Origin of the sequence: Shewanella sp. W3-18-1 (assembly GCF_000015185.1) — a bacterium.
In the GTDB taxonomy this organism is placed as follows: Bacteria; Pseudomonadota; Gammaproteobacteria; order Enterobacterales; family Shewanellaceae; genus Shewanella; species Shewanella putrefaciens.
The window spans coordinates 1441791-1903163 of the sequence record NC_008750.1 but is presented as its reverse complement, the minus strand read 5'-3'; the positions used below and the strand labels follow the sequence as shown (position 1 = coordinate 1903163).

The window sequence follows — 461373 nt, the reverse complement described above, 5'->3', positions numbered from 1 at the left end:
CGACTCGACTAGTGAGCTATTACGCTTTCTTTAAATGATGGCTGCTTCTAAGCCAACATCCTAGCTGTCTAAGCCTTCCCACATCGTTTCCCACTTAACATACACTTTGGGACCTTAGCTGACGGTCTGGGTTGTTTCCCTTTTGACGACGGACGTTAGCACCCGCCGTCTGTCTCCCGAGTAGTACTCATTGGTATTCGGAGTTTGCAAAGGGTTGGTAAGTCGGGATGACCCCCTAGCCTTAACAGTGCTCTACCCCCAATGGTATTCGCTCGAGGCGCTACCTAAATAGCTTTCGAGGAGAACCAGATATCTCCCGGTTTGATTGGCCTTTCACCCCCAGCCACAAGTCATCCGCTAATTTTTCAACATTAGTCGGTTCGGTCCTCCAGTTGATGTTACTCAACCTTCAACCTGCCCATGGCTAGATCACCGGGTTTCGGGTCTACACCTTGCAACTAAACGCGCAGTTAACACTCGGTTTCCCTACGGCTCCGCTATTCGCTTAACCTCGCTACAAAATGTAAGTCGCTGACCCATTATACAAAAGGTACGCAGTCACGGTCTCAAGTACCGCTCCCACTGCTTGTACGTATACGGTTTCAGGTTCTATTTCACTCCCCTCACAGGGGTTCTTTTCGCCTTTCCCTCACGGTACTGGTTCACTATCGGTCAGTCAGGAGTATTTAGCCTTGGAGGATGGTCCCCCCATATTCAAACAGGATGTCACGTGTCCCGCCTTACTCGTTTTCATCTACGGTTAGTTTTCGTGTACGGGGCTATCACCCTGTGCCGCTGGACTTTCCAGACCATTCCACTAACACCCCATAGACTTAAGGGCTAATCCCCGTTCGCTCGCCGCTACTAGGGGAATCTCGGTTGATTTCTTTTCCTAAGGGTACTTAGATGTTTCAGTTCCCCTCGTTCGCCTCATGTAGCTATGTATTCACTACATGATGACCGCTTATGCGGCCGGGTTCCCCCATTCGGACATCGTTAGCTCAAATGCTTGTTACTAGCTCGCCAACGCTTTTCGCAAGTTACTACGTCCTTCATCGCCTCTGACTGCCAAGGCATCCACCGTATACGCTTAGTCGCTTAACCATACAACCCAGATAGGTTTCTTTTTCGCTTGCCACTCCTCTTGTTATGCGGCGTTGCAAGTCTCATTCCTCAATCATGTAGTGCTGCTACACTCATTCGTCATTCAACTTACGGCCTTGCCTAACAAGCGATTGGCTGCGCTTATCTTATCGAAATAAGAAAAAACACATCTCGAATTGTATTGCGACCAGCTTGGTTTTACTTGTCTCACTTCTGACCAAAGAAGTGGACGCGCCTTAGACTTGAATATTCAAGACACTTAATAAAGTGTTTGAGAACTCAATGTTTAATGCTCTCGCATTAAACTTTTTTCGTATCAACACAACGACAGACATCATTGTGTTTAATACTATCAGCTTTCCAAATTGTTAAAGAGCGGGCTTAAAAAAGCCAAAGATAATTTTTAAGTTTATCTTTGGCATCTCTAACCATAATGCAGTAAATGGTGGAGCTATGCGGGATCGAACCGCAGACCTCCTGCGTGCAAGGCAGGCGCTCTCCCAGCTGAGCTATAGCCCCATTTACATGCAGTGCGAGTAAATAAGATGTTCCAAACCTCTTAAAGGATTGGTTTGCCAATCATTTCTTATCAAGGCGGACAGTGGCGACGTTTAGTTCACTAAACGAGTCACTTTCCAACGCTGAGAAGGAAGGATTGGTGGGTCAGAGTGGACTTGAACCACCGACCTCACCCTTATCAGGGGTGCGCTCTAACCAGCTGAGCTACAGACCCATCTTATTGATAAATCTACAACCATCCAGAACCACTGACCTCACCCTACTCTTTATGAGGGGATTGGGGTGCTAACCAGCTGAGCTACAGACCCATCTTTGATAAACCTATTTAACTAGGTCCATCTTTTACTCTTTCTTCTATCAAGCAAATCTGTGTGAACACTCAAAAGGTACACGGATGTACCGAATGTCGAAAATGCAGGAGCATTTTTCGACCAAGCATCGAGTTAGTCGTATAGGTAAGGAGGTGATCCAGCCCCAGGTTCCCCTAGGGCTACCTTGTTACGACTTCACCCCAGTCATGAACCACAAAGTGGTGAGCGCCCCCCCGAAGGTTAAGCTACCCACTTCTTTTGCAGCCCACTCCCATGGTGTGACGGGCGGTGTGTACAAGGCCCGGGAACGTATTCACCGTGGCATTCTGATCCACGATTACTAGCGATTCCGACTTCATGGAGTCGAGTTGCAGACTCCAATCCGGACTACGACGAGCTTTGTGAGATTAGCTCCACCTCGCGGCTTTGCAACCCTCTGTACTCGCCATTGTAGCACGTGTGTAGCCCTACTCGTAAGGGCCATGATGACTTGACGTCGTCCCCACCTTCCTCCGGTTTATCACCGGCAGTCTCCCTAGAGTTCCCACCATTACGTGCTGGCAAATAAGGATAGGGGTTGCGCTCGTTGCGGGACTTAACCCAACATTTCACAACACGAGCTGACGACAGCCATGCAGCACCTGTCTCACAGTTCCCGAAGGCACCAATCCATCTCTGGAAAGTTCTGTGGATGTCAAGAGTAGGTAAGGTTCTTCGCGTTGCATCGAATTAAACCACATGCTCCACCGCTTGTGCGGGCCCCCGTCAATTCATTTGAGTTTTAACCTTGCGGCCGTACTCCCCAGGCGGTCTACTTAATGCGTTAGCTTGAGAGCCCAGTGTTCAAGACACCAAACTCCGAGTAGACATCGTTTACGGCGTGGACTACCAGGGTATCTAATCCTGTTTGCTCCCCACGCTTTCGTGCATGAGCGTCAGTCTTTGTCCAGGGGGCCGCCTTCGCCACCGGTATTCCTCCAGATCTCTACGCATTTCACCGCTACACCTGGAATTCTACCCCCCTCTACAAGACTCTAGTTCGCCAGTTCGAAATGCTATTCCTAGGTTGAGCCCAGGGCTTTCACATCTCGCTTAACAAACCGCCTGCGCACGCTTTACGCCCAGTAATTCCGATTAACGCTCGGACCCTCCGTATTACCGCGGCTGCTGGCACGGAGTTAGCCGGTCCTTCTTCTGTAGGTAACGTCACAGATATAGCGTATTAAACTACACCCTTTCCTCCCTACTGAAAGTGCTTTACAACCCGAAGGCCTTCTTCACACACGCGGCATGGCTGCATCAGGGTTTCCCCCATTGTGCAATATTCCCCACTGCTGCCTCCCGTAGGAGTCTGGGCCGTGTCTCAGTCCCAGTGTGGCTGATCATCCTCTCAGAACAGCTAGGGATCGTCGCCTTGGTGAGCCATTACCTCACCAACTAGCTAATCCCACCTAGGTTCATCCAATCGCGGAAGGCCCGAAGGTCCCCTCCTTTCCCCCGTAGGGCGTATGCGGTATTAGCAGTCGTTTCCAACTGTTATCCCCCTCGACTGGGCAGATCCCTAGGCATTACTCACCCGTCCGCCGCTCGCCACCTCAGAAGTAAACTCCCTTGTGCTGCCGCTCGACTTGCATGTGTTAGGCCTGCCGCCAGCGTTCAATCTGAGCCATGATCAAACTCTTCAATTAAAGTTTTGTTGCTTCCGTCTTGCGACTTCAGCGGCTCAATGAATTCTGATTTTTTGTTTCTAACTAAAGAAACAAACTGTACATATTGCTATGAACACTCATTGTTACATTGATTTAATTCTTTGACTGCCAACCCTAAGGCTAAGCAGTTTCGATTAACTTAACACCTGTGAGTGTCCACACAGATTTGCTTGATATATTGTTAAAGAGCATGATTAGCGGCTTATTCAGCGTTTAACCTTGACCCCGCTGGGTCAGTGGATGCGCATTATAGGGATGGCAGATTTTATCGCAACCCCTTTTTAGCGAATAATGACGAAAAACACTTCAAGCGCACATTTTTTAAACTAAATGTATATTTAATCAACCCTATTGCTGAGTTTAGGGTGAAATCTAAGCTAGGCTTTCAAGTAATCAGGTACATCAGCAATACTATCGAGCACTATTGTTGCATCACTACTGTCTGCAATCACTTTACCGCTACGCACTAATATACGTGTTGGCACACCTGCCGCTTTTGCCGCCTGCATATCATCAGCTTTATCACCCACCATCACTGACTGTGATAAGTCGACTTTTAAGAATTTAGCGGCATCGTTAAGCATACCAGGCTTGGGTTTACGGCAATCACAATCAACTTTATATTCACCCATCCCCTTTTCTGCATGGTGCGGGCAGTAGTAGATGCCATCGAGATCAACCCCTTTATCGGCAAAGTTCCAATCCATCCACTCTGTTAAACTGTGAAACTGATCTTCACTGTACATACCGCGGGCTATACCGGATTGGTTAGTGACGACGACTAACTTGTAGCCCATTTTTTTTAATGCGAGACATGCTTCGAACACACCTTCGATATATTCAAAATCATCAACTTGATGTACATAACCATGATCTTTATTGATAACACCATCACGGTCTAAAAAAACGGCTCGATTGACTGCAACCACAGTACTTACTCCACTCAAAACATCGCCCAAGGCGTTCTGTTGGGTATTATTTCATTCATTGCAATAAATTGCACCGCGAAGTTCACCTTTACTTCGATGGGCCCCATACAGAGGAACTCATGCTTAGAAGCAATAGGTGCTTAGAAGCAATAGGGTTTAGTGATGCTACGCAAAAGGATATCTAACACGGAAAATCTCAACTCAGCGGTAAAGAAGATTAAAACATACACTTTATATCGTTAAATCCATCTCATTATCCATGTACTCAATCGAGCATGCCCCTTTATTTGTGGTGTTTTTAGCGGTAACCTTGGGCGGATAATGAAAGAACAGCCGAAAATAGACGGAAAAATGAGTCGAACTACGCCTATAGTCCACAAAACCCGCACTCAGTTAGTTGTAGAAGCGCTCAGAGAGAAAATTCTTTCAGGGGACATAGCCGCAGGAGAACCGCTCAGACAAAGTGCTTTAGCTGAAGCCTTGCATGTGAGTAGGATCCCAGTAAGAGAAGCATTAGTGCAACTCGAAGCGGAAGGGTTAGTCAAATTCGAACCGCATAAGGGTGCAACTGCAACCGTATTATCCGTCGAACAAGTTACTGAACTATTTGAATTACGAGCAATGATTGAAACGGATCTGCTTGCAAAGGCAATTCCGCAACTCCAAGAACAAGATTTAATTAAAGCAGAACAGGTACTTGAGCAATTGGAATCGGCCTTTAAACATGAAGATGCCGTCGCCAGTTGGAGCGAGCTAAATACACAATTTCACACTTGTTTATATCAAGCCGCTAATCGCCCACATACCCTTGAGGTCGTCCACGGCCTTAATACAAACTGCGATAGATATATTCGTTTGCAATTGTTGTTGGCAGGGGGGATTCCTGCTGCAGAGCATGAGCACCGTGCCCTGCTCAACCATTGCAAATTAAGAGAAACAGAGAAAGCAACGGCGTTACTGCGACATCATATTTTGCATGCCGCAATGACTATCCGCGAGCTTGTCGCCAAACAGGTGGACTAGATCACGGACAGTTATTGGTTATACCGATAAGCTTTGTTGTCGATTCAAGGCAGCACTTCAAGTTCTGCCTTTTTTATTTGAGAGAAACTACCATGCAGTACGCCACTATCACAGGTTGGGGCAAGTGTGTCCCCCCCGCAACCTTGACTAACGATGATCTTGCAACTTTTATCGAAACGTCCGATGAATGGATTAAATCGCGCACAGGGATCAGTCAACGTCATATCAGCCATGTGAATACCTCTGAACTGGCATCCGTTGCCGCAAAGCGAGCCCTTGCAGCAGCGGGCATCGATGGCAGTGAGATAGATATGATCATTCTGGCAAGTGCCAGTCCAGATACATTAATCCCCAATATTGCATCGACGGTACAAGCCAATATTGGTTCAAACTGCGCTGCATTTGATATCAACGCAGCCTGTAGCGGTTTTCTATACGGCTTAGGTTTAGCGAGCTCTCAAATTAAAAGCGGCCAGAGCAAAAAAGTTTTAGTGATCGGGGCTGAACGCCTATCTTTCTATTTAGATTGGTCGCGCCGTGAAACCGCAGTACTATTTGGTGATGGTGCGGGTGCAGTTGTAGTAGAAGCCTCAACTATTCCAGGTGGTGTGCTCGGTTATGAGCTTAATAATGACCCTGATGGCCGTGATATTCTAAAAGCGGGTTTCGGTACCGCTATGGATAGATTCTCCGCCGAATCTTTAGATTTTTATATTCAATTTGATGGGCAAGAAATCTTTAAACGCGCCATTAATGGTATGAACAAGTTAAGCACTCAAGTGCTTGAAAAATGTGGTGTAGATAAAGACGAGGTCGATTTAGTCATTCCGCATCAAGCGAATGAACGTATTATCGATACACTTGTCAGTCGAATGAAAATCCCGAAAGAAAAAGCTTTTGTGAATATTGCTAACTATGGCAATACCTCAGCGGCGACGATTCCGATTGCCATTTGTGACGCCTTGGAAAAAGAACTTATCAAGCCACATCAAACCATACTGTCATGCGCTTTTGGGGCCGGATTAACTTCAGCAGCACTTCTTCTTCAATGGGGTGAGCGAGTGAAGCCGCTTAATATAAGTGATGCAGAGTTACCTCCTTGCGATCAAAGTGGCATTGAACTGGTCAAACGTGCGGTTGATTATTTTTGTAACTAAGTTTTGGCCAATAAGATTAATCACCACTTCCCAAAAAGCCATCCGATGATGGCTTTTTTAATCACTAAAATCACGTACAAAAAAGGGATGCGACACTCTTCCTGATAAAGCAATGAAAGACCGTCTACAAATGCGAACGTACAACAAACATAATCATCTAGTTAACCTTATGAAAAGCGAGATAATAACAAACAACATCAGGAAGATTGCTGCATTAGCTCAGCCACTTTGAGCTGCCTTGCCCCATCCATTGCAGCCACCTGCGCGAGTAACAGTTCAGCGCAAGCTAAGGCATCAGTTAATGCACTATGGGCTGAATAGACTGGTAAACCATAACGTTCACGGCAAGCACCAAGGCGTAAACTACCTTCTTTAATAGCATGATGTCCTCGTAACAATCGACGCTTTTCAAGCATTAAGGTATCTATCGAGGGTAAAAATACCGCTTGATGATAAATAGCCAAAATATCCTGCTGTAAAAATCGGCAATCTAATGGGGAATGATGCGCAACCAACACTCTGCCACGTGTTTTAGCAATAAACCATGCCATGGCGTCTTCAATGGTGACTGCTTGTACTAAATGATTATCGAGAATGCCGTGAATAGTGGCACTTTGGCCAACGCTGCCCCGAATTTGCACTAACTTTTGCAGTGCCCCCTCAAGTGGGATCACGCCGTGTTCAATAGGCACGAGACCTATACTGAGTATTTGATCTTGCAAAGGATCGAGCCCCGTCATCTCTAAATCCATCGCCATTAAAGGGGCTTCGGATACAGGCATCGAGAGTAAAGGCACAAGTGATTGATAATAATCTTTGAACAGTTGATGCTGACAGCGCAGAGCCCGCCAATTTAATCGCATCTTCATCAACAGAATACTCACCTAAAAGCTCCGCATAAATTTCATTTTCATGCCAGATTGAGCATCATGTACCACCTTAAAGGCGTCCCGTAATTGATGGCGAACTAATGATGATAAATGACCAGGTAACAAGTAGTTACTCACTTTTTGCCCCTGAGTATATTGGTAACCTTGATTAGCTAAGCGCATATGGGCGATAAACTCGTGGGCATCGGCCAAATTGAGTGCATCCTTACGATTGAGGATATTGGCATCCATCAAAGCGCGAATACGTTTGGCTGTATTGACTTCTTTTATGCCTGCTGACAGCGCATAGACACGGGCGATATCATTAATTAATGCATTACCTTTATGTTTTAAATCAATACCTTTTACTTCACTACCATCACGCTCGAGCACAAATGTGCGGAAAAAACCTAAGGGGGGAGATTCAATCAACGAATTCCCCGTCATTCCCGCAAGAAAGATATCGTTATCACGGGTTTGCGCTAATACTTTATCCTGCAATGCATCAAATAAGGTCTGTGGCCCATAAACCGAGCGCATATCAAAAAAAATACTGGCATGCATTAGCGCTTTAGGTTCTGGGGTTATCACCCACTTTTCAAATAGGTGCTGCCATTGTTTTAGTGACATTCGCCATTGTGGATTTTGTGCCATGATATTACCTGGACAAAAAACATAGCCACACTGATCTAACCCAGAACATACCGCATGGGTAAGCGCATCAAAATATCCCTTCGCATAGTCATCCATTTCTTCTGCAACCAGTAGACCATTATCTTGATCCGAACATGCAGCTTGATCCTGTCGACCTTGAGAGCCGAACGCTAACCAACAAAAGGCCATCGGTGGATCACCAAGAAGCTGCTGATTAAGCACGATTAACCGCCGCGTCAGTGCATCGGTAACCGAAGTCAATACACGTCCAATTTCTTCAGCCCTAGCATCGGCACTGATTAAATTCTGCAGCAATAGTGGAATTTGCTTACTGACAGAGATTAAGCTCGCCAGATCCTGCTGACGCTCAATTTCCCCAATAAGCAACAGCGGCTGAGAACCTTGTCCACGCAAGATATCGGTACTGGTTACCATGCCAATAGCCTTACCTTCATCAATAATAGGTAAATGATGAATATTATGCTCACTCATCAATAGCATAGCTTCAAAAATTAATGCATTCGACGAAATAGAAATCGGTGAAACCGTCATTGCTTGATGTACAGCTAGGCGACCATCGAGGCCTACTGCCAATACTCGATTACGTAAATCCTTATCCGTTAAAATACCCACTAATTTATGATTATCCGTCACCAACAAAGAAGATACGCGCGCATTTCGCATCAGGAGTGCAGCTTGGGTAACACTGGCATGGGCATCAATCATAATAGGATCGGAAGACATTAACGTACTGATACGACTTGTTGTCGTGAGATCTTTTGCTTTAAAACGCGCCTCATGCCGAAGACGCTTTGCAAAAGCTCGGGTGAAAAACTTATCGAAATGTCGGCTCTCACTCCTTAATTGATCAAACAAAGGTTGCGGTAGATGATAAACCAGACCATCCTCCAGTATTGCCACTTTGTTAACAACCTTCTCCCCCGATAGCAGTGTAGAAAAACCAAAAAATTCACCTTCACCCACTCTATCAACTAACACGCCTTCAGGATCTCTCACCTCAAAAGCACCACTGCGTACTATATATAGTTTCGGTGCATTGGCATCGAAGCTAACATAGCCCGAAGCCTTACTGTAATAACCTATGGTGATTGCCTTAGCACAACGTAAAACCACCTCATCAGGTAAGGTATCAAAGGGAACTAACCCCTTGAGAAATTGCACTACGGGTTGTAATTCACTCGCATTCATAGGCAACACCTTATTTTTAATCTGATATTCTCACCACTATAGCCCGCATTGCAGGTGAGCTACATTCGACTAAAGTCAGGCCAAGGCTAAAAAGCAAAAGAGCGCCGAAGCGCTCTTTATTTTCAACTATGTACTCGTCTTACTAGTGGCCACTCGCCTCGCTCGAACCTTTAGGGAAACGAATAGACTCAACCATTTCCTGTACATGTAATGGTGTTGCAGCTGTCACTTTACTAACGATTGCCGCGACTGCAAAGTTGACTATCATTCCAACCATACCGATACCCTCAGGTGAAATACCTAAGAACCAGTTCGCTGGTACGTTTGCCGTAGGATTAACAAACTTAAAGTAGATGATATAAGCCGCGGTAAACAGTAAACCTATTACCATACCCGCAATGGCACCTTCTTTATTCATTTTCTTAGAGAAGATCCCCATGACAATGGCAGGGAACAAGGACGATGCCGCCAAACCGAAGGCAAAAGCCACCACTGCAGCCACAAAGCCTGGAGGATTCACACCAAAGTAACCCGCAATCACAATCCCAATACCTGCGGCTAAACGTGCATATAACAACTCTTTCTTGTCCGATAAATTCGGCATGAAATTCTTTTTAAGCAGATCGTGTGATACTGAGGTTGAAATCACCAACAATAAACCTGCCGAAGTCGATAACGCTGCTGCTAAACCACCAGCAGCGACTAATGCAATAACCCACGCAGGTAAGTTTGCAATTTCAGGTGTAGCTAATACAATGATATCGTTATCGATTTTCATCTCATTACGACTTGCTGGGTCTTCAAACTTACCAGCAGCATAATATAACTTACCATCAGCATTCTTATCGTCCCACTTAATAAGACCCGTTTTCTCCCAGTTTTTAATCCAACCTGGGGCAGTCTCATAGGCAACACCATTAGCATCAGAGCCATTGATGGTTTCAATCATATTCACGCGAGAGAACGCCGCTAATGCAGGAACAGTTGTATACATGATAGAAATGAACACCAGTGCCCAACCTGCTGAAATACGCGCATCTTTTACACTAGGGACAGTGAAAAAACGAACGATAACATGGGGTAAACCTGCAGTTCCAACCATCAGAGCACCCGTAATGCAGAACACATCAATCATGCTTTTCGAGCCATCGGTATAAGGTGCAAACCCCAAATCAGCAGAGAGGTTATTTAACTTATCGAGTAAATAGACACCCGTATTATTACCCGCGGCATCAATCAGTTCAGCGCCAAAACCAATTTGCGGAATAATATGGCCCGTCATCATCACCGAGAGGAAGATTGCTGGCACCATAAAAGCGAAAATCAATACACAATATTGAGCAACCTGAGTATAGGTAATCCCTTTCATTCCGCCGAGTACGGCATAAAAGAACACCACTGCCATACCAATGTATACACCAGTGTCAACTTCCACTTCGAGGAAGCGTGAAAATACCACGCCCACACCCCGCATTTGCCCTGCAATATAAGTAAAACAAATGAAGATGGCGCAGATAACCGCAACAGTTCGTGCCGCCTGAGAGTAATAACGCTCCCCAATAAAATCTGGCACAGTAAATTTACCAAACTTACGTAAATACGGCGCCATACACAGGGCTAATAATACATAACCGCCAGTCCAACCCATTAGGTAAACGCTGCCGTCGTAACCGACGAAAGACACAATACCTGCTAATGAAATAAATGACGCTGCTGACATCCAATCTGCCGCCGTCGCCATACCATTAACCACAGGATGCACACCACCACCGGCAACATAAAACTCTTTTGTTGAACCCGCACGTGACCAAATTGCAATCCCGATGTAGAGCGCAAATGAAAGCCCTACGATAAGATACGTTAATCCTTGAACACCCATTCCAATTCCCCTTAGTCTTCTTGTACGTTATATTTTTTATCTAAGGCGTTGGCTTTTGCCGCATAGACAAAAATAAGCACAACGAATACATACATAGCTCCCTGTTGTGCAAACCAGAAACCTAATCTGAATCCCATGAAATGGATTTCATTCAGAACATCAACCAATAAAATACCGCACCCAAATGATACTGCGGCCCAAATAGCTAATAAGCTAAGGACGAGACGTAAATTCTCGCGCCAGTAGCCTTTTGCTTTTTCGTTATTTTCAAAACCCATAGCGACTCCCCTGTGCTGTTTTAATTTTAAGTCATGTTTAATCTAGCAATCGCTGGTGTGAGCACAATCACGACTTTCGTCTAAGTCGTGATTCAAAACATTGTCTGCAAATAGCGAATAGAAACAAATTCAAAGAGTTAACAATGACATTACATTTTGATACGGTTTTAACTTTTTTAACAGGTTAGACCAATGTCGAACAAGAATGAGTGATATGTGAATGGAGAAAGAGGATTTGCAACCAACAAATAGAAATAACTTATTGTCTGAACTAGGGAAATTAGAAATTTAAACGAGCTTTAATACGACTCTAGACTGGCTGAAAATCAGATGATTTGAGATTTTTAGCCTAAATTATTGAGAATTTTAATAATGAGTTTCGCAATCAATTAGAGACGTTACATCTCTCATCAAACCTAGATCAGGCCAATTACTTACCTTCTCATCATGTTATTTCGTCAAAATATCACGGTTTAATTCACCGTCACCTTGCAGGTTTACAACAAAAAATAACCCAGTCTATGCTGGGTTATTCAATCTACCTTGAGGAAACGTGACTATACGATACTCGCAAAAAGCCGCTTTCATCGCATACCATCCATCTATGAAATGTCGTTATTTCGCCGCTAAAAACTTAACTAACGCCGCCAATTCTTCAGGTGTATGCGCGGTTGACGTCAACATGTAACGGCCATTAACCAATAATGAAGGGACGCCTTTAATACCTGCAAGCTCAGCTTGAGAGTCGTAGTTCATTAGCGTGAATTGGGCATCAACTGAATTGATTGTAGCCTCTACATCCTCAGCTTTAGCACCTTGGGAGACAAAAAAAGCCTTCACTTGTTCTGGGCGAGTAAATTGCTCTGCATTCACTTGGATTTGTTTAAAAATGGCACCATGGGTTTGCTTTGTCATGTTCAGTTTTTGTGCCACATAATAGGCTAACTGGCTCAATTGCCAACTTGGACGACCGGCACCAACGGGAGTACGCTCAAAATGGATCTCTTTACCGAGTAAAGTAACGGTCGATTCAATTAAGGGCTCTTGGTTATAGCAATGCGGACAGTTATAAGAAAAAAACTCTCTTAACACTGGCTGTTGTGCCTCAGAAATCCCCGTCACTGTTACATAATCTTTACCTTCCTCAAAATTAGCCGCCTGTAAGGTAAAACTGGCACTGAGTATGAACCCGAAGGCAAGGGACATCAGTGGTCTAACAATAATATTTAACGTGCTCATTATACTATCTCTTTTATTTTGTCATTTGATTAAAAAAAACCATTTACCGAGCCAATCCTAGGCCATAAAAACCACCTAAGTGCCCGCTTATCTCTTAAAACGCATCCATTTTTTCAACATACTCTGAGCATATCAAAGGGGGATTCGTACTGATAACGAAAACCTAAGTCGGAGACAATTGCATCACTGAGGATCACCTTACTTGGCATAACTTGTTGATTAAATATGGGGGGAACTAAACCCAGAGACTGAGCTGCAACTGGGTAAAACTCAACCTTAGTCGGATGTTGTGGAGCACAGAGATTATAAATGGGAGCTATGGATAAGCCATGTTGGCTTGCTGTAAAAATAGCACTGACGGCCCTAACGCAGTCATTTAAGTGGACTAGATTGACCGCCACATTAGCGCCGCTGACATCGGTTTTGCCCGCAAGAAAACGTCCAGGATGACGTTTAGGCCCAACGAGCCCAGCAAAACGCAGGATACAACTGTTAGTTTGACTGAGAAATAAAGCTTCTGCATCCAAAAGCACTTGGCTATCACTCGATTCCGCCATAGCATCCGCTTCAGTCATCAATTTATCTTGGGTTGGATACACGCCCGTAGTACTGATAAACACGATACACTGATATTGCCAACCTTGGGTTAGGGATAAGAGTTGTTGCAACTCCTCAAGATAAGCACTATTACAACGCTTTAATCTTGGGGGAATATTGACTACGAGAAAATCAGTTTGGAATAACGCTGCCAATACCTTCGCATCGGGTTTAACGTCGCACTCATCACCTAATTGCAATGGAAAAGCTTCTATCCCAGCCGCTATCAATGGCGCAAGTTCATCAATATGACGCTTACATCCTGTCACTCGATACCCGTCTTGGACTAAATGCGTCGCTAACGCCAATCCAAACCAACCACATCCTACTACGGCAACACTTTTTGGTGAGATACCCTTATCTACTACATCAGCCATATTCGCCCCGAAGATTCAACATCAGCCGATAGAATACGGAACTTAATAGATAAGATTCAAGCCTGCAGCGCACTAAAATAAAAACTGACACCTTTATCGACCTGTAGTGTACGAATCGCGCCCTCCGTCAACTCTTCAGCCTTGAGTGCTTTTTGCACTGTTACGCCCTCCTCACTTAAAAAACGCAATGAAGCCTCACTGCCGTCCGGCTTACAAGCCCATACTTGGGGTTGTGCAACCTCTTTTGTCGTCATGATCACTTTCGCGACGGAGTCATCCGAGAGCTTAACTATCGTACCTGGGGGATAAATACCCAAAATTTTGACCAGTACAGAGATTAAGGACTCAGCGTGCTTGGCGGCTCGATTTTTAAATAAGTAGCCCAAAGCAACTTGGGGTGACGAAGCCTGCTGCCCACTGAGATGCTGATCAAAATCATTTGCAAGGGCCACAATCTGAGTCACGATGGGAATTTTATTGCCCGTTAATCCATCAGGAAAACCTGAACCATCAATAAATTCATGGTGGTGTAACACAATATTAAGCACTTCTTTGGGAAATAAGCCGCTGCGGTTGAGCATGTCATAACCAAAATTGGGGTGCATCTGCAAATAATTCGCTTCATTTGTGGTTAGAGCGCTGAGCTTTCGGCGAATATTCTCTGGCACTTTCAACTTACCAATATCGTGGAGCAAACTACCAAGGGCAATATCTCTTAACTCTCGAGGAGTTAAATCAAGGGCATGACCTATCATCATTGCAATCACCGCAACAGATACGCCATGTTGGGTGACACTCACCTCGTTTTCATCCATTCCTACCAACGTCAAGAAAGGCTGCTCCACTTCCTGTAAATGGCTCAACATCTCTTCAACTAACGTTGCCGACTGCCGATACGCCCCTTCAGGATCACTCACAATCTTACCAAACATATTGCGGCATTGATTAACCCCTTCCAAAAACCGCTTTTGGCTTAAACGCATCGCTTTGCGTGTAGCACTCTTAATATCCCGTTCCGTTTTGGGTTGTTCTTGAACTTCAATGATTTTGTTATCTGTACTAAGTTGTTCACTCTTAGTATTAACTTCGGAGAGTAAAAAAACATATGGCACACCCAAGCCGCGGATCATTTCAATTTGAGCAGGGCTGTTTATATCTACACGATTGAATAAAAAGGGATGATTTGTCCATGACAAAGGCAACTTCACTCTCATCCCTAGCTGAAGTTCAGACAATAATAGTTTTCGTTGAGCTGCTTTTGCCACGCAATATGACTCCTTTAAAATATGCGGAAGAAAATGGATAGGCACACCATGAATCAACCAACATATTCAAGCTAAGTACATATAACTATAGATGATTAAGGAAATTCAGTAAGTAATCAGTCAAAAAATGCTTATCAAACTGGGGGGTAACACACACTATGCTAAAAACCTTATGCCAATAATGTGAAATCATTTTTAATTACAAACAGATAGATAATTTATATTTTGGGTCCAACATCCACCATTTTAGGCCAATCGGCAAGATAATAATGAAGCCGTTTCGATTTTAGAACATATAAACTGGACCAAAACAATACAAGTGCATCAAGAGCAAGGCTCCAGTGAAACATAAACTGCCCATGCGTCAATCGTTGCCCAAGCAGAACAGCATCCACCAATAACAACGGCCATAAGCCCCATTTTAGGAGTGCAAAAAAAGGGCTTAACCATTGAGGTGAACGACGACGCTCACAAAGCACTAAAATATAAAGCAGTACAGCCCCAAAGCCTGTGGCAAGGGCAAGTAAAAAGTCAGATTTTTCAGGGTAAAAAATCCGTACTAATTCAGTCCTATCATTTGCCTGTGTTAAAGATGCGATAAAAATACACCAGCCGCGGGCTAAAAAAGCTAAAATCGCGTAGAGGAAAATGGGAGGTTTGATATGGCCTTGATCATCAAGCCAAGTGATGTGACTGAAATTCAAATAGGTTTCCAATTAAAGAAGTAACTACAGTGTAAAGGTAAGATGGTGTCTATTCTGCCAATTTCAATGGTTCTTCGTCCGATACCAAATACTTAACACTGAATTAAAAAAGAGCCTTGCACCGCAAGACTCTTTTCGTATTCAACACTTGAGTGCTCTTTACGGGAGAGTGGCTGTTAGCGATTAGCCGCGAAGAGTGCTAATAGCGCCTCTTCATCAATCACCTTTACCCCCAGTTCCTGCGCTTTAGCCAGTTTTGAACCTGCCGCCTCACCTGCCACTAAACAATCGGTATTTTTGGAAACACTGCCAGCCACTTTCGCCCCAAGGGTCTGCAACTGCGCCTTAGCATCGTTACGATTAAGTTGGTTTAAGGTGCCCGTTAATACCCAAGTCTGACCTTTAAGGGGTTGTGCATCCGCGCTCGGCGCTTCAATAGCAGGCCAGTGGACTCCTGCTGCAATCAAGGCATCAATCACTTCAAGATTATGGGGCTGAGCAAAAAAATGTGCTACATGCTGAGCAACAACAACGCCCACATCTTCCACTGCAGTTAACTGCTCAACAGTCGCAACGCGCAGCGCATCTAAACTGGCAAAGTGCGCCGCAAGGTTTGCCGCCGTCGCCTCGCCCACTTCACGAATGCCTAAGGCATATAAGAAACGTGCAAGTGTTGTGGTTTTGGCCGCTTCAATCGCTGCCGCTAAATTGGTTGCCGACTTCATGCCCATGCGATCGAGCATAGTCATCATTGAAGCGGTAAGCTTAAACAAATCTGCAGGACTTTGGACGAGTTCTTTATCAATCAATTGCTCGACGACTTTGTCGCCCATACCATCGATATCTAACGCCTTGCGGGATGCGAAATGCTTAATCGCTTCTTTACGCTGCGCCTCACAAAACAAACCGCCGCTGCAGCGAGCCACCGCCTCTCCTTCAAGACGCTCGACTAAACTGCCGCAAACAGGACAGTTGTGCGGAAAGACGATATCAGTCGCCGTTTCAGGACGTCTTTCGGGCACTATCGCCACAATTTGTGGGATAACATCGCCAGCACGGCGAATAATCACAGTATCACCGATTTTAATGCCTAAACGCTCAATCTCATCGGCATTGTGTAGTGTGGCATTAGAAACAGTTACCCCCCCTACAAATACTGGTTTTAAGCGTGCAACAGGGGTGACGGCACCGGTACGCCCTACTTGAAAATCGACACCTTCAAGTAATGTCATTTCCTCTTGAGCGGGAAACTTATAGGCAATGGCCCAACGGGGGGATTTAGCCACAAAACCTAAGCGTTGCTGTTGGGCAATATCGTTAACTTTCATCACCACACCATCGATTTCAAAGGGTAAATCGCTGCGGCGGGTAAGAATATCTTTGTAATAATCGAATACTTGATCTAACTCTTCGCACACTTTGATTTCGTTGCTAACGGGTAAACCCCAAGATTTTAGCTGCTGTAACTGTTCATAGTGGGTTTTGCCCAACGAATAAGAATCGGGCTCAACCACACCCAATGCATAAGCATAAAAAGCAAGTGAGCGAGAGGCCGTAATTTTACTGTCGAGTTGACGTAAACTCCCCGCCGCCGCATTACGTGGATTGACAAACAACTTTTCATCCTTTGCGCGCGCACGCTCATTGAGAGCCTCAAAAGCAGCCTTGGGCATAAAAGCTTCACCGCGAACTTCAACCACTTCAGGAAAATCATTGCCACGCAATTTAAGTGGAATGGATTTAATGGTCTTCACATTTTCAGTGATGTCTTCACCTACTGTTCCATCGCCACGGGTCGCTGCGCGCTCGAGTACACCATGGCGATACAAAATACTAACAGCTAAACCATCGAGTTTAGGTTCACAACAAAAACTCACCTCACCGACTTTATCGGTAACGCGCTTATGAAAAGCGCTGAAGTCCGCTTCACCGAAAGCGTTATCTAAGCTCAACATAGGCTTAAGGTGAGTGATTTGATCAAACTTGGCCAGCGCCAGCCCACCGACTCGCTGGGTTGGCGAGTCGGCAACGATAAACTGAGGGAACTGCGCTTCGAGCTTTATCAAGCATTGCATCAACCTATCATACTCAGAATCAGTAATAGTTGGCGCATCATCCACATAGTAACGAATATTGTGTTCGTTCAGCGATTGGCTAAGGGCCTGCATCACCTGCTGTGCATTCTCAGGTGACATATCGGCAGAAAGGAGTTTATCGAGTTGAATGTCTTGCATATTTTTTATCCAGATCTCTTTAGAACACAAAAATGAGGCCGCAATTGCGGCCTCATGATGTCAGAGTGATTTAATGTTACGCATTAGCGCGAATACGGTGTAAATAATCTTGTTTAGTGAACTCGCCCCAAGGTTGGCGTTGACCGTCGAGCACGACTGCATCAATATCATCAGCGAGTTGGCGCGCTGAGTTCAGCATAATAGAAAAATTCATTAAGGCATCGCCATAGCAAGGCAAGGTCATAAAAAACACCACTCCTTGAGTGCTAAATTGCTCCATATTATCGGGATCGAAGACTCCAGGCTTTAACATATTAGCGATGGAAAACAATACCTTCCCATTACCTGCATTATCAACATGGCGGTGGAAAATATTCATATCACCATATTTAAAATTTAAGGTTAAAAAGCACGGTAGTAATTCAGCACCATTTAACTGCTGCCCTTCTTTGGCGACCACGTGTAATACCAAAACATCACGGGGCTCATCTAAACCTTCGTCCACGGTTTCTTCAGCATACTCATCTTCTGACTCAGTATTTTCTAGATAAGCGTCTTCATCAAATAGGGCTGTTTGAGTCGGTACCGTTGTGCTTTGGGCGTGTTTTTCCTGTTCAAGCGCTTTTTGAGCGACCATCGCCGCATGGGATTGGCCTAACGGCGGGACATGACCATTTAGCACAGGTTCTTGGCGGGATACTTTAGCGCCACGCTGTTGTTCTGTCGCTAAAGGCGACTGCAAACTGAAATCCGGTTGTGGAACGGGTTCTTGCTTTATCTCAGTTGACGTTGTGTGCTTGAATAATGGTTTAGGTTCAGCTTTAACGTCTTGTTTAAGATAGGGGCTAATTGGTGGCGTCTCATGGGGATTCGACTCCCCCACCTTACGCACTCGTACAGCGCCAATACCGTCCGCATCAAATCCATCGGCATCAACACGTTTAGGCGGGCTTTCCTTATCCGCTTGTTGCTTATAAAAGTTGCCCATAGGGCTATCTTTTAATGACTTAGGTTGTTGCCTTCTGATAGACCAAAATCCATGCACCAGCACAGCAACTATGGCTATGGCGCCCAAAATGAACAAAACTAGTTGCAAATCTTCCATTGGTTACCCTGTCTTTCTTCTAGTTATCCAGCGTCAGCCATCGCCACCGCTTGCTCTATATCTACTGCAACTATACGAGATACACCCGGCTCGTACATAGTTACCCCTATAAGTTGATCAGCCATCTCCATGGTTATTTTGTTATGGCTAATATATATAAACTGTACACTCTGTGACATTTCTTTCAGTAATCGACAGAAACGCTCTACGTTAGCATCGTCTAATGGCGCATCCACTTCATCTAGCATACAGAAGGGGGCAGGATTGAGCCTAAATATTGCGAATACCAATGATAAAGCGGTTAATGCTTTTTCACCACCCGAAAGAAGATGGATTGTGCTGTTTTTCTTACCGGGTGGCTGCGCCATAATGGTCACACCCGTTTCGAGTAAGTCATCTTCGGTGAGCGCCAAATAGGCTCTTCCACCACCAAACACCTTCGGAAATAAACGCCCAAGATCTTCGTTAACAGAGTCAAACGTTGCCTTAAAGCGCGTGCGGGTTTCCTTGTCTATTTTACGGATGGCTTCCTCTAAGGTCGCAAGCCCCTTATTGAGATCCTCATCTTGATGATCAAGATAGGATTTTCGCTCACTTTGCTGTTCAAATTCTTCGATCGCTGCAAGGTTAATAGCACCTAAACGAACGATTTTTTGCCGAATATGATCTAAATCACTCTGCCATTTATCAGGACTGCCTTCAGCGGGCAATGTATTGATAATCTGTGACAGAACAATTTGCTGTTCTTGTAAGGCTGCTAACTGACTCTCTGCTTGGCCTTTTAAACCCTCACGACGTAACTTTAACGTGCTCAGACTTTGAGTCAAGCCCTCAAGCCTACCAAGCTCTTGTTTTTGCTTTATTCCTATACTATTTAAGGTCTCAGTAAGGGAACTTTGTTCCATTCGCACGGCTTTTAAGCCCTGTTGTTGCATCTGTTGCTGTTTAAGCAAGCTGGTTAATTGATCAGTTAACTGATGACTATTATCCACGCCACTTTGTTCAGCAGCCATAGCAAGCTGCGCTGATACGGTTTCCTGAGACTGAATCAATTCATTGACACGTACTTGCTGCAATTCAATTTGTTCAACATTAACAGCAATTCGCATCGACACAGATTGCAAACGTGCACTTAAGGTAGATAAAACACGTTCAACCTCAGTCAAGCGCACTTTTAATGCTTGATGCCGCGCCAAATCTGCTTGAGCGTCTTGACTAAGTTGTAATTGTTTTTCAAGGCTTAACTGTAGCACTTCATCTAATTCGGCCTCCTGCTCCTCAAGCAGATTTAACTGTTCGGTTAAAGCTGATATTTCAGCCACACTTCGCGCTACGGCTTCATTAAGTTGGTTACGCTTTACGGTGAGTTGCTTAGCTTGCTCTGTTGCATTAGTGAGTTGAGTGGTCTTTGTGGCTTTATCAAGCTGCAATTGGTGCAACTTTTGCGTACTTGTGACAAGTTGCAGTTTCTGTTGATTCAACATCTCCGTTAATTCGGTTAGCTTGATTTGCTGCAAGCCAAGCGCGATGTCTAAATCTGCGATACTCTGCGCAAGCTGTGCCTGCTCTTTACTCAGTTGTACTAAGGATTCTGCGCTGTCTTGCTTGGCAATTAAAAAGCCTCGCCCCAGCAAATAACCATCGGCGGTGACGATACGTTCATCATCCTTAAGCTTTGCTAGCATCTGTTTCGCAGATTGAAGATCTTGTGCCCATTTAAGCCCTGTTAACCAAGGCGCTAAATTGACGTTAGACTGGATCTTGGTGCAATGCTCATCCTGAATGTATGTGCAGGCCGATTCTTGCGCTAAGTTCTGAAACCCGACCTCGTTATTTAACACACCAACGGGTAAGGTCAGTAATCCACTTAATGCCAGCTCTGCTGCGGTTTCCCAACCATTTTCTACCCTAATACTTTGCCACAACTGCGGCTTATCACTGAGCTGCTCCTGTTTAGAGAGCCATTGTTCAACTAAATCAAAACGAGCCTGAGTCGCCGTCAGCTTTTGTTGAATAAGACCAACACTCACGCGCGCCTCATCTAAACCTTGAGTACTCAAACTCACCTGCGCTTCTAACTGATAATTAACGTCAATTTGCGCTGCTATCGCTTCATCTAAAAGAGTAAGATCTTGAGTCAGTGGCGTAACCTTATCTTCAAGATCAATACAAGCCAGAGCATTAAGCTCGGTTTGCTGTTCATCATGTTGTTGCTGTTTATGCTGTAATAACTGCTCTTGATGCACCAACTGACTGCGACGCAGTTCAAGCTGCAATTGATGCTGAGATACAATGGCGGCCTGTTGACGTGCCGTTTCGCTCTGCTGCTCATTGCGCTCAACACTCATTTCCCATTGGGATTGCAGTTCATCCATTATCTCTTGCTGCTGTTCGTGCTGTGGCGCCAGTTGAGACAACTCTAACTCCAACGCACTGAGACTGGACTGATAACCTGCGAGTTTATCCGTTTGTTGACGGACTTGATCGTTAACTTGGGTAAGTTGAGCTTGAAGCTGTGAATCCCGTTGTTTTTGATTCTGTAACTGTTGTTCTAACTTGGCGATTTCAGTGCCAGTTAGATAATAAGCTTCAACTGCCCGCTGCTCCTGTTCAGCCAATTGGGCAAGCTGTACTTGCAGTTCTGTTGCCTTTAATTCATCGGTTTGGGCGAGTGATTGCGCGGCCGCTTGTTGCACTTCGATAGCGCTGATTTGCTCAGACAAACTCGCCATCTGATCTTGTAACTCTTGGTAGCGCATCACGAGGAGTTCTGCGTGGGTTTTACGCTCTGCCTGTTTTAGCTCACGATATTGTTTAGCGGCCTTGGCCTGCTGGGCTAATTTATCTAGCTGCTTACCTAACTCGCTACGAATATCGCCTAAACGCTCGAGGTTTTCACGGGTATGGCGAATGCGATTCTCGGTTTCGCGGCGGCGCTCTTTATAGCGGGATATCCCCGCTGCTTCCTCGATAAAAGTACGTAGATCTTGGGGTTTAGATTCGATAAGCCGAGAGATGGTGCCCTGCTCAATAATGGCATAACTGCGCGGGCCAAGCCCCGTGCCCATAAACAAATCGGTGATATCTTTACGGCGACACTTTTGCCCATTGAGAAAATACCACGACTCACCATCGCGACTCACTTGACGCTTTACCGAAATTTCTTCATAGCTGGCATACTGGCCAGCAAGGCGCCCTTCTTTGTTTTCAAAGACCAGTTCAACCCCTGCCACAGAGACAGGTTTACGCGCGCTTGAGCCGTTAAAAATCACGTCGCTCATTGAATCGCCACGTAGGTGTTTCGCCGAGCTTTCCCCTAGCACCCAGCGCACTGCATCGATCACGTTAGATTTACCACAACCATTTGGGCCAATAATGGCGGTTAATGCCTGTAAAAAAGGAATTTTAGTGGAATCGACAAACGACTTAAAGCCGGCAAGTTTTATCTGTTTTAATCTCATAATGCCAGTTAGTGTGTCTCTGAAGTGTGGTCCGCCAATCGACCTAATGGTGCAAATGCATTCTGCTGGCAACTTTAGCAAAGCAAACCGTATTTTGTAACGCTTTTTATTGAATTCATGTGGCTTTTAGCTTGTCATCTGCCGATGAGTTGATCACAATCGCATAAAGCCGTAGCTTAACTTTTTGGAAAGACGATATGACACATAAAACATCTTTACCCTTCCCAACTAAAAGTGGCGTTAACTATTTTCTCGAAGGCTTTGGGTTAATCACACGTAAAGGCCTCCGTACCTTCGTATTTATTCCGTTAATGATTAACTTGATCCTGTTTGCAGGAGTGATTTATGTGGCCATCGGCCAGTTAGAAACGATGTTCACTTGGATAAATGCTCAGTTACCAGAGTATTTAAGTTGGCTAAACTTTTTACTCTGGCCGCTTGCCATTACGACTATGCTAGTCATGCTTGCCTTTGTATTTAGCTCAGTAATGAACTGGCTTGCAGCACCATTTAATGGCCTTTTAGCGGAAAAAGTTGAACAAATTCTGACAGGAAAACCTCTTTATACCGGCACAAGTATTGATGTTGTTAAAGATCTTCCGCGAATTTTTGGACGTGAGTGGATAAAACTTAAGTACTATTTACCCCGTGCATTGGTGTTTTTACTGCTGTTTTTAGTCCCCATGGTGGGGCAAACCTTAGCGCCTATTCTGTGGTTTTTATTCAGTGCCTGGATGATGTCAATTCAATATTGTGATTATCCCTTTGATAACCATAAGGTGAGTTTTAAGGATATGCGCTTTGCTCTGAATCAGACCCGAGGCACCACTTTTACCTTTGGCGCCACGGTCACCCTGTTTTCGATGATCCCTGTGGTTAACTTTATCGTGATGCCAGTGGCGATTTGTGGCGCCACCGCCATGTGGGTCGATAAGTACCGCGAAGCCTACCGTAATCCAGTGATAGCTCCAGAGTAGTTTAAGCAACAAATCCCTACAAAATAAAAACAGCCTCAAATGAGGCTGTTTTTATTAAAAAATTGTAGAACAATCTGCTTATTCCTAGATTAATTTAGCGTTTTTGCAGGATCACGCTGCCGATGGAGTAACCCGCACCAAAGGAGCTTAATAGACCTAAATCGCCAGCCTTAAAATCGCTGGAATATTTATGAAATGCAATCACAGAACCTGCCGATGCCGTATTGGCATATTCATCTAACACCACTGGCGCTTGCTCCGGCGATACCTCATCCCCAAGCATTTTTCTTACCACAAATTGGTTCATATTGATGTTAGCTTGGTGCAACCACAACCGTTTGAAGGACTGTGGCGTTAATGCTTGCTCGGCCAGATGTTCATCCAAATGCTGATAAATCATCGGCAAGAGTTCTTTAAATACTTTGCGCCCTTGTTGGTGGAATAACTTGTCGGCTTGATGTGCCGAACTCGGATCGCAGCGATTTAAAAAGCCAAAATTACTGCGAATATTGTTTGAGTAATCGGTGAAGCAACGGCTTGAGAGAATCGTAAAGCCTTTATTGGGCTCGACTAAACTCTGCTCTTCAAGTACAAGGGCCGTCGCCACATCGCCAAAGATAAAATGGCTATCACGGTCGCGATAATTCACCTGCGCCGAGCAAATTTCGGGGTTGATCACTAGCACTCTTGAGGCAGAACCTGTCGCAATCGCATTAGCAGCCGCAACAATCGCAAAGGTCGCCGATGAACAAGCCACCTGCATATCGTAACCGTAACCCCGCGTACCAAGGGCGCGTTGGATTTCAATCGCCATCGCGGGATAAGCGCGCTGAGTATAAGCACAGGCAACAATCACAAGATCAATTTGCTCCGCCTTAAGATTGGCATTGTTTAGCGCCATCAGCGCCGCCTCAACCCCTATTTCAGCCTGCATTGATAACTCGTCGCTACTGCGTTCAGGAATGAGCGGCATCATAATTTCAGGATCGAGTATGCCCTCTTTCACCATCACATATCTGTGCTTAATCCCAGATGCTTTTTCAATAAACTCACTTGATGAATAGGATAAGGCCGCAACATGGCCTTGTTCAATTAAGCCTGCATTTTCAAGATTGAAAATATCAACATAGGCATTGAAGCTTTCAACCAAAGCTTCATTGGAAATACTGTAGGGCGGCGTAAATAAGCCACTCCCAGAAATAACGACCTGTTTCATAGGTGCTCCGAACGGGTGCTTGTTGTAAGGTGAGCAGACGTAGAAGGATCATTCGTCAGCACAGGCATCACATCTTGACGCTGTGCTTGCTGCTCTAATCGTTGCTTTTTATGCATTTGCACTAAGTCTATCACGACTGTTGAAGATATTTTATCTTGGATCCCCTGCCGATTGGGATCCCAAAATATTTGCATAAAGCCAAGTAAGCCTGTGGTAAAACCGGCGGCATAGCCTCCATAACGACCAAACGCGGCCCATAAACTGATATTGGCACCATCAAGTTGAATCACCTGAATACCCAGTATTTTCTTACCTAAGGTTTGGCCATCGAACCGCGCAGTAAAAACGGTAAAGTAAAATGCGGCCCAACCAAAGCCTAGTCCCATATCACTCATAAAGCCCTTAATCCAAGCGATAATACTATGGCGAGTAGCTTCATCCTCATCGCTACTTGTTGTGCGAGAAGATTGAGAAGCGGCGAGTTCGATATCCGCCGTACGGTGTGGTGATTGAGCGGAAGATAGGGATTGATTTGATATAGGTTCGAGTGGGGAGCCAATCGTAGCCAACTCAGTGTGAAGTGTTATAACAGGCCAAAGAGTGCCGTTAAGGACGTCCTCCCGCAATTTAGCGCGATCTTCTGTCGGTAGACTGCTGTCAGCGATGGTTTGTAAAACCATTTCCCGTAACTCTATGTCCTTCATTCCATTTGATCTCGCAACACGCTCTGTCGTTGTCCGTAAAGCTTGAATTTGGGTCTTACCGCAATCGTAACTGGTACACAGGTTTAACGACATCAATGCGGGTAGCGATCTAATCACTTGTTCTCCTACGGCCAACTGCGACTCGGTTTGTTCATCATGTTTACCGACTGAGGTATTTAGATTAAACAAATTACCCACTGTGGTAAGCAGCATAAAAGCTAACAGCGCAGCATAAAGTCCCCATTTGAGTAGACGACCAAACTTACGACTGCGCTTTTCAATCCAGATAATGCCGATCACCAGCAAGATAAACATCCAATCCATCTGTTCGGCTAACACTGTGATTAACAAACCATCAATCATGATGGCTAATGCCCGCTTTAGCGGCGTTGCCAATGGGGTATATAGCACGGTTTGTGCAATGGTAAATGCCCTTGGTGTTACCATTGTTTTTGGGTCTTCACCCAAATCCATTTGCTGTTGCTTCATCTTTGCGCTTGTCCAATACGAGTGGTAGGCTTGTTTTACGATTGAAACATCAAGGCGTTATCCTTAAGAATGCAACAATCTTTTTTTATGTTAGCAAGAGGTTAACACAGTTAAACTGGCTGCCAATCAGGGTTTGCGAATAACAGAGAACCCTTTAATAACTAAATCGAATAAAGAAGAACAAACAATCACTTCTCAAAGCGCCACAGCCGATTATGATTCAATAGTGCCAACATAGGAGCAAGCAATCCATGAGCAAAATTTTCGAAGACAATTCATATACTATCGGTAATACACCGCTAGTACGTTTAAACCGCGTTAGCCAAGGTAAAGTACTGGCTAAAGTCGAAGCACGTAACCCAAGTTTCAGTGTTAAATGCCGTATCGGCGCCAATATGATTTGGGATGCCGAGAAAAAGGGGTTACTGACGAAAGATCACGAACTGATTGAGCCAACTTCTGGCAATACAGGTATTGCGTTGGCGTATGTTGCTGCAGCCCGTGGCTATAAGCTGACCTTAACCATGCCAAATACCATGAGTTTAGAGCGCCGTAAGCTGCTCAAAGCACTTGGTGCGAACCTTGTGCTGACTGAGGGCGCAAAGGGCATGAAAGGCGCAATTGATAAAGCAGAAGAAATTCGTCAATCAGCACCTGAAAAATATATTTTACTGCAGCAGTTTAATAACCCTGCAAACCCAGAAATCCATGAAAAAACCACAGGTCCAGAAATCTGGAATGATACCGATGGTGAAGTAGATGTGTTTGTTGCTGGTGTAGGCACTGGCGGTACTATCACAGGTGTGAGCCGTTACTTGAAAAAAGTGGCTGGCAAAACCATTACTTCTGTTGCGGTTGAACCAGCTGACTCTCCAGTTATCACTCAAACCTTAGCGGGATTACCAGTCCAACCCGGTCCACATAAAATCCAAGGTATTGGTGCTGGCTTTATCCCTGGCAACTTAGATCTGGAATTGATTGACCGCGTTGAAGCCGTTACCAACGATGAGGCCATCGAAATGGCACGCCGCTTAATGCAAGAAGAAGGCATTTTAGTGGGTATTTCATCGGGGGCTGCTGTGGTTGCGGCAAACCGTATTGCTGCATTACCAGAATTTGCAGATAAAACCATTGTAGTGGTATTGCCATCGGCAGCAGAACGCTATTTATCTTCTGTTTTATTCCAAGGCCAATTTGGCGACGAAGAAAACATTCAATAGTGACTAAACTCATACAAAATACCCGGCCATGGCTGGGTATTTTTATATTTGAAATTCAATTAACTGCATTATGATTTTAATGGAAAGGACAATTTCATACATCAAGTAGGACACAGTTCATAGTTCTTTATCACTAAACAGACTTTCCAGGCAGAGTTCGCTATAAAGGGATCATCGCAAGTTTACTCATTCTTTTTTATGCCGTTCTATCATACACCTCGAAATATCAGCGCCTTCGATGCTAAGTTTGAAGCTCAAAAAATCGCCTTTGGTCCCATTAGTTTTCAAGTGGCTCACTGCCTACTCAAGTTTGATATTTTGGCCACGATTGATAAAGCTGCTGAAGACGGGATCAGTTTGGCAGAGTTATGCCTATCCTCAACACTCAGTGAATACGCCCTCAGTGTCTTACTCGATATGGGGTTAAGCATGGGGTTAATTTGGCGAAATGATTCAGCTTATGTGCTCGATAAAACAGGATATTTTTTGCTACATGATGATATGGCTGCTATCAATCTTCATTTTATCCAAGATGTTTGCTACCAAGGTCTGTTTAAGTTAGATAATGCCTTGCTCGAGGGAAAAGCCGCTGGACTCGACGTATTTGGTGATTGGAAGACGATTTATCCCGCACTAAAGGATTTGCCCCCCAAAGCCAAAGAAAGTTGGTTTGCCTTTGATCATTACTATTCTGATCATGCCTTCCCACAGCTTTTACCCTTAGTATTTGCCCACAACCCCAAACACTTAGTCGATGTTGGTGGAAATACCGGAAAATGGGCACTGAGCTGTTGTCAATACAATCCAGAGGTTGAAGTGACTATCATGGATTTTCCTGGACAGCTTGACGTTGCCTCTGAGCATGCCACAGCCCAAGGCTATACCTCCCGTTTGCATACCTTTGCCACCGATCTACTGGATGAATCTAGCCCCTTTGTTGAAGGCGCAGACGCCTATTGGATGAGCCAGTTTTTAGATTGCTTCTCTAAGGCACAAATACTAAGCATCTTGCAGCGCACCGCCAAAGCGATGACCATGGATAGCCAACTCTTTATCGTCGAAACCTTTTGGGATAGACAACTCTGTGCCGCTTCAGCCTATTGTGTCAATGCTACTAGCCTCTATTTCAGTGCAATAGCGAATGGCAATAGCCGTATGTACCACTCAAAGGATTTATTAACCCTATTGCATCAAGCGGGGCTGTATGTCGATGAAGATATCGACAATCTCGGTCTTGGGCATACTCTACTTCGCTGTAAGCTAAAACCAACTAAGTAAATAAAACTTACTATACGAATAAATATAATCAATTTTATTTAACACAAAGGACGGATGTAAACTGAGGTCATTAAAACAGAACTCTCCATCGAGACAATGTTAAGTAACGTCAGTATTGAGAGGTAGTTAAAATGACTTCAAAACGTAAACGCTGGACTGCACAAGCCGCTAAATTACCAAGCCCAATGGCAGGTTTAGCCCTTGCCATTGCGAGCTTAGGTTGGACCTGGGAGAATATGGTGCCCTCACTGAATGGCATGGGGCAACTGACAGGCGCACTCATCGGTGCGGTTTTGTTATTACTGCTCACGGGGAAATTTCTACTTCATCCCAATATTCTAATCAATGAACTAAGCCACCCCGTCGTTGGCAGTGTGATCCCCACATTTGCAATGGCACTGATGGTGATTTCAAAGATGCTAGGTCACTACGCCCCCAATGCAGGGTTAGCATTATGGCTTGTTGCCATCATTATGCATGTCATTTTTCTAGGGGCGTTTATTTACTATCGCGCCATTGATTTTAAATTGGAACATATGGTGCCAAGTTGGTTTGTGCCCCCCATTGGTATCATAGTTGCGGCGGTGTCTTTTCCCTCACAAGGCTATCAATGGCTCGTTAATGCTATTTTAGTCTTTGGAATGCTAGCCTACCTCGTGATGCTTCCCCTTATGCTATACCGCCTTATTTTTTGTCAGCCAGTACCTGATGCGGCTAAACCCACAATAGCCATTCTGGCAGCGCCTGCCAGTTTATCATTAGCAGGTTACTTAACCGTATCCCAACAGCCTGCCATCGCACTGGTTGCATTATTACTCAGCATTGCGGTTCTGATGACGAGCATTATCTATTTAGCATTTTTTCACCTACTAAAACTCCCTTTTAGCCCAGGGTATGCAGCATTTACTTTTCCTATGGTGATAGGTGCTACTGCACTCTTTAAAACTTCAACTTGGCTGATGCAATTTAGCGATTTTTTAGCATTAGCCATGTGGATAAAATATTTAGCAGATGTGGAATTAGTGATTGCCACTCTGGTTGTTATCTACGTCGCATTGCGATACTTAACGCACTACTTCCCTTATGAATATAAAACTAAAGTAGTTGAGCAAATATCTACCATGGATAGTAAATAAGTGTCGATAACAATATTGAGTTAGATTTGTTGCAAAGCAATGCCACTATATCTGATAACTTCTTATCACTCATGCCTAGTTATGACATTAAAAATAGGCTAAAGATGAATAAATATTCACATTAAACTAAAGTTAAACAGAGTGGTATTGCGTATAATATTTAATTGCAATTAATCCTTAGTTTTATTTAAAGCAGCACTATGTGAAAACATCAACAAACCAAACAAAGACAACAAATCAAACCGTACACCACCACTAATTAACAGCAGCAAGAAAAACAGTATTACATTCGATATATACAAAAATTTAAATATATAAATATTTTTAGCAAAAAATGTAAAAAAGTATGATTTCAAGCCAGCCAATAACAACACTTGCATCAAACAATAAATAAACAATAAAATTGAACATTTGAAACAATTAATCATCAAAGTCGCACAAATATAAACAACAGCAACATACCTTAACATGCAAATGTATCTATTAAACATCCAAAATCACTTTTACCGACCACCCCTCCTTAAAAACACTTCAAACAAACAAACTTGCAACATTATTATCTAAATTTACAATGTTGCACTTGTTATTTTCTTGTGGTTATATCCTGAGCCTAATTAAATGGAATACTGATTTATTACATAAGTAACCATTTAAGAAGAAAAATAAAAATTAAATAAACAAGTGTTAAGGGAGAATAAAATGCGCGCGAATTCTACATTAGCCAAAGCGGTTCGCTTTGCGTTAATAAGCGGTGCTACCACTGCAGTATTATCGACATCGGTTGCTATTGCTGCTGAAGATGGAGCAAAAGTTGAACGTATCGAAGTCACAGGTTCTCGTATAATCAGAGAAGGGGCGATCGCTCCAACTCCTGTAACGGTCATTACTGGCGATGAACTCTTATCAACAGGCGTAACCAATATTGGTGAGGCACTGAACCAATTACCCGCCTTAGGCAACACCTATTCCTTAGCCAACTCAGGTCGCTTTATCGGTACATCAGGCTTAAACCTTTTAGATTTAAGAAGCATGGGTACTGACAGAACTCTTGTACTCGTAAACGGTAAGCGCCATGTTGCCAGTTCTGCAGGAACGTCTTCAGTCGATGTCAATACTATCCCTAGTGTCTGGATTGAAAAGGTCGAAGTTATTACTGGTGGGGCATCAGCAATTTATGGTGCAGATGCTGTTACTGGTGTTGTAAACTTTATTTTGAAAAAAGATGTAGAAGGATTGGATGTTTCCGCCACTAAAGGTTGGGCTGGAGATAATCCACTCTCTAAAGATCGTGTTGCATTATCCTATGGTACTAATTTCGATCAAAATCGTGGTAATGTCGCTTTTGCTGTTGAATATAGCGCACAAAATCAATTAAAAGCATTCGATCGTGATGAAACATCTACCTCATTTACCAACCTAAAAAATACCAATCGCCCAATTGGCCCAGATGGTAAACCTATTGATTCTAATCATCCATCAGATCCTGATAAATATTACACCCCTAATGGTGGCCATTACACAATCAGTAATGCAGGAACCTTCTTCTTAGATGGCTGGAAAACTTTCAATCCAGATGGCTCATTACGCGATGTTTATTCTGGCCCTAAAGTAGATGGAATTTACTGTGTCGATTGTGATTATACAAACTTAAATCAGTTTGTGGAGTTACAGCCAGAATTTGAACGTTATAATATAAACTTCAAAACAAACTACCAGCTTAATGACAATATGAATGCGTATTTCGAAGCAAAATATGTCAATAGCCAAGCATCAAATGAAGGCCAACCTGCATTCTTCTTCGGTAGAGATAGTGTAAATATTTTAAAAAATACCGATGTAAAAATTGATAATGCATTTATTAGCCCTGAACTTGTGGCATTAATGAAAGCGAATAAAGATGCTCAGGGCAATCCTGCGCCATTAGACACCATCAATATTCGTCGTTTTATGACAGACCTGGGTCAACGTATAGAAGATGATACCCGTGAAACACAACGCTATGTTCTCGGTCTTGAGGGCTTGGTTTTTGAAGATTGGGATTACGATGTATATGGTGTATATGGCCAAACAGATTTAGAACGAGTTAATAAAAACAACCTCGTGTTAGCTAATTATCAACATGCATTAGACTCCATCAATGTAGATGGAATTGCTGTATGTCGTGATGAAGATGCAAGAGCTGCTGGATGTGTTCCTCTAGATATTTTTGGATTTGGAAAACCAAGCCAAGCAGCTATCGATTACGTTAATACGACTTCAACAGGTACATCTGTCATCAAACAAACTGTCCTTGGAGGCTCTTTAACCAACTCGGCTTTATTTGATATGCCAGCGGGTGTAGTTGGTTTTTCAACAGGCGTTGAATATCGTAAAGAAGAAAGTGAAATTTTCGAACCAGCAAATGCTGCAGGTACTTTCTTCAATGCGCTAGGTGAAGATAAAGGCGATTTCGATGTTAAAGAAGTATTCGCTGAAGTCAGTGTGCCATTACTGGCTGATCTTCCTATGATTCGCCAACTTGATATGGAGTTAGCAGTCCGTTTTGCAGATTACAGCACTATCGGTAACGCCACCACTTGGAAAGCGGGATTAAGTTGGGAAGTGAATGATGACCTGCGTATTCGCTCAACTTATTCTGAAGCGATTAGAGCTCCTAATATCAGTGAATTATATGGTGCAGAGAGCCAAACCTTCTTCAGTATTGAGGATGCCTGTCGCACTAAATATTTAAATGACTTAAGTAATCCTGATATACGCAAGGCTAACTGCGCAGCACTAGGGGTTCCTAGTGATTTTAACTCCGATTATGACTCAAAAAGAGTTGAGGGAGTTAGTAGCGGCAATAGAGCATTAGATCCTGAGGAATCAAAAAGCTATACTGTAGGGCTTGCATATCAACCCAATTTCATCGATGGACTATCGATTACAACTGACTACTGGAATATCACGATTGACGACGCTATTAGTGCTGTAAGCGCACAAAATATCATCGATCGCTGTGTAGATTCAGCTTCAGGTATTAATAACGAGTATTGTGCATTAATAACGAGGAATCCAACAACAAACGAAATCACATCCATTAGACAGTCATCACTCAATATCGCATCCTTAGAGGCTGCAGGTATTGACTTTGATATTGGCTATAACTTTGATGCATTCGGTGGGGATTTCCGTACAAACTTAATTGCAACTCGTTTGCTTAAACGCAAAGACTATTCATTCCAAGATGATCCTAATGATTTTGAAGAATTAGCAGGAACTTTGGGCTATGCGAAATGGCAAGCTAATTGGTCTTTAAACTACTCGATCGCCCAATGGAGCGCGAACTGGAGAACACGTTTTATTGATGGTGTAAGCCTCTATACTGACAAAGAACTTGCTCGCAATGCAAACCCAAGTAGCAATATGGAATATGGTGTTTATTTTATCAGCGATATTTCTGTGGCCTATGCGTTCGACTCTGGTGTGACCTTGAAATTTGGTATAGATAACGTGCTTGATCGCGACTTGCCATATGGAACAACAGGTACGAGTGCTGGTGCCGCAGCATATGACAACGTTGGACGTTTCTTCCATACAACGGCAAGCTTTAAATTTTAATTAGCAGTTAGTAATAAAAACGGCATCCTTGGATGCCGTTTTTATTCACTTAATTTCTATTCAGTTATATAGCGTTCATTAACAATATAACAATCCTTTGTTATGTCTAAACTAACTCAAATCTAGCTAAATCCTAAATAGTGCGCACCAATTACTAGCACGCTTGAGACGAGCATCAGCAATAACATAAAACGCCACACAAATTTGAGCCAGTTGCCCCAGTCAACACGGCATACTCCAAGGGTTGCCATTAAAGAAGCTGAAGTCGGAACAATGATATTGGTGAGCCCATCTCCCAGTTGGAATGCCAACACTGACACTTGCCGCGTCACACCAACAATATCGGATAATGGAGCCATCAAAGGCATAGTCAATGCGGCTTGGCCTGAACCTGAAGTCACGAAAAAATTAAATACAGACTGGAATAGCAGCATAAACCACGCAGATAACGCATCGGGTAATTGCCCTATTACACCACCAGCACTGCTTAAAATGGTATTGAGTACGCTCGGCTGGGTCGGTTCGCCACCACCTAGCAGCAATAATATGCCTGATGCGCAACCAACAAGCAGAGCAGGCTCTAACATTGTTTTAGCGCCCTCTTTAAAACTCTGTGCCACCTTGTTTAGCGTCATCCCATTGAGGTTAAAAATGGAGCCAATCACGCCCGCGACTATTCCCATAGTAAAAAATTGACTCGCAATTTCGGGGATAAACCAAGCGTTGGCAACCACGCCCCAAATAACCCAGATCATAGTCAACACTAACGTAAGTAGAATTAAACCATCGCCAAGATTAAAACGGCTCTCAAGTTTTGCATTGGCGTGATGCTCACGAAAAAATGCATCAGACTGATAACTATGGGATATGTTAGGATTTTTCTGAATACGATGGGCATAGCGCATCGTAAAAATAATGCCAAATAAGGTAAAGCCAACCCACATTGGAAAGCGGAAATCACTGCCAGATAATACTGGAATACCCGCAATACCTTGAGCAATTGCCACACTAAAAGGATTCATCCATGAGCTAGCAAAACCGATTTGGGTTGCAACATAAGTTACCATTACAGTGGTAATGCCGTCATAGCCTAAACGGATCATCAACGGACAGATAATAATGGCAAAGGCAATCGCCTCTTCTCCCATACCAAATACCGCGCCACCCAAGGAAAACAAGGTAAATATCACGGGAATAAACAATTTCTCATTACCGCGGGTTTTATCGATTAAGCGCAAAATGCCGTTATCAATGGTACCGGTAGCCATAACGACGCCAAAGGAGCCACCAATCACTAACATAAACATAATAACGCCAATCGCACTCCCCCATTTAGAGCCTGAGGTTAAGCCTTCGAAGGCAAAATTAAAAAATCCTACGCCACCTTCCCCTTTGAATAATGCAACTGGCTGTAACTGGGGCTCACCTATATCATCGAATTGATATGCAAAGGAGTTAGGATCAACCACTGTACGCACTTTTTGCACACCATCAGCCACATAATGCACCTCTTGTGTTTGGAATGAACCAATGGGAATGAGGTACGTGAGCAACCCTGCAACGAAAGCGACAAAAAAGATGATCACTAAGGTATCGGGCATAACTAATTTACCCGAGAGAGATGTAGATAAAGAGGCATCGACAGCCTTAGTTGACTCAGTTGGAGGATTCGTCATAAGTACGCCAGTTTTCTAGTGAATTTAAAGGCCGCACTATAAACCAATGCAAATAAAATCAGTACAAAATATCAATATGACTCCGCAAGGTTCCTCACTCTTTACCTTACTTTTAGCCCATTATCATAGGCTTTAAACCATATCGATAGCACTGCGGATACTTTGTATCTATTTGATAACAAAATGGCTTTACTCCACAGTTAAGGATAAAAAGTGAAGCATCTCTAAAAACTACACTGTTAATTTTAACTTTGCTTGTGAGCAACTCGACACGGCTCTAAAATCATTTCGTCGATCTATCAATAAAATTGATACTTTTCACACCCCCATTTTTCAGCTAGGAGCAAATAAACACATGAAGTACTCACTCAAGCAAATTGCCGTTTTCGATGCTGTTGCCAGCCTTGAAAGTGTGAGTGCCGCAGCCAGAAAACTTTCCATGACACAATCTGCAGTCAGTATGTCCCTCGGCCAACTTGAAAATTTACTCGGCCGTCCACTCTTTATACGTCAGGGAAATAGGCTCACATTAAGTCACTGGGGAAATTGGTTACGTCCAAAAGCAAGACGCCTACTACAAGATGCACAACAAATTGAATTAGGCCTACATGAACAACACTTAATCAGTGGTCGCTTTAAACTTTGTTCCAGCCAGACGGCTGCGGAGCATCTATTACCCGAACTCATCAGCAAGATTGATACGGATTTCCCAGAATTACGCATTGAGTTGATGGTAGAAAACACCGACCATGTTGTTGACGGCTTACTCAACTATGAGTTTGATTTAGGGATCATCGAAGGACGTAACGATGATGTGCGTCTCCATCAAGAGCAATGGTTAGATGATCACTTAGTGGTTATCGCTTCTCCCCACCATCCCTATGCTCGTTATGAAAGCACGAGTTTATCGCAACTTGAACAGGCTAAATGGGTACTGAGGGAGCAAGGCGCAGGTACAAGACGTATTTTTGATGGTGCTATTCATGGCGTTATTGAAAAATTAAACGTCTGGAAAGAATATGAACACGTCCCACTGCTCAAGGCGTTAGTAAAGAATGGTCCCTATTTAAGCAGCTTGCCTTTTTTGGATGTTGAAAAAGATGTCGCTAATGGTGAACTCGTTATTCTGTCGACACCGCAACTCAATATGAAACGGCATTTATCATTTATTTGGCGTACAGATTCAGGCGAAAATCCACTCAGGGACTGCGTTATCACTGAAGCAAGGCGCTTAAGTCGTCATCGACAAATTACAATTAAACGCTAATACCTTTATACCGAAGCAAGAAAATGAAAAACCCGAAACAACCCAGCTTGTTTCGGGGTTAAATTAACAGCGATCAAACTTAATCGTAAAAAGCACCACAAACCGCTTTGGCAATCTCTTCTCGAGTCACCATCCCACACAACTTACCCTGCTCTATCACCGGAAAAGCACTTGGCTTAGTGGCATAGGCATGGCGCAACCGTTCTTCATAACTTTGATAAGTACTCGCAATCATCAGTCCGCTATCCGTTACAGGAAACAACTTTTGACGATCAACAACCATTAACTCAATTAATGCATCCAGTGGATCCTTAGGAGAGACAGTTAACACCTCGGTTTGCATTAAGTCAGCCACTTTATCAGGTACACCTCGGGTAAACTCCTGTGCCCAAAGACTTCGTAATAGATCTTGTTGTGAAATAAACCCCACTAATGCTTGTTTATCATCGACCACAGGCGCAGAGCGGACATTTGCATCACTTAATAATTTTAAACCTGCATAGACAGATTGATCGGCACTTAGCGTGATGGGATGTCTGTCCATCACATCACTCACACACATTTTAGGAATAGGTTTTGAAACCGCTTTGGCATTTAACATAGTAGGTTGATCTCCGGCAGAAATAGAATAAATATGAGCATCAGGACTTATTGATAACGCAGGCTCATTAGCAAGCGCGGTATCCGTTGGCATATCGTTGTTTAAGTAAGAAGAAGTCGCAGTCAATGCATTGACTAAGGTTAATGTTGGGGTGTGGCGCTCAATGTTTGATGGGTGTTGAGGTTTGGCTTGCTCAATCCACCAATAACCGAGTCCCACAAAAATGCCACCACCAACAATATTGCCCAGTGTCACCGGAATAAGATTCTTGATGACAAAGTGGCTGAGGGTTAAATCACTGAATTGCGCGGCATCAATAGCTGCTGAGGTAAAAAATGTCTGATCAGCAAAAAGATGAATGGCAATTCCTAGGGGCACCATAAACAGATTAGCTATGCTGTGCTCAAAACCACTGCTCACAAACATGGCGACTGGCAACATCAGTAATATCGCTTTGGTTAACGCATCACGGCTCGCAAAGGTCATCCATACCCCTAAACAAACCAACATGTTACAAAGGATCCCTAAACTAAATGCCTGAAACCAGCCGTGATGTAATTTATGCTGAGCGATCGTTAGGGCATTTATCCCCCAGCGTCCCCCGTCGAGCAGATACATACGGGCAGACATAATCAGTAGCAACATCACCATTGCACCGAGTAGATTACCCAGGTAGACCCGCGTCCAGCACATAACAAGTTGTTTAGTAGTGACTTTCTTTTGTGCCCAAGCAACAGAACTCAACACGGTACTCGTGAACAGCTCGCCGCCACAAATCACCACCAACATCAGTCCCAAACTAAAAGCTAACCCTCCCGCTAAGCGTACAAGCCCCCAAGCACTCCCAGACGCCCCCGTTGTTACTGTGATATAAAATACAAAAGCTAAGGCAATAAAACCGCCTGCAAATGCTGCCAAACCAAATGATTGCCAAGCAGATTTAGCTACCTTACTTTGCCCATAGTGTTCAGCATGTTGATAAAGACTTCGCTTATCAGGCTCAGTCTTTCCGTTATGATGTGGATTGAATGGTGTTGGCGAGCTGAGATGAGGTTGCGCCCTCATATGAGCATCATAATGTGATGCCTTCATCTCAGTTAGCTCCAACACTGAATATTTTCGGGGAAAATAGCGTTAACAACATAAATTTCTCCAGTAATTTCATTGCCCTGTGAATAGTGCAATCAAACAATAACCTGAAGAATCGCTCAATAAAATTGGGTAATAATGATAGGAACCATCAATAACCCTGATAACAAAACCTCATTCAAACTAGAATGTTAAAATGCAAAAAATACTTAACACAACACATTACCTATTGTTTTAAATAACAAAATAATATTAATGCAGAATTCACCACCTATTAATCAAGATCTTTAACTAAAAAGCACTCACTTAGCCAATGATACTTATCGATTACATTATCACCTCACCCCCTCCTATTTTGTCCCGTAGCAGGACATTATCAGCCCACTTGATAATGAAACATCTGCATTTTACATCTCAGAGAAAACGATAAAAAAACACACCTTGCCTCACACTTATTCATACACACCTACTGATCTAACTCACAATCAAGACTTGTATTTCAAGCCGCCTCAAATTCCCACCCTATTTAGCAGCGCTATAACACAGAATCACTGGCAAATGTGATCAATAGGTAACGCAATATGCATGCCTAAGCGGCAATTTTTATTGTTATCCCACCTAAGTTGTTAAGTGCCTCCCAAATCCCTAAAACAGGTGTTTCAGATTTATTGATACCTAGTGATGACATTAATTACCTATGTTAAGATTTAACAGGTAAATTGGTCAGACCAATTCACACATTAGGAACACGACAGAATGAGGACAAATTGGGGTGAATAACTTGTCCGCATCGACGACTAAAAAGTGACTACTCTTTAGCTTGCTAAGCAACAAGCAAAAGCAGTTACCAAAATCATGGAACACGCTCGGTTGTCATCAAATGATGAATCACAATGTTCTTTTCGGAGAATGAGAAACTATGTCTGAAACAGTCAAAAAAGAAGAAAGGGAAGCCTCAGAGCGGACTTACAGAGAACTGCACCGTCCAGCGTCTCAGTTTGTCACTCGCGAAGCGTATTTGGAGCATGAGCTTAAAATCATGAAACCAAGACGCTGGGGATTAAATTTACCGGGTCGCGACTTTCGTTTCGAGTGGGAGGACTTAGTCCCCGCATTAGCTGGAACTATCGGAATTACCGTAATGTATTCAGCGGTGATGGCAGCATGGGCAGCAGGATTAACTGAACGGTGGGAACATATCAATTTAGGGGCAGAGTTTGCCATCCAAGTTGTCCGTGTTGAAATGCTTATCCCCGCGTTACTCTTCTGTATCATTAGTTCTGGTTTTATTAATCCTCGCGCTAACTTAGGTGGTAATCACGGCCCAATGATCCCCTTAATTGGTGCCATCGCTTTAGCGGGCGCACACCCACTTGCATTAGCCATGCTGATTGGGATATTTGGTCTCATTCTCAGTTATTTTAAGGGAGGATCGCGGCTCGTTAACCTGACAAGTGGCGGTGTAGCAGGGGGATTATTGGTGTTCCTCGGTTTTATGGGCGCCAAAAGTCAAATTGGTTCACTCTTCGAGTGGGCTGGCGGTTTACAGGCCAAACATAGCTTAGATTACTCACTCGGTTATGTGGCTTTTGCAATCTTACTCGTCAATGTCATTTTATATGCTTACCTTGCTAAAGTGGGTAAACGCTGGCTGGCGATTCCACTATGCTCTATTACTGCGATTGCCTTAGCTTTTGGTTTAGGAGCGGGCCTTGATCTGAAATTTGTCACAGAACCAGGGATCCCCAACCTTAACCCTGTCTACTGGTGGGGCTCGACTGAGCATGGATGGCAACTAGGTTTACCTAATACTGCACACTTTATCGCTTCACTGCCCTTTGCCATCTTAGCGGTTGCTATGTGGTCACCGGATTTCTTAGGACATCGTATTTTCCAAGAGCTGAATTACCCTAAAGGCGCGGAAAAAGTGTTAATGGATGTTGATGACACAATGACAACCTGCTCACTACGCCAAATGGTAGGCACAGCGGTAGGCGGCGGTAACATTACATCATCTTGGGGGACTTATATGATCCCTGCTGCCATTGCAAAACGCCCTATTCCCGCTGGTGCCATTTTACTCGGTAGCCTTTGTATTATTGTCGCAATTATTGGTTATCCAATGGATGTGACGGTATGGCGTCCAGTGATGTCAATAGCATTGTTGGTCGGCGTGTTCTTACCACTGCTTGAAGCAGGCTTACAAATGGTAAAAGACAATTTAAGTAGCCAAGCGGCTGGGATTTGTATTTTTGCCTCTTTTGTTGCCAACCCAGTGCTTGCTTGGGCCTTAACGATGCTGCTTGATAACAATGGTCTTATTGGTGATAAGGAACGTCCAAAAACCTTGTCATTTGCTGACCGAGTCATCATTCCAGGCTTAGCATTTATCATTTGTCTAGCTGCCATGTTAGCCGTTGGGATGATTGAAGGTATCCCTGCACTGCTCTGATTAACCCCTTTAGCGCAAGCCAATAATATTGTTGGTTTGCGCTAATGATAGGCACTATTTATTTCACTGATATATAGTCAATCTGATTGATTTTAAAAACATTTACATATCAACCAGATTGCCTATATACCATTGATCCTATAATGACTAAATAAGTAAACATGTTTGTTTTTGTGTGTTCTACCAAAATTGAATCCGAATATCAGTGTATTTGTATTGCTGAATTAAATATGTTTGAACGTAGTTTAGATATATGACTAATCGATGAGATGCAAACGTTAATTTGCGGTAAAAATGCTATCTGGGTAGCAATTTTGGAATTAACTCAAGGCAAACTAAACTGATTTGAGTGCCATAGTAGGTTAGCTATGGTAATATGAACATGGTTAATTGGTCTTACCAATTATAATGAGACATTATCGATAACCGAACTAACGAATATTTGTCATCTTATCGGGTATCAATAGACAGGCTTTTAAAGTAACAACTGTTGTAAAACAACAGGCACTTTAAAATCAGTTCCCATCATAGGGCGTCATCATGAAGGGAGCTTTTTATATCAGGAATTAGCTATTGGCTTATACTCAGCATTGCTTAGCGCTGATCGCCAATAACCTTTATCTCAACCAAAAGGTATTAGTACGATGACCGACAAAACTGAACTGTTTGCCAGCGCATGGGAAGGTTTCACTCCTGGCGATTGGAAATCTGAAGTCAATGTACGTGACTTTATCCAACAAAACTATACTCCCTATGAAGGCGACGAATCATTCCTAGCCGGTGCCACCGAAGCAACCACAACACTGTGGGATAAAGTGATGGAAGGCATTAAACAGGAAAACCGTACCCACGCGCCTGTTGATTTCGATACTAAGATGGTGTCAACCATCACCTCCCATGATGCGGGTTATATCAACAAAGATTTAGAAACTATCGTTGGCTTGCAAACAGATGCACCATTAAAACGTGCAATGTTACCTAACGGTGGTATTCGTATGGTGGAAAGCTCATGCGCCGCCTACGGTCGTGAACTAGATGAAGATGTTAAATACGTCTATTCAGAACTGCGTAAAACCCATAACCAAGGCGTGTTTGATGTTTACACACCAGAAATTATGGCTTGCCGTAAATCAGGTGTATTAACCGGTTTACCCGATGCCTATGGCCGTGGCCGTATTATCGGTGACTATCGCCGAGTCGCACTTTACGGTATCGATTACTTGATGAAAGATAAATTTGCCCAATTTAGCTCACTGCAAGCGCAGTTCGAAGCGGGTGAAGATTTATCAAATGTTATTCAACTACGCGAAGAAATTGCCGAACAACACCGCGCACTAGGCCAAATGAAGAAAATGGCTGCTAAGTATGGTTTTGATATTTCAGGCCCTGCTAAAAATGCTCGCGAAGCGATTCAATGGACTTACTTTGGCTACTTAGCCGCAGTGAAGAGCCAAAATGGCGCGGCGATGTCATTAGGACGTACTTCATCATTCCTTGATGTTTATATCGAACGCGATCTGAAAAATGGCACCTTAACTGAGCTACAAGCTCAGGAAATGATTGACCATTTCGTGATGAAACTGCGTATGGTGCGTTTCCTACGTACTCCTGAATACGATGAGTTATTCTCCGGCGACCCGATTTGGGCAACTGAATCTATTGGCGGTATGGGCTTAGATGGCCGTACGTTAGTGACCAAATCAAGCTTCCGTTTCTTGAATACCCTTTACACTATGGGTCCAAGCCCTGAGCCTAATATCACCGTATTATGGTCAGATAAACTGCCGATCGGTTTCAAAAAATATTGCGCTAAAGTGTCTATCGATACTAGCTCAATCCAATACGAAAACGATGACTTAATGCGTCCTGATTTCCAATCTGACGATTATGCTATCGCCTGTTGCGTAAGCCCAATGGTTGTGGGTAAACACATGCAGTTCTTCGGTGCTCGTGCAAACCTCGCAAAAACCATGTTATATGCGATCAACGGCGGTATTGATGAAAAACTGAAAATCCAAATCGCCCCTAAAGCAGACATGATCACTGACGAAGTGCTCAACTTTGATGATGTAATGAATCGTCTTGACGGCTTAATGGATTGGTTAGCAACCCAATATGTTGCGTCATTGAATGCTATCCACTTTATGCACGACAAGTACTCTTACGAAGCTGCGCTCATGGCACTGCATGACAGAGATGTACGCCGTACTATGGCTTGTGGTATTGCCGGTCTATCTATCGCTGCCGACTCACTGTCTGCGATTAAATACGCTACCGTAAAACCTGTTCGTGATGAAAACGGCATTGCTGTTGATTTCGACATCAGTGGCGACTATCCAAAATTTGGTAACAACGACCCACGTGTTGACGATATCGCCTGTGACTTAGTTGAACGTTTTATGGCCAAAATTCGTGACCGTAAAATGTATCGCAATGCAGTACCAACTCAGTCAATTCTGACCATCACCTCAAACGTGGTTTATGGTAAGAAAACAGGTAACACACCCGATGGTCGTCGCTCAGGTGCGCCATTTGCACCGGGTGCAAACCCAATGCATGGCCGTGACGAAAAAGGTGCAATCGCTTCTTTAACTTCTGTGGCTAAACTGCCTTTCGCCCACGCCCAAGACGGTATTTCTTATACCTTCTCAATCGTGCCAAATGCCTTAGGTAAAGATGATGATGCACGCCGCGCCAACTTAGCAGCATTGATGGATGGCTATTTCGACCACAATGACAAAAAAGAAGGTGGCCAGCACTTAAACGTCAACGTGATGAATCGTGAAATGCTCGAAGACGCTGTTAAGCATCCAGACAAGTATCCACAACTAACCATCCGTGTTTCTGGTTACGCAGTGCGCTTTAATTCACTGACGCCAGAGCAACAACAAGATGTGATCACACGTACTTTTACTAAAGGTCTGTAAGCTAAATAAGTAAAGGCTGTAGTACACTGTACTACAGCCTCACTTATTTTATCAGGAGTCACAATGGCAGTTATCGGTCGGATCCACTCAGTGGAATCCTTTGGCACAGTAGATGGTCCTGGCATACGGTTTATCGCCTTTATGCAAGGCTGTTTAATGCGCTGCCAATATTGCCACAACCGTGACACTTGGGATCTTGATGGTGGCAAAGAAGTGCAAGTCGATGAGTTAATGAGTCAAATCATCAGCTACCGACCTTTCCTTGATGCCAGCAATGGTGGTGTAACAGCAAGTGGTGGTGAAGCTATTTTACAGGCCGAATTCGTCGCCGAATTATTTAAAGCCTGTAAAAATGAGGGTGTTCATACCTGTTTAGACACCAATGGCTTTGTACGTAAGTACACACCTGTGATTGATGAGTTACTTGACCACACTGACTTGGTTCTACTCGACATCAAACACATGGATGACGAAAAACACATTGAATTAACCAAAGTCAGTAATCACAGAACACTGCAATTTGCCGAGTATTTGGCAAAACGCAACCAAGCGACATGGATACGTTATGTCGTCGTGGGTGGATTTACCGATGATGAAGCATCGGCATTGCAACTGGCCGAGTTTATCAAGCCCATGAAAAACATTGAAAAGGTAGAGTTACTGCCCTATCACGAATTAGGTAAGCATAAGTGGGAAGCCATGGGCGAAAACTATCAACTCGATGGCGTATCTCCCCCAAGCCGCGAAACCATGGAAAAGATTAAAGCGGTATTTGTCCAGCAAGGCATAAATGCGGTTTATTAGTCGACTAAGCAGCGATTAAAAACACATTAAGACAAAATATAAAACTAGAGTTCTTCCCAATAACTGGCATCTAAGCGCTCAAAGGCTATTTTTAAAATAACCGCCATATCGAGATAACAAGCCTTAGCACCTAAGGTTTGGCACTGAATGCCCATGGAAGACAGCTTCGCGCTTAACTGGTTACTCCAGTCGAAGAGCGACAAAGGTAAAGGATGGCGAGCCCGCCAACCTAGCCACAATAAGCCCTGCACTGGCAGGCTGATAAAAAATAAAGCGATAGTGACAGCTTGTGGCAAAAATGCCCAACCATAGATATATAGCTGGCTCATACTCGCAAAAACCGCCAACACTGGCATCACCAGAATGGCAAGCTGAGTCGCACGCACAACCCGATACTCAGGAAAAAACAAACCCAGTTGTCTAACCATAGGCCACGTCTTCATATAACGGCGACCGTCTCCTAAGGTTTTGAGAATATTGATGCTCAATTTTAGACACCTACAACAATGGAATACTGTTTTTACCATAGCATAATTTGGCACTTTGCCCCAAGACTGTTACGGCAAATACTCGGTGGTTCTATAGTTTTTGAATCGTTATATTAAACACAATGGCAAAAGGTTTACACATGTCTAATAAACTGGTTTTAGTACTCAATTGCGGTAGCTCTTCACTCAAATTTGCCGTCATTGACGCGCAAACAGGTGACGATCAGATCTCTGGCCTAGCCGAGTGTTTTGGCTTAGAAGATTCTCGTATCAAATGGAAAATCAACGGTGAAAAACAGGAAGCTGCCTTAGGTGCATTTACAGCTCACCGTGAAGCCGTTGAATTCATTGTTAATAAAATCCTTGCGGGTCAACCCGAGTTAGCAGCACAAATCCAAGCTGTAGGTCATCGTATTGTTCATGGCGGCGAAAAATTCACTCGTTCAGTGATTATTGATGATAGCGTGATCAAAGGTATTGAAGATTGTGCATCACTTGCCCCATTGCATAACCCTGCACACCTTATTGGCATTAGAGCGGCAATGGCCTCTTTCCCTAAATTGCCTCAAGTCGCAGTGTTTGATACCGCTTTCCACCAAAGCATGCCAGACAGAGCTTACGTCTATGCCTTACCATACAAGTTATACCGCGAACACGGTATTCGTCGTTATGGTATGCATGGTACTAGCCATTTATTTGTTAGCCGTGAAGCGGCGAAAATGCTCAACAAACCGTTAGCCGAAACCAATGTGATCTGTGCACATTTAGGAAATGGCGCTTCTGTTACCGCAGTGAAAGGTGGCAAAAGTGTCGACACCTCGATGGGCTTAACCCCATTAGAAGGTTTAGTGATGGGCACTCGTTGTGGCGATATTGATCCTTCAATCATCTATCACTTAGTCCATCAATTAGGTTACACCTTAGAAGAAGTCAATAACCTGATGAACAAGCAAAGTGGTCTGCTGGGTATTTCCGAGCTGACTAACGATTGCCGTGGCATCGAAGAAGGTTATGCTGATGGCCATAAAGGCGCGACCTTAGCCTTAGAAATCTTCTGCTATCGTTTAGCCAAATACATTGCCTCTTACACAGTGCCACTGGGCCGTTTAGATGCAGTCGTCTTTACGGGTGGCATTGGTGAAAACTCTGACTTAATTCGTGAGAAAGTACTTAACCTCTTGGAAATCTTTAATTTCCATGTCGATAGCGAACGCAATAAAGCCGCGCGCTTCGGTAAAAAAGGCATTATCACCCAAGATAACAGCACTGTTGCTATGGTGATCCCAACTAATGAAGAATGGGTTATTGCCGAAGACTCCATTAAACTTATCAACAAAGAATAAGATGACCTAAGCCGTTTGCTCATCCAAACGGCTTTATTGTTAAAGACTTACAGTAAACACATTCATAAGCAAACTCGCAGAACCTATCTGCCAAAAACCATCGAACTTAGAGGTTTTTATGTCCCGAAATATTATGTTAATCCCCATAGGCACAGGAGTTGGCCTGACCTCCTTAAGCCTTGGGATGGTTCGCGCACTGGAGCGCCATGGGGTTAAAGTACAATTCTTTAAGCCTATTTCTCAACTTCGTCCAAACGATAATGGCCCAGAGCGCTCGACCACGATTTTAAGCAAGTCACCGACAGTAAATCCATTAGAACCCTTCGATATGGCCCATGCTGAAGCGTTAATTCGTGCAGACCAAATCGATGTGTTAATGGAGCAAATCATTGCCCGTACTGCGGAATGCGCCAGCAATACCGAAACACTTATCGTCGAAGGTTTAGTCCCTACTCGTAGCCATCCTTTCGCTGACGATGTTAACTACGCCATTGCTAAAGCCATGGATGCTGATGTTATTTTCATTGCAACCCCTGGTAGTGATACACCAACAGGCCTAATGAATCGCCTCGAAATTGCCTATAACTCATGGGGTGGCAATAAGAACAAACGCTTAATTGGTGCCGTGATCAACAAAATTGGTGCGCCCGTTGATGATGAAGGCCGCGCTCGTCCTGACTTATCCGAAGTATTTGATCACCAAGGTGTTCAACGCTCCGATGCGGCCAGTATGTTCCAACTGCCAGGTAAGAGTCCACTGCGTATCTTAGGCAGTGTGCCGTACAATCTTGACCTAGTCGCACCACGCGCTTCAGATCTTGCTAAGCACTTACGCGCTCGCATTATTAATGCAGGTGAAATGCACACTCGTCGCCTGCGTAAAGTGACCTTCTGTGCGCGCAGCATCCCCAATATGGTTAACCATATAAAAACTGACTCGTTACTCGTTACCTCTGGCGATCGCTCAGATGTTATCGTCTCTGCCTGCCTTGCAGCCATGAATGGCGTTAAAATTGGTGCGCTGCTTCTGACCGGTAGCTATGAGCCAGAGCCAGAAATCCTTAAGCTATGTGAACAAGCCTTTGAAACAGGCTTACCCGTATTCTTAATTGATACTAACACGTGGCAAACCTCGCTTAATATTCAACGATTTGACCATGAAGTGCCCGTCGATGATGCGGTACGTATTGATTTAGTCCAAGATTATGTCGCAAGCCATATCGATCAAACTTGGATTGAAAGCGTCACTAAAAACTCTCCACGAGAACATCGCCTATCGCCACCCGCCTTCCGCTATAAATTAACGGAACTGGCACGTGCAGCCCATAAAACCGTGGTTTTACCGGAAGGTGATGAGCCTCGTACGATTAAAGCGGCAGCCATTTGTGCAGAGCGCGGTATTGCACGCTGCGTACTCTTAGGTAAAAAAGAAGAAATTCTACGTATCGCGGCCCAACAAGATGTCGTGCTTGGTGAAGGCGTTGTTATTATTGATCCAGAAGACGTACGGGATCGTTACGTTGAGCCTATGTTAGAACTACGTCGTAGCAAGGGCTTAACTGAAGTCGTGGCTAAAGAACAGTTAGAGGACAACATGGTGCTTGGCACTATGATGCTGGCGCAAAATGAAGTTGATGGTATTGTTTCTGGCGCCGTTAACACGACAGCCAATACCATTCGTCCTCCGTTACAACTGATTAAAACCGCACCCGGTTCAAGCTTAGTATCATCTATCTTCTTTATGTTGATGCCAGACCAAGTGTTAGTTTACGGCGACTGTGCCATTAACCCAGATCCGAATGCTGAGCAGCTAGCTGATATCGCTATTCAATCAGCGGAATCTGCAAAAGCCTTCGGTATCGAGCCAAGAGTGGCGATGATCAGCTACTCAACAGGCAACTCGGGCACGGGTTCAGATGTGGATAAAGTCCGTGAAGCGACTCGTATCGCGAAAGAAAAACGCCCAGATCTGATCATTGACGGTCCTTTGCAATACGATGCGGCTGTAATGCCAAACGTTGCCCGCTCTAAGGCGCCTAATAGCCCTGTCGCTGGACAAGCTACAGTATTTGTATTCCCAGACCTCAATACAGGCAACACAACTTACAAGGCCGTACAACGAAGCGCCGATCTGATCAGTATCGGCCCAATGCTGCAAGGTATGCGTAAGCCAGTAAATGACTTATCCCGCGGTGCATTAGTTGATGACATTGTCTACACCATCGCCCTGACAGCCATTCAAGCTTCACAAAACGATGCGGCAAAACGCTAACACTGTTAAATACGGTTAAATGATAACCACAAAAAAGCACTGGCCTGTCCCAGTGCTTTTTTTTAACCTATTTTCAGGTAAATGTACCATGATTGACTGATCGTTTAGCGATATAACCGACATTCCGCAGCTAATTTAGGAATAAACTACCTCATAGAATCTACCGAGTAATTTGAGTAGTTGTGTTTGGTGATCTTGAAGTCCAGTGATGAACCTTTGGCCGTTAATCTCTAGCGTATCTATGCCTTCGAATTGCAAGAAGACCCAACGTGCCGTCGGTCTGGAGGTCGTCTTGTTCTTTACCATACTTGGGAAGAACGCTTCGGTTTGTGCGAGTTGTTCTCTGATTTTGTGTTCTAAACTAGCGTAAACAAGCAAGCTCAACGTCATTATCATTAGCAACGCTTCAATGCGCTCAGGCTTTTTCAAGAAGATGGAAGAGGTTAAAAACTCAGGGCTTTTTAGAAAACGGAAGCCGCGCTCGACTTTTTGTTGCGATTTGTAATGTGCTAGAAGAGCCGCCATGGTGAGTGCTTCATTGTCGGTGTCATTCGTCGCGAGGATAAACATGCCTACTTTGAGCTTAGCCAGTTTTACTTTTTCTAGGTCGGTGAAGGGGGCGGCTTCGATAAAGTATTGGTATCCTGTCGGTGCTTCATCTGTCTTTGGGCGGCCCGAATGAGAGTAAGTCGGCTGTTTGATGAGAGTGCCTTGTTCAAACCCAAGTAAGTCACATTGTTTCTTGAAATCGTTAAACGCTAATTCTGCGTCAACTTCACAAGCGAATGGTTTTTTACTTAGCTTTTCCAACGCTTTGATTTCTTTTGCTATGTTTTTCTCTAAGTTCTTGAAGAAAGTGATTTCTTCCCGCTTGGTGGCCTGTTCACTGTGAACGAGCAACCAACGTTGATTGACCTTTCCGTAATCCGAGTCTATCCAACATCCTGAGTAGCCATGACCGATAGTGCTTAATTGCTCTGGCTCTAGCGCAAGTAGTGCTTGTTTTGCGAGCTTGATGGTCATGGGGACACGGGTAATGAATTTTTGATTTTGCTCATCTAGCGAGGAGATGCTTTCTTCGGTGTACAAAGCGGCATCAGCGATAAAGTAACGACTATTTTGCGCGGCTTTTAGGCAATGTATGTGTCTTTTAGTGACTTCAGCGAATGCCTTGGCATCATTGGTGTTACCACTCAGTGCTTGCATGTAAACAGGAATACCTGCTTGGTTTTCACAGATGAGTTCAAGCACGACTTGGTTAAGCTCTGGCCTATGATCCCGACTATAACCTCTTACAAGCTTAATCACGTTGGTGTTTTCATCTTGTGCATACTCACCATCAACGTGGAAGCTAGTGATATCAAGATGAACAGAATCGGTCGTCAAGCCCAGTTTATCAACAACACGCTCAGCAATAACCTGATAGAGCGCTGAGACATCGGCTTCGTATAGAGCATCTAATGTGCGGCCTAGTACATCATCAGTCAGGTGGTGTGCTTCAATGTCTTTGGCGAGTAGCTTAGATACAGGCTTGGTCTTAAAAAAGTCCGAGAACATGTGCAGTGTTCTGCTATGAAAGCCAAGTCCATTTAGGAGCATGGCCAATACCGCGTCACCATGAGAAACATTGTGGTCAGAATATTTTGGGATAACGGCATCTATCATCCGTGGCAGGCCAATTTCGTGACAAAAGGCGGCAATGAGACCAAGGTGATCTAAGCGTTTAATAACAGGATGGGTAGACATATTTTGAGACCGTCAAATAGCAGTAATAGATCAAAACTGTCGATCGCGGTCAAGATGGTGTCGTAGTTTTTATGAAAAGCTGATCGCCAGATCACACTATTTAAATTCTGGAATTAGCTGCGGAATGACGGATATAAAAAACCAAAATGACATTAGAAAACGATGGAAAGAACTCAGGAAATGCTATTCAGCTATGTGTATAGAGTGAGTCATTCTAAGAAAATATCCACAATCAACAATGGATTCTAATAAGTAACAGCCAATCGTCACTTTTTGACCAGCAGATAAATAAAGACGATATCAGTGACTTACAAAACATCACTTAAGTCTTCAACATAGTTTTCCACAGATTCTGTGGATAACCTTTTAAAGTATCTTTTACTATATGCCATAGTCACCGCCGAACAGTCAACCCATTTCCTATTATTCGTCAAATTCTTACAAAACTTGAACATAGGCGTTAAAATCGCGATACTCGAAGCAAATTCCGAGGGCACTAACCTATGCGAACTCTATTCTTTATCTCTCTATTATTTCTGTTTGGTTGTGGCGATTCAGGGAAACCGCCGACACTAACCCCAGAGGAAGTGAGTTTAGGCTTTTTCAAAGCTATCTATGTCGATCGTGATGTTGAAAAAGCCAAACAGTTCGTCAATGATCCACTAAAAGAAGTGCTAAGCCACTACTACATTGCCACTGCAGTACAACGTAATATGCTCAGTCTTTCTATGACCAACGTTGAAATGGAAATTGATGATATTGATATCGATTTTTTTCGCAAATTTACCAAAGATGTTCTCGTGGTAATTAAGATGAAAGGGCTTAAAGCGGGACAACCTTGGATTGATGATAGAACCATCCGCCTACATAAAATCGGTAATAAATGGGTGATCGTTGAGATTATGCCTGAAAAGCGCAGAGTGAATGGCTAGGTGACTTTTATTACGAGTGTCGGCTTCAAGACCTCCTTATTTTAAAGAAAAAATAGCAACCTTAGGGTTGCTATTTTCGTTGCTTGTTTTGTTACTTCCGACTCATCAAGATCCATTAGCGTTTTAGGCTGGGATCACTTCCTCTTCACTTTCAGCAGGTAAAGACGTCAGTACATCGTCCTTTACTTGATAGTAAGCATTTTCGTATTCATGAACTTCCATAACAACTCCTGCTTGATTTTGTAAGGTCACAAAGGCATGTCCTTCTATGTTGACATTTTGCCGATGAGGAAAGGGATTTCCGTGGGCAGGAGTATAACAAACCATATTATCCAGTTACAGAAAACTTTCAGTTTTGTTTGCCATTAATAACGAAAAAATACCAAAATCCACTTTTAACGCGGCAAAAGTGAATCGCGAAGTGAAAACCTTTCAGTTAGTCTTCACTCGATAGCGTAATACTTTTAATGACTTTTCTTCCGATACATCGATAAAGGCTGGCGGATTAGCGAGTCGCTCAACATATTCCAATGCTGGCGCAGCTTCAGCAACCTGTTTGCGCAGAAAAGCGGTATCCAGTTCAGGGGCATTTAAACACAGTAACACTTCACCATTATCGGTAAGTAATTCAGGTAACCGCCTAATTAAACGCACATAATCCTTAGTAGCAACAAAACTCCCCTTCTGATTGCTCGGAGGATCGGCAACAATTAATTCATAGGGACCGAGCTTTTTAAGTTTGCCCCAAGATTTGAAAATATCATGGCCTAAAAAACGTGCTCCAGCGACAAAGCCATTCAGCAAATGGTTTTGTTTACCAATAGCAAGGGCTCCTTTACTCATATCCATATTCACAACTTCATCAGCCCCGCCCTGCAGTGCTGCAACTGAGAATCCACAGGTATAAGCAAATAAATTAAGCACCTTTTTATGGCGTGCATTTGCCCTCACCCAATCTCGACCGTTGGCCATATCGAGAAAAAGTCCATGATTTTGGCCGCGCATTAAATGCACCTGAAATCGCGCTCCCTTTTCAGTAACGATATGAGGTTCTGGAATTTCGCCCTCAAGTAACTGAGTAAACGTCTCCCCCGCACAACGAAATTGATAAACGAGATTTAGAGGACTTTCAGGATGCCATGCTTGCCAACGTGCTGTAATGGCCTGCTGGCACATCGCAAGCTCGGTATCTTCGAGAGGAATAAAACTGGTTAACAATAAAACGGGGGCAAACCAATCTAAACAAATATGCTCAGAGCCAGCATAATGCCCGCCTCGACCATGAAATAAACGTACCGCATCATTACCGAGTTCTAACGTGGTGAGCGCTTGTAAAAAACGTTGCATTATTAATTTACTTCTTTTCTGTTGAACTAGGAGTCGCCTGATGATTAACAGGCTCAGATATCACTGTACTTTTGACGAGTCTATCATCGACATCATCCGACAATAAAATGGCCAACCAACCTCCACTTTTACTGGATTCAAGGGCGATTTTCACCACCATAGTCAAAGGGACTGACAGTAACATTCCTACAGATCCAAGTAACCAACCCCAAAAAATTAATGATAAAAATACCACTAACGTGGAAAGTCCAAGGCCACGTCCCATAAATTTGGGCTCAATCACATTGCCCATCACCATATTGGCGCCAATATACAATAATGCAGTCCCTCCAGCAGCGGTGGGACCAAGCTGAATAAAGGCTAACAACACGGCAGGAATGGCGGCAATAATGGAACCTATATTCGGAATGTAATTGAATAAAAAGGCGATGACAGCCCACAAAAGAGCATAATCCACACCGATAAAGGTTAAGCCAATACCCACAATGAGACCTGTCGCTAAGCTCACTAAGGTCTTTAACACCATATATTGATTAACCGATTGCAAGAAACGATCAATTTGCTGTAAGCGCATATCAGGATCATCCAGCGCTAAATGTAATTTTTTCGGTAAAGACTGTGCCTCAAACAACATGAATACTATGGTTAAGACGATCAAGAACAAGTTGGCCATTACGTTCCCTACACCCGACAACATATTCGTTGTCATCGATAAAGCCATACCTGGGTCAAAATAGGCTAAGACTTGATCTTTTGAAATGTGAATGTTCAGTGCCTGTAATTTATGAATAATCCAAGAAAACTGCTCTATTAGCTGATCACGGTATTGGGGAAGTTGTTTAGAAAATTCGTTAATGGAACTCCCTACAACGGAAGCCAACCAAAGTCCCATTAAGACTATAAAACACATCAAAAGAATGACAGCTAACCACTTAGGCACACGATATTTTGTCATTAATCCAATGGCCGGATTACAGATCATCGCAATAAAACTGGATAACACAAAAGGCACCACTATTGGGCTGGCAGCCTTTATCCCTGCCAAAATAATCACTACAAAGGCCATCACCGCAAAGCCACGATAGGCTGCTGAAGGCGCATTAGGTCGCGTCATTTATTAAAAATCCTTCTTGATCTTAGATAAAATTGTTAGGCTATCGTGACAAAAGTACCAATCTCAATCACCTAAGCCTTAATAGTAAGTTGTCATTATGAAACCAGAAACCGCGATTATACGCATTAAAAACTTAAGACTTCGCACTTTTATTGGCATAAAAGAAGATGAAATTCAGAATCGCCAAGATGTGATAGTCAATGTCGTGATCCATTACTGCGCAGAACGCGCTCGTAATAGTGATAATGTAGACGACGCACTCAATTACCGCACAATCACTAAAAAGATCATTGAACTGATTGAGAATAATCGTTTCTCGCTGCTCGAAAATCTAACAAGCCAAACCTTAGCCCTCGCGAGTGAACATCCTTGGGTAGAATTTGCTAGTGTTGAAATAGATAAACCCCATGCTCTGCGCTTCGCTGATTCAGTGTCGATGGAACTTTGCTATCAAAAAGCCGCGCAGTAGCAATCACCGTAAAGTGATCCCTTCACGCCCGTTTTCGTATATTTGTTGGGTTGGGAAATTCAACCAATGAGTTCCACATACTTAAGGAAATACCATGAAAATACTCATCACTGGCGCTAGTGGTTTTATTGGTCGCCAATTGGTTGCACTTTTAGCACCTATGCATCAGTTGACCCTATTAACCCGCTCTCCAGAACAAACGCGTAAAGTACTCGGTGCAGAGCATCAATATTTAGCTAGTTTGGATCAACTAGATGATTTAAATACCATAGATGCGGTAGTAAATTTAGCGGGCGAGCCCATCGTTGCAAAGCGTTGGAGTAAAAACCAAAAACAACTTATCTGCAGTAGCCGCTGGAATACAACTGCTAGGTTAACCCAACTTATTCAACAAAGTAGTAATCCACCCAGTGTTATGGTGAGCGGTTCTGCTATTGGGTTTTATGGTCGACAAGGTGAACAACTCTTAAATGAAAATAGCACTCCCAATATTGAATTCAGCCATGAAATCTGCAAAACCTGGGAGCAGTTAGCGCTAAATGCAGCATCGGAGCATACTCGGGTCAGTATTATTCGGATCGGTATCGTACTCGGTCACGGCGGCGCGCTAGAAAAGATGCTTCCTCCCTTTAAACTAGGTCTCGGTGGCCCAATAGGGCATGGCCGCCAAGGCATGAGTTGGATACATGTCAACGATCTCATCTCTCTTATCGAATTTTTACTCACCCATGACCAGTGCCAAGGCCTATTTAATGCCACAGCTCCTAACCCTGTGAGTAATGCCGAATTTGCGAAAACATTAGGTAAGGCACTTAATCGACCCGCAATGATCACAACACCGCCGCTTGCCTTACGTCTAGCCATGGGGGAAATGTCTGAACTACTTACTGAAGGCCAATTTGTTTACCCTAAACGGGCGCTTGAGGCAGGGTTTCAATTTCAGTACACAGATCTCGAATCGGCATTAACGGATATTGTTGCCCGCTAAATAGAAGAATAAAAAGAACAATGGAGGCGTTATTTGCGCTATGTGTAAAAAATATGGTTATAACTCAATGAAAAAACGTATTAATCCACCTTAATGAAGCTCATAGATTAGGTTGTTTTTGTGCAAAACATTTTCAACACATTTGTGCAACAACATGATTTATAAGATGATTTAACGACAAAGAAGACTTTTCCTGTTAAACTTGCCGCCATTCGGTCATAAAAGCTTTCATTCAAAGCCGTACATTGACCTCAGCAAAATCTACACTGGCCCCTAGTCGCCAGTGATTGGTACTCAGTAACGCGCCATTTTGGCAATACTGCTCTGTAAAACCAAGACCGTTCATCCGCGCTTATTCATCCCTCTCCAACATCAGGGGATTGTTCAAGATCTGTCCTTAAGATCGAGCGCTTAACATCCAGCATTAGCAGGTGCTTAATAACGAGATGGGTTATCTCTGATGGGTACTGTACCCAATCACACACCCACACTAAAACAGTTTGTAAGGAATTCTCATGCACACGACTTATACGATTGGCGAGCTAGAATCATTTTTAGTTGCTATCTTCGTGCTGTTTATCGGCCACTCCATCAATCGCCATGTACGTGTTTTTAGACAATACAATATCCCTGAGCCCATAGTGGGTGGGCTTGTTGTTGCCGCGGTTATCGCGGGCTTACACGTTCAAAATATTAGTCTTAATTTCAGTTTATCAATGCAAAATACCTTAATGCTGATGTTCTTTAGCACTATAGGCCTTTCGGCAAATTACAAACTGTTACTCAGTGGTGGTAAAAAGGTCTTCATTTTTTTAGGTGTCGCTTCACTCTATATTGTTATTCAAAATGCAGTTGGTGTCAGTTTAGCGAGCCTATTAGGACTTGAACCGATAATGGGACTTATCGCAGGTTCTATTACACTATCGGGTGGTCATGGTACAGGTGTCGCTTGGTCACAAACCTTTGCAGAAAACTATGGGATCAATACGTTAGAGTTTGCCATGGCGGCTGCAACCTTTGGCTTAGTGATGGGAGGCATTATAGGTGGCCCAGTGGCCCAACGATTAATTGGTAAGCATAATCTTGTCTCTCGCTATGGTATTGGTCGTAAGCACCATGTCGATCACCCACACTTAGTCACTTACGATCAATTAGAAGAAGATCACGTTACCGCAAAAACCATTCTCGAAACCCTTTTTGTGCTCTTATTATGCGTTGCTGGCGCAAAATGGATTACTGAGTGGGTTGGCCTATCGGGTATCGCTTGGTTAAAAATGCCTGACTTTGTGTATGCTCTTTTTTTAGGCGTTACCATCGCCAATATGACTGAACTTACCCGAGGCTATAAACCTCACACTGAGAGTATCGATGTTATTGGCACAGTCTCGCTATCACTGTTCCTTTCTATGGCATTGATAAATTTAAAACTCTGGGAAATTTTTGATTTAGCGATCCCACTACTCGTGATTTTGTTAGTGCAAACCGCAGTATTGGCGCTCTTTGCCTATTTTGTGACATTTAAGGTCATGGGCAGTAATTACGATGCAGCGGTGATAACAGGTGGCCACTGTGGATTCGGTATGGGCGCAACACCGACAGCAGTGATGAATATGGGGGCGCTGGTTTCACGCACGGGTCCATCGCCTCAAGCTTTTATGGTCGTACCGATTGTGGGCGCTTTCTTTATCGATATTGTTAACTTAATTGTCTTGCAAGGTTATTTAAGTTTTATTATGTAGCTTATCCAATCAAAAAGCACTGAGATCACCCAGTGCTTTTCTTAAGTAATAAACGGTTTAACTCCCTGCTTTTAGTAACTCAGAGCAGGATTGATTCAGTAATTGACGGCAACGCCACACCCCAAGCAAGGCCACCAGCAATGCACCGGATACAGGAGCAATTGCCCACCAAGGCCAATGCATATACACATTAAGTTCAAACACTTGAGTTTTTAGTAGATAGAGCGCAAATTCGGCTACTATCACTGCTAACACACCTGCAATACCGCCCAGTAAAGCAAACTCTAAACCCGTTGCACTGCGTAATAACCATCCTGAAGCACCAAAAGTACGCAGTACAGCAAGTTCCCGCTGCCGAGTCGCCATGCCAGCTTCCGTCTGTGCAATCAACACTAAGCCACTGGCTAATAACACTAAGACTAGCACTAAGGTCAACGACAGGGAGACTTGCTCAATAATCTGACGCAACTGCCCTACCATAGCGCCCACATCTATGATGGAAACCGTCGGAAATTGCTGAATAAGCGCCAAAATCACCGCATCCTTAGGTGAACTATCCGCATTCGTCGCCTGATCATCAAGACCTTTTTCATCTAGAAAGAAGCTCGCCATCGAGGTATACGCAAAAGGTGCAAGTGCTTCTTGGGTAAAGATCATAAAGAAGTTTGGTTGCAGAGTTTCCCAGTGCACGGTACGAATACTCGCAACTTTTACGGTAAGCTCCTGATTATCGATGATATAAGTCAACTTATCGCCAAGACCAATACCTAAACGCTCCGCCACACCTGACTCGACTGACACTTCATCGGTAGCTTGATTAAACTGCCCTTCTATTAACTCGTTATTGGCGGGTAAGGTATTACGCCATGTGAGATTGAGCTCACGAGAAATCCCGACGCGCCCCTTTTCACCAGCCTCCCGCTGTTCATTAGAAATCAAGGTTTCCCCGTTGATTTGGGTTAGACGTCCACGGATCACCGGATAAATATCCGTCGCAGTAATGCCATTTGCCGACATAAAATCATGTAAAGGCTTAGCATCATCGGGGGCAATATTGACTAAAAAGTAGTTCGGCGCATTTTCGGGTAGCTGTTTTTGCCATTCGTTAAGTAAATCTTGCCTGAGCGCCAAAATGGTCAATAACAACACGAGTGCCGCGCTAAAACCGACCAATTGCACCGCATTTTGCCGCGCACGACGCCTTAGCCCCGCTAGCGCCAATTGTAAGGGATTGGTCGTTTTCATACCTATGCTGTGACCTGCACGTATCATCACAAAACCCAGCACACTCAGTAACACACCAAGCAGTAAGACAGCCGCAACGACCGTTAGTGTCAAAGCCCAACTTTGGGAATACAAATATCCCAGTAACGCCATCGCCCCTAAACTCAGTAGCAAATGCAACCACATGCCAAGTTGCAGACCTTCTAACTGACGCTGCAGCACCCTTAGTGGCGGAATCGCCAGTAACCGCATCAAAGGGTAGGCTGAAAACATAAAGGCGCTGATAAGCCCTGTGCTTATCCCGAGCAATAATGGTCGAGTCAGTGGCGGTGAATAAGCAGCAATTTCGGGTGGCAATAGATAACTGATCCCAAAATCCAGTAACCCACCACCGATAAGACCTAAGCCTATTCCCAATAACGTCACAAGTAATAAATGCATGCCAAACAGCAGACGAATTTGTTTTGCTGAGGCACCGAAGGTTTTCAGCATGGCCACCACATCGTAATGGCGCTGACAATAACGCTGAGCAGCAATACCTATCGCAGCGCAAGCCAGTGCAATACCCATTAAACTGGCTAACAGCAAGAAACGTTCTGCTCGCTTAACAGCGCCTGCTATAGGCGAATCGCCAGATTGCACATCGACCCAGCGTTGGGTGCTATTCAGCAGCGGTTTGGCACTTTGCTCAAAAGCGATGAGGGCAGCTTCATCTCCTGCAAATTGATATAAATACGTGACGCGGCTCCCCGGTTGAATAACCCCCGTTTTTGCCACATCTTCCATTCGCATCAACACAATAGGGGATGAAGCAAAAGGATTAAACCCTGCGTCGGGCAAACGGCTGATCTCATTGCTGAGCACAAACTCACTGTTACCTAACTCTATGGATTTGGGATATCCCAAAAGCCCACCTAAACGCGTCTCAAACCAGATTTCATCCGCTTTAGGTAACGCTTTTGTTTTACCAGTGGTAAGCTCAATTTCACCTTTGAGTGGATAACCCACCTCAACAGCGCGCACTGTCACTAACTGGAATTTATCTCCCGAATAGACCATGGAATTAAATTGCATGTTAGTCACATGCTTAAGCCCAAGCTCTTCGGCTTTAGCTAAAATAGTGGGATCAATTATCACGGGTGAATCGATAATACGATCGGCTGCAATAAACGCAGCAGCCTCTCCATTAATTGCCACTTGCAAGCGCTCGCTCACCCGCGCTAAACCACTCACAGACAATACTGCGAGCGTGATAGCGAGGATAATCAGTAACAATTGCCCTTGCTGTAACTCACGTTTAAATAGGCGCCATGCCAGACTTAACTCCATATTTAAGCCTCCTTAGCATTAGCGAGTATATCGGGAGCAACGGATGGGGTTGAGACAACAGCTCTGGCGTTATCTTCCTGTAAATGGCCATTATCCATCACCAACTGCCGCTGGCAGCGTTTAGCAAGTAACAGATCATGGGTGACAAGAATTAAGGTGGTATGACTTTCTTGATTGAGCTCAAATAACATATCGGCGATCTTATGGCCGTTAACACCATCTAAATTCCCCGTAGGTTCATCGGCAAACAGCACTGTTGGCTCACAGATAAAAGCACGGGCTATCGCGACCCTTTGCTGCTCCCCACCCGAAAGCTGTTTGGGTAAATGGGTCAAGCGGTGGGATAACCCCACCCTTTCTAACATGGCCTGCGCTTTTTCCTTGGCATTTTTCACCCCTGCGAGTTCGGCGGGTAACATCACATTTTCGAGTGCTGTTAAGGTATCAACCAACATAAAAGATTGAAAAATAAAGCTCACTTTCTGTTTACGTAGTGCCGCTTTTTGCTCTTCATTGAGTGGCGATAACGCCACGCCATCGAGCCAAATTTCACCCGATGTCGGCGTATCAAGTGCTGCGAGCAATCCAAGCAAGGTGGATTTACCCGATCCAGAGGGTCCTAAAATCGCCACACTCTCGCCTTGCTTGACATCTAAGTTAATGCCCTTGAGGATAGTGAGCGTTCCTTCCTGAGTGATCACTGATTTTTCGAGGTTAACCACATTGATGGCACTGTTTTTTAAGATGACGTTAGACATAGGATCCTTCTTATATAAATCGTTCTGGTATCAATCGCTAAGATTAAAGTCAATGGCGAAGACCCTGGGGGCATTCATCCTACTGAGTATGTTAATGGCTACGCCAGTTCATGCGGCGAAGGTACTGATCCTTGGCGATAGCTTAGGCGCAAGCTATGGCATGTCGGAACAACTGGGCTGGGTCGCAATGTTGCAAAAAAATCTCCCTGAACATCAGTTTATTAATGGTTCAGTTAGCGGAGAAACTACCGCAGGCGGCCTTCGCCGATTACCCGCTTTACTCGATTCTGTCTCTCCAGATCTTGTGGTCGTTGAACTGGGAGGGAATGATGGTTTACGTGGATTCCCACCAACGCAACTCGAAAATAATCTAATCCAAATCATTACTCTAGCGCAAAAAAGTGGCGCCAAAGTATTACTCACCGAAATCATGGTACCGCCTAACTATGGCCCTCGCTATACCCAAAAGTTCACCCAAGTGTATCAAGACATATCCAAAACACAGAATATTGAATTAATTCCATTCTTTATGCAGGAAATCGCTCCTTATCCAGACTTAATGCAACGGGATGGCATTCATCCCAATGAAAAGGCCCAAGCAAAAATTGCCGCATGGATGCAACCTTGGATAGAAAAAGCCTTAAACCAATAAGTTTGTGGATATTTTAAGCTAATAAACAGCTTGCTGACTTAAACTCATGCTTGAGCGATAAAAACGTGTTCTAACGCAAGAATAACATCATATATAAACAGTAAAATTAGTGTTAGCAAATGGTTAACTCAAACAAGGAGTCAATATGTCCCTTAGCCATCAGCAAAAAGTGTACATACCCAAGGAAGCCCGTACCAACCAATTCATCACAGCCGAAATCAAAGTGACGGATGAATTACTGAGTCAATATCCAGACTATCAAAGCTGTTATCAGACCTTGAGCCGCTTGATATTTAATTTGGCAGAACAACACGATCTCCGTAATGTCCACGTGATCACTAACGATAAACTGCCTGTTGTACGTTTTCATACTGAAGCCTATTGCTTCCAAACCACCGAACAAATTTTATTTTTCTACAATCCTGCCTACCACGAGGCCCAAAATTTATTCACGCAAGATAATTATCGTGCGCGTAAATTACGTATCGTATTTCTCGCAACTGGTGAAGATATTCGTAGTAACTCGGCCAGTTTCCATATCCGTGTACGCGAATTACTCAATGAATTAATGCCGCAATTGCCGATAACCGATCTGAAGGTGAAGATCCGTGACCATCAACACTTATCCTATGACCTGTTTGCCAAAGCCAAAGGCAATAAAGAAACCTATGGCTATAAGCTGCGAGCTATCGGTCCAAGATATAAGGCTAGAAAATGTGAACTACCAGAAAATGTCAGTTCACTGACCTATGTCACCGTGAGCTTGCCACTCAGCCGTAAGCTTAAACAAGGTTTATTGCCTGACTCGGCAACCGACTTTACACCTTTATATCAACATCTTGAAGATAGCTTCCTCAAAGCTGCTGCAAACAGGCAACTGACTCGACTCGCGATGATTGCGAATGGCTTAACCCCATTAGTACGCAATAGTAAGTTTGAAAAACTGGACAGCAAAACTGAAGTACAAATGATAGGGTTCGATCCTAATGCGACAGAGCAGCAAGTGATCCGCCGCTGGGATGCGGATAATTTAGTTGAAGCGGCGCACTTTACGATTGTTGCGGGCACCAAGGATTGCGATGATGCTGGCTATGGACGTTTTATGAATAATGTCGAAACCGCACTCAAAGCCTTTGCTGCCGAAATCGGTATTGACCCCGAGCGTGAAGACTTAGTGATACGCTTCCATCAACATATTAGTTATCAAATCTAACGTCTTCTATGTAACACAATAAGCTCACTAAACCAAAACGCCTGCATTTGCAGGCGTTTTAATGGTTATAAAATCAGAAGGTTATTATCGAGATTACATTGGACGATTTTTTTCGATAAGACGATTAAAAATCGCATTAACAGATAAAGAGGCTCCATGGGCAATCTTATCTGCCAACTTTTTCTTCACTTGATAACGCAACTTATACACTTTGCGATCTTTCGCCAGCGACATGACAACATCATCACTCGTCAGAATTTCATCAACAAGTCCGAGTTCAATGGCCTGCTGACCATACCAATGCTCACCCGTTGCCACCTTCTCCAAATTCAGTTCGGGGCGATATTTACTCACAAAGGCTTTGAACAACACATGGGTTTCTTCGAGTTCCTCTTGGAACTTCTGCCTTCCCTCATCGGTGTTTTCACCAAAAACCGTTAACGTCCGTTTGAAATCGCCAGCCGTATGCTGCTCATAGTCAATTTCATGTTTTTTCAGTAAACGATTAAAGTTCGGCAATTGAGCAACAACACCAATGGAACCGACGATAGCAAAAGGCGCGGCATAAATTTTATTTGCTACGCAAGCCATCATATAACCACCACTGGCAGCGACTTTATCAACACAGACCGTTAGCGGGATATCGGCTTGACGTAAACGATCTAACTGGCTAGAGGCTAAACCATAGCCATGGACCATTCCACCACCACTCTCAACATTAACAACGACTTCATCACCTTTTTCGGCAATGGCTAAAATGGCACTGATTTCTTCACGCAGTGAAGCAACCTCAGCTGCATCGATACTGCCCTTAAAATCAATAACAAAAACCTTACCTTTACTGGTATCCCCCTCTGTTTTGTCCTTGACCTTTTCATCTATTTTTAGCTGTTTTTCATAGGCTTTGAATTCTTTTTTTGAGAGTAATTCTTCTTTTAAGCCATGTTTAAGCTCTTCTAACTCTTCAGATAAGTTGGTAATCCTCAACTCGCCCTTATCTGATTTATGTTTCACAGTCGAAGCCAATACCACAATAATAACGGCCACAATTGCGACCACTATAGTGATAGCTTTCGCCAGAAACATGCCATATTCGTATAAAAATTCCAAAGTGTTCTCCGTTGGGACGCAGGTTTGCGTATCTCTTCACTTAATTTATTGCGGGCTATTCTAACAGCCTAAAGGCCCATAAAAAAACCCAGCGTGAGCTGGGTTTTTCAGATTAAGGCAATATTAGTTAGGACAAGTCGCAATCACGTTGCTGTTTGTCACTAAAATGGTTGCATCACCACTGGCGGCATAGGTTGCTACTTGGGTTTGCATTTCAACCGTTGCAGCGGCTGCCAAACCATCCGTTGATTCCTTTTCTTTAGGATCAACAAGCGAACTATGATGACCTTTAGCAAAACGAACTACACCTTTTCCTTTAGTTGTGCTATCAACACAAGGTAAACCTAATGAAGCAATCAGAGGTTCGGTTCCGGATAATGGGAAATTATCCACACGGTTTGGTAGGACCTGATCACCTAAGTTACCATTACCATCTCCCGCGACTTCAATAAGATGTACAGGTAAACCAGTCGCTTTTAACATAGCAGCATGGTTAACAGGATCCGCCGAGTCAATCGCAGTTTGTACTGCAAAAGCAAAGGTTGGAATAAATTGCGCGTAAACCGCTTGTACTAATGCCGCATATTCAGGGCTACCGACTTCATAACCTGCGGTATTAGCCTTATCCACTAGCGCTTTGAAGGTGGTAGATGCCGTAATATTACTAAACAGTACAGGAGCAAAGGTTGCAGAACCTGCAAATGCGCCCGCTAAGCCACCAGCAGGAGCAACTAAGGATGCAGCCTTGATAGCATAGGCATTTTGTAACGCCTCGCCCGTCGTTGGATGTTTCATGCCTGTACTGGCATAGGTCGCAAAATCGGTACCAACTATCGCACCTAAGCTAAGCCCTTGTACACTGATGTTATAAACATCAAAAAGTTGCGGCTGTCCAGCCTGTGCTAACCCTTGTGCTAATCCAGTCAGTGCCAGCCTTACACCTAAATGGTCCATCGTCGCTTGACGGAAATTATCTCGCACCGATAGCGTGCTAGAAATATTCACAAACACCAACGGGTTACCATTTTTAAAGGCTTCCGAGTTACCCACAACTGCACCGAAGGCAGGATCGGTTGCAGTGACTTCATAAATACCATCACCGTTAGCATCGAATGAACGCGCTCCATGGAGCGGCATATCAATAGCAATGGTTGCGACGCCCATAGCCGCATAGCTGCCAGCATAGGCGAGTGACATCTCTTTACCGCCACCTAAACCATGCAGTGCAAGCGTTGTTGGCCAGCCGGCCGCTGGTTGTGTAAAGGTTTTACCCTGCTGCTGATAAAATGCGGCCAATTTTGTCGGGTTAGGCATTGAAATCAGCACGGGGACCGTTTCATATCCCTTAATCTCGGGGATAGGATTGAACTTAGTCAGATGTTTAGTCTTATCTACCGCAGTGCCATCATCTAACAACCAAGTTTTACCCGCCATTAACGAAGGATTTGCCAAGGCATCAGCGGGATTGGCAATACCGTTAGCCACAGCTTGCATACCAAAGTTAGTTTGGCTCAACGTTCCCGCTTGCAATGCTAATAACACAGAAACTGGACTATCACCTTGGGCTTTCCAACGACCATTAATTAATGGTTGTCCTGAAGAAGATAAACAACTGACAGAAGAACAATCACCGTAAATGGGGAGTTTAATTTTCGCAGTATAAACATCAGCCAAGTTTGCAACGACATATGCTGGACTGGTTTGATCTGTTATCCCCGCCACTTGTGCAACAGTCAATCCTGTTGGTGTTGGCATTTGGGCAAAACTTGGGGCATATGGCGCACCTTGGGCCATCAATAACTTAGTAGTTTCATAGACATTTGCCACTGATTGGGTGGTAAATAGTCCTGCATAATTAATCGTGGTAGTGTCTACATTATGGGCGGCAGCAATCCCTTTTTCATAACTGTTGACTAAGGTTTGCAACATCAGTTGATCAGGCGTTTCCAGTGGTAACGTATTGATATCCATCTTCAACAAACCATAGGTTGTTGAAGGCGCAATACCACGACCTTCAGAATCTTGAATAAGATTGGTCGTCGCATAGATGTAGGATTGGCCTGCTTTAAGTGGCTTAAGCGGTACGATGACCACTTTGTTGCCCGATGCGGTTGATACAAAGTCAACACCAAACTGCAGTTCTGCGCCAACTTTACAGGCTGAAACAGACGGTTTAGCCTTACATTCGGGATCAGACGATAGTGCACCGCCTACAGTGGCCTCAAACATTCTCACCGCGCCCGGCTGTGCAACCGATGCAGCCATTAAGGTCAGTGGTGTCCCGTCATGTTTTTTCGCTAAATCGATATCAATAGAAATTGGTGATGTTGTTGACCAACCATCTAAGGCCCCTAGGGCAATTTGTGGGTCAACATAATTACCCGAACTTTCGCCAGGGATCGCTAATGTGCCGTCAGTCGTGCCACTGAACAGCAAATCATTTGGTAATGGAACTTTAGCGTTGGCAGGGTCAAACACCATACGCGATTCAGGGATGAGCACTTCCGTCTTATCCTTGAGTTCGTTATAGCTGTCCTCGCCACATCCTGTGAGGCCTAGTGCAGATGCAATCGCAACACCCAAAATGAGTCTTTTCATCTTTTTTCCCCAAATCTTGTTGTAATAGTTTTGTTTTCCCCAAGAAATTAGTCACAATAGCAAAAAATCTGTGACTAATAGGGCTTATGTTAGCCCCTAACTCGTTTCAAGTTAACGTAAAAATATTGAGTTAGCCACAAGTTTGTCACAAACATTTTTGCTATTTATAACAAAGTTTCATTCATTTGTTTGAAACATGCGTTTATCACTTCGGCTAGTCGAGAAGTGGCGGGCATTCTCGCCAAGAGGAAAAAGAGACTCATGTTGGAATATCAAGCAGCAAAAGATTTACTTCAGGGTAAAACAATCTTAGTCACAGGCGCAGGTGCTGGTATTGGTAAAGCGGCCGCTATTGCATTTGCAAAACACGGCGCCACCGTGATTTTACTCGGTAAAACAGTGAAAAAACTGGAAGCGGTTTACGATCTAATAGAACAAGCCGGTTATCCCAAACCTGCTATAGTGCCATTGGATCTTAAGGGGGCAACGGAACAAAACTACCAAGATATGGCCGACACCATTGCAGAACAATTTGGTCATTTAGACGGCTTATTACATAATGCTAGCTTGCTCGGTGCCTTAGGTCCGTTTGAACACATCGATATTTCATCACTCGAAGATGTGCTCAAAGTGAACGTCACGGCCCAAGTTATGCTCACAAAAGCCTTATTGCCTGTCATGCGTCAAGCACCCAGTGCATCAATTATCTTTACGTCGAGTAGTGTGGGTCGTCAAGGCCGCGCCTATTGGGGACCTTATGCTTTCTCTAAGTTTGCCACTGAGGGCATGATGCAAGTTCTCGCCCATGAATGCGATGGCACCTCAGTTCGAGTGAACAGCATCAATCCAGGAGCTACCCGCACTGAGATGCGCGCTAAAGCCTACCCCGCAGAGAATCCACTGGATCTCAAAACCGCTGAAGAGATCATGCCGACCTATCTATATTTGATGGGTCAAGATTCTAGTGCCGTCAACGGACAGCAGTTTAACGCTCAATAAGTGAAATAGCGATTAAACATAAGGAGCCCTTATGGCTCCTTTTGCTTTTAGAACTCACCCACAAGCTGAATTTTTGCAAAATAAATCATCGTTTTAGCCTGAGTACTTATACTTGATTCATTCTGCACATTCTGTGTATCAAGTTGATCATTGGCTATCTCATGGCTTGAATAATAACTTACCCACAACTCATTTCCGTCAATCACAACGCCCGCATAACTGGTATCGCCCTTCGATGGCAGCGTCAGTAACTCTTGAACCACGCCAGTATCGGGGTGAATTTCAACTAAAGCCGTGCGAACTCGTTCATCATATAAACGCACTACAGCCAACAAACGGGATTGATACATCAACATCACTGGCCCACCAATGCGCTTATCGAGTTCTTGCCATTGCCAATCGATAAATGGCGCTTGACTGCAACCAAGCAAACCAACATATTCCGGTCCCCATACGGGATCGCGCCTCAATAGACAAAAGCCGTTGTCTTGATCAAAAACAATTGCACTTTCATTGACATAACCCTGATTATTAAACACCATTAACCAAGTCTCAAACTGCACCCCATCATCACTTTTATACAAGCGGGTATCGCCATCAGGCCCAGCGCGATAACCTACGCCATAGAGTGCATTTTGATATTCGGTTAAGCGCCATAACCAATAACCTTTATCACCAATTTTGAGCGCATCCGACCACACTAGCCCATCGAGTGAACGCCAAAGATGTGATTGTAAGCCTGACTTATTGTGCAAAGTCCCACCGCCAAGTAAGAGTAATTCTCCTTGATACTCAATCAGTTTACCATCGCGTAAATCCGCCTCATCCGAACAGATCAGCGCCACGCTCTGCCAAGTTTCACCTAAATCCGCTGAGCGTAGAATACGCAGTGCACCATCGGGTGACACATGGGCAGTACCTTCACGGAAAACGCAAAACAGTGCCCCCTGAAATCTGATTAAATCGGTAAATGCATTATGGGCACCCTGTTCCCAAATTCGTTTTACTGAAATTAGCTTCATCCATTCACTCCTCAATCCAACTGAGACTTGTTATAACATAGCTGCAAATAACAGAAAGCAAAAAGGCCGCGAAGCGGCCTTTTGATTGGGATAGAACAACTTAACTGCGCTGGCGCGTTGGTTTAGCTTTTCCAGCCCCTGTGACTTTATGCTTACGCACCGCGCGGCGAATTTTGGCACTTTTAACCTGAGCACGGGCCACACTGTGTTTATCAGCAGCAAGCATAGTGCGCGTTTCAGGCTCAAGACCCGCTAATTGACGCAAATAATTAACTTGTTCAACGGGCAATTCAACCCAACCACCGCGGGGCAGTGATTTTGGCAATTCGACCATACCATAACGAATACGGATCAAACGGCTCACCTGCACTTCTTGGGATTCCCACAGACGGCGTACTTCACGGTTACGACCTTCGCGTAAACACACATGCCACCACTGGTTCATGCCTTCGCCGCCCGCTGGCTTGATGCTATCAAACTGTGCTGGGCCGTCCTCTAACATCACACCTGTACGCAAACGTTGCACTGTCGCCTCAGGGATTTCACCGAAGGTACGCACTGCGTATTCGCGGTCAACTTCGTTCGATGGATGCATTAAGCGGTTTGCTAACTCACCATCTGAGGTAAACAACAATAAACCTGAGGTATTGATGTCTAAACGACCTACCGCTACCCAGCGTGAATCACGCACTTTAGGTAAGCGATCGAATACCGTTGGACGGCCTTCAGGATCTTTACGACTGCAAATTTCGCCTTCGGGTTTATGATATGCCAGTACACGGCAAATCACGTCTTCGGCAGACTTTAACGAAATGGCTCTGCCATCGATACGCACTTTAGCATCGGCTTCAATACGATCCCCAAGGCTAGCAATTTCACCATCAATACTAACTCGGCCTGCAGCAATCCATGCCTCCATCTCACGACGGGAGCCATGGCCTGCACGGGCCAAGACTTTCTGCAATTTTTCACTCATTAGTATTTTGCTCTTCTGACTGTTCTGGCGCTGATTTCAAACCTGAAAAAACCGCCTGCAATGACTCAGTATCCGACAGCGGCGGTAAATCCGCTAAGGTGTCTAAGCCAAAATATGCTAAAAATTCTAAGGTAGTGGCATATAACGCGGGTCGCCCCGGTACTTCTTTATGACCAACTACTTTAATCCAATGTCTATCTGACAAACTTTTTATGATATGGCTACTTATAGCCACACCGCGCACCTGTTCAATATCGCCACGAGTCACAGGTTGACGATAAGCAATCACCGCCAAAGTTTCTAATGTCGCACGCGAATATTTAGGGGCTTTTTCCTGCCACAGGGGCTGCAAAAAAGGACTCAATACTTCTAAGGTCTGGAAGCGATAACCCCCAGCGACTTTCACAAGTTGTACACCTCTGTCTTGATAATCCTGTTGCAACTCATCCAATGCCGCTTTTATTTTGTCTCTGGAAACCGTGAAATCCACCAAGACAGTGTCTTTCAACATTTTCGCCGACAAGGGTTTCCCCAATACAAACAAACTCGCTTCAATAAGCTGTTTTAATTGAGTCGGATTTATCTGCATCAATTAATAGGCCTTAACGTAAATAGTTGAAAACGGTTCTGTTTGGTACAATTCGACCAATAATTCTTTGACTAATTCCATCAAAGCTAAGAAGGTGACTACCACGCCAGCACGGCCTTCTTCTACGGTAAATAAACGTTCAAAGGCCGTAAAATCTTCCGAGTTCAACATGGCTAAAATCTGGCTCATGCGTTCACGGGTCGATAACTGTTCACGCTTAACATGATGATCTTCATAGGCATCGATACGTTTGAGTACATCACCAAAGGCGCGGGCAATTTCAAACAACGAAACTTCTGGCGGGATCACCAGTGGCTTAATCCCGGGTGCTGCCACGGCTTTGGCTTGAAATACATCCCGCTCGAGCCGCGGTAAATCATCGAGTTTTTGCGACGCTTCTTTAATCACTTCATAGGCTTTAAGCTGCCGAATAAGCTGTGCCCGTGGATCTTCCTCAACCTCATCTTCGGCCACCATACGCGGCAGCAGCAAACGGGATTTAATCTCGGCAAGCGTTGCTGCCATCACTAAATAATCGGCGGCAAGTTCGATTCGAGCCTGAGTCAGCAACGTAATATATTCTAAATACTGCGCGGTGATTTGCTGAATGGGTAAATCGACAACGTCTAATTTTTGCTTACGGATCAAATATAAAAGTAAATCCAATGGTCCTTCAAAGGACTCAAGGAACACTTCCAATGCCTCCGGCGGAATAAACAAATCCAGCGGCATTTCGGTCATGGCCTGACCACGAATAACGGCTAAGGGTAAACTCTGTTGCGTGCCCTGCATCCGCTATCTTGCTCCGTTAACACTGCGCTATCCAACCTAGGCTAACGCCAAACGCGCGATTATACCTGTAAATTTACGGCGATAAAACTGCCAAATGTTGACTACCACTATCCGAATCACTTACCCGCATCCATTAGCGATAAATCTAATGCGGCAGATTTAGAGGAACGGCGTGATATCACCCGCGCCTTCACGTAAAATCTCGGCGCCATCTTCAGACATATCAATTACAGTCGTCGGCTTTTCGCCTAAATAACCACCGTGGATAATCACATCCACTTGATGCTCGAGCAAATCACGAATTTGTTCAGGATCAGACTCGGCAAACTCGGCATTTGGCATCACTAAACTGGTCGACATCAGCGGCGCATCTAAGGCTTCAAGCAACGCCAGTGCGATCACATTGTCGGGCACGCGAATACCTATGGTCTTTTTCTTGTCATTTTGCAGCCGACGGGGCACTTCTTTGGTCGCTTTAAAAATGAAGGTATAAGGTCCAGGCGTGCAACTTTTTAGAATACGATAGGCTTGGTTATCCACCTTGGCGTAGGTTGCAAGCTCGGAGAGATCACGGCACATCAATGAAAAATTATGATCGTTCTCAATTTGACGAATTCTCGCCATCCGCGTCATCGCGTCTTTCTCACCAATCAAGCAGCCTAATGCATAGCCTGAATCGGTGGGGTAAACAATCACACCGCCTGCTTTTAAGGCTGCGACGGCTTGACTGATAAGACGGGCTTGCGGATTTACTTCATGTACATAAAAAAACTGACTCATGGTCGTTCCATCCAAGATCTCGATTGCCAGACCCAATCAATACCTTGGGGCTGATACAGATTTTTACCTAATTCTATCCAATTGCTTGGAAAGTGAAAATCACTCCCTATCGATGCAAGCAACTGGTTTTGAACGCTCAGCGCCACAAGATTGGCCCTGTCGTCTAACGTTTGCTGGCCGAGTACCACTTCCATGGCATCTCCACCTGCTTCTTTAAATTCGCGCACTAAGCGCTTAAGCCACTTAGCGGATAACTTGTAACCGCTAGGGTGGGCTAACACAGCTAACCCGCCCGCGTTATGGATCACTTCAATCGCGCTAGCCATATCGCCCCAATTATTGGGCACATAACCGGTTTTACCCCGAGCTAAATAGCGTTTAAATACACTCGGCATATCCACAGCATGACCCTTATCAGCCATCCAGCGAGCGTAATGTCCACGGCTCAACGCGGCATCACCCGCCAACGCCTTAGCGCCTTCGTAGGCACCTTCGATACCAGCTTTAGCTAATCTATGGCCAATTTCTTGGGCACGTAATTCACGTAATTCACGCTGGTTTTCTAAAAATGCTAATAGCGCGAGGTTATCGGCATCGAAGTTAAGCGCCACGATATGAATATCGTAACTATTCCAGCGAGTAGAGATTTCCACGCCAGAAATCAATTTCAATGGTGCAGCTTGTGCCTGATTAAAGGCACGGGCTTCAGGTAAACCTGCCACAGTGTCGTGATCGGTGATCGCAAATAACTGCACGCCCTTTTCAAGGGCTCTTGCTACCAATTCAGACGGCGTTAACTGACCATCGGACGCGGTCGTGTGGCTGTGTAAATCAGCCAATATGCTTTGAGTATTCATGGCGCTATTGTACGCGCATTTGTTAACAAATGCGCTGCTATCTCGCACTTTGTCGCTAAGTCATATCAATTTTATGCCTCATTGAAGTGGATAAATCGCAGAAAATGAAAAATATTCAATTGACATTATTGCTCGGCTCATGTTTTCTATAGGTCCATTAACGAATTAGCGAGACCCTTTTGAATGACCCACATTAACGCTTCATTAAACATCATTTGGTGGTGGCACTTCCCAACGTAGCGGGTGGTGTGAAGCTCTGTGCTCATTTGAAAGTGACCAGAATCAACAAGAAGCCCGCAGAAATGCGGGCTTTTTTGTTAGGTGCGAAAAATGTCGGCAAACTCGGGTGAAAAATTAAGAAAGCGAGATAACTCATAATGTTAAAGACATTTAATCAGGTAGCTGGAATATGAACATGCCCAAACAGACATTCGCACGCTCAAGCACGCTCAAGGCGGCATTAACCTACCACAGCGATCCACTGCGCTTATATCAGCACATCACCCAAGATGCACCCCATACTATGTTGCTCGAATCGGCCGAAATCGACAGTAAAGATCATTTAAAAAGCATGGTGATGACCCATGCCGCCATGATGATCCGCTGCGATGGTTATCAACTGACCTTCACCGCACTGACCGACAATGGCGCAAGTTTACTTGCCCCCATCGAAAACTTTTTCAGCGCGAGTGCAAATCTAGTCAGAGATAACTCGACCTTAGTGGTCACACTGCAAAAAGACACTCAGCTGCAGGATGAAGATGCGCGCTTAAAATCGACCTCGCCACTCGATGGCCTGCGGATGTTTATCCAGCAGATTGATTGTGGCGCTCATACTGACAGCCAGACTAAACCCGCCTTTGAAGATCTGTTTTTAGGTGGCGTACTGGCCTACGACTTGATTGATACCGTTGAGCCACTGCCCGCCGTACCGAACCGCGATAACGATTGCCCAGACTACTTATTCTACCTCGCCGAAACCTTAATCCTTATCGACCATAAACTAAAACAAGCCGACATCATTACCCATAACTTCAGTCACGATTCAGCTCAATATGCCACCATCACCGCAACGCTAAGTGAGCGGGTACAAAGTTTAACTGCAGAGTGTAAAACCCTCGGTAATTCACCTGCCGATATACCGACACTGGTCGCCATCGACGCAACTGAGCAAGTCAATATTTCCGATGAGGTGTTCAAACAAACCATTATCGATTTGAAAGAACACATTATTGCGGGCGATATTTTCCAAGTAGTGCCATCCCGTAGCTTTAGTTTGCCTTGCCCGAATACTTTAGGGGCTTATCGTGCCCTGCGCCTGACGAACCCAAGCCCCTATATGTTTTATTTCAGGGGGCATGATTTTACGCTTTTTGGTGCCTCACCAGAAAGTGCGCTCAAATTTGATGCCAGCAGTAATCAAGTGGAAGTCTACCCGATTGCTGGCACCCGTAAACGCGGTAAAACCGCCACGGGCGAGATTGATTTTGACTTAGACAGCCGTATTGAACTTGAATTGCGTTTAGATAAAAAAGAACTGTCGGAACACTTAATGCTGGTCGATTTAGCTCGCAACGATATCGCACGCATCAGCCAAAGCGGCAGCCGCAAAGTCGCCGAACTATTAAAAGTTGACCGTTATTCCCACGTGATGCACCTCGTCAGCCGTGTAACGGGTCAACTGCGCCAAGATTTAGATGCCCTGCATGCTTATCAGGCCTGTATGAATATGGGCACATTAGTGGGCGCACCAAAAGTACGTGCATCACAACTGGTACGCCAAGCAGAAAAAGCCCGCCGCGGCAGCTATGGTGGCGCTGTGGGTTACCTTAATGCCCTTGGTGACATGGACACTTGCATCGTTATCCGCTCCGCCTTTGTTAAAAATGGCACCGCCTTTATTCAAGCGGGCGCTGGCGTGGTATTTGATTCGGATCCCCAAAGCGAGGCAGATGAAACCCGTCAAAAAGCCCAAGCCGTGATTTCAGCCATCAAGATGGGCGCTGGACTACAAGTAAACACTTCAGTGCAATTTAAATAGGAGCCAAATATGAAACTCTATCTACTCGATAACTTTGACTCCTTTACCTACAACCTAGTGGATCAATTTCGCAGCCTAGGTTGTGAAGTGGTGATTTACCGCAACGATGTTGCCGCCGACTATATCGCTGAAAAACTGCTTAACGAACAAGAGCCTGCAGCCCTCGTGTTATCACCCGGTCCTGGTGCGCCCCATGAGGCAGGTTCTATGATGGCACTTATCGCCAGAGTTGCGGGTAAGGTGCCTATGCTGGGTATCTGCCTTGGGCATCAAGCCATGGTGGAATATTACGGCGGCACAGTAGCGCGCGCACCTTTTGTAGTGCACGGCAAGGCAAGTCCGACTTTCCATGACGGTACTGGCGTATTTGCCGGTTTGCCTTCTCCCCTGCCCGTAGCCCGTTATCACAGTCTCGTCGCCACTCAAGTACCGGATTGCTTGCAAGTGATCGCAACCACTGACGCTATGCCGATGGCGATTCTTCACCCTGAGCATAAAGCCGTTGGCTTTCAGTTCCACCCAGAATCGATTCTGACGACGTTGGGCAGCACACTGCTCATTCAAACCTTGGCATTTCTGACCCAAGACATGACAGCAGGAGTAAACGCATGAGTACGAACCATATTCAGCCTTTACTCGACCTTTTATACCAAGGTAAAAGTTTAAGTCGCGAGCAAGCCTTTGAGATTTTTAGCGCGTTAATTCGCGGTGAAATGAGTGAAGCCACTATGGCGGGCATGTTAGTCGCGCTCAAGATTCGCGGCGAAACCATTGATGAAATCAGCGGCGCCGCCGATGCCATGCGCGCCGCCGCCAAGACGTTTCCCTACTCGAATGGCGATAACCTTGGCAATGGCATCGTTGACATAGTTGGCACCGGTGGCGATGGCTTTAATACCATTAATATTTCCACCACAGCGGCCTTTGTTGCCGCTGCAGCGGGCGCTAAGGTCGCCAAACACGGCAATCGTAGCGTGTCGAGTAAATCGGGGTCATCGGATCTTTTGGCGCAGTTTGGCATCGACTTAACCATGTCGCCAGACACCGCCAGTCGTTGCCTCGACGCACTGAACCTGTGCTTTTTATTTGCGCCCCACTACCACGGCGGAGTAAAACATGCGGGGCCGGTCAGGCAAGCACTGAAAACGCGCACCTTATTCAATGTGTTAGGACCACTAATCAATCCCGCCCGCCCCGAGTTTATGTTGCTTGGCGTGTATAGCCCTGAGTTAGTCTTACCGATAGCGAAAGTATTAAAGGCGCTTGGCACAAAACGCGCTATGGTAGTGCACGGCAGCGGTTTAGATGAAGTTGCGCTGCACGGCAATACCCTAGTGGCCGAATTAAAAGACGGTGACATCATAGAGTATCAACTCACGCCCGCCGATTTAGGTGTACCTTTAGCACAAATCAGTGACTTAGAAGGCGGCGAACCCGCGCAAAATGCCTTGATCACCGAGGCAATTTTGAGAGGTCGCGGCACAGATGCGCACGCCAATGCGGTCGCCATCAATGCAGGTTGTGCTTTATATGTGTGTGGGATTGCTGATTCAGTCAAAGCGGGAACCTTACTTGCGCTCAGTACCATACAAAGCGGCAAAGCCTTTGAATTGTTAAGCCAATTAGCTAAAGTCAGCAGTGAAACAAAGGAATAAGTGGCAATGACTCAAGAACTGATAACAGATAGCCAAGACGTTAGAATGCAGCCACAGGCAGAAAAAGACGCTATGCCCAAAAGTAATGTATTAACCCGTATTGTCGATACCAAAGCGGCCCATATTGCCGCCCTGAAGCTGCGTTTCCCCGAGGCGAGTCTGTCGCCAAAAATCTCTGACCGCAGTTTATTTGCCGCACTCAAGGCGCCCAAGGCGGGTTACATTTTAGAATGTAAAAAAGCCAGTCCCTCCAAAGGGCTTATCCGCGATGTGTTTGATGTAGAAGCTATCGCCGATATCTATGGTAAATATGCGGCGGGCATTTCGGTATTAACCGACGAGCAATTCTTTCAAGGGGATATGGACTATATCCCTAAGGTGCGCGCTAGGGTGAACCAACCTATTCTGTGCAAAGATTTTTTTGTCGATGAATACCAAATTAAACTCGCCGCCCACCAAGGCGCCGATGCCATTCTGTTGATGCTATCCGTACTCGATGATGCGCAATATCACCGCCTAGCGAAAGAAGCCGCTAAGTATCAACTCGATGTGCTGACCGAAGTCAGTAACGAAGAAGAACTTAAACGCGCCATCGCATTAGATGCGCCGATTATTGGGATCAATAACCGTAACTTAAGGGATTTAAGTACCGATCTCGCCACCACAGAAACGCTAGCGCCACACATTGGCAGCGACCGCGTGGTGATCAGCGAATCAGGCATCTACAACAATGAGCAAGTACGCCGCCTGAGTCCACTGGTTGATGGTTTCCTCGTCGGTAGTTCGATAATGGCCGAGGCTGATATCGACTTAGCCTGCCGTAAATTGATCTTCGGTCACAATAAAGTCTGCGGCCTCACCCGCATGGAAGATATTCGCGCCGCGGCAACATCAGGCGCTGTCTATGCCGGGCTGATTTTTGCTGAAAAATCCCCGCGCGCCTTAACCCTTAATGCCGCTGAACAATTGCTCAGGGAATATCGCGCATCCGAGGCTCCCGCCATTGAATTCGTCGGCGTGTTTGTTAATGCCGCGCCAGAAACCATTTGTGATACCGCAGCCAGTTTGCAGTTATCGGCGGTGCAGCTCCATGGCACTGAAACTGAACTTGAAATCGCAGTGCTCACCGAGCGACTTGAACAAGCGGGACTCACCACTCAAATTTGGAAAGCCGTCAGCGTCGATGCGCAAACGGGTGAGCTTGGTAACTTACCCCAGGGAGCATCGCGATATCTCTTTGATAGTAAAACGCCAGACCAATTTGGCGGCTCGGGCCAAGCCTTTAATTGGCAAAGCATTGATGTGAAATCCCTCGGCCCGCAAAAGGCCCATGCCATGTTGGCGGGCGGACTCAACGCCGACAATGTGGCCAGTGCCAATGCCCAAGGATTTTACGGTTTAGATTTTAATTCAGGCCTAGAAACCGCCGCAGGAATTAAATCGGCGCAACTGATCCAAACAGCTTTTGCCAACTTACGTCTCTAAACGGCGAGATAAAACACATTTATATCTGTGGCTCAATTTAACAGCGTACATTTAACAAATGCTTGAGTTGAGAAACCACAGACAAACTGATTGATAAGATAAGGAAAAAGGTATGTCAACGTTAAAGCTTAACCCTTATTTCGGCGAATACGGCGGCATGTATGTGCCACAGATTTTAGTGCCAGCCCTTAAGCAATTAGAAACTGCCTTTGTGGAAGCGCAGGAAGATGACGACTTTAAAGCCGAATTTACCGATTTACTGAAGAACTACGCGGGTCGCCCAACGGCACTCACCTTAACCCGCAATTTAAGCCCAAATCCTATGGTGAAAATCTACCTTAAACGGGAAGATTTACTCCACGGCGGCGCCCATAAAACCAACCAAGTGTTAGGCCAAGCCCTGCTGGCTAAGCGCATGGGTAAAAAGGAAATTATTGCAGAAACTGGTGCAGGACAACACGGCGTTGCCACCGCCCTTGCCTGCGCGCTGTTAGGCTTAAAATGTAAAGTCTATATGGGCGCCAAAGATGTTGCGCGCCAATCACCTAACGTATTTAGAATGCGTTTGATGGGCGCGGAAGTCATTCCTGTGACCTCAGGTTCTGCCACCCTAAAAGATGCCTGTAACGAGGCGATGCGCGACTGGTCTGGCAGCTACGAAAAGGCCCACTATCTTCTGGGCACCGCTGCGGGGCCACATCCGTTCCCAACAATCGTGCGTGAATTCCAACGCATTATTGGCGAAGAAACCAAGAAGCAAATGCTGGAACGTGAAGGTCGCTTGCCCGATGCTGTTATCGCTTGTGTTGGCGGCGGTTCGAACGCTATCGGTATGTTTGCTGACTTTATCGACGAACCCAGTGTCGAACTGATTGGTGTCGAACCTGCGGGTAAAGGCATAGACACACCAATGCACGGCGCGCCGCTTAAACACGGTAAGACTGGTATTTTCTTCGGCATGAAAGCGCCTTTGATGCAAGACAGCGAAGGGCAAATCGAAGAATCTTACTCGATTTCAGCCGGATTGGACTTCCCTTCCGTTGGCCCGCAGCACGCACATCTTAATGCCACTGGCCGCGCCCGTTATGAATCGGCTACCGATGATGAAGCCTTAGAAGCCTTCCAACAACTGGCGCGCTGTGAAGGGATTATCCCAGCATTGGAATCGGCGCATGCTATCGCCTATGCCGTCAAAATGGCGCGCGAGTGCACCAAGGAAACCATTTTAGTGGTCAATCTTTCCGGTCGTGGCGACAAAGATATTTTCACCGTTTCTGACATTTTGAATGGTAAAGAGGTATAACGAACATGAGTGATACATTGACTAACACAAGCCTTTACCAAGCGGCCCGTTACCAAGCCACCTTTGCCAAACTCAAGGCCGAAGGCCGTGGCGCTTTTGTCCCCTTCGTCACCCTTGGCGATCCTAGCCCTGAGTTATCGCTAAAAATTATCGATACTTTAGTGCAAAACGGCGCCGATGCCTTAGAACTGGGCTTTCCGTTTTCCGATCCCTTGGCCGATGGCCCAGTGATCCAAGGCGCTAACCTGCGTTCTTTAGCCGCAGGCACGACTCCAACGGCGTGTTTTGAATTACTGGCGCAAGTGCGTGCTAAATATCCTGAACTTCCAATCGGTTTGCTGCTGTATGCGAACTTGGTGTTTGCTAACGGCATCGATGCTTTCTACGCTAAAGCGCAGCAAGCGGGTGTGGATTCAGTGCTTATCGCCGATGTGCCAGTGGAAGAATCCGCGCCCTTTAGCGAAGCCGCTAAAGCCCATGGTATTGCGCCGATTTTTATCGCGCCGCCCAATGCCGACAGTGAAACCCTTGAACAAGTGAGTAAAAGTGGTGAAGGTTACACCTATCTCTTATCCCGCGCGGGAGTCACAGGCACAGACACGAAAGCTGGCGTGCCGGTAGAGGAAATTTTATCTAAATTAAAAGCCTTTAACGCCCCGCCACCGCTCCTCGGTTTTGGTATTGCCGAGCCTTCACAGGTAAGCGCCGCCATCAAAGCGGGCGCTGCAGGGGCGATTTCTGGCTCTGCCGTAGTAAAAATCATCGAAACCCACCAGCACGATGAAGTTAAGCTACTTGCAACGCTTGGGGAATTTACTCGCGCAATGAAGGCTGCGACCTAAACTAACAGCGTATTTATTTAGTCACAGTTCCTCGGTAGCATGGAGGCCTCGACAATAAAACGGACTTTTTATGCAGTATCGGATCTATATTCTCGAACTCACACCATGGGGCTGTGGATTTGAAGGGGAAGTAGCCGCAAAATGCGACAATGGCGCGCCAATTTGGTTTTACTACCAAGGCAGCGATCAGCAGGCAAAAGCGCGCTTTCCCCTTAACCAATGGGTGACGGTTGAATTATTGGGGCGGCTGGCGAGTGCGAGCCCTCAAGTGGACATCATTGAGCAGGCGCCATACCAGCATCTGCAGTTTCCGCTGCATAACTGTCACTTTGAAGCTTCAGGACAGATCATCGACATCAGCCAAACACCCGAAGATACGATTTACCTGTTGCAATCAAACTTACCGCTCCCCTTCGATAATGAACTGGGAAAATCCCCTATCTCACTCAGTGACTGGGTCAATGTGACAGGTGAACTTTGGGTAACAAATTGGATGAATTAAGTCGATAAAAGAAGGTATAGTGCTAACCTTTGACCAATCATTCGCCTGATACATTTCCATTAGAGGATCCGATGACCGTTTCTAAATCTTTAGCCAATAACAAACCTCGTACTTTTTTGGGAACACCCAAATTACCCGCCAAATATGCCACTGTGGTGATGCCATTTTTTCTTTCTATTCTCATGAGTTGTATCGTTTCTGGGATCAGCACTTTCAATGGCGTTGGTGCTTCACCGCAATTTATCGAACTCTGGCTCGGCGCTTGGCTGATCTCATGGATTGTCGCCTTTCCGACATTACTGATGGTGTTACCTTTAGTACGTAAACTCACCGCCGCCTTTGTCGAACTCCCTTAGTATTGGTAGATATTTATTCATCGTGTTTATGGAATAAAACCGAAAGCCGTCGTTAAAAATGGTTTTCAACGGGACAATTAACATGACACATTAGCTTTCCACTCTGCACAAAACCCTATTAACGCCCTAATGACCCTTTATTTAGTGCTGTTTTTAAACAACTAAATATCATCGTCCTCTCATCGAAAGTTCAATATCTAAACATTTACAGTCGATTTACACTGACATCATTTTGTCACTAGCAGCTATCATTTTTGGCGTATTCTATATCCATTCAATGAGTCGAGACAAATAGAGCTTTAAACCTCAAAAACAAATTAACCAACTGTTTTATAGCGTTATTTATAACCTCATTTCACAAAAAACGTCTCTCTTGTCAGCGACAGCAATCACCAAACATTATCACAACAAACAATATACAATTCTTTTTTATATCCACTAAAAGTATGAATCACTCCCATCCATCTAAATGATAACGATTTGCATTTGTAATTTTTAAAGTGCTAATTTACCCCTCCATTATCATCAAAGATAACCGCAGCAGGAAGCTGTAGCTAAAAACACTATTAGCGAGATAAATGGATTGTTAAATCAGTTTTGATAGAGATATCCACTAAATTCTTGCTTATCAGTCGACTATTACTGGAAAAGTTCTACTTAGCACAATAGAACCAAAGGAGGCGTAAGTGACTACACTACAAAGGGAAATTGATCGCGAAATCTTTGATCTACTTGGCATAGGCATTGGCCCGTTCAATCTTGGCCTCGCCGCCTTATCAGAACCTATTGACGGCTTTAATTGTTTATTTTTAGATGCTAAAACCAGTTTTGAATGGCATCCAGGCATGCTACTCAAATCCTCAAGACTGCAAACCCCCTTTATGTCGGATCTGGTAACTATGGCCGATCCCACCAGCCGCTACAGTTACCTTAATTTTGCCAAGCAAACGGGCAGACTTTATCCCTTTTATATTCGTGAGAATTTCTTTTTACCTCGCCACGAATACAACTTGTATTGCCAATGGGTGAGCCAACAGCTCAGCAACCTTAAATTTGGTTTTAAGGTCACTCAAGTGGATTACAACGCCGGGGAAGGTATTTATCGAATTACAGGTTTTGATAGACGCAGTGGCAAAACCCATACCTATCAATGCCGAAAGCTAGTGTTAGGCACTGGCACTGAACCTTATCTGCCAAAGGATTGCCCAATCCAAGATGCACGGATCATGCATACCGCCAGTTATATGCAGCAAAAAACCTACCTGCAGAGTCAGAGTGCCATCACAGTGATTGGTAGTGGCCAGAGTGCGGCTGAAGTGTTTTACGATCTACTGCAAGATATTGATACCTATGGTTATCAACTCAATTGGATGACGCGATCACCACGTTTTTATCCCTTGGAATATACCAAGCTTACTTTAGAGATGACCTCGCCAGATTATGTCGATTACTTCCACGAGTTGACCCCTAATCAAAGATGCTCACTGATCGCCAGCCAGAAACAGCTCTACAAAGGGATAAATTCTGAGCTGATCAACGACATTTATGACTTGTTATATCAAAAGCGCCTATTGGCCGATTTTCAATGCCGACTGATGACGAATGCGGCGCTGACTCATATCGAGCCCCAAGCCAATATGCTCAAGTTGCATTTCCACCACAATGAAAAAAATCACACCTTTGAGCAAGAAACGGGCGCCGTCATTTTAGGCACAGGTTACCACTATCGTTTACCCGAGTTTATCAGTGGTATTAAACAACAAGTCGAATTCGATGACGCCGGACAACTTAGCGTGCAGCGTGATTACAGCATAGATATTCGAGGGGATATTTTTGTCCAGAATGTCGGTTTGCATACCCATGGGATAAGCTCACCGGATCTGGGAATGGGCTGTTATCGCAACGGCACCATCTTAAAAGCCGTACTCGGTTATGCGCCCTACCACATTGAGGAACATATCGCGTTTCAAACCTTCGATCCGGCCAAACTTGCCAGTCATCAGCCCTGCGGCGCCAATGCAATTAACACCTTGAATCTTAAGCCTAAACATTTCACTAAGGCATCAGATCACACAAATACTGCTGACGCGCCTCAAAGTCTGTACCCAACCCAAACTGCGACTTCAAGTATAAGTGCAGGCACAAGTTCAGGTGCAGGAACCTACATGTCAGTCTTGATGGCGCCGAATAAGGAGGCGCAATAATGGCGAGTCAATTTAGTGACCATTGTTTAACGCGGCTATGTTTAACACAGCTATCGGCTATTACAAGCATCAATGGTTTCCAGTTCAGAGCGTTAGATCTTACACAAGACATTCCAACACTACAGTCTTGGCTTAACCAAGATTACGCCAAGTTTTGGGGTATGCAGGGCTTGAACCTTGATGCCATAAAAAATCTGTTAGCAACTACAGAGCACAAGTTTGCCTTGATAGGTGAATGGCAGGCCAAAGCGCTATTTATGGTGGAACTTTACGATCCCGCCCACGATGAAGTCGGCCAGCACTATCGTGCTGCGCCGGGTGATTGTGGTATGCATTTGATTATCGCGCCGCCCGATGGCAAACCCGTCAGCGGCTTATCCTTCAAAGTGATGGATGCGATAGCTAAGCTCGTGCTTGAAAAACTGGCCTTTACTCGCCTCGTAGTTGAACCCGATCAACTCAATATGAAAATTCATCACTTAAATAGCCGAGTAGGTATTCGCTATGAAAAGGCAATTAAATTAAGCACTAAAGCGGCTTTCCTCGGATTTTGCACTGCGGCTGATCGTCTGCTCGCATCAAGCTCGGCTTCTTCGACGCGCTTAGCCCAAACAACCTCAGCGCTGCCAAGCACGCTCGCGGCGCCCGTAATCTCTCCCATAACATTATCGACTCTTCAGGTGAATTAGATGAACTTACCCACAAAAGCCTTATTAATTAACCCATTGCCAACGCAAGATCATCATGATCAAGCAGTACATGCTCAACAAAGCTCGGCGCTATCGACAACATCGACTTCTATACCCGAGCATTTAACCCCCGCCTATTGGCAAGCGGCTAATCGTCATTTAGTGAAGAAAATCCTCTGCGAATTCACCCACGAGAAGCTCATTACCCCGACCCTATACGGGCAAAAAACGGGGCTTAACCACTATGAACTGCGGCTCAAAGACAGCACTTATTATTTTAGTGCGCGGCACTATCAGCTCGATCATCTCGCGATTGATGCCGATACCATCCGCGTTTCACTTGCAGGCAAAGAACAAACCCTCGATGCGATGTCGCTCATCATTTCCCTTAAAAATGACTTAGGGATCAGCGAAACCTTACTACCAACCTATTTAGAAGAAATCACTAGCACCCTTTACAGTAAGGCATACAAGTTAGCGCATCAGGCGATTCCCGCAGCCACGCTAGCGCGAGCCGATTATCAAAGCATAGAAGCGGGTATGACAGAAGGCCATCCGGTGTTTATTGCCAATAATGGCCGGATTGGTTTTGATATGCAGGATTACCGTCAATTTGCCCCTGAAAGCGCGATGCCGATGCAGTTAGTCTGGCTTGGAGTCCGCAAAAACAAAACCACGTTTGCCGCCCTCGAAAACTTGAGTCACGACGCGTTACTCAAGGAGGAGCTTGGCCAGCAGTTCGATGATTTTCAGCAGCATCTTAAAACCAAGCAGCATGATCCACAGGACTTCTACTTTATGCCTGTGCATCCTTGGCAGTGGCGCGAAAAAATCGCCCGCGTCTTTGCCGGCGACATAGCCCGTGGCGATCTGGTTTACCTTGGTGAAGGCAGCGAACAATACCAAGTGCAGCAATCAATACGCACTTTCTTCAATCTTGCATCACCGCAAAAGTGCTACGTCAAAACTGCGCTTTCTATCCTAAATATGGGCTTTATGCGTGGTCTATCGCCCCTTTACATGAGCTGCACACCGCAGATCAATGCTTGGGTTGCAAACTTAGTTGAAAACGATCCTTACTTTGCCCAACAAGGCTTTGTGATCCTGAAGGAAATTGCCGCAATAGGTTATCACCACACCTATTACGAGCAGGCACTCACCCAAGATAGCGCCTACAAAAAAATGCTCTCAGCCCTGTGGCGCGAAAGCCCACTACCGCACATTGAGCCTAAGCAAAATCTGATGACCATGGCAGCGCTACTGCATACGGATCATGAAGATAAGGCCCTTATTGCAGCCTTGATAGTCGCCTCAGGCTTACCAGCAAAGGATTGGGTCAGTCGCTACTTAAACCTGTATTTATCGCCGCTGTTACATGCCTTTTTTGCCTACGATCTGGTCTTTATGCCACATGGTGAAAACCTGATCTTAGTGCTCGATGAATATGTGCCAGTCAAGATTTTAATGAAAGACATAGGCGAAGAAGTCGCGGTACTCAATGGCGCGAAGCCGCTACCTGATGATGTAAAACGCCTTGCGGTGAGCCTTGAAGAAGAGATGAAGCTTAACTACATCTTACTGGATATTTTTGACTGTATTTTCCGCTATTTAGCACCGCTACTCGATGAGCAAACCAGTGTCAGTGAAAGCCAATTCTGGGAGTTAGTGGCGGACAATGTACGTGATTACCAAGCCCAGCATCCACATTTGGCCGACAAATTTTCCCAATACGATCTGTTTAAGGACAGCTTTGTACGCACGTGCCTCAATCGTATCCAATTGAATAATAACCAACAAATGATAGACCTCGCCGACAGGGAGAAAAACCTGCGTTTCGCCGGTGGCATCGACAATCCCTTGGCGGCCTTTAGACAAAGCCATGCCTTTAAGCGCCCTATGCTTAGCAGCGCTGAGCAAAGGACACGTTAACACACCACAAAGTGGATAACCCCGAAACTTTAGCATGGGCCAATATTGGCCCAGCTTGTTTAACCCCCAACCTAAACGGAATTAAAGATCAACATTATGAAGACTTTTCCTCTCTCCTGCATCGCACTCGTCTGTCGGCAAGCCCTCGTTAACCCGAAGCTATTGCTGTGCTCAGTCATGTTAGCCACGGTTCCCCATGCCACAGCTGACACTGTCGATGCGGATAGTAAGACTAAAAAGCACCAGAAAGAAATTGAAGTCATCAATGTCATTGGCGCTAAGGATTTACATGACAACCGTTATAAAACCCAAGCGATGAACACGGCAACGGGGCTCGATTTATCCTATTTAGAAACGCCGCAGTCGGTAACGTCCATCACCCGTCAAATGATGAACGATCAACAGCTTAATAGCGTGATTGATGCCATGACCAGCGTTGCGGGGATCAATGCCCGCCCAATGGATAACGACAGATACAGTATTAGTGCCCGCGGCATTGCCGTGACCAGCATTTTGTATGATAGTGTGCCAACCACCTACGATACCCGCTTCAACTATGGCGATAATCTCATCGACACCGCCATCTACGAGCGAGTAGAAGTGGTACGCGGCGCGACAGGTTTAATGACAGGTGCGGGTAACCCCTCGGCGGCCATTAACCTTATCCGTAAACGCCCGACTCAAGAGTTTATGGGCAACACCTCGTTAAGCGTGGGCTCATGGAATAATGTGCGCGGTATGGTCGATGTTTCCAGCGGCTTAAATGACTCGGGTTCTGTGCGCGGTCGCGTGGTCGCCGCCTATCAAGATAAGGATTCATTCCAAGACAGGTACGAGCAGCAGCGCACCACGCTATACGGCATAGTCGAAACCGATATTGGCGATAGCACCTTATTCACCCTTGGTGTCGATTACCAAGATGCCACACCGAGCGGCACTATGTCGGGCGGTTTACCGCTATTTTACAGCGATGGCAGTCGCACTAATTATGATCGTGCCACTTCAACGGCGCCCGATTGGGGCTCGGCGCATACCCAAGGCCTCAACACTTTTGCGAGTCTCGAACACAGATTAGATAACGGTTGGAACCTAAAAGGGACTTACACCTACGGCGATAACTCATTGGAGTTCGATGTACTATGGGCCACGGGATATCCTGATCCTGTAACGAATATCGGCGCCACTGCAGGCTCTATCGCCTATGTCGACGGTAGTCGCACCCAACACAATGTGGATTTGCGCGCCGAAGGACAATACCAACTCTTTGGATTAGAACATCAATTGATGTTTGGCTGGAATGGCCAACGCCAAGAGTTCGCCAATCCCTACTATTATCCCACTGCGGCAGTACCGCCTTTGGGGGATTTTCGCGATCCGAACTTCCAATATCCAAAACCTCAATGGAAGGAAACCTATACCACGGGTTCATTTGGCGAAACCAAACAGAGTGCAGCCTATGTGGCGACTCAGCTTAATCTCAGCGACGCTTTAGCTGTCCTCGTCGGATTACGCCTCAATGAGTGGGAAACCGACCAAGATAATTTTGGCAGCCGCTACGATTTCAGCATCAGCAACGAACTCACGACTTACTTCGGCCTCACCTACGCCCTGACCGAGCAATATTCGCTCTATGCCAGTTATACGGATATTTTTGCACCGCAAACCTTGCAGCGAATCGATGCCAGTTATATTGACCCAGTGAAGGGTAAGAACTACGAGGCAGGGATTAAAGCCAGCCTGATGGATGAAAGTTTAGATATGTCGCTGTCGGTGTTTGAAATTCGTCAGGACAATGTCGGAGAACGTACAGGCGATGTACTCCCTGGCACCACCATCCCAGTGTACAGAGAGGTTAACGGCACCCAAACCCAAGGTTTTGAGTTTGAATCCACAGGCAAAATCACCGATGACTGGAATATTTACTTCGGTTACACCCAGTTCAGCACCGAGGATCCTAAGGGCAAACGCATCAATACCACCTCACCACGCCAGCAGGTAAAAGTCTTTACAACCTATCGATTTAGTGGGGATTGGCACAAGCTACAAGTCGGTGCAGGTATAAATTGGCAGAGTCGCATTTACATGACACTGAAAACACCACCACCCACCCCAATAGAGGTGGAAGTCGGTCAAGAAGCCTATGCCCTAGTCAACTTAATGGCAAGTTATGCCTTTACCGAGCAGCTTAAGCTTAGCGCCAACCTGAACAACGCCTTAGATAAAACCTACTACAGCCAAGTCGGTCAATATAGCCAATTCCAATACGGTACGCCTCGAAGTGCCAGCTTAACCTTGGACTATCGCTTCTAAGTCAGACTTTTATTGCGATCGTTCGAAAAACCTTGTGAGCCCCAATCTTTGGCTCACAAGGTCCTAATTTATATGGAATTTATCAATAATAGTGGGGCTTATCAATAACAGCGGGAATCAATCACAATCATATAAGGAGTGACAATGGCAAGCCAACGGAGAGACACCAGACTGCAAACATTGTGTGATACCTCGCCAAGCCACAACGCGTTGAATCAAACTATTTTGTCACTCAATCAGTTGTTACATCAACGGGCGCCCTTCTATAGCGAGCACCTTAATGCAACGCAGTCCCCCACAGGGCTTAGTTTTGATGAATGGAGTAACGCTGATACATATCAAAAACTCATTGCACGTTTTGCCATCGCACATCCTAGCGCAGAAACTCAGGTTGAAATCGAGGCTGAAACCGAGGTTAGTAAAACAGCGGCAACCAGCCGATCGCCCGCGTTTTCCAGTAAAAGCGCTGTGGTCAATAAAAGCACTGCGGCTAGTAAAAACGCTGTAGCCAGCAAAAAAGACACTCGCAAAGCATTGCATTCTCTCTGGGGCCAATGGTATTTCGGCCTATTAGTCCCACCTATAATGGAATGGATTTTTAACGCCCCAAAAGCCATATTCGAGCCTATTCACTGGCAGCCACAATCCATTTTTATGCAAGTACACCCCAGTGGCAGAGTAGCAAAATTTGAATTTAACCTCGCAAAGCGCCAGCCAAATACCGCTTTGACCTTTAAAAAACACCACGGCATCGAGCCACTTTCCCAAACAAACACTAAGCCAAGTTTCAAGACAGACAGTAAGGTACACTCACCATTAACCCCACATAAGCCGCCAGTTGATAAAGAACTCGCCCTACAAGGCCTGATCTTAAACTTACTGCAACCGAGTGTTGAGCGTCTGCTCACCCTAAGCCCTACGCCCGCTAAATTATATTGGAGCCACCTCGGCTATCTTATTCACTGGTATCTTGGGGAATTAGGATTATCTCAGCAACAAAACCAGCGCCTAAAACAAGCTCTGTTTCGTCAGGCAACCTTTCAAGATGGCAGCATCAATCCGCTGTATAACAGCATTAACTTGTTTATCGACACTGAGCAAAGCAATGCTAACTCAAACACAAAAACGAGCGTAAAAACAAACTCAAAGCCTGGCCCCAAAATCTCCTGCATTCGCCGTACTTGCTGCTTAAGGTATCAACTCGCCAACACGGGCCAATGCCACGATTGCCCGCTAATACAACACGTTAAAGAAAGAATACGGGCATAAGGATAACAGCGAGACTTCTCCTAATCCCAAGTTCGCAGCCATCGGGTCTGTTTAGCTAAAACAGCGGAGCTTACGTGGGCGTTGCTATTTGGAACCGCTATTTAGCATCAAGATTAGACGGGGTTCACGGGCAAGATCGCAACCGAGGTACTATGATGGCTTTTTCCCACTAGCCTCGCGTGCTACACTCAGGCTCACGTCTCTTTATCACGATTATTTATGAAACAACTGCTTGATTTTCTGCCACTCGTTATCTTTTTTGCTGTCTATAAGTTTTTTGATATTTATATCGCCAGCGGCGCATTGATCGCAGCGACTGCGCTTCAATTAATCGTGACCTATGCGCTATACAAAAAGCTTGAAAAGATGCACCTTATTACCTTCGCCATGGTCACAGTGTTTGGCACACTCACCTTAGTTTTCCATGACGATGCCTTTATTAAATGGAAAGTCACCATTATCTATGCCCTATTTGCCTTGGCATTGGGTATTAGTCAGTTACTGAATAAGTCCATTTTAAAGTCGATGTTAGGCAAAGAAATGCAAGTAGCCGACAAGATTTGGGCACATATCACTTGGTATTGGGTGATCTTTTTTGCTACCTGTGGCCTAGTGAATATTTATGTCGCCTTTAGCTTACCGTTAGAAACTTGGGTGAATTTTAAGGTCTTTGGTTTAACGGCCTTAACCTTAGTCAATACTGTAATCACCGTATTTTACCTTTATAAACACCTTCCAGAAGACCAACGCAAGGAACTTAAATAATGTGGTATATGATTTCAGCTCAAGATGTTGAGAACAGCCTAGAAAAACGTTTAGCGGCGCGCCCTGCCCATCTAACCCGTTTGCAAGAATTAGCGGATGAAGGTCGTTTACTGGTTGCTGGCCCCCACCCAGCAATTGACAGCGAAAATCCAGGTGAAGCGGGATTTAGCGGTTCATTGGTTGTCGCTGATTTTGATTCTTTAGCCTCAGCACAAGCTTGGGCAAATGCTGATCCCTATTTTGCTGCGGGTGTTTACCAAAGTGTCGTGGTTAAACCCTTTAAGCGAGTTCTGCCTTAATGAAGATAGTGTCCTTTAATATCAATGGACTGCGTTCCCGCCTGCATCAATTGCAGGCGTTAATCGACAGCCACAAACCCGACATTATCGGCCTACAAGAAACCAAAGTGCACGATGAAGCCTTCCCACTCGCTGAAGTTGAGGCGATGGGCTATCAGGTACATTACCACGGTGGTAAGGCTCACTATGGCGTGGCTATGCTGTCAAAGGTTGCACCACAAAAAATACAAAAAGGGTTTCCTAGCGATGACGAAGATGCCCAGCGCCGAATGATTATCGGCACTTTCTCCCAAGCAAATGGCCGTCCACTGACCGTATTCAATGGCTATTTCCCCCAGGGCGAAAGCATAGACCACCCAACAAAATATCCTGCTAAACGTAAGTTTTATCAGGATTTAATGCACTACTTGCAGACGAACCATAGCAACGATGAAGATATCGCCATCATAGGTGATATCAATATTTCACCGACCGATTTAGATATCGGCATTGGCGAAGTCAATCGTAAGCGTTGGCTAAAAACCGGTAAATGCAGCTTCCAACCCGAAGAACGTGAATGGTTAAAAACCTTACAAGACTGGGGCTTAATCGACACTTTCCGTCAATTACATCCAGAGCGCACTGAGCGTTATTCTTGGTTCGATTACCGCAGCAAAGGTTTCGATGATAACCGCGGCCTACGCATTGATGTGATTTTAGCAACACCCTCGCTTGCTGCGCGCTTAGTCGAATCCGATGTCGATTACGATCTACGCGGTATCGATAAACCCTCTGACCACGCGCCCATTTGGAGCACGTTCAAAGAAGCTTAAGCTGCTTGGGTTCGATCATTTTAATGGATGTAAAAACATCGGCTTAGGCCGATGTTTTTGTTTGTGTACTGGTCACCCCAAATTGGACACTTTAAGTTGAGAAGTTTCAAACTCTACAGGTGATATAGAAATCCACTAGTCCCAATACACGGTATAGACAAGATAGCCATCTTGAGGCATAGGGGAAAGTTTATGTTCGCCATAGGGCCAGCCAGTACCGAGCCCATCTGCCGCGATTCCTGCAATCCAGGCTTCCACTTCGACCTCAGGCGCACAGGAGAGGATATGAATGTTCTCGGCTGCGGGCCATAGCTCATCATCCTCAAGGGCTTCGGACCATTCATCGTGCATACCAACAAAGACCCCCTGCACATCAGGCCTATGTTCGATTTCTTTCAAGCTGCGATAGATTTCTTTGATAGATGGTCGACCATAGCCCCAATTATTGGGCGCGATGGACTCTTCATCTTCGTTTGCTAAAAAGAACTCATCTAATGTCACTACCGGACTGTTCTCTGGATCTGCGACCAATAAGGCGCTTAATTTATTGAGTAATTCCGTTCTCGTTGTCACTGATAATACTCCATTTCTAAGGCTTGTTTCCTGTAAACCTTTAACTCACTTATCACGTACACAGGGCCAAAGACTAGACCTGATGTTGGCCTGACAGTATAGCGATTCTTTCTACATCGAGGCTTGCGAAGTCAGGGTCAACATACACATACATGCGGCTGATAAGATGGTCTGTAAACTCAAACACACTGCAAAAACGGCCTGTTGAAATCTTATTGTCTGGCCAAACGATGCCATCACTCATGACTCCACCTTCTTGCCCTTCGACGATGACAGTATTACCAGAAACTGTGATGTTAAATCCGTCGATATCATGCCAAATACTGCTGAGTGAGCTACCGATGCGATTGCCAAATTCAACTAAGCTGTCTTTGCCCTTAGCGCGTCCAAATTTAGGGAAAAAAAAGTCCACCTCTTCGCTAAACAAATCAGGGTAACTCACATCACCCGCATCGACTTTTTTAAAATATTCAATCACAAGCTTAACTAACACATCCTTTTCCATCATTTCCCCTATCTCTCTATGGTGATTTTTGCCGTTTTAAGGAGAGTTGTTCGCACTAGACTACAGCATGACTTTAACAGGCATAAATTGAGCTTGATAAATCAACCTAATCCAATTGACTCAATGCTTGATAATCAAGACTGCCATTGTGATAAAGCCTGATCTCAATAAAATCTATTTGTTTTTTGAGTAATGACAATTGCTCTATTAACCAGAGATAGCCGATTTTGTAGACATTTTGCAATAATTCGATTAATTCATCTTCTGGCATGTTTGCTTCGTTAATATTTAACATGCAATGCCAATTAAACTCTTTAAAAGGTGGAACAGTGTCTGACTCTAGATCCGCCGTGACTAGCCAGACACCATTCATCATTGAGCCTATATCAACAAAAAAATCACAATAGGCCTCACCTTGGGTATAGGAGAAATTTGCATATGCTTTAACAAGACTGGCAAAATCCTCTCGGTAATGATCGAGTGTTTCTTTCACCACTTTGGTTGATATCTCAACTTTTTCCATATTCATTTCTAACATCTTGAACGAAAATTGTTAGCAACCCATTGATAGTGCTTTACTTTGTGGTTAGTAACTTACTCTAACTTCAGCTATTCTCCAACCGTATTTTGATGATAATGCTAAAGTCACACTTTAGATTGATTTAAAAATTTCTATTACATTACAAAAAGTTAAATTAACCACAAACATTTGATGGGTGATTTCCGAGCAAAATGTGCAATTGCGAGATTAGTAGAACGCAATTAAAACATTAAGGAGAATTCGCTTGGAAGAATGAAGATACGAGAGAAAAGCGGCTTAATAAATGCGTTAACATTTTTAACTATTAAGCCGTGTAAGAAGAACTAAAATCTACCTTAAAGACGTAGCGTAGCAACTTAGCTAGTCCGGTACTGCTTTAAAATCCCACCCAATTCAACTGAAGCTTGGTGTAAGTCATTCGCCAAGGTCACACTGCGTCTTGCCGTTTGTTTGATGGTGTCGGACTGATGGCGAATCTCATTTAATTGCCCTGCAATATCCCGCGCGGCGACGCTTTGCTCCTCGGCGGCTGCGGCAATATGGCTACTCATATCAAATACCGCATTGACCGATCGTGTCATACCCTCGACATCCTCCCCTACGGCAATAATCGCACTTCGCCCTTCATCGGCTTGATCAACTATCTCTGTGGTAATCGCTGATAAACGACTCGTGCCTGACTGTAAGCCTTCAATCATAGACTGAATTTCAACCGTCGCCTGTTGAGTTCGACCCGCTAAGGTACGCACTTCATCGGCGACCACAGCAAAACCACGACCTTGCTCACCAGCACGGGCCGCTTCAATGGCCGCGTTTAAGGCTAATAAGTTGGTTTGCTGGGAAATACTGTTAATGGTTGTGACCACCGCATCAATACTCGCCGCATCCTTAGATAATTGTGCCACCGATGAAAATGCCGTACCAATTTTAGTCGAAAGCAAACCTATTCCCTCAACGGTGTGAACAATACGTTCTTGGCTGGTCGACATATGGGTAGCGTTTTCTTTTGTTTGCATTGAGGTGTTATTGGCATTAATCGAAACCTCCTCAATAGCAGCGGTCATTTGTGCCATTGCGACCGCGACTGAGTCTAAGAATTGATGCTGAAAACCGATTAATTCATCACTGGTCACCGCTTGTTGATTGAACTCGTTAGACGCCAGTGCCAGCGTATCTGCATTTTTGCTGATCGCGTTGACCATTTCACTCATATTATCGGCGCAGCGGTCTATTTCACGGGCGATTAAGCTAAAATCATCGGTGCCAAAAAAGTTTAATCTAAAACTTAAATCACCATCCGCTAAGCGTTTAATGGCCATATACATATCCCATAGCCCGCCACCGAGTGAAGTCGAAATCCAATAACTTAGCTGAAATAGCGGTAATAATCCCAATAACGCCAACCACAACATAAAATTGGCATCACTACGGGCATCGGCTTCCCATTGCTGTACATTTTGCGAAAGCTGCAGAGCTTGCCTACCTGAAACATCGGCCATAGCAGTCACTGTATTGCCTTGACGTTGGGGGCCAGCCTGTCCATTTGTCAATATCAGCCCATTGTCACGGGCAAATTGCGTAAGGGCATCCCCCTCAAGTTGTTGTGAGCTTGCTACCTTTGCTAGTGCATCAACAGTCGCCTGAACTCGCGCAAATGATGCCAATTCGACATGACGCTGAGCATATTGATAATTCATCAACGCCACAGTTGTGGTGATTAAAGCCACCATAGAACAGACAACCCAAAACTTTCCGTTAAGGCTGAACTTGATCAATATGGCATCAATGGTGCGAAACTGGATTTGTTTCATCTTGATATTTCCTAAGAACCGAGAGGCGATTTGGCACTAAGTCAGCATTATAGTTCATATCTTAGCCCCCTATTTTAAACCTGCTGATGCAGCGCAATGGAGATGACTGATACAAACTAATACCAAGCTAGTCGACACGGGTCATTTCAGTACCCGTTGGGGCAGACCATTTTGGGGTCAGTGCGACCAATTGTTCGGTTAGCATACTCATACCCCACCCCAAAAGCCCACCAATGATTAAAGGCGGCAAAATATTGGCGATATCTCCTGCCATGGCAAAAGTGATACAACAGCCAATAAAGGCACCGGGGATAAAGCTGAGTTTCTGATAACTTGCCTGTAAACACATAGCCGAAGTAGCGATGCCGGTAAAAATATACCCAAAGACAGGCGAAACAAAAAAGCTGCTACCCGAGATAATGAGCCAAGCCCAAAATACACCGGACAGATTTGTACACCACGCCATCATCACCCCTTGAAAACCGGCCTTAGGTTGAGCGAAAAACGTGCTACAACCTAAAAAACCGATCCAAGTGACCAGATGAAAGGCATCAGCGACACCACACCAAATAGCGGCCAATAGGCCGGCAGAAATGGCGACTTGCCAACGATTTTCCATGGATGACCCCTTTAGTAATTCTATTCACGGAAGTTAATGATTCAAATGTTCTCAAGGTGCGGCTGAGTTATGGTGTTATAGCGCCCTTCACTTCCATGTCATTCCATTTTTAGTAAGGATCTGCAATCAATGATTGACTCACTGGCCGACGAGAAACTGATCCAAATGAATGGGTGCGCGAGCCTGCATACCTTTAAATCACTTGAGTAAACATATTGGTTAAATTACCTCTATTCTGGTAACAAAAACCTGATCTATTGCTAATTTTCGGCATTAATGCCCGTAAAATCGCTAACAAGCAATTTTTTTGTGGTAAAAAAACGAAAAAAGCGCTCATTAGGCGCTTTTTTATTCAAATCACTTTCCGTTAACCCTTTAGCATTGGCTTAAACTCGCAATCGCTTATTCACGGGAAGATCGCGGATCCTCTGTCCTGTCGCCGCAAAAATTGCATTGGTCAAACTCGGAGCAACGGGCGGCACACCCGGCTCCCCCACGCCTGCAGGCGCAGCATCGGACTCGATAATGATAATCTCCATATCAGGAGTTTGAGGGAGTCGCAGCAAAGGATAATCGTGGAAATTTGATTGAAGCACTTGGCCTTCTTTGTATGTGATTTCACCCATCAAGGCCAAGCTTAGACCAAAGATAATTGCGCCTTCGGTTTGTGATTTCACTCTATCAGGATTCACCACCGTTCCCGCATCAATGGCAGCGATGGCATTAAGTACCTTAAGCTGTTTATCCTCACTCACTTCCACCCGCATGGCCACAGCGACCACACTCACAAAACTGCGGTGCACGGCAAAACCCCAGCCCTGATGTTTGCCCGCCTTAGGCGCCTTGGCTTGAGCCTGTTCGACGGCATTAATGACGTTTAAATAACGATCTATATCCACCGGATGGCGATTTAAGTCTTCACCGTAGTTACCATATTTAAAGCCTTGGTTATCAAAGGTCTCACGCCTTGATTGCCCAAGTAAGCTGCGCCACATATCGGGACAAGACATCTGAGCTCTGTGAGCCATTTCATCGACAAAGCTACCGACACTAAAGCCATGCTGAATATTACACACAGAGCGCATCCAACCTATGCGGCTATGCGCCTGCGCTTTTACCGCTTCGTATCTTAAGTGCGGCAAAGCAAAGGGTACGTCCACAAAACCTAAATCTAACTCACCGTCAGAGGGATATTCGACGCCTTCGGCAAAGGTTGAACTGATCGATGGGAATCCAGTCCGAGCTAAAAGCGCAGTCGGTTTATTGTTAGCATCGAACAGCGCCTGATAGGACTGGGCGCTGATAGCATGGTAATAACCGTTTTGGATTTCATCCTCGCGGCTCCAACTCACCTTAATTGGACGCTTAAACTGCTTTGATAACAACGCGGCTTCGACACTAAAATCAGGCTTTGCTTTTCGTCCAAATCCACCACCTAATAATGTGACGTGAACTTTTACGGTATCCTCTTCAATCCCCAGTGCTGCGGCCACGCTTTGTTGAGTGCTTTGTGGGTTTTGAGTTGAAGCCCAAACTTCACATTCCTTTGCCGTCACATTGGCCGTTGCAACTGGCGGTTCCATTGGTGAATGAATTAAGTAGGGCACGGTATAAACCGCCTTTAATGTATTCGCTTCGGGCCAATTTTTGACCTCATCACCAACTTGACGCACCACTTTACCGCCTTGCTGTACTCGCTCGACTAACGCCTTTAAATAAAGTGTCGAATCGTGCTGACTGTTGTCGACCTGAGTCCAAGTGATATTTAATGCTTTACGGCCTTCAAAGGCACTCCAAGTGTTGGTAGCGATAACCGCCACACCGCCCAAAGCCTGAAACCCGGGGGCGCCCTTAGGGATAGGCAAACGATACACATCCACGACTCCGGCCACGTTGCGCGCTGCGGTATCATCCAAACTTGCAACATCGCTCCCAAGCACGGGCGGACGCATGATGCTGGCGTAGAGCATGCCGTCGAGTTTGATATCGTAACCATAAATTGCGCTACCGCTTAACATGGCATCCATATCAACGATTTGGCGGGATGCGCCAATCTGCTTGAAATCTTTAATCTCTTTAAAGGTTAATGACTCAACGGCAGGTACTGGCAGCGCTGATGCCGCTAACGCTAACTCGCCAAACTTGGCCGAGCGGCCCGTTTTAGCATGCAGCACTTTATGGCTGGCGGTATGCACCTCGCTCACGGGGACTTTCCAGCGCGCGGCTGCGGCTTGCTCTAGCATGGTTCTTGCCATCGCCCCCATCTGGCGCATACGATCAAAATTATCGCGAATACTGCGGCTACCATCGGTATTCTGGCTGCCATAACGCTTATCGCCTAGCCCCTGTACTGGGACGATTTTATCCCAATCCGCTTCTAACTCTTCGGCTAAGACTTGCAGAATACCCGTTCTGATCCCCTGTCCCATCTCGGAGCGATGGCAAGTGAGGTACACTTTGTTATCCTCACCTATGGCAATAAATAGATTCAGCCGCGCTTCTTTATTCTGTGCCAGCGCCATGGGGCTCCAAGTTAGTCCACTCGCCCCTAATGCAAGTCCGCCCCCTACTGCGCCAAACAGTTTTAACACGTCGCGGCGGCTTAAATTTTCTACGGCAGTAAAAGTACTCATATTAGCCCTCCTGTTTGGCATAGTGTTGCAGCGCCGCTTTAATGCGTGGGTAGGTGCCACAGCGGCAGAGATTACCCGACATGGCTGAGTTGATTTGTTCCTCTGTAGGTTTAGGATGCTGCGCCACTAACGCCGCAGCCGACATCAATTGTCCCGCCTGACAATAGCCGCACTGGGGCACGTTATGTTCGGCCCAAGCATTTTTAAGCTTTTGATTATCAAGCCCTTCAATCGTTGTTAGTTGTTTACCTTGAGCTTGCCCTAGGCTGGTTAAGCAAGCTCGAACGGGTTGGCCGTCTAAATGCACAGTGCAAGCACCACATAGCCCTGCTCCGCAGCCATATTTAGTGCCTGTTAACCCTAAAATATCCCGTAGTGCCCACAGAATTGGCATCTTAGGATCGGCATCTAAAGTAAATGATTTACCGTTAATAGAAAGTGTTTGGGTGGAAGCGGCGGTACTGGCTTCCTTGATAATTGCAGTGGTTGATAATACTTCTGCCATAACTCACTCCTTAAGTGCCAACCACGACGCAAGATCGGCTTGGGTATCAATATCAATTGCGGCGCGGGGTAGTGTTATAGCGACTAACGCTCCCCGCTGTGCTTGTTGTTTTAAAATAGATTTAGCCCCGCGATCGCCACTCAAGTGAGTGAACAGCGGTAATGTAGAGGCATTAAAAATAGCAGGTACGCCTACATCATCCAAATAATGGGCGGCAACATCTTTGCCGGTTTTAAGCCATGTCAAAATCAGTTGTCGATAATCATCAACACTCAAGGCCACTTGGTCCGCGAGAGTCAACAGCATGGCATCAAAGCCTTGCTCCTTGGCATAACTTGCCGCCAAACTCACTGAGGATGCTAGGCCCATTTGCCACTGCGGATTAACTAAAATATCAAAGGGTTGGTGAGATTTAAGCTCGGCTAACAATGGCTGCAATATATGCCGATGAGCACCGAGTATGATTAACAAATGCGCTTGGCGATCCAAACCTAAATCTTGGCAATTAAGCTGCTGTAAACGCGCAACATGAGTGTTAATGATGGTTTGTTCGCAAGTTTCAGTCGCACTATGTGATGGTAGAAGCTGCGCTAACTTAACCCCTTCAAAACGCTGACTTTCACCTGCCGCAAGGACCACGATAAGAAGCCGTTTATCCAGTAACCTCACAGGTGTCATTAACCCATAATCTCATCAAGTTGTTTCAGTGTTGCTCCATGTAGCACACCGTGACATTGAGCTAAAATACTTAAAGCAATGGCGCTCGGTAACTCACCGCCAAGCGCCAGACCCGCGGGGGCCGAAAACACCCCAGAAAACGATTGTGCAGATAAACCTGCCATCGCCAGTACTTTATCCCGCCGGTGGGCAGGCCCAAGCAATGCCACATAATCCAGTGAATAAGGTTGAATAGCCTTTAATACTGCAGCATCTAAGCCCAGGTTATGGTTTATCACCACAGCGCAGTCTAGTTGAGCGATAACATTGGCAGCAAGTTCACCCACGGCTTGTTTGATGATATGAGCATGGGGAAAATCTGCCGCTCTAGCGTAAGCAGTACGGCCATCGATAACGGTAACTTGCCAGCCTAATGAATGGGCAATCGCAGCGATAGGTTTAGCATCAATACCGCCACCAAAAATCCCAATATGGAATCGGGGCCTCAGGGGAATAACTAGGGTGTCATTTGACTCTTGTTTCACAATCTTTGATTTAGCAAAATCGCTTATCGGAAATGGCGCAGCATCTGCGGAATAGAAACGTGCTTGATACTGCCGCGCATCAGTTCCAGATGCGACTAAAGGCAATTGATAATATCCCGATTGCCCATGACGAAATGCATGAACAAGGTCAATCAAACCTAGATCATGATTTTCTTTTAAAAGCGGGATCAACATGATATCGACTATGCCGCCACAGCCTAGTCGATAACTGGCATCAGACTCATCACTCGCATCATAGGTGACACACATCACTTGCTTCGTCTGCATCGCATTTTGAGCATATCGGCGCAAATCCGCTTCTAAACATCCACCACTTAAAATGCCCGCCCCTTGGCCAAACTCATGGAACAGCATCATGGCGCCAGGTTTACGGTAAGCGGAACCTTGAACATGAGTGATAACAGCAAGCACCCAAGCGTCATCCGCAAGTGGTAACCAATGTTCAAGTAAATCTTCGATTTGGTGATCCATCCGTAATGACTCCAAGAGGTTAGGATTATCAAGCGCAAAAAACATAAACCAAACGACTGTTAATTATTAGGTAACCCCAATAGATTAAAAAATCGATACGACCAAGTTAACAAAGGCGCCCTCGCTTTGAAAGGGATAATAGATTGCAGAAGGAGTAAAAGGTGAAGATGACGTTAAAAAGACATAAAGACGTATGCGAGTGGTTGCCACTCGCAACTTTTAGATATACCAACGAAAACCACTAAAGTAATAATTGATCCGCAACAAAAGGATTATGCTCACGTTCCTCGCCAAAGGTCGATAAAGGACCATGGCCCGGAATAAATTCTACATCAGCACCAAGAGGCCAAAGTTTTTCGGTGATCGAGTGAATTAAATCCTGATGATTTGATTGGGGGAAATCAGTGCGGCCGATAGAGCTTCTAAATAAAATATCCCCCACCCACGCCAACTTAGATTGGGCCGAATAAAAGGCAATATGGCCAGGCGTATGCCCAGGGCAATGCAGCACAGATAAACTTTGCTCGCCCACTTTAACAATATCGCCATCCTGCAGATATTGTGCCGGTTCAAAAGCATCGCAATGGGGAAATCCGAAATTTTGGCTTTGCTTAGGTAAGTTATCAATCCAAAACTTATCGGCGATATGCGGACCAATAATCGGAATATTAGCTGATTGAGCAAGAGACTTAGCCCCACCGACATGGTCAATATGCCCATGGGTGAGCAGGATTTTCTCAAGAGTCAACCCGCGTTTTGCTACCTCGGCTTGAATACGATCTATGTTTCCACCGGGATCCACGACAGCAGCGAGTTTAGTTTTTTCACACCAGATTAAACTGCAATTTTGCTGGAAAGGTGTCACTGGAATAATTTGATACTTCATAGCTTCAATCTCGTGTTATCCATAAGCGATAGATTACGCTAAGTCCTTTATCTTGGCTCAATTTTTTATAATAAAAATTGATCTTAACCAAAAGCCAACAAAATAATCCTAACTTGCGGGAGAACGACTTTTGTATACAATCGTCAAGAAAACTCAGCGCCCTTAGCCCATAGGTAGATTGATGAAACCCGATATAGTTCTTGCTGGTGTGCTCGCCAAAAAACACACGTTTACCTTACCCCTGAATTATCAGCATCCAATTGCAGAACAAATCAAAGTATTTGCCAGAGAATTGTGTAGCCCTGAAAACAAAGATAAAAAGTTACCTTATATCGTATTTTTCCAAGGCGGCCCAGGATTTGGCGCAATGCGCCCTGCCAGCAACAGCGGCTGGATCCGCCGCGCATTAAAAGAATATCGCGTGTTATTACTCGATCAGCGCGGCACAGGCTTATCAACGCCAATTAACTACCAGAGTCTCAAACACTTAGACCCAATGGCACAAGCAAATTATCTAAGCCACTTTAGGGCGGACAATATTATCCGTGATGCTGAAGCCATTCGCGCGCAGCTTTGTCCGGCAGATAAATGGGCGATTCTAGGCCAAAGTTTTGGTGGTTTCTGCGTCCTACATTATTTAAGCACCGCACCTCAAGGCGTTAGCGAAGCCTATATCACAGGTGGTATTCCATCATTGACTCGTCCTGCCGATGATGTCTATCTGGCGACTTATCAACGCGTACTAACGAAGAATAAACAATTCTTTTATCGTTTCCACGACGCCCAGCATTTAGTCACTCGCTTAGCAAAACACTTAATTGAAAAGGAAGTGTATTTAGCCACAGGGGAACGCTTAACCGTTGAAATGCTACAACTACTTGGCATCCATCTCGGAATGGAGCAAGGTCCAGAATCGGTCTACTATCTGCTTGAGCAAGCACTGATCAACACGCCGTCAGGGACTGAGGTTAATCCCTTGTTTTTAAATCATTTTGGTCAGATGCTCGACTACAATACTAATCCAATTTTTGCCCTCTTACATGAGGCTATCTACTGCCAACACTCAGCCTCACAGTGGTCCGCGCACAGGGTAAGGCAGCAATTCCCCGCCTTTAATTATCAAGTAGGCAAACCTTTCCTATTCACTGGAGAGATGATTTATCCTTGGATGTTCGACCAATTTAGTCATTTAACGCCACTTAAAACGGCGGCAGAAATACTGGCTTATAAATCCGACTGGCCCACACTTTACAACCTCGAACAACTGGCACAAAACCGCGTCCCTGTCGCTGCGGCGATTTATAGCGAGGATATGTTTGTCGACATGCAATACAGCTTAGAAACGGCACAACAAATCGGACAACTAAAATACTGGTTAACCTCCGAATACGAACATAATGGCATCCGTATGGACGGTGAACATATTCTGGATAAATTAATCAATCTAAATCGAGGAGAAATCTTGAGGTAAAAGTCCATTTTAAGGGTTAATTAAGTCAGAACTGGCATTGTATCCACGCTCCTAATCTAAATGGGAGTGGTTTTGGCTACAATGTTTTACGACCAATTTCCGTAAGAGTAAACTCCATTGGTTTACTCTTTTTTTTTGCAAAAAAAATGCACTCACCAAAGAGTGAGTGCATACCATATTGGTAAAAAATACAGGAAAATGAGTGATAAATAGCCTTAAATCTAGCGTTTCATCGCTGGATAAGTAAACTCATGGCATTGATTACAATAAACTTTACTTTCTTTATGTTCCTGATGACAGTAAGTACAAGGCAAATCAGTACCGTAATGTAAACTGTCATGTGGGTTCGGCTCGACCGAATGCCCCGCATCTTCGGGTCGCTGAGTCAGTTTAGCCACATCCTGAGGAGAACCATGGCAGTTAGCGCACACTGCAGCGTCAGGTATGGTCTTACGCTTTACATCACCATGACAGGCAGTACAGTCGACCTGACCATTCTCACTTGTCATCACATCCTTATGATAATCCTTAATATTCATCGCATTTGTTGTTATTGGCAGCATGAATATACAACCAAGTAAAAGTGTATATAAGGGTTTTAACATCAGACTCTTCCTATAGCGGGGCATGCTGCCCCGCATAACATATTAATAGTTTGCGATAAATTCAGTTGAAGTTTGGATATCAGGCGTAAATGGGCGATCTTGAGCTACAAAAGGTACTTTTTCACGGTACGCCTTGTACATGGCTTCGGTCGCTTTACCTAAATGAAGATCTGGAGTAGCCAACTTACGTAAATCAATCGCTTGACTTGAATGCAGCAGCTCTAGACCGTAGATCACACGTGTGTTGTCAACAATCTGGATCAAATTGTCCGCAGCAAGCTTGAGGTTAGTGAAAGTATCTTCAATTCCCCCCGCAATTGAGATCCCATCAAATGACACTGGGGTCGCCAACTGTTTATTACGAACTTGCATATCTACAAACACTTTTTGAATCGCGCCAAAAGCATGACCATTATTACCTGGAGCACTTAAAAAACGGGGTAACTTAGTAAAATGGTCATCAGATAAATGGATGGTGCGCATAACACTGTTATGGGATACATGTGTCAGAGCGACACTCAAGTTTTGTACTGCCAATGCAACAGGCAAAGGTTCAAAGTTCGTGGTTGGAAACACACCACCTTGCCCTTCGACGATATACTTAGCAACCTGTGGAAACTTCGCATACTCATTTGATGCGCCAACAATAACTGCAGGGTTATCATCCGAATGATTGATTTGAATATTTACCACATCATTCAATTCTGCTAACGCTTGTTCAGCACTGGCTAACGTGTATGCCGTTGTTCTGTAACTGAGTGGATCCTGCAAAGGACGTTCATCATTGAGTTGCCATAAATAACTGCCATCTAACTGTTTTAGAATGTCATTTGTGCTGGCTTTAATATAAGGGAAAGGACGAATATCATTGGTTTGTGGTAAAAATGGTGCCACGTTACCATTTAATCCCTCAAGGCTTAAACCAAATAGCGTTGGCGAGATAGAGAGTAATTGCTTGGCCTCACGGTAACCTTGCATCGCATAAGCGACTGAAAACGAATTGTTAGACAGAATTGATAGTGCATCTTTACCCATAGGCACAAGTGGTGTAATTCCGGCATCCGCCATAGCATCTTTACTGCTAACACGTTGTCCTTTGTAGAATACTTCCCACTCACCCACCATCGCCAACCCGACATGGGATGAGAGCAAAATATCCGCTTCACCTACAGTACCGTGAGCGGGGATGACTGGCGTTAACCCTTTGTTAAGGTATGCCTCATAGAGTTCAGCCACAACAGGTTGCACCCCTGTTTGTCCCGCGAGCATAGTATTTAAGCGTACCGCCAAGGCTAATCGAGTTAACCGAATCGGTGCAGCGTCACCAACACCAGCACTATGGGCTCGAAAAGTGCTGTAGTTAAAGTTACGTGATGCCTCAAGCACTTCATCACTTAACTTGCCATTGGCATCAAATAACTTGTGATCTTTGTTCAAACCAACGCCAACAGTAAGACCATAAACAGGCTTACCTAAACGAGCAGCTTCCATCAACAAACTATTAGCTTTAACGAGTTGAGTTTTCGCTTGAGATGCAATCTTGACTTTAGCGCCATCGGCGATTGCCCATGCTTGTTCTTGCGTTAAATGTTTACCATCGAGGACAACGTGCTCCATCGCTAAAGCACTCCCAGAGAGTAGACTTAAAGTAAGCGATGCCATCAACACTGATTTATTCATTACCATTCTCCAATACATTGTAATTTTTAATAAAATCTAATTATGCTTGCTTAAGCACCGCCGCCTTTGCCGCTGCACAATTTCGGCCTGCGTTGCGACCAGTAACAACGCCCTCAGCGACAGCGCAAGCGCCTAAACGGCTAGCGCCGTGAATTCCTCCGGTTGCTTCGCCTGCGGCATACAACCCTGGAATGGCTTGGTTGGTGACTAAATGCAGTACTTCTGATCGGGTATTCACTTTAACGCCGCCCATACAATAGTGAACTTTTGGCCACATACGAACGGCATACCAAGGCCCTTTATCTAGCACAATGGCTTCTTGCAGAGGACGTGCGAATTCTTTATCAACACCACTTTTTACCGCTTCGTTCCAACGGGCGACTTGAGCTTTTAGTGCTTTAGCCGGCATACCATAAATAGCAGCAAGTTCATCTAAGGTTTCTGCTTTACTAATCACCTTATATTTCAGTCCCCAATCTAAGGTTTGCGCCTTACTAGCCCCTTCTGCATTAGTAAAACCAATAGGATAAACAGGCTGACCATGTTCATCACGGCGAGTCATGATGGCGTCAGCTCTCGCTTTACGATCTGCAAGTTCATTGAAAAAACGTTCACCAGTGCGCACATCCACCACAATACCGTGAGGATAGGTCGCAATCGTGTTGAACTGGGATGCGGTACCAAAGCCTTTTTCATCGGGAGATGCCCATGGGCCGAGTTGAATTTGGTCTAAATGAATAGGGTTAGCACCTAAGAGCATCATTTGCTTTAGAGCTTCTGAAGTTGCACCAGCATGATTGGTGGAATCTAAGTCGTTATTTAACTCAGGTAGTTGCATCATGCGATATTCAATATCGCGACCAAAGCCCCCCGTTGCCATAACAACACCACGGCGCGCGCCTATGCGACGTATTTTACCGGTTCGCTCATTAGGGAAATAAAAACCTTCACGAACTTCGACCCCAATCACGCGACCATCGAGATCTTTCACAAAGCTTTCGAGCTTGGTCTGGTTTCTCATCACCACGCCTTTATCTCTCGCGGCGTTAATCAGCGGTCTGATAATGCCAGCCCCTGAACTTTCAACTGTTTGCAAGACTCGTTGTATTGAGTGTCCACCAAAATGCTGCACGAAAGGTTTCCACTTAACCCCATGTTCAATCAACCACTGACAAGATTCAGCCGTGCCATTACACACCAGTTTTAACATCTCAACATCGTTCATGCCCCGACCTGCTCGCATCATATCGGCGACCATTTCATCGACAGAATCCTTAATGCCTGCTTGTTTCTGCAACTCAGAACCCGCTACAGCCATGGCACCGCCATTGATAGTTGAATTACCACCAAAGACTGGCATCTTGTCCACAACCATAACGCTCACACCAGCCTCTCTAGCTTGTAATGCCGCAGACATCCCAGCAAAGCCACTGCCGACAACTAATACATCCACAATCTCATCAAATACTTCAGGAGCAACGCCACAATTGGCTGTTGCAGGTAAGGCTATTGCAGCCCCAAAGCCAGCAGCCATCACGGCCCCACCTTTTAGCAACTGCCGACGGCCTGTATCAATATCTTGAGTTTTACTCATGCTTACTTCCTTCAATAATGGCTGGAACTTGTCAGCATGGAAGTGCATGCTCTGTGCCAAGCACCTAAAAAGAGGTAATTAAGTGGGGAACTTTGATTGGAGGCACGGAATCACGAAATATAAAGATCTACAATCACGATACTTAATGATTAACATGAAATATCAATGGAAAAACACTTTTATCACGAATCGACACTGAGATTATGCAGTAGCCTACAACTCGAAAAGTCCCTGCAAAGTTACTTCGAGTTTATTCGGGATGAACTGCCTATTGATGGGCTATTTATTAATATTTTTCGCAAACAATTTAATGACATACAATTTATTGCTCATGTCAATGCTAACCAATCATGCACCTTAGATAAGCAAATATCTATCCCTGAAGAACTGGCTAAGAGCTTAGATGATCCTCAACGCCCGCGCGTGAGAATTGTTAATGATATTGAGCACGACCCAATCACAGCTTTAGTTGCACCTAAGGTGATCAACGGTATTCGTTCGCTGATCATTTTGAGAATGTCTATCGAAAATACCCACCTTGGGATAGTCGGATTTTATGCCAAAACGACAGGCGTTTTTCGCCCTCGTCATGCCGATTTAATTGCTCCGCATATGCATGCATTAGCCTTAATCACTGCACTCAATTTACGCGGACGTAACTTACTTAAAGAAAATGAAGCACTCTCAAAACAGAATGTGAGCCTTCGCAGAACATTAGACGTGCAAAATGGCGTAGTGGGGGCCAATTCAGGCTTGAAACACGTCATGCAGCAAGTGCAATCCATTGCCAAGATTAATACAACAGTGCTAATGCTCGGTGAAACGGGATGTGGTAAAGAAGTGATAGCCAATGCGATTCACGAACTTTCTGAACGTTCAGATAAGCCCTTTATCAAGGTCAACTGCGGCGCTATTCCAGATACTTTGATTGACTCCGAACTCTTTGGTTATGAAAAAGGAGCATTTACTGGGGCTGAGTCCCGTAAAATTGGCTACTTCGAACAAGCCAATGGCGGCACTATCTTTCTCGATGAAATAGGTGAACTACCATTATCCGCACAGGTTAGATTACTCCGTGTACTTCAAAATAGTTGTATTACCCGAGTAGGTGGACACGATGCGGTACAACTTGATATTCGGATAGTGGCTGCCACCCATAGAAATTTACAAGCTATGATACACAGAGAAGTGTTTCGGGAAGATCTTTGGTATCGCTTAGCCATTTTTCCTATTGAAATTCCTTCATTAAGACAAAGACGTACAGACATTCCTTTACTCGTACAGCATTTTATCGAGCAACTGAGTTCAAAGTTCAACCTGCCTCAATTACCAAGAGTTGCACCGGAACAATTAAATATTCTGAACCAATACGCTTGGCCAGGAAATGTCAGAGAACTCATTAACGTACTCGAACGGGCGATAATACAGCAGCCTTCAGGACCATTAGATTTTAGCTTCCTTGCGCCACATCAGGATAAGGAAATTACGACCCAAGCAAATCAAACCGTTATCATAGATCCAAACTATGCGAGCGATAAACTTGTGCCCCTTGATGTTATGACCAGAAAATACATTAGTCATGCACTGCGAATTACAGGTGGAAAACTCTATGGCCCAGGAGGTGCGGCTGAGTTATTGGACATCAATGCCAATACCCTGCGCAGCAAGATGAAGAAACTGGGGATTGTTTAGTCTTTTAAGGCTAACGAGTGTTCTATGACAAAAATAAAAAACATCGGTTAACAAAGTGCATAAATAAAGTGCATAAATAACAAAGGTCACATAGGTGACCTTTGAAAAATTAATGACTAACCATAGGATCTAGAAGAAATAACGGATTCCCACCGCATAGTTGTTTTCTTGTAGATCTTCATAAGCTTTATCATCCATGTTGCTGAAATCAATTTTGGCCTCAACGTACATAATTGTATCGCGGCTATAACGATAATGCAGACCTAGCACTGCAAATTGGCGTGCCCATTTTCCTTGGACCCCCGTATTTTCATCGGTATCAAGATCTTGATATGTCAGTAATATGGTTGGAACGAAACCACTGTCATACTGATAAGCAACAATAAACTCAGCTCCAGTTGAATCATATAAATCTCCACCCACTAATTCGTTTTGCTCACTCTTATGAGCGTTAAAACCTACGTATAAACCGTCAGCATCGCGACCTGGAGCATATTGATAGAAGCTACCGTATTGGGCGCCAATACCAATAATTTGGTTAGTGTTATCAACCTCTTGGCCTGCAAGATTTCCGGTAAAATCACCACGATTAAATCCCGCTAGCACTTTAAATTTATCAGTAAAGTTGTAAGTTACACTTGCACCATAGCTAGGTTCGAAACTCAATTCCGAACCATCTTTCAAGGGAGCACCATTACCATCGTACAAGGCAACATCGCTATTTTGTTTAGAGGCATACTGCACTGCGACATGCAGGTTACCGAAAGTATTACGGTATTGTAGCGCAGCATCGGCACGTCCAGCTCCTGTTAAACCACCGTCACCGAAGGTATAAGCCCCCACAGACCAACCTGTGAAAGCATTGAGCACATCAGTTGTGTAAGCAACATCATAGTAAGCCCCCCATTGCTTACCAAAACTGATCTTTCCCCATTTCTCATGGGACATCCCAACATAACCCAGTCGATTGAATAGAAAATCTGAATTTTTGGATGCCGATAACTGACCACCACCTTGGCCTTGCGTGTATATAAGGCCGTCATCGCTGGTCACCATATTGATACCCCATTCCGTATGGGCAAAGGAGCTCCAGCCATTTTTCTCTTGACGGTCGAAACGAAAACCAACACGAGAAAAATTATCTATAACAGAAGTTTCATGACCATCATTTAATGCGGTAAATCCTAACCAACCGATCATGTTAACGCTATTAGTTTGGTCATTATACAGTTCAACGGCTTGAGATGTTCCCGTTAACAATAAGCTTGGAATAATCAAAGCGAGCAATGTCTTTTTCATTTTATCTACCTTAAAATTCAGCAAAATCACATATAATCACATGATTTATTTAATATATTATTTTCTCCAATCAATACTAAGCAGGTTATGTGCCATAGGTAGGGAAAGCTGAAAATCAAGGTGTTTTTTAGATACGGATCAGGCAATCTCGAAATATCGTGATTATCGGTTGTTAAATACCGTTAGATAAATTAAATGTCGTTATTACATCAAAAGACAATAACGACATGTATGCAACAAGTGTGTCATTACACTGCTGCTGTAGATTTACGGCTATTAGAAGCTGAACGACTGGTTGATCGAGTTACCGAACTTTTGGAACTGGTCTTTTGGGAACCATATTTGTTGGAAACATCGTTTTTTGTTGTACCTATGCCTTTCGCTGAACTTGATTTTTTAGAATACGACTTACGATAACCGGATTTATGACTTGCCGTTTTACGATAACCTTGCCCTTTTAATCCATTAAGTGCAGTTGGCAACTGTGCTCCCGCATTTTGGATAAGTGTGGATAAGGTGCCGAGCAACGGCTGCATAAATCCTTGATAGGAGGTTTCTTTATGACAAATGCCGTTCAAGCTCGCTTCCCAAAGCGCCGTCATATCCGGCGTAGTGGCGCTCAAAGGCAAGCTGTTAATCAATCCTTTCCCCACGTCTGTCGAGACAATAGATTTACCTAGGCGTTGTAAAAAACCGCGTTTGAATAGCAATTCGATAATACCTGCACGGGTGGCCTCAGTACCTAATCCATCGGTTTCTTTAAGAATTTTACGGATCTCAGGGTCAGTGACATAACGACTAATGCCCGTCATCGCACTGAGTAAGGTCGCATCGGTAAAGGCCTTTGGTGGCTGAGTATTTTTTTCAAGCAATTCGCCTCGAGTACAATGCAAAGCTTGCCCCAATTTCAAAGGCGGTAATTGGCCAATAAACTCGTCATGCTCCTCATCATCCTTACCTGCGCTTTCTTCCGTCGACTTGTTGCCACTCGCCTTACTGCCATTTGGCTCTTGGCGGGCAAAGAGTTGCTTCCAGCCGAGGGATTTATCCTGACGCGCCTTGGTATTAAATAAGCCACCCTCGATTGTCACTTGCACTGTGGTTTCACTGTAACAATAAGCCGGATAAAACTGGGCTAAGTACTGGCGGGCAATATGAAGATATAACTGCCTCTCACGCTGACTCAAGCTAGATAAGTTAGCCGTCTTCTCTGTTGGAACGATTGCGTGGTGGGCGTCCACTTTTTTATCATCCCATGCTTTAGATTTAAGACGGGGATCGGGTGCATCAGCACCTTGCAATAACTCAGCAGCACCGTCACTTATCGCCTTAAGTACCGAAGGCGCAAGATTATGTTGCTCAACGGGTAAATAACGACTGTCGGAGCGTGGGTAAGTAATGAGTTTATGACGTTCATACAAACTTTGGCAGGTATCGAGCACATCCTTAGCACTCATACCAAACCGTTTAGCCGCATCAATCTGCAACGCTGATAAACTGTAAGGTAAAGGCGGATGCTGTTTCTTATCCTTAGCCACTAATTGAGTGACTAAGGCGGGTTTATCGCTGATGCGACTCACCACATTTTGCGCTAACCCTCTCGCTAACACTCGTCCTTCTTCATCCATATAAGGCTGACAAGCTTCACTCGGTTGCCACTTGGCGCTGAAGGTTTCTTGCTTGTCCGTTGCCAAATGTGCCAGTACTTCATAAAAAGGCTTAGACTGAAAATTAGCAATTTCTTTATCACGGCGCACCACTAGCCCAAGCAATGGCGTTTGTACTCGGCCGACTGATAACACGCCTTGATAACCGACCTTTTTACCTTGGATGGTGTACGCACGCGTCATATTCATACCATAGAGCCAATCGGCACGGCTACGGGCTAAAGCAGAGGTAGATAATGGGATAAATTCGCGATTACTGCGTAGCTGCGTTAGAGCCCGTTTTACAGCTTGTGGGTTTAAGTCACTGATCAGTAAACGCTGGGTTTGATGTAGCTTGTCCCCCGTCACACCAAGATAGGCAATCACTTCATCCACGAGTAACTGCCCTTCACGGTCGGGATCGCCCGCATTAACCAGCATACTCGCTTGTTTAACTAATCGTTTAAGCACAGTGAGTTGACTGCGGGTTGCTGCCTTAGGTGTCAGTTGCCACTTGTCTGGCACTATCGGTAAGTGCTCAAATTTCCATGCTTTAAATTCAGGATTATAGGCATCAGGTTCTGCTTGTTCGAGCAAGTGACCGACACACCAAGACACGCAATCGCCATTAGCGGCTTCGATAAATCCATCGCCTTTTTTATGGGGTTTAGGCAATACATCGGCAATGGCCCGCCCTAGGCTAGGTTTTTCTGCGATATAGAGGATCATACAAACACCAAACACTGGATATAATTACAGTACAATCTAGCTCAAAGTCCTTCTAAGTGCAAATCACAGCAAGCCTGACAGGAAAGCAATTATTAAATTGTAAATTCAATTGAGAATTATTCTCAACAAAGTGTAGAGTGAGCACATTGACAAGGAGGATTTATGAACCCATTAGCAAAAAAATTAATCCACAACATACATGCAGAAAAAACAGCATTAGTCCTAAGATTTAATCAGTTACTTATATTTCATACCCTATTACTACTTGCTATTAGTTTACTTACGAGTTCATGGCTAGGACAGCTTAGCTTAATTGATATACCACTGATTGGGTGGGTTATTCTATTAATTCCTATTGCGGTGAGTCTATCACTATTACTACGCCACCAAGTGACTCGCCATAGCTTAAGCAGTCTATTTAGCGTTTGGATGTTGCTTTGGATCTGGGGATAAATCACTGGTTTTTAATACGATTGGTATAATCAATATGCTTAAAGAACCATAAAAAAAGCCAGTGATATCATCACTGGCCCATGATCTGCCTAACACTTGCCGTTAAGGGTGACAGACGTTATGCAACTCTAAGTTAGTACCAATATCTTTATTACGATCCGCTTTTGCATCATCGTTACGCAGTTGCGTTAAGTGATCTAAATACGCTTGATCAACGTCATTGGTAATATAGTGACCATCGAATACTGAGGTCTCGAAGCGTTTAATCTCAGGGTTTTCCATTCTCACCGCTTCAACTAGATCAGACAGATTTTGGAAAATAATACCATCTGCACCAATCAGTTTAGCGATTTCATCGGCATCACGTCCATGGGCGATCAGCTCATTCGAGGTCGGCATGTCGATACCATACACGTTCGGGAAACGAATCTCTGGCGCAGCAGAAGCAAAATACACTTTCTTAGCACCCGCTTCACGAGCCATTTCGATGATCTGCTCAGAGGTCGTCCCGCGAACGATAGAGTCATCCACTAACAGTACATTTTTACCTTTAAACTCAGTGTTGATTGCATTGAGTTTACGGCGCACTGATTTCTTACGTTCCTGTTGACCAGGCATAATGAAGGTACGGCCAATATAACGGTTTTTCACAAAACCTTGGCGGTACGGTAAGTCCATGCAACGGGCAATTTCCAGCGCGATATCGCAGGAGGTTTCAGGAATAGGGATCACCACATCGATATCGTGATCGTACCATTCCTTCTTAATCTTCTCGCCAAGCTTAGCGCCCATGTTGACGCGACTTGCATACACAGACACTTTGTCGATAGTCGAATCTGGACGGGCAAAATAAACGAATTCGAAGATACAAGGCGCATAGCTCGGTTCTGCCGCGCATTGACGGGTATACAGCTGGCCGTCAATTGACACATAAATCGCTTCACCCGGCGCGACATCACGCATCACTTCAAAGCCAACGGCATCGAGTGCCACACTTTCTGAAGCGACCATGTATTCAGTGCCAGTAGCAGTTTCGTGCTTACCTAACACCAAAGGACGAATACCAAATGGATCACGAAACGCGACTAAGCCTTGACCAATAATCATGGCAACCACAGCGTAGGCACCACGGGCTTGCTGGTGCACATTTGCGACCGCATCGAACACTTCTTCCGACGTCAGAGTCAAACTCGTGGTTTTTTGCAGCTCATCAGCCAAGAGATTTAATAACACTTCAGAATCTGAGGTGGTATTCACATGACGACGTTTTTTAATCAGCCCTTCGGCTAATTCGACTGTGTTGGTTAAGTTACCGTTGTGGGCTAATGAAATCCCAAATGGCGAGTTAACATAGAAAGGCTGCGCTTCTGATGCGCTTGAACTGCCCGCAGTTGGATAACGTACATGGCCAATCCCTGCATTGCCCTGTAAGCGCTGCATATGCTTGACTTCAAATACATCTTTTACCAGACCGTTGGCTTTACGTAGTCTGAAAGCACCACGATCAACGGTCACAATACCTGCCGCATCCTGACCTCTGTGCTGAAGCACGGTCAGTGCATCATAAATGGTCTGATTAACCGATGATTGGCCAACTATTCCGACGATACCACACATGGGTAAGCTTCCTCATTGTAAGATGTTCTATGTCCTTTCATGTTGAAATATAAGCAAAAAGAAAAATGACGTTGAATAGACATTTTGACTTAGGTTTATATTCATCAATTAGGATAAATTTATTGTCTTTTTTATATTTTGGGTACAAAGCTGGAGGTGTTTTCCAAATAGTTAAAAAACCATTGAATAACAACGCCAAATTCGGGCACTAGCACAGAATCCTTCCACCATTGGGCGTTGGGAGAACCTGTGAAAGCATCCATAAAAAACAACAAGGCGCTAACAATAAGCGCACCTCTAATGGCACCGAAACACAGACCTAAGAGTCTGTCAGTGCCAGATAATCCTGTTTTAACAACTAGTTGCCCAAGGATGTAATTGACTAAGGCGCCGAGTATCAAGGTGGTAATAAAGAGGATGGCAATGGATACACCATTACGCAGCATTTCATCGTTCATTTGGGTTAAATGAACGGCAAGATCTTGATAAAACTGGCTGGCAACAAAGAAAGCCGCAAACCATACCACTAAGGACATGGCTTCTTTGGCAAATCCACGGATCAGACTGATAAGAGTCGATAATCCGATGACGAATATGATAGCGTAATCAATCCAAACCATTGAGATGGCTTTCCGACATGGGCTTTAAGACGGCGCGATTCTACCAGAGACTGAAATGATTCTCACCCCTAGAGGGTAAATAAATTATTTTCAGTCTCAAGGGGGTTATCGCCATTAAGATTCCAGAGGATTAAAAGGGACAATCCGCCCTTTTAAGCCAGTAAGGCTTTCAATATCTTCTAACATTTTCTTCAATTTGGCTTCAGAGACATCGGGACCAACAAAGACTTTGGTTAATACGCCATCCCTTGGAGTGTCTGGAATAGTGTACGCTTTAAAACCATTTTTACGTAGCTGTGCAACCAATGCTTTGACGTTAGCTGCATTGCTAAAAGCGCCCAATTGTAAGGTTAGCCCTGGTTTAATCGAGTCGCGGCTCACGACTTTAATACCATCATCTTTAGTGGTTTTTGCCGTTTCAGCTTTAGGCTTTTCTGTCTTTGCAACTGTGGTCGATTTGACCTCAGGCTTTTTCACGGGTTCAGACTTAGCCACAGCCGATTTAGCAGGCTCTTTCTTAGGCTCGGATTTCGTTGGCTCAGGCTTATTTTCCGGTTTAGACGTGTCTTGTTTAACGACCTCCTTAGCAGGAACAGATGTTGCTGGTTCTGTTTTAACCGCTTGCGCTAACAAAGCTTCGTCACTGCTTGAATGAGTACCAACAGCGTCTTCCCCTTCAAGTGCCACGACCTCCTTGGTCGATAGCACCTCAAACATATCATCGGCATTTTTCCGCTGCTCAACGAGAGGGGGACGCAAAGGGATTTCTGCAAACTGCTCTTCTTGACGCTCTTTTTTGCCGTCCAAAATATCCGGTAAAAATATCACCCCGAGGGCGACCAGCACCACAGTGCCGACTAAACGATTATGAAACTGGCTAGACAAAACTGACATCCTGCTTAAATAGAGATTTAAATCCTGCCACAGTGTAAAAGGAGCCAAACACAATTACCACATCATCAGGGCTAATTTGCGCTTTTAATGCCGACCAAGCGGCATCTATTCCCTCAAATTCAAACGCATTAGCCTCTGCGGCTAAGGTTTTACGTAATTGGCTTGCACTCGCACCACGTTCACCATGCAAGCTGACTAAATACCAAGTATCCACTAAAGGATCAACCACAGGTAATACACCCGCGATATCTTTATCCTTCAACATACCGCAAAGGGCAAAGACGCGCTTACCCACAACCATTGATGCTAACTGTTGTACCAAAAACCGCGCCGCATGGGGATTATGAGCCACATCGAGTAGCACTAACGGTTGCTCATTCACCCGTTCCAGTCGACCCGTTAAGCGAGCCGAGTTAATCCCCTCTGCAATAACAGCAGGCGCGATATTCGGCCACCCCTGTTCAATCACAGCCAATACAGTCGCCGCATTAGGTAATGGCAAAGCAGGTAACGCTAAATCGTGCAGTTTGAGTACTTGGCCTTTAAAATCCCACAGCTTGCCATGGACTTGATAACTGAACTCGTTGCCAACGCGATATAAGATTGCGCCCACCTCATTGGCGACTTCATTAACTGTGTGTGGCAAGTTAGGCTCCCCCACAATCGCAGGTTTACCACAGCGGAAAATACCTGCCTTTTCACGGCCCACAAGCTCACGGGTATTACCTAAATAACTTTCATGATCTAAGTCGACTGACGTGACCACACTGATATCGGCATCGATAATATTGGTGGCATCTAACCGCCCACCTAAACCGACTTCTAAGATAACCACGTCAAGCTGAGCGGCTTTAAAGAGTATCAAGCCTGCAAGCGTAGCGTACTCAAAAAAGGTCAGAGAAATATCGCCGCGCGCGGCTTCAATTTGCTCAAATGCCGCAACAAAAGCACCATCACTGGCATCGCTACCATTGATTCGCACTCGTTCATTGTACTTCAGCATGTGCGGCGAGCTATATACACCGACGGTTAAGCCAGATAAACGCAGAATATTTTCGAGCATGGCACAAGTGGTGCCTTTACCGTTCGTTCCCGCCACTGTCACTATTTTGGTTTGACCTAAATCCAAAAGATTGAGAATTTGCGCGACCTTAGCGACACGGGTTAACCCCATATCGATTTCACTTGGATGAATGGACAACAAATAATCCAACCACTGTTCCAGTGCTGCATTTGACGCGGGGGCTGTTAGCATCTGTTATTTCCTTCCTTTAATCACGCTCGATAATCATATTCAGATATTGGTCTAATTATCCCAACGACATTAATCCAACATAAATAATGGCCCAAGCGCGAGCTTAGGCAATTGATATTGTTCTGGATAAGTCACATCAACTAGATAGAGTCCATGAGGTTTAGCCGTTGCTGCGGCTTGGTTTCTATCTTTTAACGCGAGCAAATCACCCATCCAAGTCAGTGGCTGATTACCTAGACCGATTTCTAACAATGAACCGACGATATTACGCACCATATGATGCAAGAAAGCATTGGCGGCGATATCGACAATCACATACATGCCTTGGCGCGTAACATTGACACTATGTACATTACGAAACGGTGTTTTCGACTGACACTGCACCGCGCGAAAACTGGTAAAATCCTGCTCACCCAAAAGTACCTGCGCCGCTTGGTGCATTTTGTCGGCATCAATATTACCGTGATAATGGCTTACACCATGGCGTAAAATCCCAGGGCGAAAACTGTGATTATAAATCACATAACGGTAGCGTCTGGCGGTGGCCGAAAAGCGCGCATGAAAACTGTCGTCGACTTCCTTGACCCAACGTACGGCAATATTATCAGGTAAATTAGCATTTACCCCTAAAGTCCAAGCGCCTTCATTTCGAATTGCATTCGTATCAAAATGCACCACTTGGCCTGTGGCATGCACACCCGCATCGGTACGTCCGGCACAAAATAACCCTATAGGTTCATTTGCCACTATCGATAAAGCACGCTCTAATTGCCCTTGTACTGAATCGACTTCGGCCTGACGTTGCCAACCAAAATAACCACTGCCATCATATTCAATACCTAATGCAATTCGCATCCACACACCCTCACAATGAATTTAGCGGCGCATTTTATCACAGCATCCCTTAAAAAAAACGGCGCCCGAAGCGCCGTTAGATTGAAACTCGGTTAATCGAGATTAACTAATCTCTTTTAGTAAACGTCCGGCCTCATCCTGTTGGTGTTCATTACCATCTATTTGCACTTCTTTGAGCAATGCTTTTGCACTATCACTGTCGTCAATTTCAATATAAGCACGGGCTAAATCCAGTTTGGCACTGACCGAGTTTTCTTCATCATCGACATCAATCATAGCGGCATCGCCAAGTAAGGCACCAACGTCACTCATCTCAATGTCAACTTCAGGATAGAGATCTATATCGGAGCGATCTTGCTCCGCATCGTTAAGTAATTTATCGATATCAATAAAACCATTTTCATTCTGGAAGTTGGTCAAATCGTGCTCTGGCACTAATTTTTTTGATTGACGGGATTCCTGCGCATCCAATGCGGCTAAGGCTTCATCGACCGTCAGAGTATGTTCATCATCGAGGGCAAAGCTATCCTCGGTCGTTAATATATCATCGTCATCAAAATCGGTATTTGCGGTAAATGCCGCAAGAACACTGTCATCACTCAGATCAAGATCTGTGCTTAAATCGAGCTCATCATCAAGATTAAAGTCAATTTTAGGCTCAGCCCTAGTGGTTTCTGATGGAAAATCAAGCGCGCTCGACTTAGCAATCACTGGTGCATCTAAACTCGCATCCATCGACTCATCGAGGGTTGGTGTGATATTAACCTTAGGCTCTGGGGATGTAGACGCAAAATCAAGCTCTGTATCCCAATCCAGCACGTGGGGTTCTTTACTCTTATTTGCTTTTAAATCATTGAAGAAAGAGGATTCTTTTTCCTTAGCACTCGCTGCTGCAGCAACCGTAGCGGCCAGCGCCGCTGTAGTCAGAGCATCGGAATTAACATCATCACTATTGAAACCGGTGAATTTTGCGTCTTCGGCAGTCGCATCGATATTATCACTGAGGTCTTCTACTAAGGTAAAAGTATCATCAGTGCCGTCAAACGCGTGGCTAGCTCCAATCCCTTTGAGTAAATTATCTTCATCTGTAGAACTTTCTTGAGTATCAAGCGGCGTCGTTTCTATATCAAAGTTGAAATCATCACTGTCAGCTTCTCCCTGTTCTGGAACATCAAACTCAGCTAAAAGTGCATCAAGATCATCTTCTGAATCTGAAAGATCTTCGGGTAATGATGCTTCGAGTTCTTCGGCAATCTCATCATGCATGCCGCGATTATGGGCAATACTTGGTGTATCGACTGTTCCCGTTTCTGAAAATATATCGCTATGGGGAGCAATATCGTCTTCATCTTGCATATCAAATTCGGCAAGAAGCTGTTCAAGATCATCATCGGTGGCTGACAAATTGGTATCGAGTTCATCTTCGAGCTCAGCAGCGATTTCTTGGGCAACGTCATCATCCACAGATACAGCAGCACTGGCTGGCTCATCAAACCCAGCAAGTAAGGTATCAATATCCTCGGTATCGGCTACTGCAATATCATTCAGTTCTTCATCTAATTCAGCAGCAATTTCATCGCGTAAATCGGGTTCAGGGGCGGTAGGCTTATCAAAATCCGCCAATAAGGCATCAATATCATCAATCTCTTCTACCCCCATAGACTCAAGATCACTGTCGAGTTCTGCGGCAATTTCCTCACCAAGATCAGCAGCCTGTTCTGAAGGTGTAAGTTTATCGAAATCGGCAAGTAACGCATCGATATCATCATTGTTATCGATATCAAGATCATCTAACTCAGCATCCAGTTCTGCGGCAATTTCAGCGCCTAAATCAATGCTTGCATCATTGTTCTCCGGAGTTTCAATATCCGTAAAATCATCAGTATCAACCGACGCTTCAGCAACATTCGCTAAGGTATCAACATCATCAGGGGCTTGATTGGCTGAGTCTTCCGTGCCAAGTCCCGCCAGCAGAGCATCGAGATCTTCCTCCTCAAGAATGTTCCCTGATTTAGGTTTATCCTCAACGGATTCCTCCTCTTGATCGCCCATAGCCTCAGCCCAAAGGTCATCAAGTGATTGACCTTCGTCTTCTTCAAATTGTGGTTCTGCTTGCGTACTGCCTGTATCGATAAACATTTCAGAGGCGATGTTCATCTGTTCATCGCTATCAACCATACCTTGTTCAGGTTGCAGGCTTACACTGCCAACATCTAATAAGCTATCAATAGAATCAGCATGATCCGTATCTAAATGAATGGCCATATCATGGAGGTCATCCTCATCCATCGATAAGATACTGGCTCCTGTCGCCATACCTGCGCCAGCAGCAGCCATAGCGGCTTGTTGCGCCGCTAACTCACGGCGCTCTTTATTACGTTTACGACGAAGCATCATAAATACAAGTAATAAAATCAGTAGCGCTGGTAGTACTGCGGCTGCAATTAACATTGCAGGATTATTGATAATCTTCCGCCATAAGTCATCTGACTCTATTGGCATATCGGGTTCAGAAACGGAAACAACATCAGCGGATTGTGCCGCTTCCACTTCTGCTTTTAACGCTTGGTTCTGCTGCTTACTAGCAAGAAGCGTTTCTTCAAGTACCGCAATTTGTTGATTTAATTCTTCAACCTTAGCTTTTAATGCTTCAACATCCGAGTTACGAACTGAGAGTTGATCTTGGGTTCGAGCTAATTCATCGGTCAAAGAGAGGGTTTTCCGCTCCGCAGCCTCTAGGCGTGCATTGACATCCGAACTCAACATTTTAGGTTCAGACTTAACCACTGTGGCTGTTTTTGCCACAGCATCCTGTTTAGATTCAACAGGTTCAGACTTTGGCTCAACTTTAGGTTCAACCTTAAGCTCAGTTTTAGGTTCAACCTTAACAACAGGAGCAACGACAGGTGATGTCTGCGCAATGGCTTTCGTGGTGTTAGGTTCTTTAGCGCGAGGAGTGGTTGTCTTAGCTGGAGATTTTACGCCTGCACGCGCTAACTTATCATCACGTTCAGCACGAGCAATTGCCACACTATTGGGAATGGCAAGCATGACTTCTTTCGAAGGAATAAGCAAAATCATGCCACGCTCAAGGCTGTTGTAATTATCAGAGTTAAAGGCGTGGGGGTTGGCTTCAAATAAAGCTGCCATAACTTGATAGACACTCACACTCGCATCGGGGCGGACTTTTTGTGCAATACTCCAAAAAGTGTCTTTTGAGGTCGTTGGACCATATTGTTGATTAACTTGACGGATCTGTCCGTCTGGCCCCATGATTTTTAAAGGTTTTACTTTAGGCGTATCTGCAGCAACAGCGGGATCAATAAAATAAGCAGTAGAAGAAACAGCTAAAACAGTGGCCATTAGACCGACAAGATACGAAGTGCGAAATTTCATCAATCCTTCCCTTTGAAGCGCTGTAAAGTTATCTCGCTGATAACAGGCTTTAGGCAATTGTATTTATTGAGATTACTATAAACTAGAAATCCCCGCCCTGCTACTGTTCACAATTGTAAAACAAAAAAAGCCCGCTGACAGCAGGCTTTTTCAATGGCATCAAATGCACGTTAATACTTAGTAATAATCTCTCACTAAGATCTCGGCAATTTGCACACTATTTAAGGCTGCACCTTTACGAATATTGTCAGACACGACCCACAGATTAAGGCCGTGAGAATGAGAAATATCCTTACGAATGCGACCCACATAAACCGGATCGGTTCCTGCGGCATCGGTCACTGCTGTTGGATAATCCTCATCGGATTCAAACAATACCACTCCTTCGGCATTACGCAGTAAAGCTTTAACGTCTTCGGCATCAACAGGCTGACGAGTTTCGATATTAATGGCTTCCGAGTGACCATAAAACACAGGCACACGTACAGCTGTCGCATTCACTAAAATCTCATCGTCACCGAAAATCTTCTGGGTTTCCCAGACCATTTTCATTTCTTCTTTGGTATAGCCGTTATCCATAAATTTATCGATTTGTGGCAATACGTTAAAAGCAATTTGCTTCGGATAGACTTCAGCGTCAGCGGGTAAACCTTGCAGTAATTTAGTGCACTGATGCGCCAATTCTTCAATGGCTTTTTTACCTGTACCCGATACTGACTGATAAGTCGCGACATTAATACGGCTGATCCCATAGGCATCATAAATAGGCTTAAGTGCCACCAGCATTTGAATCGTGGAACAATTTGGGTTAGCAATGATATTGCGATTGCGAAAATCCGCGATAGCATGCGGATTCACTTCAGGTACAACCAAAGGAATATCGATGTCGTATCTAAAGTGAGAGGTGTTATCAATCACAACACAACCTGCTTCAGCGGCAATCGGTGCCCATATGGCAGAAACATCACCACCGGCAGAGAAGAAACCGATTTGGGCTTGGCTCCAATCGAAGGTTTCTACGTCCAGAATGGTAATTTGTTTGCCATGAAAGCTGACCGTTTCACCGGCGCTGCGGCTACTGGCTAAAGGGTACAAATTGGCAACCGGGAAGTTACGCTCTTCGAGGATCTCAATCATAGTTTGACCCACTGCGCCCGATGCACCTAAAACGACAACATTAAATTCCTGTGACATAGCTACTGACCGACTCCTGAAAACCCTAAATTGGATAACCAATCTACCTCAAGTTGACGGTCATAAGCCAGCGCCAATGCACTAAATTCACGTCGATGTCGGTGATTTTTTCTCATAGTGTCAAAGCCATTCTCATTTAAGAATATATTTCGGAACATATTGTCATCATCGCGCAAATCATAAACAAAACGTGCCAACTGTAAGAGTGCCTTTTCGTCAGGTGCTGTCGCCAGTTCAACTGCCTTAATATTAAAGCTTGGCAAGAGATCCAGCAGGCTTTTATCGGCAGCAATATTAAGTAACTGACACAGTTTTTGGTAAAGCATAAAAGTGCCGCGCGCCTTACCTTCTAGGCTGTAACCTGCAATGTGCGGCGTGGCAAATTCAGCCAGTGGCACGAGTTCTGGCATAGGTGTTGGCTCGCCTTCCCACACATCGAGTACAAGTCTGAGATCATCACGCTGGCGTTTAACTCTGACAAGTGCTTTGTTATCTATCACATCGCCACGACAGCAATTCACTAACCATGTATTGGGTTTGAGCGCCGTTAAGCGCGCCTCATCTAATAAATGTTTGGTTTTATGCTCGCCCGTGCGCGTGATTGGCACATGTAAACTGATGATATCGGCCTGCGCCATAATGGTTTCTAAGCTCACAAAACTGCGCGGATCGCCCTGTTTCTCTTTGATGGGATCATTAAGCAACACCTTAATACCATAGGCTTGCAAGCATTTAGCCGTTGCAGTACCAGTATTGCCCGCGCCCACTATGCCGACGACCTTGCCCTTAAGCGGCGAATCAAACCGCTGTGCTAACTCCAGCATAGCGATAAAAGCAAACTCCCCAACCGCAGTCGCATTGCAACCTGGCGCATTAGAGAAGGGAATATTACGCTCGCCAAGGTAGGCTAAATCCACATGATCTGTGCCTATAGTGGCACTGCCGACAAACTTCAGTTGATGATTGTCCGAGAGCAACTCGGCATTCACTTTGGTGACAGAGCGCACTAATAACACATCGGCATCGCGCACTTGCGCTACGGTTAACGTGCGGCCATTAACAGGAATAATTTCCCCGAGATCGCCAAATAACGGTTCAACAAAGGGCATATTTTCATCGACTAAAATCTTCATGGGCACCTGATTTGAAAAAATGGGAATGGAAGGCATCAAGATGCTCGGTATTCTAACAAGACTAATGGGATAAATCCTTGTCGATGCAACAGGTTTACAAAAAATGCTCATAAAAAAGGGAAGCCTAAGCTTCCCTTCTATCGTATCTGATAAACAAACTTATTTGAATTTACGCATCACTAGCGTGGCGTTTGTACCACCAAAACCAAAGCTGTTACTCATGACTGTATTCAGCTCAGCATCGCGATATTCACGCACGATAGGCATATCTTTCGCCGCTTCGTCCAGATTTTCGATATTGATGCTTGGGGCAATAAAGCTGTTTTCCATCATAATTAAGCTGTAAATCGCTTCATGTACGCCTGCGGCGCCTAATGCATGACCTGTCATAGACTTAGTCGATGCAATCGGTGGGCACTTGTCTTTAAAGACTTCACGTAGCGCTTCTAATTCACGCACGTCGCCCACTGGCGTTGAAGTGCCGTGAGTATTGATGTAATCGATTGGGGTGTCGACATCCATCATCGCCATTTGCATACAACGCACAGCGCCTTCACCCGATGGAGCCACCATGTCATAACCGTCTGAAGACGCGCCATAACCAATGACTTCAGCGTAAATTTTTGCGCCGCGAGCCAGAGCATGCTCTAACTCTTCAACCACTAAAATACCGCCGCCGCCAGAAATCACAAAACCATCACGGTCAGCATCATAGGTACGAGAAGCTTTTTCGGGTGTGGCATTGTACTTAGTTGACAGTGCGCCCATAGCATCAAAGCCCATGGTCAGCGTCCAATCCACTTCTTCAGCACCACCGGCAAACACCATGTCTTGCTTACCCATTTGGATAAGTTCAACGGCGTGACCAATACAATGGGCGCTGGTTGCACAGGCTGAACTGATAGAATAGTTCATGCCTTTAATTTTAAATGGCGTGGCTAAACAGGCGCTGGCCGTGCTCGACATGATGCGAGGCACAATATACGGACCAACACGTTTAACGCCTTTTTCACGCAGTGTATCGGCAGATTGAACTTGGTTAGACGATGATGCGCCGCCTGTACCCACAATCAAACCTACGCGCGGATCTGAATACTGCTCTTCGGTTAAATTGGCATCGGCAACCGCTTCTTGCATAGCAATGTAGGCATAAGCTGCCGCATCACCCATAAAACGCAATGCCTTACGATCGATATGCTCAGCAGGGTTTAACTTGATGTCACCCCATACATGGCTACGTAATTGCATCTCTTCAAACTGAGCTGAATGCGTAATACCACTGCGGCCCGCTTTCAGTGACTCGGTCACTTCTTGCTTGTTATTACCGATACTTGAAACAACACCCATTCCGGTGATCACGACTCTTTTCATTTTATTGCTATCCATTGTGTACATGTCAGTACCTACTTTTCGCTGAGCCAATAGTATCTGTTTTGACTCAATTAAGTGGTCAGCTTTCCATAAAGGCGAGTAAAATAATGCCAATTATGAGACCGAGAGTAAATTTCTTTGACTGCAGAGCCCAATAAACCTTGCCAAATTAAGCGCGATTACCCGCAATTAATCAACCTTTATCCCGCAACCGCTCACAATGATGCACACTATCTCAGCAAGTTGAGCATTTATCAGCAGCGGGTATTTGAGGCTCATTCACAGCAAAAACTCTTAGTATTAGGGCAAATGGGTTTAGGTAACGGGCTTGAACTCTTATCTTGGTGGCGGACTCAGACGAACCCTAACCAACGATTACTCCTTAAAGTCTTCGAACCCCATCCGATTAATGCGTACGAACTTAAATTACTTTGGGATCAATCCGCCAGTTTAGCCAAAGTGCCTGAACTTGAGCTACTTGCCCAACGCTTACTTCATACAGAGCCGACGGCTATTATAGGTTGTCAGAGATTAATTTTTGATGACGGTCGTACCACAATCGACCTGCACTTTGGTGATATTCAATCCCAACTCAGTTCACTCATCCATTCTCCGCTGCACCCCGTTCAGCACTGGCTGGTATTGCCCCATCTACAAAATGGGTTACATCAGCAGATCCATTGGCAGATGGCAAAACTCAGTGACGATAGCGCCACTGTTGCAACGATTGGATTAAACGAATCAAGCGGATTAAGCGAAACAACAGTCAATCGTTTCCAAGCCTGTGGCTTTGAGGTGAGGGATTTTACCTGCGCTGAAATACAGACAAACCCTCAGCCTGATGCCATTTTGTTACACGAGCGCCACGTCTTACGCCGGCAAGACGCTAAAGCCTATGCCTTTAATCCTATGGCTGCAATCTTATCCTCGGACGCACCCAGCTCGATTGCCATCATAGGCGGCGGGTTAGCCTCGGCGCATTTGGCGCTGTCTTTGGCGGAGCGTGGCCAAAGCACGCAGATCTTTTGTAAAGATGCCAAGCTTGGCCAAGGCGCTTCGGGCAACCGCCAAGGGGCGATTTATCCGCTGCTGACACCGGAAAATGATGAATTAAGCCGCTTCTTCCAGCAGGCATTCTTATTTAGCCGCCGTCGAGTACAGGCGCTGACATCTGCCCCCGCCCCAAATCAAACGCCGATTTCCCATAATTTTTGCGGGGTATTGCAAACCGCCCACGATGAACGCAGCCAATTACGACTCGATAAAATTATTCAAAGCCAGAACTGGCCAAGTGAAATAGCCTATCGAGTCGATGCCCAGCAAGCCAATTGTCTTGCGAACATTAATATCGACAAATCAGGCTTTTTCTATCCGCTGGCTGGCTGGGTTTGTCCCTACGAATATGCCGAAGCCGCACTACAAAAAGCGCAGCAGCTTACCGAGGTCAAACTCCATTTGGAGACTGAGATCCTTGAAATTGAGCATCAAAGTGAAGGTTGGTATTTAATCACCGCTAAGCATCGCTTTGGCCCCTTTGCGCAAGTTGTGCTCGCCAATGGCGCAGCACTCACGCAATTTGATGCCAGCAACAAATTACAAATTAGCCCTTTTCGCGGCCAAGTCAGCCATGTGCCAGCTCAATTTCAATTGAGTCAGCTCGCGACTGTGCTGTGCGCCAACGGTTATTTAACCCCGAGTCACGAAGGACTCCACTGCCTTGGCGCGAGCTACGTTAAAGAACCTAAGCATTTAGATTTTTGCCCGCAGGAGCAGCAAGAAAATCTCGCCAAAATGCATGAAAGTTATCCTGACCAAGGCTGGCTTGATGATATCGACATGAGTGGCAACAATGCTCGCGTTGGCGTGCGTATGGTGACGCGGGATCATTTCCCTATGATGGGCTGCGCGCCCGATGTGCCAAAAATTATTAAAGATTATGCGCAACATCAACTCACGAAAGAAAGTCGCCACTACTGGCAAACCACGCCAGCGCCGGTGCACGAAGGGTTGTATATTCTCGGCGGGTTAGGCTCACGGGGACTCAGTTCTGGGCCATTGGCCGCCGAATGTCTCGCGGCGCAGCTTTGCAGCGAGCCAATACCACTCGATAAAGCAACCCTGTGTAAACTCAACCCTAATCGTATGTGGCTGCGAAAGTTACTCAAGGGAAAATCCCTCTAGCTTTGCCATCGCCTGTACAAATAAAAAAGGGATTAAGCCTTGGCTTTATCCCTTTTTTATTATTTTCTGTAAACCACTTAAGCGGCAGTAACAACCATAGTGTTATCACTGCTGCTAGGTTCAAGACAGCTAGGCTCTACACAACTAGCCTCAATATGTCGGGGCTTTCTCGATTCTCTCGCCACTTTCACCCGAGTACGATTGTTATTATCGCGGCTCTGACGAATAAGCGCATCGCCACTTAGGTTCGAAGGTAGACCAGATGCTAGGCTCGATGTCAGGCTTGCAGCCACGCGATGGGATTTGGCCAATCTGTCGTATAACAGCACATTGACCGAAGCCGCAAGATTCATACATCCGACCGTAGGCACATACACTACGGCATCGGCTTTATCGATAATCTCTTGGCCAATGGTGCCATCTTCAGGACCAAACACATAAAAGGCTTTTGCGGGATGGACAAAATCCGGCAGCGGCGTTGCGCCCACGACCAAATCGACACAGATAAGCTGAGTGTCCGCCGGAATCGCGGCTAACAATGAAGTGACGCCCGTGAGCGGAATGCGCTCGCCAGCATCTTTAGTATCGACATGGTATTGCACAGCGCCCGAACGCGCGGCTAACTCGTAGCGCCTGCCGGTATAAAATACGCCATTGACGCCATAACAACCTGATGCGCGCATAATGCCACCGACGTTAACGGGCGTTTTAGGATTCACTAAGCCGATAAATACCGCGCTGGTATCGAGCGTTTGCTCACAGGCAAATTCAGCACTCGACATTTCTGCACTCGTTACTTCGGTACTCGTTACTTCGGTATTAGTCACTTGCTCGTTGTCAGTCATCGGCTGGGAGCTAGGCAACATCCAATTCGCCTATAATCTTTGCCTGCAGCTGTGCCCATGCCTGTTCAACCAAGGCATAATCGGCATCGTTTAATTCTTGGCGCGCGAGTGCTAGACAGTCGGTCATTTTTAGCATTAACGCATCAAGATCCGTTTCACCCTGTGCTTCCAATTGGGATAACACTACGGCCACATGGCCCTGTAAGTAGCCACAGGCAAACAAAGCATCGTCATCACCATGGCTGACTACACTGGCGATCCACTGTTCTAATGCGTCTTCGTAATGCTCTAACATGGGTCTAACTCTCCATTAATACTGGATTGGCCGACACATCTGCTGCGACCAATAAATCTGGATTGGCCACCTGATACATAACGTAATCATGGTAGCCCGTCGTCACTTTGTAATAGCCGCCAAGCTCGCTATCTAATTTAGGGTCGCCACTATCCACAATTAGTGGTCGCCCATCAAGTGCTTTTAGCTTAGTTTTTGTGGCGAGGATAATAATATTGTCTTTTCCGATGCGGCGAATGAGCTCGGGCGATAACTGTTGATTACCGCGCCCTAAGATATGGCCTTGGCCACCAATTAAGGTAATCACCAACTTCGTCGGCTTATCTTGGGTCAGTTCGAGTAATTCATTGGCGGTTAAATCACTGCCGACAAGGTTTTTATTTTGAATGAGATCAACACCGAGCAGGGTATTATCCAGAGCTAACTCTTCCATCACAAAGGCAACCGTACTGCCAGAGCCCATGATGTACAATTCATCTTCCATTTGATTGATCACATCGGCGGCGATATCGGCCAGCACAAGTTCATCGACTTCCTTGCCGCCCATCTTCACCGCTTGCACATAACGCGGCTCGGCGGGCACTAAAAGCTCACCAAATCGTTTAGCACGCACTGTGCCTTGGCGAAAGGCCACTTCGTCAATATCCATCACATCGGCGGACATTAAACTGACGAGCTCACCATCGAGTAACATTTTGACCACCATGCCAGACGCATGGGGCGTAATGCCGTAAACACCGGAATGAATTTTCACCCCAGCGGGAACGCCGAGTACGGGGAGTTTGTCGTCGATAGTGGCTTGTTCAAATACGGAGTAAACATCGCGGGCCGTACCATCGCCACCGGCAAAAAGGAGTAAATCCAGCGGTTCATCCAGCAGCGCACGCACAACGGCCTGCGTATCCAGCGCCTGGGTTTTATCCGGAGTTTGATACACCACTCGCGTGGTAAAACCGAGTGTTTTAGCGGCGTCTTCACCCATGATGCCTGAAGCGGTAATGACTTCAATGTCATCACTATAATCACGGATAACCTCGAGGGCCTGCATCATACGCAAGGCGGCTTTGGGTTCAGCGCCTAAGGCGAGCGCTTCTTCGGCAACGCCATCACTGCCCTTAAGGCCAACACTGCCACCTAAGCCAGCTAATGGATTGATAACTAACCCTAAACGAAACCGAATCACCCTTTACCTCACTTAACACGATCTTTTGATTTTTATCTTAATGGATATCACTAGGCCTTATGGGCTGCAACACTCGGTTTATCCTTAGGGATAAAGAATACCGCCAGCATAGCGGCAAAGGCGCATACTGCGGCAAATACCCAAGACCAAACCGCCCCGCTACCATCGCCCCAAATAAAGCCACAAATCCAAGTACCGAGCGCGCCGCCAACCCCAAAACTTAAACTGGCGTATAGGGCTTGACCTTGGCTTCTGTGGCTCGCATCGAAATGTTTATGGACAAATTGAATCGATGCGGCGTGGGTTAAGCCAAAGGTAAAGGCATGTAATAATTGGCTAAAACCTAGCCACAACACATTATCGACCCCAAAGGCAACCAATAACCAACGTAGACAAGTCATGCCAATGCTGACAATCAATAAGGTATTCACGCCATAGCGGCCGAGTAAACGCGGCGCGAACATAAACATCACAATTTCAGCCATAGCGCCAAGGGCGACAAATATGCCCGCCGAGGATTCCGAGTAACCCGCTTGCTTTAAATATAAGACGAAGAAGCCGTAGAAAGGCCCTGCGCTCATTTGCAACAACATAGCGGAAATCATGAACCACACAATTGGCTTAGTCCATTTAAGGCGGTGCCGCTCCTGCCCCGCGGGGCGCACCGCTCGATTGGCGGGTAGCGGCAACGCGCTAAGCAGCATCCCAGTAAATAACATCAAGCCGATATAAGGCAACACTTCGGTGCCCCACTGGCCGATAGCAAAGCCCGCACCCACCACAAGGCAGATAAAACCTATGCTGCCAAAACTGCGTATTTGACCGTAGCGGCTGGCATTCTCGCCTAAGGTTTCTAAGGTGATCACTTCAAGCTGGGCGAGGATCGCATTCCAAAAGAAAGTATAGAGGGCCAAACTGAGCGCCATATACACAAAACCACCATGGTAGAAGAAACTCAAATACGCGAGCGCGGCGGCTCCCGCCCCCATTTTGATCAGCTCGGCGCGCATCCCCGTTCGGTCAGCCACTTTAGCCCACACATTAGGTGCAACGATGCGCGTCGCCATCAGGATGGCGAGTAAAAAGCCAATTTCTTGGGGATTAAAACCGCGATTTTCGAAGAAGACCCCAAGATAAGGGACCATAGTGCCGAGAATAGAAAAGAAGAAAAAATAGCAGGCACAAAGCCAGCGCAATTGCCGGCTTGTGCTAGAAGAAGTTGACATTAACGCATTCCATTTATCTCATGCCACTCATTTTATCGTTATCGCATACCTGCTATTTCATGCCACCTATATCGCATACCCCTATCTCATTCCGAGAACGGGCGTGTGACTACGCACATCCTGATTTTGCGCTCTGTGTCTTAATAAGTGATCCATCAGCACAATGGCAAGCATAGCTTCGGCAATCGGTACCGCGCGGATCCCAACGCAAGGATCGTGACGACCTTTAGTGACCACTTCGGCCATTTCACCCTGCGCCGTCATACTTTGACCAGGCACGCTGATACTTGATGTGGGTTTGAGCGCAATATGGGCAATTATCGGCTGACCCGATGAAATCCCACCGAGCACACCGCCCGCATGATTAGATTCAAAGCCTTGCGGCGACATTAAGTCACGCCCTTCGGAGCCCTTTTGCGTCACCACACCAAAACCATCACCAATCTCAACACCTTTGACGGCATTAATACCCATCAAAGCGTGGGCGATATCGGCATCGAGTCTATCAAATACGGGTTCACCTAAACCCACAGGCACACCTGTCGCGATGACGGAGATTTTCGCGCCAATCGAGTCACCAGATTTTTTCAGCTCACGCATGTATTCATCGAGCGCTTCAAGCTTGCTAGCATCGGGGAAGAAAAAGGCATTTTGCTCAATTTGGTCAAGATCAATAGTCTGCGCACAAATAGGACCCAGCTGTGACATAAACCCATAGATCTCGATACCGTGAACTTGCTTTAAATACTTTTTAGCCACAGCACCCGCCGCAACCCGCATCGCAGTTTCACGGGCTGAAGAGCGGCCACCACCGCGGTAGTCACGCATACCGTACTTTTGCTGGTAGGTATAATCGGCGTGCCCAGGGCGAAATAAATCTTTGATATTAGAGTAATCTTGACTGCGTTGATCGGTATTTTCAATCAAGAGTCCAATCGAGGTGCCCGTGGTTTTACCTTCGAAGACGCCGGATAAAATCCGCACTTCATCGGGCTCACGGCGTGCCGTGGTATATCGGGATGTCCCAGGACGACGGCGGTCAAGATCATGCTGCATATCGGCTTCGGTTAATTCAAGCCCAGGTGGGCAACCATCAATAATGCAACCGAGTGCTACACCGTGACTCTCACCAAACGTCGTCACTACAAAATTTTGACCAATACTGTTTCCAGACATCCGCTTTGTACACCTTAGATTATTTGTTCATCGCTCCGCGCCCAGCGAGTACTGGACAATTTTTTTCCCGCTGCAAGCCTAACTGGCAGCGGGAAAAGTCTCAACCTAATTTGCTATTTTAGGCTATTGCGCATCGCGATAAATGCCAAATACAGATTGATTTTCAACCAGTTGATCGCGAGTTAACACAAATACGCCATCGCCACCATTTTCAAAGTTAATCCAAGTGAATGGCACTTCTGGGAACTGCTCAATCAAATGCACCATAGAATTTCCCACTTCGACCACGAGTAAACCCGTTGGCGTGAGGTATTGCGCGGCATTGGCGAGTATACGCTTGGTTAAATCTAACCCGTCGCGACCTGAGGCTAAACCAATAGCCGGCTCATGGTGATATTCATCCGGCATGTCGCCAATGTCTTCAGCATCCACATAAGGTGGGTTTGAAACAATCAAATCATACTGAGGCCCTTCTGGGATGGCCGAAAACAGATCCGATTGCATCGGGAACACTCTGTCCATCACACCTAAGGTTTCAATATTGATTTGCGCCACATCTAAGGCATCTTCGCTGATATCCAGCGCATCGACTTCGGCGTCTTCAAATTCATAGGCGCAGGCAATCGCGATACAAGCGCTGCCTGTACATAAATCTAAAATACGTGTGACTGGCTTGTTATATAACCAAGGGCTAAAACGGTTAGCGATCATTTCGGCAATCGGCGAACGTGGTACTAACACGCGCTCATCGACGTAAAACTCAAGCCCTGCAAAACGGGCCTTGTTGGTCAGGTAAGGCACAGGCAAGCGTTCTCTCACCCGACGAATAATTAACTCGACAATTTTATGCTTTTCACTGCTGGTCAAGTTACTTAAAATCACTTGCTGGCCGATTTCTTCTGGTAAGTGTAAAGCATGGAAAACTAAGGCGATGGCTTCATCCCACGCGTTATCAGTACCATGACCATAATACACATTGGCATCGTTAAAACGGCTCACGGCCCAACGTAACATATCGCCAATGGTACGTAATTCTGTCACAGCTTCATCTACAAAGATCTTATCCAAAACGTGCTCCTGCTAGTTTGTTCGCCAAACATTGTAACTGAACTCTATTCAGAAACCATAGGATTCAATAGAATACCCGCCATGAATAAAGACGATGACAAAGAAGGCTTGGCGATGTTCTCAGCGCTTATCGATGGTATTAAGCCCATCACTCAGGATAAGCGGCACTTTCGCACGCCCTTAAAAACCAAACAGGAAATAGCACTGAAAGAGCAGCAACTGCATGCAAACAGCTATTTCTCAGATACTTATCAGCCACTACTGCCTATACAAGGACCGATGCGTTGGTTAGATGATGGCGTGGATAGCTTAGAGTTAAAACGACTCAGACGTGGCGATTACCAACCCGATTTACTGTTGGATTTGCATGGCTATCGCCAGTCAGAAGCCAAACTCGAGTTAGCGGCGCTCATTCAGGCCTGCGTTAAACAACAGAGCCAATGTTGCTGCGTAATGCACGGCTACGGCAGTGGCATATTGAAACAACAAGTTCCCATGTGGCTAGTACAGCATCCTATGGTGAAAGCTTTCCATCAGGCGCCTAAAGAATGGGGTGGCGATGCCGCGCTTTTAGTCTTAATCGACCTTGGTGAGCTGCCGCATAGACGTTAGTTAGCTTCAAGCTTTTACAAAACAAACGGCCCACTTAATGTGGGCCGTTTGTTTTGTAAAAGAGATATAAATCTAAATTAGCTAATACTATGGGGAGCGTGCTGCCACACAATCGACGCTTGCTCGGCATGTTTATCGACCAAGGTAATTCCAGAGGTGGCAAACAGTGGCGGTTCAACCCCTGCAACCAATTCACTCACTAAGTATCCCAATAATGGCATGTGAGAAATGACTAACACTCTATCTGCCTTGTATAACTCAGCATAAGCAACAATTAAAGCGGCAACATTAGCAGGATCGCCAGAAGGCACAAGATCATCGGCAACAAGCCACTTACGTGGCTCAGGAAAGTGTTGGCTCAGTTCCTGCCACGTTTGCTGTGCACGTAAGTAAGGGCTAACCAAGACAAGATCAAAATCTGTGATACTTCGAGCTAACCAGTTGCTCATCACAACGGTATGGTGCCTTCCTAAATCGGTTAGGGTTCTATCCCTATCGGATTGAGCATTAAATCCTGCGTCACCATGTCGCATCAAAAATAGCTGCATACTTCTCTCGCTACCCACACTTGTTTTTGTTTTATCCCAATTGTAGCCCTAAAATTCGTTTCGACAAACCTGTATACCCAAGCGACCTCAAAATACGAGTTTCAGAGCACCTAGGGTGCTTCAATTCAAGGCGCATCAATGACAGAATGTCGGCTACCTTTGAATTGATGCAACACGGAATTGGAGTGCCCTAGGCGCTCCGTCCCGGCGGCTTTTAACGCACTTTATGCTGTGTTGGTTATTTTTAACTTAGCCCACTAGGTTCGCAAATAACCGCCTTGCCTAAAGTGCGTTAAATTCCCGCTGAATCCTGCATTTTGAGGTGGTTTGGGTATACGACTTAATCTTTAGTCGATAAACACAAGAGATATTTGCTAAAAACCATTAAGACTATCAATATATAACAAGCTATCGTTATCGGAGTGTCTCTTTGCAAGCCTCTCAGTCTATTTATAAAAGCCCAAACGACCATCGCCAGTATCGTTATCTTGTTTTAGATAACGCGCTCAGGGTGCTATTGGTTGAAGATCTAGATGCCAGCCAAGCGGCTGCATCGATGGCTGTTGGTGTAGGTCATTTTGATGATCCCACAGATAGACCTGGCATGGCACACTTTTTAGAGCATATGCTCTTCCTTGGTACAGAAAAATTCCCCGATTCAGGCGAGTATCACGCCTTTATCAATCAACATGGCGGCAGCAATAACGCTTGGACAGGCACTGAGCACACTAATTTCTTTTTCACCATCAATGAAGACGTATTTGCCGATTCCTTAGACAGATTCAGCCAATTTTTTATCGCACCTAAATTTGACTTAGACTTAGTCGATAGAGAGCGCCAAGCCATTGAATCTGAATTTAGTTTAAAGCTGAAGGATGATATCCGCCGAATATACCAAGTGCTGAAAGAAACCGTTAATCCACAGCATCCTTTCTCGAAGTTTTCCGTGGGTAATTTAGTCACATTAGGAGGGGAGCAAGCGCAGATCCGTGGGGAATTATTGGATTTTTATCAGCGTCATTACAGTGCCAACCTAATGACCTTGTGCTTAGTTGCACCATTTCCCCTTGATGAATTAGCACACTTAGCCCGTTATTATTTCAGTGGGATCCGTAACTTAAATTTAGTGAAAAACTATCCTCAAGTACCGCTTTTTTCACCAAAAGAATTGCTAACTCAAGTTGATATAGTGCCGCTTAAAGATCAAAAACGCCTAAGTATCAGCTTTAATTTCCCCGGCATTGATCACTATTACAAACGTAAACCTCTGACTTATATAAGCCATATTCTAGGTAATGAGAGTAAAGGCAGCTTATTATCTTATCTTAAAGAGCAAGGGCTGGTGAATAACTTGTCTGCTGGTGGCGGTGTTAATGGATATAATTTTAAAGATTACAGTATTGGATTGCAGCTAACAGATAAAGGGCTGGCCAATCTTGATGACATTATTTGCAGTTGTTTTGAGTATATCGAACTCATCAAAACCCAAGGTTTAGATGAGTGGCGTTATTTAGAAAGAGCAAACCTACTCAAAATGGCGTTTCGGTACCAAGAGCAAGTTAAATCCCTCGATTTAGCCAGCCATCTCAGCATCAATATGCATCATTATGAGGTTGAAGACTTAGTCTTTGGTGACTATCGCATGGATGGACTGGATATTGCGGAGACCATCGAGCTACTTGAATTGATGGTGCCACAAAATATGCGCTTACAGCTTGTTGCACAGTCCGTGAAAACAGATCGTCAGGCTAATTGGTATCATACACCTTACAAAGTTAGCTCTATCCCTCCAGAATCTATTGCACGCTGGCAAGTAAAGCATATCCGTCCCGAGTTACAATTACCCACAGCGAACCCTTTTATTGTCGCCGACTCGATTGCTCGTCCAGATAAAAGCCTAGTCGCTGTGCCTGTGATAGTTGCAGAATCATCGGGATACCGAATTTGGCACAAGAAAGACGATGAGTTCAATGTGCCAAAGGGCCATATGTATTTATCGCTTGATTCAGAGCAAGCAAGTAAAACCCCAAAACATGCCGCCCTCACCCGCTTGTATGTTGAGATGCTACTCGATTATCTGACCGAGCCCACCTATCAGGCCGAAGTTGCGGGCTTAAGCTACAATATTTACCCGCATCAAGGGGGGATTACTCTGCACTTATCAGGTTTTACCGGTAATCAAGAAGCCCTATTAGCATTGTTGATCCACAAAGCGAGGGAGCGCAATTTTACCGAAGAGCGTTTTGCACTGATTAAATCCCAACTGCTACGTAGTTGGCAGAATTTGGCACAAGCTAAGCCTATTACACAACTATTTACTAGCCTTACCGTCACTCTGCAAAAACGCAGTTATGAACCGGCGCGCATGGCCCAAATGCTAGAAAATATCACCCTAGAGGATTTACATAACCATGTGCGTGCCTTCTACGAAAAAATCTATCTTGAAGGATTAGTCTACGGGGATTGGTTAGTCTCTGAAGCACAAGTACTTGGCAAGCGTTTAGAACATATTTTATCCTTAGTCTCGACGCCAAGTGCCGAATCAACTAGAGAATTAGTCAATCTAACAGGTCAAGGCACACTACTGCGCGAACTCGCCATAAACCACCAAGACAGCGCTATTATCGTTTATTATCAATCAGCTGTTGCAACGCCAGAAAAAATGGCACTATTCAGCTTGTTGAATCACACTATGTCATCAACCTTCTTCCATGAACTGCGCACCGAAAAGCAATTGGGCTATATGGTAGGCACAGGTTATCTACCACTCAATCGTCATCCTGGACTGATTTTCTATATTCAGTCGCCAACAACTGGACCACTGCATCTATTAGAAGCTATAGACGAATTTATTGCCGACTTTAACTATGCAGTTATGCAAATCACTAACGAAGAATGGGAAAGCACTAAACTCGGCCTGATTAATCAAGTGATGGAACATGATGCGAACCTAAAAACCCGCAGTCAACGTTATTGGGTGAGTGTGGGCAATAGGGATTACCAATTCAATCAAAGAGAATTGGTCGTAGAAGAAATCACTAAGCTCACGCGTACAGATTTACTCAAATTTATGATGCGTAAAATGCGTACAAAACACAGTGATCGTTTAGTGCTATTTAGTACTGGCGAGCAGCACAGGGCTCAGGCAGCACTGAAGTCAGAGAAAATGATAAACGATTTAAAAATATTTAAACAAAATGCCGATAAGTTTAATTTTTGAGCATGAACTGCAAATAATAATGAAACAGCATCATTTTTGACGAACAAACAAAATCCCTGTCATAACGTCATACTACAGTAGTATCTTCCACGCCTATGCGTTATCTCAATGGAAAACATGGTTGGATACCATCTTACCCTACAAATAGCGCTCAAATTTACCTCATCTACATGCTACTAAAAGGATTTTTTACAAAGTCAGTTTTGACAAACCCATCACTTTCTGGAAAAGTGATGTAACATAATTGTTTCATGGCATCATCGGATAATATTAAGAACAATACTATGCCTAACATTCTCTTGAAAATCGTCTTGCTCGCTATTTTATGCTTGTACACATTAAAAGACGTAAATGCATCTCTCTTTTCTGATAAGTCACCAATAGTTCTACAATCGCAATCTTTCGGCGTTCCGCAAGGGCTTTCACAGAGTACAGTTACCTCTATCGTTCAAGACAAAGATGGTTATATTTGGATTGGCACACTTAACGGACTAAATCGTTTTGATGGTAAAGAATTCAAACATTTTTATGCTGATGATAGTGCTTCTGGTTTACCAAGCTCATTCATTCGAAGCCTACTTATCACAAATGAAAATGAACTCCTAATCGGCACTGACAAAGGACTCGTCTTATATAATAAAAATGATGAGTCGTTTAACACTCTCGATATCAAGAGTGAATATCTGGATGGTGAGATATGGAGTTTATCCAACAATGACTTTAATAATGAAATTCTAGTTGGGATAAATAAAGGCATAGTCAGCCTTGACTTAAAAAATAACAATATCAGAAATGATTATATAGGGAAAGATTATCTTGAAGTAAAGAAAAGTTTAAATATTGACAATGAAATATTTATAAAAAGTTATGATGGTAAATTATTCGAAATTAAAAATAACAATAAAAAAATGTTAATGACAGACGTTTTGGATATAGGGAGTTACGAAGGAAATCTTTTTATTTCGACAAATAATGGCTTATATAAATACAGAAAAGGAAATTTAAAAAAATCATCCTCTATAATCTATGACTTCCTAAGTGAAACAGAAGGAGAATTATACGGAATAAATAAAAATAAAATTTACAACATAAAAAGAAACATTCTTATCGGTCAAATATCAAATAGAAAAGAAAAAATAGAGCAAACCTATTTTATTGCATACCAAAACTCTTTAATTATCGGACTAAATAATCAAGGTTTTGAACTAATAAAGAAATCAAATAACCTAGTGTATCATACAGATCTACTGGATGAAAATGTTTGGCATATCAGTCTTAGTTTTGATGGAAACATATTAATATCCTCAGATAGTCCACTGTTACATTATTATGACAAAAATCTTAATCTTAAAAAAAGCTATGACAGCAACGTATATGGCTATAAGAATTCTGTTATGACAAAAGAAGGTGTTTTTATTGGCAGTTCAAATGGAGTTAAATTAATAAATAACTTAGATGTAGAAGAAAATATAACATCTGAAAAAGTCACTACTTTAAATAAAATAAACTCGAATAATATCATTGCTGGCACTTCAGATGGGAAAGTTTTTTTCATACAAAACCGTGAGATCTATCACATATTAAGTCTGGAAAAGGAAGATCCTATTTTTGAGGTATTATACATTTCAAAGGACAATATTTTTATAGCAAGCCAAAATGGTATGTACCATTATAAAAATGGTAAATTGAATAAAATCCATAACGAATTAACGTATAGTATCAAAGAGTTTAATAACAACATTTTATTTGGAACTTCATCATCACTGTTCAAGTATGATACTGAAACAAAAACATTAAGCAAGTTATTCTCGAATAACAAGGGGATATACTCAATATTAATTCTAGAGAATACGATCTTTGCATCTTCACAAGGTCAAATCATTTTAATCCATGACAACTCCACTTATATTTTATCCACTTCAAATGGAAGTCAATATGAATACAACACTCCCAGCGGAGGTGTAATTGATGAGAATCATTTACTATTTGGCGGCATCAACGGATTAAGTATTATATCAAAAAGCAATGTACTAGACTACATTGAAAAACTTCCAGCACCTCGATCTGAACTATCTGAATTGCGCGTATTCAATTCAATAACAAGCAATAACTCAGGATACTTTATTGGTTCATTAAACACTGCGGAGAATATTACACTTAAATACTCAGACTATCCATTTTCAATCTCATTCAATTCTCCCACATCAGAATCATTATCCACTTCTTATTATTATAAAATGGATGGATTATCTGATGAATGGATAGCATCAAATAACATTAATTCTGCAACCTACACTAACCTATCACCTGGAAAGTATATTTTTAAAGTATATGCAATTGATTTATTAACTCAAAAAAAAGGTCCCGTTAAAAGTATTGACATAATCATAACACCCCCATGGTGGTTATCAACTGAAGCTAAGTCACTTTATTTTATACTTTTAGTGGTATCTCTTTTAATTGTCACAAAGACTATTTTACGCAGAAGAGAAACTCAGCGACAAATAGCTCTAAGTGAAGAAAGATTAAAACTATCCCTATGGGGTAGTGGTGATGAAATGTGGGACTGGGATATAGAAACGGGCAATATTTTTCGCTCAAATATTTGGGGTTCCCTTGAATTCCCTCGCGATGGTCATCGTTCAGGTAAAAACAACGAGGAAAGTAATATTCACCCAATGGATCAGGAGCGTGTTAGGGAAGCACTTAATAAACACTTTTATGGAGAAACAGATCATTTTGAGGCAGCTTACAGAGTAAAAGGTAAAGATGAAAACTGGGTCTGGATTTTAGATAGAGCTAAAATTGTAGAACGAGATGATAAAGATAATGCCCTACGTATGACGGGAACCATTAAAAATATTAGTCAATTTAAACAAAAAGAAGAGCAATTACGACTTTTTGAAAAAGCCATTGAAAATATTTCAGAAGGCATGTTTATTCTCGACAGTGAATACCGTTTTGTTGAAGTCAATGAAGCGTGCTGTAAGATTTCATTACGTAACCGAACTGATTTTATTGGCAACTTGCTCACATTTGATTTATATCCTGAAAACTTTTCCTCTCAAATAAGAACCATGCTCAAACAACAAGGTCGTTGGGCAAATGAAGTCGAAGCAGTTAGAGGGGATAATCGTCACTTTCATATGGAACTCACTATCGATGCTATTTATGATGAATTGGGCGAACTATCCCATTATGTTGGGGTTTTTTCAGATATTTCTCGACGTAAACAGCAGGAAGAAGAACTTAGAAAATTAACCAATAATGATCTACTGACTGGACTCCCCAATAGATCGAATCTACAGGTCACGTTAAGTAACTTAGTGAATAAGGAGATTGCCCATTCTTTGATGGTACTTGATCTTGATAACTTTAAGCGTATCAATGACTCATTGGGCCACCAAGTGGGGGATCAATTGCTAAAACTTGTTTCTATTAGAGTAAAATCTATTCTTCCTAAGAATACGAGTATTTATCGCTTAGGTGGCGATGAGTTTGCAATCGTACTGGATAAAGGTTCTGATATTAGTGCCAGTGCTGCAATTGCAGGACGAGTAATTGAAGCATTCAAAATGTCCTTTAACATAAATGAAGAACAACTCGTTTTAGGATTAAGTATTGGAATCGTTTTATACCCTGAAGATGAACAGAACGAGCAGGCCTTGCTCAGAAAAGCTGATATTGCTATGTACCATGCAAAATCGGCAGGAGGAAATTGCTACCAGTTCTACTCTGAATCGCTCAATCAGCATGCCATTAAACAGTTGGAAATAGAAAATCTTATTCGTGAAGGGCTGAAAGAAGATCTATTTGAAGTCTATTACCAACCTAAAATTGATCTAAAACGAGGTCGTGTTGCTGGCATGGAAGCTTTAGTGAGGTTAAATCATCCTGTGCAAGGTTTAATTCCTCCTAAGGAATTTATTCCCCTCGCAGAAGAAAGTGGTTTAATTGTTGAGATTGGTGAAATAGTTTTACGTAAAGCCTGTTTTGCTGCACAGAAATGGCGTGAACAGGGGTTATTTAACGGTAGAGTCGCTGTCAATTTATCGTCGCGTCAATTTGCACTGCCCGATATCCAGCAACGAATAGAGTCAATTTTAAGACTAACCAAACTCCCCGCTTGTCATCTTGAGTTAGAAATTACTGAAGGTACCGTCATTAAACAGCCAGAGGCAGCGATTATCGTCATGCAGCAATTGGCTAAAATGGGCGTTAGTTTAGCACTAGATGATTTCGGCACAGGATACTCATCCCTTTCATACTTAAAACGCTTTCCTATTCATACCTTAAAAATTGACAAAGCCTTTGTTGATGATATTGATAAATCTGATCGCGATCTCAAAATGGTCGATTCTATTATCACCATCGCCCATAATATGGGGCTTTCTGTGGTTGGTGAAGGCGTCGAACAAACTGCACAATTAAATATTTTGCGAGCATTGAATTGTGAAGAAATCCAAGGTTATATTTTTAGCAAAGCGATAAAGGAATCCGAGTTTACTCTACTTCTTCAAGCGGACATGGTTAAGGAAACCACAAAAAACAACATTATCTGATCGTTTTAATATCATAAATGCAAGTTTGACAACATTGGCACGGCAGATGCAACAGCATAAACAGTGTCAATAATAAATCAATATCAACTTGCCCTGAGAGAATATTAGAATGATTAAAGAAATCCTGACTGTCGTTACTTTGCTATCTTCAATTGGTTATGCTGCAAACTTTGCTCTTGAAGGTTCTCCAAACGTTAAATTCAAGCCATTGGAAGTTGCTGGCTCTCCAAACGTTAAATTCAAGCCATTGGAAGTTGCTGGCTCTCCAAACGTTAAATTCAAGCCATTAGAAGTTGCTGGCTCTCCAAACGTTAAATTCAAGCCATTGGAAGTTGCTGGCTCTCCAAACGTTAAATTCAAGTCATTGGAAGTTGCTGGCTCTCCAAACGTTAAATTCAAGCCATTAGAACTTGCTGGCTCTCCAAACGTTAAATTCAAGCCATTAGAAGTTGCTGGCTCTCCAAACGTTAAATTTAAGCCATTAGAAGTTGCTGGCTCTCCAAACGTTAAATTCAAGCCATTAGAAGTTGCTGGCTCTCCAAACGTTAAATTCAAGCCATTAGAACTTGCTGGCTCTCCAAACGTTAAATTCAAACCATTAGAAGTTGCTGGCTCTCCAAACGTTAAATTCAAGCCATTAGAAGTTGCTGGCTCTCCAAACGTTAAATTCAAGCCATTGGAAGTTGCTGGCTCTCCAAACGTTAAATTCAAATCGTTTGAACTGGTATAACATATATTTGTTAAGGAGATAACTATGCTAAATTCAATCAAAAAAGCACTCGGTTTATCCAAGCCTGCGCGTAAAAAAGTCAAGTTGCCTGAAGGCTTGAATCGTCTTGAAGTGATTTCTGCAAAAGGTTGGTGGAACTAATTTAAGTTCTGTACCGATGAATCTCACTCATGCACAGTGATAGTTAATTAAGCTAGCGCAGCTTAGAAACAATAAAGGGAGCAAAAGCTCCCTTTAGTTTTAAGTGAATTTAAAAAAGTGTTAAAAACATAAGTATTGCATAACTAATTGATTTGTTAGCTATTAAATATTCCTTCCTCACTGCAACGGATTTTCCTCAACGCTAAATGGCTGTGTGTCATAAAGAGTGGATAGGCCAGCGGTCCAAGCATTAAACCCAGCAACACCCATAGCTTAACTGAAAGACCCACAGTAAAAGCCGCTAAACCGAAGTATAAAGCCGAGAATAAGGCTATAAAGATAATCAGAAAAACCACAAATCACCTCAAAATGCTAACAGTACAATTTAAATTTCCATCGAAACAATCGTGCTTCTTGAGAGCCTCATTCATTAGCGCGCATTTTTAAGACCGCTTTTTTTAAAGGTTAGATAATATTTTCTGCCTCCCATAAAGCGAGTAATACCCATTGCGGACATCTCAACTATGAGCAACACATTTTCCGTTTAAGGAGGCGGATAATACAAGATCTATCGTAAAAATGTGAACATTTTTTAGGCAAAAACTATCCTCAAGGCAATAAAAAAGCGGCAATCAATTGCCGCTTTTTTGTACAACAAAGTGCACTATAAACATTTATCCATTGTTAGAAAAAGCTAACATTCTCTCTAGCCATGGTTTTTAAGCGCTCACAAGGTTCGAATCTGTTACCGAATTGACTTTGATAACTTTCAAGGATCTTCACTAAGTTCGCGGCGCCTAAAGTGTCAATATAATGGAATGGACCACCGAGGAATGGCGGGAAGCCAATACCAAAAATAGCGCCAATATCACCATCTCTTGGCGATGCAATAATACCATCATCTAAACAACGCACCGCTTCATTGAGCATTTGTACAACACAACGCTCAGCAAGTGCTTTTGCGTCTTTATTGGTGCCAGGCTTAATGCCTAATACGCCATACACAGTTTCATCGACAGCTTTAGTTTTCTTGCTCGATGCGCCGTATTGATAAAAGCCTTTGCCATTTTTACGGCCTTTACGATCGTCACCCAAAAGCTTGTCAAAAGCCGCTGGCGCTTTAAAGCGTTCACCCAGTTCTTTCTCAAGGATCGGTGAAATTTTTGCGCCCACGTCGATACCCACTTCGTCAAGCAAAGTAATCGGTCCCACAGGGAAGCCAAATTTCACTAAAGCTTTATCCAAATGCTCAACACTTTGGCCTTCGAGTAGTAATTGTGCGGCCTCATTCATATACAGAGCCAGAATACGGTTCACGTAGAAACCCGCGCCATCCTGTACCACTATCGGTGTTTTACCTTGCTTACGGGCAAATGCGACGGTTGTCGCAATGGTTTCTGGCGACGTTTTCGCGTGGGCAATCACTTCCACCAGCGGCATTTTTTCTACTGGCGAGAAATAATGCAAACCAATCACATTTTCAGGACGCGTCGCCGCCTCGGCGATTTGGCTAATAGGCAAAGATGAGGTGTTTGACGCAAAAATAGTGTGCTCACCACACTCACGCTCAATGTCTTTCACCATTTGATGCTTAAGCGCTAAGTCTTCAAATACCGCTTCCACAATGATGTCGGCATCTTTAACGCCTTTATACTCAGTGGTTGTAGTCATCAGTGCCATTAAGTTGTCACGGGCAGCAGGCGTCATATGGCGGCGCTTTACCCCTTTATCCAACAACTTATAAGCGTAGGCTAATGCATTGCTTAAACCTTTTTCGCTGATGTCTTTGACCCGAACAGGGATTTTAGCCTTAGTGGTCGTCACAGAGGCGATACCGCCGCCCATTAAACCGCCACCTAAGATCACCGCTTTCTTCACTTTACGCGGTGTTGCGCCTTCAGCGCCGGTTTCTTTCTTCATTTCTGTGGTAGCGAAGAAAATACTGCGCAGCGCTTCAGATTCTTTTGATACCACTAATTCGGCAAAGTGACTCGCTTCGACTTCTAGCCCTTTTTGCATCCCCTTCGCAATCCCTTGACGCACGCAGTCAATAATCTTGGCTGGTGCTGGATAATTACCTTGGGTTTTCTTTTCGACTTGTTTAGTCGCTTGATCGAAAATAATGTTACGGCCAAAGCTCGTGCCTTCAAGCACTTGATTAACGAGTGACTTTTTAACAGGTTTCGGTGCACGTTTACCAGTAAGCGCCATCTCAACTGCGGTTTGCAGCAAAATGGTCTGCGGTACAACATCATTCACTAAGCCCATTTTCAAGGCTTGTTTAGAACGGATTTGTTTACCGGTGAGCATCATATCTAAGGCAGTGGTAATGCCGACTAAACGAGGCAAACGTTGCGTCCCACCGCCGCCAGGCAATAGGCCAAGTTGAACTTCCGGTACGCCGAGCATGGTTTTACCATCGTCGCTACATACCCTTTGATGACAAGCCAAGGCTAACTCTAAGCCACCACCTAAACAGGCACCGTGGATTGCCGCAACCACAGGAATTTTTAACGCTTCTAACTCATTAAAAACCACATGCCCTTGCTGGGATAAGGCTTTGGCATCGCCCGCCGTTTTACAGGCATCGAGCATGGAAATATCTGCGCCCGCGACGAAAGAGTCTTTTTTGCCAGAGATCAGCACAAGTCCACGAATATGAGGATCGCTTTTAATCTCAGCCAGAATCTCACTGATTTCAGGGCCAAACTGTGCTTTTAGGGTGTTCATGGTTTCGCCAGGAACATCCATAGTCAAAATGGCGATGCCGTCGTCGCGGCGGGTTAAATTAAAGGTCTTTTCCATGCCAATTACTCCACTTCCACTATCATAGCCACGCCCAAACCACCGGCCGCACAGGCCGTCGTTAAGCCAGTTCCACCACCACGGCGCTTAAGCTCACGACACACTTGGGTTATTAAACGGGTTCCCGTTGCCGCAAAAGGATGACCATAAGCGAGCGAGCCACCGAGCACGTTAAACTTGCTCATGTCGATTTCGCCAATCGGGCGGTTGCGGCCGAGTTTTTCTTCGGCAAATTTTTTCGAAGCAAACATCTGCATATTCGCTAATGTCTGCGCCGCAAAGGCTTCGTGCATTTCAATCAGAGTAAGATCTTCTAATTCCATTCCAGCACGCTTCAGCGCCAGTGGCGTCGCGTAGGATGGCCCCATCAACATATCTTGCCACACATCGATCGCGCTAAAGGCGTAGCTCTTAATATAACCAATCGGTTGATAACCTAAGGCTTTGGCTCGACCTTCACTCATCAGGATAATCGCAGACGCACCGTCCGTCAGTGGCGTACTATTGGCCGCCGTCACAGTACCATGTTGTTTGTCGAATGCAGGGCGCAACTTAGCATATGACTCCAGTACTGAGTTTTCGCGGATATTGTTATCGCGATCGATAAACTGCTTATACGGCGGTATATGCGCGACCATCACTTCGTCACGCAAATGGCCCGAAGCCCAAGTTTCACTCGCTAAGGTGTGTGAGCGGTGCGCTAAGGCATCTTGATCGGCACGGCTAATATTGTAGGTTTTTGCCATCTGCTCGGCGGTTTGTCCCATAGACAAGCCCGTTGAGTACTCTGCCACTGCAGGCGGCACAGGTAATAAATCCTTTAAACCTAAACGGCGGAAAATTTGTAACTTTTGCCCAAAACTACGGGCTTTATTCAAATCGACTAACGCATGAGCTAATTTTTTCGACACACCGATAGGCAATACAGAGGAAGAGTCGGCGCCGCCCGCAATACCGATGTCGATATTGCCCGTCATAATAGATTCGGCCACGTTGACAGTAGATTGGAAGCTAGTCGCACAGGCGCGAGTGACACTATAGGCATCAGTCGACACATTCATGCCAGTACCGAGCACGATTTCCCGGGCTATATTCGGTGCAGCCGGCATTTGCACGACTTGTCCATAGACTAATTGCTCAATCAGCTTAGGATCGAGTTCAGAGCGCGCCAATAATTCATTGACCACCATTTTGCCCATATCTAATGCCGATACACCGTGGAATGCCGTGGCTTGTTTCGCAAATGGCGTTCTTAAACCCGCTACAATGGCGATACGTTCACCCTTGGCGTTCGTAACCTGTTGTCTATCACTCATTTGTCACCCTCTTTATGTGCGCTATCGCTGAGAGATTTCAGGCGGCGCTATCGATTTCCATGTTTGACCCATTGTTTTACGGCGAAAAACGCCCAATAACAGGTCTGACCATTAAAGTGTGATCTGATTCTAACTTCTTGTCAGCAAGTTTTAAACACCTGTTTGTTTTTTTAACACTAGCCAAACCCTAAGGGAATTCTTTACCATATCCATGGTCTATAGCCCACACACGCATTTTCAACATAATAAAACGAGTAGCATCATGCCTTTGAGTCGCTTCCACGCATTACGCACTTACCTAAATAAGGTTGTTTTAGGGCAGCCAGTATTGACCGAAAATCTGCTCATTGCACTAATTGCCAATGGCCACTTATTAGTTGAAGGCCCACCGGGACTGGCAAAGACCCGTGCAGTGAAAGCCTTATGTGACGGGGTTGAGGGCGATTTCCACCGCATTCAATTTACCCCAGATCTGCTGCCCGCCGACTTAACTGGCACAGATATCTATCGCTCGCAAACTGGCACCTTCGAATTTGAAGCCGGGCCGATTTTCCACAATTTAATCTTGGCGGACGAAATTAACCGTGCACCAGCCAAAGTTCAGTCAGCCTTATTAGAAGCCATGGCCGAAGGTCAAGTTACAGTTGGTAAGCACAGTTATAAACTTCCACCGCTGTTTTTAGTGATGGCTACCCAAAACCCATTAGAGAATGAAGGCACTTATCCCCTGCCCGAAGCACAACTTGACCGTTTTCTGATGCACTTAAACCTTGATTACCCAAGCGGCGAGACTGAGCTCGAAATTCTGCGTCAATCCCGCAAAGAAGCGCTCACCCACGAATTGCCAACCACTGAGCCGATTGCACAAGCAGATGTGTTTGCCGCCCGTGACGAAGCCATGGAAATCTACCTCGCCGAGCCGCTTGAAAAGTACATAGTTGAAATCGTGATGGCGACCCGTGAACCAAGCCGCTACAGCGAAGATTTAGCTAAATGGCTTGAGTACGGCGTCAGCCCGCGCGCAACTATTTCGTTAGAACGCTGCGCCCGCGCCCGTGCGTGGCTGCACGAGCGAGACTTTGTTTCACCGGAAGACATTCAAGCTGTCGCACCGAACGTGTTAAGACACAGATTGCTACTCAGCTACCAAGCACAAGCCGAGGGTGTCAGCCGCGATCAGGTCATCGACCACATCTTGAGTCAAGTTGCAGTACCTTAACGGTGAAGATAAAGGTGAAATAAGATGAGTGACACAGCGCGACTCTCAGCCTCGGTCGATGGCTTGCCGCTTTTTGCCGATGGCTTGCATTTAACCGAGCAAGAGCTGCTGGCGTGCCAAAATATCGCTCGCGCTATGCCAGAGCGTTATAGCCGTGCCCGCGCTAACTTAGCGGGCCATCGCAGCAGCTTAATCAAAGGCCGCGGAATGGAGTTTGCCGAGGTGCGCCACTACCAACAGGGCGACGATGTGCGCACCATTGATTGGCGCGTTACCGCTCGTACAGGCACAACTCACACTAAATTATTTGTCGAAGAACGTGAGCGCCCTATTTTATTGTTAATCGACCTGAGCCAAAGCCTCTATTTTGGCTCGAGTTTATTGCTGCAATCGGTGCAAGCAGGACACCTTGCGACCACCTTAGGTTGGAATGCAATTAACCATGGCGACAGGCTCGGCGCCTTGATCGCCAGCGAATCTGAGCATCTAGAGCTCAAACCCCGTAGCCGTCGCCAAGGCATATTACAATTGATCTCAGGCCTTTGCCGTGTACACGAAAATCAGCTCAATCATATGGGAAATCATCAGCGCGATCCTGATCATATCCTGCGTGCCTGTCAGCGATTACAACGTATCGCCAAACCCGGCTCCTTGGTTTGGATAGTGACAGATGGCAGCCATTTTAGCCCCCAATGTTTAGCCCCCCTAACCGAGCTTAAACGACATTGCGATATGGGTGCCTACCTTATTACCGATCCACTAAGGCAAGGAACCTTGACTTTACCCAAGCAATTTAGTTTACCGGTACGCGAAGCAAATCAAGATCTTGTGTTAACTCCACATAGCTATCAAGCGTGGCTTTTACAACAACAGCGCCAACAGGATAACTTTGTTGCCATGATGCAAAAATTACGAGTACGCACTCAACTTATTGATGCAGCGATTCCCCTCGCGGGTCAATTAACCCTATTGCAATAGGTCAATTTAGCGCCAATCAGTCAAGCAAAGACAATATGACAAGTGTAAATTCAAACCATGTAAAAGTGAGTCAGACAGAGTGAATACACAAACAGTGAATCCAGCGACCTTGGATCAAGTCAACCCCACGATACTCGCGGAGTTGAAAGACATCATAGTCCCCGATCCTATTGGCGCTTGGCCATGGGCAATCGGTTATTGGCTGGTTTTAGTACTTGTGATTGCCCTCATTACACTCTTAGCTATCTGGCTAAGAAAACGCGCCCGTGACTTAGCGCCGAAAAAAGCCGCCAAGCAGTTACTGAATAGGCTTGATAGGCAAGCACCTTCCTATGTCTCTGACGTCAATAGTGTATTAAAACGTACCGCCATGAGTTACCTCAGCAGAGAAGCGATAGCCCCCTTAGATGGTGAGGCTTGGGCGACTTGGCTAGACAGCTATTTACCCGAGCATAAACGCCAACGGATCGGCCCTTTGCTAGCCAAACGCCATCAGCCAACGCCGTTGACCTTAGCTGAAACTAATGAATTGCATCAACTGGCACAGGCTTGGTTGACATCGAAAACAAAACTGAGTGCGCCTGAGCCGACTCATACGCAAATCCACCCAACTAACACTCAACAAACGGAGGCACAATGTTAACAATTACATGGCCTTGGTTATTGGTGTTATTACCCTTACCTTTGATTTTTTGGCGTCAACACACAGTACAAGTGGATGGTGGCCGTCTGCAATTACCCGGAATAAGCCAAACGGGCAAACAAAGCTTAGCGGCCAACACGCGCCAAAGCCGTAAACGCTATTGGTTGATGTGGAGCTTGTTAGTGCTCGCTATTGCTCGCCCGCAGTGGCTTGGCGATCCTATAGAACTACCAAGCAAAGGGCGCGATTTGATGATGGCGGTGGATTTATCTGGCAGTATGCAAATTGAAGATATGGTGGTAAATGGCAAAACTGTCGACCGTTTCACTTTAATCCAACACGTCGTCAGTGACTTTATTGAACGCCGTAAAGGTGATCGTATCGGCTTAATTTTATTTGCCGATCACGCTTATTTACAAGCGCCGCTCACGCAGGATAGACGTTCAGTGGCGCAATTTTTAAAGGAAGCGCAAATCGGCTTAGTGGGTAAACAAACGGCCATTGGCGAAGCCATCGCTTTAGCCGTTAAGCGTTTCGATAAAATTGATGAGAGTAACAGAGTACTGATTTTATTGACCGACGGCTCTAATAACGCGGGTAATATTGAACCTGAACAGGCGGCACAAATTGCCGCAAATCGCAAAGTCACTATTTACACTGTGGGTGTCGGGGCCGATGTAATGGAGCGCCGTACACTCTTTGGCCGCGAGCGGGTTAACCCTTCGATGGATTTAGATGAGAACCAGCTTAAGCATATCGCCGACGTCACCCACGGCCGCTATTTTCGCGCCCGTAACAGCCAAGAGCTAGACCAGATTTACCAAGAAATCGATAAACTCGAGCCTGTAAGTCGCGATCAATTAAGCTATCGTCCACAGGTCGAATTATTCTATTGGCCGCTAGCATTAGCACTTCTCACAAGTCTGTGGATTGCCCTTGCTCAATTGCCAATCTTTGCGGTACGCCGCGTTAAACCCTCTGTCGCCACCACTTCACAGGGGAAAATTAAATAATGAGCCTGCATTTTATTCGTCCCGAATGGCTATTCGCACTATTACCACTAGCCTTAGTGTTATTGATTTTATGGCGACATCACCAAAACCACAGTGCTTGGAACCGTTATATTGCACCGCACTTAGCCAAGATATTGGTCACCCAAGGCAGTAATAAATCCCGCCGTCCGTTGCATTTATTAGCCTTCACTTGGCTGATTGCAACTTTTGCACTCGCCGGGCCTGCTGTGAATAAACAGTCCTTACCTGTGTTTGCCGCAGAGCAAGGTCGCGTGTTAGTCATGGACATGTCTGTGTCGATGTTCGCCACCGATCTTGCGCCGAATCGATTAACCCAAGCCAAATTTAGGGCAACCGATCTGCTGCGTAATCTTAAAGAAGGTGAAACAGGTTTAGTCGCCTTTGCCGGCGATGCCTTTACTATCAGTCCTTTAACCCGTGATACTGGCACACTACTCAATTTACTGCCGACCTTAAGTCCTGAGATCATGCCAGTGCGTGGTTCAAACTTAACGGCAGGGCTAATCCAAGCCAAAATGCTACTGGCCCAAGGTGGTCATATCCGTGGTGATATTATCCTAATGACAGATGGTATTACCCCGCACCAATTTAATGAGGCCAACTCAGCATTAAGCGGCACGCAATATCGCCTCGCGATTATCGCTTTTGGAACGAGCCAAGGTGCGCCAATCCGGCTACCTGATGGACAATTACAGCGCGATAGCAGTAATGAAGTCGTGGTAGCCAGCACTGACTTTGCCTTATTACAAAAACTGGCAACGAACTATAAAGGCACATTAATCCAAAATCGCACCGATGGTAACGATTTACTCCAATTACAGCAGTGGTTGAGTGAAACGGGTGATGCTAAAGCCACGGATTTAGATGGCGAAACTTGGCAGGATCTCGGTCCTTACCTCGCATTATTATTACTGCTACCCGCCCTTTTCAGCTTTAGACAAGGAATCGTAGCCAGTATTGGGTTCGTCACTCTTACAGGCGGCTTACTGCTCGCGGCAGTGCCTCAGCCAGCCCAAGCCAGTCTGTGGAATGATTTATGGCAAACCGCAGATCAACAAGCGATGCAGGCCTATCAATCCCAAGATTATTCCAACGCTGCGAAACAATTTGAGTCGCCCCAATGGCGTGGCAGCGCACAATATAAAGCGGGGGATTATGAGCAAGCGTTAAAAACCTTCGAGCAAGATAGCTCAGCCCAAGGCCTATACAATCAAGGTAATGCATTGATGCAACTCGGTAAACCCGATAAAGCTAAGGAACGCTATCAAGCGGCGCTTGAACAACAACCCAACTTTCCCGATGCAAAGGCTAATCTTGCCCTTGCTGAAAAACTATTAGAAGAGCAGCAACAGCAAAGTAAAAATGATCAACAGAATAAAAACCAAGGTCAACAAGGGGATCAACAAAACTCATCAGACAATGGCGAGCAACAATCGAATGAGCAACAATCAGGCAGTCAAGCATCACAGGAGCAACAGCAGCCTGACCAAGATAAATCTCAGCAAAATAAATCAGAGCAAGCAGAACAAGGATCTAAAGAGCAACAGGATAATGCCAACGCGGATCAAAATCTTGAGCAGCAAAAAGAGGATGAACAACCGCCAGAACAAGAGAAGCTGAATGGTCATAATCAGAGTGATAGCGATGAAACACAAGAAAATGCGCCTGTAGAGAATGAAGCAAAAATGCAAGCACAGGCGAAAGCCGATACAGAGCAATCTGCTGAGCAAGAAAAACAAAACCTTGGTGCCAAGGAAGCTCCTGAGAAAAATACACCAGATAAACAAGACGCTACAATAACTGAATCACTCGAGCCGCCCATGAATAGCGAACCACTGCCACCAGAAATGCAGCGAGCCCTACGGGGCGTGAGTGAAGATCCACAAGTGTTATTGCGTAATAAAATGCAATTGGAATACCAAAAACGCCGTCAAAATGGCCAAATATTAAGGGATAACGAACAGTGGTAATCAGACAATTTTTTATCCTCTTACTCCTTATTATTGGAGTAACTCACCCCGTATATGCCATCACTAAGCTGGAGGCTTCAGTTGATCGAAACCCCGTGATGGAGGGCGAGTACTTTGTGCTAAATATCAGTGCTGATGATGAAATTGATACGGCTAAACTCGACACATCAGCCCTATTAAAAGACTTTATCGTCGGCCGTACTAGCGTGAGTCGCAGCACCCAGATAATGAATTTTGATGCGGTAAAAGAGACGCGTTGGCAAGTGCTCCTAGCACCAAAACAAAAGGGACAATTAACGATCCCAGCGTTCAGTATTGATGGTGTAAATTCTGCTCCTATTCCGCTCAAAGTGGTTGATAGCGGCAGCCAAGTCACACAAACAAACAATCTGTTTATTGATGCCAAAGTCTCAACCAATGAGGCCTATGTCGGCCAATTGATCACTTACAAGGTAAAACTCTATCTGGCGGTAGAGTTACAACGGGGGGTATTGAATGCTCCCGTCATTGAAGGCGCACAAATTAAGCAGATTGGTGAAGATAAAGATGGCTCAGAAATTGTTGATGGTCGTCGTTACCGTGTAATTGAACGCACCTATGGCATTATTCCCGACTTACCCGGTCAAGTGAATATCAAAGGCGCGACCTTCTCGGGTGATGTATTAGTCGAATCTCAACGCCGTGGCGGTATGTTTGGCTTTAATGAAAGCCGTCCTATGCAAGCTGGTGCACCGTCATTGACAGTACAAGTAGAACCCGCACCAGCAAGTTTTCAAGGCCAATGGTTAGTGGCAGATCTTGTCGTACTCAAAGAAAATTTCCCTGAGGAGAGTAAAGAATTTACCCTTGGCAATCCGATTACTCGAACAATCACGCTGTTAGCGTCAAATGCCGATGAAAATAGTCTGCCAGATGTTATGCAAGATTTACCCAATGAATTAAAGCAATACCCAGAAAAACCTCAACGCCAAACCTTTGTACGCGATGCACAAATTGTCTCCCAGTACAGTATTACCTCGGCAATAGTGCCAACCCAAGCGGGCACATTCATCTTGCCGGAAGTTAACGTCCCTTGGTGGAATCCACACCTTAAACGCCAAGAAACCGCTACGCTCCCAGCACGTACCATAGTCGTTAAAGGTGGAGCCGTTCCTGACGCTACAGTGCAACCTACTTGGCAAGTTGACAGCGATACCGAAAATTATTGGCCTTGGGTGAGTGCTCTTTTTGCCATGTTGTGGCTCGTCACATTCGTGGCATGGCGCCGCGCGCTGACACATAAAACGACTATCGTTGCAACTCCACATCCAAAAGCTGCACCAATACAAAGTTTAAAAGGCTTAGAACAAGCCTGCGCTAGCGGCAATACCAGCGATATTTTATCGCAATTGCAGCATCATTTTAGCCACACCACTGGCAATACCATGACATTAGATAAAATTGCGGCGCTTTCTCCCCAACTTGCGGAGGCGATTAATCGGCTGCAAAGCATCGCCTATAGCGCCAAAGGCAACACAACTGAAAGCCAACATCGCTTAAGTGACGCCGCCAATGCATTGCTTAACGCCGTTAAAGCCAGTGAGTTTACTCTGCCCTCGAAAGTCCATGCCCCTTTAAGTCCACTTAATCCAAGGTAGACATAGATAAATAAGGTAGACATAGATAAATGAGCTAGAAATAGTGAATACTAAAATAAAAAACGAAGTATAAAAATGTTTGCTTCTTGGCGAAATAAATCCGCTCAGCCTGCGGTCTCTTCAGACATGATGAGCAAGCAACGACGATACAACAGCCTAGTCAAGGCACTCCATGCCGATATTTTCCGTTATGCCTATTGGCTATGTGGTGATAAACACGTGGCTGAAGATATTACTCAGGAAACCTTCCTGCGGGCGTGGCGTGCTTTAGATTCACTTAAAGATGATAAAGCTGCAAAGGCGTGGTTAATCACTATCCTTAGACGAGAAAATGCGCGGCGTTTTGAACGTAAACAATTTGATTATGCTGATATCGAGCAAGACACATTAGAAGATACGCTTGGCAATAGTAGTGAAGAGTTAGTTGAACAATATTTAATCCGTAGGCACATTGCCAAGTTAGATATGGAATATCGTGAACCGTTGCTATTACAACTCATTGGTGGCTTTAGCGGCGATGAAATAGCTGAACTGATGGAGCTTAATCGTAATACCGTGATGACGCGCTTATTTAGGGCTAGAAATCAGTTGAAAGAGCTACTTGAAAAAAATGATGTAAGAGGTCAATCCAATGGATGAGCTTAAATTTAGACGTCAAGCTTTTGAAGATCCTCATAATCAAGATCCCGAGTTTCTCGCACAAATGCGTCAGAAGAGTGAACATCTGGCACTGGTTAATGAGCTAAAGGGCTTAGATGCCAAATTAATGCATGCACTCAAAATCGATGTTCCAGAAGATTTAGCCGACAAACTTATTTTGCGCCAACAGTTACAACAACACCATAAACAGCGCCGTCAAACAGGCTTTTTAGTCGCAATGGCTGCCTCTATCGCCTTTGTGGTCGGGGTAAGTTTTAGTTTATTACGGTTAGGCCCTGTCGATTTAGCAGCGCATGCTCTGGCTCATGTGTACCATGAAAATATTGCGTTACATATCGATCAAAACGTCAATGTTAACCAATTGAATGCTCAACTTGCTTCGATAAACAACCTTGGTAGAGTCAAATTCACACAGCAGCCGGGTAAGGTTTATTTCACCTCGTACTGTGATTTTCAAGGGGTGAAAAGTCTGCATTTAGTCCTGCAAGGGCAGCAAGGAAAAGTCACACTTTTTATTGTGCCTCTTGAGAAACGTATGGTTTTGGATCACACCTTTTCCGACAGTAAATATCAGGGAATAGGCTTTGAAACTGCAGAGGCATTTATTTTACTTGTAGCTGAAGATCAAGCTGATCTTCGTTTTGTAAAACAAGAAATCCAAAATATATTTATTTAACCCTATATTATCTAAATAGTTTTTAAATCGGCCTTAGATATTTATACACATCGCATGTTAGATTTTGATCACATTTCCATCTACTAATGGGTTCTTGCTCAAACATCTGGTAGCATGCTTGCCACTTTTAATAATAAAAAGATGGTATGGGCAATTATGGTGATCGAAAACCCAATTTTAATCACATTTGTAGGTTATTTAGTATTAATGATGGCCATCGGTTTTTGGGCTTACCGCGCCACGGATACTGTTGATGACTATATTTTAGGTGGACGTAAGATGGGGCCCGCTGTTACGGCACTTAGCGTTGGGGCGTCAGATATGTCAGGCTGGTTATTACTCGGCTTACCCGGCGCTGTATACTTAAGTGGTTTAAGTGCTGCATGGATTGGGATCGGTCTTATTTTTGGCGCGTGGCTTAACTGGTTATTTGTGGCAAAACGTCTGCGAATTTACACTCAATTGGCCGATAATGCCCTCACCCTTCCGGATTTTTTTGAAAAACGCTTCCACGATAATCAAGGCTACCTCAAGCTCGTTTCAGCCGTCACTATCTTAGTCTTTTTTACGTTCTATGCCTCTTCAGGTATGGTGGGGGGTGCCATTTTATTTGAAAAGGTCTTTGGTTTAGATTACACCGCAGCCTTAGTGATTGGCTCAGCTATTATTGTTGGCTACACTTTTATTGGTGGGTTCTTTGCGGTCAGTTGGACTGATTTTTTTCAAGGTTGTCTGATGCTTATCGCATTATTGATTATCCCTTTTGCGATTTTTTCCCACCCAGAAACCCATGCGGGAATTGACGCTATTGACCCTGCCATGCTGGCACTCGTCAATGATAAAACGACCACCATAGGTATGATATCGCTCCTTGCTTGGGGACTGGGTTATTTTGGTCAACCACATATTCTGTCACGCTTTATGGCGATTGGCAGTGCTAATGCACTACCACTATCTCGCCGTATTGCTATGAGCTGGATGATACTTTCACTTATTGGTGCTCTAGCAACAGGCTTGGCGGGTTCGGTATATTTTGCAACAACGCCCTTAGCGAACGCCGAAACGGTTTTTATTCATTTAGCTCAAGCGGCCTTTAATCCATGGATTGGTGGTCTATTAATCGCCGCTATTTTATCGGCCATTATGAGCACAATCGATTCGCAACTTTTAGTTTGCTCAAGCGTTATTACTGAGGATTTTTATCGCAAATGGCTAAGACCTGCTGCTGATGATAGAGAGTTAATGATGGTGGGTCGTTTAGGCGTACTCGCTATCGCTGTGATTGCGGGCATCATTGCACTGAACCCTGAGAGCAGCGTACTCAGTCTAGTGAGTTATGCTTGGGCGGGCTTTGGGGCAGCCTTTGGTCCCGTTGTCTTGTTATCCCTATTTTGGAAAAAATATAGCCGCAATGGTGCCATTGCTACTATTATTGTTGGCGCCTTAACCGTGGTGATCTGGAAACAATTAACGGGGGGAATTTTTGATGTATATGAAATTCTACCCGGCTTTATTTTGGCGATAATGACAGGAGTTGTTGTCAGTAAATTGTCTGCACCTAATGCCAAAATTATGGCAGAGTTTGAGCAATTTAAGTCCACACTGTAAACCTCTGGTTTGATAAAAAGCGTACACTTGTACGCTTTTTACATTTTGTATCTTTTTTATCAGCAAACCCTTACTTACAAACTATTAACCTACATTTAAACCCTATGGTTTTCTCAAACTCCTTCATATCAAGCGTCTGGCCAGACCATTTAATCACACCTAACAAAAAACACAGTCACAACACCATTTAATTAACTGAAAATTAACAAAAACTTAAATCTGGTCGGACTTGTTGAGGTTACATTCGATCCCTAAGATGCCGAAGACTTTAAAAGGATTTGACTATTGTTCTGGGGACGAAAGACGAACAAAAATCCAATAATGATAAAAATTGAGAGAATAATAATGAAAACATTCAACAAGACACTCATTGCCGTTTCGGTCGCATTAGCAAGCACGCAGACCTTGGCAGCGGGTTTCCAGCTCAATAGCCAATCCGCAACCGGCATTGGACGGGCATTTTCTGGTGATGCTGTGATTGCCGATAACGCTTCTGTTCTGTCACGCAACCCTGCTGCTATGGCATTATTTGATAAAGATGCACTCTCTGTTGGTTTAACCTATGTTGATATTACCGTTGATGTAAAAGATGTTAACTTTGCGGGCGGTGCAATCGATCTTGGCAGCATCGATGATGCGGGCAGCACAAAACTTATCCCTAACCTTTTCTATATCCACCCTATTAACGATAAATTCGCAGTAGGTTTTGCCGTATTCTCAAATTTCGGTACAGGCACAGATGCCAGTTCTCTGTCTAAAAATGAGCCTTTAGCGCCCTTTGACCTTTTAGGTAAAACAGAAGTCACCACAGTTAACTTTAATACCAGTGTTTCATACCGCATAAACGATATGTTCAGTATCGGTGCAGGTCTTGATGGTGTTTATGGTGAAGGCCGCCTCACTCGCGATGCCGGAACCACGCCTATCGTTGACGTCGATGCCGATGGCTGGGCATTAGGTGGGATTGTAGGGGCAACCATTGAGCTTAATAAAGAAAACCGTTTTGGTTTAAGTTACCGCTTTAGCCCAACGGTCAATGTTAAAGGTGATGTTAATACCATTTCTACTAAGGATTTATCCGCACTAGGACTTGGGGCACAAACCAAACTTGCCACCAGCTTTGATAGCCTTGATGTGCCATTAGCGGATATCTTCCAATTTGCAGGTTTCCATCAACTAACACCTAAATTTGCGTTGCACTACACAGCCCAATTCACTAAATGGGGTGACTTTCACCAAATTACAGCGAAAGATGGTGTAGCGACCATTCTCCCTGGTCAAGCCGGTGCAGGTATGTCAATCAATGCTGGTGATATCGCTCTCAAAGAGTATCAATGGAAGGACTCATGGTTAATGAGTCTGGGTGGTACATACACTATCAATGACCAATTTACAGTTCGCGCGGGTTACATGCACGATCAAGGCGTAGTGGATGAAATTAGCTCTATCTCTATTCCAGACTCAGATCGCAATTGGTTTACTGCAGGTATGAGCTACCATGTAAACTCGCAAAATACGGTTGATTTTGGTATCGCCTATGTTAAAGGTGAAGAAGTTCACTTAATTGAAAATAGCGCTATTACAGGTCCCGTCAATGCAATTACGGAATCAAGCGGTATGTACTACTCAGTACAGTACAGTTATCAGTTCTAATTGAGCATGAATCTACTTTAAAGCCGCATTTTTTGCGGCTTTTTTGTATCTTGTCCATTTATTGCCTACAGTTAATCCACATACACCTTAATGCAGCTACGGCTATGGCTAAAGTCATTGGACTCGGTGGGATTTTCTTTAAAAGTGTAGACCCTATTGCCTTGGCAACTTGGTATAAAAACCACCTTCAAGTCCCCATTGAAAACTGGGGCGGTGCCGCGTTCTACCATAATAATAAACCCACGCCTGGCTATCATGTTTGGACCCCATTAGCTCAAACTACTCACTATTTCTCGCCCTCGGATAAAAATTTTATGTTCAACTTTATCGTTGACGATCTGGCACAAGCACTCGTGCAGGTGATTGAAGGGGGTGGTCAGCAAGTCGGTATCATCGAAGACTCTGAATTTGGTCGTTTCGGTTGGTTTATCGACCCCGATGGTAACAAAGTTGAACTATGGCAGCCCAGTGCCATACCTTTCAAAAACTAAGCTATTGCTAGACCTCATTAAAGCGGCGAACATTCGGAATAAACCCAGTGCACCGCCCCTGTTTATTGGGTATCGTAGCTTGAGTTATCTAACGAAGAGATTGCCCCATGGAAAAAACAAACACACTCCCCGCCCTATTATTGGGTGGTTTCTTATGTGCAGGACTCATTTATGTGGGTCACAGTGCAAGCTCCGCATTGCTTGAAATGAAAGCCATGGAACGGACTGTCACGGTAAAAGGGCTGGCTGAAAAAGAAGTCAAAGCCAATGTGGCTATTTGGCCTATCAATTTCACTGAGGTCGATAATAACCTGCCAAAACTCTATGAAACTGTACAACAAAAAACCGACCGCGTGGTTAGCTTTTTAAAAGAGCAAGGCTTTAGCGACACAGAAATCACAATCTCACTGCCGTCCATTGAAGATCGTCAAGCTCAAGGTTATGTCGATCCCAACGTCAGATACCGTTACTCGGCAAAAGTGAATTTATCCATTTACACCCCGCAAATCGATTTAATGTTAAATACCCGCAAACAAATGATTAATCTGGCGAAAGAAGGTATTGCTATTGCAAGCCAAGACTATGAGAACCGAACTGAATTCCTCTTTACTGAACTCAATACAGTCAAGCCAACCATGGTACAAGAGGCTACTCAAAATGCCCGCGAAGTGGCTGAAAAATTTGCTAAAGATTCGGATTCTCGCCTCGGGAAAATTAAAAGCGCGAGTCAAGGCCAGTTTACGATTTCAGACCGCGACAGCAGCACGCCTTACATTAAACAAATTAGGATTGTTTCAACATTGACCTATTATTTGAATGACTAAATTTCAGGCTTAATCATAACTCATTGAAACATAGGAATAAGACGTTTGTTCGTCTTATTCCTAAATTAGGGAAACCCATAACATTAAATTTTTCTAATAAATATTGATTGCCTATTGAAAACAACTCCATTAGAATTTTCTCATTAACCGTGTATGAGGTGATACTAGTGATGATGCCTACTTCCCGCGCTTTACTCTTAGTTGTCGCTTTATCAAGCGCACAAATCCAAGCGAATACTATCGAAACCCTTGAAGTATTGAGTAAACCTTATGCCAATTGGGTGACTTTAGATGCCACCATTGAGGCAGTCAAAGCGGCAACCGTCTCAGCACAAACCTCTGGCCGCATCATTAAGCTCAATTATGATGTCAACGATATCGTCCCCGAGGGGGCTGCACTACTCGAAATGACCAGTAAAGAACAAGGGGCAGAATTAGCCAGCTTTGAAGCTGAACTTGCCAAAGCCAACGCCTTAAATAACGAGGCCCAAGCCCAATATACTCGCTACAAAGAGCTCTTTCCAAAAGGCGCTATCTCTAAAGGTGCGATGGATGAAGCCACTGCCAACGCTAAAGCCACTGAGCAAGCAGTTAGGGCAGCACAAGCTAGAGTCGTTAAAGCGACTGAATCATTAAAATATACCGTAGTATCAGCACCTTTTAGCGGCATAGTGACAGAACGTTTAGTGCAACTCGGTGAATCAATCAGCCCAGGACAACCGCTACTTTCAGGTTTTTCACAACATCAAATGCGGGCAATAACCCATGTACCACAGCGTTACATCAATCAGCTAAAAGATGCACCGCAATTTCGAGTGCACTTAAGCGATGGACGCGAATTTACCTCAACGGATCTCACTATCTTTAGCTTTGCCGATCCCGTAAGTCACAGTTATCAAGTGCGAATTAATTTGCCTAAAGATGAAGCTAATCTCCAGCCAGGTGTGTGGGCAAAAGCAACATTTAAAAATGGTGAGCGGGAAAAAATCCAATTGCCCATATCAGCATTACTGACAATGAATGAACTCAGCAGCGTCTATCTCAAACAAGGTAACGAATTTGTACTCACCCAAGTGCGTGTCACCGAACCTGTAGATGGTGAGGTCGAAGTACTGGCGGGATTAAGATCGGGTGACAAGGTCGCTGTAGATGCTTATCAAGTGCTGCTAAACAAGTCATCTCGCCCTGAGTGACTTATTGTTTTATTGAGGTTGTTTTATGAAACAGGAACCGACTTTGCACACCACACTTGGCATTTCCGGCAAAATTGCTGCAGCATTCCAAAATAGTGCGATCACCCCATTATTAGCACTACTTGGGCTGCTATTGGGATTGTTCGCTATTCTGGTGACACCAAAGGAAGAAGAACCGCAAATTGATGTCACTTTTGCCGATGTTTTTATTCCCTTTCCCGGGGCGACGCCAACTGAGGTTGAAAACTTAGTCACTCTCCCTGCCGAGCAAGTGATTTCCGAAATAAAGGGAATAGATACCCTTTATTCTTTTTCCCAACCCGACGGCGCGTTGATCATTGTGATCTTTAAAGTTGGCGTCGCACGTAACGATGCCATTGTTAGCCTGTATAACCAAATTTATTCCAATATGGATAAATTGCCCCAAGGTGCAGGTGTGGGAGAACCGCTGATCAAACCACGAGGCATAGATGATGTCCCAATTGTTAGCCTAACCCTCTGGTCGAAGGATAAAAACACATCCGCTGAAGAACTGACTCATGTGGCATTAGGATTAGAAACTGAGATTAAACGTATTCCTGGCACTCGCGAAATCTATACTGTTGGTCAACATAATATTGTGGCCAATGTGCGGATCGATCCAGCCAAAATGAATAGCTATAACCTCACTTACGACACACTCAGGCAAAGTCTTAACGATAATAACCATATTTCGATGCCAGTCTCGATGGTGCAAGGTAATCAAGAAATTAAAGTTCAAGCGGGTCAATTTTTACAATCGATCGATGATATTAAGCAGTTAGTGGTCAGTGTCTATAAAGATAAAAATGGCAAAAGTATCCCCATTTATTTAGCGGACATTGCCGATATTACGTTAAAGAGTGATATCCCCACACAGAACGTCTGGCATGGAAATAAAACCGATATTTACCCCGCGGTGACAATCGCTATTGGCAAACAACCGGGACAGAATGCCGTTGATATTGCCGATGCGATATTGGATCGTATCGCCAAGGTCAACAATGTGCTGATACCCGCGAATGTGGACGTTACCGTTTCTCGAAACTATGGCGAAACCGCCGCAGATAAATCTAACACACTTATTTTAAAGCTCATTTTTGCAACAAGTGCGGTGGTGATGTTGGTCTTCTTAACGATGGGCGCCCGTGAGTCCTTAGTGGTAGGCGTGGCCATTATTATCACACTCGCGATCACCCTTTTCGCATCTTGGGCATGGGGATTTACCTTAAATCGAGTGTCATTATTCGCCTTAATTTTCTCTATTGGGATTTTGGTCGATGATGCCATCGTCGTGGTAGAAAACATTCACAGGCATATGGCGCTCGGCAAAAAATCCTTTAGTGAGCTTATTCCGATTGCCGTAGATGAGGTCGGCGGCCCAACCATTCTGGCCACTTTTACCGTAATAGCCGCATTATTACCGATGGCATTTGTCTCGGGTCTTATGGGCCCTTATATGAGTCCGATACCGATTAATGCCAGTATGGGGATGCTTATCTCCCTCGTGGTGGCCTTTATTGTCACGCCTTGGCTGAGTCGTAAACTGCTTAAAAGCCATGCGAATCATCCGGCCCAGAATGGTGAAGAAGCTGACAACAAAATGGTGCGTTTTTTTACTCATCTTATCAGCCCGTTTTTACTCGGTAAAAATGCACGTAAAGCAAGGATAGGCTTAGCCGCAGGCGTCTTTGTGCTGATTGGTATTGCCGTCGCGCTGCCCATTGCTCAACTTGTTGTCCTTAAAATGCTGCCCTTTGACAACAAATCTGAATTCCAAGTGATGGTGGATATGCCTGAAGGTACGCCAGTAGAGCAAACCCAAAGGGTGCTGCAAGATTTGAGTCGCTACCTTACCACTGTGCCTGAAGTTGAACATGTACAATTATATGCTGGCACTAACGCACCGATGAATTTCAATGGCTTAGTGCGCCACTACTTCCTGCGTAACAGCCAAGAACTTGGCGATATCCAAGTCAATCTCGTGGATAAAAAACATCGCAAACGTGATAGTCACAGCATTGCGACATCGGTGAGGGATGAGTTGCAACAAATAGGCAAACCCTATCAAGCCAATATTAAAGTGGTAGAAGTGCCGCCAGGGCCACCCGTTTGGTCTCCCATAGTGGCAGAAGTGTATGGTCCGAGTGCCGCTATCCGTGAACAGGCAGCCTATGACTTACAAGCACTCTTTCATGAAACCAAAGATGTTGTAGACATTGATATCTTTTTGCCTGCTGCCCAGCAAAAATGGCAAGTGATGATCGATCGCAGTAAAGCCAGTCTGATGGCGGTTCCCTATAGCAATATCGTCGATCTTATTGCCACCTCAGTTGGTGGTAAAGACGTGAGTTACTTACATCAAGCCCGACAAAAACAACCTGTTCCAATTCGCTTGCAACTCAAAGAAGGTGCAAAAGTCGATTTAGAGCAAGTGCTGAATATGAAATTACAGAGCCAAACGGGGCAATCTGTCCCGGTCTCAGAACTTGTCACCATTAAACGTGGCAAGATTGATGCGCCTATTATCCACAAAAATATGATCCCTATGGTCATGGTGATTGCAGATATGTCAGGGCCACTAGATAGCCCACTTTACGGTATGTTTGATATGGCGGGTAATATTGATAGCGTAGATGGTTTAGGGTTTGCTCAACATTATATCCATCAACCTACGGGGCTAGACTCAATCGCCGTGCTTTGGGACGGCGAATGGAAAATCACATACGAAACCTTTAGAGATATGGGTATTGCCTATGCCGTTGGCATGATAGCCATTTATTTACTCGTTGTGGCCCAGTTTAAATCCTATCTTGTGCCACTCGTTATTATGGCCCCTATCCCACTGACCATCATTGGGGTAATGCCAGGACATGCCTTACTCGGAGCACAATTTACGGCAACATCCATGATAGGCATGATAGCGCTGGCGGGGATCATTGTGCGTAACTCAATACTATTGGTCGATTTTATCAATCAAGAGACAGCGTCTGGCGTGCCCTTTGAGCAAGCGGTTATCCACTCTGGTGCTGTACGAGCAAAACCCATAATGCTGACGGCATTAGCAGCCATGATAGGTGCACTGTTTATTCTTGACGATCCTATATTCAACGGACTAGCGATAAGCCTCATCTTTGGTATTTTTATTTCTACCCTATTGACGCTTATTGTGATCCCAGTGCTGTACTACGCAGCAATGAAAAATCGAATAAACAAAATTGAAACAATAGCTTAATCACAATACTGGCAGTATAACCCTGCCTCAAGGAGTAAAATATGTCTTTAGAACGCAGCATAATGGCTTTTGCCGGATTGATGGTATTACTGTCATTAGTGTTAACCGCCTATGTGCACCACAACTTCCTCTGGTTAACCGCCTTTGTTGGCGCTAATCTATTTCAAAGTGCTTTCACCGGTTTTTGCCCTGCCGCCATAGTGTTACGTAAATTAGGGGTAAAATCAGAGGCTGAAATCGCTAAACAATCTTAATCAAGATATGATCTTTCTAGGAGGAGTCGACGTGATCCACAAACTGATGCATCGCGGTCAGGGTCTGCTGTACATGGCATTATTTAGCCTATTTTTAGTACCATTAATGACAAAGGCCACAGAGCTAGCTCCCACTTTGGCATGGGAGAAAATAGTGGCCGGCGCCATGGTGCTCGATGTGAGAACGCCTGAAGAATTTGCAGAGGGGCATCTCGCCAATGCCGTTAATATTCCTTTTGAGCAAGTAACACAAGAATTTATGAATCGAGGCATACCTAAAGATACGCCTGTTGTACTGTATTGCCGCAGTGGTCGGCGAAGTGGTATCGCCGTAGCCGATTTAGTTGCAGCAGGATACACCCAAGCCTTTGATGCTGGTGCCTATCAGAGTTTAATCGAAGCCCGAAGATAGTGGAGAATACTTTTACTGCTTAAAAGCGCCTTATGATGGCGCTTTTTTATCGCGCTGATTTTCCTTACCGTGCAAAATCAGTGACTCCTTTGTCGTGGGCCAATAAATTGGCATATGCCACACCATTGACTACAAATTGCAGCAAGAAAGCATAATCAATCACTTACTCCCCGCCCTCTTTTTTAATATAACAAAAAAGTATAAAAAATAATTTTAAATGGAAAATTAATATATAACTAAATATCAGTGAATTACGATATAGCAGTTACACATCAAAGGCTGAAATAACGCGTAAATTCGCATTCACTTATTCATGTAATCCACATAAAAAAACATCTAAAGCCACCTAAAAATCGTTACAACATGTTACATATTGAATTTTTATTCACAAATAACGACTGTTAAACACGCCTATTGCCCCCTCACTACTAAATATAACAATCAATTTACAAATCTTTTTATCAAAGATAAATTCACTAACCGAGTAGCATCTGTGTCGTAGTTATTCTTTAAAAACACAAAATAATAATGATTAACACTAAATTAACCATGGACGAAAATATGACTAGAAATAAAGGCACAAAAATAGCTTTAGGCCTATCAAGCTTAACCATTGCTATTTCAGTAGGGATAAATGCTGCGCCACTACCACTTGATTTAGCCGCCGGAATGCAAGCACAAACCTCTCCACTACCTAAACGGTATATTGTCAAATTCAAAAATGCTGACACAGCAGCGGCCATGTCTGCCAATAATTTACAATCAACCGAGGGTGTCCAAGTTGATGCTCTGCCTACCACAATGGACTATCAGCCAATGGTCGCTGAGATCAGTGCTCAACACAGTGCGCTGAATAAAGTCCAAGCGAAAGAAATGAAGCGTATTGGACGCACGAATAGCTATTCGGTCAAACTCGATGCCAAAGGGATTAGCGCATTAAAATCCAGACCCGATGTGGAATATGTTGAGGAGGATTTACCGCGTCATTTTCTGAGCGAAACCACGCCTTGGGGACAAACCTATGTGGGTGCTACCCAGTTGAGTGATAGCCAAGCGGGTAATCGTACCATTTGTATTATCGATTCAGGCTACGATCGCGGGCATAGCGATCTCAATGGTAACAATGTCACAGGTACCAATAACTCAGGCACAGGTAACTGGTTTGAACCGGGTAATAACAACGCCCATGGCACCCACGTTGCAGGTACCATTGCCGCAATCGCCAACAACGATGGCGTTGTCGGTGTAATGCCAAATCAAAATGCCAATATTCATATCGTTAAAGTATTTAACGAATCAGGCTGGGGTTACTCCTCATCCCTAGTTTCAGCAATAGATACCTGTGTTACAAACGGAGCCAATGTTGTGACTATGAGCTTAGGTGGCTCAGGTTCGAGTACAACTGAACGTAATGCGATGGCAGCCCATTATAATAATGGCGTGCTACTTATTGCCGCGGCAGGAAATGCGGGAAATAGCACCCACAGCTACCCCGCTTCCTATGATAGTGTGATGTCAGTGGCTTCAGTCGACAGCAATAAAAACCACTCGGCCTTTTCCCAGTACACAAATCAAGTTGAAATCGCAGGTCCCGGTGAAGCGGTGCTCTCTACCGTTACCCGTGGTGAAGGACGGCTAGCCGATATCACAATTGGCAGCCAATCGTATTTTGATGCAGGTGTTGTACCCCATAATCGATATGTTTCATCAGGTAGCAACTACGTACCCGCACCGTTTAATGGCACGGCGACAGCGGCACTAGCAGAATGTACCGTTAGCGGCACAAGTTTTAACTGCGGCAACATGACCAATAAAATCTGTTTAGTTGAACGCGTCGGCAATCAGGGCACTAGCTATCCAGAAATTAATGCCGTAAAAGCCTGTAAAAATGCAGGTGCCAGTGCGGTCATTGTTTTCAGTAACACTAGCTTACCAGGCCTGCAAAACCCCTTCTTAGTGGATGCCAACAACGAAGCTAATTTAGTGTCCGTTTCGGTGGATCGTGCCACTGGCTTAGCACTACGTAATCAAATTGGTGCAACCGTCACCGTCAGTAACCAAGGCAACAAAGATTATGAGTACTACAACGGCACTTCAATGGCGACACCCCATGTTTCTGGCGTAGCCACATTAGTATGGAGTTATCACCCAGAATGTAGTGCAGCGCAAGTGCGTAACGCATTGAAAATGACCGCAGAAGATCTTGGGACTGCGGGCCGTGATAACTATTACGGCTATGGTCTAGTCAATGCCGTTGCCGCAAAAGCTTATTTGGATGCCTCTTGTAATGGTCCTACCGATCCTGTTGATCCAACCGAACCGGGCGATAGTGTACTTGTGAACGGTGTGGCTAAAACAGGCTTAAGCGGCAGTGCGAGTGAGGAGTTACACTTCTCCTTTAACGTACCACAAGGAGCAACAAACCTAGGCTTTGTGATGAATGGTGGAACAGGCGATGCTGACTTATATGTTCAATACGGCGCAGCACCAACTACCTCCAACTACGATTGCCGCCCCTATAAAAGTGGCAATAGTGAATCTTGCTCAATTACCAATATACAATCAGGTACTTACTACGCTATGGTGAAGGGATATTCTGCCTTCAGCGGTGTGTCGTTAACAGCAAGCTATACAGCATCTAATGATGGCGGCGCGCCAACAAGCTATAGCAATACTGATAACTACAACATCCCTGATAATAAAGCCGCAGGGATCACTAGCCCAATCACAGTGACTCGTACGGGTGACTCAGGCACTGTGACTGTGGTAGTGAACATTGTTCACACTTACATTGGTGACTTGAAAGTGCAGCTTATCAGCCCTTCAGGTAAAACGGTTACACTGCACAACAATACAGGTGCAGGCACAGACAATATCAACAAAAGCTATACAGCGGATATGGCAGGGGCAGACTCAAGCGGCATATGGAAGTTAAAAGCCGTAGACAGTTCCCGAGGTGACGTTGGTTATATCGATAGCTGGGAGCTCAGTTTTAACTAACCACATATCGGTATCAATGATAAGAGCCTGCAATTGCAGGCTCTTTTTTAGCAGCGTTACTGATGATCTTTTAAGATTTCAGGTTCAATGAGGACACTGTTTTCACTATCGGATAACCAAATCTGCCCTTCACTGATAGAAACTTGTAAGGCTATATTACGCCCAACTAAGGCTTCCATCGCAGTCACTGAGTCTTCAGCAATATTCCATACTTTCAAGTTTTGATAGCGTTCTAATGCTTGCTGATTTTGTTTCCACCAAATGGGCACGCTGCGACCACCGTAGGTAAAGAGCTGCACCGCTTTGGCACGACCACTGGCCTTTCTCAGCCACTTTTCATCTGCCTGACCAAATTCAACCCACAAATTGATCTCACCAGACAAGCTTTTATCCCATAGCTCTGGCTCATCATCAACACAAAGCCCTTTGCTAAAACTTAAGGTGTCACTGGCATTTATGATAAAAGCCAGTAAACGTACCATCATACGCCCGTCAGTTTCAGAAGGATGCTGTGCGAGAGTCAGTTGGTGATCTTGATAATAATTCCGATCCATATCGGCAATTTGTAAGTTGACCTTAAATACGGTCGATTTGAGGGCCATAGCCTATCCCGATTAAAGAGTGAAATTCAAAATCATATGAAAGGAGCCGAGTCTACCTGAGACTAAGGCATTGCTCAAACGAATACCTATCCGATTAAATCGCTCCAGGGCGTAAATGCTTCGCCATTGGGAAATGGGCTTTAAGCTGATTGATTTTCTGTATATCGGCCACCAACAACATCCTTGTGCCCTGCTCATAGGCTTTACTCAATTCGCTCAGTGCTGGTAACTCGCCCCGACTTGCATCTCGACGTACTAATTCAGCAAGTGCCTCACTTAACGCCCCTTGGGAGTATATCCAATCCAGTCGCTGCAATAATGGCATCGCTGCAATCGGTAATAAGTCGACTTGTACTACATCTTCTATTAGCAAGATTTCACCGCGACTGAGCAAGTGATTAAAGGCATTATGGTAGCGTTCAAGCGTCCAACTATCGAAACGATCACCATTAGTCTCGAAAAAACGCTCCCAAAATAAACGTCGTTCAGCTGTCGACTTAAGCCTATCCTGCACTTCAATACGTCTATCGGCGACAAAATCAAAGAGGGGTTTAAGGGATTGTGGAAGGCTTGCTTCTAAGCGCGAGCGAACGGTACGAGCAAAAACAGGCGCAGCCCCCGCCGTACTGATGGCCACCACTAAACGACCACGATCAACAATTGATGGTGTGATAAAACGGCAAAACGCAGGATTATCGACTGCATTAACCCAGATCCCCCGCGCTGTGGCTAGGGTCGCAAGTTCAGCATTAAGACTGTCATTGGCGGTCGCTAAATAGACTAAATCATAATTTTGAATATCAGCGTGAACCACTTCACGCACAGAGAGAAGAATACGGCCTGTCTCAGCGTAACGCTGAACCTCAGTGTTCACTTGTGGCGCAATTACATGAATGTTGGCTTCAGTTCGGGTTAAAAGCGCTAATTTACGACTTGCGACCTCACCCGCCCCTACTAACAGCACATTTAAGTTAATAGTATCGATAAATAACGGAAAATATTGCATTACATTCAACCCTAAGCCTAAATTCTAATCGAGGTATCATGCCTCATAGTACGCATCTTGTGTATATGGGCTGCCATTGGGTAATGATACCCAATCAGATGATAACACTGGGTTTTAGCATAGGATATGAAGAAGAAAATATTCGATCACTGACTAATTGTGGCTTTCACTGCGTTCAGAGCTGCATTGCCAACATAATTCAAAATTACCATCGTTTAACTCATGGCATTGCACACACTGCCATTGCGGGCTCACCACATCCAGTGCCGTTAATTGTGCCTTTGCCAGCATATATTGGGACTCACCAACCCACAACTCCACATTATGCATATCCGCTGGCAACTCACCGATACCGCCTAATAACGCTTCACCACGTAACTCAACATGGATACCACAAGCTTCTAAAAGTCCTTTCCACGTGTGGGCCTGTAACAGATTTCCACCAGCAACTAAACACTTACGTTCTTCCATGCGACATCCTACTGCTACCACTATCAAGAATACGGGGTGCCGACATCCTACTGCTAAATAGCCGAGCCTGTCGAGTGCTGTTTTTTACATCAGTTGTTAATAGAATTAACATTTACTTTTTACAACATTACTGACTATAACGCTGTGAGATAGCTAGCAGAATATTTGCACTCACCGAAAATAAGATAAAAAAAACCACCTCAGAAAGGTGGTTTTTACGTCTAACGTCACAGCTAAGGCATCATAGACGGCTGATCGGCGCCTTCTTTCTCGATCTCAACGGGCATCATATGCTCGCGGCTAATCCCCAATTTAATGGCCAAGAAACTCGCCACATAAATAGAAGAATAGGTACCCACAAAAATACCCATTAGCAATGCAGTCGCAAACCCATGGATCATAGTGCCACCTTTAAGAAACAGTGCCACGACAACCACTAAGGTCGTCCCCGTGGTAATAATCGTTCGACTCATGGTTTGAGTGATAGAGATGTTAACGATATCTTCTGGTTCACTCTTACGCAACTTGAGGAAGTTTTCACGGATCCGGTCAAATACCACGATAGTATCGTTAAGCGAGTAACCTACCACTGTCAATAAACCTGCCAATACGGTCAAATCGAATTCCAATTGGAATAACGAAAATACCCCTAAGGTTACGATAACGTCGTGGGCGAGTGCCGCAACAGAACCAAATGCTAAGCGCCATTCGAAGCGGAAAGACACGTAGATCATAATACAGATCAGCGCTACTAATACTGCCAATCCGCCTTGTTCAGCCAGTTCTTTACCCACTTGTGGGCCAACAAACTCAACACGCTTTTGCTGAACTTGAGGATCAACTTTCTGTGCGGCGTCCATAACAGATTTAACCTGCACGTCGCTCTTAACGCCTTCTTTTACAGATAAGCGTACTAATACATCGCGGCTTGAACCGAAATTTTGTACTATCGCGCCTTCGGTATCAGGTGTCGTCAGTTGCACACGCAGCGTATTCAAGTCAACAGGCTGAGTAAACTCCATTTCAACAACAGTACCGCCAGTGAAATCAAGACCCCAGTTAATACCGTTGATCGCAAGCGACACTAATGAGCCAAGCACAAGAACCGCGGATAAGATACTAATCGGCAGCGCATGGCGGAGAAAGTTTACTGTACGTTTTAAGGATAAAATTTCTAGCATTATGACTTTTCCTTAGATAGACAGTGTCTTCACGCGCTTACCACCCCAAATCGCATTAACGATGGAGCGAGTACCCACGATAGAGGTAAACATGGAAGTCGCAATACCTATCATCAAGGTCACCGCGAAGCCTTTAACAGCACCAGTCCCCACAGCAAATAAAATTAATGCGGTAAGGAAAGTCGTGATGTTCGCATCGGCAATGGTTGAAAACGCATTACCATAACCTTCATGGATGGCCTGCTGTACACTACGTCCTGCACGAAGTTCTTCACGAATACGCTCATAAATGAGTACGTTACCATCAACTGCCATCCCCACTGTCAACACCATCCCCGCAATACCGGGAAGGGTCAATACTGCGCCTGGGATCATCGACATGACGCCTACAACCATGACTAAGTTTGCAGTTAACGCGAGGTTAGCGATAAGCCCAAAACCGCGGTAGTACACCAGCATGAAGATTAAGACGACGGCCATACCCCACACCATGGCTTGCACACCATTCTCAATATTTTCAGCGCCTAAACTCGGACCAATGGTACGTTCTTCAACAATGGATACAGGTGCAATCAAAGCTCCAGCGCGTAACAGCAAAGCAAGGTTTTGTGCTTCACCGTGGCTTAAACCTGTGATCACAAAGTTACGACCTAAACGGGCTTGAATGGTTGCCACAGAAATCACTTCTTGGATTTTCTGCATTTTCACGCTGCCATCGGCGTTACGTTCACCACTGTCTTTATATTCAATGAATAAGGTCGCCATAGGTTTACCTATGTTGTCCTTCGTCACATTAGAGAAAATGGTACCGCCTTTAGCGTCAAGATTAATGCTCACCTGTGGGCGACTGTATTGATCAAAGCTAGGTTGGGCGCCGGTGATATGATCTCCCGTTAGCATCACTTCTTTTTTCAATACGACTTGGCCGCCTTCACGACGTTGATACACTTCAGAGCCTGCAGAGATACGTCCTGATTGCGCGGCATTAGGATCGGCTTTGTCATCCACCATATGGAATTCAATCGATGCGGTTGCCCCTAAAATTTCTTTAGCGCGAGCCGTATCTTGTACACCGGGCAGTTCAACGATAATACGCTCTGCACCTTGGCGCTGTACTACAGGTTCAGCAACACCTAACTCATTAACACGGTTACGAATAGTGGTAATGTTTTGTTGCAGTGCTTCTTCTTTAACCTGCTTAAGATAAGCTTCACTCATCACCGCTTGCAGGGCAAAATCTTCACCCTTGCTCACATCGGTGAAGACCATATCGTTACTGCGAGATTTAAGGAAACGTTCTGCACTGGCTAAACTTTCAGCATCACGGAATTTAATCTCAATCCCAGAGGCATTAACACGAATGCCCGCATAACGGATTGTTTCTTCACGTAATTGAGCACGAAAGTCAGCAACCTTGGCCTCTTCCATCTTGCGGATCGCTTCGCCCATGTCCACTTCCATTAAGAAGTGCACACCGCCGCGAAGATCGAGACCGAGTTTCATTGGGCTGCCGCCCATAGACTCGAGCCATTGCGGTGTTGCTGGAGCTAAGTTAAGTGCAACACTAAACTTATCACCTAAATCTTCTGCGATCGTTTCTTTTGCTAATAATTGTTGATCCGCGTTCTGCACACGAACCAACAACTGGCCTTTTTCAAGCTCAGAGCGCTTTACCGCAATGCCCTTACCGGCTAACAGCTCGTTCACTCTGGCTTGGGTAGATGCAGTTACTTCTGCACCACGAGTCGCCACCACTTGCACCGCGTGATCTTCACCAAAAAGGTTCGGTACGGCATAGAAACAACCTATGGCGATGATAAGCATCACCATAATGTTTTTCCACATTGGGTATTTATTTAACACGCCTGAGCCCTCTTGGCTTACAACGACTGGATAGAGCCCTTAGGCAATACAGCTGCAATATAGTCTTTCTTGATCGTGATTTGCGTCGTGTCATTAAGGCTCAGTAGCACGTAATCGCTGTCATCGCTGATTTTTGCAATCTTACCTAAAATCCCACCACTGGTTAACACTTCATCGCCTTTGCCTAATGAAGACATCAGATTTTTGTGCTCTTTAACGCGTTTTGATTGCGGACGGAAAATCATGAAATAGAAAATCAGGCCGAAAATCGCCAGCATGAAAATCAGTTCCATCGTGCCGCCACCTTGTGGTGCGCCGGCAGCGCTTGCATATGCATTTGAAATAAACATAATTTTTCTCTTCTTATTAGCAAAAAATCAATCGACTAACTCTGGTACTTCGCGACCCTGACTGGTATAGAAGTCCGCCACAAAGGCGTCTAATGTACCCGTCTCAATCGCACCGCGCAAACCTTCCATTAACATTTGATAGTATCTCAAGTTGTGAATGGTGTTTAAACGCGCACCCAGAATCTCATTACAACGATCTAAGTGGTAAAGGTACGCCCGTGAATAATTTTTACAGGTATAACAATCACACTTAGTATCAAGTGGTGACGTGTCATCTCGATGCCGCGCATTGCGTATTTTGATCACACCTTCACTCGTAAACAGATGACCGTTGCGGGCATTACGGGTTGGCATCACACAGTCAAACATGTCAACACCACGACGTACACCTTCAACTAAATCTTCTGGTTTACCGACCCCCATCAGATAGCGAGGCTTGTCTGCAGGAATTTGCGGGCAAATATGCTCAAGAATGCGATGCATATCTGCTTTAGGTTCACCTACAGCCAAACCACCGACGGCATAACCGTCAAAACCAATCTCGACTAAGCCTTTTAAGCTTTCGTCGCGTAAATCTTCATACACGCCGCCCTGAATAATACCAAACAGTGAGTTTGGATTTTTCAAGCGATCAAACTCGTCGCGTGAACGTTTTGCCCAACGCAGTGACATCTGCATTGACTTGCGCGCTTCATCTTCGGTGGCGGGATACGGCGTACATTCGTCGAAAATCATCACCACATCACTGCCCAATGCATCTTGAATTTGCATGGATTTTTCAGGATCTAAGAAGATTTTCTCACCGTTGATGGGCGAGCGGAAGTGCACACCTTCTTCGGTAATTTTACGGATATCGCCAAGGCTAAAAACTTGGAAACCGCCCGAGTCCGTTAAAATAGGCCGCTGCCAGTTCATAAAATCATGCAAGTCACCGTGCTTACGCATGATTTCTTCGCCTGGGCGCAGCCATAAATGGAAAGTGTTACCGAGCAGAATATCTGCGCCTGTGGCACGCACTTCTTCAGGTGTCATACCTTTCACTGTGCCGTAGGTTCCTACCGGCATAAAAGCGGGGGTTTCTACTGTGCCACGGTCAAAAATCAACCGACCACGGCGCGCACGCCCGTCGGTAGTGTCTAATTCAAATTTCATAATTCACCTCGCCAGATAAACAGTCTGACTACATTTGTAATGGCTAATGCCATTTTGATTAACAATAGAGATAGGGACGGATCTAAAAGGTTCAACCCTATAGATAAAAAATTGCCGCTCAAACTCATTTGGGCGGCTATTTTAAAACAAAATCGTCGTTTAGTGGGCTTTTTTCGTCACAAACATGGCATCGCCATAGCTAAAGAAGCGATATTTTTGCGTGATAGCATGTTGATACGCCGCCATCACATGATCAAAACCGGCAAAAGCGCTGACTAACATAATCAAAGTTGATTCCGGCAGATGGAAATTTGTCACCATAGCATCAACCACTTGGAATTGATAACCAGGATAAATAAAGATATCGGTATCGCCGCTAAAAGCTTTGAGTTCGCCAAGGCTTGCGCGCGCCGCACTCTCGAGTGAACGCACAGAAGTCGTACCGACTGCAACCACACGTTTACCCGCCGCCTTAGTCTGGGCAATTAGATCCACGACATCCTGCGGCACATTGGCCCACTCGGAATGCATTTTGTGCTCAACAATGGTATCGACACGTACAGGCTGAAATGTTCCCGCGCCCACATGCAAGGTCACAAAGGCAATATTGACGCCCTTGGCTTTTAATGCATCGAGCATGGCATCGTCAAAATGTAAACCCGCCGTTGGCGCTGCTACTGCACCGGGGTTTTGGTTATAGACCGTTTGATAGCGCTCTTTGTCGGCATCTTCATCGGGTCTATCAATATAGGGAGGCAAAGGCATGTGCCCTACTGCTTCAAGCACCTCTAGAATGGTCAGCTCGGATAACAGCTCAAGTTCAAACAAAGTATCGTGACGGGCGACCATCTTCATTTGATAGCCACCATCGAGATGGATTAACGAATCGACTTTCGGGGATTTAGAGCTGCGAACATGGGCAAGGATCCGCTTATCATCGAGCATACGCTCAACTAAAATTTCTAACTTGCCGCCACTGGCCTTTTGGCCAAACATACGCGCGGGGATCACGCGAGTATTGTTGAACACCATTAAATCGCCGGGATTTATCATTTCCAGCAGATCAGTAAACTGTTTGTCGCCTAACGCACCAGAGTTGCCGTCTAACGTTAACAGACGGGATGCATTACGCTGCGCCATAGGATAACGAGCGATCAGCTCATCGGGGAGATCGAAAGAAAAGTCTGCAACGCGCATATTGGCCTCAGGGTAACTTAGAACGGCGGCTAGTCTATGGTTAGCGCCCCATAAGATCAAGATGACTTATTACCCGCGTCCACTTCTTGTTGTGATCCATCTAGATTTACAGCATCTTGTTGGGGCAAATTAGCATCGGTATCAAATTTTAGCCGCGTATAACTGAAATCATCCATGCTAAAACGGTGTTGTTCAAAAGGGATTTCTACCTGCACTTTTTTGCGCTTTGGCTGCTCGTGTCTACCAAGCATTTTGGAGAACCAATTCCACATCATCCATGATCCTAAAAAGTGAAAAAATACGATATTTTGGGCTTTCGTGCTTTCCTAAGCATACTCGTGCATGATACCGTGAACCGACGTGGTTAACCAAGCACAAAAAATGAACTTTCTTACACACTTACATCTCGCTGACATCAGTAAAACTCATCTTGCAGCCAACGTAGCAGGCAACTATATCCAAGCGCCAATTGCGCAAGCCCCCGTTGAATTTCGCCAAGCTTTATGGCTAAACCAAGAAATTAATACGCTATGCGCCAGCCATGAATTGACGATTGAGTTAATGGAAGCCTTCCCTGCGCCCTTAAGAAGCATAGCAGCAGAACTGATGGCGGTGAGCTTTGATTACTATTTAGCTTACTACTGGGAGGAATATCACCACCAACCATTGAATGAATTTAGCCACAAAGCCTATGACGCTTTAGAGAATTTTGCAGCCCAAGGGATAGATCAATATCATCCAGAAGCTTTAATTAAGCTATTACCCACCATGCGCAGCCAAGATTGGCTCGGCAGTTACGCCACCGAAAATGGCTTACAACAAGCCTTAGCACAAGTGGCCAAACCGCATCCACAGGCAGCGCTGTTTAAAGATGCCCATAAAGTTGTGAATAAAATGCAAATTGAAATTGAAACCGCATTCCGCACTTTTTATCCGCAATTAATGGCATATAGCCGGATTTGGAGTCGTAAGACCCCTGCAGAATATTTACCCTAGAGATGAGATTCATCCCGATAGCTTTAAGTGTTCAGTTCAGATCATCAGATCAAGAGTGACAACCGCCCCTAATTGATGTTGAGCGGCATAATTTTAATCTCTGTTTATATAATCCTTGGTATGGTTATCTGCTGTATTTCCCCGCCGAAAGCGGGTTGAAATTATGCTGTGTGCCGGCGTAAATTTTGCTAATATGGCCACGCAAAGATGAGGACAAGATGCAGATATTTGATTACCAGCCCCCAGCAATTCCTTGGCTAGACATCCGCTATAAAGATAGAGACTTGATTATTATCAATAAACCCTCTGGGTTATTGTCTAATCCAGGTATTGCAGCACACACCTATGATTGTGCATTAACCCGCTTACAACGCCTTTATCCAGAAACGATTTTAGTACATCGGCTTGACTGCGCGACCTCAGGTATTATGGTGTTTGCTCGGAATAAAAAAGCCGAATCGCATTTAAAAACTCAGTTTCAAGATAGGCAAAGCAAGAAAGTTTACATTGCCGAGGTCATGGGCTTGATTACCAATGAGCAAGGAATTATCAATCTATCGATAGCACCTAATTGTGAGCATCCTCCCTACCAAAAAGCACTCCAAGCGGGAGAGGCTGGAGGCAAAAGTGCCCTTACTCATTTTCGCGTTTTAGAACGTAGGAAAAACAGCACCTTAGTTGAACTAACACCTGAGACAGGTCGAACCCACCAACTCAGAGTACACATGCTCGCCTTAGGGCATCCTATTTTAGGTGATGAATTTTACGGTGATCCCGCCGTTATTAACGCTAAACCACGTTTATGCTTACATGCCCAAAGCCTTCGTTTTAGTCACCCTTATTCGGGGAAACCGATGAGCTTTCACAGCAAACATCCTTTTAATGAATAATCAATACAAAGGCCGCGATAAGGCGGCCTTTTATAAACAGAATAAAATACACAACATTAAGCGACTCGCTGACTAAAATCGATATCAACCATTAATTTGTCTACTTGGAAGTAACACCCCTGTTCATTACAAAATTGCAGTTGCTGTGTTGGAGTAACAATAAAATACTCACCAAAAAAATTCCCTCCCACATCTTCAACCTTATGGCCAGCTGAGGTATCAGTCATCAGCACTTCGTCTAAACTGTGGCAGCCATCGCTAAACCAAGTTTCTAAAAAATATTTATCGTCTTCTTTATAAAGAGTGATTTTGTCACCTAATAAAGGACGTTCATCTAACCAACGACCAATAATTTCACGATTTTGCATATCTGTCTCCCGCCAGTGAAGGCGACGGCGTTTTTCAATCCCAGACATCCTGATATCCTTATGCAATACCCAATCACTTAAAGTGAAAGTCAGTTGTGGTAATACATTAAGCATAGAACCCATTTAACTCTTTACTCCCCACCGAAGCAAATTACGTCAAATTGACCGTGAAATGTAATTTTTTGGTTAATTTAAATTTGCTAAATATTTAAAATATAAAAGATAAATATCTTTGATTAATTAATCGGCAGTGTAGCTTAATCTAAAAATAAAAACGCGATCTTTATCACTATTTACTTATCGCTAAAGTAAAGGCGGCTAAAAGACTTATCTAATGAGCTGTATGAGCTTGTTACATCTTTTATTGCCAATTCAGATAGGGATTCTGATATAACAAAGAAGATTTCAACATCCCTACAGACAAAATAATAAAGCAGGAAGCATTATGCATAACATTCATCGTCGTCATTTTCTTAAAGCTGCGGGGGCAGTTACAGCAGGACTTATCACCGCCAATATCACGGCCAGTACGCATGCCAACAGTGTTGCTCCTAAACCACAAACTGGAAAATCCGTTATCGGGCTTATTGCGCCCAAGATGGACGTGGTTAGAGTCGGATTTATTGGCGTCGGCGAGCGGGGCTTTAGCCATGTCGAGCAATTCTGTCATTTAGAAGGCGTTGAACTCAAAGCGATTTGCGATACTCACCAAGCTGTTATTGATAGAGCAGTAGCTCATATTGCTAAACAAAATCGACCTCAGCCCACTGTTTATACGGGTGATGACCTGAGCTATCGCGATCTATTAAGTCGCGATGATATTGATATTGTTATTATCTCAACCCCATGGGAATGGCATGCACCAATGGCGATAGAGACCATGGAAAGCGGTAAACATGCCTTTGTTGAAGTGCCGCTGGCGCTCACCGTTGAAGAATGCTGGCAAATTGTCGATACCGCAGAGCGCACTCAGAAAAACTGCATGATGATGGAGAACGTCAATTACGGCCGCGAAGAACTTATGGTGCTCAACATGGTGCGCCAAGGTGTATTTGGTGAGTTGCTCCACGGTGAAGCCGCTTATATCCACGAGCTACGCTGGCAGATGAAGGAAATCGACCATAAGACAGGCTCATGGCGCACTTACTGGCATACCAAACGTAACGGTAATTTATACCCGACCCACGGTTTAGGGCCAGTGTCCCAGTATATGAATATCAACCGTGGTGATAGATTCGATTATTTAACCTCGATGAGTTCCCCTGCCCTTGGCCGTGCGCTCTATGCTAAACGAGAGTTTCCCGCCGATCATGAGCGCAATCAACTCAAATACATCAATGGGGATATCAATACCAGCCTGATTAAAACCGTTAAGGGCCGGACCATCATGGTCCAACATGATACAACGACTCCAAGACCCTACAGTCGTCATAATTTGATCCAAGGAACGAATGGCGTGTTTGCAGGCTTTCCCAATCGAATCGCCGTCGAACATGGTGGCTTTGGTAAAAGCTATCACGAGTGGGATATGGACATGCAAAAGTGGTATGACAAATACGATCATCCCCTATGGCAACGTATAGGTAAAGAAGCAGAGATCAATGGTGGTCATGGTGGAATGGACTTTGTGATGTTATGGCGAATGATTTATTGCCTGCGCAATGGCGAAGCGTTAGATCAAGATGTGTACGATGCGGCATCTTGGTCTGTGGTCAATATTTTAAGTGAGCAATCGGTTAACAATCGCAGTAATTCAGTCACTTTCCCTGACTTTACCCGCGGCGCTTGGGAACATGCCAAACCCTTAGGGATTGTAGGCGCCTAAATCGCGCTGAGCTGAGAGTTTAAACGAAAGGGATAAGCTTTACTTATCCCTTTATCTTTAGCTCAGTAACAGCCTATCGATTTAATTTTTAAAGTAAAATCACCACTTTGCTGCGCTCCAATTACCAGCCCTATACTGGTTAGTCGGCTAAGATCAATCGCTGCACGCACTATCGGTTTACCACGGCACTGAGGATAAAAATCGATAAATGGAATTTCGATACGTTGCCAATGAATCGCACTCGCACCGCTCACCCCAAAGGTTTGATGCGTTGGCGCAGGCATCACAGCTTGATAGACAGTACTTTGCGGTGTTTCAACATCTTTTAGGTTCACTTTGTAATGCTTGCTTCTATCACCATCAAGCTCGAGATAAATTCCCGTAAACTCAGCCACATTAATTTGTTCAAACTCACAACGCACAGAAGCAAATCCGCCACCATTAGCAAGCGATACATGACCACTAAAAATCCCATAACCTAAGGGGGAAATAGTGAGTTTACTGCGCGACAAACCACCCATCACAGTATCATTCACACTGTACCAAGACTTTGCAGCGTCTAAGGTTCTAAAATCAAAAAGGATCATAAATACTCCCATAAAAAAAGCAGCCACCTAAGTGACTGCTTCATATGATGCTTTCTTTTACGCTAATAACAGCACTTTACCCAAGTTTAGCTTTGTTTTCAGCAGCTTCACAAGCTGCTGCGGTAAAAATCACATCGGTCGAACTGTTTAGTGCCGTTTCAGCCGCATCTTGGATCACACCAATAATAAAACCAACAGCCACAACTTGCATGGCGATATCATTGGAAATACCAAATAAGCTACAGGCTAGAGGAATAAGCAATAGAGAACCGCCCGCAACCCCCGAAGCACCACAAGCAGAAACCGCCGCAACAACACTTAATAATAAGGCTGTGGGTAAATCGACCTGAATACCAAGCGTATGAACTGCCGCTAAGGTCAGCACTGTAATAGTGATTGCAGCACCACCCATATTGATGGTCGCACCAAGAGGGATAGAAACAGAATAAGTATCTTTATTGAGATTAAGCTTTTCACACAGCGCCATGTTAACCGGAATATTCGCCGCACTTGAACGGGTGAAAAATGCCGTTACCCCACTTTCACGCAGGCAGCGAAGCACTAAGGGATAAGGGTTACGTTTAATTTTTACGTAAACAATAAGTGGATTTACAATCAGCGCAATAATTGCCATTGCACTCAGCAACACAGCTAATAGCTGCGCATAACCTGCAATTGCTGCAAAGCCTGTTTCGGCAAAGGTTGCTGCCACTAAACCAAAAATACCGATAGGCGCTAAACGAATAATAAAGCGTACCATTTGTGAAATACCATGACTCATATCGGCAAAGACTTGCTTAGTAGAATCATTGGCATGATGAAGTGCTAAACCTAAACCCACACCCCAAGCAAGGATCCCAATATAGTTGCCTGTCATTAGCGCATTAACGGGGTTATCCACTAATTTAAAAAGCAGCGTATTAATCACTTCACCAATGCCTTGAGGTGGGCTTGTACCTTCAATCCCTGCCACTAATACCAAATTGGTGGGGAAAATCGAGCTTAACACGACAGCCGTTAACGCTGCGGCAAATGTCCCAAATAGATAAAGCACCACAATTGGACGCATATTGGTTTGCGTATTTTTCTTTTGATTGGCAATAGACGATGCCACGAGGATAAACACTAAAATAGGAGCGATTGCTTTTAATGCCCCGACAAATAAACTCCCTAAAAATGCAACTTGCTTAGCCGCATCCTGTGAAAAGCTAGCAAGAATAACCCCTGCTGCGATCCCCAATAGAATTTGCAATACCAGACTGCCATTAGCCAACTTAGCTAAAAGTGATGATTCTTGTTTCATGACTTAACCTATCATTATTATATTTCGGCTGAGATAACCCAGCCCACGCCTTCGGATTTGAGGCCAATAAGGTTTTTATAGGATGTGGCGGGACTTGTCTAGCTTTGCAGGGAAATAAGTAAAGTAAATGACCTTCTCCCCACAAAAAACCGCTTAGATTGACTTTTTCGTGGCCAAATCAGCACCGCGTAGCATAGCATCAATCAATTCATGGGCATCAAATTTGGTCAGAGCTTCGTTGGCCCCGACTTGATGAGCCTGACTGACACTTATCTCACTGGAAAGCGAGGTATGCAGAATAATATAAGCACTTGCCAACTGCGGATTATCACGCACCTCAAAGGCTAATTCGTACCCATCAAGCCCTGGCATTTCAATGTCACTAACTAGGATATCGATTGGATGATGCTCGGCGGCGGCTTGCTCCATTATCGCCAGCGCCTCTTTACCGTCAGCCGTCACCCGATATGAAATATTAATCATATCTAAGGCATCCGATAACTGTTTACGGGCCACTTTAGAGTCATCAACAAGCAGAATATTCATCGGCTTTAATTTTTCACGCTGCACATCGGTTAAAATTGCGCGATTCGCTTCAGGATTATCGGGAAAAACTTTAGATAATAAGAGTTCAACATCAAGCAACTGGACAAGTTGATTATCAAAACGAGTTACGCCAGTTAAAAATGCATTTTTACCCAAATTCGCAGATGGCGCTTCAATATCTCGCCAATTGCATTCAATGATTTTATCAATACCACGCACTAAGAAGCCGATAATCATCCGCTGACAATCGGTGATGATAATATAGCAACTTTCCCGTTCCTCATCCGTAATAGGTCGATAACCAATAGCGGCAGCCATATCGATGACAGGAATAGTATGACCACGTATCGTTGCAGCACCCAAAATGGTTGGATGCGATTGGGGAATTTTATTTAGTGGTGTATAAGGCACCAACTCACGCACTTTTAAGGTGCCCAAGGCAAAAACTTGGGATTGAGATAACCGAAAAAGGAGCAACCCTTGTGACTGATTTGCCTTACTTTTCATAATTGAATTTATAACTCTCTCAATATAGCCTGCCAGTATCTTAACCCTATCACAGCAAAAAGTGATGACTAAGGTCAAATGAAACTAAATCTATCTTGTATTAGCAGGCTAAAAATCCACCTGCAACTGAATTATTCCTGCAATGCGTACAATACATCAAAAGCAAACTGATCCCAGCCTTCTGCAGTAAATGCAATGTCACGAATACTGCGCACTTGGCTTACGGCATGAAGAGGCGCGGCACCATTAACCATTAAATAATAGGCCATAATAAGCCCAGTACGATCCTTACCTGAGCGGCAGTGGATAACGACTGGAAGATTATCGGCTTCACATTGCTGAATAAAGGCCAGAGCCTTGGGCAACTGAGCGACACAAATCGCAATGTCGCCATCCTGAGGCGGTACATTCCGTGAAAAAGGAATACATTCATAACGTAAACCTAAGCCTTTAAAGCTGTGAGGATCACAACCTTCGCCACCATTGACCGACAACACGGCACCAATCCCCGCCGCCTTCAATTCAGTCAAATCCCAAGGATCTTTATTGGGGCCACTGCGCCCAGCGATCTGCCCTTCTACCAACCAGAATAAATGCTGCATACAACTCCCACAAGTGAGATAACAACTAACGTTGAGATTAGCTCATCGTAGCTTTTCCAACGACTTAAGATTTTTTTCCCCAAAATTCAACATTGGCTTGCGGTAACTGTTTACGTTTTTTTTTACCTGTGCCTTCAGGTTTGGCGACAGGCTTAGCTTGTTCTAACAGTTCGGCGGGCATGTCATCATCGGCTTCAAAACCGACAATTTGCTCACGCACTAACTTAAGTTTGTTCTTTTTCTCTATCACGCCAAAGTGGTGATAATCCTCATGGGAAATCAAGGTCACGGCTAAGCCTGCCTCACCGGCGCGGCCACTACGGCCAATACGATGCATATAATCTGCAGGGCTTCGTGGTAAATCAAAGTTGATCACCACAGGCAGTTTATCGATATCGATACCGCGGGCGGCAATATCGGTCGCAATTAACACACTGATCTCGCCATTTTTAAAGCCATCGAGCACCCGCGTACGCGCACCTTGGGCTTTATCGCCATGGAACACTTCAGCAGTGATCCCACGTTTAGACAGCTTTTGCGCTAAGTGATTACAGGTATTTTTGGCACTCACGAAAATCAACGCCTGTGACCACTGATGTTCTTTAATCAGATGCGCCAATAATGCGGTTTTCATCGGACGATTAACCGTAATCACCCGTTGATGAATCGTGCTTTCTTGCTCACTTTGCAATTGATATTCAAGTGGATTATTAAGCAGTTTTGCCGTTAACTCACGGACTTCTTCAGGGAATGTCGCTGAGAATAATAAGGTTTGTTTCTTGGCGGGCAAAGCGTCGAGCACTTGGGCTAATTCTTCAGTAAAACCAAGGCTTAACATGCGGTCAGCTTCATCTAGCACTAAGGCGCTGACACGATTGAGTTTGATGGCATTACTCGACAACAGATCTAACAAACGACCCGGCGTTGCTACTAGGACGTCGGCGCCAGAACGTAAGCTCTGCATTTGCGCATTCACCGATACACCGCCAAACGCAGCGACAATTTTTAGCTTGCCATTAAGATGTGAGGCATAGGATAAAAAGCTGTCTGCGACTTGCTGGGCTAATTCGCGGGTTGGGACTAAGACCAAACAACGAACATAAGCGCCTGTCTTATCCTCTGTTTTTGCGTCAACAAGTTGTTGCAACAGCGGCACGGCAAAGGCTGCCGTTTTACCCGAGCCCGTATTAGCACCGGCTAACACATCGCGCCCCGCAAGCACAGCGGGAATCGTTGCCGCCTGTACTGGTGTGGGCGAAACATACGCTAATTCGGTTAATCGATTTAGCAAGGGTGCAATAATGCCGAGTTGGGCAAAGCTTGCCACGGAGGAAGAAGCCTGAGTCATAGAAAGTTTAACTGCTCACCAATATCTTAATAGGCGGCTATTCTAGCTTAAATATCGAGGCAGTGCTTGTCAGTTTCCAGCGTTAACAACTGCTGTTTCATCGCCAGCCCGTAGGCGTAACCCGTTAACTTGCCATTTTTGCCTATTACTCTATGGCAAGGCACAATAATCGCGATGGGATTGGCGCCATTGGCCGCGCCCACGGCGCGCACCGCCTTAGGCCGACCAATTTGCTCGGCAATCTGCCCATAGCTGCAGCTCTGACCATAATCAACATTGAGCAAGGCTTGCCAAACTTCACGCTGAAATTCAGTGCCCTTAGGTGCGAGCTTTAAATTAAATTCAATCCGTTCACCTGCAAAATAACGCGCGAGCTGCACTTGAGTTTCACTAATATGCGCCTTAGCTTGATTGAGGGCCTCCTCACTCACCTTAGCAAGCGCAATCTCAGTGCGATCCGAGCCGACAACCGTTAAATGACTTAGTCCATAGGCATTGGCATTTAATTGCAATATTCCGACAGGACTCATAAAAGTATCCATGGCACAGGGCTGATACGCTGCAATACTCGGCGCTTGGCTCAATTGACGAATCGCATGCTTCATAATTTATCTCTCTATTTATGTCTTCAACTTAAATCGTTTTAGTCGCTATTGATGCCAAAGCTGAAAGGTTAAATAACTGCCCCAAGGCGCGATTTCTTGACTCAATTGCTGGCACAGCTGCGGGTAGTTGACTGCACCCGCAGCGGCTTCATCCAGCCTATGGGTCTTGCCATACAAGGCCAGCAAATGCTTTTTAACAATCAAATCGGTATGCAAAAACACATTGGGATCGCCCAAACCGCGGAGCTTAGCATACGCGATTGTCCAAGGACCTATGCCCTTAACGCTGAGCCAATCATCGACACTCGCCTCAGGATGATCGCAGATAAACGCCGCGAGCGCATTGAGGGCTAATTTACGAGCGCCGGGCATTTTTAGCTCTGTTAGACTCGCCTCACGAATGGCCTCGGGTGTAGGAAATAAACGATACTCGCAACCATTGAGACTAAAGCGCTCGCCATAGGCTTCAACCAATTGATTAAGTAGCTTAGTCGCCTGCACTACCGTCACTTGTTGGCCTAAAATCGCACGGCAGGCCGCCTCAAATAAGGAGCCTGCACCGGGAATGCGTAATCCCGAAAACGGTGTTAATCCTAAACTTGGTAGCGCACTTAAGCCTTGTTCAATCTGCAGCATATCCGCATCGAGATCTAAAATGCGTCGCACTTCAGTGACCAGCAATTGCAGCTCATCGACAAGGGAATCTTCGGTCAACATTATCGCGAGTTTGAAGCGATTTAGCTTAGGCTCATGGATAATGTGCACTGTGCCGCGCATCTTACCTAGGGCAAAACAGCGACCATATTCGAGCCCATTATCGCCAGCTTTGGCCTCATCTACCACGGACGCCTCATCGCCAACGACATCGCTCGCTTGTGGATGACTCATCTGCGGTGTGAACCATTCCATCCCTGTTACTGCACGTAATCGATAAAACGCCAGCTGTGATGTCCAATCCAATGGAGGCCGATAATACTGATACAAGGTTAATCCATAGTGCGGCACAAATTCACCCATTGTATCAATCTCACCTAATCCTGTTAGTGGCTCACTCATGGACTCCTTTGCCGCTTTGGTTAATGCACTCTTTCTTAACTGGGTCGGCGTCAATTGCAAGGTTTGCTTAAACGCCTCATTGAAACGGCGAATACTGTTGAAACCCGCCGCCATCGCGACTTGAGTGATAGGTAATTGGGTTTGGTGCAATAATTGTTTAGCAAACAGTAACTGCCGATATAAGGCATATTGTTTTGGCGAAGTGCCAAAGCCTTCGGTAAAGAGCTTATTGAGATAACGACTGCTGATCCCTAATCGGTCAGCCAATTGTGTTACTGTCGAGGCTGGCTCTCCCGATGACTTTCCCGCTAAGGCGCCCGCTTCGATTAAACTAATGGCCCTCGCTAACGTTGTGCCAGTCCCCTTCCAAGGATTCGATCCCGGCGCACTGTCGGGCCGACAACGTAAACATGGGCGTAATCCCGCCTGCGCGGCTTTAATGGCCGAATCAAAATAACGCACATTTTGCTCTTTTGGTGCCACAGCAGGACACACAGTTCGGCAATAAATGCCCGTCGTTAATACGCCCACAAAAAACTTACCATCAAAACGCGGATCGCGGCTCATCCTCGCTTCACGGCAAATGGACGCAGAAAGTTGCCCTGCACTGAACTCCAGCGAATGCATTGAGTCTATTTCATCACGCTTATTTGCACTCTCAGAGGCTCTATCTGCACTCATTTTTCATCACGCCCGACAATATTCGCTCACAATTAATTTCTTGTTCATTACTTTACGTAAAACTAGCATGTAGCACTAGCGGAAAACGGAACTCAATCATTTCAATGCTTTTAAGGCATGAAATCTTATATACCCAAGCGACCTGAAGATACGAGTTTCAGAGCGTCTAGGGTGCTTCAATTCAAGGCGCATCAATGACAGAATGTCGGCCACCTTTTGAATTGATGCAACACGGAAGTGGAGTGCCCTAGACGCTCCGTCCCGGCGGGTTTTAACGCACTTTATGCCGTGTTGGTTATTTTTAACTTAGTCCACTAGGTCTGCAAATAACCGCAATCGCCATGGATGGCGTGAATGTCATTTATGCAGGAGCAATAAATGGCCTTGCCAAAAGTGCGTTAAATTCCCGCTGAATCCTGCATCTTCAGGTTGTTTAGGTATATGCTATACGCGACTATTTTTTATCTCACCATAGAGTTAATTCATGTTTAAACGATTTGAATCCTGGGTTGAAGCCCTACCCGATGATGAACCCACTAAACCACCCACAGGGGTTTATGCTTTTTGTCGCCACTATACTAAGGGCTACGAACTGCCGCTGATCTTAATGTCAGTGCTGACCGCCATGCTGGCCATGCTTGAAGTGTCTCTGTTCGGATTCATGGGCCAATTAGTGGATTGGCTGGTGAAAAAAAATCCCGAAACTTTATTCCAAGACGAAGGCACGACCTTAATGCTGATGGGAGGAATGGTGATAATTGTGATGCCAATATTGGTATTACTGCATGCGCTTATCATGCATCAAACCTTGCTTGGCAATTATCCCATGTCGATCCGTTGGCTCGCCCACCGTTACTTGCTAAAACAAAGTGTATCGTTTTATCAAGATGATTTTGCAGGCAGAATCGCCACGAAAGTGATGCAAACCTCCTTAGCCGTACGCGAAACTGTGATGAAATTGCTCGATGTATTGGTATACATTTTAGTGTATTTCACCTCTATGCTAGTGATGATCGCCAGCGCTGATCTGCGCTTAGTCATACCTATGCTCGTCTGGCTTGCACTGTATGTTGGGCTGCAATGGTACTTTGTGCCTAGACTAAAAAGTGTCTCTACCGAGCAAGCCGATGCCCGCTCAACCATGACAGGCCGTATCGTCGACAGCTATACCAACATCACCACAGTGAAGCTATTCGCCCACACGCAAAAAGAAGCCGAATACGCCAAATCCAGTATGCGGATATTTTTAGACACGGTTTATCGCCAAATGCGCTTAGTGACGGGGATCAGCGTCAGCGTGCAAATCATCAACTATCTGTTGGCCTTTAGTATTGCAGCAGTATCGATAGCCCTATGGACCGATAGCGCAATTACGGTCGGCGCCATCGCCATTGCGGTCAGTTTAGCACTGCGTTTAAACGGCATGTCACAGTGGATCATGTGGGAAATCAGTTCGTTATTCGAAAATATCGGCACAGTTACCGATGGAATGAACACCTTATCGAAAACAACGATCATCCAAGATGAGCCAAACGCAAAGGCGCTGGTCGTCAATCATGGCAAGATTGATTTCAACCAAGTGTGTTTCCATTACGGTGAGCAGACTGGCGTGATTGAAGATCTGAATCTGAATATTAAAGCAGGTGAAAAAGTTGGCTTAGTGGGGCGTTCTGGCGCGGGTAAATCGACCCTAGTGAATCTACTAATGCGATTCTACGATGTTGAAAAAGGTCAGATTAATATCGATGACCAAGACATTAAAACCGTTAAACAGGATTCGCTACGCTCACAAATTGGCATGGTGACCCAAGATACCTCCCTATTGCACCGCACCATTCGCGAGAATATTCTGTACGGCAATCCCAGTGCCAGTGAAGAGCAACTTGATCGTGCGATCAAACAAGCTCAAGCCTATGACTTTATTCAAGGGCTCAGTGATCCTAACGGTAATCATGGCTTAGATGCCCAAGTGGGTGAACGTGGCGTAAAACTCTCTGGCGGCCAAAGACAGCGTATCGCCATCGCGCGAGTTTTATTAAAAAATGCGCCCATTTTACTGCTTGATGAAGCGACATCTGCGCTAGATTCTGAAGTCGAAGCCGCCATTCAAGAAAGTTTATATGAATTAATGCAAGGCAAGACAGTGATCGCGATTGCCCATCGACTTTCGACTATTGCCGCGATGGACAGGTTAATTGTATTAGATCAAGGCCGAGTCGTTGAGCAAGGCACGCACCATGAACTCATCGCCGCAGGCGGTATTTATGCTCAATTATGGGCCCACCAAACTGGTGGATTCTTAGGGGTTGAATAATGTTAAATTATAACTCAGTACTTTGATTTTAAAGGCGACATTGAGTCGCCTTTTTTATTACCCATAACATAGTCCACCTGTTAGTTTGTCGAGCAAGCTTTCTGAACTAAGCGCCTGCCATTGCAATAACGAGCCATCATTTCAAGACCTCAATACAATTATGCTGCAAGCAAGTCTACAACCAATAAAAGCGCAGAAACCCGATCATAAGACCAAGCTGAATGAGCAATGAGTTGTGGCTTGTGGCTTGTAGCTTGTGGCTTGTGGCTTGTGGCTTGTGGCTTGTGGCTTGTGGAACAATAAAGAATGATAGGTACAAAAAAACCACCTTTAGGTGGTTTATTGTGTTCAACTAACGTTAGCGATTAACTTTAGTTGAAGTGGTATCCCCTAGGGGATTCGAACCCCTGTTACCGCCGTGAAAGGGCGGTGTCCTAGGCCTCTAGACGAAGGGGACCCAGACTTATGATTTAACTCGTAACCGAGCTTTGTAATACATTAACTTCAGTAGGCTAGGAAGCAAATGCCTTGTTCTTACCAAACAACACGTTAGTTATTTGCTAGGAACCACTCTCTATAAAATATAGATGGTATCCCCTAGGGGATTCGAACCCCTGTTACCGCCGTGAAAGGGCGGTGTCCTAGGCCTCTAGACGAAGGGGACCCTGGACATATTAATTTGAACTTTTCTTTCTGAATATAAAAGGAAAGCTTCCCGTTTAACATCTACGGTGTCCTAGGCACTCTCTTCTAAAAGAACGAAGGAGACCCGGACTTATGTTTTAACTCGTAACCGAGCTTTGTAATACATTTACTTCAGTAGGCTAGGAAGCAAATGCCTTGTTCTTACCAAACAACACGTTAGTTATTTGCTAGGAACCACTCTCTATAAAATATAGATGGTATCCCCTAGGGGATTCGAACCCCTGTTACCGCCGTGAAAGGGCGGTGTCCTAGGCCTCTAGACGAAGGGGACCCGGACATATTAATTTGAACTTTTCGTTATGAAAGGTTCCCGTTTAACATCTACGGTGTCCTAGGCACTCTCTTCTAAAGAACGAAGGGGACCCGGACTTATGATTTAACTCGTAACCGAGCTTTGTAACACATTCACTTCAGTAGGCTAGGAAGCAAACGTCTCGTTCTTACCAAACAACTCGTTAGTTATTTGCTAGGAACCACTCTCTATAAAATATAGATGGTATCCCCTAGGGGATTCGAACCCCTGTTACCGCCGTGAAAGGGCGGTGTCCTAGGCCTCTAGACGAAGGGGACCCGGACATATTAATTTGAACTTTTCGTTATGAAAGGTTCCCGTTTAACATCTACGGTGTCCTAGGCACTCTCTTCTAAAGAACGAAGGGGACCCGGACTTATGATTTAACTCGTAACCGAGCTTTGTAACACATTCACTTCAGTAGGCTAGGAAGCAAACGTCTCGTTCTTACCAAACAACTCGTTAGTTATTTGCTAGGAACCACTCTCTATAAAATATAGATGGTATCCCCTAGGGGATTCGAACCCCTGTTACCGCCGTGAAAGGGCGGTGTCCTAGGCCTCTAGACGAAGGGGACACAGGACTTATGTTTTAACTCGTAACCGAGCTTTGTAACACATTCACTTCAGTAGGCTAGGAAGCAAATGTCTCGTTCTTACCAAACAACTCGTTAGTTATTTGCTAGGAACCACTCTCTATAAAATATAGATGGTATCCCCTAGGGGATTCGAACCCCTGTTACCGCCGTGAAAGGGCGGTGTCCTAGGCCTCTAGACGAAGGGGACCCTGGACATATTAATTTGAACTTTTCCTTCTTATATAAAAAGAAAGGTTCCCGTTTAACATCTACGGTGTCCTAGGCACTCTCTTCTAAAGAACGAAGCGTACACAAGGACATATTAATTCGAACTTTCCATTATAAAAAGTTCCAGCTTAATAAGGCAGTAAATTGGTGGAGCTACACGGGATCGAACCGTGGACCTCTTGCATGCCATGCAAGCGCTCTCCCAGCTGAGCTATAACCCCAAATTCTGCTTCAACACCGAACTTTAACAGTGGGCATGAGCATAGAATTAGATTTTGTTCTTACCAAACAACTCGTTAGTTATTTGCTAGGAACCACTCTCTATAAAATATAGATGGTATCCCCTAGGGGATTCGAACCCCTGTTACCGCCGTGAAAGGGCGGTGTCCTAGGCCTCTAGACGAAGGGGACACAAGGACATATTAATTTGAACTTTTCTTTCTTAATATAAGAAGAAAGATTCCCGTCTAACATCTACGGTAAGTTTGGTGGAGCTAGACGGGATCGAACCGTCGACCTCTTGCATGCCATGCAAGCGCTCTCCCAGCTGAGCTATAGCCCCAAAACTTATTTAACTCAATTAAGTGCACTGCAAGCTTTAGCCAGCCTGTGTCTCAACTGCGTGGCGCATTCTATGCAGCACACCTAAAAGTGTCAACTCGTTTTTTAGGAATTTATTCTATCTGCTACAAATTCAATCGCTTTGGATATTCTTTGCTCAGAGCGACTTCTTCCTATTAAAAATAATGTGATATCTAAACCTGGAGACTGCCCTGCTCCCGTTACAGAAACACGCAGAGGCATGCCAACTTTCCCCATACCTACATCTAATTCAGTTGCCGTTTGTTCAATTGCCTGATGTATTGCTTCAACCGTCCATTCAGTTAATGCGGCTAATTTTTGTTGTACCAATTGCAACGGTTCTAACGCAACACCACGTAAATGTTTTTTCGCCTGCTCAGCATCAAAGTCTGCAAAGTCTTCATAGAAGTAACGACTAGAAGCGGCTAATTCCTTTAACGTCTTAGCGCGTTCTGCTAATGCTGTGACCACTTCGGCTAATGCTGGACCATTTGAGGTATCAATCTTTTGGTCGTCCATGTGCCATTGTAAGTGAGTTGCCACATATTCAGGGTCAAGCGTCTTAATATAGTGTTGGTTCAACCAAACCAGCTTATCGGTATTAAAGGCTGAAGGCGCCTTATTAATATCGTCTAGCTTAAAGTATTGCTTCATTTCCTCTAAAGAGAAAACTTCTTGATCACCGTGTGACCAACCTAAACGCACTAAATAGTTGAGCAACGCTTCAGGTAAATAGCCATCATCACGGTACTGCATTACGCTAACAGCGCCATGGCGCTTAGATAACTTAGCGCCGTCATCACCCAAAATCATCGATACATGCGCATATTCAGGAATTGGTGCACCTAACGCTTTGAGGATGTTAATTTGACGAGGCGTATTATTGATATGATCTTCACCACGCACCACACAGGTAATCCCCATATCCCAATCATCAACGACTACGCAGAAGTTATATGTTGGCACGCCGTCGGTACGAGCAATGATCAAATCATCTAATGCGTCATTAGAAAATTCAATACGACCACGAACATGGTCATCAAATACCACTGAACCACCGATTGGATTTTTAAAACGCACCACAAAAGGCTCATCAGTGTCACGGGCAGGCAAATCACGGCAGCAACCATCGTATTTTTGCGCTTCACCGTTAGCGGCCTGTGATTCTCTTAAGGCATCGATTCGCTCACGTGAACAGTAACATTTATACGCTGTGCCCTTTTCTAACATTTGAGCAATGATTTCGTTATAACGGTCAAAACGCTTAGTTTGGTAATATGGGCCTTCGTCCCATGTCAAACCTAGCCAGTTCATGCCTTCTAAAATCGCATCGCAAGCAGCTTGAGTTGAACGCTCAATATCCGTATCTTCAATACGTAATACAAACTCACCGTTATTGGCACGGGCTTGTAACCAAGAATAAAGTGCAGTACGGGCACCACCAACATGCAAGAAACCGGTAGGACTAGGGGCAAAACGCGTCTTAGTTGTCATAATGGGACACTAACCTATATAAAAGTCGTCTAAATAAAGACAAGTACGATAAAAAGTGGGCTTATTCTAACAGTCAAAGCAGGCCCTGCAAATGGGGCAAATATCCCATCTCATTAAATTGGATCTCTGAATTATGACCTTTAATACACAAACCACCTGAAGGCGCAGGATTCAGGTGGTTTGGATACATATGAAAACGAAAATCAATGATGACTTTGCTGACTTTATCTCAGCCCATATGAATGATCTATGCCGATAAGTCTCTGCACGGTACAACCCCCTGAAATAACACTTTAATCGGTGATATGTTTAACATTAAGTCAATGCGAACAAAAATAGCGCGACCAATGCTTTTTTCATTAAAAAGCGTTGACACTAGATCGAACCTCCCTATAATACGGCTCCACACAGCGAGGTCGATTAGCTCAGCTGGGAGAGCACCTCCCTTACAAGGAGGGGGTCACTGGTTCGAGCCCAGTATCGACCACCATTTATTTGAAAGAAATAACCGCTGTAGATAATAGTTGTATCCCAGGTCGCTTAGCTCAGCTGGGAGAGCACCTCCCTTACAAGGAGGGGGTCACTGGTTCGAGCCCAGTAGCGACCACCATATAACTTAATTTACAGGACTGTGTAAGTCATTCCCAGGTCGCTTAGCTCAGCTGGGAGAGCACCTCCCTTACAAGGAGGGGGTCACTGGTTCGAGCCCAGTAGCGACCACCATTCTTCAGTGAATAATGACTCCAATTGTGTAGTGTAAAATACCCAGGTCGCTTAGCTCAGCTGGGAGAGCACCTCCCTTACAAGGAGGGGGTCACTGGTTCGAGCCCAGTAGCGACCACCATATTCTGCAATACCTAATTAAAATCCCAGGTCGCTTAGCTCAGCTGGGAGAGCACCTCCCTTACAAGGAGGGGGTCACTGGTTCGAGCCCAGTAGCGACCACCATATCCCCCTGTTGTTCGAAGCCCCAAGCTAAATCTACGCTCAAGATCTAACTACAACACCCTTGCCTGTAAATATCTTTTCCTCATTTAATTAACCACAAACAATACTTATAAAATACGCCATAAATACAGCCAGCTCAGTACAAATGCCCTCTTAAATGCTTTTTAGCCCTGCTATGTACCGGCAATAATTCCAATTAACACCGATGACAAAATAGCAACCGCGGCAAGTTTTGATTTATAGAGCATTGATCCATAAATCACATTTTGATCTAAAAATAACGCATTCTGCTCACTTAGTCGGCACTCTATATTCAATAGAAATAAAGCCACTATTAACTTTTGGGTGGGTTCCCACCCATTCATGATACTAGTGTGAGCGAGATCTCACCCACCAATTTAGCGGTGTGACACACATCAAATGAACTACACTTTGTTAACCAAACACTTACAGACTTCAATGTAAGTTGGCGTGGTATTTGCGTTAAGTAGAACAGACCTCAGGGAAGTCAAGGCTGTATTCCTACTCACACTTGGTAACAAACTAACCAAGACTGAGGACAAATCCTAACAACAGAAAAAGGAACTCAAAATGACATTGAATCAACAGATTAGTATGAACCGCCCATTGAAAACTGTTGCGAAGATGCTTGCTATAGCATCTGTTATTGCAACCAGTTTTAACGTGCTTGCAGCCCCCGTCGAAATTAAGTTTTCTCATGTGGTTGCAGAAAACACCCCCAAAGGCCAAATGGCGTTGAAATTTAAAGAGTTGGTTGAACAACGCTTACCGGGTGAATACAAAGTCAGTGTATACCCTAGCTCACAGTTATTTGGGGATAACAACGAGTTAGCAGCATTATTATTAAATGATGTGCAATTTGTAGCGCCTTCTCTCTCAAAATTTGAACGCTACACAAAACGTTTACAGATATTCGATCTGCCCTTTTTATTCAACGATATGGATGCAGTAAATCGCTTCCAGCAGGGAGAAGCGGGGCAAACATTATTAAACTCAATGACACGTAAAGGGATTGTCGGCTTAGGCTATTTACATAATGGTATGAAGCAATTCTCAGCCAATACCCCGCTTAAACAACCTTCTGATGCAAAAGGGTTAAAGTTCCGCGTGATGGCATCGGACGTATTAGCGGCTCAATTTGATGCGATTGGTGCGATTCCAGTAAAAAAACCGTTCTCGGAAGTATTTACCCTGCTACAAACCCGCGCTATCGATGGTCAAGAGAATACTTGGTCTAATACTTATTCACAAAAATTCTATGAAGTTCAAAGCCATATCACAGAGAGTAATCATGGTGTACTTGATTATATGGTTGTGACCTCAGATACCTTCTGGAAAGGATTACCAGCAGACAAACGTAAAATCATCAAAGAAGCCTTAGATGAGTCAATCGCATTAGGGAATAAGATTGCTGCCGAGAAAGATAACGAAGATAAACAATTAATCCTCGATTCTAAACGCTCACAGTTAGTGACATTAACGCCAGCAGAACGTCAACAATGGGTAGATGTAATGAAACCTGTGTGGGCGAAATTCGAAGATCAAGTTGGCAAAGATATCATCGAAGCCGCCGTTGCTGCAAATAAACAATAATTAAAATAACCGCTTAACCTTAGTTGAGGTTAAGCGGTATTTGAGCGAGGGGAGTACAAACTGTGATATCGCGAATTTTTGGTTACTTTGAAATAGGTATGCTCAATTTACTTATTACCCTGATGACACTGCTTGTATTTACAGAGGTTGTAGCACGGTTTTTCTTTAATACCGGTTTTCTGTGGATCCAAGAACTGACATTAACCCTGTGTGGGTGGTTTGTGTTGTTTGGTATGTCCTACGGAGTCAAGGTTGGCGCACATATCGGTGTCGATGCCTTTGTAAAAAGCTTGCCGCCAAAGGCAAAAAAAATCACCTCCTTAATCACAACCTCAATCTGTTTAATCTATTGTGGATTGTTTTTAAAAGGCAGTTTTGAATATCTATCGCAGATGTATCACGTTGGTGTACCAATGGAAGACATCCATTTTCCAAGAGCATTACTCAATAATTTAGATCCTGACTTTGCTTGGAATACCCTAAGAATTGACGTGGATGATGGGGCTGTCCCCATTTGGTTATCCCAAAGTATCCTGTTGATTGGTTTTACTATGCTCACATGGCGTTTTCTAGAATTATTTATCGCCATTCTCCGCAACCAAGTCTCAGGCTTAAAATTTGCCGATGAAGCGAAAGAAAGTATGCATTTAATCGATGAAAGTGCGCAGCAAACTCACACAACGACAGATAACAAGGAGGTAAAATAATGGCCATTGCAACCCTATTTACCGCCCTACTCGTCTGTATGTTTTTAGGCATGCCGATCGCCATTGCGCTAGGTTTTTCCAGCATGCTCACCATTTTATTCTTCTCCAATGACTCTTTAGCCTCTATTGCCCTAAAACTCTATGAGTCGTCATCAGAGCATTACACGCTACTGGCCATTCCCTTCTTTATCCTATCATCAGCCTTTTTATCAACTGGTGGTGTAGCAAGGCGTATTATTGACTTTGCCATGGACAGTATTGGACATATCCGTGGTGGTCTCGCGATGGCATCGGTTATGGCCTGTATGCTGTTTGCTGCGGTTTCAGGATCATCCCCTGCAACCGTTGCCGCCATTGGTTCGATAGTGATCGTTGGTATGGTAAAAGCGGGCTATCCTGAAAAATTTGCAGCTGGTGTCATTACTACCTCAGGCACTCTTGGGATTTTGATCCCGCCATCAATTGTAATGTTAGTGTATGCGGCAGCGACTGAAGTATCAGCAGCAAGAATGTTTATGGCGGGTTTGATTCCTGGCTTATTAATGGGTTTACTACTCATGGTAGTCATCTATATCGTTGCCCGTTTTAAAAACCTACCATCACGCCCCTTCCCCGGCATTAAACAATTAGGACTTTCCAGTGCTAAGGCACTCGGTGGCTTAGCACTTATTCTGATAGTTTTAGGTTCCATTTACGGCGGTATTGCCAGTCCAACTGAAGCCTCTGCTGTGGCTTGTATGTATGCTTATTTGATTGCGGTATTTGGTTATCGTGATATTGGGCCGCTGAAAAATGTCGCATGGCGCAACTCAGGCGAAAGCCTGCCCAATGCGATTGCCCGCAACCTATGGCATATGATATTGGGCTTAATAAAAACCCCCGTAGATACTGAAGTACGAAATGTGGTGCGTGATGGTGCTAAAGTCAGCATTATGCTGCTGTTTATTATTGCTAACGCAATGCTGTTTGCGCATGTACTTACAACAGAGCGTATACCCCATATAATCGCCGAATATATTGTCAGTATGGGTCTACCCGCTTGGGGCTTCCTGATTATCGTCAACTTGTTGCTACTCGCGGCAGGGAACTTTATGGAACCGTCTGCGATAGTACTAATTATGGCGCCGATCCTCTTTCCAATTGCAACTCAGTTGGGAATTGACCCTATTCACTTAGGGATTATCATGGTGGTGAACATGGAAATAGGTATGTTAACGCCGCCTGTTGGACTCAACCTTTTTGTGACATCGGGGATTACTGGACGCAGTATTGGCTGGGTTATCCACTCCGTACTCCCATGGCTATTGTTGATGCTAGTCTTCTTAGCCTTTATTACCTATGTGCCACAAATATCCCTGTTTTTACCCGAGATGCTGGATAAGTTAAGGGGGTATTAGTAAAAAGTCTTCTCAAGGAGTCGATATTATTCCTTGATTATAGATAGTTTTTAAGCGAGCCTACTTAGGCTCGCTTTGTTTTAGGTTAAGTGATAATCAGGATCGCCCGCTATGCTCCCCATGACGCCAACAGCCAAAAAACGTCTCTTTTTGACGATAGTGCTACTCGCGGGATTATTCGCAATCCTAAAGTTGACCTATTGGATTCATTTGCATCAAGGTAAAATTGAAATCCAAACCCAATCTGAACAACAATTAAAGGAACTCGTCAGTTTTTTGGATGGTGCGCTTTCACGCTATGAGAGTATCCCCCACGTGCTTTCGACCAACCCAATGCTGGCGCAGGTGCTCAACGATCAGCAGAATCCTCAAAAAGTCCAAGAGTTGAATCTCTATTTAGAAGAAATCCAGCATGTTACTGAAGCATCTGATATTTATCTTATTGATGCGCTGGGTATTGCTATTGCCGCCAGTAACTGGCAGCAGAGTTTCTCATTTATTGGTAAAGATTATTCCTTCAGGCCCTATTATACCGATGCCATTTCAGGAAATTTAGGGCGCTATTATGCCGTCGGTACTAGCTCAGATAAACGTGGTTTTTACTTCTCTTACCCGATTTATCAGCAAGGTGGGAAAGGTATACTCGGCGCGATTGTGGTGAAAGTGAATATTGCCGATATAGAGCAACAGAGCACCAGTATTGCCATTGCGGGCCAGTATCAGTTTGTGATCAGCGATCCCGATGATATCGTTTTTATTTCCAGTATTGATGAATGGCGCCTCACCTCCTTAACGCCACTCACCCAAGCTAAACAATACGCGCTAAATGCTTCAAAACGCTACGCCGAACGGACTATTAGCGAACTATTAATCAAACCACATTATCAATATAGCGGCGAAAACTACGACCATATTTACCAAATTCGCACGGGTATAACCCAAGCTCAATATATGGATACCCACCACGAGATGACAAAAGCAGGTTGGCGAGTTCACATTCTAGCGCCAATGAAACCCTTACACGAATCCATGCCCGCTCTTATGCTACTTTCTGCTTCGATTTATCTGTTGCTTGCATTAGCGCTTTTATTTAGTGCAGAGCGGCGACGTAATTTACAACGCATGCAACTGGCACAAAGTCTTCTTGAACAACGGGTTGAAGAACGTACACAAGATTTACAACAAGCTAATGAACGCCTCAAAGATACTCAAGATGAACTTATTCAAGCGGCAAAGCTAACCGTTATCGGTAGCTTATCTGCCAGTATTAACCATGAACTTAATCAACCTTTGGCGGCATTGCGCAGTTATGCACAAAACACTCAGACGTTTCTTGCGAGGGATATGCAAGATAAGGCACAGGATAATCTTAAAATTATTATCGAACTCACCGACAGACTGGCCGATATTGTCGGCCAATTTAAAAGTTTTACTCGTAAAAGCCAAGGTACTGATAGCGCTACAGATATTAATCGCTGCATCACACAAGCCTTAACCATAGTTCAACCAGCTATCGATAAACAAGGCGTAGAATTGGATGTACAACTCCCCGATGGCAATTATCAGGTTTGGGGGGATAAAGTCAGATTACAGCAAGTGTTGGTCAACATTATGAGTAATGCGATTGTCGCTATGCAACAATCAATCAAACGCCGTCTGATTATCAGGGTAAGCAAACAAGATAAGTTTTGTATCAGCATTCAAGATACGGGCCCAGGTGTTCGCGAAAGCCAAATGGAAAAAATCTTTGAGCCCTATTTCACGACAAACGAGCGCCATGGTTTAGGATTAGGCCTATCAATTTCACAACGTATCATCGAGTCTATGCAAGGCCAGATTAATGTCGCCAATGCCGAAAATGGTGGGGCTATTTTTCAGATTATTTTACCGATTTATTTACTCGAGGAACGCCAGTCACTATGAATGCGCCCAATTCAATCCAAGACTATTCAGTACTTATCATCGATGATGAGCCACATATAGGCACCGTCTTAGTGCAATTGTTCGAACTAGAAGGTATTAAAGCCATCACTCGCACTGAACCTAAAGATATTGCCAAACTGCTTGATAAAGATTGGGCCGGAGTCGTGATCTCCGATGTGAATATGCCACAGCTTGATGGCATTAGTCTTATGCAACAAATTCGCCAGCAAGATCCTGATTTACCAGTAGTCCTACTCACAGGTTTTGGCGATATCGCTATGGCAGTCAATGCCTTAAAGCAAGGCGCTTACGATTTTCTCGAAAAACCCTTTAATAATGAACATATGCTTGATGTGGTTAAACGTGCCTTAGATAAACGCAGTTTGACCCTAGAAAACCGTAAACTAAAAAAAGAGCTAGAGAGCCAAAGCGTTCCCGGGCCACGTATTTTGGGGCACAGTGTTGGCATTAACCGTATGCGCCATATTATTGAACAAGTCATCAATACGCCTGCTGACGTATTGATTGAAGGAGAAACAGGCACAGGTAAAGAACTCGTTGCCCGTTATCTGCACGATCACAGCAACCGTAACCAAGCCAACTTTGTGGCCATTAACTGCGGCGCGATCCCTGAAAATCTTATCGAAAGTGAACTCTTTGGCGCCGAAGCTGGTGCCTTTACGGGGGTCGATAAAATGCGGGTGGGTAAGTTTGAATACGCTAATGGCGGCACATTGTTCTTAGATGAAATTGAAAGCACGCCGTTATCGCTCCAAGTAAAACTACTACGAGTATTAGAAGATCGCAAAGTGGAACGCTTAGGTTCCAATAAAAGCATCAATTTAGATATACGTGTGATTGCCGCCACCAAAGTTGATTTAAAAAGCCTGTGTGATACTGGGGAGTTTCGTCAAGATTTACTCTACCGCTTGAATCTAGTGACGGTTCCCATTCCGCCACTAAGGGATCGACGTGAAGATATTCCCCTACTCTTTTTACATTTTGCGCGAGTCGCATCGGCTCGATATCACAAAGCACTTATCGCGTTAAATGCTGAGCAAAATGCCATACTCACCTCACACGACTGGCCGGGCAATGTACGTGAATTACGTAATCTGGCTGAACGCTATGTACTACTCGGTGGAGAAGCCGCTTTTGCCGGTTCACTTGGCAATACACCAAGTCTGCACTCCAGCATGTCTTTACTGCAACGGGTCGAGTTTTTCGAGCGTGTACTGATTGAGGAAGCCTTAAGCCACAACAAAGGCAGTATCAAACTGACGATGGAACAGCTTGAACTCCCTCGCAAAACCTTATATGACAAGATGCGCAAATATGATTTAGACCGCAAGCAGTATGTAAATTCAGAGGACTAGGGGATATTGCGATTTCAACTGTTAAATCGCACCACAACTCAACCTAATAAAATCCCCACTTAGATTTATCTAAACGGGGATTTTATTAATAATCTCAAAAATACGTTTATTCAGCTACAACACACATGCCCTTTGGCGTTGTCACATAAGGTGAAAGAATAGGCATCATTCCTTTCATCACTTGCAGTGGCAGTGCCGACGTAAAACTAAAATCATCGGATTTACTACCAGGCACAAAAGCGGTTAAAGTGCCAAAATATTTATCCCCTAAATAGAATACAAAGGTCGCGGTTCGATTCATGGCTGTCGTAGCAACCTTTTTGCCCTGCTGCATTTGGGTCACAATACGGTTATCTCCCGTGCCAGTTTTTCCTCCAATCGCCAACATAGCGCCTTGCTCATCAACAAAAAGGCCCTTTAAACGCCGTCCTGTACCATTTTGAACCACATTCGCCAACGCCGCTTTTAAAGCCTGTGCAACTTCATGGCGCATAACACGTTCACCTTGAAGGCTCTGATTTTGTAACATCACCTCGTAAGGAGTATCAACACCAAAATGCAATTGATTAATCCGCACGGTAGGCAACCTGTAGCCATCGTTTTGGATAATGCCCATCAATTCAGCAAGGGCTGCAGGTCTATCCCCAGAGCTACCAAGGGCCGAACCTAAAGATGGCACCATAGTCTCAAAGGGATAACCTAAACGCGCCCAACGCTGATGAATATCTAAGAAGGCCTCAACTTCTAACATCACTTGCACACGAACATCACGGGCATTTTTATGCCGAGTTCTAAATAACCAACGATAGACTTCTTGGCGCTGCTGCTGGCTAGCCTCTTTAACATCGTTCAAATTGGCATCGGGATGATGGTTAAGATATTTCAGCACCCATAGCTCTAACGGGTGCACGCGTGCAATATAGCCTTGATCAGGCAAATTATATTTATCAGGCCCGTATTTGTTATACAGATCTTTAATGCGCTTATCACTGTAGGTGGTTTGTGGCAGACGCTGCTGTAAAAATGCCTTAAACGACGCCATAGACTCATCGGGGAGCAAATAACGATATGCTGCCGTCAGTTGTTGTTCCGATTGGGATTGACCATCGAAGAACATGTCTAAACGCTCATTAGCCGCCACTTTCTTATATTTACGATAAAATTTAGTGACGAAGGTATTACCTTCCCTGTCAGCAAAAACCCGTAAATATTCTTCGCGACGAGGATCTTTGTCATTACGTAGCAACTGGGCCATATTGCCCTCATTTTGCATACTGCTACTGTAATTGACTATGTCGCGCATAAGGCGCACAAAGGGTAAATTGATTGAATCCTGCAAAGCTTGGTACAGTGTGGGTATTTTTAAATCTTCTGTTTTTTTAAAGTTATTAAACACATGCAAACCACCACCCGTAAAGAATTGCTCATTCGGTGAGGCTGAATATTCACGCTGCAGTGCCGCATCTAACATGCGATCAAGACGCCTATCAGGATTAACAATAAGGTAATCAATTGCCCAGCGGGTTAAATGATCCCGAGGCTCGATAATAATCGACTCTAATTCTATGCCATGTTTTTTGGAGTATTTATCGTGGATCTCGGCAATGATCTCCAAATAAGTGGCCATAACCCGCAATTTAGCCGTAGAACCGAGTTCGAGCTTACTCCCCTCGTTAATATCGAAGGGTTGATCGGTACTATCAGTCTGAACCCTTACACGGTTAGCCGTATCAGTTCGCTCATATAAGGTAAAACTATAGAGGACATTCTGCAGTTGGTTAGGCTCAAGCAAACGCTCACCCAATAAGCCAACTTGCTCTGCCGTAGACGCTTGAGCAAGACTGCGTAAGTATTGACTCACTTGCTGCTGTAAATCACTATGCAAGCTGCTATTTACCGTGAGATCGAGTCTATCTAAATCGTAAAGCCCTACATTCAGCATCCCAGCAGTACGTATACGAATCGTATTAATGCCTTTATCGGCACCCGATTGCACATTACGTTGCGGTTTCGCCACTTTAAATTCAAGGCGTTGTGCTAACGCAGCATCACGTAGATTTCGGTCGATTAAATAATATTCTCCGAGCAAGCGAATATGACTATCAACCAGATTCTCTAAATCTTCATGCCCCTGTAATAGGTAATAGGACGGACGACGCTGGGCAATCATTAATGCAACCACTTGGCGGAATACTTGGCCGCGTTTTACCGCATTGGCTTTGATTTGCGGAGCCGACAATAGCTTATTAGCCGTATCAAAATCCGTCCCAAACCACGCCCATAAACCATCACCAATACCATGTACTTCACCGTGATTTGGTGCTGAGGATAGCGGAACTGTGTTCAAGTAATCCTGAACAATGCGCTTGCGAGCGGGTTCAGTATTTTCACCTTGCTGGTAAACTCGCACGCTGGCAGAGCCAATTTGCAATAATTTATCTTTAATACTTAAGGTTAAGCCCTGTGAAGAATGGCGAAACTTTTCAATTTGAGTCGCGAGAGTACTACCACCCGCCGTGGCAACATTAAAACCTAGCATTTCTGCGATTTGACTAAATCCGGCGACCACAAAGCGTGGCCAATCTATCACTGGGTTTAGCTTATTTTCGGTGGTCCAAAGCTCTCGGTTTTCAATAAATAAGAGGGTATTCACAATCTCATTAGGGATCTTATCGTCATCCTGATAAACCCGCTTAGGATAGGTAAACTGATAAAGATCTGTATTGCGGCAATCAAGCAGTGTTAATCCAGATTGCGCCTTCTCATGGTAAGGAGGGAAAAAACCCAACTGGGTATACTCTTGTAACGCTGGCGAGAATGCCACCTGCCGCGTTATCTGAAAGTTTCGCTGCAACAATCTGTCAATATAGTTCGGTAACTTGCTATAGCCATGACGTTCATCAAAAGGACCATAACTTGGATAAATAACTGACTGCGTTGGCTCATTTTTTAATTCATAGGTGAGGGTTTTAGCATATTGATGGATAAATTTTGCTTGGTAGAAAGAAGTCTTCATTTCTTGGCCAATTAAAATGGCCAAGCATAAAATAAGGATAAAAAAGAGAAACCAAGCACGCCCCTTAGATCTAACCTTAGGCTGAGCCTTGGCTTTAGGCTCAGGTTGCGGTGGGCGAGGACGATAATTTTCGAACTGCATCTCTTGCGTAGAATTAGGCAAAACTGCTCCAAAAAATCATAAAGCGAGAACGTATTTTATTCACTATTAACCGCTTTTGGTAAAATCTAGGTACCTAAATATCGATCTTGTCTATTGTCTAATCTAATCCCAGATAAATTCACGAAAATGCTTGCGACACACTGATTCATAACGCTCATTACCACCGATAGCCACTTGCTCACCTTCACGCATCACTTTACCTTCATCATCAAGACGAACCACCATATTTGCTTTACGTCCACAATGACAAATCGTCTTTAACTCGACTAACTTATCGGCCCAAGCCAACAAATAATGACTACCACTAAAAAGTTCACCTTGAAAGTCTGTTCGCAGCCCATAGCACAACACTGGAATATCTAGCTTATCAACAACATAAGTCAACTGTTTTACTTGTTCTTTACTTAAGAACTGGCATTCATCCAATAAAACACAACTTAATGGCGTAACTTGATGCACGGCTTGGATCATTTCAGTCAGATTATCTTGGCTACTAAAAACCTGTGCATCCGTTTCAATACCAATACGGGAGGCCACTTTACCTTTGCCATATCTATCATCAATAGAGGCTGTCATCACTAAGGTATGCATACCACGTTCGCGATAATTATAAGAAGATTGCAATAATGACGTGGATTTGCCCGCATTCATTGACGAATAATAAAAATACAGTTGTGCCAAAACTTATACCCTTTAAAAACATTATCTCTTACGTGTCAATCACCAGAGCAAAATTGCATATTAGTTTAACATTGCCTCCCCCATCAAAACACTATCCTTATATAAGCTTTTATGACGAATTAAGATAATCGCACTAAATTACATCCAAATCTTAAATTTCGCTCCCCAGCATCATCATTTCTACTTACGCTAATTTAAGTCTCACTAAACAAGATGTAATGCAAATGTAAATAGCCAGCAAATTGTTAAAATAACCTTAACCCAAGATTAAATACCGTTTTATCAGGAAAAAGTGATGGACGCTAAATACCAAAATTGAGATCTATCTCTAAAGTAATAGTCATAAATGCGGTACGGCTCAAAAAAACAACAAACAATTAACAGTAATATTCCCTTTGAGACAATAAGTGCTCAATTTTAAAAAAATAAAAGTATTCGATAGCTTGCAAATTAAAATCAGCGGTTAAAAGCACTAATCTCCCCTGCAAACTTAGTGCTGCAATCCGTCCTTTATTCGCATATTGGATCAATTGGAGATTATGATGAGAATTTTCACCTCTAAAAAACTGGCATATGTTGTTGCCTTAGCCTTAACCGGCGCCCTTGTTGGCTGTGGGGATGATGGTAAGGACGGTGCCCCTGGCACGCCAGGCACACCAGGGATCCCAGGAACACCCGGCACTCCAGGAACCCCTGGTGAACCTGGTAAACCATGGACACCAGCGCCAGTAACCAAATCGACCGAAACCAATGTCAAAGTAATTGGCTACAGCTTTGCTGAAGGCAGTATTAGTTACGAGTTCGAAATTACAGATGAAAACAATAGCCCAATCAATGGACTGTTAAATGTTCAAGCCAAAGTGGCGGCATTAACCGACAAAGGTTTTATCACTAACCGCGATGAAACCGATAAAAACGGTGTTGCTGACAATGTTCATGTGGGTGGTGCAGTCACTCAAGCAACTGCAGGTGCTGAATTAACCGCTTTAGCTGATGGTCACTACCAGTTTAAAGTACCAATGAAAGGGGTAAACCCAGCCACTGAAGGTATCGTTTGGTTACGTGTCGGTGGAAACGATGGCATTGCAACGTCTAAACCTTTAGTCGTTAACAAACCTGAAGGCACACATTCAACCACAACCGATAGCTGCTACTCTTGTCATATCGACTACTCCACTAGCCCACGTCGTCATGCAAGCTATGTTGCAAGCGGAATGGACAGCGAAGTCACCTTCGTAGAAGGCTGTTTAGTCTGTCACGGTTCTGTCAGCCGCGCAGTTGTCAATGCTGAAGGTTTCTCTACCGGTAGCTACGCGACTAACACACTATCCAAAATTGGTCATATCAATCACCAGAAATTTACTAAAGATTTCAGCGTGATGAACTGTACTTCTTGCCACGTTGAAGCGCCTAACAATATCAACGTGTCTGGCCCAGGTTGTATTGACTGCCACAACAGTGGTGGTGTTCCAGGCGCTGTAATCCCAAGCAATGGTGCGGATTTACGCATTATGCACGAAAGCAAAGCGGGTATAACAGAACGTCAAGCCATTCGTGCTAAGTACAAATTGGAATTATCAACTCCTGTTAAAGTAGATGATATTTCGACTAAAACTGACCACTATGCACCAACAGGTGATGCGGCCGCAGTAGCCGCACCAGGCTTCTGTACTACATTAACGGTTAAAGATGTTGATGGTAACATTTTCAACATTAAAGATAACTTCAACTACACAACAGTATTTAATGCCGCGAAACCAATCGTCTATGCAGGTGCCTATTTACATTCTTATGAAAATGACAGCTTAGTGGGACGCCCAGGTAACCGTACTAACTACTACTATGGTTACAACACTGATGGTACTAAAAATATCTGTCACTTACTGACTGATATCACCGCAGTGAATGCTAACTATGTCTACTCAGCTCGCGTCACATTCAGTACCGCTGGTTGGATGGAATATGATGGTAAAGCGCGTTATCAAAGCAATGGCAACCTAAGAGCTAACGGATATGATGGCTCTATGGGTATATCGTTTACCGCTTACTCTGATGTAGTTAACCAAACGACTGGCGAAAAAGTCTCAGCCTTTGGCCGCCGCTCAGTGGTTAGCGATAACAGTTGTACCACTTGCCACAACGATGCAACAGCCTTCCACAAAAATGGTGCCTTCGATGAGGGTGGCGATAGCTGTATCGCTTGTCATGACAACGGTATGTCTCGTACTTCAGCAGCGATAGGTGCAGGTTTTGGTCCTATGGTCCACAGCTGGCACTGGGGTGAAGGTGCTAAAGTGGGTGAAGTTGCAGCCGACGGAACTCAAGCAAAAACCGCTAACGGTGCAGGTGCGATTGAAGCCTCTACTAGTTGTGTTGCCTGTCACGAAACGGCTATTGATTTAAGCAAAGTGCCAAATCAATACATCCTTGAACCAGGTAACAAAATGACCAGCCCAGTCACCGCGAACTGTTATGCCTGCCACACTAGCGATTCTGCTAAGGCGCATATGGCAACTAACGGTGGTGAAATCAGCAAACCAAGCGTTGAAGACTGGTTTAAACAACCGACCTCTGAATCTTGTGCAGTATGTCATGACACAGGTAGAAGTTATGGTATAGATAAATACCACAAGTTTACTCGCTAATTAATCATCCATCATCGCGTGATTAAGCAGTAAGTAAAAAGCGGTACCTATTTTCCCTGCAAGGAAATAGCTCAAGGAGTCTCGCTAGCGCGAGGCTCCTTTTTTATGGCAAGATAGCCGGGCACAAACATTTTCAGACCTATTTAAGTTATTAAGGTTAGAGTCCTAAAAAAACAACAAATTCTAAGGAAGTCATTTAAATGCGTAAAAGTTTTATTGCCATAGCCATCGGCGCCACGCTCACAGCCGGATTGATGGCAGGTTGCAGCAACACAGAGAACACTGCACCTAATGCTGTTTCAATACCGGTCCAAAATCCATTGCTACAAGCCAGTACACTGCAATATCAAGCTCCCGACTTTAACCTCATCAAAGATGAACATTTTAAACCCGCACTCGAGCAAGGTATTGCCGAGCAATATCAAGAAATTCTGGCTATCGCCAATAATCCTGCGGCCCCCACCTTTGAGAACACCATTGTTGCGATGGAAAAAAGCGGCGCGCTACTGAATCGTGCCTCAAGCGTGTTTTATAACTTAGCTGGCTCAAACAGCAATCCTGAGCTACGTAAAATCCAAGGGGAAATGGCCCCTAAGATGGCTGCCCACTCGGATAATATCAATTTAAATCCCGCCTTATTTGCCCGTATCGAAGCCATTTATAATGACCGCACCAACCTAGGTTTAACACCTGAGGCTCAACGCTTAGTTGAGGTTTACCACCAACGCTTTATCATGGCGGGTGCAAAACTCACTGACGAACAAAAAGTCAAAATCCGTGCATTAAATGAAGAGCAATCAACCTTAACAAACGAATTCTCTCAGCGTTTACTGCGCTTAACGAAAGAAATCGCTATCGTTGTTGATTCAAAAGATGAACTGGTAGGTTTAACCGACAGTGAAATTACTTCAGCCGCCAACGATGCCAAAGCCGCAGGACACGATGGCAAGTACCTTATCAATATCACCAACACAACACGCCAGCCGATACTCGCCTCATTGGAAAATCGTGAGCTACGCCAACGTATTTGGAAAGCCTCCGCTAACCGCGGTTTAACGGGGGAAAATGAAACAGCATCATTAGTCTCGCGTTTAGCGCAGCTTCGCGCCGAACGAGCGGCTCTTTTAGGATATGAAAACTGGGCAACCTATCGCTTAGCACCACAAATGGCTAAAACGCCTGAAGCGGTTTACAGCATGTTTGGCTCTATGGTGCCCGCGGTAGTTGCCAACACTCAAAAAGAAGCGGCTGATATTCAAGCGATGATCACTAAAACCGGTGGTAAGTTTGAACTTGCTCCTTGGGATTGGGAATTTTACGCTGAAAAAGTGCGCCAAGAAAAATACGCGCTTGATGCCAACAGTGTTCGTCCTTACTTTGAGTTTAACCGTGTACTAGAAGACGGGGTGTTCTATACACTTAAAGAACTTTACGGCGTCACTCTAAAACCTCGCCCAGATTTACCTGTGTACCATCCCGATGTGAAAGCCTATGAAATGTTTGATGCCGATGGCTCAAGCATGGCGATTTTCTATGCTGACTATTTTGCCCGCGAAGGTAAACGTGGTGGCGCATGGATGAGTTCATTTGTGGGTCAATCTTTCTTAGAAGGCACGAAACCTGTTGTCGTCAATGTGATGAACATTAAAAAGGCACCGGAGGGCGAGCCAACCTTCGTTAGCTATAACGAAGTCACAACCATGTTCCATGAAATGGGTCACGGTACCCATGGCATGTTCTCAAAGGTAACTTATCCAAGCCTCGCTGGCACCTCAGTTTCCCGTGATTTTGTGGAATTCCCATCCACATTTGAAGAAGATTGGGCAGCCCATCCTAAAGTGTTAGCTAACTATGCTAAACACTATGAAACCGGTAAGCCCATCCCTGATGAACTACTGCAAAAGTTACTGAAATCAGGCAGCTTTAACCAAGGTTTTGATACCTTAGAATATATGGCTGCCGCATTAGTGGATATGGAGTGGCATTCATTAAGCCCTGACACGCCGCTGCAAGATGTCGCCACCTTTGAAGCTAATGCGCTTAAAAAACACGGCTTAAACATTAGCGCCGTGCCACCACGCTATAAGTCAACCTATTTTGCCCACGCTTTCCCCGGCGGTTACTCGGCAAGTTATTATGCTTATATGTGGAGTGAAATTTTAGCAGCAGATGCCTTCGCCTATGTACAAACTCAAGGCGGACTCAATCGAGAGATTGGCATGAAGTATCGTAAAACGATCCGTGAAGTGGGTAACAGTGTGCCACCAATGGAGGCCTATAAAAACTTCCGAGGTCAAGAGCCCACTACTGAGGGTTTACTTAACCGGCGTGGTTTAAATAGCGCCAATAAATAAAACGAACGTCAGATCCATAAAAAATCAGCCAGCAATTGCTGGCTGATTTTTATATCCAAACACACTTAGTCCTATTTCACTGCACCTGTTGACTTTATTCTCAGCCAAATAACACTCATCACCAACAACACACTACAGGTCACTAAACCTGCACTGACCGACTCTGTAAACCCGAGTACCAAATAACCCACCAAGCTGATAAACGCTACTATCAAGGCATAGGGTAACTGAGTGACTACATGGTCTATATGGTGACAACTCGCGCCAGTTGACGACAAAATTGTGGTATCTGAGATAGGTGAACAATGATCGCCAAATACCGCACCCGCTAAAACAGAGGCCAACATAGGTAACATCATCCCAGTATGGCTGCCCATCGCCATATCGGCTGCAATCGGCAACATAATACCAAAAGTTCCCCAACTCGTGCCCGTAGAAAACGCAGTTAATCCCGCCAGAATAAACATAAGCGCAGGTAAGAAAGCAAAAGGAATATTACCCGTCGCTAAACTCGCCATAAACTTACCGGTTTCGAGTTGGCCAATAATCCCTGCAATTGTCCATGCAAATAACAAAATATAAATCGCGGGTAGCATAGAACGTGCGCCCTGCACTACACCTTTTACAATCATCGACTTTTCGACTCCTTGTACCACGTTAACCACTAAAGCCACGGCTAACCCGAACAGGGAACCCAAAAATAATGATGAGCTCACATCGGTTTTTTCAAAAGCTGAAATAAGACTAAACTCAATGCCTTCAGCGGCGAGCACTTGAGCACCGCTGCTAATCATAAAATATAAGGTTGCAATTACCAGCACAGTGATCGGCAGGAATAAGCCTAAAATTTTACCCGTTTCAGCCTCGGGTAAATCCGCGTTCGCTCCGGGGGGTAATCCTTTTGTTTCATCGTATAAATTCCCCCGTTGGGCATTTAACTCATGTTCACGCATTGGCCCAATATCGAGCCCCATAAACGCAACACAAAGTAATAATAACAAAGAGAAGATAGCGTAGAAGTTCATTGGTATCATTTGGACAAATACGCTCAAATGTCCAGAGTCTGCAAAACCATGAGCCGTTAAAATACCGCCAATTAAGGCAATAATATAAGCTCCCCAGCTAGATACTGGTGAAATAACACAAACGGGCGCCGCCGTTGAATCCAATAAATACGCTAACTTAGCGCGAGAAATATAATAGCGATCTGTGACGGGTTTTGCGACAGAACCCACAACTAAGCTATTGAAATAATCGTCAATAAAAACAACACAACCTAAAAACATGGTGAGTAGTTTTGCATCACGCTTATTACGAATATGCAAACGAGCCCAATCGGCGAATGCGCGGGCACTACCACTAACAGTAATTAATGCGGTGATCATTCCTAAAACGATTAAAAAACCAAGAATATATAAATTCCACGTATTAGCAGCGTCATCAGCCCAAAAAAGACCTTTTACACTACTGAACAAAAAGGCTCCACTGGCAACAGGCGAGTATTGGTTAAGCAATAACGCTCCAATGACAATTCCTAATCCAAGGGAAAGTAGAACTCGGCGAGTAAAAATCGCCAATACAATCGCTACCGCAGGCGGCAGCAAAGAAAGTGCCGAATCGGCATAACTCATAACAGTCATTGATTATTTCTTCGTCAAAAATACGAATGGAGGGCGACTGAACTGGTGGGAAAAGGCAATAGATACCCAAGATCACCTGTCCTATCAGTAGCGCTCCATAGTAACTATTTCCAATATCCGTATTAGAAAATACTATGGCAGTGCTGCACCTATTCGGTACAACCCCAGCAGTTGATTGTGATAAATCAAACCACTTCGGCACCAAATCCTTTCGTAATCGATCATCGGAATCACCCTACTGATCACTACTGATATTTGGCGCGCCTCTACTTCTAAGAACGCCCATTCACGGGCGTGAGGCACATAAAAACATAAGCGGCTAAGCAGATGCTACCGCAAAGCCGCTTACTGTGACCGATGTCACAGATAAAATCAACTTAGACTTGCAATCAACTCCGGAACAGCCTCAAACAAATCCGCTTCGAGGCCATAATCGGCGACTTGGAATATCGGTGCTTCAGGATCTTTATTGATAGCAACGATGACTTTAGCGTCTTTCATCCCCGCTAAATGCTGGATTGCCCCCGAAATACCGACAGCAATATAGAGATTGGGAGCGACAATTTTACCCGTCTGACCCACTTGCAAATCATTAGGCACAAAACCCGCATCAACCGCTGCTCGCGAGGCTCCCACTGCGGCGCCCAGTTTGTCCGCTAATTGCTCTAGCATGCCGAAGTTTTCACCACTGCCCATGCCACGACCACCTGACACAATAATGCCAGCATTACCTAGTTCGGGACGCGCTGACACCGTAAGTGATTGAGAAACAAATTGCGTCTTTGCTTCAAATACTTTATCGAGCGGAGTCACAACAGCGCTATTCCCTTCTGGCACAGCATCAAATGCACTAGCGCGGACTGTCATGACTTTAATCGCATCATGGCTCTGTACTGTAGCTAAAGCACTACCTGCATAAACAGGGCGCACAAACGTATCAGCACTCACCACAGCAATCACTTCAGAAATTTGTGCAACATCTAAAAGCGCTGCAACTCGTGGCAGAGTGTCTTTGCCCATACTCGATGCGGCAGACAGAATATGACCATATTGAGGGGATAAATCCACTAGCAGCTTGGCTACATTTTCCGCTAAATGCGCTTCATAGGCGCTGGCATCGGCCACTAACACTTGGCTTACACCTTGTAGCGCCTGTGCAGCTTGCACTACCGCACCACATTGATGGCCCACGACAAGTACATGGACTTCATCACCTATTGCCCGTGCCGCGTTAACAACCTTAGCCGTATCGAGTTTCAACGCCGCATTATCATGTTCAGCTAATACTAAAATGGCCATTTAGATCACCTTCGCTTCATTTTTTAACTTTTCAACTAGCTCAGCTACCGACGCTACCATAATGCCCGCTTTGCGTTCTGCAGGAGGCGTGACCTTTACTACGGTTTGGTGATTTTTTAACGTCACGCCTAAATCTGCGACCGTCATCACATCCAATGGCTTACGTTTAGCCTTCATGATATTGGGTAAAGAAGCATAACGAGGTTCATTCAATCTTAAATCGGCGGTAACCACTGCGGGTAAGGGTAAATTCAGCGTCTGCATACCACCATCAATCTCGCGGGTGACTTGTACTGTATTCGCTTCTAATTTGATTTCTGAAGCAAAGGTCGCCTGTGGCATATCCATTAACGCGGCAAACATTTGGCCAGTTTGATTATTATCACCATCAATGGACTGTTTGCCAAAAATCACTAATTCCGCTTGCTCTCTTTCCTGTACAGCTTTAAGTAGCTTAGCAATTGAAAGGGGCACTAAATCATCTTCAGTATCGATATGAATGGCTCTGTCTGCACCGAGTGCTAATGCAGTACGTAGCTGTTCTTGTACGGCTTTATTACCAATACTGACAACAACCACTTCGGTAGCACTACCCGATTCTTTTAACCGAACCGCTTCTTCGACTGCGATCTCACAAAAAGGGTTCAACGCCATTTTTAGGTTTGCGGTATCAACGCTTGTGTTGTCAGCTTTTACCCTGACCTTCACATTGGCATCAACTACACGCTTAACAGGCACCAATACTTTCATAGGGTTTCCTTCCTACACTTTCATGTACATGGACAAAACATTGGCAATAACCAATGCAGGATAGAGCAACTTTACGTGCTGTTAACGTTAACGTCAATCTAACTCAAACGACTGTTTGCATTTTTTGATGCTGTGTTACTGGCCACTTTTTTGAACAGCTATTAGCGATATATCGAAAAGTTCAAAATTTAAATAATATTTAATTTCGATTTATTGCATAATTTTATTTGATTCGAGCTATATTAGTTTCTATCATTTAGAGGTTGTTCACCATTATCCTGTATTAAAAATTAAAGTGGGACGAAAATAGATATGAGCGATTTTTTAGAAATATTAACTCACGGACGTCGTTTTAAAGCTGCAGTAAAAGATCTCAGCATTGAAGAACTACGAGATTTAGCCTCAAAGCTAGATAAAATTTTATCTGAGCGTGAATCAATGGCTGAAGAAGAACAGCAAATGATTGCTGCTCGTAATGCTAAGATTGAAGAAATCCGTCAACAAATGGAAGCGGTAGGCTTATCCATTGATGATCTCGGCGGTGTAGCAGTTAAAGCTCCAAGCAAAAAGCGTCCACCTCGCCCAGCGAAATATCAAATTGAAGTTGACGGTGAAATGATCCAGTGGACAGGCCAAGGCCGCATGCCAACCGTATTTAAGAACGAAGTCAACAAAGGCCGTTCTATGGATGATTTCTTAATCTAATCCATACAAACTCGCAGTAAAAAGGACTATCCTCGTTAGTACTGCTGAGTAACATAAAAAGCTCGCTGTTTAGCGAGCTTTTTTATATCTCGAATGTGGTAAGAAACACGTTCTACCTTATCTAAGTAATCACTAAAATTACGTTACAATTCAACCTTAGTATTTACAATCGCTTTAAGTTACTCTTTATCACCACCCTCTAAAAAATTAATAAAAATGCAGATAAACAATAAGTTAATACTAAGCTCCTGCATGATAAGCAGCTTAGTATCCCAAACAATATTCGCTGCGCCCAACCCTGTAACGCCTGTAAATAAGTTAACAGCATTGACCCACGCAGAATTAATTATTTCCCCAGATAAACGACTCAGCAATGCAACGCTATTAATTGAAAACAATAGAATTAAAGCGGTAATTGAGCAGGGAGAGATCCCCGCAGCAGCTTTACAAATTGATCTAACGGGTTACACCATTTATCCCGGATTTATCGATCCCTTTACCGACTATGGTATTGAATTTGAATATCCAAAACTGGGACTGACACGCCCTGTTTATGATATTAAACGTATCGGTGGTAATGCCGAAAATGGCGCCATTCATTCTGAAAAAGAATGGGTTAATTATGTTTATCCAAATAAAGAACGCGCTAAAGACTGGATTAATAATGGTTTTACTAGCGTACAAACAAGCAAACTCGATGGTATTTTTCGCGGTACAGGTGTCAGTCTTTCTTTAGCGGACAAAACGGCTAACGAAGTCATTTACCGCGCCCGCAGCCAACCTTTTATGGCATTTGATAAAGGCAGTTCAGAACAAGATTATCCCAGTTCATTAATGGGCAGTATTGCGCTCATTAGGCAAACGTTTGCCGATGCCAACTGGTATAACCAAAATAAAAACAAATCAGCAAATGGCACAACAAATAGTCAAATCGAATTTAATATTGCCTTTGAACGGCTCGATAAGTTAGCTGAGAAACCCATCGTCTTTGAAACCAAAAATCTTAATGATTTATTACGTGCCGCTAATTTACTTAAAGAGCATAACCTCTCTGGTTACTTACTGGGAAATGGCCAGGAATATGCGCGGATCAATGAATTGAAGGCGTTAAATTATCCTCTAATTCTCCCCTTAAACTATCCTCAAGCCCCAGAAGTGACAACAGATGATGCAGAACGCGAAGTATCCCTTGCAGAATTAAGGCACTGGGAACGGGCATCAACAAACCCCAATGTTGTTGCTAAAGCTGAATTGCCCTTCGCATTCACCCAATATGGGATTAAAAGCGATGCATTCTGGCCTCGCCTACGTCAAGCCATCGCCCAAGGATTAACCGAAGAAAAAGCCCTCGCAGCACTTACAACTCAAGCTGCCGAAATGATAGGCACTGCCGAGTTAACGGGTAAACTCGCTCCCGGTTATATGGCTGACTTTGTTGTGACAAAAGGTAATATTTTTAAGGATGGCCAGATCTACAGTGTTTGGTTGCAAGGTCAGGAGCAAAGTCTGCGCTCACTTCCCCAAGCACGATTACTGGGGGATTACCAATTAAGCCTCAATAACCTCACGCTAGATTTATCGCTACATGATGAAAGTAAAAGTGATAAACCCAACATCCAAGGCAGCTTAAGCAGTGGCGAACAAAGTATCTCACTCACTCAACTTAAGTTAGATGATAACGGGAGATTGAGCTTTACTGCCGATTTGAGCGCCGCAGGCATTAACGGCCTTAGCCGCTTTACGCTGTGGATGGCCGATGACGGCATTCAAGGTCGTATGGTCGATGCAAAAAGTCGCACTACAAATGTTACCGGTATCGCTATGACTCAAACTGCAAAGCTCAAAAGTACAGACCAAGCAAGCAATCGAGCTCCCAAGAATGAAGCCAGCACGAGCCTAGTGAGTCACCTCACCTTCCCTAACGTCGCTTACGGACTGAGTGAAGCACCTAAGGTGGAGAAACTACATATCAAGAATGCCACCCTGTGGACATCGGATAAGCAAGGCATTCTCGAACATGCTGATCTCTTGATGGCCAATGGTCGTATCGAAAAAGTGGGCCAACAGCTAAGCACACCTTCAGGCTATCAAGTGCTCGATGCTACGGGTAAACACCTTACGGCAGGTATTATCGATGAGCATTCCCATATCGCTATTAATGGCGGCACTAACGAAGGCACCGATGCCGTGACTTCAGAAGTGCGCATTGGCGATATCATTAATCCCGAAGATATCTCAATCTACCGCGCTTTAGCGGGCGGCGTCACCAGCGCACAACTCCTCCATGGCAGTGCTAACCCTATTGGCGGCCAATCGCAACTGATCAAAATGAAATGGGGCGAGCCAGCCGAACAACTTAAGTTCGCTAATGCGCCAGCCAGTATCAAGTTTGCTTTAGGTGAAAATGTTAAACAAAGCAACTGGGGAGAAAAGTTTGTGCAGCGTTTTCCGCAAACGCGTATGGGCGTTAAAGCATTATTCGAAGAAACTTTCGATGCCGCCCTTACCTATGAGAAAGCCTTAAAAGCCTATAACGAGCTGCGTTCAAGCGATAAGAAAAACACCATTGCCCCACGTCCAAGTTACCGTCTTCAAGCGGTAGCCGAGGTATTAAAACAGCAACGCGATGTGCATATTCACTCCTATGTACAATCTGAAATTCTGATGTTTCTACGTTTAGCCGAGGCTTATCGCTTTAAGGTACAAACCTTTACCCATGTGCTCGAAGGTTACAAAGTAGCGAGTGAGCTAGCGGCTCACGGTGCTGGCGCATCCACCTTTGCCGATTGGTGGGCGTATAAATTCGAAGTGTATGATGCCATTCCCCAAAATGCTTGTCTGATGTTAAACAAGGGCGTGACCACCAGCATTAACTCCGATGATTATGAAATGCAGCGCAGGCTTAACCAAGAAGCCGCCAAATCAATGATGTATTGTGATATGTCAAAAGAGGATGCTTGGAACATGGTCACCATCAATCCGGCTAAGCAATTGAGAGTCGATGAATTTGTAGGCTCGCTTACCCCTGGGAAAATGGCTGATGTCGTCCTGTGGAACGCTGAACCTCTATCCATTTACGCGAAAGTAACCCATGCATGGGTGGAGGGTAAGCGCTATTTTGACCGCGACCAAGATCAACTTGCCCAGCAAACTGTGGTGAAAGAGCGCGCCGCACTTATCCAAAAAATTCTCAACAGTGATGATACAGCGAAAGCAGGTGAAAAAATCACACCGTTAAACGAGCCACAATGGCACTGCGATACCCACTATCAGGCATGGGGCCACAATCATCAGGGAGCACACTAATGCAATATTTACCAACGACACTCCTGCTTGCAAGCTTAATGGTGGCAATGCCAATCATTGCTAACGATATAGTCCCCGCTCCTAAGCAAGTGCGTAACGTGCTGATAAAAAATGCCACTGTGCACACAGTTAGCCAAGGTGTACTGAGTAATACTGACGTTTTAATTGAAAACGGCAAAATTACCGCCGTAGGAACACAGTTAAACTCAACGCCTACAACAGCAGAAATTAACGACACTCATATTATCGATGCTAGCGGAAAACACTTATATCCCGGCCTGATTGCCCTCGATACAAGCCTGGGTTTAGTAGAAATAGATATGAGTCGCCCAACGGTAGATAAAGCTGAAGTGGGAAATATCAATCCACATATCAGTGCCGCCAGCGCTTATAATCCAGACTCAGAACTGCTCCCAACAATTCGCTACAACGGCATTACACATGCCCAAATCGTCCCGAGTGGTGAGGGTTTAGCGGGGCAATCAGTCGTTGTCAACCTCGACGCTTGGACGATTGAAGATGCGCTCATCCCCAGTACAGCACAATTCCATGTCTATTGGCCGCAAATTAAACGTATGCCAGAAGATGATAAGGAAAAAATTAAGGCCATAGAGAAAAATCAACAGGCGATTGCTCAACTCAATATCGCCTTTGAAGATGGCTACCGTTACTTCTTAAGTGAGCAAGCTATAAGTAAAGATAAGAAAGATAAGACTGCTACAACTTATAACCTACGCTGGCAGGCGATGTTGCCGCTATATCAAGGCAAAGCCACACTCTTTGCCCATGCTGATAGCGCAGAACAAATTGAACAAATCATTGCCCTGACTAAAAAATACCAATTCAAGCTGGTGATTGTCGGTGGATATGATGCATGGCGTTTAGCCTCAAGCCTGAAGGAAATTAAAGCAGGAGTGATTTACCCACACACCTTCAGCTTGCCTAAACGTAAAGATGAACCCGTCGATTTACCCTTTAGCATTCCATCTTTGCTCACTGATGCGGATATCCCCTTCGCTCTCGGGTTCTCATCGGATTGGAATAGCCGAAATCTCCCCTATGCAGCAGGTTACAGTGCGGCCTATGGTTTAACACCTGATCAAGCGCTTAAATCCATCACCTTAGATGCCGCAAAGCTATTAGGTATAGCGGATTTAGGGGCTATCGCTGTGGGATACCGAGGCAGTGTGGTACTTTCAGCGGGAGATATTCTCGACCCTATGACCAACAAGATCGAGGCAATGTGGATTGACGGTCGGCAGATAGATTTGAATAATCGTCATCAGCAGCTTTATCAAAAGTACCTTAAGCGGTAGAATTTGCTCAGATAAATAATATCGTATCGCGCAGTCCATTGGGCTGCGCCATTTTTCCTCAACCTCAGGTCAAACCATGAAAATCATCCTCTCAAGTGCATTAGTGTTACTGCTCAGTGCCTGTGCAAGCGATTACCGTTTTAACAGTAATTTAGATACAGAGGCGATTAATGACTATTTCAAGGCATCCGATGTCACTCTCTACGAAGGTGATACCCTGCCTAAAGGCCATTATGAATTAAAAGGTTTAGTGCAAGGTGAATCTTGCCAAGCCGATATTAATGCCGTGCCAGCATCCCTAGCCGATGCCAGAACCCAAGCTCGCCGAAGTGCGGCGGATAAAGGCGCGAACGGTATTATCATCAAGCAATGTGTCATATTTGAAGAAGCTGCTCAAGGTTGTATTAGCCGCGCACTATGCGTAGGCCAAGCGATTAAGACTGCCACAACCGAGTAGGACTTACGGGTGTTAAACGTACAGCTTGTAACGATCTGAGATTGCCCATATCAACCGCTTGATGATTAATCCTTAACAATAGGCATTTAATCACAAATTTAAGCGGTTGTTATATTTCCCTTTTAGGTAATTTTCTGCATGACATTTACCAACCAAATTGTCGCCATAGCGACATGCCGTACACCTTATAAACAAAAGTTTGGTATTCCAAGACAACCCGGACTCGTTGAAGCTCGCGGCTATGTCGAACTCGAACCTCATGTGAATCATCTCGATGCTGTGCGTGGCATAGAGCAATATTCCCACCTTTGGTTGTTGTTTTGCTTCCATGAAAATCTCGCCCAAGGCTGGAAAACCACAGTTCGGCCACCCCGTTTAGGTGGTAATGAAAAACTCGGCGTGTTTGCCACCCGCTCCACTTTTAGGCCTAATGGCATTGGTCAGTCGGTTGTTAAACTCCACGGGGTTGTGCAGCGTAAGGGCAAAGTGTGCCTTGAAATTTCGGGTATGGATCTTGTCGATGGCACGCCGATAATTGATATTAAGCCCTATATTCCCTTCTCAGATTCGATTATGAATGCTGTGGGCGGTATCGCCCAAGAAGCGCCTAAACTGATTAGCGTAGTGTTTTCCGTTCTCGCAACGACCCAGATTGATACCTATGGCAAACAGGACGCTTATACTGATTTAGCGATACTTATCCGCGGCGTATTGGGGCAAGATCCTCGCCCAGCATATAAAAAAGCCAAGGATGATCCTAAGTTATACCAAGTCGCTTTATATGATTTAGATATCTTCTGGCAGATGGCGGTCGATGACAATGAACGGGAATACATTCAAGTGCTCGAACTCAAACCGGGGAAATGTGGCTAAATGTCTGCGCCAACGCCTACATCAAAACCTGATTATCAAAGCCAACATAAAAAGCGCCTGTCTTGGATGCCTTGGCTGTATTTTTCATTAAAAGAAAAACACTTAGTCTGGGCAAAGCCTTGGCAGGATCAAGTACAAGCGGCTCTTTGTGCCCTCGAAACAGTCACCATAGGTGATAACTGTTTTATTGCCCCCGAGGCACAGTTATTTGCCGAACCAAATCGCGACATCAATATCGGCGATCGCTGCATGATTGCCGCCGAGTGTTTTTTACATGGGCCTATCACTTTAGGGAATGAAGTCGCGATTAATCATGGCTGCTCCTTCGATGGTGGTCGAGTGGGAATTCAGATTGGTGACCAAACTCGCATTGCCAACAATGTCACCATCTATGCCTTTAACCACGGCATGGCACCAGATACACCTATATATCAACAAGCCGCCAACTCCAAAGGCATTGTTATAGGCAAAGATGTGTGGATTGGCGCGCAGGCTGGGATAGTCGATGGTGTGACCATTGGCGATCACGCCGTGGTCGGAATGGGCAGCATCGTGACTAAAAATGTGCCCAACTGGGCTATTGTCGCTGGCAATCCTGCACGCGTGATTGGCGATAGGCGGGATAAGTAAGCAGAAACGAGAATCTTGATACTAGCAGCGCTCTTCCTCCGTTATCCGTTATCCGTTATCCGTTATCCGTTATCCGTTATCCGTTATCCGTTATCCAGCATCAAAAAATGCCATTTATCTGCCAGCTAACTGAATTTAACCTAAATCCCTAGGTGACATCACCAAAGCAGGTGATAAAATGGCGCCCATTCAACTCAAATTTGGACATCGGTAATGCGCGTCAGCAAGTACCTGCTATCAACACAAAAAGAAACTCCTGCCAATGCAGAGGTCATTAGTCATCAATTAATGTTACGTGCGGGCATGATCCGTCGTAATGCGTCTGGCCTTTACAGCTATCTCCCCACGGGCTTACGTGTACTACGAAAAGTCGAAGCGATTGTTCGTGAAGAAATGAACAAAGCCGGAGCGATTGAAATTCTAATGCCGATGGTACAACCGGCTGATTTGTGGGTAGAAACGGGTCGTTGGGACAAATTTGGTCCAGAGCTACTGCGCTTTAAAGATCGTCACAATCGCGACTTCGTACTGGGGCCAACCCATGAAGAAGTGATCACCGATCTCATTCGTAAAGAAGTCAGCTCATACAAGCAATTACCGCTGAACCTTTACCAAATTCAAACCAAATTCCGTGATGAAGTTCGCCCACGTTTTGGCATGATGCGCTCACGGGAATTCTTGATGAAAGATGCTTATTCTTTCCATCTTGACGTCGATACCATGAATGAAACCTATGAGGCCATGTACACAGCCTATAGCAACATTCTATCGCGTATGGGCTTAGCTTTCCGCCCAGTATTAGCCGATACGGGTTCTATCGGTGGCAGTATGTCACACGAGTTCCATGTTCTAGCACAAAGCGGTGAAGATTTAATTGCTTACTCAACGGGCAGCGATTACGCAGCTAACATTGAGAAAGCCGAATCACCTATGCCAACTGAACCACGCGGCGCAGCCACTGAAGCATTGCGTTTAGTCGATACCCCAAATGCAAAGACTATTGCGGAATTAGTTGAGCAGTTTGATTTGGATATCACTAAAACAGTCAAAACCTTAATCGTTAAAGGTGCGACCGAAGCCGCTCCGCTAGTGGCGTTAATCGTTCGTGGTGACCATGAACTCAACGAAGTCAAAGCTGACAAGTTAGACTTAGTCGCATCACCATTGGAAATGGCGCCAGAAGCGCTGATCCGTGACGCCATTGGCGCAGGTCCAGGTTCACTTGGCCCTGTTGGTCTGAATATGCCAATCATTATCGACCATAGCGTCAGCGTGATGAGCGATTTTGCAGCCGGTGCCAACGTGGATGATAAACACTACTTTGGTATCAACTGGGAGCGCGATCTGCCACTAGCCCAAGCGGCCGATATCCGTAACGTGGTTGAAGGTGAACCCACACCTGATGGTTTAGGGACTTATGCGATGGCACGCGGTATTGAAGTCGGCCATATCTTCCAACTCGGCACTAACTACTCTAAATCAATGAATGCCACGGTTCTTGATGAAAACGGTAAATCTCAGGTATTGCTGATGGGTTGCTACGGTGTTGGCGTGAGCCGTATTGTAGCCGCTGCGATTGAGCAAAACTTTGATGACCGCGGCATTGTATGGCCAGAAGCGATTGCGCCGTTCAGTGTGGGCATTTTACCTATGAATATGCACAAGTCACACCGCGTCACCGATATCGCCGAGCAGTTATACAAAGACTTAAGCGCAGCGGGTATCGAAGTGTTATTGGATGATCGTAAAGAGCGTCCAGGCGTGATGTTCGCCGATATGGAACTGATTGGTATCCCACACACTGTGGTGATTGGCGATCGCAATATCGATGCGGGCGTATTTGAATACAAAAACCGCCGCACAGGTGAGAAACAAGATATTCCGTTCGATCAACTTGTTGATTTCCTGAAAAATGCGGTTAAAAGCTAACGCTTAATGTTACTCAGATAAGCATGAAAAAACGCACTTAAGATTAAGTGCGTTTTTTATTGCCATTGAAAAGTCCATTTTAACGATCGTGAATATCAATACATCATCATTGGCTAAAATAGGGCAAACTCGGCTCATAGGTCTAGTTTAAATCAAAAAAGGCTTTAAGCTCATTCATTTGCTCCATTGCATCTTTATACCCTAAATCGATTAACGCACTGGTATAGGATTTTTCAAACAATAAGTAAGACACAATACTCGAATCTGACTGGCGATTAATGCCGGTAAAACCAAGTAAAACCCTTATTGCCCAAGGCATATCATCATAAAACCGCGCGGCAAGCTTACTTAAGTCTTCACTCGGTTTGATAACTAAGGTTTTTATAGGCTGTAACGTCAGTTTTTTACGGCTTTCCTCGGGGATCTGCGCCAAGGTATTATTGATCCGCTCTAATCTTTCAAGATCGCTATTAAGGGTATCTGAAAAGATAGTATCAAGTAGATGACCTGCAATAGTGGCTGTTTTTGGGTGGTATTCCAATTCCATCGGAAAGTGCTTATGCGGGCTATCTAAGTTAATCACTAATAGTTTTTTGGCACCTAAGTGGATAGGACTTGATAATGGTGCAAGTTGGTGAACCGAACCATCACCATAATAAGCCTGATTGAGCTTAATGGATGGAAACACCATAGGAATCGCTGAACTCGCTAATAAATGCTCAGTATTGAGCATCATACGTTGACCACTACGTCTTGCTCTTGTCCAATTATCAATATCCCGAGAGGCTTGAAAGAACGTCACTGAACGGGAATTGTTATAACAGGATGTATCCACACTAAGCGCAGTCAGTGAGCCACTGCGTATATTACGGTCAATCCGTTTGAAATCGATAAGTTCGTTAAGCAGTTTTCTTAAGGGATCATTATCAAGCAAACTACCCGCATCCGTATTCACTTTATCATCCTGCATTCCCTTAAGTGCCATTTTTGCTAAATGGCTCAATACCCCAAAAATAGAGGCACGATAAACTTTTCGAGTTTCAAAATGGCGCCAGACCCATTCCAGTTTTCTCACTCCAAGGTGAAAGCAAGATGCATGGGTCGCAATCGCAGTACCATTAATGGCTCCAGCGGATGTTCCGCAAATGATTTTAAAGGGAATACCATGGTTGCGTGGATAAAGCTGAACGAGTGCCTTTAACACGCCTACTTGATAGGCGGCTCGAGCACCACCGCCGCCGAGAACTAATGCTGTAGATGTTGGCAATGTACAGGCCCAATTAATTGTTTTAATAATTTATTAAAGCAATGCATATCGCTAAAAAGCAAGTCCGAGCACTTGATCCTTAGAGAATTTATGCAATTTTAAAGTTTTGGAAACAAATAATGTTGTTATAGAAACGAAGATCGAATAAATAACAATCCACAGCTACTTGTGCCTAACCTCAGCTCGAGAGTCTGAAAATCTCATACTAAAAACGTTGACATTGCAGCATACACGGCTAGGACTTTGTATATGTACATTGAAAATGATATAAGGAAAAAGCATTCATTAGGTCTATCTTAATTCGTATCACAATCTCCAAAACACATTAAAAAATAAGGAGTATTTCTTAAGCACAAGACTAAATATCAGTCAAAAGTTGGAATGCTTAAATAAATTTAACATTGAATATTGCACTTGAATCACCTATCATGCCGTACTAGATTAGCTAAAAATTAGGTTAATTTTTTCTAAAAGGGAATCACGATGAAAAAAACTTCATTAGCACTTGTTACAGCTTTAACTATGTTCGCTTCTGTATCTGTTAACGCTGCGGAAACTGAAACCGGTACTGCAACTGGTGGCGCAACCACTGGTGGTGCTGTTGGTGGTCTTGCTGCGGGTGCAATCGCTGCGGGTGCAGTTGTTGCGGGTGTTGTTGTAGCCTCTAACGGCTCTGATGGTAACCCAATCACCAGCACTGGAACTACAACGACTTCAAATTCTGGTGCTAACTAATCCATCTTGGATAATTAAAAACAACCGCCTATCGGCGGTTGTTTTTTTTGTTCACCCAGAGAAGAGTAGAAATAATTCCATTTCTTGAAATCACTCTCACATCTCTCTACATTTGATATTTATTACTATTGAGAATAAGCAACTCGGATGCGTATAAATAAAAACCTAGTGCGACTACTAACCATTTCCACCGTATTGATGGGCATAACGGGTTGTAGTCAACGAATTAGCGCCCTCAACGATACCATCAAATTAGCATTCCTCGGCGAGGATGACGTTAAGCTCACGTCTGAACAAGTGAAATCGAATCCCTATGCCAGTATTTATGCCAAGATAGGCGACACCCCTCAGGCATTTGTGGTTTTAGCCTTTGCAGAACCTAAAGTGACCCTTTCCAATGTTAGACCAGAGCCTGACAGCACAGAGCTCAAATGGTTATCTGCAGATAATGGTATGTTAGTGACAATAAATGGCCGCTTAATTAAAACCCATAATCTGCTGGAGGGTAATTTAGCTGCTGTAGAAAGCCATGAGCCTGATCCTATTGTGCTAGGTTTGCATTTAGACAACACCCCAAAAACCTGGACTCGCACACTCGACTGGCAACCTGGGTACCACTATGGTTATAAAGTGACTTCTCAATTTAAATTGATTGCCGACGAAAACGTCCTGATCAACGATACCCCAACGCAGCTATTACACTATAGCGAAACGGTATCTGTTGAAGGTCTAAATATTCAATATCAAAATGATTTTTGGCTAAAGCCAGATAATGGGCATGTGGTAAAAAGTCGTCAGAAAATTGCGCCTAATCTGCCTTTTATCGACATTATCTTACTCAAGCCATTTGCGTCTTAGGAGACACGATGAAATCCTATTTAACACCTTTGGCGCTGCTAGTGAGTTCAGTATTCTCGACAGTGGCTCATGCCGAAACTCAGCTGTTTGTAACAACCTCTTCGACTCTAGATGCACCACTGCATATCGTTTATCCTACTGGCATTCGTATTGGGCAAGCAGTGCAAGATGGATTACAACAACTGCCTCTCTATAATAAAACGAATAACAAAGAGGTTATGCCTATTTACTGGTTAGGCGCAGCCTTAGTGGATCTTGAAAATACCGCAGTATTAGAAACTAAACGCCAACAAGTACTCTCTCAGCTCGCGCAGATGGGAGAAGCTACGAATGATAGTCGCTACATTACTAAACTTGCCCAATTAGCGCAGTTTTTACGTGGCATTAAGCTGGGGCAGCGAGTCATGCAACCCTTAGATATTGATGCGATTCGTATTACCGAGTCTTATAACGCCATTATCGAGGGTAAATATCAACTCGTTCTCCCCCCTCGTCCCAGCACGATTACACTCGTTGGCGCTGTCTCTCAAACAGGCAATATGCCATGGCAGAGTCAAGCGAGCAGCAAAGATTATCTTCAACAAGCAGGTTTACTCGAGAACGCAGAAACCAGCTTTGTTTGGATTATTCAACCCGATGGCAACGCAATTAGACAACCTATCGCCTATTGGAATTACCAAGCACAGGATATCGCCCCTGGTGCAACACTTTTTGTTGAGTTTTCAAGCCTATTTGATGGCTACGCCAATTTAAATGAAAACATCATTGAATTACTCAAGAATCGGACTCTGTAATGAAAAAGCCTAGCCATTCCATCCATACCTTAGGCCGTTTATCTGCGCTTTCGCTGGCACTCTTGCCACTGTTACATGCCTCCGCTGATGAATTTGCTTATCCAACCCTGTTACCCTCGCAATCGGATTTTGGCGGTGTTGGCTTAATGCAAATGCCCACAGGTCGTATGGCCGCTGAGGGTGAATTTAATTTTTCGACCACATATAACGATGAATATCAACACTATACTGCATCAGTGCAATTGTTTCCTTGGTTTGAAACCACAGTACGATACACCTTAGTGCACGACTTGCTTTATAGCAACGATCCCAATTTTAGCGGTAACACTAAATACACGGATAAAGGCATAGACTTTAAAGTCCGACTACTTGAAGAAAGTTACTGGCTACCAGAAACATCTATCGGTGTCCGTGACTTTGGCGGCACAGGATTATTTGATGGTGAATTTATTGCCGCCACAAAAAGAGTCGGCCCTTTGGATTTTACGCTGGGTATTGGCTGGGGCTATATCGGAAATAGCGGTAATTTAACCTCGGATAAAAAAGATCTTAACTATAACTGTGACCGAGACACTTCCTATGGTGGTAAGGGCGGTGAAGTCGATTATCAGCGTTGGTTTAAAGGCTGTGCAGCACTCTTTGGTGGTGTGGAATACCAAACCCCTTGGGATCCCCTTAGGGTAAAAGTGGAATATGACGCCAACGATTACGAGTCTGACTTTCCCGTCGTACGGGGCGGTATAGATATGACTCAGGACAGCAAGTTTAACTACGGCTTACTGTATCGTTTTGGTAACTGGGGAGATCTGCATTTAAGCTATGAGCGCGGTAATACTTGGACGCTCGGCTTTAGCTTGCAGACGAACTTTAATACCTTAACGCAAATTAAACGCGATCCTGCTGCGGCTAAATATAAACCGCTACCCGCAGCACCTATGACCCAAGCGCAATTAGCACAGACGGAAGATACCCCATCAAGCGTAGCCTCAATTGATACTGCTTCATATCAAGAGAGCAATACGGACAACATTCAAGCAGATACGGCCCTAAACGTTGATAGCACAGTGAATACTGCATCTCTATCAACCGCTGCAACAGAAACGACTGACTGGAATAAGGTTGCGCAGGATCTGCAACGAATTGCAGGCTATAACAATGCAAAAATTTATCTTGCAGCAGATAGAATCACAGTTGTTGGTGAACAGACTAAGTTTCGCGATAGAAGCGAGGCTCACCACAGAACCGCGACAATACTCGCCAACAATAGCGCCCTATCCCAAATTAAAGAATATCGTCTGATTGAAACCCATTACAGTCAACCGATTACAGAAACCCGTATCGATGCTGAAAAATTTGCCAAAGTGGCCAATTTTGCATATCTCAACGCAAAAGTGAGTGATGCAAGCCAAGTCAGTGTACCGAGTGCCCCCCAAGGCACTCTCGTGACCCAAACAAACACAGACTGGCTAGACAAACTGGGATTTGATGTTTCTCCCACTATGGTGCAATCCTTCGGAGGCTCTGAAGGCTTCTATATGTTTAATATTGGAGTAACGGGTAGCGCAAATTATAAGTTTACCGATAACTTTGAATTTGGCGGTTCTCTTTACCTCAACTTATACGATAACTACGATAAGTTTTTATACGATGTGCCACCAGATGGTACTGACTTAAAACGTGTTCGAACGCTGATCCGTCAATACGTTCATGATAACCCTGTAAGGATGAATAACCTTCAACTCACTTGGATGGACAATCTTAGCGATAATGTCTCCTACCAAGCCTATGGTGGTTATTTAGAGATGATGTATGGCGGTGTCGGAACCGAATTTATGTATCGCCCACTCAATAGTCAATGGGCCTTTGGTATCGATGTCAACTATGTAAAACAACGGGATCCAGACAATATGTTTGGTTTCTTTAAAGACGAACATCAGTTTGACCCTCTCATCGGCCGAGCCTATAGAGTACAAACAGGCGCAATGACTGGGCATGCTACGGTTTATTATCAACCCGAGTGGTTCCCTAATACTTTACTCAGGGTCAGCGCGGGACAATATCTCACTGAAGATAAAGGTGTCACCGTTGATTTATCAAAACAATTTGATAGCGGAGTGATTGTAGGGGCCTTTGCCACTAAAACAAACCTGTCTGCAGATGAGTATGGTGAAGGCAGTTTTACTAAAGGCTTCTATATCTCGGTTCCATTTGATCTGATGACCATTAAGTCAACTCACAGTCGTGCTTTCCTCTCTTGGATACCACTGACACGAGATGGCGGTCAAATGCTTGGGCGTAAATATAATCTATTTGATGTTACAGATGCCCGTGCACCTTGGTACACCAAACCAAGCACTGAAAAATAGCGTGCAATTAGCAACCTAATAGTTATTTCTAAGTATGACCACATAATGGCAGGAACCGTTATCTAGACGGAACCTGCCATTATATTAAGCGCTTATATAACCCATTCAATACCATCTTCTTTCCTCTAAACATCATCCTCACCTCTACATGTCATCCTCGCGAACGACTGCATGGATGCAGGAGGTAGAATAACGCAGGAGCAGTTATCGATGAGGGAATCCAGCTTTTGGTTTTAGAGTCACTTGCTTTTAAAACACCAAAGGACGTTACTGTGGATTCCCGCCTGCGCGGGAATGACGAAGGAGCCTGTGAATAGCAAAGCCGTCATCCTCGCGCATGCGGGGATCCAGCTTTTGGTTTTAGAGTCACTCGCTTTTTAAACTCCCAAAGGACGTTATTGTGGATTCCCGCCTTCGCGGGAATGACGAAGGAGCCTGTGAATAGCAAAGCCGTCATCCTCGCGAACGACTGCATGGTCAATTTTGTTCCATACAAAATATGACATTCCCACCTTCCATGGTGGTCAGATGTAAGAGGTAGAACGCTTTATTAGAAAGAATACAGGGAGCAGTTATCAATGCGGGGATCCAGTTTTTGGCTTTTGAGTCACTCGCTTTTAAAAAAAACAAAGACGTTACTGTGGATTCCCGCCTTCGCGGGAATGACATAAGGCGTTAGATTCAAACCTGCGCGGGAATGACGAAGGAGCCTGTGAATAACAAAGCAGTCATCCTCGCGAAAGACTGCATGGTCAATTTTGTTCCGTACAAAATATGACATTCCCACCTTCCATGGTGGTCAGATGCAAGAGGTAGAACGCTTTATTAGAAAAAGTGCAGGGAGCAGTTATCGATGCGGGGATCCAACGATGACGGTGTACCATAAATCTTCCCACTTTGGATTTTGTGAATTAATCAAATTAATTTTCCACTCACGGCGCCATTTTTTTAGTTGTTTCTCACGACAAATAGCATCATACATGGAGGCATGAACTTCAAAATAAACTAACTGATCGACTTTGTATTTATGGGTAAATCCATCAACAATAGCGTTTTTATGCTGCCATATTCGCTGTTCTAAGTGGCTTGTCACACCAATATACAAAGTACCATTAAATTGGCTAGCCATAATGTATACATAGGGTTGCATAATCCATCCTTGAGTAGTGACAATCCATTTATACGTGATTTAAATAATAACTCAAAAACTGGATCCCTCCTGTGTAGAAATGGCAGAAGTGCTAGATTCTCACATGTTCTGGAATAAAGAATATGCGTAATTCCCACCAGTGCGGGAATGACATAGGGAACACTAAATCGTTATCCTCGCGAACGACTGCATGGTCAATTTTGTTCCATACAAAATATGACATTCCCACCTTCCATGGTGGTCAGATGTAAGAGATAGAACGCTTTATTAGAAAAAGTGCAGGGAGCTGTTATCGATGCGGGGATCCAGCTTTTAGTTTTTGAGTCACTTGCTTTTAAAAAAAACAAAGACGTTACTGTGGATTCCCGCCTTCACGGGAATGACATAAGGCGTTAGATTCAAACCTGCGCGGGAATGACGAAGGAGTCTGTGAATAGCAAAGCCGTCATCCTCGCGCATGCGGGGATCCAGCTTTTAGTTTTAGAGTCACTCGCTTTTAAAAAAACAAAGACGTTACTGTGGATTCCCGCCTGCGCGGGAATGACATAAGGTGCTAGATTCCCACCTTCGCGGGAATTACATAAGGTACTAGATTCCCACCTGCGCAGGAATGACATAAGGTGCTAAATTCCCACCTGCGCGGGAATGACGTAAGGCGTTAGATTCAAACCTGCGCGGGAATGACATAAGGCGCTAGATTCCAGCCTTCGAGTGAATAACAAAGGTTCTGAATTTATGCCTACATAGAAATAGCGAGGGATCTTACAATAAGTGCTTTAACTTTACTCCTCTGGGAGCTGCATTTCGATTTTTACACCTTGGTTTGGAGCCGAAATAAGCGAGATACGGCCATTAAGTTTTTGAGTGACAAGATTATGAATAATAGACATCCCTAAACCTGTACCACCCGATTGCTTCGCTGTCGTAAAAAAAGGTTCAAAGGCTCTTGCTTTAATATCATCAGACATTCCAACACCACTATCCTGATAGATGATATTGATAGTAGAACTCGTTTTATCTGCCTCAACGATGATCTGTTTCTCCCCCGTAAAATTATCAGGGAAACCATGGCGAAAACTATTAGACACTAAATTAGTAAAAATCTGAGCAATCGCCCCAGGGTAAGAATAAAGATAAATACCGTCATCAACATTAATCGTTAAGCTAATACTTTTTTTACGCATTAACGGTTTTAATGAGCTAAAAACCTGCAAAATATACGCTTTTAAATTAAATCGTTCCCGCTCCCAAATTGATTGATCCGCAGCCGTTCGCTTAAAGTTGTGCACTAACTCTGCTGCCCGCGCAAGATTACGATCAACAAGAGACAAGCCGTCTTGCATCGTAGTCATAAAATTTAAAAATTTTTCCTGATCGAGTTCATTAGATTCAAAGAATCTCTTAAGTAAGGCAAGTTCATCTAAACAATGAGTCACAGACGTCACCGCTATCCCTAGAGGGGTATTCACTTCATGGGCAACCCCTGCCACTAAACTGCCTAATGCTGCCATTTTTTCTTTTTCAATCAAATGATTTTGCGTCGCGCTTAAATGAGCTAAAGCGGCTTCTAGCTCCTGTGTCCGCAGTTCAAGATCTGCATTGACCACTTTTAACTGCCGTTGATAATCTAGAATGTCCCTTGCGCTTATCGATCGGGCAAATATTTCCGCCAAAGTCGACACAAACGCTTTGTCATCTGGCATCCATTCGCGAGGCTCGCCTTGATGCTCAACACAAATAATCCCTACCATTTTTCCATCGTGTCGTATTGGGCTAGCTAATATGGCAGTAATGTTGTTAGCGTTGAAATAAGTCGACGCTAATTCTTGAGTGGTAAAATCCAGTTGCCTATGATCTAGCACTATCGTTCGCTCGGTATCTAATAAGTCAAAATAATGGGGATATTGCACACGAGCCAGTGTCAAGGTTTGCTCTAATTGGGGATGATGGCTCAGATAAAAACACGATATCGATTGCCTATCTTCACTCAATAACCAAATACCTACCCGCTTAACATTCAGCCCTTTACAAACAGAAGATACAATCAACTGCGCAGCCACAGTTAAGTCTCCTTTATCAATCAAAGGGGACTGACTAACATCAAATAAAATCCTGTCAAACATGCGTGTCATGATTGCTCATCCTGTTAGCACTAGTAGGGTAAGTCTCTTTATTACTAATTTGCTTAGGTATGACGGGTCAAATTCGCCAAATATTAACATTTTTAAAAACGTCACAATCACACCATACAATCAACAAGACATTGCTTTCAGTATAGATTCAATCCAACAACTGGTTTGATTTAAAGGATAAAAAACGGCTAACGACCCAAAATACCGCATCAACACCATAACATTTAAGTATCAAGATAAAATCAATACGCCTATATAAGACACAATAGTTTTCCTGCCATAACATTAAGGTGCTGTGAATTTGGCTTGGTAAAGGTTGCCGAGTATGATGGTCGTTCATATTCTAAGTTTGAACTGATAGGTTGGAGCCAACATGAAACAATCACTTTTAGGTATCGCCCTTTTAGCACTCTTTACCACTGCATGCACAGATCCTGCGCCTAAACCAACAGACACTACACCAGCCCAAACTGAATCCGCGGCAAATACTCCTACAGGGGATACAAGTCAAAACTCACTCGATTGGCCCGGCAATTACGAAGGCGTACTTCCCTGTGCCAGTTGCGAAGGTATTGAAACGCATATCAGCCTAAAGGCCGATAATAGCTTTGAACTTAAAAGCATTTATTTAGGCAAAGATGAGAAGATTTTTAAAGTGACAGGTACCGCAGTATGGGATGCGCAAGGACAAAAAATCACCTTGGCCGATGGTACTCAGTATCTCGTTGGTGAGAACCAACTCATCATGCTAGACACTGAAGGTAAGCGTATCACTGGCGAATTAGCGGCTAATTATGTGCTGAAAAAGAAGAGCGAATAAGCAGTAATCTCAATCTAGCGTTGGCGATAAATTTTTGTATTCATAATCCCCATATATTACGCGGCATTTTAACTCTGATGCCGCAAGCCATTACCGAAACCTTACGCCGCCATATTACATTTAAGCCGTCATCCTCGCGAACGACTGCATGGTCAATTTTGTTCCATACAAAATATGACATTCCCACCCTCCATGGTGTTCAGATACAGGAGGTAGAACGCTTTATTAGAAAAAGTCCAGGAGCAGTTATCGATGCGGGGATTCAGCTTTTGGCATTTAAGTCACCCACTTTTACCGTACCCAAAGACGTTACTGTGGATTCCCGCCTGCGCGGGAATGACAAAGCCGTCATCCTCGCGAATGCGGGGATCCAGCTTTGGCTTTTAAGTCACTCGCTTTTAAAACACCCAAAGACGTTACTGTGGATTCCCGCCTTCGCGGGAATGACGAAGGAGTTAGAGAGTTACTGTGGATTTCCTCCGCCTACGCGGGAATGACGAAGGTGCATAGGAATAACAAAGAGGAAAGCATCTTTGCGCTTAACAGCGCAAACAAGGGCCTACAAGTCTTAAACCGTTAAAACAAAAATGCCAATTCAAATGAATTGGCATTAAGAAATACACTAAAGAAATAAACTAATCTTTACGAACCCAAGTCAAGATTTGCCACACATTAGATAACGCCCAGTTATAGCAGGCAAAAATACCTAAAAAAGCGACAAACATAATCCACTCTGGGACTTGTGAGAGTTCAGCCCAAATCCCAACGATGGCAAGTAAAAGTGAAGCGAATGAAATTCTAATCAGGGTTTGCTTGCGATTATAACCTGCTCGCTCAAAGATATGATGTAAGTGATCGCGATCAGGACTAAACGGCGATATCCCCTTTTTCACTCTTCTATACATAATCGCAGTCATATCCATTAACGGTATTGCAATTAAGTACAAAGCTGTTACGGGCGAAAACACTGCGACATTAGGCTGAGTACCAACACCAATAACCAAACAACCGTTAAGCCAATCAACATGCTGCCAGCATCGCCCATAAATATCTTATCTAAAGAAGGGAACGGCCAACGCAAATTGAATACTAAATAACCAATAATTGCACCAATAAACAACAAAGGTAATAAAAACCAGCTATTACCAGCCCAATAGAATAAAAAAGCCAACGATGAAAAAGTCACAAGGCTTAGCATCCCCGCTAAACCATCAATGCCATCGACCATATTAAAGGCATTGATAGCACCAATCACCGCGATAGTTGTAACAAAAATGCCAACATAGCCGAGCTTAAACTCAGAAAAATGCAGAATATGGCCAAATGTTGTCAGGTGTAATCCGGCACCAAAGATCAAAATCGAGGCGGTAATCACCTGTGCCGCAATTCGGACGCGTACTGACAAATCATACTTATCGTCCAGTACGCCAAGAAAAAGAATTAACGCAGCAGAAATAAGATATAAATTAAAGGTTTGGCTCTGCGGGATAACAATGCTGGAGACCAATAGCACACTACAATAGATAGATACCCCACCAATTAATGGGATAGCTCCTACATGTAGTTTACGCTCATTGGGTAAATCGACTAAACCGACACGCTGAGCGATAGGATTTAAGACTTTAATTGCAACACAAGTTAAACAAAAAACACTAAAAAGCAGTATGAGGTATTCCATCACTCTCTTCCTTAAGCTAAATACATCATGATTACAGTGGAGGCTAATCAAATTTTATTTCAAAAAAATGGCATTGGATTATAACAGTTGAAACGACAACAGATAAGCCAGCCTAAATTAAAAAAAACAACATTTCACTAAGGTATTAAATAGATTTAGAAATTTTTATATCTTTACGCCAAAAGGCCGTAATACGCCAGATGTTATTGATTAAACCAAAGTACAAAGCAAATGTTGCTAAAAATGCTAAAAACATAATATTTTCATCAATTTTGGCAAGTTCAGACCAAATACCGACTGCTACCATTATTGCTGCCGCGGTACAAATCACCATCAAGGATGAATGAGAGGACAACCCCATACGTTGGCAGATATGATGCAAATGCTCGCGGTCAGGTTTAAAGGGCGATTGGCCTTTACGAATACGGCGAATCATAATGCACACCATATCCATCAGCGGCAACGCAATTAACCAAAGTGCGGTCACAGGGCGAAGTGCAGTAGCTCGATCACCTTGGCTTGCCACAATCAGTAACCAAATCACCGTAAAGCCGATAAAAATACTCCCCGCATCCCCCATAAACACTTTAAAACGTCGCCCGAACGGAAAACCTAAATTTAACATGATATAAGGCAGCATCGCAGTAACGAGCAGCACACAAAAAATAGCAAAACCCTGCATGCCATTAAAATAGAACAGAATGCCTAAGCCACCAAAAGTAACAGAGGCTAATCCCCCCAATAAACCATCAATACCGTCAACCATATTAAACGCATTGATTGCACCGATAACTGCAAAAACCGTTAACAATATGCTGATAGGCTCAGGCAAATGTATCGCCTCACTCCCCATCAAATAGCCTAAGTTATGTAAACTGCGCTCACCGAGCACAATCATCAGCATCGAAACCGCAGCTTGGACAACAAGGCGAAACTTAAAACTGATATCATAACGGTCATCAATTGCCCCTATGACCACAAGAATAAAAGCGCATCCTGCATACAATTGTGGTGCCAGCAATAATTCAGGGGTTAGGAACAAGGCAAGTATTATCGTAAAGAAAATAGAAATCCCCCCAACAAGCGGGATCTGGCCTTTATGATGCTTACGCTCATTCGGCTTATCAACCAAACCAATCCGTTGAGCGACCTTGCGAAATACAAACAAACTGATAAAAGAAACTAAAAAAACAAATAAAACAGCGATATTTGTTGACATAAAAACCACTTAAAAATATGCAAAAAAGGAAAATGCAGCGGGGCCATTGGCCTTCTAAAAACGAGGGAGCTTCATGGCTAAAGCGTCGCTAGATTATATCGCCGTCATCCTCGCGAACGACCGTATGGTCAATTTAGTTCCATACAAAATATGACATTTCCACCTTCCATGGTAGTCAGATGCAGGAGGTAGAATAACGCAGGAGCAGTTATCGATGCGAGGCTCCAACTCTTATGCCGTCATCCTCGCGAATGTGGGGATCCAGATTCGAGGCAAAAACGGAAGCCATTCATGTGCCCGTCATCCTCGCGCACGCGGGGATCCAGCTTTTAAATTCTTGTTTTATATTCCAGATAATAAAAGACTTTACCGTGGATTCCCGCCTTCGCGGGAATGACAGAGAGGGCGTAATTCTCGCTTCTGCCGTCATCCTCGCGAACGACTGCATGGTCAATTTTGTTCCATACAAAATATGACATTTCCCCCCTCCATGGTGGTCAGATGCAGAAGGTAGAATAACGCAGAAGCAGTTATCGATGCAGGAGCCAGCTTTTAAGTAATTTTCGCTTCTGCCGTCATCCTCGCGCACGCGGGGATCCAGCTTTTAAGTTCTTGCTTTATATTTCAAATAATAAAAAATTTTGCACAGGGTAATACTTTAGTTGAAATGAAAAGCCAATTGAACGACCGATAATCAGGGCTGTGCGTTGCATATCAGTGTGACTTGCTAGGTTCTTGCTGCTATTGCATCTCTATCTGATAGAAGCGGCTCGGCAATTAGCGGCCAATCTATAGAGAAATCAGTATTATTCCACCCGAGCACATACTCATCATGAGGGGCATAATAGTCAGTACAGCGATAAATCACATCGGCAAACTCACTAAGCACATAAAAACCGTGGGCAAAGCCTGGTGGAGTCCACATTTGTAAACGATTATCCGCCGATAACACTCTCCCCACCCATTGGCCATAGGTAGGAGAGTTTGCACGAATATCCACAGCCACATCAAAAATACTTCCAGTACAAACCCGTACTAATTTACCCTGCGGTTGCAGGCGCTGAAAATGTAAGCCACGCAATACATTTTGCTGCGAGCGGCTATGATTTTCTTGTACAAAGATAGGGAGACTAAAACCTCTTTCAGTAAAACACGCATCGAAATAGGACTGCCTAAATGTCTCCATAAAAAAGCCTCGCTCATCTCCAAAGCGCTGCGGCTCAAACACTAAAACCTCTGCTAATTCCGTTTCAATACACTTCATGAAAAACCTGCCTATCCAGTAATCCGAGCAAATACTCACCATAACCACTTTTAACTAAAGGCAGTGCCAATTGTTCAGCCTACTTCAGATTAATTCCCCAATGCGCCACATCACCTAACAGGATATGAAATAACACTAAATCCTGGGGGAATATCCCGAATCCCCGCCTGCATAAGCGTAACTAGAGGGTAATAAATCATAGGTTATCCTAGATATGCAGTAGCGGTTCACACACAAGCTGCGTCATGGGATAAAGACGGTAACCTGTTCCTGCCAGTAAAATGCCTTTTCTCATTGATATATTTAGGATTGATAAGCCATGGTTAAGTACCCAAATTGTAACATAAAAAACCAGAGCAAACGGATGAAACAAACTGAAACTATTTAGTCCCCCCTTACTCCTGTGCCAGCACATGTATCAACAATACTCTTGCTCGTAGCCACACTCTCGACATCCTCGCGAACGACTGCATGGTCAATTTTGTTCCATACAAATATGACATTTCCACCCTCCATGGCGGTCAGATGCAGAAGGTAGAATAACGCAGGAGCAGTTATCGATGCAGGAGATCTGTCTTTTAAGTGTTTTTTCGCTTCCGCCGTCATCCTCGCGCACGCGGGGATCCAGCTTTTAAGTTCTTGCTTTATATTCCAGATAATAAAAGACTTTACCGTGGACTCCCGCCTTCGCGGGAATGACATAATGGAACGTCATTCCGATCTTTGCCTTCATCCTCGCGCACGGGGGGATCCAGCTTCTAAGTTCTTACTTTATATTCCAGATAATAAAAGACTTTACCGTGGATTCCCGCCTTCGCAGGAATGACAGAGAGGGCGTAATTCTCGCTTCTGCCGTCATCCTCGCACACGCGGGGATCCAGCTCCATTAAGACCATCCAAACCATTAAGACCAGCGTCATCCCCGCGCACGCGGGGATCCACCTGTGATTGTAAGAAACCTCAGAACTTAAATCGCGTCATCCCCGCGCACGCGGGGATCCAGCTTTTAAGTTCTTACTTTATATTTCAAATAACAAAAGACTTTACTGTGGATTCCCGCCTTCGTGGGAATGACAGCAAGGGCATAATCCTCGTCTTCGTCGTCATCCTCGTGCACGCGGGGATCCAGCTTTTAAGTTCTTACTTTATATTCCAGATAATAAAAGACTTTACTGTGGATTCCCGCCTTCGCGGGAATGACAGAGAGGGCGTAATTTTCGCTTCTGCCGTCATCCTCGCGTACGCGGGAAGCCAGCTGTTAGGTAATTTTCTTTATATTCCAGATAATAAAAGACTTTACTGTGGATTCCCGCCTTCGCGGGAATGACAGAGAGGGCGTAATTTTCGCTTCTGCCATCATCCTCGCGCACGCGGGAAGCCAGCTGTTAGGTAATTTTCTTTATATTTCAGATAACAAAAGACTTTACCGTGGATTCCCGCCTTCGCGGGAATGACAGCAAGGGCATAATCCTCGTATTCGCCGTCCTCCTCGCGCACGCGGGGATCCAGCTTTTAAGTTCTTACTTTATATTCCAGATAACAAAAGACTTTACCGTGGATTCCCGCCTTCGCAGGAATGACAGAGAGGGCATAATCCTCGTCTTCGCCGTCATCCTCGCGCACGCGGGGATCCAGCTTTTAAGTTCTTACTTTATATTCCAGATAATAAAAGACTTTACTGTGGATTCCCGCCTTCGCGGGAATGACAGAGAGGGCGTAATTTTCGCCTTCGTCGTCATCCTCGCGCACGCGGGGATCAGCTGTTAGGTAATTTGCTTTATATTTCAGATAACAAAAGACTTTACTGTGGATTCCCGCCTTCGCGGGAATGACAGAGAGGGCGTAATTTTCGCCTTTGCCGTCATCCTCGCGCACGCGGGGATCCAGCTGTTAGGTAATTTGCTTTATATTTCAGATAACAAAAGACTTTACCGTAGATTCCCGCCTTCGCGGGAATGACAGAGAGGGCGTAATTTTCGCTTCTGCCATCATCCTCGCGCACGCGGGGATCCAGCTGTTAGGTAATTTGCTTTATATTTCAGATAACAAAAGACTTTACCGTGGATTCCCGCCTTCGCGGGAATGACAGAGAGGGCGTAATTCTCGCTTCTGTCGTCATCCTCGCGCACGCGGGGATCCAGCTTTTAGGTAATTTATTTTATATTTCAAATAATAAAGACTTTACCGTGGATTCCCGCCTTCGCGGGAATGACAGAGAAGGCGTAATTCTCGCTTCTACCGTCATCCTCGCGCACGCGGGGATCCAGCTTTTAAGTTCTTACTTTATATTCCAGATAATAAAAGACTTTACTGTGGATTCCCGCCTTCGCGGGAATGACAGAGAGGGCGTAATTCTCGCTTCTGCCGTCATCCTCGCACACGCGGGGATCCATTTAGCTGGACGACGGTATATAACGTCCCCACCCCGTCATCCTCGCGTATGCGGGGATCCAGCTATTACCGTGTACCATAAATCTTGCCACTTTGGGTTTTGTGAATTAATCAGATCAATTTTCCATTCACGGCGCCATTTTTTTAGCTGTTTCTCACGACAAATAGCATCGTACATGGATACATGAGCCTCAAAATAAACTAGCTGATCAACTTTGTATTTATGGGTAAATCCATCAATAATGGCGTTTTTATGCTGCCATACTCGCTGCTCTAACTGGCTGGTTACACCAATATATAAAGTACCATTGAATTGACTGGCCATAATATAAACATAGGGTTGCATAGTTCATCCTTGAGTAGTAGCAATCCATTTTATAAGTGATTTAGATAATAACTCAAAAGCTGGATCCCCGCGTTCGCGAGGATGACAAAAGGAGCAAGAATGACAAACGGAGCGAGGATGACAAAATAAACAAAGTTCAAAAAACAAGCAAAGATGACAAACAGAGTTAAGTTCACCCATTGCTATAATGAAACAGTACAAATTCAGATCCGTAGTGTTCCTAAGCTCTAAGCTCTAAGCTCTAAGCTCTAAGCTCTAAGCTCTAAGTCTAAGCTATAGGCTCCAGGGCAAGCGAAGCGCTCTAAAAAAGCAAAGTGACGCCCTAGCTATAAAATTTGAGAATGCTTCTCTTAGCTTTCAACAAAGCCATTTAGCCGCCAGCTTACGAGCGTACTTCATCGCTCTGTTCAACTATCCATTTAACGGTTTTTCTTAGGCCAGACTCAAAAGACTCATACGGTTGCCACCCAAGTTCATGCTCAAGTTTACTGGCATCAATTGCATAACGAACATCATAGCCGGGACGATCTTCAACATGCTGTATTAAACCTCGAAAACCAATCCCATTTACAGCAAATGCATGGGGATGAGTAGGCGCTAACTCCTCCAATAAATCACAAATTTTCTGTACTACCTCAATATTACTGCGCTCATTCGAACCACCAATATTATAGGTCTGCCCTAGTCGCCCCTGAGTTGCGACTAAAAACAACGCTCGAACCTGAAGAATCCCCTGATGATTTACAAATAAATCATCAAATTAGGGTGGAAGCGCATCTTGTTGCATGATCAAATGGTTTCTCCAAAAACTACACTTGGACAACAAGATGCGCGAAGCCAATATCCTACAACATTCTTTACACCAATACTGCCCAGAACTTCACCTAAAACGATTAAACAGCTTGATGCTGGCCTCTAAGGCACTGATTGAATGTAAGACACTGACCTTGACTGAGTTAGGTCGAAATTTACCAACCACGGCCCGAACCAAGCACAACATCAAGCGCATTGATCGTTTGCTCGGCAACACGCATCTGCATCAAGAACGGTTAGCTGTCTACCAATGGCATGCCAGCCTCATCTGTTCTGGTAACCCTATGCCGATTGTGCTCGTCGATTGGTCAGACATCCGAGAGCATAAACGCATCATGGCTCTGCGCGCCTCAATAGCCTTCAATGGCCGCTCTATTACCCTGTATGAGAAGTCCTATCCCCTATCAGAACAATGCTCTAAGGCCTCCCACAACGGTTTTTTAGCGGACTTAGCCAAGATTTTACCTTTGCATGTTACCCCTCTCATCGTGACTGACGCGGGGTTCAAAGTGCCTTGGTACAAAGAGGTTGAGGCGCATGGTTGGTTTTGGCTAAGCCGTATTCGCGGTACAGTTCAATTTGCAGATATTGGCGCTGAAAATTGGCGTGCAGTTCGCAGTACACATGACTTGGCCAACGGTCAAGCGAAGAGCCTGGGTTGTAAGACCTTGACCAAAACTAACCCTATCAATTGCCATCTCACGCTTTATCGTAGCAAACCTAAGGGGCGTACAAATCAGCGTTCAACGAGGACTAATTGCCACCATCCATCGGCAAAAACGTACTCAACATCGGCGAAAGAGCCTTGGGTGTTAGCCAGCAATTTACCACCAGAATCTCGGAGCCCAAAGCAGCTGGTAAACCTGTACGCCAAACGTATGCAAATAGAGGAAACCTTTCGTGACCTCAAAAGCCCGGCATACGGCTTTGGCTTACGCCAAAGTCGTACCAACAGTCCAGAGCGATTCGACATCATCCTACTGATAGCGTTGATGGTTCAATGCCTGTTGTGGCTAGTTGGTTTACACGCACAGCAACAGGGCTGGGATAAGCATTTTCAGGCCAATACCATTGGGCATCGAACGGTACTCTCAACGATTCGCTTGGGATTGGAGGTACTCAGGCGGCCTGATTATCAAATCACGGAGAAAGAATTGCTGGCGGCCTGGGTATTATTCGCCAATCAGTTGCTCAAATATGGCTATGCTATGGCTGATTTATGAGGGGATCCTTCAGCACTACGTGTTGGGGAAATGGCGATTTTTAACTCTATTGTTAACACTTATGCAAATTATTTATAATGATATCAACAGAAAACTTCATTTAATAGATGTGTTATGATATTTGTAGCTGCTGATTGATTAATGCTTAAAATCATCTATGATACAAAATAATATTTTTATTGATGGATAATTTTTCTTTCATTTTACAGAAAAAATAAATCACAATTTCAAAAAACAAAAACATTACTGATTGGATAAAGTCATAATCTACAATGAGTGCTTCTACTTCAGTATGTCGTGCATACATAAATTTATTTCTTTTCAAAAAACAAGTTAATTTACCATACCAGGCGTTAGTTTTAATTTTTGAAAAATCAACTATGCTCAATTTGGCATTTTTTATACCATCAAGTCTTGCTTCATGAACTAATTGTCCAACAGCAGCAGGCGCGTTTAGGCATAAACCACCAGCGGCTCCTTTGCGGTAAAATGCTAATGACTCTTTGATATAGCCCAATAGACCACAATTAGCTAAATGTATATGAATACGATAATCAACAACCTTCCCATCGGCATCGAAAATATCACCAATCATATCACGACGATAAATCATAGAACTATTGTTTAAGAAATTAGACTTTTCTAACAAATAACCTATGGTGATTTTTGAAGGTATTTCCTCTGAATTATTAAAAACTCCAATTCGTGTGCCATGTTCATTTATAACAATAGCATTACTATATACAGCACAGCAATCACTATTGCCTTCTAAAAACTTAATTTGTTTTTCTAATTTATCTTCATGCCAGGAATCATCAGCATCACAATGTGAGACATATTGTGTTTTTGCTTGACGATGAACATATTTAAAGTTTTCGTACGCTCCTATATTTGTTGCATGTCTTATATGATTAATAAATTGATATCTTTTTGCATATTCAGCGCATATCTCAGAGGTGCCATCGGTAGATGCATCATCCGAGATAATGACTTGATATGAATAGTCTGTTTTTTGATTAACTATGCTATCTAAGCATTGCTCTATATACTTCTTTTGGTTATACGTAACAATACAAACAGTGACCATTGAATTATTCATTATCTTTCACCATTTTTATTTGTTTTATGCACTCATTTACATCCTGTGATGTTAGATATTTTGCTATCAACACAATTTTGTTTTTTGGTAGATTCCACCATTGTAAATTTAATAATTCTTGAATTTCATCAGGTTCAAACCGATATCTTATAATTCTTGCTGGATTTCCACCAACAATCGCATATGGAGGAACATCTTTAGTCACTAACGACTCTTGTGCGATTATAGCGCCATCACCGATAGTGACACCTTGCATAATTTTTACATTAGTAGCAATCCAGACATCATTACCAATTTTCACGGGAGCATGAAGTGTTAAATCATTTAAAGGAACATCTAACCCCATCATTACTTGGAATGGATAAGTAGAAACCCAATTCGTATTGTGTTTACCTCTAAATAAAAACTTAATTCCGGCCGCTATAGAGCAATACTTCCCAATTGAACTCCCAAAATGCAATTGTTCTACAACATTATGAGGCCCAATTAATTTTGGCTCTGGACCATAAGTTCCCTCCCCCCTGATCGTAGTTATACGATCATTTAGTCTTTGATTTCTTGATGAAAAAAATTTAACTTTAAACATCTTCAATAAATAAAAAAACATATAATAGTACCTTACAGGTATCAACTAGCCACTTATTATTTTTCTATGAAATTGTTTTCAACAGCCAACAACTCTCGCTTGCGATTTTTAATCTTTCTAGCTGGCGAACCGATGTAAACCCCAAAGGCTTCACAATCCTTGGTAACCAATGAAAGTGAGCCGATGGCAGCCCCAGCAAACAGGGTGACACCAGGCAACACGACCGAACCAGAGCCAATGATGACATGCTTACCAATGGTTACGTCGGCATGGATGACGTTAGTATATTTGGCAGGCACCATGGGGTTAGTCATATATTCGCCACTATAATCATCATTACTGGAATAAATAGCTACTTTTGATGAGATATTAGAAAAATCAGATAGTGTAATCTTGCCTGCACCAATTAAGGAACTATAAACCGCAATATGGATATAATTGCCAATCTCAATGCCCCCCTCGCCCGCCGACAAGACGCAAAAATCATCGATGCGGACATTGTTTCCAATTCGAATACGACTGACTCCATAAATAGAGGCTTTGTCAGAGATAAACACGTTATAACCCAGTGCAGCAAACCCCATAGAATTTAATTGTTGCTCGGTAAGAAACGCCATTTATTTAATTCCCTTTAATTAACTCAATAACCTGCTGTTGTTCGTCCACAGTCAATTCATTAAAAATTGGTAAACAAAGAACCTTGTCTGCTAATTGATTGGCTTGCGGCAAATAACTTATCGCTGCACTCGGTAAACCACGATACATCGGCATATTGCTGATCAGAGGGTAAAAATAACGGCGCGATAAAATATGATTATTTTTAAGCTTGTCATATAGCTCATCGCGACTGAGTGGGTAATCCGCCTCGACCAAGATCGGAAAATAAGAGAAGTTGCTATTAGCGTTACTATCGTGCTTATACAGGGTAATGCCTGTTACATCAGCCAATGCCTCACGATAACGGACATCAACAGCTCGGCGTTGTGCCATCGCATTATCAATATGCTTGAGCTGGACTAAGCCAAAAGCAGCATTGATTTCACTCATCTTGCCATTAATGCCTGGTGCTGTCACCGTCAGTTCATCGGCAATTCCAAAGTTTTTCAAGCGATCGATACGCTGCTTGGTTTTGGCATCCGGACTGATAATAGCCCCACCTTCGAAGGTATTGAACACCTTGGTGGCGTGAAAGCTCAAAATAGAAAGATCGCCCCATTTCAGCAAACTTTCGCCTTTATAGTTAACTCCAAAGGCATGGGCGGCATCATAAATCACCTTAAGACCATAGTTGTCAGCAATATTTTGAATCGCTTCGACATCGCAAGGATTGGAATAGCAGTGCACTGGCATAATGGCAGTTGTGCGTGGAGTGATAGCAGCTTCTATTTTGGCTGGGTCAATATTAAAAGTGGTTGGGTCGACATCGACAAATACCGGCTCCAAGCCATTCCACATAATCGAGTGACTGGTGGCGACAAAAGAGTAAGGCGTGGTGATAACTTCACCCGTCACACGCAATGATTGAAGAGCCGTGATCAAGGCAATCGTGGCATTGTTAAACAGGGAGATATGTTCTACACCAAGATATTCACACAACTTAGCTTCAAGTTGTTGATGAAAGGGTCCATTGTTAGTCAACCAGCGGTTATCCCAAATTTGTTCTAGGTAGGGGATAAACTCATTTAACTCTGGCAAAAACGGCTGGGTGACAGGGATATTTTTATTACTCATGTTTGCTTCCAAAAAATATTGGTAATAATGCGACTAGTTAGCGACGCAGGGCGCTTTGCAATTGCAGCAACAACGGCCTTTGGGCCAAGACCAGATAAAGTGAATAACTAAGCAAGGCAACGCTTATGTTGATTAAAATCTGTAACCAAGGTAGCGCTTGCCAAGATAGTCCAGTGGCATAGGCTAGAACGGCAGATAACATCACCGCTAACCAGATAGGAGTTAAATCTTTACACTGCTGCCATTGACTGATGCGGGTAAGTTTGGCGGTGTAATAGGTATTTAACAACAATGCAACATAAGAGGTGACGCTAAGGCCAATGCACATGCCCAGCACACCATAGCGAATGGTGTTCAGCAAGATCACCACTCCGATGATTTTCTTAAACACTTCAAGTTTTAAAAAGAGATCGCTGCGGCCCGTTATTTGCAGTAGATTTAAATTTATTGCATGAATTGGATAAAGCATATAGCCCAAACACAACACACTGAGCAAACCTGCTGCGTCCTGCCACTGGGCCCCCAATAATTCAGTTAACAACGGTTGAGCAATTAGCCCTAACCCAACAATCAGCGGAAAGATTACCATGGCCGCCGTCTTTAACGTCAGTCGATATGCACTTTCCATCTTTTCAGGGTTATCTTGCAACTGGCTAAACAGCGGAAAGGTCACCCGTTGAATAATGGCAGTCAAGGTCATAGCTGGCACACTGGCCAATTGATTAGCTTGAGTAAATTGTCCCACCACGGCAGGGCTGAATTTTTTACCGATAATAATTTGATAAATATTGCTGTAAATAACCTCTAATAAACTAGAAATTAAGATTTTGCTACCATAACCAAATAAGTAACTAAATGATGCCTTAGTAAGATTGCCACGCGGCAACCAAGGAACAAACAGATTAAATAACAGGGTGGTACAACTGGAATTAATCAAAGTTTGTATAACCAAAGCCCATACACCTAAACCGTTTATGGCCAATGTCATGGAGATTGAGCCGCTAATTAATACACTGATGATCGATATCTTAGCCTGAGTTTTAAAATCCATAACCACATTAAGTTTAACCCGTGGGATCAAGGTAAAGGCATTGATCAACACCGTTATTCCTAATACCCGCAGCAGGGATTGCAACTCGCTTTGCTGATAAAACTCGGCAATAGCGGGTGCACTTATATAGAGCGCCAAATAACACACAGCCGCCATACCTATGTTGTAATAAAAAGCAGTGACCAAATCACTTTCACTTCGATCGGATTTGCGGATTAACGCCGAGGTAAAGCCGCTATCGACAAACACATTGGCGATGGCAATGAACACCGTTAACATCCCCACCAAGCCAAAGGCAGTTGGCCCAAGCAGGCGTGCCAGTAGCAGAGTTATCCCTAACTGCATACCTTGGGTTAAAAGACGCTCGATGGCGCTCCATTGGAGACCTTTTTTGGTTTTAGTAGCCAAATCCGACATTACAAATATTCAGCCTTTTCAAAAATGGGCTGTCGTTTGTCTTTATCAGATAAGGTCAATATCAAACCTTCAATTGGCCATGCTACCGCCAGTTTTTCATCATTCCACTGAATACCTCTATCGCTGGCTGCGCAATAGTAATTGGTCGTCTTATACAAAAACTCCGCTGTTTCTCTCAAGGTAACAAAGCCGTGGGCAAACCCTTCAGGGATCCACAGTTGACGCTTATTTTCTGCAGAAAGATGCACCCCCACCCATTGGCCAAATGTAGGTGAGCTTTGGCGAATATCCACCGCCACGTCAAAAACTTCACCAACCACGCAACGCACCAGCTTGCTTTGGACATGGGGCGCAAGTTGATAATGCAGACCACGTAATACCCCTTTGCTCGATTTGGAGTGATTGTCTTGGACAAAATTGACTGGGTAGCCGATAGCAGCTTCAAATTGCTGTTGGTTAAAGCTTTCAAAAAAGAAACCGCGATCATCGCCAAAGACTCTAGGCTCGATGATCTTAACGTCGGGGATTTTGGTATCGATAATTTTCATGTTTTAATTCGTGTGTTGTTAATAATGAATGGTGAATGGTGAATGGTGAATGGTGAGATAATAGTTATCGCGTAATCATTCCCAACAAGCCACTCACACATAACCACTTAAATTATTCAAAGCCGCTTGCCAATTACTGGGCTTAATACCAAAGCTTTGCTCAATTTTGAGGCAATCCAATTTGGAATTAGCAGGGCGTTTTGCGGGTGTAAGATATTGCTCTGAAGTGATAGCGTTCACCTTCATCTGTTTATTTAATATATTTTGCTCATTTGCCTTTTTGAAAATTTCTCTGGCGAATTGGTGCCAGCTGACATGCGGCTTACCTGCAAAATGATAAACTCCGTAGTGGGTGTTGCCTGCTTGCAGTGCTTTAGCCATTACGATAAGCGCATTGGCAATATCTCCAGCATAGGTTGGGCCACCAAATTGATCCGCCACCACACCGAGTTCATCTCTATTATGCGCAAGGCGCAGCATGGTTTTAACAAAATTATTGCCTGTCCCATAAAACACCCAGGCGGTACGCAAGATGATATGGCGCGGGCAAGCCGCTGTAACGGCGAGTTCGCCTGCCAGTTTACTTTGACCATATACACCTTGCGGAGCAACGGTATCTGTTTCAATATACTCACCGTCTTTATCACCAGCAAACACATAGTCAGTTGAGATATGCAGTATTGTTGCACCCACACTGTTAGCCGCTTGTGCTAAAAACTGTGGTCCGTCACGATTAATGGCGTAGGAAAGCTCAACTTCTTGCTCAGCTCTATCTACAGCAGTATGCGCCGCCGCATTAATAATTGCGTTTGGTTTCAATTCATTAACAAGTTTGTTTACCGCTTCGCAGTCAGTAATATCCAATTGTTGACGATCCACTGCCAAAAATTCAATCTCTGGCATCTGGTTTAATTGTTTTACAAGGCTGCTACCTACCTGACCATTACTTCCGGTAATAAGGATTTTCATAATTGTTCTCGGGATTAGGTCCATCATCCCCACGTATGCAGGGTTCAACATATAAGCACAATGTAAAAGAATGGATTTCCGCTTTCGCGGGAATGACAAATAAAGGGTGTAAGTTGTGCGCTGGCTACGAAATAACGTTAATTATTGCGCTAACTGGTTTAAATACTGCCCATAGTCATTTTTGAGCATGGGTTTGGCGAGTTCTTTAAGTTCGTCAGCGGTTAACCAGCCATTGCGATAGGAAATTTCTTCTAAACAAGCCACCTTTAACCCTTGAACATGCTCAATGGTTTGTACAAATGACGACGCCTCATGCAAACTCTCGTGTGTACCAGTATCTAACCAAGCAAAACCACGTCCTAATAATTCAACATTAAGCTCGCCAGCATTAAGATACATCTCATTGAGTGTGGTGATTTCAAGCTCACCACGATGGGAAGGTTTAACCTGTTTGGCTAATTCCACCACTTTGTTGTCGTAAAAATAAAGTCCTGTGACCGCATAGTTTGATTTAGGTTTTGTAGGCTTTTCTTCAATAGAAATAGCCTTCATATCAGCATCAAATTCGACTACGCCAAAACGTTCTGGATCTTTAACTTGATAGCCAAACACTGTTGCTCCTGATTCACGCGAAGCAGCATTTTTGAGTGTTTTGGAAAAAGACTGACCATAGAAAATATTATCACCAAGCACTAAACAAACATTTGAATTACCGATAAATTCTTCACCAATGATAAAGGCTTGTGCTAAACCATCAGGTGATGGTTGCACCGCATAACTTAACTTAATACCAAAATCTGACCCATTACCAAGTAAACGTTTGAAGCTGTCATTATCTTCTGGGGTTGTGATAATTAATATATCCCGAATTCCCGCTAACATAAGCGTTGATAAGGGATAATAAATCATCGGCTTATCATAAATCGGTAATAACTGTTTTGATACTCCGCGTGTTAATGGATATAAACGAGTACCAGAGCCCCCAGCTAAAATAATTCCTTTCATAGTAAAATCAGTTCCTAGATAAATAGGCCCTAGGTTTATGAAACACTAGGACATTAAAATAAAATAGATTAAATGCCTAAACGCTCGCGTTGGTAAGTGCCATCTTGTACATGTTGACACCACTCTTGATTCGCTAAATACCATTCAATGGTTTTACGAAGACCTGTTTCAAAAGTTTCTTGCGGTCGCCAATTTAGATCATTACTCATTTTACGAGCATCAATGGCATAGCGGCGATCATGACCTGGTCTATCGGTGACATAGGTAATTTGTTCAGCATAAGGCGTGGCTTTAGGCACTAGTGAATCTAAGATGCTACAGATGGTTTGCACTACTTCTAAATTCTGTTTCTCATTATGGCCACCAATATTGTAGGTTTCGCCAATTTTGCCCTCAGTGACCACTTTGTATAACGCACGAGCATGGTCTTCGACATATAGCCAATCGCGGATCTGGTCGCCTTTACCGTAAATCGGCAGTAGCTTACCTTCGAGTGCATTCAGAATTACCAATGGGATCAACTTTTCTGGAAAGTGATAAGGACCATAGTTGTTGGAACAATTTGTGACAATCGTCGGTAAACCATAGGTACGTAGCCATGCACGTACTAGGTGGTCGCTTGAAGCTTTAGAAGCAGAATATGGGCTGCTAGGTGCATAAGGCGTGTTTTCGGTAAATAAAGGCAGTTCTTGATTTACTACTTGTCCTTCTTGTTCATCTGGATGTGGCAAGTCACCATACACTTCATCGGTTGAAATATGGTGAAAGCGGAATGCTGATTTACGCTCAGTATCGAGTTGCATCCAGTAGTTGCGAGCCGCTTCGAGTAACATATAAGTACCGACAATATTGGTTTGGATAAAGTCGCTTGGGCCAGTGATTGAGCGGTCAACATGTGACTCTGCAGCTAGGTGCATAACTGCATCTGGTTGGTGTTGTAAAAAGACTCTATCGAGTTCAGCACGATCACAAATATCGACTTTTTCGAATGTATAACGAGCATTATTCGCAACGCTAGTGAGTGATTCTAAGTTGCCTGCATAGGTAAGTTTGTCTACGTTAACCACACTGTCTTGGGTATTGCCAATGATATGGCGTACTACTGCAGAACCAATAAAACCGGCTCCACCGGTAACTAGGATTTTCACAACAAAAAACCTCTATAAAATAAAATGTTAAGTAAAAAATTGAGCAGCATAAATGCGGAAAGCTCTATAAATAACCGCTATAAGTAAGAGCGAAAAAGCTGGTTCGCCGCATGAGCGAGGATGACGGCTTAGGAGCAAAGCTCACAGATTAAAGCAAAAAGCTGGATCCCCGCATGCGCGAGGATGACAGATAACAGCAAGGTTCTAGGCTCTAGCTAGCTTCTGCTCTTTTCTCATAAAATGCCTTACCAGTACTAACATCACACCTAACATGCCGCCGAGCATGGTGCCTAAAACGCAAATTAATGCGCGTTTCGGTTTGGCTTTCTCTTCTGGCGCTAATGCGGGGTCAATGGTTTTAAATACGTATTCATCGCGTACTTCGGCAAACATGATGGTTTTTGCCTGTTCTTCAATTAGCTTATAAAGTACAGCTTTAATATCAGCGACATTAGTTAAAGCAATTTGCTTATTTAAAAAATCGGTACTGCGATGGGCCTCTGCGACATCGCGCTCCTTCATCACTTTATTAATATCTTGAATTAACCAAGTGACCCATTGCTGCGCGACGGTTGGCGATAAGTGCTCAATTGAAACTGTCACCATTGCAGTCTCTTTATCTTTATTAACCGCAATAATTTTGCTGAACTCTTTATAAGCCTCCTGCATCGAAGGTTCAGGTTTAACTGGTGGTTCGACATCGCGTACCCAAGTATTGGTTTGCTCGTTGTATAACTCAGGGTCATAGATAATTTTATCTGCATCCCTATCCCATTTTTTTGCCGCCATTAAATCGGCGAGGATATTATGCTTTTGAATAAACTCACTGGTAAATTGGCGGGATTTTAATACTTCAATCGCAAGCTGGGTTTTATCAGTACCACCTTTACCGCCGAGATTTACTCCTGCAAGACTCGCTAAACCACCAAACTGCGATGCCAAAGCGCTTAAGCCGCCACCCTGTTCCTCTGATGCTGGTGCTAATAAGGCTTCGGATTTATAGATATTGGGTAAATAAAGTGCTAAGCCAACAGAGGCAATCGCAAAAACAGCGGTTATGCCAATAATGCGCCATTTGCCTTGCCAAATAACAGAAAACAACTCACGAAGATCGATTTCGTCGTCTTGCATTTGTGGAAACCTGGCGTCGGATTGGTATGTGTTTGGATTTTGAGTAATTTGTGTATTCATTTTTTTAGGTTCTAGGCCCTAGGTGCTAGGCCCTAGGAAAGCTTAAAGATATTTAAAGAAGGTGCTAGGTTCTAGGGCCTAGAGGCCGTCCTAGAGCGAAGCGTCCTAGATTCTGGAGGCTTCTCGCGTCTAGATTCCTGCAATAGCAGATACAGCAACTGCGGTATTAAAGATAATGCCCGTAACTTGCGTCCACAACGTTAGGTTATCTTTGTATTCGGTATCTAATGGCACGACGATAGTATCACCAGGCTCTATGACGCTACCGCCATTAAACCAGAAAGAGGAACTTGGCATTTCGACCGAGCCATCGGCCCTTAGGATATATGAGCGTGACTCGTCAGCACGCTTACGCGCACCACCGGATAAAGCTAAATATTGGTCAAAAGTTAACCCTTGCTTGTATCTGTGAGTGCTTGGGTGTTGAACTTGGCCCATCACAGAAACGGTTTGGTTGGTTGCTGGAATGAACAACGCATCGGCATCTTCAAGCTTTAAATTTGCACTTTCAATACCGAGCTGAATAGCGTTGATATCAACCACTAGGCGGCCCACTGTTTTGACGTTTTCTAGCTGATTAAGCATCATCTGTGCATCGTTATAACCTACCGTTGGCGTATCCTTGGTCAAGGCTTTAGCCGCAATTTCGCGGCGTAGTTCGTCAGCAAGTTTAGCAATTTCAAGTTGCTCTTTTTCTTTAATCGATTGGCGTAAAAATACTGCACTACGCGGTGCGGCGTCGGATGTTAAGCCACCCGCACGGGCCAACACATCTTTGAGGGTTTCACCGCGCTGAATACTATAAGTACCAGGGAACTTAACTTCACCTTTAATAGTTATCCAACGTGTATCTTGCCAATCGGGCAAGGTACGAACCGTTAATACATCACGGCTTTGCAGCTTTATGTTCGCTGCTGGATCGTTTTGCATAACACGGTCTAAACTTAGCTGCATATGCTCAACAGTTACACCATTTTGCTCAGATACTTGTTGACGAGTCAGCTCTGCGGATAAGGTATATGCCCCTTCTTCTAGCCCACCAGCGGCGATGAGTAACTCTTTAACATCCGCATTAACCGTTATTGGGTACTGACCAGGGAAGCGAACATTACCATTGATATTAACCAGCTTGGCCGCATCACCAAAACGGCTTTGTTCTCTTAGTTTTTGAATTATCGGTTTTAGCAACGCTTCACGGTCAGCATAGTCAAACACAATAATCGAATCACGTGGTTTTAGCTTGGGATTGTAATGGGATTTTGGTTCACCAATAGCACGACCTAGATTAATGCGCTCAACTTCAATATCGCCCCGTTGGTTAATTTCTCTCACCAACAAACTGTAATCCAAGTCCGCAGAGATGGTTAAGTCACCCCAGATCGAAGGCAATAAATCGGCAACAGTTAAGCCATTAGTCCATTGGTATTTACCTGGGCGAATTACGGCGCCAGAAAGCGCAATAGCATTGTCAATACGGCTTGATGCTGAGCGCACATTGAGTAAGTCGCCATTTTTAGCCTGTGTGCTTAGGCCTGAGTTTTCAGTTAAATCAACGCTTATTACTGTTTTAACAGAGTCTTTACTGTAACGTTCAACCGTGCTGGCTTTAGGGTATGCACCAGGGTTTAAGCCACTGGCCATGTTAATAACATCGGCCATGGTCTCGTTATTTTTAAGCTCGTAAATCGCCGGGCGACGAACTTCCCCCATCACACTGACTGTACCACCAGATGATGGAATAAAGACTACGTCACCAGATTGTAAACGCATATCCCCCGAAGCATCGCCGCGGAGCAATAAATCATACAAGTCTAATCGGCCAATAGTTCTACCGGAGCGCTTTAATTGGATATCACGCAAACTACCGATTTGGTTTACGCCACCCGAGATAAACAGGGCTTGGGTAATAGTTGATAAGCTTGACACTGTGTAGGATCCTGGCTTGTAAGCGTCGCCCGCCACAAAAATCCGAATTGAACGCAACTCACCCATAGTGATATTGGACTCAATGCCTATCATGCTTTGGCTGATTTTTTGTTGTAGTAACTCGCGTGTTTCAGCAAAGGTTAACCCGACTAGTGAAATAGGGCCCAGATTGGGGAATTGCACTGCGCCATCGCGGCCTACGGTTAATGTAAACTGATTATTTTCTTTGCCAAAAAGTTGCACATTTAAGGTGTCACCTGGGCCCATCATATATTCGGCAGGCACTGGCACATCGGAAACTGGGGCAAAGGTACTGGGAGAGCCCGCAAAAAGATCATACCCAAAACGCTTGAGTTGATTTTCTTTTTTATCTTCAATTGCTTCAACTTTCGCTTCAGTTTTAGTTGCTTGATTAAGCTTATCGTCCTCAGATTGATCAACCACATTATTTGTTGCTGCACGTGGGGTAACCACGGCTGGGTTTTCAATAACTGTAGAGGTCGCCGAGGCTCCCGTAATCATTGACGGATCGATACCGTACTGGCGAGCTAAACGTTCTTGCTCTGATTTAGGTAGTTGTTTGAATTGTTCAATCATTTGCGGAGAGGGCGTAACGGCTTGCGCCTGCGCGCCCATCAATATCGTGGCGCTAAGGCCAACTATGATGAATTTTTTGATTTGTTGTAACACCAGATATCTCCGATTGGGTTAAAGATGGAAAACATTTAAAGCATTTAAAGCATTTAAAGCATTTAAAGCATTTAAAGCATTTAAAGCATTTAAAGCATTTAAAGCAGAATGCTGCTTTAAATGCAGAACGTCGCTACGCGACTTCTAAGTCAATTAGGTCTATCGCAGTCATCCTTGATTTAAGCAGTCATCTTCGGCTTAAGCCGTCATCCTTACCTATAAGCCGTCATCCTTACTTCTTAACCGTCATATTCGCCTTTCAGCCGTCATCCTCGCGAATGCGGGGATCCAGCTTTTAGCTTTGGCTTTCATATCTCTAGGTTAAAACAGCAAAAAAGACTCTGCTGTGGATTCCCGCCTTCGCGGGAATGACGAAGGAACACGGAATAACATCAAGAAGCCGAGATGGTGTAACAAACTGGACTGACTTGAGAAACACCGGAATAGCGAAGTAATACGGAAATAGCCTCAGAAGCTGAGAGTAACGAAGTAGCACAGGTGTAACGTCAAGAAGCCGGGAATGACGAAGTAGCACGGGAATGACGTAAAGACGCTGGATTCCTACACTTAATCATCATTCTTGACTCTAAGCTGCTTTACACCGTCATCCTTACCTATAAGCCGTCATCCTTACTTCTTAACCGTCATATTCGCCTTTCAGCCGTCATCCTCGCGAATGCGGGGATCCAGCTTTTAGCTTTGGCTTTGGCTTTCATATCTCTAGGTTCAAACAGCAAAAAGACTTTACTGTGGATTCCCGCCTTCGCGGGAATGACGAAGGAACACGGAATAACATCAAGAAGCCGAGATGGTGTAACAAACTGGACTGACTTGAGAAACACCGGAATAACGAAGTAGTACGTAAGCCTCAGAAGCTGAGAGTAACGAAATAGCACAGATATAACGTCAAGAAACTGGGAATGACGAAGTAGCACGGGAATGACGTAAAGACGCTGGATTCCTACACTTAATCATCATTCTTGACTCTAAGCTGCTATATTGCCTTTTACACCGTCATCCTTACCTATAAGCCGTCATCCTTACTTCTTAACCGTCATACTCGCCTTTTTGCCGTCATCCTCGCGAATGCGGGGATCCAGCTTTTAGCTTTGGCTTTCATATCTCTAGGTTCAAACAGCAAAAAAGACTCTGCTGTGGATTCCCGCCTTCGCGGGAATGACGAAGCAACACGGAATAACATCAAGAAGCCGAGATGATGTAAAAAGCGAGTCTTACTTGAGTAACACCGGAATAACCAAAGTGTAAAGTTCTCCTGCAGCTACGTAAGTTCTAAAATCTAGTTGACACAAAAATCTAGCAGCCGCGAAATAATGCTCTAGCAGTGAACTTACGCCCTTTCTTATTAACATTCAGACCCACTACCGATCCGCGTGGCGGCCCGAGGCCTTATTCAGTACTTCCTATACTTCATCCTTGGGATCGGCTAAAGCTGTTAATAATTGTTCCAGACAATTATTTGCGGCGTCCGCTTAACGAATGAAACTATTCATTCGATGCCTTTCAGGCACGCTACCGATCCGCGTGGCGGGCGAGACGCCCTTCGGCTTTCGCTAAAAGACAGAAACTTTTCTGTCTTTTGCCTTCCAGGCACGCTACCGCCCATAGATTGCGGCCTCTAAAATGCCCTTCGCCACGCGAAAACTCATATTTTTCAATAGAATAAACAAATTAAAGCGGCTAGTTCCACGAGTCGAACAAGAAGAAATAGTAGAGCTTTAGTTCATTTATAATTTTTAGTTTGTTCTTACTTTATCCAAAATTCTGTGGCAAAGTGTACTGCAAATTTTTAACCAACGATGGCTGTTCTATACCCAGACATCCTTATGACCGAACACTTTTCCATCCATTGAATACAAGAAATAATCAAAATAGCAAAGCAAACAACTAACCACATGATTAAGCTAGCATTAATTAAATTACACTTTGTCCTAAAAAAGTTAAAAACATAACAACTATAGCCAATGTCTTACAAAATACAGGGCAAAACTCTCACATTAAAACTCTGGTGCTATGTCTATATACAAACTCGTTCGAGTGATTCTTCTGGAACAGTAATAGTATTGACTTGCCCCATAAGACTAAATAAAACATGGCAGCGTTTATTTGGGCATTTTTCTTGAAAAATACCTTCTAAATCAACGAATGGGCCATCTTTAAAGCGAATTCTTTCCCCCATTTTTAGCTCAGATTCTTCGGCTAATACGGTTTGGGAAGATGTGAATTCTTTCATGCGAATGGTGTGAATAATACGGTCATCAATGGGTGTCATTTTTTCTTGACAATTGACGATTCGATTTACTCCACGGGTAGAGTGGACCTGCCTGACGCTTGTCTGGCTTGGGTCAAATTTGATAAACAAATAATTTGGGAACAACGGTACGCGGCAGATCCGTTTCTGTCCACGCTGTGATTTTTCTTCAGAGACCATTGGTAAGTAGGTCTCTAAATTTTGAAGTGCTAAGTTCTGCTGTGCTCTCGCTTCACTCCGAGGTTTACAGTACAAAAGGTACCATGCGTTCATTTGTTTATCTCATTACCCTATGTCAAGTGACGTCCATTCACGGGCGGCAATCATAACAAAGATGTTAATGTCGATGGAAGCAGTTTTTCACCATAGAGGACCTACTGTTCGGTATGCGTACAAGTGTGACTTATATTAGGTAAATCAACTGTAATCAGCTCTAGCTTTGAATCGTTGGTTATGTCGCCAGTTTGCAAGCCAAAATTGACTTTCGTTGCTTTTAAGGGGTATATAAGGTGGGATTTTAGCGAAAAGATTCAATTTACCGCTTAAAATATTACTTTTATTATAAAAACGTAACAATAACCCATACGTAACTTGCAGTTATTCAACAACTTTATTCGAGCTTTCTCGTGTAGATGTTTTGCTGAAATGTAAGTCGATTAATGGGATAAGAAAAATCATTTTTCTGTGGTGACATCATCCTGTTTCAGGGGCCCACAGGCAATCACGAGCTTAAGGTGGAAGACTTCATGAGCGTAGCAAAACCACAAGGGACAATGCTTGGGCATCCCAAAGGATTGTTCCTGCTATTTACAACAGAGCTATGGGAACGTTTTAGTTATTACGCAATGCGCGCCATTTTGGTGCTGTATCTAGTTGATCAAGTTGGCAAGCAAGGTGGTGGTGGGTTAGGTTGGAGCCAAGCCGACGCGCTGTCGTTATATGGAACCTTTACAGCTTTAGTTTACTTAACGCCGCTTATTGGTGGCTGGTTAGCCGATAATTTTCTTGGTCAACGTAAAGCCATCTATTTTGGTGGTGCATTAATGGCTGCGGGCCAGTTTATGTTAGCCGCACCACATGCATGGTTTCCTGGTGTTGAAACGACACTCTTCTATGTAGGTTTGGGAACGCTTATTTTAGGTAACGGCTTATTTAAACCTAATATCTCCACTATGGTTGGCGATCTCTATGAAGAAGGCGATCATAGACGCGATGGTGCGTTTACCATCTTCTATATGGGGATTAACTTAGGTGCTGCATTATCTGGTTTTGTTGTTGCATGGGCTTATACCAGCTTTGGTCATACTGAAATAATCAATGACCAAGAAGTGTTTGTTAATAACTGGCAAGCAGGTTTTTTCTGTGCTGGTATTGGTATGCTACTTTCCCTTGTTATTCAATTCTTATTTGCCCAAAAACTACTTGGTGATATTGGTACAGTGCCTGCGGCGAGACTTGAACGTGAACGCCAAGCTAAGTTGGGGAATGTGCGTAAAGAACCGCTAACCAAAGTTGAACGCGACCGTATTAAAGTCATTATGGTGCTTGGTCTCTTTACCATCATCTTCTGGGCTGGTTTTGAACAAGCTGGCGGGTTAATGAACTTGTTTACCAATGAATTCACTGACCGTTATATTGGTACATGGGAAGTTCCCACCACCTATTTCCAATCACTTAACGCCATTTTCATTGTGTTATTTGCCCCCGTTGTTGCTTCAATTTGGATCCGTTTAGGTAAAAATGAACCTAACTCACCCGTTAAATTTGCCTTAGGCCTATTCTTATTGGCGATCGGTTTCTTATTTATGATTGGCGCGGTAGTTGAAATGGGTGGCAATCCTAACGCTAAATCCAGCATGTGGTGGTTAGTGGGTGCTTATTTCTTCCATACTATGGGTGAACTCTGTTTATCACCTATTGGCTTATCTATGGTAACTAAGCTTGCTCCATTACGTATTGCATCGCTAATGATGGGCGCTTGGTTCCTCTTTATCGCTATGGCAAACAAAGTGGCTGGTGTTGTAGGTTCGTTTATTGGCCATGGTGGTGGCAAAGAGGAACAACTCGCGAATGCCATGTCTATTTTCGCAGGTATTGCCATTACAGCCACATTTTCTGCTGTGGTGCTCTACTTTATGGCAGACAAGTTAGTTGACTGGATGCATGGCGCAGAAACCAAGCACTCTTCAGAAGCACAGGCTTTAGAAGATGAAATTGCCGTGACTGCTGAGCACGAAGCGATTAAGCGATAAGATAACAGCTAGAATCTAGCTAGATAAAAGCTTCGCTTCTTATAGAGTCTCGCAGTGATGTTCTTGAGCAATCCTGCGAATGTTCTACTAGTTGCGAAGCAACCTTTGACCACCATCCTCGATGTAAATCATCCTCACATTTAAGTCGTCATCGCATTTAAGTCGTCATCGCATTTAAGCCATCATCGCATTTAAGCCATCATCGCCTCAAATAGTCATCCTCGCGTATGCGGGGATCCAGCTTTGGTTTTTGGTTTTTAAACCACCCAGCCTTAAAACATCAAAAGAGTGCACTTATAGATTCCCGCCTTCGCAGGAATGACTCATATAAGCCGTCATCCTCGCGAACGACTGCATGGTCAATTTTGTTCCATACAAAATATGACATTCCCACCTTCCATGGTGGTCAGATGCAGGAGGTAGAACGCTTTATTAGAAAAAGTGCAGGGAGCAGTTATCGATGCGGGGATCCAGCTTTGGCTTTTAGCTTTTAAACCACACACCGTTAAAACACCAAAAGAGTGCACTTATAGATTCCCGCCTTCGCGGGAATGACTCATTTAAGCTGTCATCCTCGCGAACGACTGCATGGATGCAGGAGGTAGAATAACGCAGGGAGCAGTTATCGATGCGGGGATCCAGCTTTTAGCTTTTAAACCACCCGGCCTTAAAACATCAAAAGAGATCATCTATAGATTCCCGCCTTCACGGGAATGACGAGGGGATTGGAATAACAAAAGAATACGAAAATGACGATGGGGTTCGAAGAACAAAGGAATACAAAAATGACGAGGAGGTGAAAATAACAAAGGAACGCGAAAATAATGAGGATTGCGGAAATAACAAATGGACACGGGAGGATGTAGAACGCTGCGAAGCCTTACTCGATTCTAGCAACAGCGCCTTTTACTGTGCCCTAGCCGTGAGCTTGCGAACGCTCTATAGGTAGACTTAATTGCATAAATCCACCAACGGGAATATGGCGATCGTAAACTAACCCTTTGAATTTATTTTCGAGTAGATTTTGCTTATGTATAGGTTCACTTGTAGCTATACATAGTTGTTCTTGTGGCAGGATAGTGCGGAACTGAATACTGGGTTTACCCCAGTCAAGTAAACCTAACTGTAAACTATCAGAAAGTGCCAAAGGACTAAGCCCTTGATCATTACGTAAATAGCAGCGTAATCCCCTCCCTGCTTGGGCTATCGCCGCTCGATATTTTGTCAATTCAATTGAAATATAAATAATATCGACCGTGATATCTAAACCAGAGTTAACTAAACGCTCATTCAAATAGCTAAGCATATTGAACGGTTCAATAATTGTTTTACTCTGGCCACTACGATAATTTTTAAGCTTTTGATTAACAAAACTACGCAGTAATACACAGGCAAATGCTGCGCGATTATCCTCAGGATAAAGATGTGCCATATACATGATCAAATGATCATTGCCGACCATAGTCGAGTCTATAAAATAACTACTAATATCACTGTCTTTAAACAAACTGTAGTCAACTTTGGCGACGGGGTAACTGATATTAGAGGCAGGAAATAGCTGCTGCTGAACCTGTTTTGCGGCTTCTACACTTTGCTCCAAAAGGGCTAAATTATCACTTAGCTCTTGCCGGGACAGTGCATCTATTTCTGCTTGAATAGGTTCATCACCAAGGATTTTATGTAGGGCTTGCCTAATGGCTTGTTCAATAATGAATAAATCGGATACGGGTTTAACTAAATAATCACTGGCGCCAATACGTAATGCCTCGACAACATCTGCCATGACATTGTTACCTGAAATCACAATGGAAGGGATAAGTGGCTCAAGTTTAGTCATTTCCTTGAGCATATCGAGTCCTCCTAACTTTGGCATACTCAAGTCAGCCAAGACAATATCAAAGCGCTGTTGTTTGAAAACACTCAGTCCTTGCTCACCATCAGAGGCTTGAGCTACATCAGCGCCACGCCCAGAAAGGAACGTGGCGACAATTTGCCGAAACACAGGATCATCTTCAACCAAAAGAATCGAAACACCATTTAACACCATAAAGATTCCCGAATAAAATTCATTGCTATAGCAATAACTCAATCATGACATCGGAAGAATCATTCGATACGGCAAGGACTAGGTTGTGAAAGCAACATCGATAGCCATGTTGCGTAACGTTAATCAAGCTCCTGCATATATTGATCAAGCAACTCATCATCTTCTTGTTTCTGAGGAACATTGCCATCATAGACTTTATAGTCCATGTGTTGTAAATACGCATCTTTCACGAAAGCATAGGGATCAAGCGCATTATCAACGAGCCTTTCTTGATCAATCGCTGAAGCTCTCGCATGAAGACTCTTAAGCCCCCACCTAACAACGGATTGCCACATGGTGAGCTCTGATAGTGGAAAGTATAGACCATCAACCCAATCTGTTGCGAGTTCACGCACAACATAGGGGCCCGCAAATGGCGCCATAAAATAAGGACCATTTGGCACACCATAGTAACCCAGCACTTCGTTAAATGCGTCTTGCTTACGCGGCATTCCCATCATATCGGCCACATCAAAAACGCCTAACAAACCTATTGTGGAGTTAACGGTAAAACGCCCGCCAGCATTCGCAGCCCATCCCCACTTGCCTTGCAACACATTGTTAACTAAGCTACTTGGCTCTTCTAAGTTCTGTACAAAATTATTAATACCCGTTTTAGCGGGCCGGGGAATATAGTCGTTATAACCATGGGCAACTGGACGATAGAGATATTTATCAAGATACAGATAGTTAAAATCCCACATTGCACGGTTAAAACCCTCGAAAGGATCCCGTGGATCATCATAGGTAATGGTCACTGCTGTAATGTCTTGAGAAGTGGTATCAGGTACGGAGACTTCTGCCCCATATGCTTGGGGCAATAATACAAATCCTAACGATAGCCCTATCCATTTCAACTTCATATTGATCTCTTAATATAAATGTACTGCTTAGGTGCAAAGTTTTCGCTAAAGTGACTATAGACAAGTGACGATATAAGTAACATTCCTCTTAGCCGTATATTCTAGTATTGCGAAAGCTTGCTATTGATATTGTTTTCACAAAACGCATAAGCATACTTGGCAAATTATTTTGGTCAATTGTTAATTTATCAACATGCCATGCCGCAGGATAAACTATTTAAGGTCATCCCATGGAGTCGATCCCAGTCATCAATAATGCTAACCCACAGCAACCTGCTCCAGCATACCAAAACGATGCCTCAAACGTATCTGCACGTCCAATACCTGTTGAAGTGCTTGTATCACCTAAGGGCGACAGTATTATTCTAAACGGTACAGAATATAATTTAAAGCTCGTTGATGCTCAACAAAGACAAGCACTGATTAACGCCAATCGTTTTCTACTAACGCAAACGACAGCAGAGCCTGCGGCCAATACGACACCTAACGCTGCCATAACAACGGCAAGCCAACCAGCTCAACTCACAGCACTTGGCACCGCATTAACACTAAAATTACCAGAAGCTATTGCTCAGCTCGCCCAGCAAAATGGCATATCATTAGAACGCTTATTCAGCTTAGCTGGGCGCCCTCAAGGTTACCCACTTCCCGATGTCACTATTACCCACAAAGAGTTCCAATTTTCAAATGGGACTGTTATAGCACAAGACGCGGGGACTCGACTGAGTGCTGGTGAATACCAAGCTAAAATTGCCTTGTCACAGGGACGTCCTATATTAGTACTCACCCCTATTGTGAGCAAACTTGAAATCCTTATCGGCGCTTCAATAAATGAAACTAAGATTCCCATAATCGATAAACAAGCGGCAAACGTGGTTATCGCAAAAACAGAACCTGCCCAGATTTATGCTAGCTTTCTGAGGAAGCTAGAAAGCCTTATACCACAACCAGAAATGCGCTCATCAAATGCCACCACGATAAATATAAGCCCTTCCCTTAGTGCCCAAAGCACTTCAGTGGCGGCATCATCGATGACACCAACTTTGGATGCGACCAATCTCGGCCAAGCAACAACCAAAGCTAATGCCAATAATACACAAGCTAACGCACAAACCGGGCAATCGATAACAGCCCCCCGATTACCCCTTGGCAGTTTACCGCCCACTACAGAACAAAACATCACTAACACAGCGACGAATATCTCGTTGCAGAACAGCTCACTTATCGCTGCAACTATCTCTCAATCTGCACATGTTACAAATAATCTTGGGCAAGCTAAGCCAGATGTTCAGCAGATTGACAGTAGCAGTGATGGCGACATTAACGTGAATGATGTACTGCAAAAAGCGTTTAATAAAGCAGGCGCATTACCCTCAGATCAACTGGTATTGCGGAGCAACAATAATCTAGCAACTGAGCTACTTAGACATTTACCGCATATCAACCCACAACCTTTAGGGCAGTTGAGTGATCCTGATTCACTTAAAGCTGAAATACTAGGATTAGCCACACTCAATTTGGCAGCACAACAGCTTAGCCACACATCATCCTTTATGAATGCTGGTGCGATTACGTCATTATTTCAACTATTACTCGGTTTTAGAGCCAAAACTACCAGTGCTTTAAGCCAAAAACTGGCGAATTATCTTGAACAATTACAAGCAAGGACTGGTTTTTCTAACAATCAGCTAAGTCAATTGAGTAAAGCTGGCGGTTTAGAGAGCATGGGACAATTAGCGACCAGTTTACATTTATATCAACAAGCAAGTGGCGAAAATAACGGTAATATCGTTTGGTTTTTTGCTCTCCCCTATAGCATCAATCAACGACACGAACAGCTTGAAGGCAAATTTGAGCAGGAGAATGACGCTGATGAGCAGCAGAAGCATAATGGTTGGCATTTACAACTAAAATTTAATCTTGCACAGGGGCCCCTATTAATATCAGCTCGTTATCACCAACAACTCTTAGAGATTCAATTTAAAGGAAATAACCAAACACTACTCAATAAGGTTGATAACTTTTTAGCTCCCTTAAGCCAAAAACTGTCACAGCTCGGTTTTACGACAAGCGAACTTTCAACCCAGATAGCACCAGTGCCAGCCACATTGCTCCCTGGTGACCATTTTCTAGTAAAAACGAAGGCATAGCGTTTATGAACATCAATGTAAGTGACAAAATGAGCATAATATGACAACCGAAGATAATAAAACCAAGCAAGCTGTAGCCTTGAGTTACGATAGAAAACATGCTCCGAAGATTGTCGCAACAGGTGAAGGACTGATCGCCGAAGAAATTATTGCCCTCGCCAAAGAATCAGGAGTTTATATTCATCAAGATGCGCATCTTAGCAATTTTCTACGCTTATTAGAGTTAGGTGAGGAGATCCCAAAAGAGTTGTATATACTTATTGCAGAACTGATCGCCTTTGTTTATATGCTCGACGGTAAATTCCCCGAGCAATGGAATAATATGCATCAAAAAATTGTTGAAAAAGCTTAGGAGTAAGGAAAAGCAGAACTCTGCGCTAACAGTAAAAACCACCCGCTACGCTTACAGAACACTTCGTTCATGGCTGACGCTTATCGTAAGAGCGGAACCCATTCTGTAAACTGTGAAGCAGCGTCCGTATACTACAAAGTGGCTATCGAGTAGTTGCAAAACACCCTTTGATTTTTCCGTCATCCTTACTCCTACCACGTCATCCTTGCCCCTAAGCCGTCATCCTTGCCCCTAAGCCGTCATCCTCGCCCCTAAGCCGTCATCCTCGCGCATGCGGGGATCCAGCTTTAGCTTTTAAGTCACGGAGCTCTAAAACACCAAAAGACTTCACTGATGGATTCCCGCTTTCGCGGGAATGACGAAGGATGCGAGAATGACGAAGGATGCAGAAATGACAAAAAGTGCGGTGATGCAAAAGGGAGAGCGTCTTAGCCCCTACACTTCGCTATTTACGATGTAACCGGATCAATAATTCAGCTTCAGCTTTGGGAAGTTCACACTCTTTTATCAGTTCATCGACTCCCGCACCAAGTCCGACCATTTTCATCGCACGAGTGTAAAGCTTTGCTTGAGGATCTTGTAAGGTCGTTTCTTCAATGCGCTCGGATTGCTGATGCAACCGCTTTTCTAACTCAATGACTCTGCGCCCCACGCCAATAGTGCCGCTGCGTAATTCCTGCAATTCCCTTTTAAAGGCTTCACGCTGGCGGTCACCTTCCTTGACAAGCACAGTTAACGCTTCAACTTTATTACGTAATTTACTCAACTGCTTTTGTAGATAGAGCACAAGCCCTAAGCACGCAATCACATAGACTAACGCCGCGATCAAAAATTCATCGCCCATTAAAAATCCTTATGCATTTCTATGTATAAATCAGAATAACGGATAAAGAGGATGCATGATTCATGACTCTAATCGCTTTATTGGGAAGCATTGTTCCCCTTTTCCGTTATTGATGGCAATAGCTCATAAAGGTCGAGAGCTTGCTACTAAGCACTCAAAAACGCAACAGTTTAGAGTTGTGTGAGTTCAGCCCATTCTTCATCGGATAATAACTTATCGAGATCAACTAAGATCAACAGCTCATTATCACGGTTACTTACACCTTGAATAAACTTAGCGCTTTCTTCTGTCCCGACATTAGGTGCGTTGTCAATTTCGCTGCGGCGTAAGTAAACAACCTCTGCAACGCTATCCACTAAAATACCGATGACTTGCTTTTCAGCTTCGATAATCACAATACGGGTCGAATCATCGACTTCGGCTGATTGCAAGCCAAAACGTGACCGTGTATCGATAACAGTGACAACATTACCACGTAAGTTAATGATACCTAAAACATAATATGGAGCACCAGGCACTGGCGCTATTTCGGTATAGCGCAGCACTTCTTGCACTTGCATTACGTTGATACCATAAGTTTCGTTGTCTAACTTAAAGGTAACCCATTGTAATACTACATCATCTTTACTTGCAGCTACGGCTGCGACATTTCTTGTATCTTTCATGTTTACCTCAACCAATTGAGTCCTGACAACCTAAACCCGCATCAAGCATTTCAACTAAGGCTTGTACGTGCAAAATACCACACATTTGTTCTTTAACGACACCAGCGAGCCAAGGCCGTTTACCTGCTTTGCTGCGCCAGTTTACTTGCGATTTATTAATTTTTACAGCATTGACTAAAGACTCACAAGTTAATCCCCAGTTACTGCCTTCTAACAATACAAGATATTGATAATTTACCGATTGCGCCAGTTTATCTGTGTATTTTTCTGGCATAACCCAAGCGCAAGTATCGACAATGTTTAATTGTTCTTCCCTGTGGCTTTGCACACCTAAAAACCACGATGGACGGCCAATAATATGGTTAATCCGTTCCACTTTAACAATGCCACCTAAACTCACTAGCGGTACGGCTAATGTTAACCCAGCCACTTTAAAGAATAGTACCTGAAACTCATCATCGAGCACTTCTTGAAGATCTTTTGTGATACTCGGTGGTGTAATACCAAGCTGAGTCTCTGGCTTATTGACTAAAATAGCCTCTTCACGCCCAACAGTAAGAGGCTCTTCGGCGGCAAAAGATATAGGCTGTTCAGTATCATCAACAGGCTTACCCTCGGAAACAATCTCCGGTTGTATAAGCTCTTCAATGATTTTTGGTTCTGTTTTAACTTCCGTTTTTAATACTGGTGCCAGTAGTTTTTCAAGCGATTGCTTATCTACTTTAGGCGCGACCTCACTCAAAACCACATTGGGACTGGGTGCCTTTACTTTAGCGAATTGCACCTCAGGGGTGACGGTTATTGTCTGATGTAAACGTACTGATGCACGTTCCGCTAAAATCGCATCATCGAGTGATGTAACCTCATTCCCGATCGCCTCCCGTTGTAGAGACTTATCCCCATGTGATGGTGGCTTGGAAATACCTGTAATTGAACTGTCATTCTCATGCAGCAATAATTCAAAAAAATCAAAAACAGTTTCATCAACCGATTTTGACATGGCCAAACTCCCCGACTAATAAAAAATCTAACAATCTTTCATAGGCTTTTACGCCACGACACCCACTTGCATAATGCGAGGCGGGTAAATGTGCCAAACTGGCATCTCTAAACTTAGTATCGACGGGAATAACATCACGCCACAGGGAACCTGAATATTGTTCGCTTAATATTTGTAAGGCCGCGGGAGAAGCTTTAGTACGTTTATCATACATCGTTGGAACAACGGTATAACTGTATTGGGTTTTCTTGGAGCGCCCCATTAATTCCATTGTCTTGACCATGCGCTCCAAACCTTTAATGGCTAAAAATTCGGTTTGTACGGGAATAACGATATGCTGACTCGCAGCAAGGGCATTCACCATAAGCACCCCTAAAACTGGTGGGCAATCTACAATTGCCACATCATATTCATCGGCAACAAGTGCTAAAAGATTACGCAGAACCAGCCCCATCCCTTCTTGATGACCTAACGCTCTGTCTAACGTCGCTAGCGCCATGGTCGCAGGTAAGAGATCCAAACCATCTACCAAGGTTGGCACTATATGAGAACAAACCAACTCTTTTGTTAAGTTCTGATGAGCAAGAAATACATCAAATAGTGAACCTGGTACTTTTTCAGAGTCAATGCCTAAGTAATATCCAAGTGATGCATGGGGATCTGTATCGATCATTAGCACACGCTTACCGCGCTTAGTCAGTACTCCTGCTAAGCTCGCCACCGTTGTGGTTTTACCCACACCGCCTTTTTGATTTGCTATGGTCCATACTTTCAAGAAGTGATCCTCTCGTTATTCCGACTTAAACATGCATTGAATCACGATTGAAAAAGACTAATCGCCTTCCCTTGTTGTTACCCTTATCCCACCATTTGGTAGGCTAATCACTTTAACGCCATCAGCATTCTCTGACACCACTACAGGCACAACGTCAGTATTTACTTTACCCGTTGACGGTTCAGTTGATTTAGGTGGTAACGCCAAATTAATTGACGAAGGTTCTGCATTTAAGTCTACCGTAACTGCTTTTTGCTCACCCGGTGAAGCTAATTTCAACATAGCTTGAGTCTGATCAGGATGAGTCGCTAGCCATGTTGCAATCGCTTCAGCTTGCTCATCAGGTACCATAAGTAAAACTTGAGTTGATTCGAGACGTTTTACATCTTCATGCAACAATTTGATTTTATGTCGATAGTCGAGACTTAACGCGCCCAGACAAATAATGGTAATCACCATTAATACCATAATGAGCACGACATTCGTGCTCATTGGCTTTTTGACATTAGTTACATTAGCCACGAACAGACTCTTTTAAAATTGACTCAGCCATATTGTCGAGTGAAATAGATTGGCTCGCAATTCCCGCACTCGCAACTGCCTGCGGCATGCCGTAAACCACGCAACTGGCTTCATCCTGTGCCCAAATAGTCGCTCCAGCCGATTTAAGCATACGCGCTCCTTCTCGACCATCGGCTCCCATACCCGTCAAGACAACAGCAAGTACATCACCACCATAGGCTTTCGATGCTGATGCAAAAGTAATATCGACGCAGGGCTTATAATTCATCTCAGCACTCCCTGCGATGACTTTGATTCGGCCACTGGCACCACTGCGTTCGATCATCATCTGCATGCCACCCGGCGCTAAGTAAGCACAACCTGGTCGAAGTAAATCACCATTTGCAGCTTCTTTCACTTCAATCTTACATAACCCATTTAGACGATTCGCGAAAGCTGGTGTAAAGGCTGCCGGCATATGCTGAATGAGTAAAATAGGGTGAGGATAATTGGCTGGAAACTGCGTCAAAATCTTTTGCAATGCGACTGGGCCGCCAGTAGAAGTGCCAATCAGCAGTAATTTGTATTGTTTACCACTCGCACGGATAGACGAAGCTGTGGATGTCCGAATAGGCGCAGTGGCAACAGGCGTCGTGTTCCCCAGAACAGAAGTGGTACTCGTTCGAGATGTAGGCGTTGGCAACACCGAAGGTCTTACTATCGGGCGAAACATTCTCCTGCGACCAAGGGCTTTCACTCTTTGCTGGAGTAAAAGAATGGCATCATCTTTATTTGTTGCAATATCTTCAAAGCGCTTAGGTAAAAAATCTAACGCACCCGCATCTAACGCATCTAACGTGGCTTTGGCACCGTCATGGGTCAAAGATGAAAACATTAATATGGGTGTTGGACACTTTGCCATGATCTCACGGACGGCAGTAATACCATCCATGACGGGCATTTCAATATCCATGGTAATCACTTGGGGATTAAGTTCAGCAGCCATCTTTACCGCTTCGGCCCCATTTGAGGCCGTCGCAATTACTTCCAGTTCAGGATCTTGATTGACTATTTCACTAACACGTCGCCTAAAAAAACTTGAGTCATCAACGACTAATACTTTAATGGCCATTCCATTCCTTAGCTTGGAAACTAACTTTTATTCTTTGCATAATGCTTTAATAGCCCTGGTACATCTAAAATCAGAGCAATACCGCCATCAGAGGTGATCGTTGCACCAGCCATACCTGGTGTGCCGTGTAACATGGCTCCAAGCGGTTTGATAACCACTTCTTCTTGGCCAATTAAAGCATCTACAACAAATCCTATCTGCATCATACCTAATTGCACGATAACAACATGGCCATGTTTCTTATCACCATGTTTAAAACTCGTTTTATTCTTATGTAACCAGTGTTCCAAATAGAACAGTGGTACAGCCTTATTACGCACTATGACGGTGAGTTGTCCATCAACAATGTTGGTTTTTGTTAGGTCAAGGTGGAATATCTCATTCACACTCGATAGCGGCAGAGCAAATACTTGCTGTGCCACATCCACCATCAGGGTTGGCATAATCGCAAGTGTTAAGGGAACTTTAATTTCAAGCACCGTCCCCTTACCTTTCATTGAGTCTATATGAACAGTACCATTTAGTTGAGCGATACGGGTCTTAACTACATCCATACCAACGCCACGACCTGAAATATCGGAAATTTCCACCTTTGTTGAAAAACCAGGCGCAAAAATCAGATTATAAGCCTCAGTGTCTGTCATACGCGCGGCGGCATCGTCATCGAGCACTCCACGTTTAATCGCGATTTGCTTAAGTTTTTCAGGATCCATCCCTGCACCATCATCTTCGATTTTAAGCAGAATATGGTCACCTTCTTGGCTGGCAGATAAGGTAATAGTCCCTGTTCTAGGCTTACCGCTAGCTTCACGCTCATTTGGCATTTCTATGCCATGGTCAACCGAGTTACGCACTAAGTGAACCAGAGGATCGGCGAGGGCCTCCACTAGGTTTTTATCTAAATCGGTCTCTTCACCGATCATAACCAAGTCAATTTCTTTGTTCAGTGTACGTGCTAAATCGCGAACAACACGGGGAAAACGCCCAAACACCTTTTTAATCGGTTGCATACGGGTCTTCATCACTGCGCCTTGTAAATCCGCAGTCACAAGATCTAAGTTAGCAAGCGCTTTAGACATTTCCTCGTCATCACGACTAATGCCTAAACTGACAAGACGATTTCGCACTAATACCAGCTCACCGACCATGTTCATAATTTGATCAAGGCGTGCAGTATCGACTCGAACTGTAGTTTCACCTTGAGGAACGTTGGCTGATGCCGCTGCTTTCGCGGGCGCTTTATCAGCGACAGCAATCTCAGTTTTAGCCGCAACGACAGGCGCATTCACTGTGGCGGCCACGTTAGCCGTTGACGTTATTGGCGCAGCCTTAGGCACAACTGAAGGTGTTGATGATGCTGCAACAGGGATGCTTGCTTTTGCCGGTGCCCCACCTTTACCATGCAATTCATCAAGCAATCGCTCAAACTCATCATCGGTAATTTCATCCGAATCAACAGGTGGCACTGGCGGCGTGACAACTGCTTTAGGTTTAGCTGGCGCGTCAACTTCGACTTTAAACTGACCAGAACCATGCAACTCATCGAGTAAAGCTTCAAATTCATCGTCGGTAATATCATCAGTCGACGCAGGAGCTTTCGCTGTTGGCACAGATTGGGGTGGCACGGCGCTCCCTACTGAACTGACAGCAGGACCTTTCCCCTCTCCGTGCAAAGCATCTAACAGTGCCTCAAATTCCGCTTCATCAATTTCATCAATACTTGAGCTTCCGCTTATTTCCGTTGCTTCAACGGGCATTTCCTCAATAACAGCAACTTCAACAAGCTCGGGTTCTGGCTCTGGTTCAGTCATGGCAACAGGTGAACTTGGGTTTAATTCAGAGGGTAATGGCGCGCCAGAACTGAGCATTTTTAATTTTGCTAATAATACTGGATCGGCGGGGTCTTGTTGTTCACCCTGTTGAGTTTGAGCGAACATAGTATTAATGGCGTCAACAGCGTGCAGAATGATATCCATTAATTCAGCATTAACTTTTCGCTTGCCGGTACGTAACAAGTCAAAAGTATTTTCAGCTTCATGGCAAACATCAACCATGGGAGTCAAACTGAGAAAGCCGGCGCCGCCTTTAACGGTATGAAATCCCCTGAAAATGGCATTAAGCAAGTCAGTATCATCAGGATTATTTTCTAGGGCAACAAGTTGCTCCTGTAGCAGTTCTAAAATCTCACCTGCTTCGATTAAAAAGTCCTGGAGTATCTCTTCATCTACATCAAAGGCCATCAAATTGACTCCCAGTTAGAAACCTAGACTCGATAGAAGATCATCTACTTCGTCTTGACCCGTTACCACATCTTGACGAAGCTCGGCATTCATTATCGGGCCTTCTGCTTCAATATTATTTTTCTGAATAACCTGGTGCTCAATTATTGGTTGCTCACCAAATACCGTCAGCATTGATACCAAGTTACTTTCAACTTCCATTACTAAATCGATAACACGGCGTATCATTTGTCCGGTGAGATCTTGAAAATCCTGCGCCATCAATATTTGATTAAGCAAATCACGTAATCGATCAGAATCTTGCTCACTGCGCAACATTAAGTGCTGCACATCATGGCATAGGGCTTTAAACTCAGTTAATGCAATGTCTCGCCGCATTAACCTATCCCAAGATGGCATAACCTGTTGAATATTTGTCGTTAAGGCATTTGCTAATGGCAAACATTCCTCAACTGCATCCATGGTTTTATTCGCAGCTTGCTCTGTCATATCAATAACATAGTTCAATCTTTGTTTCGCATCAGGTATGTCAGTATTCGCCAACTGAACTAAACGATTATCGACCTGAAAATCCATCAATGCACTATGAAGTTGTCGAGTGAGCTTACCTACCTCATCGAAGAGTTCCCTCTGAAGTGGAGCAGCAAGTTCTCTAAATAAATCATCAGCTTGAGACTGTTCACCTGCACTTAGTAATTCAACTAAATGCTGAGCCTGCTCTAGCGTGATGAGCCCTGATGTATGTGACTTCATAGCTCATCCCTGCCTAAGCGAGTCGTTCGAATATTTTATCTAACTTTTCTTTTAACGTAGCTGCTGTGAAAGGTTTTACGACATAGCCGTTTACCCCCGCTTGGGCCGCAGCGATAATTTGTTCACGTTTTGCCTCAGCAGTAACCATTAACACTGGTAAATGCTTAAGAGAGTCGTCTGCGCGAATAGCTCTTAACAGATCAATCCCTTGCATGCCGGGCATATTCCAATCTGTAACAACGAAATCAAAATCCCCCTTTTGCAACATCGGCAGGGCGGTTGAGCCATCGTCTGCTTCTTGGGTGTTGTTAAACCCCAAGTCTCGCAACAAGTTCTTGATGATACGTCTCATTGTTGAAAAGTCGTCAACAATGAGAATCTTCATATTCTTGTCCAAGGTTTCCTCCGGTGAGCTGACATTATGTGCTCGATTAATAATTATACTTATGTCCAGTGCTTGAGTTTAGCTTTGAGTCGCAACATAGCCTGACTTAATATCTGGCTAACTCGCGATTCGCTTACTTCAAGAATGGCGCCAATCTCTTTTAAATTCAATGCTTCATCGTAGTACAGCGATAACACTAACGCATCTCTTTCTGGCAATAATTTTATTGCCTCAACTAATGCGGAATGAAACTGAGTCTCAGCGAGAGCTTCAAACGAGCCATCGTCGGACCTATCGCTCAGCGTTAGTATATCTTGCGATACACCTAAGTCTTCTATCCCTATGATTTTTCCGACAGAAACATCGTTAAGAATATGATGGTACTCATCGAGCGTCATATCAAGTTTTTCTGCAATTTCTGTGTCACGTGCATCACGGCCCAGTTCTTTTTCTAACTCATCAATGGCTTGTGCTACCCTACGATTATTACGATGAACAGAACGTGGGACCCAATCACCTCGACGAATTTCGTCCAGCATGGCACCACGGATCCGTATGCCAGCGAAGGTTTCAAATTTTGCACCTTTGCCACCATCAAACTTGGATGATGCTTCTAATAGTCCCATCATCCCAGCTTGTAGTAGATCATCTAGCTGCACAGAAGCTGGCAGTCTGGCGAGTAAATGATGTGCAATTCTTTTAACCAACGGAGCATACTGTTCAACGATAGACGATTTATTGTCTAAACAAGTATACGCTGCGGCTTTATTCACTCGTTTTTTCCTCTTGAAAATCTGGTCGTTGGACTAAACGTTCAACGAAAAACTCCAAATGCCCACCAGGTTGTTGCGGTACAGGCCAACTCATGATTTTATTGGCTAAGCCTTGGTATGCGATCGCTGCAGGTGATTTAGGATAAGCTTCAACCACTAACTTTTGCTTACGCACAGACTTACGCAAATTTTCATCAAATGGAATCGTTGCAACGAGCTCAAGTGCCACATCTAAAAATCGGTCGGTCACTTTACTGAGTTTAGCAAATAATTCCATCCCTTCGCGTAAACTACGCACCATATTGGCAACAATTTTAAAACGAAATACACCGTGTTCACGGCTGAGAATTTTAATTAACGCATAGGCGTCGGTGATTGAGGTAGGCTCGTCACATACAACGACTAGCACATCCTGCGAAGCACGTGAGAAACTGAGTACCATATCGGAAATCCCTGCAGCAGTATCGACCACAAGAATATCAAATTGTGCGCGCATCTCACTGAAAGCACGGATTAATCCAGCATGCTGAGCAGGACTTAGTTCCACCATACCTTGGGTGCCTGAAGTCGCTGGTACGATACCAATACCTTTAGGCCCACGGACAATAATATCGTCAAGTTCAGCATCACCCGATAATACATGGGAGAGGTTACGCTCGGCACGGATCCCCAACATGACATCGACATTGGCTAAGCCAAGGTCTGCGTCAAGCACTAAGACACGCTTGCCCTTTTCGGCTAATGCCACTGCGGTATTAATTGATACGCTGGTTTTACCCACGCCACCTTTACCACCTGTGACAGCGATTACTTTCACTTTTTCGTTATAGGGTTGATTCATCATACGTAAACCACTTGCTTGATCCAGGGTCATAACTCTACTCAAATGCACAGGCCATATTATCTGACCACGCTGTGTCTTGTAATGATTGTTGTTCTGTACTATCTAATGTCGCAAGCGCCTGCTGCGCTAACATTAGGGTGTCTGCGACTTTCATATCTTCTGGAACCCTTTGTCCATCAGTAACATAACTTAATGGTAGCCCACTTTGGATCAACACACTCAGCGCACCCGCGAGGGAGACTGATTCATCGAGTTTTGTGAGCACGGCACCAGATAAAGGAATGCGTTTAAAATGATTAACAGCATCTTGCAACACTCGGCGCTGTCCTGTGGCAGACAGTACCAGATAACTGCGAATAGGTATTCTGCTATTTGCAGTTAAATTATCAAGTTGCTGGTAAAGCCGCATATCTCGTTGCCCCATACCAGCGGTATCTATCAATACTAGCTTGCGATTTCTGAACTGATAAAGAATTTGTTCTAATTCATTGAGATCATGGGCTTGCTTAACTGGACAGCCCATTATTTTGCCATAGGTCGCTAATTGCTCATAGGCGCCAATGCGATAATGATCTGTGGTAATTAATGCGACTTGTTCCGGCCCATGGTGAGCAGCAAAACGCGCAGCCAATTTAGCTAATGAGGTCGTTTTACCCACACCAGTAGGGCCAACTAAAGCCACTACTCCACCCTGCCTAACTATATCATCACCTTGATTATCAAGCATATTAGCTAGACTTTGGGGTAGTGCTCGCACTAACTCAGCAGGGGTATAATGCTGACTCAACGCGGCTAATTTCGCAGCAACTGCAGGAGAAAATTCGGCTTCAAGTAACTTAGATTCCAGCATAGCGCCAACGGGATCGATACGTTTTTTATGCTCTGTCATCAAAGAAGACACTTGGTGAGTCAGTAAATTACGTAGTGATGCTAATTCATCACGCATGGCTTCAATATCAGCATTTTGTTTTTGTGTGGTTTGCGGCTTTTTATCAAAAGCGGCCGGAATGTCTCGGCGCTCAGACTTCGATGCTACTGGTGCCTGTAACCCTTTTGCCCATACGGGTAAATCGGCCTCAGGTTGCTGATGCGATAACTGCTGATTTAAACGGCTTTGTTGTTTCTCGAGCAAAGCTTGTAATGAATCTGCTGGCGCCGATGGTTTGACACTGCTCTGTGCACGCACAGGCTGCTTTCCACCAAGAGACACTAAGTCATCACTGACATCCATAAAAGTAGGTGCAGGAGGTGTCGCGGACGCCTTCGCTTTTGGCTCATCGTAGTCAACCGCGGCGACAATTTCGATACCGCCATTTACCTTTTTGTTTGACATGATAACGGCATCTGAGCCGAGAGTGTCTTTCACTTGGGCCAGTGCGGCACGCATGTCTTTGGCAAAAAATCGTTTAATCTTCACTTATGCGTCCTCTACTGGCCGACAGCAGATACAATGCGTATTTGCTTTTCATCGGGGATTTCTTGGTAAGAAATCACTCTGAGATTAGGAATAGTATGTTTAACAAACCGTGACAGCGTCGCGCGTAACATACCAGACGTTAACAATATGGCAGGCTGTCCAACCATTTCTTGCTTTTGAGCCGCATCAGCCAATGACTGCTGCATACGCTCCGCAAGACCGGGTTCAATATTTGGACCATCACCACCAGTTGCTTGCATTGATTGATGCAACATCTGTTCCAACTCTGGCGCCAAAGTAATGACGGGGATTTCGAGTTCTGGGCCAGATATTTCTTGGACTATCATACGTTTCAGCGCAATACGTACGGCGGCGGTCAACACTTCTGTATCATTGCTCTTAGTGCCGTATTCTAACAAAGTTTGTACTATTGTACGCAAGTCTCTGACAGAAACGCCTTCATTTAATAGGTTTTGCATCACTTTTACGACACTACCCAGTGGCATCACATCAGGAATAAACCCATCAACAAGCTTAGGAGAATGCTTAGCAAGCATATCCATCAGTTGTTGCACTTCTTCGTAACCTAAAAGTTTTGCGGCATTATTGGTGAGTAATTGACTAATATGGGTCGCAACGACAGTTGCAGCATCAACCACAGTGTAACCTAAGGTCTGTGCATGCTCGCGGAGTTCTGGGGCAATCCAGACCGCTTCAAGACCAAAAGCAGGATCGCGAGTTTCAATGCCATCAAGCTTACCGTACACTTGCCCAGGATTAATAGCTAACTCACAATCATGGCGAATATCAGCCTCACCAACCACAACCCCCATAAGGGAAATACGATAGGCATTGGGGGATAAATCCAAGTTGTCACGAATATGCACTGCGGGTACGAGGAAACCAAGCTCCTGCGAGAGTTTCTTACGCACCCCTTTAATACGACTCAATAATTCCCCACCCTGGCCTTTATCGACTAATGGGATTAAGCGATAACCCACTTCTAGGCCGATAGTGTCAACATGGTGTACATCATCCCAGCTCAACTCTTTAGGCTCTTTGTCTTGTCTTTCTATCGGACCCGTTTTGACTTGTTCTAAGGCTTTTAAGCGTTTATTTTCATTACGTTTAAATACAAAATACGCAGCACCAGCAGTAATAACAGCAAAGCCAAGGAACGCCATGTGAGGCATTCCTGGCACAATGCCCATGACAAAGAGAACACCCGCTGCAATCCCTAAAGATTTATGACTGTCAAACATCTGACTCATCAGCATTTGGCCCATGTCACCCGATTCATTTTGACGGGTCACCATTAATGCCGCAGCAATGGACAGCAATAGTCCTGGAATTTGCGCAACCAGACCATCACCTATGGTCAAAAGCGTATAAATCTCGACAGCTTGAGAAAAACTCAAGCCATGTTGAACAATACCAATAATAAAGCCACCGAGGATGTTGATGACTAAGATCATAATCCCCGCAATAGCATCGCCTTTCACGAATTTAGAGGCACCATCCATCGCACCATAGAAATCTGCCTCGCGGGTCACCTCAGCTCGACGTAACCTTGCCTGCTCTTGATTGAGAGTTCCAGCGTTTAGATCGGCATCAATCGCCATTTGCTTACCAGGCATAGCGTCTAGGGTAAAGCGAGCACTCACCTCAGCAATACGACCAGCACCTTTTGTCACCACAGCAAAGTTAATAATGATCAGGATGATAAATACCACTAAACCCACTGCATAGTTACCACCAATCACCACAGAGCCGAATGCCTCAATCACTTTACCTGCGGCATCCCCCCCATTATGGCCTTCAAGCAACACAACACGGGTTGACGCCACGTTAAGGGCGAGTCGCAATAAGGTGGCAACCAAAAGCACGGTTGGAAATGCGGCAAAATCTAAGGGTCTATCAGTATAAATAGCGACTAGTAATACGATTAATGCGAGGGCGATATTAAAGGAAAATAAAATATCGAGTAAGAACGGTGGAATAGGCAATACAATCATTGCTAATGCGGCAAGCACTAACATAGGCGTACCTATGCCTTTGAACGTACTAAGTCTTACCTGCTTAACTTGGCCTAAAGCCGCTTTAACATCCATTCACTATTACCTAAACTTTGACGTATAAAAGCGGAAAAGCAAAAATCGCGCCAAGAGGACACTTAAAATTTGAAGAGTGAACGAGCAAGCCATTAATATTTTAAATCATCAGGGATAGGCTGATTTAATGGGATAGGAATAGGTTTACGTCCCCGTCCCTTTTGGTATTGACGCAATTGGAAAACATAGGCTAAAACCTGAGCCACGGCAGTAAATAACCCCTCAGGTATTTGCTGATCTAATTTAGTCGTATGATAGATTGCCCTTGCCAATGGGGGAGCTGACACAATCGCAATATTGTACTCACGGGCGACTTCGCGGATCTTAAACGCCACATCATCTACACCCTTGGCAATGACAAACGGTGCAGCAGAGCGCTTGACATCGTATTTGACCGCCACGGCATAATGCTCAGGATTGACGACAATCACGTCCGCATTGGGTACTTCGGCCATCATTCGACGCTGTGCAAGCTCTCGCTGCATTTGTCGAACGCGTCCTTTAACTTCAGGCTTACCTTCTGTGTCTTTATATTCATCTTTGACTTCTTGTTTGGTCATTTTCAGTTGTTTATTGTGATTCCAAATCTGAAATGGCACATCAATGACCACAATCAATAACACAGAAGAACAGAGTAAAATGAACATCCATATCAACAGATCTAACGCATGGTGAACATTCCCTGGTAAGTGATCACTTGATAACAATAAAATATCATTAAAATAGTAACTTAAAAGAAAGTAAGCCGAAAAAGCAACTACGGAGAACTTAGCAATTCCCTTAGTCAACTCAACGAGCGCTTGCACCCCAAACATACGCTTAAAACCAGCAAGAGGACTCATTTTACTGGCTTTGGGCATCATAGCTTGGGTTGAAAAGTTCATCCCACCGAGGGACACATTACCAATAAAAGCCACCACCACAATCAGCAACATGATTTTAAGCATTGGCCATGCAATTTCACCCGCGACCAACCCCCAAACATTAAACATTTGGTTAGTATCATAAATTTGAGCGCGATCCATAGTAAAAACACGTTCAAACACATGGGAGAGTGCCGTTGCGATACCAGGGCCAAGCATATAAAACCCCGTTGCTGCGGAAAGTAATACCGCGGCAGTCCCCAGTTCTTTTGAACGAGCAACTTGGCCTTTTTCACGCGCCTGTTCAAGGCGCCTCCCTGTGGGTTCCTCACTACGTTCGCCGCTGCTCTCTTCAGCCATACTGAGTTCCTATAACCTTATATCAAGCCATCGGCTTGACATTGAAGACCCAAAATATCACATAGCAAAACCTGAGCTGCAGCCCATACTTCGTCAAAATGCGCCATTACTGGCGTCAGCGTTAGCCAAAGGATTAAAAGCCCACCAATCATAGTGATAGGAAAACCAATAGAAAAAATATTCAACTGTGGTGCGGCACGGGTCATTACCCCAAAAGAGAGGTTAACCAGTAACAGCGCAATGATCGCCGAAATTGACATGGTCAAAGCCGCGCCAAACATATACGAGCCCCACTCTGCAAGTGATCTGTAGCTTGTAAGCGTTAGCCCTTGGTTAGAAATAGGAAGAGTCTCAAAACTTGCGACTAGCATACGGATCATGAGAAGGTGACCATCAACAGCCAGAAAAATCAGCGTCGCAAGCAAGAGGAAAAAGTTACCAATGACAGGGGTTTGTTGTCCAGAACCAGGGTCAACCATAGAGGCAAAGCCTAAACTGGTTTGCATACCAATAATTTGCCCTGTTAATACAAAAGTCTGCATTACCATCTGGGAAACAAACCCCATCGCAACGCCAATAATAATTTGTTGCGCCGTAATAAAAACAGCACTAAGGGAAAATAAATCCGCATTCTCCACCGGAGGCAAAACAGGCGCAATTGCAAAGGTAATCGCCATGGCAAGGAGTAAACGCACTCTAGCAGGAGTCGTTGCGGCGCCAAATACCACCATCACCATCAACATGCTTGCAACGCGAAATAACGGCCACATGTAAGATGCGATGGTCTGCATTAAGGTATCGAGCAACAGCTCCATAGCCTTAACCTATCACTTGGGGAATACGGTTAACCATCTCAATGAAAAAATCCATTAAGGTTTGAACTAACCAATGCCCCATAAACATCAGTCCAAATAATGTGACCAATAATCGAGGAAGAAAACTTAAGGTTTGCTCATTAATTGAAGTGGCAGCTTGAAACACCGCGACAACAAGCCCTATACCCAACCCAGGCAAGACAATGGCCGACACCATCATCACAATAACGGCTAAGGCTTCTCGAAATATATCAATCAGTGCTTCTGGAGTCATAACAATTCCTAGTACGACTAACCAAAACTATTGGCTAAGGTGCCTAACACAAGCCCCCAACCATCAACGAGCACAAATAACATAATCTTAAATGGCAATGAGACTATCATCGGCGATAGCATCATCATCCCCATCGCCATCAAAATACTCGCCACTACTAAATCTAATACCAAAAAAGGCACGAATAACATAAAGCCAATTTGAAAGGCCGTTTTGAGTTCACTGGTAATAAAAGCAGGCACAAGTACGCTCATCGGAGCCTCTTCTGGCGAGTTAATATTTTGATAGCCAGAAATATCAATAAAGGTTTTTAAATCTGTCGTACGAACTTGGCCTAGCATAAAAGCTCGTAATGGTTCTTTCCCCTTATCAAAAGCTTGCTGTAGCGTCAGTTGTTCATCGATATAGGGTTTAACACCTTGATCATAAATTTTGTCAAACACGGGCGCCATAATAAAAAAAGTCATAAAGAGACTCATCCCAATAAGCACTTGGTTAGAAGGCGTCTGCTGCAATCCAATCGCTTGGCGTAAAATAGAAAGTACCACAATAATCCGTGTAAACGAGGTCAGCATAATCACCATGGCTGGCAAAAAACTCAGTGACGTCATCAGCAGTAGAATCTGCATTGTCACTGAATACTCTGTCGAACCATCGGCAGCCGTTTTTACGGTGACCGCAGGCAACACACCATCTGCCGCCCCGACCGATACACTAAAAAATAAAATGGCAAGCCCGATTAATGGGAAACTGTACTTTGTCATTGTTTTAATTTCGCCTGACGTAAGCGATTCGCAAAGGAATCAGATTCCACTTGGATGGGCTCGGCTAATTTATCAATCAAATTCACTTGTTGTGCACTCACCCCAAGTAAATATTGCTGCTCTCCAACTTGAACAAGCACTAGCCGTTCTTTTTGTCCAAGTGAAGTCACCGCGAGGGTCTTAAGCACATTATGATTTGTTTGAACTAAATTAAATCGCCTTAACAAATAGGCTAAGGCGAAGATAAGCAATAATACGAGGATCAAGCCACCAAGCATACTCGCCGCAGTGGCAAGTTGAGATGGTTCTGACATTTTGGCAGTTGATGCTACTACCGCAGTAGAAGTGTCGGTAACTAATCCCACGGCATTAGCCTGCGTAACAGGCATTAAACTGAATATTACCGATGTACTCATCTCATATACCAACTCATGTGCATCTATTATTTAAGCTTTTTAATTCGCTCAGTTTGACTGATAACATCAGTTAAACGAATACCAAACTTGTCATTTACTACAACCACTTCGCCATGGGCAATAAGTGTCCCATTGACCATCACGTCTAACGGCTCTCCAGCCACACGGTCAAGCTCAACGACAGAACCTTGGTTTAGCTGTAGTAAATTGCGGATACTAATAAAACTACGGCCCACTTCCATTGAAATGGTCACCGGAATATCCAAAATCGTATCTAATTTAGCAGCATCTGCTTTACTAATAGGCTGAGAGTCATCAACAAGCTCATCCAGCGCAACAGCATTTGCCTCCTCTAAAGCCTGCTCCGCCATCGCGGCAGCCCAATCATCGCCCGTATCTTCTGTGCTCATCTTGCTTCACCTTATAATTCAGATATATCTCTAGCTTTGCCTTTGCGCGTCACTAATTGGAGTTCAGTTTTTACTGTTTCTGGACGGGGTATTTTTTCATATATTTTGAGCGCTAAATTATCGCGAGAACGCCCCATTTTACAGCGGTAAGTCGGTAGGTCTTCGATTTTCATCATGATATATTCAGGCAATTCAACTGGAATAATATCACCGGCTTTAAAGTTCATTACATCTTTGAGCGTTAACTCATGCTCAACAACGCATGCATCGAATCCCACTTTTACATCCATGATTTCATCATGTAATGCCTGTGACCAGCGCATATCCGTATCTTGCTTATCACTTTGCACCCCTGCATCCAACAACTCTCGAATAGGTTCGATCATGGAGTACGGCATAGTAATGTGAAAATCCCCGCCGCCGCCGTCCACCTCAATATGGAAGGAGTTTATCACCACCACTTCGGTTGGACTGACAATATTCGCCATGGCAGGGTTAACTTCAGAGTCAAGATAGTCGAATTCGACATCCATGACTGGAGCCCAAGCATCTTTATAATCTTCAAAGATAATTTTTAAAAGAAGCTGTACAATCCGCCGCTCAGTAGGGGTAAACTCACGCCCTTCAATCTTGGCATGGAACCGGCCATCACCGCCAAAAAAGTTATCCACAAGGATAAACACTAAGCGAGCTTCCATGGTGATAAGTGCAGTCCCTTTGAGTGGACTAAAACGTACCATGTTCAGACTGGTTGGGACGAATAAGGTATGTACGTACTCACCAAACTTGAGCATCTGTACGCCATTGATCGACACTTCAGCCGCACGGCGCATCATATTGAACATGCTAATACGTAGATGACGCGCAAATCGCTCGTTAACAATTTCGAGTGTGGGCATGCGCCCACGCACAATACGATCTTGGGATGAAAAGTCGTAGGATCGCGCATCTTGGCTAGCAGCATCAAGATCATCATCGTCATCGACGTCATCAACCCCATGCAGTAGCGCATCAATTTCGTCTTGGCTTAATAAATCACTCACTATATTGCCTTAACCTCTTTAGGGTACTGAAATTACGGGTTATTGCATCACAAAACCGGTGAATAGCACTTTTTCGACCACTTTACGTCCCGTTACGGATTGCAGTGTATTTTGAACACTAAGAAGTGCTAATTGACGAGCTTCATCCTTACCTGCTTGAGTGCTTAACTTTTGCACATCTGAACTGCTAAAAGTTGTCAGGAGAGCATCTTCAATGAGCGGAATATGTTTTTGTATCAGGACCTCATCATCGGAACCTCGGACCATCAGCTGTACTTTAATTTCGACTAAACGAGCCCGATCTGGCCCGGGTAAATTAAAGAGAAAAGGACGAGGCATGGGCACATAAGAGGCGACCAGTTTATCATTTGAAGGTGTTTCAACCACAGCCTCTACAGCTTCAGAGGATGACTCATCTGAACTGCCGAGAAAAAACCATAATGCACCACCAATCAATAGTGCAACGAGTACACCGATACCAATAAAAATAAAAAGTTTTTTCTTACTTTTAGGCGTATCAGTATTTTCAAGTTCTAACGATTCTTCGTTGGCCATTCACTGTGCTCTTCAATTTAGACTTAAGTCTTTACATTTTATGCATCATATCAAAATGTAACAATGCTATTTAATCCTATAGGTTACCCGCTTAAGCGTAATAATCTATACCAGAATGCAGACTAGTAGTTTGATTTAAACCTAAATCCAGTTCTTCTGCTGAGAATTCATCCAAATTTGTGCTTCCAGAACCGTTACTTTCGCCAAAACCACCATCGCGACCTTGTTCTTGCTCACCTTGTGATACATGACTATCTGCGAGTTGCATTCCTTGCTCTTGCAATAATTCACGTAATCGAGGGATAGCTTGCTCAACCATGTCACGGGTTTGAGATTGAGTCACATGAAACTGTACTTGGGTTTGATCGCCGTGCACTTGGATTTTGACCGTCATATGGCCAAGCTCAGGTGGATCAAGACGAATTTCAGCGTGTTGGATACCATTACTCACCATCGTAATGAGCTGTTGTTTCATCACCGGAGAAAATCGTTGGATCATCTCCTGCATCTGATTTGGCGTTTCAACGCCTTGACGCAGTGAAAGTTGAATTTGCGGGATATCTTGACGATTCACTTGCGGTTGAGTAGGTGATGTTGTCACTGAAACGGGTTTAAACTCAGAGGCGACTTCGTCATCAAGATTAAATGAAGTCGGTGAACTTGACTCTAATGTAACAGCTAACTTGGCATCTTTAAGTTGTACGTTTGTCACAAGCCGTTCTGATCCATCTAGCTCAATGTTTTTCGGAGTTGCCACATCCTCCGCAGTCCCTAATGTATTTAAGGCTGCAGTGGTTGCACTAACAAAAGATTCCTTCTTTGTACCATCAATACTGTTTGTATCTTTTAGACCCGTTGTAAAAGCATTTTGTTGGGCAATAGACGACTTATCTGCAGAAAAAGACCTGCTACTATCATTTTCTCCCATAATAGGTTGAGCATCTACTATCCCTTGCTTCTGTTGTTTAGCGGCTTCTTGGCTAACCAGTTCGACCGTGCTTTCTTCAACCAATACGCTCTGCTCTGGCAGTTCCCCATTGTTTTGTGACGCAATAGCTCCATCTAGCATGCTTGGCGTTGATAGGGGTAAAGCCAAATTAATGTCGGGTAAGTTAGTGGCATCAGCCTCAGCAATCAAAGCTACACCCGATTCATCCGTATCTGACGAATCAACTAATAACTCGGCTAATTTATCTAACTCAGAGGAAAAACAACCCTCAGCTTCAACGGCAGAAGTACCAATATCCAGATCCATTTCCTGCAGTAGCGGCAATTTGTCGCCCTCAGCGGCCGTTTTTTTCATTTCGTTTGCCATGCTAATCTGGGCAAAAATCAAACTCAAATCATCCTCTTCATCTTGGGATATATCATTGGAGGATGCTGATTTAGTCAGTTCAATCGCGCGTTCTTGAGACGTTGAAGGCTTTTGGGCAGATGAGGAAACACTGTTAACTGAGGCTAAAGCTGCAGAAAAATCTTCACTACGCGTTTCTGGAGTCGATGCTTTACCTGCGCTTGCATTATTATTTGCCGCTTTTGGTAATAATATATTCGTCATTTGTTGCATATCGGCTCCCAAACCACCCCAGTTAAACTCAACAGTAACGGAGTAAAACGTCAATTTATGCTGTAACAGCAATGTTGTGTATGAAGTTAAGCAAATAAAATGCCAACACGAAAGTTATATGATAGTTAACAAGATTTACGAAAGCGCGTATCGGCGCAAATACAGGCTATTTATGTCGGCGGTAACACTGTTGAGATGCAAACTCATCGGTCATTTTCTGCTCTCTTTTCAATTCTAATGCATCACGTTTTTTCGCTTTATTAGCGAGAAGCAGTTCAACTGCCTTGCGCTTCTTTTGTTTTTCTAGCCAATGGTGCTGACGATACTCTTTTTGCTTCTCGCCATCAGCCACCACCCGGTTTTGTTGGGCTATGGCATCATCAATCTGACGAATAAAACGATGAAATTGGTGATAATGACTTGCGCTAATCGCTTGACCTTGCTGAGACTGCATTTGCTTCATGTAATCTAAACGATAGTTGTTTAAGGCATTGAGCTGATGTTGGCGTTTTTGACATTCTAATTGGGCCGATTTCAGTAGGAGCGAAGCTTGCTCTTCAGCATCAAGCGCTAAATTAAGTACCAGTAATAAGGGATCTGCATTCGCCATCATGGCCTCGATTATTTACACTGTGCAGCGAGTTGAGCCAGCATCGATTGACTATCTGCAAAGCTAAAGGCATCACGCATGGTTTGCCTTAAGAAGGCATTCATCGCCGGTTGCAGACGTATCGCATTATCGATCCGAGGATCACTACCTTGGGCGTAGGCGCCAATAGAGATTAAATCTCGATTCTGTTGATATAAAGAATAGGTTTGTTTTACACGGCGCATCGCTTCTAAATGCTCATTAGAAATAACCATCGGAGCAACACGGCTAATTGATGCTTCAATATCAATCGCGGGATAGTGCCCCGAATCAGCCAGAGCACGCGATAATACGATATGGCCATCCAGAATCGCTCTTGATGCATCGGCAATCGGATCTTGTTGATCATCGCCTTCGGTCAATACGGTATAAAACGCCGTAATAGATCCCTGTCCAGGACCACCATTACCCGCACGTTCGACAAGACGGGGCAATTTAGCAAATACTGATGGTGGATAACCTTTTGTTGCAGGCGGCTCCCCCACCGCTAAAGCGATTTCCCGCTGCGCTTGGGCATATCGAGTCAAGCTATCCATCAATAACAACACGTTATAGCCTAAATCACGGAAATACTCAGCGATACGCGTTGACGTTTCACAGGCGCGAAGGCGCATTAAGGGTGAGGTATCCGCCGGAGCCGCAATAACAACGGAGCGAGCTCGCCCCTTTTCACCCAAAATTTCTTCAATAAATTCTTTAACTTCTCGTCCCCGTTCACCAACCAACCCCACCACAATAATATCTGCAGTAGTACCACGGGTCATCATACCCAGAAGCACACTTTTACCGACACCAGAGCCCGCAAAGAGTCCCATACGCTGACCTTTACCAACGGTCAACATGGCATTAATCGCACGTACGCCAACATCAAGGGGTTCCGTTATTGCACGGCGAGATAAGGGATTAATGGCAGAATTATGTCTTGGTGCATATTGATCGGTTTGCAGCGCACCTAATCCATCAAGAGGAACACCATTGCCATCGAGTACACGGCCTAATAAAGATAAGCCTACTTTAAGCCCTGTTTGCTCTCCAAGTGGAATGACTCTCGCTCCAGGGAGTACACCTCGTAACTCTTCAATGGGCATAAGATAGAGTAACTCATCATCAAACCCGACCACCTCAGCCACTAAATCTCCCGCCATGGTTTCGATAGAACACAAACTACCAACAGGCGCACGGCAACCACTCGCCTCTAAAGTGAGACCAACAACCCGCACCAATTGCCCACTGGCAACGGCGCGAAAAGGAGGTACTTTATCAATATATTGGTGGAACTTACTCAGCAGCTGGTGTTGACGGTTTTGCATCTTGATCTCCATTCGTTTGGAGTGAATCAATATCTGACTCAGTTTGCATAAGTTCCGATCCCGCAGCATCCTGATTATGATGTGATATTCTTGCGGCATCTTCTGCGGCAAGTGCTTCCTGTCGTTGTTGCTGCTGTTGCGTTAAATGGGCATGTTGACTTCGTAGAGATTCAAATACTGCATCTATTCGCGATGGTAAACTTAAATCAACCAAGGAACGCTGACTACTAATAATGCACTCTCCAGGGCTTAGAGAGGGATCGACTTCGAGTTGCCATTGATTGCGTGCCAATTGAGCTGCGGAATATAATTTCTCAACGAGGATAACGTCATCAGGGTGCAACCTAATAGTCACTGCTTGCTCTTTAATAGGTAAAGATTCAATACCAAGACGTAAAGCGGAAAGTATTTGTTCAGGATGGGTTTTTAACTCATGTCCAATAACAGATTTAGCCAGCGCCATCGCTAAGGTCATTAAAGATAACTCAATGTCACCATCGAGAAGTTGTAAGGGTTTTTCAAACTGATTGAGTAACGATTCAAAACGATTGATTAAACCCTTTGCTTCTTCAAGACCCGTTTCTAAGCCTTGTTCATGGCCCTGTGTAAAACCTTCTTGATGACCTTGCGCTAATCCTTCTAAACGTCCTTTTTCTACCCCTTCATTAAAACCTTGTGTTTTACCTTCACTAAAGCCTTCTTCTTCCGCTTGAGCTCGAATATACTCAATTTCAGCCATTGTGGGAGGTGCGATAGCTTCTACCGTGACTGGTTTGATGTGCTTACCAGAGTAGCCAAACAAATTAGAGATGCTTTCATCCTCAACCTCTGTCACATCGGGTAGGTTCCAGTGACTAAATTCGATTTCACTATCACTGACAATCTTATCCGACAATTTATTGTCACTCGGATTAGAGGAACTCATCGCCACCACCGCCGCCTAACATAATTTCACCGCTATCACTTAAACGACGAGCAATAGAGAGGATTTCTTTCTGTGCAACCTCCACTTCGCTGATACGAATAGGTCCCATAGCTTCAAGATCATCACGCAGTAACTCTGCGGCTCGCTTGGACATATTGCCTAACAGTTTTTCTTTAAGTTGATCGTCAGTTCCCTTAAGCGCCTTCAATAACACATCCTGTTGTACTTCACGCAACAGGATTTGAATACCACGGTCGTCCACATCGATAAGATTTTCGAAGACAAACATGAGATCTTGGATTTGTTGCGCCATTTCTTCGTCGGATTCGCGCATAGTTTCCATCAATTGGCTTTCGATGCCCGTGTCTAAGTAGTTCATAATATTGGCGGCTGCTTTTAAGCCACCCATTTTCGCTGCTTGTGCGCCACCTTGACCCGCAAACTGTTTCTCCATGATATCGTTCAATTCCTGCAAGGCTGCGGGTTGAACTTCTTCAAGGTTAGCAATTCGCATCATTAAGTCTAAGCGAGTATTTTCAGGAAATTGACCAAAAATCTCTGCGGCCTGATCGGGTTCTAAATAAGACAATACAATGGTTTGGATCTGCGGATGCTCATTCTGGATGATTGTCGCCACTTGGCGCGCATCCATCCATTTGAGGGAGTCTAAGCCTTTAGCACCACTGCCCATGATGATTTGTTCAATTAAATTACCCGCTTTGTCTGCACCTAATGCTGCCGTCAGCGCCTTACGAACGAATTCTTCACTGTTAAAACCGATAGAGGAATATTTTTGAATATCATCAAGAAAAAGCTTATGCACACCAACCACTTTCTCTTGGCCAAAATCCTCCATTGCGGCCATGGCCATCCCCACCTTTTGCACTTGTTTGGGCTCTAAGTGCTTGAGGATAGAGGCGGCGTCGGCTTCGCTTAAACTTAAGAGTAAAATTGCCGTCTTCTCGATACCGCTCATGTCCTTCACATTAAAGCTTGAGACTTCAGCGGCTTCTTTTGTTTTATTCTCAGCCATTGTCTTGTAACCAGTTTTTCACGACTTGAGTGGAAAGCTCGGGCTCATTTGCCACAAGCGCACGGATAGCTTTAATCATATCATCATCTTTATGAAGATTAGGGATAAGAATTGAGCCATCATCGGCATAACTGTATTCTGCTTCTTTGGTATTAAGCATACCTAAGGTGTCGGCAGCGTACTGATCTTCAATTTCCGCCAGTTCATTACCCAGTCTTGAATCATCTGGCATATTGACGCTATCTGGGTAAATAAGGCGTTTTAGCATTGGACGAACCACGGCCAATATCAATACTAGGATCACTAAGGCGCCAACACCCAATTTTACCGCACGCCAGAACCACGGCTGTTCCCATAATTCAGGAGATGGTATGTCTTCCATCAGTTGATCCATAAAAGGAACGGTAACCACTTCCAACACATCACCACGTTGTGTGCTGAATCCTACCGCACCTTCTAGTAAACGACGAATGTTGGTTAACTCTTGCTCAGTACGGGCAACGCGTGCCACTTGCCCATTTTCATCTGCAGCACCGGGTTTAAAATCCACAGCAACTGAAACACTAATTCGTCTGACTACCCCAATTTGCTGACGGGTATGGCTAATGGTGGTATCGAGCTCAAAATTTCGTGTTGCTTCACGGTGAGAGTTACCCGCAACCACTTTTTCAGATGCATTGGTTGCATCTTCAGGAATATCTGACTCCATTGGCGGTTGATTTGACAGAGCGCCAGGGATCCCCCCCGTAGTGCCACCGGTAGAGTTATTCTCAACCGTCATTTCACTGCGTAATGCTGGTAAATCAGGATTAAAGCGCTTGGCTGTTTGTTCGACTGCGGTAAAGTCCATACTAACATCGACTTGGGAAGTAAAATTATCAGGCCCTAAAATGGGAACTAAAATTGATTCAATTTTTGTGCGATATTCAGCTTCTTTTTGTTGTACTAATTCGAGTTCTCTACGCGCCCTAGCGGAAACGCCATCTTGGCTCCCAGAGTTAAGCAAACGACCATTTGAATCAGTGACGGTAACACGCGATGGTTCCAACCCTTGCACGGCTGAGGCAACAATATCAACAATGGCATCCACCTCTCCTTGGCCTAAACCGCCACGACGGGTATTGATAACCACGGTTGCACTAGGTTGGGAAGTATTACGGGCAAAGACGTTTTCTTTGGGAAGTGCGAGAATCACTTTTGCGCGACTGACACTTTGTAGCTGCTCAATAGCGCGGGCAAGGTTTTCTTCTTGGCTGTGTTTAAGACGCGCTTGTTCCATCCTTTGGCTGACACCAAAACCACTGTCTTGGGTTAAAAAATCTTTACTTGTAGTGCCACCGTCAATCCCTGCTCGGCTTAACATCAGTTTGACTTCTTGATATTTATCCTCAGGTACTTTAATAACATCAACCTCGATCTGATACTTGATCTTATTCTTATCCAAGACATCGAGTACTTGTACCATTTCCTGAGTTTCCATTTTTCCTAATGGACGATACTCAGGTTCCTGAGCCCATAACATCACAAAAACGGCTAGGGCTAAGCAGATTGCCAACGCAAGGATCATGGTAATTTGGCGCATCATATCGACACCGCCAAGGCTTCCCATCACACCTGACTTATGTTCTTCTTGGACACCTTGGTCTGCTAAATCGGAATTAGACCCGACAATCATTTCTGTGCTCACGATTCGTACCTGCTGATTGGGTTATTCTCGGGCCTAAACAGGCATACTCATTATTTCTTTATAAGCTTCGACAAGTTTATTACGCACTTGTACCGTCGCTTCAAATGCCACACTTGCTTTCTCTCTGGCAATCACAGTATCCGACAAGCTCACTGTCGTGTCACCCATCTCTAATCGCGTTGCCAAGTTTGATGACGTTGATTGTAAGCCGCTGACATTGCCAACAGCCTGCGAGAGTAGCTGACCGAAATCGGCACCACTGGTGTTATTTACCTGCTGCATAATATTCGGTGAGATACCGAAAGACGGTGTTATTTCACCTTTGAGTGACTGCATTTCTTGCAGAAATGTATTTGCGCCTATTTGCATGCTGAGCTCCCAGTCGTCGAATTCTTGACGATCAAAATATCGATAATGAGGAATATGCAAAATAATGGCCAAGTTTAAAACTAGCCATTTAAAATAGACAAATAAGGGATGCTAAAAAGCATTGGAAGATTAACTCACTAGGTAAATCAGCAAGATACAAATGCACCTTAATCCTAAAAGGCATTAAAGTGCATTTGCTAACATGCATGCTTTTACTGAAGTTAACTGGGTAATTGAATCCCCATATCCCGCATACGAGCCATTTTATATCGTAAAGTTCGAGCACTGATCCCCAGTTTTTCAGCCACAAGTTTTCGGCTACCCTGACACTGGGCTAAGGTTTCTAAAATAATCACATGTTCCTGTGCTTTAAGTTCTTCACCTAACCCTTCTGGCTCAGACGCTGACACTTCAAATTCATCACTTATCAACGCACCCTGCACATCAATAATAATATCATTGGCGGTAATCACTGGACCTGTCCGTAAGATCAAGGCTCTTTGGACAATATTATCTAGCTCTCGAACGTTTCCTGGCCAGCGATGGCTAAGTAAACGCCGGCATGCTTGTTCATCTAATTCAGGTATAGCACCGATATTGAGAGCTTTTGCATGCTTAGCCAATAAATGGCGAGCAAGCGGTAAGATATCCGCAGGCCTTTGATTGAGCGCCGGCCATGTTAATGGAAATACATTGATACGGTAATAAAGATCTTCCCTAAATCCACCTGCGGCTACTACCGCTTTTAAATCACGATTTGAGGTCGCCAATACACGAACATCGAGCTTAATCGTCTTACGACCACCTAATCGTTCAACTTCACGCTCTTGTAACACCCGTAATAATTTTGCCTGTAAACCTAAATCCATTTCTGATATTTCATCGAGCAGCAAAGTCCCACCTTGCGCTTGTTCAAACTTACCAGGGCATGCTTGGTAAGCACCAGTAAATGCGCCCTTTTCATATCCGAAGAGAGTTGCTTCAAGCATATTTTCAGGAATAGCGGCACAGTTGATGGCAACAAAGGCTTGTTCGGCACGGCTGCTATGCTGATGAATATAACGAGCGAGTACTTCTTTACCCGAACCACTGGGTCCCATGATCATCACAGAAGCATCGGATGCTGCAACGCGTTGTGCTAGTGATAACAATGCAAGACTCTTCTCATCAGCAACAATGGGCTTATCAACGTTGGTTTTTAAAGGTAAATAGCGAGAAACTTGATTTAACAATACTTCTGGCGCAAAGGGTTTGGCTAAATAGTCAACTGCACCTAGTTTAATCGCGCTAACGGCACTGCCAATCGTGGCATAGGCCGTCATCAGCAATACGGGCAATTTAGGATGATGTTGCTGCAGGTAATTTAGCAAACCTAAACCGCCAATACCCTCCATCTGCACATCACTTATCACGAGATCAAATTGATGCTGTTTTAATGCAAGAATGGCATCTTCACCACAAGCCACATCAATACATTCATACTGTGCAAGTAATAAAGTATCGAGTAAGGCTTCCCTTAATGAGGCGTCGTCTTCAACTAAGAGTAACTTGGCTTCAGACATGGGTTTTCTCCAAAGGCAATACAACCGCCGATTTTGCACGAGGGAAAACTAACGAAACAGTACAGCCCTTATTCGGTAGGCAGCGAAGTTGTATTTCTCCGCCATGATTACGCACAACCGATTGCACAACGGCTAATCCAAGTCCTGTCCCTTGAGCTTTGGTGGTGAAAAAAGGTTCCATCACTTTTTGCTGCATCTTCGCATCTAACCCTTTGCCATTATCAATAACCTCTAGCATTAATTGATCCTTTGACTCTGTGGCAAGGATACGGATCTGACTCGCTCCAGCTTCGAGGCTGTTGATGACAAGGTTATTAATTGCAGAACTTAGCGCGCTTGAATTTGCCAGCAATAATCCACTTGATGTATCAGTAAAGGAAAGTTTGCAACCTTGCTGCTCTGCAATTGGATCACAGTTTCCAATCACACTGACCATCACATCATTCAGAGAAACTAACTCGCCAAGCTCATCTTGACGGCCTTTTGCCATCAACAGCATATCGTTAACTTGTCTTTCCAATTCATTAAGTCTATCAACCAATTTCTGTTGAAACTTAATCTTGGCAGAGTCTGATAATTTAGGGCTTGCTAAGTTAGAGGCATATAACAAGGCCGCAGAGAGTGGCGTACGGACTTGATGGGCCAATGTCGCCACCATCTTACCGAGTGCAGATAACCGCTGCAGATGTGAAATATTTTTTTGTAAAAGACGAGTTTCAGTCAGATCCGTTAATACGATTAACTGACCCGGCTCTGGCGTTAAAGGAGTAATGGCTAATTTGACTCGACGACCATTACGTAAAGACACTTCATGGCCATCATCTTCTTGAGGTGCAAAAGCACTATGAATCACATCAATCCAACGAGCACCACATAGAGAGTGCTCTAGCAATTCCACCGCGACGGGATTCGCGTCAGTGACAATACCATCACCATTTAAAATCACCACGCCAGAGGGCATCGCTTGTAAAATATGTTCCATTCGATTGGACATATTTGCGGCCTCACGCAGTTGGTTCCATTGTTTGCTAGTGTGCTTGAATGTCTCGATTTGCGCTAGTGGGTGGGCTGACATAGTCACTCCGTCAAAAAATTGCTTATGACGCAGTGACTGCAGGTTCTATGCCAAATTAAAAGACATTTTTAGGGATTAAAATCAATAAAATAACACTAAACACAAAATACTAATCTTTTGTCATTCCGTATTTGCGCATTTTCTCAACTAGAGTTGTACGGCGAATACCTAACATTTCAGCAGCTCGAGCAACAACATTATCCTGTAGCTCAAGCGCTTGACGTATCATGTCAATTTCAAGCTCTGCCAACAAATCTTTAAGATTGACACCTTCAGGTGGTAACTCATTTGGAAAACGAGTTTCAGGAATTTCAACCGGCTCTTCACTCGTGAAGATAGAGGCTAGCGCATCACGCTCCTGTTGCTCTTCACTCATTTCAACACAGTATTCTGGCACATCAATGTGGCGATATTTAACAGGCAGATCGTTAACATCAACCAAACCACCTGGATATAAAATGGTGAGTCGCTCAACTAAGTTAGATAACTCTCGAACGTTGCCAGACCATGCATGTTCCTTTAACGATTCTATTGCGCGTTGGGTAAAGCGCACTTTACCACGTCCCTCATTATATACACGGCTCACCAGCTCCTGTAGCAACAAAGGTACATCGTCTTTACGCTCGCTTAAGGCGGGCATTTCGATAGGGAAAACATTAAGGCGATAGTAAAGGTCCTCACGGAACTCATTACCGCTGATCATGCTCTCTAGATCCCTATGGGTAGCCGCGACGACTCGAACATCGACGTTAATCGTCTTAGTGCCACCCACTCGTTCAAAAACTCGCTCTTGCAACACACGTAGCAATTTAACTTGCATCTGTAAGGGCATATCACCGATTTCATCAAGAAACAGTGTGCCACCTTCGGCTAATTCAAAACGTCCTTTACGGGAACAAATAGCCCCTGTAAATGAACCTTTTTCATGACCAAAAAGTTCACTTTCAAGTAATTCAGGAGGAATAGCGCCACAGTTAACGGGAATAAAAGGACCATCACGACGTTCAGAAAGATAATGAATATTACGAGCAACGACCTCTTTACCCGTACCAGACTGGCCTAACACCAACACTGTTGCATCAGAGGTTGCGACCTGATTGATCAAGTGTCTTACATGAGCAATACCATCACTACGTCCAACTAAACTTCTAAAAAGCTTAGTTTGATTAGCACTTGTAGGTACTTGAGGACGTTTAACTTGGCCGTAAACTTGGCAAAAGTGCAGCAGTTCCGTTAATTGGGGATAGCTTAAGGGTTCTTCAATTTGTCCAAGCACATTGGATACTTGAAAATCACCTATCTCGCCAAACAATAATATCGGTTGCCACGCGAACTGGGTCGCAAGCAATTTTATTGCATCACTTGGCATGGTATCAGTAAAGAGAACCAAAGCACGATAACGAGTATCTTGGAGATAAGAATTTAATTTTTCGGGAGCAATAACATCTATTTGCTCACCCAAAAATTCAAATATGCAACACAGGCGACTTAAGCGCTCTGATGGGGTTCCGACAAGTAAAATTCGTTGATCTGTTTGCATCATTCAGTAGGCCGTAAAGCTCTAATATGTATTAATTTGCATTAATTATTTTATGATTAGTTGCTGTAAAAGCTTAACAAATTCAATGTAACAATCTGTGCCACCATCACTACTGTGATGAATATTGTATTATCAGCAGTCGAGAAGCAAGCTTCAGATGCGCTTTATGCCAATCTGAATTGATTTTAGTTCATTTATGCCATGATTCTAGTTACGAATGTCAATAAATTGACATTCGCCATAAAAAAAGCGCACAAAGTGCGCTTTTTTATTTGCCCTTTAACAACCTTAACCCGCGTCGGAATGGGAAGATAAATTATGTTTATCGGCAGGAATAGCATCCCAGCCTTCTTTAATGGTACGTAAAATATCGCACACATCATCTATTGCTTTCACATCATTATTCAAGTTAGCTTCTGAAATTTTGCGCAGCATGAAATCATAGAGCTCGCTTAAATTCTTTGCTATTTGCCCACCGGCATCCATGTTCAAACTATTACTTAAACCAGTAATAATACCGATAGCTTTATTAATATAAATACCTTTATTGGCCAAATCATTTTGCTCAATAGCGTAACGGCTTTGTGCCAAACGTTGCAGCGCTCCAGCAAACATTAACTGAATGATTCGATGCGGTGAAGCTACAGTGATCTCACTTTCTAACGAAACCTTACGATATGATTGCAGCGATCCTCTCATAAATACCTACCTGTTTGAATCTATTGTCTCGTAAACACTAATCTGGCGCTTATTCTTACTGCCCGCATGTAATAATGCTTGCCTGTCCGCCATGATGTGATTTGCCTTAATAGTGAACTCTTTAGTGAGGTCAAGCTGACACTGAAGATAATCAGCGTCCGTCATGCTAGCATCAGCCACTAATACATTGAGTAAAAGTTGACGCTCTCCAACGAGTACCTGCAAATTTGACACCAACTCGTCAGTTTGAGGATATTCTGCGGGGATGCGAGTTAACTGATTCAATGTGTCGCTGAGCGTTATATTAAGTTCATTAAGTTCATTAAGTTGTTTCACTAGACGTTTCCTTACTTACTAACTCTTTTTAACTGCTCCAGGAAGCGAGTTTAAACTAGCAAGTAAACCACTACTCTGCTGGTTAAGTTGTCCTACGACAAGATCCATCGCATTAAACTGCTTTGTTAAACGTGCAGTTAACTGATCCATTTTAAGGGTAAAGGCTTCTCTTTGATCTGCTAACCTACTTTGCTGATTAGTATAACTTGTCTCTCTATCTGCAATCACGCCTCGGGATTTAACATAGCTTTCAGAAACATCGTAAAACCGATTAGCTAAGCCTTTTTCTGGTGTAGCAAAGAGAGCTTCAACACTAGACATATCCTCAGAAAGCACTTTATCAAGCTTAGTATCATCAATAGATAACTTACCATATCTATCTGTTGTGATACCTATATCATACAAAGCTATAGAACCACCATCTTCGGTAGGCACTCGTTCGCTCGCAATACTACGGAGTTGTGATTCAATCGAACGGATCATCGAGTCGCCCTGCAATGCCGCTGCAGTATTTGTATCTTGATCGTAGGATGACAGCTTATCGACCGTTGTAACTAAGCTATTGTAGGCATCAACAAATGCCTTAACGTTTGTTTTAACTGCATCGTTATCTTGTTCTATTTTGAGTGAAGTGGTTTTAGTAAGATCAGCATCTGTTAACTGTAAAGTCACACCTGTAATCGCATTCTTAACTTCATTAGTTTGCGAGGTGACTTTTTGGTTATCAATATAGATCACTGCATTTTTGGCATCTTGTAATGTTGTAATATTACTGGCATCAAACATATCACTGAGCCCTGAGCCTGAAGTGTCAGTCGCAGTAATATTGATTTGATTATCCTCACCCGTTTTATTGGAACTAAACACCAATCGACTACCAGCATCACTGGTAACTACGGTTGCGGTAACACCCACATTGTCAGAAGCTTTATTGACTTTTTTGGCTATTGCATCAAGGGAATCTGTTGCGGCTATATCAACAGAGAAATTTTTTCCATTGATGTCAAAATCTAGGCTTCCTTCACCAACACCAGATGCAGGATTCGCAACATTTGCTCCTGCAATCTTATGGTTGACAGCGAGCTGTTCAACTTTAATAGCATAACTACCTGTTTGAGCTGTTTTATCAGCAGTTGCAGTTAAATATGTACTATTACTAACGGATATTTTGCGTTGATTTAAAGCCTCACCGGTTTGTAATTTTTTTACGGCATCCTGAAATGTCGTCAGTGCGCTTTTTAAGGTTCCCATAGCAGAAACCTTAGCTTTAATGCTGTCTTCTGTTTTATTAAACATTGCCTCTTTCGGTGTTTTTTCGGCATCCACTAACACTTTTACAATGTTAGCAATATCTAAGCCTGAGCCGATACCTGTCGCTGTTAATGCCATACAAACCTCTTACTCATCAACTATCACTATATTTAGTAATGTCAGTATTTTAAGCCTCTGTTTTCATCAAAAGCCCTGTCACTTCAGATAGCTTTTCAGCTAATGCTAGTGCTTCTTCACTAGGCATTTGCCTGATAACATCACCCGTATCTTTATCTAAAACAGTCACAACCGCCTGACCCGATTTTTCATCAACTTTAAACGCAAGCCCCTTACGCATCATAGACATCATATCAGACAGTTCAGTAGCAACTTGCGAAAGTTTAGCGGGATCTGGATGTTGTTCATTTTCGATATCATCTTGTACTACCGTTTGCTCAATTGCCGATACTGCGGCATTTCGCTTTAACTCGACATCCGCAGACCCCTTTAACTGCGTCTGAGCTAGTTCGACTTTATTGTGAACCATAGTCGATGAACTTGCTATATTGATATCCATAGCGATACCTCACCAAATTGAACACAGAACTTTACCTAATATAAGTATAAGACCTGTGTACTTTAAAAACTTTCTAGACCTTTAATACAGCAAAGGGAGATCCGTTGCCGAACCTCCCTATCACTGTCTCACCTCTTGCTTTCTATTACAGCAGTGATAAGGCCACTTGAGGTAATTGGTTAGCTTGGGCTAACATAGCAGAACCCGTTTGTTGCAATACTTGGTTCTTGGTCATTTGCGATGTTTCTTTCGCAAAGTCCACATCCACAATACGACTCTTAGCATCAGCAATGTTGGCCTGAGTGTTAGCACTATTACTGATGTTATAGGCTAAACGGTTTTGCTTAGCACCAAGATCCGCACGCTGACTATCAATGGTTTTAATTGCAGCATCAATCGCAGCCAGTGCAGAGGCTCGGGCAGAGCCTGTAATATCTAAACTACCAACTTTTAATGCTGATGCAGTGGTTTTTGCCACAGAAATCGTAATATCCTCACCTGTTTGGTGCCCTACTTGGAAAGTCTTACCAGCAGAGAAAGTGCCATCAAGTAATTTAGTAGTACCAAAGGCCGTATTTGTACCGATCTCAGTGATTTCTAATGCTAACTCATCGATCTCTTTTTGTATTGCATCTAAGTCATCGGTACTATTGGCACCGTTTTCTGCTTGAACGGTTAAGTCACGCATACGTTGCAGCATGTTAGTTTGTTCTTGCATCGCACCTTCAGAAATTTGGGCGATAGAGATAGCATCGTTAGCGTTACGCATACCCACATCTAAACCACGGACTTGGCTATTTAAGCGGTTAGAAATTGCTAAACCTGCCGCATCGTCCTTTGCACCGTTAATACGCAGACCACTGGATAAACGTTCCATGGAAGTGGCCAAACCGCTCGCTGAAGTATTTAAGTTTTTCTGTGCTTTTAAAGATGTTACGTTAGTGTTTACTGTAATGGCCATGATCGTTTCCTCTGTATACCTGGCTTGTTAACTTAACTTGCCTGTCTACTTAAGCCAGGCGGGTCTTAGTGGTTACAGTATATTTAACGGCAGCACCTTTTTTATCTTTAGGATTATTTTTTAAAAATATTCAATTCTATATAAAAGCAATATTTTCAATGGCATAAAAAACATATAAAAACACTTTGCCTACTATATCTCCTTTTTCTAGAAGAAAGTAGGCAAAAGCAACGTCCTGTATTGATATGTTCTGCTTAGTAAATTATCCCAGTAGTGACAGCGCAACTTGAGGCAATTGGTTAGCCTGCGCTAACATTGCAGAACCCGTTTGTTGTAATACTTGGTTTTTCGTCATTACTGATGTTTCTTTAGCAAAATCGACATCGACAATACGGCTCTTAGCATCGGCAACGTTGGCTTGAGTGTTAGCACTGTTACTGATGTTATAGGCTAAACGGTTCTGTTTGGCACCTAAGGCTGCACGTTGGTTATCAATATTTTTAATTGCCGCATCAATGGCTGCGAGGGCTGTAGAGCGGCCACCTGAAGTTGCAATCGCTAATGTACTAACCATTAAAGTCCCAGCATTATTGGTACCAACGGAAATAGTGATATCTTCACCTTCTTGGTGCCCTACTTGGAAGGTTTTTCCTGCTGAAAAATTCCCTGTCATCAGTTTAGTATTACCAAAAGCGGTACTGTCACCAATGGCAGTAATTTCTTCAGCTAATTGATCGATCTCTTTTTGTATTGCATCTAAATCATCGGTACTATTTGCACCGTTTTCAGCTTGTACAGTCAAATCACGCATACGTTGCAGCATGTTAGTCTGCTCTTGCATTGCACCTTCAGCAATCTGGGCAATAGAAATGGCATCGTTTGCATTACGCATACCCACATCTAAGCCCCGCACTTGACTATTTAAACGGTTTGAGATTGCTAAACCCGCAGCGTCATCTTTGGCGCTATTAATACGCAGACCACTCGATAAACGTTCCATAGAGGTTGCTAAACCACTACTGGATGTATTTAAATTTTTCTGTGCCTTCATCGAAGTCACGTTGGTATTAACTGTAATAGCCATAGTATTTTCCTCTTCTAAGTATCTTGCCAAGACTTCGAAGCTTGGCCATTTCCAATCTTGAAACTACCAGTGCATTTAGGCTATTACACCTAAAAATCACGATTAAATATAATCAAACAGGGAAACAGAACCCACCTTACTAAACACGCTAGAGACTGCGTTCAATGCAAGCTGCTGCTTTTCAAATTCCGTAATCGCTGACGCGTAATCAAGATCCTCAAGTAGAGAAAGAGCAGATGTATTCAACACTTGTTCCTCGATGTGAGTATCTTTGTAGCTTTCAACGGCTTTCAGATTATTTCCCGCCACACTTCTGGCAGAACTGATCTGATTGACGCCACTATCGATGTCATTCAATATCTGTGCCAACTGCGCACGACCTTGCGGAGTGTTAGCAGAATTAGGATCCTCGATTAATGCGATTGCACTACTGATAGTATCGAAAATACTGACTTCGGCCTGAGGTTCCATGGTGAAACTATCGCCAGCACTGGGTTTACCAGAGACTTTAACTTCAATGCCATTGAAACTAACGGGGGTAGTCGCATCAAAATTGGTGACGTTAGCCACTGGGTTATTGGCAGAGTCAAGCACTTGTAAATTTGTGCCACCTACGCCATTATCTGTGAAGTTAAATGTATATGTATCAGCGAGATAAGTTGATGTATCAGCAATTTTTGCCGCTTTAACACTAAATTCTCCCTGCTGACTGGCCAAATAATTGACGCTATAATCGCCAAGTCCATTTGGTGCTTTCATAAAAGCAGTATCGCCAGGTACATTAGTCCCTAGGGCTACACCCGTTTGTACTAAGCTATTTCTGACGCCAGAATCACCGCTGTAAACTATTTGGGGAGGTGTTGAGTTGTCGAAAGCAAATGGCTCTTTATCCGTGCTGTAACCAGAGAACATATAGTTGCCAGATTCATCCTTACTATTGGCAATAGACAGTAACTCTTCTAAGCTTCCTTTCATTTCATCGGCAATCATTTGCCGCTCAGAATCCGCTAGTGTGCCGTTTACCGCTCGCATAACTTGTTCACGTATGGAAGATGCCAGATTTTCGGCACTCCCCAACTTACTTTCAGTTACTGCTAATCGATTAGTCGCGTAGTCAATATTCTTCATAAATTGATCGACTAAGGCATTGCGTTGATTCAGGTTATCGATACCTAGCGCCGCAACGGGATCATCACCCGCAGTATTGACTTTTTTGCCGCTACTGAGCTGTTCGAGGATCTTGCTAGTTGCCGTTTGCTTTTGCAGTACACTCGTAATGCTTTGATTAAAGATCTGCGCGGATGATAGTCGCATGATTAAATCTCCTAACGCACTGAAGTTAATAGGGTGTCAAAAATTTGTTGTGCCGTAGTCATGATACGAGCAGAGGCTTGATAAGCCTGTTGAAAACGCATTAAATTGGCGGCTTCTTCATCTAAGTTGACGCCCGATTCGCTTTCTACTCTGGCATAGGCTTGTTGGTAAATAGCCTCTGCAGACCCTACACGCACTTCGGCCGCTTTTGTCTTACTGCCTATGTCAATTTTTGTATTTTCAAATACATCCGCTAAGGTTGACTTCCCCCCATTCATCACTTTACTTTCGCTCAACTTAGCCATAGCGACAGCATTAGAGTTATCACCCTCGGCGAAGGATAAATCGAAGGTAAATCTGTCATTGCTAGCGGCTGCAGTGCTATCAACTTCAAAGGTAAAACCAAAGGCACTAATACTTGGTGGTGTATAAGGAGCGGCGGCGCCAAGAGAGCTTCCTGACGCATCGAATGCTTCATAGGTTGGAGGCGCAGCCGTAGTATCGAGCTGAATAGTCAATTCACTGCCAGTAACGGGAAAGTTGGCGGCACTACGATTAGTAATTTGCGTCACTTTAACTTGGGTATTACCCGAGTTCGCGGTATCTGGTGTTATTTTAGGCGAAGCCGCAGCAATGCCTTTAGGATCCGTCATTTCAACGGTAATGCCGTTAGCGGCGCCCGCAGTAGGTCGAATAATAAAGCGATCACCTGAAGCCATCGCCCCTGCTTTAATATCGATTGAAAATCCAGCACCACCTTCTAAGGTCGACCCATTTAACGTCAGTGGTGTAATTACCCCTGTTTCTGTATCCCTTAGTTCATAGGAGGCCGGCGCAGTAAAAGATAACTCATATGAGCCACCCGTTAATAAGCTTGTGTCATCAATATTCACGCCTAAGGTTGCGTTACCAGTATTGTTTGAATAGCCACCAACACGACCCAATGACATCAAAGGATCATTAATATCCCTAAAGATATTCGCTCCCACTTGGCCATTTAGATCTAATCCTTGTTGCTGCATTTTGTTGAAGTTATCAGCAATCCCCAGGGCCAACTGATCAAGCTCATGGCTTGCAGGAATTAACGTTTGATCACGGTACTCAAACAACGCCCCTAATTGCCCACCTAACTTGCTCGGATCGGCAGCAACACTTTGTGAGCCAATACTTGACGTCAATTGCAATTCATTGGGAAATGGATCTCCAGTTTTAGTATCCATCGTCATGGCGATTTCACCGGAAACCAACATCACCGAACCACCTAACATAATACTTTTTGCACCATTCTCTTGAGGAATTACATTCACCTGAGCATATTGGCTTAGCTCTTGAATGAGTGCATCTTGCTTATCGAGTAACATGGCATCTTGATTTGGCGATTTCATCAGCTCGAGATTTAAATTAGCCAGCTCCTTACTAATCTCGTTGATGCGCTTAGTCATCCCCGTGATCTGGTCATTGGTTTGCGTAAGCTGGCCATTTAGACTCGATTGCATCTGATTCAAGCTACTTGCCACTTGTTTAGCATCAGTCAGGGTTGAGCTGCGAAGACCTAAATCAGCAGGTAAATCCGCTAAACTGTTTACTCCAGCAAAGAGAGAATTTAAGCTCTGCGGCACCATTTTACCGATTTGAGAAAACAGTTGATCGAGCTCACTGAGTTTGCCGTAGCTTGCTTCTGCGCCACTTAAGGTTGTTTGCCCAATGCGTAATTCTCTTGCCGCATAATCATTGTAGATACGCTTTACGTCATCAACGTAAGTCCCTGTACCATAAAAACTATTACCAAAGCGTTGCGACTCCAGCGTTGACTGAGTTGCCACTTGTCTGTGATAGCCTGCGGTATTCGCATTAGCAATGTTATTACTGGTAACCCCTAGCTGCGATTGAGAGGCAAGCACACCAGTACGTGCAATATTTAATAGGTCAATCGCCATTAGCCGACACTCCTCAGAACGAATATCCTATGAAGATTTATCATTTGTCTTCTCCTGGCAGTATCGACTTAAGCTCTTGGCTTATGGTCTGCATCACTTTAATGACTTTCTCAGCATATTTAGGATCAGTGGCATAGCCCGCATCCTTCAATGCACGAATAAATTGGGTTGGTGAAGCGGCGACTTTTGTAGCACCTTGATAACGCTCACCTTCAGCAATAAAGGTGACAAAATCATTGAAACTATGCTCAAAGTCGGTGTAAACACGAAAATCGGCTTTCTGTCTCACGGCAATACCCTGTTCAAATTCCAAGGTACTCACGTTAGCTTTATCTCCAAGCCAACGGCGATCAGCTTTAATATTGAATAAGTTGTGGCTAGGCGCACCATTACTGCCACGTACTATTTTTTGTCCCCAACCGGTTTCGAGTGCAGATTGTGCAAGTAGCACTTCTGGTTTCGTACCTAAAGCCTTAGCCGCTTTTTCAGCATGGGGATACAAGGTCGCCAAAAACTCTTCTCGGCTACCAAACTTGAGCGTTTTTTGAGTTTCTTTAAATGCCACAGTCGGCAAAATCTGGCCACTGATGACGGTCTCAATCGGCGATAATGGTTGCTCTGACCACGCAGGTTTGGGCGTATTTATCGCGAGTGAAGGTATTGGAGTGTCGATATCCAATGATGATGTCACAGCCTCGGGTCTATCGGACTCAAATGTTGGACGAGCGATATACGTTGGGATCTGTGTTGAAGAACTCACAGGTGGTGTTGAAGCATCAAGTACATCTTGGGTTGATGTATTTTGTGCAGGAGCTGTGAATGCTTTATCACCTCGCTGTAGTTTTTCACCACCATCATTACGTAATACTGAGGCTGGTGTAAGCTGGCTAGATTCAGGCGAGAGCTGCTGCACCATCATGTCAGCCAGTCCTAATACTCCTTTATCTGACAAATCCACAGACAATTGCTGATCACGCATTTGTTCATAGAACTTAGTGTATTGGCTATTGAGGGGACTATCCGATTCAAATACCGCATTAGCATCGCGCATGCTTTTCATCAACATTTGCACGAAAATGCCTTCAAATTGTTGGGCAACTTGTTTTAAAGTGCCCTTCTCATCTTTCTGTGCCTGAGCGCGAAGTGAATCTAAGCCTCCCAGGTCAAGAAAATGTGATGAACTTGAAAGCTTTTCCATAGTTTTCCCGACAGAAATTAGATGATGATAAGCTCACCATGCAAAGCACCTGCCACTTTTAACGCTTCTAGGATAGCAAGTACATCTGAAGGGGCCGCACCCACTAAGTTGACGGCTCTGACTAACTCGTCCAAAGTGGTTCCTGGGCTAAACATAAACATACGGCGATCGCTTTCACTGACACCTATTGTGGTGTCAGCCGTCACAACCGTTTCACCATTAGCCAATGCATTAGGTTGAGATACCTGCGTTGCTTCTGCAATAGTTACGGTTAAACCACCATGGGTTATTGCCGCGGGCAGTAATTTTACGTTTTGCCCGACAACAATCGTTCCCGTACGTGAATTAACAATCACTTTGGCTGATTCTTCTGCTGGAATAACATCCAAATTTTCGAGGGTTGCAAGAAAGGATACCCGCTGTGAGACATCTCTTGGGGCACTGACTTGTACTGATGTAGCATCTAATGGGCGCGCCATATCTGGCCCAAGTAAATCATTAATGGCATCAGCCATTCGTTGAGCGGTTGAAAAATCGGCACGGCGCAGGTTAAACGTCAAATAATCGCCACTTGAAAATGGCGTTGCCACACTACGCTCGACTATCGCACCGTTTGGAATGCGGCCTACTGTAGGCGTATTTTGAATAACTTTAGAACCATCCAAACCTTCAGCACTAAAACCACTCACCACTAAACTCCCTTGGGCAATGGCGTACACATTACCATCGACCCCTTTGAGAAACGTTTGTAATAGCGTGCCACCGCGCAAACTTTTAGCCTCACCTAAACTCGATACAGTAACGTCTAATTCTTGCCCTGGTTTTATAAACGCTGGCATATCAGCGTGCACAGCCACTACCGCTACGTTTTTGATTTTGGGTCTAAAATTATCAGGTAAATTGATCCCGAAATTTTTTAGCATCGTTGTGAAGGTTTGCTCGGTGTAATTGGTTTTCTCACCAGTACCAGGCAAACCAACGACCAAACCATAACCAATTAATTGGTTACTGCGAACACCTTGAACATTGGCAATATCTTTGATTCTCTCTGCCTGACTAGGCAAAGAGAATATCAGTATGGCAAGTGCGATAATCCGTTTAAATCTCATGATTTGACTCCTCAGAAAGGCCACCAATCGCTCATAAAGAACTGGCTCAACCAACCGACTTTTTGAGCATCTGCAAAGGTGCCTGTGCCACTGTATTGGATACGGGCATTAGCCATACGTGTTGAATCTATTGTGTTATCAGGCTTGATGTCCTGTGAACGGACAATACCTGTAACGCGAATAAACTCATCACCATTATTGATAGAAATCCACTTCTCACCACGTACCACTAAGTTACCGTTATTAAGTACTTGCATGATATTGGCGGAGATACTGCCATCAAGACTGTTACTTTGATCTGCATCGGACTCGCGCTTAGTATTCATACTGTCTTTGTAGCGCAAATCTAAAGGCACGCCGGCGACAGAGATATTGCTTCCAGCGGCATAGATAGGATCTAAACTCATATCAGATCCTTTTTTGATCTGATTGCCCGCACTCTTTTTCGCCTGAGTCGCTTCCTTTAAGACGATAGTGATAATGTCACCCACTTTGTGGGCTCGAATATCAGAATACAAACTCGCCGCTTGACTATCCTGATAAATAGAGCCCGTTGCGGCAATTTTTGTCGGGGGAGCTTCTGGATAAACGGGTGCATAAAAAGGATCGTCAGCAATCGGCTTTTTTTGTGTCGAGCTACACGCACTCAGCAGAAGGGCTGCGGCCAATATGAAATATCTAGCCATGATATGTGCCTCTATAGGTTCTGATTCACATACGCCAACATTTGATCTACCGCTGAAATCACTTTGGAGTTCATTTCGTAGATACGCTGGCTTTCAATAAGATTAACAAGCTCTTCGGTCACATTGACGTTGGAGGTTTCTAGTGCTCCCTGCCGAATAGCCCCCATCCCATCCAATGAAGCAGTGCCTTGAATAGGCGTACCGCTCGCCCCGGTTTCTGTATATAGGTTTTGGCCCATAGGATCGAGACCTGATGGGTTAATAAAATCCGTCATACTGAGCTGACCAACCACTTGGTTTTCGGCGGCTCCTGCCGTTTTTACTGACACTTCACCTTCTGCAGAAACGGTAATACTGGTTGCATCTTCGGGAATCGTAATCGCAGGTTGCAGAACATAACCTGATCCCGGCGTTACAATTTGCCCTGTATCATCTAATGTAAATTGACCATTACGGGTATAGGCAGTGGTACCGTCGGGGAGCTGTACCTCAAAAAAACCAGGTCCCTCAATCATCAAATCCAATGAGTTATCCGTTGTTAACATATTGCCTTGGGTAAACATTTTTTGTGTGGCGACCACTTTTGTACCCGCACCAATGTTTAATCCATTGGGTAACTTAGTGTTTGATGCACTAATCCCTCCCGCTTGGTTAACAGTTTGATATAACAAATCTTCAAATACCGCTCGACTCTTCTTGTAACCAACAGTACTGGCGTTGGCAACGTTGTTTGAGATCACCGCAATATCTGTTTGCTGCGCGTCTAAGCCAGTTTTACTAATCCATAACGCCGGATGCATAATCTATCTCCTAACTAATACGCATTAATGAAGATGAAGCACGGTCAATTTCTTCCGCGGTTTTCATCATCTTGACTTGCATTTCAAACTGACGTTGTAATTCGATCAAAGACACCATCTCATCGACTGGATTGACGTTACTGCCTTCTACTGCACCACTTTCCACGGCGACATTAGGGTCTGCTGGAGCATCGTTACCTGACACAAGTCTGAATAAACCATCTTCGCCACGCATCATCTGGGCATTACCAGGATTGACCAGTTTAAGTCTGCCAACCTCTTCGATAACCTCTGCGGTAGCACCTTGAGGACGAACAGAAATAATCCCATCCTGGGAAATAGTCACTTTATCTATGGGTAACGGCAGTACAATTGGCCCGGCATCTCCCATCACCGGATTACCTCGGTCGTTATGCAAGAGACCTGTCGCATCAAAACTCAAGCTGCCAGAGCGGGTATAAGCCTCTGCCCCATCTTTTGCCTGCACAGCAAACCAACCATCGCCCTTAATGGCAACGTCAAGATCTCGTCCTGTCGTCTTAATTGGGCCTGAACGAAAATTAGCAGACGGAGTTTCGATCATGGCAAACACCCGTGTTGGTAATCCTTCTCCAAAGGCTTGCATTGATCTTGCCTGCGCCATATCAGACTTGAAGCCGTCAGTATTCGCATTGGCTAAGTTGTTGCCTCGTAAGGCCAACTCATTCATATTTTGCTTAGCCCCACTCATGGAGATATACAGGAATTTGTCCACAAGACTGCTCCGTCAAATTTTCTACCTGACAATAGCAAAGCAAGCATCGTGCCAACAAAAACGATACCTAATATGTTGATTAATTAGAAAAATTAGAAGGGATTATAGGGGAATACGGTAAAGAGGCTAAGTGTTGCCGCTGGCGGCAACACTTACGGTAACGTCAAAAACTAGCGGATCTGTAGCACAGTTTGTTGCAGGGTGTTATTAACTTCCAAAGTACGAGAGTTTGCTTGGAAGTTACGCTGAGCGGAAATAAGATCCACCAGCTCAGTGGTCAAATCGATATTCGATTGCTCTAACGCAGAAGAACTAATACTACCGAATGTGCCACTATTTGCCTCACCTGCTAGTGCAGGGCCCGAATTTAAGCTCGCCTTCCAAGAGGTATTACCGACTTGGGTTAAGCCTTGTTCATTAGCAAAACGAACCAAAGCAACACGCGCTAAGGGGACCGTTGAACCGTTAGAGTAGCTGGCCGTGATTAGACCATCTGCACCAATTTCAACGTTTGTTAGGCGGCCAACCGTTGTGCCGTCTTGAGTTAATTCTGTCGCCGCAAAGGGAGCTGCATACTGGGTAGGGGCATTAAACTTAATTGTTAAATTTTGAGTACCATCGGCACCAGGCCCCAATACTCCTGCACCACCCACACCAAGGGTTTCTGTTGTCACTATTGCAGGATCGCTCCCCGTATAAACACCAACTGAGTTAAACTTCAGTACCGAGCCTCTCCAACCACCAGTAGTTTCTGCGGTAGCCGTTCCATCGGGTACACCGTCACCATCTGTATCTGTTTGATAAGTACCAGCAGCTCCATCAACATCTACTTGCTTACCATCAACCGCATAGTAGGCAACCCAGTTGTTTTCACCGTTGTATGCCCCATCAGTGGGCTTAACAAAGTAGGAGGTCATAATATGTGGCTCACCGAGTGAGTCATAAATCGTCATTGAGGTGACACTGGTATACGTTTTAGGATCTGTCGGATCGAACGCAGCGGGATCGAGTGACCCCTCTTTAGCATTTAAATTCATCTGAAAACTGACATTCTCAGTCTTTACTGGGCTACCTGCGGTATCGGGGATTTGAACAGGTTTAGCAGTCGTTAAACTGACAGACGTTGAGTTCCCTTCTTTATCAACGGGAAAGGTTTGCAAGTAGTTACCAGATGAGTCAACCATATAGTTACTCGCATCAACTTTAAATGCACCAGCCCGAGTATAGGAAAAATCTAATGTGCCAAGCTCTGAAGATGTGACAAAAAAACCACCACCTTTAATCGCCAAATCCAGAGAGTTATTCGTTAACTGTAAACTACCTTGGTGGAATTGCTGCGCCACTTGACTCGTTGCTACACCGCCACCAACGGCCGTTTTAGAGTTAGAGAAAATCGAATTAGCGTAAACATCCGCAAATTCAGCACGTGACTCTTTAAAACCAACAGTATTTGCGTTAGCAATGTTGTTCGCAGTCGTGTTTAAATCTTTCTGCGCGGCAGATATGCCACTCAATGCAATGTTAAACGACATAATTCACCTCTACATTTGACTCAATTCAATTGTGGACGGGTAACGTCCAATTCATATACTGATAATATTAAGTTTCGGATACAGCCAACACATCGGATAGCTTAAAGGCCATCCCACCCCTTAAATTCAAAATAGCCCCTGTACTGGCAGTACCTAAAGAAACGCTACTGACATGTGCATAGGTGGATACGGCTAACTGTTGGGAAGTACCATCAACTAATCCGCTGGCTTTAATCGAATAATTACCTGCAGCAACGGGTTGGCCATTCTTATCTAATCCATCCCAATTGACATCAATATTACCGCCTTTACTACCATCAACATTAAATGTGGTAATCACTTGTCCTTTTTCATCCTCAACCCGCACATTGATCACTGGAATTTTTTCCGTTGTACTAATCACCCCTTTCATCGAAGGATTTTCACTAGAAACGTATCCAGTATCAGTGGGAAGTAGCACTTTTCGTCCGACAAGCCCCGTTGCTTGTAATGCTTGGCTCGATGTCATTACGCTATTTAGATTAACAATTTCTTTATTAAGCTTAGAGATGCCATCTACCGTAGAGAAAGAAGCCATTTGAGCAATCATCTGGTCATTATCCACAGGCTTAAATGGATCTTGCATGGATAATTGTTGACTTAATAACGAGAAAAAATCTTCTTGTGTCAACTGCTGACTTTTCGCTTCAGGCACGATTGACTCTGTTGGTAAACGAAGACTATCCAAAAAAGGATTTCCCGTTGTCGAGTTCGTTGTTACAGCACCTGATTGACTCTTAGTTTGAGTCGTTTGCGTTGACGCTTGATTAACTTGATTAATGAGGCTCACAGCTTACCTCCTAAATAACCCATGTTATTTACCCATCCCAAGTGTTTGTTGCAGCATTGATTTTGCGGCTTCAGCGACTTGAACATTCATTTGATATGAGCGAGAGGCAGAAATCATATCTGCCATTTCTTCCATGACATTTACATTCGGTTTATAAATAAAGCCATCGGCATCCGCCATAGGATGATCTGGTGAATACTCTTTGAGTAAGGGTTTATCACTTTCTACTATCCCCCTTACCGTTACCCCTTGAGAGGTTTGCTGTTGGCTCTGTGCTTTAGCCATTTCAGCTTCAAAAATAGGATGACGAGAACGGTAAGTTTTATCGATACTGCTTGAAACTGAGTCAGCATTTGCAATATTACTGGCCGTAGTGTTAAGCCTTACCGATTGTGCTGACATTCCAGAGCCAGCGACATCAAAAATGCTAAATAAACTCATGATTAATCACCTCTTAGTGCTTTTTTCATGCCACTAAACTTACTATCCAAAAACCCCAGTGACATTTGATATTCGAGGGCATTTTGCATAAAGGCAGATTGTTCCTGTTGAATATCAACAGTATTACCATCACCAGTATCAGGTTGATTTGGAACACGAAATTTAACATATTGGCCCGTTAATTCCGCTAAACCAAAGTGCCGTTCATTATCTCCCATATCGAGATGATTACGCTGTTGCTGTTGGCTACGAGCGGCTTGCATCGCAGCAGAGAAATCGACATCACGGGCTTTATAATGTGGCGTATCGGCATTTGCGATATTACTTGAAATCACTTCAGCCCGTTCAGCACGTATGCCTAAAGTGTATTGATGCACACCCAATGCATTATCGAAATTGATCGCCATAAAATTGCCTCCATCGTGTCACTCGCAGGAATAAAGCAATTCATGTGCCAAAAAGAAGATAATAGTGGTAAACAGTGGTGGCAGGTAAAAATAGCGGCAAAAAATTACCGACATAAGTCGGTAATTTTTAATTAAATAAGCTAGTTAAGTCTTTTTCTGATAATAAATCCCAGGATTACAACGCACCATATCAAACTCATCGGTTAAGCCTGCAATCGATTCTGAAGCCCCTAAAAACAAAATCCCTTTTGGATTAAGAGCGGCAGCAAATTGCCGCAAAATTTTGGCTTTTGCCTCTGGCGCAAAGTAAATTAGCACGTTACGGCAAAAAATAATGTCAAATTTACCTAGCAAAGTATAACTTTCAAGCAGGTTATGGGCTCTAAAGTTAACGAGTCGCTTAACATTATCCTTCAGCTTCATATTGCCAGAAGGTAATGCATCAAAAAACTGACGCTTACGCTCATCCGATAAGCCCCTTGCTAAAGCTAAGCTGTCATATTCAGCATTTTTACAACGCTCTAGCATTGAGGGAGATAAATCTGTTGCTTGAATTGTTGCACCGCCAGCAAGGGCACCCGGTTTTTTCTGCTGATATTCCAAAATGGTCATCGCCAATGAGTAAGGCTCTTGCCCAGATGAGCAAGCTGCAGACCAAATTTTCAATGGGCGACCTAAACGGTTGTACTCAGGTAGCAGGACATTGTTAAGCAGCTCGAAAGGATAACGATCACGAAACCATAAAGTTTCATTTGTCGTCATTGCATCGATAACCTCAGCCCTCAGAGCTCGCTCTGTCGGTTTCATCGAGTGCTTAACCACATCAGATAATGATGGCAGATTATATTTCCCCATCAAAGGGGCAAGACGGCTACGTACTAGATATTGCTTATTTTCACCCAGTACGATGCCGCTATGTTGCTCTAGGAACAACCTAAATTGATTATACTCAGCTTCAGCAAGTGACTTATTTGGCACATTCACGTCCTAGATCCTATCGCTAGCGAGCACCAAAAACAGTGCAAAACTAAAATGTTATAAGGGGCTGATTATAGCGCAAAGCTCAACTCGGCACTAACCCCCGACGCTATCATTTATAAACTTAAATGCTTGTTCACTGCTGCTGCTAATTCATCTGGGTTAAACTTTGCAATAAAATCATTAGCCCCTACTTTTTGCACCATAGCTTGGTTAAACACCCCACTGAGTGATGTATGCAACACAACTTTAATATGTTTAAGCTTTGGATCATCGCGGATTTCAGCCGTTAAGGTATAACCATCCATTTCAGGCATTTCAATGTCAGAGATAATTAATGGAATTTCATCTGCAACATTATCCATTTCACTGGCAATAGCCTTTAACTTATCGAGGGCCTCACGACCATCTTTCGCCGTATCTATCTGCAAATTTAAAGACTCTAAGGAGCGAATGATTTGCTTACGTGCGACAGCGGAATCATCGATAACCATAATATGGTAATGCTGCGTACGGTCGATGGTTAGTTGCTCATTGAGTTCTTCACTAATCGCCGTTTTTACCGGTGAGATTTCATCTAAGATTTTTTCTACATCTAAAATCTCAACCAATTCCCCCTCAATTTCAGTCACCGCTGTAAGATAAGAATAACGACCGGCACCTTGAGGAGGAGGCATTATAGCCTCCCAGTTCATGTTAATAATCCGCTCAACAGAACTGACTAAAAAGCCCTGCACACTTCGGTTATATTCAGAAATAATAATGAAGCAATTTTCAGTACTCGTTAAGGGACGACCACCAGTCGCCGCACTGAGGTCAATAACTGAAATTGTTGTACCTCGAATATGTGCAACCCCCTTCACATTGGCGTTAAGTTTAGGCAAAGTCGTCAGAGGCGGACACTGCAGTACCTCTTTCACCTTAAACACGTTTATCCCGAATCGCTGACGACCATTTAACTTAAATAGCAAAAGCTCTAAACGGTTTTGGCCAACGAGCTGAGTTCGTTTGTTGACTGAATCAAGAATACTCGACATAACTCTGCCTTGTTGTTCTGTTTATGTACGACCCTAAGACTCGTATGAGTATAGGCATATAAATTGCTTACGTCTTACTATCGATAAACATAGTTGAAACTGAGTCAATCTTCTGACATGGATATTTCTGTTGATTTTGGTTATCAGCTTCTCACTTGATAAAAGTATAGGTGCATTCTGGCATTACAAGCTAGTCTCTTCATTATGAAAGTAAATTTAGTCTGTTTTTTGAGTTTTTTCACCCTACTGTTACCCGCGACTGCGAGTACAGAGCCTGTTGCCCCCACCATATCGGCGATATCCGAATTAGCTAAAGCCCTTATTAATGAAAAGATTTCCATACCGGCAAAGGCTAAAGTAGACATAACACCTCAGAATATTGACGCTCGCATGTTACCATCCCAGTGCACATCACCGATAAAAGTTGAAATGGCGAGTGATCGCGACATTAGTCGCAATAATACGATTAAAGTCAGTTGTCATACTCCTGAACTTGCCTACCCTTGGCAAATATTTATCTCAGTTAGAGTCGATATTTTATTTCCTGTCGTGGTTACTACAGAAATTCTGGCACCTGGCGATAGAATCAATGCTAGCCAAATTGAAGTAAGATATATTGAACAAAATAGTTTACGCGGACAACAATTTGACGACCCAAGTCAACTCGAAGGCACACGCGTAAAACGTCGAATTGCAAAGGAATCCCCTATTTTTGCCAACAACCTGTGTTTTGTGTGTAAGAATGACGCAATCTCTATTTATGTACGATCTCCTTCATTTATGTTAAAAACAGCAGGAGAGGCCTTACAAGATGGAAATATTGGTGAGCAAATTAGAGTTAAAAATAGCAGTTCAAACAAACAACTAGATGCAATAGTCATAGGCATTGGCGAAGTCGAAGTTAGAATGTAAAATAATCTAAAGCTTTTCTGTAAGCTGCCGATACCAGTTAAGCAATCCCGTATACACGACGCTGGAGCCTAAAATGGCAATTGATATAAGCAAACTAAACACCGGAACGACGTCTCAAACCCGTTCTGGCGCAACTAAAGTCAGCAGTGAACAATCTGCTCAAGTAGCGACAAAATCGACTCCATCGCAAAAAGGCGACTCTGTAGTCATTACGGCTCAAGCTCAGCAGCTACAAGGAGCTCAGACTAAAATGGCGAGTCTACCCGAAGTTGACCAAAAGAAAGTGGCTGAAATTAAACAAGCCATTGCCGAAGGTCGATATAAAATTGATCCCGAAAAACTGGCTGCCAATATCGCCAGTTTTGAAGCCGAATTAAATGATCTCAATAGAGAGTAACTATGACAGAAATAGCTAAACTGGTAGATCTGCAACACGCCCATTTGGCTGTTCTTAAGCAAATTATACTCAAGGAAAAAGGCGCTTTGGTAGACCAAAACGCCGATTTGTTGTTGTCGCTTGCAAATGAAAAATCACAATGTCTAAAACAGCTTAAGGCAACTGATGAGCTGCTGGCCAATCACAACGATAAATCTCAGCTAACACAACAACCTGATCTTAACGATAAAATGGCAGAGGTTAAACGAGCGTTAACCGAATGCAAAGAACTGAATGAACAAAATGCCAGTTTGATCGAGATGAACTTAGCGAGTCTAAATCGCTTTGCTCAAGCCCTGCAAGCCAGTCGCAATGCCACTAGCCTTACCTATAACGATAAAGGTAAAACCTCAACAATCTCAAGTTTAGGTAATGATTTAAAAGCTTAATCTCTATTTCAGCTAGTCTCTCTCTCGCAAAATAATCGCCTGCAAAATCAATAACCTAAAAAACCGCGCAAATGCGCGGTCAATGTGTTTATAAGAAAGGGATTGATACGAAAGATTGACGTTTTACGGTGATATAGGACAAAACTTTTCCCACAGGATCTTTTCAACACAAACGCTCAATCACAACAGAGATCCAGCTAAAAAGTTTAGCTGACATGCACTTACCTTCATGCACGCAACTCCTCATTTGAGTAGCATAACTCCGCTTTTTGCTTCGCGATCAAAAGCTCCAAAAGCGTTAGTATTTTAGACGCAAAAATTTGCCAAAGTGAAATCAATATTTGGGTATGACATGCCTAAAAATACGTGACTTCTTTAACTTTTTGTGGACGGTTTTGTTGTTGATAAAGAGCCCAAACTTGAGAAAAATCAAGTTCTAACTCAGTAACATAATGCTCACCAGCGGGATAACTTTTTACAACTTTAGCCCCGCGTATGACTCCAGAAACCGAAGCTTTTACATTATCGTCCGTTAACATCCACTCACTCACACTGCTATTTGCCGTAATTTTTTGCCCATAAACTTGTTCGGCTAATTCGCGGTAAGCCACAATTTTTGATGCCTGCATAGCCATCAACACTTTTTGCGATTGCTCTTTAGCGGGTTGTGTCGCTAAGGGCGCGTAGCCAATTGCAGTGAGTTTAGGAAAACTCGGTGGCGGCACATCTTCCCACTGTACGTATCGGTCTTTCGTTGCACAGCCGCTTAACAAAAGCACTGCGACGAGTAAGAGGTATCGTTTCATTTTCCATCTCCTAACACACGTACTTCATTCATACCTGAACCTGTTTGCCTATATAAAATGCCATTTTGGGATACTACTTTTTCAGATGGTTGCATGTAGTTGGGCATTTCTTTTTGAGTCACATATGTCTGAGAAGCCGAAACCACGCGATTGTTACTTACATTAACAATACGTGTATTGATTGCCATGCCATTTGTTGTGGGGCTCATCGTCGATACGACTAAATGTTCAACGGGGAGATTGTTTGATAACTTTTGCCAATCCCGCGTCAAAATAAAGTCACCACTTGTCGTCACCCTTAAACCATCACCAAGGTTTAAATCTACAACATTAAATTGAAAGCTATGCAGTGATGTCATTAATCCTTGCTGTAACTGTTGTGCCATTGCATTAGTGTTGTTCATATCCCCCACCAACACAGGTGTTGTAACTACTATGGGTTGATCTGAACGGAGTGCATCATTTTGTTTAACTAACTCTGTGACAATTCGCTGAGCTAAATGATTAATCGTCGATGTTGGCGGCAAGCCATTGCCATCAACTAAGCTAGGTTTCGGAGGCACAACGGATTTAGCAACGCATCCACCTAACACTATTAGGATTAAGGGAATAATGACACGTTTTAACATTGGGCAGACCTCGTCTAAAGGAATTCTTGGCCATTTAAATGATAATTAGGCCACAGCTACAACACAGGAAATATCAAATGCAAATACCAGACCAAGACAGCAAATTGCCATTGGGATTATATCCATAGCTACTTTATCGGCAGTCATTAGTAAAACTTTATCTAAAGTCCCCTTTCAATAAGGCATGAAACTTGCTTTCTAGTCTAATAGCGTTGTCTGTCAGTAAACTGGCTAAATTAACAATCTCGTCATTCGTGATGGCACAGCATTAAGGACTGAATTGATGCACATATTAAGATCCGCTTCTATCATTAGTTTGAGCCTTACTTTACTTTCAATGTCTGTACAGGCTGAATGGATCGAAGCCAGTGGTGAGGCCATGATTATTAATGGCAATATAGCCCAAGCTAGGGAAGAAGCCATCAATCAGGCAGTAAGTTATGCAACGCTTAATACAGGCATAAGAATATCCAGCGAACAACAAACAACTAATGGCAATCTCACCCAAAGCAGCTTTGCGATAAATAGAAATGCCCAAGCAATCAGCATTCAACTGGTCAATGAGCGGATCCAAGGCCAAAGAATATATGTTTCCCTACGACTTGATCTGAATGAAGACCCTACGCAGCAATGTCCGAATGGGCAATTAAAAGCGGCTATTTTAATACCTCAAGCGCAAATAAAAGATCGCACCCAGCTTAGATACGGTCAACTCTCAGGGTTTGAAGAAATTATCTCCGAAAAATTGAGCCATAATATCGATAGCTATTCATCTACGAGTTTTAGCCACCTACATGCTAAAGAAAGACTCGATATTACCCAAGATTTAGTCGATATTCGAGGATATAGGCTACCAAATTGGTTGAGCGAAATAACCGACAGCCAATATATTCTTCAGCCACAAATTATTGATATTTCGACAGATCCAGTTAAATCAACCTTCCTCGGCATCTGGGATGAAGCCCCACAAAGACAATTTCAATTCAAACTTAATCTCTACCACGGGATCAGTGGAGAAGAAGTATGGAGTAAAAGTTACAGTACCTCTGCCCCATGGGAGTTTGAAGAACAAGCCGTAGTATCGCCTAATAGTGAAAGGTTTTGGCGCTCGGCATATGGCAGAAATATCAATCAATTAATGCAGCAAGCTACTCAAGATTTGGATAGCACACTCAACTGCCGTCCTTTACTCGGGCAAGTAGTGAGTCGCCAAGCTGATAGGATAATATTAAATTTAGGCAGAAAACATGGCATTCGTGTTAACGATAAATTCCAAGTAGTATTACAACAGAACTTGCCAGACAGACTCAATGAAATGCGTCCTGTCGCGACAAAAAGTCGCGCCACAGTCAAAATTGAACAAGTCAGTGAAGAAAGCTCAACCGCGGTGCTTGTAGACCAAAATGCTGTCTACAACGTACAGATAAACGACATCGCGATTAAGATTTAAGCAACTAAATCATAAGCCTTTTAATCACAGATAAAACCAGTATAATCACTCTCGTCTCTTCATAGCTCAACAGGATAGAGCAGCCGCCTCCTAAGCGGCCGATCGGGGTTCGAGTCCCTGTGGAGAGACCAGATAGTGATGTCGGTGATATCAAATAACAAAAGCTTCCGAGGAAACGGAATGACTGAACTATTTGCCAATAATCTACATATTATTACTAAACGCTGGCCGATTGTGGCTGCTGCGATCAAAAGCCAATCAATAGATCAACTTAATGCCCATCTTGTCATAGGCCGCGATCAAACCATTAGTGTAAATGGTATTCAGCTCAGTAGCCGTCACGACCGCATCGCTGAAGCACAACTTTTTATCAACACCCTTCCCCCAAATGCTCGCCAAGTAACAGTTTATGGGGTGGGTATGGGTGATGTACCTAGCGTATTGATTGAAAACTCTCACTATACTCGCATTGAAGTATGCATTTTAAATTTGGCAGTATTCGCGTTATTACTTTGTTATACCGATCAGAGAGAGTGGCTAGATCATCCAAATCTGACCTTACACGAACAAGCAGGAAAAACACTGAGTTTTCCATATATTGCAATAACTCCTGAACTCAATTTAGTTAGCAATGAAAATGCTATTATTCGTGATTTGATCATCTTTGAACTAAATCGCCACTATGTCAATCAAAAGCATATCAACGATATGAGAGTTGAATCTCGATTTAAGGCCAATATAAAAAATATAGAAAATGATCCAAGCGCGAATTTGCTAATCATGCAACATAGCAACCCACAGTGTTTTGTCATCGCATCAGGCCCAACCCTTGAAGATCACTATGATTATCTCTTTAAACAACGCCAGTTACCTGAAAGCATAAGACCATTAATGATTGCAGCAGATACTGCACTAAGAGGCTTAATAAATCATGGGATCTACCCAGACATAGTGATTAGTATAGATATAAATATTCGCCTTGACCATTTACCTATAGAAGAGACAGATAACATCTCATTGGTATACTTTCCTAAATTGGCACCTGAAGTAGTAGAAAAATGGAAAGGAAAAAAATATTGTGCTTACTCAAAGCATAAGCAATACGACGCTTTGGCTAATTCTCACCCTAAACTTCGTTTATATACTAATGGTAGTGTTATTCATCCAATTATAGATTTAGCAATTTATTTAGGCGCTTATGAAATATCAATGTTTGGTTGTGACTTTTGCTACACCAAAAATAAAACTCATGCATTTTGGCCTGATGGTTCATTAGGACCAAAAATAAATAATGCTAAACATTGGATCCTGAATGGACGAGGAAAAAGAGTACCAACAGACTTGAATTTTAGAGGTTATTTACGTAGTTTAGAAAATTACATTAAGACCAAGCCTAATGTGAAATTTTATCAATCAAGCCTTGAAGGTGCACGAATTCAGGGGACACAGTTTAAGGACTTTAATAGATGAATTATGAACTAAGATTGCAAGAGCTAATCGATAAACTAATTAACACTGCACATCATTTCAGGCTAGGACAAGAAGCTGATGGTTCAAAAAAACTAAGAGAATGCCTAAATATAATTGAGCCTATTATTGAAACATTAGATGCGGATGCTAAAAGTCAAATATTTAAAATAATCCCTCCAATGCTAACTGCCCAAGAAAATCAGGACTGGTTATCACTAGCGGACTTCCTTGAATATGAAATCCCCATTTTATTACAAAAGCAACCCATTCGAGCAGAGTTTTCAACTTAAAAGCAGATAGAAATAACTATCTACTTTTAATATTCCATCTTAAAAAGATCACCAAGAACGACAAAATAGAATAGCTTGTTCTAGATCATCTTTAGTATCAACTTCCCTTAATACGATCTCTTTTGAAGGAAGTGGTAAAGTTAACTCTATTGATTCAAAAACATAACCATCTATTTTTGTCAAGAAGTTACTAGGCGCGACAAAAACATTTGCCCACTCATACTCTTCACCTTGATAATTTCGATTAAAATAGGTGACAGATTCGCCTTCCAACCCAACGTATACAGCTTGTTCACTATTTGCTTTTGCCACCCCTATTAAAACATCAACAGAGCTTGCACTCTTAAGAAAAGCTAGCATGCTATTTTTTTCAACTAATAGATCACCATCTATATATAATGTTTTCCCTACTAAATTTTTAGCTCCTTGATAATAACTATAAGCTGTATTAGTCGTTGCATAATCAGGATTTCTTGCAATAATAACATTACGGTGATAAACAGAACAATATTCAACAACCATTTCTTCACGATAACCAACAACTACAACTATATTTTTGCAATAGCTATCAAGTAAATTAATCAACCTTGATAAGAGATTTGCTCCTTCAATATCAATCATACATTTCGGAATGCCAAGACCAATTCTCGCTCCCATACCTGCAGCTGCAATCACAACATTTTCAATAAGTTGCATAAAGAATCCCCACTATGAACAATATAATTTGCTAAATTTACGAGTGATTTAGGAGGGTGATGAATCGCCCCAAATGCAATTTTTATATCTGACTCGAGAAACATCGGAACATCATTCATTCCGTCACCAACAGCAATAACCCTGTCAAATCCCATTGCTCTGATATTTTTTATCGCTTCAGATTTAACTAAGACTTTATCAAGTTTGATATAACCATCACTATATTGAGCAGATGATGAATAATAATTACACTCAAACTTATCTAGTAAAGGCTTAATCCAAAGGTCAATATTGCCGGTTACAATAAAACATTGCTCACGATTGTCTTTTATAAATTTTAATAATTTTAAGTCTAATGGTACTTCATCTATAATTGAGTTAATTCTCTCAATTGAAACTGTTGATAACAATAATACTCTCAATTTAAAAGATGAGATAAAATCTATCACACCGTCCATAGTTAGCTTTGTCAATAATGCCATTTCCTCAGAAATATTTAATTCTGAAGCAATACATCCGTCATTCCGCAGCTAATTCCAGAATTTAAATAGTGTGATCTGGCGATCAGCTTTTCATAAAAACTACGACACCATCTTGACCGCGATCGACAGTTTTGATCTATTACTGCTATTTGACGGTCTCAAAATATGTCTACCCATCCTGTTATTAAACGCTTAGATCACCTTGGTCTCATTGCCGCCTTTTGTCACGAAATTGGCCTGCCACGGATGATAGATGCCGTTATCCCAAAATATTCTGACCACAATGTTTCTCATGGTGACGCGGTATTGGCCATGCTCCTAAATGGACTTGGCTTTCATAGCAGAACACTGCACATGTTCTCGGACTTTTTTAAGACCAAGCCTGTATCTAAGCTACTCGCCAAAGACATTGAAGCACACCACCTGACTGATGATGTACTAGGCCGCACATTAGATGCTCTATACGAAGCCGATGTCTCAGCGCTCTATCAGGTTATTGCTGAGCGTGTTGTTGATAAACTGGGCTTGACGACCGATTCTGTTCATCTTGATATCACTAGCTTCCACGTTGATGGTGAGTATGCACAAGATGAAAACACCAACGTGATTAAGCTTGTAAGAGGTTATAGTCGGGATCATAGGCCAGAGCTTAACCAAGTCGTGCTTGAACTCATCTGTGAAAACCAAGCAGGTATTCCTGTTTACATGCAAGCACTGAGTGGTAACACCAATGATGCCAAGGCATTCGCTGAAGTCACTAAAAGACACATACATTGCCTAAAAGCCGCGCAAAATAGTCGTTACTTTATCGCTGATGCCGCTTTGTACACCGAAGAAAGCATCTCCTCGCTAGATGAGCAAAATCAAAAATTCATTACCCGTGTCCCCATGACCATCAAGCTCGCAAAACAAGCACTACTTGCGCTAGAGCCAGAGCAATTAAGCACTATCGGTCATGGCTACTCAGGATGTTGGATAGACTCGGATTACGGAAAGGTCAATCAACGTTGGTTGCTCGTTCACAGTGAACAGGCCACCAAGCGGGAAGAAATCACTTTCTTCAAGAACTTAGAGAAAAACATAGCAAAAGAAATCAAAGCGTTGGAAAAGCTAAGTAAAAAACCATTCGCTTGTGAAGTTGACGCAGAATTAGCGTTTAACGATTTCAAGAAACAATGTGACTTACTTGGGTTTGAACAAGGCACTCTCATCAAACAGCCGACTTACTCTCATTCGGGCCGCCCAAAGACAGATGAAGCACCGACAGGATACCAATACTTTATCGAAGCCGCCCCCTTCACCGACCTAGAAAAAGTAAAACTGGCTAAGCTCAAAGTAGGCATGTTTATCCTCGCGACGAATGACACCGACAATGAAGCACTCACCATGGCGGCTCTTCTAGCACATTACAAATCGCAACAAAAAGTCGAGCGCGGCTTCCGTTTTCTAAAAAGCCCTGAGTTTTTAACCTCTTCCATCTTCTTGAAAAAGCCTGAGCGCATTGAAGCGTTGCTAATGATAATGACGTTGAGCTTGCTTGTTTACGCTAGTTTAGAACACAAAATCAGAGAACAACTCGCACAAACCGAAGCGTTCTTCCCAAGTATGGTAAAGAACAAGACGACCTCCAGACCGACGGCACGTTGGGTCTTCTTGCAATTCGAAGGCATAGATACGCTAGAGATTAACGGCCAAAGGTTCATCACTGGACTTCAAGATCACCAAACACAACTACTCAAATTACTCGGTAGATTCTATGAGGTAGTTTATTCCTAAATTAGCTGCGGAATGTCGGATACATGGTAACCCCCTGTGTCAGGATTGTTGTCACCCCTAAATAATCATTATGTTTAAAGACAGGGTGCGGCAAAAGAGAACGATATGGCTCGGTATTCACCAGAACGTAAAGAGGCGATCCTTAAAAAATTATTACCTCCTCACAACTTAACGGTCGCAGAGGTCGCTCGGGAAGAAGGCATCGCGGTGCAAACCTTGTATCATTGGCGAGATATTGCCAGAAAAGAAGGTCGCCCCGTGCCAGGTAAAACATTAACAGCCGATGATTGGTCGGCTGAAGCAAAACTTGCCGTGATTATTGAAACAGCGCCGCTGTCGGAAGCGGAGATAAACCAGTATTGCCGTGAAAAGGGCTTGTTCCGCGAGCAAGTACAGCAGTGGAAACAGGATTGTTTAGCTGGTTTTCAAACCTCAGAAGTACAAACTAAAACCATTAAACAGCAGGCTAAGGCTGACAAAGCCGAAATCAAATCGCTGCAACGGGAATTGCGCTATAAGGAGAAAGCGCTGGCTGAAGCTGCTGCGTTACTGGTGCTCAGAAAAAAGCTCAATGCGCTCTGGGGGGACGACAGCGAGGAGAGCTAACCCCCTTGCCTGAGCGCATAGCATTGATTGCCTTAATCCAAGAGGCGTATACCCAGGGTGCTCGCCTTTATAAGGCTTGTGCTGAAACGGGCCTCAGTAAGCGTACCTATCGACGTTGGTATCGAGAAGGTCAAGTGCAAGCTGATTTAAGGCCAACAGCAGCTCGACCAGAGCCAGCAAATAAACTCGAAGAACATGAGCGACAACAGATATTAAGTGTGTGCAATCAAGCGGAGTACGCCAGCTTACCCCCGTCGCAAATTGTGCCAACATTATTAGATAACGGGATTTATATCGCCTCGGAATCCAGCTTCTACAGAGTGTTAAATGCTCATGGTCAACTTAACCATCGTGGCCGCACTCAGGCTGCGGTCAATCGAAGCAAACCGTTGAGTTATCGGGCAGATGGGCCGAATCAAGTGTGGTCATGGGACATCACTTATTTAGCCTCAATCGTCAAAGGCCAGTTCTACTATTTGTACCTGTTTGAAGATATTTACAGTAGAAAAATAGTGGGTTACGAAGTTCATGAGCAAGAAAGTGGGGAATATGCCGCTGCGCTAATCCAACGCTGTCTGTTACGCGAGCAATGCTTTAACACGCCATTAGTGCTGCATTCTGATAATGGGGCGCCGATGAAGTCACTGACCATGAAAGCCAAGCTGGAAGAGCTTGGTATTACGGCATCATTAAGTCGGCCGCGGGTGAGTAATGACAACCCCTTTTCAGAGTCGTTATTTAAAACGTTGAAATACCGCCCACAGTGGCCGGCATCAGGTTTTAGCTGCTTAGCAACAGCAAGAGAATGGGTGGAAAAGTTTGTAACCTGGTACAACGATGAGCATAAACACAGCCAGCTAAATTTTGTCTCACCAGGGCAACGTCATGCACTGCAAGATGGCGCTATTTTAGCGAAGCGCAAGAAAGTGCTTGAGGCGGCGAAGGAAAGAAAACCGATGCGTTGGTCTACAGAGATCAGAAATTGTGAAGCGGTTGGCGCTGTAACACTCAACCCAGATAAGGCACCAGAAGAAGGCGTAATAAATGCAGCTTAATATTTAAACAAAGAGTGACAACTATCTTGAAAAACACCGGTAAAATCTCTAAAGTAGTTAATGTGCTATCTAAATCAAAACAATATGCTGTCTTCATTTATTAAACCTATCTTTGGTAAATATAGTATTTTTGCTTAGTATCACTTCGGTTAGATAAAGCAGCACTATGCACATCACCACTTTCTTTTAAGCTAAATCCTGAATGATTAAAAACACTATCAATCATTTCAAACAATTCTAATTCAGTTCTATAAATCGCATTATATTCTTGCTCCATATCATCTGAAAAATGTTCGATAATGGATAATCTTTGTGCAACACCAATTGGTTCTCTAAAAGCAATTAAAGCCTTCTCGGACATAAGATGAAGTAAAATATCTAAATAAACTTTTAATTCTTCGTCATTCATGTAGATCATTACACCAAATGATAAAGCATGAGTGCATATTCCTTTAAAACCTTTACTTAATATTTTCCTTTCCCAAAGAGGTGAAACAAAAAAATGCGCATTTTTATAACTTTTAAATTTTTTACTGGCAATCTCAATAAATCCGTTAGAAATATCTGCACCATAGTATTGCCCACAATAGGGAATAATTTCTTGTGCCCAGCGCCCTGTACCACAACCAGCATCAAAAACGATACTGCTTTGGTCAATTCCAAGTTTTGGGAGTAACAATTTTTTTTCAATGATATCTCGATTTATTGCTAATTCAGGATTTTTATCCTGATAAATAACAGCACTTAAATCCCCAACCACTGCTGATTTTCTCGCCCTATCCTCAAAGAACTTTACAACATTATCGTAGGATAGTTTTAATTTATCGTCGCCATAAATCCTAGCCATAATTTTCTCCTACATTTATGAATATAAAGTCCACTCTTTGTTGGCAACACACCAACTACCGTATACTCTTGTCAAATATTGATCATACTTATTGGGTACTGGTAAAGAAATTCCTTTTACATTCAAAAAGTCAACTGCAACATAATGCTCAGTATTATAACGCTCAACCCTATCCATGACTTCCAAACACACAAAATTAGAGAAGTTAAATTTGATAAATACATCAATATCGAGAATCACATTATCACGATTACAAGATATAAAAACTCTTGAATGCTCACATTCAACACCTTTTATCAGCTCAATTTTAACATCACATCCAATAGTGGAGGATATATGTTCAGATATAACAGAAAAACTATTAATCAAATAACCTTTATTCTCATCTAAAATGCAAAAATCAAGATCGGAATCCCATGAAATTAAATCATTATCCCTTACAAGCCCAAGTAACGTCCCATAATCCAACCAATATCGAATATTTAATTTACTCATTAATTCAGAAAAACTAAAAATAAAATCCCAAGCTAAAGAGTATAAAACCTGATCGGAAAACCGATTAGGCTTTAAGTAATATTGAGGTAATACAATAATACGCTCTTGGCTTATATTATATTGCCCCAATTGCGCTAAGATTGACTTAGAGTATCCACTTGCAATAAGTATTTTGTCAAAAATCAAATCACAATTCAATTTTTCAGGAGCATAAATAGGAGTATCATCTAAAAAGGTATTGTGCTTTTTTAGATCATTGTCGACAATAGCGCTAATATTACATCCTTCAAGCTTTAATAATGAAAGTGCATTTTCTCCGCCGCCGCCAGCACCAAATAAAATACAAACTCCTGAATATTTAACCATGGTTCCCCCAATTACATTTTTTCCGGCTACAAGAATGTAAGATATCGATCCCATCCCAATACCAATCAAATGCAAGTGCTTGGCCAGGTTTAACAACACGATCAACACGCCCAACAATACAACTTAACTCATCGCGACATTGTGCAAGTGACTCACCTAAATAGACACAAGTCTGAATATCCCAATAAGTATTGCTAATCGCCTGCCAATTTGGCATAACACTCTCAGTTAATAAGCCTGGGCCTGTATAATCTAAAATGGTCGGTTTTTGATGAGAAAATACGCTTACACCTTTGTAGCACGTTAACTCTTGAGATTGAACAATTGCAGCATTCATTTGGCTTTGAACTAAACGTTCCATTACCAAACTAGAATTAAGCCCAAAAGTATAAAATGTCTCTTCTAATAGCCTTTGTTTTACTGCAATATCAGGCTGCCCAATCCAAACTAGCATCGTGGGTGACGAGCAAGCTTTTTGATCGAATAACGTACAGTCTTGTTTAAATTCACTCACTAAACTTGCCCATGTATCAGTATCCAATGTTGATACCCATTGACTATCGATAATCGCCATCGAACGACGGTCAGGAAATACCAATTCTTGAGCAGTAGCTGATAATCCAAGCTGTCTAATCGCACGGATTGTTTTGTCTCCTCCCCATATCACTCTCAGATGACATTCTTCGCTAAACCATTTGGTTATTTCATCATTATGCTGGTAGCGGATAAAACGGGTTCGCTCTGCTATTGGGCTCCAACGCGACTCTAGTAACATTGCAGAGAGTAGTTCCAACATTATCTCTTGAGTGGGGTGTTTACGTGAAGATAATCGGATAATGCTCGAATTTCCCATTAACAAGGCCATTATCCAAGAATAAAATGCTATTGTCGGGACGTTAGATGGTACCAAATGAAAAACCATTCCAAGTGGCGCACGACCTGATAAGCGAAGGACCTGTTGTTCAACTTGCCGTGGACGTAACCAAAAACCAAAAGCCGCTAGCTCTGGTACCATCCGATATTGCTGTTGAAGACGTTGTGATAAATCCGCTAAAAACTCTCTAATAACAGGCGCAAAACAGGCTAAAGGGACAGGATTAAATCGAGTCCCGGTTTGTCCTCTAAGTAAATGTTCGACTTCAGGAGCATCTAAAGCTTGGTTTATTGAAATGTATCGCTGCATCCCCTGACCTCTGCGCCTTTTTGACGTCCAATCACTTCAAAATACTGTCCCTTACGACCACAGCAACAATTATCAATCCCAATTATTCGCCCAATATCTTCTGTTAATAGTGAATGTCCTGGGTAACTTTTAGGGATTGCCGAAAGCACTTGTATTAGCCCCTCTTTGCCTATGGGTAAAGGGGCTAAGGTCGTAGGCTCTCTGATTATCACATCTGAATAAAGTGGAGCATGTAAATGGCCCGATTCACACTCAACAAAAATTGAACCTATTTGCTCAGCCATCCCATAAAAATTATGGACTTTAGCAATACCTAACCATTCGCTACATTGCATTTTAAATGTCGCATTATCAACTGCCTTATGTTGCAACTTTTTCCATCCGCCACTGTGAAATAATATTCCTTGTTCAAAAGATAATTTGTGTCCTCTTTTTTTTATTTGTTCTAAAAAGTGTTCCCATACCATAAAGGTAAAACCAAATAAAATGATGGGTTGATTTGAATACCGTTCACAAAAAGCATCTATGGTTTTCCAATCTGGTTGCATATTGCTATCTAGAGCATAGGTATGATCTCGACCGAGAAATGATAGGCCAACAGCGCCAGCTCCTCTGGCCGAAAAATCATTTCTATTTTGTACGAGTGATGTTTTTTCAATCAACAGCATTGGCAGTCGCTGTTTTCCGATAAACTCTTGAAGGATCTTAACCAATACTTTTGTCTGTAACGAAGCCGTTTCTCTATCAAGCACTATTTGAGATGCAGCCCCCGTAGTCCCTGATGAACTGATCATTTTGAATATTTTCGCATCGGGAATACTTTGTAACTTCATCAACTTAAAAAGTCGGCAAGCAAGATAAGGTAGCTGGGCATAATCCTCACTATGTCCCCAGTGAAATGCTCTTAATATATTAGCAAAGCTAGGACAGTTGACCTCGTGATGAGAGGTCAGCTTATTCAATTCAGCTAATAACAGCGCTTCCTTCTCAACCTGTGGCAAAGCGAATATGGAGTGATCCCAAAGCCAATTCATGATGATGACTCCAATAATTGCGGCAGCGTATTATAGTCAATCTTAAGATTTGAAGTTCGAGGCAAAACAGGAACAAGGATGAACTTAATCACGTTAATAGGAATACGTAACCAGAGTGAAAGTTGTTTTTTCACAGCATCTATATCTTGATCCGTTGGCTCATATGCGATCAGCAACTCATCATCTTTATTAAGGCAAGCAGTAATAATAGATTTATTTTCGAGAAATGTTTCAATGTCTACAAGGTTAGTACGTTTACCGAAAAGTTTGATAAAACGTTTTAAACGCCCACAAAGGTAATAGCGTCCCTCTGTATCACAATAAGCAACATCTCCAGTAGCTAACTCTTTATATTCAGCGCCCTTGGCAAGATCGAACTCACTTTCGGCATAACCCATCATCACGTTTGGTCCACGGTAGATAAGCTCACCTTGCCCTTCCGCTAATCCGTCAATTGGTTTTAAATTAAATTCACCGCCAGGAATGGGACGACCGATAGAATTGGGATGCTCAACGATTTCATTTTCAGCTATCCAAGCCATTCTTGGAGCTGCCTCGGTTTGACCGTACATAATAAAAAAGCGTTTATGTCGTTTCAAAGCTTCGGTAGCAAAGTGCCGCGCTAATTCGGAATCAAGCCGACCGCCTGCTTGCGTCATAGTGCGAAGACATGGGTAGCTCGACCAGTCAAACTTCAATTTATTTAATGTTTGATAGGTAAAAGGGACCCCCGCAAAACTAGTTACCTCCAAGTTACTAAGCAAGGACCAAAACTGGCGATCCATTGTGCTATATTCGCTTTGAACTAACGCGGCACCAACGGCAAGATGACTATTGAGAACAGAAAGACCATAAGAGTAAAAGAATGGCAAACTTGTAATTGCCCGCTCATCTTGATTTATCTGTAAATACTCAGCAATTGCTAGCGCGTTACTTTGGAGGTTTTTGTGAGATAAGCGTACCCATTTAAATGCACCGGTACTTCCGGAGGTTGGCAATAGCAAAGCAAGAGAAGGATGCAACCTAGCCTGAGTTGTTTTACTTTTTGTCAACTCATGCAACATACCGGACTCATCAATCCAGGCATTAACACCATAATTATCAATGGTCAATTGCCGCTGCTCGTGACTCATCAATGGGTCAGCAAGCATGAGGGGATGTCCCAGTCTTAAAGCGACAATGTAATGAAGAACGTGTGAAAGACGATTAAAAAAAGGTAAGTAAATTAAGCATTTTGAGCTTGGATAAGTCTGCTGAAGCTGGAGCGCTTTCTGATGAATATCGCCATATGTCAGCCAACCGAGCTGAGGTTCCCACCACGCTAAGTTTGGATTATCAGCTTTTATATGTGACAACATTTTAGTGACGCCACACCCTTGAAGGCAGATATTCAAATAAGCATCCCCCCATCAACACCTATCACCTGACCCGTGACATAACTTGCCATATTAGAGGCCAAAAATGCTGCTACATCAGCAACTTCGCTAGCAAAACCAGCTCTTCCCATGGCTATACTTTGCAAACGGCTTTCATAGGTATTTTCGTTTAATATCTTAACGAGATCAGTTTCAATAAACCCCGGCGCAATGGCATTAACTCGGATTTGTTTACTCGCTAACTCTTTAGCTAAAGATTGAGTAATACCTATCACCGCAGCTTTGCTTCCTGCATAAACAGATTGTCCCGCATTTCCAACTCTTCCCATGATAGAGGCAATATTGATAACTGATCCGGAACCTGCTCGCTCCATTAATCTGGCAGCATACTGAGTACAATAAATCACACTATAAGTGTTAGTTGAAAAACTTCGTTCAAGCTGCTGATGAGTCACCATACCGAGCAAAGCATCATCCATAATGCCAGCATTATTAACAAGTGCATCTAATGTTTTGGTTTGCTTAAATAAATACTGAAATCCTGCTTTTACGGCAAGTGGATCCGATACATCAAAGCATAACGCGTGGCAGTCTGTACCATACTTAGAAACAATTTCAACTCTTACCTGCTCAATTTTGTTTGAATCGAGGCCATTTATCCATAATTCAGCACCTTGCTGAGCAAATTTATGGGCAATAGCTAGGCCGATACCACGATTGGCACCAGTTACTAATGCTTTTTTACCTCGTAATAGTGACATTATGAATTAACGCCATATTTAGCGAGTATCACCCTCGCTTTACCAACACTACTCATATCGATAATGTCATCAGTATCTAAAAGTACGTCATAAGCATCCTCTAGCTGAGCAATTAATCCCATGTGTGCCACGCTATCCCATTCGGGTACAGAGTTGTAGGCTAATTCATCATGGATCTTTTCAATATCGAGCCCTAATGCGTTTGAAAAGAGTACTTCTAATCTGGTCATCTAAAAAATCTCCGCAATTTTTCACGTGCAATAAAATAATCACTTGGAAGTAATTCTAATGCGATAAAATCTTGTTTATTCAACAATACTTGATAGCCTAACTGCTGATTGAGCCTTAAAGCAGAGTGGTTATCGGTTTTCACTAATGTTCTTATCGCCTTGATTTGTAAAGTTTCAAACCCAAAATCTAATTGTGACAATGCAGCTGCTACCGCAAGCATTGGGTGACGTACTGGTGACGGACCTAAATAAATTCCTGCGTCAGCAAGATCTTGCCCAAATAATTCACCAGAAATATTCCCCTTTAAATTGACATAGCCTGCTCGTTGTCCTTTACACCATAAAACCCAATGCTGTTGGTCATTCCGATATTGAATACTTTCAAACCAGTTGCGTTGTTGATTCGGTGATATATAGTCCGTTTGCATCATCTGTAAACGAATATCATCTCGATTACGCCAACGTCTAAGTAGCGGTAAATCACACATTTCGACAGCGCGAAGTTCTACACCATAATTATTCAATTTAATTCTCAACTCTATGCGGTATGAGTTTTCGAGTTTGCCACACAATAGTGTTATACAAACTCCCAACACATAGCCGTACCTGCTGCAATATCCTGTTTGACGGCTTTACCGAGTAATTGATGTAAATATTTTGGAGCAATGCCTAAACCAGGACGAACTGAACGAAGATTATCAACCGTCAAAATATCGCCAGCGCTCATATCCCGACTAACATAAAGAGAGCGCCGATATTTTCTTGATGCAATCTCCTTTGCTGTACATCCATAATGCACTCGTCCTAGGGCTACACGGGCTCTTTCGGTTTCCATAACGAGCGACTTAAACTCCCTCGGCTCAAGGGAAAACTCACTATCAACACCGCCTTCATTTCTATCGATAACAAAATGTTTTTCAATTACGGTACCTCCAAGAATCACAGAAGCAATTGAAACGCCAATCCCTTGCGTGTGGTCAGATAAACCCACTTGACAATCAAATAGTTGTGCTAAATGAGGAATAGTTGATAGATTGGCATCAACTGGCTCAGCAGGATAATGGCTAGTGCACTTTAATAAAATCAAGTCGCGACATCCATGTTGCTTTAATACCGTAACAGCTTCAGCAAGCTCATGAATTTCAGCCATTCCCGTAGACATAATCACAGGTTTACCAGTCTTCGCGACAGCCGCCAGTAAAGCATGATCATTATTTTCAAATGAAGCTATTTTGTAACAAGGTACGTTAAGTTTTTCCAAGTATTCCACTGCCGTTAAATCAAATGGCGTACTAAACGCAACTAAACCTAACGACTTAGCGTAATCAAATAATGGCTGATGCCATTCCCAAGGTGTCATCGCCTCACTATAGAGATCGTAAAGGCTTCTCCCTTTCCATAAGTTGTCTTGGTCCTGAATAAAAAATTCACCATGGCTAACATTTAAGGTAATAGTATCAGGAGTATATGTTTGTAGCTTAATAGCGCTCGCCCCAGCCTCAGCGGCGGCCAATATCATCTCTTTTGCCTTTTCAAGCGATTGCCCATGGTTTCCTGATAATTCTGCAATGACAAATACTGGCTGGCCAGGACCGATGTGACAATGGTCAACTTTGATTACCTGCATGATTTAACTTTCTCCCATACCTGTTGTAGCCAAATGTGTTTTTAAGACATCTAAAACTCTGGGCAAACCATCGTTAGGCTTGATGATGTGTCGCGCATTATTCGATAATTGTTGACGTAATTCTAATGACTCTAAGAGCCTGTTAACCGCTAGAGCAATCTCCTCAGAAGTGACATCCTTAACGTCCCCAAGAAAGAGACAAGCTCCTAATGAAGCAAGGTATTGGGTTGTTGCAATCTGGTTATCGGCAACTGTGATAACAACTGAAGGTACTCCAGTGATACAACGCTCCCAATGGCTACTCCCGCCCGCGCCGAGTGATAAGGTCGCATTTACCATCAACTTTGCAATATAATCGCAGTGCACATGCCACTTTAGGTTCTGACAATCTGCAAATTCCGCAAATAGACTTTCTTTCCAGGGATTCGAGGCCCCCAGAACAACATCAATATTAAAATCTTGAGCTTTGAATTCTGGTTTTAAAACCCGAGTCAGCCCCAACAACGCAGTTCGAGTGACATTTGCGGAGTCACTTCCACCAAAAAAAATTAAAATATTTGGTACTTTTTCGAACAAAATAGGATGGTATTCCAAATAAAACTCATCCCTTAATAAGGCATATTTAGGGCCTAACAATAACAAAGTCTCTTTGTTGACTAAATCCTGATACCGATTACTGAATTCAGGCAATAAATTTTGATCAAGCAGTAAATCACAATCGTGTTTACGATTTGCTAAGTCATCAATCACCATGATTTGCTCGCATTTAAGTCGCATCTTGCGGCAAAAAGACTCACTTAACCCATAATGATCGACAATGAGTAGATGATACTTATTACTTTCAAGTTGTTTAATACAGATATCAGCCTCATTCTGCTGACAATTTACAGGTAGTTCTCTACCAGTAAATGCCAAATCAACCTCATTTATATCTAACTCACAAACACGGTATCCTTGTGCACGTATGTGGGCATTCATATTGCCAAGTGCATTTCGACAAAGAAAGGTAATATCCAGATTAAGGAAGGTTTTCTTTAACGCGTTCGCGAACGCTAAGCAACGGGTAACATGGCCAATACCGATTCTAATAGAAGCATCAACACGAATGGCCAATTTCATAACTTTCCTTGCTTTTTCAATACATCGTATAACACCTCGGCGCGTTCCCAATCCTCTAAGGTATCAATATCTGCAACCATATAATTGGGCAAGAGTTTCATTCGAGACCGAGCACCAAACACTCGAGTTTCCTCATTCAAAAAAGCACTAGCTCTCCCCCAGTAGAACTGACCAGCATCATGATATGTCTCAACTAAATCTTGCGATCGTTGACTAATACTTTTGTTATCAAAGGGTAATACTCCACCATTAGCATCTAACAGCAAAGCCCTTTGGATAGGGAATGAAAAACGGCAAGCTGAGAACACATAATCAAGATTGGGTGTCGATTCTAGTAACTCACCAGCCTCTCGTAAAAACGAGTATTGAAGTAAAGGAGTCGTTGCGTAAATACAACAACAAATATCCACCATATGGCCTAAAGAAACTAACTCATTAAGTGCATGACGTACAACAGGAGTTGTCCCTACAAAATCATCAGCTAGTTCTGTCGGACGCATAAAAGGAATTTCAGCACCAAAAGACTTAGCAATAGTGGCAATTTCCATCGAGTCTGTCGATACAATCACTTTATCAAAGCACCCACTACGTATAGCAGCAGTGATAGGATACGAAATCATTGGCTTACCATTAAAATTGCGAATATTTTTATGCGCAATACGCTTGCTTCCTCCTCGTGCGGGAATAATCGCCACTCTCATATCAACAATTCCCTTAAGTTGTCACAGATATAACCAATCTGCTCAGCAGTAAGATTAGGATATAAAGGCAACGTCAGTATCGACCGATAGAAACGCTCAGCCTCAGGAAATTGTCCAACACTAAACCCGAGTTTCTGATAGTAAGGTTGAAGATGAACAGGAAAATAATGCACATGCACTTGAATGCCTTGAGCACGCATTGCGTCAAAAATCGCTTTACGTTTATCAGGTTGTAATAACCTAATGATAAACAAATGCCTTGCACTGTAGGATTGTTCTATTGGTTCAACAATATTGATAGGTAAGTCAGTAAGTTGACTACGATATATTGCAGCTAATATATTACGTTTTTCCACAAACTCGTTTATCCGAGTTAATTGAGACACTCCGAGAGCAGCTTGCAGATCCGTCATCCGATAATTGAAACCTAAATGGTGCTGCTCATAATACCAGTCGCCCTCTTGCGGCCTTTCCATTAAGGCAGGATCTTTAGTAATACCATGGCTTCGATACATTTCCATTGCGTCAGCAATAGGTTTACTGTTTGTTGTAGCAACCCCGCCTTCAGCCGTGGTAATTATTTTTACCGGATGAAAACTAAAAATTGTAATATCGCTATATTGGCAAGCTCCAATTTTTTTTGATTGGTAAGATCCTCCAATGCCATGGGAGGCATCCTCAATCACTTTAATGCCATACTGTTTAGCCAACTGCGCAATAGCTTGCATATTGCAAGAATGTCCCGCCATATGCACAGCGATGATCACTTTTGGTAACCGACCATTTGCATTAGCCAAGAGCAACTTTGCAGATAAGGCCGAAGACGACATATTTCCCGTCGCAGGTTCAACATCAACAAAATCAATCTCTGCACCGCAATAAAGGGCACAGTTTGCCGAGGCAACAAAGGTAATGGGCGTCGTCCATACCAAATCATTGCTCACAACACCTAAGGCTAAACAAGCGATATGTAATGCCGAAGTAGCACTGTTGACTGCAACACTATAATTAGCACCGACATATTCAGAGATTGCTTGCTCAAATTCAGTAACTTTTGGTCCCTGAGTAAGGAAGCCAGACTGCAGCACATTAATAACTGCATCAATATCAACTTGATTTATATCCTGTTTTCCATAAAGAATCATGATATTGAATCCAGTTTTAGTATTTCATCAATACTTAAAAAATGTGGATTGTTACCCGAGTGGTATTCAAATCCTTGTGAAACTGCTTGACCCTTTTCATTCAACAAGTTTTTTGTATAGTCGTTTTCACGACTAAAAAACTTGATACTTGGCGTTATCACAAAATGGTCAGCAAACTCAATGGTATGGTGTGAGTCATCTCCAGGGCACATCACCTCATGCATTTTCTCACCCGGACGAATACCTACAATCTGTTGCTCCAAATTCGGCCCATAGGCTGCGGCAAGATCAGTGATACGAATAGAAGGAATTTTAGGCACGAAAATTTCACCACCTTGCATTCGAGCAAAGTTTTTCAAAACAAAATCAACACCATCTTGTAATGTAATCCAAAAACGTGTCATATCGGGATGCGTAATGGGCAGCGAAGTCGCCCCATTGGCGATCAGTTGTTTAAAGAAAGGCACAACCGAGCCTCGCGAGCCAACGACATTACCATACCTAACTGCTGCAAAGCGTGTTTTCCCTGAACCAACAATATTGTTAGCGGCTACAAATAGCTTATCAGATGCCAATTTTGTGGCGCCATATAGATTAATTGGACTAGCCGCTTTATCGGTTGATAACGCAATAACTTTTTTGACATTATTACTAATGGCTGCCCTTATCACATTTTCCGCGCCATGGATATTGGTTTTAATACATTCCATGGGATTATACTCAGCAGCGGGAACCTGCTTAAGGGCAGCTGCATGGATCACAAAATCTACATCATTAAATGCCTGCTGCAGCCTATCAGCGTCACGCACATCACCAATAAAATAACGCATACAAGGGGCGTTAAAAACCTGTTGCATTTCATATTGTTTTAGTTCATCACGGGAAAAAATGATCAACCGCTTCGGTTTATAACGTTGTAAAATGGTTTTGGTGTATTTTTGTCCAAATGACCCAGTGCCACCGGTAATCAAAATTGTTTTGTTATCAAACATAGAGTTTCCCGCCCACTATTGAGATCTTCAATTCGCAACTTGTGACAACGATAAGTCAATTTGTCAATGTAGCGCCATACCATACAAAATCCACGCCATAAATTCATATTGAAATAATCAAGAGCAAAAGTACCATACAAACAAGTGATAGTATTATAAAAAAGCACAAATAAAATATTTTTTATAGACTTATTGCTACACTCATAACAAACTCATCATTTAAAAAATTTTTTCAACCTAAACACTTTGGCTTTACACCGTCTACACCGTCAAAAATGCGCTGGAACATAAATTGCATTGTCGAAAAACTGCAATCAAGTGGCATTTATCGTTATGGCACTTAAAGTCTACGTTCAAGTTGTTCCCCAATCGAGGAAAATATGCAACTACAAACCAACATATTGAATAACTTTGCAATAAGTCGCTTCAACGAGTACTACTTACCCAGCATAAATCGCTCTACCTTTGAAGGACTTGACTCCAAAACCATCTATGATGGTAAGTTTAAAAAGGCTTTTTCTCAAAAAGACAGGCTTAATATCATTGTTGGTATGGATTCTGGGTTATTAGCGAATTACATATTAGAAGAAGGCATTCCTGATGGTAGTAAATTTATTATAGTCGAGTTATCTTCAGTATTACCACTATTAGTCATTGATATTCCAACTGAGTTACAAAAAAAACTTATCATTATCGATGAATCACAATTTGATGAAATATTCAAACTAGAAGATATAAAGTTATTTATAGCAAAAACAGAATACAGTATATACTCATCACTTGCAGTAGCAGCTAAACACATTGAAGATTACAACATCTTATTAAATACTGTTGAATCTAGACTGCAAAGTGAACACTTCGAAAATCAAATAAATTTCACTCAAAAAATATTTATCCAAACACAACTAAATAACATTCCAGACAACCATAGCCAAGCAAAATTATTGAGAAATAAATTTAATGGCAAAACAAGTATCGTTATCGCCGGAGGTCCATCTTTGGATGATAACATTGACTGGATTAAAGAAAATCAAAAAGATTTATTTATATTTTCAGTCTCTCGAATTGCAGGAAGATTAGTTAATTATGGTATTACTCCTGATATCGTTGTCAGTGTTGATCCACAAGAGGTCAGCTTCGATGTCAGTCGTGGTATGTTTGATTTAACTAATGAAACACTATTTGTCAATTCATATCATGTTAGCCCAAAAATTTTATCCCAATGGCCAGGAAAGTCCCTTTATATGGGCCAACGCTTACCGTGGGAAAGTGATATAGATCACGATAACATTATCACTGTTGGGCCAACGGTTACTAATAGTTCAGTGCGGCTAGCTATTGAAATGGGGTTTAGCAAGATATTGCTTAGTGGAGTTGATTTTTGCTATTCAAAGTCTGGTTATAGTCATGCAAGTGGGACTATTGAAGCGAGTCTTGGGCCTAGATTAGGTCATAACACTATATGGGTTGAGACCTATGCAGGTTATCAAGCTGAAACATTAATACAGCTAAAACATGCTATGGAAGCTCTCGAACAAGAAGCAAAAAACAATCCTCAAGTTGAAATGTTTAATTTATGTAGTAACGCAGCTAAAATCCAAGGGATATCTCACATTGCCCCACAAGCGATCACATTAGATATATTTGGTTCAAAAAAAATAGATAATATTGATTGGTCATCGAGTGATATTAAAAAAGATCTATTATATATACAAAAAAAATGTATTAAAACTAAAGATGAATTAACCAAGCTGCTTTCATTATCAAAAAAAGCACAAGTGTTGTCTACCAACCTAACATTAAATTCAAAATCATCAGCGAATGTACTTGATGAGATAAATAAAATAGAATACAAAATAAACAAAAAATATTCAGAACTAGCAAAGCTAGCTAAATTTTATGGTTATTTTGAGTTCTCCCATTTTTTAACGACACGAGAAACTGAAACCTGGTCTCAGTCGCATATAAATGAAATGACGAAAAGATACTATGATGCACTATCCTCTAGCTGCTCGAATATTTTAAATTTAGTTGAAAATGCCTGTAATAAAATACAATTTAGGTTAAATGAACTAGGCGATACTCCATTATCAGACTTAGCGTCAAAGTGGAAAAATGAAGGTCAGCCGGGTAGAGGCATTATTTGGCAAAATATGCACAAAACACGAGTATTTAGTGTAGATGAACAATCATTATTGCTAGAGATTCATGAGCTATATCAAAAAAGTCTTACTGAGGTTAGACAAACCTATGTTGACAAGTTAACAGCAGGCTCCTCAATGGAACGTGTTTATACCAAAATCATACGACTAAACCAGTCACAACATCATCAAGGTCTCACGCTTATTGTCGATAATTTAAAGTCGATAATTGATACTAATCCAGAAGCTAACAGATTGTATCATTTAGCTTTATCATTCAAGTTAAACCTAGAACAACAGCCTGAGCAAGCCTTAAAGGTTCTATTGGCACTGCCTGAACACCTCTATACAGAGATGGAGTTAAAACAAATTATTTTACTCGCATTAAAGCAAAGAGATTTAGAGCTTGCATCATCAACACTTGTCAAAATTTTGGCTCATAGTGATGAATATATGCCACAATATGCGTATATTTTGAAACTACAAGGGAAAGTCCAAGAGTCGATCAATATTTACCTCGACTACCTAGAGAAGTATCCTTCAGATACACAAACATGGGTCAAACTTGGATTGTTTATGGTTGAAATTAACCAGATAGAACCAGCTCATACCGCATTTTCTAATGCAGTAAATGCTGATCCTACGAATCAAGTTGCACAACACTATTTAACTGAACTCACACAATTAATGACGCCACCACTTTAGCCCTAATATTGGCCGAACCCAACGCCATGGGTTCGGCCATTTCATAAATATCCTATAATCCGTATAATCAACAGCATTCAAATTATTGGCTTTTCACCATATTTAGGAGACTTTTTTGGCCTATACCTATATACCTTTAGAAACCTACCGCCGTAAGTGGATTTTCAACCACAAAGATTTACCAGTAACCGCCGAAGACAAGGCTTATATCCTACCATTGACGGATAAAAGTGCGATGGATGTATGGAATCAATGGATTAGCAATAAAAGTAGTTGTGCTGAGCAATTCACTAAAGGTGATTGGGCTGCCAAAGCCAATGCTTGGACAAAAACCGATCACTGGCAAGGTGTTTGGGATAGTGAAGATAGTGATTTACCTGTCATGTTGGCCGAGTTCATTCAATGGCCTGATGAGACCCCAGTCTTTTTTTGCTATGAAAAATACCAAGTTATAGAAACTCGATGGGATGTTTTTGTGCGGAATTGGAAGTGTTTTTTATTTTTTGATGATGGCCCAATCCTTATATCACCAAAACAAAAACAAGCGGTAATGTTCGAACAAAATGGTCAATATAAACTAGGCGTTCGCGGTTAAGATAACCATAACTAAAACAATATGATAAGAGGTGTATTATGAAGTTACTCTCTACCTTTACCTTACTAACAATGCTACTTTTACCTAATATCTCAATGGCAAAAGATATCTCTGGTGTACAAGTGGCTGACACTATCACGCTAGAAAATGTCTCTTTAGTACTCAATGGTGCCGGTGTTCGTAGCAAGTTTTTTATGGATTTATATGTTGGTAGCCTCTATGTGCCAGCACCTTTATCCACAACTAACGCAGTAATTGATGCGCCAGTAGCAGCCATTCGTCTCAATATTACGTCAAGCATGATCACCTCAGATAAAATGCGTGAAGCTATTACAGAAGGTTTTGAGCAGGCGACGGCGGATAACACCACGGATATTCAGGCACAAATCGATACTTTTATGGCATTGTTTAATGAAGACATAAAAGAAGGCGACCAATTCACACTGCTGACAAGCAAAGAGCAAGGCGTGGCAGCCTATAAGAATGATCAGGAACAAGCCACCATCAAAGGTGAAATGTTCCGTCAGGCATTACTAAAAATTTGGCTTGGTGATAAACCTGCCCAGAAAAGCCTTAAAGCAGCAATGCTGGGCCAATAGCTAGATGAATAAACGGAATTAAAATTTAAATTCAATATCCAAGGCGGCTGCGCCTTGGTTATCCATATCAACAGCAGCTTGACGCGTCACTTCTAGCTCGCCATTAAAATAGTAACCAGCATAAAGATTAACAGATACTGCAGGCGTAGCTTGCCAACCACCGCGGACATACCCCACCCATTCGTTAATTTCCACTGCAGTATCATCGTCTTCGATTAAGAATCTTTCGGTACGCTTCGAACTACCAAATCCAATATTCCAATCGGAATTAAATTGATAACTTAGCTCTAATCCTGCAGGACCACTAAAACCGGCTTTAAAAGGATTAGCAAGTGCCCAATTGTCATTTATCTGCCATCGCATCGCAAGATATGGAACGGTGCGAACTTCATCAATATCATTGAGATAAGCCACCCCAAAACCTATCATGTTGCCAAAATCAAACACATACATTGCAGAAGCCACGACACCATAACTCTGAGCATGGTTAAAGGATGCCGTATCTGCATAGGCATATTCGAGCTGCGGCGCTAAAAAAAATGCCCAATGCTTATCTAAACGGTAAGTTAAAGACACACCAGCACGATAACGATTGATATCATCCCAAGCCTGTCCATCTGCCCCAAACAATGATGAAACATTGTTTGCTCCTGTCAAATTGATATTGCGCCAATCGTAATCCAGCCTGTCGTATCCAAAATTAATACCGACTGACCACTGTCTGTTTAAAGGAACATTTACTCCTGCGTTAAGTAATAAAGTATCCCGTTGTAGCTCGGTATTGCTATCCGACACCTCTGCACTTTGAGTGCTGACTTGGGCAATACTTAATTTAAACGGTTTTCGCTCTGGAGCCGTGTCTTCCGCCCCTATAGCAACACTCGTTAACATAGGAAGGAGCAGCAAACTTCTTTTAAACGCTGCAATAATCGAGCTTCTTTGTAGATGACTTAGATTTGCCACACTGACCCCTTGAGATATAAAACGTAGATAAATTTGGCGAATAATACGCTTTATCTAATAGAAAATTTAGATGCTGAGCATAATGTAACAAATTGAAACACATTACATTGAAAAACATCAGCCAACACGGTACGCCCTTAAAAACATATCGGCACAGCCGTGAATATATTCCTCTCGCTCTAACATGAGTCCTTCAGTCTCAAGCCCCAATTCTAGCCTAAGTTTTAACTCGCCAAACAGCATCAAACACAGACGCACCGCACTTTGATGGGCATTGCCAAACTTATACCTCCCCAGCGCTTCGACCGCCAGTAAATAATCCGCCAATATGCCCACTATCTGCTGTGGCCCTGCTTCAAAAAATAGTCGTGAGACTTCAGGATGACTCTCTGATTGAGCCACACAAGCTTTAAATACGGTGATAGCTTCCGGACTCACTATCATCTCGCCAAACTGCAGTGCAAATTGAGTCAGGGCAGCTTCTGGCTGACTTGGATCATTAAGTAAATCATCATGCAGATTATGGCCTACACATTTAGATTCTATTGCTGCAACAAATAATTCATCTTTACTGCCGTAATGGGAATACACGGTTTGTTTTGAGACTCCTGCAAGTTTAGCAACCTCATCCATACTGGTGTGAGGAAAACCTTGGCGGCAAAATAAATCAATTGCTGCGACAAGGACTTGCTGCCTTTTTTGCTCACTTCGGCTCAAAGGTAATTGCATCTCTGTAGGCTGCGTCATATCAACACTCTCATTTATTGACACGATAAATATGTATTAGTTAAACACAAAATAGACTAGACAGTCTAGTTCTACACATCTAGACTAACAAGTCTAGTTACATAGAGTTAACGTAAAACCCACAATGGATGGACTGAAATGAATCGAGCTGCCCGACGCTTTTGGCGCGCTAGTGCTATCAGCGTATTTGCCTTAGTGGTATTAAGTGCCTGCCAAAGAGAAGTCACAGAGCATGCCAACTCAGCCTCATTACAAAAAGTGGTCACAATGCCGCTAGTGTTCACATCGAGCTATCAACGTGAGCAAATATTCACAGGTACAATACGTGCGGGTAATACTACGGGTATAGGATTTGAACTATCAGGTAAATTGAGCGAACTCTATGTCGATAGCGGAACTAAGGTCGTACAAGGCCAAGCCCTTGCGAAATTAGATACGCACCTACTCGAGGCTGAGCGCCAAGAGATACAAGCAAGCCTTGCACAAACTCAAGCCGATGTAGATCTTGCAAGTAGTACCCTAAAACGTAATCTTGAGCTTAAAAAGTCAGGTTATGTGTCAGAACAATTACTCGATGAAAATCGTAGTCAATTAGTTAGTTTAGAATCGGCTAAACAGCGGCTGATGGCCTCTCAACACGCGAATCGACTAAAACTTGATAAATCACAGTTATTAGCGCCATTTGATGGTTCGATAAGCCAACGTCTTCATAGTCTAGGGGAAGTGGTATCCACCGGAAGCCCTGTATTTACCTTAGTGGGCCATATGAATCCAGAGGCGTACATTGGTATTCCTGTGGATATTGCGGATCAATTTAGTCACGGAAAACAGGTTAATGTTAGTGTAAAAGGTCAACATTTTACCGCCACAATTGCGGGTATTAGTGCAGAGGTCAATCCAATCAGCCGCACCTTACAGTTACGCATTAGCCTACCAAAAGAATCAAGTGTTATTAATGGTGAAATAGTGTATTTACATCAACAACAACACGTGACTCAAGCGGGTTATTGGGTGCCGATTTCAGCACTAACCGATGGTATTCGCGGTCTCTGGAATATCTACATAGTCACATCAGACAAGGCCGAAGCAAAGATTGAACGCCGCGATGTGGAAATTATCTACACGACCCAAGATATGGCTTATATCCAAGGGGCAATACAAGAAAATGAACACTATGTTAGCCAAGGGCTACAAAAATTAGTTGTGGGTCAAGCCGTATCCCCTGTAATCCTTTCTGGTACGAGGCAATAATGATCAAAGCCTTTGTCGAAAATGGTCGTTTAGTCAGTCTCGTGATCGCTCTCCTTATCGTTGCGGGTTTAGGCGCGATATCGAGTCTACCCCGTACGGAAGATCCCCATATTACCAACCGTTTTGCTTCCGTGATCACCTCCTATCCCGGCGCTTCTGCTGAAAGAGTTGAAGCCTTAGTCACTGAAGTAATAGAAAATCAGCTTAGACGATTAGAGGAAATTAAGCTCATTCAATCGACTTCAAGGCCAGGGGTGTCAGTTATTCAATTAGAACTAAAAGATACCGTGATGGAAACAGCACCAGTATGGTCACGGGCGCGTGATTTATTAGCCGATGCAAAGGCCAATCTACCCAATGGCATTCAAACACCCACCTTAGATGACCAGATTGGTTATGCTTATACTGCCATTTTAAGCTTAGTATGGAATGCTGATACCCCAATTCGAGCAGACATCTTGAACCGCTACGCCAAGGAACTGCAAAGTCGCTTGCGGCTTTTACCGGGTACGGATTTTGTCAAACTCTACGGCGCACCCACCGAAGAAATTTTAGTTCAACTCAACGGTAGCCAAATGAGCCAGTTACAGCTCACGCCCTCTACAGTTGCCCAAATATTAACTAATGCTGATAGTAAAATTTCCGCTGGAGAAATTAATAACACTACATTTCGCGCCTTGGTTGAAGTATCGGGTGAACTTGACTCACAAACCCGTATTCGCCAAGTACCACTAAAAATTGACACTCAAGGGCAAATTATTCGCCTTGGGGATATTGCGACTGTAACTCGCCAATCTCAAACACCAGCCGACAGCATAGCGTTAGTTGATGGTAAGCAAAGCGTATTAGTTGCAGTACGGATGCTCGATAATACTCGAGTTGATCTTTGGCAAGCTCAAGTTAATAAGGTGGTCGACGAACTCAGCCGCGATGTACCAGCAAATATCACCATACAATGGTTGTTCGAGCAAAATAGTTACACCAGCGTGCGTCTTGGTGATCTTGTCATCAACCTACTTCAAGGGTTTATTATCATTTTATTAGTGCTGCTACTCACCCTTGGCGTAAGAAATGCCATTATTGTAGCGATATCTTTACCCTTAACAGCGCTATTTACATTAGCTTGTATGAAATATATCAACCTCCCTATACACCAAATGTCAGTGACAGGTCTGGTCGTAGCCCTTGGGATCATGGTGGATAACGCCATTGTGATAGTCGATGCCATAGCCCAGCGCCGCCAACAGGGAATGAGCCGGCTAGCGGCGGTCAGTAAAACCTTGCATCATCTTTGGCTGCCATTAGCTGGCTCGACTATTACCACTATATTGGCCTTTGCCCCTATTGTCTTAATGCCAGGAGCTGCGGGTGAGTTTGTAGGCGGTATTGCCATGTCAGTGATATTTGCATTGCTGGGTTCATACCTTATTTCCCATACCTTAATTGCAGGCTTAGCGGGACGCTTCAGTATCGATGGTAAACATGATGCTTGGTACCAACATGGGATCCGTATGCCCCTCTTGAGTCATTATTTCCAAGCTAGCTTACGATTTGCACTTAACAGACCCATAATAAGTGCCATTGCAATAGGCGTTATTCCAGCACTGGGCTTCTATGCTTCAGGTAAAATGACGGAGCAATTTTTTCCCCCATCAGACAGAGATATGTTCCAGATTGAGATTTACCTTGCTCCTCATGTCAGCCTTGAAAATACACTCAATCAAGTACAATTAATCGATAATACATTACGAAGTATTAATGGCATTACCCAAGTGGATTGGGTTGTTGGGGGTAATAGTCCCTCCTTTTACTATAACTTAACTCAGCGCCAGCAAGGTGCGGCCAATTATGCACAGGCCATGGTGAAAGTGACCGATTTTAAGCGTGCTAACGCCTTGATCCCTGAGTTACAGCAACAATTGGACTCCGCTTTTCCAGAGGTGCAGGTCTTAGTCCGAAAATTAGAGCAAGGCCCACCTTTCAATGCGCCAGTGGAACTGATGATCTTCGGCTCTAATCTTGATACGTTACGAGCCATTGGAGATGAAATTCGCCTTATCCTCTCAAAGACCCCTGATGTACTTCATACCCGTGCAACCTTAAGTGCTGGCGCACCAAAGGTATGGTTAGAAGTGAATGAAGATGCGAGCTTAATGAGTGGTTTAAGCCTAACGGAGATTGCAAAGCAAATTCAAATGTCGACCACAGGTGTCATTGGTGGAAGCATACTCGAGCAAACAGAATCCTTGCCAATAAGAGTTCGCTTGAGCGATGAAAATCGCGAGCAAGTCAATCGCCTATCAGAAATTCAATTAGTTTCTCCCTCTGGAGAGACGGTATCGCTTTCAGCACTCTCCCATAGTGAGATACACGTTAGCCGCGGAGCCATTCCAAGGCGTAATGGCCAAAGGGTAAATACGATTGAAACCTATATCGTCAGCGGTGTTTTGCCCGCTCAAGTGCTCAATGATGTCAAAGATAAAATAGCACAACTCACCTTACCTTCAGGTTATCGCATTGAAATTGGTGGTGAAAGTGCAAAACGTAATGAGGCTGTAGGCAATTTACTATCGAGTGTTATGTTAGTAGTGACCTTGCTATTAGCAACCGTAGTGCTGTCATTTAACTCTTTTAGGCTCACCGCCATTATTCTACTAAGCGCTATGCAATCGGCTGGTTTAGGCTTATTAGCCGTGTTTGTTTTTGGCTATCCCTTTGGTTTCCCTGTCATTATTGGTTTATTGGGGCTAATGGGACTCGCAATAAACGCTGCCATAGTGATCTTGGCTGAGCTCGAAGAGATACCAGCGGCAAGGCTTGGAGATAAAGATGTCATTATCACTACGGTGAGTAGCTGTGGTCGTCATATAGGTTCAACAACGGTTACCACGGTAGGTGGATTTATTCCCTTAATTATTGCAGGTGGTGGATTTTGGCCCCCCTTCGCTATTGCGATTGCGGGTGGCACACTCCTAACAACCTTGCTATCACTCGTCTGGGTACCCACAATGTATTTACTTCTAATGAATACTCGACAACTGAAAACTGATAGATACGCCAACGCGCAGGAGCATTAACACTATCGTTTTGATATGGCTTTATTTACCCATTAATAGGTAGATTAATTCAATCAGGATTTGATGAATATTTTTATATTACAAAATATAGGGTTAACTCTTATTATTTAAACTGGAAATAACTTGCCAAACTCTCTATAACAAAGAGAAATATTAGACTCAAATCAAGACTATTGAGCCAAACTTGAGTTACATTAGCGCCACCTTTACCTATAGGATCGCAGCATGAACTATAAAAACTGGCCTATCGCGAAACAAATTGGCGCCCTCGCTTTTTTCCTCACGCTTATCATTTTTAGCATACTAAGCACATTAGCCTACAAAGCCGCATCAAATGTACTGGAAGATAAAGGCATAAGCGCAATGAAGGCCGAAATGCACGCGGTATCAGATATGTTAGAGTTGCAATATGACAGCATCTTGCAACTTGCTAGGCGTAATGCCGACGTCTTTAAAGAAATGTACCCCGGACAATTTACTAAACCAGATAAGCGCATCAATATCTTAGGGATCAGTACCCCAGCGCTATTACACGAAAAAGAGCAAGTAAACGCTTCGATGAGTAAAGTTGACCGATTCGCAAAAATTACGGGCGGCAATGCAACAGTCTTTGTCCGTGATGGCGATGATTTTGTTCGTATTGCAACTTCCCTTAAAAAAGCCGATGGCGCCCGTGCAGTAGGGACTTCTTTAGATAGAACTCATCCTGGTTACCTACCGCTTATCAGCGGTAAAGAATACGAAGGTTATGCCAAACTCTTTGGCAAAGACTACATGACAATCTACCGACCAATAATCGATCCCAAAGGACAAGTCATTGGTATTTTATATATAGGTTTTGATATAACCAGCTCCCTACTGCAATTACAGAAAGCAGTCAAAAACTTAACTTTGGAGGAAAGTGGTCACTTTTTATTAATGCGCAAAACCGATACCACTCTGGTTTCACATCCTAAATATAATGAGGGTGAAAAAGTAAATGAAGCAATTCTTGATGGTCTTTCTCTAGAGCAAGCACTGCAAGATAAATCAGAATGGAATTACTCAAATACACGTAACGAACGTATGTTTGCCTATAGTCAAACAGTGGCGGGCTGGAATTGGGTACTTCTTGGCCAAGTAAAAGCAAACGAACTGAATGAGGAAAGCATCGATTTATTAATTATCAATGCCATTGTCGCCATCACAGGGATAGCACTGATTACGGCATTGTTGTCACTGGTCCTCATTCGGACGCTCAAACCATTACATGCTTTACAAGATCATATGGAAACCTTAGGCCGCGGCGATTTCAGTCAAAACTTAAGGCCATCAGAGCCTCGAAGCCAAAACGAAGTGGACAAGATCACCACCAGCGTATCGGTCATGTCTTCCGAATTAAAACAACTCATTATTGCCCTGCAAGATTCTGTCGAAAGTCTAGAACAACAGGCATCAAAAGCGCAAAGCATCGCTAAGCAAAATGGTGAAGAAGCCCAAGCATTGATGCTACAAACAGATCAAATCGCTACGGCAATTGAAGAAATGTCAACCTCAATCCGTGATGTTGCCAACCATGCCCAAGACGGTGCAGAGCAGAGTTTGCAAGTCGATTCAGCAGCTAAAGAAGGCTACAACCAACAGACAAAGGTTGTACAAGACTTGCTCAAACTAAGCCAACAACTCAGTAATAGTCACCAATCTATTGAAAAGGTTAGCCAAGAAAGCGAGGCTATCAGTAAGGTGACAGAGGTCATTAACAGTATTGCTGAACAAACAAATCTGCTGGCCCTTAATGCTGCTATTGAGGCTGCCCGAGCGGGTGAACAAGGCCGTGGTTTTGCTGTGGTTGCTGATGAAGTTCGTACATTAGCCCAGCGCACGCAATCTTCAATTCTGGAGATAAGCCAAACCATCGAAAAACTGCAAACCCAAGTGAAAAATGCAACTGAACAAATGGCACAAAGTCATCAACTTGGTACAACTTCGGCAACACAAGGGGAAATCACTGGCGAACAGCTTAAAGAAATCACCCGCAGAATTGGTGAGCTTGCCATTAGTTCACGTAATATTGCCTCCGCGACAGAGCAACAAAGCAGCGTTGCCCAAGAGATTACTCATAATCTGCATCAAATCAGCGAGCTTGCTAATGAAGGAGAACACCGTGCTACTGAGACAGTGCATTCTGCCGATGAATTATCTTCCCTCGCTGCGGCATTAAAACGTCAAATAAGCCAATTTAAAGCCTAATTTGACTAATGAATGAGTTGTTTATCAAATGCCATCCACATTGGGTGGCATTTTTATTGCGTTGACTTAACCAATACACTCAATCACTGCAACCACGCCTCTTAAGCGTTCACTTAAACCTTTTGATCTGACTACCGTGACTCCATTGGCCGTGAATATTATACCAATCGTATTAAATATCTGTTCATTCAGCGGGAGTTCAACGCGCTTTAGACAAGGCGAAGGCTTGAAGGCATAGTGGTGCTCTGTCGAAAGCCTTGAACGCAGTATAAAGCGCGTTGCAACCCGCCCTTCGGGAGCCACACAGGCATCCCACTCCCGTGTTGCATTGACTTAAAAGGGAATGACCATTTCTGCGTCAATGCGCCTTGGATTGAGATGCCTGTGAGGCTCTGAACTGATTAGATATTTAATGTGATTGGTATTAGCCCCAAGCGAGGATATGTACCTTAATAAAACCCAATAAAAAACCTCGCGCTTGCGAGGTTTTTTAAATTGAATTAGACGTTACTCGGCATCTTCTGCCGATCTGTCCATGTTCTCTGTATTCTCAAGCCACAGGGCATTGATAATCCCGAAAGAACAGGCCAACAAAACCCCTAATATCCACGTAAAATACCACATAGCAGATGCTCCTTAATTCTTCGTAAACATTAATAGAGTGAGGCTTTGTTATCTTCAATATGTTTACGGCCAATACGGCCAAACATTTTGAAGTAAGTCCAGACAGTGTAACTTAATACGATAGGCACAAAAATCGCGGCTGCACCTGTCATTACACCTAAGGTCTTCTCACTGGCCGTAGCATCCCACATAGTCAAACTCACATTAGGATCTAATGATGATGGCATGACAAATGGGAACATAGCCGCACCACAAGTCAAAATCACCATAGCCACAGTCAGTGAGCTGAATAGGAATGCAAAACCAGAACGGTTAAAGCGGCTAACCAAAATCACCAACAGGGGTAATACCACACCTAAGATAGGGAACAGCATAGTGATGGGGTATTTGTCATAGTTTGCTAACCATGCTCCAGCCTCAACCGCTACTGTTTTCATCGTTGGGTTCGATACCGCATTGTGATCAAGTGCCGAAGTCACAACATAACCGTCAATACCATTGGCTAACCACACACCAGCAGCAGCAAACAACACTGCCACTAATAACGCAAAGAATTGAGTTGCTTTCGCCGCTCGAACACGCAGTTCACCATCGGTCTTCATTTGTAACCATGAAGCGCCTTGCATCATAAACATGCTCACGCTTACAAGACCTGCCAGTAAACCAAATGGGTTTAGTAAGCCAAATAAACCGCCGTGGTATTTTGCACGCAGGAACTCATCAAAGTTAAATGGAACACCTTGCAATAAGTTACCAAAGGCAACACCAATGATCAGTGGAGGAATAAAACCACCCGCAAATAGAGCCCAATCCCATGACTTACGCCATTTTGGATCCTCGATTTTTGAACGATAGTCAAATCCCACAGGACGCATGTATAGGGCAAACAGCACTAACATCATAGCCACATAGAAGCCAGAGAAAGACACTGCATACACTGTTGGCCAAGCGGCAAATAACGCACCACCAGCGGTGATTAGCCATACTTGGTTACCATCCCAATGGGGGGCAATCGTATTGACCATAATACGGCGCTCGGTATCGTCTTTACCTATAATTGGTAGTAACGCACCGACACCCATATCAAAACCGTCAGTAACCGCAAATCCGATGAACAGTACGCCGATCAGAGCCCACCAGATTACTCTTAATATTTCATAATCAAACATAATGAAATCCTCTGCTTAGGCTTCTAGTTTCTCGAAATGATAACGACCAGTTTTTAAACTGCTCGGACCAAGGCGGGCAAACTTAAACATCAGGAACATCTCAATCACTAACAAGATTGTGTAGAAAAGTGTGATAGAGAGGATACTGAACCATAAATCACCCGTCGTTAAACTCGACGCAGACATAAAGGTTGGCAAGACTTCAGAAATTGTCCAAGGTTGACGACCGTATTCAGCCACAAACCAACCGCATTCAATGGCGATCCAAGGTAATGGTAAGCTATAAAGCGCAGCCTTAAGCACCCATTTTTTCTCTTCAATTTGATGACGAGTGCTTTGCCAGAATGCCGCTGCAAACACAAACAGCATGACAAAACCTAATCCCACCATGATACGGAAACTCCAGAACATAGGCGCAACACTTGGGATAGAATCCTTAGCAGCCGCTTTAATTTGTTCTTCAGTCGCATCGACAATGTTATCGGTATAGCGTTTGAGTAAGAAACCGTATCCTAAGTCCACTTTAGCCGTTTCAAAAGCAGCACGTAGTTCAGGGGTTTCTTCACCTGCACGCAATTTCACCAACATCTCATAGGCTTTCATACCGTTACGAATACGCACTTCGTGCTCAGCAATCAAGTCATGAATACCTGTTACTTCCTCATCCAATGAACGAGTCGCAACAATACCCATTGCATAAGGGATCTTGACTGCAAAATCAGTTTCCATCGTTTCTTGATTAGGGAAACCTATCGCAGTAAAGGCTGCTGGTGCAGGCTCTGTGTGCCATTCAGCTTCAATCGCAGCTAACTTAACGCGCTGAGCTTCACCCACTTTATAGCCTGATTCATCACCTAAAACGATAACAGACAGGATCGATGCCATACCAAAACTTGCCGCAATCGCAAACGAACGGCGGGCAAAAGGTAAGTCACGTTTTTTAAGAATGTAGTAAGCACTGATCGCTAACACAAACATAGCACCCGTCACATAACCAGAAGCCACAGTGTGAACAAATTTCACCTGTGCAACGGGGTTAAAGACCACTTCAGCAAAACTGGTCATTTCCATACGCATGGTTTCGTAATTGAATACGCTGCCCACTGGATTTTGCATCCAACCATTAGCAACCAAAATCCATAGCGCTGATAAGTTAGAACCAAAGGCAACTAACCAAGTCACAGCTAAATGTTGGCGCTTAGTGAAACGATCCCAACCGAAGAAGAACATACCTACGAAGGTAGATTCAAGGAAGAAGGCCATTAAACCTTCAATGGCAAGTGGTGCACCAAAGATGTCACCAACATAATGCGAATAATAAGACCAGTTAGTACCAAACTGGAACTCCATCGCCAAGCCCGTTGAAACACCCAAGGCAAAGTTAATACCAAATAACTTACCCCAGAACTTAGTCATATCTTTATAAATTTGTTTATCAGTCATCACATAGAGTGATTCCATGATAGCCAGCAAAAATGCTAACCCTAAAGTTAAAGGAACAAATAGGAAGTGATACATGGCTGTCAGCGCAAACTGCAACCGCGATAGCTCAACAACCTCTTCAACAATCATCGGTAACTCCTTACGTGGTGCGTCCAATTGCTACAACGAAATCCGAATTGTTTATAGCAAGTGCCTTTGTAGGATAGTGAGTTTCATTTTGTGTTTATATCTGGCGACAGTATAAACCGTTAAAATTAATCTTTTGCATTACATCGAAGCAGCAAGGGCTAAAAGTATCAATTTCCATCACATATTGGGACAAGCGTCACACTATCACATAGCATTGAGACTAATGCCTCACAACCTAACCAATCAAATGATCCCATCGATATAAATATCAGATAGTTAGGATATTTACTCGTTTTCATTTGTGAGTATTTTATACCACCTGCTTTTGATTCAAATCAATCAAACTCAGGGGTTTAGATGGGTTTTGCGGCAAGGCACACACTTCCCCACTCACGGTAATTGACAAATCAACAAAAAAGGTGTAGAGAGCGTAAATTATTAAATGTAAAGTGACATTTTTATCGCTTTCATATGAAAATCAAAACCAAACGCCACAAATCAACAATAGGTATACAAAAAACAACAAATATACTATTACTTAACAAATCAAACATATAGATAATCAATAAAAAATAAAATATAAATCATATGCATATGAAAAGTTAAAAATTAAAAGCTGAATCATTAAAAAAATTTAAGATTAATTTTTCTAATGATTATTTGTATTTTTTCTCGTTTGATAAGATTTTATTCATTGCTTAATATGTGTCCAGTGCTAAGACGGCAGTTTTATCGTTCTGGTGAAGCGTCCCAGAAAAGCCCGATATCGCACATCTTGGTTTAACTTTGTTATGGAGACAGCGATATGACAAACTTATTTGAACGTCTAATTAACATCTACAAGCCTGTTTTTGTTGAACTTTATAAAGCACACGAGCTTTAAGATTTTACATATTACTCGATATAGATCCTGATTTAGTTTGAAGTTTTGTTAGCGCAAAACCAGCCTCCTTCTCCTTGAGTTGGAGGCTTTTTCTTTTCCTATACCCTATTTTTTGTAAGGGAAATCGCTTTAGAAGATTGAGACTAAAGATTTATCGAGTGTGCAACATACTCATTAAGAGGTAATTGGCAATTAAAGCGAGAATTTAGTTACTTAAGTACAATAGATTATTTGCAATAAAGGCTAATATATTGAAATGGCTAATTTTAATAAAACATGCATTTAGAATATAAAAAAGGAGCGAAAAAATTCGCTCCTTTTTTGATGACCTAAACTTTAAACTTCTTGTATTTGAGGAGGTTAACCTAAGGTCACTCGGGCGTTACGGAACATTCGCATCCAAGGGCTATCTTCACCCCAAGTATCCGGATGCCAAGAGTTCGCTACGGTTCTGAACACACGTTCTGGATGCGGCATCATCAGTGTCACACGACCATCGGTGGTACAAATCCCCGTCAAGCCATTTGGCGAACCGTTCGGGTTTTGTGGATACTGAGTCGCGATATCACCTTTACCATTAACAAAACGCAGCGCAATCGTGCCTGACGCTTCGGCAATCGCCAGCGCTTCAGGGCTGGCAAACTCAGCCAAACCTTCACCGTGGGATACGGCGATAGGCATACGAGAACCCGCCATACCTTGGAAGAATAACGACGGGCTCTGTTGCACCTCAACTAAACTGAAACGCGCTTCGAAACGCTCTGAGCGGTTACGCACAAAACGTGGCCAGTGCTCGCTACCTGGGATAATTTCTTTCAGGTTCGACAGCATTTGACAACCGTTACACACGCCAAGGGCGAAACTTGAGTCACGTTCAAAGAAACGTGAAAACTCATCGCGCGCACGCTCGTTAAACAGAATCGACTTAGCCCAACCCTCACCTGCGCCTAATACATCACCGTAGGAGAAGCCACCACAGGCCACTAGGCCTTGGAAATCCTCTAGGCTAATACGGCCAGATAAAATGTCCGACATGTGTACGTCGCGGCTTTCAAAGCCAGCGCGATCAAAGGCTGCTGCCATTTCTACGTGGGAGTTAACGCCCTGCTCACGCAAAATCGCCATCTTAGGCGCAGCGCCCTTAAGAATATAAGGCGCGGCAACATCTTGGCTTGGATCAAAACTTAAGTTAACGGTTAAGCCTAAATCGGTTTCGTCTTGCTTAAGTTTGAACTCTTCAAGCGCGCAGGCTGGGTTATCACGCAAAGCTTGCATACGATACGTGGTTTCTGACCACACAGTACGCAGCGCAACACGGGTATCACTGAAGATTTCACGCGCGCCATCTTTAATGGTGATGCGTTGATCGTCGGCGAGGGTTCCAATCACATGGCAAGGTACGCCAGCGATTGCAAACTGAGCGGCAATTTTCGCAGCGTTGTCGCGGCTCACTTGCAGCACAGCGCCGAGCTCTTCATTAAAGAGTCGCTCTAAATCCGTGCCCTGCAAGTCTTCTACATCTATGTCTAAACCAGTATTACCAGCAAAAGCCATTTCCACTAAGGTAGTGAATAAACCACCGTCGCTACGGTCGTGGTAAGCGATAACCGACTTTTTAGCCACTAGATTTTGCATGGTTTCGAAGAAACCACGCAGTAGTGCTGCATCGTCAAGATCCGGCGCAATATCACCCAGCTCACCAAACACTTGGGCTAAACAAGAACCGCCTAAACGATTTTTGCCCGCACCTAAATCCACTAACAGTAAAGACGTTTCGCCTTTATCTGTGCGTAGCTCTGGCGTCACTGTATTGCGAATATCTTGCACCACGCCAAAAGCCGTAATCACCAATGACATAGGTGACGTCACGGTTTTATCCGCGCCATCTTGCTGCCATGCGGTCTTCATCGACATAGAGTCTTTACCGACCGGAATGGTCAGGCAGAGCTCTGGACACAGTTCTTCACCCACGGCTTTCACCGCTTCATAAAGACCCGCATCTTCACCGGGGTGACCCGCGGCAGACATCCAGTTAGCAGAAAGCTTAATGCGCTTAAATGAACCGATATCGGCACCAGCGATATTCATGATGGATTCAGCCACCGCCATACGGGCAGAGGCGCCAAAATCAAGCAGTGCCAGCGGTGTACGTTCACCCAGTGACATAGCTTCACCGGCGTAGGTATCAAAGCTTGCCGCAGTCACCGCGCAATCGGCCACAGGCACTTGCCATGGGCCCACCATTTGGTCACGGTTCACTAAACCTGTAACTGTGCGATCGCCAATAGTGATAAGGAAGGTTTTATCTGCGACAGTCGGCAAGCTCAGTACGCGTTTAACCGCTTCTTTAACATCAATCTTGTCTTGCGCTAACGCGGGCGATACCGCTTTGGCCGATACCACATCACGGCTCATCTTAGGCGCTTTGCCTAATAAAACTTCGAGCGGTAAATCGATAGGATTATTGTCGAAATGGCTGTCGCTAAGCGTCAGGTGTTTTTCCGCCGTCGCTTCACCCACCACCGCAAAAGGCGCGCGCTCACGCTCACAGATGGCAGTAAATAGCGCCAGATTTTCGGGGGCAACTGACAGCACATAACGTTCTTGTGATTCGTTACACCAGATTTCCAGCGGACTCATGCCAGGCTCATCCGAAGGCACATTACGCAGATTAAACAAACCGCCGCGCTCGCCGTCATTCACGAGTTCTGGGAAAGCGTTCGACAAACCGCCCGCGCCCACATCGTGGATAAATTGGATAGGGTTTTTATCGCCAAGCTGCCAACAGCGGTCAATCACTTCCTGACAACGACGTTCCATTTCTGGGTTTTCACGTTGCACAGAAGCAAAATCCAAGTCTTCGCTCGATTGACCCGATGCCATAGAGGAAGCCGCGCCGCCGCCCAGACCTATGTTCATCGCAGGGCCACCGAGCACAATCAGCTTAGCGCCAACGGTAATTTCGCCCTTTTGCACGTGTTCTTCACGAATGTTACCTAAACCACCGGCTAACATAATCGGCTTGTGGTAACCACGGACTTCAACACCGTTGTGGCTGCTGACTTCCTGTTCATAGGTACGGAAATAACCGACCAGTGCCGGACGACCAAACTCGTTATTAAATGCAGCACCACCTAAGGGGCCTTCGGTCATAATATCCAGCGCACTCACGATACGTTCAGGCTTACCGTAATTGCCTTCCCATGGTTGAACAAAACCTGGGATTTTTAAATTGGATACGCTAAAGCCTGTTAAACCGGCTTTAGGTTTAGAGCCACGCCCCGTAGCGCCCTCATCACGGATTTCACCACCCGAACCGGTTGCAGCGCCAGGATAGGGGCTGATGGCAGTGGGATGGTTGTGGGTTTCCACTTTCATCAGGATGTGCATAGGCTCAGTGTGGTAGCTATACACCCCATCAGGATCGGGGAAGAAACGACCCGCAACCGAACCTTCCATCACTGCAGCGTTATCTTTGTAGGCAGATAACACATGATCAGGCGTGGTTTCAAAGGTGTTCTTGATCATTTTGAACAATGACTTAGGCTGAACTTCACCGTCAATAGTCCAATCTGCATTAAAAATCTTGTGACGACAATGCTCAGAGTTTGCCTGAGCAAACATCATCAATTCGATGTCATGGGGATTACGGCCTAAACGGACGAAGTTCTCGACTAAATAGTCGATTTCATCTTCGGCTAAGGCAAGCCCCAATTCAGTGTTAGCCACCTCAAGTGCACGGCGACCTTCCCCAAGAATATTGACGCTCTTAAACGGCGCAGGCTCAGTACGTTTGAATAACACATCGGCTTTGGCAAAATCATCGAGGATAATTTCAACCATACGATCGTGCAGCAACGCATTTAAGGTTTGTTGCTGGGCCACTGTCAGTGCATCTGACTCGACATAATAGGCAACACCACGCTCCAAACGCTTCACCTTACCAAGACCACAATTGTGGGCGATATCAGTGGCTTTAGATGACCATGGGGAAATTGTGCCGGGGCGAGGAGTAACAAACAGGAGTGAACCTTGGGGGATATGAGCTTCTATCGCAGGTCCATAGGTGAGAATTTTTTCAAGTTGCTGGCGTTCATTTGTGTCGAGCAACTCGCTCAAATCCGCTAAATGCACATACTCAGCATAGATTTGGCGTACCGGAAGCGCCGCGTTTACGCAGGCCTCCATTAGCTTTTGCACTCTAAACATCGAGAGTGCGGGGGCTCCGCGGATGATCTCCATCACGTCTATTCACCTTATTATTTATTATTGCAGGGGTCAGATGTGGCGCTATTATAGGGAAATGTCTATCACAAATCACCTGTGACCTTACGCAAAACAGTGTTTCCTGTGAGATAAAAAGCGTGGTGTTATCAGACTCCTCCTTCTCCCCTGTACAAATTTTTTTCGTTATCCCACACAAACGGATATAATCACAGCACTGTCAGCCATTTTATCTCTGATACCTCACTGACCATCTATTTTTCATCGTATTGATTTTATTTAACAAAGCGCATTTAATGACTCGATTTCTGCTTATTATCATCTTAGGTTTCTTACTGACTGCCTGTCAGCAGGTGACCGTGGACGAACCAGAATTCGTTCCTCATCAGCTCACTGAACTGCGAGTGGGAACCCTTTATGGCCCTCAGATCTATATGACATCCGGCCAAGGAAATAGTGGATTTGACTACGATATGGCGCTGCGATTTGCCGAATATCTCAACGTCCCCTTAAAAATGGTGCCTTATACTAACCGCTCAGAGCTCTATGACGCCCTAAAAAAGAATGATATTGATATTATTGCCGCAGGTATGACAGAAACGCCTGCGCGAAGAGAACAATTCCGTCTAGGCCCACCTTTATATCGCGTTAATCAAGTGCTCGTTTATCGAGAAGGCGTGGCAGCTCCCAAAGATATCAGCAAGTTAAAAGGAAGAATCACTATCATTGCTGACTCAGCGTTTGTAGAGACATTGACTCAACTGCAAAAACATCATCCGAGTTTAGTCTGGGATCAAGTAACAGATAAAGACAGTGAAGAGTTGCTGGCGATGATCGCGAATAAAGAAATTGATTACACCATCGCCGACTCCAGCAGTGTGCAAATTAACCGTCGTTATCTACCCGATTTACGTTCTGGCCCTGTGCTTGAAGAAAAACTCGATGTGGTCTGGTTATTACCACCGACTCACAGCGATGCACTTATGAGCCAATTATTGGCTTTCTGGCATCAAGAAAAGCTCGCAGGGACGCTCGATCATCTCAATGAAAAGTATTTTGGCCACGTTAAACGTTTCGATTATATCGATACTCGTGCTTTCCTGCGTGCTATCGAAACAGTCCTTCCTCGTTATCGTCAACTGTTTGAGACCCATGCAGGTGATTTAGATTGGCGTAAACTTGCAGCAACAAGTTACCAAGAATCCCACTGGAATCCGCATGCCCGCTCCCCCACGGGAGTCCGTGGCATGATGATGCTCACAGAACCCACAGCCAAAGAAATTGGCATCACTAACCGCCTCGATGCAGAAGAAAGTATCCGCGGAGGCGCCGCATATCTAAGGGATATGATTAACCGTTTGCCCGAATCCATCCCTGAAAGTCAACGTATGTGGTTTGCACTAGCCTCTTACAATATAGGGTATGCCCATGTGGAAGATGCGCGAAAACTCGCAGAATCAATGGAATTAAATCCCAATGCTTGGCGAGATCTAAAGAAAGTTTTACCTCTACTACAAAAACGGAAATATTACCAAAAAACCCGTTATGGTTATGCTCGTGGCAGTGAAGCTGTACATTACGTGGATAGTATTCGCCGCTACTACGATACATTGGTGTGGGTGGATAATCAGTCAAAACAGCCTATGCCAGAGGACGAGCAAAACGATCTTATTGCTGAAGAACTCCCCAGTATGCCTGCAGGCTCCCTTAGCCCAGATCAACCTAAATAACTTATTTAAGTAAGCCAAAGATGCTTAAGCGTTATTTTTATACGCACAGAAATTGAGCCAACACTCACTATTGACTTTCTTAACCTAAAATCTAGAAATTTTAATCTTTAATTAAGAGAATAAGCGCTAAAGTGCATCAATTAATGCCTTAACTTGCTGGTTTATAAAGCAGATAACCATAAGGGGATTGCCGCTGCTTATCTCAACTGCTACTGTCTTAGTCAATTGAGATAAAACATTAGCGTTACAGGCGTTAAATCAAAGTAAAAGTGCGAATAAATAATGCTCAATAAAAATAATCAAAAATGGGGTCAATATGAGAAAAAAAACTATTCATCATAACAATGCATCACGTCGTCGTACTTTGCTAAAAATACGCCATCGTCGAATATTAAACCGCCAAAAACTTTTCTTTACTTTTATCCAATCTCAAGACTAAAAACACTTTCTATCGCTTTTACTCTATCCCTTGCTGCGCCCTTTGAGCCAGTTTTAAAGCCTTCTTTTCATCCCTACGGCGTTTAAAAAAACGACTCAACTGTGCGCTACAAGCCTCAGCTAATACACCTGATGTCACTTCAACTTGATGATTAAACGCCGGATGTTGCAGTAAATTCACCACAGTCCCCGCAGCACCCGTTTTTTCATCCCGAGCACCATAAACCACCCGCGCGATCCGGCTGTGCACCATAGCGCCTGCACACATAGCGCAAGGTTCAAGGGTTATATAAAGGGTGGCATCCAAAAGACGATAGTTTTCGAGCTTTTTACCTGCGCTACGTAAACAGAGGATCTCTGCATGGGCGCTAGGATCGTGTTGGCTAATGGATAAATTGTAACCCGTCGCAATCTGCTGACCGTCTTTGACCAGAACCGCACCCACAGGCACCTCGCCCGCAGCTTCAGCCTTCTCTGCCATCTGCATCGCGACTTGCATCCAATATTCGTCCAACTCAGTTTGCTCCACTGACACTTTCTCTCTTTAAGCCAAAAGTAAAGCGGGATTATATCAGTCAAACACAGATATTTCACAGCTGAGTCATTCAGCCTAAGTTAATCCATCAAACAACAAAAAAGGCGCACTCGGCGCCTTTTAATCGTTAATTCAAATAATTAACTTATTCCCACTCGATAGTCGCTGGCGGCTTGCCAGAGATATCGTAAACCACACGGGAAATGCCATCGACTTCGTTGATGATGCGGTTCGACACTCGCCCCAAGAAATCATAGGGTAGATGTGCCCAATGTGCCGTCATAAAATCGATGGTTTCCACTGCGCGCAGTGATACAACCCAGTCATATTTACGGCCATCGCCCATCACGCCAACAGAGCGCACAGGTAAGAACACGGTAAAGGCTTGGCTGACTTTATTGTATAAGTCGGCTTTATGCAGTTCTTCGATGAAGATAGCATCGGCGCGGCGCAACAAGTCACAGTATTCTTTCTTCACTTCACCGAGTACACGCACCCCTAAGCCTGGACCTGGGAACGGGTGACGATAAAGCATATTGTAAGGCAGACCTAACTCAAGACCAATTTTGCGCACTTCATCTTTAAAGAGTTCACGCAGTGGCTCAACTAAGCCGAGCGCCATATCGTCTGGCAAACCGCCGACGTTATGGTGTGATTTAATCACATGGGCTTTACCTGTGGCGCTGCCAGCAGATTCAATCACATCGGGGTAGATAGTCCCTTGGGCTAACCATTTAGCATTGGCGCATTTTTTCGATTCTTCATCGAAAATTTCCACAAATACACGGCCGATGATTTTGCGTTTTGCTTCTGGATCTGCAACGCCCTTCATCGCATCGAGGAAACGGTTTTCCGCATCAACGTGGATGATATTCAGGCCGAAATGATCGCCAAACATTTCCATCACTTGTGCAGCTTCATTCAATCGCAATAAACCGTTATCAACGAATACGCAGGTCAGTTTTTTACCAATCGCGCGGTGTAGCAACATAGCTACAACCGAAGAATCGACACCACCAGACAAGCCTAAAATCACTTCATCATCGCCGATTTGCTTCTTCAAACGCTCAATCGCATCTTCAATAATCGATGAGGGTTTCCAGTTGGCGGCACAGCCACAGATGTCTAAGGCAAAATGCGATAACATCCGCATGCCTTGACGAGTGTGGGTCACTTCTGGGTGGAACTGTACGCCATAGAAGCGTTTTTCTTCATTAGCCATAGCAGCAAATGGGCAAGTATCGGTTTTAGCTACCGCCACAAATCCCTCAGGGATCGCAGAGACTTTATCACCGTGGCTCATCCATACATCGAGCAGAGGTTTCCCTTCGCTATTGACTGCATCTTCAATATCTTTGAACAGCGCAGATTTTGTCAGCATTTCAATTTGAGCGTAGCCAAATTCACCTTCGCCCACACCTTGAATAACTTTACCACCTAACTGCTCAGACATAGTCTGCATGCCGTAGCAAATACCTAAAACAGGTATGCCAGCGTTAAAGACATATTCAGGTGCACGGGGAGAATTTTCAGCCGTCACACTTTCAGGGCCGCCCGCTAGGATAATACCGTTAGGGGCAAACTCACGGATTTGGGCTTCGGTCACATCCCATGCCCATAATTCGCAGTAAACGCCAATTTCACGGATACGACGGGCAATCAGTTGAGTGTACTGGGATCCAAAATCGAGGATCAGTATCTTGTGCTCATGAATATCGCTCATGGATAACCTTTATTTTATCTATTGTTTAACTTGGCTCAAAACTGACAACGTCAAGCTTGAGAGCATCACACATATTGTTAGTGGGGCGGCTTATTGCCGCCCCACTACATCAAACATTTATGAACCAGAACGGTAGTTCGGCGCTTCTTTAGTGATAGTCACATCGTGTACATGGGACTCGCCCATACCCGCAGAAGTCACTTTTACAAATTGCGCTTTTTCATTCAGCTCGCTAATGGTTGCACAGCCTGTTAAGCCCATGCATGAACGTAAACCACCCATATGTTGATGGATGATTTCCTTAAGCTTGCCTTTATAAGGCACGCGGCCTTCAATGCCTTCTGGCACCAGTTTGTCGGCAGCATTGTCAGATTGGAAATAACGATCAGAAGAGCCTTGAGACATAGCGCCTAATGACCCCATACCACGGTATGATTTATATGCACGCCCTTGATAGAGTTCAGTTTCGCCTGGTGCTTCATCGGTACCAGCAAACATTGAACCCGCCATAATACAAGATGCACCCGCGGCAAGGGCTTTGGCTAAGTCGCCAGAAAAACGCACACCACCATCGGCAATCACAGGAATACCTAAGCCTTTTACGGCTTCGGCGGCATCGGAAACTGCGGTAATTTGGGGCACACCAACACCGGTTACGATACGGGTTGTACAGATAGAACCAGGACCAATACCCACTTTAACAGCGTTAACACCCGCTTCAACTAAGGCTAAAGCACCTTCAGCCGTGGCGACGTTACCACCCACAATTTGTAAATCTGGGTACTTGGCACGGGTTTCGCGAATACGTTGTAATACGCCTTCAGAATGTCCATGGGAAGAGTCGATCAACAGTACGTCAACACCGGCCTTAACCAGCGCATCAACGCGCTCTTCGTTGCCGGCACCCGCACCAACGGCGGCGCCCACGCGTAAACGGCCTAACTCATCTTTACAGGCGTTAGGTTTACGCTCGGCTTTCTCGAAGTCTTTAACGGTAATCAACCCTTTTAATTTAAAGTTATCATCGACAACCAGCACTTTTTCAATACGGTTAGAGTGCATTAATTTTTGCACTTCATCTAACTTAGTGCCTTCAGCAACGGTGACTAAACGCGACTTAGGCGTCATCACTTCCTCTACCGTTTTGCTCCAATCCGTCACAAAGCGCACGTCACGGCCAGTAATGATACCGACAAGCTCATTCGCTTCGTTAACCACGGGGTAACCGGCAAAACCGTTTTTCAGGGTTAACACTTTCAGATCAGCAAGTGTCGTTGAAGGAGTCACTGTCACAGGTTGTTGAACCACGCCAGCTTCGTAAATTTTTACTTTACGCACTTCTTCGGCTTGTTTCTCAATACTCATGTTTTTGTGAATAAAACCTAAGCCACCTTCCTGCGCCATCGCAATCGCAAGGCGAGCTTCGGTAACTGTGTCCATAGCGGCAGACACAAGCGGAATGTTGAGTTCGATAGTATTGGTTAGGCGAGTTTTAAGAACTGCGGTATTTGGGAGTACAGTAGAATGCGCAGGAACAAGTAACACATCGTCAAAAGTAAGCGCTTCTTTAATTAAACGTAGCATTAGCAACATCTCCCCAGTTGAGTAGGATTTAGAGGTGAAATATTGCGGCGGGATTATACCTTGCATATGGGGCGCGGTAAATGGAAAATAGCAAATATCCCCATTTTCTTGAGTTATTCGATGCAAGGCACCAAAAACAACATTTATACTGTCTCGCGGCTCAATGGTGAAGTCAGGCAAATCCTCGAGGGACAATTGGGTAAAATTTGGCTTAATGGCGAAATATCCAACTTTTCTTCCCCTAGCTCAGGTCATTGGTATTTAACCCTAAAAGATCATTACTCCCAGATCCGCTGCGCCATGTTTAAAGGCCGTAATCAGACAGTCAGCTTTAAACCCATCAATGGTCAGCAAGTGTTAGTCAAAGGCGCAATCAGTGTTTATGAACCCAGAGGCGACTATCAATTATTAATTGAGTCCATGTTACCCGCGGGTGATGGATTACTGGCGCAGCAGTTTGATGCTCTTAAGATGAAGCTCGCCGCCGAAGGATTATTCGCCGCTGACACCAAAAGGCCGCTGCCGAAGAACATTCAACGCATTGGCGTTATTACTTCACCAACAGGTGCCGCAATTCGTGATGTTTTACATGTATTAGCAAGGCGAGACCCTTCGATTGAAGTCATTATCTATCCGACTCAAGTTCAGGGTGAAACTGCGGACTTGAGCATATGCCAGGCAATTAATATCGCCAATCAAAGGTTGGAGGTCGATGTATTACTGCTCACCCGCGGTGGCGGTTCACTTGAGGATTTATGGTGTTTTAACAGCGAAGCCCTCGCCCACACTATTTATAACAGCGCCCTGCCCATCGTCAGCGCCGTAGGCCACGAAGTCGATACCACTATCAGTGACTATGTCGCCGATATCCGTGCCCCTACACCGTCTGCGGGTGCCGAACTTCTCTCTCAAGATAGTGAGAATAAAGCCCAAAGACTCGCGACTGTATTATCGCGGCTGCAGCAAAGTGTAAGACACTATCAGCTCAAGCAAGAAAGACGCTTAAGTTTGTTAGAACATAGATTACAACGCCAAGATCCTAAACGGACTTTGCAACAGTTCGAACAAAGATTCGATGAAATGCAATTACGACTGGAGTCCGCGCTATCAAATCGCTTGCATCTGCTCAGCCGCCGTCAGCAGTTGCTCGCAAGCCGCCTTGAACAACAATCTCCAAAGCATAAACTCGCCATTGAGGGTACCCGCCTAAGTTATCTTGCGAGTCGCTTACAGGATGCATTGCAGGATAAGCTCAGCCAAAGTGAACAGCGGATAAAATACGCTGCCCATCAATTAGAAACCGTTAGCCCATTAGCCACTTTAAGTCGTGGTTATAGCATTACGACGGATATTCACAATCAAGTGATCGACTCCGTCGATAAACTGGCTATCGGTGATGACTTACAAACTCGCTTACGCTATGGCCAAGTGATCTCAACTGTCACCCAGATAAAGCCATTCGAATAAGGCTAAGCAAGGCTGAAATCGTCTTAAAACACAAAAGGAACCCTAAGGTTCCTTTTGTTTCAAATGTGTTCGGTAAAAAACACTATTTGGTTTTTCTGTCTTTAATATGGCTCAGTGCGCGTTTGCGGCGACGCTCTTGGCTCATGGTTAACTTCTCAGTCTTGTTTTCAAATGGGTTATCACCCTCTTGGAAACGCAGCTGAATAGGCGTACCCACCACTTTCAATGAACGACGGAAGTAGTTCATCATGTAACGCTTGTACGAGTCAGGCAGTCTACTCACTTGGTTCCCGTGGATCACCACGATTGGCGGATTGTAACCACCGACGTGAGCGTATTTAAGCTTCACACGGCGGCCATTCACTAATGGTGGCTGGTGATCGTCCTGGGACATTTGCATAATACGGGTCAGCATAGAAGTGCTGACGCGGCGTGTGGCACTGTCATAGGCTTCTTCAATCGATTCAAATAAATGGCCAACACCAGTACCGTGCAGCGCCGAAATAAAGTGAATACGGGCAAAATCAATAAACCCAAGACGACGGTCAAGCTCACTCTTCACACGATCTTTAATCCCTTGATCGATGCCATCCCACTTGTTGACGGCAATCACTAAGGCACGTCCTGCATTAAGCGCGAAACCTAATAGACCTAAATCTTGTTCAGCAACCCCTTCACGGGCATCGATGATAAGTAAAACCACGTTGGCATCTTCAACCGCTTTTAAAGTCTTGATCACTGAGAACTTTTCAATAACTTGATGCACTTTACTGCGGCGGCGAACACCCGCGGTATCGATAATCACGTACTCGCGACCTTCACGTTCCATTGGAATGTAAATACTGTCGCGCGTTGTGCCGGGTTCATCGTACACAACGACCCGTTCTTCACCCAAAATACGGTTAGTGAGGGTTGACTTACCTACGTTTGGCTTACCGATAATCGCCAACTTAATGGGCAAATCTTGTAGACGCTTTTGCTCAGCTTCAGCTTCTTCTTCAGTGTATTGGCGTTCGTCGACGACTTCTTCTTCACCTTGACGCTCAATGCCCATCGCTTCAGCATAAGGTGTCAGCGCGTATTCGATCATGTTGGTGACGCCGCGTCCTTGAGATGCCGCCATTTGGTAGACTTCACCCAAACCTAAAGACCAAAACTCGGCACAGGCCGAATCGGCATCGATACCGTCAACTTTATTGGCAACCACGAAAGTGGTTTTTTCACGGCTACGCAGATGCTGTGCAATCGACAAGTCAGCGGCGGTTAACCCCGCGCGCGCATCGGTCATAAATAGAACGACATCGGCCTCTTCAATGGCAGCAAGGGATTGCTCTGCCATTTTTGTCTCGATCCCCTCTTCAGTGCCATCGATACCGCCAGTATCGACCACAATGAACTCATAGCCGGATAAGAATGCTCGACCATATTTACGGTCACGTGTTAGGCCAGGAAAGTCAGCAACCAGCGCATCACGCGTACGCGTAAGACGATTAAATAGGGTGGATTTACCGACATTCGGTCGACCAACAAGGGCCACTACAGGGATCATGATTTTGCCTCTAAAAAACTTTTCAATAAAAAGCCCCCGGAACACACTTCCAGGGGCTCTGCAAGGATAACACTTTTAACTACGGAAGTGTTACAACAGCCAGCTTTCCGCTGCGACCTTGAACATAGATTTTATCATCCACCACTAATGGCTGACTGTATAATCCAGAGCTATCGACTTGAATACGACCGACAATCGTCCCTGTACTGCGATCAATAAAGTGTAGATAACCTTCGAAATCACCGACAACTAAATAATCTTTATAAACTGCAGGCGAGGTTAATGTTCGATTTGTTAACTCAGAGTTGCTCCATAGCTCTAAACCATTTCGTCTATCAACTGAGTAGATACGACTATGATCGTCAACTAAAAACAAACTTAATCCTGCTGATGCTAATTCGTTAAAGCTTGAATACTTACGTGTCCATACTATGCGACCCGTACGCAATTCCATCGACACTAAGTTACCGTTATAGCTAACCGCATATAAATTATCACCAAGAATAAGCGGTGTCATATCCACGTCGGCCATACGCGTAAACTCGTTACCGCCCGTTGGATTATAAATCGCTTGTTCCCACGCGGCTTGACCATTGTTTTTCACCACAACAGCCACTTTGCCATCGGCAGTACCAATAAAGAAACCACCCGCTTCATAGGCGGCAGAGCCTGTGCCACGTAACGTCAGGTTCGGCAACTGCATCTTGTACACCCACAGCTTATCGCCAGTATCGACGTTAAAAGCCTCGAGTGAACCGGAGCTCGTACTCACCACAACCACATCATCAGCAACCGTTGGCTTTGATAAAAGCTCACCACCCGCAACGATATGCCACAATACTTGGCCATCTTCGATATTCAGTGCTGCAAGCAGCCCACTCTCACCACCCACAAAGACTTTATTACGGGCAGCGGTGACACCTGCGGCAATGCGAGCACCTTTATTTTTAGCTAAGGCGTTATCACGAAACTCTTCGCTAAAATCTTTAGTCCAAACACGGTCACCCGTAGCTTCATCAAACGCAATGACTTTACCGTAACGGTCTGCGGCAAAAATTTTACCGTAACGAACTGCCGGCATAAGGCGAGAATAATAATCTCCCACACCACTACCAACAGAGGCGCTCCAACTTACTTCAGGGAACACCGTTGCCTGAATTGCAGTTAACTCACTTACCGGCTCTTCTTCAACATCACTCGATGAACAGGCGGATAACATCGCTAGACTCAATCCAGCGGCTAACAGGTTTTTGCACCAAGACTTCATCAAGGGATCCCTTATGCCTGATTTAGGTTATCAAGTTTGATTTTAAGTGCCGGGCTTGTTACCACACCACCGTTATCCATGGCGGTTTGATAAGCCGTTTTTGCTTTCTCAACGTCACCTTGACGCACAAGGAAGTCACCTTTTAACTCTTCACGTTGAGCTAAAAAGGCTTTATCGGATACTTTTTCTAAGGTCGCTAACCCGGCATCAATTTGACCAAGCTCCGCCTGAATACGGGCCAAGCGTAAGGTTGCAATTGTATCTAAACTGGCCCCTGGCTTGGTCGTAATAACCTTGTTCAACGCATCGATAGCCTTAGGGTAATCCTTTGCTTCTACAGCCGTTTTGGCAACGATAAGATCCAACAGTGCTTGATAACCTTTTTGATCGTGATTTTTTGAAAACTCAGCAACACCCGCTAGCATGGCGGCTTCATCGGCAGATTTGGTCGTCAATGCTTGAAAGGCTTTTGACGCTTCCTCCGCTTTAGCCACTTTCATATCGGAATAATAATTCCAACCGTATAGGCCACCAAGGCCCACGACAGCACCTATTAAAATGGAAGTTCCATAATCTTTCCAGAACTGTTTGATAGCATCAACTTGTTGTTCTTCTGTGCTATAAATTTCCACGCGCACATCCCCTTTATTTGGTAAGTTCAGCTAAAAATGCACTTAAGGCATTTCGAGCAACCTGTTGTTGTTCGTTGTCATTGCGTAAATGTTTCACTGTGACCATACCTTCGGCAAGTTCTTCTTCACCTATCAGTAATGCCACACTCGCACCGCTTTTGTCGGCGCGCTTCATTTGTTTCTTCACGTTACCGCCACCACAGTGACTCATCACTTTAAGGTGTGGCAGCGCACTACGTAATTCCTGTGCAACTTTAATGGCTTCGACAAGACAATTCTCCCCCATGGCGGTGACATACACATCAACTGCCGCGGGAATGTCCTGTGTAAGGCCCAAGGTTTCAAGCAGCAATACAATACGCTCAAGCCCCATCGCAAAACCGACCGCTGGGGTATCTTTACCGCCTAATTGCGCCACTAAACCATCATAGCGTCCGCCCGCAAGTACCGTGCCTTGTGAGCCTAAGCTGTTGGTAACCCATTCAAATACAGTGCGATTATAATAATCGAGACCACGGACTAAGCGAGGATTAACTCGGTATTGGATGCCAACGGCGTCTAGGAGTTCACGTAATTGTGCAAAATGTTGTGAAGATTCTTCACCTAAGTAATCCATCAGCGCTGGCGCATCGGTTAAAATCCCCTGAACTTGAGGATCTTTAGAATCCAGTACGCGCAGTGGATTGCTGTACATACGGCGTTGACTGTCTTCATCTAACTTATCTTTATGCTGCTCTAAAAAAGCAATCAAGGCATCGCGGTAAGCCGCACGCTCAGCGGGATCACCTAAGGTATTAAGCTCAAGCGTCACATGTTCGCTAATTCCCAGCTTTTCCCATAGACGCGCCGATAACATAAGCACTTCGGCGTCAATATCTGCGCTGCCAATACCATAAACTTCAACACCAAATTGGTGGAATTGACGGTAACGCCCCTTTTGTGGACGTTCATGGCGGAACATTGGCCCCATATACCACAAGCGCTGTTCTTGGTTATAGAGCAAACCATGCTCATTACCCGCACGCACAGTAGAGGCGGTACCTTCGGGACGTAAGGTCAGGCTATCGCCATTACGATCTTCGAAAGTGTACATTTCTTTTTCAACAATATCAGTCACTTCACCGATAGAGCGTTTAAAAAGATCGGTATTTTCCACTATTGGAGTGCGGATTTCGCTGTAACCATAAGCACTGACGCTTGAACGAAGTACCGCTTCTACTTTTTGCCATAGAGGACTTTGGGTTGGCAGAATGTCATTCATTCCGCGAATCGCTTGGATCTGTTTTGCCACTGTATCGACTCGTCCGATTTCGCTAGATTAATAAAAATGTTCCGCATTATAGACGCCTGAAGACGAAACGTAAAATGGCCCCATCGGTTTCGGGGCACACCTCAAAGTCTCTGGCATCAATGCATACATTTTACTCGGTTGTATCTTTTACTTGGATACGGTTTGCCAGTTGGCTCGCCTTAGCACGAATTTTGGCTTCGAGGGAATCGACTAAATTGTCATTATCAAAACGTTCTTTTTGACGTTCGCCCTCATCGTAGTAGCCACTCTTATTGTGTCCACCGGTTAAACCAATATGCGACACTAAAGCCTCACCGGGGCCATTCACTACGCAGCCAATAATAGATACATCCATCGCTGTAGTGACATCTTCTAAGCGGCGCTCTAATTCATTCACCGTGCTGATCACATCAAACTCTTGGCGCGAGCAAGATGGACAGGCAATAAAATTAATGCCGCGACTACGAATACGTAGCGACTTTAAGATATCAAAACCGACTTTGATTTCTTCAACGGGATCGGCAGCGAGGGAAATACGTAATGTATCCCCAATACCTTCGGCCAATAACATGCCTAAGCCAACGGCTGATTTTACTGAGCCTGCGCGCGCGCCACCCGCTTCGGTAATGCCTAAATGCAGCGGTTGGCGGATTTGTTTTGCCAATAAACGATAGGACTCAACCGCCAAGAACACATCCGACGCCTTAACACTGACCTTAAATTGGTCGAAGTTCATGCGATCTAAAATATCCACATGGCGCATTGCCGATTCGAGCAATGCCTCGGGGGTCGGCTCCTTGTATTTGTCCATCAAATCTTTTTCTAATGAACCGCCATTGACGCCAATACGGATTGGGATATTTTTATCCCGGGCGCACTCAACCACACTGCGAATACGTTCTTCATTGCCTATGTTACCTGGGTTGATGCGTAAACAATCGACACCGTATTCAGCAACTTTGAGGGCAATACGATAATCAAAGTGAATATCTGCCACTAAGGGAACATTTACAGATTGTTTTATGATTTTAAAGGCTTCAGCGGCATCCATAGTCGGTACGGAAACGCGCACTATGTCGGCACCGACTTTTTCTAAGGCGCGAATTTGAGCAATAGTAGCCTCAACATCGGTAGTCTTAGTATTGGTCATTGACTGAACGGCAATCGGCGCCCCATCACCAATCGGTACATTACCCACATAAATGCGGGTGGAAGGACGTCTTTTTATGGGAGTTTCATTATACATACTTAATACGCTCTATTTCGGTACGTTCTGCTGCGCCTGTTAGTCAATCTTACGCTTTAGGAAGCGTTAAACGAGCAACTCGGCCTTTAGGAAAATCAGCTAGGCTTACGGCTTGGCCATCCATACTTAGTGTCGCTACATGGGGGGCCCCTAAAATTACTTTAAACGGTGCAGTACCGTTCACTTGGATATTTGCCCCTGCCCCTCTTACACCATCAACTAACACTTTGCCCTGAGCATCAACAATATTAATCCAGCAATCACCTGCTAGTTGAATATTAAGATTAGACTGCCCAGCAACGGCAATTGTGCCTTGCGCTGTAGGCGCATTCGTCGCGGGTAAGGTCGCCGAAGACGAGGCTGTAGATATGTTACCTGTGGCATTGTTAGTGTGAGGAGTATTAGCCACCACAGCTTGATTTGAAGTCGCAGGCACACCAACATTACCACTGGCGACACTATGAGTATTTCCGGCCGTTAACGCATTAGACTCTAATACATCAGTATCCATCGGATTTGGATCAATCGTGTTTGCATCCGTATCCTTGATGGGACCATCTATCGACATTGATCCATTGACTGCGATATCAGTCAGCCCTTGGCTAACATCCGTTTCAGTCAACAACACATCGCCAGGTAGCGTGAGGTTTGCTGCGGCAACCTCTTCCATTGTCGGTTGTGATACATCGACCGTTGTCAGTAACGTCGATTTTTGCATCCACCATACAACCAACAACCCGAGTAATACGATGACAATAAATATGCTGACCCACTTTAATTTAGTATCGCTCGCTTGATAGGTTGTTTTGCGTGAAAAGCTTTGCATCGCGGGGGATGTCACTAAAGGTACTTGCTTAGCGAGGCAAGCCTCTATTGGTGCATAGTCAATACCCAACATGCGTGCATAGTTTTTCACATAACCACGAACATAGGTGGGTGACGCTATATTGGTAAAATTATCAGCTTCAAGGTCTTCAACAATACCCGGACGCAAATGCAATTTCACTGCGGCATCGGCAATGCTGAATCCCTTTTCCTCACGGGCATTTTTTAAAATATTTCCGAGCGTTACATCAGGCGTCGTGGTTTCTGTTTCGTTAACTTCAATTGACGCGTTGGTTTCGTGATCTTTCATTGATGCAAATTAACTCTGTATTGCTTGGCCTGAGGTGATGCTGGAAATTTGGCAAGCAATAAAATACCAAATTTCTTAACGGCAGCATCATCATTCATTGCCTGCTCTATTTTTATTCCGAGCGCTAAACTCTCTGGAGTCTGAGCTGCCACTTGGTGATATCGCGCTAATTGATTACGCGCTTGAATAAAATCACCCTGTTCAGTCTCAAGCTCAGCAAGCTCCAGCAATGACACCGAACGTCTCGGGTCATACTTTAACGCCATCTGAAAATACTGTCGTGCCTTTTCTGCTTTTCCCGACTCTCGGCTACATAAACCTAAATTTTCATAGCTCGAAGCGGTGCGCGTATATTTGGGCATTTCTATTGCGGCCAAAAACATTTTTTCAGCTTTTTCGTATTGCTTTTGCTGGCACAAAAACACCCCAAAATTATTCATGGAATCGCCAGAGGCGTCCTTAGTACTAATGGCTTTCTGATACGCTTGTTCGGTACGTACAAGATCACCCACGGTTTGATAGTAATAGGCCATTGCAACATGAACATCTTCAAGTTCTGGCGCGTATTCTATTGCTTTATCAAGGTTATATTTGGCTTGTTCCGAGTTACCTCGATTCAAATAGGTTAAACCGAGCTGCATTCGCTCCCGTGCCGCGGCGACTCTATCTAATTTTCGCTCTGATACAGGGATATCTGTTCCTGTGTATGTACGCTCAGTGACACACCCTGTCATGACTAATGACAAGGTGATTGCTAATGAAAACCCTGACAATCCATGCTTCATGGGCAAGCCTATAAATCTGTGCAAACAATGAGTTAATTCATTGTGACTGAAATCTGATTTTCTTGCATGCGTTTTTTTGCCAAACGCTTAGTTCTATCGCGAATATCCCCCGCTAACTGACCGCAGGCAGCATCAATATCGTCACCGCGGGTCTTACGTACTATCACCGTTAAGCCATATTCCATTAATACTTTCGAAAAACGATCAATACGCGAGTTCGATGAACGACCATAGGGTGAACCAGGATACGGATTAAAAGGAATTAAATTCACTTTACAAGGCGTATCTTTCATTAGTTTTGCTAACTCGTGAGCTTGCTCAGTGCTGTCGTTGATATGATCGAGCATCACATATTCAACGGTTACACGGCCACGGTTTGCATTTGATTTCGCAATATAACGACGGATCCCTGCAAGGAACTCCTGCAATGGATACTTTTTATTCACTGGGACTAAAATATCCCGTAACTCATCATTAGGAGCGTGAATGCTCACGGCCAATGCCACATCAAGGGCATCACCAAGTTTATCAAGGGCTGGCACAACACCAGAAGTTGACAGGGTTACCCGGCGTTTTGATAAGCTAAACCCAAAATCGTCCAGCATAATATCCATTGCGGGGATAACGTTGGCTAAATTAAGCAGTGGCTCACCCATACCCATCATCACCACATTGGTGATCGGACGATCGCCAGTATCCTTTGCAAAACCTAAGAAATGTGAAACCCGCCAGATTTGACCGACAATTTCAGATACGGTCAAATTACGGTTAAAACCTTGTTGAGCCGTTGAGCAAAACGTACATTCAAGCGCACATCCCACCTGAGATGATACACACAAAGTCGCACGGTCATCTTCTGGAATATAGACAGTTTCAACTTCCTGCCCTTCACCAACATGTATCGCAAACTTAATTGTCCCGTCGGTGGACTTTTGGAAACTGGAAATTTCAGGCGCTACAATTTCACAGCGTGCAGCCAATTTTTGACGCAACACTTTATTGATATTCGTCATTTCTTCGAAGTCGCTGACACCGAAATGATAAATCCACTTCATGAGTTGATCGGCACGAAAGGGCTTTTCCCCTAGATCCGCAAATAATGCGCGCATAGCCTTACGATCAAGGTCTAATAAATTGATCTTTTTTTCACTCATACCACTCACCTCAACACCAAAACCTGCAACAGGGCGGCGAATTATACAGATGCAATAAATTTTTAGCCAGCGACACAACTCTACTATGATAGAATCTCGCTGGGCTAATGTTGGCCTAAAATACGGAGTTGTAATACCACCTATATGTTAACCCTCATCATTATAGTGCTTGTCGCTGTCGCGGTCTCTTTTCTGTGTAGTGTCTTCGAAGCTGTTTTGCTTTCGGTTACCCCGAGTTATATCGCCTCACTTGAGCAAACCGACAGTGCTGCCGCCGCGAGATTACGTAAGCTCAAAGACAATGTCGAAGCTCCTTTAGTATCTATTCTCACCTTAAATACTGTTGCCCATACTGTCGGTGCTGCGGTGGCTGGTGCACAGGCTGCAAAAGTGTTTGGGGATGAAATGCTGGGTGTTTTCTCTGGCGTATTAACTTTTATTATTCTGTTTTTCTCAGAAATTATTCCTAAATCTGTGGGAGCAAACCATTGGCGACGCCTTGCACCAAGCGTTTCTATTGCGATCACTTGGATGAAAAAGGTGACTAAACCATTGATTTGGTTGTCACAAAAAGTTACTCACTTTTTAGGTAAAGGCGAAGAAGGGCAATATATTCGCCAAGAGATGAGCGCGATGGCTAAAATTGGTCAGGAATCTGGCGAACTTGATGAGCAAGAGTCAAAAATTTTGACTCAAATGCTAAAAGTACGAGATATGCCCGTCACTGCTATTATGACACCGCGTACTGTGATGTTTTCACTGCCCGTTGATCTCACTCAAAATGAGTTTGTTCGAGAGTACCGTGATAAACCTTTTACCCGCATTCCAATATACGATCAGGATCACGATGATATTATTGGTTATATCACTCGTACCGATGTGCTGCTAGCCGAGCGTTACACACCAGATGCTCCAATTGGTGAGCTAAAACGTAGTCTCTTTGTTGTACCAGAAACCGCCAAAATTCTGCCATTATTTGAGCGAATGATTAAGCGTAATACGCAAATAGCTATGGTGGTTGATGAATATGGCAGTAGCCAAGGTATTGTGACACAAGAAGACATCATCGAGTCTATGTTAGGTCTAGAGATTGTGGATGTGAATGATCCTGCTACGGATATGCAACAGCTGGCACGTAAGTTATGGGCAAAACGCATGAAACAAAAAGGTATTCGCCTTTCTGATGACGGTGATTTTGAAGCCGCTGCCGATGATGATGAGGCAAGATCGGGTTAATAGCATTTCATTTAGCACTTGTTAATACAAAGGGAGCTTAGCTCCCTTTATTGTTTTAGAGAGAATACCCAACTCATTTCAATACTCGCATTTGGGGGGCGCTTGGGTATATACTCTCCCGCCGTAAAAGAGGTAAGTTATGACACAGGGCTACATTCTCTCACTCGCGCACATCAACGATACACATTCAAATTTTGAACCCAGCCGTGTGCAATTTTCCCTTACCGTGGGTCAACAACCGCTCGGTGTCACCTGCCATAGTGGCGGCTATGCGCGCATAGGCTATCAGATAACAAAAGCACGTCACGCCGCTGCACAAACCGATACGCCTTTTATTTTTCTACACGGTGGTGACAGCTTCCAAGGCACATTGTACTTCAGCCATTTTAAAGGCAAAGCCAATGCCCATTTACTCAATTTGTTAGCACCTGATGCGATGGTTATCGGCAATCACGATATTGATGAGGGCAATGCCCTGCTTGCTCATTTCGCCAAACAAATCGATTTTCCTTTGCTTGCCGGCAATATGGATTTAAGCCAAGAAGATATAAATAAGCCAGGCTGTTTACGAGGCGAGCCGAATATCTTGGCCTATGACCATGAACAACAATTGGCAAGCTATATCCTAAAACCCTTTTATGATCAAAAAATGGCCATCATTGGCATTACGTTAGATCAAATGAAAGAAATTGCTCGCCCCGATCCTGACACCCATTTTGTAGACGCTATCGCCACCACAGCAAGAACAGTAGCTTATCTTCATACCCAAGGGATTAAGCATATTGTTGTCCTGAGTCACTTAGGATTAGATCAAGATAAACGCCTTGCTGAACAAGTTTCAGGGATCAGCCTTATTGTGGGTGGGCACACCCACACTTTGCAGGGGGATTTTCGCGATCTAGGTTTAAGTAACCTTCCCTATGGTGAAGTTATCAATGGCACGCCGATTGTCCATGCTGGAAAATATGCAGAAACCATAGGCTTAGCTCAGATCGAATTTGACGCCAATGGCCAATTTATCCAGCTTGAGGGTGGCAACTATTTCATGCTCGATCAGCACTTTATATTAAGTGCTAGCACAAGTGTGAGCGATGCCGATTACCAAGCCGTACGTCAACAGCTCTGCCGTCATCCCCATATTTATTGGGATGACGCAGATGAAGATATCGTAGACGTCATTAATGCTATTTATCGCCCTGCGATTGCCGAAATGGAAAATAAAGTTCTTGCTCTAGTCCCTAAGAACCTAGTTCACACTCGCTTACCATCAAAAGCGTTGCCCCATGGCAGCGAAATCGCCCCTTGGGTAAGCCGCAGTATGTTTCAAGAAGCAAAAATTGAAGATCCTCGGGTACATTTTGCACTGCATAATGCTGGGGGTGTTCGCCAATCCGTTGCTCAAGGTCGACTCACTCTCGCCGACGTGATGGGGCAATTGTTGCCGTTTGAATTACCACTAGTGAAATATGAAATTCAAGGCCAGTTCCTCTATCAAGCACTCGAATCTGCCATTAATGCTGCCACTAATAATAGTGTGCGAGGCACTGGCGCAGGTAGTTTCCCTTATACCTATGGTTTACGTTATTACTATGATGGTAGACGCCCACTGGGTGAGCGTTTATTTAAACTTGAAATGATGCAGCAAGATAGCCAACAGCTTTGGTATCCCGTCGAACCCGAGTCTTTGTATGTTGGTGTATCCACCTCATATACGGCTGCAGGTAAAGAAGGTTATCACCCTCTATTGCAGGCTCGCTGGCAGGAGTCAATGGGATCCCTCACCCTGCCACAAGCATTTATTCGCTTTTTAAATAGATCACCTAATTTAGCGGACTTTTTATCGCCACATGTTCACTACACTAGCCATTTAAGACGTTCTGGATAGCACTAAGCTGTCTAACCTGACATATTAAATTAAAACAGCCATTCACAATGGGGTAACCGCTCGGCAAACCAAGCTTGCGCCTTACCTTGATTGCCCTTGCGCCATGCCAAAAATACCTTCTGTGCGGGGCGGGGGATCTCGACTGCACAGGCAATCAAATCACCCGATGCCAGTTCTTTAGTAATAAGGTGCGCAGGAATATATCCGACGCCTAAGCCTAATTGCTGCGCTTTAATCTTAGTTTGCATATTGGGTACTCGAATCACTTGTCGACTATCGAATAAACCACTTGAACGCTGTGCTAATGCCATAGAACTATCCGCAACCACTATAGATGGAAACTGTAACAGCGCCTCAGTCGGTATCGGCAACTTATACAAAGCCAAGGGATGGGTTGGATTAAGTGCAAATACAAACTCAAGATGGCCAATTTCAACCAAATGATATTGTCCTTTTGGCAGTTCCCCAGTAACGCCGATAGCAATATCAGCTCGCCCTGAATAGAGCGCGTCCCAACCTCCACCTAAGGACTCTTCACTAATATTTACCGTGACTTGTTTACCCAACTCCGTAAACTCACCAATAAGCTGCAATAAAGGAGAAATCGGTACAACAGTATCTATCGCTAAGGTTAAGGAAGACTCCCAGCCCGTTTCCAATTGGCGTACCGCCTCTTCAAGCCTTGATGTGGCAGCAAGGATCTCCCGACCTTGACGCAATACTAATTGACCGACTAGTGTCAGTTCAGCTCTTTGTCCCTTACGTTCAAATAGTTTTACACCTAAATCGCCTTCAAGTTTCTGTACTGTATAGGTTAAGGCAGAAGGTACTCGAAATAACGATTCTGCCGCGGCTGAAAAACTCCCTTTTTTATCAATCGCATCGAGCACAATTAATCCATCAAGGCTAATGGCTGGCAACATAAGCGCCTCTTGTTCAAATTATTTGAAATTAATATTGAAAATGTTCCGATTTTCTTTGCCTAAGGTCAAGTCTAAACTGTTTAGCAATGGAGAGGTTCAAAGAGAACATCCACCTAACAATACGATTAACTCACTTAGTTAAAAAATTTGAAATAAGGAATATCCCATGAAAGCACTCATCGTAAAAACACTGACATCAGCTCCTAGCTTTGCACCACTGGCCCTGCGTATTCCGATAGGGATCATCTTAATCGCCCACGGTGCTCAAAAATTGTTTGGCTGGTTTGGCGGCTACGGCTTAGAAGGCACTGGGCAGTGGATGGCATCAATTGGTCTAACACCAGGCTATTTAATGGCACTCATGGCAGGTTCAAGTGAATTCTTCGGCGGCCTATTCCTGTTACTCGGCCTACTAACCCGACCAACGGCCCTTGTATTGTCATTCACTATGGTTGTCGCGATTTTTTCAGTGCATATAGGTAATGGCCTGTTCCTTGCCAATAACGGTTATGAGTTTGGCTTAGCCCTATTAGCAGCAACTGTCTCTCTTGCGATTTCAGGTGCTGGTAAATTATCGCTAGACAACTTATTGGCCAACCGCATCAAATAAGGGGATATAGTATGATCACACTAAGAAAAGCACAGGATCGTGGTCAAGCAGACTTAGGCTGGCTAAAGAGTCAACATACTTTCTCTTTTTCTAGCTATTATGATCCCGCACATATGGGGATCTCATCCCTAAGAGTCATCAACGATGATAGAGTGGTGCCCGGTGCAGGTTTTGATACCCATGGTCATAAAGACATGGAAATTATCAGTTATGTGATATCTGGCGCTATCGCCCACAAAGATAGTTTTGGAAATATCAAAACCTTGCCAGCAGGAGAGTTTCAATTGATGTCTGCGGGTAAAGGGATTTATCACAGCGAATTCAATGCTTCAAACACTGAACCATTACACTTTTTACAAATTTGGATCCAGCCAGATACCTTAGGGATTGATGCGGGCTACCAACAAAAAGCGTTTGTTCAAACTTCGGCGCTTACGCCAATAGTTACTCCAACAGGTGAAAATGGCACACTGAAAGTACAACAAGATGCAACACTCTATCGACTACAGCTTGCCCCTGCCGAGCAAGTGACGATGGAGCAAGTGCAAACGAACCGTAATCTCTATGTACAATTAGTTGAAGGACAATTGAGTATCAATGGCACTCTGTTAAATCCTGGGGATGGTGCCCACATCACAGAACTGGATACACTGACATTTACGGCATTGCAAGGGACAGTAACTGCCCTCGTATTTGACTTAGCTTAATGTCAGATTGCCTTAGTCGGACTCAATACAAAAAACCGCCTATATGTAAATTGGCGGTTTTTTTATTGCCCAAATGGGATAGCATCAAAAGCCATTAACCAAGTAAAGTCTTAGTGAATAAATGCCACATCAGTGAGAAAGTGAAAGCATCAAACTAAAGTTCACCAATATCTGTGCTTTATCCTGTAGCTTATCCTCTGGAGTTAAATATCGACGCAGCTCATTACGGCGAATACAGTTAAATCCATGCTTTTCAAAAAATGGCCGAGCTTGATATGAGGCTTCGACGGTCAAACGCTTAAATTCTCGTTTTTTGACTTCTTCAAACAATGCCAGATATAGCAGAGTGGCAACACCTGCTCGACTATATTCAGGGTGAACAAATAAACAATCCACCTCACCAACTTGCACATCGAGTTCAACTATAGGACAAGGTTTCAAGGTGATAAAACCCACTAATTTATCATTCAGCTCTGCCACCCAAGTGGTTGTATCTTCAAGCTTAGCAAGCCAGTAATCATCGCTACGGGCTTCACCTTGATTTTGTGCCCAAGCTAAACGTTCGGTCAATGAGTAATATTCCTGTGCGCCTTCCATGACACTGGCATTAAACACGGAGGCTATTTGTGAAACATCCTTAGGGGAGAATAAGCGTATCTGCATAGTGTTCACTCCTCTGGAAAATGAGGGTCAATTGACAAAAGGGAGACTAATCCCATTCAGTTACAGTTTTTTGGTCATATAAAAACTGGTGAGCACTTGCCCCAGTTTTTGTTGATAGTTACGTTGGATTTGGACAAATCCCAATTGGGTAAACAACCTCTTAGATAAATAAGAGGCATCAACACTTAAGCTGGCATATCCCTGCCCTCTAGCCCACTGTTCTAACTCACAATAAACACGCCCACCCACCCCTTGGCGCTGCCAATCGGGGTGAATATAGAAGCTATCAATATAACCACGATGGTAATAATCGGTTTCAACGTTGATAAAACCAACACAAATCTTAGATAAGCTCTCGGTCGATGTCACCAAAATAATCCAAGCTTGGGAACGACTTAAACGCAAATGCCAATGTTTAGCCGATCTTGGCGCTTTAGACCAAGCATTAAGCTGCGCTTGCGAATAGCGTTCATGCTCAATGTTGTGGACACACAAGTGAAATAGCTCACTGACTGCTTGAGCATATTTAGGTTGGTAAGGTTGGATTTCCACTTGTCGAACAAGAGTCACCATTGATTTCAAGCTCCAAATTAATCAACGATTATTCTGCCGCATTTTTTAGATTACCGACAGCATTAGCGCACTCTAAATAAGCAGGGAATACGCCACTGAAAACAAAACGGCCTCGAAATTTTCGAGGCCGTTTAATAACTGGCGTTCGCCAATGGCAATATTAACGCGATTATTTCTTTTCGATTTGTCCAACAAAAAGCAACTTATCGAAGGTACGATTTAATGTTTTACTGGTGAACTCGTTCATCCACATTTGTTCAACAACGGCCACTTTATCACCTTTGTTAACTTCAGTTTGAGGACCTGCAGCCCAAAAAGTCTGATCTGCCTCTTTAATCTGAACATAGGTGTAACCACCGCCGTTCATTGTATCAACAACAGTTCCTTCATGGGTTACGCCCTGTGCCCAAGCACTTGACATACCTAAGGCTAAGGTTGCTACTGCTGCTAATTTTACTAATTTTGCCATCATGCCTACGTTCCTTTTGTTTTGCTAATATGCTTCATTAAAGCATGTCAAAAGCAATAAATCGCCAATCTCTATCACGAAATACAACACCTATCGCAAAAGTATGATTTTTATCTCGTGGGAGGGAACTCATTTCAATAGCGGTTTTAACATTCCTTCCAAGCCATTAAGCTTAATTTCGTACATCAACGCTAACTGTTCTCCGAGCTTTCCTTGAGGAAACCCCTGTTTATGAAACCACACAAGATAAGGCTCAGGTAATTCTAACAGTTTTCGTCCAGCATATTTACCAAAAGGCATAGTTTGGTTAACGGCATCGATAAGCTGTTGCTGATCCATATTATCACCTTAGAGACAATGCTCCATACGTAATCTATGGCTCAAGATCCTACATCAGAAACTGAGTAAATACCTGCATAAATCACTAACAATGCAAAGTAAATAACGCAGTCACGCCAAACCGTGGGGAGTACAAACACTCCCGAGAATGCCTACATTAGGCATAGATTTTCAATAAATTTGGACCAAGACTGGCACAATGGGAATGCACGAAACCATACTCAGTACACAAGCGCTCATCTTCTCCATAGGCATTTATACTCACACAAGTACCGGAATTAACCTCCTCATCCACAAAGGTCATTACCCGTTCTAAGACTATTTTTGCAAGCCCATAATGTTGATATTCAGGAAGAACAATAAAATCTTCAATGGCCAAATGCGTAGGCCGATCTCGATAGACACAGGCTGTTGCAACCACATTTGACTGCATTTTCGCCACGGCATCCTTAATCCGTACAGAAACCCAGTACAATACTTGGGACTGCCGATGATCCGCGAGGTCAACCCCTATCGATGGCCGTCCTACGGCATCACGTAGATAGAGTAACTCATGGAATAAAGGCGCTGATTCAACTAATTCAAATTCGATTGGCATAATAGTTTTGATATCCATTTTGCATCCCTTCTCTAATGGTAAACATCAAGGTGATTAGACGGCATACTATGGAGATATTAATGGGATTATTTGGCAGTTTGATGACACTGACACCTATTTCTATACCTACTTTCGACTGATAAAAACGCCGCAACTCCCTTCAACTTTTTAAAATCTTTAGGTTATCGTTTTTTATGCTATAAAACCCTCAAAAACCCCCGCATAAATTTTTATCCCGCCTATCATTAACATACAACAAGCATAAAAAATCGTTTCGTTAGTATTACCGATAAAAATAAGGGGCATTTTTTGTTAAAAAAGCTTCATGTAGCACTCATTGGATTTGGATTGATGCTAGTGACGCCGTTGAAGGCTGAATTTTCATTAGCTCAAATTCCACCACTGACAAATAAAACGCCTATCACTCTCGTGGCTGAAAAAGGATTTTGGACGGACTATCTCACCCAAGAAATGCTACCTAGATTTACAGCAAAAACGGGCGTCAGTGTCAAAGTGGTCAGCACTGAACTTGAGTTAATGTTTAACCTTCAAACTCAGGCATTAAAACAAGGCGAAGGAACATATGATTTGCTCACCATGGAAGCGGGATGGGCAAAAGAATGGGCATCGAATGGTTATACTGTTCCCCTCTTAGAATTAGCAAAACTTTACGATCCCGACGGTGAAAAAGCGATGGAGTGGTACCTTGAGCCTTATTACCCCTCCCTGCTCAATATTTTATCTTATTCAGGCGAAATCCATGCCATTCCCTATAATAACTATGTAATGGGGAGTCATTACCGTGAAGATCTTTTTAATCATCCCACTGAGCAGGCTCGCTTTTTAGAACGTTTCGGTTATCCATTAACGCCCGCCAAAACACCTGAAGAACTTCTCGACCAAGCCATGTTCTTTACCCGCAAAGCAGGTTCTGAACTTGGGGGAAAAACCTTATCGCACGATTTTTACGGTCTTGCATTAATGTCAGGTAATAAACCCCATATCAATGATGAGTTTTCGAGCATACTCTGGAGCCAAGGAGGAGCTTGGATGTGGCCTCGATTTAATAACCAACAAAAAATTACTCATTTTGAAGTACCAATGATTAATCATGAGGCTATAAGAACTGCCGAGATTTACCGCAAATTGATGGCATATTCAGTGCCTGCAAATGAACAATTTGCCTTTAATGAGGCCGCAAATGCCATTGCTACAGGACAAGCCGCTATCTGGCCCTTTGCTTACAATAACCTATGGCCAATCTCTTTTCGTGTTGAGAAAAATATCCCTGGCGCACGCCTTGCGGTCGCTCAGGTTCCTGGAGGACACCCCTATAACGGAGCCTATGCCTTTGCAGTCAGCTATGACAGCAAGAACCCACAAGCAGCCTATTGGCTCCTTAAATATATGGGAACCTATGAAGCACAGTATGCCTATGCCCTTGGGGGAGGTAACCCCTGTCGTATGGATGTTGTCACTGCCCCTGAATTTAATAAAGAAGCATTAAGAGAAATCGCAGGGGCATTCAACGCCAGCCATATAGCAAATTTATTTTGGTCAACGAAGGTATTAACTTTTGGCCACTTTACGACCACAGCAATGGGGCAAATCTACCCTGAACTGACTCAAGCATGTTATGCCGCGAGCCATAAAACGACAGATAGTACTGATATTTTCAGCAAATTAAGTACTAAGATAAAAAATCTCCAAAATACCTATGGGGAAGTGCCTGCGATTGACAAGAAAGATAAAAAATGACCTCTAAACGGTTGACAAGTTTAAAACATAAAATCACCTTCGCCTTCTATATCATAGTGGGCATGGCGCTATTTAACGGTATTATCGCGCTTTTACTCTCCCACCAATTAAGGACCGAAATTGAAGATTTAGTAACTGAAGATGTGGTAAAAGTCAGCACTGCATTAGAACTGGCTAAAGATACTGAAAAGCTACAAATCATCACGACCAGACTCAACCACTATGATAATGAGTTACAACGTCTGCAGCTTTTAAGTGAACTCGCAACACAGTGGGGGCTGCTTATTGATAGCTCTCGAACAATCGCCAAGCTGGAAACCTCCCCTCAATTACAGCAAGCGATAAATAATATTATCGATACTCAACTTTATTATATGCAGCAAATACCGCTACTTAGCACATTGACTGATAATGCATTACAAGCAAAGTTACAGGCAGGAAATATTCAAGCTAACTTGACCAGTTTGGCATCCTCTTTTGGCGATAAGATGCAAGTCCAACTAAAACAAATACATAATAGTTACCCACCACTTATAACCCAAAAAGACCTCAATGCAATCTCAAATAATATTAAAGAAAATCAATTTCTATCTGAATACCTTCATCAAGGAGAGCATCTTTTCACATTACTTACCCAAGTCAAAAATGCTGAACATATTGTCGCGTTAAATCAACTCCAACGGGAGGCTATGCGCCATCTAATCAGTATGGAAACTGTGTTAGCCGCATTCGATAAAAATCAAAGTATATATGTAGATTGGTTATCGCAAATAAAACAAAATGTTGTTGGAGATGATAATTTATTTGAACTATCGCGTAATGCATTGAAAAGCAATAATATTGCTAATGCTCATTTAACCTATCAAGCAAATGCTGCACAGTTGGTTGCTACATTTACACAAACCCTTGTCGAACAAGTAGGCAGTGAAATCCAAAAAGCCGGAGGTGATCTTAAAAACCATAGTACGGCATTTGTTCTGCTTATCTTTTGTGGTGGCGTCTTGTACTGTTTTTTTATCTGGCTCACAAGCTGGCACTTTATCGATAAGGGCATCATTAAACCCGTCATTGCCACACGCGATGCGATGGATGCCATCGCCAATGAAAAACTTGATACTCCAATGCCCATAACGGATAACCTTGAGCTTCAGCAAATGGTGAATTCACTCGCGACCTTAAAAACCTATGCCGCACAAGTCAAAGCCATGGCTGAAACCGATGGGTTAACAGGCTGTTATAACCGCCGTTATTTAGATAATCAGATTGAAAAAGAATTGCTATATGCTAACGACCATCAAGTACCACTGAGTATTGTGATGTTTGATATCGATAACTTTAAACAATTTAATGATCGATATGGACATGTGATAGGAGATCAGTGCCTAAAGCAAATCGTCAATGCCGCCAAGTCCATATTGCAGCGACCAACAGATACCCTTGCCCGTTATGGTGGAGAAGAATTTATGATCTTACTTCCATCAAGGCACCTTGAAGATGCATACAAAATTGCAGAACATTTACGGGAAACGATTATAGATCTTAAGATCCCCCATGAAGACTCTCCCCATGCAGGTATTGTCACTATCAGTGCAGGTATTACCTGTTGGCATCCTCCCGAGCCACTCGATACAAATAGCCTAATAAAGCGAGCCGACGAAGCCCTCTATCACGCAAAACTCACGGGGCGCAATCGCACTGAAACGCTTATTAACATTCCATTGCGTTATTACTAAGGCATGTTTATAGGAAAATCCGTTTTATTTTAACCAAGGAGTTGACTTTCAACCTTTCACCCCCATTTGCTAATATACTCACAACGTGAAAGGATCTCTATGTTAGCTATTGTACTCACTCTTATGTTAGGCATTGGCGCTATCATTTGGCTGCTCTCGAGTCGTTGGCGCAAAGCCTTACATAGACGTAAAGTGATAGCCAAACCCTTTCCTAAGGCGTGGCGCGCAATCCTCAAGCAAAGATTGCCTTATTTTCATGCACTACCAAGCGATCTTCAACTTCAGCTTAAGCGGCATATTCAAATATTCATCGATGAAAAAAGCTTTATCGGATGCGATGGATTAGAGATTAATGATGAAGTTAAAGTCACCATTGCCGCCCAAGCCTGTCTGTTATTATTAAATCGGAAAACAGACTTTTATCCCAAACTGAAACAAATTTTGGTTTACCCTGATGCCTTTATCGTGAGTAATCAACAACAAGACACCAATGGTGTTGTGTGGGAACAACGCAATATACTCGCTGGGGAATCATGGGAGCAGGGAAAAGTCATCCTCTCATGGAAAAATACACTCGATGGTGCTGCCAATCCCCATGATGGCAACAATGTCGTGATCCACGAATTTGCCCATCAACTCGATCAAGAAGATGGGCACGCTAATGGAGCCCCCATTTTGCAACACAGTGCTGACTACCTGACTTGGTCAACCGTACTAAGCCAAACTTTTGCCGAATTAGAAGAGTCAGCGGCACTTGGACGCCCTTCGCTATTTAATTATTATGGCGCCACTAACCCTGCTGAATTTTTTGCTGTTATCACTGAAGTTTTTTTTGAAAAACCCGAAGCACTGTATCAACAGTATCCAAATCTTTATCGCGAAATCAGCCATTTCTATCAACTTGACCCAATAAACTGGCACTGATGACTCAAAATTAATCATCTTGTAATTTGAATTTTCTACGGCAAACATACGGTAATGCACACATTAGCTCATTGCGAGAAGTCGAAGCATTATCCTGCATCACCAACGCCCTAGAAGTGCGAGAAGAACGTCATCCTTGGTCAGCTTTTCTAACGTTCTGCCCATCTAACACAGTGCAGCGATCATCTTTATCACCGTTCAAGTTTGTTCAATACCAACCCTTTATTTGAACTATTATCAGGTTTAAACCTATATCTGCCCCAGTGATATATCCTGATGTCATAACAATTAAACGAAGAATGAACTATCGTTATTCAACTCAAATAACGAGTGGTTCGCATGGCGAAGGTAAGCACAAGAACTTGCCAGACGAACCTTTCGGACAGTAAATAGCGAAGGTTCAATTACGCTTGAAAATGTAACTTAAAGATATTTAGCACTTTATCAATATCCTGACGAGTAACATCCTTATGTGTAACGAAACGAATTGTCCGTCCAGGGCTAATTAAAATCCCAGCCTCTTGGCACCGTTTGGCTAATAACATAGCGTCAATATGCGGCGCCAAAGTCGCAAACACCATATTGGTTTGTACCGTGGTTAAATCAACCTCAAATTCGGCAAACTCGGTTAATTTCTGGGCAAAATAAGTTGCACTTTCATGATCTTCAGCAAGTCTCTCTACTTGTTCTGTCAATGCCAGTTTACCTGCAGCAGCTAATATCCCCGCTTGACGCATACCACCGCCAAGCATTTTACGCCAACGTATTGCCTTTTTAATCAAACGCTCATCACCTAAGAGTAATGAACCCACGGGCGCGCAAAGCCCCTTTGAAAGGCAGATGGAAACAGAATCAAAATGCGCAGTGATATCACTAATAGGGATATTTTGTGCTACCGCAGCATTGGCTACTCTCGCCCCATCAAGGTGAATTTTCAAACCACGATGAAAAGCTAAAGCCTGTGCATTTGCCAGATAGGTCTGCGGTAATATTTTACCCGCGATGGTGTTTTCTAAACTCAATAAACGGGTGCGAGCAAAGTGGATATCATCAGGTTTAATCGCAGCCTCTATGTCTGCAAGCGCAATAGTGCCGTCCAATTGATTTATCAATGGCTGCGGCTGAATACTGCCTAAAACTGCAGCACCGCCGCCCTCAAATTTATAATTATGCGCCTGTTGGCCGCACAAATACTCATCCCCACGCTCACAATGAGCCATTAAAGCAAGTAAATTTGCTTGAGTGCCAGAAACCGTAAACAGCGCACTCTCAAAACCAAACATCTCAGCAGCCATATCCTGTAAGCTGTTTACGGTAGGATCATCACCATATACATCGTCTCCGACTTCAGCTCTGGACATAGCTAACCGCATGGCTTCAGTCGGCTGGGTAACAGTATCACTGCGTAAATCTATCATCTTGCCCTCAATTTTATTTGCGTAATCACAATGAGTTAGTGACTCTAACGCCAAAGATAAAATTTGTATAGTTTGCCTAAGCCAAGAGCAACATAACCATTGCTAAGTCGATATATTTATACTTTGAGAAACATTAAAGTAAAAATGAATATACTCTGATTATTTCAGCGGTTGAGAGATGAGCTAGCAAATGAAAAATCAGCGTTGAGCTTGGCGAATTACCCGTAAATAGATAGAATGCAGTGCGAAGGTTGTCATGCTACAGCTGAGTAAATTTATTGGTATTTTTGACTGCTCTACCCACAATATATAAGGTGATTTATGGTGAATATATCCCTATTGCATTGGATTAAGCCTTTACTTTTGATATTAGGACTAAGTCTAACATCACAGGTTTATGCTTGGCAGGATACCGATCAAGATGGTGTGCCAGACATTAAAGACGCATGTCCAGATACCCCCATAAATACAAAAGTATTAGCAAATGGCTGCCCCCATGAAGTAGAAGTCACCACTCACAATATTCAATGTGACATCAATGATCCTAGTACCTATTCAAGTACTGATTGTCATAATATCGAGACAGCAATCGTTTACTTTGAATTTGCGATTGCCGAGGTAGACTTATCGCAATGGAAATCTTTAGCTTTAGTCAAAGCATTCTTAGAAGCCAATAATGATGTCGCATTGCTCTTAGTTGGGCACACTGACATTGTCGGTACACCTGAGTTTAATTATCAGCTATCGCTACAGCGTGCTGAAAATGTGAGACGAATTTTGGTTGAAGACTATGGTTTTAACCCAAATCGATTTACCATTGTAGGTAAAGGTATATCTGAACCTGTCGCAGATAATCGTTCTAGCGAAGGACGCAGATTAAATCGACGAGTACAATTTATCGTCAATAATAAATAGTTTTGTTAGCGTATTTTATTTAGGGAGTTATTCAATGGAAAATCTAGAGGGTTTATTAAATCAAGCACCAGAATTATTGATGGCCTATGGTCTAAAAACTCTGTTCGCTATTATTATCTTTTTTGTCGGTAAATATTTTTCAGGCGTAGCGCAAAAGGTTATTCGTAAATTACTAAACAGCCGTAAAGTTGATCCAACTGTTGTATCTTTTGTTGCAAACTTAACCTGGGCGATTGTGTTTGTCTTTACTATTATTGCAACATTAGGGCAAATTGGCGTACAAACAGCATCGCTTGTTGCCGTTATCGGTGCAGCAGGTCTAGCTGTAGGTTTAGCGCTACAAGGTTCATTATCTAATTTTGCATCTGGCGTCTTAATGGTATTATTCCGTCCATGCCGTGTAGGTGATTATATTGAAGCCGCTGGTATTGCTGGTACTGTGGATGAAATCACTATTTTTTCAACAAAACTACGCACTCCTGATAATAAAGTTATTGTGGCACCAAACTCCTCAATTATGAATGGCACTATCACGAACTACTCAGCCTTAGAAAATCGCCGTATCGATCTTGTTATCGGTGTATCTTATAAAGCAGATATTGCATTAACTAAAAAAGTATTAACAGATATCTTAGATAACAACCAATACGTACTAAAGGATCCGTCTTATACCGTTGGATTATCTGAACTGGGAAATTCCTCTATTAATTTTGTAGTTCGTCCTTGGGTTAAAACGCCTAATTTTTGGGCTGCACGTTTTGAGATCCTTGAGCAAATAAAAAATGCTCTGGATGCCGCTAATATTGAAATTCCATTTCCGCAAATGGATATTCATGTAAAGCAATTACCTGAAAATAAATAATTCATATTAAAAAAGGTCGGTTAATACCGACCTTTTTACAACTCATACAATTATTTTAGTGTAACTTAATGGTGAGTTGATACAGAAAGATGAATACGAGGAGATAAAATGCAAGGGTCTATTTCATTTTTTGCCACCTGCTGTTTTTATAGTTTAGCACTACTGAGTTCAAATGCTCTCGCTAATGAGAAACCACAGGTACTTATGGGTGAGAAGCATGTGAGCCTCAAAGGTAAACTACCTCAACTCGCTGAAATTGCACCGGGATTTAAAGTGGTCGATGAGCAATTTACCCCAGTTACCTTAAGTGACTTTAAAGGTAAAATGGTGCTAATAAGCGCTGTACCTAGCCTAGATACTGGCGTATGCGCCCTACAGACAAAACGCTTTAACAGCGAAGTCAGCCACTTTTCAGATGATGTCGTTATTTTGACCATAAGCACTGATCTTCCATTCGCACAGAAGCGCTTCTGCAAAGTTGAAAATGTTGACAAAATTAAAGTACTTTCTGATTCAGTCTGGCGTGATTTTGGTGAGAAGTACGGTCTGTTAATTGAGAATTATGGTTTATTGGCTAGAGCCATCTTTATTATTGATGCTGAAGGTAAGCTCCAATATCAAGAATTAGTGCCAAACGTCACTGATCATCCTAACTATGATGCCGCACTCGAAGCGTTAAAAACGCTCCAAAACCAACAGTAAGCACCAAAGTAAAAAAGCAGGGAGTTTGCCTTCCCTGCTTCTTAAATTTAGTGGGACTGTTGATCACTGTTTGCTTGATAATCAAATGTAGGCATTGACCAATGGTATCGTAGCGCCAACATCCGCAAACTAAAGCCGATACTAAGGCAAATCACAAGGTTAATCCATTCCGTCAACTGGTAGGCTTTGAGGGTAATATATAATCCAGCTGTTAAAAGTGAAATAACGGCATAAAGTTCCTTCTTAAAAATCAAAGGTACTTGATTGCACAAAATATCGCGAATTACGCCACCAAATACACCTGTAACCAACCCCATCACAACCGCAATTGTGGGACTAAATCCCAACATTAACGTTTTCTGTGCCCCAACAATTGAAAATACGGCAAGCCCTAAAGCATCTATAGCAAGAAAAAGTTTAGACAAATAGCGCATCACAGGCGCGATGGCGACCGTCAATAAAGACGCAAATGCTATGGCGAGAAGATAATGTACATTCTCAACCCAGATCAGGGGATAGTTTCCTAACATCATATCTCTTAGGGTACCGCCACCAATTGCCGTTGCACAGCCAATGATCACAACCCCAAACAAATCCATCTGCTTTCGCCCAGCTGCCAAGGCCCCCGTCATCGCTTCAGCAAGAATACCAACAAGCCATAGTAATCCAATAAATTGTGTTTCTTGCATTTCAACGGTCATTTACAGTAAAAAGAAGCAGATTCTGCCTGATAAAACTCAAGTTATGTAATGATTTAATTTTGAAGTTATCATTAGAAAAAATAATAGATAATAAAACGTGAGGATGGCAACCGAATACAACAATCATATAATAAAAACAACAATAACAGTAAACTAACAGTATTAACTCAAAACTTACCATTGAAGATGGCTCACCTTTTCAATAAGTTTAAATAAAGGGAACTTGTCAATATTGTAAATAACTGCATAAAAAGCATTTTTATCGACTAACAATATAAAAACAGTCAAAAAAAGCGACCTACAGGTCGCTTAATTTGTATCTTCTGATCACTATTTAATATCAGGTTTAGGGGGATAATTAGCCATTACACTACCAACGGCTTTATTGATAGTTTGGACTCTTTCTGATGGAGTATTTTTATCACGAATGGTATCGGCAACAGAACCTCGCCAAATAAGCTTGCTGGTTTTATTATCGATTAAATCAATTATTAATGTACCAACTTCATACTCTCTAACTGTCGTTTGAGTTTGCATATTCCCGCCCCATCCCCAACCTGGGCCATAGTAGGGATGATAGCCAAAGTTAGTATTAAAGGTATCAACATTAATCTTCTTATCGACTTTAGTGAGATAATTTACTAGCACATCCGCTTCTTTTGCATCAACTAAGCTCATTCCCTTAGCAGCTAATTGTGCATTAACAGCATCTCTGACCCGTTGATCCATCAAGCCATCCAAATGATATCCAGACTCATCATTTTTTTGAGCAACCCAAGCATAGGTTTTATATTGAGTAAAACTGACACTAGGATCATAGTCCCAACCAGACTTGAGTGAGCTACAAGCACTCAATGCCAGTACGGCTAAACCAACAATTATGTTTTTCATCTTATTTTCCTCAAATGTTCAAACTGAACAAAGACAAGCATCAGAGATTATAGATTTAGCTTACAGAGCTATTGATTGTTCTACAACTCAATTGGTGGAAAAGCTATAGCTCATTCAGCTTGACTTCAGCAAGCATCTAGATGATAATGATTATCAATTGAGACAAAGGAAGAATGATATGTATTGGTTTATTAGCGCATTTATTGTTGCATCTGCGATATTTTTTATCGCTCCGCAAAAAACGCCTCTTGAAGTTAATAGTACAAAAATCAAACGTCACTTGCCTTTTAGTTTATTGATATTACCGATAATGGTACTCAGTTGGTTAGTCATTAACGCCATCACAAATGGCGCGAATTACGCCACTGTGGCGGCTTTCGGATTTGTATCAACTGCATGTTTGATTGCACTGCCTAAGTTGCACCGCTATATCATGCCCTGTGCTCTACTTACAGCAATAGCATTGATAGTGATGGTGGCTCAGCGCTTCTAAAGGTTCTAACTTTCAAAAATATGCTTACCTCCCTGCAAAGAGTTGGCATTTTCTCCAGACCACTTACAGTCAATCTTTAAGTGGTCTTTTTTTACCTCCCCGAACGCCAACGAATTTGATAAACTACCGCCGCATAACGTCACTGACATCCAATGAAAATTACTTATGAAAGCAGATCCTAACGTATCCTTAGTGTACAGTACCGATAAAGGCCGTATTAGCCCAGAATCAACTGCCAAAGCAATACCAGAATCAGATGGTATAGTTCGGATCCACCGAGATAGTAAGGGGCGTAAAGGCAAAGGCGTATCAATTATCTCAGGATTAGGGTTAGATGAAACGGCACTAAAAACCCTTGCTCAAACCCTTAAAAAACAATGTGGTTGTGGTGGTACAGTTAAGGATTTCACTATCGAGATACAAACTGACAATCGAGAACAACTGAAACTGTTACTCGAAAAACAAAACTACAAGGTGAAATTAGCTGGTGGTTAACAATACTGGCTAAAATAACCAGTAAGCTAATCATTTTAAATGAATAATTTCAATAATTCTGCTTTTAGTTCGACTTGTAGATTAATGCCTATTGGCCTGAACGGAGTTTTTAATGGAGAGTTTACAAAACCATTTTTTAATCGCTATGCCTTCACTAGACGATACCTTTTTTGAGCGTTCAGTCATTTATTTATGTGAGCACGATGACAAGGGAGCGATGGGAATAGTAATCAACAAACCGTTAGGTATTGAAGTTAGCTCACTCTTAGAACAAATGGATTTACCTGCAGAGCAGGTTTTTGCGGATATTGCACAAAACGCTCAAGTATTAATGGGCGGTCCAGTTTCGCAGGATCGCGGATTTGTGCTCCATACCTCCCAACCCTATTGGGCAAATAGTACAGATCTGGGTTCAGGGCTAATGCTGACAACTTCTCGCGATGTATTAACTGCAATTGGAGGCAAGCGATCTCCAGATAAATTTCTCGTAGCACTTGGTTATGCTGGTTGGGGTAAACATCAGCTAGAACAAGAGCTCGCTGAAAATTCCTGGCTTACCATACCAGCCACAAATGCTCTGCTGTTCGATGTAAAACATGAAGACCGTTGGCCACAGGCGAGTCGCTCACTTGGATTCGATGCTTGGCAAGTATCAGCACAAGCAGGCCACGCTTGAACCTAAGTAATTCCCAATAATTAGTCATACTATGAATACTAAAACTGTTTTAGGCTTTGATTTTGGTACAAAAAGTATCGGTGTCGCCATTGGACAAGAAATCACTGCCAGTGCCACACCACTCCTGTCGCTCAAGGCTGTTGATGGCATCCCCAATTGGGATCAAATAGGGGATCTCATTAAAGAGTGGCAGCCAGATCTCGTTGTTGTTGGCTTACCCCTTAATATGGATGGTACTGAGCAGGACATGACCCACAGAGCCCGTAAGTTTGCCAATAGGATCAATGCTAAATTTGGGGTAAAAATCGTGACTCAAGATGAAAGATTAACGACAACAGATGCCAAAGCGAGATTGTTTGAGTTAGGTGGTTTTAAAGCCTTAACGAAAGGTCAAGTCGATGCGGTTTCTGCAGTGCTTATCATAGAAAGCTATTTCGAAAACCAATTTGGTCGCTAGATCTAAAAAAGGATAAGTTGCCTTATCCTTTTTTATTTTCATAGGGCTAAGCTACGTCAGGTTATAAGTAAGGCCTGACAAGATTTGCCATCATAGTAATGTGTGCATCATCATCGTTAAGTGCCGGAATATAACGGAACTTATTCCCTCCTGCCTCGGTAAAAATATGGCCATTTTCACCAACAATTTCTTCTAATGTTTCGAGGCAATCGGCACTAAATGCCGGACAGACAATAGCAACATCACGAACACCCGCATTGGGTAATGCTTGCATCGTGGCATCGGTGTAAGGTTGTAGCCATTTAGCTTTACCAAAGCGAGATTGAAAAGTCATCACAAACTCATCCTGACTTAATCCAAGCTTTTCAGTTACTAAGCGTGTAGTTTTTGCACAAAAACAATAATAAGGATCACCTAAATGCAAGTTCCTTTCTGGCATACCATGGTATGACAATACCAGCTTTTCAGGCTTGCCTTGATTTTCAAAATCAACTCGAATTGACTCAGCTAAAGCCTCAATAAAATCGGGATGGTCATGATAAGTATTAATAAAATGAAGTGATGGAATATAACGCCATTGGGATAACTCTTTTGCTATCGCATCAAAAGCAGAGCCTGTCGTCGGCGCCGCATATTGAGGATACAAAGGCAATACAACAATCTTATCAACCCCTTGCTTGTGCATATTTTGCAATGTGCTGGCAACCGAAGGATTTCCATAACGCATGGCTAAATGCACAGATACATCTATTCCCTCAGATGCTAGCTTATCCGTAAGTTTTGCCGTTTGGCGCAAACTGATATCCATTAAAGGCGAACCCGCTTGGGTCCATACTTTTTCGTATAGAGCCGCCGATTTAGCCGGACGAACTCGCAAAATAATCCCATGTAAAATTAACATCCAAATTAATTTAGGAATTTCTACTACACGAGGATCGGATAAAAACTCAGCTAAATAACGTCTTACTGCCGATGCTGTTGGAGCATCTGGTGTACCCAGATTAAGTAACAGTACACCAACCCTGCCGCGCTTTGCATGCCCAATGTCTTTTGATAATCCTGAAAATTTAGCCAAAACAGCCTCTTAAATAATTTAACGTATTAAAATTAAAGAACCGATTCAATAGCCTGTTTAAGTTCGGCACTATCGGGTTTCACTTTTGAATTGAACTGCTGTACAACTGTACCGTCACCACTGACAACATACTTATAGAAATTCCACTTTGGCGCACCCGTTTTTTCGGCCAAGTATTTAAATACACTGTTTGCATCATTTCCTCGGACCGGCGATGTGGCCAACATAGTAAAAGTCACACCATAATTGATGTAACATACCTTCGCCGTGTCTTTCTCATCATTTTCTTCTTGAAAAAAATCATCCGATGGGAAACCTATCACAACTAATCCTTTGTCTTTATATTCCTTATTAATAGCTTCTAGGGATTTAAACTGTGAGGTATAGCCACAGTTACTGGCAGTATTGACGATCAATACGGGTTTACCTTGAGTCAACTCACACAGATTAATTTTATCCTCTGAATGTAATTTACGTACTTCCAGATCGAGATAATTTGGGCAAGTGGCGGCCATGGCTCCCACACTAATGATGCTTGCTGTCGCTGCTAATATTAGAGTGAATTTATTCATTGTTTTCTCCTTTATCTGGCATTACGTAAATGCTCGAGATAAAGATCATATTGAATTAAAAATAAAAGCTAGGGTTAGGCTCATAGTAAGCACTGACTAATAATCGACTTATCTGAACCGTCGATTAAATCTACAGCCTTAATCCATATCGAGTGTTACGCCCTCCATAAAACTTGAACCAGTAGGCTCTTTATTTTGTAATTTGATCATCAAACGTAAATCGTTTGGTGAGTCAGCATGGTGTAAGGCATCGGCATAACTAATTTCACCATCAACATATAATTTCAGTAACGCTTGGTCGAATGTCTGCATCCCCTGTTCATTCGATTTTGCCATGGTTTCCTTGAGTAAATGCAGTTCATTTTTGGCAATTAAACTCGCTACCCTTGGAGTATTAATTAACACTTCAATCGCGGCGCGGCGCCCCGTTCCATCGACTTTTGGGATCAATTGCTGCGCCACAATACCACGTAAATTTAAGGATAAATCAAATAGTAACTGCTGGTGTTTACTCTCTGGCACTAAGTGCATAATCCGATCGAGTGCTTGGTTCGCATTATTGGCATGTAGGGTTGCCATACAAAGATGACCTGTTTCTGCAAACGACAATGCAAATTCCATCGTCTCTTGGGTACGAATTTCACCGATTAAGATCACATCGGGCGCCTGACGAAGGGAGCTTTTTAATGCCGCATCGAATGACTCGGTATCTATGCCTACTTCACGTTGGGTGATAATGCTTTTTCTATGATCGTGAACAAATTCAACAGGATCTTCAATCGTCAATATATGGCCACGGGCATGGGCATTACGGTATCCAACCAATGCTGCTAATGAGGTTGACTTACCCGTACCTGTGCCGCCGACCATAATGATAAGCCCACGCTTGCTCATCACCAGATCTTTTAAAATAGGAGGTAATTTTAAGTCATCGACTTCGGGAATTTTGGTCTCAATCCGGCGCATAACACATCCTGGAGATTCCCTTTGCCAAAAAGCGCTGACCCGGAAACGACCGAGATCCTTTGCCGCAAAAGCAAAGTTACATTCACGGGTTGAGTGAAATTCCTGTTTCTGCGCTTCAGTCATGAGTGACTCAACAAAATCTAAAGACTGTGCAGGCGTAAATGCACTCTCGGCGAGGGGACGTAATTCGCCATCAATTTTTGCACTGGGAGGAAAGCCCGCGGTAATAAACAAATCAGAGGCTTTACGCTCAACGATGACTTTTAAAAACGGACGTACATCCATTATAAATCCTTAAAATGTGGCTTGTTTATTTGAGCTTTTCGACATGGCGTCTTCGCGGGTGATCAGGCCACGATTAACTAAATTTTGCAGGCATTGCTCCAGAGTCTGCATTCCATGAGCCATGCCAGTTTGAATGGCAGAGTACATTTGTGCGACTTTGTCCTCACGGATCAAGTTACGAATTGCAGGTGTTCCCATCATAATTTCGTGTGCAGCGACACGGCCGCCGCCAATTTTTTTGATAAGCGTCTGTGAAATAACCGCTTGTAATGATTCAGATAACATAGTGCGTACCATGTCTTTCTCCCCAGCAGGAAATACATCCACCACACGGTCAATCGTCTTCGCTGCTGAAGTTGTGTGTAAAGTACCGAAGACTAAATGGCCAGTTTCTGCGGCGGTCATCGCCAGACGTATGGTTTCAAGATCTCGCATCTCCCCCACTAAAATTACGTCAGGGTCCTCACGCAAAGCACTCCTCAGGGCAGCGTTAAAACTGTGAGTATGCCGATGAACTTCCCTCTGGTTAATCAAACATTGTTTATTAGGATGGACAAATTCAATTGGGTCTTCAATGGTTAAGATATGATCATGGCGGTTTTCATTGATGTAATCCACCATTGCTGCAAGTGTGGTACTCTTACCCGAGCCAGTCGGTCCAGTGACTAACACTAAACCACGCGGATAACTGGCAATTTTTTTGAATATCTCCGGTGCGCCAAGTTGTTCAAGTGACAATATATCACTGGGAATGGTACGAAATACTGCGGCGGCACCACGGGATTGGTTAAATGCGTTTACACGAAAACGGGCTAAGTTGGGCACTTCAAACGAAAAATCAATTTCTAAATGCTCTTCAAAGTCCTTGCGCTGTTTATCATTCATAATATCGTACACTAAGCTGTGTACGCCCCGATGATCGAGCGCTGGTAGGTTAATTTTTCTCACTTCACCGTCAACACGGATCATGGGAGATATCCCTGCAGAGAGGTGTAGATCCGAGGCTTTGTGTTTTACACTAAAAGCTAATAACTCAGTGATTTCCATCGTTTGGGATATCCTTGCAACTAGATAATTACATCATGACAACAATAGCAGACAGACTCGCAATCGCCCAGTGTAGGATCGCCCAAGCGGCGCAAAAATGTGCTCGCCAAGCTCACAATATTCGTCTTCTTGCAGTGAGTAAGACAAAACCCATTGAAGATATAATCGCAGCTTACCATGCAGGGCAACGCTGCTTTGGTGAAAACTATGTTCAAGAGGGCGCCGCAAAAATCACTGAACTAAGCAAAAACTATCCGGACATTGAATGGCATTTTATCGGCCCACTTCAATCAAATAAAACCAATATTGTTGCTCAACATTTTGACTGGATGCATACGGTATCACGGGACAAAATTGCCCTTCGTCTGAACGAGCAACGTCCGACATCCATGGCACCTCTTAATGTTTGTATTCAAATCAATATCAGTGATGAAGATACAAAATCAGGTATCGATGCTAACCAAATGATGCCGTTAGCAGAATTAATCTCGCAGTTGCCTAATTTAAAACTGAGGGGACTGATGGCTATTCCAACAGCTACAGATAATTCAACGTTGCAACGCCAAGAGTTCACTAAACTAAAGCAATTATTCGATGAGTTGAAACAGCATTATGCTGATGTTGATACCCTATCTATGGGGATGAGTAATGACCTTGATACCGCGATTGCATGTGGCTCGACTATGGTACGCATTGGCAGTGCGATTTTTGGTGAGCGTCACTACGCTGAGTAAGATTTAGCTTCATAAACTCAGCTTTGGTCTTGTTTTTACAAGCTAATACCCAAATACTATCTCAATAATTGCATAACGAGAGTCAAGTTTAGGCTCTATCACTTTAATCCCAAAATCGTTAAAGCTTAAAACAAGCAGGATAAATTACGGCTAAACGGTTAATTCACTGACGGGGATCACATGGAACAACAGAAAATCTGCTTTATCGGGGCAGGCAATATGACCCGCAGCATCATTAGCGGGTTAATTCATAGCGGTTATCCCGCTAAACTCATCCAAGCGACTAATCCTAGTCAAGGTAAACTGGATGCACTGCAAACCGATTTTGGCGTGTTAGTTTCTCAAGACAACTTATCCTCAGCCCAAAACGCTGATGTGATAGTGCTATCAGTGAAACCTCAACTAATGCAGCAAGTATGCGAAGCATTACAAGCTATCGACATGTCGAAAAAGTTAGTCATCACTATCGCTGCAGGAGTTAAAGCACAGCGTTATAGCGACTATTTAGCACAAGACATTACACTTATCCGTGCAATGCCAAATACACCGATGCAAATTGGTGTTGGTATGACAGGGCTTTATGCGCCTCAAGCCATTTCTACTGATCAAAAAGCCATTTGCGATCGTTTAATGTCAAGCGGGGGCGAAATCGTTTGGGTAAATGAAGAGGCTGAATTAGATCAAGTGATCGCTCTATCAGGTAGCTCACCGGCTTATTTTTTCCTGCTGATGGAATCAATGATAGATGCAGGTAAACAAATGGGCATGGATGAGTACAAAGCCAGAATGTTAGTACAGCAAGCCGCGCTCGGCGCTGCTATGATGGCAAAACAAAATCCCGAACTTGGTCTTGGACAACTAAGGGAAAATGTAACATCTAAGGGTGGCACAACTGCACAAGCAATTGCGACATTTGAAGCTGCAAATATGCGCGGCTTAGTAAAAAAAGCCATGGAAAACTGTATTAATCGTGCAGAAGAAATGGCAAAAACATTTTAATATTCATTCACGCGTTTTTATCGAACTCACATAGGCAGAAATCTCAATGAATGCATTGACCTTTTTAATTAGCACGCTATTTGATCTGTATTTAATGGTGGTGATATTACGGATCTGGCTACAACTGGCTAGAGCCGATTTTTATAACCCTTTCAGCCAGTTTATTGTTAAGGCTACTCATCCACTTATCGCCCCAATGCGCCGAATACTTCCCTCAATGGGACGCTTCGATACAGCTTCTTTTGTGCTCGCCCTCATTGTAGTCATGGTAAAAGTTTTGCTGATTAGTCTTATTGCCGGCGGAGGCATAGACGTTGTCTTATTCCTTATTTTTGCCTTAGTCTCTGTGGTCAAAAAAGCGGGTGTACTCCTATTTTGGATGCTTATTATTCGAGCTATCTTAAGCTGGTTTAACCAAGGTTATAACCCGATTGTGATGGTGATGGATCAGTTAACAGAACCCTTACTTGCCCCAGTGCGCCGCATTATTCCGCCGATAGGTGGTTTAGATTTATCTGTCATGTTGGTGATTATTGGCATGAACTTTATCAACATGTTACTTGCTCAATATATCCCCTATTGGGCTGTCATTTAATGAGTGCAGTCGTCCAGCAGCAAGGTGACTTGCTGCTTAATTTATATATTCAGCCAAAAGCAAGCCGAGATCAGATAGTTGGACTCCATGGTGATGAGCTCAAAGTTGCGATAACAGCCCCTCCGATAGATGGCAAAGCCAATGCTCATTTGAGTAAATATTTAGCCAAGGCATTTAAAGTGCCAAAGAGTGATGTGTATATCATTAAAGGTGAGCTTGGGCGTCATAAACAAATCCGAATCGTGACTCCAAAACTGATCCCACCTGAAGTGAGTGAGCTTTTAGAATAAGTCCTATACATTCATCCAAATAAACACGAGGTCTTACGATCTCTATTTAAGTACACCTAACATGAAGGAATGCAGTTATGTTTCGTCAACTCCTCGCAATGCTAGCCTTAACAGCAAGTCTTTGCGGTATCGCTAACGCCGAGCAAAAAGAAACTGTTGGTAATTTCGATATTCATTACATGGCATTAGGTAGCACTTTTATCACGCCTAGTATAGCTAAGGCCTATGGTATTGAACGCAGCAGTTACACAGGAATTGTCAATATTGCGGTATTGGACGTCAGTGAAACAGGTTCGCCCGCAGTTCCTGTTGAAATTACCGGCGTTGCCAAAAATCTACTCGATACCAGAATTGATTTAAAATTTAAAGAAATCCGCGAAGGCAATGCTATTTACTATATCGCCCAAGTGCCTTATCGCGATAATCAAGAAATACACTTTAATATCGCCATAAAATACGGTAACGAGCTCAATACTAACTTGCAGTTTAAGCAAAAGTTTTACGTCGATTAATTCAAATCAATCTAGGGCGATAAAGCATCGCCCTATCCTTTCACTGTCCTTTCATTATCGGCTTGGGTATCATTGCCTTCGCAACAATAGCCCCTCGATATAGGTATCCCATGCAACAGATCGTTCTTGCCAGTGGCAACAAAGGTAAACTTGCCGAATTTGAACAAATGCTTGCCGTTTATGGCGTAGAAGTACTACCGCAGAATCAATTTAATGTTACGGAAGTGGCTGAAACTGGTACCACTTTTGTAGAAAATGCCATTATTAAAGCAAGACATGCAGCACAAATTACGGGGCTTGCCGCCATTGCAGACGATTCAGGATTAGAAGTCGATTTACTTCAAGGCGCTCCTGGCATTTATTCAGCACGTTACGCGGGCGAAAATGCCAAAGATCAAGACAACGTATTGAAACTACTTGAGACGTTAAAAGACCAGCCAGCACCTCGCAGGGCAAGATTCCAATGCGTACTGGTGTATATGCGCCATGCCAAAGATCCCACTCCAATCATTTGCCAAGCATCCTGGGAAGGCCAAATAGGCTTCGAACAAAAAGGTGAGAATGGCCATGGTTATGATCCCATTTTTATCCCTGAACAACATACTTGCAGCGCCGCTGAAATGAGCAATGATGAGAAAAATGCCTTAAGTCACCGCGGTAAAGCCCTCACTCAACTTCTAGCAGCAATGAAAGCACAGGGCATTTTGACTAACGGAAATACGCAATAATGTCACCGAGCACTATGCGATCCCCAACGCTTGTATTACCGCCATTAAGTTTGTATATCCATATCCCATGGTGCGTACAAAAATGCCCCTATTGTGACTTTAACTCCCACGGGCAAAATGGCGAGTTGCCACAAGAGGCCTATGTCGATGCCCTGCTTGAAGATTTACGTCAAGATCTGCACTTAGTCCAAGGCAGACAAGTTCATACTATTTTTATCGGTGGCGGCACACCATCATTATTTGATGCTAAACAAATCAAGCGGATACTCGAGGGTGCCAATGCACTAATTCCCTTTAGTGACAATATCGAAATCACCATGGAAGCCAACCCTGGCACCTTAGAGCACGATGACTTTAGTGCCTACCGCGCTGCTGGCATTACCCGTTTATCTATCGGTGTGCAGAGTTTCGCCAAGGATAAGCTCAACTTACTCGGACGTATTCACGATCAAAACGAAGCTAAAATCGCGGCCCAAAAAGCTAGCCAAGCAAAATACTTAAGTTTTAACCTCGATTTAATGCATGGATTACCCAACCAAAGTTTTGATGAAGCCATGGCCGATATCGACACCGCCGCGGCGCTGAACCCGCCACACCTGTCTTGGTATCAGTTAACAATTGAACCCAATACCCTATTTCATTCAAAACCGCCGCAACTCCCCGATGACGAAGCGCTCTGGCATATCTATGAACAAGGGCAACAAAGGCTGGCAGCCTTAGGGTATGAGCAATATGAAATATCGGCCTATGCCAAACCAGGTTATCAATGCCGACACAATCTCAACTACTGGCAATTTGGTGATTATTTAGGCATAGGCTGTGGCGCCCATGGCAAAGTGACATTACCAGAACAAAATCGCATTATCCGCACGGTAAAAATTAAACACCCTAAAGGCTATTTGAGTTCAAACCAATACACTGTCGAACTGACTGAAGTTGCCGAGGAGGATAGAGCGCTCGAATATTTAATGAATCGTCTGCGTTTAATGACGCCTATTCCTAAGCAAGAATTTGAACAGCGGACAGGTTTACATCGAGAAACATTGAGCGAAGGAATGGAAAAAGCCAAACAGCGTGGTTTACTCACCGAATCGGCGGAATATTGGCAATTAACCCATAAAGGTCATATGTTTGTAAACGATTTGCTGACACAATTCTGCTAGCAGAAAAAGTTAAAATTATTTAATTTCAAACGCTTAACTGTTAATTATCTAAGTTAATGCTTTTACGACTAACACATTTTCTAACATTAATATCCACACATTTTTGCTTGGCTTCTTTAGAATTAGATAATCTAACCCTAGGGAAGCCAAATCATGCCAATAACAACGACAACAAATACGGAAAGATCCCAAAAGCTAAACCTTAAAATCAGTTTAGTCACCCTAGCACTATCGGCTGCAATGGCTTTATCGGTACAAGCTGCGCCGGCAGCAATGGTACATCTAAATGCCAGTGAACCGACACAATCCACAACTCAAACAGAATCCGAAAAAGCCAATGCTCTCTTTGAAGCTATTTTTATGGAGAACATTATGGCGAGTCCCATTGCTCAGACTTATATGGGGATCAAACAGGATTATGATAAATGGGATGACATAGGCGATGAGGCCGATGCGATAAAATTGCTCCGCACGAAAAAACAGCTTGCGGAAGTTAATCAACTTGATGCAACTAAGTTAGATCCACAAACACTGCTAAGTCTTAAGCTACTTAAGCAAAACCTACAAAATGATATAGATGACTATCAATGGCGTTACCATAATTACCCAGTGAATCAAATGCGTGGTGGTCATTCAATGATTGCATCATTTTTAATTAACCAGCACCAAATTAATAATATCAGTGATGCCCAAGCCTATATTAGTCGTTTAAATGGTGTTCCTAAGCGCCTAAATCAATTAAAAAAAGCGCTGGAGATTAGAGCAGAAAAGAACATTATTGCACCTAAGTTTGTCTTTAGTTATGTCATATCCGACAGTCAAAACATCATCAAAGGCGCACCTTTTGACAAAGGTGACGACAGTGCCCTTCTCGCTGATTTTAGTAAAAAGGTCAATGCCTTAGATATTCAGGAAAAAGAGAAAAAGACGCTCATCACAGGAGCAGAGAAAGCCCTTGTGGATAAGGTAAAACCTGCCTATAACCAACTGATACATTATATAGAAACTTTAGCTGCCCAAGCTGATACTCGAGATGGCGTTTGGAAGCTGCCAAACGGAGCCGCATTTTATAACAATGCATTAGCTCGTACTACGACAACACATATGACCGCAGATCAAATCCATGAACTCGGTATTGCAGAAGTAACGCGTATCCATAATGAAATGCGCACTATTATGCAAAAAGTACATTATAAGGGCTCTCTACAGGAGTTTTTTGGATTTATGCGCGATGCTCCTCAGTTCTACTACCCAAATACCGCCGAAGGCAAAGCTGCTTACTTAACGGAGGCAACTAAGCTCATCGATAATATTCAGTCGCGTTTAGATGAAGTGTTCAAAGTAAAACCGAAGGCGGCGATGATAGTCAAGCAAGTGGAGGCGTTCAGAGAAAAATCCGCTGGCAAAGCCTTTTATGAACAACCAGCCCCCGATGGTTCTCGACCCGGCAGTTATTACGCGAATCTGTATGATATGAAAGCCATGCCCAAATACCAAATGGAGGCACTCGCTTACCATGAGGGTATTCCAGGTCATCATATGCAAATTGCTATCGCTCAAGAGCTTAAAGACATCCCTAAGTTCCGTAAATTTGGAGGCTATACCGCCTATATTGAAGGTTGGGGTTTATACAGCGAGTCCTTCCCAAAAGAAATGGGACTCTATGCCGATCCTTATTCTGATTTTGGCCGCTTAGCAATGGAATTATGGCGAGCCTGTCGTTTGGTCGTCGATACAGGTATCCATGCCAAGCAATGGACCCGCGAACAAGGCATAGCCTATTACGTGGATAATACGCCCAATGCTAAATCCGATGCAGTGAAAATGGTCGAGCGCCACATCGTTATGCCATCGCAAGCCACGGCATATAAGGTTGGTATGATTAAGTTATTGGAACTTAAACATAAAGCAGAAAAACAACTAGGTGATAAGTTTGATATTCGAGATTTCCACACTTTAGTCTTAGCAAACGGTGCGCTACCTTTAGATGTGCTAGAAGAGCAAGTCGATCAATGGATTGCCAGCGTCAACAAAGCCTAATATTAGTGTCTAAGGGAGGCGGTTTTCGTCTTTCCTTTTAAAGTCATTACACTCTCCAAAATGAGTTTGAAAAGTGTCAACGCTATTTAGGACGGTTCACAACCAATAAAAAAGCCACGATTTCGTGGCTTTTTTATTGGATTTATTACCCATTCGGTAATAAAACCCTATCTCACTGTGGATCACTTTATTTGATGTATTAACGTCGAGAACTTAATACTCGGTGTGACTTTAGGGTACAGAGAGACAAAACTCGTTTCCCCCATTACTTAACCATCATAAAAAAAATTACCTCAGCCGAGTAAGCCGAGGTAAACCAAAAACTAGGATGATGGTTTTAAAAGCCAACATTGTTTTAGTTCGCAAACCACTGTTGGCGGTGATCTAGAATTGCATTTCTGCCAACCTGTATACCAAAATCGAAAGGGGTCATTTCCAATAAAAGTATAGGACTCAGGTAATCCCAGATCATCTGCCACCATTGTATTCAGATAAGAACAGAGTTCAAGTTACTTTCAGCTTTTCACTTTAGCAACCGCTAAAAAACCGAACTTAAATACATGGACACCTAAAGCTCAACTCACTGATAAAAAACAAAAAGATAGAATGTCAATCTTATGCAAAACTAATTAGGGCAATTTCAAGAACAATGTTTCCATTTTTACTGACGTTTACTGAACAGTTCTGCATAGGGAATATCCCAATAGGGTGGATTTCCTATATGGTCTTTAATAAATTCAATAAAGGCACTCACTTTAGGCGCAAGATGTTTACGACGAGGATAAACTGCTTGTAGTGGTAAATGGTGAGTTAATTGCCAATCTTTTAGTAAAGGAACTAACGTCCCCTTAGTAATCTCATCTTCCATCAAATAACTTGCTAAATACACAACACCCAAGCCACTAATAGCAGCAGATTTTAATGCTGGAGCGTTATCGACTCTAAAATTACCCGAGACGCCAATTTCACAGTAATCATCTCCTTTCTTAAATTGCCACATACTGTGTTCATGCCACTCACCTTGGTAAACTAAACAATTATGGTCAACTAATTGTTCTGGACGAGTAGGCTCACCGTGCTTAGCAACATAATCAGGGGAGGCAACCAAGAGGAACTGACATTTCATTAATGGTCTGGCAACCATGCCTAATGGTAACTGCTCAGACATAGTCAGTAATAAATCTAATCCTTCGCTAACCACATCCACTTTATGATCAAGTAAACTGACTTGTAGTTCTAGCTCAGGATGTTTTGCCATAAATGACGGTAGGGCTGGAATAATATGCATTGCACCAAAAGATTGTGAAATTCCAACCTTAAGTACTCCGCGGGTAGCATCATTTAAATTGTGCACACTAGCAATCGCTTGCTCTGCATCACGAAGCAATTCTTCACCTTGCAGATACAATAAATGCCCAGCTTCAGTCAGGCTTAAGCTTCGAGTAGTACGTTGTATTAACTGAACACCAAGTCTATGTTCAAGATCGGCGACCTGCGTACTGACCTTAGATTTAGAGATCCCAAGCCTTCTTGCGGCGGCACTAAAACTACCAGCTCTAGCCACATGAGTAAAAATCGCAATAGGTTCTAACAGTTCTAGCATGGAAAGTAGCCTTAAGCAGTTTACGACAATGATATTAACTTTCGGTATAATGCAAGAGCGCAGCACAAACACAGTTAAACGCTCACTATTGCATTAATATCTCATAGCAAAAGCATTTATTGCAGAGATTTCGACCGAAAAAGTCCGCTGAAGTAGAGTGTTATATCTGGCTGAATTGCCAGCTTTTCATTATATTTTAGGAGTATATCAAACATTAGCCTTTAGAATGTAACATTCCGTGCTAATTCACATCAAGTTATCAAGTCGACTCTCGTTAAATCCCTCTATTGTCGTGATCCTCAAATAAAAAAGCCCTAATACGATTACCGTGATTAGGGCAGAATCATTATTGAGCGCTAACAGAAATAAAACTTACACAATGCTTTATTGGCGTACTTGATTGACAGTGTTTTGCGTCAACGCATAAGGTGCTAATGCAGGTATCTCTTTACGCAGTTGATTTTCAAGCACGAGTAAATTTTCGAATCGATCACATAAACGATCCGCCTTAGCCTCCAACCCCTTAGATTGGCTTTCAATTTGTTGCTCAATATCCTGGCCTAAGTTGTCCATTTTTTTAGAAAGAGCATCCATCTTCGCCTCAAATGAATCACCATTAGCCGACATTATTTGACTACCGAGTGTCATAATAATAGTCCCGATAGAATTTTGAACAATTTGTTCCATTTCTTGGGAAAACTCATCATTAAAAGTGTTTTGCATCGATTCTTCTGTGGCCGCTAAATAAAAACTATCACCCTGCTTGTAAGCAATTGTATCTACCCGCTTTTGTACACCAACCATCATTTGATCAAATTTAGCGCCAGCCGCATCACCCATTAATGGGGTTAACGCCATGCCAACAGCTTTTGATGCAAGAGATACCGATTCATTGATAAGTTCGATCACTTCAGGCACTTGAGTCGACACTTCATCGGCATATTGAGTAACCAATTTTTTCTGCTTGTCGGTTAAGCTAACTTGCTTACCTTCTACAAATAACTTATCAACTTCTATACGGTACTTCTCAGCCCCCTTCTCACTCATGACTAATTTTTTAGGCTCAACCTTAACATCATAATTTAAAGACACATCGCAACGTTCATCGATTTTAAGTTCTGTTTGCGCTTGCGCTAACGGTAAGCCTGATAATCCTAGAATAACGCCAGATAATGCACATCCAGTTAATAGCTTATTTATGTTCATTTTTTAACAATCCTTTAATCTGAGAAATTCAATAGACCTACACCACTAAATAGCTATAGCAGGATATACGCCAACTTTTTAACGTATTGATTATGATGAATATAGAAAAGTTAGCGCTAATGCTAACATGGCGAAATTCGCTAGTTTTAGCTTAATAGCGCTAATAAAAACGAGGGAAGCTAGAAAATAGAGCGCCCAAGACGCTGACTTAGATGCTCAAGCATAGCAGTACCCGCAAGTGAGTTGCCATTCTCATCAAGCTCTGGTGACCAAACACAAATCGATAACTCGCCAGGGATAACCGCAATAATACCGCCACCGACGCCACTTTTACCAGGCATACCAACACGATAAGCAAATTCACCCGCGCCATCATATAAGCCCGAGGTGGCCAACAGAGCGTTAAGTTGCCGAGTTTGAACTTGAGAAATCAGCTCAGTGCCATCCACAGTTTTGCCGCGATTCGCCAAATACAACATGGCCCTAGATAAATCAGCACAATTCATTTTTAGGGCGCAGTAATGAAAATAAGTGCGCAGCACAGTATCAACATCGCCTTGAAAATTACCAAACGACTTCATCAAATAAGCGATAGCCGCATTGCGCGCACTATGCTGATATTCTGAATCTGCCACTTGTTTATCAAAACACACTTTATCGTTTTGGCTGAGTTGCCTAACTAACTCAAGCATTCTGTGTTTAGGCGCACCTAAACGGCTCTGCAATAAGTCAGCAATCACTAACGCGCCAGCATTGATAAAGGGATTGCGCGGCTTGCCACGTTCTAACTCGACTTGAACAAGAGAATTGAAGGAATGGCCCGAAGGTTCTTTGCCAACACGGCTCCAGATTTCGGCTTCTTCATATAAAGTTAACGCTAAGGTTAAGCTGAAAACTTTAGAGATACTTTGAATCGAAAACGGCTCAAGGTAATCGCCCGCACCTAAAGTTTCACCATCAACAGTCGTGACGGCAATGCCTAATTTGCCAGCATCAACGCTAGCCAGTGCGGGGATATAATTTGCAACTTTTCCTTGGCCGAGCAAGGGTCGAACTTTCTCGACCACTTCCTCAAGTAATGCCAACTCGGGCATTAACCCCACCAAATATCGTACAGTTCGCTAACTTCAACCTGGGACACTTTTTGAGTCGCCCAGAATGCCTTAACTGCAGCAATATCTTCTTCGGTACATTTGCCAATCGTTTGGGTGGCGATAATGCCTTCCCATTCGATGTGGCCGCCGCCGTGAAAACCTAATTTGCGGGCTTCGATCACTTCGTCGATAAATTTATCTACCGTTGCATCGATATCGGCTTCAGATACAGATGCATCAAAAGTCCAAGTCATATCAAAACCTAACTCTTGGAATTCATCGACGCGCATTTTCTTACGTAAACGACGGCTACGATTAGTTGCCATAGTGATTTTCCCTTTTGTGTTTAAAATTAGCTAAAATTGAGTTCGTGATTAAACGATACGCTCAAACATCAGATCCCATACACCGTGACCCAATCTATGGCCGCGGGCTTCAAACTTTGTCAGTGGGCGATGATCAGGACGTGGCACAACGGTGTCATCGACCGATTGGTTTTTATAACCGGGCGCCGCATTCATTACCTCGAGCATATGCTCGCTATATTCTTCCCAGTCAGTGGCCATATGGAACACACCACCAATTTTTAGCTTGCTACGAACAAGTTCGGCAAATTCAGCTTGTACGATGCGGCGCTTATGGTGACGTTTTTTATGCCAAGGATCGGGGAAAAACAATTGCACTCGAGCTAATGAGCCGTCAGCAATCGCATGTTCTAATACTTCCATGGCATCGTGATGATATACACGTAAATTAGTCACACCGGCAATGGCAGCATCACTTAAGCAAGAGCCTACACCCGGTTTATGTACTTCAATACCAATGAAATTTTGCTCCGGTGCATCTTTTGCCATTTGTACTAAAGAGGCACCCATGCCAAAGCCAATTTCCAGCACAGTATCGGCTTCACGACCAAAAACCTCGCTAAGGTTTAATGGCACTGGGCTGTAATCTAAACCCATTGTTGGCCACTGGCTTTCAATAGCTTGGGCTTGGCCTTTAGTTAAGCGACCTTCTCTCAGGACAAAGCTTCTGATCTTGCGCAGATACTTGCCTTCTTCATTAAATTCAGCGGTAGTGACTTCGCTCATTTTTGCCTCGTCTAGTGGACAGCACCATCATAAAAGAAGGGCATTATCCAAAGTTCAACATACAGTGCAAGCACTAATGGGGCGAAAGTATACCAAGATTATTTAAGAGTGCGAATTTAGCAGCGATTTTTGGCTTTTTAGGCTTTATTCACGTGTCTTTTGAGCTTGTCTAAGAAGATAACTGCCGCTACACTGCGCCGATGAAATCTACAGCCTCCTTCGCTACACGTATCGTCTCTTGGTACGACAATCACGGTCGTAAAACTCTCCCTTGGCAGCAAGATAAAACCCCATATCGCGTATGGGTTTCTGAAATCATGCTGCAACAAACTCAGGTTGCGACTGTTATTCCCTATTATCTTAAATTTATGGCGCGTTTCCCCGATGTGTTAGCACTCGCTAACGCGCCAGACGATGAGGTGTTGCATCATTGGAACGGCCTTGGCTATTACGCTAGGGCGCGTAATCTGCATAAAGCGGCCAAGATGATCCGCGACGATTATCAAGGATTATTTCCAACGGATTTTGAGCAAGTGCTCGCCCTACCCGGCATCGGCCGCTCAACAGCAGGCGCAGTATTATCGCTGTCGCTTGGGCAACATCACCCCATTCTCGATGGCAACGTAAAACGCGTGTTAGCAAGACACGGCGCCATTGCTGGTTGGCCAGGGCAAAAAACGGTTGAAGAACAGCTTTGGCAACTAACGGATACATTGACGCCGCAGCAAGATATTCAGAAATACAATCAAGCCATGATGGATATAGGCGCCAGTATTTGCACTCGTAGTAAACCTAACTGCGCCGTCTGCCCTGTGGCGATTGATTGCAAAGCTCAACTGATTGGCAGACAAACCGATTTCCCTGGCAAAAAGCCTAAAAAAACCATACCCACCAAAGCGGCGTGGATGTTAGTGCTGATGCAAGACAACCAAGTCTTTTTAGCTAAACGTCCGCCAGCGGGAATTTGGGGCGGACTCTGGTGCTTCCCTGAATTCGCTACTCAAGATGCACTTGAAACTCATCTTGAAGAGCAAGGCTTCGATGCCCAACAGCTCGAATGGTTAACAGGCTTTAGACACACATTTAGCCACTTTCATTTAGATATTCAGCCAATGATGCTTAATTTAGATCAGACGCAAAATAACAGTCAAATGATGGGCGTCATGGAACAAAACCAGTCTCTCTGGTATAACATAAGTCATCCTTCCAAAGTGGGACTGGCCGCAGCCACCGAGCGCGTGCTAGCCAATTTGGGATCACTCGTTCAATCCGCAGTCAGTAAGGAATAATCATGGCGCGTACAGTCAATTGCGTATATTTAAATAAAGAAGCCGACGGCCTAGACTTTCAACTGTATCCAGGTGATTTAGGTAAACGTATTTTTGATAACATCAGCAAAGAAGCTTGGGGCCTATGGCAAAAAAAGCAAACCATGCTGATCAACGAGAAAAAACTCAACATGATGAATGTTGATGATCGTAAATTTCTTGAAGAACAAATGACCTCTTTCCTATTTGAAGGTAAAGATGTTGAAATTGAAGGCTTTGTACCAGAAAAAGACCAAGATTAATTCTGTTCGTTAGTCGACTCTAAATATAAAGCTTACAAAAAAGCGCCTTTCGGCGCTTTTTGTTTATCTAAATGGCAGAATAAAGAGTTACTTACGCACGCCTTCAACCACTAGATCTAACTCAACATGGCTAGATGCTGGACCTAAATCCATCTTGATACCGAAATCTTTCATCGCAAAAGTGGTTGTGCCCGTAAAACCGGCACGGTAGCCACCCCAAGGGTCCTGACCTTCACCCACAGCATGGGCCTTGATCGCTAATGGTTTAGTCACACCATTTAAAGTTAAGTTACCGTTAATCACTAAATCGCCATTTCCTTTATCTTCCACCGAAGTAGATGCAAAGGTCGCTTTAGCGAATTTGCCAGTATTAAGAAAATCTTCGCCGCGAATGTGTTTATCACGCTCAGCATGGTTTGAATCGACACTTAATGTATTCACAGTAACATTTACAGTCATCGCTGTTGGTTTAGCCGCATCGTAACTAAAATCACCGCTAAAATCATTAAAACGCCCCACCACATAACTATAACCTAAATGGTTTACTTTAAAAGTAATAGAAGCATGAGCACCTTCTGTATCAATCACATAATCTGCAGCAGAAGCCGCCATAGGAACCAATAGAGATACACCAATCAGTGCGCTTAACAGTTGCTTTTTCATTATATTATCCTCGTTTAAATTTAATCATTTTAAGTAGGGTGGTGTCTTTATCGATAAAGTGATGTTTTAATGCGCCCGCGGCGTGAATAACGACCAACGCGATCAAGCTGTAAGCCGCATATTGGTGAATATCACCCGCGATATCAGCTTGGTTTGCAAACAAAAGTCCCAATCCTGGTAGTTCAAACCAATCAAACACCCAGATACCACGGCCATCTGCGGTTGAGATTAAAATGCCAGCGATCATGATGACAAAGAGCAAGACATAAATAATAAAATGCGCCAAATGTGCGGCCGTCTTTTCCCACGGTTTATGGCTTGCCTCAGGTGCAGGCCTAGGATTAACTAAGCGCCATACCAAACGAAATATTGTCGCCGCCAATAACAGAATCCCAATACTTTTATGTAGATGCGGTGCAGTCTTGTACCAAGTACTGTAGTAGGTTAACTCCACCATCCACACACCTACGGCGAATAACCCAATCACAACTAACGCACTGATCCAATGAATAACAATAGCGGGTATTCCATAAGCTAATTTACTATTTCGAAACATAGAGTCTCTCCATACTCGCGTTATCCCATATTACCTATCAAACAATATCCATTATCATAAGTCTAAATTTAAAAACTAAAAGCCGCAAAAATCGCTAATATCTTTCTAAATTTTAGAAATTAAGTCAAAAACCAGGATTAATGGGAACAAAGCTATAGTAAACATCAGTATCCATCTGATTTAAAAAACACAGCAAACGAATGAAAATGAGCTGAATTTGCAGAATAAAAGATAAAAAACACCCAAGATGCGCATTAAACAGCCGAACGAGTGATTTATTGGGAAAAAGCACTTGCAGAGCTCAAACACCCTAGCTAATATAGCCGCACTTCGGACGATGTGGTTTAACCAACGAGTCCAAAGTAGTTAACTAACACTTAGTTTAGTTGCCCGAATAGCTCAGTCGGTAGAGCAGAGGATTGAAAATCCTCGTGTCCCTGGTTCGATTCCGGGTTCGGGCACCACTTTTAAAGTAATAAGCTCACTAGAGTTTTTTATAATGCTTTACGCCGGCATAGCTCAGTTGGTAGAGCAACTGACTTGTAATCAGTAGGTCCCGAGTTCGACTCTTGGTGCCGGCACCATATAACGACGAAGCCACTCACTGAGTGGCTTTTTTGTATCTGTCGTTTGCATATAATCCCCTTCATCAATAAGGAATCGCAACTGACTTACTCTCGATAACGCCAGTAGATCCCGAGTTCGGCTCTTGGTGCTGGCACCATATAACGACGAAGCTACTCACTGAGTGGCTTTTTTATATCTGTCGTTTGAATAAAAACACCCGTCATCAATAGGGAATCGCAACTGACTTATCCCAAAAAACGAAATAAGCAAGGATACTTAAACCTTAAAGAATATTTGTAACCTCAAGATTGCTGAAAACTTCAACAGCGACATACGTGAAGAATGTAAGAATAAAATAAATGCTCCAATTTTGTTTAATAGTTAATCAGTCACTTTAAAAGGGCTTGCGCAGCTAAAGCGAGCACTATATTATACGCGAACTTTGAACAGACAGCGTATTTTACGCTTTAGTGTAAAGTAGTTAACTAACACTTAGTTTAGTTGCCCGAATAGCTCAGTCGGTAGAGCAGAGGATTGAAAATCCTCGTGTCCCTGGTTCGATTCCGGGTTCGGGCACCACTTTTAAAGTAATAAGCTCACTAGAGTTTTTTATAATGCTTTACGCCGGCATAGCTCAGTTGGTAGAGCAACTGACTTGTAATCAGTAGGTCCCGAGTTCGACTCTTGGTGCCGGCACCATATAGACAATGAAGCCACTCACTGAGTGGCTTTTTTGTATCTGTCGTTTGCATAAAAACACCCGTCATCAATAGTGAATCGCAACTGACTTACTCTCGATAACGCCAGTAGGTCCAGAGTTCGACTCTTGGTGCCGGCACCATATAAACAATAAAGCCACTCACTGAGTGGCTTTATTGTATCTGTCGTTTGCATAAACACATCCGTTATCAATAGGGAATCGCAACTGACTTACTCTCGATAACGCCAGTAGGTCCCGAGTTCGACTCTTGGTGCCAGTACCATATAAACAACTCAATAAAAATGCACTTATCCAAGCAATTATTTCATTAACTCAAAGGGTATTGGCCTATCACCAACCTGAACTTGGTGCTGTACATGGCGCCAGCATTGACTTAATTCATTCAAGTTAACCTTTCTTTCAGGAAACTGAGTTGCAAGGTTATCAATAACTTCTATTTGTTTTTTACACAGTAACGACCAACGTTCAGCATTTGATAGGTGCATAATGTTTTCCTTAACTTAGAGGTTGTTTCTCCATCACCTTTGAATTTTAGACTAGCATAGAATTATTACCAGCCCGAATTTGCGTGTTAGCGCACTGTTAAAACAAGTGACTACAGAGTATCTTTGTCCTACAGATATAAATATAGGAGGCATTATGACTGCCAATATTTTTAAACTCATTTTTGTCGTTATTGGCTTATTTCTCGTTTACAAACTGATTTTTAGCAATAAAAAAGGTATGACAATTTTTGAAATGCATTTTAAAGATGGGCGCATGACTCAGCATAAGGGCAAGATCCCTGAAAGGTTTGAAAAAGAGTGCCGCCAAATCGCTAAAGCCGAAAAACTCACTTGTACTGTTAGGGCTGAAAAATCAGGAGACGTGCGCTTACATATTTCCGCCAATGTGAGTGACAATGTTAAGCAGAGGATCCGTAATTTATTTCCTTTTGAGTATTACGATAAAAAATCTATCGATAATAGTCGTCAAGCTGGCTAGATTTTTACCCCGTTATACTAGCAACCTCAAGTGAGATAATTGAGGTTGCTACCTATCCTAAAAGCACTTTGCTTATTTTTAGCTAAACAATACTGTTAAACTCAATTTAGACCATAAGATTCACTTTTGAATCACTAAAGTCACCTTAGCGACTGTGACACCAAACTTAATAATATCACTCTGATTTATAACAGTATTATCATTGACTAAGTACATCCAATCGTCGAAATGAACTTGGTATTCATCGCCGTCCACAGGTAATAGCATGTCATATTTCCAACGCAGTGCGCTGCCACTAGATTGACCTTGAGCAGTACCAATAATGTCATCGGCCGTGCCTGTATATCGCCCATTACCTAAAGCTTTTATATGCCACACACGGGTTTGAGTTTCACCATCATCGTAAACAAACCATTCTTTAATAACCCCGATGTCCCCTTGCCAACTCGCTTCCATAATGACATTAAACTTGCGGATCACTTTACCACCGAAGTTTTGCACTATGCCTGATGCAGTTAGTGGGCCATTAAAAAAGGACTCCAAAATAAGTTTTGGATGAGTCTCTTGGTAATCAGTCACCTCAACCGATGAACAACTCGAAAGCCCCGTAATCATCAATAAAACCAAAATCCATTTTTGCCCCAAAAAGTGTTTTAACAGTCGCATGATTTTTCTCCGAGTAATTGTGCCCTCAAACTCGGGCGGCTTGTTTTAGGTGATAACCAAATGGCTAAAAAAGCTTGGGCAAAATGCGCATCATCAATCATATTAAGCGGTTGCTGGTTATAAAAAAATTGGCTAGTTTTCCCATCGATAACCATAAAGCTCAAGTAATCACCTTGCTTTACATCGGGCCAGATAGACGCTAATACACTCAGCCAGCGTTCAATATCGGTCTTAGAAAATCCTAGTTTTTGCCACTGTTCCCGTGTTGCTTGCAAAAGATCCTCAGAATCAATGTCGCGATAATACTCAATCTCTAATAATTGGGGGTACTGCTCCTGTTGATAATGTCCTGTAGCAGTCATCAACTTCGCTTTGTATAAACTCAACCATAGCCAATCCATCTCTCCTCGCCCAACTTCAATCAAAGGTGAGTTCAAATGCTGAACGGATATAGCCTTGGCAGATTGAGGGGCTTTATCCTGCGCAGATAATGTCCCAAATGGCATAGTTCCTACAAATACAAAGTAAGAGTACAAACAGACTAACTTTTTCAGCGTCATAGGTTATAACCTTCTATCCGTGCCACGATTGAATACTCTTTGGCAACTCAATAACAGCGTCTTAAAAGCCATCAGGCTATTTGAATGCGTAAGGTGCAGTAATAAGGGAAAGAGTAAACACCAAATCATGGCAAGCACTATGCTGGTAGAGATAAGTTCAAAGGGAAAAGCGACCGCGGACATTTTTGCGCCAGCCACATAGCTCAGGCAACCAAATATCCCGCCGATGATGACTTGTAAAAATAAGGGCCAATGCCGCATAAACGCGAGGCTATAATGCAGACTCAATATAAAATGTAGCCATAGACAAATGAGCCACCAAGGGAATACCGCAAACTCAAACACCCCAAAAATCACCAGTAGTGTATCTATGGCCATTCCGATAGGTGCGAGTTTAAGGATTAGCATCCAATCAAGCTTATAGCACTGACGTTTTCCCAGTACAATTAGCAAGATAAAATGCAGTAATAATAATGGGATAGTAAGAGTAAGCGATAAATTCAGCCAAAGTACACTAGACCACCACACCAGCTGAAAACTGACAGCATTATAAATGATAAATCCCCGAGACTTAGGACAGTCACGGGATAATAAAGCATAAGCAGACGCTGAACGGTCGCTAGGAATACTTAAAATGGGCTTCATGTAAACGCTCATTTAACAAGATTGCATCACTGACAATCGATAGTCAGGGCGTACAGCAACAAGATGCACTGTACTTGTGGTGCGTTCTAAAAACCCCCCTTCACAATAACTTAAGTAAAATTTCCACATACGGATAAAGTCTTCGCCATAGCCTAATGCTTGGATCTCACCTATCGCATGATCAAAATTCTCATGCCAATGTTTTAGCGTTTTAGCATAATCCAGCCCCATATCATTGACCGACCAAACCACCATATCGGTTTGCTTAGCCATGTGATTCACCATTTGGCTCACCGAGGGTAAACAGCCACCAGGAAAAATATAGCGCTGAATAAAGTCCACACTTTTGCGATAACTGTCATAACGCTGATCGGCAATAGTAATCGCCTGCAGCAATATCCTTCCATTTGGTTTTAGAAGTGATGCTAACTTTTTAAAAAATCCAGCCAGATATTCATGGCCAACCGCTTCAATCATTTCAATGGAAACAACCCTGTCGTATTCCCCCGTTAAATTACGATAATCTTCTGTGAGTAGTGTGATTTTGTCGCTTAACCCCTCCTGTTCAACGCGTGCTTTGGCATAAGCGTATTGTGCATCCGAGATGGTTGTCGTGGTGACATGTACACCATAATGCTTGGCAGCGTAGATGGCGAGCGCCCCCCACCCCGTACCAATCTCTAGTAAAGTTTGACCTGGTTGTAAGTCAAGTCGCTCACAGATAGTCATCAACTTAAACTGCTGAGCCTCCTGTAAACTGGCTTCTTCATGGGGATAAAGCGCACTGGAATACAGCATTTCTCGGTCTAGGAATTGTTCATACATGGCATTGCCTAAGTCGTAATGGGCCAAAATATTACGCTTTGATCCTTCCTTAGAATTACGATTCAGCAAATGTTTCACACGGTTTATCGTGCCAGTTAACCAAGAGAACTTGGCTTCAATCCTATCGAGCAAGGCGAGGTTACGCGCAAAAAGCTGCACCACCTTAGTCAGATCAGGACTTTCCCAATGTCCTTGGATAAAACTTTCACCAGCTCCAATGGAGCCAGATAACATCACTTGCCGATAAAAACTCGGGTGCTTAACCACCAAAGTGGCATGTAAATCCGCATGACTCTGGCCAAAACGGTAGCTCTTATCGCCTTCGACTAAGGTTAAACATCCATGCGGCAAGCTTTCCAGCGCCTTAAGTAATACTTTACGCGCAAGACTGTCAGGAAGCTTCCCTGTGATAGCTGAAGTTTGCGAAGCTGTATTTTCCATATTATTTCTCCACCTGAGCTGGATGCGGCACAAAGGGCACACGTTTGAAAAAGAGTTTTAATGCTTGCCAATAAATACCGAAGAAGATCTTTAGTGTCATAAAAGGAAAGTGGAATAAAAATGAACGCAGATTGACCGCATTAATTGGCTGGCGTTTCATTACAAGAGAAGCATTAAAGAGCTTTTTCCCCTCTTGATTGCCAATCACCTTAGGTATTGAATTATTCTCAATACCTATATTTAAATGTTCCGTCGGTGCTGAGACATGCCAAACATAACGCATATCCAGTGTCATAAAAGGCGAAACATGGAATACCTTATCCGATGGCTGCGGTGTAGTTAAATCCACTAAATAACAATGACGTTGGTTCCAAGGTGTATTACTCACTTCGGCCAACATATATAAAGGCTTTTGATTTTGATAACAAAAATAAAAATTAACTGGACTAAAATACACACCAAAATGGCGGATTTGCCCAACAAACATCACTCGATCACATAGCTTATCAGCCCCAAGCTCTGCGACTTGGGTAAGCACTCGAGCTTTAAGTGACGCAGTGCTCAAATCTGTGATTTGCTGTTCGCGGGTTTCACCCGTTTTAGCTGTAAAAGAAATAAGATAATCTTTGGGATTAAATCTCAATAAAGCACGGCGCTGACTGGCAAATATTCGCCCCATCGCACTGATGTTATCAACCTCATCCAAATCAATCGCAAGCAATGCCATTTCATAGCTGAAATTATGCTTGATGGGTGTAAAACGACTGTGGAATACAGTGCCGTAATAAATACCACTGCTAAGCGTCGTCATAGTTCTACTCCGAAGTGTGCACACACATCGAGGGCACTACGAACGCCATCTTCATGGAAACCATTGTGCCAATAAGCGCCAGCAAAATGGGTATGATTGTGGCCTGAAATCTCCTCACGCCGAGCTTGTGCCTTGAGACTGGCCTCATTAAATACGGGGTGAGCGTAGGTGAAACGGCGCAATACTTTAGCCTCATCAATCAATTCTGACTGATTCAACGTGATACAAAAAGTCGGTGCATTGGCAGGCAACTGTTGCAGAATGTTCATATTGTAAGTGACTGATGCGGGGCGCTTTAAATCACCATCTAAGCGATAGTTCCAGCTAGCCCAAGCAGCTTTACGTTGAGGTAAAATGCGTGTGTCTGTATGTAGCACAACATCGTTATCTTGATATTGCAAATCACCGAGAACGGCCTTCTCAGTCGATGTAGGATCCATAAGCATCCTAAGTGCTTGATCACTATGGCAGGCTAAAATAACTTCATCAAACTCAAGCCACTCACCTTTAACGAGCAATCTCACTCCATCGTGTTGCCGTTCAATCGCACTAACAGGGGAGTTTAAGTGAATACTCTCTTTAAACGGGGCAATTAAATCAGGAATATAACTACGAGAACCGCCTTCAAGCACATACCATTGAGGTCTATCACTGACATTTAATAATCCGTGATGTTCAAAGAAGCGAATAAAGAACCTCAGTGAAAATGCTCGCATATCTTCAATACTTGAAGACCAAATCGCCGCTCCCATAGGTAAAATATAATGCTCAGCAAAAAAAGGCGAAAAATGTTCTCGCTCTAAAAAATCCCCCAAATTTCCCTCGGGATATTTATCTTGCTGATAAATCGCTTTGCAACTTTTATTAAAGCGTAAAATTTCTCTTAAAAAAGTCCAAAAACGAGGGTTAAAAATATTCCGCTTTTGAGCAAATAAACTACCAAAGTGGTGACCATTATACTCAAGTCCTGTCAGCGTATTGTGCACACTAAAACTCATTTCTGTCGGTAATATCTTTACCTTAAGACGAGCCAATAAACGCTCAAAACGAGGATAAGTTCTGTCGTTAAATACGATAAAACCAGTATCAATAGCGTAATTTTGTCCCTGATGATGAATATCGACAGTGGCGGTGTGACCACCAATATAGTCATTGGCTTCAAATACTGTCACTTTATGTGACTCACTCAATAAATGGCCACAGGTTAAACCTGAGATACCAGTGCCAACAATAGCGATATTTTTCATAGACTCGGATCCTTAAGTGGCTTGGTATTGGTAGCCATCATCTTTTGCCATAAAAAAGCAGGTAAAAATGACAATAGTTTCAGTAAATAAGTAAAACGCCTTGGAAAATGAACCTCACGCTGACCACGTTTTAATCCGCGGCGTATAGCCCTAGAAGCGGCTTCAACAGTCACTTGCATCGGCATGGGGAAATTATTTTTAGCCGTTAATGGGGTTGCCACAAAACCTGGGCAAATCAAACTCACCCCAATGCCAAATTGCGTCAAATCTATCGCTAAACTTGAGGCTAAATACTGTACGCCAGCTTTAGAGGCGCCATAGGCTTCAGCACGGGGAAAAGGTAAGTAAATCGCACTCGAGCTCATTAATCCAATATGTGAACCTTTTGGCATCAAAGGTAAAAATGCACCAAGGCAATAACCCATCGAAATAAGATTGGTATGAATAACTCGCTCGAATAATGCATCATCAAACGCTTTGGCATCATCGATATATTCACAGCTCCCCGCATTTAAAATCACTAAATCGAGTTGGCAATGTTTATGGATTAATAACTGGCTTAAGTCTTTCGCGGCTTGCTGAACTTGCTCGCGCTGCGATATATCAAACACGATAATCGAGGCGCCTAAAAGCTCAACTAATGCCAATGCATCCAGACGCTGCCGATCGCGACCACAGGCAATAACATGCCAACCCTGCTGTAAGTAATCCTGCGCTAGTTGCAATCCAATCCCTGAAGTTGCCCCAGTAATAAGCACAGTTTTGTGCTGTGCCAGTTTGACAACGCTAGATTGATCGACAGGACGATAATTAACACTGTCCATTACTTTGCCGCCCTATCTTTAAGTAAGCGAATTAGCCCCCCCATGCAAGGCAAGTGCTCGTATAGCATTTGCCCGAGGTCGAAGTAATCTCGGTGGAAAAAGATTTTCTCATTGAATCTCAGTTGGCTCATGCCATCGACAAAAATAGTTTCCCCCTTATTTAACTTGGGGTGGGAATACTGCATTTGCCAAAATAGTGAGGCCTGAGAGTTATTCTGTTGTACTTCCTTAATATCAAACTGAATATGCTGAATATTTTTATATAACTTAGCAAAGTACTGAGTTAATGCAGGTAAACCGATAATCTGATGCATAGGATCGGCAAATATAATCTTGTCATCGTAAACTCGCTCGAGCAAATGCAGATTGTCTTTATTTAATGCTTGGTATAGCTGGATAAAATCGTCAACAAGTGTATTTGGATTTACTTCAGTCATCGCTGTATTACTCCAGAACCCAAATTTATAAGGCAGAAGCCTTTTTCAATACGCCGAGCACACTTAATGCTCTAACCCTTGCTTCGGTGTGATCCACTATGGCACTCGGATAAGCGGCTTGTTCGGCAAATAATGGCTGTTTAAACAATAAAGGAGTCTTAGCGGTATTGGGTTGATGCAGTTGCTTTATTCCCCAAGATGCCAGCTCTGGTAAGTATTTACGGATAAAGCTGCCATCTGGATCAAACTTTTCACTCTGGCTCATTGGATTAAAAATACGGAAATAAGGTTGGGCATCACATCCACATCCAGCAGACCATTGCCAGCCACCATTATTAGCCGCTAAGTCACCATCAATGAGTTTTTGGCGGAAATAGCGCTCACCCCAACGCCAATCAATTAACAAATGTTTGGTTAAGAAACTGGCGACCACCATACGCAGGCGATTGTGCATCCAACCTGTTTGATTAAGCTGACGCATAGCTGCATCAACAATAGGATAACCAGTTCGTCCCTCGCACCAAGCCTTAAACTCTTCAATATTATTACGCCACTGAACTTGGTCTGCTTGACGATTAAAATTATAATTTTTAGATAAGTCTGGAAATGCGACTAATAAATGACGATAAAACTCACGCCAGACAAGCTCATTAAGCCAAGTTCGGCCAAGGCTTGTATCATCCACGATCACCTCAGGAAAACGCTGTAATAATGCGGCAACACATTGGCGTGCACTGAGCACGCCAATCGCCAAATAAGGAGAAATACAACTCGTCCCATCTAGGGCCGGAAAATCACGATCCTGTTTATAATCTTGCACTTTTTGCTGTACAAAATCGCACAGCAAACGCTTAGCTTGCCCTTCTCCCGCGCCCCATTGTTCGCTCGATACTTTATTCACGGCTAAATTTAACGCTTTAGGTTCTGGTAAAACGGGCCCAAGTGGTGCGGGAACTCCGAGTGGCAAAATGGCATGACGGGCGGCAATTTCTCGCCACTTTCGACTAAAAGGGGTAAAAACTCGATACATTTCACCCGATAAGTTCAACACTGTGCCTGGCGCGAGCAAACAATGTTCATCAGTTAACAACAGCGGCACACCCGCATCAATGCATGCCTGATCGCGAACTCGTTCGTTTATCTCTGGCTCTGAGCCAGCAAACACCCTTGTAATATTGTGCTGCTGACAATAATCAAGCATAAATTGTGGGATATCCGCAAAACGCTCTAATTGAATTAACTCAAACTGAATACCTAAACATCCAAGACCTTTCGCAAGCAGATTAATATGACGTTCAATAAAATCTAATTGAATAGGCGCTACATCATGGCATGCCCACTGGATGGGAGTTGCAATATATATAGCCCTAAGCGCAGTACCTTGCGCCCTTGCCCAATCGCAAGCCGCTGTTAATGCTTGATTATCGGCAAGTCTTAAATCTTGACGAAACCACATCAGTGTATCGCCTACATTTGACGTAGCCATTTGTTCTTTAAGTGATATCACTGTTATCTCCACTCATATTTTTAATACCGCCTTTTACTTATACACCCTGCTGCAGATTGACCGTTTGATGCCGAGTCGAAGCCTGCGATTTAGGTGACACAGAATCAATCAACGCCGCTACCGTTGGCATAGCAAATGTGGATAACGAGGTATACATGGGGGCAAAGGGTCCAATGACACAGCATGGGAAAGCCATTTGTTTTAGGGTATCGAGTATTTCAGCCTGCTCAGAACCGGAATGACTAGCATCAGGAATAACCAAAAGTGCATCGACTTTGAGCCTGCCATTTAAGAGCGCTAAATTCCCAATAACCTGCTCACCAAGATCAATAACCGACACTCGTAACGCCGCTAATTCAAGTAACAAAATGAGTGAAAATAGGGTATTAGTCCGTATTGCATTTGCTGATAACTGTGTATTACGGCAGAGTGTTATTACAACAACTCTTGCCGTATGTGCTTGCCCTGCAAGCACAAAACGTCCGCCTGTCCGACTAAGTAATTCACTCTTTAGCCATGCGGTCACTAACTCAGCATCGAGCCGTTCGACTAGTAAACTATCAATATGACTCAGCCAAGGATTCAATAACTTATCTTTGACTAAATGAAACGGGTATAAGCCGATTGCTTCATCCAATATCTGGTGTAACTTATGTTGATTAAATGCCAACAGTGCAGCCGTCAAGGCTGCAATTTGTTCAGTCCAAATATCAGTCACTTCTGTTTGAGTGGCTTCTAAGGGCAAAGATTTCGCGGCACTCAACAGCAAAGGTTTCACTTTACTAATCGCGACCCCTTTAGCCAACCAAGCATTGATCTCATGAATTTCTTTAATATTTTCTGCCGTGTATAACCTGTGTCCCTTGGGAGTTCGTTCTGGGATCACTAAACCAAAACGGCGCTGCCATGCCCTTAATGTCACCGCATTAACCCCTGTAATTGAAGATACTTCCCCGATTGGGAGTAAGACTTCATCTCGATATTCTGCATCAGGCATGGACGGTTGATCTTCTTTCATCTTAATCACTTATTTGGTTAAACAATTGCTTGCGACCATAAATTAATATGCGTAACGCAGTTTTAACGCCTCAGGATGAGGATTCAAATACACTTGGTCTTCAATATAGGGGGTTGGAAATTCCCGCAGATAATGATTTATCAAGGTAATAGGCACCAATAATGGCAAGAAGCCTTGTCGATATTTCATAATCGCTTCAGATAGTTCTGTCTTTTGCTCTTTGCTCAAATGCTTTTTAAAATAACCTTGAATATGCTGTAACGTGCTGGTGTGATTCTTACGAGTCGCATTAATTTTAAGTGCCGTCATAAAGCCTTCAAAATAGCGAGTCGCACTGGTTTCAAGATCATCAATATTGGCAATAATAGGTCCTAGCTCGCGATACCATTTAGGGCTGTGGGCCATGAGCAGATATTTATAACGGGAGTGAAACTTAACCAATTTATGCTTAGTTAATCCTTCGTGCTTCATTTGGTGCCAATCGTGATAGGCATAAACGCGGGTAAAAAAGTTTTCCCGCAATACCATATCGTGTAAGCGCCCCTCCTCCTCCACGGGTAGTAATGGATAACGCTCCATTAACTTGCGAGCAAACACACCGATACCCGATTTTGTGCCGTTATTCGTGCCTATTTTGTACTCAGTCACCCGTTCCATACCGCATGTAGGCGATTTAGCACAGAGCAAGTATCCCCCTAAAAAATCTAGCTCTTGTACTTTGCTTTCACTGTAAGCATTCAGTCTGTCGGTGACATCTAAGCTACCATCGCCGCTTTGAACAAGTATGGTTTCACCATCACGCACTAAACGTATGCTTTTACGAGGTGCACCTAGACCAATCGCCATCTCAGGACAAATGGGAACATAATCAAAAAAATTTTTAATCTCTTGATTACAATAGGAAGAATTTTTGTGCCCCCCATCGAAGCGAACTTTTTCACCCAATAGACAAGCACTGATCCCAATCTGAATTCGCTGCGGGTTAAACTTATACATAATCTGACTCCTTGTATAACTATGACTTACATTACGGACCAGAGTTGTACAAAGATCAAGTTTTTGTACAAATATTTATAAGTAACAGTGAAATTAACTAAACGATGATTTTGCGCATTTGGCCTCAATATTGCTTAAAAATAACCCGACATTTGACACAGCAATCAAAGGAGCCACACAAAAATGATCGTTACTCACCCTAATACCTTCACAGCCGTTACGCTCGCTCAGGTCAAGTCAAGCCAGAATCAGTTTGAAGATGCACTTGTATCGGCCACCACAGCTTCAGCAACGGTATTATCAACTCAAGATAAAGTGACCTTGTCCTCTACTGGGACCACTGCACAACCTGCTGATACTTATAGTCATTTAGCATCCAATGCTAAACAGAGTTATACAAGTAATGTGCAAAACATAGCGGGAACAAAAGAACCTGAAAAAGACACCAATCGTTTAGATGAAGCCATGCAAGCTATTCTAGATAGACGTACAGGTCTCGATAGGGAAAAACTGAAGAAAATAGAAGAAGAAATGGAGAGAATTGCCGCTGACGAAAATCTATCAGAAGAAGAAAAATCTAAGCAAATAGAGCTACTTCAAGCCCAAAAAGTAGAACTCATTAAAGAATCAACGGAAAAAAATGAAGAGCGGCAACGCAATAACCAAGCTGAAGTTCATTACAGTTGATACGCTAAATACTGAGGTTAGCAAATAAACCATTGCCCAACCCCAAGGCTATTGTGCTCACAAGTGAGTCCCTAAAGGCTTGTTTGGCTGTGTTAATCCAATAGCGACTCACCGAGAGGGCTTTTTACTGCCGAAGGCGCGTTTTTTGGCACGTTGTTTTTGTGCCGCTTTACCGTTACGCCTGGGTTCAGGTTCCATCTTATTAAAATCTGGCTCAAAACCGGGATACCATTGTTGCGGCAAGCGCTTATCAAGCACAACTTCAACTTCTTCTAGTAATAATGTATCTTCTTGGCTAAACAGCGTTATAGCAAGGCCTGCACTCCCCGCTCGCCCCGTACGGCCGATACGGTGAATATAGTCTTCAGCAATAAAGGGCAATTCAAAATTAATCACATATTTTAATTCAACAATATCTAGCCCTCGGGCAGCAACATCGGTGGCCACTAACACCTGAATATTACCCAGTTTAAATGCTTGTAATACTTTTTCCCGTGCGCCTTGGGACAAATCACCATGGAAGGCATGAGTGACAATACTCAGTTTATTTAACTGCTGTACAAGTCTATCAACACCTTGCTTAGTACGACTAAAAATAAGCACTTGGTGCCAATAATTCGAACGAATCAAGTGACTAACAAACTCAGTTTTACGATCGCTATCAATGGCATACACTCGTTGCTCAACCTGTGCTGCGGTCGTATTACGTTTAGTCACTTCGATTAATTTAGGCTCACGTAGTAAAGATTTACTCAACTCAAATATCGCATCATCTAAGGTGGCAGAAAAAAGTAGCGTTTGTCTGTCCTTAGGCACTTGTTTAAGCACTGCATTAATTTCATCCATAAACCCCATATCAAGCATACGGTCGGCTTCATCGAAAACTAATGTACTGAGTTGATTAAGGTTTAATACTCCTTGACGAAGATGATCGAGCAATCGCCCTGGGGTTGCAATTAGCACATCAATACCTGTTTTAAATACATCGACCTGCGCATCAATACTCACGCCGCCATAGGCTATACCTATACGAATATCTGTATTTTTAGCATATTTAACAAAGCTTTGATGTACTTGTACCGCTAACTCACGTGTTGGTACTAACACTAATGCTTGTACGGTTTTTACCCTCTCAGCCTTCTGTTCTACATTTTTAGCCATAAGCAGATGCAAAATAGGGAGTGCAAATGCAGCCGTTTTACCCGTACCTGTCTGTGCGCCGGCCATCACATCTTGTTTGGCTAAAATGACTGGAATTGCTTCCGATTGAATGGGTGTGGGTAACGAGTAACCCAGTTCGGTTATGGTATTCACTAGAGTGGTATTTAAAGATAAGGAACTGAAAGACATTGGAAATCACCAAATAACATCATGGCATTAATGTTAGCAGATACGACATAGTCGCGCCTAGACGCAAAAGCAAAGCATTCCTCCAATGCAATCGACATTAACCACACGAGCAACCGTCATAGCCTCAATAATAGGTCACCACCGATGGAAGTAATGTATAAATTGGGTATCAAGATTGACTTCACAGAGACGCGAATACCAGCGAGGCAGAAGCTACAACTTATTAATATTTTACAGAGTATTGATTGACAAAAATGCTATCTTATTGTCTACAATGGAAATATTAAGGCTGAAACACCAAGGATATTTATGCCCACTGACCACTCATCTCAGATCAAGCCGAGCCAAGCAGCACCATTAACCAGTCAACAACTGTACCGTAAATGTGATCTCAAAGAATTAAGCACCGACTGTCAATCAACCGCAGAACTGACACCACTGGATGATATTGTCGGCCAAGAACGCGCTCAACAAGCCGTTGAGTTCGCTATGGGAATAAAGGAAAAGGGCTACAATATCTACGCTATCGGTCAAAATGGCTTAGGTAAACGCACTATGATGCTACGTTACCTCAATCGACATGAGCCAAGTGAGCACAGCCTATACGATTGGTGCTATGTGGTAAATTTTGATGATACCCGCAGCCCTAAAGTGCTAAAACTCGCTGCAGGATCTGGGCTAGAGTTTAAAAAAGCCATCGAAAAATTGATGCTTAAGTTGGTCAAAGCGCTTCCTTTAGCCTTTGATAATGAAATGTATTATGCCCGTGCTGAAAAACTTAAAAGCCAACTGGCACAAAAGCAAGAAGCGGCGCTCACCGAATTAAGCGAAGAAGCCAAACAAAAGGGAATTAGCCTTAGCTTAACCTTACAGGGTGACTATCAAATGATCGCCCTAAACGGCGAAGAACCCCATGATGAACACTCCTTTACGGCATTAACTGAAACAGAACGCAATCAATTTGAAAGTAATATCAATGGACTCGAAGTCAAATTGCGCAACATCATCCGCCAAAATACTGAGTGGGAAGAAGAATTTAGTGACACTCAACAAGAACATGATGAACAAGTTGCAAAAGATGTACTGATCCACTTTTTTAAACCCCTTAAGGATAAATATAAACATCAACCTGAAGTGCGTGCATTTTTAACGGGTATGCAGGCAGATATTTTAGATAACCTGGATATCTTTTTAGAAGAAAGTGAAGAACAACTCGCCCTCGCCTATGCTTCACTCGAAAAGAAAATGCCACGTCGCTACCAAGTCAACGTACTGGTTTGCCAAGGCGCACAAAAATTTCCGATCGTGGTTGAAGAAAGCCCGAGTTATCACAGCTTATTTGGTTATGTCGAAAATGCGACCTTCAGGGGCACTGTATTTACCGATTTTTCCCTCATCCGCTCAGGCAGTTTACATAAGGCCAATGGTGGTGTGCTATTGATGGACGCGGTAAAAGTATTAGAGCGTCCCTATGTCTGGGATGGTCTTAAACGCGCCCTACGTTCGCGTAAACTCGATTTAAGCTCATTAGAACGTGAAGTGTCGCTATCGGGTACAATATCGCTGGCACCTGAACCTATCCCCTTAGATGTCAAAATCATCCTATTTGGTGATCATGAAACCTACCAACTCTTACAACACTATGATCCAGATTTTAGTGAATTATTTAGAGTTACCGCTGATTTTGAAGATGTGATGGACAGAACCGATGCCTCTGAAGCCCATTATGCCCGCTTCATTTCCAGCATAGTCCACGATAACAATATGCTGCACTGTGATAGAAGCGCTATCGCACGGATCATCGAATACAGTTCCCGTGAAGCAGAAGATCAACAAAAACTCTCGTTGCATTCAGCGAACATTGCCAATCTGCTCCGTGAATCAAACTATTGTGCAAAATCGGCGGGTAGCAAGCAAATTAGTGCGCCTGATGTAGAGCAAGCACTTCGCAACCAAGAGCAGAGGGTTTCACGCCTACACGACAACATAATGCAAAGCTTTATTAATGGTACAACATTAATTAACACCCAAGGTGACGTTATTGGTCAGATCAATGCCTTATCCGTTATTTCCACCTCTGACCATCAATTTGGTATGCCTAATCGTATTACCGCGACAACGGCTTTTGGTAAAGGTGAAGTGTTAGACATTGAGCACAGAGTCAAACTGGGTGGGCGGATCCATTCTAAGGGAGTGTTGATCTTAACCGCTTATTTAGCTTCGGTTTTAGGCAAGACGGCACAAATCCCCTTAACCACATACCTCACCTTTGAGCAATCCTATAGTGGCGTTGATGGGGACAGTGCCTCTATGGCCGAATGCTGCGCTATTATCTCTGCCATCAGTGAACTGCCTATCAGGCAAGATATTGCGATCACAGGTTCGATGAATCAATTTGGAGAAGCCCAACCCATTGGTGGTGTTAATGAGAAAATTGAAGGGTTTTTCGATGTCTGTAAAATAAAGGGCCGCTTATCGAGCCAAGGCGTGATTATTCCCGCATCAAATATTGCCAATCTTATGCTGCGTAAAGATATTGTCGATGCCGTTGAACAGGGTGAATTCCATATTTGGGCGATAACCCATGTCACTCAAGCGATGGCACTGTTACTCGGCAAAAATGCAGGTAGCTTCTTGCAGCAAGAACCATCACCAAACCAAGAGCAATATTCACCTGAGAGCATTTTTGGTATAGCACAACAAAAACTCACCACACTAAGAATGTTGAGTAAAGCCGATTAAAGTCTAAGCTTTTTAAGCCGAGAATGAAGTGATAAAAAAGGGTTGGCCAATGGCTAACCCTTTGTCTTTAAATACTCTCACGGACAAAATTTATACTAATGTTGCCAGCATTTCATCGCTGTAAGGGACAAGTTCAAGCCCATCACGAACACGAGCGATATAGTCAGGGTTTGCAATAAAGGGGCGACCAATAGCAATCAAATCAAACTTGTCTGCCGCAATTGCCTCACTTGCTGTTTCAGCACTATAACTCCCTACTCCTACTAAAGTTTTTCCATAATGTGCTCGCACATAACTAGAAGCTCGGCCACCTAAATAGTCAAATTCCATACTGTCATCAAAGATCCCAATATGCACAAAAGCGATATCACGCGTTTCTAATTCTGGCAGTAAGTAGTCGAAGACGGCGCGATCGCGGCTATCGGTCGCCATATTGAAATAGGCTCCCGGAGAAAGGCGTAACCCCGTTCTGTCCTTACCAATGCGTGCAATGATCGCGTCTACGACTTCAAGCGCAAAACGCGACATTTTTTCAGGTGTGCCACCATATTCATCCGTGCGACGGTTGCTGTCATGGTGTAAGAAAGCATCAATCAAGTAGCCATTGGCACCATGAATTTCCACACCATCAAATCCTGCTTCGATAGCATTTTCAGCGGCTTTTGCGTAATCGCGTACTAATCCTTGAATATCTTCAAGTGTCGCTGGTTTTGGTGTGACATAGGTTAGCTCACGCATTCTTGGCACAGAGCCTTCAATCTTCTGTGCAGAAGGGGCAAGTACATCTCCGCCAACAAAAAAGTGCGGATGCGCTACTCGACCCGTGTGCCATAGCTGCACAAAAATTTTACCGCCCTTGGCATGTACCGCATCGGTCACTTTGCGCCAACCGGCAATTTGCGACTGGGTAAAAATACCTGGAGTATTGGGATAGCCTTGACCATCTGGGCGGATAATAGTGGCTTCGGTGATGATCAATCCTGCATCAGCTCGGCGAGCATAGTAAGCGACCATTTCGGCGGTAGGCACAAGTTCAGCATCTGCCATACAACGGGTTAACGGCGCCATTAAGATGCGGTTATTTAAAGTAATGGTTTCATTAAGCTGGTAGGTTTCAAACAGGTTTCCCAATCGATTGGGTGAAGATTGTATGCTCATTATTTCGGCCTTATTCTTGAATGTGCATTCAAGATATTATTATTTGAATGAACATTCAAGTTCATTTTTGAATGTTTGTTCAAAACTAGGTAGAATCCGTCCTAAGTGTTTCTAGAGTAGTGAAATAAATTCGATGCGTAATGCCGAGTTCGACAGAGAACAAGTTCTTCGCGGTGCGATGACAGCCTTTATGCATAAAGGTTACACCAAAACAAGCATGCAGGATCTTACCCAAGCGACGGGCTTACATCCGGGCTCTATTTACTGTGCTTTCACCAACAAACGTGGATTACTTATTGCTGCCATCGAGCAGTATCAGCAGGATAGAAATTTACAATTTAATCATTTCTTTGCAAGCGGTCAGGATGTACTCGCTAATCTTAAACACTACTTAGATGAAATTGTTGTTGAATGTTTAAGCTGTGACAGTGGTCAAGCGTGCTTGCTTACCAAGGCATTGAATGAAATAGCGGAGCAAGATCATGAGATCCAAGGGATCATTAACCAATATTTACAATCTTGGCAACGTGCGCTCTCAGAGCAATTTGAGACTGCTCAAGAACAAAAAAAACTTAAAGGTGAACGTAATAGCGAGCAAAGAGCTCAATACCTGATGATGGGGATATATGGTCTTAGAACGTTTGCCCATACACATCCAGAAGCCAAAACCTTACAACAGCTCGCCAATCAACTCTTTATTGAAGTGTGTCAATAATCCATTGATTAAGGTCATATTCATCCAGTTAATGTTGAAATGACATTAGCCTGAAGAACTCTGGTTATCAGCCAATATTCGCCTGTGCAAAAACACGTTCCCCCAAGGAGTTCAAAATCTTACACTCTCCTTCGAGTACGGCAATAATTGACTTTCCGTTGCGGAAACTGGCGGGGATCATCACACGACCAGACTCACTCAAAGATAAACCATTAAGTACCGCATTGTGCATAATCAACCCTACTGGTGCGTCATAATACAAAACGGTTACAGTCGCTTGTGTTGCTTGCATCACTTTTACTCGCATTAAGCAGCATCTACTGCTATTGACTAACGTGATAAGAGCATCCTTCAACTCTTAGAGTTGTAAAACATCTAAAAATACGTTTTACCATTTAAAATCAATTTACTAAGACCTAACAGTCAGTGCCTAACAGTATACCACTGTGAGTTGTTTATGTTAGACCATCTTAGCGTCATTAATATTGCGCATTTTAAACATCACAACAACAAAACACCAACATATTTACATACCATAAAGTCATTACGGGTAACTGATCACGTTTATAAAATATCCGATCCCATTCCCGTTTAACATAAATAAACGGATACCTGACGATATACCTTTATTTAGCTTTGAACCCTACCCTAAATCCGCCCCAGTGTTTCCCATTCACATAAATTGGCACAGACAAGTCGTGCATTACCTCCCCTGTATCCCGTTTATAGGTTTGTAATAACACAGGCTCAGTATGTGTACCACAGCGGATCCCCGTTGGATCGTTAAACAACCGTTTGGTTCGATTATGTACTATATCCATCTCTGCCCGGCCTGTAAGCGCTTGGCTAAAGCGTTTATTGTGTGTCGGAAAATAGCCTTTTTTATCTACAGCCCCAGCATAAATAATTTCACTGTGCTTCTCTAAAATAGGTTCTTGAATCCCAGGGAAATGCTGATCGGTATAACGGTCAAAAGCCGTGCTATATTTCTGGGGTTTGGTATTTGCTATCGGTTGATATTGGGGATTGAATAAATCAGCCTCGCTAAAACTGCCATTTTCGATACCTTGAGCAAGTTTCTCTCCACAGGCTTTAGCAGCATCATTGGCCAATAATAAAACTTGCTGATCAAAGGTTTGTGTATCCCAATGAGACAATGCCTTAAAAATGCCCTCGGTTGTTAATGACAAGGTAAACGCCTGCTCTGACACTTTGTGGCTCTGCTTACCCGTGGAATTCAATGAGTCGCGGATCTGTGAGACGGAGCGACTAATCTCGTTTGTCGTATGATTGTATTGCTTTAGCGAGTCTTCCATCTCACCTAAAGCATGGGCTGAACGTGTCACAGATGTTGATATTTCGGTAAAGTGTTCGTCTAATTCCCCCATAGCAACCACCACGTCCGCGGTTTGAGAAACGACTCGCTCCATTAAACCAGAGGTTTTATCGGTCTCGCTGCGAATTTCTAATAACATCTTACCAATATCTTGGGTTGCAACTGCAGTTTTGCCCGCAAGGCTTCGGACTTCATCTGCTACCACTGCAAAACCTCGCCCCTGCTCTCCAGCTCTTGCTGCTTCAATGGCTGCATTTAGTGCAAGCAAATTGGTTTGCTCTGCTACGGAATTGATAACTTCAGTGATTTTTTGGATTTGTTCTGCTTTAGACTTCAAAGCCTGAACTTGTTCGGCAGCAGTATCAATGTCCGCACTAAGTGAATGAATAGACTCTACCCCTTTTTGCGCTTGGGTTCGGCCTTGCACACTAAATCGTTCAGCCTCCTGAGCCTGAACTAAAATATCAGCCGCATTATCCCCTAATTGAGCAGTGGTATGGCTTAATTGTTCTGCGGCTACCGCAATAGCACTGGCATGCTCACCATTTGATTCTATCGATTTATTAAGTAAATCAATAAAATGTGAAACCTCTGCCGAACCAATGGCTATTTTACTCGTTTGCACACTGATATCGTGCGCAGGTGTATTTTGCAATTTCAGCTTTTGAGCAATAAGTTCATCTAGCTGTGCTTGCGTGGCAGATGAACGTAACACAACCCACAAGACGAGGCCGCAAGCTAAGAAACCTAAAATAATAGCTTGCACAACATTAGGTATACCGAGTCTTGCAAGCAATAAGCAGCACAGCATGACCAGAATAAAACTGAGCGCAACCATAATTTTATGCTGTATTTCCATATATATAATCTCGCAAGGACACAAGGTGAAAAATGAAACGGCCAACGAAGAGACTTATCCAAGGGTCAAGCCATACTGTATTTTCATTTTAGAAAGCTTAATGGCTAAACTGGAAATAGACCGCATTTTAGGTTCGAGGCGATAACGGTTAGTTTATCCCTATGATCAATTTAAGATATTCACTCTTAAGTAAAATCCAATCTGACTAAGGGTTATCATCAACAGTCTATCGACCTTATGGCATTAGACATTAGTATGAAAAAGCCCATCTTGCACTCACGCCTTTAGAAAGGCTGTCACCCTAGCTGTTCAGAAATGCGTACTCCATCGTCTTCTGTACAATAAATCCCACATAGACGGCTGCACATCCATCAAGAAAACTGCTAATATCGGCGCAATTTTTTGAGCTAACGAGATCAAGATGGGCAGAGCATATCAAAATCGTAAAGAATCCATGGCGAAAACTGCAGGTCAGAAAACCCGCCTTTACTCACGCTACGGGAAAGAAATTTACGTTGTCGCTAAACAAGGTGGTGTAGAGCCTGATGGTAACTTATCACTACGCCGTTTAATTGAGCGTGCGAAGAAAGATCAAGTTCCGGCGCACGTTATCGAACGTGCTATCGAAAAAGCCAAAGGTGGTGGCGGTGAAGATTACGATACCGCCCGTTATGAAGGTTTTGGCCCTGGTAACTGTATGGTGATTGTGGATTGCCTAACCGATAACGTAAAACGAACCTTTACTGAAGTTCGTCAAGCCTTCGTCAAAAACGATGCTAAGCTCGGTGGCCCTGGTACTGTTGGCCATATGTTTGATCATTCTGCCGTATTTGTTTTCCCTGGCGATGATGAAGATGCCATTTTAGAAATCCTAATGATGGCCGATGTGGATGTTAGTGACGTTGAAGTCGAAGATGGCATGATCAGCGTATTTGCGCCACATACAGAGTTCTTCAAAGTGAAAACGGCACTGACCGATGCCATGCCAGACATTAACTTTGAAATCGAAAATATCACCTTCGTCCCACAAACCATGACAAAAGTGACAGGGGAAGATGTTGCAGTATTCGATAAGTTTATCGCTGCATTAGAAGATTGTGACGATGTGCAAAACGTCTATCACAATGCAGAAATTGAAGAGTAACCGTCTCTCGCCTGAAAAAAAACGCAGCCCTTTGGCTGCGTTTTTTATCATCAAGCTCTTTTAATTTAATTCAAGAGAAATTATCGCAGGTGAGTGCCTAACGTAAGTCCATCTCTTGGATAATTTCATGGGCTATCGCAGGCGTTGTGCAGCTAGGCGTTTCATGTAAATCGGCTTTAAGCTGACCTTTACGGTGTTTAAGTGCTGCATCTAACTTCTTGGCAGCCGCTTTAATTGCGGGATACATCACCTCATCGGTACCCGAAGCAGAAATGCGACTACCTTCATAATTTGTTCGAATTTCAACCTGAAACTCGCCATGTTCTTTCGCAATAATGATATCGAGCGCGATCAAACTAGGGAAATGAGTGGCGATTTTTGAAAACTTTTCGTTGACATGTTCTTTAACAGAATCAGTAACATCGACATGGTGACCAGAAAGATTTATTTTCATAGGTTGTCCCTTTATATTGTCATTACTTTTATTTTCGCTTCACTATTAGAGCTTGGGGCATGCAGGATAAAACACAAGCCCTATCGACAAATATTTAGACTAATGCAGATATTAGCGTCTTCTAAATGTGAGTTACATCAAAGAAACATCATGGGATAAGTGCAGAAAATAAAATCAAGCGGTTGATTTACATACAACTAACAATTTATAAATCAACCGCTAAGCTAATACCAAATCAGCCTCAATATTTACGTTGTACACTCTGTTGCCAAAACTGCTGGGATAAATGATGGGTTTTAGTGGATAAACGCGAGACTTGGTCGCCCCTCGCCGCTGCATCTTGGGTTTGTTGTAGACTCTGATGAGCTAAGTCACTGATGACATGAATTGCGCGACTGATCTCGGCAGCAACCGACGCCTGTTGGGTCATTGCTGCGGCATTATCATCGCTCAAAGAGTTGATCCGCGTAATCGATGACAATAACTCACCAAAAGCCACACTGGCATCCTCTGCAAGCGCAACGGACCGTTTGACCTGCTCTTGTCCTGCCATCATGGTGGACGTTGCTTTTTGGGTGCTGTCCCTAAATCGGCCTACAATCATTTCTATTTGTGAGGTTGACTGACTCGTACGGCTTGATAGTTGCCGTACTTCATCAGCAACAACAGCAAAACCACGACCACTCTCCCCAGCACGAGCCGCCTCAATCGCAGCATTAAGGGCTAATAGATTGGTTTGATCGGCAATAGCGCGGATCACTTCTAATACCTGATGAATGGCACGACTATCTTCTTCAATCGTTGCAACCACATCTGAAAAGTGGCTTACCTGTACACTCAACTGATGTATCGCATCGATTACCGTTTCAAGACGTGAATGTCCACGCTGAGCCGCCTGATGGCTAGATACCATTTCCGAAGCGGTACGATGAATATTGCCCGTCACTTCAGCAAAACTCGCACTCATTTGCTCCATTGCCGTGGCGGCTTGGGTCGTTTGTTCACTCTGACTATCAGCATGTTCCCATGTATTAGTAATGGTTTGCTTTAAGCTGACACTCTGCTGCTGAATTTCACTCGCAGAATCAGCCATTCGCCCGACCACACCACCAATTTCTGTGATTAAGAAGCGTAAAGCCAGATCCAGCTTACCGATTTCATCTTGACGCCCCGTATACACCCCCATAGCAACAGGATCATCAATAATATTTGTCGCAATAGAGACAAGATTATGTAGTGGCTTCATCAAAACAAACCAAGCAATAACCGCAAATATCCCGCCACTAAAAGCCGCAAGTAATGGAGAATAACTGGCAACATAAGCGGTGATCATAATGGAGAAAAGCATCGCAGCCAGTATTTTTCCACTAAATCCTAACTTGTCTTTTTTCAAAGCTTTAGGTTTTTTGCCTTGATTAATATCCTGATAAATACTCTCGGCAGCTTTAATCTGCTCAGGCGTCGCTTGGCGGCGAACAGATTGATATTCATGAATTTCACCATTCTCATATACAGGAGCAACGTAGGCATTAACCCAATAGTAATCGCCACTCTTAGTGCGATTTTTAACTATCCCCATCCAGGGCTTGCCACTCTTTATCCGCTCCCAGAGCATCTTAAATGCCGCAGCAGGCATATCGGGATGACGCACGATATTATGGGGACTCCCCTGCAACTCATCGACGTTAAACTCACTGATATTTGAAAATGTCTGGTTAACATACTTAATGTTTCCCTTCAAATCCGTGGTAGAGAGTAAAATCGCATTATCAGACAGGTGTTTCTCACCTTTTGTAGGATGTGTTTGCATAGGGTTAAGGGTTGGCTCTCGGTAAAAATGTGAATGGCATTTTGCCAAAAGGAAAGTCAACCTACGTTGATTAAGCTCACAATGACAGTAGAAAAGTTAACCAAATGCTAAACAAGCATTAGCATAAAAACCAACAAGCACCTATAAAAACAAACAATTGTGACTTACCCCTCATTATCATCCCGCTAGGCTTAATCCATATCACACTCTCCACTTTGGATAAGACAAACCCAAAATAGACTCAGCGATATATCACAACTTTACACTTCAATCTAAATGATATCGTTTATCATTTGCACCGACTAAGTTATACTGCGCGACATTGAAATTTATATCATTCCCATTGTCACCAACACATTCGTAAGTAGACACACTATTTTTTGTGGGTGGCATGAAATCTAAAAAGTGGTTTGGATTGTGATGGGAAGTCATATCTGACCCAAATGGGCTAAAAATGAGAATTAACACGTATGCCTAATATGCCAGCGTCCGACACATCAACACATTCTTCAAGCACGCCATTGCGTTTCCCCATATTTTTATCGGGAATACTGCAATGGTTTAAGCAAGAGCAATCCCTATATGCCCTTAAAGTGTTCGCCCGCGCCAGCGCTGCGATGTTAGCGGGGTATCTCGCCGCAGCAACCTTAGCTTGTTTGCTGACACTCCTACTGCCAATGCCAAAGTTTGAAAGCACATTAACAGCAAATATGTTGTCTTTTTTATTTTATGCCATCGCAATTATTTACGCCTTCTGTGTACGTAAAACTTGGCATGCATGGCGAGATCTAGGCCTAGTGAGTTTATTGTGTTTTGGTTTGATTAAGGTGTGTGGATAGTAAGATGAAAGAAACATTTTTTAGAACCTTATCTTGGCTTCACACTTGGGCAGGTTTACTGGTGTGTTGGGTATTATTGTTGATCTTTTTCGCTGGTAGCTTGAGCTATTTTCGCCACGAAATTACACAGTGGACTAAACCCGAATTACACAGTGGTGTTTATCAAGAATATCAATCCTCCTCAATCGAAAAACAGCTAGATAAGGGCCAAGGTTATATAGAAGAACATTCCCCTCAATTGGCACAGCGTTGGATGATAAGTTTTCCAACTGAGCGTCAACCATTGTTGAGTTATAGTTGGCAATTGCCGCCAGAAAAAGGCCAGCGTCGTGGCAAGATAGAGGAACATGTTGCCTTGGCTGATGGTAGCGCGACTCTCTCCGACATCAGAGAGAGTCGCGGAGGCAATTTTTTCTATCGTCTACACTTTGACTTGCATTATATGCCCGCCATTACGGCCCGCTATATTGTCGGTTTTTGTACTATGTTTATGCTAATCGCCCTAATTAGCGGCATAGTGATACATAAGCGTATTTTCAAGGATCTATTCAGTTTTAGACGTGGAAAAGGTGCTCGTTCTTGGTTAGATGCCCATAATGTGAGTTCAGTGATCGCGCTGCCCTACCACATCATGATCACCTACACCGGACTGATCACCCTGATGTTACTTTATATCCCTTGGACAGTGACTACCGCCTACTCTGGGGATAATCAAGCATTTTTACAGGATCTAAATCCTGCAAGACAAACTGAGAAACCAGCAGGAATTGCAGCACCATCTCTACAGTTGAGTCAATTAGTGCCTCAGGTAAAGGCTGCTTGGGGAGATGCCCCCATAAAACAAGTCATTCTGTCAAATCCCAACGATCAAAATAGCCAAGTAACCTTTTATCAAAACACAGGAAAGGATGTCACAGACGAAGCAAATATTTTGATATTTAGTGGTGTAACGGGTGAGCTTAAATATGCTAGCCCCCACGATGCATCGGGTGCATTAACAACTTATGATACTATGATGTCGCTTCACACAGCACGATTTGCTGGGGCATTACTCAGAATTTTATTCTTTTTCTGTGGTTTATTAGGTTGCGCTATGGTGGCAACGGGCACACTCATGTGGGCGATTCGTATACGTCAAAAGCAACAAAAAGAAATAGATAAAGGTGAAAAACCAAGCTTTGGCTTACGTTTGGTAGAAGGATTAAACTTTATGTTTATTATCGGGCTACCATTAGGAACCGTTGCATTCTTTTACGCTAACCGTTTATTACCCGCCCAGCTAATAGGCCGCGCTGAATGGGAAGTTCACAGCTTCTTTATCGCTCTGGCAGCGATGGGGATTTGGGCTATTTATGGCCGCTCACGCCGTCATTGGCGAATGGCGTTAATGATGACGGGCATATTATGCTGTACTCTCCCCGTGCTCAATGCGCTCACATCTCCCCATAATATCGTCGACAATATCCAATCAAACCAATGGGCCCTCGTTGGTTTCGATCTACTTACATTGCTGTTAGGTGGCCTTATGTTGTTTGCTAGCCAAAAACTGACGTTGATTGCGACGACACCAGCTAAGCGTCCAGAAAGGTCCTCTCGAAACCGCCCTAGTGCGCAGACATCATCCGTAGCAACAGAACTGAGTTCGTCATTAGAGGAAGCCAAATCATGATGCCCAAAATGATTCCCGTGCTAGGGATTTTAGGTCTAAGTTACCTCTCCTTATCCCTTTTTGCCTTAGCAAAATTTGGGCATTTTAAGGATGTATTTAACCGTCCACCAGCACAATGGCAAAGCCATTTATTAACCTTATTTGCTTGGTTATTACTTGCGTTTAGTTTGAGTGCCTGTGCGAGCGACCAAGGCTGGGCCTATGGGAGTATTTTATTTATGGGAATCATTTCTCTTGCCGCGATGTTGGTGATTCTGACGTTAAGCTATAGTCCACGTCATTTGCCGATAGGTATTGTTACCGGAAGTGTGTTAACCGGAGGATTAATATTGAGTGCTGGTATCCCCTTATAGATTAGCGTATAAGCCTGTATCACTAAAACACCACTGGACAGAGTCATTAGGTGGAGCAGGCGGGCTTAGATTGATATACCATAAGCCATTTATTAGCTCTCACATTGATTTAAACGCAAACATCGGAATCTTAAGGTGGTTTGAGGTGGATGCCTAAGCTATAGTGCCCATGAGTATCTCAGTTAAGGAGAAAATAATGGGCTTTAACATAACGGTTGACTGGCAAGCTTCGCCTGCACAAGAAGGGGAGTTTTGCCGAGACCACAGTATTACATTTGGTAGCGGCCAAACGATTCAGGCTTCTTCAGCGCCAGATTATAAAGGCAATGAACACTATGTAAACCCAGAGGAAAGCTTGCTAGCTGCGCTTTCGTCATGCCATATGCTGACGTTTTTGGCCATTGCTCACCTAAAACGCTTACCGGTTTTATCTTATATCGATGCCGCCACTGCCGAACTAGGGAAAAATGAAGCAGGTAAACTCGCCATCACAAGAATCGTGCTCAATCCAAAGATAATTTTTGCCGAGGGCGTTGAGGTTAGCCAAGAAACACTTGAAAAAATGCACGAAAAAGCACATATAAACTGCTTTATCGCCAACTCGTTAGCGACGGACATTCACATCAAGTTTTAATACTGGTGAGAATAAAAATGGGTGTTGTCTCGGGAACAATGAGACAACACCCTAAATTTGTACACCATTATAGTAACGACATTAACTTAAATTTCAGTTAAATATCGCATCTTAATCTCTAACTAATTAGCGTTAATATCTTGTGCCATTCCTTTTACCGGCATAGGTTGCGCCTTTAAGGCAGGAATAGGTTGTTTCACTAGCTCATCTTTTAGGTAACTTATTGCAGCCTCAAGCTGCGCATCTTTGCCATTAAAGGTAGCGAAAGGTAAGTTATCGACTTCAATATCCGGCGTCACGCCATGGCCTTCAAGCACCCAGCGGCCATCCATTGCATACTGTGGATACTCGGCCACCCGCGCCATCCCTTTATCGGTCAACGCATTTCGCCCAGATAACCACACCCCCGCCCCTGCCGTTTGCTTACCAATTAAGGGCGCAATACCGAGCGCTTTAATCCCAGCGGAGAAGGTTTCGCCGTCGGAATAGGTCAGTTCATCGGTTAACACCACTAAATGACCGCGGAAGGTTTGCTGCATATTGGTGTTTGGCGTGCCGTGGGTGGGTTGCCAAAACGCCCAAGCGCGGCGCAATAACTTCTCGATAATCCAACTGTCAATATTGCCACCGCGGTTACGGCGAACATCGATAATCAAACCCTCTTTATCGTAGTTGGCATAAAACTCACGGGCGAAACTTTCAATATCGCCGCCGCCCATGGCATATAAGTGCAAATAACCCATCTTGCCCTGACTTGTATCCTCGACCACTGCCGCATTATGGCTCACCCAATCTAAGTAACGTAATTGACTGTCCACCACAGCGCTAACGGGCATGACGATAGTTTTATGGGTTTGGCTACCACGCTTAAGCTGCAGCAAGACTTGCTTGTCCTGCTGATTACGTAAAAGACGCGTGACATCAGCTACATTTTCTACTGGCGTACCGTTAATGGCCAACAATATATCCCCCTCTTTGGCATCGACTTCGATACGATTAAGTGGTGAAGCCTTAGCAGGTAACTCAGGATCGTTACTGTAAATGTGCGCAATTTTAACGCCATCTGCCGTTTGTTGTAGACGCGCGCCAAGGCTTGCCGCTTTAGCCGCATCGGGATCTTTAGGCAAATCACCACCGCGCACCTGTGAGTGCAAAGAATCTAACTCGCCCATCATTTGCATGAAGATATCATTCAGTTCGTTACGATCGGTCAGGCGGTCGAGCAAAGGCTGATACTTAGCCTTAGTGGCTTGCCAATCGAGGCCGCGCATTTTCTTGTCGAAGAAAGATTCTCGGTGCATTAACCACGCATCTTCAAACATTTGCTGCCATTCAAGCTGGGGAGAAATCGCTAACTGCCATTGTTCCGTTTGCACTTTGGCATTATCCGTATCGCCTAATTTATCACCGCCGTCCACAATCAGGAGTGATTTATCATTACTGTGCTTGCGTAGCATCAGCTTCTTACCATCGGCAGAAACCTCATATTGACCAATGTCCTCGGCAAAGACCTCGACTTTGGGGCTTAATCGGTCAAATTTAATAGTCATTAAATTAGGTGCAACATCGTCACCAATGGCTTGATCAAGCAAATAAAGTCTATCATCGACAACGCGCAGCTTACTGTAATTGCCTGAATCGACAGGCACTTGCCATAAACGCTGAGAGATCCCCGCCCAATCGATTTTCACTGGACTCGGTTTATCCTTAGCATCGGTTTTTTCAACTTGATTCGATTCGAGTTCATTGGGTTTACTAAAGGGGAATTTGGCATTTTTGACCAGTGCGATGGCAAAAATTTGGCTGCGTTTATCAAACACTGGGCCCATATTTCTATCGCCCCAAGGTGAACTTGGTGTTGCGCTGAATTGGCGATTCGATAGGAAATATAGCCACTGGCCGTCACTGCTAAAGGTTGGCGAATAGGACTCGTATTTGTCGCTGGTGAGCGTCTCGGCCTTATTTTCATCCACAGAATACAGGACGATTTGCGGACGTTGTTTACCGATTTCCGACTTAGTTAATGCAATAAAACGGCTATCGCCGGACCAGCGGATATCGGCGTAAGGCCCAAGTCCCTCGCCGTGAGTGATGATTTTTTGATTGGTATTTTTCTTTAAGTCGAGCAGCCACACGTTACCATCGTTATCGTCATGGGCGATAAATCGACCGTCACTGGACAAATTAAGACTCATTCTTAAAGTATGGCCATCTTTGGTTAACTGTTTAGCGCCACTGCTGCCATCAGCAGGGAATTGCCAAATTTCCTGCTGACCTGTCATGTCGCTAATCGCATAAACCGACTTGCCATCTTGGCTCAACACAGCTTCCCTAACGCGATAAGTCCCCGGCAGTGCAACTTGAACTAAACGCGAGCCATCGATACCTGCGATAGCCACGTGGCTGCGGGCGGTGATCACTACTTTATCGCCAGCGGGCGCCAAATTAGTAGAAGCAGCGTAATCCATAGGATCTTTTACCCAATGCTCGCGGCGCTCGGCAAAATCAGAAGTGAGTTCAATATTGAGTAACGAGTCTTTAGCGGCCGCAATATCAAACACATGGATATCCGCACCTAACTGGAATACCACTTTGCCTTGGTCCATCCGCGCGCCGCGGACCTGCCAATCTTTAAATTGAGTTAACTGTTTTGCATCTGAACCATCGAGCGCACTCGACCAGAGGTTGTCGTTGCCATCGCTGTCGCTAATAAAATAGAGTCTGTCCTGCCATAGCATAGGTTGGCGCACTGAGCCGTCGTGTTGGCCGCTGAGCAACTGTGCTTCGGTTTTGCTGCCGAGTTTAAAGCGCCATAATTCACCTTTTGCGCCGCCACGGTACACTTTGGCATTATCGCCAGTCACTTGCAGACCAAAGCGGGTGAAGTACACGTATTCGTTGCGATCATCAATCACACCTTCGACCGCATCGGCTAAGGGTAAATCTGTGGTGGTGAGGGTTTGAGGATCGACGCTGCGCAGCATCCAATTATTAGCAGGACCAAAGCCCGTGTCGGTAGAATATAAAATCTCGCCTTTGGCAGTCCAGCCCTGAACTCGTACACGGCTATTCTCAAAACTCACCCGTTTAGCCACACCGCCCGTAATGGGGATCACATACACTTCGCTCGCGCCTTCATAGTTGGCAACATAAGCAACCCACTTACCGTCGGCCGAAATAGTCGCCCCTAGCTCTTCTGCGGGTAAACTCGTTAAGCGAGTAGCCGCTTTTTGACCTAAGGTCTGAGTCCATAAATCCCCTTCTGCAGTAAAGACTAAGGTTTGATTGTGCAACGCTGGCGCGCGGTAATACCCTTGATTGCTCACCGCATCGGCAGCGATGGTTTGGAACGCTGTTAATGTGCCTAGGGCAAGCATGCAGCAGGCAACGGAATGGCGAAGTTTCATGTATTGTCTCTATCCTATTATTATGTTCAGCGATGGGCTTTTAATAATGCGCTTGAAGCAAACTTTAAATCTGATAATGATTCCCACAAACTAGCAGAATTTGATAGGAAGTTCAGTAACGTCAATAGAGAGAAGTTTTAGCAAATGTGTCGCCAAGGCGATACCGAAAGGACCAATGAATACAATTGAAACTAGCGAGTAAAACTGATGAAAGGCCATTGAATTAAACCGCCTTAGATGAAAATGACGGCATATAATTAAAAAAACTTAAAATATTAAAAATCAGAAACATATAGAATGTTGGTAGGATAATTTTGCTGACTCATGTTTGATTGCTTCACAATAGAGAGTAACTGCCACTTATGAATAACCTTGGTAATTTCTCCGTTGTCCTTCAACGCATTAATCGCAATATTGAACTGAGCAAGCTGTAAAGGTGTCATGCTCATTTTACTTAGCATTAGATGGATATGACTTTTGTCTAACACTAATGTTAATGGAACTAACTTAATATTCTGATACTGGCTAGCAATGTAGGGAACCGCCATCGCATCGCCCAAAATTATATCGCCTCTACCATAGGTAAGCATTTGCACTGATTTACTTGCATCAGGACTTAAAACGAGCAAATACTCCCGTTCTAGTTGGTATTGGAGTCTATGGTAATCAGCGCCATACCAACCACTAGAAGGAACAAGCAATCGTAATTTTCGAGTAAAAATATCCGCCCAACTCTCAACATTAATCAGATCTTTTTGTTCATCAAGTACAAAAAAACGTACTTCTTCATCTCGATAATCCACAGTGAACAATGCATATGCTTGCCGTGCATCTGTCATCGTTGCTCCCATCATCACATCTAACTCCCCAGTTTTTAGCATCTGATGGGATCGTTTGGCTGGCACATTGATAAAACTCACTTCACACCCAAGGTAAAGTGCAAATGCCCGCATAAGATCAACATCGAGTCCATGGGCTTGTCCCTTAGGATCTTGCCAGGCATACGGAGGCCAGTTGTTGTAACCAACTCGGATAGTGTTAGTGCAAGGCAAAAGTTTCTCGGCTTGCGATACCCCATGGGTTAGCAAGATAAACATAAACAAGTAAGAGACACTTTTAAACCAAAGCATAAGCTAAAGACCTCTCAAGTTATGTGCGGCAACGGGTGAAGGAAGAAGCGTGACAACTTAAAGACTGGCTTATAGCTTAGTAAGCATAGTTGGCACCTAAGATGGGCGCCATTGTTCCCAATGAGATTCATTACGTCATCTTCAAATTCGAGACATGTAAAAAGGGAGCCCAGCTCCCTTTTACAATTTAAAATATGACCGCTTGACTAAAAGCAATAAAACATTAAACCAATACTTTAAATAGATGTGCTTTTAATTTGATAAAATCAGGTGCTAATTCCGCCGATAAGATAGGCTTACTCGCAACAGCTTCAAGCTCGGGCGGCAAGGGTAAGTTAAGCGTTAACTCCCTATCCACAACATCCTTAAACTTAGCGGGATGCGCCGTCCCCAAAAATATGCCCACTTCATCGGGCACTAAAGTTAAAGATAAGGCCTTAGCCGCAATCGCCGCATGGGGCTCAGACACATAACCTTGAGCGTGTAACTCGACCAGCGCCTGTGACGTTTGTTCCTCCGATAAACGGATCCCAACCAAATTACTCAGTGGCCAGCCTAATTTCTCACAAATGGCTTCCACTCGCGGCCAGTTACTTGGCTCACTCACATCCATGGCATTGGACATAGTCGCTTGAGTCGGATTGGGCTGCCATTGGCCATTGTCTAAATAACGCGGCACTGTATCGTTGGCATTGGTCGCGGCAATAAAGCGTTTAACCGGTAATCCCATGGCTTTAGCGAATAAACCTGCGGTCAAGTTACCAAAGTTACCACTTGGCACAGAAATCACAGGATCGGCTTCATGGCGTTGTTTAGACTGGGCAACGGCTTCAAAGTAATAACAAATTTGCGCGAGTAAGCGGCTGATATTGATAGAGTTAGCCGAATTCAGGCTCAGACCATCACGGACTTCGGGATCATCAAAGGCGCGCTTAACGAGATCTTGGCAGGCATCGAAATCGGACGAGACAGCGACTGTATGGATATTCTTGCCCAACGTCGTGAACATCTTTTCCTGCAGCTCACTGATCTTGCCCTTAGGATAGAGCACCACCACATTGACTTTCTCAAGCCCATAGAAGGCATCGGCAACCGCTGCGCCAGTGTCGCCCGAGGTCGCAGTCAAAATAGTTAAACGCGTGTCACCCACAAAGGCATTGACACATTGCGCCATAAAACGCGCCCCAAAATCTTTAAACGCCAGTGTTGGACCGTGGAATAATTCAAGGCAGGCGCGCTGCTCATCGACGGCAACCAAAGGTAAATCGAAGTTAAAGGCACGCTCAACTAATTTATCAACCGCATCTTGGCCTAATTCAGAAGCAAGCCATGCACCGAGCACTTTTTTACTGCGCTCAACAAATGGCAACGCCAGCAGCCCTTCAATATCGTCTAGTACGGGTATCTGACTAGGAAAGAACAAACCTCTGTCTTTGCCTAACCCCAGTTGTACCGCTTCTTTAAAGCTCACTTTCTGCGAAGGGTGTTTTAAATTATATAGTTCCATGCTCACTCAACCTTTTGATGCTAAACCTTAAATGCTAATTTTGGGTGCTTAGTCTTAGCTAAATTGACAATTAATCGACCCTACGCGTGCCCTGCTCATCTAAGCGACACACATGGGCAAAGCCACCCGCCTCGGTGAGATAATGCAGTTCTAACCAAGCTTTAGCGATATTTGCCGTGGCTAAATCATCGGTAATCGAAAACAGCGTTGGGCCGCTGCCCGAAATCCCCGTAGTCAACATGCCTAAATCGGCTAAAGCGGCTCTGGCCTTGTCGTAACCCGGGATCGCGGCGGCGCGATAAGGCTCGGCTAACACATCCTTTAATACGCTAATCGCAAGCTTGGCATTCTGCTGGTAAGACGCATGAACAAAGGCGCTTAAATAGCGGCCAAAATCGATAGTGACACTTTTATCATATTGATCGGGCATGAGTTTGCGCATCATTGCCGTTGAGAGTGAAATCCCTGGATAGGCCACAACCCAATACCATTCTTTAAAACTGGGTATTGCTTCGCAAACTGTACCCGGCACATTAAGCATCAATTGCATGCCGCCCAAATAACAGGGGGCAACGTTGTCATAGTGCACACTGCCGCTGATCTTCCCTTCAAACTCGCCCATCAGTTCTAGCAGTGCTTGCTCGTTATAGGGTCTATCAAAATGTTCATTCAAGGCATATAACGCCGCCACGACAGAGCTTGCACTCGACCCTAACCCACTACCGACGGGCAGGTTCTTTTCCAGTGTGAGTGCCACGCCTTCATCAGCTTTACCAAGCGCTTCTAAAAACTCCTTACTCAGGGCTGTTAAGAAGAATTCGGCACATTGGTACACAATATTGTCTTGCGGATTATCAGGCAGTTTATGGGCCCAAGCGCCGGTTTGCATAAGACTCACACCCGACGCTGCCGCGGCGATAGTCACTCTGTCGCCCAGTAAACTACCATCAATCGGCGCTAATGCAGCACCGAGTAAATCAAATCCGACGCCCACGTTACCCATAGAGGCTGGAGCGTAAACAGTCAAACTCATACACTCACCTCACGAGTCCAATTCAAGGTTCTTAATACATCGGCAAAGGCGCCAGCAGCGGTCACTTCAGTCCCTGCGCCATAGCCGCGTAGCACAAAGGGAATGGGCTGATAATAGCGGCTATAGAACGCCAAGGCATTTTCACCGCCTTTAACGCTATAAAGCGGATCCTGTGCATCCACTTCGGCGATACGCACACGGCACACACCATCCTCAATTTGCCCAACATAACGCAGCACTTTACCTTGGGCTTTGGCCTGCGCCACTTTTGCGGCAATTGCAGCATCTACTTGCGGTAATCGTGCCATAAAGCTTTCAACATCACCTGAATCATCAAACTCGGCTGGCAATACAGATTCAACCTGCACGTCACTGAGCTCTAACTTTAGTCCCACTTCACGGGCAAGAATGAGCACCTTACGCGCCACATCCATACCACTCAAATCATCACGGGGATCGGGCTCAGTAAAACATTTTTCTCGCGCCAGACCAGTCGCTTCAGAAAGCGTCATACCTTCATCGAGCATGCCGAAGATAAAGGATAAAGAGCCCGATAAAATACCGTTAAATTTATGCAGTTTGTCACCCGCAAATAACAGTTTTTTCAGGTTATCGATCACAGGTAAACCCGCACCGACTGTGGTTTCGTATAAGAATTGGCGACGCTGTTTTAATGCCGTTTGGCGCAGTGCTTGATAATAAGCATAATCGCGAGTGTTCGACTTTTTGTTCGGCGTGACCACATGCAAACCTGAGTTCATCACATCCAAATACAGATCCGATACTTGCTCGCTCGAAGTGCAATCCACCAGCACTGGATTAAGCAATTGTTGCTCTTTCGCCCATGCGAGTAATGCTGGGATATCGCAAGCTTGCTGGCTATCGGCAAGCAAGCTAGACCAATTGCTTAAATCGATGCCCGCACTGTCGAGTAACATCTTGTTCGAATTCACTATACCGCAAACACGGATACTGATGTGCTGCTCTTTAAGCATGGCGGACTGTTGTTTTATCTGCTCAAGCAGGCCAGCCCCCACATTGCCGCAACCCACTAAAAACACATCTAAATACTGCTGCACATCGAAAAAGCCTTGATGACAAGCCGCCACCGCATGCTTAGTCTTACGCTGCTCGATCACAGTCGAAATCGAGCGCTCGGACGAACCTTGGGCTATGGCGATAATGTTCACGCTCGCCTGCGCTAACGCTTGGAAGAAACGCGCTGCCACGCCTTTGTGGGTGCGCATGCCATCACCAATCAAAGACACAATTGCCAGCTCATGACGCATAGCAATAGGTTCAAGCAAGTCACTTTTTATTTCTAATTCAAACTCTTGCTCTAAGGCCCATTTCACTTTGGCCGAGTCAGACGTCGCCACACAGAAGCTAATACTGTATTCAGAGGAGCTTTGGGTGATTAAAGAGACTGACACGCCGCTGCGGGAAATCGCCGCGAGAGTACGGCTCGCCATGCCAACCATGCCTTTCATGCCTGGGCCTGATATATCGAACATGGTCTGGTTATCTAAATTGGAGATAGCTTTAACCTGCAAGCCAGTTTCATCGGCTTGGTTTGATACCAGAGTGCCGGGCGCATCGGGGTTAAAACTATTTTTGATATAACAGGGAATATGGAACTGAGCGATGGGCGCAATCGTCTTAGGATGCAGCACTTTAGCGCCAAAATAGGAGAGTTCCATCGCCTCTTGATAACTGAGTTGTGACAACAACTTGGCATCGGCAACCACCCGGGGATCGGTATTATAAACACCGTCAACATCGGTCCAGATTTCACAACTTGAAGCATCTAAACAGGCGGCCAGCACGGCAGCAGAATAGTCCGAACCATTACGGCCTAACGTCACCACTTTGCCCTGTTCATCGGCGGCGGTGAAACCCGGCATTACCCATACGCGCTTTTCACCCAGCGCCAACGCGCGAAACCTTGGCTTACTTATAGCGATATCGACCACGGATTCTAACGGCCGACCTCGACCTAGAAACAAGGCGCGCGGATCGAGTTGAGCAGACGTGATCCCCTTAGATAGCATCACTTGTTCCATCAAGGCTGCAGATAAACGCTCACCTGCCACCACGATTTCAGCACGTATGCCATCGGGACACTCTTGCAGTAAGCTAATGCCACGTAATCTATCCTGCCAAATCACCAGCTGCGCATTAAGTCCAGAAAAGAGCTGTTCACTCTGCTCACTCGACAACATTGAAGTAACAGCATCTTGGTATAGCGAGGTAAATACCCGCTCAACATGCTGCAGCACAGACGAATAATCTTCACCTTTAACGGCTACATCAACCATTTCTAGTAACGCATTTGTCACAGTCGCCGGGGCCGATAGCACTGTGGCTATTGGCTCAAGCTTAGATGACTTAGCAACGATATCCGCCGCCATCGAGAATCGCTGCCAATTTGCAAGCGAGGTACCACCAAATTTCATTACTTTCATCTTGTTCTCCTGTACCGCGCCCGACTTAGAAATAAGAGCTAGAAACAAAAAAGCCCGCTTCTTTGTGGGAAGCGGGCTCATCGTTAAAATTCTTTAGGGTGTATCAGCCCGCCCCCACTGTTGTTGTAGTGGTGGTTGTAATAATGGTAACTACTACGAAACCTAGGCTATGCATGTGTTTGGGCTAATCCATGTTAATTTCTTGATAAACAGAATTGCTTTTTTTACCCGCGCTTGTCAACCCCTAAAATGGATTATTTATAGGTAAATATTAACGCTCGATAAAATACTGCATCAAGATTCGTTAATATGAAGTTTTCTAGGGGTAAAAATGCGATTTACTCAATAGATAACTGTTGACGTTAACGTAACGCTGCACGAAAAACATTAGATAATCATTTGTTTTACATCTAATTATTTATAGTGCACTTTAAAATAATGCGTTATTTGTTCTACCTCATCACTCAAGCTAAATTGACCGGCTAACGAGCAAAAATCACATTACTCATCCTTTCTACCGTAAAGCACCGACAAATTTTCCTAAAAAAAACCTGTGCGATATCTAACATAAGCCACTTCAAATTATCGCCAGCACTAAAAAAGCACGTTATTATGCGCGCACATTACGAATTGGAGGCGATATGAAGATCACTCAACACAGCGCGGTAACCATTCATTACCGTTTATCAGATCAAGAAGGCAGACTATTAGAAGACTCTTTCGACTCTGAACCTATGCTATATCTACACGGTACTGAAAACCTGATCCCAGGTTTAGAAGCCGCATTAGACGGTAAAAGCAAAGGCGAAAAACTCGATGTCACTATTAGTGCCGAAGAAGCCTATGGCCCTTATCACGATGGCCTACGTCAAGCCGTGCCATTAGAAGCCTTTGGTGATATCGAAGATATCGTCCCTGGTATGCGTTTCATCGCCGAAACTGAAATGGGCCAACGCCCTGTTCAAGTCATCGAAGTAAAAGATAATGTCGTTATCGTCGATGGCAACCATCCTTTAGCGGGCCAATCGCTCAATTTCAGCGTCGAAATCGTTGACGTTCGTGAAGCCTCAGCCGAAGAAATCGCTCATGGCCACATTCATGCCCAAGGTGGCTGTGGCAGCCATGGACACGATCATGATCATGGTGGTGGATGCTGCGGTGGTTCCGGCAAGGAAACAGGTGGTTGCTGTGGTGGTTCAGAGCATGACCATGATCACCACCACGAGCATGATCACGAAGCCTGTGATACACCCAAAGCAGGTTGTGATGGCAATGGCGGCTGTGGTTGCCGAGGCTAGTTTGAGCTTTAACACTTAAGCTCAGTATTTATAGATATAGGTCGAGTTTAAATAAACTCGACCACAAATTTTGCATTATGAGGTACTTTCTTAAAAAGGAAGCGCCTCATTTTTATTGAACTTTTCCTTAAAACCATCTCTTTCCACTAACTTATTAATGTCTGAATTTTCGCTCTATGCTCGGGAGTCATATTTTTAAGGTAATTAGAGCACCGAGTAATAGTGGCAATACTGACTTCAAATTCTGCTGCAATCTGACGTTGACTCATTTCACTATTTAGCAGTAGCTGGAAAACTTTAAGCCGCCCAGCAATGGCACTTCGCTCATCTTCAGTTAACAGTAAATGAAGGAGCATAAAAAGATCTTCATAATTTCCATGACTCAAAATCTTGTTTAATACTAAGTCCCAATTTGCTCGCATAATCACCCCATAACTACTGTTAAAGCATTACATGGCAGTTTACCAGATTTGTTTCTCTAACAAATAACTTGTTACGCTTCTTCATTACATCTAGACAAAAACTGACAAAAATGCTTCTAGTACATCAAGTTAATTTGTGTACAATAGAGGCGCAATGTCACACTTCGACGCTAATTTGTGAGAATACTATGAAAAAATTACTACTTACCCTCGTTGCTAGCACCTTATTCGTTTCAGCAGCACAAGCACATAATTTCGAAGATGCTAAAGATGCAATTGAATACCGCCAATCTGCATTTAGCCTTATTGCCTATAATTTTGGTGATATGGGTGCGATGATGAAAGGTAAAAAACCTTTCGAAGCCAAAACCTTCGCTATGCGTGCAACGAATGTTGCTGCGCTTTCGATGCTACCAATCGAGGGATTTATTGAAGGGTCAGATAAAGGTGATACTGAAGCCTTAGCGAAAATCTGGCAAGATAAAGCCGATTTCGATGCAAAAATGAAAACATTCCAAGAAAATGCCGCCATTTTAGCAACTGTTGCGCAACAAGGCGATCAAGCTGCAATCAAAGACGCCTTTATGAATACAGGTAAAAGCTGTAAAGGTTGTCACGATGCTTATAAGAAAGACTAATTTTCTTAAGCATTAACGAAAAAGCCTGCTTTAAGCAGGCTTTTTCGTTAATGCAACCTTATCACTTACTTTTCTCATGTAACATTTACCGCGTGATGACTAAAGCACTCGTACAATAGGCCAAACTAAATAAGAAAAAATAACAGCAGCCAAAACAGCAAAAAGTACTAAGGCAATCCATCCGGATTTAAACAATGGATTAACTTGTTGATATGAAGACAACTCCGTCTTAGAAATCTTTTTATCACCAGTCAACATGGCTCCAATCAATTTATCCCCTTTGATTGCATGAATAATGACAGCCAATATATGGATAGCACTCAACAATAAAATAAGATTAAAGTTCGTCTTATGTAGCCAAGTCATTGATGCACTTGTACTTGAACTAATATAACTATATAGCGGCCCTTCAGTAAAAATATCGTCGGTTGCAAACAATCCTGTCACTATTTGTAGGCTAATCACAGTAATCAATGCAATGACCATATACCCCCCTACAGGGTTATGCCCAAGTACAAAAAATATTCCCTTAGTTCGCACTTCATTGAGGTATTTCAACGCAACTTTAGGATGACAAATAAAGTGGCTAAATTTAGATGTATCACTACCAACAAATCCCCACACAAATCGAAAAGCAATCAAGCTCAGCAAACTGTATGCAAAAATTTGATGCCATTGCATTTCACCGGCATCCGCACTCCACCATAACAAGCCCATGAGCATCACCATAACCCAATGGAAAATACGTGTAGGTAAATCCCATACTTTAACTTTGATATATTCGGTTTTCATAAATAAGACCTACTCGAGCGAACGAATAAAATAAGTAGACGTATTTTAAAGGGATTTGCTGATAAATTTAAAGTAAATATAGGAAAATCAGGAAAAGGCTGCAGAGTTAACTTATCGAATATGCCCCTGTTCGGTGAGGAATACAAGGCTTTCAAGCTAAGAATAATTGAAAATTGTCTAAGCGATCAAATATCCAGCGAACAGTATCCAAATGGGGAATTTTTGTGATTTAGATCTCGTTTTATACAGCTAAGGTTGGTACTCTGAAATCCAAGGAAACAACAGAAGGTTCGACATATGCTAAAGATTACGAGCAAACAACTAGAAGTCACTGCCCCAATCCGTGAACGTATTGAAAGCCGTTTTGAGAAACTTTCTAGACACGATGTGCAGTTGATTAATCCCCACGTGATCATTACAGAGGAGAAACCAGGTTTCAAGATTGAAGCATCGGTTGGCATCCCAAATGGAGAACTTTTTGCTCAAGCAAAACACGAGAACCTTTATGCAGCAATTACTGCCATGGGTCAAAAATTAGAGAAACAACTCAATCGATTAACCCATAAACCCGAAGCACAGCGTTTTGCTTCATTAGTACATACCGACACTGACGATGTAGATGCAATTGACGAATATGAGGAGGAAGATGCCGCTTAATTTATTTAGTGTTAATGTAAGTGCGAGACACATCACTTTGAGAGGCATAAAAGTAGAAGTCATTTACGTTGGACACAGTTTTATGCAAAAGCTAGATAAAATCATCTTTATGATGAGCAAAAACTAGGTGTTCAATTAAATACCTACTACACTTTACTAAGTGACAGCAAGAATCGAAGTGATGTGAATATAAGTCAAAAAGATTAAAAAATGTAAATAGCTTAATGTAACAATAGGAGGCTGTCAGAAACATAATTAATGAAACCATAGTTAACCGTTGAACAAGTAAAAATTTAGCTAATCTCATCTAACGCATCATAGACTTTTATACTGATATACACAGTTTTACAGGCTCCACTTTCAACCAACATACTTGATAGAGAAGGAGGTAACTGACAAAAACTAATCGTTCTTAAAAGTATTTACCCTAACACCTAAGACAAACTCAATACGTTTATGTTTTCATGAATATAAGGAGTATGTAAAAACTATATTAGCAAAAGCAATTGTATTTAACAGATAAAATGAACTTCAAAAATGTAGTTATATCTCTTTAGCATTTATATTTAAGGAGTAACTTAAGTAAATAACCACTAAAGTCAGAAAATCCTAATAAGTATCTGTTTTTAAATTTAGGTTTTCGCTCAAGACTAAGAGGTATTCAATCTAACAAGGCTAATATGTCAAATAGTTATCCACTAAATTATTAGGAGGGTGTTAAAGAGAGTGGTTTATGCTTGATTAAGGTAAATACTCACTTAGCGGTAATTTCCAATGTAGTATGTAAGTTTGATAAACAGTAAAAATGTTAAGTGCTTTAAGTTAAAACTGCAATTGTAATAACTAAGATAAACTAAAGTAAGCTAAACGAGTGATATGGCCCTACTGCTTAGCAGAAAAATGTACCTAGTACACACTATAAGCCGTAAACCGTTTATTGATAAATGTAAACCGAGTACAAGTGAGTTAGTTGTTAGTAGTACAATTGTTTAATGTATGCAAACAATACACTGATAAATAAGGTAAACTTGGTTCCATATTCACTGATTAATAAGGAGGATAAACTCGTTTGACCAGATCTTATACTAAAACCAGCGCACCTTCGGGTGCGCTTTTTCATTTTATGAATAGTCTCATAAAAATCAAAACGCTCTGAGCTCCATTAACCAAACTCATCTTTTAGTGTAAACTCCTCCCTTAGTTGTTCGCATTCATGCAAGGCATTGAAATTATGACTCAAGCGCTGTTTTATCTGATGCCACCAGTGGCACAATCTGGTCATATCGCGATCCAGTCAGCCATAAGCACTGTAGCCAATACCAATGCGGCTTTAGGAGCAATGCACCTTTTTGCATGTCAATTAGCTCAGCAAGCTTATATTAAGCAACAATTAGTCTATATTCATTGTCAAGACAAAAACTTAGCTTTAGAGATTGATGAATTATTATGGCAATTTGAGCCAACAGCATTTGTACCTCACAACTTGAAAGGTGAAGGACCTATCACTGGTGCCCCAGTTGAAATAGGTTTTGACCGCCTTGGGGCCAATAAAAGTCGTCAACTTCTGATTAATATTGCAGACCAAGCCCCCCCATTTGCGGTAAACTTTGGTCAAATCATCGATTTTGTTGCCAATGACGATCAGCATAAAGCCGTTGCCCGTGAACGCTATAGGCAATATCGCGACCTAGGGATCGAATTAACGACCCATAATTTAGCAACACATCCACTTAATTTAGTTTGAGACAGATACGTTCCCATGGAAAAAACATACGATCCGCAATCCATCGAGCAAACGCTTTACCAAAACTGGGAAGCGCAAGGTTACTTCAAACCACACGGTGATGAATCCAAAGGCAATTATTGCATCATGATCCCGCCACCCAACGTGACGGGGAGCTTGCATATGGGCCATGCCTTCCAAGACACCATCATGGATACCTTGACCCGTTACCAACGGATGAAAGGTAAAAATACCCTATGGCAAGTCGGTACTGACCATGCGGGTATCGCCACCCAAATGTTGGTAGAGCGTAAACTTGAAGCCGAAGAAGGCAAGAATCGCCATGACCTAGGTCGCGATGCCTTTATGGATAAAGTGTGGGAATGGAAAGCGCAATCGGGTGGCACTATCACGAAGCAGCTACGTCGTATGGGTGCCTCTGTTGATTGGGACCGCGAGCGTTTCACTATGGACGAAGGCTTGTCCAAGGCCGTGCAAGAAGTGTTTGTGCGTCTGTACGAAGACGAGTTGATTTATCGCGGCAAGCGTTTGGTCAACTGGGATCCAAAGCTGCACACGGCTATCTCTGATTTAGAAGTGGAAAGCAAAGAAAAACAGGGCCATATGTGGCACCTGCGTTATCCACTGGCCGACGGTGAGCTAACCGCCGATGGTAAAGACTATTTAGAAGTTGCTACCACACGTCCAGAAACTATGCTCGGCGACAGTGCGGTTGCAGTACATCCCGATGATGAACGTTATCAAGCGTTGATTGGCAAATATATTCTGCTGCCAATAGTAAATCGCCGCATTCCTATCGTGGCCGACGATTACGTCGATATGGCCTTTGGTACAGGTTGCGTGAAGATCACCCCAGCCCATGACTTTAACGACTATGAAGTCGGTAAACGTCACAACCTGCCCATGTTCAACGTGCTGACCTTAGATGCCGCCATTCGCGTGAGCGCCGAAGTGGTGAACTCTGACGGTACCTTTAACAAAACGCTCGATGGCAGCCTGCCTGAACGCTTTGCCGGACTTGACCGTTTTAAAGCGCGTGACGCTATCGTCGCCGAATTTGAAACTTTAGGGTTGCTCGAAAAAATCGCGCCTCACGCCTTAAAAGTCCCTTATGGCGATCGCTCCGGTGTAGTTATCGAACCTATGCTGACCGACCAATGGTATGTGGCTGTTGCGCCAATGGCGAAAACCGCTATCGAAGCCGTTGAAAATGGCAGCATCAAGTTTGTGCCGCAGCAATACGAGAACATGTACTTCTCGTGGATGCGTGACATTCAAGACTGGTGTATTTCACGTCAATTGTGGTGGGGTCACCGTATCCCAGCTTGGTACGACGAAAACGGCAAAGTCTATGTCGGCCGCAACGAAGCCGAGGTACGTGCTAAGCACAATATTGCCGACTCAATGACATTACGCCAAGACGAAGACGTACTGGACACTTGGTTCAGCTCAGCCCTGTGGACTTTCTCGACCTTAGGTTGGCCTGACAATTTAGAAGATTTAAAAACCTTCCACCCAACCGACGTGTTGGTGACAGGTTTTGACATCATCTTCTTCTGGGTTGCCCGTATGATCATGATGACCATGCACTTCATCAAAGATGAAGACGGTAAACCACAAGTCCCGTTCAAAACCGTCTACGTAACCGGTCTTATCCGCGATGAAGCGGGTAACAAGATGTCAAAATCTAAGGGCAACGTACTCGATCCATTAGACATGATCGACGGTATCGGCCTTGAAGATTTAGTTGAAAAACGTACCGGTAATATGATGCAGCCACAACTGGCCGCCAAGATTGAAAAGAGCACTCGCAAAGAGTTTGAAAATGGCATCGAAGCCCACGGTACTGATGCGCTGCGCTTTACGCTTGCCGCTATGGCATCAACGGGCCGTGACATCAACTGGGATATGAAGCGCTTAGACGGTTACCGCAGCTTCTGTAACAAGTTGTGGAACGCCTCGCGCTACGTGCTGATGAACACAGAAGATCAAGATTGTGGCCCTGGCTCACCAAAATACAAAGGTGGCGAGCTAGAACTATCACTAGCCGATCGCTGGATTATCGGCTTGTTCAATCAAACCGTTAAGACCTTTGACGATCACATGGCGGCCTATCGTTTCGACTTAGCGGCCAATACCCTGTATGAGTTCACTTGGAACCAGTTCTGTGACTGGTACTTAGAGTTAACTAAACCGGTATTGCAAAACGGCAGTGAAACGCAAATGCGCGGTACTCGCCACACCTTAGTGACGGTGCTCGAAGCGATGCAGCGCCTGATGCACCCTATGATGCCATATATTACTGAAACCATTTGGCAACGCGTTAAACCGTTAGCTGGTGTCGCTGGTGATACCATTATGCTGGCACCGTTCCCAACATTTGATGCCGCTAAAGTCGATAGCGCAGCAATGGCCGATTTAGAGTGGGTTAAGCAAGTGATTGTCGCTGTACGTAACATTCGCGCCGAACTGAACATTGCCCCATCTAAGCCATTAAATGCCCTACTTCGTGGTGTTAGCGCGCAGGATAAAGCCCGTGTAGAAGCAAACCAAACCTTCTTTACTACGCTTGCCCGCTTAGAAAGCATGACCATTTTAGCCGATGGCGAAACTGCGCCTATGTCGACCACAGGTTTGATTGGTGAAATGGAACTGTTGATCCCAATGGCAGGTTTAATCGATGTTGCCGCCGAAATGGCCCGTATCGACAAACAGCTTGAAAAGCTCGGCCAAGAGATCGCTCGCATCGAAGGTAAATTGTCGAACCAAGGTTTTGTGGCAAAAGCCCCAGCCGAGGTTATCGACAAAGAGCGCGCTAAGATGGCCGATCTCAAGCGAGATATGGACAAGCTCAACGAACAAAAATCTGAGTTCGCTAAGTTAGAAGCTTAACCTTCTCTCATGCTCTGATTGACTTGCTATGATTGACTGATTCAACTGAATGAAGGGCAGCCTAGTGGCTGCCCTTCTTGTATGTATAGACACTGAAACCACAGGTTATCTTAAGTCTGACGCTTTGTTAAATCCAAACCAATTCTAAACATGGCTTCATTACCTACTACACCGCATTAAAACCACTTAACGATTCTTAAAGCGAAGTAGATGAAAATCCTGAATACCTAATTTCCCATAGTGGCAGTCGGCAGGATATGAACTTAAAAGAGGTGGGAAGTAAAGGTTTAGACAGCTAATAAAAAAGCCCTGCAATTGCTTGCAGGGCTTATCTATATGGTGCGCATGGAAGGAGTCGAACCTCCGACCGCCTGGTTCGTAGCCAGGTACTCTATCCAGCTGAGCTACATGCGCAAAAATTGCTTTTTACTTCTAACTAGAGCCAACCGAAATTGAGTCTAGAATAAGTATCTTTATCTCGCAAATCTATTTCTTCGACTAAGAAATAGAATGGCGGAGAAGGAGGGATTCGAACCCTCGATGGGAGTTAAAGCCCATACTCCCTTAGCAGGGGAGCGCCTTCGGCCACTCGGCCACCTCTCCGCAAAATCTACATTTGTAAGCAATGCTTACATAATTGGTGCGCGTGGAAGGAGTCGAACCTCCGACCGCCTGGTTCGTAGCCAGGTACTCTATCCAGCTGAGCTACACGCGCATTTTTACTTTTCGCTGATAGACTATACTGCTTATCAACTAATTTGGTGCGCATGGAAGGAGTCGAACCTCCGACCGCCTGGTTCGTAGCCAGGTACTCTATCCAGCTGAGCTACATGCGCATTTTTACTTTTTATCGCAACACAAAAGCATTGAGATTTAATTGGTGCGCGTGGAAGGAGTCGAACCTCCGACCGCCTGGTTCGTAGCCAGGTACTCTATCCAGCTGAGCTACACGCGCATTTTTATAACTTACTAGAAGCAACTAACTACAAAATTTCAAATTGAAATTCAAAACTGATGAGTTAAAGATTAACTAATGCAGAAATGGTGCGCATGGAAGGAGTCGAACCTCCGACCGCCTGGTTCGTAGCCAGGTACTCTATCCAGCTGAGCTACATGCGCGACTTGTATTGCTTCAATAAAAAATGGTGCGCGTGGAAGGAGTCGAACCTCCGACCGCCTGGTTCGTAGCCAGGTACTCTATCCAGCTGAGCTACACGCGCACTGTTTTCTATCGTTAAGAAATGGCGGAGAAGGAGGGATTCGAACCCTCGATGGGAGTTAAAGCCCATACTCCCTTAGCAGGGGAGCGCCTTCGGCCACTCGGCCACCTCTCCGTTTTCTTGGCGCACATATTACTGTTTGACGAAAATAAGTCAAACCCTTTTTCAGAAACAGATCCCATTTGAACTGTTTTTAATCACATTGCTGTTATATCAAGCCAATGTATTGATTTACGCCAATCTTTCGGTCTAAAAAATAAAAAAGTCAGTTAAAAAACTGACTCTTCTGTCGCCGTAATACCCTCGCCATAGCGCAGTATTAAAAGTTACCACCTTCCGATGGTGAACCCGATTTTTCAGATTGGATACGTTGATAGATTTCTTCACGGTGAACAGAAACCTCTTTAGGTGCGTTAACACCGATACGCACCTGATTTCCTTTTACCCCCAGCACTGTAACAGTGACTTCGTCACCAATCATCAGTGTTTCGCCAACACGACGAGTCAAAATCAGCATTCGATAGCTCCTTTATTTCTTAATTCAGCTTACACACGGCACTCATCCGGTAGATGGGCTTATTATAAGGTCAGCTTAGTACAAATTAATAGTATTCAATACTCAAACGGTTATTTAATTACACCTTATTTAGCTCGAAAGCGTGATGTAACGCCCGAACCGCTTTGTGCAAGTCCCTTTCATCGATAACGGTTGATAATTTACTCTCCGACGTCGAGAGTAACTTAGCATGGATTGTTTCATTACCCAAGACATCTAACATCTTAGTCAATAATCCCATTTTTGCCTGTAAACCTTTGCCAACTAAAGATACTTTTGCACGTTGACGCTCAACAATCAATTGACCAAGCTCAAGACTTGTACTCAATGCTTCAAGCTCGTGCAATAAAATATCCACTTTTGCTTCTGCAAGCATAAAACTCACACACCCTGCGGGAGCATCCTCATTTAATCTGAGCGGGGTGATAAACTCCACATCGATTTCAAGGCGAGACAAACAAGCTAACAAGGCTTGGTAATGTTCACTCGTCGTTAATAAGCCATCAATCGTTAATGTTGCTAACGCTTTATTGATCGCAATCCCCTGCACCAAGGAAGCACTTATCACGTCAGATTCGGTACCAAATTGAATTAGGGTACCTTGACCAACTTCAAAACTAGATAACACTCGCAAAGGCACTCGAAAACGTTCGGCATATTCAACCGAGTCAGGATGTAGCACCTTAGCTCCCAGTTTGGCCATTTCGAGCATAACATCAAAGCCAATCACATCAAGGCAACGTGCATTACTATCAATATTTGGATCGGTTGTGAAGACACCAGCAACATCAGTGAAAATTTGGCACTCATCAGCGTTAAGTGCAGCAGCTAACGCAACCGCAGTGGTATCAGACCCTCCACGCCCCAAAGTCGTTACATCTCCGTTAGGATCAATCCCTTGAAACCCTGCGACTATCGGCACAATTCCATCATCAAGCAGTGACTCTAGATAGCCAGTATCGACATTCTCAATACTTGCGCGACCAAAATGACTATTGGTATGGATTTGAACTTGATCTCCCGTGAGCGACTTAGCCTTAATACCACGTCGCTGCAAAGCTATCGCCATCAATGCGATACTCACTTGTTCGCCTGTTGAGACAAGCATATCGAGTTCCCGCGCCGAGGCACGGGGGTCAACTTGCGCGGCAAGTGCGAAAAGTCTATTTGTCTCCCCTGCCATAGCAGAGAGCACGAGTACCTGTTGTTCACCACTGCGAGCGGACTTTGCAATCTGTTCGGCGACCACTTCAATACGTTCTATAGAACCCACCGAAGTGCCACCAAACTTTTTCACAAAAAGCTTGCTACGACTAAGCTTTCGTTTTTCAGGCACAACAACCTCTTAAGCTAAACGCTCAGTAATCCAAGGTAATACTTGAGCTAAGGCCGCATCCAGATTTTCTGGTTGGCTACCACCCGCTTGCGCCATATCTGGACGACCACCGCCCTTGCCGCCCACTTGTGCAGCGACCATAGCGACTAGCTCACCCGCTTTGACTTTGCCAACTAAGTCGTTACTCACGCCAGCAATCAGATTCACTTTGCCTTCTTGAGCCGTACCCAACACAATAATGGCAGATTTTAGTTTTTGCTTTAATTCATCTTGTAAACCGCGAAGTGAACCAGCCTCAACGCCATCTAGTTTTTTGATAAGTACATTCACGCCATTAACAACCACAGCATCGCCCACTAAGTCAGCACTCGCAGCCGCCGCTAATTTATCTTTTAGCTGCGCCATGTCTTTTTCAAGTTGTTTCATTTTATCGAGTTGTGCTTTTAACTTAGCAACCACTGAATGAGTATCGCCTTTTAACAAGGCAGCCGCCTCTTCCAGCTCAGCCTGTTGCTGCGCCACATAAGCCATAGCTGCAGCACCGGTTACCGCTTCAATACGGCGAACGCCCGCAGCAATACCGCCTTCAGAGGTAATTTTGAACAGACCAATGTCACCGGTACGGCCAACGTGGGTACCACCACACAATTCGATAGAGAAATCGCCCATAGTGACAACACGAACCTGTGCATCGTACTTCTCACCAAAGAGTGCCATAGCACCTTTTTCTTTAGCTTCATCAATCGCCATTTCAGCGACTTTCAGCTCGTGGTTACGGCGAATTTGGGTATTCACTAATTCTTCGACTTTCTTTAGTTCCGCAGGTTTGACTGCTTCGAAATGAGAGAAATCGAAACGTAAACGCTCAGGATCAACCAGCGACCCTTTTTGCGTGACATGCGTACCAAGCACTTGGCGCAGTGCGGCATGTAATAAATGCGTAACAGAATGGTTTAACTGAGTACGGTGACGTAATTTTTTATCAACCTTAGCCTCAACCATTTGGCCAATACTCAAGCTCCCTGCGACTAAGACACCTTGATGGCCTGTTGCTTGACCATACTTTTGCGTATCGTTTACCGTAAATTCAATACCATTCGCAACCAATTGGCCTTTATCGCCCACTTGACCGCCCGATTCAGCATAGAAAGGTGTCACGTCTAGCACAAGAACCGCTTCATCACCCGCTTTAATAGCCGTCACTGACTCGCCGTTTTGATAAATCGCGGTGACTTTTGCTTGACCCACAAGTTCGGTGTAACCGCAGAATGCTGTTTCGGCGTCAATTTTCAATGCCGCATTGTAATCGGCACCAAAGTTACCCGCTGCTTGGGCGCGGCTACGTTGCTCAGCCATTGCCGCTTCAAAACCTGCCTCATCGACAATAATATTACGCTCACGACAAACGTCTGCGGTTAAATCCATTGGAAAACCGTAGGTATCATAGAGTTTGAATACGGTTTCACCGTCTAAAGTGTCACCGGTTAATTCGCTTAAGGCTGCGTCTAAAATACCTAAACCACGCTCTAAAGTACGAGCAAACTGCTCCTCCTCCGCTTTAAGTGCTTTTTCAACAATAACTTGAGTTTCAGCGAGCCCCTTGGCTGCATCCCCCATCACATCAATCAGCGTCGGAACTAATTTGTAGAAAAAGGCTTCGGTCGCACCTAACTTATTACCATGACGCACGGCGCGGCGG

At 43.8% G+C, this 461373-nt stretch carries 385 protein-coding genes, 29 tRNA genes, 2 rRNA genes, 3 pseudogenes, 1 riboswitch and 1 other annotated feature (2 of these 421 running past the window's edge); of the genes and pseudogenes, 153 read left to right on the top strand and 266 right to left on the bottom strand.

The genetic code is table 11. The features are described from left to right. The 5 genes from SPUTW3181_RS08655 to gmhB all read right to left on the bottom strand — a co-directional run. Positions 1–1104 (bottom strand): 23S ribosomal RNA (locus SPUTW3181_RS08655) (it extends 1789 nt beyond the left edge of the window). A 443-nt stretch (positions 1105–1547) separates the two neighbouring features. Beyond that, positions 1548–1623 (bottom strand) — tRNA-Ala (locus SPUTW3181_RS08650). A 137-nt stretch (positions 1624–1760) separates the two neighbouring features. Continuing rightward, positions 1761–1837: transfer RNA gene (locus tag SPUTW3181_RS08645), tRNA-Ile, on the bottom strand. A 242-nt stretch (positions 1838–2079) separates the two neighbouring features. Beyond that, a 16S ribosomal RNA gene (locus tag SPUTW3181_RS08640) occupies positions 2080–3622 on the bottom strand. The 16S and 23S rRNA genes sit together here with 2 tRNA genes alongside, the layout of an rRNA operon. 398 nt (positions 3623–4020) lie before the next feature. Continuing rightward, on the bottom strand, positions 4021–4572 hold the full coding sequence (gene gmhB, locus SPUTW3181_RS08635; protein WP_011788992.1) for a D-glycero-beta-D-manno-heptose 1,7-bisphosphate 7-phosphatase: 552 nt from the start codon (positions 4570–4572) through the stop codon (positions 4021–4023). Positions 4573–4923: 351 nt separating this feature from the next. On the opposite strand from gmhB, the gene SPUTW3181_RS08630 reads away from it, so the two are divergent. Together SPUTW3181_RS08630 and SPUTW3181_RS08625 are read left to right on the top strand one after the other, a co-directional pair. Next, positions 4924–5595: a GntR family transcriptional regulator gene (locus SPUTW3181_RS08630; protein ID WP_014610775.1), complete on the top strand. Its 672-nt coding sequence runs from the start codon at positions 4924–4926 to the stop codon at positions 5593–5595. A gap of 92 nt (positions 5596–5687) precedes the next feature. Continuing rightward, positions 5688–6752 (top strand): ketoacyl-ACP synthase III, encoded by a 1065-nt coding sequence (locus SPUTW3181_RS08625; protein ID WP_011788990.1) that lies wholly within the window; start codon positions 5688–5690, stop codon positions 6750–6752. 197 nt (positions 6753–6949) lie between these two features. Here the strand turns inward: SPUTW3181_RS08625 and SPUTW3181_RS08620 are convergent, their stop codons facing one another. From SPUTW3181_RS08620 to smc, 11 genes are all read right to left on the bottom strand, one after another. Continuing rightward, positions 6950–7621 carry an exonuclease domain-containing protein gene (locus SPUTW3181_RS08620; protein ID WP_011788989.1) on the bottom strand — a complete coding sequence of 224 codons (672 nt, stop codon included), beginning with the start codon at positions 7619–7621 and terminating at the stop codon, positions 6950–6952. Positions 7622–7636: 15 nt separating this feature from the next. Next, positions 7637–9484: a DUF294 nucleotidyltransferase-like domain-containing protein gene (locus SPUTW3181_RS08615; RefSeq protein WP_011788988.1), complete on the bottom strand. Its 1848-nt coding sequence runs from the start codon at positions 9482–9484 to the stop codon at positions 7637–7639. Between the two features lie 142 nt (positions 9485–9626). Further along, a complete protein-coding gene (locus tag SPUTW3181_RS08610; protein ID WP_011788987.1) occupies positions 9627–11363 on the bottom strand; it encodes a sodium:solute symporter family protein in 1737 nt (578 codons plus the stop codon). Positions 11364–11374: 11 nt separating this feature from the next. Then, positions 11375–11641: a DUF4212 domain-containing protein gene (locus tag SPUTW3181_RS08605; RefSeq protein WP_011788986.1), complete on the bottom strand. Its 267-nt coding sequence runs from the start codon at positions 11639–11641 to the stop codon at positions 11375–11377. Positions 11642–12256: 615 nt separating this feature from the next. Then, on the bottom strand, positions 12257–12880 hold the full coding sequence (locus tag SPUTW3181_RS08600; RefSeq protein ID WP_011788985.1) for a thiol:disulfide interchange protein DsbA/DsbL: 624 nt from the start codon (positions 12878–12880) through the stop codon (positions 12257–12259). 113 nt (positions 12881–12993) lie between these two features. Further along, positions 12994–13854 carry an NAD(P)-binding domain-containing protein gene (locus tag SPUTW3181_RS08595; protein WP_011788984.1) on the bottom strand — a complete coding sequence of 287 codons (861 nt, stop codon included), beginning with the start codon at positions 13852–13854 and terminating at the stop codon, positions 12994–12996. 56 nt (positions 13855–13910) lie between these two features. Further along, positions 13911–15119 carry an HD-GYP domain-containing protein gene (locus SPUTW3181_RS08590; protein ID WP_011788983.1) on the bottom strand — a complete coding sequence of 403 codons (1209 nt, stop codon included), beginning with the start codon at positions 15117–15119 and terminating at the stop codon, positions 13911–13913. Positions 15120–15337: 218 nt separating this feature from the next. Further along, on the bottom strand, positions 15338–15823 hold the full coding sequence (locus tag SPUTW3181_RS08585) for a DUF2919 domain-containing protein (RefSeq protein ID WP_083758261.1): 486 nt from the start codon (positions 15821–15823) through the stop codon (positions 15338–15340). A 176-nt stretch (positions 15824–15999) separates the two neighbouring features. Next, entirely contained in the window at positions 16000–18057 is a 2058-nt protein-coding gene (ligA, locus tag SPUTW3181_RS08580; protein ID WP_011788981.1) for an NAD-dependent DNA ligase LigA, read from the bottom strand. Positions 18058–18133: 76 nt separating this feature from the next. Next, positions 18134–19162: a cell division protein ZipA gene (gene zipA, locus SPUTW3181_RS08575; RefSeq protein ID WP_011788980.1), complete on the bottom strand. Its 1029-nt coding sequence runs from the start codon at positions 19160–19162 to the stop codon at positions 18134–18136. A 23-nt stretch (positions 19163–19185) separates the two neighbouring features. Beyond that, positions 19186–22623, bottom strand: coding sequence for a chromosome segregation protein SMC (gene smc, locus SPUTW3181_RS08570; protein WP_011788979.1), 3438 nt, complete (start codon positions 22621–22623; stop codon positions 19186–19188). Positions 22624–22820: 197 nt separating this feature from the next. On the opposite strand from smc, the gene cysZ reads away from it, so the two are divergent. Then, positions 22821–23600 carry a sulfate transporter CysZ gene (gene cysZ, locus SPUTW3181_RS08565; RefSeq protein ID WP_011788978.1) on the top strand — a complete coding sequence of 260 codons (780 nt, stop codon included), beginning with the start codon at positions 22821–22823 and terminating at the stop codon, positions 23598–23600. A 94-nt stretch (positions 23601–23694) separates the two neighbouring features. Here the strand turns inward: cysZ and SPUTW3181_RS08560 are convergent, their stop codons facing one another. Both SPUTW3181_RS08560 and SPUTW3181_RS08555 read right to left on the bottom strand, forming a co-directional pair. Next, complete coding sequence (locus SPUTW3181_RS08560; RefSeq protein WP_011788977.1) at positions 23695–24816, bottom strand: beta-ketoacyl-ACP synthase III; 1122 nt, start codon at positions 24814–24816, stop codon at positions 23695–23697. Continuing rightward, a complete protein-coding gene (locus SPUTW3181_RS08555) occupies positions 24813–26009 on the bottom strand; it encodes an RDD family protein (protein WP_011788976.1) in 1197 nt (398 codons plus the stop codon). The genes SPUTW3181_RS08560 and SPUTW3181_RS08555 overlap by 4 nt, the downstream gene beginning before the upstream one ends. A gap of 251 nt (positions 26010–26260) precedes the next feature. On the opposite strand from SPUTW3181_RS08555, the gene cysK reads away from it, so the two are divergent. The 4 genes from cysK to SPUTW3181_RS08530 all read left to right on the top strand — a co-directional run bounded on the left by cysK (position 26261) and on the right by SPUTW3181_RS08530 (position 33243). Continuing rightward, positions 26261–27229, top strand: coding sequence for a cysteine synthase A (cysK, locus tag SPUTW3181_RS08550; protein WP_011788975.1), 969 nt, complete (start codon positions 26261–26263; stop codon positions 27227–27229). A gap of 198 nt (positions 27230–27427) precedes the next feature. Then, positions 27428–28507 carry a methyltransferase gene (locus tag SPUTW3181_RS08545; protein ID WP_011788974.1) on the top strand — a complete coding sequence of 360 codons (1080 nt, stop codon included), beginning with the start codon at positions 27428–27430 and terminating at the stop codon, positions 28505–28507. 131 nt (positions 28508–28638) lie between these two features. After that, complete coding sequence (locus tag SPUTW3181_RS08540; RefSeq protein ID WP_011788973.1) at positions 28639–29643, top strand: TDT family transporter; 1005 nt, start codon at positions 28639–28641, stop codon at positions 29641–29643. Between the two features lie 699 nt (positions 29644–30342). Beyond that, the gene (locus SPUTW3181_RS08530) at positions 30343–33243 is read left to right on the top strand and encodes a TonB-dependent receptor domain-containing protein (protein WP_011788972.1); all 2901 of its coding nucleotides are present in this window, start codon (positions 30343–30345) and stop codon (positions 33241–33243) included. Between the two features lie 122 nt (positions 33244–33365). On the opposite strand, the gene yfcC is transcribed toward SPUTW3181_RS08530, so the two are convergent. Beyond that, positions 33366–34919: a putative basic amino acid antiporter YfcC gene (gene yfcC / locus SPUTW3181_RS08525; protein ID WP_081429796.1), complete on the bottom strand. Its 1554-nt coding sequence runs from the start codon at positions 34917–34919 to the stop codon at positions 33366–33368. 355 nt (positions 34920–35274) lie between these two features. On the opposite strand from yfcC, the gene SPUTW3181_RS08520 reads away from it, so the two are divergent. After that, the gene (locus SPUTW3181_RS08520) at positions 35275–36186 is read left to right on the top strand and encodes a LysR family transcriptional regulator (RefSeq protein WP_011788970.1); all 912 of its coding nucleotides are present in this window, start codon (positions 35275–35277) and stop codon (positions 36184–36186) included. Positions 36187–36265: 79 nt separating this feature from the next. Here the strand turns inward: SPUTW3181_RS08520 and focA are convergent, their stop codons facing one another. Continuing rightward, on the bottom strand, positions 36266–37879 hold the full coding sequence (focA, locus tag SPUTW3181_RS08515) for a formate transporter FocA (RefSeq protein ID WP_011788969.1): 1614 nt from the start codon (positions 37877–37879) through the stop codon (positions 36266–36268). 916 nt (positions 37880–38795) lie between these two features. Between focA and SPUTW3181_RS08510 the strand changes: the two genes are divergently transcribed. The 3 genes from SPUTW3181_RS08510 (at position 38796) to pflA (ending at position 44059) form a co-directional block, all read left to right on the top strand. After that, positions 38796–40328, top strand: a complete 1533-nt coding sequence (locus SPUTW3181_RS08510; RefSeq protein ID WP_011788968.1) for a DUF3360 family protein — start codon at positions 38796–38798, stop codon at positions 40326–40328. A gap of 644 nt (positions 40329–40972) precedes the next feature. Further along, the gene (pflB, locus tag SPUTW3181_RS08505; RefSeq protein WP_011788967.1) at positions 40973–43255 is read left to right on the top strand and encodes a formate C-acetyltransferase; all 2283 of its coding nucleotides are present in this window, start codon (positions 40973–40975) and stop codon (positions 43253–43255) included. A 63-nt stretch (positions 43256–43318) separates the two neighbouring features. Continuing rightward, the gene (gene pflA / locus SPUTW3181_RS08500; protein WP_011788966.1) at positions 43319–44059 is read left to right on the top strand and encodes a pyruvate formate lyase 1-activating protein; all 741 of its coding nucleotides are present in this window, start codon (positions 43319–43321) and stop codon (positions 44057–44059) included. A 44-nt stretch (positions 44060–44103) separates the two neighbouring features. Here the strand turns inward: pflA and yfbV are convergent, their stop codons facing one another. Beyond that, positions 44104–44547, bottom strand: coding sequence for a terminus macrodomain insulation protein YfbV (gene yfbV, locus SPUTW3181_RS08495; protein ID WP_014610792.1), 444 nt, complete (start codon positions 44545–44547; stop codon positions 44104–44106). 140 nt (positions 44548–44687) lie between these two features. Between yfbV and ackA the strand changes: the two genes are divergently transcribed. Both ackA and pta read left to right on the top strand, forming a co-directional pair. Beyond that, a complete protein-coding gene (gene ackA / locus SPUTW3181_RS08490; protein ID WP_011788964.1) occupies positions 44688–45890 on the top strand; it encodes an acetate kinase in 1203 nt (400 codons plus the stop codon). 118 nt (positions 45891–46008) lie between these two features. Next, positions 46009–48162 (top strand): phosphate acetyltransferase, encoded by a 2154-nt coding sequence (pta, locus tag SPUTW3181_RS08485; protein WP_011788963.1) that lies wholly within the window; start codon positions 46009–46011, stop codon positions 48160–48162. A gap of 135 nt (positions 48163–48297) precedes the next feature. Here the strand turns inward: pta and SPUTW3181_RS08480 are convergent, their stop codons facing one another. Next, positions 48298–49908, bottom strand: a complete 1611-nt coding sequence (locus tag SPUTW3181_RS08480; RefSeq protein ID WP_011787758.1) for an IS1634-like element ISSpu7 family transposase — start codon at positions 49906–49908, stop codon at positions 48298–48300. Between the two features lie 503 nt (positions 49909–50411). Between SPUTW3181_RS08480 and SPUTW3181_RS08475 the strand changes: the two genes are divergently transcribed. Beyond that, positions 50412–50840 (top strand): hypothetical protein, encoded by a 429-nt coding sequence (locus tag SPUTW3181_RS08475; RefSeq protein ID WP_011788962.1) that lies wholly within the window; start codon positions 50412–50414, stop codon positions 50838–50840. A gap of 432 nt (positions 50841–51272) precedes the next feature. Here the strand turns inward: SPUTW3181_RS08475 and SPUTW3181_RS08465 are convergent, their stop codons facing one another. Both SPUTW3181_RS08465 and SPUTW3181_RS08460 read right to left on the bottom strand, forming a co-directional pair. Next, complete coding sequence (locus SPUTW3181_RS08465) at positions 51273–52187, bottom strand: class I SAM-dependent methyltransferase (protein WP_011788960.1); 915 nt, start codon at positions 52185–52187, stop codon at positions 51273–51275. A gap of 7 nt (positions 52188–52194) precedes the next feature. After that, entirely contained in the window at positions 52195–53301 is a 1107-nt protein-coding gene (locus tag SPUTW3181_RS08460; protein ID WP_011788959.1) for an AI-2E family transporter, read from the bottom strand. A gap of 97 nt (positions 53302–53398) precedes the next feature. On the opposite strand from SPUTW3181_RS08460, the gene folX reads away from it, so the two are divergent. From folX to gltS, 3 genes are all read left to right on the top strand, one after another. Beyond that, positions 53399–53770: a dihydroneopterin triphosphate 2'-epimerase gene (gene folX, locus SPUTW3181_RS08455; protein WP_011788958.1), complete on the top strand. Its 372-nt coding sequence runs from the start codon at positions 53399–53401 to the stop codon at positions 53768–53770. 94 nt (positions 53771–53864) lie between these two features. Next, positions 53865–54758 carry a TIGR01777 family oxidoreductase gene (locus SPUTW3181_RS08450; RefSeq protein WP_011788957.1) on the top strand — a complete coding sequence of 298 codons (894 nt, stop codon included), beginning with the start codon at positions 53865–53867 and terminating at the stop codon, positions 54756–54758. Between the two features lie 515 nt (positions 54759–55273). Continuing rightward, positions 55274–56497: a sodium/glutamate symporter gene (gene gltS / locus SPUTW3181_RS08445; protein WP_011788956.1), complete on the top strand. Its 1224-nt coding sequence runs from the start codon at positions 55274–55276 to the stop codon at positions 56495–56497. 57 nt (positions 56498–56554) lie between these two features. Here the strand turns inward: gltS and SPUTW3181_RS08440 are convergent, their stop codons facing one another. After that, positions 56555–59050 (bottom strand): ABC transporter permease, encoded by a 2496-nt coding sequence (locus SPUTW3181_RS08440; protein WP_011788955.1) that lies wholly within the window; start codon positions 59048–59050, stop codon positions 56555–56557. Between the two features lie 2 nt (positions 59051–59052). Beyond that, positions 59053–59808 carry an ABC transporter ATP-binding protein gene (locus SPUTW3181_RS08435; RefSeq protein ID WP_011788954.1) on the bottom strand — a complete coding sequence of 252 codons (756 nt, stop codon included), beginning with the start codon at positions 59806–59808 and terminating at the stop codon, positions 59053–59055. A 52-nt stretch (positions 59809–59860) separates the two neighbouring features. On the opposite strand from SPUTW3181_RS08435, the gene SPUTW3181_RS08430 reads away from it, so the two are divergent. After that, positions 59861–60460, top strand: coding sequence for an arylesterase (locus SPUTW3181_RS08430; protein ID WP_011788953.1), 600 nt, complete (start codon positions 59861–59863; stop codon positions 60458–60460). 145 nt (positions 60461–60605) lie between these two features. Continuing rightward, positions 60606–61673, top strand: a complete 1068-nt coding sequence (locus tag SPUTW3181_RS08425) for a DUF3083 family protein (RefSeq protein ID WP_011788952.1) — start codon at positions 60606–60608, stop codon at positions 61671–61673. A 93-nt stretch (positions 61674–61766) separates the two neighbouring features. On the opposite strand, the gene sohB is transcribed toward SPUTW3181_RS08425, so the two are convergent. After that, the gene (sohB, locus tag SPUTW3181_RS08420) at positions 61767–62783 is read right to left on the bottom strand and encodes a protease SohB (RefSeq protein ID WP_011788951.1); all 1017 of its coding nucleotides are present in this window, start codon (positions 62781–62783) and stop codon (positions 61767–61769) included. Positions 62784–62906: 123 nt separating this feature from the next. After that, positions 62907–65381, bottom strand: a complete 2475-nt coding sequence (locus SPUTW3181_RS08415; RefSeq protein ID WP_011788950.1) for a VolA/Pla-1 family phospholipase — start codon at positions 65379–65381, stop codon at positions 62907–62909. Positions 65382–65642: 261 nt separating this feature from the next. Between SPUTW3181_RS08415 and SPUTW3181_RS08410 the strand changes: the two genes are divergently transcribed. Then, a complete protein-coding gene (locus SPUTW3181_RS08410; protein WP_011788949.1) occupies positions 65643–66380 on the top strand; it encodes a YciK family oxidoreductase in 738 nt (245 codons plus the stop codon). A 47-nt stretch (positions 66381–66427) separates the two neighbouring features. Here SPUTW3181_RS08410 and SPUTW3181_RS08405 read toward each other — a convergent pair whose 3' ends face one another. From SPUTW3181_RS08405 to rnm, 6 genes are all read right to left on the bottom strand, one after another. Further along, entirely contained in the window at positions 66428–67402 is a 975-nt protein-coding gene (locus SPUTW3181_RS08405) for a hypothetical protein (protein WP_011788948.1), read from the bottom strand. Between the two features lie 100 nt (positions 67403–67502). Beyond that, a complete protein-coding gene (gene rluB / locus SPUTW3181_RS08400; RefSeq protein WP_011788947.1) occupies positions 67503–68378 on the bottom strand; it encodes a 23S rRNA pseudouridine(2605) synthase RluB in 876 nt (291 codons plus the stop codon). Further along, positions 68371–68967 carry an SMC-Scp complex subunit ScpB gene (gene scpB / locus SPUTW3181_RS08395; protein ID WP_011788946.1) on the bottom strand — a complete coding sequence of 199 codons (597 nt, stop codon included), beginning with the start codon at positions 68965–68967 and terminating at the stop codon, positions 68371–68373. The genes rluB and scpB overlap by 8 nt, the downstream gene beginning before the upstream one ends. Before the next feature lie 3 nt (positions 68968–68970). Continuing rightward, a complete protein-coding gene (locus SPUTW3181_RS08390; RefSeq protein ID WP_011788945.1) occupies positions 68971–69759 on the bottom strand; it encodes a segregation and condensation protein A in 789 nt (262 codons plus the stop codon). A 159-nt stretch (positions 69760–69918) separates the two neighbouring features. Further along, on the bottom strand, positions 69919–70539 hold the full coding sequence (locus SPUTW3181_RS08385) for an L-threonylcarbamoyladenylate synthase (protein ID WP_011788944.1): 621 nt from the start codon (positions 70537–70539) through the stop codon (positions 69919–69921). After that, positions 70536–71396 (bottom strand): RNase RNM, encoded by an 861-nt coding sequence (gene rnm / locus SPUTW3181_RS08380; protein WP_011788943.1) that lies wholly within the window; start codon positions 71394–71396, stop codon positions 70536–70538. Before rnm ends, SPUTW3181_RS08385 begins: the two co-directional genes overlap by 4 nt. A gap of 210 nt (positions 71397–71606) precedes the next feature. Next, positions 71607–71714: a sequence feature (Trp leader region), on the top strand. Between the two features lie 97 nt (positions 71715–71811). Between rnm and SPUTW3181_RS08375 the strand changes: the two genes are divergently transcribed. From SPUTW3181_RS08375 to xthA, 16 genes are all read left to right on the top strand, one after another. Beyond that, complete coding sequence (locus SPUTW3181_RS08375; RefSeq protein WP_041408165.1) at positions 71812–73437, top strand: anthranilate synthase component 1; 1626 nt, start codon at positions 71812–71814, stop codon at positions 73435–73437. A 9-nt stretch (positions 73438–73446) separates the two neighbouring features. After that, a complete protein-coding gene (locus tag SPUTW3181_RS21795) occupies positions 73447–74049 on the top strand; it encodes an aminodeoxychorismate/anthranilate synthase component II (protein WP_011788941.1) in 603 nt (200 codons plus the stop codon). Beyond that, positions 74046–75092 carry an anthranilate phosphoribosyltransferase gene (trpD, locus tag SPUTW3181_RS08365; RefSeq protein ID WP_011788940.1) on the top strand — a complete coding sequence of 349 codons (1047 nt, stop codon included), beginning with the start codon at positions 74046–74048 and terminating at the stop codon, positions 75090–75092. The genes SPUTW3181_RS21795 and trpD overlap by 4 nt, the downstream gene beginning before the upstream one ends. Before the next feature lie 6 nt (positions 75093–75098). Continuing rightward, on the top strand, positions 75099–76577 hold the full coding sequence (gene trpCF / locus SPUTW3181_RS08360; RefSeq protein ID WP_011788939.1) for a bifunctional indole-3-glycerol-phosphate synthase TrpC/phosphoribosylanthranilate isomerase TrpF: 1479 nt from the start codon (positions 75099–75101) through the stop codon (positions 76575–76577). 112 nt (positions 76578–76689) lie between these two features. Further along, the gene (gene trpB, locus SPUTW3181_RS08355) at positions 76690–77880 is read left to right on the top strand and encodes a tryptophan synthase subunit beta (protein ID WP_011788938.1); all 1191 of its coding nucleotides are present in this window, start codon (positions 76690–76692) and stop codon (positions 77878–77880) included. 5 nt (positions 77881–77885) lie between these two features. Then, the gene (gene trpA / locus SPUTW3181_RS08350) at positions 77886–78722 is read left to right on the top strand and encodes a tryptophan synthase subunit alpha (RefSeq protein WP_011788937.1); all 837 of its coding nucleotides are present in this window, start codon (positions 77886–77888) and stop codon (positions 78720–78722) included. A gap of 70 nt (positions 78723–78792) precedes the next feature. Then, complete coding sequence (locus SPUTW3181_RS08345; protein ID WP_011788936.1) at positions 78793–79224, top strand: hypothetical protein; 432 nt, start codon at positions 78793–78795, stop codon at positions 79222–79224. Between the two features lie 71 nt (positions 79225–79295). Then, positions 79296–79580, top strand: coding sequence for a DUF2798 domain-containing protein (locus tag SPUTW3181_RS08340; RefSeq protein WP_011788935.1), 285 nt, complete (start codon positions 79296–79298; stop codon positions 79578–79580). A 686-nt stretch (positions 79581–80266) separates the two neighbouring features. Then, complete coding sequence (locus tag SPUTW3181_RS08335) at positions 80267–81784, top strand: lysine N(6)-hydroxylase/L-ornithine N(5)-oxygenase family protein (RefSeq protein ID WP_011788934.1); 1518 nt, start codon at positions 80267–80269, stop codon at positions 81782–81784. Continuing rightward, on the top strand, positions 81784–82473 hold the full coding sequence (locus SPUTW3181_RS08330; RefSeq protein ID WP_011788933.1) for a GNAT family N-acetyltransferase: 690 nt from the start codon (positions 81784–81786) through the stop codon (positions 82471–82473). Before SPUTW3181_RS08335 ends, SPUTW3181_RS08330 begins: the two co-directional genes overlap by 1 nt. Further along, a complete protein-coding gene (locus SPUTW3181_RS08325) occupies positions 82474–84402 on the top strand; it encodes an IucA/IucC family protein (RefSeq protein WP_011788932.1) in 1929 nt (642 codons plus the stop codon). It abuts the gene before it with no gap. Positions 84403–84498: 96 nt separating this feature from the next. Beyond that, on the top strand, positions 84499–86712 hold the full coding sequence (locus SPUTW3181_RS08320; RefSeq protein ID WP_011788931.1) for a TonB-dependent siderophore receptor: 2214 nt from the start codon (positions 84499–84501) through the stop codon (positions 86710–86712). 144 nt (positions 86713–86856) lie between these two features. Next, complete coding sequence (fhuF, locus tag SPUTW3181_RS08315) at positions 86857–87981, top strand: siderophore-iron reductase FhuF (RefSeq protein WP_011788930.1); 1125 nt, start codon at positions 86857–86859, stop codon at positions 87979–87981. Positions 87982–88200: 219 nt separating this feature from the next. After that, positions 88201–88746, top strand: a complete 546-nt coding sequence (locus SPUTW3181_RS08310; protein ID WP_011788929.1) for a septation protein A — start codon at positions 88201–88203, stop codon at positions 88744–88746. Beyond that, a complete protein-coding gene (locus tag SPUTW3181_RS08305) occupies positions 88746–89045 on the top strand; it encodes a YciI family protein (protein WP_011788928.1) in 300 nt (99 codons plus the stop codon). The genes SPUTW3181_RS08310 and SPUTW3181_RS08305 overlap by 1 nt, the downstream gene beginning before the upstream one ends. Next, positions 89045–89857 carry an exodeoxyribonuclease III gene (gene xthA / locus SPUTW3181_RS08300; RefSeq protein WP_011788927.1) on the top strand — a complete coding sequence of 271 codons (813 nt, stop codon included), beginning with the start codon at positions 89045–89047 and terminating at the stop codon, positions 89855–89857. Before SPUTW3181_RS08305 ends, xthA begins: the two co-directional genes overlap by 1 nt. 135 nt (positions 89858–89992) lie before the next feature. Here xthA and SPUTW3181_RS08295 read toward each other — a convergent pair whose 3' ends face one another. The 10 genes from SPUTW3181_RS08295 to SPUTW3181_RS08250 all read right to left on the bottom strand — a co-directional run bounded on the left by SPUTW3181_RS08295 (position 89993) and on the right by SPUTW3181_RS08250 (position 99624). Next, positions 89993–90430 (bottom strand): hypothetical protein, encoded by a 438-nt coding sequence (locus SPUTW3181_RS08295; protein ID WP_011788926.1) that lies wholly within the window; start codon positions 90428–90430, stop codon positions 89993–89995. Positions 90431–90503: 73 nt separating this feature from the next. Next, the gene (locus SPUTW3181_RS08290; protein ID WP_011788925.1) at positions 90504–90935 is read right to left on the bottom strand and encodes a nuclear transport factor 2 family protein; all 432 of its coding nucleotides are present in this window, start codon (positions 90933–90935) and stop codon (positions 90504–90506) included. A gap of 106 nt (positions 90936–91041) precedes the next feature. Next, the gene (locus tag SPUTW3181_RS08285) at positions 91042–91464 is read right to left on the bottom strand and encodes a hypothetical protein (RefSeq protein ID WP_227498149.1); all 423 of its coding nucleotides are present in this window, start codon (positions 91462–91464) and stop codon (positions 91042–91044) included. A gap of 368 nt (positions 91465–91832) precedes the next feature. Then, on the bottom strand, positions 91833–93287 hold the full coding sequence (locus tag SPUTW3181_RS08280) for a methyl-accepting chemotaxis protein (RefSeq protein WP_011788923.1): 1455 nt from the start codon (positions 93285–93287) through the stop codon (positions 91833–91835). 127 nt (positions 93288–93414) lie between these two features. After that, positions 93415–93906 carry a DUF1097 domain-containing protein gene (locus SPUTW3181_RS08275; RefSeq protein WP_011788922.1) on the bottom strand — a complete coding sequence of 164 codons (492 nt, stop codon included), beginning with the start codon at positions 93904–93906 and terminating at the stop codon, positions 93415–93417. A 386-nt stretch (positions 93907–94292) separates the two neighbouring features. Continuing rightward, entirely contained in the window at positions 94293–96539 is a 2247-nt protein-coding gene (locus SPUTW3181_RS08270) for a xanthine dehydrogenase family protein molybdopterin-binding subunit (RefSeq protein WP_011788921.1), read from the bottom strand. 1 nt (position 96540) lies between these two features. Beyond that, on the bottom strand, positions 96541–97044 hold the full coding sequence (locus tag SPUTW3181_RS08265; RefSeq protein ID WP_011788920.1) for a (2Fe-2S)-binding protein: 504 nt from the start codon (positions 97042–97044) through the stop codon (positions 96541–96543). A gap of 3 nt (positions 97045–97047) precedes the next feature. Next, positions 97048–97722, bottom strand: coding sequence for a nucleotidyltransferase family protein (locus SPUTW3181_RS08260; protein ID WP_049766855.1), 675 nt, complete (start codon positions 97720–97722; stop codon positions 97048–97050). Beyond that, positions 97722–98738: an XdhC family protein gene (locus tag SPUTW3181_RS08255; protein WP_011788918.1), complete on the bottom strand. Its 1017-nt coding sequence runs from the start codon at positions 98736–98738 to the stop codon at positions 97722–97724. The genes SPUTW3181_RS08260 and SPUTW3181_RS08255 overlap by 1 nt, the downstream gene beginning before the upstream one ends. Before the next feature lie 241 nt (positions 98739–98979). Then, positions 98980–99624, bottom strand: coding sequence for an MBL fold metallo-hydrolase (locus SPUTW3181_RS08250; protein WP_011788917.1), 645 nt, complete (start codon positions 99622–99624; stop codon positions 98980–98982). 181 nt (positions 99625–99805) lie between these two features. On the opposite strand from SPUTW3181_RS08250, the gene SPUTW3181_RS08245 reads away from it, so the two are divergent. After that, positions 99806–101095: an alpha/beta fold hydrolase gene (locus SPUTW3181_RS08245; RefSeq protein WP_011788916.1), complete on the top strand. Its 1290-nt coding sequence runs from the start codon at positions 99806–99808 to the stop codon at positions 101093–101095. 221 nt (positions 101096–101316) lie between these two features. Here SPUTW3181_RS08245 and SPUTW3181_RS08240 read toward each other — a convergent pair whose 3' ends face one another. From SPUTW3181_RS08240 to SPUTW3181_RS08230, 3 genes are read right to left on the bottom strand one after another with little or no spacing between them, the layout of a single operon-like run. Then, positions 101317–101700, bottom strand: a complete 384-nt coding sequence (locus SPUTW3181_RS08240; protein ID WP_081429797.1) for a cytochrome c3 family protein — start codon at positions 101698–101700, stop codon at positions 101317–101319. A gap of 42 nt (positions 101701–101742) precedes the next feature. Continuing rightward, complete coding sequence (locus SPUTW3181_RS08235) at positions 101743–103380, bottom strand: HAL/PAL/TAL family ammonia-lyase (protein WP_011788914.1); 1638 nt, start codon at positions 103378–103380, stop codon at positions 101743–101745. A gap of 40 nt (positions 103381–103420) precedes the next feature. Next, entirely contained in the window at positions 103421–104974 is a 1554-nt protein-coding gene (locus tag SPUTW3181_RS08230) for a flavocytochrome c (protein ID WP_011788913.1), read from the bottom strand. 165 nt (positions 104975–105139) lie between these two features. Here SPUTW3181_RS08230 and SPUTW3181_RS08225 point away from each other — a divergent pair, with 165 nt between their 5' ends. Continuing rightward, the gene (locus SPUTW3181_RS08225; RefSeq protein ID WP_011788912.1) at positions 105140–106666 is read left to right on the top strand and encodes a sigma-54 interaction domain-containing protein; all 1527 of its coding nucleotides are present in this window, start codon (positions 105140–105142) and stop codon (positions 106664–106666) included. 129 nt (positions 106667–106795) lie between these two features. Here SPUTW3181_RS08225 and SPUTW3181_RS08220 read toward each other — a convergent pair whose 3' ends face one another. Together SPUTW3181_RS08220 and SPUTW3181_RS08215 are read right to left on the bottom strand one after the other, a co-directional pair. After that, positions 106796–107965, bottom strand: coding sequence for a porin (locus SPUTW3181_RS08220; RefSeq protein ID WP_011788911.1), 1170 nt, complete (start codon positions 107963–107965; stop codon positions 106796–106798). A 248-nt stretch (positions 107966–108213) separates the two neighbouring features. After that, positions 108214–110340: a DNA topoisomerase III gene (locus tag SPUTW3181_RS08215; RefSeq protein ID WP_011788910.1), complete on the bottom strand. Its 2127-nt coding sequence runs from the start codon at positions 110338–110340 to the stop codon at positions 108214–108216. Positions 110341–110502: 162 nt separating this feature from the next. On the opposite strand from SPUTW3181_RS08215, the gene SPUTW3181_RS08210 reads away from it, so the two are divergent. Beyond that, positions 110503–110793: a hypothetical protein gene (locus SPUTW3181_RS08210; protein WP_011919519.1), complete on the top strand. Its 291-nt coding sequence runs from the start codon at positions 110503–110505 to the stop codon at positions 110791–110793. Between the two features lie 102 nt (positions 110794–110895). Here the strand turns inward: SPUTW3181_RS08210 and purF are convergent, their stop codons facing one another. The 9 genes from purF to fabB all read right to left on the bottom strand — a co-directional run bounded on the left by purF (position 110896) and on the right by fabB (position 123128). Then, entirely contained in the window at positions 110896–112410 is a 1515-nt protein-coding gene (gene purF, locus SPUTW3181_RS08205) for an amidophosphoribosyltransferase (RefSeq protein WP_011788909.1), read from the bottom strand. A 131-nt stretch (positions 112411–112541) separates the two neighbouring features. Continuing rightward, positions 112542–113030, bottom strand: coding sequence for a CvpA family protein (locus SPUTW3181_RS08200; protein ID WP_011788908.1), 489 nt, complete (start codon positions 113028–113030; stop codon positions 112542–112544). Between the two features lie 114 nt (positions 113031–113144). Further along, positions 113145–113915: a cell division protein DedD gene (dedD, locus tag SPUTW3181_RS08195; protein WP_014610820.1), complete on the bottom strand. Its 771-nt coding sequence runs from the start codon at positions 113913–113915 to the stop codon at positions 113145–113147. Beyond that, complete coding sequence (gene folC, locus SPUTW3181_RS08190) at positions 113908–115179, bottom strand: bifunctional tetrahydrofolate synthase/dihydrofolate synthase (protein WP_011788906.1); 1272 nt, start codon at positions 115177–115179, stop codon at positions 113908–113910. Before folC ends, dedD begins: the two co-directional genes overlap by 8 nt. A gap of 69 nt (positions 115180–115248) precedes the next feature. Then, positions 115249–116034 (bottom strand): tRNA pseudouridine(38-40) synthase TruA, encoded by a 786-nt coding sequence (truA, locus tag SPUTW3181_RS08185; protein WP_011788905.1) that lies wholly within the window; start codon positions 116032–116034, stop codon positions 115249–115251. Between the two features lie 102 nt (positions 116035–116136). After that, positions 116137–119430 (bottom strand): FimV/HubP family polar landmark protein, encoded by a 3294-nt coding sequence (locus tag SPUTW3181_RS08180; protein WP_011788904.1) that lies wholly within the window; start codon positions 119428–119430, stop codon positions 116137–116139. 177 nt (positions 119431–119607) lie between these two features. Then, a complete protein-coding gene (locus SPUTW3181_RS08175; protein WP_011788903.1) occupies positions 119608–120624 on the bottom strand; it encodes an aspartate-semialdehyde dehydrogenase in 1017 nt (338 codons plus the stop codon). 2 nt (positions 120625–120626) lie between these two features. After that, positions 120627–121757 carry a 4-phosphoerythronate dehydrogenase gene (locus SPUTW3181_RS08170; protein WP_011788902.1) on the bottom strand — a complete coding sequence of 377 codons (1131 nt, stop codon included), beginning with the start codon at positions 121755–121757 and terminating at the stop codon, positions 120627–120629. 159 nt (positions 121758–121916) lie between these two features. Next, positions 121917–123128 carry a beta-ketoacyl-ACP synthase I gene (fabB, locus tag SPUTW3181_RS08165; RefSeq protein ID WP_041408164.1) on the bottom strand — a complete coding sequence of 404 codons (1212 nt, stop codon included), beginning with the start codon at positions 123126–123128 and terminating at the stop codon, positions 121917–121919. Between the two features lie 138 nt (positions 123129–123266). Between fabB and SPUTW3181_RS08160 the strand changes: the two genes are divergently transcribed. After that, entirely contained in the window at positions 123267–125309 is a 2043-nt protein-coding gene (locus SPUTW3181_RS08160; protein WP_011788900.1) for a bifunctional tRNA (5-methylaminomethyl-2-thiouridine)(34)-methyltransferase MnmD/FAD-dependent 5-carboxymethylaminomethyl-2-thiouridine(34) oxidoreductase MnmC, read from the top strand. 77 nt (positions 125310–125386) lie between these two features. On the opposite strand, the gene SPUTW3181_RS08155 is transcribed toward SPUTW3181_RS08160, so the two are convergent. The 6 genes from SPUTW3181_RS08155 to prmB form a co-directional block, all read right to left on the bottom strand. Further along, on the bottom strand, positions 125387–126175 hold the full coding sequence (locus SPUTW3181_RS08155; protein WP_011788899.1) for an RNA methyltransferase: 789 nt from the start codon (positions 126173–126175) through the stop codon (positions 125387–125389). Next, entirely contained in the window at positions 126165–126449 is a 285-nt protein-coding gene (locus SPUTW3181_RS08150; RefSeq protein WP_011788898.1) for a YfcL family protein, read from the bottom strand. The genes SPUTW3181_RS08155 and SPUTW3181_RS08150 overlap by 11 nt, the downstream gene beginning before the upstream one ends. 4 nt (positions 126450–126453) lie before the next feature. Continuing rightward, a complete protein-coding gene (locus tag SPUTW3181_RS08145) occupies positions 126454–127632 on the bottom strand; it encodes an ATP-NAD kinase family protein (RefSeq protein WP_011788897.1) in 1179 nt (392 codons plus the stop codon). Between the two features lie 50 nt (positions 127633–127682). Beyond that, a complete protein-coding gene (locus SPUTW3181_RS08140; protein WP_011788896.1) occupies positions 127683–128858 on the bottom strand; it encodes an MFS transporter in 1176 nt (391 codons plus the stop codon). 81 nt (positions 128859–128939) lie between these two features. Next, on the bottom strand, positions 128940–130034 hold the full coding sequence (gene aroC / locus SPUTW3181_RS08135; protein WP_006082233.1) for a chorismate synthase: 1095 nt from the start codon (positions 130032–130034) through the stop codon (positions 128940–128942). A gap of 123 nt (positions 130035–130157) precedes the next feature. After that, positions 130158–131102: a 50S ribosomal protein L3 N(5)-glutamine methyltransferase gene (prmB, locus tag SPUTW3181_RS08130; protein ID WP_011788895.1), complete on the bottom strand. Its 945-nt coding sequence runs from the start codon at positions 131100–131102 to the stop codon at positions 130158–130160. Positions 131103–131183: 81 nt separating this feature from the next. Here prmB and smrB point away from each other — a divergent pair, with 81 nt between their 5' ends. Next, complete coding sequence (smrB, locus tag SPUTW3181_RS08125; protein ID WP_011788894.1) at positions 131184–131714, top strand: endonuclease SmrB; 531 nt, start codon at positions 131184–131186, stop codon at positions 131712–131714. A 77-nt stretch (positions 131715–131791) separates the two neighbouring features. Here the strand turns inward: smrB and sixA are convergent, their stop codons facing one another. Beyond that, positions 131792–132262: a phosphohistidine phosphatase SixA gene (gene sixA / locus SPUTW3181_RS08120; RefSeq protein ID WP_011788893.1), complete on the bottom strand. Its 471-nt coding sequence runs from the start codon at positions 132260–132262 to the stop codon at positions 131792–131794. Positions 132263–132692: 430 nt separating this feature from the next. Between sixA and SPUTW3181_RS08115 the strand changes: the two genes are divergently transcribed. From SPUTW3181_RS08115 to SPUTW3181_RS08105, 3 genes are all read left to right on the top strand, one after another. After that, positions 132693–135482: an insulinase family protein gene (locus tag SPUTW3181_RS08115; RefSeq protein ID WP_011788892.1), complete on the top strand. Its 2790-nt coding sequence runs from the start codon at positions 132693–132695 to the stop codon at positions 135480–135482. A gap of 284 nt (positions 135483–135766) precedes the next feature. Then, entirely contained in the window at positions 135767–140044 is a 4278-nt protein-coding gene (locus tag SPUTW3181_RS08110) for an EAL domain-containing protein (RefSeq protein WP_041408163.1), read from the top strand. 109 nt (positions 140045–140153) lie between these two features. Further along, positions 140154–140774 carry a hypothetical protein gene (locus SPUTW3181_RS08105; RefSeq protein WP_011788890.1) on the top strand — a complete coding sequence of 207 codons (621 nt, stop codon included), beginning with the start codon at positions 140154–140156 and terminating at the stop codon, positions 140772–140774. A 296-nt stretch (positions 140775–141070) separates the two neighbouring features. On the opposite strand, the gene SPUTW3181_RS22115 is transcribed toward SPUTW3181_RS08105, so the two are convergent. From SPUTW3181_RS22115 to fadI, 3 genes are all read right to left on the bottom strand, one after another. Then, complete coding sequence (locus SPUTW3181_RS22115) at positions 141071–141271, bottom strand: hypothetical protein (protein WP_011788889.1); 201 nt, start codon at positions 141269–141271, stop codon at positions 141071–141073. A 328-nt stretch (positions 141272–141599) separates the two neighbouring features. After that, positions 141600–143720: a fatty acid oxidation complex subunit alpha FadJ gene (fadJ, locus tag SPUTW3181_RS08090; RefSeq protein ID WP_011788888.1), complete on the bottom strand. Its 2121-nt coding sequence runs from the start codon at positions 143718–143720 to the stop codon at positions 141600–141602. Positions 143721–143725: 5 nt separating this feature from the next. Next, positions 143726–145036, bottom strand: coding sequence for an acetyl-CoA C-acyltransferase FadI (gene fadI, locus SPUTW3181_RS08085; RefSeq protein ID WP_011788887.1), 1311 nt, complete (start codon positions 145034–145036; stop codon positions 143726–143728). 262 nt (positions 145037–145298) lie between these two features. Between fadI and SPUTW3181_RS08080 the strand changes: the two genes are divergently transcribed. The 17 genes from SPUTW3181_RS08080 to SPUTW3181_RS08000 all read left to right on the top strand — a co-directional run bounded on the left by SPUTW3181_RS08080 (position 145299) and on the right by SPUTW3181_RS08000 (position 166541). Then, positions 145299–146255 carry an AAA family ATPase gene (locus SPUTW3181_RS08080; protein WP_041408162.1) on the top strand — a complete coding sequence of 319 codons (957 nt, stop codon included), beginning with the start codon at positions 145299–145301 and terminating at the stop codon, positions 146253–146255. A 24-nt stretch (positions 146256–146279) separates the two neighbouring features. Continuing rightward, the gene (locus SPUTW3181_RS08075; RefSeq protein ID WP_011788885.1) at positions 146280–147233 is read left to right on the top strand and encodes a DUF58 domain-containing protein; all 954 of its coding nucleotides are present in this window, start codon (positions 146280–146282) and stop codon (positions 147231–147233) included. A gap of 79 nt (positions 147234–147312) precedes the next feature. Then, positions 147313–147876: a DUF4381 domain-containing protein gene (locus SPUTW3181_RS08070; RefSeq protein ID WP_011788884.1), complete on the top strand. Its 564-nt coding sequence runs from the start codon at positions 147313–147315 to the stop codon at positions 147874–147876. Continuing rightward, positions 147870–148889 (top strand): vWA domain-containing protein, encoded by a 1020-nt coding sequence (locus SPUTW3181_RS08065; protein ID WP_011788883.1) that lies wholly within the window; start codon positions 147870–147872, stop codon positions 148887–148889. The genes SPUTW3181_RS08070 and SPUTW3181_RS08065 overlap by 7 nt, the downstream gene beginning before the upstream one ends. Next, entirely contained in the window at positions 148889–150880 is a 1992-nt protein-coding gene (locus SPUTW3181_RS08060) for a vWA domain-containing protein (protein ID WP_011788882.1), read from the top strand. Before SPUTW3181_RS08065 ends, SPUTW3181_RS08060 begins: the two co-directional genes overlap by 1 nt. After that, positions 150874–152517: a BatD family protein gene (locus SPUTW3181_RS08055; RefSeq protein ID WP_011788881.1), complete on the top strand. Its 1644-nt coding sequence runs from the start codon at positions 150874–150876 to the stop codon at positions 152515–152517. Before SPUTW3181_RS08060 ends, SPUTW3181_RS08055 begins: the two co-directional genes overlap by 7 nt. A gap of 75 nt (positions 152518–152592) precedes the next feature. After that, entirely contained in the window at positions 152593–153156 is a 564-nt protein-coding gene (locus SPUTW3181_RS08050; protein ID WP_011788880.1) for a sigma-70 family RNA polymerase sigma factor, read from the top strand. Then, positions 153149–153853: a DUF3379 domain-containing protein gene (locus SPUTW3181_RS08045; protein ID WP_011788879.1), complete on the top strand. Its 705-nt coding sequence runs from the start codon at positions 153149–153151 to the stop codon at positions 153851–153853. The genes SPUTW3181_RS08050 and SPUTW3181_RS08045 overlap by 8 nt, the downstream gene beginning before the upstream one ends. Before the next feature lie 156 nt (positions 153854–154009). Continuing rightward, positions 154010–155461, top strand: coding sequence for a sodium/proline symporter PutP (gene putP, locus SPUTW3181_RS08040; RefSeq protein WP_041408359.1), 1452 nt, complete (start codon positions 154010–154012; stop codon positions 155459–155461). Positions 155462–155806: 345 nt separating this feature from the next. Next, positions 155807–157114: an OmpP1/FadL family transporter gene (locus SPUTW3181_RS08035; RefSeq protein ID WP_025008718.1), complete on the top strand. Its 1308-nt coding sequence runs from the start codon at positions 155807–155809 to the stop codon at positions 157112–157114. 104 nt (positions 157115–157218) lie between these two features. After that, entirely contained in the window at positions 157219–157605 is a 387-nt protein-coding gene (locus SPUTW3181_RS08030; protein WP_011788876.1) for a VOC family protein, read from the top strand. Positions 157606–157712: 107 nt separating this feature from the next. Further along, positions 157713–158429, top strand: coding sequence for an SIMPL domain-containing protein (locus SPUTW3181_RS08025; protein WP_011788875.1), 717 nt, complete (start codon positions 157713–157715; stop codon positions 158427–158429). Positions 158430–158599: 170 nt separating this feature from the next. Continuing rightward, positions 158600–159622, top strand: coding sequence for an efflux RND transporter periplasmic adaptor subunit (locus SPUTW3181_RS08020; protein WP_011788874.1), 1023 nt, complete (start codon positions 158600–158602; stop codon positions 159620–159622). Between the two features lie 25 nt (positions 159623–159647). After that, positions 159648–162875: an efflux RND transporter permease subunit gene (locus tag SPUTW3181_RS08015; protein WP_011788873.1), complete on the top strand. Its 3228-nt coding sequence runs from the start codon at positions 159648–159650 to the stop codon at positions 162873–162875. 41 nt (positions 162876–162916) lie between these two features. Then, positions 162917–163129, top strand: a complete 213-nt coding sequence (locus tag SPUTW3181_RS08010) for a DUF2892 domain-containing protein (RefSeq protein ID WP_011788872.1) — start codon at positions 162917–162919, stop codon at positions 163127–163129. A 31-nt stretch (positions 163130–163160) separates the two neighbouring features. Next, positions 163161–163541: a rhodanese-like domain-containing protein gene (locus SPUTW3181_RS08005; protein WP_041408159.1), complete on the top strand. Its 381-nt coding sequence runs from the start codon at positions 163161–163163 to the stop codon at positions 163539–163541. Between the two features lie 561 nt (positions 163542–164102). Next, positions 164103–166541 carry a S8 family serine peptidase gene (locus tag SPUTW3181_RS08000; protein ID WP_041408157.1) on the top strand — a complete coding sequence of 813 codons (2439 nt, stop codon included), beginning with the start codon at positions 164103–164105 and terminating at the stop codon, positions 166539–166541. A gap of 56 nt (positions 166542–166597) precedes the next feature. Here the strand turns inward: SPUTW3181_RS08000 and SPUTW3181_RS07995 are convergent, their stop codons facing one another. The 9 genes from SPUTW3181_RS07995 to SPUTW3181_RS07955 all read right to left on the bottom strand — a co-directional run bounded on the left by SPUTW3181_RS07995 (position 166598) and on the right by SPUTW3181_RS07955 (position 174638). Then, on the bottom strand, positions 166598–167143 hold the full coding sequence (locus SPUTW3181_RS07995; protein ID WP_011788869.1) for a YaeQ family protein: 546 nt from the start codon (positions 167141–167143) through the stop codon (positions 166598–166600). A gap of 94 nt (positions 167144–167237) precedes the next feature. Beyond that, positions 167238–168149 carry a bifunctional precorrin-2 dehydrogenase/sirohydrochlorin ferrochelatase gene (locus SPUTW3181_RS07990; RefSeq protein WP_011788868.1) on the bottom strand — a complete coding sequence of 304 codons (912 nt, stop codon included), beginning with the start codon at positions 168147–168149 and terminating at the stop codon, positions 167238–167240. Positions 168150–168302: 153 nt separating this feature from the next. Next, positions 168303–168620 carry a putative signal transducing protein gene (locus SPUTW3181_RS07985; protein ID WP_011788867.1) on the bottom strand — a complete coding sequence of 106 codons (318 nt, stop codon included), beginning with the start codon at positions 168618–168620 and terminating at the stop codon, positions 168303–168305. Between the two features lie 233 nt (positions 168621–168853). Next, positions 168854–169801 (bottom strand): protein translocase subunit SecF, encoded by a 948-nt coding sequence (gene secF / locus SPUTW3181_RS07980; protein ID WP_011788866.1) that lies wholly within the window; start codon positions 169799–169801, stop codon positions 168854–168856. Between the two features lie 12 nt (positions 169802–169813). Then, the gene (gene secD / locus SPUTW3181_RS07975; protein WP_011788865.1) at positions 169814–171664 is read right to left on the bottom strand and encodes a protein translocase subunit SecD; all 1851 of its coding nucleotides are present in this window, start codon (positions 171662–171664) and stop codon (positions 169814–169816) included. 17 nt (positions 171665–171681) lie between these two features. Next, positions 171682–172014, bottom strand: a complete 333-nt coding sequence (gene yajC / locus SPUTW3181_RS07970) for a preprotein translocase subunit YajC (protein WP_011788864.1) — start codon at positions 172012–172014, stop codon at positions 171682–171684. A gap of 27 nt (positions 172015–172041) precedes the next feature. Further along, positions 172042–173166 (bottom strand): tRNA guanosine(34) transglycosylase Tgt, encoded by a 1125-nt coding sequence (gene tgt, locus SPUTW3181_RS07965; RefSeq protein ID WP_011788863.1) that lies wholly within the window; start codon positions 173164–173166, stop codon positions 172042–172044. Positions 173167–173325: 159 nt separating this feature from the next. Next, positions 173326–174363 carry a tRNA preQ1(34) S-adenosylmethionine ribosyltransferase-isomerase QueA gene (queA, locus tag SPUTW3181_RS07960; RefSeq protein ID WP_011788862.1) on the bottom strand — a complete coding sequence of 346 codons (1038 nt, stop codon included), beginning with the start codon at positions 174361–174363 and terminating at the stop codon, positions 173326–173328. A gap of 56 nt (positions 174364–174419) precedes the next feature. Further along, complete coding sequence (locus SPUTW3181_RS07955) at positions 174420–174638, bottom strand: hypothetical protein (protein ID WP_011788861.1); 219 nt, start codon at positions 174636–174638, stop codon at positions 174420–174422. A 106-nt stretch (positions 174639–174744) separates the two neighbouring features. Between SPUTW3181_RS07955 and SPUTW3181_RS07950 the strand changes: the two genes are divergently transcribed. Both SPUTW3181_RS07950 and SPUTW3181_RS07945 read left to right on the top strand, forming a co-directional pair. Continuing rightward, on the top strand, positions 174745–175359 hold the full coding sequence (locus SPUTW3181_RS07950; protein WP_041408154.1) for an ACP phosphodiesterase: 615 nt from the start codon (positions 174745–174747) through the stop codon (positions 175357–175359). A gap of 218 nt (positions 175360–175577) precedes the next feature. Then, positions 175578–176249 (top strand): RluA family pseudouridine synthase, encoded by a 672-nt coding sequence (locus tag SPUTW3181_RS07945; protein ID WP_011788859.1) that lies wholly within the window; start codon positions 175578–175580, stop codon positions 176247–176249. Between the two features lie 56 nt (positions 176250–176305). Here SPUTW3181_RS07945 and SPUTW3181_RS07940 read toward each other — a convergent pair whose 3' ends face one another. Further along, positions 176306–176740 (bottom strand): hypothetical protein, encoded by a 435-nt coding sequence (locus tag SPUTW3181_RS07940; protein ID WP_011788858.1) that lies wholly within the window; start codon positions 176738–176740, stop codon positions 176306–176308. 322 nt (positions 176741–177062) lie between these two features. On the opposite strand from SPUTW3181_RS07940, the gene SPUTW3181_RS07935 reads away from it, so the two are divergent. Further along, positions 177063–178442, top strand: coding sequence for a Gfo/Idh/MocA family oxidoreductase (locus tag SPUTW3181_RS07935; RefSeq protein ID WP_011788857.1), 1380 nt, complete (start codon positions 177063–177065; stop codon positions 178440–178442). Positions 178443–178504: 62 nt separating this feature from the next. Here SPUTW3181_RS07935 and SPUTW3181_RS07930 read toward each other — a convergent pair whose 3' ends face one another. The 7 genes from SPUTW3181_RS07930 to SPUTW3181_RS07900 all read right to left on the bottom strand — a co-directional run bounded on the left by SPUTW3181_RS07930 (position 178505) and on the right by SPUTW3181_RS07900 (position 185677). Beyond that, complete coding sequence (locus SPUTW3181_RS07930; protein WP_041408152.1) at positions 178505–179029, bottom strand: CIA30 family protein; 525 nt, start codon at positions 179027–179029, stop codon at positions 178505–178507. 76 nt (positions 179030–179105) lie between these two features. After that, complete coding sequence (gene sstT / locus SPUTW3181_RS07925; protein ID WP_011788855.1) at positions 179106–180332, bottom strand: serine/threonine transporter SstT; 1227 nt, start codon at positions 180330–180332, stop codon at positions 179106–179108. A gap of 153 nt (positions 180333–180485) precedes the next feature. After that, complete coding sequence (locus SPUTW3181_RS07920) at positions 180486–181385, bottom strand: chemotaxis protein CheV (RefSeq protein WP_011788854.1); 900 nt, start codon at positions 181383–181385, stop codon at positions 180486–180488. A 131-nt stretch (positions 181386–181516) separates the two neighbouring features. Then, positions 181517–181987, bottom strand: coding sequence for a dual specificity protein phosphatase family protein (locus tag SPUTW3181_RS07915; protein WP_011788853.1), 471 nt, complete (start codon positions 181985–181987; stop codon positions 181517–181519). Positions 181988–182051: 64 nt separating this feature from the next. Continuing rightward, the gene (locus tag SPUTW3181_RS07910) at positions 182052–183335 is read right to left on the bottom strand and encodes a DEAD/DEAH box helicase (protein ID WP_011788852.1); all 1284 of its coding nucleotides are present in this window, start codon (positions 183333–183335) and stop codon (positions 182052–182054) included. A gap of 47 nt (positions 183336–183382) precedes the next feature. Then, on the bottom strand, positions 183383–183940 hold the full coding sequence (locus SPUTW3181_RS07905) for a methylated-DNA--[protein]-cysteine S-methyltransferase (RefSeq protein WP_011788851.1): 558 nt from the start codon (positions 183938–183940) through the stop codon (positions 183383–183385). A 45-nt stretch (positions 183941–183985) separates the two neighbouring features. Then, entirely contained in the window at positions 183986–185677 is a 1692-nt protein-coding gene (locus SPUTW3181_RS07900) for a DNA-3-methyladenine glycosylase 2 family protein (RefSeq protein ID WP_011788850.1), read from the bottom strand. Between the two features lie 484 nt (positions 185678–186161). Here SPUTW3181_RS07900 and SPUTW3181_RS07895 point away from each other — a divergent pair, with 484 nt between their 5' ends. Continuing rightward, entirely contained in the window at positions 186162–187991 is a 1830-nt protein-coding gene (locus SPUTW3181_RS07895; RefSeq protein WP_011788849.1) for an ABC transporter ATP-binding protein, read from the top strand. Positions 187992–188372: 381 nt separating this feature from the next. Here the strand turns inward: SPUTW3181_RS07895 and SPUTW3181_RS07890 are convergent. The 10 genes from SPUTW3181_RS07890 to gltX form a co-directional block, all read right to left on the bottom strand. After that, positions 188373–188448, bottom strand: a tRNA-Glu gene (locus tag SPUTW3181_RS07890). Between the two features lie 131 nt (positions 188449–188579). Beyond that, positions 188580–188655 (bottom strand) — tRNA-Glu (locus SPUTW3181_RS07885). Positions 188656–188891: 236 nt separating this feature from the next. Further along, positions 188892–188967: transfer RNA gene (locus SPUTW3181_RS07880), tRNA-Glu, on the bottom strand. A gap of 223 nt (positions 188968–189190) precedes the next feature. Next, a tRNA-Glu gene (locus SPUTW3181_RS07875) sits at positions 189191–189266 on the bottom strand. A gap of 223 nt (positions 189267–189489) precedes the next feature. Continuing rightward, positions 189490–189565, bottom strand: a tRNA-Glu gene (locus SPUTW3181_RS07870). A gap of 132 nt (positions 189566–189697) precedes the next feature. Further along, a tRNA-Glu gene (locus SPUTW3181_RS07865) sits at positions 189698–189773 on the bottom strand. A 165-nt stretch (positions 189774–189938) separates the two neighbouring features. Next, positions 189939–190014 (bottom strand) — tRNA-Ala (locus SPUTW3181_RS07860). 114 nt (positions 190015–190128) lie between these two features. Further along, positions 190129–190204 (bottom strand) — tRNA-Glu (locus SPUTW3181_RS07855). 75 nt (positions 190205–190279) lie between these two features. Further along, positions 190280–190355: transfer RNA gene (locus SPUTW3181_RS07850), tRNA-Ala, on the bottom strand. 104 nt (positions 190356–190459) lie between these two features. After that, positions 190460–191869 (bottom strand): glutamate--tRNA ligase, encoded by a 1410-nt coding sequence (gltX, locus tag SPUTW3181_RS07845; protein ID WP_011788848.1) that lies wholly within the window; start codon positions 191867–191869, stop codon positions 190460–190462. Between the two features lie 414 nt (positions 191870–192283). On the opposite strand from gltX, the gene SPUTW3181_RS07840 reads away from it, so the two are divergent. The 10 genes from SPUTW3181_RS07840 to SPUTW3181_RS07790 all read left to right on the top strand — a co-directional run bounded on the left by SPUTW3181_RS07840 (position 192284) and on the right by SPUTW3181_RS07790 (position 199834). Continuing rightward, positions 192284–192359: transfer RNA gene (locus SPUTW3181_RS07840), tRNA-Val, on the top strand. A 44-nt stretch (positions 192360–192403) separates the two neighbouring features. Further along, a tRNA-Val gene (locus SPUTW3181_RS07835) sits at positions 192404–192479 on the top strand. A 37-nt stretch (positions 192480–192516) separates the two neighbouring features. Continuing rightward, positions 192517–192592 (top strand) — tRNA-Val (locus tag SPUTW3181_RS07830). A gap of 45 nt (positions 192593–192637) precedes the next feature. After that, positions 192638–192713, top strand: a tRNA-Val gene (locus SPUTW3181_RS07825). Between the two features lie 28 nt (positions 192714–192741). Continuing rightward, a tRNA-Val gene (locus tag SPUTW3181_RS07820) sits at positions 192742–192817 on the top strand. Between the two features lie 591 nt (positions 192818–193408). Next, positions 193409–194431, top strand: coding sequence for a TRAP transporter substrate-binding protein (locus tag SPUTW3181_RS07810; protein ID WP_011788847.1), 1023 nt, complete (start codon positions 193409–193411; stop codon positions 194429–194431). Between the two features lie 62 nt (positions 194432–194493). Then, positions 194494–195138, top strand: coding sequence for a TRAP transporter small permease (locus SPUTW3181_RS07805; RefSeq protein WP_011788846.1), 645 nt, complete (start codon positions 194494–194496; stop codon positions 195136–195138). Then, positions 195138–196535, top strand: coding sequence for a TRAP transporter large permease (locus tag SPUTW3181_RS07800; RefSeq protein WP_011788845.1), 1398 nt, complete (start codon positions 195138–195140; stop codon positions 196533–196535). Before SPUTW3181_RS07805 ends, SPUTW3181_RS07800 begins: the two co-directional genes overlap by 1 nt. Positions 196536–196646: 111 nt before the next feature. Beyond that, the gene (locus SPUTW3181_RS07795) at positions 196647–198458 is read left to right on the top strand and encodes a sensor histidine kinase (RefSeq protein ID WP_011788844.1); all 1812 of its coding nucleotides are present in this window, start codon (positions 196647–196649) and stop codon (positions 198456–198458) included. Next, positions 198455–199834, top strand: a complete 1380-nt coding sequence (locus SPUTW3181_RS07790) for a sigma-54-dependent transcriptional regulator (RefSeq protein WP_011788843.1) — start codon at positions 198455–198457, stop codon at positions 199832–199834. Before SPUTW3181_RS07795 ends, SPUTW3181_RS07790 begins: the two co-directional genes overlap by 4 nt. 106 nt (positions 199835–199940) lie before the next feature. On the opposite strand, the gene SPUTW3181_RS07785 is transcribed toward SPUTW3181_RS07790, so the two are convergent. Together SPUTW3181_RS07785 and SPUTW3181_RS07780 are read right to left on the bottom strand one after the other, a co-directional pair. Next, positions 199941–203012: a transglycosylase domain-containing protein gene (locus SPUTW3181_RS07785; protein WP_011788842.1), complete on the bottom strand. Its 3072-nt coding sequence runs from the start codon at positions 203010–203012 to the stop codon at positions 199941–199943. Positions 203013–203114: 102 nt separating this feature from the next. Next, entirely contained in the window at positions 203115–203693 is a 579-nt protein-coding gene (locus tag SPUTW3181_RS07780; protein WP_011788841.1) for a thymidine kinase, read from the bottom strand. A 542-nt stretch (positions 203694–204235) separates the two neighbouring features. Between SPUTW3181_RS07780 and SPUTW3181_RS07775 the strand changes: the two genes are divergently transcribed. Together SPUTW3181_RS07775 and SPUTW3181_RS07770 are read left to right on the top strand one after the other, a co-directional pair. Beyond that, entirely contained in the window at positions 204236–206338 is a 2103-nt protein-coding gene (locus tag SPUTW3181_RS07775) for a multiheme c-type cytochrome (RefSeq protein ID WP_011788840.1), read from the top strand. 200 nt (positions 206339–206538) lie between these two features. Further along, on the top strand, positions 206539–208692 hold the full coding sequence (locus SPUTW3181_RS07770) for a M3 family metallopeptidase (RefSeq protein WP_011788839.1): 2154 nt from the start codon (positions 206539–206541) through the stop codon (positions 208690–208692). 71 nt (positions 208693–208763) lie between these two features. Here the strand turns inward: SPUTW3181_RS07770 and SPUTW3181_RS07765 are convergent, their stop codons facing one another. The 3 genes from SPUTW3181_RS07765 to SPUTW3181_RS07755 all read right to left on the bottom strand — a co-directional run bounded on the left by SPUTW3181_RS07765 (position 208764) and on the right by SPUTW3181_RS07755 (position 212381). Beyond that, a complete protein-coding gene (locus SPUTW3181_RS07765; protein WP_011788838.1) occupies positions 208764–210332 on the bottom strand; it encodes a Na+/H+ antiporter NhaC family protein in 1569 nt (522 codons plus the stop codon). 80 nt (positions 210333–210412) lie between these two features. Then, a riboswitch (Lysine riboswitch) is annotated at positions 210413–210609 on the bottom strand. Positions 210610–210704: 95 nt separating this feature from the next. After that, complete coding sequence (locus SPUTW3181_RS07760) at positions 210705–211631, bottom strand: electron transfer flavoprotein subunit alpha/FixB family protein (protein WP_011788837.1); 927 nt, start codon at positions 211629–211631, stop codon at positions 210705–210707. Next, the gene (locus tag SPUTW3181_RS07755) at positions 211632–212381 is read right to left on the bottom strand and encodes an electron transfer flavoprotein subunit beta/FixA family protein (RefSeq protein ID WP_011788836.1); all 750 of its coding nucleotides are present in this window, start codon (positions 212379–212381) and stop codon (positions 211632–211634) included. Between the two features lie 312 nt (positions 212382–212693). Between SPUTW3181_RS07755 and SPUTW3181_RS07750 the strand changes: the two genes are divergently transcribed. The 7 genes from SPUTW3181_RS07750 to SPUTW3181_RS07720 all read left to right on the top strand — a co-directional run bounded on the left by SPUTW3181_RS07750 (position 212694) and on the right by SPUTW3181_RS07720 (position 221597). After that, on the top strand, positions 212694–213086 hold the full coding sequence (locus tag SPUTW3181_RS07750; RefSeq protein ID WP_011788835.1) for an H-NS family nucleoid-associated regulatory protein: 393 nt from the start codon (positions 212694–212696) through the stop codon (positions 213084–213086). A 216-nt stretch (positions 213087–213302) separates the two neighbouring features. Beyond that, positions 213303–216392 (top strand): amidohydrolase family protein, encoded by a 3090-nt coding sequence (locus tag SPUTW3181_RS07745; RefSeq protein WP_011788834.1) that lies wholly within the window; start codon positions 213303–213305, stop codon positions 216390–216392. Then, entirely contained in the window at positions 216392–217708 is a 1317-nt protein-coding gene (locus tag SPUTW3181_RS07740) for an amidohydrolase family protein (RefSeq protein ID WP_011788833.1), read from the top strand. The genes SPUTW3181_RS07745 and SPUTW3181_RS07740 overlap by 1 nt, the downstream gene beginning before the upstream one ends. 76 nt (positions 217709–217784) lie before the next feature. Continuing rightward, on the top strand, positions 217785–218165 hold the full coding sequence (rcsF, locus tag SPUTW3181_RS07735) for an Rcs stress response system protein RcsF (protein ID WP_011788832.1): 381 nt from the start codon (positions 217785–217787) through the stop codon (positions 218163–218165). Positions 218166–218303: 138 nt separating this feature from the next. After that, on the top strand, positions 218304–219038 hold the full coding sequence (gene tsaA, locus SPUTW3181_RS07730) for a tRNA (N6-threonylcarbamoyladenosine(37)-N6)-methyltransferase TrmO (RefSeq protein ID WP_011788831.1): 735 nt from the start codon (positions 218304–218306) through the stop codon (positions 219036–219038). After that, the gene (locus SPUTW3181_RS07725) at positions 219039–219668 is read left to right on the top strand and encodes an acyltransferase (protein WP_011788830.1); all 630 of its coding nucleotides are present in this window, start codon (positions 219039–219041) and stop codon (positions 219666–219668) included. Positions 219669–219881: 213 nt separating this feature from the next. Beyond that, on the top strand, positions 219882–221597 hold the full coding sequence (locus SPUTW3181_RS07720; protein ID WP_011788829.1) for a proline--tRNA ligase: 1716 nt from the start codon (positions 219882–219884) through the stop codon (positions 221595–221597). Positions 221598–221739: 142 nt separating this feature from the next. Here the strand turns inward: SPUTW3181_RS07720 and SPUTW3181_RS07715 are convergent, their stop codons facing one another. Next, the gene (locus SPUTW3181_RS07715) at positions 221740–222864 is read right to left on the bottom strand and encodes a patatin-like phospholipase family protein (RefSeq protein WP_011788828.1); all 1125 of its coding nucleotides are present in this window, start codon (positions 222862–222864) and stop codon (positions 221740–221742) included. A 483-nt stretch (positions 222865–223347) separates the two neighbouring features. Here SPUTW3181_RS07715 and SPUTW3181_RS07710 point away from each other — a divergent pair, with 483 nt between their 5' ends. The 4 genes from SPUTW3181_RS07710 to SPUTW3181_RS07695 all read left to right on the top strand — a co-directional run bounded on the left by SPUTW3181_RS07710 (position 223348) and on the right by SPUTW3181_RS07695 (position 227617). Continuing rightward, on the top strand, positions 223348–223599 hold the full coding sequence (locus tag SPUTW3181_RS07710; protein WP_011788827.1) for a hypothetical protein: 252 nt from the start codon (positions 223348–223350) through the stop codon (positions 223597–223599). 147 nt (positions 223600–223746) lie between these two features. Further along, complete coding sequence (locus SPUTW3181_RS07705; protein ID WP_011788826.1) at positions 223747–224457, top strand: YjbF family lipoprotein; 711 nt, start codon at positions 223747–223749, stop codon at positions 224455–224457. 8 nt (positions 224458–224465) lie between these two features. Beyond that, positions 224466–225251 carry a capsule biosynthesis GfcC family protein gene (locus SPUTW3181_RS07700; protein WP_011788825.1) on the top strand — a complete coding sequence of 262 codons (786 nt, stop codon included), beginning with the start codon at positions 224466–224468 and terminating at the stop codon, positions 225249–225251. Then, positions 225251–227617 (top strand): YjbH domain-containing protein, encoded by a 2367-nt coding sequence (locus SPUTW3181_RS07695; protein ID WP_011788824.1) that lies wholly within the window; start codon positions 225251–225253, stop codon positions 227615–227617. The genes SPUTW3181_RS07700 and SPUTW3181_RS07695 overlap by 1 nt, the downstream gene beginning before the upstream one ends. 847 nt (positions 227618–228464) lie before the next feature. Here SPUTW3181_RS07695 and SPUTW3181_RS07690 read toward each other — a convergent pair. The 3 genes from SPUTW3181_RS07690 to SPUTW3181_RS07685 form a co-directional block, all read right to left on the bottom strand. Beyond that, positions 228465–228767, bottom strand: a complete 303-nt coding sequence (locus tag SPUTW3181_RS07690) for a GIY-YIG nuclease family protein (RefSeq protein ID WP_011788823.1) — start codon at positions 228765–228767, stop codon at positions 228465–228467. 91 nt (positions 228768–228858) lie between these two features. Beyond that, positions 228859–228990, bottom strand: coding sequence for a hypothetical protein (locus SPUTW3181_RS22225; protein WP_264637150.1), 132 nt, complete (start codon positions 228988–228990; stop codon positions 228859–228861). 559 nt (positions 228991–229549) lie between these two features. After that, the gene (locus SPUTW3181_RS07685) at positions 229550–230899 is read right to left on the bottom strand and encodes a sensor histidine kinase (RefSeq protein ID WP_011788822.1); all 1350 of its coding nucleotides are present in this window, start codon (positions 230897–230899) and stop codon (positions 229550–229552) included. Positions 230900–231272: 373 nt separating this feature from the next. Between SPUTW3181_RS07685 and SPUTW3181_RS07675 the strand changes: the two genes are divergently transcribed. Together SPUTW3181_RS07675 and SPUTW3181_RS07670 are read left to right on the top strand one after the other, a co-directional pair. Next, a complete protein-coding gene (locus SPUTW3181_RS07675; protein WP_011788821.1) occupies positions 231273–231719 on the top strand; it encodes a copper resistance protein NlpE in 447 nt (148 codons plus the stop codon). A gap of 158 nt (positions 231720–231877) precedes the next feature. After that, positions 231878–232216 carry a hypothetical protein gene (locus tag SPUTW3181_RS07670; protein WP_041408143.1) on the top strand — a complete coding sequence of 113 codons (339 nt, stop codon included), beginning with the start codon at positions 231878–231880 and terminating at the stop codon, positions 232214–232216. A gap of 138 nt (positions 232217–232354) precedes the next feature. Here SPUTW3181_RS07670 and wecA (SPUTW3181_RS07665) read toward each other — a convergent pair. From wecA (SPUTW3181_RS07665) to SPUTW3181_RS07630, 7 genes and pseudogenes are all read right to left on the bottom strand, one after another. Further along, positions 232355–233397, bottom strand: a pseudogene (gene wecA, locus SPUTW3181_RS07665) (UDP-N-acetylglucosamine--undecaprenyl-phosphate N-acetylglucosaminephosphotransferase). 145 nt (positions 233398–233542) lie between these two features. Next, a complete protein-coding gene (gene wecA, locus SPUTW3181_RS07660; RefSeq protein WP_011788819.1) occupies positions 233543–234616 on the bottom strand; it encodes a UDP-N-acetylglucosamine--undecaprenyl-phosphate N-acetylglucosaminephosphotransferase in 1074 nt (357 codons plus the stop codon). 727 nt (positions 234617–235343) lie between these two features. After that, on the bottom strand, positions 235344–235880 hold the full coding sequence (gene rfbC, locus SPUTW3181_RS07655) for a dTDP-4-dehydrorhamnose 3,5-epimerase (RefSeq protein WP_011788818.1): 537 nt from the start codon (positions 235878–235880) through the stop codon (positions 235344–235346). 82 nt (positions 235881–235962) lie between these two features. Next, positions 235963–236175: pseudogene (locus SPUTW3181_RS22270) on the bottom strand (sugar phosphate nucleotidyltransferase); the annotation flags it as partial. A gap of 1343 nt (positions 236176–237518) precedes the next feature. Further along, positions 237519–237755: a hypothetical protein gene (locus SPUTW3181_RS07640; RefSeq protein WP_041408137.1), complete on the bottom strand. Its 237-nt coding sequence runs from the start codon at positions 237753–237755 to the stop codon at positions 237519–237521. Positions 237756–238308: 553 nt separating this feature from the next. After that, complete coding sequence (locus tag SPUTW3181_RS07635) at positions 238309–238617, bottom strand: GIY-YIG nuclease family protein (RefSeq protein ID WP_011788817.1); 309 nt, start codon at positions 238615–238617, stop codon at positions 238309–238311. Positions 238618–238999: 382 nt separating this feature from the next. After that, a pseudogene (locus SPUTW3181_RS07630) lies at positions 239000–239338 on the bottom strand (GDP-mannose 4,6-dehydratase); the annotation flags it as partial. A gap of 106 nt (positions 239339–239444) precedes the next feature. Between SPUTW3181_RS07630 and SPUTW3181_RS07625 the strand changes: the two are divergent. Further along, the gene (locus SPUTW3181_RS07625; RefSeq protein WP_001206290.1) at positions 239445–240653 is read left to right on the top strand and encodes an IS4-like element IS10A family transposase; all 1209 of its coding nucleotides are present in this window, start codon (positions 239445–239447) and stop codon (positions 240651–240653) included. Between the two features lie 151 nt (positions 240654–240804). On the opposite strand, the gene SPUTW3181_RS21325 is transcribed toward SPUTW3181_RS07625, so the two are convergent. The 12 genes from SPUTW3181_RS21325 to rfaH all read right to left on the bottom strand — a co-directional run bounded on the left by SPUTW3181_RS21325 (position 240805) and on the right by rfaH (position 255556). Then, positions 240805–241752, bottom strand: a complete 948-nt coding sequence (locus SPUTW3181_RS21325; RefSeq protein ID WP_011788814.1) for a glycosyltransferase — start codon at positions 241750–241752, stop codon at positions 240805–240807. Continuing rightward, entirely contained in the window at positions 241745–242359 is a 615-nt protein-coding gene (locus SPUTW3181_RS07615) for a CatB-related O-acetyltransferase (RefSeq protein WP_011788813.1), read from the bottom strand. The genes SPUTW3181_RS21325 and SPUTW3181_RS07615 overlap by 8 nt, the downstream gene beginning before the upstream one ends. Before the next feature lie 35 nt (positions 242360–242394). Next, complete coding sequence (locus SPUTW3181_RS07610) at positions 242395–242955, bottom strand: acyltransferase (protein WP_011788812.1); 561 nt, start codon at positions 242953–242955, stop codon at positions 242395–242397. A 4-nt stretch (positions 242956–242959) separates the two neighbouring features. Next, complete coding sequence (gene vioA, locus SPUTW3181_RS07605) at positions 242960–244069, bottom strand: dTDP-4-amino-4,6-dideoxy-D-glucose aminotransferase VioA (protein WP_011788811.1); 1110 nt, start codon at positions 244067–244069, stop codon at positions 242960–242962. A 37-nt stretch (positions 244070–244106) separates the two neighbouring features. Then, the gene (locus tag SPUTW3181_RS07600) at positions 244107–245537 is read right to left on the bottom strand and encodes a lipopolysaccharide biosynthesis protein (protein ID WP_011788810.1); all 1431 of its coding nucleotides are present in this window, start codon (positions 245535–245537) and stop codon (positions 244107–244109) included. Continuing rightward, complete coding sequence (gene rfbC / locus SPUTW3181_RS07595) at positions 245537–246085, bottom strand: dTDP-4-dehydrorhamnose 3,5-epimerase (RefSeq protein WP_011788809.1); 549 nt, start codon at positions 246083–246085, stop codon at positions 245537–245539. The genes SPUTW3181_RS07600 and rfbC (SPUTW3181_RS07595) overlap by 1 nt, the downstream gene beginning before the upstream one ends. 93 nt (positions 246086–246178) lie before the next feature. Then, a complete protein-coding gene (gene rfbD, locus SPUTW3181_RS07590; RefSeq protein WP_041408133.1) occupies positions 246179–247054 on the bottom strand; it encodes a dTDP-4-dehydrorhamnose reductase in 876 nt (291 codons plus the stop codon). A gap of 141 nt (positions 247055–247195) precedes the next feature. Further along, on the bottom strand, positions 247196–248059 hold the full coding sequence (gene rfbA, locus SPUTW3181_RS07585) for a glucose-1-phosphate thymidylyltransferase RfbA (protein ID WP_011788807.1): 864 nt from the start codon (positions 248057–248059) through the stop codon (positions 247196–247198). Between the two features lie 68 nt (positions 248060–248127). Continuing rightward, positions 248128–249207: a dTDP-glucose 4,6-dehydratase gene (rfbB, locus tag SPUTW3181_RS07580; RefSeq protein WP_011788806.1), complete on the bottom strand. Its 1080-nt coding sequence runs from the start codon at positions 249205–249207 to the stop codon at positions 248128–248130. 204 nt (positions 249208–249411) lie between these two features. Further along, complete coding sequence (locus tag SPUTW3181_RS07575) at positions 249412–250398, bottom strand: Wzz/FepE/Etk N-terminal domain-containing protein (RefSeq protein WP_041408130.1); 987 nt, start codon at positions 250396–250398, stop codon at positions 249412–249414. A gap of 129 nt (positions 250399–250527) precedes the next feature. Then, positions 250528–253014 carry an SLBB domain-containing protein gene (locus SPUTW3181_RS07570; RefSeq protein ID WP_011788804.1) on the bottom strand — a complete coding sequence of 829 codons (2487 nt, stop codon included), beginning with the start codon at positions 253012–253014 and terminating at the stop codon, positions 250528–250530. 2035 nt (positions 253015–255049) lie between these two features. After that, entirely contained in the window at positions 255050–255556 is a 507-nt protein-coding gene (rfaH, locus tag SPUTW3181_RS07560) for a transcription/translation regulatory transformer protein RfaH (protein WP_011788803.1), read from the bottom strand. Positions 255557–256029: 473 nt separating this feature from the next. Between rfaH and SPUTW3181_RS07555 the strand changes: the two genes are divergently transcribed. Further along, positions 256030–257535 (top strand): peptide MFS transporter, encoded by a 1506-nt coding sequence (locus tag SPUTW3181_RS07555; RefSeq protein ID WP_011788802.1) that lies wholly within the window; start codon positions 256030–256032, stop codon positions 257533–257535. A gap of 916 nt (positions 257536–258451) precedes the next feature. On the opposite strand, the gene SPUTW3181_RS07550 is transcribed toward SPUTW3181_RS07555, so the two are convergent. Further along, on the bottom strand, positions 258452–259582 hold the full coding sequence (locus SPUTW3181_RS07550) for a response regulator (protein WP_011788801.1): 1131 nt from the start codon (positions 259580–259582) through the stop codon (positions 258452–258454). Between the two features lie 119 nt (positions 259583–259701). Next, positions 259702–260484, bottom strand: a complete 783-nt coding sequence (locus SPUTW3181_RS07545) for a VacJ family lipoprotein (RefSeq protein WP_011788800.1) — start codon at positions 260482–260484, stop codon at positions 259702–259704. A gap of 230 nt (positions 260485–260714) precedes the next feature. Between SPUTW3181_RS07545 and SPUTW3181_RS07540 the strand changes: the two genes are divergently transcribed. Then, positions 260715–262634 carry a hypothetical protein gene (locus tag SPUTW3181_RS07540; protein WP_011788799.1) on the top strand — a complete coding sequence of 640 codons (1920 nt, stop codon included), beginning with the start codon at positions 260715–260717 and terminating at the stop codon, positions 262632–262634. Positions 262635–262674: 40 nt separating this feature from the next. After that, entirely contained in the window at positions 262675–262986 is a 312-nt protein-coding gene (locus SPUTW3181_RS07535; RefSeq protein WP_011788798.1) for an EscU/YscU/HrcU family type III secretion system export apparatus switch protein, read from the top strand. Between the two features lie 445 nt (positions 262987–263431). Here the strand turns inward: SPUTW3181_RS07535 and SPUTW3181_RS07530 are convergent, their stop codons facing one another. The 50 genes from SPUTW3181_RS07530 to SPUTW3181_RS07285 all read right to left on the bottom strand — a co-directional run bounded on the left by SPUTW3181_RS07530 (position 263432) and on the right by SPUTW3181_RS07285 (position 311573). Then, on the bottom strand, positions 263432–263830 hold the full coding sequence (locus SPUTW3181_RS07530) for a DUF2802 domain-containing protein (RefSeq protein WP_011788797.1): 399 nt from the start codon (positions 263828–263830) through the stop codon (positions 263432–263434). A gap of 170 nt (positions 263831–264000) precedes the next feature. Continuing rightward, a complete protein-coding gene (locus tag SPUTW3181_RS07525; RefSeq protein ID WP_011788796.1) occupies positions 264001–264495 on the bottom strand; it encodes a chemotaxis protein CheW in 495 nt (164 codons plus the stop codon). A 7-nt stretch (positions 264496–264502) separates the two neighbouring features. Continuing rightward, positions 264503–265495 carry a chemotaxis protein CheW gene (locus SPUTW3181_RS07520; protein WP_011788795.1) on the bottom strand — a complete coding sequence of 331 codons (993 nt, stop codon included), beginning with the start codon at positions 265493–265495 and terminating at the stop codon, positions 264503–264505. After that, complete coding sequence (locus SPUTW3181_RS07515; protein WP_011788794.1) at positions 265479–266270, bottom strand: ParA family protein; 792 nt, start codon at positions 266268–266270, stop codon at positions 265479–265481. Before SPUTW3181_RS07515 ends, SPUTW3181_RS07520 begins: the two co-directional genes overlap by 17 nt. 57 nt (positions 266271–266327) lie before the next feature. Beyond that, complete coding sequence (locus tag SPUTW3181_RS07510) at positions 266328–266762, bottom strand: hypothetical protein (RefSeq protein ID WP_011788793.1); 435 nt, start codon at positions 266760–266762, stop codon at positions 266328–266330. Positions 266763–266784: 22 nt separating this feature from the next. Beyond that, entirely contained in the window at positions 266785–267903 is a 1119-nt protein-coding gene (locus SPUTW3181_RS07505) for a protein-glutamate methylesterase/protein-glutamine glutaminase (RefSeq protein ID WP_011788792.1), read from the bottom strand. Between the two features lie 20 nt (positions 267904–267923). Next, positions 267924–270143 carry a chemotaxis protein CheA gene (locus tag SPUTW3181_RS07500; protein WP_011788791.1) on the bottom strand — a complete coding sequence of 740 codons (2220 nt, stop codon included), beginning with the start codon at positions 270141–270143 and terminating at the stop codon, positions 267924–267926. A gap of 15 nt (positions 270144–270158) precedes the next feature. Continuing rightward, the gene (locus SPUTW3181_RS07495; protein WP_011788790.1) at positions 270159–270896 is read right to left on the bottom strand and encodes a protein phosphatase CheZ; all 738 of its coding nucleotides are present in this window, start codon (positions 270894–270896) and stop codon (positions 270159–270161) included. A 13-nt stretch (positions 270897–270909) separates the two neighbouring features. Further along, positions 270910–271293, bottom strand: coding sequence for a chemotaxis response regulator CheY (gene cheY / locus SPUTW3181_RS07490; protein ID WP_011919599.1), 384 nt, complete (start codon positions 271291–271293; stop codon positions 270910–270912). A 47-nt stretch (positions 271294–271340) separates the two neighbouring features. Further along, entirely contained in the window at positions 271341–272054 is a 714-nt protein-coding gene (locus SPUTW3181_RS07485) for an RNA polymerase sigma factor FliA (RefSeq protein ID WP_011788789.1), read from the bottom strand. Next, the gene (locus tag SPUTW3181_RS07480) at positions 272047–272928 is read right to left on the bottom strand and encodes a MinD/ParA family protein (RefSeq protein ID WP_011788788.1); all 882 of its coding nucleotides are present in this window, start codon (positions 272926–272928) and stop codon (positions 272047–272049) included. The genes SPUTW3181_RS07485 and SPUTW3181_RS07480 overlap by 8 nt, the downstream gene beginning before the upstream one ends. Before the next feature lie 4 nt (positions 272929–272932). Continuing rightward, positions 272933–274315, bottom strand: a complete 1383-nt coding sequence (gene flhF / locus SPUTW3181_RS07475; protein ID WP_011788787.1) for a flagellar biosynthesis protein FlhF — start codon at positions 274313–274315, stop codon at positions 272933–272935. A gap of 11 nt (positions 274316–274326) precedes the next feature. Beyond that, on the bottom strand, positions 274327–276426 hold the full coding sequence (flhA, locus tag SPUTW3181_RS07470) for a flagellar biosynthesis protein FlhA (RefSeq protein WP_011788786.1): 2100 nt from the start codon (positions 276424–276426) through the stop codon (positions 274327–274329). Positions 276427–276518: 92 nt separating this feature from the next. Then, positions 276519–277649 carry a flagellar biosynthesis protein FlhB gene (flhB, locus tag SPUTW3181_RS07465; protein WP_011788785.1) on the bottom strand — a complete coding sequence of 377 codons (1131 nt, stop codon included), beginning with the start codon at positions 277647–277649 and terminating at the stop codon, positions 276519–276521. 17 nt (positions 277650–277666) lie between these two features. Further along, entirely contained in the window at positions 277667–278464 is a 798-nt protein-coding gene (gene fliR / locus SPUTW3181_RS07460; protein ID WP_011788784.1) for a flagellar biosynthetic protein FliR, read from the bottom strand. A 4-nt stretch (positions 278465–278468) separates the two neighbouring features. Continuing rightward, complete coding sequence (fliQ, locus tag SPUTW3181_RS07455; protein WP_011788783.1) at positions 278469–278738, bottom strand: flagellar biosynthesis protein FliQ; 270 nt, start codon at positions 278736–278738, stop codon at positions 278469–278471. A 17-nt stretch (positions 278739–278755) separates the two neighbouring features. Beyond that, positions 278756–279502, bottom strand: coding sequence for a flagellar type III secretion system pore protein FliP (gene fliP / locus SPUTW3181_RS07450; protein ID WP_011788782.1), 747 nt, complete (start codon positions 279500–279502; stop codon positions 278756–278758). Next, on the bottom strand, positions 279499–279918 hold the full coding sequence (gene fliO / locus SPUTW3181_RS07445; protein WP_011788781.1) for a flagellar biosynthetic protein FliO: 420 nt from the start codon (positions 279916–279918) through the stop codon (positions 279499–279501). The genes fliP and fliO overlap by 4 nt, the downstream gene beginning before the upstream one ends. Positions 279919–279944: 26 nt before the next feature. Continuing rightward, positions 279945–280328 carry a flagellar motor switch protein FliN gene (gene fliN / locus SPUTW3181_RS07440; protein WP_011788780.1) on the bottom strand — a complete coding sequence of 128 codons (384 nt, stop codon included), beginning with the start codon at positions 280326–280328 and terminating at the stop codon, positions 279945–279947. An 11-nt stretch (positions 280329–280339) separates the two neighbouring features. Then, positions 280340–281371 carry a flagellar motor switch protein FliM gene (gene fliM / locus SPUTW3181_RS07435; protein ID WP_011788779.1) on the bottom strand — a complete coding sequence of 344 codons (1032 nt, stop codon included), beginning with the start codon at positions 281369–281371 and terminating at the stop codon, positions 280340–280342. A gap of 39 nt (positions 281372–281410) precedes the next feature. Then, positions 281411–281926, bottom strand: coding sequence for a flagellar basal body-associated protein FliL (fliL, locus tag SPUTW3181_RS07430; protein ID WP_011788778.1), 516 nt, complete (start codon positions 281924–281926; stop codon positions 281411–281413). Positions 281927–282017: 91 nt separating this feature from the next. Then, the gene (locus tag SPUTW3181_RS07425) at positions 282018–283493 is read right to left on the bottom strand and encodes a flagellar hook-length control protein FliK (RefSeq protein ID WP_011788777.1); all 1476 of its coding nucleotides are present in this window, start codon (positions 283491–283493) and stop codon (positions 282018–282020) included. A 166-nt stretch (positions 283494–283659) separates the two neighbouring features. Further along, complete coding sequence (gene fliJ / locus SPUTW3181_RS07420; RefSeq protein ID WP_011788776.1) at positions 283660–284103, bottom strand: flagellar export protein FliJ; 444 nt, start codon at positions 284101–284103, stop codon at positions 283660–283662. Positions 284104–284114: 11 nt separating this feature from the next. Then, the gene (gene fliI, locus SPUTW3181_RS07415; protein ID WP_011788775.1) at positions 284115–285452 is read right to left on the bottom strand and encodes a flagellar protein export ATPase FliI; all 1338 of its coding nucleotides are present in this window, start codon (positions 285450–285452) and stop codon (positions 284115–284117) included. Further along, positions 285421–286377: a flagellar assembly protein FliH gene (gene fliH, locus SPUTW3181_RS07410; protein WP_011788774.1), complete on the bottom strand. Its 957-nt coding sequence runs from the start codon at positions 286375–286377 to the stop codon at positions 285421–285423. The genes fliI and fliH overlap by 32 nt, the downstream gene beginning before the upstream one ends. Next, complete coding sequence (fliG, locus tag SPUTW3181_RS07405) at positions 286364–287410, bottom strand: flagellar motor switch protein FliG (RefSeq protein ID WP_011788773.1); 1047 nt, start codon at positions 287408–287410, stop codon at positions 286364–286366. The genes fliH and fliG overlap by 14 nt, the downstream gene beginning before the upstream one ends. Continuing rightward, positions 287403–289085: a flagellar basal-body MS-ring/collar protein FliF gene (gene fliF / locus SPUTW3181_RS07400; RefSeq protein WP_011788772.1), complete on the bottom strand. Its 1683-nt coding sequence runs from the start codon at positions 289083–289085 to the stop codon at positions 287403–287405. Before fliF ends, fliG begins: the two co-directional genes overlap by 8 nt. Positions 289086–289130: 45 nt before the next feature. Continuing rightward, a complete protein-coding gene (gene fliE / locus SPUTW3181_RS07395; protein WP_011788771.1) occupies positions 289131–289466 on the bottom strand; it encodes a flagellar hook-basal body complex protein FliE in 336 nt (111 codons plus the stop codon). A gap of 221 nt (positions 289467–289687) precedes the next feature. Next, positions 289688–291028, bottom strand: coding sequence for a sigma-54-dependent transcriptional regulator (locus SPUTW3181_RS07390; protein WP_011788770.1), 1341 nt, complete (start codon positions 291026–291028; stop codon positions 289688–289690). After that, on the bottom strand, positions 291021–292103 hold the full coding sequence (locus SPUTW3181_RS07385) for a sensor histidine kinase (protein WP_011788769.1): 1083 nt from the start codon (positions 292101–292103) through the stop codon (positions 291021–291023). Before SPUTW3181_RS07385 ends, SPUTW3181_RS07390 begins: the two co-directional genes overlap by 8 nt. Positions 292104–292212: 109 nt before the next feature. Next, entirely contained in the window at positions 292213–293646 is a 1434-nt protein-coding gene (locus SPUTW3181_RS07380) for a sigma-54 dependent transcriptional regulator (RefSeq protein WP_011788768.1), read from the bottom strand. 285 nt (positions 293647–293931) lie between these two features. Further along, a complete protein-coding gene (fliS, locus tag SPUTW3181_RS07375; RefSeq protein ID WP_011788767.1) occupies positions 293932–294342 on the bottom strand; it encodes a flagellar export chaperone FliS in 411 nt (136 codons plus the stop codon). Between the two features lie 6 nt (positions 294343–294348). Continuing rightward, the gene (locus SPUTW3181_RS07370) at positions 294349–294678 is read right to left on the bottom strand and encodes a hypothetical protein (RefSeq protein WP_011716410.1); all 330 of its coding nucleotides are present in this window, start codon (positions 294676–294678) and stop codon (positions 294349–294351) included. Between the two features lie 18 nt (positions 294679–294696). Continuing rightward, positions 294697–296067, bottom strand: coding sequence for a flagellar filament capping protein FliD (fliD, locus tag SPUTW3181_RS07365; protein ID WP_011788766.1), 1371 nt, complete (start codon positions 296065–296067; stop codon positions 294697–294699). 49 nt (positions 296068–296116) lie between these two features. Next, positions 296117–296506 (bottom strand): flagellar protein FlaG, encoded by a 390-nt coding sequence (locus tag SPUTW3181_RS07360; protein ID WP_011788765.1) that lies wholly within the window; start codon positions 296504–296506, stop codon positions 296117–296119. Positions 296507–296651: 145 nt separating this feature from the next. Then, complete coding sequence (locus tag SPUTW3181_RS07355; protein ID WP_011788764.1) at positions 296652–297467, bottom strand: flagellin; 816 nt, start codon at positions 297465–297467, stop codon at positions 296652–296654. 262 nt (positions 297468–297729) lie between these two features. Continuing rightward, a complete protein-coding gene (locus SPUTW3181_RS07350; protein WP_011788763.1) occupies positions 297730–298551 on the bottom strand; it encodes a flagellin in 822 nt (273 codons plus the stop codon). A gap of 102 nt (positions 298552–298653) precedes the next feature. Then, positions 298654–299865, bottom strand: coding sequence for a flagellar hook-associated protein FlgL (gene flgL / locus SPUTW3181_RS07345; RefSeq protein WP_011788762.1), 1212 nt, complete (start codon positions 299863–299865; stop codon positions 298654–298656). 11 nt (positions 299866–299876) lie between these two features. Then, on the bottom strand, positions 299877–301802 hold the full coding sequence (flgK, locus tag SPUTW3181_RS07340) for a flagellar hook-associated protein FlgK (RefSeq protein WP_011788761.1): 1926 nt from the start codon (positions 301800–301802) through the stop codon (positions 299877–299879). A 40-nt stretch (positions 301803–301842) separates the two neighbouring features. Next, positions 301843–303000 (bottom strand): flagellar assembly peptidoglycan hydrolase FlgJ, encoded by a 1158-nt coding sequence (locus SPUTW3181_RS07335; RefSeq protein ID WP_011788760.1) that lies wholly within the window; start codon positions 302998–303000, stop codon positions 301843–301845. 17 nt (positions 303001–303017) lie between these two features. Beyond that, positions 303018–304109, bottom strand: coding sequence for a flagellar basal body P-ring protein FlgI (locus SPUTW3181_RS07330; RefSeq protein ID WP_011788759.1), 1092 nt, complete (start codon positions 304107–304109; stop codon positions 303018–303020). An 11-nt stretch (positions 304110–304120) separates the two neighbouring features. Continuing rightward, a complete protein-coding gene (gene flgH, locus SPUTW3181_RS07325) occupies positions 304121–304795 on the bottom strand; it encodes a flagellar basal body L-ring protein FlgH (protein ID WP_011788758.1) in 675 nt (224 codons plus the stop codon). Positions 304796–304806: 11 nt separating this feature from the next. Then, complete coding sequence (gene flgG / locus SPUTW3181_RS07320) at positions 304807–305595, bottom strand: flagellar basal-body rod protein FlgG (RefSeq protein WP_011788757.1); 789 nt, start codon at positions 305593–305595, stop codon at positions 304807–304809. 10 nt (positions 305596–305605) lie between these two features. Continuing rightward, complete coding sequence (flgF, locus tag SPUTW3181_RS07315; protein ID WP_011788756.1) at positions 305606–306349, bottom strand: flagellar basal-body rod protein FlgF; 744 nt, start codon at positions 306347–306349, stop codon at positions 305606–305608. Between the two features lie 170 nt (positions 306350–306519). Continuing rightward, on the bottom strand, positions 306520–307881 hold the full coding sequence (flgE, locus tag SPUTW3181_RS07310) for a flagellar hook protein FlgE (RefSeq protein ID WP_011788755.1): 1362 nt from the start codon (positions 307879–307881) through the stop codon (positions 306520–306522). A 67-nt stretch (positions 307882–307948) separates the two neighbouring features. Then, positions 307949–308710: a flagellar hook assembly protein FlgD gene (flgD, locus tag SPUTW3181_RS07305; RefSeq protein ID WP_011788754.1), complete on the bottom strand. Its 762-nt coding sequence runs from the start codon at positions 308708–308710 to the stop codon at positions 307949–307951. Positions 308711–308734: 24 nt separating this feature from the next. Then, positions 308735–309151: a flagellar basal body rod protein FlgC gene (gene flgC, locus SPUTW3181_RS07300; protein ID WP_011788753.1), complete on the bottom strand. Its 417-nt coding sequence runs from the start codon at positions 309149–309151 to the stop codon at positions 308735–308737. 2 nt (positions 309152–309153) lie between these two features. Continuing rightward, complete coding sequence (flgB, locus tag SPUTW3181_RS07295) at positions 309154–309558, bottom strand: flagellar basal body rod protein FlgB (RefSeq protein ID WP_011788752.1); 405 nt, start codon at positions 309556–309558, stop codon at positions 309154–309156. 144 nt (positions 309559–309702) lie between these two features. After that, the gene (locus SPUTW3181_RS07290) at positions 309703–310542 is read right to left on the bottom strand and encodes a CheR family methyltransferase (protein ID WP_011788751.1); all 840 of its coding nucleotides are present in this window, start codon (positions 310540–310542) and stop codon (positions 309703–309705) included. Between the two features lie 110 nt (positions 310543–310652). Further along, entirely contained in the window at positions 310653–311573 is a 921-nt protein-coding gene (locus SPUTW3181_RS07285) for a chemotaxis protein CheV (protein ID WP_011788750.1), read from the bottom strand. 204 nt (positions 311574–311777) lie between these two features. Between SPUTW3181_RS07285 and flgA the strand changes: the two genes are divergently transcribed. The 3 genes from flgA (at position 311778) to SPUTW3181_RS07270 (ending at position 313310) form a co-directional block, all read left to right on the top strand. Further along, a complete protein-coding gene (flgA, locus tag SPUTW3181_RS07280) occupies positions 311778–312485 on the top strand; it encodes a flagellar basal body P-ring formation chaperone FlgA (RefSeq protein ID WP_011788749.1) in 708 nt (235 codons plus the stop codon). A gap of 73 nt (positions 312486–312558) precedes the next feature. Further along, the gene (gene flgM, locus SPUTW3181_RS07275) at positions 312559–312882 is read left to right on the top strand and encodes a flagellar biosynthesis anti-sigma factor FlgM (protein WP_011788748.1); all 324 of its coding nucleotides are present in this window, start codon (positions 312559–312561) and stop codon (positions 312880–312882) included. 2 nt (positions 312883–312884) lie between these two features. Further along, a complete protein-coding gene (locus SPUTW3181_RS07270; protein WP_011788747.1) occupies positions 312885–313310 on the top strand; it encodes a flagella synthesis protein FlgN in 426 nt (141 codons plus the stop codon). Positions 313311–313666: 356 nt separating this feature from the next. Here the strand turns inward: SPUTW3181_RS07270 and SPUTW3181_RS07265 are convergent, their stop codons facing one another. Beyond that, complete coding sequence (locus SPUTW3181_RS07265; protein ID WP_011788746.1) at positions 313667–314116, bottom strand: LPP20 family lipoprotein; 450 nt, start codon at positions 314114–314116, stop codon at positions 313667–313669. After that, positions 314113–314745, bottom strand: coding sequence for a FlgO family outer membrane protein (locus SPUTW3181_RS07260; protein ID WP_011788745.1), 633 nt, complete (start codon positions 314743–314745; stop codon positions 314113–314115). The genes SPUTW3181_RS07265 and SPUTW3181_RS07260 overlap by 4 nt, the downstream gene beginning before the upstream one ends. 283 nt (positions 314746–315028) lie before the next feature. Here SPUTW3181_RS07260 and SPUTW3181_RS07255 point away from each other — a divergent pair, with 283 nt between their 5' ends. The 4 genes from SPUTW3181_RS07255 (at position 315029) to SPUTW3181_RS07240 (ending at position 317955) form a co-directional block, all read left to right on the top strand. Beyond that, positions 315029–316195 carry a flagellar assembly protein FlgT gene (locus SPUTW3181_RS07255; RefSeq protein ID WP_011788744.1) on the top strand — a complete coding sequence of 389 codons (1167 nt, stop codon included), beginning with the start codon at positions 315029–315031 and terminating at the stop codon, positions 316193–316195. A 55-nt stretch (positions 316196–316250) separates the two neighbouring features. Then, positions 316251–316326 (top strand) — tRNA-Arg (locus SPUTW3181_RS07250). Positions 316327–316375: 49 nt separating this feature from the next. Beyond that, a complete protein-coding gene (locus SPUTW3181_RS07245) occupies positions 316376–317665 on the top strand; it encodes a motility associated factor glycosyltransferase family protein (protein WP_011788743.1) in 1290 nt (429 codons plus the stop codon). After that, the gene (locus SPUTW3181_RS07240) at positions 317662–317955 is read left to right on the top strand and encodes a hypothetical protein (protein WP_011788742.1); all 294 of its coding nucleotides are present in this window, start codon (positions 317662–317664) and stop codon (positions 317953–317955) included. The genes SPUTW3181_RS07245 and SPUTW3181_RS07240 overlap by 4 nt, the downstream gene beginning before the upstream one ends. A 48-nt stretch (positions 317956–318003) precedes the next feature. On the opposite strand, the gene SPUTW3181_RS07235 is transcribed toward SPUTW3181_RS07240, so the two are convergent. Next, positions 318004–318651: an NTP transferase domain-containing protein gene (locus SPUTW3181_RS07235; protein ID WP_227498148.1), complete on the bottom strand. Its 648-nt coding sequence runs from the start codon at positions 318649–318651 to the stop codon at positions 318004–318006. Next, positions 318627–319181: an HAD-IB family phosphatase gene (locus SPUTW3181_RS07230; RefSeq protein WP_049824073.1), complete on the bottom strand. Its 555-nt coding sequence runs from the start codon at positions 319179–319181 to the stop codon at positions 318627–318629. The genes SPUTW3181_RS07235 and SPUTW3181_RS07230 overlap by 25 nt, the downstream gene beginning before the upstream one ends. A gap of 117 nt (positions 319182–319298) precedes the next feature. Between SPUTW3181_RS07230 and SPUTW3181_RS07225 the strand changes: the two genes are divergently transcribed. Then, on the top strand, positions 319299–320909 hold the full coding sequence (locus SPUTW3181_RS07225) for an IS1634-like element ISSpu7 family transposase (RefSeq protein ID WP_011787758.1): 1611 nt from the start codon (positions 319299–319301) through the stop codon (positions 320907–320909). A 105-nt stretch (positions 320910–321014) separates the two neighbouring features. After that, positions 321015–322570, top strand: a protein-coding gene (locus tag SPUTW3181_RS07215; protein WP_086022276.1) for an IS3-like element ISSpu6 family transposase whose coding sequence is annotated in 2 segments (ribosomal slippage) — positions 321015–321477 and positions 321477–322570 — 1557 coding nt in all. Because the reading frame shifts where the segments join, the coding sequence is not laid out codon by codon here. Positions 322571–322676: 106 nt separating this feature from the next. Here the strand turns inward: SPUTW3181_RS07215 and SPUTW3181_RS07210 are convergent. Genes SPUTW3181_RS07210 through pseB form a run of 13 tightly spaced genes read right to left on the bottom strand, consistent with a single transcriptional unit; the run spans position 322677 to position 334446 of the window. After that, a complete protein-coding gene (locus SPUTW3181_RS07210) occupies positions 322677–323417 on the bottom strand; it encodes a class I SAM-dependent methyltransferase (protein ID WP_011788739.1) in 741 nt (246 codons plus the stop codon). 15 nt (positions 323418–323432) lie between these two features. After that, positions 323433–324278, bottom strand: coding sequence for a LicD family protein (locus SPUTW3181_RS07205; protein WP_011788738.1), 846 nt, complete (start codon positions 324276–324278; stop codon positions 323433–323435). After that, positions 324271–325461: an acyl-CoA reductase gene (locus tag SPUTW3181_RS07200; RefSeq protein WP_011788737.1), complete on the bottom strand. Its 1191-nt coding sequence runs from the start codon at positions 325459–325461 to the stop codon at positions 324271–324273. The genes SPUTW3181_RS07205 and SPUTW3181_RS07200 overlap by 8 nt, the downstream gene beginning before the upstream one ends. Next, the gene (locus SPUTW3181_RS07195; RefSeq protein WP_011788736.1) at positions 325440–326495 is read right to left on the bottom strand and encodes an acyl-protein synthetase; all 1056 of its coding nucleotides are present in this window, start codon (positions 326493–326495) and stop codon (positions 325440–325442) included. Before SPUTW3181_RS07195 ends, SPUTW3181_RS07200 begins: the two co-directional genes overlap by 22 nt. After that, positions 326492–327853: an AMP-binding protein gene (locus SPUTW3181_RS07190; RefSeq protein WP_011788735.1), complete on the bottom strand. Its 1362-nt coding sequence runs from the start codon at positions 327851–327853 to the stop codon at positions 326492–326494. Before SPUTW3181_RS07190 ends, SPUTW3181_RS07195 begins: the two co-directional genes overlap by 4 nt. 32 nt (positions 327854–327885) lie before the next feature. Further along, positions 327886–328632, bottom strand: coding sequence for an SDR family NAD(P)-dependent oxidoreductase (locus tag SPUTW3181_RS07185; RefSeq protein ID WP_011788734.1), 747 nt, complete (start codon positions 328630–328632; stop codon positions 327886–327888). Next, the gene (locus tag SPUTW3181_RS07180; protein WP_011788733.1) at positions 328632–328862 is read right to left on the bottom strand and encodes an acyl carrier protein; all 231 of its coding nucleotides are present in this window, start codon (positions 328860–328862) and stop codon (positions 328632–328634) included. Before SPUTW3181_RS07180 ends, SPUTW3181_RS07185 begins: the two co-directional genes overlap by 1 nt. Then, complete coding sequence (locus tag SPUTW3181_RS07175; RefSeq protein WP_227498147.1) at positions 328859–329386, bottom strand: GNAT family N-acetyltransferase; 528 nt, start codon at positions 329384–329386, stop codon at positions 328859–328861. The genes SPUTW3181_RS07180 and SPUTW3181_RS07175 overlap by 4 nt, the downstream gene beginning before the upstream one ends. Positions 329387–329439: 53 nt before the next feature. Beyond that, entirely contained in the window at positions 329440–330489 is a 1050-nt protein-coding gene (gene pseI / locus SPUTW3181_RS07170) for a pseudaminic acid synthase (RefSeq protein ID WP_011788731.1), read from the bottom strand. 3 nt (positions 330490–330492) lie between these two features. Next, positions 330493–331608 carry a UDP-2,4-diacetamido-2,4,6-trideoxy-beta-L-altropyranose hydrolase gene (gene pseG, locus SPUTW3181_RS07165; RefSeq protein ID WP_011788730.1) on the bottom strand — a complete coding sequence of 372 codons (1116 nt, stop codon included), beginning with the start codon at positions 331606–331608 and terminating at the stop codon, positions 330493–330495. Continuing rightward, positions 331605–332309 carry a pseudaminic acid cytidylyltransferase gene (gene pseF / locus SPUTW3181_RS07160; RefSeq protein WP_011788729.1) on the bottom strand — a complete coding sequence of 235 codons (705 nt, stop codon included), beginning with the start codon at positions 332307–332309 and terminating at the stop codon, positions 331605–331607. The genes pseG and pseF overlap by 4 nt, the downstream gene beginning before the upstream one ends. Then, entirely contained in the window at positions 332306–333454 is a 1149-nt protein-coding gene (gene pseC / locus SPUTW3181_RS07155; protein ID WP_011788728.1) for a UDP-4-amino-4,6-dideoxy-N-acetyl-beta-L-altrosamine transaminase, read from the bottom strand. Before pseC ends, pseF begins: the two co-directional genes overlap by 4 nt. After that, complete coding sequence (gene pseB, locus SPUTW3181_RS07150) at positions 333451–334446, bottom strand: UDP-N-acetylglucosamine 4,6-dehydratase (inverting) (RefSeq protein WP_011788727.1); 996 nt, start codon at positions 334444–334446, stop codon at positions 333451–333453. The genes pseC and pseB overlap by 4 nt, the downstream gene beginning before the upstream one ends. Positions 334447–334826: 380 nt before the next feature. Here pseB and SPUTW3181_RS07145 point away from each other — a divergent pair, with 380 nt between their 5' ends. From SPUTW3181_RS07145 to SPUTW3181_RS07135, 3 genes are all read left to right on the top strand, one after another. Beyond that, complete coding sequence (locus SPUTW3181_RS07145) at positions 334827–337292, top strand: 6-hydroxymethylpterin diphosphokinase MptE-like protein (protein WP_011788726.1); 2466 nt, start codon at positions 334827–334829, stop codon at positions 337290–337292. Positions 337293–337407: 115 nt separating this feature from the next. After that, complete coding sequence (locus SPUTW3181_RS07140; RefSeq protein ID WP_011788725.1) at positions 337408–337887, top strand: DUF2947 domain-containing protein; 480 nt, start codon at positions 337408–337410, stop codon at positions 337885–337887. A 38-nt stretch (positions 337888–337925) separates the two neighbouring features. Continuing rightward, positions 337926–338486, top strand: a complete 561-nt coding sequence (locus SPUTW3181_RS07135) for a chalcone isomerase family protein (protein WP_011788724.1) — start codon at positions 337926–337928, stop codon at positions 338484–338486. An 18-nt stretch (positions 338487–338504) separates the two neighbouring features. Here SPUTW3181_RS07135 and SPUTW3181_RS07130 read toward each other — a convergent pair whose 3' ends face one another. Further along, complete coding sequence (locus SPUTW3181_RS07130) at positions 338505–339449, bottom strand: DUF6268 family outer membrane beta-barrel protein (RefSeq protein WP_011788723.1); 945 nt, start codon at positions 339447–339449, stop codon at positions 338505–338507. 117 nt (positions 339450–339566) lie between these two features. Then, positions 339567–340196 (bottom strand): TetR/AcrR family transcriptional regulator, encoded by a 630-nt coding sequence (locus tag SPUTW3181_RS07125; protein WP_011788722.1) that lies wholly within the window; start codon positions 340194–340196, stop codon positions 339567–339569. 138 nt (positions 340197–340334) lie between these two features. On the opposite strand from SPUTW3181_RS07125, the gene SPUTW3181_RS07120 reads away from it, so the two are divergent. The 3 genes from SPUTW3181_RS07120 to SPUTW3181_RS07110 all read left to right on the top strand — a co-directional run bounded on the left by SPUTW3181_RS07120 (position 340335) and on the right by SPUTW3181_RS07110 (position 346753). Next, the gene (locus tag SPUTW3181_RS07120) at positions 340335–341447 is read left to right on the top strand and encodes an efflux RND transporter periplasmic adaptor subunit (protein WP_011788721.1); all 1113 of its coding nucleotides are present in this window, start codon (positions 340335–340337) and stop codon (positions 341445–341447) included. Further along, positions 341447–344524, top strand: a complete 3078-nt coding sequence (locus SPUTW3181_RS07115; RefSeq protein ID WP_011788720.1) for an efflux RND transporter permease subunit — start codon at positions 341447–341449, stop codon at positions 344522–344524. Before SPUTW3181_RS07120 ends, SPUTW3181_RS07115 begins: the two co-directional genes overlap by 1 nt. Before the next feature lie 225 nt (positions 344525–344749). Next, positions 344750–346753 (top strand): methyl-accepting chemotaxis protein, encoded by a 2004-nt coding sequence (locus tag SPUTW3181_RS07110; RefSeq protein WP_011788719.1) that lies wholly within the window; start codon positions 344750–344752, stop codon positions 346751–346753. Between the two features lie 66 nt (positions 346754–346819). Here SPUTW3181_RS07110 and SPUTW3181_RS22110 read toward each other — a convergent pair whose 3' ends face one another. The 5 genes from SPUTW3181_RS22110 to purL all read right to left on the bottom strand — a co-directional run bounded on the left by SPUTW3181_RS22110 (position 346820) and on the right by purL (position 355243). Continuing rightward, positions 346820–347056 carry a hypothetical protein gene (locus tag SPUTW3181_RS22110; protein WP_011788718.1) on the bottom strand — a complete coding sequence of 79 codons (237 nt, stop codon included), beginning with the start codon at positions 347054–347056 and terminating at the stop codon, positions 346820–346822. A gap of 204 nt (positions 347057–347260) precedes the next feature. After that, complete coding sequence (gene cydX, locus SPUTW3181_RS07105; protein WP_011788717.1) at positions 347261–347377, bottom strand: cytochrome bd-I oxidase subunit CydX; 117 nt, start codon at positions 347375–347377, stop codon at positions 347261–347263. A 29-nt stretch (positions 347378–347406) separates the two neighbouring features. Then, positions 347407–348546, bottom strand: coding sequence for a cytochrome d ubiquinol oxidase subunit II (gene cydB, locus SPUTW3181_RS07100; RefSeq protein WP_011788716.1), 1140 nt, complete (start codon positions 348544–348546; stop codon positions 347407–347409). Positions 348547–348561: 15 nt separating this feature from the next. Continuing rightward, complete coding sequence (locus SPUTW3181_RS07095; RefSeq protein WP_011788715.1) at positions 348562–350118, bottom strand: cytochrome ubiquinol oxidase subunit I; 1557 nt, start codon at positions 350116–350118, stop codon at positions 348562–348564. Positions 350119–351361: 1243 nt separating this feature from the next. After that, on the bottom strand, positions 351362–355243 hold the full coding sequence (purL, locus tag SPUTW3181_RS07090; protein WP_011788714.1) for a phosphoribosylformylglycinamidine synthase: 3882 nt from the start codon (positions 355241–355243) through the stop codon (positions 351362–351364). A 278-nt stretch (positions 355244–355521) separates the two neighbouring features. Here purL and mltF point away from each other — a divergent pair, with 278 nt between their 5' ends. Further along, the gene (gene mltF, locus SPUTW3181_RS07085; RefSeq protein WP_011788713.1) at positions 355522–356955 is read left to right on the top strand and encodes a membrane-bound lytic murein transglycosylase MltF; all 1434 of its coding nucleotides are present in this window, start codon (positions 355522–355524) and stop codon (positions 356953–356955) included. Between the two features lie 457 nt (positions 356956–357412). On the opposite strand, the gene tadA is transcribed toward mltF, so the two are convergent. From tadA to guaB, 3 genes are all read right to left on the bottom strand, one after another. Then, a complete protein-coding gene (tadA, locus tag SPUTW3181_RS07080) occupies positions 357413–357922 on the bottom strand; it encodes a tRNA adenosine(34) deaminase TadA (protein WP_014611000.1) in 510 nt (169 codons plus the stop codon). A 151-nt stretch (positions 357923–358073) separates the two neighbouring features. Then, on the bottom strand, positions 358074–359651 hold the full coding sequence (gene guaA, locus SPUTW3181_RS07075) for a glutamine-hydrolyzing GMP synthase (RefSeq protein WP_011788711.1): 1578 nt from the start codon (positions 359649–359651) through the stop codon (positions 358074–358076). A gap of 117 nt (positions 359652–359768) precedes the next feature. Next, entirely contained in the window at positions 359769–361235 is a 1467-nt protein-coding gene (gene guaB / locus SPUTW3181_RS07070; RefSeq protein ID WP_011788710.1) for an IMP dehydrogenase, read from the bottom strand. A gap of 120 nt (positions 361236–361355) precedes the next feature. Here guaB and xseA point away from each other — a divergent pair, with 120 nt between their 5' ends. After that, positions 361356–362702: an exodeoxyribonuclease VII large subunit gene (gene xseA, locus SPUTW3181_RS07065; protein ID WP_025008709.1), complete on the top strand. Its 1347-nt coding sequence runs from the start codon at positions 361356–361358 to the stop codon at positions 362700–362702. 82 nt (positions 362703–362784) lie between these two features. Here the strand turns inward: xseA and der are convergent, their stop codons facing one another. From der to SPUTW3181_RS07025, 8 genes are all read right to left on the bottom strand, one after another. Then, complete coding sequence (gene der / locus SPUTW3181_RS07060; protein WP_011788708.1) at positions 362785–364251, bottom strand: ribosome biogenesis GTPase Der; 1467 nt, start codon at positions 364249–364251, stop codon at positions 362785–362787. A gap of 79 nt (positions 364252–364330) precedes the next feature. Beyond that, positions 364331–365518 (bottom strand): outer membrane protein assembly factor BamB, encoded by a 1188-nt coding sequence (bamB, locus tag SPUTW3181_RS07055; RefSeq protein WP_011788707.1) that lies wholly within the window; start codon positions 365516–365518, stop codon positions 364331–364333. Positions 365519–365529: 11 nt separating this feature from the next. Beyond that, on the bottom strand, positions 365530–366150 hold the full coding sequence (locus tag SPUTW3181_RS07050) for a tetratricopeptide repeat protein (protein WP_011788706.1): 621 nt from the start codon (positions 366148–366150) through the stop codon (positions 365530–365532). A gap of 13 nt (positions 366151–366163) precedes the next feature. Further along, positions 366164–367441, bottom strand: a complete 1278-nt coding sequence (gene hisS, locus SPUTW3181_RS07045; RefSeq protein WP_011788705.1) for a histidine--tRNA ligase — start codon at positions 367439–367441, stop codon at positions 366164–366166. Between the two features lie 130 nt (positions 367442–367571). Next, the gene (gene ispG / locus SPUTW3181_RS07040; protein ID WP_011788704.1) at positions 367572–368687 is read right to left on the bottom strand and encodes a flavodoxin-dependent (E)-4-hydroxy-3-methylbut-2-enyl-diphosphate synthase; all 1116 of its coding nucleotides are present in this window, start codon (positions 368685–368687) and stop codon (positions 367572–367574) included. 49 nt (positions 368688–368736) lie between these two features. Further along, complete coding sequence (locus SPUTW3181_RS07035) at positions 368737–369822, bottom strand: RodZ domain-containing protein (protein ID WP_011788703.1); 1086 nt, start codon at positions 369820–369822, stop codon at positions 368737–368739. Further along, on the bottom strand, positions 369819–370607 hold the full coding sequence (pilW, locus tag SPUTW3181_RS07030) for a type IV pilus biogenesis/stability protein PilW (protein WP_011788702.1): 789 nt from the start codon (positions 370605–370607) through the stop codon (positions 369819–369821). The genes SPUTW3181_RS07035 and pilW overlap by 4 nt, the downstream gene beginning before the upstream one ends. A gap of 32 nt (positions 370608–370639) precedes the next feature. After that, a complete protein-coding gene (locus SPUTW3181_RS07025) occupies positions 370640–371761 on the bottom strand; it encodes a bifunctional tRNA (adenosine(37)-C2)-methyltransferase TrmG/ribosomal RNA large subunit methyltransferase RlmN (protein WP_007646311.1) in 1122 nt (373 codons plus the stop codon). 144 nt (positions 371762–371905) lie between these two features. Here SPUTW3181_RS07025 and SPUTW3181_RS07020 point away from each other — a divergent pair, with 144 nt between their 5' ends. Continuing rightward, positions 371906–372997, top strand: a complete 1092-nt coding sequence (locus tag SPUTW3181_RS07020) for a CNNM domain-containing protein (protein ID WP_011788700.1) — start codon at positions 371906–371908, stop codon at positions 372995–372997. Between the two features lie 139 nt (positions 372998–373136). Then, the gene (locus tag SPUTW3181_RS07015) at positions 373137–374882 is read left to right on the top strand and encodes a bifunctional metallophosphatase/5'-nucleotidase (protein ID WP_011788699.1); all 1746 of its coding nucleotides are present in this window, start codon (positions 373137–373139) and stop codon (positions 374880–374882) included. Positions 374883–374911: 29 nt separating this feature from the next. On the opposite strand, the gene SPUTW3181_RS07010 is transcribed toward SPUTW3181_RS07015, so the two are convergent. Next, positions 374912–375805: a LysR substrate-binding domain-containing protein gene (locus SPUTW3181_RS07010; RefSeq protein WP_011788698.1), complete on the bottom strand. Its 894-nt coding sequence runs from the start codon at positions 375803–375805 to the stop codon at positions 374912–374914. Between the two features lie 166 nt (positions 375806–375971). Between SPUTW3181_RS07010 and SPUTW3181_RS07005 the strand changes: the two genes are divergently transcribed. Both SPUTW3181_RS07005 and SPUTW3181_RS07000 read left to right on the top strand, forming a co-directional pair. Continuing rightward, positions 375972–376415 carry a DoxX family protein gene (locus SPUTW3181_RS07005; protein ID WP_011788697.1) on the top strand — a complete coding sequence of 148 codons (444 nt, stop codon included), beginning with the start codon at positions 375972–375974 and terminating at the stop codon, positions 376413–376415. Positions 376416–376426: 11 nt separating this feature from the next. Continuing rightward, complete coding sequence (locus SPUTW3181_RS07000; protein ID WP_011788696.1) at positions 376427–377122, top strand: pirin family protein; 696 nt, start codon at positions 376427–376429, stop codon at positions 377120–377122. Positions 377123–377251: 129 nt separating this feature from the next. Here the strand turns inward: SPUTW3181_RS07000 and SPUTW3181_RS06995 are convergent, their stop codons facing one another. The 5 genes from SPUTW3181_RS06995 to SPUTW3181_RS06975 form a co-directional block, all read right to left on the bottom strand. Beyond that, positions 377252–377785 carry a GNAT family N-acetyltransferase gene (locus SPUTW3181_RS06995; protein ID WP_011788695.1) on the bottom strand — a complete coding sequence of 178 codons (534 nt, stop codon included), beginning with the start codon at positions 377783–377785 and terminating at the stop codon, positions 377252–377254. Positions 377786–377845: 60 nt separating this feature from the next. Beyond that, positions 377846–378358 (bottom strand): GNAT family N-acetyltransferase, encoded by a 513-nt coding sequence (locus SPUTW3181_RS06990; protein ID WP_011788694.1) that lies wholly within the window; start codon positions 378356–378358, stop codon positions 377846–377848. A gap of 169 nt (positions 378359–378527) precedes the next feature. After that, a complete protein-coding gene (locus tag SPUTW3181_RS06985) occupies positions 378528–378830 on the bottom strand; it encodes a hypothetical protein (RefSeq protein ID WP_011788693.1) in 303 nt (100 codons plus the stop codon). Positions 378831–378956: 126 nt separating this feature from the next. Next, positions 378957–379166, bottom strand: a complete 210-nt coding sequence (locus SPUTW3181_RS06980) for a DUF3820 family protein (protein ID WP_011788692.1) — start codon at positions 379164–379166, stop codon at positions 378957–378959. 157 nt (positions 379167–379323) lie between these two features. Beyond that, positions 379324–379782 carry a GNAT family N-acetyltransferase gene (locus SPUTW3181_RS06975; protein WP_011788691.1) on the bottom strand — a complete coding sequence of 153 codons (459 nt, stop codon included), beginning with the start codon at positions 379780–379782 and terminating at the stop codon, positions 379324–379326. A gap of 333 nt (positions 379783–380115) precedes the next feature. Here SPUTW3181_RS06975 and SPUTW3181_RS06970 point away from each other — a divergent pair, with 333 nt between their 5' ends. The 3 genes from SPUTW3181_RS06970 (at position 380116) to SPUTW3181_RS06960 (ending at position 384179) form a co-directional block, all read left to right on the top strand. Beyond that, complete coding sequence (locus tag SPUTW3181_RS06970) at positions 380116–381522, top strand: ABC transporter substrate-binding protein (RefSeq protein WP_011788690.1); 1407 nt, start codon at positions 380116–380118, stop codon at positions 381520–381522. After that, entirely contained in the window at positions 381519–383255 is a 1737-nt protein-coding gene (locus tag SPUTW3181_RS06965) for a GGDEF domain-containing protein (protein ID WP_011788689.1), read from the top strand. The genes SPUTW3181_RS06970 and SPUTW3181_RS06965 overlap by 4 nt, the downstream gene beginning before the upstream one ends. 99 nt (positions 383256–383354) lie before the next feature. Further along, a complete protein-coding gene (locus SPUTW3181_RS06960; RefSeq protein WP_011788688.1) occupies positions 383355–384179 on the top strand; it encodes a zinc-dependent peptidase in 825 nt (274 codons plus the stop codon). Positions 384180–384583: 404 nt separating this feature from the next. On the opposite strand, the gene ltaE is transcribed toward SPUTW3181_RS06960, so the two are convergent. After that, positions 384584–385597: a low-specificity L-threonine aldolase gene (gene ltaE / locus SPUTW3181_RS06955; protein WP_011788687.1), complete on the bottom strand. Its 1014-nt coding sequence runs from the start codon at positions 385595–385597 to the stop codon at positions 384584–384586. Between the two features lie 321 nt (positions 385598–385918). Here ltaE and SPUTW3181_RS06950 point away from each other — a divergent pair, with 321 nt between their 5' ends. The 3 genes from SPUTW3181_RS06950 to tpx all read left to right on the top strand — a co-directional run bounded on the left by SPUTW3181_RS06950 (position 385919) and on the right by tpx (position 388076). Then, complete coding sequence (locus SPUTW3181_RS06950; protein ID WP_041408114.1) at positions 385919–386512, top strand: OmpA family protein; 594 nt, start codon at positions 385919–385921, stop codon at positions 386510–386512. Positions 386513–386546: 34 nt separating this feature from the next. Then, positions 386547–387374 carry a mechanosensitive ion channel family protein gene (locus SPUTW3181_RS06945; RefSeq protein ID WP_011788685.1) on the top strand — a complete coding sequence of 276 codons (828 nt, stop codon included), beginning with the start codon at positions 386547–386549 and terminating at the stop codon, positions 387372–387374. A gap of 108 nt (positions 387375–387482) precedes the next feature. Next, on the top strand, positions 387483–388076 hold the full coding sequence (gene tpx / locus SPUTW3181_RS06940; protein WP_011788684.1) for a thiol peroxidase: 594 nt from the start codon (positions 387483–387485) through the stop codon (positions 388074–388076). Between the two features lie 47 nt (positions 388077–388123). Here the strand turns inward: tpx and SPUTW3181_RS06935 are convergent, their stop codons facing one another. Further along, on the bottom strand, positions 388124–388765 hold the full coding sequence (locus SPUTW3181_RS06935) for a trimeric intracellular cation channel family protein (protein WP_041408112.1): 642 nt from the start codon (positions 388763–388765) through the stop codon (positions 388124–388126). Positions 388766–389107: 342 nt separating this feature from the next. After that, the gene (locus SPUTW3181_RS06925) at positions 389108–389668 is read right to left on the bottom strand and encodes a DUF4136 domain-containing protein (RefSeq protein WP_011788682.1); all 561 of its coding nucleotides are present in this window, start codon (positions 389666–389668) and stop codon (positions 389108–389110) included. Positions 389669–389846: 178 nt separating this feature from the next. On the opposite strand from SPUTW3181_RS06925, the gene SPUTW3181_RS06920 reads away from it, so the two are divergent. From SPUTW3181_RS06920 to ruvX, 4 genes are all read left to right on the top strand, one after another. Then, a complete protein-coding gene (locus tag SPUTW3181_RS06920) occupies positions 389847–390161 on the top strand; it encodes a hypothetical protein (RefSeq protein WP_011788681.1) in 315 nt (104 codons plus the stop codon). Positions 390162–390326: 165 nt separating this feature from the next. Continuing rightward, positions 390327–390656, top strand: a complete 330-nt coding sequence (gene yciH, locus SPUTW3181_RS06915) for a stress response translation initiation inhibitor YciH (protein ID WP_011788680.1) — start codon at positions 390327–390329, stop codon at positions 390654–390656. Between the two features lie 112 nt (positions 390657–390768). Continuing rightward, on the top strand, positions 390769–391332 hold the full coding sequence (locus tag SPUTW3181_RS06910; protein ID WP_011788679.1) for a YqgE/AlgH family protein: 564 nt from the start codon (positions 390769–390771) through the stop codon (positions 391330–391332). 31 nt (positions 391333–391363) lie between these two features. Beyond that, complete coding sequence (ruvX, locus tag SPUTW3181_RS06905; protein WP_011788678.1) at positions 391364–391789, top strand: Holliday junction resolvase RuvX; 426 nt, start codon at positions 391364–391366, stop codon at positions 391787–391789. A 61-nt stretch (positions 391790–391850) separates the two neighbouring features. Here ruvX and hemH read toward each other — a convergent pair whose 3' ends face one another. The 4 genes from hemH to SPUTW3181_RS06885 all read right to left on the bottom strand — a co-directional run bounded on the left by hemH (position 391851) and on the right by SPUTW3181_RS06885 (position 395734). Then, a complete protein-coding gene (gene hemH, locus SPUTW3181_RS06900; RefSeq protein WP_011788677.1) occupies positions 391851–392864 on the bottom strand; it encodes a ferrochelatase in 1014 nt (337 codons plus the stop codon). Between the two features lie 32 nt (positions 392865–392896). After that, positions 392897–393436, bottom strand: a complete 540-nt coding sequence (locus SPUTW3181_RS06895; protein ID WP_011788676.1) for a glutathione peroxidase — start codon at positions 393434–393436, stop codon at positions 392897–392899. 138 nt (positions 393437–393574) lie between these two features. Further along, positions 393575–394687 (bottom strand): PilT/PilU family type 4a pilus ATPase, encoded by a 1113-nt coding sequence (locus tag SPUTW3181_RS06890; RefSeq protein WP_011788675.1) that lies wholly within the window; start codon positions 394685–394687, stop codon positions 393575–393577. Between the two features lie 9 nt (positions 394688–394696). Further along, a complete protein-coding gene (locus SPUTW3181_RS06885) occupies positions 394697–395734 on the bottom strand; it encodes a type IV pilus twitching motility protein PilT (protein ID WP_011788674.1) in 1038 nt (345 codons plus the stop codon). Between the two features lie 35 nt (positions 395735–395769). Here SPUTW3181_RS06885 and SPUTW3181_RS06880 point away from each other — a divergent pair, with 35 nt between their 5' ends. The 8 genes from SPUTW3181_RS06880 (at position 395770) to SPUTW3181_RS06845 (ending at position 402795) form a co-directional block, all read left to right on the top strand. Next, positions 395770–396468, top strand: a complete 699-nt coding sequence (locus SPUTW3181_RS06880) for a YggS family pyridoxal phosphate-dependent enzyme (protein WP_011788673.1) — start codon at positions 395770–395772, stop codon at positions 396466–396468. 180 nt (positions 396469–396648) lie between these two features. Beyond that, positions 396649–397467: a pyrroline-5-carboxylate reductase gene (gene proC / locus SPUTW3181_RS06875; RefSeq protein ID WP_011788672.1), complete on the top strand. Its 819-nt coding sequence runs from the start codon at positions 396649–396651 to the stop codon at positions 397465–397467. Positions 397468–397513: 46 nt separating this feature from the next. Next, on the top strand, positions 397514–398062 hold the full coding sequence (locus SPUTW3181_RS06870) for a YggT family protein (RefSeq protein WP_011788671.1): 549 nt from the start codon (positions 397514–397516) through the stop codon (positions 398060–398062). After that, entirely contained in the window at positions 398062–398352 is a 291-nt protein-coding gene (gene yggU, locus SPUTW3181_RS06865; protein ID WP_011788670.1) for a DUF167 family protein YggU, read from the top strand. The genes SPUTW3181_RS06870 and yggU overlap by 1 nt, the downstream gene beginning before the upstream one ends. Before the next feature lie 77 nt (positions 398353–398429). After that, positions 398430–398864: a DUF4426 domain-containing protein gene (locus SPUTW3181_RS06860; RefSeq protein ID WP_011788669.1), complete on the top strand. Its 435-nt coding sequence runs from the start codon at positions 398430–398432 to the stop codon at positions 398862–398864. A 110-nt stretch (positions 398865–398974) separates the two neighbouring features. Next, entirely contained in the window at positions 398975–399592 is a 618-nt protein-coding gene (gene rdgB, locus SPUTW3181_RS06855) for an RdgB/HAM1 family non-canonical purine NTP pyrophosphatase (protein ID WP_011788668.1), read from the top strand. Further along, positions 399592–400755, top strand: a complete 1164-nt coding sequence (hemW, locus tag SPUTW3181_RS06850; RefSeq protein ID WP_011788667.1) for a radical SAM family heme chaperone HemW — start codon at positions 399592–399594, stop codon at positions 400753–400755. Before rdgB ends, hemW begins: the two co-directional genes overlap by 1 nt. Positions 400756–400908: 153 nt before the next feature. Continuing rightward, positions 400909–402795: a DUF885 domain-containing protein gene (locus tag SPUTW3181_RS06845; RefSeq protein ID WP_011788666.1), complete on the top strand. Its 1887-nt coding sequence runs from the start codon at positions 400909–400911 to the stop codon at positions 402793–402795. 661 nt (positions 402796–403456) lie between these two features. Here SPUTW3181_RS06845 and SPUTW3181_RS06840 read toward each other — a convergent pair. From SPUTW3181_RS06840 to trmB, 5 genes are all read right to left on the bottom strand, one after another. Continuing rightward, the gene (locus tag SPUTW3181_RS06840; RefSeq protein WP_014611022.1) at positions 403457–404398 is read right to left on the bottom strand and encodes a LysR family transcriptional regulator; all 942 of its coding nucleotides are present in this window, start codon (positions 404396–404398) and stop codon (positions 403457–403459) included. A 384-nt stretch (positions 404399–404782) separates the two neighbouring features. Continuing rightward, positions 404783–405604: a YggN family protein gene (locus SPUTW3181_RS06835; protein ID WP_011788664.1), complete on the bottom strand. Its 822-nt coding sequence runs from the start codon at positions 405602–405604 to the stop codon at positions 404783–404785. A gap of 179 nt (positions 405605–405783) precedes the next feature. Then, positions 405784–406698, bottom strand: a complete 915-nt coding sequence (gene glsB, locus SPUTW3181_RS06830; protein ID WP_011788663.1) for a glutaminase B — start codon at positions 406696–406698, stop codon at positions 405784–405786. After that, on the bottom strand, positions 406698–407024 hold the full coding sequence (locus tag SPUTW3181_RS06825; protein WP_011788662.1) for a YggL family protein: 327 nt from the start codon (positions 407022–407024) through the stop codon (positions 406698–406700). Before SPUTW3181_RS06825 ends, glsB begins: the two co-directional genes overlap by 1 nt. A 48-nt stretch (positions 407025–407072) precedes the next feature. Next, positions 407073–407789, bottom strand: coding sequence for a tRNA (guanosine(46)-N7)-methyltransferase TrmB (gene trmB / locus SPUTW3181_RS06820; protein WP_011788661.1), 717 nt, complete (start codon positions 407787–407789; stop codon positions 407073–407075). A gap of 200 nt (positions 407790–407989) precedes the next feature. Between trmB and mutY the strand changes: the two genes are divergently transcribed. Beyond that, positions 407990–409078, top strand: coding sequence for an A/G-specific adenine glycosylase (gene mutY, locus SPUTW3181_RS06815; RefSeq protein WP_011788660.1), 1089 nt, complete (start codon positions 407990–407992; stop codon positions 409076–409078). A gap of 2 nt (positions 409079–409080) precedes the next feature. Next, complete coding sequence (locus tag SPUTW3181_RS06810) at positions 409081–409359, top strand: oxidative damage protection protein (protein ID WP_011788659.1); 279 nt, start codon at positions 409081–409083, stop codon at positions 409357–409359. An 87-nt stretch (positions 409360–409446) separates the two neighbouring features. Here SPUTW3181_RS06810 and SPUTW3181_RS06805 read toward each other — a convergent pair whose 3' ends face one another. After that, the gene (locus tag SPUTW3181_RS06805; RefSeq protein WP_011788658.1) at positions 409447–410022 is read right to left on the bottom strand and encodes a YceI family protein; all 576 of its coding nucleotides are present in this window, start codon (positions 410020–410022) and stop codon (positions 409447–409449) included. Between the two features lie 4 nt (positions 410023–410026). After that, entirely contained in the window at positions 410027–410578 is a 552-nt protein-coding gene (locus SPUTW3181_RS06800; RefSeq protein ID WP_011788657.1) for a cytochrome b, read from the bottom strand. 388 nt (positions 410579–410966) lie between these two features. Here SPUTW3181_RS06800 and SPUTW3181_RS06795 point away from each other — a divergent pair. The 4 genes from SPUTW3181_RS06795 to SPUTW3181_RS06780 all read left to right on the top strand — a co-directional run bounded on the left by SPUTW3181_RS06795 (position 410967) and on the right by SPUTW3181_RS06780 (position 411844). Further along, positions 410967–411042: transfer RNA gene (locus SPUTW3181_RS06795), tRNA-Phe, on the top strand. Between the two features lie 44 nt (positions 411043–411086). Then, positions 411087–411162, top strand: a tRNA-Thr gene (locus SPUTW3181_RS06790). Positions 411163–411648: 486 nt separating this feature from the next. Further along, positions 411649–411724: transfer RNA gene (locus SPUTW3181_RS06785), tRNA-Phe, on the top strand. Positions 411725–411768: 44 nt separating this feature from the next. Further along, positions 411769–411844 (top strand) — tRNA-Thr (locus tag SPUTW3181_RS06780). A 321-nt stretch (positions 411845–412165) separates the two neighbouring features. On the opposite strand, the gene SPUTW3181_RS06775 is transcribed toward SPUTW3181_RS06780, so the two are convergent. Then, positions 412166–412351: a hypothetical protein gene (locus SPUTW3181_RS06775; RefSeq protein ID WP_011919688.1), complete on the bottom strand. Its 186-nt coding sequence runs from the start codon at positions 412349–412351 to the stop codon at positions 412166–412168. Positions 412352–412505: 154 nt separating this feature from the next. On the opposite strand from SPUTW3181_RS06775, the gene SPUTW3181_RS06770 reads away from it, so the two are divergent. Beyond that, positions 412506–412850, top strand: a complete 345-nt coding sequence (locus SPUTW3181_RS06770) for a DUF3634 family protein (protein ID WP_011788656.1) — start codon at positions 412506–412508, stop codon at positions 412848–412850. A 120-nt stretch (positions 412851–412970) separates the two neighbouring features. On the opposite strand, the gene SPUTW3181_RS06765 is transcribed toward SPUTW3181_RS06770, so the two are convergent. From SPUTW3181_RS06765 to SPUTW3181_RS06715, 11 genes are read right to left on the bottom strand one after another with little or no spacing between them, the layout of a single operon-like run. Continuing rightward, complete coding sequence (locus SPUTW3181_RS06765; protein ID WP_011788655.1) at positions 412971–413516, bottom strand: DUF3833 domain-containing protein; 546 nt, start codon at positions 413514–413516, stop codon at positions 412971–412973. Next, the gene (locus tag SPUTW3181_RS06760) at positions 413504–414076 is read right to left on the bottom strand and encodes a chalcone isomerase family protein (protein WP_011788654.1); all 573 of its coding nucleotides are present in this window, start codon (positions 414074–414076) and stop codon (positions 413504–413506) included. Before SPUTW3181_RS06760 ends, SPUTW3181_RS06765 begins: the two co-directional genes overlap by 13 nt. A 3-nt stretch (positions 414077–414079) precedes the next feature. After that, entirely contained in the window at positions 414080–414721 is a 642-nt protein-coding gene (locus SPUTW3181_RS06755) for a DUF2878 domain-containing protein (RefSeq protein ID WP_049824072.1), read from the bottom strand. Positions 414722–414733: 12 nt separating this feature from the next. Beyond that, entirely contained in the window at positions 414734–415987 is a 1254-nt protein-coding gene (locus tag SPUTW3181_RS06750) for an SAM-dependent methyltransferase (protein ID WP_011788652.1), read from the bottom strand. A gap of 1 nt (position 415988) precedes the next feature. Beyond that, positions 415989–416798: a DUF1365 domain-containing protein gene (locus SPUTW3181_RS06745; RefSeq protein WP_011788651.1), complete on the bottom strand. Its 810-nt coding sequence runs from the start codon at positions 416796–416798 to the stop codon at positions 415989–415991. Continuing rightward, on the bottom strand, positions 416795–418045 hold the full coding sequence (locus SPUTW3181_RS06740) for an NAD(P)/FAD-dependent oxidoreductase (RefSeq protein ID WP_011788650.1): 1251 nt from the start codon (positions 418043–418045) through the stop codon (positions 416795–416797). The genes SPUTW3181_RS06745 and SPUTW3181_RS06740 overlap by 4 nt, the downstream gene beginning before the upstream one ends. Then, on the bottom strand, positions 418042–418869 hold the full coding sequence (locus tag SPUTW3181_RS06735) for an SDR family NAD(P)-dependent oxidoreductase (protein ID WP_011788649.1): 828 nt from the start codon (positions 418867–418869) through the stop codon (positions 418042–418044). The genes SPUTW3181_RS06740 and SPUTW3181_RS06735 overlap by 4 nt, the downstream gene beginning before the upstream one ends. Beyond that, positions 418869–419306, bottom strand: coding sequence for a nuclear transport factor 2 family protein (locus SPUTW3181_RS06730; protein WP_011788648.1), 438 nt, complete (start codon positions 419304–419306; stop codon positions 418869–418871). The genes SPUTW3181_RS06735 and SPUTW3181_RS06730 overlap by 1 nt, the downstream gene beginning before the upstream one ends. 25 nt (positions 419307–419331) lie before the next feature. Beyond that, positions 419332–420792 (bottom strand): deoxyribodipyrimidine photo-lyase, encoded by a 1461-nt coding sequence (phrB, locus tag SPUTW3181_RS06725; RefSeq protein WP_049824085.1) that lies wholly within the window; start codon positions 420790–420792, stop codon positions 419332–419334. A gap of 58 nt (positions 420793–420850) precedes the next feature. After that, a complete protein-coding gene (locus SPUTW3181_RS06720; protein ID WP_011788646.1) occupies positions 420851–421831 on the bottom strand; it encodes a MerR family transcriptional regulator in 981 nt (326 codons plus the stop codon). A gap of 42 nt (positions 421832–421873) precedes the next feature. Then, the gene (locus SPUTW3181_RS06715) at positions 421874–422827 is read right to left on the bottom strand and encodes a YbgA family protein (protein WP_011788645.1); all 954 of its coding nucleotides are present in this window, start codon (positions 422825–422827) and stop codon (positions 421874–421876) included. Between the two features lie 183 nt (positions 422828–423010). Here SPUTW3181_RS06715 and SPUTW3181_RS06710 point away from each other — a divergent pair, with 183 nt between their 5' ends. Further along, entirely contained in the window at positions 423011–423514 is a 504-nt protein-coding gene (locus SPUTW3181_RS06710) for a hypothetical protein (RefSeq protein ID WP_011788644.1), read from the top strand. Positions 423515–423622: 108 nt separating this feature from the next. On the opposite strand, the gene SPUTW3181_RS06705 is transcribed toward SPUTW3181_RS06710, so the two are convergent. Further along, positions 423623–424864 carry a DEAD/DEAH box helicase gene (locus SPUTW3181_RS06705; RefSeq protein WP_011788643.1) on the bottom strand — a complete coding sequence of 414 codons (1242 nt, stop codon included), beginning with the start codon at positions 424862–424864 and terminating at the stop codon, positions 423623–423625. Between the two features lie 309 nt (positions 424865–425173). Between SPUTW3181_RS06705 and SPUTW3181_RS06700 the strand changes: the two genes are divergently transcribed. Beyond that, positions 425174–427606, top strand: a complete 2433-nt coding sequence (locus SPUTW3181_RS06700; protein ID WP_011788642.1) for a Lon protease family protein — start codon at positions 425174–425176, stop codon at positions 427604–427606. 90 nt (positions 427607–427696) lie between these two features. Here SPUTW3181_RS06700 and SPUTW3181_RS06695 read toward each other — a convergent pair whose 3' ends face one another. Then, the gene (locus SPUTW3181_RS06695; RefSeq protein ID WP_011788641.1) at positions 427697–428764 is read right to left on the bottom strand and encodes an alkene reductase; all 1068 of its coding nucleotides are present in this window, start codon (positions 428762–428764) and stop codon (positions 427697–427699) included. A 133-nt stretch (positions 428765–428897) separates the two neighbouring features. Between SPUTW3181_RS06695 and SPUTW3181_RS06690 the strand changes: the two genes are divergently transcribed. Then, a complete protein-coding gene (locus SPUTW3181_RS06690) occupies positions 428898–429479 on the top strand; it encodes a TetR/AcrR family transcriptional regulator (protein WP_011788640.1) in 582 nt (193 codons plus the stop codon). A gap of 67 nt (positions 429480–429546) precedes the next feature. On the opposite strand, the gene SPUTW3181_RS06685 is transcribed toward SPUTW3181_RS06690, so the two are convergent. Further along, the gene (locus tag SPUTW3181_RS06685) at positions 429547–429771 is read right to left on the bottom strand and encodes a TIGR02922 family protein (RefSeq protein WP_014611040.1); all 225 of its coding nucleotides are present in this window, start codon (positions 429769–429771) and stop codon (positions 429547–429549) included. A 334-nt stretch (positions 429772–430105) separates the two neighbouring features. Then, a complete protein-coding gene (locus SPUTW3181_RS06680; protein WP_011788638.1) occupies positions 430106–431674 on the bottom strand; it encodes a methyl-accepting chemotaxis protein in 1569 nt (522 codons plus the stop codon). A 421-nt stretch (positions 431675–432095) separates the two neighbouring features. On the opposite strand from SPUTW3181_RS06680, the gene SPUTW3181_RS06675 reads away from it, so the two are divergent. Next, positions 432096–432818: a YebC/PmpR family DNA-binding transcriptional regulator gene (locus tag SPUTW3181_RS06675; protein WP_011788637.1), complete on the top strand. Its 723-nt coding sequence runs from the start codon at positions 432096–432098 to the stop codon at positions 432816–432818. 97 nt (positions 432819–432915) lie between these two features. Here the strand turns inward: SPUTW3181_RS06675 and hpf (SPUTW3181_RS06670) are convergent, their stop codons facing one another. Together hpf (SPUTW3181_RS06670) and SPUTW3181_RS06665 are read right to left on the bottom strand one after the other, a co-directional pair. Further along, a complete protein-coding gene (hpf, locus tag SPUTW3181_RS06670; RefSeq protein ID WP_011788636.1) occupies positions 432916–433272 on the bottom strand; it encodes a ribosome hibernation-promoting factor, HPF/YfiA family in 357 nt (118 codons plus the stop codon). 241 nt (positions 433273–433513) lie between these two features. Further along, entirely contained in the window at positions 433514–435082 is a 1569-nt protein-coding gene (locus SPUTW3181_RS06665) for a methyl-accepting chemotaxis protein (protein ID WP_014611041.1), read from the bottom strand. 470 nt (positions 435083–435552) lie between these two features. Between SPUTW3181_RS06665 and SPUTW3181_RS06660 the strand changes: the two genes are divergently transcribed. The 4 genes from SPUTW3181_RS06660 (at position 435553) to SPUTW3181_RS06645 (ending at position 438577) form a co-directional block, all read left to right on the top strand. After that, the gene (locus tag SPUTW3181_RS06660) at positions 435553–435921 is read left to right on the top strand and encodes a DUF3649 domain-containing protein (RefSeq protein ID WP_011788634.1); all 369 of its coding nucleotides are present in this window, start codon (positions 435553–435555) and stop codon (positions 435919–435921) included. 4 nt (positions 435922–435925) lie between these two features. Beyond that, the gene (locus tag SPUTW3181_RS06655; RefSeq protein WP_011788633.1) at positions 435926–437590 is read left to right on the top strand and encodes a PepSY-associated TM helix domain-containing protein; all 1665 of its coding nucleotides are present in this window, start codon (positions 435926–435928) and stop codon (positions 437588–437590) included. Continuing rightward, positions 437587–437943: a DUF3325 domain-containing protein gene (locus tag SPUTW3181_RS06650; protein WP_011788632.1), complete on the top strand. Its 357-nt coding sequence runs from the start codon at positions 437587–437589 to the stop codon at positions 437941–437943. Before SPUTW3181_RS06655 ends, SPUTW3181_RS06650 begins: the two co-directional genes overlap by 4 nt. Positions 437944–438139: 196 nt before the next feature. Beyond that, positions 438140–438577 carry an OsmC family protein gene (locus SPUTW3181_RS06645; RefSeq protein ID WP_011788631.1) on the top strand — a complete coding sequence of 146 codons (438 nt, stop codon included), beginning with the start codon at positions 438140–438142 and terminating at the stop codon, positions 438575–438577. 122 nt (positions 438578–438699) lie between these two features. Here SPUTW3181_RS06645 and SPUTW3181_RS06640 read toward each other — a convergent pair whose 3' ends face one another. The 5 genes from SPUTW3181_RS06640 to thrA all read right to left on the bottom strand — a co-directional run bounded on the left by SPUTW3181_RS06640 (position 438700) and on the right by thrA (position 448119). Continuing rightward, entirely contained in the window at positions 438700–441984 is a 3285-nt protein-coding gene (locus tag SPUTW3181_RS06640) for a S41 family peptidase (protein WP_011788630.1), read from the bottom strand. A 275-nt stretch (positions 441985–442259) separates the two neighbouring features. Then, the gene (locus SPUTW3181_RS06635) at positions 442260–443114 is read right to left on the bottom strand and encodes a substrate-binding periplasmic protein (RefSeq protein WP_011788629.1); all 855 of its coding nucleotides are present in this window, start codon (positions 443112–443114) and stop codon (positions 442260–442262) included. 223 nt (positions 443115–443337) lie between these two features. Next, a complete protein-coding gene (gene thrC / locus SPUTW3181_RS06630; protein WP_011788628.1) occupies positions 443338–444621 on the bottom strand; it encodes a threonine synthase in 1284 nt (427 codons plus the stop codon). Positions 444622–444691: 70 nt separating this feature from the next. Further along, a complete protein-coding gene (gene thrB / locus SPUTW3181_RS06625) occupies positions 444692–445654 on the bottom strand; it encodes a homoserine kinase (protein ID WP_011788627.1) in 963 nt (320 codons plus the stop codon). Then, entirely contained in the window at positions 445651–448119 is a 2469-nt protein-coding gene (thrA, locus tag SPUTW3181_RS06620; protein WP_011788626.1) for a bifunctional aspartate kinase/homoserine dehydrogenase I, read from the bottom strand. Before thrA ends, thrB begins: the two co-directional genes overlap by 4 nt. Before the next feature lie 641 nt (positions 448120–448760). Between thrA and slyD the strand changes: the two genes are divergently transcribed. After that, on the top strand, positions 448761–449417 hold the full coding sequence (gene slyD / locus SPUTW3181_RS06610; protein ID WP_011788625.1) for a peptidylprolyl isomerase: 657 nt from the start codon (positions 448761–448763) through the stop codon (positions 449415–449417). Positions 449418–449563: 146 nt separating this feature from the next. On the opposite strand, the gene trpR is transcribed toward slyD, so the two are convergent. Then, the gene (gene trpR, locus SPUTW3181_RS06605; RefSeq protein ID WP_011788624.1) at positions 449564–449839 is read right to left on the bottom strand and encodes a trp operon repressor; all 276 of its coding nucleotides are present in this window, start codon (positions 449837–449839) and stop codon (positions 449564–449566) included. 188 nt (positions 449840–450027) lie between these two features. Between trpR and SPUTW3181_RS06600 the strand changes: the two genes are divergently transcribed. Then, positions 450028–450477 carry a c-type cytochrome gene (locus SPUTW3181_RS06600; RefSeq protein WP_011788623.1) on the top strand — a complete coding sequence of 150 codons (450 nt, stop codon included), beginning with the start codon at positions 450028–450030 and terminating at the stop codon, positions 450475–450477. Between the two features lie 99 nt (positions 450478–450576). Here SPUTW3181_RS06600 and SPUTW3181_RS06595 read toward each other — a convergent pair whose 3' ends face one another. Continuing rightward, on the bottom strand, positions 450577–451269 hold the full coding sequence (locus SPUTW3181_RS06595) for a cytochrome b/b6 domain-containing protein (RefSeq protein WP_011788622.1): 693 nt from the start codon (positions 451267–451269) through the stop codon (positions 450577–450579). Positions 451270–451566: 297 nt separating this feature from the next. Here SPUTW3181_RS06595 and hpf (SPUTW3181_RS06590) point away from each other — a divergent pair, with 297 nt between their 5' ends. The 3 genes from hpf (SPUTW3181_RS06590) to SPUTW3181_RS06580 all read left to right on the top strand — a co-directional run bounded on the left by hpf (SPUTW3181_RS06590) (position 451567) and on the right by SPUTW3181_RS06580 (position 456562). Then, positions 451567–451926 carry a ribosome hibernation-promoting factor, HPF/YfiA family gene (gene hpf / locus SPUTW3181_RS06590; protein WP_011788621.1) on the top strand — a complete coding sequence of 120 codons (360 nt, stop codon included), beginning with the start codon at positions 451567–451569 and terminating at the stop codon, positions 451924–451926. A gap of 1231 nt (positions 451927–453157) precedes the next feature. Further along, complete coding sequence (locus SPUTW3181_RS06585) at positions 453158–453670, top strand: DNA polymerase III subunit chi (RefSeq protein ID WP_041408100.1); 513 nt, start codon at positions 453158–453160, stop codon at positions 453668–453670. Positions 453671–453685: 15 nt separating this feature from the next. Further along, positions 453686–456562, top strand: coding sequence for a valine--tRNA ligase (locus SPUTW3181_RS06580; RefSeq protein WP_011788619.1), 2877 nt, complete (start codon positions 453686–453688; stop codon positions 456560–456562). Between the two features lie 337 nt (positions 456563–456899). On the opposite strand, the gene SPUTW3181_RS06575 is transcribed toward SPUTW3181_RS06580, so the two are convergent. From SPUTW3181_RS06575 to alaS, 11 genes are all read right to left on the bottom strand, one after another. Beyond that, positions 456900–456976: transfer RNA gene (locus tag SPUTW3181_RS06575), tRNA-Arg, on the bottom strand. A 97-nt stretch (positions 456977–457073) separates the two neighbouring features. Continuing rightward, positions 457074–457165 (bottom strand) — tRNA-Ser (locus tag SPUTW3181_RS06570). Positions 457166–457200: 35 nt separating this feature from the next. After that, a tRNA-Arg gene (locus SPUTW3181_RS06565) sits at positions 457201–457277 on the bottom strand. Between the two features lie 44 nt (positions 457278–457321). After that, a tRNA-Arg gene (locus SPUTW3181_RS06560) sits at positions 457322–457398 on the bottom strand. A 42-nt stretch (positions 457399–457440) separates the two neighbouring features. After that, positions 457441–457517 (bottom strand) — tRNA-Arg (locus tag SPUTW3181_RS06555). Positions 457518–457604: 87 nt separating this feature from the next. Next, a tRNA-Arg gene (locus SPUTW3181_RS06550) sits at positions 457605–457681 on the bottom strand. A gap of 24 nt (positions 457682–457705) precedes the next feature. After that, positions 457706–457782, bottom strand: a tRNA-Arg gene (locus SPUTW3181_RS06545). Positions 457783–457804: 22 nt separating this feature from the next. Continuing rightward, positions 457805–457896 (bottom strand) — tRNA-Ser (locus tag SPUTW3181_RS06540). Positions 457897–458101: 205 nt separating this feature from the next. Further along, positions 458102–458299 (bottom strand): carbon storage regulator CsrA, encoded by a 198-nt coding sequence (gene csrA, locus SPUTW3181_RS06535; RefSeq protein ID WP_007649794.1) that lies wholly within the window; start codon positions 458297–458299, stop codon positions 458102–458104. Between the two features lie 118 nt (positions 458300–458417). Next, a complete protein-coding gene (locus SPUTW3181_RS06530; protein ID WP_011788618.1) occupies positions 458418–459674 on the bottom strand; it encodes an aspartate kinase in 1257 nt (418 codons plus the stop codon). A 9-nt stretch (positions 459675–459683) separates the two neighbouring features. After that, positions 459684–461373, bottom strand: the 3' portion of a protein-coding gene (gene alaS / locus SPUTW3181_RS06525; RefSeq protein WP_041408349.1) for an alanine--tRNA ligase. It continues 935 nt past the right edge of the window; the window shows 1690 of its 2625 coding nt (coding positions 936–2625); its start codon lies beyond the right edge, outside the window — the gene reads right to left on this strand; it ends in the stop codon at positions 459684–459686.

What these genes read in the sequence shown, in the direction of transcription:
- SPUTW3181_RS08630 (WP_014610775.1), top strand. Translation starts at nt 4,924, where the DNA reads ATGAGTCGAACTACGCCTATAGTCCACAAAACCCGCACTCAGTTAGTT.
- SPUTW3181_RS08625 (WP_011788990.1), top strand. Translation starts at nt 5,688, where the DNA reads ATGCAGTACGCCACTATCACAGGTTGGGGCAAGTGTGTCCCCCCCGCA.
- SPUTW3181_RS08620 (WP_011788989.1), bottom strand. Translation starts at nt 7,621, where the DNA reads ATGAAGATGCGATTAAATTGGCGGGCTCTGCGCTGTCAGCATCAACTG.
- SPUTW3181_RS08615 (WP_011788988.1), bottom strand. Translation starts at nt 9,484, where the DNA reads ATGAATGCGAGTGAATTACAACCCGTAGTGCAATTTCTCAAGGGGTTA.
- SPUTW3181_RS08610 (WP_011788987.1), bottom strand. Translation starts at nt 11,363, where the DNA reads ATGGGTGTTCAAGGATTAACGTATCTTATCGTAGGGCTTTCATTTGCG.
- SPUTW3181_RS08605 (WP_011788986.1), bottom strand. Translation starts at nt 11,641, where the DNA reads ATGGGTTTTGAAAATAACGAAAAAGCAAAAGGCTACTGGCGCGAGAAT.
- SPUTW3181_RS08600 (WP_011788985.1), bottom strand. Translation starts at nt 12,880, where the DNA reads ATGAGCACGTTAAATATTATTGTTAGACCACTGATGTCCCTTGCCTTC.
- SPUTW3181_RS08595 (WP_011788984.1), bottom strand. Translation starts at nt 13,854, where the DNA reads ATGGCTGATGTAGTAGATAAGGGTATCTCACCAAAAAGTGTTGCCGTA.
- ligA (WP_011788981.1), bottom strand. Translation starts at nt 18,057, where the DNA reads ATGCAAGACATTCAACTCGATAAACTCCTTTCTGCCGATATGTCACCT.
- zipA (WP_011788980.1), bottom strand. Translation starts at nt 19,162, where the DNA reads ATGGAAGATTTGCAACTAGTTTTGTTCATTTTGGGCGCCATAGCCATA.
- smc (WP_011788979.1), bottom strand. Translation starts at nt 22,623, where the DNA reads ATGAGATTAAAACAGATAAAACTTGCCGGCTTTAAGTCGTTTGTCGAT.
- cysZ (WP_011788978.1), top strand. Translation starts at nt 22,821, where the DNA reads ATGACACATAAAACATCTTTACCCTTCCCAACTAAAAGTGGCGTTAAC.
- SPUTW3181_RS08560 (WP_011788977.1), bottom strand. Translation starts at nt 24,816, where the DNA reads ATGAAACAGGTCGTTATTTCTGGGAGTGGCTTATTTACGCCGCCCTAC.
- SPUTW3181_RS08555 (WP_011788976.1), bottom strand. Translation starts at nt 26,009, where the DNA reads ATGAAGCAACAGCAAATGGATTTGGGTGAAGACCCAAAAACAATGGTA.
- cysK (WP_011788975.1), top strand. Translation starts at nt 26,261, where the DNA reads ATGAGCAAAATTTTCGAAGACAATTCATATACTATCGGTAATACACCG.
- SPUTW3181_RS08545 (WP_011788974.1), top strand. Translation starts at nt 27,428, where the DNA reads ATGCCGTTCTATCATACACCTCGAAATATCAGCGCCTTCGATGCTAAG.
- SPUTW3181_RS08540 (WP_011788973.1), top strand. Translation starts at nt 28,639, where the DNA reads ATGACTTCAAAACGTAAACGCTGGACTGCACAAGCCGCTAAATTACCA.
- SPUTW3181_RS08530 (WP_011788972.1), top strand. Translation starts at nt 30,343, where the DNA reads ATGCGCGCGAATTCTACATTAGCCAAAGCGGTTCGCTTTGCGTTAATA.
- yfcC (WP_081429796.1), bottom strand. Translation starts at nt 34,919, where the DNA reads ATGACGAATCCTCCAACTGAGTCAACTAAGGCTGTCGATGCCTCTTTA.
- SPUTW3181_RS08520 (WP_011788970.1), top strand. Translation starts at nt 35,275, where the DNA reads ATGAAGTACTCACTCAAGCAAATTGCCGTTTTCGATGCTGTTGCCAGC.
- focA (WP_011788969.1), bottom strand. Translation starts at nt 37,879, where the DNA reads ATGAAGGCATCACATTATGATGCTCATATGAGGGCGCAACCTCATCTC.
- SPUTW3181_RS08510 (WP_011788968.1), top strand. Translation starts at nt 38,796, where the DNA reads ATGTCTGAAACAGTCAAAAAAGAAGAAAGGGAAGCCTCAGAGCGGACT.
- pflB (WP_011788967.1), top strand. Translation starts at nt 40,973, where the DNA reads ATGACCGACAAAACTGAACTGTTTGCCAGCGCATGGGAAGGTTTCACT.
- pflA (WP_011788966.1), top strand. Translation starts at nt 43,319, where the DNA reads ATGGCAGTTATCGGTCGGATCCACTCAGTGGAATCCTTTGGCACAGTA.
- ackA (WP_011788964.1), top strand. Translation starts at nt 44,688, where the DNA reads ATGTCTAATAAACTGGTTTTAGTACTCAATTGCGGTAGCTCTTCACTC.
- pta (WP_011788963.1), top strand. Translation starts at nt 46,009, where the DNA reads ATGTCCCGAAATATTATGTTAATCCCCATAGGCACAGGAGTTGGCCTG.
- SPUTW3181_RS08480 (WP_011787758.1), bottom strand. Translation starts at nt 49,908, where the DNA reads ATGTCTACCCATCCTGTTATTAAACGCTTAGATCACCTTGGTCTCATT.
- SPUTW3181_RS08475 (WP_011788962.1), top strand. Translation starts at nt 50,412, where the DNA reads ATGCGAACTCTATTCTTTATCTCTCTATTATTTCTGTTTGGTTGTGGC.
- SPUTW3181_RS08465 (WP_011788960.1), bottom strand. Translation starts at nt 52,187, where the DNA reads ATGCAACGTTTTTTACAAGCGCTCACCACGTTAGAACTCGGTAATGAT.
- SPUTW3181_RS08460 (WP_011788959.1), bottom strand. Translation starts at nt 53,301, where the DNA reads ATGACGCGACCTAATGCGCCTTCAGCAGCCTATCGTGGCTTTGCGGTG.
- folX (WP_011788958.1), top strand. Translation starts at nt 53,399, where the DNA reads ATGAAACCAGAAACCGCGATTATACGCATTAAAAACTTAAGACTTCGC.
- SPUTW3181_RS08450 (WP_011788957.1), top strand. Translation starts at nt 53,865, where the DNA reads ATGAAAATACTCATCACTGGCGCTAGTGGTTTTATTGGTCGCCAATTG.
- gltS (WP_011788956.1), top strand. Translation starts at nt 55,274, where the DNA reads ATGCACACGACTTATACGATTGGCGAGCTAGAATCATTTTTAGTTGCT.
- SPUTW3181_RS08440 (WP_011788955.1), bottom strand. Translation starts at nt 59,050, where the DNA reads ATGGAGTTAAGTCTGGCATGGCGCCTATTTAAACGTGAGTTACAGCAA.
- SPUTW3181_RS08435 (WP_011788954.1), bottom strand. Translation starts at nt 59,808, where the DNA reads ATGTCTAACGTCATCTTAAAAAACAGTGCCATCAATGTGGTTAACCTC.
- SPUTW3181_RS08430 (WP_011788953.1), top strand. Translation starts at nt 59,861, where the DNA reads ATGGCGAAGACCCTGGGGGCATTCATCCTACTGAGTATGTTAATGGCT.
- SPUTW3181_RS08425 (WP_011788952.1), top strand. Translation starts at nt 60,606, where the DNA reads ATGTCCCTTAGCCATCAGCAAAAAGTGTACATACCCAAGGAAGCCCGT.
- SPUTW3181_RS08415 (WP_011788950.1), bottom strand. Translation starts at nt 65,381, where the DNA reads ATGAAAAGACTCATTTTGGGTGTTGCGATTGCATCTGCACTAGGCCTC.
- SPUTW3181_RS08410 (WP_011788949.1), top strand. Translation starts at nt 65,643, where the DNA reads ATGTTGGAATATCAAGCAGCAAAAGATTTACTTCAGGGTAAAACAATC.
- SPUTW3181_RS08405 (WP_011788948.1), bottom strand. Translation starts at nt 67,402, where the DNA reads ATGAAGCTAATTTCAGTAAAACGAATTTGGGAACAGGGTGCCCATAAT.
- rluB (WP_011788947.1), bottom strand. Translation starts at nt 68,378, where the DNA reads ATGAGTGAAAAATTGCAGAAAGTCTTGGCCCGTGCAGGCCATGGCTCC.
- scpB (WP_011788946.1), bottom strand. Translation starts at nt 68,967, where the DNA reads ATGCAGATAAATCCGACTCAATTAAAACAGCTTATTGAAGCGAGTTTG.
- SPUTW3181_RS08390 (WP_011788945.1), bottom strand. Translation starts at nt 69,759, where the DNA reads ATGCAGGGCACGCAACAGAGTTTACCCTTAGCCGTTATTCGTGGTCAG.
- SPUTW3181_RS08385 (WP_011788944.1), bottom strand. Translation starts at nt 70,539, where the DNA reads ATGAGTCAGTTTTTTTATGTACATGAAGTAAATCCGCAAGCCCGTCTT.
- rnm (WP_011788943.1), bottom strand. Translation starts at nt 71,396, where the DNA reads ATGAATACTCAAAGCATATTGGCTGATTTACACAGCCACACGACCGCG.
- SPUTW3181_RS08375 (WP_041408165.1), top strand. Translation starts at nt 71,812, where the DNA reads ATGCCCAAACAGACATTCGCACGCTCAAGCACGCTCAAGGCGGCATTA.
- SPUTW3181_RS21795 (WP_011788941.1), top strand. Translation starts at nt 73,447, where the DNA reads ATGAAACTCTATCTACTCGATAACTTTGACTCCTTTACCTACAACCTA.
- trpD (WP_011788940.1), top strand. Translation starts at nt 74,046, where the DNA reads ATGAGTACGAACCATATTCAGCCTTTACTCGACCTTTTATACCAAGGT.
- trpCF (WP_011788939.1), top strand. Translation starts at nt 75,099, where the DNA reads ATGACTCAAGAACTGATAACAGATAGCCAAGACGTTAGAATGCAGCCA.
- trpB (WP_011788938.1), top strand. Translation starts at nt 76,690, where the DNA reads ATGTCAACGTTAAAGCTTAACCCTTATTTCGGCGAATACGGCGGCATG.
- trpA (WP_011788937.1), top strand. Translation starts at nt 77,886, where the DNA reads ATGAGTGATACATTGACTAACACAAGCCTTTACCAAGCGGCCCGTTAC.
- SPUTW3181_RS08345 (WP_011788936.1), top strand. Translation starts at nt 78,793, where the DNA reads ATGCAGTATCGGATCTATATTCTCGAACTCACACCATGGGGCTGTGGA.
- SPUTW3181_RS08340 (WP_011788935.1), top strand. Translation starts at nt 79,296, where the DNA reads ATGACCGTTTCTAAATCTTTAGCCAATAACAAACCTCGTACTTTTTTG.
- SPUTW3181_RS08330 (WP_011788933.1), top strand. Translation starts at nt 81,784, where the DNA reads ATGGCGAGTCAATTTAGTGACCATTGTTTAACGCGGCTATGTTTAACA.
- SPUTW3181_RS08325 (WP_011788932.1), top strand. Translation starts at nt 82,474, where the DNA reads ATGAACTTACCCACAAAAGCCTTATTAATTAACCCATTGCCAACGCAA.
- SPUTW3181_RS08320 (WP_011788931.1), top strand. Translation starts at nt 84,499, where the DNA reads ATGAAGACTTTTCCTCTCTCCTGCATCGCACTCGTCTGTCGGCAAGCC.
- fhuF (WP_011788930.1), top strand. Translation starts at nt 86,857, where the DNA reads ATGGCAAGCCAACGGAGAGACACCAGACTGCAAACATTGTGTGATACC.
- SPUTW3181_RS08310 (WP_011788929.1), top strand. Translation starts at nt 88,201, where the DNA reads ATGAAACAACTGCTTGATTTTCTGCCACTCGTTATCTTTTTTGCTGTC.
- SPUTW3181_RS08305 (WP_011788928.1), top strand. Translation starts at nt 88,746, where the DNA reads ATGTGGTATATGATTTCAGCTCAAGATGTTGAGAACAGCCTAGAAAAA.
- xthA (WP_011788927.1), top strand. Translation starts at nt 89,045, where the DNA reads ATGAAGATAGTGTCCTTTAATATCAATGGACTGCGTTCCCGCCTGCAT.
- SPUTW3181_RS08290 (WP_011788925.1), bottom strand. Translation starts at nt 90,935, where the DNA reads ATGGAAAAGGATGTGTTAGTTAAGCTTGTGATTGAATATTTTAAAAAA.
- SPUTW3181_RS08285 (WP_227498149.1), bottom strand. Translation starts at nt 91,464, where the DNA reads ATGAATATGGAAAAAGTTGAGATATCAACCAAAGTGGTGAAAGAAACA.
- SPUTW3181_RS08280 (WP_011788923.1), bottom strand. Translation starts at nt 93,287, where the DNA reads ATGAAACAAATCCAGTTTCGCACCATTGATGCCATATTGATCAAGTTC.
- SPUTW3181_RS08275 (WP_011788922.1), bottom strand. Translation starts at nt 93,906, where the DNA reads ATGGAAAATCGTTGGCAAGTCGCCATTTCTGCCGGCCTATTGGCCGCT.
- SPUTW3181_RS08270 (WP_011788921.1), bottom strand. Translation starts at nt 96,539, where the DNA reads ATGAGTACTTTTACTGCCGTAGAAAATTTAAGCCGCCGCGACGTGTTA.
- SPUTW3181_RS08265 (WP_011788920.1), bottom strand. Translation starts at nt 97,044, where the DNA reads ATGGCAGAAGTATTATCAACCACTGCAATTATCAAGGAAGCCAGTACC.
- SPUTW3181_RS08260 (WP_049766855.1), bottom strand. Translation starts at nt 97,722, where the DNA reads ATGACACCTGTGAGGTTACTGGATAAACGGCTTCTTATCGTGGTCCTT.
- SPUTW3181_RS08255 (WP_011788918.1), bottom strand. Translation starts at nt 98,738, where the DNA reads ATGGATCACCAAATCGAAGATTTACTTGAACATTGGTTACCACTTGCG.
- SPUTW3181_RS08250 (WP_011788917.1), bottom strand. Translation starts at nt 99,624, where the DNA reads ATGAAGTATCAAATTATTCCAGTGACACCTTTCCAGCAAAATTGCAGT.
- SPUTW3181_RS08245 (WP_011788916.1), top strand. Translation starts at nt 99,806, where the DNA reads ATGAAACCCGATATAGTTCTTGCTGGTGTGCTCGCCAAAAAACACACG.
- SPUTW3181_RS08240 (WP_081429797.1), bottom strand. Translation starts at nt 101,700, where the DNA reads ATGTTAAAACCCTTATATACACTTTTACTTGGTTGTATATTCATGCTG.
- SPUTW3181_RS08235 (WP_011788914.1), bottom strand. Translation starts at nt 103,380, where the DNA reads ATGAATAAATCAGTGTTGATGGCATCGCTTACTTTAAGTCTACTCTCT.
- SPUTW3181_RS08230 (WP_011788913.1), bottom strand. Translation starts at nt 104,974, where the DNA reads ATGAGTAAAACTCAAGATATTGATACAGGCCGTCGGCAGTTGCTAAAA.
- SPUTW3181_RS08225 (WP_011788912.1), top strand. Translation starts at nt 105,140, where the DNA reads ATGGAAAAACACTTTTATCACGAATCGACACTGAGATTATGCAGTAGC.
- SPUTW3181_RS08220 (WP_011788911.1), bottom strand. Translation starts at nt 107,965, where the DNA reads ATGAAAAAGACATTGCTCGCTTTGATTATTCCAAGCTTATTGTTAACG.
- SPUTW3181_RS08215 (WP_011788910.1), bottom strand. Translation starts at nt 110,340, where the DNA reads ATGATCCTCTATATCGCAGAAAAACCTAGCCTAGGGCGGGCCATTGCC.
- SPUTW3181_RS08210 (WP_011919519.1), top strand. Translation starts at nt 110,503, where the DNA reads ATGAACCCATTAGCAAAAAAATTAATCCACAACATACATGCAGAAAAA.
- purF (WP_011788909.1), bottom strand. Translation starts at nt 112,410, where the DNA reads ATGTGTGGTATCGTCGGAATAGTTGGCCAATCATCGGTTAATCAGACC.
- SPUTW3181_RS08200 (WP_011788908.1), bottom strand. Translation starts at nt 113,030, where the DNA reads ATGGTTTGGATTGATTACGCTATCATATTCGTCATCGGATTATCGACT.
- folC (WP_011788906.1), bottom strand. Translation starts at nt 115,179, where the DNA reads ATGCTAACAGCCCCCGCGTCAAATGCAGCACTGGAACAGTGGTTGGAT.
- truA (WP_011788905.1), bottom strand. Translation starts at nt 116,034, where the DNA reads ATGCGAATTGCATTAGGTATTGAATATGATGGCAGTGGTTATTTTGGT.
- SPUTW3181_RS08180 (WP_011788904.1), bottom strand. Translation starts at nt 119,430, where the DNA reads ATGAAATTTCGCACTTCGTATCTTGTCGGTCTAATGGCCACTGTTTTA.
- SPUTW3181_RS08175 (WP_011788903.1), bottom strand. Translation starts at nt 120,624, where the DNA reads ATGTCACAGGAATTTAATGTTGTCGTTTTAGGTGCATCGGGCGCAGTG.
- SPUTW3181_RS08170 (WP_011788902.1), bottom strand. Translation starts at nt 121,757, where the DNA reads ATGAAGATTTTAGTCGATGAAAATATGCCCTTTGTTGAACCGTTATTT.
- fabB (WP_041408164.1), bottom strand. Translation starts at nt 123,128, where the DNA reads ATGAAAAGAGTCGTGATCACCGGAATGGGTGTTGTTTCAAGTATCGGT.
- SPUTW3181_RS08155 (WP_011788899.1), bottom strand. Translation starts at nt 126,175, where the DNA reads ATGTTGCCTAGCTCCCAGCCGATGACTGACAACGAGCAAGTGACTAAT.
- SPUTW3181_RS08150 (WP_011788898.1), bottom strand. Translation starts at nt 126,449, where the DNA reads ATGTTAGAGCATTACGAAGACGCATTAGAACAGTGGATCGCCAGTGTA.
- SPUTW3181_RS08140 (WP_011788896.1), bottom strand. Translation starts at nt 128,858, where the DNA reads ATGTCAACTTCTTCTAGCACAAGCCGGCAATTGCGCTGGCTTTGTGCC.
- aroC (WP_006082233.1), bottom strand. Translation starts at nt 130,034, where the DNA reads ATGTCTGGAAACAGTATTGGTCAAAATTTTGTAGTGACGACGTTTGGT.
- smrB (WP_011788894.1), top strand. Translation starts at nt 131,184, where the DNA reads ATGAATAAAGACGATGACAAAGAAGGCTTGGCGATGTTCTCAGCGCTT.
- sixA (WP_011788893.1), bottom strand. Translation starts at nt 132,262, where the DNA reads ATGCAGCTATTTTTGATGCGACATGGTGACGCAGGATTTAATGCTCAA.
- SPUTW3181_RS08110 (WP_041408163.1), top strand. Translation starts at nt 135,767, where the DNA reads ATGCCTAACATTCTCTTGAAAATCGTCTTGCTCGCTATTTTATGCTTG.
- SPUTW3181_RS08105 (WP_011788890.1), top strand. Translation starts at nt 140,154, where the DNA reads ATGATTAAAGAAATCCTGACTGTCGTTACTTTGCTATCTTCAATTGGT.
- fadJ (WP_011788888.1), bottom strand. Translation starts at nt 143,720, where the DNA reads ATGGAAAAGACCTTTAATTTAACCCGCCGCGACGACGGCATCGCCATT.
- fadI (WP_011788887.1), bottom strand. Translation starts at nt 145,036, where the DNA reads ATGAGTGATAGACAACAGGTTACGAACGCCAAGGGTGAACGTATCGCC.
- SPUTW3181_RS08080 (WP_041408162.1), top strand. Translation starts at nt 145,299, where the DNA reads ATGCCTTTGAGTCGCTTCCACGCATTACGCACTTACCTAAATAAGGTT.
- SPUTW3181_RS08075 (WP_011788885.1), top strand. Translation starts at nt 146,280, where the DNA reads ATGAGTGACACAGCGCGACTCTCAGCCTCGGTCGATGGCTTGCCGCTT.
- SPUTW3181_RS08065 (WP_011788883.1), top strand. Translation starts at nt 147,870, where the DNA reads ATGTTAACAATTACATGGCCTTGGTTATTGGTGTTATTACCCTTACCT.
- SPUTW3181_RS08060 (WP_011788882.1), top strand. Translation starts at nt 148,889, where the DNA reads ATGAGCCTGCATTTTATTCGTCCCGAATGGCTATTCGCACTATTACCA.
- SPUTW3181_RS08050 (WP_011788880.1), top strand. Translation starts at nt 152,593, where the DNA reads ATGTTTGCTTCTTGGCGAAATAAATCCGCTCAGCCTGCGGTCTCTTCA.
- SPUTW3181_RS08045 (WP_011788879.1), top strand. Translation starts at nt 153,149, where the DNA reads ATGGATGAGCTTAAATTTAGACGTCAAGCTTTTGAAGATCCTCATAAT.
- putP (WP_041408359.1), top strand. Translation starts at nt 154,010, where the DNA reads ATGGTGATCGAAAACCCAATTTTAATCACATTTGTAGGTTATTTAGTA.
- SPUTW3181_RS08035 (WP_025008718.1), top strand. Translation starts at nt 155,807, where the DNA reads ATGAAAACATTCAACAAGACACTCATTGCCGTTTCGGTCGCATTAGCA.
- SPUTW3181_RS08030 (WP_011788876.1), top strand. Translation starts at nt 157,219, where the DNA reads ATGGCTAAAGTCATTGGACTCGGTGGGATTTTCTTTAAAAGTGTAGAC.
- SPUTW3181_RS08025 (WP_011788875.1), top strand. Translation starts at nt 157,713, where the DNA reads ATGGAAAAAACAAACACACTCCCCGCCCTATTATTGGGTGGTTTCTTA.
- SPUTW3181_RS08020 (WP_011788874.1), top strand. Translation starts at nt 158,600, where the DNA reads ATGATGCCTACTTCCCGCGCTTTACTCTTAGTTGTCGCTTTATCAAGC.
- SPUTW3181_RS08015 (WP_011788873.1), top strand. Translation starts at nt 159,648, where the DNA reads ATGAAACAGGAACCGACTTTGCACACCACACTTGGCATTTCCGGCAAA.
- SPUTW3181_RS08010 (WP_011788872.1), top strand. Translation starts at nt 162,917, where the DNA reads ATGTCTTTAGAACGCAGCATAATGGCTTTTGCCGGATTGATGGTATTA.
- SPUTW3181_RS08000 (WP_041408157.1), top strand. Translation starts at nt 164,103, where the DNA reads ATGACTAGAAATAAAGGCACAAAAATAGCTTTAGGCCTATCAAGCTTA.
- SPUTW3181_RS07995 (WP_011788869.1), bottom strand. Translation starts at nt 167,143, where the DNA reads ATGGCCCTCAAATCGACCGTATTTAAGGTCAACTTACAAATTGCCGAT.
- SPUTW3181_RS07990 (WP_011788868.1), bottom strand. Translation starts at nt 168,149, where the DNA reads ATGCAATATTTTCCGTTATTTATCGATACTATTAACTTAAATGTGCTG.
- SPUTW3181_RS07985 (WP_011788867.1), bottom strand. Translation starts at nt 168,620, where the DNA reads ATGGAAGAACGTAAGTGTTTAGTTGCTGGTGGAAATCTGTTACAGGCC.
- secF (WP_011788866.1), bottom strand. Translation starts at nt 169,801, where the DNA reads ATGCTAGAAATTTTATCCTTAAAACGTACAGTAAACTTTCTCCGCCAT.
- yajC (WP_011788864.1), bottom strand. Translation starts at nt 172,014, where the DNA reads ATGTTTATTTCAAATGCATATGCAAGCGCTGCCGGCGCACCACAAGGT.
- tgt (WP_011788863.1), bottom strand. Translation starts at nt 173,166, where the DNA reads ATGAAATTTGAATTAGACACTACCGACGGGCGTGCGCGCCGTGGTCGG.
- queA (WP_011788862.1), bottom strand. Translation starts at nt 174,363, where the DNA reads ATGCGCGTTGCAGACTTTTCTTTCGATCTCCCCGATGAGCTGATCGCT.
- SPUTW3181_RS07955 (WP_011788861.1), bottom strand. Translation starts at nt 174,638, where the DNA reads ATGATGTGGAATTGGTTCTCCAAAATGCTTGGTAGACACGAGCAGCCA.
- SPUTW3181_RS07950 (WP_041408154.1), top strand. Translation starts at nt 174,745, where the DNA reads ATGAACTTTCTTACACACTTACATCTCGCTGACATCAGTAAAACTCAT.
- SPUTW3181_RS07945 (WP_011788859.1), top strand. Translation starts at nt 175,578, where the DNA reads ATGCAGATATTTGATTACCAGCCCCCAGCAATTCCTTGGCTAGACATC.
- SPUTW3181_RS07940 (WP_011788858.1), bottom strand. Translation starts at nt 176,740, where the DNA reads ATGGGTTCTATGCTTAATGTATTACCACAACTGACTTTCACTTTAAGT.
- SPUTW3181_RS07935 (WP_011788857.1), top strand. Translation starts at nt 177,063, where the DNA reads ATGCATAACATTCATCGTCGTCATTTTCTTAAAGCTGCGGGGGCAGTT.
- SPUTW3181_RS07930 (WP_041408152.1), bottom strand. Translation starts at nt 179,029, where the DNA reads ATGATCCTTTTTGATTTTAGAACCTTAGACGCTGCAAAGTCTTGGTAC.
- sstT (WP_011788855.1), bottom strand. Translation starts at nt 180,332, where the DNA reads ATGAAACAAGAATCATCACTTTTAGCTAAGTTGGCTAATGGCAGTCTG.
- SPUTW3181_RS07920 (WP_011788854.1), bottom strand. Translation starts at nt 181,385, where the DNA reads ATGAAAAGTAAGGCAAATCAGTCACAAGGGTTGCTCCTTTTTCGGTTA.
- SPUTW3181_RS07915 (WP_011788853.1), bottom strand. Translation starts at nt 181,987, where the DNA reads ATGCAGCATTTATTCTGGTTGGTAGAAGGGCAGATCGCTGGGCGCAGT.
- SPUTW3181_RS07910 (WP_011788852.1), bottom strand. Translation starts at nt 183,335, where the DNA reads ATGACTCAGGCTTCTTCCTCCGTGGCAAGCTTTGCCCAACTCGGCATT.
- SPUTW3181_RS07905 (WP_011788851.1), bottom strand. Translation starts at nt 183,940, where the DNA reads ATGAAGCATGCGATTCGTCAATTGAGCCAAGCGCCGAGTATTGCAGCG.
- SPUTW3181_RS07900 (WP_011788850.1), bottom strand. Translation starts at nt 185,677, where the DNA reads ATGAGTGCAGATAGAGCCTCTGAGAGTGCAAATAAGCGTGATGAAATA.
- SPUTW3181_RS07895 (WP_011788849.1), top strand. Translation starts at nt 186,162, where the DNA reads ATGTTTAAACGATTTGAATCCTGGGTTGAAGCCCTACCCGATGATGAA.
- gltX (WP_011788848.1), bottom strand. Translation starts at nt 191,869, where the DNA reads ATGACAACTAAGACGCGTTTTGCCCCTAGTCCTACCGGTTTCTTGCAT.
- SPUTW3181_RS07810 (WP_011788847.1), top strand. Translation starts at nt 193,409, where the DNA reads ATGACATTGAATCAACAGATTAGTATGAACCGCCCATTGAAAACTGTT.
- SPUTW3181_RS07800 (WP_011788845.1), top strand. Translation starts at nt 195,138, where the DNA reads ATGGCCATTGCAACCCTATTTACCGCCCTACTCGTCTGTATGTTTTTA.
- SPUTW3181_RS07795 (WP_011788844.1), top strand. Translation starts at nt 196,647, where the DNA reads ATGCTCCCCATGACGCCAACAGCCAAAAAACGTCTCTTTTTGACGATA.
- SPUTW3181_RS07790 (WP_011788843.1), top strand. Translation starts at nt 198,455, where the DNA reads ATGAATGCGCCCAATTCAATCCAAGACTATTCAGTACTTATCATCGAT.
- SPUTW3181_RS07775 (WP_011788840.1), top strand. Translation starts at nt 204,236, where the DNA reads ATGAGAATTTTCACCTCTAAAAAACTGGCATATGTTGTTGCCTTAGCC.
- SPUTW3181_RS07770 (WP_011788839.1), top strand. Translation starts at nt 206,539, where the DNA reads ATGCGTAAAAGTTTTATTGCCATAGCCATCGGCGCCACGCTCACAGCC.
- SPUTW3181_RS07765 (WP_011788838.1), bottom strand. Translation starts at nt 210,332, where the DNA reads ATGACTGTTATGAGTTATGCCGATTCGGCACTTTCTTTGCTGCCGCCT.
- SPUTW3181_RS07760 (WP_011788837.1), bottom strand. Translation starts at nt 211,631, where the DNA reads ATGGCCATTTTAGTATTAGCTGAACATGATAATGCGGCGTTGAAACTC.
- SPUTW3181_RS07755 (WP_011788836.1), bottom strand. Translation starts at nt 212,381, where the DNA reads ATGAAAGTATTGGTGCCTGTTAAGCGTGTAGTTGATGCCAATGTGAAG.
- SPUTW3181_RS07750 (WP_011788835.1), top strand. Translation starts at nt 212,694, where the DNA reads ATGAGCGATTTTTTAGAAATATTAACTCACGGACGTCGTTTTAAAGCT.
- SPUTW3181_RS07745 (WP_011788834.1), top strand. Translation starts at nt 213,303, where the DNA reads ATGCAGATAAACAATAAGTTAATACTAAGCTCCTGCATGATAAGCAGC.
- SPUTW3181_RS07740 (WP_011788833.1), top strand. Translation starts at nt 216,392, where the DNA reads ATGCAATATTTACCAACGACACTCCTGCTTGCAAGCTTAATGGTGGCA.
- rcsF (WP_011788832.1), top strand. Translation starts at nt 217,785, where the DNA reads ATGAAAATCATCCTCTCAAGTGCATTAGTGTTACTGCTCAGTGCCTGT.
- tsaA (WP_011788831.1), top strand. Translation starts at nt 218,304, where the DNA reads ATGACATTTACCAACCAAATTGTCGCCATAGCGACATGCCGTACACCT.
- SPUTW3181_RS07725 (WP_011788830.1), top strand. Translation starts at nt 219,039, where the DNA reads ATGTCTGCGCCAACGCCTACATCAAAACCTGATTATCAAAGCCAACAT.
- SPUTW3181_RS07720 (WP_011788829.1), top strand. Translation starts at nt 219,882, where the DNA reads ATGCGCGTCAGCAAGTACCTGCTATCAACACAAAAAGAAACTCCTGCC.
- SPUTW3181_RS07710 (WP_011788827.1), top strand. Translation starts at nt 223,348, where the DNA reads ATGAAAAAAACTTCATTAGCACTTGTTACAGCTTTAACTATGTTCGCT.
- SPUTW3181_RS07705 (WP_011788826.1), top strand. Translation starts at nt 223,747, where the DNA reads ATGCGTATAAATAAAAACCTAGTGCGACTACTAACCATTTCCACCGTA.
- SPUTW3181_RS07700 (WP_011788825.1), top strand. Translation starts at nt 224,466, where the DNA reads ATGAAATCCTATTTAACACCTTTGGCGCTGCTAGTGAGTTCAGTATTC.
- SPUTW3181_RS07695 (WP_011788824.1), top strand. Translation starts at nt 225,251, where the DNA reads ATGAAAAAGCCTAGCCATTCCATCCATACCTTAGGCCGTTTATCTGCG.
- SPUTW3181_RS07690 (WP_011788823.1), bottom strand. Translation starts at nt 228,767, where the DNA reads ATGCAACCCTATGTATACATTATGGCTAGCCAATTTAATGGTACTTTG.
- SPUTW3181_RS22225 (WP_264637150.1), bottom strand. Translation starts at nt 228,990, where the DNA reads ATGTCATATTTTGTATGGAACAAAATTGACCATGCAGTCGTTCGCGAG.
- SPUTW3181_RS07685 (WP_011788822.1), bottom strand. Translation starts at nt 230,899, where the DNA reads ATGACACGCATGTTTGACAGGATTTTATTTGATGTTAGTCAGTCCCCT.
- SPUTW3181_RS07675 (WP_011788821.1), top strand. Translation starts at nt 231,273, where the DNA reads ATGAAACAATCACTTTTAGGTATCGCCCTTTTAGCACTCTTTACCACT.
- wecA (WP_011788819.1), bottom strand. Translation starts at nt 234,616, where the DNA reads ATGTCAACAAATATCGCTGTTTTATTTGTTTTTTTAGTTTCTTTTATC.
- rfbC (WP_011788818.1), bottom strand. Translation starts at nt 235,880, where the DNA reads ATGAAGTGTATTGAAACGGAATTAGCAGAGGTTTTAGTGTTTGAGCCG.
- SPUTW3181_RS07635 (WP_011788817.1), bottom strand. Translation starts at nt 238,617, where the DNA reads ATGCAACCCTATGTTTATATTATGGCCAGTCAATTCAATGGTACTTTA.
- SPUTW3181_RS07625 (WP_001206290.1), top strand. Translation starts at nt 239,445, where the DNA reads ATGCGCGAAGCCAATATCCTACAACATTCTTTACACCAATACTGCCCA.
- SPUTW3181_RS21325 (WP_011788814.1), bottom strand. Translation starts at nt 241,752, where the DNA reads ATGAATAATTCAATGGTCACTGTTTGTATTGTTACGTATAACCAAAAG.
- SPUTW3181_RS07615 (WP_011788813.1), bottom strand. Translation starts at nt 242,359, where the DNA reads ATGTTTTTTTATTTATTGAAGATGTTTAAAGTTAAATTTTTTTCATCA.
- SPUTW3181_RS07610 (WP_011788812.1), bottom strand. Translation starts at nt 242,955, where the DNA reads ATGGCGTTTCTTACCGAGCAACAATTAAATTCTATGGGGTTTGCTGCA.
- vioA (WP_011788811.1), bottom strand. Translation starts at nt 244,069, where the DNA reads ATGAGTAATAAAAATATCCCTGTCACCCAGCCGTTTTTGCCAGAGTTA.
- SPUTW3181_RS07600 (WP_011788810.1), bottom strand. Translation starts at nt 245,537, where the DNA reads ATGTCGGATTTGGCTACTAAAACCAAAAAAGGTCTCCAATGGAGCGCC.
- rfbC (WP_011788809.1), bottom strand. Translation starts at nt 246,085, where the DNA reads ATGAAAATTATCGATACCAAAATCCCCGACGTTAAGATCATCGAGCCT.
- rfbD (WP_041408133.1), bottom strand. Translation starts at nt 247,054, where the DNA reads ATGAAAATCCTTATTACCGGAAGTAATGGTCAGGTAGGTAGCAGCCTT.
- rfbA (WP_011788807.1), bottom strand. Translation starts at nt 248,059, where the DNA reads ATGAAAGGAATTATTTTAGCTGGGGGCTCTGGTACTCGTTTATATCCA.
- SPUTW3181_RS07575 (WP_041408130.1), bottom strand. Translation starts at nt 250,398, where the DNA reads ATGAATACACAAATTACTCAAAATCCAAACACATACCAATCCGACGCC.
- rfaH (WP_011788803.1), bottom strand. Translation starts at nt 255,556, where the DNA reads ATGAACGCATGGTACCTTTTGTACTGTAAACCTCGGAGTGAAGCGAGA.
- SPUTW3181_RS07555 (WP_011788802.1), top strand. Translation starts at nt 256,030, where the DNA reads ATGAGCGTAGCAAAACCACAAGGGACAATGCTTGGGCATCCCAAAGGA.
- SPUTW3181_RS07550 (WP_011788801.1), bottom strand. Translation starts at nt 259,582, where the DNA reads ATGGTGTTAAATGGTGTTTCGATTCTTTTGGTTGAAGATGATCCTGTG.
- SPUTW3181_RS07545 (WP_011788800.1), bottom strand. Translation starts at nt 260,484, where the DNA reads ATGAAGTTGAAATGGATAGGGCTATCGTTAGGATTTGTATTATTGCCC.
- SPUTW3181_RS07540 (WP_011788799.1), top strand. Translation starts at nt 260,715, where the DNA reads ATGGAGTCGATCCCAGTCATCAATAATGCTAACCCACAGCAACCTGCT.
- SPUTW3181_RS07535 (WP_011788798.1), top strand. Translation starts at nt 262,675, where the DNA reads ATGACAACCGAAGATAATAAAACCAAGCAAGCTGTAGCCTTGAGTTAC.
- SPUTW3181_RS07530 (WP_011788797.1), bottom strand. Translation starts at nt 263,830, where the DNA reads ATGGGCGATGAATTTTTGATCGCGGCGTTAGTCTATGTGATTGCGTGC.
- SPUTW3181_RS07525 (WP_011788796.1), bottom strand. Translation starts at nt 264,495, where the DNA reads ATGAAAGATACAAGAAATGTCGCAGCCGTAGCTGCAAGTAAAGATGAT.
- SPUTW3181_RS07520 (WP_011788795.1), bottom strand. Translation starts at nt 265,495, where the DNA reads ATGTCAAAATCGGTTGATGAAACTGTTTTTGATTTTTTTGAATTATTG.
- SPUTW3181_RS07510 (WP_011788793.1), bottom strand. Translation starts at nt 266,762, where the DNA reads ATGAGCACGAATGTCGTGCTCATTATGGTATTAATGGTGATTACCATT.
- SPUTW3181_RS07505 (WP_011788792.1), bottom strand. Translation starts at nt 267,903, where the DNA reads ATGGCCATTAAAGTATTAGTCGTTGATGACTCAAGTTTTTTTAGGCGA.
- SPUTW3181_RS07500 (WP_011788791.1), bottom strand. Translation starts at nt 270,143, where the DNA reads ATGGCCTTTGATGTAGATGAAGAGATACTCCAGGACTTTTTAATCGAA.
- SPUTW3181_RS07495 (WP_011788790.1), bottom strand. Translation starts at nt 270,896, where the DNA reads ATGAAGTCACATACATCAGGGCTCATCACGCTAGAGCAGGCTCAGCAT.
- SPUTW3181_RS07480 (WP_011788788.1), bottom strand. Translation starts at nt 272,928, where the DNA reads ATGACCCTGGATCAAGCAAGTGGTTTACGTATGATGAATCAACCCTAT.
- flhA (WP_011788786.1), bottom strand. Translation starts at nt 276,426, where the DNA reads ATGGATGTTAAAGCGGCTTTAGGCCAAGTTAAGCAGGTAAGACTTAGT.
- flhB (WP_011788785.1), bottom strand. Translation starts at nt 277,649, where the DNA reads ATGGCTGAAGAGAGCAGCGGCGAACGTAGTGAGGAACCCACAGGGAGG.
- fliR (WP_011788784.1), bottom strand. Translation starts at nt 278,464, where the DNA reads ATGGAGCTGTTGCTCGATACCTTAATGCAGACCATCGCATCTTACATG.
- fliQ (WP_011788783.1), bottom strand. Translation starts at nt 278,738, where the DNA reads ATGACTCCAGAAGCACTGATTGATATATTTCGAGAAGCCTTAGCCGTT.
- fliP (WP_011788782.1), bottom strand. Translation starts at nt 279,502, where the DNA reads ATGACAAAGTACAGTTTCCCATTAATCGGGCTTGCCATTTTATTTTTT.
- fliO (WP_011788781.1), bottom strand. Translation starts at nt 279,918, where the DNA reads ATGAGTACATCGGTAATATTCAGTTTAATGCCTGTTACGCAGGCTAAT.
- fliN (WP_011788780.1), bottom strand. Translation starts at nt 280,328, where the DNA reads ATGAGCACAGAAGATACGGGCGATGATTGGGCTGCCGCGATGGCGGAG.
- fliL (WP_011788778.1), bottom strand. Translation starts at nt 281,926, where the DNA reads ATGGCCAACGAAGAATCGTTAGAACTTGAAAATACTGATACGCCTAAA.
- SPUTW3181_RS07425 (WP_011788777.1), bottom strand. Translation starts at nt 283,493, where the DNA reads ATGCAACAAATGACGAATATATTATTACCAAAAGCGGCAAATAATAAT.
- fliJ (WP_011788776.1), bottom strand. Translation starts at nt 284,103, where the DNA reads ATGGCGAATGCAGATCCCTTATTACTGGTACTTAATTTAGCGCTTGAT.
- fliI (WP_011788775.1), bottom strand. Translation starts at nt 285,452, where the DNA reads ATGCAAAACCGTCAACACCAGCTGCTGAGTAAGTTCCACCAATATATT.
- fliH (WP_011788774.1), bottom strand. Translation starts at nt 286,377, where the DNA reads ATGAGTTCCTCTAATCCGAGTGACAATAAATTGTCGGATAAGATTGTC.
- fliG (WP_011788773.1), bottom strand. Translation starts at nt 287,410, where the DNA reads ATGGCTGAGAATAAAACAAAAGAAGCCGCTGAAGTCTCAAGCTTTAAT.
- fliF (WP_011788772.1), bottom strand. Translation starts at nt 289,085, where the DNA reads ATGATTGTCGGGTCTAATTCCGATTTAGCAGACCAAGGTGTCCAAGAA.
- fliE (WP_011788771.1), bottom strand. Translation starts at nt 289,466, where the DNA reads ATGCAAATAGGCGCAAATACATTTCTGCAAGAAATGCAGTCACTCAAA.
- SPUTW3181_RS07390 (WP_011788770.1), bottom strand. Translation starts at nt 291,028, where the DNA reads ATGTCTGAAGCCAAGTTACTCTTAGTTGAAGACGACGCCTCATTAAGG.
- SPUTW3181_RS07385 (WP_011788769.1), bottom strand. Translation starts at nt 292,103, where the DNA reads ATGTCAGCCCACCCACTAGCGCAAATCGAGACATTCAAGCACACTAGC.
- SPUTW3181_RS07380 (WP_011788768.1), bottom strand. Translation starts at nt 293,646, where the DNA reads ATGATGCAAACAGATCAACGAATTTTACTTGTCGGAACCCCATCAGAG.
- fliS (WP_011788767.1), bottom strand. Translation starts at nt 294,342, where the DNA reads ATGAGAGGATCGCTGCAATCATATCGTAAGGTTTCGTTAGAAAGTGAG.
- fliD (WP_011788766.1), bottom strand. Translation starts at nt 296,067, where the DNA reads ATGGCATTAACAGCGACAGGTATCGGCTCAGGCTTAGATATTGCTAAC.
- SPUTW3181_RS07360 (WP_011788765.1), bottom strand. Translation starts at nt 296,506, where the DNA reads ATGGATATCAATATAGCAAGTTCATCGACTATGGTTCACAATAAAGTC.
- SPUTW3181_RS07355 (WP_011788764.1), bottom strand. Translation starts at nt 297,467, where the DNA reads ATGGCCATTACAGTAAACACTAACGTAACATCTTTAAAAGCACAGAAA.
- SPUTW3181_RS07350 (WP_011788763.1), bottom strand. Translation starts at nt 298,551, where the DNA reads ATGGCTATTACAGTTAATACCAACGTGACTTCGATGAAGGCACAGAAA.
- flgL (WP_011788762.1), bottom strand. Translation starts at nt 299,865, where the DNA reads ATGCGACTATCATCCGCGCAGATCTTTAATCAAAGCATTACGAGTGTA.
- flgK (WP_011788761.1), bottom strand. Translation starts at nt 301,802, where the DNA reads ATGGCGATTGACCTATTAAATATTGCACGTACTGGTGTGCTTGCCTCT.
- SPUTW3181_RS07335 (WP_011788760.1), bottom strand. Translation starts at nt 303,000, where the DNA reads ATGGAAAAGCTTTCAAGTTCATCACATTTTCTTGACCTGGGAGGCTTA.
- SPUTW3181_RS07330 (WP_011788759.1), bottom strand. Translation starts at nt 304,109, where the DNA reads ATGAGATTTAAACGGATTATCGCACTTGCCATACTGATATTCTCTTTG.
- flgH (WP_011788758.1), bottom strand. Translation starts at nt 304,795, where the DNA reads ATGGCTAGATATTTCATATTGGCCGCAGCCCTTCTGCTGAGTGCGTGT.
- flgG (WP_011788757.1), bottom strand. Translation starts at nt 305,595, where the DNA reads ATGCATCCGGCGTTATGGATTAGTAAAACTGGCTTAGACGCGCAGCAA.
- flgE (WP_011788755.1), bottom strand. Translation starts at nt 307,881, where the DNA reads ATGTCGTTTAACATTGCATTGAGTGGCATATCTGCCGCGCAGAAAGAT.
- flgC (WP_011788753.1), bottom strand. Translation starts at nt 309,151, where the DNA reads ATGAGTTTATTTAGCATTTTTGATGTCGCTGGCTCTGGAATGTCAGCA.
- flgB (WP_011788752.1), bottom strand. Translation starts at nt 309,558, where the DNA reads ATGGCGATCAATTTCGATAATGCATTGGGTGTGCATCAATACACTTTA.
- SPUTW3181_RS07285 (WP_011788750.1), bottom strand. Translation starts at nt 311,573, where the DNA reads ATGTCGAGTATTCTTGATTCAGTCAACAAACGAACTCAGCTCGTTGGC.
- flgA (WP_011788749.1), top strand. Translation starts at nt 311,778, where the DNA reads ATGAAAGTAAATTTAGTCTGTTTTTTGAGTTTTTTCACCCTACTGTTA.
- flgM (WP_011788748.1), top strand. Translation starts at nt 312,559, where the DNA reads ATGGCAATTGATATAAGCAAACTAAACACCGGAACGACGTCTCAAACC.
- SPUTW3181_RS07270 (WP_011788747.1), top strand. Translation starts at nt 312,885, where the DNA reads ATGACAGAAATAGCTAAACTGGTAGATCTGCAACACGCCCATTTGGCT.
- SPUTW3181_RS07265 (WP_011788746.1), bottom strand. Translation starts at nt 314,116, where the DNA reads ATGAAACGATACCTCTTACTCGTCGCAGTGCTTTTGTTAAGCGGCTGT.
- SPUTW3181_RS07260 (WP_011788745.1), bottom strand. Translation starts at nt 314,745, where the DNA reads ATGTTAAAACGTGTCATTATTCCCTTAATCCTAATAGTGTTAGGTGGA.
- SPUTW3181_RS07255 (WP_011788744.1), top strand. Translation starts at nt 315,029, where the DNA reads ATGCACATATTAAGATCCGCTTCTATCATTAGTTTGAGCCTTACTTTA.
- SPUTW3181_RS07245 (WP_011788743.1), top strand. Translation starts at nt 316,376, where the DNA reads ATGACTGAACTATTTGCCAATAATCTACATATTATTACTAAACGCTGG.
- SPUTW3181_RS07240 (WP_011788742.1), top strand. Translation starts at nt 317,662, where the DNA reads ATGAATTATGAACTAAGATTGCAAGAGCTAATCGATAAACTAATTAAC.
- SPUTW3181_RS07235 (WP_227498148.1), bottom strand. Translation starts at nt 318,651, where the DNA reads ATGCAACTTATTGAAAATGTTGTGATTGCAGCTGCAGGTATGGGAGCG.
- SPUTW3181_RS07225 (WP_011787758.1), top strand. Translation starts at nt 319,299, where the DNA reads ATGTCTACCCATCCTGTTATTAAACGCTTAGATCACCTTGGTCTCATT.
- SPUTW3181_RS07210 (WP_011788739.1), bottom strand. Translation starts at nt 323,417, where the DNA reads ATGGCTAGGATTTATGGCGACGATAAATTAAAACTATCCTACGATAAT.
- SPUTW3181_RS07205 (WP_011788738.1), bottom strand. Translation starts at nt 324,278, where the DNA reads ATGGTTAAATATTCAGGAGTTTGTATTTTATTTGGTGCTGGCGGCGGC.
- SPUTW3181_RS07200 (WP_011788737.1), bottom strand. Translation starts at nt 325,461, where the DNA reads ATGCAGCGATACATTTCAATAAACCAAGCTTTAGATGCTCCTGAAGTC.
- SPUTW3181_RS07195 (WP_011788736.1), bottom strand. Translation starts at nt 326,495, where the DNA reads ATGAATTGGCTTTGGGATCACTCCATATTCGCTTTGCCACAGGTTGAG.
- SPUTW3181_RS07190 (WP_011788735.1), bottom strand. Translation starts at nt 327,853, where the DNA reads ATGTTGTCACATATAAAAGCTGATAATCCAAACTTAGCGTGGTGGGAA.
- SPUTW3181_RS07185 (WP_011788734.1), bottom strand. Translation starts at nt 328,632, where the DNA reads ATGTCACTATTACGAGGTAAAAAAGCATTAGTAACTGGTGCCAATCGT.
- SPUTW3181_RS07180 (WP_011788733.1), bottom strand. Translation starts at nt 328,862, where the DNA reads ATGACCAGATTAGAAGTACTCTTTTCAAACGCATTAGGGCTCGATATT.
- pseI (WP_011788731.1), bottom strand. Translation starts at nt 330,489, where the DNA reads ATGCAGGTAATCAAAGTTGACCATTGTCACATCGGTCCTGGCCAGCCA.
- pseG (WP_011788730.1), bottom strand. Translation starts at nt 331,608, where the DNA reads ATGAAATTGGCCATTCGTGTTGATGCTTCTATTAGAATCGGTATTGGC.
- pseF (WP_011788729.1), bottom strand. Translation starts at nt 332,309, where the DNA reads ATGAGAGTGGCGATTATTCCCGCACGAGGAGGAAGCAAGCGTATTGCG.
- pseC (WP_011788728.1), bottom strand. Translation starts at nt 333,454, where the DNA reads ATGATTCTTTATGGAAAACAGGATATAAATCAAGTTGATATTGATGCA.
- pseB (WP_011788727.1), bottom strand. Translation starts at nt 334,446, where the DNA reads ATGTTTGATAACAAAACAATTTTGATTACCGGTGGCACTGGGTCATTT.
- SPUTW3181_RS07145 (WP_011788726.1), top strand. Translation starts at nt 334,827, where the DNA reads ATGCAACTACAAACCAACATATTGAATAACTTTGCAATAAGTCGCTTC.
- SPUTW3181_RS07135 (WP_011788724.1), top strand. Translation starts at nt 337,926, where the DNA reads ATGAAGTTACTCTCTACCTTTACCTTACTAACAATGCTACTTTTACCT.
- SPUTW3181_RS07125 (WP_011788722.1), bottom strand. Translation starts at nt 340,196, where the DNA reads ATGACGCAGCCTACAGAGATGCAATTACCTTTGAGCCGAAGTGAGCAA.
- SPUTW3181_RS07120 (WP_011788721.1), top strand. Translation starts at nt 340,335, where the DNA reads ATGAATCGAGCTGCCCGACGCTTTTGGCGCGCTAGTGCTATCAGCGTA.
- SPUTW3181_RS07115 (WP_011788720.1), top strand. Translation starts at nt 341,447, where the DNA reads ATGATCAAAGCCTTTGTCGAAAATGGTCGTTTAGTCAGTCTCGTGATC.
- SPUTW3181_RS07110 (WP_011788719.1), top strand. Translation starts at nt 344,750, where the DNA reads ATGAACTATAAAAACTGGCCTATCGCGAAACAAATTGGCGCCCTCGCT.
- cydX (WP_011788717.1), bottom strand. Translation starts at nt 347,377, where the DNA reads ATGTGGTATTTTACGTGGATATTAGGGGTTTTGTTGGCCTGTTCTTTC.
- cydB (WP_011788716.1), bottom strand. Translation starts at nt 348,546, where the DNA reads ATGTTTGATTATGAAATATTAAGAGTAATCTGGTGGGCTCTGATCGGC.
- SPUTW3181_RS07095 (WP_011788715.1), bottom strand. Translation starts at nt 350,118, where the DNA reads ATGATTGTTGAAGAGGTTGTTGAGCTATCGCGGTTGCAGTTTGCGCTG.
- purL (WP_011788714.1), bottom strand. Translation starts at nt 355,243, where the DNA reads ATGGAGATCATCCGCGGAGCCCCCGCACTCTCGATGTTTAGAGTGCAA.
- mltF (WP_011788713.1), top strand. Translation starts at nt 355,522, where the DNA reads ATGACTCGATTTCTGCTTATTATCATCTTAGGTTTCTTACTGACTGCC.
- guaA (WP_011788711.1), bottom strand. Translation starts at nt 359,651, where the DNA reads ATGAGCGATATTCATGAGCACAAGATACTGATCCTCGATTTTGGATCC.
- guaB (WP_011788710.1), bottom strand. Translation starts at nt 361,235, where the DNA reads ATGCTACGTTTAATTAAAGAAGCGCTTACTTTTGACGATGTGTTACTT.
- xseA (WP_025008709.1), top strand. Translation starts at nt 361,356, where the DNA reads ATGCAAGGCACCAAAAACAACATTTATACTGTCTCGCGGCTCAATGGT.
- der (WP_011788708.1), bottom strand. Translation starts at nt 364,251, where the DNA reads ATGATCCCTGTAGTGGCCCTTGTTGGTCGACCGAATGTCGGTAAATCC.
- bamB (WP_011788707.1), bottom strand. Translation starts at nt 365,518, where the DNA reads ATGAAGTCTTGGTGCAAAAACCTGTTAGCCGCTGGATTGAGTCTAGCG.
- ispG (WP_011788704.1), bottom strand. Translation starts at nt 368,687, where the DNA reads ATGTATAATGAAACTCCCATAAAAAGACGTCCTTCCACCCGCATTTAT.
- SPUTW3181_RS07035 (WP_011788703.1), bottom strand. Translation starts at nt 369,822, where the DNA reads ATGAAAGATCACGAAACCAACGCGTCAATTGAAGTTAACGAAACAGAA.
- pilW (WP_011788702.1), bottom strand. Translation starts at nt 370,607, where the DNA reads ATGAAGCATGGATTGTCAGGGTTTTCATTAGCAATCACCTTGTCATTA.
- SPUTW3181_RS07025 (WP_007646311.1), bottom strand. Translation starts at nt 371,761, where the DNA reads ATGAGTGAAAAAAAGATCAATTTATTAGACCTTGATCGTAAGGCTATG.
- SPUTW3181_RS07020 (WP_011788700.1), top strand. Translation starts at nt 371,906, where the DNA reads ATGTTAACCCTCATCATTATAGTGCTTGTCGCTGTCGCGGTCTCTTTT.
- SPUTW3181_RS07015 (WP_011788699.1), top strand. Translation starts at nt 373,137, where the DNA reads ATGACACAGGGCTACATTCTCTCACTCGCGCACATCAACGATACACAT.
- SPUTW3181_RS07010 (WP_011788698.1), bottom strand. Translation starts at nt 375,805, where the DNA reads ATGTTGCCAGCCATTAGCCTTGATGGATTAATTGTGCTCGATGCGATT.
- SPUTW3181_RS07005 (WP_011788697.1), top strand. Translation starts at nt 375,972, where the DNA reads ATGAAAGCACTCATCGTAAAAACACTGACATCAGCTCCTAGCTTTGCA.
- SPUTW3181_RS07000 (WP_011788696.1), top strand. Translation starts at nt 376,427, where the DNA reads ATGATCACACTAAGAAAAGCACAGGATCGTGGTCAAGCAGACTTAGGC.
- SPUTW3181_RS06995 (WP_011788695.1), bottom strand. Translation starts at nt 377,785, where the DNA reads ATGCAGATACGCTTATTCTCCCCTAAGGATGTTTCACAAATAGCCTCC.
- SPUTW3181_RS06990 (WP_011788694.1), bottom strand. Translation starts at nt 378,358, where the DNA reads ATGGTGACTCTTGTTCGACAAGTGGAAATCCAACCTTACCAACCTAAA.
- SPUTW3181_RS06985 (WP_011788693.1), bottom strand. Translation starts at nt 378,830, where the DNA reads ATGATGGCAAAATTAGTAAAATTAGCAGCAGTAGCAACCTTAGCCTTA.
- SPUTW3181_RS06980 (WP_011788692.1), bottom strand. Translation starts at nt 379,166, where the DNA reads ATGGATCAGCAACAGCTTATCGATGCCGTTAACCAAACTATGCCTTTT.
- SPUTW3181_RS06975 (WP_011788691.1), bottom strand. Translation starts at nt 379,782, where the DNA reads ATGGATATCAAAACTATTATGCCAATCGAATTTGAATTAGTTGAATCA.
- SPUTW3181_RS06970 (WP_011788690.1), top strand. Translation starts at nt 380,116, where the DNA reads ATGCTAGTGACGCCGTTGAAGGCTGAATTTTCATTAGCTCAAATTCCA.
- SPUTW3181_RS06965 (WP_011788689.1), top strand. Translation starts at nt 381,519, where the DNA reads ATGACCTCTAAACGGTTGACAAGTTTAAAACATAAAATCACCTTCGCC.
- SPUTW3181_RS06960 (WP_011788688.1), top strand. Translation starts at nt 383,355, where the DNA reads ATGTTAGCTATTGTACTCACTCTTATGTTAGGCATTGGCGCTATCATT.
- ltaE (WP_011788687.1), bottom strand. Translation starts at nt 385,597, where the DNA reads ATGATAGATTTACGCAGTGATACTGTTACCCAGCCGACTGAAGCCATG.
- SPUTW3181_RS06950 (WP_041408114.1), top strand. Translation starts at nt 385,919, where the DNA reads ATGGTGAATATATCCCTATTGCATTGGATTAAGCCTTTACTTTTGATA.
- SPUTW3181_RS06945 (WP_011788685.1), top strand. Translation starts at nt 386,547, where the DNA reads ATGGAAAATCTAGAGGGTTTATTAAATCAAGCACCAGAATTATTGATG.
- tpx (WP_011788684.1), top strand. Translation starts at nt 387,483, where the DNA reads ATGCAAGGGTCTATTTCATTTTTTGCCACCTGCTGTTTTTATAGTTTA.
- SPUTW3181_RS06935 (WP_041408112.1), bottom strand. Translation starts at nt 388,765, where the DNA reads ATGCAAGAAACACAATTTATTGGATTACTATGGCTTGTTGGTATTCTT.
- SPUTW3181_RS06925 (WP_011788682.1), bottom strand. Translation starts at nt 389,668, where the DNA reads ATGAAAAACATAATTGTTGGTTTAGCCGTACTGGCATTGAGTGCTTGT.
- SPUTW3181_RS06920 (WP_011788681.1), top strand. Translation starts at nt 389,847, where the DNA reads ATGTATTGGTTTATTAGCGCATTTATTGTTGCATCTGCGATATTTTTT.
- yciH (WP_011788680.1), top strand. Translation starts at nt 390,327, where the DNA reads ATGAAAGCAGATCCTAACGTATCCTTAGTGTACAGTACCGATAAAGGC.
- SPUTW3181_RS06910 (WP_011788679.1), top strand. Translation starts at nt 390,769, where the DNA reads ATGGAGAGTTTACAAAACCATTTTTTAATCGCTATGCCTTCACTAGAC.
- ruvX (WP_011788678.1), top strand. Translation starts at nt 391,364, where the DNA reads ATGAATACTAAAACTGTTTTAGGCTTTGATTTTGGTACAAAAAGTATC.
- SPUTW3181_RS06895 (WP_011788676.1), bottom strand. Translation starts at nt 393,436, where the DNA reads ATGAATAAATTCACTCTAATATTAGCAGCGACAGCAAGCATCATTAGT.
- SPUTW3181_RS06890 (WP_011788675.1), bottom strand. Translation starts at nt 394,687, where the DNA reads ATGGATGTACGTCCGTTTTTAAAAGTCATCGTTGAGCGTAAAGCCTCT.
- SPUTW3181_RS06885 (WP_011788674.1), bottom strand. Translation starts at nt 395,734, where the DNA reads ATGGAAATCACTGAGTTATTAGCTTTTAGTGTAAAACACAAAGCCTCG.
- SPUTW3181_RS06880 (WP_011788673.1), top strand. Translation starts at nt 395,770, where the DNA reads ATGACAACAATAGCAGACAGACTCGCAATCGCCCAGTGTAGGATCGCC.
- proC (WP_011788672.1), top strand. Translation starts at nt 396,649, where the DNA reads ATGGAACAACAGAAAATCTGCTTTATCGGGGCAGGCAATATGACCCGC.
- SPUTW3181_RS06870 (WP_011788671.1), top strand. Translation starts at nt 397,514, where the DNA reads ATGAATGCATTGACCTTTTTAATTAGCACGCTATTTGATCTGTATTTA.
- yggU (WP_011788670.1), top strand. Translation starts at nt 398,062, where the DNA reads ATGAGTGCAGTCGTCCAGCAGCAAGGTGACTTGCTGCTTAATTTATAT.
- SPUTW3181_RS06860 (WP_011788669.1), top strand. Translation starts at nt 398,430, where the DNA reads ATGTTTCGTCAACTCCTCGCAATGCTAGCCTTAACAGCAAGTCTTTGC.
- rdgB (WP_011788668.1), top strand. Translation starts at nt 398,975, where the DNA reads ATGCAACAGATCGTTCTTGCCAGTGGCAACAAAGGTAAACTTGCCGAA.
- hemW (WP_011788667.1), top strand. Translation starts at nt 399,592, where the DNA reads ATGTCACCGAGCACTATGCGATCCCCAACGCTTGTATTACCGCCATTA.
- SPUTW3181_RS06845 (WP_011788666.1), top strand. Translation starts at nt 400,909, where the DNA reads ATGCCAATAACAACGACAACAAATACGGAAAGATCCCAAAAGCTAAAC.
- SPUTW3181_RS06840 (WP_014611022.1), bottom strand. Translation starts at nt 404,398, where the DNA reads ATGCTAGAACTGTTAGAACCTATTGCGATTTTTACTCATGTGGCTAGA.
- SPUTW3181_RS06835 (WP_011788664.1), bottom strand. Translation starts at nt 405,604, where the DNA reads ATGAACATAAATAAGCTATTAACTGGATGTGCATTATCTGGCGTTATT.
- glsB (WP_011788663.1), bottom strand. Translation starts at nt 406,698, where the DNA reads ATGCCCGAGTTGGCATTACTTGAGGAAGTGGTCGAGAAAGTTCGACCC.
- SPUTW3181_RS06825 (WP_011788662.1), bottom strand. Translation starts at nt 407,024, where the DNA reads ATGGCAACTAATCGTAGCCGTCGTTTACGTAAGAAAATGCGCGTCGAT.
- trmB (WP_011788661.1), bottom strand. Translation starts at nt 407,789, where the DNA reads ATGAGCGAAGTCACTACCGCTGAATTTAATGAAGAAGGCAAGTATCTG.
- mutY (WP_011788660.1), top strand. Translation starts at nt 407,990, where the DNA reads ATGAAATCTACAGCCTCCTTCGCTACACGTATCGTCTCTTGGTACGAC.
- SPUTW3181_RS06810 (WP_011788659.1), top strand. Translation starts at nt 409,081, where the DNA reads ATGGCGCGTACAGTCAATTGCGTATATTTAAATAAAGAAGCCGACGGC.
- SPUTW3181_RS06805 (WP_011788658.1), bottom strand. Translation starts at nt 410,022, where the DNA reads ATGAAAAAGCAACTGTTAAGCGCACTGATTGGTGTATCTCTATTGGTT.
- SPUTW3181_RS06800 (WP_011788657.1), bottom strand. Translation starts at nt 410,578, where the DNA reads ATGTTTCGAAATAGTAAATTAGCTTATGGAATACCCGCTATTGTTATT.
- SPUTW3181_RS06775 (WP_011919688.1), bottom strand. Translation starts at nt 412,351, where the DNA reads ATGCACCTATCAAATGCTGAACGTTGGTCGTTACTGTGTAAAAAACAA.
- SPUTW3181_RS06770 (WP_011788656.1), top strand. Translation starts at nt 412,506, where the DNA reads ATGACTGCCAATATTTTTAAACTCATTTTTGTCGTTATTGGCTTATTT.
- SPUTW3181_RS06765 (WP_011788655.1), bottom strand. Translation starts at nt 413,516, where the DNA reads ATGCGACTGTTAAAACACTTTTTGGGGCAAAAATGGATTTTGGTTTTA.
- SPUTW3181_RS06760 (WP_011788654.1), bottom strand. Translation starts at nt 414,076, where the DNA reads ATGACGCTGAAAAAGTTAGTCTGTTTGTACTCTTACTTTGTATTTGTA.
- SPUTW3181_RS06755 (WP_049824072.1), bottom strand. Translation starts at nt 414,721, where the DNA reads ATGAAGCCCATTTTAAGTATTCCTAGCGACCGTTCAGCGTCTGCTTAT.
- SPUTW3181_RS06750 (WP_011788652.1), bottom strand. Translation starts at nt 415,987, where the DNA reads ATGGAAAATACAGCTTCGCAAACTTCAGCTATCACAGGGAAGCTTCCT.
- SPUTW3181_RS06745 (WP_011788651.1), bottom strand. Translation starts at nt 416,798, where the DNA reads ATGACGACGCTTAGCAGTGGTATTTATTACGGCACTGTATTCCACAGT.
- SPUTW3181_RS06740 (WP_011788650.1), bottom strand. Translation starts at nt 418,045, where the DNA reads ATGAAAAATATCGCTATTGTTGGCACTGGTATCTCAGGTTTAACCTGT.
- SPUTW3181_RS06735 (WP_011788649.1), bottom strand. Translation starts at nt 418,869, where the DNA reads ATGGACAGTGTTAATTATCGTCCTGTCGATCAATCTAGCGTTGTCAAA.
- SPUTW3181_RS06730 (WP_011788648.1), bottom strand. Translation starts at nt 419,306, where the DNA reads ATGACTGAAGTAAATCCAAATACACTTGTTGACGATTTTATCCAGCTA.
- phrB (WP_049824085.1), bottom strand. Translation starts at nt 420,792, where the DNA reads ATGGCTACGTCAAATGTAGGCGATACACTGATGTGGTTTCGTCAAGAT.
- SPUTW3181_RS06720 (WP_011788646.1), bottom strand. Translation starts at nt 421,831, where the DNA reads ATGAAAGAAGATCAACCGTCCATGCCTGATGCAGAATATCGAGATGAA.
- SPUTW3181_RS06715 (WP_011788645.1), bottom strand. Translation starts at nt 422,827, where the DNA reads ATGTATAAGTTTAACCCGCAGCGAATTCAGATTGGGATCAGTGCTTGT.
- SPUTW3181_RS06710 (WP_011788644.1), top strand. Translation starts at nt 423,011, where the DNA reads ATGATCGTTACTCACCCTAATACCTTCACAGCCGTTACGCTCGCTCAG.
- SPUTW3181_RS06705 (WP_011788643.1), bottom strand. Translation starts at nt 424,864, where the DNA reads ATGTCTTTCAGTTCCTTATCTTTAAATACCACTCTAGTGAATACCATA.
- SPUTW3181_RS06700 (WP_011788642.1), top strand. Translation starts at nt 425,174, where the DNA reads ATGCCCACTGACCACTCATCTCAGATCAAGCCGAGCCAAGCAGCACCA.
- SPUTW3181_RS06695 (WP_011788641.1), bottom strand. Translation starts at nt 428,764, where the DNA reads ATGAGCATACAATCTTCACCCAATCGATTGGGAAACCTGTTTGAAACC.
- SPUTW3181_RS06690 (WP_011788640.1), top strand. Translation starts at nt 428,898, where the DNA reads ATGCGTAATGCCGAGTTCGACAGAGAACAAGTTCTTCGCGGTGCGATG.
- SPUTW3181_RS06685 (WP_014611040.1), bottom strand. Translation starts at nt 429,771, where the DNA reads ATGCAAGCAACACAAGCGACTGTAACCGTTTTGTATTATGACGCACCA.
- SPUTW3181_RS06680 (WP_011788638.1), bottom strand. Translation starts at nt 431,674, where the DNA reads ATGGAAATACAGCATAAAATTATGGTTGCGCTCAGTTTTATTCTGGTC.
- SPUTW3181_RS06675 (WP_011788637.1), top strand. Translation starts at nt 432,096, where the DNA reads ATGGGCAGAGCATATCAAAATCGTAAAGAATCCATGGCGAAAACTGCA.
- hpf (WP_011788636.1), bottom strand. Translation starts at nt 433,272, where the DNA reads ATGAAAATAAATCTTTCTGGTCACCATGTCGATGTTACTGATTCTGTT.
- SPUTW3181_RS06665 (WP_014611041.1), bottom strand. Translation starts at nt 435,082, where the DNA reads ATGCAAACACATCCTACAAAAGGTGAGAAACACCTGTCTGATAATGCG.
- SPUTW3181_RS06660 (WP_011788634.1), top strand. Translation starts at nt 435,553, where the DNA reads ATGCCTAATATGCCAGCGTCCGACACATCAACACATTCTTCAAGCACG.
- SPUTW3181_RS06655 (WP_011788633.1), top strand. Translation starts at nt 435,926, where the DNA reads ATGAAAGAAACATTTTTTAGAACCTTATCTTGGCTTCACACTTGGGCA.
- SPUTW3181_RS06650 (WP_011788632.1), top strand. Translation starts at nt 437,587, where the DNA reads ATGATGCCCAAAATGATTCCCGTGCTAGGGATTTTAGGTCTAAGTTAC.
- SPUTW3181_RS06645 (WP_011788631.1), top strand. Translation starts at nt 438,140, where the DNA reads ATGGGCTTTAACATAACGGTTGACTGGCAAGCTTCGCCTGCACAAGAA.
- SPUTW3181_RS06640 (WP_011788630.1), bottom strand. Translation starts at nt 441,984, where the DNA reads ATGAAACTTCGCCATTCCGTTGCCTGCTGCATGCTTGCCCTAGGCACA.
- SPUTW3181_RS06635 (WP_011788629.1), bottom strand. Translation starts at nt 443,114, where the DNA reads ATGCTTTGGTTTAAAAGTGTCTCTTACTTGTTTATGTTTATCTTGCTA.
- thrC (WP_011788628.1), bottom strand. Translation starts at nt 444,621, where the DNA reads ATGGAACTATATAATTTAAAACACCCTTCGCAGAAAGTGAGCTTTAAA.
- thrB (WP_011788627.1), bottom strand. Translation starts at nt 445,654, where the DNA reads ATGAGTTTGACTGTTTACGCTCCAGCCTCTATGGGTAACGTGGGCGTC.
- thrA (WP_011788626.1), bottom strand. Translation starts at nt 448,119, where the DNA reads ATGAAAGTAATGAAATTTGGTGGTACCTCGCTTGCAAATTGGCAGCGA.
- slyD (WP_011788625.1), top strand. Translation starts at nt 448,761, where the DNA reads ATGAAGATCACTCAACACAGCGCGGTAACCATTCATTACCGTTTATCA.
- trpR (WP_011788624.1), bottom strand. Translation starts at nt 449,839, where the DNA reads ATGCGAGCAAATTGGGACTTAGTATTAAACAAGATTTTGAGTCATGGA.
- SPUTW3181_RS06600 (WP_011788623.1), top strand. Translation starts at nt 450,028, where the DNA reads ATGAAAAAATTACTACTTACCCTCGTTGCTAGCACCTTATTCGTTTCA.
- SPUTW3181_RS06595 (WP_011788622.1), bottom strand. Translation starts at nt 451,269, where the DNA reads ATGAAAACCGAATATATCAAAGTTAAAGTATGGGATTTACCTACACGT.
- hpf (WP_011788621.1), top strand. Translation starts at nt 451,567, where the DNA reads ATGCTAAAGATTACGAGCAAACAACTAGAAGTCACTGCCCCAATCCGT.
- SPUTW3181_RS06585 (WP_041408100.1), top strand. Translation starts at nt 453,158, where the DNA reads ATGACTCAAGCGCTGTTTTATCTGATGCCACCAGTGGCACAATCTGGT.
- SPUTW3181_RS06580 (WP_011788619.1), top strand. Translation starts at nt 453,686, where the DNA reads ATGGAAAAAACATACGATCCGCAATCCATCGAGCAAACGCTTTACCAA.
- csrA (WP_007649794.1), bottom strand. Translation starts at nt 458,299, where the DNA reads ATGCTGATTTTGACTCGTCGTGTTGGCGAAACACTGATGATTGGTGAC.